The 461,373-nt window shown below is 50.0% G+C and carries 403 protein-coding genes, 7 pseudogenes, 4 riboswitches and 1 other annotated feature (2 of these 415 running past the window's edge); of the genes and pseudogenes, 155 read left to right on the top strand and 255 right to left on the bottom strand.

The window, feature by feature from the left end:
* The 12 genes from NST08_RS16680 to NST08_RS16625 all read left to right on the top strand — a co-directional run.
* A protein-coding gene (locus NST08_RS16680) for an RNA ligase family protein (RefSeq protein ID WP_007131293.1) crosses the window boundary here: on the top strand, positions 1 to 434 show its 3' portion. It extends 199 nt beyond the left edge of the window; the window shows 434 of its 633 coding nt (coding positions 200-633); its start codon lies off the left edge, out of view; the stop codon is at positions 432 to 434.
* A gap of 251 nt (positions 435 to 685) precedes the next feature.
* Positions 686 to 1,489 (top strand): hypothetical protein, encoded by an 804-nt coding sequence (locus NST08_RS16675; protein WP_007131294.1) that lies wholly within the window; start codon positions 686 to 688, stop codon positions 1,487 to 1,489.
* A gap of 30 nt (positions 1,490 to 1,519) precedes the next feature.
* Positions 1,520 to 2,581: a suppressor of fused domain protein gene (locus NST08_RS16670; RefSeq protein ID WP_341033486.1), complete on the top strand. Its 1,062-nt coding sequence runs from the start codon at positions 1,520 to 1,522 to the stop codon at positions 2,579 to 2,581.
* Between the two features lie 27 nt (positions 2,582 to 2,608).
* Positions 2,609 to 3,541 (top strand): metallophosphoesterase, encoded by a 933-nt coding sequence (locus NST08_RS16665; protein WP_051425035.1) that lies wholly within the window; start codon positions 2,609 to 2,611, stop codon positions 3,539 to 3,541.
* A 113-nt stretch (positions 3,542 to 3,654) separates the two neighbouring features.
* Positions 3,655 to 4,563, top strand: coding sequence for an alpha/beta fold hydrolase (locus NST08_RS16660; protein ID WP_028404238.1), 909 nt, complete (start codon positions 3,655 to 3,657; stop codon positions 4,561 to 4,563).
* A 219-nt stretch (positions 4,564 to 4,782) separates the two neighbouring features.
* Complete coding sequence (locus tag NST08_RS16655; protein ID WP_028404239.1) at positions 4,783 to 5,697, top strand: helix-turn-helix transcriptional regulator; 915 nt, start codon at positions 4,783 to 4,785, stop codon at positions 5,695 to 5,697.
* Entirely contained in the window at positions 5,694 to 6,521 is an 828-nt protein-coding gene (locus NST08_RS16650) for an NAD(P)H-binding protein (RefSeq protein WP_028404240.1), read from the top strand. Before NST08_RS16655 ends, NST08_RS16650 begins: the two co-directional genes overlap by 4 nt.
* A gap of 18 nt (positions 6,522 to 6,539) precedes the next feature.
* Positions 6,540 to 7,490 (top strand): ATP-binding cassette domain-containing protein, encoded by a 951-nt coding sequence (locus NST08_RS16645; RefSeq protein WP_144878932.1) that lies wholly within the window; start codon positions 6,540 to 6,542, stop codon positions 7,488 to 7,490.
* On the top strand, positions 7,487 to 8,299 hold the full coding sequence (locus tag NST08_RS16640; RefSeq protein WP_341342012.1) for an ABC transporter permease: 813 nt from the start codon (positions 7,487 to 7,489) through the stop codon (positions 8,297 to 8,299). The genes NST08_RS16645 and NST08_RS16640 overlap by 4 nt, the downstream gene beginning before the upstream one ends.
* Positions 8,300 to 8,422: 123 nt before the next feature.
* Positions 8,423 to 9,133: an HAD family hydrolase gene (locus NST08_RS16635; RefSeq protein WP_341342011.1), complete on the top strand. Its 711-nt coding sequence runs from the start codon at positions 8,423 to 8,425 to the stop codon at positions 9,131 to 9,133.
* 22 nt (positions 9,134 to 9,155) lie between these two features.
* On the top strand, positions 9,156 to 9,596 hold the full coding sequence (locus NST08_RS16630) for a nuclear transport factor 2 family protein (protein ID WP_341342010.1): 441 nt from the start codon (positions 9,156 to 9,158) through the stop codon (positions 9,594 to 9,596).
* 187 nt (positions 9,597 to 9,783) lie between these two features.
* Positions 9,784 to 11,367 carry a bifunctional metallophosphatase/5'-nucleotidase gene (locus NST08_RS16625; protein WP_341342009.1) on the top strand — a complete coding sequence of 528 codons (1,584 nt, stop codon included), beginning with the start codon at positions 9,784 to 9,786 and terminating at the stop codon, positions 11,365 to 11,367.
* 139 nt (positions 11,368 to 11,506) lie between these two features.
* On the opposite strand, the gene phnE (NST08_RS16620) is transcribed toward NST08_RS16625, so the two are convergent.
* From phnE (NST08_RS16620) to NST08_RS16605, 4 genes are all read right to left on the bottom strand, one after another.
* On the bottom strand, positions 11,507 to 12,313 hold the full coding sequence (phnE, locus tag NST08_RS16620) for a phosphonate ABC transporter, permease protein PhnE (protein ID WP_007131304.1): 807 nt from the start codon (positions 12,311 to 12,313) through the stop codon (positions 11,507 to 11,509).
* Between the two features lie 13 nt (positions 12,314 to 12,326).
* Complete coding sequence (gene phnE, locus NST08_RS16615; RefSeq protein WP_007131305.1) at positions 12,327 to 13,142, bottom strand: phosphonate ABC transporter, permease protein PhnE; 816 nt, start codon at positions 13,140 to 13,142, stop codon at positions 12,327 to 12,329.
* 4 nt (positions 13,143 to 13,146) lie between these two features.
* Entirely contained in the window at positions 13,147 to 13,917 is a 771-nt protein-coding gene (gene phnC / locus NST08_RS16610; protein ID WP_007131306.1) for a phosphonate ABC transporter ATP-binding protein, read from the bottom strand.
* A gap of 123 nt (positions 13,918 to 14,040) precedes the next feature.
* Entirely contained in the window at positions 14,041 to 15,147 is a 1,107-nt protein-coding gene (locus NST08_RS16605; RefSeq protein WP_007131307.1) for a phosphate/phosphite/phosphonate ABC transporter substrate-binding protein, read from the bottom strand.
* 304 nt (positions 15,148 to 15,451) lie between these two features.
* On the opposite strand from NST08_RS16605, the gene NST08_RS16600 reads away from it, so the two are divergent.
* The 17 genes from NST08_RS16600 (at position 15,452) to NST08_RS16520 (ending at position 32,598) form a co-directional block, all read left to right on the top strand.
* Positions 15,452 to 15,943, top strand: a complete 492-nt coding sequence (locus tag NST08_RS16600; protein WP_007131308.1) for a NisI/SpaI family lantibiotic immunity lipoprotein — start codon at positions 15,452 to 15,454, stop codon at positions 15,941 to 15,943.
* 37 nt (positions 15,944 to 15,980) lie between these two features.
* On the top strand, positions 15,981 to 16,709 hold the full coding sequence (locus NST08_RS16595; RefSeq protein ID WP_007131309.1) for a lantibiotic protection ABC transporter ATP-binding protein: 729 nt from the start codon (positions 15,981 to 15,983) through the stop codon (positions 16,707 to 16,709).
* Positions 16,706 to 17,452 carry a lantibiotic immunity ABC transporter MutE/EpiE family permease subunit gene (locus tag NST08_RS16590; RefSeq protein ID WP_007131310.1) on the top strand — a complete coding sequence of 249 codons (747 nt, stop codon included), beginning with the start codon at positions 16,706 to 16,708 and terminating at the stop codon, positions 17,450 to 17,452. Before NST08_RS16595 ends, NST08_RS16590 begins: the two co-directional genes overlap by 4 nt.
* Positions 17,453 to 17,458: 6 nt before the next feature.
* Entirely contained in the window at positions 17,459 to 18,226 is a 768-nt protein-coding gene (locus NST08_RS16585; RefSeq protein ID WP_007131311.1) for a lantibiotic immunity ABC transporter MutG family permease subunit, read from the top strand.
* 29 nt (positions 18,227 to 18,255) lie between these two features.
* Complete coding sequence (locus tag NST08_RS16580; RefSeq protein WP_007131312.1) at positions 18,256 to 18,924, top strand: response regulator transcription factor; 669 nt, start codon at positions 18,256 to 18,258, stop codon at positions 18,922 to 18,924.
* On the top strand, positions 18,909 to 20,285 hold the full coding sequence (locus NST08_RS16575; RefSeq protein ID WP_341342008.1) for a sensor histidine kinase: 1,377 nt from the start codon (positions 18,909 to 18,911) through the stop codon (positions 20,283 to 20,285). The genes NST08_RS16580 and NST08_RS16575 overlap by 16 nt, the downstream gene beginning before the upstream one ends.
* 166 nt (positions 20,286 to 20,451) lie before the next feature.
* Positions 20,452 to 21,408, top strand: a complete 957-nt coding sequence (locus NST08_RS16570; protein ID WP_007131314.1) for an NAD(P)-dependent oxidoreductase — start codon at positions 20,452 to 20,454, stop codon at positions 21,406 to 21,408.
* A gap of 84 nt (positions 21,409 to 21,492) precedes the next feature.
* Positions 21,493 to 22,419 carry an NAD(P)-dependent oxidoreductase gene (locus NST08_RS16565; RefSeq protein ID WP_007131315.1) on the top strand — a complete coding sequence of 309 codons (927 nt, stop codon included), beginning with the start codon at positions 21,493 to 21,495 and terminating at the stop codon, positions 22,417 to 22,419.
* Between the two features lie 519 nt (positions 22,420 to 22,938).
* The gene (locus NST08_RS16560) at positions 22,939 to 23,679 is read left to right on the top strand and encodes a CPBP family intramembrane glutamic endopeptidase (RefSeq protein WP_007131317.1); all 741 of its coding nucleotides are present in this window, start codon (positions 22,939 to 22,941) and stop codon (positions 23,677 to 23,679) included.
* 154 nt (positions 23,680 to 23,833) lie between these two features.
* Positions 23,834 to 24,121 carry a ribbon-helix-helix domain-containing protein gene (locus tag NST08_RS16555; RefSeq protein WP_232239236.1) on the top strand — a complete coding sequence of 96 codons (288 nt, stop codon included), beginning with the start codon at positions 23,834 to 23,836 and terminating at the stop codon, positions 24,119 to 24,121.
* A 5-nt stretch (positions 24,122 to 24,126) separates the two neighbouring features.
* Positions 24,127 to 25,266 (top strand): DNA polymerase III subunit beta, encoded by a 1,140-nt coding sequence (dnaN, locus tag NST08_RS16550; RefSeq protein WP_167324119.1) that lies wholly within the window; start codon positions 24,127 to 24,129, stop codon positions 25,264 to 25,266.
* A 303-nt stretch (positions 25,267 to 25,569) separates the two neighbouring features.
* Complete coding sequence (locus tag NST08_RS16545) at positions 25,570 to 26,934, top strand: cytochrome ubiquinol oxidase subunit I (RefSeq protein WP_007131319.1); 1,365 nt, start codon at positions 25,570 to 25,572, stop codon at positions 26,932 to 26,934.
* Positions 26,931 to 27,947: a cytochrome d ubiquinol oxidase subunit II gene (locus NST08_RS16540; protein WP_341033472.1), complete on the top strand. Its 1,017-nt coding sequence runs from the start codon at positions 26,931 to 26,933 to the stop codon at positions 27,945 to 27,947. Before NST08_RS16545 ends, NST08_RS16540 begins: the two co-directional genes overlap by 4 nt.
* 69 nt (positions 27,948 to 28,016) lie before the next feature.
* On the top strand, positions 28,017 to 29,840 hold the full coding sequence (gene cydD, locus NST08_RS16535; protein ID WP_251534959.1) for a thiol reductant ABC exporter subunit CydD: 1,824 nt from the start codon (positions 28,017 to 28,019) through the stop codon (positions 29,838 to 29,840).
* Positions 29,837 to 31,558, top strand: coding sequence for a thiol reductant ABC exporter subunit CydC (gene cydC, locus NST08_RS16530; RefSeq protein ID WP_007131322.1), 1,722 nt, complete (start codon positions 29,837 to 29,839; stop codon positions 31,556 to 31,558). Before cydD ends, cydC begins: the two co-directional genes overlap by 4 nt.
* A 247-nt stretch (positions 31,559 to 31,805) precedes the next feature.
* The gene (locus tag NST08_RS16525) at positions 31,806 to 32,129 is read left to right on the top strand and encodes a c-type cytochrome (protein ID WP_007131323.1); all 324 of its coding nucleotides are present in this window, start codon (positions 31,806 to 31,808) and stop codon (positions 32,127 to 32,129) included.
* 22 nt (positions 32,130 to 32,151) lie between these two features.
* Positions 32,152 to 32,598: a disulfide oxidoreductase gene (locus tag NST08_RS16520; protein ID WP_007131324.1), complete on the top strand. Its 447-nt coding sequence runs from the start codon at positions 32,152 to 32,154 to the stop codon at positions 32,596 to 32,598.
* A 102-nt stretch (positions 32,599 to 32,700) separates the two neighbouring features.
* On the opposite strand, the gene NST08_RS16515 is transcribed toward NST08_RS16520, so the two are convergent.
* On the bottom strand, positions 32,701 to 33,333 hold the full coding sequence (locus tag NST08_RS16515; protein ID WP_007131325.1) for an SCO family protein: 633 nt from the start codon (positions 33,331 to 33,333) through the stop codon (positions 32,701 to 32,703).
* Positions 33,334 to 33,574: 241 nt separating this feature from the next.
* Between NST08_RS16515 and NST08_RS16510 the strand changes: the two genes are divergently transcribed.
* From NST08_RS16510 to NST08_RS16465, 9 genes and pseudogenes are all read left to right on the top strand, one after another.
* On the top strand, positions 33,575 to 33,946 hold the full coding sequence (locus tag NST08_RS16510; protein WP_144868521.1) for a hypothetical protein: 372 nt from the start codon (positions 33,575 to 33,577) through the stop codon (positions 33,944 to 33,946).
* The gene (locus tag NST08_RS16505; RefSeq protein ID WP_341342007.1) at positions 33,943 to 35,271 is read left to right on the top strand and encodes a right-handed parallel beta-helix repeat-containing protein; all 1,329 of its coding nucleotides are present in this window, start codon (positions 33,943 to 33,945) and stop codon (positions 35,269 to 35,271) included. Before NST08_RS16510 ends, NST08_RS16505 begins: the two co-directional genes overlap by 4 nt.
* The gene (locus NST08_RS16500) at positions 35,268 to 35,873 is read left to right on the top strand and encodes a nitrous oxide reductase accessory protein NosL (protein ID WP_007131328.1); all 606 of its coding nucleotides are present in this window, start codon (positions 35,268 to 35,270) and stop codon (positions 35,871 to 35,873) included. Before NST08_RS16505 ends, NST08_RS16500 begins: the two co-directional genes overlap by 4 nt.
* Positions 35,870 to 36,691 carry an ABC transporter permease gene (locus NST08_RS16495; RefSeq protein WP_007131329.1) on the top strand — a complete coding sequence of 274 codons (822 nt, stop codon included), beginning with the start codon at positions 35,870 to 35,872 and terminating at the stop codon, positions 36,689 to 36,691. Before NST08_RS16500 ends, NST08_RS16495 begins: the two co-directional genes overlap by 4 nt.
* The gene (locus NST08_RS16490) at positions 36,684 to 37,418 is read left to right on the top strand and encodes an ABC transporter ATP-binding protein (protein WP_028404260.1); all 735 of its coding nucleotides are present in this window, start codon (positions 36,684 to 36,686) and stop codon (positions 37,416 to 37,418) included. Before NST08_RS16495 ends, NST08_RS16490 begins: the two co-directional genes overlap by 8 nt.
* A gap of 140 nt (positions 37,419 to 37,558) precedes the next feature.
* Positions 37,559 to 38,084, top strand: a pseudogene (locus NST08_RS29925) (redoxin domain-containing protein).
* 63 nt (positions 38,085 to 38,147) lie between these two features.
* Complete coding sequence (locus NST08_RS16475; RefSeq protein WP_144868527.1) at positions 38,148 to 38,978, top strand: sensor histidine kinase; 831 nt, start codon at positions 38,148 to 38,150, stop codon at positions 38,976 to 38,978.
* 1 nt (position 38,979) lies between these two features.
* Positions 38,980 to 39,633, top strand: a complete 654-nt coding sequence (locus NST08_RS16470; RefSeq protein ID WP_144868529.1) for a response regulator — start codon at positions 38,980 to 38,982, stop codon at positions 39,631 to 39,633.
* A gap of 357 nt (positions 39,634 to 39,990) precedes the next feature.
* Complete coding sequence (locus NST08_RS16465) at positions 39,991 to 40,629, top strand: sulfite exporter TauE/SafE family protein (RefSeq protein WP_445670729.1); 639 nt, start codon at positions 39,991 to 39,993, stop codon at positions 40,627 to 40,629.
* Positions 40,630 to 40,646: 17 nt separating this feature from the next.
* Here NST08_RS16465 and NST08_RS16460 read toward each other — a convergent pair whose 3' ends face one another.
* Positions 40,647 to 41,051: a FixH family protein gene (locus tag NST08_RS16460; protein ID WP_341342004.1), complete on the bottom strand. Its 405-nt coding sequence runs from the start codon at positions 41,049 to 41,051 to the stop codon at positions 40,647 to 40,649.
* Positions 41,052 to 41,289: 238 nt separating this feature from the next.
* Between NST08_RS16460 and NST08_RS16455 the strand changes: the two genes are divergently transcribed.
* The 8 genes from NST08_RS16455 to NST08_RS16420 all read left to right on the top strand — a co-directional run bounded on the left by NST08_RS16455 (position 41,290) and on the right by NST08_RS16420 (position 49,380).
* Complete coding sequence (locus NST08_RS16455) at positions 41,290 to 41,394, top strand: DUF6254 family protein (protein WP_222119631.1); 105 nt, start codon at positions 41,290 to 41,292, stop codon at positions 41,392 to 41,394.
* Between the two features lie 380 nt (positions 41,395 to 41,774).
* Entirely contained in the window at positions 41,775 to 42,815 is a 1,041-nt protein-coding gene (locus tag NST08_RS16450; protein ID WP_341342003.1) for an NDP-sugar synthase, read from the top strand.
* Positions 42,812 to 43,972 (top strand): glycosyltransferase family 4 protein, encoded by a 1,161-nt coding sequence (locus NST08_RS16445; protein ID WP_341342002.1) that lies wholly within the window; start codon positions 42,812 to 42,814, stop codon positions 43,970 to 43,972. Before NST08_RS16450 ends, NST08_RS16445 begins: the two co-directional genes overlap by 4 nt.
* Positions 43,947 to 44,987, top strand: a complete 1,041-nt coding sequence (locus NST08_RS16440) for a glycosyl transferase (RefSeq protein ID WP_341342001.1) — start codon at positions 43,947 to 43,949, stop codon at positions 44,985 to 44,987. The genes NST08_RS16445 and NST08_RS16440 overlap by 26 nt, the downstream gene beginning before the upstream one ends.
* Before the next feature lie 84 nt (positions 44,988 to 45,071).
* Entirely contained in the window at positions 45,072 to 46,490 is a 1,419-nt protein-coding gene (locus NST08_RS16435; protein WP_341342637.1) for a phosphomannomutase/phosphoglucomutase, read from the top strand.
* Between the two features lie 305 nt (positions 46,491 to 46,795).
* The gene (locus tag NST08_RS16430) at positions 46,796 to 47,803 is read left to right on the top strand and encodes an AraC family transcriptional regulator (RefSeq protein ID WP_341342000.1); all 1,008 of its coding nucleotides are present in this window, start codon (positions 46,796 to 46,798) and stop codon (positions 47,801 to 47,803) included.
* A gap of 128 nt (positions 47,804 to 47,931) precedes the next feature.
* The gene (locus tag NST08_RS16425; RefSeq protein ID WP_213614045.1) at positions 47,932 to 48,726 is read left to right on the top strand and encodes an SDR family NAD(P)-dependent oxidoreductase; all 795 of its coding nucleotides are present in this window, start codon (positions 47,932 to 47,934) and stop codon (positions 48,724 to 48,726) included.
* A 306-nt stretch (positions 48,727 to 49,032) separates the two neighbouring features.
* Positions 49,033 to 49,380, top strand: coding sequence for a hypothetical protein (locus NST08_RS16420; protein WP_213614047.1), 348 nt, complete (start codon positions 49,033 to 49,035; stop codon positions 49,378 to 49,380).
* Between the two features lie 45 nt (positions 49,381 to 49,425).
* Here the strand turns inward: NST08_RS16420 and NST08_RS16415 are convergent, their stop codons facing one another.
* From NST08_RS16415 to NST08_RS16405, 3 genes are all read right to left on the bottom strand, one after another.
* On the bottom strand, positions 49,426 to 50,517 hold the full coding sequence (locus NST08_RS16415; RefSeq protein ID WP_341341999.1) for a hypothetical protein: 1,092 nt from the start codon (positions 50,515 to 50,517) through the stop codon (positions 49,426 to 49,428).
* Between the two features lie 81 nt (positions 50,518 to 50,598).
* Positions 50,599 to 51,666 carry a sensor histidine kinase gene (locus NST08_RS16410; RefSeq protein ID WP_007131344.1) on the bottom strand — a complete coding sequence of 356 codons (1,068 nt, stop codon included), beginning with the start codon at positions 51,664 to 51,666 and terminating at the stop codon, positions 50,599 to 50,601.
* A gap of 4 nt (positions 51,667 to 51,670) precedes the next feature.
* Positions 51,671 to 52,381 (bottom strand): response regulator transcription factor, encoded by a 711-nt coding sequence (locus NST08_RS16405; protein WP_007131345.1) that lies wholly within the window; start codon positions 52,379 to 52,381, stop codon positions 51,671 to 51,673.
* Between the two features lie 324 nt (positions 52,382 to 52,705).
* On the opposite strand from NST08_RS16405, the gene NST08_RS16400 reads away from it, so the two are divergent.
* The 5 genes from NST08_RS16400 (at position 52,706) to NST08_RS16380 (ending at position 56,362) form a co-directional block, all read left to right on the top strand.
* Positions 52,706 to 53,191 (top strand): MarR family winged helix-turn-helix transcriptional regulator, encoded by a 486-nt coding sequence (locus NST08_RS16400; RefSeq protein WP_007131346.1) that lies wholly within the window; start codon positions 52,706 to 52,708, stop codon positions 53,189 to 53,191.
* A gap of 66 nt (positions 53,192 to 53,257) precedes the next feature.
* Positions 53,258 to 54,448, top strand: coding sequence for an ArsA family ATPase (locus NST08_RS16395; RefSeq protein WP_341341998.1), 1,191 nt, complete (start codon positions 53,258 to 53,260; stop codon positions 54,446 to 54,448).
* 30 nt (positions 54,449 to 54,478) lie between these two features.
* Positions 54,479 to 54,667 carry a hypothetical protein gene (locus NST08_RS16390; protein WP_341341997.1) on the top strand — a complete coding sequence of 63 codons (189 nt, stop codon included), beginning with the start codon at positions 54,479 to 54,481 and terminating at the stop codon, positions 54,665 to 54,667.
* A 221-nt stretch (positions 54,668 to 54,888) separates the two neighbouring features.
* Positions 54,889 to 55,458: a TetR/AcrR family transcriptional regulator gene (locus NST08_RS16385; RefSeq protein ID WP_007131349.1), complete on the top strand. Its 570-nt coding sequence runs from the start codon at positions 54,889 to 54,891 to the stop codon at positions 55,456 to 55,458.
* A gap of 73 nt (positions 55,459 to 55,531) precedes the next feature.
* The gene (locus NST08_RS16380) at positions 55,532 to 56,362 is read left to right on the top strand and encodes an SDR family NAD(P)-dependent oxidoreductase (RefSeq protein ID WP_341341996.1); all 831 of its coding nucleotides are present in this window, start codon (positions 55,532 to 55,534) and stop codon (positions 56,360 to 56,362) included.
* A 93-nt stretch (positions 56,363 to 56,455) separates the two neighbouring features.
* On the opposite strand, the gene NST08_RS16375 is transcribed toward NST08_RS16380, so the two are convergent.
* A complete protein-coding gene (locus NST08_RS16375; RefSeq protein WP_341341995.1) occupies positions 56,456 to 57,391 on the bottom strand; it encodes an NADP-dependent oxidoreductase in 936 nt (311 codons plus the stop codon).
* 202 nt (positions 57,392 to 57,593) lie between these two features.
* On the opposite strand from NST08_RS16375, the gene NST08_RS16370 reads away from it, so the two are divergent.
* Positions 57,594 to 58,415, top strand: coding sequence for a GNAT family N-acetyltransferase (locus NST08_RS16370; protein WP_341341994.1), 822 nt, complete (start codon positions 57,594 to 57,596; stop codon positions 58,413 to 58,415).
* Positions 58,416 to 58,675: 260 nt separating this feature from the next.
* Complete coding sequence (gene tnpA / locus NST08_RS16365) at positions 58,676 to 59,149, top strand: IS200/IS605 family transposase (protein ID WP_007127619.1); 474 nt, start codon at positions 58,676 to 58,678, stop codon at positions 59,147 to 59,149.
* Between the two features lie 165 nt (positions 59,150 to 59,314).
* Here tnpA (NST08_RS16365) and NST08_RS16360 read toward each other — a convergent pair whose 3' ends face one another.
* The gene (locus NST08_RS16360; protein WP_028404272.1) at positions 59,315 to 60,505 is read right to left on the bottom strand and encodes an ROK family protein; all 1,191 of its coding nucleotides are present in this window, start codon (positions 60,503 to 60,505) and stop codon (positions 59,315 to 59,317) included.
* A 259-nt stretch (positions 60,506 to 60,764) separates the two neighbouring features.
* On the opposite strand from NST08_RS16360, the gene NST08_RS16355 reads away from it, so the two are divergent.
* A complete protein-coding gene (locus tag NST08_RS16355; RefSeq protein WP_341341993.1) occupies positions 60,765 to 61,400 on the top strand; it encodes a chromate transporter in 636 nt (211 codons plus the stop codon).
* A 14-nt stretch (positions 61,401 to 61,414) separates the two neighbouring features.
* Positions 61,415 to 61,948, top strand: a complete 534-nt coding sequence (locus tag NST08_RS16350) for a chromate transporter (RefSeq protein WP_341341992.1) — start codon at positions 61,415 to 61,417, stop codon at positions 61,946 to 61,948.
* 132 nt (positions 61,949 to 62,080) lie between these two features.
* Here NST08_RS16350 and NST08_RS16345 read toward each other — a convergent pair whose 3' ends face one another.
* Positions 62,081 to 63,619 (bottom strand): sulfatase family protein, encoded by a 1,539-nt coding sequence (locus NST08_RS16345; RefSeq protein WP_341341991.1) that lies wholly within the window; start codon positions 63,617 to 63,619, stop codon positions 62,081 to 62,083.
* Between the two features lie 126 nt (positions 63,620 to 63,745).
* On the opposite strand from NST08_RS16345, the gene NST08_RS16340 reads away from it, so the two are divergent.
* The 8 genes from NST08_RS16340 (at position 63,746) to NST08_RS16305 (ending at position 75,557) form a co-directional block, all read left to right on the top strand.
* On the top strand, positions 63,746 to 64,606 hold the full coding sequence (locus tag NST08_RS16340) for an AraC family transcriptional regulator (protein ID WP_341341990.1): 861 nt from the start codon (positions 63,746 to 63,748) through the stop codon (positions 64,604 to 64,606).
* A 75-nt stretch (positions 64,607 to 64,681) separates the two neighbouring features.
* On the top strand, positions 64,682 to 66,454 hold the full coding sequence (locus tag NST08_RS16335; protein ID WP_341341989.1) for a sensor histidine kinase: 1,773 nt from the start codon (positions 64,682 to 64,684) through the stop codon (positions 66,452 to 66,454).
* 23 nt (positions 66,455 to 66,477) lie between these two features.
* Positions 66,478 to 68,073 (top strand): response regulator transcription factor, encoded by a 1,596-nt coding sequence (locus tag NST08_RS16330; RefSeq protein WP_007131359.1) that lies wholly within the window; start codon positions 66,478 to 66,480, stop codon positions 68,071 to 68,073.
* 118 nt (positions 68,074 to 68,191) lie between these two features.
* On the top strand, positions 68,192 to 69,766 hold the full coding sequence (locus tag NST08_RS16325; RefSeq protein ID WP_007131360.1) for an extracellular solute-binding protein: 1,575 nt from the start codon (positions 68,192 to 68,194) through the stop codon (positions 69,764 to 69,766).
* Positions 69,767 to 69,798: 32 nt separating this feature from the next.
* On the top strand, positions 69,799 to 70,758 hold the full coding sequence (locus NST08_RS16320; RefSeq protein ID WP_007131361.1) for an ABC transporter permease: 960 nt from the start codon (positions 69,799 to 69,801) through the stop codon (positions 70,756 to 70,758).
* Between the two features lie 14 nt (positions 70,759 to 70,772).
* Positions 70,773 to 71,678 carry a carbohydrate ABC transporter permease gene (locus NST08_RS16315; protein ID WP_251534927.1) on the top strand — a complete coding sequence of 302 codons (906 nt, stop codon included), beginning with the start codon at positions 70,773 to 70,775 and terminating at the stop codon, positions 71,676 to 71,678.
* 19 nt (positions 71,679 to 71,697) lie between these two features.
* Positions 71,698 to 73,722, top strand: coding sequence for an alpha-L-arabinofuranosidase C-terminal domain-containing protein (locus NST08_RS16310; RefSeq protein WP_007131363.1), 2,025 nt, complete (start codon positions 71,698 to 71,700; stop codon positions 73,720 to 73,722).
* 71 nt (positions 73,723 to 73,793) lie between these two features.
* Positions 73,794 to 75,557, top strand: coding sequence for a glycoside hydrolase family 2 protein (locus tag NST08_RS16305; protein WP_007131364.1), 1,764 nt, complete (start codon positions 73,794 to 73,796; stop codon positions 75,555 to 75,557).
* 384 nt (positions 75,558 to 75,941) lie between these two features.
* Here the strand turns inward: NST08_RS16305 and NST08_RS16300 are convergent, their stop codons facing one another.
* On the bottom strand, positions 75,942 to 77,987 hold the full coding sequence (locus NST08_RS16300) for an RICIN domain-containing protein (protein ID WP_007131365.1): 2,046 nt from the start codon (positions 77,985 to 77,987) through the stop codon (positions 75,942 to 75,944).
* A gap of 127 nt (positions 77,988 to 78,114) precedes the next feature.
* Between NST08_RS16300 and NST08_RS16295 the strand changes: the two genes are divergently transcribed.
* The 6 genes from NST08_RS16295 to NST08_RS16270 all read left to right on the top strand — a co-directional run bounded on the left by NST08_RS16295 (position 78,115) and on the right by NST08_RS16270 (position 83,679).
* Positions 78,115 to 79,170, top strand: a complete 1,056-nt coding sequence (locus tag NST08_RS16295) for a GntR family transcriptional regulator (RefSeq protein ID WP_007131366.1) — start codon at positions 78,115 to 78,117, stop codon at positions 79,168 to 79,170.
* Positions 79,171 to 79,359: 189 nt separating this feature from the next.
* Positions 79,360 to 79,917, top strand: coding sequence for a GNAT family N-acetyltransferase (locus tag NST08_RS16290; protein WP_341341988.1), 558 nt, complete (start codon positions 79,360 to 79,362; stop codon positions 79,915 to 79,917).
* Between the two features lie 79 nt (positions 79,918 to 79,996).
* Positions 79,997 to 80,509, top strand: coding sequence for an NUDIX hydrolase (locus NST08_RS16285; RefSeq protein WP_007131368.1), 513 nt, complete (start codon positions 79,997 to 79,999; stop codon positions 80,507 to 80,509).
* A gap of 15 nt (positions 80,510 to 80,524) precedes the next feature.
* Positions 80,525 to 80,710, top strand: a complete 186-nt coding sequence (locus NST08_RS16280; protein WP_007131369.1) for a hypothetical protein — start codon at positions 80,525 to 80,527, stop codon at positions 80,708 to 80,710.
* 14 nt (positions 80,711 to 80,724) lie between these two features.
* The gene (locus NST08_RS16275; RefSeq protein WP_251534924.1) at positions 80,725 to 82,539 is read left to right on the top strand and encodes a DUF3658 domain-containing protein; all 1,815 of its coding nucleotides are present in this window, start codon (positions 80,725 to 80,727) and stop codon (positions 82,537 to 82,539) included.
* A gap of 66 nt (positions 82,540 to 82,605) precedes the next feature.
* A complete protein-coding gene (locus tag NST08_RS16270) occupies positions 82,606 to 83,679 on the top strand; it encodes an acyl-CoA dehydrogenase (RefSeq protein ID WP_007131371.1) in 1,074 nt (357 codons plus the stop codon).
* Positions 83,680 to 83,799: 120 nt separating this feature from the next.
* Here the strand turns inward: NST08_RS16270 and NST08_RS16265 are convergent, their stop codons facing one another.
* The 3 genes from NST08_RS16265 to NST08_RS16255 are packed head-to-tail and all read right to left on the bottom strand — an operon-like array spanning position 83,800 to position 87,517.
* Positions 83,800 to 84,885 carry a Ger(x)C family spore germination protein gene (locus tag NST08_RS16265; RefSeq protein WP_007131372.1) on the bottom strand — a complete coding sequence of 362 codons (1,086 nt, stop codon included), beginning with the start codon at positions 84,883 to 84,885 and terminating at the stop codon, positions 83,800 to 83,802.
* A 31-nt stretch (positions 84,886 to 84,916) separates the two neighbouring features.
* Positions 84,917 to 85,996: a GerAB/ArcD/ProY family transporter gene (locus NST08_RS16260; RefSeq protein ID WP_007131373.1), complete on the bottom strand. Its 1,080-nt coding sequence runs from the start codon at positions 85,994 to 85,996 to the stop codon at positions 84,917 to 84,919.
* 3 nt (positions 85,997 to 85,999) lie between these two features.
* Positions 86,000 to 87,517, bottom strand: coding sequence for a spore germination protein (locus tag NST08_RS16255; RefSeq protein ID WP_007131374.1), 1,518 nt, complete (start codon positions 87,515 to 87,517; stop codon positions 86,000 to 86,002).
* A gap of 170 nt (positions 87,518 to 87,687) precedes the next feature.
* Between NST08_RS16255 and NST08_RS16250 the strand changes: the two genes are divergently transcribed.
* The 3 genes from NST08_RS16250 (at position 87,688) to NST08_RS16240 (ending at position 91,286) form a co-directional block, all read left to right on the top strand.
* Positions 87,688 to 88,464, top strand: coding sequence for a DUF3889 domain-containing protein (locus NST08_RS16250; RefSeq protein ID WP_007131375.1), 777 nt, complete (start codon positions 87,688 to 87,690; stop codon positions 88,462 to 88,464).
* Positions 88,465 to 88,646: 182 nt separating this feature from the next.
* Positions 88,647 to 90,212 (top strand): ATP-binding protein, encoded by a 1,566-nt coding sequence (locus NST08_RS16245; RefSeq protein ID WP_251534916.1) that lies wholly within the window; start codon positions 88,647 to 88,649, stop codon positions 90,210 to 90,212.
* 141 nt (positions 90,213 to 90,353) lie between these two features.
* On the top strand, positions 90,354 to 91,286 hold the full coding sequence (locus tag NST08_RS16240; RefSeq protein ID WP_251534914.1) for a VanW family protein: 933 nt from the start codon (positions 90,354 to 90,356) through the stop codon (positions 91,284 to 91,286).
* Here the strand turns inward: NST08_RS16240 and NST08_RS16235 are convergent.
* From NST08_RS16235 to NST08_RS16225, 3 genes are all read right to left on the bottom strand, one after another.
* Complete coding sequence (locus NST08_RS16235) at positions 91,283 to 92,143, bottom strand: cytochrome c oxidase assembly protein (protein WP_251534912.1); 861 nt, start codon at positions 92,141 to 92,143, stop codon at positions 91,283 to 91,285. The two genes, NST08_RS16240 and NST08_RS16235, sit on opposite strands and share 4 nt — an antisense overlap.
* Positions 92,140 to 92,640 carry a DUF2243 domain-containing protein gene (locus NST08_RS16230; RefSeq protein WP_251534910.1) on the bottom strand — a complete coding sequence of 167 codons (501 nt, stop codon included), beginning with the start codon at positions 92,638 to 92,640 and terminating at the stop codon, positions 92,140 to 92,142. The genes NST08_RS16235 and NST08_RS16230 overlap by 4 nt, the downstream gene beginning before the upstream one ends.
* A 158-nt stretch (positions 92,641 to 92,798) precedes the next feature.
* Positions 92,799 to 93,773, bottom strand: a complete 975-nt coding sequence (locus NST08_RS16225; RefSeq protein WP_341341987.1) for a quinone oxidoreductase family protein — start codon at positions 93,771 to 93,773, stop codon at positions 92,799 to 92,801.
* A gap of 353 nt (positions 93,774 to 94,126) precedes the next feature.
* Between NST08_RS16225 and NST08_RS16220 the strand changes: the two genes are divergently transcribed.
* The 9 genes from NST08_RS16220 to NST08_RS16180 all read left to right on the top strand — a co-directional run bounded on the left by NST08_RS16220 (position 94,127) and on the right by NST08_RS16180 (position 103,857).
* Positions 94,127 to 95,569, top strand: a complete 1,443-nt coding sequence (locus tag NST08_RS16220) for a cache domain-containing protein (protein ID WP_251534905.1) — start codon at positions 94,127 to 94,129, stop codon at positions 95,567 to 95,569.
* Positions 95,506 to 96,453, top strand: a complete 948-nt coding sequence (locus tag NST08_RS16215; protein WP_251534903.1) for a helix-turn-helix domain-containing protein — start codon at positions 95,506 to 95,508, stop codon at positions 96,451 to 96,453. Before NST08_RS16220 ends, NST08_RS16215 begins: the two co-directional genes overlap by 64 nt.
* A gap of 137 nt (positions 96,454 to 96,590) precedes the next feature.
* Positions 96,591 to 97,502 carry an ABC transporter permease gene (locus tag NST08_RS16210; protein ID WP_251534901.1) on the top strand — a complete coding sequence of 304 codons (912 nt, stop codon included), beginning with the start codon at positions 96,591 to 96,593 and terminating at the stop codon, positions 97,500 to 97,502.
* A 14-nt stretch (positions 97,503 to 97,516) separates the two neighbouring features.
* A complete protein-coding gene (locus NST08_RS16205) occupies positions 97,517 to 98,413 on the top strand; it encodes a carbohydrate ABC transporter permease (protein WP_040739661.1) in 897 nt (298 codons plus the stop codon).
* A 32-nt stretch (positions 98,414 to 98,445) separates the two neighbouring features.
* Positions 98,446 to 100,116 carry an ABC transporter substrate-binding protein gene (locus tag NST08_RS16200; protein ID WP_251534899.1) on the top strand — a complete coding sequence of 557 codons (1,671 nt, stop codon included), beginning with the start codon at positions 98,446 to 98,448 and terminating at the stop codon, positions 100,114 to 100,116.
* Between the two features lie 10 nt (positions 100,117 to 100,126).
* On the top strand, positions 100,127 to 101,011 hold the full coding sequence (locus NST08_RS16195) for a sugar phosphate isomerase/epimerase family protein (RefSeq protein WP_251534897.1): 885 nt from the start codon (positions 100,127 to 100,129) through the stop codon (positions 101,009 to 101,011).
* A gap of 344 nt (positions 101,012 to 101,355) precedes the next feature.
* Positions 101,356 to 101,838: an RrF2 family transcriptional regulator gene (locus NST08_RS16190; RefSeq protein ID WP_251534895.1), complete on the top strand. Its 483-nt coding sequence runs from the start codon at positions 101,356 to 101,358 to the stop codon at positions 101,836 to 101,838.
* Positions 101,839 to 101,861: 23 nt separating this feature from the next.
* A complete protein-coding gene (locus NST08_RS16185; RefSeq protein ID WP_251534893.1) occupies positions 101,862 to 102,857 on the top strand; it encodes an MsnO8 family LLM class oxidoreductase in 996 nt (331 codons plus the stop codon).
* Positions 102,858 to 103,107: 250 nt separating this feature from the next.
* Positions 103,108 to 103,857 carry a DUF4184 family protein gene (locus NST08_RS16180; RefSeq protein WP_251534891.1) on the top strand — a complete coding sequence of 250 codons (750 nt, stop codon included), beginning with the start codon at positions 103,108 to 103,110 and terminating at the stop codon, positions 103,855 to 103,857.
* Positions 103,858 to 103,952: 95 nt separating this feature from the next.
* Here NST08_RS16180 and NST08_RS16175 read toward each other — a convergent pair whose 3' ends face one another.
* The 4 genes from NST08_RS16175 to NST08_RS16160 all read right to left on the bottom strand — a co-directional run bounded on the left by NST08_RS16175 (position 103,953) and on the right by NST08_RS16160 (position 110,588).
* The gene (locus NST08_RS16175; RefSeq protein WP_251534888.1) at positions 103,953 to 105,113 is read right to left on the bottom strand and encodes a Ger(x)C family spore germination protein; all 1,161 of its coding nucleotides are present in this window, start codon (positions 105,111 to 105,113) and stop codon (positions 103,953 to 103,955) included.
* A gap of 1 nt (position 105,114) precedes the next feature.
* Entirely contained in the window at positions 105,115 to 106,530 is a 1,416-nt protein-coding gene (locus NST08_RS16170) for a spore germination protein (RefSeq protein WP_251534887.1), read from the bottom strand.
* A gap of 106 nt (positions 106,531 to 106,636) precedes the next feature.
* Positions 106,637 to 107,749, bottom strand: a complete 1,113-nt coding sequence (locus tag NST08_RS16165; RefSeq protein ID WP_251534885.1) for a GerAB/ArcD/ProY family transporter — start codon at positions 107,747 to 107,749, stop codon at positions 106,637 to 106,639.
* 784 nt (positions 107,750 to 108,533) lie between these two features.
* Positions 108,534 to 110,588 carry a GxGYxYP domain-containing protein gene (locus tag NST08_RS16160; protein WP_251534883.1) on the bottom strand — a complete coding sequence of 685 codons (2,055 nt, stop codon included), beginning with the start codon at positions 110,586 to 110,588 and terminating at the stop codon, positions 108,534 to 108,536.
* Positions 110,589 to 110,903: 315 nt separating this feature from the next.
* Between NST08_RS16160 and NST08_RS16155 the strand changes: the two genes are divergently transcribed.
* The 11 genes from NST08_RS16155 to NST08_RS16105 all read left to right on the top strand — a co-directional run bounded on the left by NST08_RS16155 (position 110,904) and on the right by NST08_RS16105 (position 130,946).
* Positions 110,904 to 112,052 (top strand): GntR family transcriptional regulator, encoded by a 1,149-nt coding sequence (locus NST08_RS16155; protein ID WP_251534880.1) that lies wholly within the window; start codon positions 110,904 to 110,906, stop codon positions 112,050 to 112,052.
* Positions 112,053 to 112,399: 347 nt separating this feature from the next.
* Positions 112,400 to 114,625 carry a hypothetical protein gene (locus NST08_RS16150; protein WP_341341986.1) on the top strand — a complete coding sequence of 742 codons (2,226 nt, stop codon included), beginning with the start codon at positions 112,400 to 112,402 and terminating at the stop codon, positions 114,623 to 114,625.
* Positions 114,626 to 114,650: 25 nt separating this feature from the next.
* Positions 114,651 to 117,758, top strand: coding sequence for an alpha-mannosidase (locus tag NST08_RS16145; protein WP_341341985.1), 3,108 nt, complete (start codon positions 114,651 to 114,653; stop codon positions 117,756 to 117,758).
* A 179-nt stretch (positions 117,759 to 117,937) separates the two neighbouring features.
* The gene (locus NST08_RS16140; protein ID WP_007131396.1) at positions 117,938 to 118,861 is read left to right on the top strand and encodes an ABC transporter permease; all 924 of its coding nucleotides are present in this window, start codon (positions 117,938 to 117,940) and stop codon (positions 118,859 to 118,861) included.
* 12 nt (positions 118,862 to 118,873) lie between these two features.
* Positions 118,874 to 119,770, top strand: a complete 897-nt coding sequence (locus NST08_RS16135) for a carbohydrate ABC transporter permease (RefSeq protein WP_077566283.1) — start codon at positions 118,874 to 118,876, stop codon at positions 119,768 to 119,770.
* Between the two features lie 83 nt (positions 119,771 to 119,853).
* Complete coding sequence (locus NST08_RS16130) at positions 119,854 to 121,515, top strand: extracellular solute-binding protein (protein ID WP_341341984.1); 1,662 nt, start codon at positions 119,854 to 119,856, stop codon at positions 121,513 to 121,515.
* 259 nt (positions 121,516 to 121,774) lie between these two features.
* The gene (locus tag NST08_RS16125; protein WP_445933633.1) at positions 121,775 to 123,835 is read left to right on the top strand and encodes a glutaminase domain-containing protein; all 2,061 of its coding nucleotides are present in this window, start codon (positions 121,775 to 121,777) and stop codon (positions 123,833 to 123,835) included.
* Entirely contained in the window at positions 123,822 to 127,142 is a 3,321-nt protein-coding gene (locus tag NST08_RS16120) for a glycosyl hydrolase (RefSeq protein ID WP_341341982.1), read from the top strand. The genes NST08_RS16125 and NST08_RS16120 overlap by 14 nt, the downstream gene beginning before the upstream one ends.
* A gap of 504 nt (positions 127,143 to 127,646) precedes the next feature.
* Complete coding sequence (locus NST08_RS16115; RefSeq protein ID WP_007131401.1) at positions 127,647 to 128,597, top strand: carbohydrate ABC transporter permease; 951 nt, start codon at positions 127,647 to 127,649, stop codon at positions 128,595 to 128,597.
* Positions 128,598 to 128,656: 59 nt separating this feature from the next.
* Positions 128,657 to 129,526, top strand: a complete 870-nt coding sequence (locus NST08_RS16110; RefSeq protein WP_341341981.1) for a carbohydrate ABC transporter permease — start codon at positions 128,657 to 128,659, stop codon at positions 129,524 to 129,526.
* A gap of 40 nt (positions 129,527 to 129,566) precedes the next feature.
* Positions 129,567 to 130,946, top strand: coding sequence for an extracellular solute-binding protein (locus NST08_RS16105; protein ID WP_028404294.1), 1,380 nt, complete (start codon positions 129,567 to 129,569; stop codon positions 130,944 to 130,946).
* Between the two features lie 111 nt (positions 130,947 to 131,057).
* On the opposite strand, the gene NST08_RS16100 is transcribed toward NST08_RS16105, so the two are convergent.
* The 7 genes and pseudogenes from NST08_RS16100 to NST08_RS16070 all read right to left on the bottom strand — a co-directional run bounded on the left by NST08_RS16100 (position 131,058) and on the right by NST08_RS16070 (position 139,480).
* The gene (locus tag NST08_RS16100) at positions 131,058 to 132,194 is read right to left on the bottom strand and encodes a GerAB/ArcD/ProY family transporter (protein ID WP_341033445.1); all 1,137 of its coding nucleotides are present in this window, start codon (positions 132,192 to 132,194) and stop codon (positions 131,058 to 131,060) included.
* A 69-nt stretch (positions 132,195 to 132,263) separates the two neighbouring features.
* Positions 132,264 to 133,487, bottom strand: a complete 1,224-nt coding sequence (locus NST08_RS16095; RefSeq protein WP_341033444.1) for a Ger(x)C family spore germination protein — start codon at positions 133,485 to 133,487, stop codon at positions 132,264 to 132,266.
* Between the two features lie 34 nt (positions 133,488 to 133,521).
* Positions 133,522 to 135,118 (bottom strand): annotated as a pseudogene (locus tag NST08_RS16090) (spore germination protein).
* Positions 135,119 to 135,277: 159 nt separating this feature from the next.
* A complete protein-coding gene (locus NST08_RS16085) occupies positions 135,278 to 136,504 on the bottom strand; it encodes a Ger(x)C family spore germination protein (protein ID WP_210095496.1) in 1,227 nt (408 codons plus the stop codon).
* Positions 136,505 to 136,544: 40 nt separating this feature from the next.
* Positions 136,545 to 136,754: a CLC_0170 family protein gene (locus NST08_RS16080; protein ID WP_007131406.1), complete on the bottom strand. Its 210-nt coding sequence runs from the start codon at positions 136,752 to 136,754 to the stop codon at positions 136,545 to 136,547.
* Complete coding sequence (locus NST08_RS16075) at positions 136,751 to 137,845, bottom strand: GerAB/ArcD/ProY family transporter (RefSeq protein WP_007131407.1); 1,095 nt, start codon at positions 137,843 to 137,845, stop codon at positions 136,751 to 136,753. Before NST08_RS16075 ends, NST08_RS16080 begins: the two co-directional genes overlap by 4 nt.
* Positions 137,846 to 137,848: 3 nt before the next feature.
* Positions 137,849 to 139,480, bottom strand: coding sequence for a spore germination protein (locus tag NST08_RS16070; RefSeq protein ID WP_210095497.1), 1,632 nt, complete (start codon positions 139,478 to 139,480; stop codon positions 137,849 to 137,851).
* A gap of 326 nt (positions 139,481 to 139,806) precedes the next feature.
* On the opposite strand from NST08_RS16070, the gene NST08_RS16065 reads away from it, so the two are divergent.
* The 5 genes from NST08_RS16065 to NST08_RS16045 all read left to right on the top strand — a co-directional run bounded on the left by NST08_RS16065 (position 139,807) and on the right by NST08_RS16045 (position 147,427).
* Positions 139,807 to 142,734, top strand: coding sequence for an insulinase family protein (locus NST08_RS16065; protein ID WP_210095498.1), 2,928 nt, complete (start codon positions 139,807 to 139,809; stop codon positions 142,732 to 142,734).
* Positions 142,735 to 143,078: 344 nt separating this feature from the next.
* Positions 143,079 to 144,578 carry a malate:quinone oxidoreductase gene (locus tag NST08_RS16060; protein ID WP_028404302.1) on the top strand — a complete coding sequence of 500 codons (1,500 nt, stop codon included), beginning with the start codon at positions 143,079 to 143,081 and terminating at the stop codon, positions 144,576 to 144,578.
* 222 nt (positions 144,579 to 144,800) lie between these two features.
* The gene (locus tag NST08_RS16055) at positions 144,801 to 145,943 is read left to right on the top strand and encodes a nitric oxide synthase oxygenase (RefSeq protein ID WP_051425038.1); all 1,143 of its coding nucleotides are present in this window, start codon (positions 144,801 to 144,803) and stop codon (positions 145,941 to 145,943) included.
* Positions 145,944 to 146,078: 135 nt separating this feature from the next.
* The gene (locus tag NST08_RS16050; RefSeq protein WP_028404304.1) at positions 146,079 to 146,789 is read left to right on the top strand and encodes a lipase family protein; all 711 of its coding nucleotides are present in this window, start codon (positions 146,079 to 146,081) and stop codon (positions 146,787 to 146,789) included.
* 179 nt (positions 146,790 to 146,968) lie between these two features.
* Complete coding sequence (locus NST08_RS16045; RefSeq protein WP_341341980.1) at positions 146,969 to 147,427, top strand: LysR substrate-binding domain-containing protein; 459 nt, start codon at positions 146,969 to 146,971, stop codon at positions 147,425 to 147,427.
* A gap of 252 nt (positions 147,428 to 147,679) precedes the next feature.
* On the opposite strand, the gene NST08_RS16040 is transcribed toward NST08_RS16045, so the two are convergent.
* The 3 genes from NST08_RS16040 to NST08_RS16030 all read right to left on the bottom strand — a co-directional run bounded on the left by NST08_RS16040 (position 147,680) and on the right by NST08_RS16030 (position 149,667).
* A complete protein-coding gene (locus NST08_RS16040; RefSeq protein WP_210094859.1) occupies positions 147,680 to 148,492 on the bottom strand; it encodes an arsenite methyltransferase in 813 nt (270 codons plus the stop codon).
* A 223-nt stretch (positions 148,493 to 148,715) separates the two neighbouring features.
* Positions 148,716 to 149,159 (bottom strand): NAD(P)-binding domain-containing protein, encoded by a 444-nt coding sequence (locus NST08_RS16035; RefSeq protein ID WP_007128042.1) that lies wholly within the window; start codon positions 149,157 to 149,159, stop codon positions 148,716 to 148,718.
* Between the two features lie 58 nt (positions 149,160 to 149,217).
* Complete coding sequence (locus NST08_RS16030) at positions 149,218 to 149,667, bottom strand: MarR family winged helix-turn-helix transcriptional regulator (protein WP_007128043.1); 450 nt, start codon at positions 149,665 to 149,667, stop codon at positions 149,218 to 149,220.
* Between the two features lie 170 nt (positions 149,668 to 149,837).
* On the opposite strand from NST08_RS16030, the gene NST08_RS16025 reads away from it, so the two are divergent.
* From NST08_RS16025 to arsC, 3 genes are read left to right on the top strand one after another with little or no spacing between them, the layout of a single operon-like run.
* A complete protein-coding gene (locus NST08_RS16025; protein WP_007128044.1) occupies positions 149,838 to 150,164 on the top strand; it encodes an ArsR/SmtB family transcription factor in 327 nt (108 codons plus the stop codon).
* Between the two features lie 12 nt (positions 150,165 to 150,176).
* The gene (locus NST08_RS16020) at positions 150,177 to 151,571 is read left to right on the top strand and encodes an arsenic transporter (protein WP_340901458.1); all 1,395 of its coding nucleotides are present in this window, start codon (positions 150,177 to 150,179) and stop codon (positions 151,569 to 151,571) included.
* A gap of 27 nt (positions 151,572 to 151,598) precedes the next feature.
* Positions 151,599 to 152,018: an arsenate reductase (thioredoxin) gene (gene arsC / locus NST08_RS16015; RefSeq protein ID WP_341341979.1), complete on the top strand. Its 420-nt coding sequence runs from the start codon at positions 151,599 to 151,601 to the stop codon at positions 152,016 to 152,018.
* A gap of 102 nt (positions 152,019 to 152,120) precedes the next feature.
* Here the strand turns inward: arsC and NST08_RS16010 are convergent, their stop codons facing one another.
* The 6 genes from NST08_RS16010 to NST08_RS15985 form a co-directional block, all read right to left on the bottom strand.
* Positions 152,121 to 153,476: an FAD-binding oxidoreductase gene (locus tag NST08_RS16010; protein ID WP_341341978.1), complete on the bottom strand. Its 1,356-nt coding sequence runs from the start codon at positions 153,474 to 153,476 to the stop codon at positions 152,121 to 152,123.
* 170 nt (positions 153,477 to 153,646) lie between these two features.
* Positions 153,647 to 154,105 carry a DUF2269 family protein gene (locus NST08_RS16005; RefSeq protein ID WP_341033357.1) on the bottom strand — a complete coding sequence of 153 codons (459 nt, stop codon included), beginning with the start codon at positions 154,103 to 154,105 and terminating at the stop codon, positions 153,647 to 153,649.
* Positions 154,106 to 154,118: 13 nt separating this feature from the next.
* Positions 154,119 to 154,850, bottom strand: a complete 732-nt coding sequence (locus tag NST08_RS16000) for an NAD(P)-dependent oxidoreductase (protein ID WP_341033354.1) — start codon at positions 154,848 to 154,850, stop codon at positions 154,119 to 154,121.
* A gap of 409 nt (positions 154,851 to 155,259) precedes the next feature.
* Positions 155,260 to 155,592, bottom strand: coding sequence for a winged helix-turn-helix transcriptional regulator (locus NST08_RS15995; protein ID WP_007128050.1), 333 nt, complete (start codon positions 155,590 to 155,592; stop codon positions 155,260 to 155,262).
* A gap of 216 nt (positions 155,593 to 155,808) precedes the next feature.
* A complete protein-coding gene (locus tag NST08_RS15990) occupies positions 155,809 to 156,207 on the bottom strand; it encodes a hypothetical protein (protein WP_341033352.1) in 399 nt (132 codons plus the stop codon).
* Positions 156,208 to 156,744: 537 nt separating this feature from the next.
* Positions 156,745 to 157,581, bottom strand: coding sequence for an AraC family transcriptional regulator (locus NST08_RS15985; protein ID WP_213615605.1), 837 nt, complete (start codon positions 157,579 to 157,581; stop codon positions 156,745 to 156,747).
* 152 nt (positions 157,582 to 157,733) lie between these two features.
* Here NST08_RS15985 and NST08_RS15980 point away from each other — a divergent pair, with 152 nt between their 5' ends.
* The 4 genes from NST08_RS15980 to NST08_RS15965 all read left to right on the top strand — a co-directional run bounded on the left by NST08_RS15980 (position 157,734) and on the right by NST08_RS15965 (position 163,092).
* A complete protein-coding gene (locus NST08_RS15980) occupies positions 157,734 to 159,470 on the top strand; it encodes a glycoside hydrolase family 2 protein (RefSeq protein ID WP_341341977.1) in 1,737 nt (578 codons plus the stop codon).
* Positions 159,471 to 159,569: 99 nt separating this feature from the next.
* The gene (locus NST08_RS15975; RefSeq protein WP_213615609.1) at positions 159,570 to 161,159 is read left to right on the top strand and encodes an extracellular solute-binding protein; all 1,590 of its coding nucleotides are present in this window, start codon (positions 159,570 to 159,572) and stop codon (positions 161,157 to 161,159) included.
* A gap of 95 nt (positions 161,160 to 161,254) precedes the next feature.
* Positions 161,255 to 162,193: an ABC transporter permease gene (locus tag NST08_RS15970; RefSeq protein ID WP_341035029.1), complete on the top strand. Its 939-nt coding sequence runs from the start codon at positions 161,255 to 161,257 to the stop codon at positions 162,191 to 162,193.
* 17 nt (positions 162,194 to 162,210) lie between these two features.
* The gene (locus tag NST08_RS15965) at positions 162,211 to 163,092 is read left to right on the top strand and encodes a carbohydrate ABC transporter permease (RefSeq protein ID WP_213615611.1); all 882 of its coding nucleotides are present in this window, start codon (positions 162,211 to 162,213) and stop codon (positions 163,090 to 163,092) included.
* Between the two features lie 276 nt (positions 163,093 to 163,368).
* Here NST08_RS15965 and NST08_RS15960 read toward each other — a convergent pair whose 3' ends face one another.
* The 12 genes from NST08_RS15960 to NST08_RS15905 form a co-directional block, all read right to left on the bottom strand.
* The gene (locus NST08_RS15960; protein WP_213615613.1) at positions 163,369 to 164,106 is read right to left on the bottom strand and encodes a GntR family transcriptional regulator; all 738 of its coding nucleotides are present in this window, start codon (positions 164,104 to 164,106) and stop codon (positions 163,369 to 163,371) included.
* 69 nt (positions 164,107 to 164,175) lie between these two features.
* A complete protein-coding gene (gene frlD / locus NST08_RS15955) occupies positions 164,176 to 164,958 on the bottom strand; it encodes a fructoselysine 6-kinase (protein WP_341033347.1) in 783 nt (260 codons plus the stop codon).
* A 65-nt stretch (positions 164,959 to 165,023) separates the two neighbouring features.
* The gene (locus NST08_RS15950) at positions 165,024 to 166,037 is read right to left on the bottom strand and encodes an SIS domain-containing protein (protein ID WP_341033346.1); all 1,014 of its coding nucleotides are present in this window, start codon (positions 166,035 to 166,037) and stop codon (positions 165,024 to 165,026) included.
* Positions 166,038 to 166,148: 111 nt separating this feature from the next.
* Positions 166,149 to 167,498: an amino acid permease gene (locus NST08_RS15945; protein WP_340900496.1), complete on the bottom strand. Its 1,350-nt coding sequence runs from the start codon at positions 167,496 to 167,498 to the stop codon at positions 166,149 to 166,151.
* Between the two features lie 25 nt (positions 167,499 to 167,523).
* On the bottom strand, positions 167,524 to 168,342 hold the full coding sequence (locus tag NST08_RS15940) for a sugar phosphate isomerase/epimerase family protein (RefSeq protein ID WP_341033345.1): 819 nt from the start codon (positions 168,340 to 168,342) through the stop codon (positions 167,524 to 167,526).
* A 169-nt stretch (positions 168,343 to 168,511) separates the two neighbouring features.
* Positions 168,512 to 169,273, bottom strand: coding sequence for an ABC transporter permease (locus tag NST08_RS15935; RefSeq protein ID WP_007128057.1), 762 nt, complete (start codon positions 169,271 to 169,273; stop codon positions 168,512 to 168,514).
* 2 nt (positions 169,274 to 169,275) lie between these two features.
* Positions 169,276 to 170,034, bottom strand: a complete 759-nt coding sequence (locus NST08_RS15930) for an ABC transporter ATP-binding protein (protein ID WP_341341976.1) — start codon at positions 170,032 to 170,034, stop codon at positions 169,276 to 169,278.
* Positions 170,035 to 170,049: 15 nt separating this feature from the next.
* Positions 170,050 to 170,397 carry a DUF1048 domain-containing protein gene (locus NST08_RS15925; protein ID WP_341341975.1) on the bottom strand — a complete coding sequence of 116 codons (348 nt, stop codon included), beginning with the start codon at positions 170,395 to 170,397 and terminating at the stop codon, positions 170,050 to 170,052.
* 13 nt (positions 170,398 to 170,410) lie between these two features.
* Complete coding sequence (locus tag NST08_RS15920) at positions 170,411 to 170,758, bottom strand: DUF1048 domain-containing protein (protein ID WP_213615621.1); 348 nt, start codon at positions 170,756 to 170,758, stop codon at positions 170,411 to 170,413.
* On the bottom strand, positions 170,755 to 171,063 hold the full coding sequence (locus NST08_RS15915; RefSeq protein WP_341342636.1) for a PadR family transcriptional regulator: 309 nt from the start codon (positions 171,061 to 171,063) through the stop codon (positions 170,755 to 170,757). Before NST08_RS15915 ends, NST08_RS15920 begins: the two co-directional genes overlap by 4 nt.
* Positions 171,064 to 171,496: 433 nt before the next feature.
* Entirely contained in the window at positions 171,497 to 172,243 is a 747-nt protein-coding gene (map, locus tag NST08_RS15910; RefSeq protein ID WP_341341974.1) for a type I methionyl aminopeptidase, read from the bottom strand.
* Between the two features lie 5 nt (positions 172,244 to 172,248).
* Positions 172,249 to 172,851 carry a TetR/AcrR family transcriptional regulator gene (locus tag NST08_RS15905; RefSeq protein WP_210094856.1) on the bottom strand — a complete coding sequence of 201 codons (603 nt, stop codon included), beginning with the start codon at positions 172,849 to 172,851 and terminating at the stop codon, positions 172,249 to 172,251.
* A gap of 292 nt (positions 172,852 to 173,143) precedes the next feature.
* Here NST08_RS15905 and NST08_RS15900 point away from each other — a divergent pair, with 292 nt between their 5' ends.
* From NST08_RS15900 to NST08_RS15890, 3 genes are all read left to right on the top strand, one after another.
* The gene (locus NST08_RS15900) at positions 173,144 to 173,602 is read left to right on the top strand and encodes a DinB family protein (RefSeq protein ID WP_251534843.1); all 459 of its coding nucleotides are present in this window, start codon (positions 173,144 to 173,146) and stop codon (positions 173,600 to 173,602) included.
* Between the two features lie 87 nt (positions 173,603 to 173,689).
* Positions 173,690 to 174,265, top strand: coding sequence for a TetR/AcrR family transcriptional regulator (locus tag NST08_RS15895; protein ID WP_251534842.1), 576 nt, complete (start codon positions 173,690 to 173,692; stop codon positions 174,263 to 174,265).
* A gap of 250 nt (positions 174,266 to 174,515) precedes the next feature.
* The gene (locus NST08_RS15890; RefSeq protein WP_251534840.1) at positions 174,516 to 176,063 is read left to right on the top strand and encodes a serine hydrolase domain-containing protein; all 1,548 of its coding nucleotides are present in this window, start codon (positions 174,516 to 174,518) and stop codon (positions 176,061 to 176,063) included.
* Positions 176,064 to 176,344: 281 nt separating this feature from the next.
* On the opposite strand, the gene NST08_RS15885 is transcribed toward NST08_RS15890, so the two are convergent.
* The 7 genes from NST08_RS15885 to NST08_RS15855 form a co-directional block, all read right to left on the bottom strand.
* Positions 176,345 to 176,830, bottom strand: coding sequence for a DinB family protein (locus tag NST08_RS15885; protein WP_251534838.1), 486 nt, complete (start codon positions 176,828 to 176,830; stop codon positions 176,345 to 176,347).
* Positions 176,831 to 177,185: 355 nt separating this feature from the next.
* Positions 177,186 to 177,482, bottom strand: coding sequence for a putative quinol monooxygenase (locus NST08_RS15880; protein ID WP_007128069.1), 297 nt, complete (start codon positions 177,480 to 177,482; stop codon positions 177,186 to 177,188).
* A 10-nt stretch (positions 177,483 to 177,492) separates the two neighbouring features.
* A complete protein-coding gene (locus tag NST08_RS15875; protein WP_251534836.1) occupies positions 177,493 to 178,131 on the bottom strand; it encodes a nitroreductase family protein in 639 nt (212 codons plus the stop codon).
* Positions 178,132 to 178,154: 23 nt separating this feature from the next.
* A complete protein-coding gene (locus NST08_RS15870; RefSeq protein ID WP_007128071.1) occupies positions 178,155 to 178,616 on the bottom strand; it encodes a MarR family winged helix-turn-helix transcriptional regulator in 462 nt (153 codons plus the stop codon).
* 223 nt (positions 178,617 to 178,839) lie between these two features.
* Complete coding sequence (locus NST08_RS15865; protein WP_341033340.1) at positions 178,840 to 180,048, bottom strand: MFS transporter; 1,209 nt, start codon at positions 180,046 to 180,048, stop codon at positions 178,840 to 178,842.
* Between the two features lie 389 nt (positions 180,049 to 180,437).
* Positions 180,438 to 180,875: an Rrf2 family transcriptional regulator gene (locus NST08_RS15860; protein WP_007128073.1), complete on the bottom strand. Its 438-nt coding sequence runs from the start codon at positions 180,873 to 180,875 to the stop codon at positions 180,438 to 180,440.
* Positions 180,876 to 180,910: 35 nt separating this feature from the next.
* The gene (locus NST08_RS15855) at positions 180,911 to 181,126 is read right to left on the bottom strand and encodes a hypothetical protein (RefSeq protein ID WP_341033339.1); all 216 of its coding nucleotides are present in this window, start codon (positions 181,124 to 181,126) and stop codon (positions 180,911 to 180,913) included.
* Positions 181,127 to 181,570: 444 nt separating this feature from the next.
* Here NST08_RS15855 and NST08_RS15850 point away from each other — a divergent pair, with 444 nt between their 5' ends.
* Positions 181,571 to 182,524 carry an ABC transporter ATP-binding protein gene (locus tag NST08_RS15850; protein ID WP_445669837.1) on the top strand — a complete coding sequence of 318 codons (954 nt, stop codon included), beginning with the start codon at positions 181,571 to 181,573 and terminating at the stop codon, positions 182,522 to 182,524.
* A 2-nt stretch (positions 182,525 to 182,526) separates the two neighbouring features.
* Positions 182,527 to 183,360 carry an ABC transporter permease gene (locus NST08_RS15845; RefSeq protein ID WP_341341973.1) on the top strand — a complete coding sequence of 278 codons (834 nt, stop codon included), beginning with the start codon at positions 182,527 to 182,529 and terminating at the stop codon, positions 183,358 to 183,360.
* Positions 183,361 to 183,550: 190 nt separating this feature from the next.
* Here NST08_RS15845 and NST08_RS15840 read toward each other — a convergent pair whose 3' ends face one another.
* The 6 genes from NST08_RS15840 to NST08_RS15815 form a co-directional block, all read right to left on the bottom strand.
* On the bottom strand, positions 183,551 to 184,234 hold the full coding sequence (locus NST08_RS15840; protein ID WP_144869872.1) for a DUF3995 domain-containing protein: 684 nt from the start codon (positions 184,232 to 184,234) through the stop codon (positions 183,551 to 183,553).
* A 91-nt stretch (positions 184,235 to 184,325) separates the two neighbouring features.
* Entirely contained in the window at positions 184,326 to 184,880 is a 555-nt protein-coding gene (locus NST08_RS15835; RefSeq protein ID WP_251534830.1) for a TetR/AcrR family transcriptional regulator, read from the bottom strand.
* Between the two features lie 357 nt (positions 184,881 to 185,237).
* Positions 185,238 to 186,464: a copper amine oxidase N-terminal domain-containing protein gene (locus NST08_RS15830; protein ID WP_341341972.1), complete on the bottom strand. Its 1,227-nt coding sequence runs from the start codon at positions 186,462 to 186,464 to the stop codon at positions 185,238 to 185,240.
* Positions 186,465 to 186,753: 289 nt separating this feature from the next.
* The gene (locus NST08_RS15825) at positions 186,754 to 187,482 is read right to left on the bottom strand and encodes a VOC family protein (protein WP_213615641.1); all 729 of its coding nucleotides are present in this window, start codon (positions 187,480 to 187,482) and stop codon (positions 186,754 to 186,756) included.
* A 377-nt stretch (positions 187,483 to 187,859) separates the two neighbouring features.
* Complete coding sequence (locus NST08_RS15820; protein ID WP_445933647.1) at positions 187,860 to 188,741, bottom strand: Vgb family protein; 882 nt, start codon at positions 188,739 to 188,741, stop codon at positions 187,860 to 187,862.
* A gap of 40 nt (positions 188,742 to 188,781) precedes the next feature.
* A complete protein-coding gene (locus NST08_RS15815) occupies positions 188,782 to 189,270 on the bottom strand; it encodes a DUF6022 family protein (RefSeq protein WP_007128082.1) in 489 nt (162 codons plus the stop codon).
* A gap of 124 nt (positions 189,271 to 189,394) precedes the next feature.
* Between NST08_RS15815 and NST08_RS15810 the strand changes: the two genes are divergently transcribed.
* Positions 189,395 to 190,150 (top strand): MerR family transcriptional regulator, encoded by a 756-nt coding sequence (locus NST08_RS15810; protein ID WP_244152642.1) that lies wholly within the window; start codon positions 189,395 to 189,397, stop codon positions 190,148 to 190,150.
* Positions 190,151 to 190,394: 244 nt separating this feature from the next.
* Here the strand turns inward: NST08_RS15810 and NST08_RS15805 are convergent, their stop codons facing one another.
* The 11 genes from NST08_RS15805 to NST08_RS15755 all read right to left on the bottom strand — a co-directional run bounded on the left by NST08_RS15805 (position 190,395) and on the right by NST08_RS15755 (position 204,577).
* Positions 190,395 to 191,813, bottom strand: a complete 1,419-nt coding sequence (locus tag NST08_RS15805; RefSeq protein ID WP_341341970.1) for a sensor histidine kinase — start codon at positions 191,811 to 191,813, stop codon at positions 190,395 to 190,397.
* Positions 191,810 to 192,523, bottom strand: coding sequence for a response regulator transcription factor (locus tag NST08_RS15800; RefSeq protein WP_251534813.1), 714 nt, complete (start codon positions 192,521 to 192,523; stop codon positions 191,810 to 191,812). The genes NST08_RS15805 and NST08_RS15800 overlap by 4 nt, the downstream gene beginning before the upstream one ends.
* 138 nt (positions 192,524 to 192,661) lie before the next feature.
* Positions 192,662 to 194,863 (bottom strand): M1 family metallopeptidase, encoded by a 2,202-nt coding sequence (locus tag NST08_RS15795; protein WP_341341969.1) that lies wholly within the window; start codon positions 194,861 to 194,863, stop codon positions 192,662 to 192,664.
* 62 nt (positions 194,864 to 194,925) lie between these two features.
* Positions 194,926 to 195,294: a YxeA family protein gene (locus NST08_RS15790; protein WP_251534809.1), complete on the bottom strand. Its 369-nt coding sequence runs from the start codon at positions 195,292 to 195,294 to the stop codon at positions 194,926 to 194,928.
* Positions 195,295 to 195,307: 13 nt separating this feature from the next.
* The gene (locus tag NST08_RS15785; RefSeq protein ID WP_341341968.1) at positions 195,308 to 197,236 is read right to left on the bottom strand and encodes an ABC transporter permease; all 1,929 of its coding nucleotides are present in this window, start codon (positions 197,234 to 197,236) and stop codon (positions 195,308 to 195,310) included.
* The gene (locus NST08_RS15780) at positions 197,223 to 197,990 is read right to left on the bottom strand and encodes an ABC transporter ATP-binding protein (RefSeq protein ID WP_341341967.1); all 768 of its coding nucleotides are present in this window, start codon (positions 197,988 to 197,990) and stop codon (positions 197,223 to 197,225) included. The genes NST08_RS15785 and NST08_RS15780 overlap by 14 nt, the downstream gene beginning before the upstream one ends.
* Before the next feature lie 227 nt (positions 197,991 to 198,217).
* Complete coding sequence (locus NST08_RS15775) at positions 198,218 to 199,081, bottom strand: metal-binding protein ZinT (RefSeq protein WP_007128090.1); 864 nt, start codon at positions 199,079 to 199,081, stop codon at positions 198,218 to 198,220.
* Positions 199,082 to 199,305: 224 nt separating this feature from the next.
* The gene (locus NST08_RS15770; protein ID WP_007128091.1) at positions 199,306 to 200,451 is read right to left on the bottom strand and encodes a VanZ family protein; all 1,146 of its coding nucleotides are present in this window, start codon (positions 200,449 to 200,451) and stop codon (positions 199,306 to 199,308) included.
* Between the two features lie 236 nt (positions 200,452 to 200,687).
* A complete protein-coding gene (locus NST08_RS15765; protein WP_341341966.1) occupies positions 200,688 to 201,956 on the bottom strand; it encodes a cytosine deaminase in 1,269 nt (422 codons plus the stop codon).
* Positions 201,925 to 203,202, bottom strand: a complete 1,278-nt coding sequence (gene codB, locus NST08_RS15760; RefSeq protein ID WP_251534794.1) for a cytosine permease — start codon at positions 203,200 to 203,202, stop codon at positions 201,925 to 201,927. The genes NST08_RS15765 and codB overlap by 32 nt, the downstream gene beginning before the upstream one ends.
* Positions 203,203 to 203,542: 340 nt before the next feature.
* The gene (locus NST08_RS15755; RefSeq protein ID WP_341341965.1) at positions 203,543 to 204,577 is read right to left on the bottom strand and encodes a Cfr family 23S rRNA (adenine(2503)-C(8))-methyltransferase; all 1,035 of its coding nucleotides are present in this window, start codon (positions 204,575 to 204,577) and stop codon (positions 203,543 to 203,545) included.
* A gap of 208 nt (positions 204,578 to 204,785) precedes the next feature.
* On the opposite strand from NST08_RS15755, the gene NST08_RS15750 reads away from it, so the two are divergent.
* Entirely contained in the window at positions 204,786 to 205,925 is a 1,140-nt protein-coding gene (locus NST08_RS15750) for an acyltransferase domain-containing protein (protein WP_341341964.1), read from the top strand.
* A 114-nt stretch (positions 205,926 to 206,039) separates the two neighbouring features.
* Positions 206,040 to 206,921 carry an AraC family transcriptional regulator gene (locus NST08_RS15745; RefSeq protein WP_341341963.1) on the top strand — a complete coding sequence of 294 codons (882 nt, stop codon included), beginning with the start codon at positions 206,040 to 206,042 and terminating at the stop codon, positions 206,919 to 206,921.
* Between the two features lie 90 nt (positions 206,922 to 207,011).
* Here the strand turns inward: NST08_RS15745 and NST08_RS15740 are convergent, their stop codons facing one another.
* The 8 genes from NST08_RS15740 to NST08_RS15705 all read right to left on the bottom strand — a co-directional run bounded on the left by NST08_RS15740 (position 207,012) and on the right by NST08_RS15705 (position 217,144).
* Entirely contained in the window at positions 207,012 to 207,596 is a 585-nt protein-coding gene (locus tag NST08_RS15740) for a hypothetical protein (protein ID WP_341341962.1), read from the bottom strand.
* A gap of 15 nt (positions 207,597 to 207,611) precedes the next feature.
* On the bottom strand, positions 207,612 to 208,013 hold the full coding sequence (locus tag NST08_RS15735; RefSeq protein WP_341341961.1) for a helix-turn-helix domain-containing protein: 402 nt from the start codon (positions 208,011 to 208,013) through the stop codon (positions 207,612 to 207,614).
* A 196-nt stretch (positions 208,014 to 208,209) separates the two neighbouring features.
* Positions 208,210 to 208,653, bottom strand: a complete 444-nt coding sequence (locus NST08_RS15730) for a GNAT family N-acetyltransferase (RefSeq protein ID WP_341341960.1) — start codon at positions 208,651 to 208,653, stop codon at positions 208,210 to 208,212.
* A gap of 277 nt (positions 208,654 to 208,930) precedes the next feature.
* Entirely contained in the window at positions 208,931 to 210,166 is a 1,236-nt protein-coding gene (locus NST08_RS15725; RefSeq protein WP_341341959.1) for a VWA domain-containing protein, read from the bottom strand.
* A 1-nt stretch (position 210,167) separates the two neighbouring features.
* On the bottom strand, positions 210,168 to 212,585 hold the full coding sequence (locus tag NST08_RS15720) for a DUF5682 family protein (protein WP_341341958.1): 2,418 nt from the start codon (positions 212,583 to 212,585) through the stop codon (positions 210,168 to 210,170).
* Positions 212,582 to 213,685, bottom strand: a complete 1,104-nt coding sequence (locus NST08_RS15715; protein ID WP_007128101.1) for an AAA family ATPase — start codon at positions 213,683 to 213,685, stop codon at positions 212,582 to 212,584. The genes NST08_RS15720 and NST08_RS15715 overlap by 4 nt, the downstream gene beginning before the upstream one ends.
* A gap of 127 nt (positions 213,686 to 213,812) precedes the next feature.
* A complete protein-coding gene (locus NST08_RS15710) occupies positions 213,813 to 215,648 on the bottom strand; it encodes a HEAT repeat domain-containing protein (protein ID WP_341341957.1) in 1,836 nt (611 codons plus the stop codon).
* Positions 215,649 to 215,707: 59 nt separating this feature from the next.
* Positions 215,708 to 217,144: an SWIM zinc finger family protein gene (locus NST08_RS15705; RefSeq protein WP_007128103.1), complete on the bottom strand. Its 1,437-nt coding sequence runs from the start codon at positions 217,142 to 217,144 to the stop codon at positions 215,708 to 215,710.
* A 901-nt stretch (positions 217,145 to 218,045) separates the two neighbouring features.
* On the opposite strand from NST08_RS15705, the gene NST08_RS15700 reads away from it, so the two are divergent.
* Positions 218,046 to 219,406, top strand: a protein-coding gene (locus tag NST08_RS15700; RefSeq protein ID WP_213617301.1) for an IS1182 family transposase whose coding sequence is annotated in 2 segments (ribosomal slippage) — positions 218,046 to 218,613 and positions 218,613 to 219,406 — 1,362 coding nt in all. Because the reading frame shifts where the segments join, the coding sequence is not laid out codon by codon here.
* A gap of 292 nt (positions 219,407 to 219,698) precedes the next feature.
* Here NST08_RS15700 and NST08_RS15695 read toward each other — a convergent pair.
* The 11 genes from NST08_RS15695 to NST08_RS15645 form a co-directional block, all read right to left on the bottom strand.
* Positions 219,699 to 220,892, bottom strand: a complete 1,194-nt coding sequence (locus NST08_RS15695) for a phosphopentomutase (RefSeq protein ID WP_341341956.1) — start codon at positions 220,890 to 220,892, stop codon at positions 219,699 to 219,701.
* Position 220,893: 1 nt separating this feature from the next.
* Positions 220,894 to 222,057 carry an alanine racemase gene (locus tag NST08_RS15690; protein WP_341341955.1) on the bottom strand — a complete coding sequence of 388 codons (1,164 nt, stop codon included), beginning with the start codon at positions 222,055 to 222,057 and terminating at the stop codon, positions 220,894 to 220,896.
* Between the two features lie 4 nt (positions 222,058 to 222,061).
* Positions 222,062 to 223,168, bottom strand: a complete 1,107-nt coding sequence (locus NST08_RS15685; RefSeq protein ID WP_341341954.1) for an aminotransferase class V-fold PLP-dependent enzyme — start codon at positions 223,166 to 223,168, stop codon at positions 222,062 to 222,064.
* A complete protein-coding gene (locus tag NST08_RS15680) occupies positions 223,165 to 224,097 on the bottom strand; it encodes a phosphotriesterase family protein (RefSeq protein WP_007128107.1) in 933 nt (310 codons plus the stop codon). The genes NST08_RS15685 and NST08_RS15680 overlap by 4 nt, the downstream gene beginning before the upstream one ends.
* A gap of 12 nt (positions 224,098 to 224,109) precedes the next feature.
* Positions 224,110 to 225,405 (bottom strand): YhfT family protein, encoded by a 1,296-nt coding sequence (locus NST08_RS15675; RefSeq protein ID WP_213615665.1) that lies wholly within the window; start codon positions 225,403 to 225,405, stop codon positions 224,110 to 224,112.
* A gap of 31 nt (positions 225,406 to 225,436) precedes the next feature.
* On the bottom strand, positions 225,437 to 225,793 hold the full coding sequence (locus NST08_RS15670) for a DUF2620 domain-containing protein (RefSeq protein WP_007128109.1): 357 nt from the start codon (positions 225,791 to 225,793) through the stop codon (positions 225,437 to 225,439).
* A gap of 26 nt (positions 225,794 to 225,819) precedes the next feature.
* Positions 225,820 to 226,164 carry a PRD domain-containing protein gene (locus NST08_RS15665; protein ID WP_210094846.1) on the bottom strand — a complete coding sequence of 115 codons (345 nt, stop codon included), beginning with the start codon at positions 226,162 to 226,164 and terminating at the stop codon, positions 225,820 to 225,822.
* Between the two features lie 18 nt (positions 226,165 to 226,182).
* Entirely contained in the window at positions 226,183 to 227,100 is a 918-nt protein-coding gene (gene yhfZ / locus NST08_RS15660) for a GntR family transcriptional regulator YhfZ (RefSeq protein WP_007128111.1), read from the bottom strand.
* 417 nt (positions 227,101 to 227,517) lie between these two features.
* Positions 227,518 to 228,420, bottom strand: coding sequence for an RCC1 domain-containing protein (locus tag NST08_RS15655; protein WP_213615778.1), 903 nt, complete (start codon positions 228,418 to 228,420; stop codon positions 227,518 to 227,520).
* A gap of 88 nt (positions 228,421 to 228,508) precedes the next feature.
* Positions 228,509 to 229,423, bottom strand: coding sequence for a class I SAM-dependent methyltransferase (locus NST08_RS15650; protein WP_007128113.1), 915 nt, complete (start codon positions 229,421 to 229,423; stop codon positions 228,509 to 228,511).
* Between the two features lie 161 nt (positions 229,424 to 229,584).
* Positions 229,585 to 230,484 carry a LysR family transcriptional regulator gene (locus NST08_RS15645; RefSeq protein WP_007128114.1) on the bottom strand — a complete coding sequence of 300 codons (900 nt, stop codon included), beginning with the start codon at positions 230,482 to 230,484 and terminating at the stop codon, positions 229,585 to 229,587.
* Positions 230,485 to 230,628: 144 nt separating this feature from the next.
* Here NST08_RS15645 and NST08_RS15640 point away from each other — a divergent pair, with 144 nt between their 5' ends.
* Positions 230,629 to 231,660 carry an alpha/beta fold hydrolase gene (locus NST08_RS15640; RefSeq protein ID WP_213615671.1) on the top strand — a complete coding sequence of 344 codons (1,032 nt, stop codon included), beginning with the start codon at positions 230,629 to 230,631 and terminating at the stop codon, positions 231,658 to 231,660.
* Between the two features lie 180 nt (positions 231,661 to 231,840).
* On the opposite strand, the gene NST08_RS15635 is transcribed toward NST08_RS15640, so the two are convergent.
* From NST08_RS15635 to NST08_RS15625, 3 genes are all read right to left on the bottom strand, one after another.
* Positions 231,841 to 232,221, bottom strand: coding sequence for a DUF6463 family protein (locus NST08_RS15635; protein WP_007128116.1), 381 nt, complete (start codon positions 232,219 to 232,221; stop codon positions 231,841 to 231,843).
* 73 nt (positions 232,222 to 232,294) lie between these two features.
* Positions 232,295 to 233,083, bottom strand: coding sequence for a CPBP family intramembrane glutamic endopeptidase (locus NST08_RS15630; RefSeq protein ID WP_213615673.1), 789 nt, complete (start codon positions 233,081 to 233,083; stop codon positions 232,295 to 232,297).
* 329 nt (positions 233,084 to 233,412) lie between these two features.
* Positions 233,413 to 233,913: a DinB family protein gene (locus NST08_RS15625; RefSeq protein WP_210094841.1), complete on the bottom strand. Its 501-nt coding sequence runs from the start codon at positions 233,911 to 233,913 to the stop codon at positions 233,413 to 233,415.
* A gap of 253 nt (positions 233,914 to 234,166) precedes the next feature.
* Between NST08_RS15625 and NST08_RS15620 the strand changes: the two genes are divergently transcribed.
* Positions 234,167 to 234,673 (top strand): DUF3995 domain-containing protein, encoded by a 507-nt coding sequence (locus NST08_RS15620; protein ID WP_210094840.1) that lies wholly within the window; start codon positions 234,167 to 234,169, stop codon positions 234,671 to 234,673.
* Between the two features lie 77 nt (positions 234,674 to 234,750).
* Here NST08_RS15620 and NST08_RS15615 read toward each other — a convergent pair.
* A pseudogene (locus NST08_RS15615) lies at positions 234,751 to 234,872 on the bottom strand (ABC transporter permease); the annotation flags it as partial.
* 95 nt (positions 234,873 to 234,967) lie between these two features.
* Here NST08_RS15615 and NST08_RS15610 point away from each other — a divergent pair.
* Complete coding sequence (locus NST08_RS15610) at positions 234,968 to 236,701, top strand: DUF7948 domain-containing protein (RefSeq protein ID WP_341341953.1); 1,734 nt, start codon at positions 234,968 to 234,970, stop codon at positions 236,699 to 236,701.
* Between the two features lie 16 nt (positions 236,702 to 236,717).
* Entirely contained in the window at positions 236,718 to 239,522 is a 2,805-nt protein-coding gene (locus NST08_RS15605; protein ID WP_341341952.1) for a DUF7507 domain-containing protein, read from the top strand.
* Between the two features lie 353 nt (positions 239,523 to 239,875).
* On the opposite strand, the gene NST08_RS15600 is transcribed toward NST08_RS15605, so the two are convergent.
* Positions 239,876 to 240,421, bottom strand: a complete 546-nt coding sequence (locus NST08_RS15600) for a TetR/AcrR family transcriptional regulator (RefSeq protein WP_007128120.1) — start codon at positions 240,419 to 240,421, stop codon at positions 239,876 to 239,878.
* A gap of 211 nt (positions 240,422 to 240,632) precedes the next feature.
* Between NST08_RS15600 and NST08_RS15595 the strand changes: the two genes are divergently transcribed.
* From NST08_RS15595 to NST08_RS15585, 3 genes are all read left to right on the top strand, one after another.
* The gene (locus NST08_RS15595) at positions 240,633 to 241,673 is read left to right on the top strand and encodes an NAD(P)-dependent alcohol dehydrogenase (RefSeq protein ID WP_213615683.1); all 1,041 of its coding nucleotides are present in this window, start codon (positions 240,633 to 240,635) and stop codon (positions 241,671 to 241,673) included.
* A gap of 414 nt (positions 241,674 to 242,087) precedes the next feature.
* Entirely contained in the window at positions 242,088 to 242,969 is an 882-nt protein-coding gene (locus NST08_RS15590; RefSeq protein WP_341341951.1) for an AraC family transcriptional regulator, read from the top strand.
* Between the two features lie 108 nt (positions 242,970 to 243,077).
* Complete coding sequence (locus tag NST08_RS15585) at positions 243,078 to 244,364, top strand: glycoside hydrolase family 27 protein (protein WP_028406864.1); 1,287 nt, start codon at positions 243,078 to 243,080, stop codon at positions 244,362 to 244,364.
* 149 nt (positions 244,365 to 244,513) lie between these two features.
* Here NST08_RS15585 and NST08_RS15580 read toward each other — a convergent pair whose 3' ends face one another.
* On the bottom strand, positions 244,514 to 245,467 hold the full coding sequence (locus NST08_RS15580) for an ArsR family transcriptional regulator (RefSeq protein ID WP_051425220.1): 954 nt from the start codon (positions 245,465 to 245,467) through the stop codon (positions 244,514 to 244,516).
* A gap of 173 nt (positions 245,468 to 245,640) precedes the next feature.
* Here NST08_RS15580 and NST08_RS15575 point away from each other — a divergent pair, with 173 nt between their 5' ends.
* The gene (locus tag NST08_RS15575) at positions 245,641 to 247,131 is read left to right on the top strand and encodes a family 43 glycosylhydrolase (RefSeq protein WP_028406862.1); all 1,491 of its coding nucleotides are present in this window, start codon (positions 245,641 to 245,643) and stop codon (positions 247,129 to 247,131) included.
* A gap of 93 nt (positions 247,132 to 247,224) precedes the next feature.
* Here the strand turns inward: NST08_RS15575 and NST08_RS15570 are convergent, their stop codons facing one another.
* The 3 genes from NST08_RS15570 to NST08_RS15560 form a co-directional block, all read right to left on the bottom strand.
* Complete coding sequence (locus NST08_RS15570) at positions 247,225 to 248,331, bottom strand: alpha/beta fold hydrolase (protein WP_232239421.1); 1,107 nt, start codon at positions 248,329 to 248,331, stop codon at positions 247,225 to 247,227.
* Between the two features lie 250 nt (positions 248,332 to 248,581).
* The gene (gene gltX / locus NST08_RS15565) at positions 248,582 to 250,249 is read right to left on the bottom strand and encodes a glutamate--tRNA ligase (RefSeq protein ID WP_341341950.1); all 1,668 of its coding nucleotides are present in this window, start codon (positions 250,247 to 250,249) and stop codon (positions 248,582 to 248,584) included.
* Positions 250,250 to 250,294: 45 nt separating this feature from the next.
* Positions 250,295 to 250,536, bottom strand: a binding site (T-box leader).
* A gap of 80 nt (positions 250,537 to 250,616) precedes the next feature.
* Positions 250,617 to 251,069 carry a hypothetical protein gene (locus NST08_RS15560; RefSeq protein WP_341341949.1) on the bottom strand — a complete coding sequence of 151 codons (453 nt, stop codon included), beginning with the start codon at positions 251,067 to 251,069 and terminating at the stop codon, positions 250,617 to 250,619.
* A 232-nt stretch (positions 251,070 to 251,301) separates the two neighbouring features.
* On the opposite strand from NST08_RS15560, the gene NST08_RS15555 reads away from it, so the two are divergent.
* Complete coding sequence (locus tag NST08_RS15555) at positions 251,302 to 252,270, top strand: bile acid:sodium symporter family protein (protein ID WP_341033309.1); 969 nt, start codon at positions 251,302 to 251,304, stop codon at positions 252,268 to 252,270.
* A 105-nt stretch (positions 252,271 to 252,375) separates the two neighbouring features.
* Here NST08_RS15555 and NST08_RS15550 read toward each other — a convergent pair whose 3' ends face one another.
* The 13 genes from NST08_RS15550 to NST08_RS15490 form a co-directional block, all read right to left on the bottom strand.
* Entirely contained in the window at positions 252,376 to 252,795 is a 420-nt protein-coding gene (locus NST08_RS15550) for a hypothetical protein (protein WP_341033307.1), read from the bottom strand.
* 31 nt (positions 252,796 to 252,826) lie between these two features.
* Complete coding sequence (locus NST08_RS15545) at positions 252,827 to 253,420, bottom strand: hypothetical protein (protein ID WP_341033305.1); 594 nt, start codon at positions 253,418 to 253,420, stop codon at positions 252,827 to 252,829.
* 46 nt (positions 253,421 to 253,466) lie between these two features.
* On the bottom strand, positions 253,467 to 254,096 hold the full coding sequence (vat(I), locus tag NST08_RS15540) for a streptogramin A O-acetyltransferase Vat(I) (protein ID WP_341033304.1): 630 nt from the start codon (positions 254,094 to 254,096) through the stop codon (positions 253,467 to 253,469).
* 404 nt (positions 254,097 to 254,500) lie between these two features.
* Complete coding sequence (locus NST08_RS15535) at positions 254,501 to 254,788, bottom strand: hypothetical protein (RefSeq protein ID WP_341033303.1); 288 nt, start codon at positions 254,786 to 254,788, stop codon at positions 254,501 to 254,503.
* A complete protein-coding gene (locus tag NST08_RS15530; RefSeq protein ID WP_341033302.1) occupies positions 254,785 to 255,351 on the bottom strand; it encodes a copper amine oxidase N-terminal domain-containing protein in 567 nt (188 codons plus the stop codon). Before NST08_RS15530 ends, NST08_RS15535 begins: the two co-directional genes overlap by 4 nt.
* A 286-nt stretch (positions 255,352 to 255,637) precedes the next feature.
* Complete coding sequence (gene tnpA / locus NST08_RS15525; protein WP_213613863.1) at positions 255,638 to 256,111, bottom strand: IS200/IS605 family transposase; 474 nt, start codon at positions 256,109 to 256,111, stop codon at positions 255,638 to 255,640.
* Between the two features lie 229 nt (positions 256,112 to 256,340).
* Positions 256,341 to 257,684: an FAD-dependent oxidoreductase gene (locus tag NST08_RS15520; protein WP_341341948.1), complete on the bottom strand. Its 1,344-nt coding sequence runs from the start codon at positions 257,682 to 257,684 to the stop codon at positions 256,341 to 256,343.
* A gap of 192 nt (positions 257,685 to 257,876) precedes the next feature.
* Entirely contained in the window at positions 257,877 to 258,680 is an 804-nt protein-coding gene (locus NST08_RS15515; protein WP_028405991.1) for an undecaprenyl-diphosphate phosphatase, read from the bottom strand.
* Positions 258,681 to 258,798: 118 nt separating this feature from the next.
* Positions 258,799 to 259,575, bottom strand: a complete 777-nt coding sequence (locus tag NST08_RS15510) for an NAD-dependent epimerase/dehydratase family protein (RefSeq protein WP_341341947.1) — start codon at positions 259,573 to 259,575, stop codon at positions 258,799 to 258,801.
* Between the two features lie 181 nt (positions 259,576 to 259,756).
* Positions 259,757 to 261,664: a threonine--tRNA ligase gene (thrS, locus tag NST08_RS15505; protein WP_213615717.1), complete on the bottom strand. Its 1,908-nt coding sequence runs from the start codon at positions 261,662 to 261,664 to the stop codon at positions 259,757 to 259,759.
* Between the two features lie 620 nt (positions 261,665 to 262,284).
* Positions 262,285 to 263,739: an Msr family ABC-F type ribosomal protection protein gene (locus NST08_RS15500; protein ID WP_007128151.1), complete on the bottom strand. Its 1,455-nt coding sequence runs from the start codon at positions 263,737 to 263,739 to the stop codon at positions 262,285 to 262,287.
* Between the two features lie 533 nt (positions 263,740 to 264,272).
* Positions 264,273 to 264,629, bottom strand: a complete 357-nt coding sequence (locus tag NST08_RS15495; RefSeq protein ID WP_232239373.1) for a hypothetical protein — start codon at positions 264,627 to 264,629, stop codon at positions 264,273 to 264,275.
* A 23-nt stretch (positions 264,630 to 264,652) separates the two neighbouring features.
* Positions 264,653 to 265,135 (bottom strand): SRPBCC family protein, encoded by a 483-nt coding sequence (locus NST08_RS15490; RefSeq protein WP_007128154.1) that lies wholly within the window; start codon positions 265,133 to 265,135, stop codon positions 264,653 to 264,655.
* Between the two features lie 172 nt (positions 265,136 to 265,307).
* Here NST08_RS15490 and NST08_RS15485 point away from each other — a divergent pair, with 172 nt between their 5' ends.
* Entirely contained in the window at positions 265,308 to 266,123 is an 816-nt protein-coding gene (locus tag NST08_RS15485) for an AraC family transcriptional regulator (RefSeq protein WP_007128155.1), read from the top strand.
* A gap of 209 nt (positions 266,124 to 266,332) precedes the next feature.
* On the opposite strand, the gene ppsA is transcribed toward NST08_RS15485, so the two are convergent.
* The 9 genes from ppsA to NST08_RS15440 form a co-directional block, all read right to left on the bottom strand.
* Positions 266,333 to 268,987, bottom strand: coding sequence for a phosphoenolpyruvate synthase (ppsA, locus tag NST08_RS15480; protein ID WP_341341946.1), 2,655 nt, complete (start codon positions 268,985 to 268,987; stop codon positions 266,333 to 266,335).
* A 269-nt stretch (positions 268,988 to 269,256) separates the two neighbouring features.
* Positions 269,257 to 271,464, bottom strand: a complete 2,208-nt coding sequence (locus NST08_RS15475; protein ID WP_007128157.1) for a glycosyl hydrolase family 95 catalytic domain-containing protein — start codon at positions 271,462 to 271,464, stop codon at positions 269,257 to 269,259.
* Between the two features lie 34 nt (positions 271,465 to 271,498).
* Entirely contained in the window at positions 271,499 to 273,892 is a 2,394-nt protein-coding gene (locus NST08_RS15470; protein ID WP_341341945.1) for a glycosyl hydrolase family 95 catalytic domain-containing protein, read from the bottom strand.
* A 221-nt stretch (positions 273,893 to 274,113) separates the two neighbouring features.
* Entirely contained in the window at positions 274,114 to 275,724 is a 1,611-nt protein-coding gene (locus tag NST08_RS15465; RefSeq protein ID WP_341341944.1) for an extracellular solute-binding protein, read from the bottom strand.
* 109 nt (positions 275,725 to 275,833) lie between these two features.
* Entirely contained in the window at positions 275,834 to 276,712 is an 879-nt protein-coding gene (locus tag NST08_RS15460; protein WP_007128161.1) for a carbohydrate ABC transporter permease, read from the bottom strand.
* 28 nt (positions 276,713 to 276,740) lie between these two features.
* Positions 276,741 to 277,649, bottom strand: a complete 909-nt coding sequence (locus tag NST08_RS15455) for an ABC transporter permease (RefSeq protein ID WP_341342635.1) — start codon at positions 277,647 to 277,649, stop codon at positions 276,741 to 276,743.
* A 79-nt stretch (positions 277,650 to 277,728) separates the two neighbouring features.
* Positions 277,729 to 278,688: an aldo/keto reductase family protein gene (locus tag NST08_RS15450; protein ID WP_341341943.1), complete on the bottom strand. Its 960-nt coding sequence runs from the start codon at positions 278,686 to 278,688 to the stop codon at positions 277,729 to 277,731.
* Positions 278,689 to 278,843: 155 nt separating this feature from the next.
* Positions 278,844 to 279,206 (bottom strand): cupin domain-containing protein, encoded by a 363-nt coding sequence (locus tag NST08_RS15445; RefSeq protein WP_007128164.1) that lies wholly within the window; start codon positions 279,204 to 279,206, stop codon positions 278,844 to 278,846.
* A 343-nt stretch (positions 279,207 to 279,549) separates the two neighbouring features.
* Positions 279,550 to 280,029, bottom strand: a complete 480-nt coding sequence (locus NST08_RS15440; RefSeq protein WP_007128165.1) for a GyrI-like domain-containing protein — start codon at positions 280,027 to 280,029, stop codon at positions 279,550 to 279,552.
* A gap of 109 nt (positions 280,030 to 280,138) precedes the next feature.
* Between NST08_RS15440 and NST08_RS15435 the strand changes: the two genes are divergently transcribed.
* Positions 280,139 to 281,098 (top strand): helix-turn-helix transcriptional regulator, encoded by a 960-nt coding sequence (locus tag NST08_RS15435; RefSeq protein WP_341341942.1) that lies wholly within the window; start codon positions 280,139 to 280,141, stop codon positions 281,096 to 281,098.
* Positions 281,099 to 281,154: 56 nt separating this feature from the next.
* On the opposite strand, the gene NST08_RS15430 is transcribed toward NST08_RS15435, so the two are convergent.
* The 6 genes from NST08_RS15430 to NST08_RS15405 all read right to left on the bottom strand — a co-directional run bounded on the left by NST08_RS15430 (position 281,155) and on the right by NST08_RS15405 (position 287,804).
* Positions 281,155 to 282,222, bottom strand: coding sequence for a sensor histidine kinase (locus NST08_RS15430; protein ID WP_341341941.1), 1,068 nt, complete (start codon positions 282,220 to 282,222; stop codon positions 281,155 to 281,157).
* Positions 282,219 to 282,920 carry a response regulator transcription factor gene (locus NST08_RS15425; RefSeq protein WP_341341940.1) on the bottom strand — a complete coding sequence of 234 codons (702 nt, stop codon included), beginning with the start codon at positions 282,918 to 282,920 and terminating at the stop codon, positions 282,219 to 282,221. Before NST08_RS15425 ends, NST08_RS15430 begins: the two co-directional genes overlap by 4 nt.
* Before the next feature lie 155 nt (positions 282,921 to 283,075).
* On the bottom strand, positions 283,076 to 283,849 hold the full coding sequence (locus NST08_RS15420; RefSeq protein WP_007128169.1) for an ABC transporter permease: 774 nt from the start codon (positions 283,847 to 283,849) through the stop codon (positions 283,076 to 283,078).
* Positions 283,846 to 284,583, bottom strand: coding sequence for an ABC transporter ATP-binding protein (locus NST08_RS15415; protein WP_007128170.1), 738 nt, complete (start codon positions 284,581 to 284,583; stop codon positions 283,846 to 283,848). Before NST08_RS15415 ends, NST08_RS15420 begins: the two co-directional genes overlap by 4 nt.
* 520 nt (positions 284,584 to 285,103) lie before the next feature.
* Entirely contained in the window at positions 285,104 to 286,177 is a 1,074-nt protein-coding gene (locus tag NST08_RS15410; RefSeq protein WP_007128171.1) for a phosphotransferase enzyme family protein, read from the bottom strand.
* Between the two features lie 319 nt (positions 286,178 to 286,496).
* Positions 286,497 to 287,804: an ADP-ribosylglycohydrolase family protein gene (locus NST08_RS15405; protein WP_210094825.1), complete on the bottom strand. Its 1,308-nt coding sequence runs from the start codon at positions 287,802 to 287,804 to the stop codon at positions 286,497 to 286,499.
* Between the two features lie 99 nt (positions 287,805 to 287,903).
* On the opposite strand from NST08_RS15405, the gene NST08_RS15400 reads away from it, so the two are divergent.
* The 3 genes from NST08_RS15400 to NST08_RS15390 all read left to right on the top strand — a co-directional run bounded on the left by NST08_RS15400 (position 287,904) and on the right by NST08_RS15390 (position 291,346).
* Positions 287,904 to 288,788 (top strand): AraC family transcriptional regulator, encoded by an 885-nt coding sequence (locus tag NST08_RS15400; RefSeq protein ID WP_007128173.1) that lies wholly within the window; start codon positions 287,904 to 287,906, stop codon positions 288,786 to 288,788.
* 176 nt (positions 288,789 to 288,964) lie between these two features.
* The gene (locus NST08_RS15395; RefSeq protein WP_007128174.1) at positions 288,965 to 289,711 is read left to right on the top strand and encodes an EcsC family protein; all 747 of its coding nucleotides are present in this window, start codon (positions 288,965 to 288,967) and stop codon (positions 289,709 to 289,711) included.
* Positions 289,712 to 289,996: 285 nt separating this feature from the next.
* The gene (locus NST08_RS15390; protein ID WP_007128175.1) at positions 289,997 to 291,346 is read left to right on the top strand and encodes a glycoside hydrolase family 64 protein; all 1,350 of its coding nucleotides are present in this window, start codon (positions 289,997 to 289,999) and stop codon (positions 291,344 to 291,346) included.
* Between the two features lie 129 nt (positions 291,347 to 291,475).
* Here NST08_RS15390 and NST08_RS15385 read toward each other — a convergent pair whose 3' ends face one another.
* The 4 genes from NST08_RS15385 to nirB form a co-directional block, all read right to left on the bottom strand.
* Positions 291,476 to 292,033, bottom strand: a complete 558-nt coding sequence (locus NST08_RS15385; RefSeq protein ID WP_007128176.1) for a GNAT family N-acetyltransferase — start codon at positions 292,031 to 292,033, stop codon at positions 291,476 to 291,478.
* A 24-nt stretch (positions 292,034 to 292,057) separates the two neighbouring features.
* Positions 292,058 to 292,507: a MarR family winged helix-turn-helix transcriptional regulator gene (locus tag NST08_RS15380; RefSeq protein WP_007128177.1), complete on the bottom strand. Its 450-nt coding sequence runs from the start codon at positions 292,505 to 292,507 to the stop codon at positions 292,058 to 292,060.
* 220 nt (positions 292,508 to 292,727) lie between these two features.
* Positions 292,728 to 294,866 (bottom strand): assimilatory nitrate reductase catalytic subunit NasC, encoded by a 2,139-nt coding sequence (nasC, locus tag NST08_RS15375; RefSeq protein ID WP_007128178.1) that lies wholly within the window; start codon positions 294,864 to 294,866, stop codon positions 292,728 to 292,730.
* A 33-nt stretch (positions 294,867 to 294,899) separates the two neighbouring features.
* Positions 294,900 to 297,068, bottom strand: coding sequence for a nitrite reductase large subunit NirB (gene nirB / locus NST08_RS15370; protein ID WP_007128179.1), 2,169 nt, complete (start codon positions 297,066 to 297,068; stop codon positions 294,900 to 294,902).
* 458 nt (positions 297,069 to 297,526) lie between these two features.
* On the opposite strand from nirB, the gene NST08_RS15365 reads away from it, so the two are divergent.
* Positions 297,527 to 298,753, top strand: coding sequence for a nitrate/nitrite transporter (locus NST08_RS15365; RefSeq protein WP_007128180.1), 1,227 nt, complete (start codon positions 297,527 to 297,529; stop codon positions 298,751 to 298,753).
* A gap of 124 nt (positions 298,754 to 298,877) precedes the next feature.
* Here the strand turns inward: NST08_RS15365 and NST08_RS15360 are convergent.
* Positions 298,878 to 300,107: pseudogene (locus NST08_RS15360) on the bottom strand (MFS transporter).
* A 148-nt stretch (positions 300,108 to 300,255) separates the two neighbouring features.
* Here NST08_RS15360 and NST08_RS15355 point away from each other — a divergent pair.
* Entirely contained in the window at positions 300,256 to 300,870 is a 615-nt protein-coding gene (locus NST08_RS15355; RefSeq protein ID WP_007128182.1) for a TetR/AcrR family transcriptional regulator, read from the top strand.
* A 166-nt stretch (positions 300,871 to 301,036) separates the two neighbouring features.
* The gene (locus NST08_RS15350; RefSeq protein WP_007128183.1) at positions 301,037 to 301,378 is read left to right on the top strand and encodes an MmcQ/YjbR family DNA-binding protein; all 342 of its coding nucleotides are present in this window, start codon (positions 301,037 to 301,039) and stop codon (positions 301,376 to 301,378) included.
* A 6-nt stretch (positions 301,379 to 301,384) separates the two neighbouring features.
* Here the strand turns inward: NST08_RS15350 and NST08_RS15345 are convergent, their stop codons facing one another.
* The 5 genes from NST08_RS15345 to NST08_RS15325 all read right to left on the bottom strand — a co-directional run bounded on the left by NST08_RS15345 (position 301,385) and on the right by NST08_RS15325 (position 310,635).
* Entirely contained in the window at positions 301,385 to 301,945 is a 561-nt protein-coding gene (locus NST08_RS15345) for a dihydrofolate reductase family protein (protein ID WP_007128184.1), read from the bottom strand.
* A 144-nt stretch (positions 301,946 to 302,089) separates the two neighbouring features.
* The gene (locus NST08_RS15340) at positions 302,090 to 302,320 is read right to left on the bottom strand and encodes a hypothetical protein (protein WP_007128185.1); all 231 of its coding nucleotides are present in this window, start codon (positions 302,318 to 302,320) and stop codon (positions 302,090 to 302,092) included.
* 202 nt (positions 302,321 to 302,522) lie between these two features.
* Positions 302,523 to 303,299, bottom strand: a complete 777-nt coding sequence (locus tag NST08_RS15335) for an SDR family oxidoreductase (RefSeq protein WP_007128186.1) — start codon at positions 303,297 to 303,299, stop codon at positions 302,523 to 302,525.
* A gap of 461 nt (positions 303,300 to 303,760) precedes the next feature.
* The gene (locus tag NST08_RS15330; protein ID WP_341341938.1) at positions 303,761 to 309,670 is read right to left on the bottom strand and encodes an S-layer homology domain-containing protein; all 5,910 of its coding nucleotides are present in this window, start codon (positions 309,668 to 309,670) and stop codon (positions 303,761 to 303,763) included.
* A gap of 737 nt (positions 309,671 to 310,407) precedes the next feature.
* Positions 310,408 to 310,635, bottom strand: a complete 228-nt coding sequence (locus NST08_RS15325) for a hypothetical protein (RefSeq protein WP_007128189.1) — start codon at positions 310,633 to 310,635, stop codon at positions 310,408 to 310,410.
* A 423-nt stretch (positions 310,636 to 311,058) separates the two neighbouring features.
* Here NST08_RS15325 and NST08_RS15320 point away from each other — a divergent pair, with 423 nt between their 5' ends.
* Positions 311,059 to 311,517: a hypothetical protein gene (locus tag NST08_RS15320; protein WP_341341937.1), complete on the top strand. Its 459-nt coding sequence runs from the start codon at positions 311,059 to 311,061 to the stop codon at positions 311,515 to 311,517.
* Positions 311,518 to 311,652: 135 nt separating this feature from the next.
* On the opposite strand, the gene NST08_RS15315 is transcribed toward NST08_RS15320, so the two are convergent.
* From NST08_RS15315 to NST08_RS15290, 6 genes are all read right to left on the bottom strand, one after another.
* A complete protein-coding gene (locus tag NST08_RS15315) occupies positions 311,653 to 312,009 on the bottom strand; it encodes a winged helix-turn-helix transcriptional regulator (RefSeq protein ID WP_007128191.1) in 357 nt (118 codons plus the stop codon).
* Positions 312,010 to 312,091: 82 nt separating this feature from the next.
* Positions 312,092 to 312,667 (bottom strand): 6-phospho-3-hexuloisomerase, encoded by a 576-nt coding sequence (gene hxlB / locus NST08_RS15310; protein ID WP_007128192.1) that lies wholly within the window; start codon positions 312,665 to 312,667, stop codon positions 312,092 to 312,094.
* Positions 312,660 to 313,292 carry a 3-hexulose-6-phosphate synthase gene (gene hxlA / locus NST08_RS15305; RefSeq protein ID WP_007128193.1) on the bottom strand — a complete coding sequence of 211 codons (633 nt, stop codon included), beginning with the start codon at positions 313,290 to 313,292 and terminating at the stop codon, positions 312,660 to 312,662. The genes hxlB and hxlA overlap by 8 nt, the downstream gene beginning before the upstream one ends.
* Before the next feature lie 576 nt (positions 313,293 to 313,868).
* Positions 313,869 to 315,116, bottom strand: coding sequence for an MFS transporter (locus tag NST08_RS15300; RefSeq protein WP_007128195.1), 1,248 nt, complete (start codon positions 315,114 to 315,116; stop codon positions 313,869 to 313,871).
* 335 nt (positions 315,117 to 315,451) lie between these two features.
* The gene (locus NST08_RS15295) at positions 315,452 to 315,856 is read right to left on the bottom strand and encodes a nuclear transport factor 2 family protein (protein WP_007128196.1); all 405 of its coding nucleotides are present in this window, start codon (positions 315,854 to 315,856) and stop codon (positions 315,452 to 315,454) included.
* Positions 315,857 to 315,956: 100 nt separating this feature from the next.
* Positions 315,957 to 316,427 carry a DinB family protein gene (locus NST08_RS15290; RefSeq protein ID WP_007128197.1) on the bottom strand — a complete coding sequence of 157 codons (471 nt, stop codon included), beginning with the start codon at positions 316,425 to 316,427 and terminating at the stop codon, positions 315,957 to 315,959.
* Positions 316,428 to 316,619: 192 nt separating this feature from the next.
* Between NST08_RS15290 and NST08_RS15285 the strand changes: the two genes are divergently transcribed.
* Entirely contained in the window at positions 316,620 to 317,522 is a 903-nt protein-coding gene (locus NST08_RS15285) for a LysR family transcriptional regulator (protein ID WP_007128198.1), read from the top strand.
* 463 nt (positions 317,523 to 317,985) lie between these two features.
* On the opposite strand, the gene helD is transcribed toward NST08_RS15285, so the two are convergent.
* From helD to NST08_RS15250, 7 genes are all read right to left on the bottom strand, one after another.
* Positions 317,986 to 320,400 (bottom strand): RNA polymerase recycling motor HelD, encoded by a 2,415-nt coding sequence (helD, locus tag NST08_RS15280; RefSeq protein ID WP_007128200.1) that lies wholly within the window; start codon positions 320,398 to 320,400, stop codon positions 317,986 to 317,988.
* A 338-nt stretch (positions 320,401 to 320,738) separates the two neighbouring features.
* On the bottom strand, positions 320,739 to 321,416 hold the full coding sequence (locus NST08_RS15275; protein ID WP_034273142.1) for a DUF1796 family putative cysteine peptidase: 678 nt from the start codon (positions 321,414 to 321,416) through the stop codon (positions 320,739 to 320,741).
* Positions 321,417 to 321,721: 305 nt separating this feature from the next.
* Complete coding sequence (locus tag NST08_RS15270; RefSeq protein ID WP_050954003.1) at positions 321,722 to 322,801, bottom strand: glycoside hydrolase family 88/105 protein; 1,080 nt, start codon at positions 322,799 to 322,801, stop codon at positions 321,722 to 321,724.
* A gap of 190 nt (positions 322,802 to 322,991) precedes the next feature.
* Positions 322,992 to 324,635: an extracellular solute-binding protein gene (locus NST08_RS15265; protein WP_341033265.1), complete on the bottom strand. Its 1,644-nt coding sequence runs from the start codon at positions 324,633 to 324,635 to the stop codon at positions 322,992 to 322,994.
* Positions 324,636 to 324,686: 51 nt separating this feature from the next.
* Positions 324,687 to 325,586, bottom strand: coding sequence for a carbohydrate ABC transporter permease (locus NST08_RS15260; protein ID WP_340900463.1), 900 nt, complete (start codon positions 325,584 to 325,586; stop codon positions 324,687 to 324,689).
* Between the two features lie 14 nt (positions 325,587 to 325,600).
* Entirely contained in the window at positions 325,601 to 326,566 is a 966-nt protein-coding gene (locus NST08_RS15255) for an ABC transporter permease (protein ID WP_340900462.1), read from the bottom strand.
* Positions 326,567 to 326,836: 270 nt separating this feature from the next.
* Positions 326,837 to 329,107, bottom strand: a complete 2,271-nt coding sequence (locus NST08_RS15250; protein WP_340900461.1) for a helix-turn-helix domain-containing protein — start codon at positions 329,105 to 329,107, stop codon at positions 326,837 to 326,839.
* Positions 329,108 to 329,764: 657 nt separating this feature from the next.
* Here NST08_RS15250 and NST08_RS15245 point away from each other — a divergent pair.
* Both NST08_RS15245 and NST08_RS15240 read left to right on the top strand, forming a co-directional pair.
* On the top strand, positions 329,765 to 330,247 hold the full coding sequence (locus NST08_RS15245) for a MarR family transcriptional regulator (RefSeq protein WP_007128208.1): 483 nt from the start codon (positions 329,765 to 329,767) through the stop codon (positions 330,245 to 330,247).
* A gap of 57 nt (positions 330,248 to 330,304) precedes the next feature.
* Complete coding sequence (locus NST08_RS15240; RefSeq protein WP_340900460.1) at positions 330,305 to 331,336, top strand: nitroreductase family protein; 1,032 nt, start codon at positions 330,305 to 330,307, stop codon at positions 331,334 to 331,336.
* Between the two features lie 87 nt (positions 331,337 to 331,423).
* Here NST08_RS15240 and NST08_RS15235 read toward each other — a convergent pair whose 3' ends face one another.
* The 5 genes from NST08_RS15235 to NST08_RS15215 form a co-directional block, all read right to left on the bottom strand.
* Complete coding sequence (locus NST08_RS15235) at positions 331,424 to 331,786, bottom strand: DUF4181 domain-containing protein (protein WP_340900459.1); 363 nt, start codon at positions 331,784 to 331,786, stop codon at positions 331,424 to 331,426.
* Between the two features lie 326 nt (positions 331,787 to 332,112).
* Positions 332,113 to 332,991, bottom strand: a complete 879-nt coding sequence (locus tag NST08_RS15230) for an ADP-ribosylglycohydrolase family protein (protein ID WP_028405105.1) — start codon at positions 332,989 to 332,991, stop codon at positions 332,113 to 332,115.
* 82 nt (positions 332,992 to 333,073) lie between these two features.
* Positions 333,074 to 333,898 carry an isocitrate lyase/PEP mutase family protein gene (locus tag NST08_RS15225; RefSeq protein WP_034273146.1) on the bottom strand — a complete coding sequence of 275 codons (825 nt, stop codon included), beginning with the start codon at positions 333,896 to 333,898 and terminating at the stop codon, positions 333,074 to 333,076.
* A 183-nt stretch (positions 333,899 to 334,081) separates the two neighbouring features.
* Positions 334,082 to 334,516 carry an SRPBCC family protein gene (locus NST08_RS15220; protein ID WP_007128213.1) on the bottom strand — a complete coding sequence of 145 codons (435 nt, stop codon included), beginning with the start codon at positions 334,514 to 334,516 and terminating at the stop codon, positions 334,082 to 334,084.
* Positions 334,517 to 334,518: 2 nt separating this feature from the next.
* On the bottom strand, positions 334,519 to 335,019 hold the full coding sequence (locus tag NST08_RS15215; RefSeq protein WP_007128214.1) for a MerR family transcriptional regulator: 501 nt from the start codon (positions 335,017 to 335,019) through the stop codon (positions 334,519 to 334,521).
* Positions 335,020 to 335,252: 233 nt separating this feature from the next.
* Here NST08_RS15215 and NST08_RS15210 point away from each other — a divergent pair, with 233 nt between their 5' ends.
* On the top strand, positions 335,253 to 335,591 hold the full coding sequence (locus tag NST08_RS15210; protein WP_028405108.1) for a DUF1801 domain-containing protein: 339 nt from the start codon (positions 335,253 to 335,255) through the stop codon (positions 335,589 to 335,591).
* Positions 335,592 to 335,819: 228 nt separating this feature from the next.
* Here the strand turns inward: NST08_RS15210 and NST08_RS15205 are convergent, their stop codons facing one another.
* From NST08_RS15205 to NST08_RS15195, 3 genes are all read right to left on the bottom strand, one after another.
* Positions 335,820 to 336,338, bottom strand: coding sequence for a hypothetical protein (locus NST08_RS15205; RefSeq protein ID WP_028405109.1), 519 nt, complete (start codon positions 336,336 to 336,338; stop codon positions 335,820 to 335,822).
* Positions 336,339 to 336,697: 359 nt separating this feature from the next.
* On the bottom strand, positions 336,698 to 338,737 hold the full coding sequence (locus NST08_RS15200; RefSeq protein ID WP_341341936.1) for a serine hydrolase: 2,040 nt from the start codon (positions 338,735 to 338,737) through the stop codon (positions 336,698 to 336,700).
* Positions 338,738 to 338,982: 245 nt separating this feature from the next.
* On the bottom strand, positions 338,983 to 339,720 hold the full coding sequence (locus tag NST08_RS15195) for a glucose 1-dehydrogenase (protein ID WP_028405111.1): 738 nt from the start codon (positions 339,718 to 339,720) through the stop codon (positions 338,983 to 338,985).
* 186 nt (positions 339,721 to 339,906) lie between these two features.
* Between NST08_RS15195 and NST08_RS15190 the strand changes: the two genes are divergently transcribed.
* Positions 339,907 to 340,812: an AraC family transcriptional regulator gene (locus NST08_RS15190; protein ID WP_028405112.1), complete on the top strand. Its 906-nt coding sequence runs from the start codon at positions 339,907 to 339,909 to the stop codon at positions 340,810 to 340,812.
* Between the two features lie 257 nt (positions 340,813 to 341,069).
* On the opposite strand, the gene NST08_RS15185 is transcribed toward NST08_RS15190, so the two are convergent.
* The 8 genes from NST08_RS15185 to NST08_RS15150 all read right to left on the bottom strand — a co-directional run bounded on the left by NST08_RS15185 (position 341,070) and on the right by NST08_RS15150 (position 347,863).
* Entirely contained in the window at positions 341,070 to 341,567 is a 498-nt protein-coding gene (locus NST08_RS15185; RefSeq protein ID WP_007128221.1) for a DinB family protein, read from the bottom strand.
* Between the two features lie 131 nt (positions 341,568 to 341,698).
* Entirely contained in the window at positions 341,699 to 342,292 is a 594-nt protein-coding gene (locus NST08_RS15180; RefSeq protein WP_040738121.1) for a YdeI/OmpD-associated family protein, read from the bottom strand.
* 130 nt (positions 342,293 to 342,422) lie between these two features.
* A complete protein-coding gene (locus NST08_RS15175; protein WP_040738123.1) occupies positions 342,423 to 343,199 on the bottom strand; it encodes a TerC family protein in 777 nt (258 codons plus the stop codon).
* Between the two features lie 555 nt (positions 343,200 to 343,754).
* Positions 343,755 to 344,960, bottom strand: coding sequence for a PQQ-binding-like beta-propeller repeat protein (locus NST08_RS15170; protein ID WP_007128224.1), 1,206 nt, complete (start codon positions 344,958 to 344,960; stop codon positions 343,755 to 343,757).
* A gap of 349 nt (positions 344,961 to 345,309) precedes the next feature.
* The gene (locus tag NST08_RS15165; RefSeq protein WP_007128225.1) at positions 345,310 to 345,510 is read right to left on the bottom strand and encodes a helix-turn-helix transcriptional regulator; all 201 of its coding nucleotides are present in this window, start codon (positions 345,508 to 345,510) and stop codon (positions 345,310 to 345,312) included.
* 10 nt (positions 345,511 to 345,520) lie between these two features.
* On the bottom strand, positions 345,521 to 345,901 hold the full coding sequence (locus tag NST08_RS15160; RefSeq protein WP_007128226.1) for a DUF3796 domain-containing protein: 381 nt from the start codon (positions 345,899 to 345,901) through the stop codon (positions 345,521 to 345,523).
* Positions 345,894 to 347,117, bottom strand: coding sequence for a hypothetical protein (locus tag NST08_RS15155; RefSeq protein WP_007128227.1), 1,224 nt, complete (start codon positions 347,115 to 347,117; stop codon positions 345,894 to 345,896). The genes NST08_RS15160 and NST08_RS15155 overlap by 8 nt, the downstream gene beginning before the upstream one ends.
* Positions 347,114 to 347,863, bottom strand: coding sequence for an ATP-binding cassette domain-containing protein (locus NST08_RS15150; RefSeq protein ID WP_034273169.1), 750 nt, complete (start codon positions 347,861 to 347,863; stop codon positions 347,114 to 347,116). The genes NST08_RS15155 and NST08_RS15150 overlap by 4 nt, the downstream gene beginning before the upstream one ends.
* 289 nt (positions 347,864 to 348,152) lie before the next feature.
* Here NST08_RS15150 and NST08_RS15145 point away from each other — a divergent pair, with 289 nt between their 5' ends.
* On the top strand, positions 348,153 to 348,584 hold the full coding sequence (locus NST08_RS15145; protein WP_007128230.1) for an N-acetyltransferase: 432 nt from the start codon (positions 348,153 to 348,155) through the stop codon (positions 348,582 to 348,584).
* 118 nt (positions 348,585 to 348,702) lie between these two features.
* Here the strand turns inward: NST08_RS15145 and NST08_RS15140 are convergent.
* The 5 genes and pseudogenes from NST08_RS15140 to NST08_RS15120 all read right to left on the bottom strand — a co-directional run.
* Positions 348,703 to 349,635 (bottom strand): annotated as a pseudogene (locus NST08_RS15140) (NAD(P)-dependent oxidoreductase); the annotation flags it as partial.
* Positions 349,636 to 349,756: 121 nt separating this feature from the next.
* Entirely contained in the window at positions 349,757 to 350,620 is an 864-nt protein-coding gene (locus tag NST08_RS15135) for an NAD(P)-dependent oxidoreductase (protein WP_007128232.1), read from the bottom strand.
* Between the two features lie 274 nt (positions 350,621 to 350,894).
* Positions 350,895 to 351,470 carry a TetR/AcrR family transcriptional regulator gene (locus NST08_RS15130; RefSeq protein WP_034273151.1) on the bottom strand — a complete coding sequence of 192 codons (576 nt, stop codon included), beginning with the start codon at positions 351,468 to 351,470 and terminating at the stop codon, positions 350,895 to 350,897.
* 75 nt (positions 351,471 to 351,545) lie between these two features.
* Positions 351,546 to 352,535, bottom strand: coding sequence for a formylglycine-generating enzyme family protein (locus NST08_RS15125; protein ID WP_341341935.1), 990 nt, complete (start codon positions 352,533 to 352,535; stop codon positions 351,546 to 351,548).
* Between the two features lie 90 nt (positions 352,536 to 352,625).
* Positions 352,626 to 354,086, bottom strand: coding sequence for a sulfatase family protein (locus tag NST08_RS15120; RefSeq protein WP_040738222.1), 1,461 nt, complete (start codon positions 354,084 to 354,086; stop codon positions 352,626 to 352,628).
* Positions 354,087 to 354,336: 250 nt separating this feature from the next.
* Here NST08_RS15120 and NST08_RS15115 point away from each other — a divergent pair, with 250 nt between their 5' ends.
* Both NST08_RS15115 and NST08_RS15110 read left to right on the top strand, forming a co-directional pair.
* Entirely contained in the window at positions 354,337 to 355,119 is a 783-nt protein-coding gene (locus NST08_RS15115) for an AraC family transcriptional regulator (protein ID WP_341341934.1), read from the top strand.
* Between the two features lie 46 nt (positions 355,120 to 355,165).
* Positions 355,166 to 355,291 (top strand): sporulation protein YjcZ, encoded by a 126-nt coding sequence (locus NST08_RS15110; protein ID WP_198031543.1) that lies wholly within the window; start codon positions 355,166 to 355,168, stop codon positions 355,289 to 355,291.
* 158 nt (positions 355,292 to 355,449) lie between these two features.
* Here NST08_RS15110 and NST08_RS15105 read toward each other — a convergent pair whose 3' ends face one another.
* The 5 genes from NST08_RS15105 to NST08_RS15085 form a co-directional block, all read right to left on the bottom strand.
* On the bottom strand, positions 355,450 to 356,577 hold the full coding sequence (locus tag NST08_RS15105) for a GntR family transcriptional regulator (RefSeq protein WP_007128237.1): 1,128 nt from the start codon (positions 356,575 to 356,577) through the stop codon (positions 355,450 to 355,452).
* Between the two features lie 183 nt (positions 356,578 to 356,760).
* Positions 356,761 to 358,353, bottom strand: a complete 1,593-nt coding sequence (locus NST08_RS15100) for an extracellular solute-binding protein (protein WP_341341933.1) — start codon at positions 358,351 to 358,353, stop codon at positions 356,761 to 356,763.
* 74 nt (positions 358,354 to 358,427) lie between these two features.
* Positions 358,428 to 359,324, bottom strand: coding sequence for a carbohydrate ABC transporter permease (locus NST08_RS15095; protein ID WP_007128239.1), 897 nt, complete (start codon positions 359,322 to 359,324; stop codon positions 358,428 to 358,430).
* Between the two features lie 40 nt (positions 359,325 to 359,364).
* Positions 359,365 to 360,324 (bottom strand): ABC transporter permease, encoded by a 960-nt coding sequence (locus tag NST08_RS15090; RefSeq protein ID WP_341341932.1) that lies wholly within the window; start codon positions 360,322 to 360,324, stop codon positions 359,365 to 359,367.
* Between the two features lie 278 nt (positions 360,325 to 360,602).
* Positions 360,603 to 361,652, bottom strand: coding sequence for a 2,3-butanediol dehydrogenase (locus NST08_RS15085; RefSeq protein WP_341341931.1), 1,050 nt, complete (start codon positions 361,650 to 361,652; stop codon positions 360,603 to 360,605).
* 382 nt (positions 361,653 to 362,034) lie between these two features.
* On the opposite strand from NST08_RS15085, the gene NST08_RS15080 reads away from it, so the two are divergent.
* Positions 362,035 to 363,063 (top strand): LacI family DNA-binding transcriptional regulator, encoded by a 1,029-nt coding sequence (locus tag NST08_RS15080; protein ID WP_341341930.1) that lies wholly within the window; start codon positions 362,035 to 362,037, stop codon positions 363,061 to 363,063.
* A 515-nt stretch (positions 363,064 to 363,578) separates the two neighbouring features.
* Here NST08_RS15080 and NST08_RS15075 read toward each other — a convergent pair.
* The 41 genes and pseudogenes from NST08_RS15075 to NST08_RS14880 all read right to left on the bottom strand — a co-directional run bounded on the left by NST08_RS15075 (position 363,579) and on the right by NST08_RS14880 (position 406,904).
* Positions 363,579 to 364,199, bottom strand: a complete 621-nt coding sequence (locus NST08_RS15075) for a flavin reductase family protein (RefSeq protein WP_007128243.1) — start codon at positions 364,197 to 364,199, stop codon at positions 363,579 to 363,581.
* A gap of 117 nt (positions 364,200 to 364,316) precedes the next feature.
* Positions 364,317 to 365,597 (bottom strand): FG-GAP-like repeat-containing protein, encoded by a 1,281-nt coding sequence (locus NST08_RS15070; protein ID WP_007128244.1) that lies wholly within the window; start codon positions 365,595 to 365,597, stop codon positions 364,317 to 364,319.
* 76 nt (positions 365,598 to 365,673) lie between these two features.
* Positions 365,674 to 366,471 (bottom strand): polysaccharide deacetylase family protein, encoded by a 798-nt coding sequence (locus NST08_RS15065; RefSeq protein WP_341341929.1) that lies wholly within the window; start codon positions 366,469 to 366,471, stop codon positions 365,674 to 365,676.
* Positions 366,472 to 366,572: 101 nt separating this feature from the next.
* A complete protein-coding gene (locus NST08_RS15060) occupies positions 366,573 to 368,831 on the bottom strand; it encodes a rhamnogalacturonan lyase (protein WP_007128246.1) in 2,259 nt (752 codons plus the stop codon).
* Entirely contained in the window at positions 368,815 to 369,585 is a 771-nt protein-coding gene (locus NST08_RS15055; RefSeq protein ID WP_007128247.1) for a DUF1961 family protein, read from the bottom strand. The genes NST08_RS15060 and NST08_RS15055 overlap by 17 nt, the downstream gene beginning before the upstream one ends.
* Before the next feature lie 81 nt (positions 369,586 to 369,666).
* Positions 369,667 to 372,267, bottom strand: coding sequence for an exo-rhamnogalacturonan lyase family protein (locus tag NST08_RS15050; protein ID WP_007128248.1), 2,601 nt, complete (start codon positions 372,265 to 372,267; stop codon positions 369,667 to 369,669).
* Positions 372,268 to 372,529: 262 nt separating this feature from the next.
* Positions 372,530 to 374,854, bottom strand: coding sequence for a helix-turn-helix domain-containing protein (locus NST08_RS15045; RefSeq protein WP_007128249.1), 2,325 nt, complete (start codon positions 374,852 to 374,854; stop codon positions 372,530 to 372,532).
* Positions 374,855 to 375,179: 325 nt separating this feature from the next.
* Positions 375,180 to 376,775, bottom strand: a complete 1,596-nt coding sequence (locus NST08_RS15040; RefSeq protein WP_213615532.1) for an extracellular solute-binding protein — start codon at positions 376,773 to 376,775, stop codon at positions 375,180 to 375,182.
* Positions 376,776 to 376,893: 118 nt separating this feature from the next.
* The gene (locus NST08_RS15035; protein WP_028405131.1) at positions 376,894 to 377,778 is read right to left on the bottom strand and encodes a carbohydrate ABC transporter permease; all 885 of its coding nucleotides are present in this window, start codon (positions 377,776 to 377,778) and stop codon (positions 376,894 to 376,896) included.
* 20 nt (positions 377,779 to 377,798) lie between these two features.
* Entirely contained in the window at positions 377,799 to 378,761 is a 963-nt protein-coding gene (locus NST08_RS15030; protein ID WP_028405132.1) for an ABC transporter permease, read from the bottom strand.
* A gap of 225 nt (positions 378,762 to 378,986) precedes the next feature.
* A complete protein-coding gene (locus NST08_RS15025; RefSeq protein WP_007128253.1) occupies positions 378,987 to 379,985 on the bottom strand; it encodes a hypothetical protein in 999 nt (332 codons plus the stop codon).
* Positions 379,986 to 380,244: 259 nt separating this feature from the next.
* A complete protein-coding gene (locus NST08_RS15020; protein WP_341341928.1) occupies positions 380,245 to 381,564 on the bottom strand; it encodes a HAMP domain-containing sensor histidine kinase in 1,320 nt (439 codons plus the stop codon).
* A 17-nt stretch (positions 381,565 to 381,581) separates the two neighbouring features.
* Positions 381,582 to 382,258 (bottom strand): annotated as a pseudogene (locus NST08_RS15015) (response regulator transcription factor).
* Between the two features lie 185 nt (positions 382,259 to 382,443).
* Positions 382,444 to 382,992, bottom strand: a complete 549-nt coding sequence (locus tag NST08_RS15010; protein ID WP_341341927.1) for a cysteine hydrolase family protein — start codon at positions 382,990 to 382,992, stop codon at positions 382,444 to 382,446.
* 61 nt (positions 382,993 to 383,053) lie between these two features.
* Positions 383,054 to 383,428, bottom strand: coding sequence for a winged helix-turn-helix transcriptional regulator (locus NST08_RS15005; RefSeq protein WP_007128257.1), 375 nt, complete (start codon positions 383,426 to 383,428; stop codon positions 383,054 to 383,056).
* A 17-nt stretch (positions 383,429 to 383,445) separates the two neighbouring features.
* Positions 383,446 to 383,535 carry an AraC family transcriptional regulator gene (locus tag NST08_RS29920; RefSeq protein ID WP_167324083.1) on the bottom strand — a complete coding sequence of 30 codons (90 nt, stop codon included), beginning with the start codon at positions 383,533 to 383,535 and terminating at the stop codon, positions 383,446 to 383,448.
* Positions 383,536 to 383,573: 38 nt separating this feature from the next.
* Entirely contained in the window at positions 383,574 to 384,185 is a 612-nt protein-coding gene (locus NST08_RS15000; protein WP_007128258.1) for a GNAT family N-acetyltransferase, read from the bottom strand.
* Positions 384,186 to 384,189: 4 nt separating this feature from the next.
* On the bottom strand, positions 384,190 to 384,801 hold the full coding sequence (locus NST08_RS14995) for a TetR/AcrR family transcriptional regulator (protein WP_007128259.1): 612 nt from the start codon (positions 384,799 to 384,801) through the stop codon (positions 384,190 to 384,192).
* Positions 384,802 to 385,137: 336 nt separating this feature from the next.
* Positions 385,138 to 385,806, bottom strand: coding sequence for a DUF998 domain-containing protein (locus NST08_RS14990; RefSeq protein ID WP_007128260.1), 669 nt, complete (start codon positions 385,804 to 385,806; stop codon positions 385,138 to 385,140).
* Positions 385,799 to 386,230, bottom strand: a complete 432-nt coding sequence (locus tag NST08_RS14985) for a hypothetical protein (RefSeq protein ID WP_007128261.1) — start codon at positions 386,228 to 386,230, stop codon at positions 385,799 to 385,801. The genes NST08_RS14990 and NST08_RS14985 overlap by 8 nt, the downstream gene beginning before the upstream one ends.
* 36 nt (positions 386,231 to 386,266) lie before the next feature.
* Positions 386,267 to 386,395, bottom strand: coding sequence for a hypothetical protein (locus NST08_RS14980; protein ID WP_007128262.1), 129 nt, complete (start codon positions 386,393 to 386,395; stop codon positions 386,267 to 386,269).
* A 473-nt stretch (positions 386,396 to 386,868) separates the two neighbouring features.
* Positions 386,869 to 388,635: a glycoside hydrolase family 2 protein gene (locus NST08_RS14975; RefSeq protein ID WP_007128263.1), complete on the bottom strand. Its 1,767-nt coding sequence runs from the start codon at positions 388,633 to 388,635 to the stop codon at positions 386,869 to 386,871.
* A 36-nt stretch (positions 388,636 to 388,671) separates the two neighbouring features.
* The gene (locus NST08_RS14970; protein WP_232239310.1) at positions 388,672 to 391,146 is read right to left on the bottom strand and encodes a family 43 glycosylhydrolase; all 2,475 of its coding nucleotides are present in this window, start codon (positions 391,144 to 391,146) and stop codon (positions 388,672 to 388,674) included.
* A 5-nt stretch (positions 391,147 to 391,151) separates the two neighbouring features.
* Positions 391,152 to 392,018: a carbohydrate ABC transporter permease gene (locus NST08_RS14965; protein ID WP_034273159.1), complete on the bottom strand. Its 867-nt coding sequence runs from the start codon at positions 392,016 to 392,018 to the stop codon at positions 391,152 to 391,154.
* Complete coding sequence (locus tag NST08_RS14960; protein WP_028405137.1) at positions 392,000 to 392,896, bottom strand: carbohydrate ABC transporter permease; 897 nt, start codon at positions 392,894 to 392,896, stop codon at positions 392,000 to 392,002. Before NST08_RS14960 ends, NST08_RS14965 begins: the two co-directional genes overlap by 19 nt.
* Positions 392,897 to 392,989: 93 nt before the next feature.
* Complete coding sequence (locus tag NST08_RS14955; RefSeq protein ID WP_007128267.1) at positions 392,990 to 394,375, bottom strand: ABC transporter substrate-binding protein; 1,386 nt, start codon at positions 394,373 to 394,375, stop codon at positions 392,990 to 392,992.
* A gap of 129 nt (positions 394,376 to 394,504) precedes the next feature.
* The gene (locus NST08_RS14950; RefSeq protein WP_007128268.1) at positions 394,505 to 395,581 is read right to left on the bottom strand and encodes a GntR family transcriptional regulator; all 1,077 of its coding nucleotides are present in this window, start codon (positions 395,579 to 395,581) and stop codon (positions 394,505 to 394,507) included.
* Positions 395,582 to 395,774: 193 nt separating this feature from the next.
* On the bottom strand, positions 395,775 to 396,680 hold the full coding sequence (locus tag NST08_RS14945) for a metal ABC transporter permease (RefSeq protein ID WP_007128269.1): 906 nt from the start codon (positions 396,678 to 396,680) through the stop codon (positions 395,775 to 395,777).
* A gap of 3 nt (positions 396,681 to 396,683) precedes the next feature.
* Complete coding sequence (locus tag NST08_RS14940) at positions 396,684 to 397,616, bottom strand: metal ABC transporter permease (protein ID WP_007128270.1); 933 nt, start codon at positions 397,614 to 397,616, stop codon at positions 396,684 to 396,686.
* Positions 397,617 to 397,619: 3 nt separating this feature from the next.
* A complete protein-coding gene (locus NST08_RS14935) occupies positions 397,620 to 398,348 on the bottom strand; it encodes a metal ABC transporter ATP-binding protein (protein WP_007128271.1) in 729 nt (242 codons plus the stop codon).
* 1 nt (position 398,349) lies between these two features.
* The gene (locus NST08_RS14930) at positions 398,350 to 399,318 is read right to left on the bottom strand and encodes a metal ABC transporter solute-binding protein, Zn/Mn family (protein ID WP_040738227.1); all 969 of its coding nucleotides are present in this window, start codon (positions 399,316 to 399,318) and stop codon (positions 398,350 to 398,352) included.
* 388 nt (positions 399,319 to 399,706) lie between these two features.
* The gene (locus tag NST08_RS14925) at positions 399,707 to 400,303 is read right to left on the bottom strand and encodes an AAA family ATPase (RefSeq protein ID WP_007128273.1); all 597 of its coding nucleotides are present in this window, start codon (positions 400,301 to 400,303) and stop codon (positions 399,707 to 399,709) included.
* A 23-nt stretch (positions 400,304 to 400,326) separates the two neighbouring features.
* Positions 400,327 to 400,539, bottom strand: a complete 213-nt coding sequence (locus NST08_RS14920) for a GNAT family N-acetyltransferase (RefSeq protein WP_312889613.1) — start codon at positions 400,537 to 400,539, stop codon at positions 400,327 to 400,329.
* Positions 400,540 to 400,736: 197 nt separating this feature from the next.
* Positions 400,737 to 400,934 carry a hypothetical protein gene (locus NST08_RS14915; RefSeq protein ID WP_007128276.1) on the bottom strand — a complete coding sequence of 66 codons (198 nt, stop codon included), beginning with the start codon at positions 400,932 to 400,934 and terminating at the stop codon, positions 400,737 to 400,739.
* Positions 400,935 to 401,222: 288 nt separating this feature from the next.
* On the bottom strand, positions 401,223 to 401,552 hold the full coding sequence (gene csaA, locus NST08_RS14910; protein ID WP_007128277.1) for a chaperone CsaA: 330 nt from the start codon (positions 401,550 to 401,552) through the stop codon (positions 401,223 to 401,225).
* Positions 401,553 to 401,700: 148 nt separating this feature from the next.
* Positions 401,701 to 402,588 carry an arylamine N-acetyltransferase family protein gene (locus NST08_RS14905; protein ID WP_007128278.1) on the bottom strand — a complete coding sequence of 296 codons (888 nt, stop codon included), beginning with the start codon at positions 402,586 to 402,588 and terminating at the stop codon, positions 401,701 to 401,703.
* Between the two features lie 175 nt (positions 402,589 to 402,763).
* Entirely contained in the window at positions 402,764 to 404,191 is a 1,428-nt protein-coding gene (gene pdxR, locus NST08_RS14900; protein WP_007128279.1) for a MocR-like pyridoxine biosynthesis transcription factor PdxR, read from the bottom strand.
* Positions 404,192 to 404,546: 355 nt separating this feature from the next.
* The gene (locus NST08_RS14895) at positions 404,547 to 404,717 is read right to left on the bottom strand and encodes a hypothetical protein (protein WP_208604277.1); all 171 of its coding nucleotides are present in this window, start codon (positions 404,715 to 404,717) and stop codon (positions 404,547 to 404,549) included.
* A 177-nt stretch (positions 404,718 to 404,894) separates the two neighbouring features.
* Positions 404,895 to 405,317 (bottom strand): VOC family protein, encoded by a 423-nt coding sequence (locus NST08_RS14890; RefSeq protein WP_007128280.1) that lies wholly within the window; start codon positions 405,315 to 405,317, stop codon positions 404,895 to 404,897.
* 112 nt (positions 405,318 to 405,429) lie between these two features.
* A complete protein-coding gene (locus NST08_RS14885; protein ID WP_007128281.1) occupies positions 405,430 to 406,260 on the bottom strand; it encodes a helix-turn-helix transcriptional regulator in 831 nt (276 codons plus the stop codon).
* A gap of 62 nt (positions 406,261 to 406,322) precedes the next feature.
* Positions 406,323 to 406,904, bottom strand: a complete 582-nt coding sequence (locus NST08_RS14880; RefSeq protein WP_007128282.1) for a LysE family transporter — start codon at positions 406,902 to 406,904, stop codon at positions 406,323 to 406,325.
* A 130-nt stretch (positions 406,905 to 407,034) separates the two neighbouring features.
* Between NST08_RS14880 and NST08_RS14875 the strand changes: the two genes are divergently transcribed.
* Positions 407,035 to 407,589 (top strand): helix-turn-helix domain-containing protein, encoded by a 555-nt coding sequence (locus tag NST08_RS14875; RefSeq protein WP_007128283.1) that lies wholly within the window; start codon positions 407,035 to 407,037, stop codon positions 407,587 to 407,589.
* A 67-nt stretch (positions 407,590 to 407,656) separates the two neighbouring features.
* Here NST08_RS14875 and NST08_RS14870 read toward each other — a convergent pair whose 3' ends face one another.
* The 6 genes and pseudogenes from NST08_RS14870 to NST08_RS14845 form a co-directional block, all read right to left on the bottom strand.
* Positions 407,657 to 408,433, bottom strand: a complete 777-nt coding sequence (locus tag NST08_RS14870) for an ABC transporter permease (protein WP_007128284.1) — start codon at positions 408,431 to 408,433, stop codon at positions 407,657 to 407,659.
* A gap of 28 nt (positions 408,434 to 408,461) precedes the next feature.
* Positions 408,462 to 409,238, bottom strand: coding sequence for an ABC transporter ATP-binding protein (locus NST08_RS14865; protein ID WP_007128285.1), 777 nt, complete (start codon positions 409,236 to 409,238; stop codon positions 408,462 to 408,464).
* Positions 409,235 to 410,275: an ABC transporter substrate-binding protein gene (locus NST08_RS14860; protein WP_007128286.1), complete on the bottom strand. Its 1,041-nt coding sequence runs from the start codon at positions 410,273 to 410,275 to the stop codon at positions 409,235 to 409,237. The genes NST08_RS14865 and NST08_RS14860 overlap by 4 nt, the downstream gene beginning before the upstream one ends.
* Positions 410,262 to 411,722 (bottom strand): aryl-sulfate sulfotransferase, encoded by a 1,461-nt coding sequence (locus NST08_RS14855; RefSeq protein WP_007128287.1) that lies wholly within the window; start codon positions 411,720 to 411,722, stop codon positions 410,262 to 410,264. Before NST08_RS14855 ends, NST08_RS14860 begins: the two co-directional genes overlap by 14 nt.
* A gap of 30 nt (positions 411,723 to 411,752) precedes the next feature.
* A complete protein-coding gene (locus NST08_RS14850; protein ID WP_007128288.1) occupies positions 411,753 to 412,292 on the bottom strand; it encodes a MarR family winged helix-turn-helix transcriptional regulator in 540 nt (179 codons plus the stop codon).
* Positions 412,293 to 412,633: 341 nt separating this feature from the next.
* Positions 412,634 to 412,819: pseudogene (locus tag NST08_RS14845) on the bottom strand (glycoside hydrolase family 5 protein); the annotation flags it as partial.
* Positions 412,820 to 413,095: 276 nt separating this feature from the next.
* Here NST08_RS14845 and NST08_RS14840 point away from each other — a divergent pair.
* Together NST08_RS14840 and NST08_RS14835 are read left to right on the top strand one after the other, a co-directional pair.
* Positions 413,096 to 414,292: an AGE family epimerase/isomerase gene (locus NST08_RS14840; protein WP_007128290.1), complete on the top strand. Its 1,197-nt coding sequence runs from the start codon at positions 413,096 to 413,098 to the stop codon at positions 414,290 to 414,292.
* Between the two features lie 148 nt (positions 414,293 to 414,440).
* On the top strand, positions 414,441 to 415,448 hold the full coding sequence (locus tag NST08_RS14835) for a substrate-binding domain-containing protein (protein WP_007128291.1): 1,008 nt from the start codon (positions 414,441 to 414,443) through the stop codon (positions 415,446 to 415,448).
* A 142-nt stretch (positions 415,449 to 415,590) separates the two neighbouring features.
* On the opposite strand, the gene NST08_RS14830 is transcribed toward NST08_RS14835, so the two are convergent.
* From NST08_RS14830 to NST08_RS14790, 9 genes are all read right to left on the bottom strand, one after another.
* Positions 415,591 to 416,754, bottom strand: coding sequence for an MFS transporter (locus NST08_RS14830; RefSeq protein WP_007128292.1), 1,164 nt, complete (start codon positions 416,752 to 416,754; stop codon positions 415,591 to 415,593).
* 70 nt (positions 416,755 to 416,824) lie between these two features.
* Positions 416,825 to 416,925: riboswitch (purine riboswitch) on the bottom strand.
* 117 nt (positions 416,926 to 417,042) lie between these two features.
* Positions 417,043 to 418,251 (bottom strand): aminotransferase class I/II-fold pyridoxal phosphate-dependent enzyme, encoded by a 1,209-nt coding sequence (locus NST08_RS14825; RefSeq protein ID WP_007128293.1) that lies wholly within the window; start codon positions 418,249 to 418,251, stop codon positions 417,043 to 417,045.
* Positions 418,252 to 418,851: 600 nt separating this feature from the next.
* Positions 418,852 to 421,095, bottom strand: coding sequence for a stalk domain-containing protein (locus tag NST08_RS14820; protein WP_007128294.1), 2,244 nt, complete (start codon positions 421,093 to 421,095; stop codon positions 418,852 to 418,854).
* A gap of 248 nt (positions 421,096 to 421,343) precedes the next feature.
* The gene (locus NST08_RS14815; protein WP_007128295.1) at positions 421,344 to 421,778 is read right to left on the bottom strand and encodes a hypothetical protein; all 435 of its coding nucleotides are present in this window, start codon (positions 421,776 to 421,778) and stop codon (positions 421,344 to 421,346) included.
* 45 nt (positions 421,779 to 421,823) lie between these two features.
* A complete protein-coding gene (locus NST08_RS14810; protein WP_007128296.1) occupies positions 421,824 to 422,198 on the bottom strand; it encodes a VOC family protein in 375 nt (124 codons plus the stop codon).
* A gap of 13 nt (positions 422,199 to 422,211) precedes the next feature.
* Positions 422,212 to 422,727 carry a GNAT family N-acetyltransferase gene (locus NST08_RS14805; RefSeq protein WP_040738128.1) on the bottom strand — a complete coding sequence of 172 codons (516 nt, stop codon included), beginning with the start codon at positions 422,725 to 422,727 and terminating at the stop codon, positions 422,212 to 422,214.
* 103 nt (positions 422,728 to 422,830) lie between these two features.
* Positions 422,831 to 423,559, bottom strand: a complete 729-nt coding sequence (locus NST08_RS14800; RefSeq protein ID WP_007128298.1) for a class I SAM-dependent methyltransferase — start codon at positions 423,557 to 423,559, stop codon at positions 422,831 to 422,833.
* A 160-nt stretch (positions 423,560 to 423,719) separates the two neighbouring features.
* The gene (locus NST08_RS14795; RefSeq protein WP_007128299.1) at positions 423,720 to 423,995 is read right to left on the bottom strand and encodes a CD3324 family protein; all 276 of its coding nucleotides are present in this window, start codon (positions 423,993 to 423,995) and stop codon (positions 423,720 to 423,722) included.
* Between the two features lie 320 nt (positions 423,996 to 424,315).
* Positions 424,316 to 425,428 (bottom strand): threonine aldolase family protein, encoded by a 1,113-nt coding sequence (locus NST08_RS14790; protein WP_007128300.1) that lies wholly within the window; start codon positions 425,426 to 425,428, stop codon positions 424,316 to 424,318.
* 318 nt (positions 425,429 to 425,746) lie between these two features.
* Between NST08_RS14790 and NST08_RS14785 the strand changes: the two genes are divergently transcribed.
* A complete protein-coding gene (locus NST08_RS14785; RefSeq protein ID WP_144865832.1) occupies positions 425,747 to 425,941 on the top strand; it encodes a hypothetical protein in 195 nt (64 codons plus the stop codon).
* Between the two features lie 54 nt (positions 425,942 to 425,995).
* Here NST08_RS14785 and NST08_RS14780 read toward each other — a convergent pair whose 3' ends face one another.
* The 4 genes from NST08_RS14780 to NST08_RS14765 all read right to left on the bottom strand — a co-directional run bounded on the left by NST08_RS14780 (position 425,996) and on the right by NST08_RS14765 (position 432,359).
* Complete coding sequence (locus NST08_RS14780) at positions 425,996 to 427,774, bottom strand: ABC transporter substrate-binding protein (protein WP_007128302.1); 1,779 nt, start codon at positions 427,772 to 427,774, stop codon at positions 425,996 to 425,998.
* An 87-nt stretch (positions 427,775 to 427,861) separates the two neighbouring features.
* Entirely contained in the window at positions 427,862 to 429,919 is a 2,058-nt protein-coding gene (locus NST08_RS14775; protein WP_007128303.1) for a catalase, read from the bottom strand.
* Positions 429,920 to 430,252: 333 nt separating this feature from the next.
* Positions 430,253 to 431,128: an RNA polymerase sigma-70 factor gene (locus NST08_RS14770; RefSeq protein ID WP_007128304.1), complete on the bottom strand. Its 876-nt coding sequence runs from the start codon at positions 431,126 to 431,128 to the stop codon at positions 430,253 to 430,255.
* 40 nt (positions 431,129 to 431,168) lie between these two features.
* Positions 431,169 to 432,359, bottom strand: a complete 1,191-nt coding sequence (locus NST08_RS14765) for an NAD(P)/FAD-dependent oxidoreductase (RefSeq protein ID WP_007128305.1) — start codon at positions 432,357 to 432,359, stop codon at positions 431,169 to 431,171.
* Between the two features lie 317 nt (positions 432,360 to 432,676).
* Here NST08_RS14765 and NST08_RS14760 point away from each other — a divergent pair, with 317 nt between their 5' ends.
* On the top strand, positions 432,677 to 433,228 hold the full coding sequence (locus NST08_RS14760; protein WP_007130072.1) for a hypothetical protein: 552 nt from the start codon (positions 432,677 to 432,679) through the stop codon (positions 433,226 to 433,228).
* Between the two features lie 93 nt (positions 433,229 to 433,321).
* Here NST08_RS14760 and NST08_RS14755 read toward each other — a convergent pair whose 3' ends face one another.
* Entirely contained in the window at positions 433,322 to 433,969 is a 648-nt protein-coding gene (locus NST08_RS14755; RefSeq protein ID WP_007130073.1) for a hypothetical protein, read from the bottom strand.
* Positions 433,969 to 435,408, bottom strand: a complete 1,440-nt coding sequence (locus NST08_RS14750; RefSeq protein ID WP_007130074.1) for an aminotransferase-like domain-containing protein — start codon at positions 435,406 to 435,408, stop codon at positions 433,969 to 433,971. Before NST08_RS14750 ends, NST08_RS14755 begins: the two co-directional genes overlap by 1 nt.
* A 108-nt stretch (positions 435,409 to 435,516) precedes the next feature.
* Here NST08_RS14750 and NST08_RS14745 point away from each other — a divergent pair, with 108 nt between their 5' ends.
* Positions 435,517 to 436,434, top strand: coding sequence for a DMT family transporter (locus NST08_RS14745; RefSeq protein WP_210094821.1), 918 nt, complete (start codon positions 435,517 to 435,519; stop codon positions 436,432 to 436,434).
* 143 nt (positions 436,435 to 436,577) lie between these two features.
* Here the strand turns inward: NST08_RS14745 and gcvH are convergent, their stop codons facing one another.
* Positions 436,578 to 436,967: a glycine cleavage system protein GcvH gene (gene gcvH, locus NST08_RS14740; RefSeq protein WP_210094820.1), complete on the bottom strand. Its 390-nt coding sequence runs from the start codon at positions 436,965 to 436,967 to the stop codon at positions 436,578 to 436,580.
* 173 nt (positions 436,968 to 437,140) lie between these two features.
* Positions 437,141 to 437,265: riboswitch (glycine riboswitch) on the bottom strand.
* Positions 437,266 to 437,577: 312 nt separating this feature from the next.
* A riboswitch (glycine riboswitch) is annotated at positions 437,578 to 437,687 on the top strand.
* Between the two features lie 3 nt (positions 437,688 to 437,690).
* Positions 437,691 to 437,798: riboswitch (glycine riboswitch) on the top strand.
* A gap of 111 nt (positions 437,799 to 437,909) precedes the next feature.
* On the opposite strand from gcvH, the gene gcvT reads away from it, so the two are divergent.
* The 3 genes from gcvT to gcvPB are packed head-to-tail and all read left to right on the top strand — an operon-like array spanning position 437,910 to position 441,828.
* The gene (gene gcvT / locus NST08_RS14735; protein ID WP_210094819.1) at positions 437,910 to 439,028 is read left to right on the top strand and encodes a glycine cleavage system aminomethyltransferase GcvT; all 1,119 of its coding nucleotides are present in this window, start codon (positions 437,910 to 437,912) and stop codon (positions 439,026 to 439,028) included.
* Complete coding sequence (gene gcvPA, locus NST08_RS14730) at positions 439,025 to 440,374, top strand: aminomethyl-transferring glycine dehydrogenase subunit GcvPA (RefSeq protein ID WP_210094818.1); 1,350 nt, start codon at positions 439,025 to 439,027, stop codon at positions 440,372 to 440,374. The genes gcvT and gcvPA overlap by 4 nt, the downstream gene beginning before the upstream one ends.
* The gene (gcvPB, locus tag NST08_RS14725) at positions 440,371 to 441,828 is read left to right on the top strand and encodes an aminomethyl-transferring glycine dehydrogenase subunit GcvPB (protein ID WP_007130079.1); all 1,458 of its coding nucleotides are present in this window, start codon (positions 440,371 to 440,373) and stop codon (positions 441,826 to 441,828) included. The genes gcvPA and gcvPB overlap by 4 nt, the downstream gene beginning before the upstream one ends.
* A gap of 245 nt (positions 441,829 to 442,073) precedes the next feature.
* On the opposite strand, the gene NST08_RS14720 is transcribed toward gcvPB, so the two are convergent.
* Positions 442,074 to 443,690: a YcdB/YcdC domain-containing protein gene (locus NST08_RS14720; protein ID WP_007130080.1), complete on the bottom strand. Its 1,617-nt coding sequence runs from the start codon at positions 443,688 to 443,690 to the stop codon at positions 442,074 to 442,076.
* A gap of 123 nt (positions 443,691 to 443,813) precedes the next feature.
* Here NST08_RS14720 and NST08_RS14715 point away from each other — a divergent pair, with 123 nt between their 5' ends.
* On the top strand, positions 443,814 to 444,608 hold the full coding sequence (locus NST08_RS14715; RefSeq protein ID WP_007130081.1) for an arylamine N-acetyltransferase family protein: 795 nt from the start codon (positions 443,814 to 443,816) through the stop codon (positions 444,606 to 444,608).
* Positions 444,609 to 444,786: 178 nt separating this feature from the next.
* Here the strand turns inward: NST08_RS14715 and NST08_RS14710 are convergent, their stop codons facing one another.
* Positions 444,787 to 445,266: a nucleoside deaminase gene (locus NST08_RS14710; RefSeq protein ID WP_007130082.1), complete on the bottom strand. Its 480-nt coding sequence runs from the start codon at positions 445,264 to 445,266 to the stop codon at positions 444,787 to 444,789.
* Positions 445,267 to 445,566: 300 nt separating this feature from the next.
* On the opposite strand from NST08_RS14710, the gene NST08_RS14705 reads away from it, so the two are divergent.
* The 3 genes from NST08_RS14705 (at position 445,567) to NST08_RS14695 (ending at position 448,716) form a co-directional block, all read left to right on the top strand.
* Entirely contained in the window at positions 445,567 to 445,896 is a 330-nt protein-coding gene (locus NST08_RS14705; protein ID WP_007130083.1) for a hypothetical protein, read from the top strand.
* An 80-nt stretch (positions 445,897 to 445,976) separates the two neighbouring features.
* On the top strand, positions 445,977 to 447,683 hold the full coding sequence (locus tag NST08_RS14700) for an ABC transporter ATP-binding protein (RefSeq protein ID WP_040738666.1): 1,707 nt from the start codon (positions 445,977 to 445,979) through the stop codon (positions 447,681 to 447,683).
* 181 nt (positions 447,684 to 447,864) lie between these two features.
* Positions 447,865 to 448,716 carry a hypothetical protein gene (locus tag NST08_RS14695; protein ID WP_007130085.1) on the top strand — a complete coding sequence of 284 codons (852 nt, stop codon included), beginning with the start codon at positions 447,865 to 447,867 and terminating at the stop codon, positions 448,714 to 448,716.
* A 160-nt stretch (positions 448,717 to 448,876) separates the two neighbouring features.
* Here the strand turns inward: NST08_RS14695 and NST08_RS14690 are convergent, their stop codons facing one another.
* Both NST08_RS14690 and NST08_RS14685 read right to left on the bottom strand, forming a co-directional pair.
* Positions 448,877 to 450,751, bottom strand: a complete 1,875-nt coding sequence (locus tag NST08_RS14690) for an ABC transporter ATP-binding protein (protein ID WP_007130086.1) — start codon at positions 450,749 to 450,751, stop codon at positions 448,877 to 448,879.
* Complete coding sequence (locus tag NST08_RS14685; RefSeq protein WP_007130087.1) at positions 450,748 to 452,535, bottom strand: ABC transporter ATP-binding protein; 1,788 nt, start codon at positions 452,533 to 452,535, stop codon at positions 450,748 to 450,750. Before NST08_RS14685 ends, NST08_RS14690 begins: the two co-directional genes overlap by 4 nt.
* Before the next feature lie 272 nt (positions 452,536 to 452,807).
* Here NST08_RS14685 and NST08_RS14680 point away from each other — a divergent pair, with 272 nt between their 5' ends.
* Positions 452,808 to 453,224 carry an NUDIX hydrolase gene (locus NST08_RS14680; RefSeq protein ID WP_007130088.1) on the top strand — a complete coding sequence of 139 codons (417 nt, stop codon included), beginning with the start codon at positions 452,808 to 452,810 and terminating at the stop codon, positions 453,222 to 453,224.
* A 121-nt stretch (positions 453,225 to 453,345) separates the two neighbouring features.
* Here the strand turns inward: NST08_RS14680 and NST08_RS14675 are convergent, their stop codons facing one another.
* The 6 genes from NST08_RS14675 to NST08_RS14650 form a co-directional block, all read right to left on the bottom strand.
* Positions 453,346 to 453,693, bottom strand: a complete 348-nt coding sequence (locus NST08_RS14675) for a hypothetical protein (protein ID WP_007130089.1) — start codon at positions 453,691 to 453,693, stop codon at positions 453,346 to 453,348.
* 152 nt (positions 453,694 to 453,845) lie between these two features.
* On the bottom strand, positions 453,846 to 454,328 hold the full coding sequence (locus tag NST08_RS14670; protein WP_028407279.1) for a tetratricopeptide repeat protein: 483 nt from the start codon (positions 454,326 to 454,328) through the stop codon (positions 453,846 to 453,848).
* 313 nt (positions 454,329 to 454,641) lie between these two features.
* On the bottom strand, positions 454,642 to 455,280 hold the full coding sequence (locus NST08_RS14665; RefSeq protein ID WP_007130091.1) for a nitroreductase family protein: 639 nt from the start codon (positions 455,278 to 455,280) through the stop codon (positions 454,642 to 454,644).
* Between the two features lie 125 nt (positions 455,281 to 455,405).
* Positions 455,406 to 455,861, bottom strand: coding sequence for an RrF2 family transcriptional regulator (locus NST08_RS14660; RefSeq protein ID WP_028407278.1), 456 nt, complete (start codon positions 455,859 to 455,861; stop codon positions 455,406 to 455,408).
* A gap of 77 nt (positions 455,862 to 455,938) precedes the next feature.
* Complete coding sequence (locus NST08_RS14655) at positions 455,939 to 457,945, bottom strand: Na+/H+ antiporter (RefSeq protein ID WP_007130093.1); 2,007 nt, start codon at positions 457,943 to 457,945, stop codon at positions 455,939 to 455,941.
* 124 nt (positions 457,946 to 458,069) lie between these two features.
* Positions 458,070 to 458,489 carry an Lrp/AsnC family transcriptional regulator gene (locus NST08_RS14650; protein ID WP_306437002.1) on the bottom strand — a complete coding sequence of 140 codons (420 nt, stop codon included), beginning with the start codon at positions 458,487 to 458,489 and terminating at the stop codon, positions 458,070 to 458,072.
* Between the two features lie 179 nt (positions 458,490 to 458,668).
* Between NST08_RS14650 and NST08_RS14645 the strand changes: the two genes are divergently transcribed.
* Positions 458,669 to 459,649 (top strand): oxidoreductase, encoded by a 981-nt coding sequence (locus tag NST08_RS14645; protein WP_007130095.1) that lies wholly within the window; start codon positions 458,669 to 458,671, stop codon positions 459,647 to 459,649.
* A gap of 91 nt (positions 459,650 to 459,740) precedes the next feature.
* On the opposite strand, the gene NST08_RS14640 is transcribed toward NST08_RS14645, so the two are convergent.
* Positions 459,741 to 460,331, bottom strand: coding sequence for a TetR/AcrR family transcriptional regulator (locus NST08_RS14640; protein ID WP_007130096.1), 591 nt, complete (start codon positions 460,329 to 460,331; stop codon positions 459,741 to 459,743).
* Between the two features lie 73 nt (positions 460,332 to 460,404).
* Positions 460,405 to 461,373 carry the 3' portion of a glycoside hydrolase family 2 protein gene (locus NST08_RS14635; protein WP_007130097.1) on the bottom strand. The gene runs 711 nt beyond the window's last position, so 969 of the gene's 1,680 nt are visible here — the last part of the coding sequence; its start codon lies beyond the right edge, outside the window; it ends in the stop codon at positions 460,405 to 460,407.

Below are 461,373 nucleotides of genomic sequence, written 5' to 3'. Positions count from 1 at the left end.
GGCACTATGTGAAGACGCTGCACGGAGGAATCCGGTATATGATTCCGGAAGGGTACCGGCTTTGCGGGGAGAACGTATATGCCAAGCATTCGCTGCTGTATACATCCTTGCCCGGCTATTTCATGCTCTTCTCGGTTTGGAACGACCGCAATATCTGTCTTTCCTGGGATGAAACCGAAGCATGGGCGGAGAAATTGGGGATTCCGCTTGTTCCGGTTCTGTACCGCGGAGTGTGGAGCGAGGAAGCCGCCAAGCAGTGCTACACGAAGCAGTCCCGATGCGGCGGAGAGCAGGAGGGCTACGTGGTACGGCTCGCCTCAGAATTTCCTTATGAGGACTTCAAGCGCTCGGTCGCCAAGTTTGTCCGGAAAAATCATGTGCAAACCGACGAGCACTGGCTCAGTAAGCCAGTTGAGCCTAATGTTTTGGCCTAGGGTGTAAACGAGAGAATAAGCACGAAGACAGCAATAACCAAAACGGATGAGGAGGGTTTATCATGTAATTCACTCGGAATTCCTAATGATTATTCGATCATGGGTCAATTCGTTGAATCCGACATACATAAAGATAATGACAATTGCCTTTGCACGTTTATCAATGAGAAACTATGGGCTGCATAGAGCCTTATATCGAAATACATACTACATAACTTTTCACAATTGCGGCAAATACGGAGGTGGTTGCTTTGAGTACTGGCATCGCGATTTACGATACGGAGAAAATAACAGCGCCAGAGGCACTCGAGATCGGGCTGTCTTTTTTTGAGGCAATCGGCGTCAGCGTGAACTCTGCCACGTATTATAGACTTTTAAGCAACGGTGATCATGAAGGAGATCACGATCTGTTCGAGATTTCCCCGGATCGTTTAAGAGAGAACGTGTTAAGAGGAGAATGCGATGCGTTCTGGCTCTATCACGAGCGAAAAGGCTCGGTTCCTTGGCATGCCGCATTCAGCAGGCAAACCGGTGAATTCGGAAGTTTTCCTCATCTTACCGCATTTTGTGAATGTTCACTTGAAGAAGCTTACGCCTCGCTCACAGCGTGGCTTAAAAGCTTGGCGAAGCGGTTTCCCCGCTTTGCTTACGGGATTGTCTATTCCACCGAAAAAATGACTAACGCATATCTTTATGCGGCAGGGAATAGCGGGGTGACGCTGTTCCCGTACGAGAACGGTTTCGCATTTAGCAAAGAGACTCCGGGACTGTATAAGGGTAAGGGGCGGTATTCAGGGGAATTGCTGCGGATGGTTTACCCATGCAACCTGGTGAACAGTCGCCATTTACATATCGAAATCGGCGGAGTAAAGCTGGGAGAATGGATTACGGGCAGTCGGGAACATGGCAAGCTAACGAATATCGGAAAGGAACATTGGCTGTGGGAAGTGGAGACAACGCATCTTGACCAGATAAATCAATTATGCGGAGAAGCTGGATTTCTGGTGGCCTGGAAGCCTCGACCACTGAAGAAGCCGCAACGAAAGCTGCCCTGACCAGGGTAAATACAAAATGGAGGGAACAAGATGAACGAAGAAGCAGTTACAACCGGCTGGGATGCAATTGAAGAGCAAATGAAAAAGCTATATGGGGCGCAGGAGCCTAAGCACTACGGTACGGTGATTCCTTATATGTTGGGTGGTAAGGATCCGCTGGACGGTCTGAGCGCCTACAAAGCGGAGAACCCGCTGCCGCATTGGCATATCGTGACGTTCGGCTTTTCCGAGCTTTATGAGAAAGAGTCGGAAAATAAGGAGTATAGCGGATATGGATTTGAACTTACGTTTCGGGTGGCGCGCACGGAAGACGAGGAAGAGCCGCCGATGTGGGCGCTGAACCTGCTTCAGAACATGGGACGGTATGTTTTTAGCAGCGGGAACGTTTTCGCCTCCGGCGATTACTTGGATGCCAACGGTCCGATTTGTTTAGGAAGCGATACTCAGTTAACCGCGCTTGCCTTCGTAGAAGATCCTGAGCTCCCTAGCGTCGTTACGCCTAACGGAAAAGTTGAGTTTTTGCAAATGGTTGGAATTACGGAGGATGAGCTCGAGGCGATGAAAACGTGGAGTACTTCGGGCGTATTGGGTGCCAGCCAAACGAACCTTCCCGGGTATATCACCGATTTGTCCCGAGACTCCCTCTTGCGGATCCCTTCAATAGCGGAAACCGTCCAAAGAGGTTTGGAGCAGGAAGGTTCGAATACCGGATTTTTATTTGTGGATCAATTGGCTTGGGAGCCCGGCAAAAGCCGGCTGTTTAGCAAGACGCCGACCGTGCTCACCTTGGGGGCAAAGCAAGCGGGAACGGTCGGCAAGCTGCTTCGCGGAAGGCTTCTGAAAGGAAAGGACTTGACATTGGCAAGCCAAGACTTGAGAGTTGTGTTGGAGCCTGGTGCGGAAACCGGCTACGAAGCAGGAGAGCAAGAAGTACGGCTCAGGCTGGATGAAGCGACTGCGGACGAGCTCTCGCGAAAATTGCTTCCGAAGGAAGACAGAATCGAGTTGACTGCTTATAAAGGATGTATCATTCAAGTCGTTAAAACCCATATCAAGGACCAAGATGGTAACGTCGTTTCCACCATTGGGTAAAGCGTAAAATCAGGAGTTGAGGCTGCAATGAAATCACGTCGCAAAGGGGAGGCTCGGCTGAACGTGGTCAGCATCGCGGAGGAGCCCGTCGAGCAGCTGCCTTATACGGCAGCCGCTCCAGGGAGCAGAGGGGTCATCTATGGATATTTACCGGTTTATTTTGGAGGGATGCTTGGGCTTCCGGATGAAGTAGACGCACTAATCCTAGCTTCGGATCTGCAAGGCGTCGCAGGACACTTATCTGCTGATGAAATGCATAGCCCGCGGCTGATCGGCGAGGAGCTGCCCGAAATGCTGGCCTTGCTGCTGGAAAGCTATTGTCCCCGGTGTGATCCTGAACGTATCGTCGTGCTTTTGTGTGGTGACCTGTACGGCGACCCGGCTCAAAGAGGTTCAAGCGGCGATCCGCTTCCGGTGTGGGAAGCCTTTCGCTCGCATTTCGGCACCGTGCTTGGCGTAGCGGGAAATCACGATATGGTTACGGCAGAAGGGAAAGCAAGGCTTGCTGCAGCCCCGGGTATTGATTTTTATGGCGAGCCTAGAACGGCGCAGCATAGCGGGTTGAATATTGCCGGGCTGGGCGGTGTGACAGGAAGAGCGGGCAAGCCGAATCGGATGTCGGAGGAAGAGTACATAGGCGAGCTACAAAAACTGCTCCGACGCAATCCGGATGTGCTTATGCTGCATCAGGGTCCGGATGTGCCTGCATACGGGCTTCCCGGCCATGCCGGAATCCGGCGAGAGCTTTCGGCCGGGCCTCCGTTGCTTCTTTGCTGCGGGCATGTCCATTGGGACCGGCCAATGGCGGAGCTGGACAACGGCACGCAGGTGATCAATACCGACGGGAGAGTGCTATGGTGTTTGCCGCTGCGGAGTTGGATTAAATCGAAAAGTCTACTTTTTCAAGCGGCTTTCGAGAATAGTACACGCGCAAAGCTAACCTCAAGAAGCTTGCCGTAGCTGCCGATAGAGCACATCACCGTAAAAAAATGGTGAAGCTGATTTAACTTCGCATAAAAATGATCAGTCCTAGCAGCCAGGTGGTCATTATATAGAAGGAAGAGGGGGTTTCATTGAAGGGTACCTTCATCAAAATACGTGGGAAAAGCTTGTATGTCGAAATTCACGGGAACGAGGAAGCTCCCCCGCTTTTGTACCTCCACGGAGGACCAGGAGAAAGCTGTTATGAATTCATGATACATCAGGCAGATCGTCTCTCGGAAAAACTTCGGCTAATTAGTATGGACCAACGCGGCGTTTGGCGATCCGAAGCAATCGAGGAAGACGAACCCTTAACCATTTATGATTTGGTGGAGGATTGCGAGCAGCTTCGTAGACAACTGGGGATACAAAAATGGGCGGTTCTTGGGCATTCATTCGGCGGATTATTGGGGGTGCTTTATGCTATCCATTATCCAAACTCTGTATCGTCCTTGATCTTGGAAGGCCCATCATTTGATTTAATAAAATCAATCAGAAACTGGCTGCGCAAAGCTGCAAGCCTGTATGAAAGCATTGGCGATGCTGAAAAAATGGCAGCCTGTATTGACATCGCCAACGGAGCTCAAACGCCGCCAGAAATCTTGGATGCTTTTATTGAGCTAGGTCAGGGACTGGGAGATTTAAGAATGAAGGTTTATACTCCGAACGGTGGCAGCAACTACACCAAGATGATATATTCGGAACGTGAGAGGGAAGAGTTTGGAAGAAGGACGAATATTCATGTTTCGAAAATTTTTGCCGAAGGACGGATATTCGATTCATTACTTCCCAAGCTTAAAGAACTGACATTGCCTGTACTCTTGATCAAAGGCCGGCATGACCCCATTATTTGCGAAGAGCAGACTGATTCATTTGTGAATGACGTCAGAAACGGGCATTTAAAGGTATATGAAGAAAGTGGTCATTTGCTTCACTTTGAGGAACCGGAAAGATTTGCGATGGATGTTATCCAATTTATATTAGAATCCAATCATAACTAGTTTTATACCGCAGCGGCAGTCTGAAGTTAGTGACTGCCGCTGTTCAACTTTTACCTGCAACATTCGTTTGATCCGAGAGGTAGAACAATAATCCGGGTGCCGCTTGAAGCAAAAATAATTGCGGCCGATTTAATCCTGACAACCATGTTGTCAGAATTCGTCAAGTAGGATCATAGCTAGATGATCCGAAATAGTTCATCGACAGAGGAGAGGATCACCGTGAGACTGGAGCGTTTGCTTGGAATGACGCTTGAGCTGATGGCCAAAAAAAGAGTGACCGCAACGGAGCTAGCCGCCAAGTTTGAAGTATCGGTGCGCACGGTTTATCGTGACGTCGAGTTAATCAATCTGGCCGGAATTCCGGTCGCATCGTTCACCGGCGCAGACGGCGGATTCGAGCTGATGGACGGATATTTTTTGACAAGGCAGCACTTCTCAGTCGACGATCTGTCGGTCATCTACACGCTCTTGAAGGCGATGGAAGGTTCGATGGGAGGCGCCGTAGCGCCTGCGATGCGGAAGCTGGTCAGCCTGCATCCGGGCCTGGCGAACGAAAGCAACCGCGAGGCGGTTATTTTGAGCATGAGCGCATCGGAGAGCGAACGTGATAGGATTCGGCAGCTGTTTCAGGCAATCCGGCAATCGCGCATCGTTCGACTGGCATACACGAGCGCATCCGGCACACCGTCCGAGCGCAGCGTGGAGCCGGGAAAATTGCTCTGGGAGAAAGGTGTCTGGTATTTGGAAGGGTACTGCAGGTCACGCCGAGGGAAAAGGTATTTCCGCATCTCGCGGATTACGGAACTCCAGGTGATGGAAGAAACGTTTATACCGCAGCCCCTACTTGATGAGCCGGAACAGGAAGAAGTGCATGGGATTCATGCGCATCTTCGGTTCGACCTAGCGGTACGTACTCGCGTACTGGAGCAATTCCCGGGAGAATGCACGTATCAGGGCGATTGCGTTGAAGTTCGCACGATCTTTTATAAAAAAGAGTATGCATTGTCGGTCATCACGAGCTACGGGACAAATGTTGACATCATATCGCCGGAAGACCTTCGGCGCGACGTCATCGCGCATATCGAAGCCATTCGCCAACACTACGCGAAACCACGAGGAGGAGATCGGATATGACGATTCTGGTAACAGGGGCAACAGGTACGGTTGGACAGCATGTGACGGAGCTGCTGTTGAAACAAGGCGCATCCGTGCGCGCATTAACGAGAAATGCGGAGCGGGCGAGAAAGAAGCTGCCGGACGGCGTGCAGATCGCCGAAGGCGATTTGATGAAGCCGGGTACGCTGAAGGATGCATTGCAGGGGGTAGAGGCAATCTTCCTGATCACTTCAAGTGACGAACCGAACGCGGATCTTAACACGGACCCGGAGATGGTGGCGCTCGCGAAAGAGGCTGGTGTAAAGCGCGTTATCGTTCTGGTCGGCTATGAAGAGGGGCCGGTCGAGGCAGCACTTAGAACAAGCGGCATGCAATGGACGCTGGTGAAGCCTGCGGAATTTATGGCCAATGCCTTGGTGGATTGGCGCGATACGATCCGTTCGGAAGGCGTTGTCCGGGAGTTTTATGGAGATGCTCTCAGCGCGCGCGTGCACGAAGAAGACATTGCGGAGGTTGCGGTCCTGGCCCTGCTTGAGGATGGACATCACGGACGCAGCTATCCGCTCACCGGACCCGAAGCGCTTACGCGTAAGGAAGCAGTACGGACCATCGCTGCAGCGATTGGCAAGGAAATCCCGTTCGTCGAACTGACAGAGGAAGAAGCAAGGCAGCAGTGGCGGCAGCAGGGGTATGACGAGGAGAGCGTCGAATTTTTCGTGCAGATCGCAAAAAATCCGCCGGAGGCTGGATATACGGTGCTGTCGACGGTCCAGCAGGTGCTCGGGCGGCCGGCGCGTACGTTCGCCGATTGGGCAGCCGAGCATAAACGGGAGTTTCTATAAGAGATTGGAGGAGGGCCCATGACGTACGCCATTGAAGCGAAAGGCTTACGCAAATCATTCCGGGGGCATGAGGCTGTGCGCGGGGTGGATTTGGCGATTCGGCAAGGAGAGCTGTTCGCGCTTCTTGGACCAAACGGAGCAGGGAAGACAACAACGCTGCACATGTTAACCACCCTGCTGCGTCCGGATGGGGGAACGGCGTACATCTGCGGCAGCGATGTTGTCGCCGAAGCAGCCGATGTACGCAGGCGAATCAGCGTTACTGGCCAGTATGCGGCGCTGGACGAATCGTTGACCGGCCGGCAAAACTTGAGGCTGTTCGCCGGGCTCCACGGTTTTTCGCATAAAGAAGCCGTCGTACTGGCGTCTGAGTTGCTGGAATCATTCGGGCTGGGGGATGCAGGTGATCGAACCGTCGGAACCTACTCCGGCGGCATGCGCCGGCGCCTGGACCTCGCCGCCGGCATTCTCTCGCAGCCCGAGGTGATGTTCCTCGACGAGCCAACCACCGGACTCGATCCGCAGAGCCGGCGCGAGCTGTGGGAGGCGATTCGCCTGCTGGTGAAGAAGGGGACAACCGTGCTGTTAACGACGCAGTATCTCGAAGAGGCAGACCAGTTGGCCGATCGGATCGGTTTCATCGCAGACGGAAGGGTTATCGCGACCGGCACGCCCGAGCAGCTCAAAGCATCGACCGGCGGCAAAACACTGACGATCCGTCTGTCAGCAGCAACCGACCCGTATGAGATCTGTCGTCTGTTTGCAGACGAACATGGGCTAAGTGCCCATACGGATGAAGACGGGGTGACCGTAAAAGCGGCGGTTCGGGAAGCTTCGCTGGCACACGCTGCGATCGGTACGCTTATGGAGCACCAAACGGCGATCAAGGATTTCGCCTTGAGTGATCCAAGCCTTGACGACGTATTTTTCGCTTTGACCGCCACAACCGGAAAGGAGGCGACGCGATGAGTTCCATACAAGCATCTCGTGCCCGAAAGCCAGGCCAAAGTCCAGGCGGCTTGACCGCGACAGGACTGTTCATGCGGCGAACGCTGCATCACATGCGTAATAACATCTTCGGCCTTGCCGTTGAAGCGGTGTTGTCTCCAATCATTATGCTGCTCATATTCACCTTTCTGTTCGGCGGAGCGATTGCCGGTTCCGCTCGGGAATATATTCAGTATTTGTTGCCTGGCATCCTGGTGCTGACGGTGGTGCCGATGACGGTGTACAGTGGTACGACAATCTGCACGGATATCGCCAAAGGCGTCTACCACCGGTTTCGTACGTTGCCTTTCTGGCAGCCCGCAGCCATTTTCGGCTCGATCATCGCAGACAGCTTGCGCTATGCAGTGGCACTACTCGTTGTCTTGACGATGGGGTTTGGGCTTGGATTTCGGCCGGACGGCGGCCTCGAAGGTACCATGGCAGCTGCACTTTATGTCCTCTTATTTGCATTCGGTACTAGTTGGGTCTTTGCACTCATCGGCAATGCGGCCAAGCGGCCAGAGACCGTGTCGGGTACGAGCATGATGATTGTTTACCCGCTTCTATTTGCCAGCAACGTGCTTGTCGATACTTCGACAATGCCGCGCTGGTTGCAGGTGGCGATCGACTTGAACCCGATAAGTATTGTTGTTACCCTTACGCGAGGACTGCTGAGCGGAACGGCGGGTGCCGCTGAGCTGGCGGCAGGCATCGGTGTTGTGCTGCTGTTTATCGTTATTTTCGCTCCTTTGACGATCAGTATTTACTTGAGGAGGCAAATACGAGGGTAAAGGACAAGGATAGGGATAGCACATCCATAAAGTCCTAAATAAGTGGATATCGTATGAATTGCAAAAGGTCAGCCAGAGTTTTCTGGTTGGCCTATCTATATAGCATAAGTTTTTTAAAGAGAGATGGAAGTTGTAGTTTCCAATATGTGGTATGATAAGCTTATGTTGAACATAATCGATACGGTTATTTTTGACCTTGACCAAACCTTGCTCGATAAAACCCAGTCACTCGTCAACTTTGCCAATTATCAATATGAGCAATATTCTTTGGACAAGTTCATTCCGGATAGGAATGAATTTATCGTAAAATTCTCTGAGCTTAATCATATGATCATGCCGAAGGAAGAGGTTTACCGAAAGCTAATAGAGTTCTTTAAGATTGACTGGAACTTATATCATGAGCTGCTTGCGGATCTAAACCACAAGTTTCATCTTTATTGCGTTGGATATGATGGGCTGCATGAGATGCTCCGTTCGTTAAAGAGGGAAGGGTATAAGTTAGGAATCGTCACGAACGGCCGAGATTTTTATCAACGAAACAAAATATCCGCATTAGGCATTCACGGCTATTTCACCGACATTGTTACTTCCGGTTCTGTGAATATCAAGAAGCCTGATCATGCTATCTTTCAAATCGCTCTGAAGCATTTGAAATCAATCGGAAGATGTACTGTATTTGTTGGTGACAGCATCCAAGCAGATATCATTCCCGCCAAAGAACTTGGAATGTTCACCATTCTTAAAACGAAGGACGCCTCGTCGATGCTGCCTGATGCAATTTGCGATGATTTAATGGAAATTCCGAACATCATTAAATCGATAGGATCAAACTAACTCAATCAAAGGAGCTGCGATCATGAGTATTGAAGCAGAGCTCGCATCAAAAATCTATCGGCTAGAGGAACTCCACAATCAATTTGTAAACGGGGAGTTCGAAGAAATGAACGCGCTCTATGCGGATGATTTTCAGGGCATGCTGTACATGCCTTCGTCCGGGAAGATGGAAACCTATAACGCTAAGCAGATCAGAAAGGGAAATGAAGACGCTGCAAATTATTATAAAGGCAAGAGCTTTAAGTTCATTTTCTCAGGCTTAAAAATCGTTTCTCAATCAGAGGATCAAGCTGCCGTTTCATATGAGGTTACGCATCTCAGCGATAATCGAATAATCCGTGCTATTTCACTCGAGGTCTGGAAGAAGATCAGCGGTTCCTGGAAAATGATCCGTTGGTATGAGGAGAAGGGAAAAGCGATTCTCCCCGAAAAGCATTTAGGGGAAAGTTATATAACCGATTGATCAACCTGCATCAACGAGCTTGGGTATAAAAGCAATGTTCCATGGCCAGCAGAGCCTCCGCCCGTAAATAAGATCATTTTCATTTTTACCCCCCTTTCATATTGTTTTTTTATATATCCATAATACTCCACCCGTATAATAGAAGACTGTAAGGTCTGAACACTGAGACGATAGGAGGACACGCGGAGTGGAGCCGAAAGAAAAAGTAGTCGTTACGATATTGGAAACCAGCGATGTTCATGGCCATATTTATCCGACGGACTATCGGGGGCCCGGGGACAAGCCCATTGGGCTCGCCAAGCTGGCTGAGATCATTCACAGAGAACGGCTGGAAGCCCCGCAGCTTATACTGCTGGACAACGGGGACCTTCTGCAGGGTACGCCGTTTATGTATCATTACGCCAAGTACGACAGAACCGGCACGCACCCCGCTGCAAGCGCGCTGAACGCACTCCAGTACGATGCGGCGGTGATCGGCAATCATGAGTTCAATTACGGGCAGGAGCTGTTGAATCAAGCGATCGAGGACGCAACCTGTCCCTATCTGTGCGCGAATATTATGAACGAACAAGGCGGTCGTCCGGCGTTCGGGCAGCCTTACCGGATGTTTGAGATGAAAGAGGGGATTCGGGTCGCGGTGCTTGGCGTCACCACCCATCATATCCCACACTGGGAAGAGCCTAAGCACATTCACGACTTAACCTTTGAGGATGCCCTTGAGTCCGGACAGCGATGGATCAACCATATTCGAGAAAACGAACGTCCCGACGCTGTTGTTGTATGCTATCATGGCGGTTTCGAGCGGGATCCTGCTACCGGAGACCCTACCGAACCGCAGACGGGAGAAAATCAAGGCTACGAGATGTGCATGCGCCTACAAGGCCTCGACGTGTTGCTGACCGGGCACCAGCATCGGTTGCTTGCCGGCGAGCTGAACGGCGTTGTATTTGCTCAGCCCGGTTCCGCAGGACAGGCAATCGCCAAGGTTCAGCTGACATTCGAGCGGGAGAAGGAAGGCAGATGGTCGATCCGCGGCAAGAGCGCCCAGCTGCTGCCAGCGGAGCAAGCAGAGGCGGATCATGTCGTGCTTGCGATGTTTGCCGAGCAAGAAAGGAAAACGCAAGCCTGGCTGGATCAGCCGATCGGCAGGGCCGAGGGCGATATGTCCATCATGGACCCCTTCGAGGCAAGACTGGGGGATCACGCATTCACGGAGTTCGTCAATCGGGTGCAAATGGAAGTTACGGGAGCAAGTATATCCTGCGCCACGATCTTTACGAATGAAGCCCGGGGCTTCCTTGGGGAAATTACGATTCGGGATGTGGTGTCCAACTATATCTACCCCAATACGTTGAAGGTGATTCTCCTAACCGGACGCGATATCCGGGACGCGTTGGAGCAGAACGCCCGTTATTTTACTCTGGACAAGCTGGGGCAATTGCAAGTGTCAGAGAGTTACCTGGAGCCGAAGCCGCAGCACTTCAACTACGACATGTGGGAGGGGATTGACTATGAGCTTGACATTTCAAGATCCGAAGGCGAACGGGTTATTAAGCTGCAGCGGAACGGACACCCCTTGGATCCCGACGCTACGTTCGAAGTGGTGATGAACAGCTATCGGGCGGGAGGCGGCGGAAACTTCCGGATGCTGATGAACAAGCCTGTCGTCAGGGAGATTCCGACGGACATGACGGAGATTTTGGCCGATTATATTTTGAAGCATCAGGTCATCCATGCCGTCTGCGATCACAACTGGAAGGTCGTCTACTAAATAGATCCGCACATAACAAAACCAACCATTTGTATGACATCCTATGAAAAAAACCTCCAATCCTGCGCTGCATCAGGGTTGGAGGTTTATGCGTTTACGGATGAACGGAGCGTCATATTAGGACCGTCAGATAAGCTTGTTATCCTTGGACCAGTTTGGATCGAAGCTTGTTCGAGAACCATTCGATAAGGAGGATAAGGATGACAAGGCCGATTAAGATGGAGCCGACCTGATTCCACTTATAGCTGTTCATGGCAAAGATCAGCGGCGCTCCGATCCCGCCGGCTCCCACGAGTCCTAGAATTGAAGCCTCACGCATGTTCATGTCGAACCGATAAATGGTAACGGACAGGAACAGCGAGAACAACTGCGGAATAATTCCATAGCGGATCTTCTCAAAAGTGGTACAGCCGATGGATGTCATCGACTCCAGGACTTTCTTGTCCAGCTCCTCGATCGCATCCACGTAAAGCTTGGACAGCATACCGATCGAGGTCAGCCCGATCGTGAGCACCCCGGCAAACGGTCCCGGACCTGATACCCGGATGAACATCAGCCCATAGACGAGGGCAGGGATCGTTCGGATCATAATAAGCAGCATTCTTGTAAGCCAAGCGATCGGCTTCGGCATGATATTGGAGGCGGCCAAAAAGGCGAGCGGAACAGACAGCACGGCACCCACCAGCGTACCCAGAAATGCAATGGCCGTCGTTTGAACGAGCAGGTAGAGAACACTCTGCTTCGAGACGCTGAACAGCAGGTCCAAATCCGGATGGACAATGCCTTTCAATATGTTAAGGGCGATTGCCAGTCCGTTTTGGTTCACGTCTTTAAAGCTTACAGCGCTTAATGACCAGGCGAGCAAAATCAGAACGATTGCCGCCACGGTCAACACATAGCGATGATTGCGGGGGGATGCAAGCAGCTGCTTCTCAATTGTCGTCATAGCATGGATCTCCTCAATTTAACTTTTTTCGAAAATGCTCGCTGATCGTTTCAATCACGTATACGGTGACTCCCAGCGACAAAATGATCATACCTACGCGCGGATAGTCGCGCCATCCGAGATTTTCGTTGATCAAGAGTCCGATTCCGCCTGCCCCTACATAACCGAGAATGGCTGCATAGCGCACGTTCCCCTCAAAGCAAAACAAAGTGGTGGACAGATAACGCGGGAGCACTTCTGGAAAAATAGCGTAGCGAAAGGCTTGAACACGGGTCATGCCAATGGACTCCATGGCTTCGAAGGAGCCCATATCGACGTTTTCGATCTGCTCGTACAGAAGCTTCCCGACGTACGATAGGGTAAAGAGCAGGATGGCCACCAGGCCCGCCGTCGGTCCCAATCCGAAAACGAAGGTTGCAATCAGCGCTGTCACCAGCGTCGGCAATGTTCGGAGCAGGCTAAGCATAACTTTAAAAATGGTCACGACCGCTTTGTTGCGAATGACGTTGAACGAAGCAAGCAGGGCGAACGGTAGAGCCAGAAGGGCGCCGATCATCGACCCAAGCACGGACATCTGCAGCGTATCCAGCAAGGCTCCCCACAGCTGTGGCGTATAACTCCATTTGGGGGGGATCATCTCGCCTAGAATGATAAAAAACTGGCGGATCCTCGTGAACAGAACATGTAGGCTGAACCCCGTCAAATTGACGGATAACGCGGTCACGGCTGCGAGCGTGAGCAAGGTAAGGGGAAGCCGCGATCTTTTTTCCAGGACAATTTTACCGTTTGGAAGAACCATCTTTTTGGGAGGAAACCATTTATCAAACATGCGCCTAATTCGCCTCCGCCAAAAATGGAGTTTCATTGGACTTGCTGCCGTAAATGTTATCGAGGGTTTCCTTGGTCACCTGATCGGCTGCTCCGTCGAAGACGATTTCGCCTTCGCGCACTCCGATAATGCGATCGGCATACTCCAGCGCGATCTCCACATGATGAATGTTCATGATCACAGAAATCTTCATGGTCTGATTGATGGTTTTGAAATCGTCCATAACCAATTTCGACGTTACCGGGTCCAGTGAAGCAATCGGCTCGTCCGCCAACAGGATATCCGGATTCTGGGCGAGTGTTCGCGCCAGCGCTACACGCTGCTGCTGCCCGCCCGAGAGCTGGTCTACTCGCACGTATGCTTTATCCAGAATGCCGACTTTATCGAGAGCCTCCAATGCTTTGAGCTTATGTTCCTTGGTAAATACACCGGTCAGCTTGCGCCACATCGGAAGGTCAGGCACGAAGGAAACCAGAACATTCTTGATGACGCTCATTCGAGTGACCAAATTGAAGGACTGGAAGATCATCCCGATCCGTCTTCGGAAACGGCGAATTTGTTTTCCTTTCAATTTGGACACATCGACATGATTCACGTAAAGGTGGCCGCTGGTGATATCGTGCATGCGATTAATGCAGCGGATCAGCGTAGACTTGCCTGCACCGGATAAACCGATTACGGCCACAAACTCTCCTTGTTCGATCTTCAGATTGATATTTTTGAGTGCATTCGTGCCGTTGTGATACGTCTTGTTTACGTGGTTAAACTCAATCATGGCTAAACTCCAATCCTCGCATATTCAGCTGCTGAACAGAAAAAAAGGAGAACATCGGTTAAAGGCTTGATGCTCTCACTTTTAATAAAAGAATAAAGTCGTTGGACGATCATGCGGTGTTTATTATTTTTTCAAGTTTTTAATTATCTCCTGCGCTTTGCGCTCGCCGTCGTAATCGGAAGGCTGTGCTTCCTTGTAGCCTTCGTGGCTGTATACCGCGATCACGTTCTTCCCTTCCTCCGTCTGGGCGATGGCGATAAAGGCTTTTTGAAGCGCGGCCTTCAGCTCGTCGTTCATGGTTGGGCTGTTCTTGCTGACGCTAATGGTGTCATTGTAAATGCCTTGAGTGACCCCGATAATATTCGTTTCGTCCCAAATCGATTGTTTACGGCCGAATTCATTTGTCCATTGCTCTTCATAGTCGCGTCTTGCGTCCGCGAAAGCAACGATAATGTCGACTTGTCCGGCCGCCAGTCGGGCGAAGGAACTGCCGTAAGAGTCGGATGTTACGACGTGGGAAAGGTCGGTAATGCTTTTGTTATAGTTGTCTTGCAGCCACAGCGTAGGGTAAATGTATCCGGCGGAAGAAGAGGTGGACATCACAGCCCAGTTCGCATCGTTCAACTCTTCCCATGTCAGTTCTTCTCCGTTGTTGATTTTGGCAGCCAATGTTTGACCTTTATCGGATGGACCTGCAATGAACAGAGCCCGATAATACGTTGCCTGATCGCTTGTCGGCTGGGTCGGCTTATTATCGTTCCAGTCCTTAGCCTGGTCGGAGTCATTGGATAATCCAGCACGGGTGGCGGTCAAAATGACGTCGGCTCCGTCATCGTACAGAGCATATGTGCCGCCCGGTATAAAACCGACATCCGTTGTACCGGCAGTCAGTGCTTCGCCGACGGCTTCATAGGTGGTTCCTACATCAATGCTGACTTTTCCGACATCAAATCCCTCGGATGCTAGCTGGCTCTTCAGCAATTCCTTGAGCGGATCCGTTGCCGTAATGATTTGATCCGGATCCTTGGACGGGACGAAGCTGATTTTCAGCGCTTCGATTGTCTGAGCCGCTGTGCCCGAACCGCCTGTGGATTGGGAAGTCGAAGTCGGCGATGATGGGGCATCAGGCGTTGAATTGCCCGAGCCGGAGCTGGAGCTGGAGCCGCAGCCGGCAAGCAGCGCGATAACCAAAGCGAATACGGATACAAGCGTCATTTTTTTCTTCAACATAAGTCCCCCTGATTATAATAGTGATTCTCAAGACACGGGCTGACCTCGGCCTTGAAAGCCAACCCAATTGTATAATCGCTTTATTATCGATGGATTAACCTTGTGTTAAGTCAGTTATAAATATGTAGGATTTTCCAAAGAAACATAATAAATATTATGTAAACTAAAAGTAGTCGCCTTGAAGGCGGCTTTTTTGCATGGCATGAAGAAAATCTTCGAATCTTGATGGTTCTCTGATATTTCCCGATTACCGTTGTTGTTACCACATCATCTTTGACATGCAGGATATAAGGAGGCTTGTTACATGAAGATAACGTCCAAAGGCTGGATCCTCTTTACGGTTAGCGCGCTGCTCCTACTAACAGGATGCGAAAGGCTGGAACAGTTCACGCAAAAGGTGGTTGAGGAAACGCAAAAAACAGCCCACTATACATTGGAACTCGACGAGGAAACGGACCTTACGATCGAGCAGCTTATCGATGAAGGGCGACTGGACCGTCTGGTGTTCGACGGAAGACTGTATGAGCTGCAAGGGGAAGCCGATCCGGAGTCTAAAGGCGGCCGTATAGGTTTTATCGGCGAAACGTATTATGTGGATCAGGAGGGGAAGAGGTGGACCGAGGATGAACTGAAGAAGCCCTACCTATACCTTGATCCGAATGAAATTCGGGAGAAAAATCCCATGACGTATGGTTCCGTCTATCGACATAAAGGAGAGCCCAAGGGGAGCTCCAACCGGATCATCATTGAGCTTAACCGGAAGGTTCTGGAAGCAGAGCTGGTCCGTGAAGAGTAAAGAACTGCATCAATTCAACATATTACAAAGGATAGGAATGATGAAAATGGTTAACGGCCCTTTATTAGAAATGAAGAAGGTTTCCAAGCGCTTTGGCAAGGAAAACGTCATCAAGGAGCTCTCCATGCAGGTGCCTGCAAACTGCATTTATGGACTTCTCGGCCCTAACGGAGCGGGCAAGTCGACGACGCTTAAGATGCTGACCGGCATCATTGCGCCGTCATCCGGCAGCATCTGGTTTGACGGTCACCGCTGGAGCAGGCAGGATTTGAAGCAAATCGGAGCGTTGATCGAATCTCCGCCGATTTACGGAAATTTAACGGCTTTCGAAAACCTGAAGGTTCGCAGCCTGCTGCTCGGGCTTCCGGATTCGCGAATTCAAGAAGTATTGGATTTGGTGAATTTGTCAACGACCGGCAAAAAAACAGCAAGGAATTTTTCAATGGGGATGAAGCAGCGTTTAGGAATAGCGATTGCACTGCTCAACCGCCCCCGTTTGCTCATCCTCGATGAGCCTACGAACGGGCTGGATCCGGTCGGTATCCATGAGCTCCGTGAGCTGATCCGTTCTTTTCCCCGTCAAGGGGTGACCGTCATCCTTTCCAGTCATTTGTTGTCCGAGGTGGAACAAACAGCCGACCGAATCGGTATTATTAACCACGGCGAGCTGCTATATGAAGGGGAAGTTCAATCCGGACAAAATTTAGAGCAACTATTTATGGATGTCGCTACAACTCCTGCAAGACGAAAGGGGGGGTACAGATGATTCCTTATCTACGATCGGAACGCCTAAAGCTCAAACGTACGTTTTCAACCAAGCTTTTCTTTCTGGTACCCATCGCAAATGTGGCGTTTTCGTTGCTTATGAATCCGATGTATTTTGTATCCAATACCATTAATTGGTGGTCTATTCTGTTCCTGCCGCTGATGCTCGCTCTATGGGCCGTCCAGACCCATCAGAAGGAACAGCTTGCTTCACGTTATCAAGGGGTCTATCTGCTTCCGGTTTCGCTCCGAAATATCTGGCTAGCCAAGCTGATCGTGATTAGCATCTACTCTCTTGCAGCCTTCGCGGCCTATCTTTTGGTTCTGGGGGCGGTCGGCATGCTCTTTACGGGAGAGAGCATCATTACGATGGCCACGTTCATGTCCGCATTGGTGCTGTGGCTAACCACTCTCTGGGAAATTCCCCTGTTCATGTGGGTCGCCAAAAAATGGGGAGCAGCAACAGCGATCGGAATCAACATCGCATGTGCAATGGGCCTGGGGATTCCGCTCTCCTCACGGACATTCTGGTGGGCATGCCCATGGAGCTGGTCCATCCGGCTGATGGCTCCGATTGCCGGAGTCCACCCCAATGGGACATTGCTGGAGCCGGGGCATGCGATGCTGGATATGAAGGTTCTGCCGATAGGGGTTGGAATGTCATTGTTACTTACGGCGGTACTAAGCATGTTGACGATGCAGCGATTTGGTCCGCAAATTCGAAGCGGCAAAGGAGGCCGCTGACAGGGAATGAACGTATGGGGATGTTTTAGAGCCGATCTGATGAAGCTCAAGCGAACCAAGCTTATGTGGATTCTCGCCGCAATTCCCGTCGCTTACGCCGCGCTTTTTCTGGCGTATTTTACCGGCAGGACAGAATCTTCCTCACAGATGTATTTGTTCTACATGGAGAGTTTGGGCGTTGCGCTGCCCTTTTTCATAGGACTTGCGGCTGGCTTCATGATTGACCAGGAAAGGCAAGCCGGCCATTTCCAAGTGCTGCTCGGGGGAACGACATCCAGGATTAGCGGATATATGAGCAAACTGCTTTTGTTGCTCTTATTGCAAGGATTATTGATATTCTTTGCCGTAATCCTTTGGATCGGGGGTATGAAATGGGGGATGGGCTTGACCGATATTCCTATTTGGAGTTACGTTTGTGGGTGGTTCTGGCTTACATGTTCCAATTTCATGCTGCTGATGATGCATTTATTTATTGCGTTTGTGTTCGGGATGGGCGCATCGATCCTTATGGGAGGAGCCGGATTGCTGATGACTGCGCTCATGGCGACCGGTCTTGGCGATCAGGTATGGATGTACGTGCCTTGGGCGTGGGGAGTTCGATTCAGTGGTTTAACCGGCATGGTATTGGACGGCTCCTTGGCTCCGGAAATGGCGAACTACGTGCAAGACAAGATGGCGCAGGGCATGGGATTTGCCGTCTCGTTGACTGCGGTCGGTCTTGCGGTAAGCATCGCCTGGTTTCGCCGATGGGAAGGAAAGACTGCGCATGAATAAGGCGCTTGTACATAGAAAGAGGTGTAAGGATGGCAAAAATACTGGCAATCGACGACGAAATGGACATTTTGGCATTGATAGCAAATATTCTGCGACGTGACCGTCATGAGGTGATTACCCGATCGGAAGTGACGGAGATCCAGCCTGAAGCATTTCAAGGATACGATCTGATCCTGTTGGACGTCATGATGCCTCACGTGGACGGTTTCGAATTGTGCAGGAAGATTCGAGGGTATGTCAGCTGCCCGATTCTTTTTCTCACGGCCAAGTCGGACGAGGAGGACGTGGTGAACGGGCTGATGCATGGAGGGGACGACTATATCGCAAAACCGTTCGGCGTTAAAGAGCTTAGTGCGCGGGTGAATGCCCATTTGCGGAGAGAATCACGGGAGAAAAGCTTGTCCAGGCTTACCGTTTCGGGAGTCAGCTTTGATTTTGACGCGAAGGAAGTATGGGTAGGGGATCATCAGGTTCGGCTGACTCCGAATGAATACAAAATCTGTGAGCTGCTCGTTCGACGAAGAGAGCGGGTATTCACCCGTGAAGAAATCCATGAGGAGGTTTACGGGATTGATGGAGATGCCTTATTTACGACGATTACGGAGTTTATCCGGTCGATTCGCAGTAAGTTCAAGGCGTGTGGGGTCTCTCCCATCTCAACGGTGTGGGGAGTGGGCTACCGATGGGACAACGATTAAGACAATCCAGCCTTAGGCGGGAACTGCTGCATTACATCATCCTCTTATCCGTTTGCCTTATTGTATTGGTCCTGCTGGGTGTTCTCCTAAACAGACTGGCGATAAATGCAGGTCTCGTCGTCCATGCCAATTATGACGAACGGCGGGTTCTGGATGCGGAGCCGGGTATACAGGAGGCAAGATTGTTTTCCCATGAACTGATTCCTGAAGACATTCCTTATGTTGTGGTGGATAAACGCACGCTTCAGGTGGTTGAAGGCACGCTGGATCCTTCCGGGGAGGAGGCGGCCATTCGAGCGATTCAGAACAGAACAGCCTATCAGGGGCAGGCCGTTTACCGTGTGGTCGAAAGAGAGCAAGAATATGTGGTTCTCCACTATAAGGTCCGTTCCCGCTTTACATTGCCATGGTTAAGAGCGCATTTTCCGGATTATGAGCTTACGACGCTCATCATCGGCATAATAGCGATCATTGGCATCGTATTTGCGGTGACCACGATCTTTGCCAGGCGATTACAGCGGCAATTTGATCGCATTCAGCAGCTGACCATGCGGATTCGGAATCGGGATTTGAGTATGGAGGCGGAGAGGTCACCGATTAAGGAATTCGATGATGTTTTGTCCTCGCTTCAGGAAATGGCCAAAGCGCTGGAAGCTTCGCTTCAAGCCCAGTGGAGAACGGAAACCCGGAAGCGGGAGCAGATTAGTGCGTTGGCTCACGACATCAAGATCCCCGTCACGATTATCAAAGGAAATGCCGAACTGCTGAGCCTTGATGAGCAAAGCGAGGAGCATGCAGGATATACCGAATATATCTTAAATGCGAGCAGCAGGATCGAAGAGTATGTCAGCCTGCTCATCCATATCTCAAAGACGGAACAGGACATGAACATAACGCTCAAGCCCACCTGTCTGAGGGATTTTGCAGTTGGGCTGATACAAGACTTCTCGGGTTATATCGGGCAGCGCAGGATCGAGATTGCACTCGACCTGGAAGAGACAGTGACGCTGGAGCCGGCATTTGATCATGAACTGATCCATCGTGCTGTTATGAACATTTTGACGAATGCAGCGGATCATACGCCGGACGGTGGAGAAGTTCGAATGGCGGTCTCCTCATCGGGCCAGCACGTGCAATTTCGAGTGACGGACAGCGGGCGCGGTTTTACGACTGAAGGTTTGGAGCAGGCTACCCAGCTGTTTTATATGGGAGACAAGAGCCGTTCAGCGAAAGGTCACTACGGCATCGGATTAACATTTGCCAATAATGTAGCACGGCTCCATCATGGCTCTTTACAGCTTTCCAATCGGCCTCAAGGCGGGGCTGAGGTAACGCTTGAAATCCCCGCCCGGCTTAAATAAAAGTCCCATTACCAACGGTAATATATTTCGAAGCACCATCGTTTCGACCGAGTATCTCAGTTCTACAAAGCCACTGATCAAGCATCAGTGGTTTTTTGTTTGACCTTGACACTAGTGTCAAGGTCTAGAATAAAGGACGAACGCGGCCAACAGGAGACGGTTCTATATGGTTCGATATTTCTTTCGACAAGGGAAAGGGGAAATCAAAGTGAGTACCGATCAAAGCAAGAACGAAGCTCTCTCTCCAGTGACCATCATCGGTCTTGGCGAGATGGGGCAGGCATTAGCAAATGTATTTTTGCAAAACGGATATCCTACGACGGTTTGGAACCGGACGGCAGCGAAGGCAGAAGCCTTGGTGAAGCAGGGAGCTGTGCTTGCTGCCACACCTCGTGAAGCCATACAGGCAAGCCCGGTCGTGATCCTGTGCGTTCTGGATTACGATGCCGTACATGAAATCCTTGATCCACTCGGTGATGCACTTAAGGGTCGTGTTCTGTTCAACCTAACGAACGGAACTCCTAAGCAGGCACGTGATACCGCACAATGGGCTAAGGATCGAGGTTACGATTATATCGATGCCGGTATCATGGCCGTTCCGCAAATCATCGGAACCGAGGATGCTTTTATCCTCTACAGTGGAGGAAACAAGAACTCCTTCGATTCCAATAAGGAATTGTTGGATGTAATGGGCGCGTCCACCTACTTAGGCGAAGATGCCGGTTTAGCATCCTTGCTGGATCTAGCGATGAATGGTGCGATGTATGGGATGCTCGCCGGTGCCATGCACGCTATCTCGGTAGTTGCCACAGAAGGGATCAAGGCACAGGCTTTCTCGTCAGAACTCTTGATTCCCTACCTCACTGCAATTACCGGCATCATACCTAATCTAGCCCGCCAGTTCGACACGAAAGAATTTACGGTTGGCGTCTCGGCCAAACTTGCCATGCAGCAGGTGGGTTTCAGAAATATTCGGCAAGCCAGCAAGGACCAAGGGATTAGTACAGAGCTGCTCGACCCGATCCAATCTCTTATGGACCGGCGTGTCGCTGCCGGGTTCCCCGATGACGACTTCTCCGCTGTTACCGAGCTTTTTAAACAAGCAAAGCACCAAAACACGTGAACTTGATTATTTCTGTGCATCTTTATAGGCGTTTAAGACTAAACCGTCGTAATTAGTGACAATCCCATGAAAGGAGTTATTCCAATGAAAAGTGATCATATTGAAAACATAAACAAGTCTGCCAGTCATGGAACTGAAAAAGTTGGGAGTCGTTTATCGGTTACGGTTATCGGTCTAGGCCCCATGGGGAAGGCGATCGTCGGCGCTTTCTTGGATAAGGGCTATGAGGTGACTGTGTGGAATCGCACGTTAAGTAAAGCCGATGATTTGATGGCTAAAGGTGCGATGAAGGCATCCACGGTCAGCGAAGCGATTACGTCCAATGATTTGATCGTTCTCAGCTTAACGGATTACCGTGCGATGTATGCTATTTTCGAACCGATCTCGGAGCAATTAACCGGAAAAGTTATCGTAAACCTGAGCTCGGATACCCCTGAAAAAGTACGAGAAGCGTCAGAATGGTTAGCCGAACGCAACGCCGTACAGCTCACCGGCGGAGTGTTGGCCTCGCCTCCGGGTATCGGTAATAAAGAATCCGTCACTCTATATAGCGGCCCTAGGAAAACCTTCGACGATCACCAAAATATCCTGGAGGTGCTGACCAGTACTAGCTATAAGGGCGAGGACCCGGGACTTGCCATGTTGTACTACCAGTTGCAAATCGATGTCTTCTGGACCGCTATGCTCAGCAACCTGCATGCAGTTGCGGTGGCGAGAGCAAACGGAATCACGGCTGAACAGCTCCTGGCTTATGTTTCGGACATTCTATCCACTATGCCGAAGTTACTGGAATTCTACGCTCCCAGGATTGACGCTGGGACACACAGCGGTGATGTGGAGAAACTTGCGATGGGGCTGGCGAGCGTCGAACACGTCGTTCAAACATCAAATGAAGCAGGAATCGATGCTTCGCTGCCGGCCGCTGTCCTGGATGTCTTCAAACGCGGTGTTGCTAGAGGACACGCTGGTGATAGCTTCACGAGCCTAATTGACATGTTCCAAAAACACTAGGTTAACCGTTACATGTTCGGTCCATAGGAATGAAGGCAGCTTGTCATAATCCATCTGTTGCACTTAACTTAATTAGCTCGACATCGCAGATTTGAACGATTGACAAGGCCAATGAGAACTTGGAGCAAACTCAATTGAATAAGAATTCACACAAAAACGCATTGTATGGGACAATGCGTTTTTGTGTGCTTTTGATCAGGAAGACAATGTTGAAATATCTCATGACATTGAAGAGAGGGTTCTTCATTGGTTTTGTGCACTCCTACAAAATTGTTCATTGAAGCTATCTATTTTCTAGGAAGGCACCATCTTTTCCAACACCCTAATTTTAGAGATCATAACAAAACTGTTTCTCTAGACCCACCAGTTTTTTACATTGTATGATGGGAACTGTTATGGGGAGGCGAAAGCGCAACAATCGGTAAAGGGGGATAGCTGCGCATTTTATACTGGATTGGATCCCAATCCTGATAGAGCTCAACGTTTAGTAAAAATCACACAGAAAGGAAGTTGTCCTGCTTGTTAGAACAATTCATGGACTATTCATTGCGAATTATGCCGGGGATCCTGTTGTTAATCATGGCGTATTTGTTGTTGCCAAAGCAGACAGTAGAGGCAAGGCTTTTCATTCTCGTATTGGGATTCATTTTAATCCGGGATGCCATGACCCCTCTCGGCTTTTGGAAACTGGGGGCGACAGGGCAAACCGTATGGCTTCGATTTCTTGATGATGGGTGGTTACTCGTCACGCTTGGCATGATGTCGCTCATTCTTACTTTCAGTATCGTTGTTACGAATAAACCTTTATTAAATCTCCTGTTCTGGTGCGGCAAAGGCAAGGCGGCTTCTGTTTTCGCCGGAATGCTGGGTGCTCTGATTGTCGTCCTACCGTTTGCTCTAATCTATTCCTTCATCGATCTGGAAGAGCGAGGAGGAGCGGTTCCTCCTTATGTTTTGCTTCCGTTACTTTTTATGGCATTGGCCGGCAACTTCATGGAAGAGGTGCTGTTTCGGGGGTATTTACAGGGGTACTTTGAACGAATTAGCGGACCTATGAAGGCAGCTGTAATTTCGGCAATTCTCTTTGCAACCGGGCACATCTTTTTGGCACTAACGGTAACGGATATTGGGGGACCGATTTTACTATTTACCTTGTACGAGGGAATCGTATGTGCTTATGTCCGCATGAAATATGGCATCCTTCCATCGACCTTGACGCATGGGCTCGCGATATTCACATTAGCCTCCGGGTTAATATAGCGTGGTGTTTAGGGGAATTGACAAGATGCCGGTTATAACAAGGGGAACAGCACTCACAATATATCCATAGCGTAGAAGCTACGGGCACTTTATTAGTTTTTTTATTTGTTGCCGGATAGAAAAATGTGGTACGATGTAAGTAGCGATATTGAAAATGGTAACCAAAATCAAAACAAAGGACTGGTATACTTTGAACGATGATCAAATAAAAATTGGTCTTTCAAAAAAGAACGGTCAACTAGGTTTCATGTTTACTCGCGGGGGAGCGCGCGAGGGAGCTGGAAGAAAAGGGATCGGAATGACGAGGAAGATATCTTTGACTCTAACTGAAGAAATCTGGGAAGAAATTGATCGTGAATGTGGGGAGCTGGAGATCTCTCGATCTGCATATTTAAGGAACATGATTGAATCATACTACGCTGCAAATAAGAAAGACGGGTGAATTCGTTGTTAATACACATTTCAAGGGAATTACTCGTCAAGGCCATTCAACATGTATATAAAGCGGTATCAAATAACGGTCGCGGGTCTATGATATCTGTAATAAACATATTGGTTCAGAATGAATGGATTTTTATTAGCGGTACTGGTACAAGTCTGGCAGTTCAATACAAGGTTTGCACTTCAGATAGTAAGGTCCGAATATTTAATCAAGGGAGTATTACCTGTCAAGCGAATTATTTATATGAAATTAGCCGTAAATTAGTGGATGATATTGTAATTATTGAGGTAATTGAACAGCGAATATTATATATAACATCCGGAAGTACACAGGTTCGGTTGAACGGGATGTTACATACTGACATCCCATTTTTTTCTCAAAATAAATATCAGCAAACAACCAATCAATTTATTGTACCGTGCAACTTGTTAGTACCTATGATTAAACAGGTAGCGGGGGTCGCTTCAACTACTGACGCTAAACCGGTTTTTATGGGGGTGTGCTTGGAGATTCAAGGAAGTCAACTCACGATGATTGCTACAGATGGAGTCGTGCGAATGGCTAGATGCTCAATCCCGATTGAGAACGATGCTGGGTGGACGGGAATCTCCATTATCCCTGCTACGAGTTTGATAGATATAGCTAAAATGCTGACCAATGACGGCTTTACCGATGTAGTGATAGAATTAAATCATTATGAAATAAGATTTATGACTCCTAATTTGCTTATTAAATCGGCAGTGATTGAGGGATTATATCCCTCAACCCGAAATCTAGTCCCACATATTCATGTATCCGAGGTTGTCCTAGACAATATATCATTTAGACAATTGCTAGATCGCGTGTCTGTGCTGGCTGGTTATCATCTCGTAACAATGCAAATATCAGAAGGAAGATTGACCCTCTTGTCAAATACGGCAGAGATTGGTGGTATAAGTGATGAGTTGGATTTAAAAGAGCAATCCGGAGAGAATTTTAGCATAACGATTAATGGGAAGTTTCTTATTAGTACGTTACGGTGCGTCAATGAAGATTACATCCGGATACGTTTTACCGGTTCGAGGAGTCCTATTTTATTACTTCCAGTCCGCGAAGAAAGAGATTGGCTGTTCTTGTTAACTCCCGTCTTGACCAAATCTTCTTAAAGAGAATCTTCCAGTTTTAATGTATTAATGGAAAATGCAAGAATTTAGTCAGCCATAAAATTTCCGCCGAGAACTTCAAGGCGCAAATACCACACATCAGCTAAAGCTTCAATGGCTCGATGGAGTGGTTTTTTTGTTTTTCACCGAGTTGTCGAAAAGATTCGATGCTTTCATGAACGAGACGCTTTCGTGATTCATTTGAGAGATTGCTTCGTTATAATATCGTTTAAATATCGGGTATGTATTGGTTAGGGCTTATCCCGATCAACGAGTGTGCAGGGTTTTGAAAGGAGGCAGTTTATTTTGGTTATAGATACCGTGCTTTGGAGCAAATGGCTAACCGGGCTGACGCTTGCGTTTCATGCGATCTTTGCGACGGTTGGCGTCGGGGTGCCGCTGATGATCGCCATTGCCGAATTCGTCGGAATTCGCAAGAAGGATCCGCATTACCTGCTCATGGCCAAAAGGTGGACGCGGGGCTTTGTCATTTCCGTGGCAGTGGGCGTGGTGACCGGAACGGCGATTGCATTGCAGCTTGCGCTCGTGTGGCCGAACTTTATGCGTCTGGCAGGGAATGTTATCGCGCTTCCTTTGTTTATGGAGGTTTTTGCATTCTTTTTTGAGGCCATCTTCCTCGGGATCTATATGTACACGTGGGACCGGTTTCGCAATCCGTATATCCATTGGCTGCTGACAATTCCGATTGTAGCGGGGGCCGGCATGTCCGCATTTTTCATCACGTCGGTGAATGGATTCATGAATCAGCCCGAAGGCTTTGTCATGGAGGCTGGCCACTTTACGGCCGTGGATCCCGTGCAAGCGATGCTGAATACGGCAACTCCCTCAAAAGTGTTCCACGTCCTAACCTCGGCCTATTTGACGGGAGCCGCCTTGCTGGCGGGAATTGCAGCCTACGTTATTCTGAGAAAAGGAGCATCGGCTTATTACAAAAAAGCGCTGAAGCTCATGATGGCTATTGTTCTGGTGTTCAGCGTGCTGACCACCTTAGCCGGGGACCTGTCCGCCAAATTCCTGGCGGAGCATCAACCGGAGAAGCTGGCCGCCGCGGAATGGCATTTTGAGACGGAGCGCGGTGCGGATCTGATTTTATTGGGCTGGCTGAATGCGGAGCAGAAGATCGTGGGTGCGCTCCACCTTCCGAAAGCGCTCAGCTTTCTGGCCTTTGGAGACTTTGATGCCGAAGTGAAGGGGCTGGAGGAGTTTCCGCCAGGTGAATGGCCGCCGCTGCTCGTACACTATTTGTTTGATTTCATGGCCATGATCGGTTTTGTGATGTTGGCCGTCGCATTTCTGTATTTCTTGTTCTTGTTCTGGAAGAAACGAAATTCGCTCAATAAGTGGCTGCTTCGGGCCATCGTCGCGTGCATCCCACTGGCGTTTCTGGGTGTTGAGCTGGGCTGGTTCTATGCGGAGCTCGGACGGCAGCCGTGGATTATTCGCGGATATATGCGCGTAGAGGAGGCGGCTACGACATCACCGAATGTGAGGATTCTCTTCTTCCTGTTCCTGCTGCTGTATATTGTGCTCGGCACGATGTGTGTCTTTGTCCTGAGACGCTTGTTCCGTAACAAACCGGCAGAGGCCGAGCTCGAATCGTTAAGGCAAGAGAAGTTTATTCAATCCATGGAAAAGGGTGAGCCGGTATGATCAGTTACGAGTTGATAGGCATCTCGGTGCTTTGGCTGTTTTTATACGGCTATTTAATTGTAGCCTCCATTGATTACGGCGCTGGCTTTTTTGCCTTCTATGCCCGGCTGACCAAACAGGATCATCTGATCAATCGATTGATCTCCCGCTATTTATCGCCGGTTTGGGAGATTACCAATGTGTTTTTTGTCTTTTTCTTTGTCGGCATCGTCGGTTTCTTCCCTGATACGGCCTATTATTATGGCTCTTCGCTGCTTGTTCCGGGGAGCATTGCCGTGATTTTGCTGGCCATTCGCGGTTCCTTCTACGCATTCGAGAATTACGGCTCCAAAGAAAACATCGTCTATCTGTTTCTGTACGGGGCTACAGGTTTGTTAATACCGGCATCCTTGTCGGTCGCACTGACGCTTTCCGAAGGCGGTTTTATCTCAGAGGCAAGAGGCGCGGTTACGCTGGATTATTGGGCGCTGATCACAAGCCCGCTGTCGTGGAGCATCGTGGCGCTGGCTATCGTATCGGTGCTGTTTATTAGCGGTACGTTCCTGGCCTTCTACGCTTCCCGGGCAGGCGATCAGCCAGCCCTAAAGCTGATGCGGACCTATGCCATGTTCTGGAGCACGCCGACGATTATTGCCGCGCTCACGGCATTTATTTATCTCAGTCAACATAATGAGCGGCATTTTCAGAACATGATGGACTTATGGTGGCTGCTGGCGCTGTCGGTTGGTTTCTTCATGATCGCGCTGTGGCTGCTGTACAGCGGACGCCGATACGGACTGGCCTTCATTTGCGTCATGCTGCAATTTTTCTGCGCGTTCTTCGCGTACGGCATCGGGCAGTATCCATATATATTGGATCCGTACATTACCATTCAGAGCGGCGCTACGCATGAGTCGATGGGAGCTGCGCTTGTTGCGGCCTTTATCGGCGGGCTCTGTCTGCTGATCCCGTCCCTGATTCTGGTCTTCCGGCTCTTTCTGTTTGATGCGGATTATGTCAAAGGCAAAAAATAAGGTGGGCGCTTGTCCCGCTACAATTAGGATTACCTTGGAGGGAGTGCGTAAACAGGAGGTGGAGATTACTTGAAAAAGAAAAGCAGCCTGCTGTCTGAACAAATGTCTGCACAGAGGAAACGTCTTATCCTCTTAGGGTTCACGTCGCTTGCGCTCGGTGCAGCCATCACAGTCCAGGCGGTGCTGCTCGCCGAAGCAGTCGAGAGGATTTTTGTTCAGAGATCGTCCTTGGCGTCGGTTGCTGGTATTCTTGGTGCATTGATTGGCGTGATGGCAGCGCGGACGCTGCTGTCGTATGGAAACGGGAGAATCGGCTTGCAAATGGCTTCCAGTGCCAAAACGAGCATGCGAGCAGCGGTGCTTCGTAAACTGTCCAATGCTTCGATGCCGATGTCGCTTCGCGGGCAAACGGGCGGCAAGGTGAGTGTGGCGCTGGATGCCGTGGATGAGGCGGACAGTTACTTCAGCCAGTATATGCCGCGAATGATGGAAGCAGCGGTTATTCCTGTCCTGATCTTGATTATGGTTTTTGCTCAGCATTTGAATTCCGGCTTGATAATGCTAGCGACAGCTCCTTTTATCCCGATATTTATGATTCTCGTTGGGCTGCAAACAAAGAACAAATCGGAGGAGAAATTTGCGCAGCTGGCCGAATTCTCCGGCACGTTTCTAGACTCCCTTCAAGGGCTGGTTTCGCTCAAGCTGTTCGGGCGGGCTCACCTCCAGCAGCAGGCAATTGAACGCAGCAGCTTAGGCTATCGCGATGCCACGATGGGGATTCTGCGGATTGCGTTTACCAACACCTTCATGCTGGAGTCCATCGTCATGCTGAGCATAGGCATTGTTGCGCTTGAGCTGGCCCTGCAGCTGCTTGTTTTCAAATCGCTGTCCTTTCAGACCGCGTTCTTTATCCTGCTGCTGGTGCCTGAGTTTTACAGCCTGCTAAAAAACACGGGAACGGCTTTTCACAGCGGGCGTACAAGCATGGGGGCAATTCGTAAAGTTGAGGAGCTGCTCGCGGAAAGAAGTGAAACCGAGGCTTTATTAACGAATTGGCAGGATGGCGGCGAAAATATGGATAAAACGCAACAGACCGAGCAGATGGATCCAGCGGATACTCCTGGGTTTGCCGATCGGAGCTCGATTCGGATGCCGCCAACCATCGAGCTGAGAGATGTCCGATTTCGGTATGCACCGGATTCGTTCGAGCTTGCAGTCGGCTCTATATCGTTTGGAGCGGGGGAGCAGATCGCCATCGTCGGAAAAAGCGGGTCCGGCAAAACCACCTTGCTGCATCTTCTTGCCGGGCTGCTGAAGCCGACGTCGGGGGAAGTGCTGGTGAACGGACGCCCGCGTTGGCAAATGGACGAGGCTCTATGGTTTGACCAAGTTAGTTATATTACGCAGCATCCCTATATTTTTGCCGGTACGTTAGCCGAGAACATTGCAATTGGCGCAAGCCGGGAAGTCTCCCGGGACGAAATGGTGGAGGCCGCGAAGGCCACCGGGCTTGCAGTTGTTGCAGACGAACTGGAGTTAGGCTATGACACCCCCGTCGGCGAAGGAGGCCGGGGGTTATCAGGGGGCGAGAAGCAAAGGCTGGCGCTGGCGCGCGCTTTTTTAAAGCGGCCCGCGGTTATTTTGTTCGACGAGCCTACGGTGGGACTGGATTTGCACACCGAACGCGTTCTGCAGCGGTCCATTGCCGAGCTGGCAGGCAGCGCAACCATGATTACCGTAGCCCACCGATTGTACACGATCCGGCATGCCGACCGGATATTGTATATGGACGACGGAGTGCTTCTGGACAGCGGGAGCCATGAGGAGCTGCTTGCACGGCTGCCCCAGTATGCCGAAATGGTCAATGCGCAGCGGAAAGGGGGATTTGCATGAGTGAGCTGGCGATTCTAACCAAAGCCATGATTCAGGAGCGGAAGGATATTGCCATCGCAATCGTTGGCGGATTCATTGCAGGCATCGCGGGGGTGAGCCTGTTTTCCGCTAGCGGATATTTGATCTCCCAGACCGTATTTGCCCCGCCGCTCTATACCTTGATCGTCCTAACCTCCCTCGTGAAGATTCTTGGATTGCTGCGGGCGGCAAGCCGCTACGCCGAGCGCTTGTATTCCCATCGGGCGACATTCTCGATGCTCAGCCGGCTGCGCACCTCATTCTTTGCCAAGCTGATTCCTTTGACCCCCGGCATTTTGGGCAGAAACCGCAGCGGAGGCCTGCTTGCACGAATCGTTGGGGATGTGGAAAGCCTGCAGCATTATTTTTTACGCGTCGCCTATCCTCCGGTCATTGTTGTCATGGTGTTTCTGGCTACGGTAATATTCACCTCCGTCTTTTCGATCTGGATTGCCTGTTTGTTCGTGCTGGGGATGTTGATTACGGCTTTTGTGGTTCCTGGAATCGTGCTGCTGGGGCAGCGTAGAAGACAGGGGCGCGTACGCGAGAAAAGGGCCGAGCTGTCCACGGAAGTGGCCGAAATGCTGTATGGTTACCGCGATCTAAAAGTATACGGGCAAATGAAAAAGCGCGAGCAGCTTCTGCAGGATGCCTCCGCCGCATTGGCGGCCGAGCAGGAGGCGGCAGCGCGCCACTTGCTGCGCGGTCAATCGCTGCATGCTTTCGTGGCCTATCTTATTTCCTGGGGAGTGCTGGTCCTTGGCGCGGTATTCATCATGAACGGTTCGCTAGCCGGCGTATTTCTCGCCATGCTGGTCATGGCTTCGCTGACTGTATTTGAAGAGGCGGCCCCAATGGCCACACTTCCTGCTTATAAGCAGGATAGCGAGCATGCGGCCAATAGGCTGGCGGAAACGGTTCTTGACGCTGATCGGCGGCAGCCCCAGCCAAGCGGTGCTTTATCCACCGATAAAGCCGTATCAGTCGAGCTGTGCGGTGTTTCGTTTCAGTATGAAGATGAATGCCGTCCTGCGCTGAAAGGCATTACCCTGTCTATTCCGCCGGGATCCAAGACCGCGATTGTCGGTCCGAGCGGCTCAGGAAAATCAACCCTCATCGATTTGCTGCTCAAGCTGCGCGTGCCAACAAGCGGCCTGATCCGATTGAACGATATATCGGTTCAAGAACTGAATGAAGCGAGCATTTGGCAGGCGTCGAATGTGGTGCTGCAGCACAGCCATTTTTTCCGGGGGACGATCCGGGACAACCTGCTGCTGGACGAGGAATCCTATACAGACGAGGAGCTGGCGGCAGTATTGGAGAAAGCGCTGCTTCCGAACAAATCGCTTGATGATCCCGTATATGAAAAAGGAGAGAATTTGTCAGATGGGGAGAAACAGCGCTTGGCCTTGGCCAGAGTGATGCTGCGCAAGGGACGTTTATGGCTTCTGGACGAACCGACGTCTTCCCTGGATTACGTGACGGAACAGCGTGTTCTCTCGCATTTGTTGACGGAAGCTGCCGATGATACCCTCCTGCTGATTTGCCATCGGCTGACCGGTTTGGAGAAAATGGACCGGATTGTTGTTTTGGACCAAGGGAGGGTTGTTGAAGCGGGAACTTATACGGAGCTGATGGAACAAAAGGGATATTTTTATGAGATGAAGCTCATTGAGCGGCAAATGATTGACGAGGCGTAAAGATAGAATACGAATCACCAATCGTACAACACTGATAGTTCAGACCTTGGCTGTCGAGAAAGTCTCGACAGCTTTTTTGTCTGGCACGCCATCTTTCCTTCAATCGAAAAATTCACAAAGGTGCCTCCATTGAAGGCTAACGTCCTTAAAACCATAGCCCGAAGGAGCCATTTAAAACGATGACCAATCGAGAGACAATGAGAAGGTTAATGCAACGGATTTAAGATGAGTTTGAAGGAGGGGCGTCATGTCAAGAAGCGGTATTAGACTCTTATTGACATTGGTGATCGTAGGATTGTTGACAGCCTGCGGCGGCCAGAAGAGCGGCGAAGGGGCGGCAAACACGGAAAGTCCGATCCCGGCTGTGTATAAACAGCGCTGCTTGTCCTGCCACGGGGATCAGCTCGAGGGAAGAGTCGGTCCGAATTTGCAAGCTGTGGGAAGCCGTCTTACCGAGGAAGAGATCGCCGCGATTATTTCGGATGGAATAGGCGGCATGCCGGCTTTCGGAAAAAGGCTGAGTGAGAAGGAGCTTGCATCCATTTCCGCATGGCTGGCCGAACATCAATAGAAGGGAGTTGACACGATAATCAATGAATAAGTCGGGAGCATGGTTATTATTCGCATGGCTGGTTGCGGCCGTCGCCACAAGCGGCAGTTTGTTTCTTAGCGAAGTATGGCATTTCACGCCATGCGTCTTATGCTGGTATCAAAGGATTTTCATGTATCCATTAGTCATTCTCTTGGGTATCGCGGCTTACAGGCAGCAGACATTTATTATTCCTTACATCCTGCCCCTGATTGTCATTGGCGGAGGCATATCAACTTATCATATCATCATTCAAAAGCTTCCGCGTTCGTCAGATGCCGCCGCATGCGGGCCGGTGTCTTGCCTGGACGACTACTTGAATTGGTTCGGGTGGCTGACCATTCCGATGCTGGCACTCGCGGCATTCCTGCTGATCGCTGCAGCACTTGGGCTGGCCGTGCGCGCGCAGAAACAAGAACAAGGCAATGAAGAAGCGGATGCGCATGTCTAGGATCCCTTGAGGAAATATCAATCCTTGGAGGAAGCTTCTCCTCATGGCGCGTGGACATGAACAGCGCGATATTGCCTGAAATGAACAAGAACAGCAGCCGGATTAGGATTTCCGCTGCTGTTCTTTTAATAAGGTCTGGATATCGGCCAAAATCTGATCATTCTCCATATCTTCACCCATTCGGTAAATACGGCGTACACGCTGCTGGCCGTCAATCAATAGCAGTGATGTGACGGAGTGCGCAAACAAGCCGTCATCCAGGCGTACGATCGAAAAATTGTACTGGGAAGCAAGCTCCTTCACCTCATGTTCTTCTCCACGAAGCAAGGTCCAGCCGCTCTGATCGATTCCCATTCGATCCGCATATTGCCGCAGCACCTCAGGCGTATCGTTATTCGGGTCGAACGTGATCGACACAAACTCAACGCCGTTCCCAAAACGTCCCTGTTCTTGAAGCTCTGCCTGAAGCGCGACCATATTCGCGGTTGTCGCAGGACAAATGTCCGGGCATCGTGTGAAGATAAATGAGGTTAGGCGGATCTTCCCGTCGAAATCCTTGTCCGTTACGGTTTCACCTTCAAGATCAGTTAATGCGAATCCAGGGGATTCCATTTTGACCGGAAGCGAATCCGAACGGAACGAGGATTGCAGCACCAAGTAACCCACAGCAGCGATACAGAGAATGATGATTGCCATAACATATCGGCGCATTGAAGATTTGCGAGCTCGTGACATTCCGTTTATCCTCCATATTCTTTGGTAAATAACGGTTTCAATTGTACTGAAAATGGTGCTGCCTTACCATGACTCCTTAGAGCCATGGAATCCCCTCTGGAATAAAGCCCTTTCCTTTCCCGACACAAATGTGTCGATGTTCAACTATGGAAATAGCTCTTATGAGTTATAGGAGCGAACGATTGAACTTGCTACAATCTGGGATATTACATCGGTACAGGAGAGGGAGGGAAGTAAGCATATGAAGCAAAGGATCGTTTCGCTCGTGTTGGTTCTATCGCTTATCGGAACGATGATGGCTTGTTCGAGCGAAGAACCTGTTGATTTGGAAACTGTTCAAGCGGAGCTGACGACAAATCCGGAGACCGTCATCGCAGGAAGCCAGGCGGATATGAAAGTAACGGTTACCGGAATGAAGGTATCGGACACGGCACGGGCAACTTTCGATGTGCGGATTGGAGATGAGCCGGTGCTTATGGATGCGATTCATGAAGGGGATGGCGTATTCAGCGGAGCATTCACCTTCCCGGGCAAGGGCGTTTATACCGTCTATATTCACTTGTACGAGGACGATATCCATATCACGAAGAAGAAGCAGGTCGAGGTCAAATGACAAGGTCAATCAACAAATGGGCTCTTCTCGCACTATTGGTTGTATTGGCGATGATGCACGGAAGTCCGGCCCGGGCGGAGGACGAGCTGATGGGCCTTCAAGAGATCGTGGACCAGGCCAATCCGGGGGCCACGCTAGTGCTGAAGCCTGGCACATACCAGGGACCGGTTGTCGTTAACAAGCCGTTAACGATACGGACGGAGGGTGAAGGGAACGTCGAATTAATTAATAGAAGTCAGCTTCCTGCCCTATCGATCGATGCTGACGGCACAACGGTTGCCGGACTCCATATTACCGACGGAATGGTTAAGGAAACGCCAACGGTGCTCGTCAGAGGTCATCGAGCTGTTTTGAACGGCCTCTACATTCGGACTGGCGGGGATGGAATTGCGGTCCGTGACGCGGATGAAGGCTTGGTGACGAATACTACGATCGATTGGGCGGCTGAAGGCGTGCGACTGGCGGACAAAGGGAATGGCGTGGATGTGTTCAATGGGCATCGCTGGAGGTTCATGGACAATACGATTCGAGATGTTCATGACGGCATCTATATGGAAAACAGCGATGATACGCGTGTAACCGGAAACCGGATTGAACGTTCCCGGTATGGAATCCATTGCATGTACACGAATCGAACGGTCATCGAACGAAACGAAGGCAGCTTGAATGTGACCGGTGCCATGGTGATGACGGCCAGGCAAGTATCCGTTATCGGGAACTCGTTCTCCAAGCAAAGCGAAAACGTGAATTCGCAAGGGATCTTGCTGTATGACACGCATGATTCGATTCTGGCAGACAATACGGTTGATGGTAATCGGGTCGGCCTGTATGTTGAGCTGTCGACAGGAAACCGATTGGAGAATAACGAGGTTCGTTACAATTTTGTGGGGATCCAGCTTCTGGACTCCAGCTCCAATTCCATCACCGGCAACCGGTTTACCGGCAATGTTGCGGACGCCCAGGCACGGAGCAGCGAGGACAATAGGATCATCGAAAACTATTGGGACAATTTCCGAGGCATCGATGCAAATGGAGACGGGAACAGCGATATTTCATACGCGATTAACCCGTTGTTTCAGGAACTGACGAAAAAACGCCCGGCGTTCCAATTGTTCTTCCAATCCCCGGGGATGGTGTTCCTCGAAGGGCTCTATCAAAGTGACCGGGATCGCTGGACTACGGATGCTGCTCCGTTAATGACGCCTCCTATGAGTGAAAACCAGATCGGGGATGCGGAAGGGAGAACCCTTACAGGGATAGCCGGACTCGTGTTATTAGGATGTACCGGGACACTATTTTTTTGGATGAGGAGACGAATGTCATGAGTAAAGGAATGAAATTGAATGCGATCCTCGCAGCATTGCTGCTGCTTCTATCCGCTTGCGGGGGAGAAGCTTATAAACCGCAAGCCATTAACGAGGAAACGGATGTATGCGTGATCTGCAAGATGGCGGTTAAAGATGATCAATATGCGACTCAAATCGTAACCAAAGACGGTCAATCGCTTAAATTCGATGATATCGGTTGTTTGAACACATGGAAGATCGAGAATGGGACCGATACGATCGGAGCCGCCTTCGTCCGGGATTACAACAGCAAGCAATGGCTTCGTTACGAGAAGGCTTACTATGCTTATGATCCTTCCTACAAAACGCCGATGGCTTACGGGATTTTGTCATTTGAGAAGGAAGAAGACGCCAAAGCTTATATTGAAGAACAAGGTACGGGGAAGCTGATGACGGCCGATGAGCTCCGTGATCATTCGTGGGAGGTCAATCGCGACATGATGGATATGGAAGGGATACATGATCATGGTCACCCGCCTGTTGAGGAACAAGATGAAGCTGCGGATCATGATCCTCCAGCGCATCAAGAAGGGCATTCGACACCTCCTGAACCTCCCGCATCCGGAGGCCATGGCTCATGAAAGACATGAAATACGTCGCTATACGCGAGATGAACATCGGGTTTCGCAACCCTTGGGCATATTCATTCATGGCTCTTTTCGCAGTATTCATGCTCAGTTTGCTAATCATACATACCCAAGGGGGTGTGAGCGGATTTTCCGGCACCAGCGGAACCATGTTAAACCTGGCGTTGTACTTGCTCCCCTTGATGGCCCTGATGCTGGGCTCATTCTCCTTAACCGGCGAGAAGGAAGAGGGCAACTGGGAGCTGCTATCGACGTATCCGCTTGGCACTTGGCCGTTTCTGGCAGGAAAATATATCGGGCTGTCTGCAGTGCTGCTCTCCATCGTCGCCTTCGGATTCGGGCTGTCCGGGTCGGCAGGCTGGCTTCTCGGCAGCGGTTTTGATTTTTTAACGTACAAGCAGCTGCTGGGCTTCTCAATCGGGTTATCTCTGTTTTATCTCGGCATTGCCATGTTGATCGGTACGCTCGCCCGCAACCGCTGGCAGGCTTTAACGATAGCGGTAGGCGTCTGGTTCTTCACCGTCATCGCATGGCCATCGCTCCTCATTGCTATGCTGGGCATGATGCCATATCTCTGGATTAAGCCGGCGATAACAACACTTACTTTTCTGAATCCGGCTGAATTGACGCGTTTGTTTACCGTCGTCAAGTTAGGAGGAGGCTCGACGCTGGGGCCTGAATATTACAAATGGATGATATGGATCCGTTCACCCTGGGGCACGCCCGTTTTTGCGGGTGTGATGCTCGTATGGATAGGTGCTGCTCTTGCCGCTGCTTATGGTTTATGGGAAAGGGGAAGAGGTCGTGGGTGATCAGCTCGTACGATTCGATGCGGTTCATAAGGCATTTAAGGGAAAGGTTGTCATTGAAGAATTGAATTTGAAGGTCGCTCACGGCGAAGCGGTCGCTTTGTGCGGAGGCAACGGAGCTGGAAAAAGCACCTTGCTGCGGATGCTGGCGGGAATCTTGCACCCGACGAAGGGTGTTATCACCGTCAACGGGCAGACATGCCGGGACAATCGGCGGGAATATGCCCGGCACATCGGTTATATGCCGGATGATTATCGCTTTAGTCCAGGATTAACGGCACTGGAGACCATGCTGTTCTGGGCCCGGCTTCGCGGACTCGGGCAAGCCCGTGCACGGGAAGCGTTATCGATGGTTGGTCTCTCGGATACCGGCAGCAAATCCGTGGCCTCCTTCTCTAAGGGCATGAGACAGCGGGTATTGTTCGCGCAAGCGATAATGGCACGGCCGCTGCTCGTCATTATGGATGAACCGACGAATGGCCTTGATCCTTACTGGATGGATACGTTCGTCATGCTCGTTCGCCAGGCAGTCGCCGAAGGCCAGACGATCCTCTTCTCCACGCACCAATTGGAAATTGCCGAAGCTTTGGCGGATCGGATCGTTTTTTTAAGGGATGGGAATGTGGTGCTGGACGGGAATACGGGAGAGCTTCGACAAACATATGGAGCTGAGGGGATGCGCAGAGCATTCCGGGAGTTGTTTGGGATAAACGGAGGAAGCCCGAAATAGCGAAGCAGGCAGCGAGTCCGCAGGCGGGCCGCTGTCTTGTTTCACTTTACGTGAGGCGATGGCCGGCGTTCAAGCCGCCCGTCAGGCTATTATTTAAGAGCTTAACGGCCAACATGTATGTCTAATTTGTGAGCAAGGAGATGAACAGGGTGATCCGCAGAATGATTCAGTATATGCTATTGATGGTTGTCCTAATCGGAGGCGTGTATGCCGTGTCACGTTTTTTGGGTGATCCGCAGGTTCTTGCTATTCCAGGAGAAGCAGCGCCGGAGTTCTCAGCCGTGGATCTGGAGGGGACAGAAATCCGTCTTGCCGATTACAAAGGGAAGGGCGTTGTCCTGAATTTCTGGGCCTCCTGGTGCAATCCGTGCGTCAACGAACTGCCGCTTCTTAACGAGGCTCATAAGGTTAACAGGCGTGGACATGCTGGCGATCAACGTGGGGGAGGGCAAAGAAACGGTGCAGCATTTTGCTGACCGGTATGACCTCGAATTTCCGATCGTATTGGACTCCGAGATGAACATTAAACAAAAGTATCAATTGGTCGGAATGCCTCTTACGATCATCATTGATGAAGACGGGACTTTGGTGGAACGACACGAAGGGGAGCTGACAGAGCTGGAAGACATCATATTCCTGATGAATCGGATCAGGCAAGACGATTAACATTCGCTAAAAGTTCCCAATGCAATATAATGGATCCATGCATCAATCAGCTAGAAGGGGAGAATGATTGTGACCTATAAACAAAACAAATGGCTGATTCTTACGATACCTACCTTGACGATCGGGGTCTGGGAGTATGTCCGGCATGAGTTTCTGCTGCCGTATATTTCGATGGAGCTTGGAAACTGGCTTGCCCCGGTCATTGTGCTGCTCGTATCCTTGCTGTTTTTGACCAAATTATTTGCCATGATCGAACATAATCAAGAGGAGCTTAATCGTGCAAAAGCGATCCGCGCCGTGCTGGAGGAACGAGAGAAAATCGCAAGGGAGCTTCATGACGGCATCGCGCAATCCCTGTTCTTTTTGAACGCGCAGATCTCGCAAATGGACCGCATGAATCAAGCAGACGGACTTCCGCTTCATAAATTGAAGGAGAGTGTTCATCGCACCAATGATTATGTCAGACAAGCCATCGCCAATTTGAGGCATGAAGCCGATGCGGATAAAAATCCGTGGCTGCAAGGCATTGAGAGCTTAATCGATGAGCTGCAGCAGGAAACCGCTCTGGAAATTGAGACGAATTGGCGCATTCCGGAAACGATGCTGTCTTCCAAAGAGCGAGTAGAGTTATTCGCAATCATCCGCGAAGCGCTGCTTAACATTCATAAGCATGCGGAGGCGAAGCAAATCCGAATCGAAGCGCGACCAACAGAATCGGGGTGGATGTGCCAGGTCGCGGATGACGGCAAAGGCTTTAACCCAGATGATATGATGATCCGTAATCGATACGGGATCCAAATGATGCGCGACCGTGCCAAGGCGATGTCCTGGCACTTCAGCCTGGAACGTAAAGATGGGGACACGCTGGTAATCGTTCGAAAGGGGGCATATTGAAATGTCAAAATTCCGGGTGTTAATTATCGATGATAACGAGATGGCCAGAGAAGGGATCCGAATGATCCTGGAAAGCGATCCTGTCTTTGAAGTCGTGGCGGAAGGAAGCAGCGGAGAAGAAGCCATTACCTTAAGTGAATATTGGATGCCGGACCTGGTGCTGATGGATATTCAAATGCCGGGAATGGGCGGCTTGGAAGCAACGAAGAAGCTTAAAGAAGCCTTCCCCTATATCAAGGTCGTTATGGTTACCGTATCCGACGATATTGCGCATTTATTCGATGCGCTTAAGAAGGGCGCCCAGGGCTATTTGTTGAAAAATATGGAGCCTGAAGCGTGGCATGAATATTTAAGAGCAGTCGCCATCGATGAAGCGCCGGTAACGCGCGAGCTGGCGTTTCGAATCCTCAAGGAAATGTCCCCGAAGCGTGCGGACGAGGTTCAAGATCATCCTTTAACTGAGAGGGAGCATGAAATTCTAGTGCTCGTTGCCGAGGGAATGAGCAATAAGGAAATTTCAGGCGATCTAAGCATTTCAGAGCATACGGTGAAAAATCACCTGAAGAACATCCTTCAAAAGCTGCACTTGGCCAATCGGGTTCAGATTGCGCGTTATGCTTATGAACAAGGCTTGGTAGGCAAGAAGCAGCAATGAAGCAGCAATGAAGCAGCAACGAACCAGCAATGAAGCAGCAATGAAGCAGCAACGAACCAGCAATGAAGTGCAAGTTAACAATGAAGTAGCAAAGATGTAGCAGGCTTTGATGGAATAGCGATTGGCGATAGGCTGCTATACTTGCGCCGCAGCTTTCTAACCTGAGACATTCTTATCCTTCAATCGGCTTCATATAATGAACAGGTATCTCCCATTTCATGCCGGCTTATCCGATCAGCGTTTAAGTCGCAATGGAGGTACCAGCAGCAATGTGAAGCATGAGGCAGTTTTCAGAAGGGAGTAATCGTCTTGGATACAGCAGGAAACAGCTTGGCGCTCGTTGCCCTTACCGGATTGATGGGTGCACCGCATTGTTTCGCGATGTGCGGAGGCATCGTGTCGTCGGTTGCACTTCGCGCACAAGGCTCGCCAATGGCTTTGATCCTCGCATATAACGCAGGGAGAGTAGCAACTTACGCGGCAATCGGCGGTTTTATGGGCTTGGTCGGCTCTTTTCTGGATACTGCAGCCGGATTCGTCGGGCTCCAATCTGCGGCCAGCATCATTGGCGGCTTGCTGATCTTGTTATGGACCTTTCGTCGGTATACGCTCCCGATGTTTCGCACGCATCCATATAAAAATTCTCGCGTTCAGTCGAAGCTGCAGCAGCTCGGACAACGTTACGAAATTGTTGCAACCTTTTTGACCGGGATTCTGCTGGGCTTTTTGCCATGCGGCTTGACTTATGCAATGCACATGAATGCTGCCGCCTCGGGAACCGCAGCAGAAGGTTCGCTGATTATGCTGGTGTTCGGAATATCGACGTTTCCGGTCTTGCTTCTGACGGCGATGTCTGCGGGAAGCCTTACGAAAAGATGGCGCAGAGCGATGCGCAGGATCGGCGGATATCTGGCCGTCTTGATGGGGTTGCTGTGCATTCTGAAAGGTCTAAGTGCGAATGGCTGGATACCTTCCGTGCACCCTTGGCTATGGTGATGGGGGGCTTTTTCTCTTTAATGAACCTTAAAAACGGTGCTGACTTTTACATACCGCTCCTTCCACTGTAATTCGGCTTCGGCTTGCCATTTCCCGCGCATGACGGGCACCACTGTCGCATGATATACCCCGGGTTGAATCTCTTCAATGGAAGCAGGAAAAACCCCGCAAAACATATCCGGCATGGTAATGTTCAAATCGAAATCCGCGCCTGTTACGGGTATTCCGGATAACTCGTCAATTTGCAGCTCAAAGGTGGTCTCCTGCATCGATACCGCTGATGAATCAATCGGTGTTATTTGCATGCGGATTTGATCATCGATATAAAGAGCCTCTGCTGATGGATGGTCTTCCACTAGACGAAACAAAATGAACAAGAGCATAAAACCAAACAACAACAGGATGATCCATTTCGCTTTCATGCTTCGCCTTCTTCCTATAATTCATAACGTTAATTACTGATGTTATATGTATCTGACATGCAGAAAATGCCGGAATATGTGCTGGAGTGCAGCTAAAGCATACATAAGAAAACATAAGCAAAAGGGACTATCTCCATTATCTATGCTCTTGTTCCTAGGCGCATGAATGAACAAGGCTTAATATTGAAAACCTATGGAAGTGGTATACATTCTCGATTTCCGAAGGAGGAAGACTGACATGGCTCACCAGAAGAGAAGGAAAGAAGCTGCCTGGAAGTCGCGTAAGCAAGCACAGCACCCCCATGGAAAAATCAGATCGCTCAAGGAATTGTCCGGCGAATAGGATGAGGAGTATACTGCTTGGAAGTAAAGGACTGTCGGTTAGTTTTAACTTGCCGGCAGTCTCTTTTTTATGAAAACGGGCGGTCCTGCGACTATATTCATGATCGATTCATGGCAAAAAACGAAGAAATCATGAGATTTCAAAAGAAAAAAGAGGATTTTATGCTTTGATTTCAGGCGGAATGCGAGACATTATGTCCTGATCAACTTGAAGATTCAAAGAACTATTCCATAAAATACTATATTATCAGCACTCGACATTATAGAGTGCTAACAAATCAAGGGCGAAGGAGGGAAGCCGATACAATATTAGCGTCAGTGTTCAAAGCTGGCGTAAGCTTGTTTGTCGAAACATTTTTTGGGAACAGGAGGATTTCGAAGATGAATGTACTGTTACTTGCCGGTGGATTGGGAACCCGACTTAGACCGATGACGGAGAACATGCCGAAGCCGATGGCACCGATTCTGAATCGTCCGTGGCTGGAACATCTCATTCTTCATCTGAAGGAACAAGGCGTTCACCGTTTCGTTATCGCCCTTAAGCATCATCCCGAAAAAATAAAAAACCATTTCGGCGACGGCCGCCGGCTGGGCGTGTCGATCCAGTATGCGCTTGAAGATAAGCTGCTGGGGACTGCCGGGGCGATCAAGAATGCCGAGGCTTTACTCGATGAACAATTTATTGCCATGAATGCGGATATCGTCCACGATATTGAACTGAAGCCGCTGCTGGATTTCCATCGATCTCACGGAGGAAAGGTAACGATCGGTCTGACAGAGGTTGAGGACCCTAGCGCGTACGGGGTCGTTGAGCAGGACGATACGGGGCGCATCTTGCGTTTTGTGGAGAAGCCCCGCTTGGACGAGGCCCCTTCGAGACGGATCAACGCAGGTATTTACATCATGGATAAAAGCGTGCTCGCAGCGATTCCGTCCGATCGGGAGGTCTCCATTGAACGCGAAACGTTTCCACATCTCATCCGCGAAAATATGGGAGTCTTCGGTACGACGATTCAAGGCTATTGGGCGGATATGGGCACCAAAGACAGATACCGCAAAATTCACTGGGATCTCTTAACGAGACAGAGCCGGATCCAAATTCCCGGACACGTCCAGGATCAAGGCATCTGGATCGGCAAGGGCTCTAAAATCGGAGCCGGCGTCCTCCTCGTTCCGCCGGTATTGATGGGAGATCACGTACGAATCGGAGCACGGGCCGTCATCGGGCCTCATGTGGTGCTCGGCAACAAGTGCACGATCGGCCCGAACGTCCGGCTATCGGAAACGATCCTGTGGGACGGCTGCCGGGTAAACGAGGGAGCGTACTTAAACAACTGCATATTCAGTTACAATCTCGAGCTCGGCCCAAGACATATTTTGCATGAAGCCGTAATGAACCGACTGGGAGTGATGCAAGCATGACCCGGGTGGCTTATATCAGTACTTACGTTCCGAAGAAATGCGGCCTGGCCACGTTCACTTTTCATTTGCGCCAGGCGGTCCATGCAGTGAAGGAGTGGAAAGCGAAGGATCCCGTCATCGTGCTCCACGATGGGGAATCCGATGGCCTGCAGGATCCGCTGCTGTGGCTGCTGCGTCGCGATTGCGAGAACGATTATGAGAAGATGGCGTACAGAATCAACCAGTCCGAAATCGAGGTCGTCTCTCTCCAGCACGAGTTCGGGATATTTGGCGGCGAGGCCGGCCGGCACATCTTGCGTTTCATCCGCAATCTGAAAAAACCGCTGGTGACTACGTTTCATACGGTGTTTGAGTTGCCCCGTGAACCGTACGCAAGCATTCAGCGGGAAATCGCCGAGCGAAGCGACCGGATCGTCGTGATGAACCGCAAAGCGATATCTTATTTAAACCGCTCGTTCGGCATTCCGGAGGAGAAAATCGTCTTTATACCGCACGGTACGCCCGAGCCCGATACGGAGCGGCGGCAGGCATTCCGGGAGCAGCTGGATTGGGCCGATCGCAAGGTGCTGATGACGTTCGGGCTGCTGAGCCGCGGAAAAGGAATTGAATTGATCTTGAGGATTTTGCCTGAAATCGTTAAAAAGGTGCCTCAAGTGCTGTATGCCATCGTCGGGCAAACGCATCCGGAGGTCAAGAAATGGGAAGGAGAGAAGTACCGCGAAGAGCTGAAGGCCATGATCGCTGACAGCGGGATCGGTGACAATGTCGTCATGATCGACCGTTACATGGAGGAGAATGATCTGGTGCGCCATATTACGGCATGCGATGTCTACGTGACACCTTATCCGGGTATGGAGCAGATCACCAGCGGAACGCTTGCCTATGCGGTCGGCTTGGGACGGCCAGTGGTTTCGACTCCGTACTGCTATGCACAGGATTTGCTCGCCGATGAACCCGAGCTGCTGATTCCTGCTGATGACGAGGCGTTATGGCGGGAACGGATCGTGTCGCTGCTGACCAACGACGTGATGCATCAAGATGTCGTCCGGAAAATGAAGCGGCTGGGGCAAACGATGCATTGGCCAAGCGTCGGGCATGAGTACAACCTTCTGTTTACCGAGGTGGGGAGACATGGAAAGGCGATCCGTTCGGTTTGACCATCTGATCAAGATGACCGACGACACTGGCATACTCGAGCACGGGTTCGGGACGATCCCCCGCCGCAACGAAGGATACAGCACGGACGACCAGGCCCGTGCGTTATGGGTTTGTCTCGAATGGTTCAAGCATGGGCGTCCTGAAGACCAACAACAACTTGAGCGGTTAGCCGAGATCTATATCGCCTTTTTGCTGTGGGCGCAAAAGGAAGATGGTCATTTTCATAACAATTTTGCCTATGACCGGAGCAAGGAGCCGGAAATGCCTTCCGACGATTGCCTTGGACGCTGCCTTTGGGCTTGTGCGAAGGCAATGACAGCAGCACCCGCCCCTTCGTTTGCGATGGTCGCTGAATCGATCTTTCAAAAAGCGCTGCCGCAGGTTGACCATTTGCGGTATCCGCGCGGATGGGCTTACAGCATCGCCGCACTCGGCACGCTGCAGCGTGCCGGATATGATATCGATCTGACCTCCCATATCCAAAACCTTGCCGAACGGCTGTCCGCGCTCTATCGCAGAAGTTCGGCTCCAGGCTGGTCTTGGCTTGAATCGGAGATCACTTACAGCAATGCCGTGCTGCCATGGGGGATGCTGTGGGCTCATGAAATGTTGAACCGGACGGACTTGCTTGACATCGCTTTGAGTTCCCTTGACTTCCTAATCGGTTTGTCGCAAAACGAAGCGGGACAGATCCGGCCGGTAGGCAGTCAAGGGTGGTGCCGCCCGGGATATCGGGCTTTGTGGGACCAGCAGCCGATCGATGTCATGAAGCTGGCGTTAGCGTCTGCCAAGGCCTATGAGCTGACGAACATGCACAATTATAAATCGGCCGTCACGAAGTGCCGCGATTGGTTTTACGGCGGCAACGATCTCGGAGCCCCAATGATTAACGAGCGGGACGGCAGCTGCTGCGACGGCTTGAGCGCCGACGGACCGAATATAAACTGCGGGGCGGAAGCCGTCATCTCTTACTTGATGACCGAAGCTATTTACGAAGAATGGATACAACATTAAGCGCAATTCGCCATTATCCAATAGACATCATACAAAAAGAGGTGGACAACGATGCCTTTGACCAAAGAACTGCAGGAGCAGGGGATGCCAACCCTTGAAGGGGGGGCTTCCATCCCCTCCCATGTATTCCGCGAATATGATATTCGCGGCAAAGCGTATGAAGACATTGACCTCCCTTTTTGCTATTGGCTGGGGAGAGCTTTCGGCGAAACCTTGAAGAAGGCCGGCTTGAATAAGGCCATTGTCGGCCACGACAACCGGAAATCATCCCCGGATTTTCACCGGGCCCTGATTGCCGGCTTGCAGCAATCCGGATGCGAGGCGATTGATATCGGCGAAGTGACAACGCCGATGTTCTACTATGCCATGCACCATTATCAAGAGCCAAGCGGCATCATGATTACGGCCAGCCATAACCCCGGCGACGAAAACGGATTTAAAATCGCCATGGACTATACGACGATTTATGGAGAAGAAATCCAAAAGCTGCGCAGCCGCATGCTTGGCTTGGCAGCCGAAGGCAAGCTGCCGTCCGGTTTCGATTATGACGAAGAAGGTCTGCGATGCGAAAGCGTCGAGGAGCCTTATTTGGACATGCTGGCAGACAAAATCCGGCTGAACGGCCGGAAGCTTAAAGTCGTGGTCGATTGCGGCAACGGTACGCCGTCGCCATTTGCCCCCAAGGCGCTTCGACGCTGGGGGTGCGATGTGGTAGAGCTGTATTGCAAATCGGATCCGGATTTCCCGAATCATCATCCGGATCCGGTAGAGCCGAAAAATTTGCGGGACCTGATCGACGTCGTGAAGAAAGAAAGAGCCGACATCGGCATCGCCTTCGACGGGGACGGCGACCGCCTTGGGGTGGTGGACGAACAGGGCGGCATTTTATGGGGCGATCAGCTGATGATCCAGTTCTGGCGTGAAGTCCTGCCGAAATATCCGGGCTGCAAAGCGCTGGTGGAAGTCAAATGCTCGAAAGCGCTGGTCGAAGAGATCGAGAAGCTGGGCGGCGAGCCGGTCTTCCATCGAACAGGACATTCCCACATTAAAGCGAGCATGCGCAAATTGGATGTGCCGTTTACCGGCGAAATGTCCGGGCATTTATTCTTCCGCGATGAATACTACGGATTTGACGACGCGCTGTATGCCGCTGGACGACTGTTGCGGATATTGAGCCGGGATTCGCGCCCGCTGTCCGAATTATTCTCCGACGTGCCAAGATATTGCGCGACCCCTGAAACGAGGGTTCCATGTGACGACGATGCGAAACAACAGATCATTCATAAAGTGAAGAACCATTTTGACGGGAAGCACGAGCTGATCGACGTAGACGGCGTACGCGTGCTGTTTCCGAACGGCTGGGGGCTGGTTCGCAGCTCGAACACCCAGCCGATCCTGGTGCTTCGGGCAGAGGCCGATACCGAGGCAGACTTACATGAAGTCAAAGCCCGCCTGGAACAAGCGCTCCGCGAGGCTGCGCCGGGATTGCAAATTCATTGGTAAGCACGAGAAAGCTTCTGCGGCGATCATGCCGCGGAGCTTCTTTTTTTTAATAAGGAAGGGGCTCTATTGGGGACTGACTAGATGGAGTATTGCAGCGCCATTTAAAGGAAGCGACATGAATTTTTTTAGTGCAGGATATCGTGTTCTTGTTGGACGTTCTTCAAAGATATGGCCGTATTTGATGATTCAATGTAAGTTTCTGCTAGTTACATCGTAAGATTCGGGAGGTACTATAGTAAGTAACCCTTTGTCAGACATCAGACAAACATAATCATTGTGTAAATATTAAAGGAGGCTGCATGCGTATGAAGTCTCATACCTCCGACCGCATTAAAATGCCGCCAGGCTTTTGGTCCGGCATCCGTCAATTAGGGCTCGCTGATCAAGACATCGTACGAAAAGCGCGGCTTCCGCTGACGATCATCAATGAATCCGAGGTAACTGCCACCCAATATTATTCAATTTGGAAGGCGTATACCGATCTTATAGGTGATCCTGCACTAGGAATCATCAAGCTAGCGACGGCTTTTGAAACGGCGAAGTACCCGCCCTCCGTCCTAGCGACTTACCATGCCCGTGACTATAGGGATGCCCTTAACCGAATGGTCCGGTACAAGCGGCTGTGCCCTCCTGGAAGATTACGCATGAGCGAGGAGGGCGGGTACTGCACGATGGACTTGGATTGGCTGGAGACGGAAGAGCCTGGTCCGCCGATTCTGCTTGGCATCACGCTTGCATGTCTACTGGAGTTTGGCCGCCGGGGAACCGATCAGCATGTGTCGGCACATTCGCTTGAGTTATCGGAGTCCGTTGGCAATGCAGAGGCCCTCGAGGCATACTTTGGCTGCCGCATCCGGTTTGGAGGCAAGCGCAACCGCTTGACGCTGCATCAGAAGGACTTGGATCTTCCTTTTATGTCGTTCAACGAAGAATTGCTTGAGATCCTGACTCCCGCTCTGGACCAATCGCTCCATGATCGGCAGTTAGACCCGTCGATAGCCGATAAAGTCAAATGGATCATGAAAAGAAGCCTGGCAGGAGGACGACCAGATATTTTGCCTATTGCCAGGGAGCTCGGAATGAGCGGCCGTACCCTGCAGCGCAGGCTCACTGACGAGAATACAAGCTTCAAGCGGCTGCTGACAGAGGCTAGACATGAGCAAGCATGCGAATACTTGACGGATCCCTCGCTGGATACGAAAGAAATCGCTTTTCTGCTTGGATACGAAGACTTGAATTCGTTCTACCGGGCTTTCCGTCAATGGGAAGGGGATACCCCAACCAATTGGCGTTCTGTCCATTCGGCTTCCTGAGCAAAAGATTTTGGCGTGTACTGCAAGAACTTTGGCGCCTTAAACTAGTTACCAAATGCGCAAAACAAGGTATCCTAATTCTATCCTCAGTACGACCATAGTCTAGCAAACATAAGGAGAAATGTAGGATGGAAATGGGATTAACCAATAAAACAGCTTTAGTCACGGGATCCACCAAAGGGATCGGTAAAGCCATAGCTTTTGAGCTTGCCAAGGAAGGGGTTCACGTATTCATTAACGGCAGAAACGCCGAAGACGTAGAACGGACGGTCCATGAACTCAAGTCGGCATTCCCGGAGACCTCGCCTCAAAATGCGGCAGCCGATCTGGTAGACCGGGCACAGCGCGAAGCATTATTCGAAAAGTTCCCGAACTTCGATATTTTAGTAAACAGCATGGGAATTTATGAAATCATGCAGTATGAAGATATAGATGACGCTATATGGGAAAAGTACATTTCTACGAATGTCCTTGCAGCAAATGCCCTGACGAAATTCTATATGCCCAGCATGCTGGAGAATCAGTATGGACGCATTATCTTTATTGCGAGTGAAGAGGCCGTTATGCCTTCTGGCCAAATGCCGCAGTATGGTGTGACAAAATCCATGCTGTTGTCTTTAGCCAAAAGCTTGTCGAAATTGACGAAAGGAACAGAGGTTACCGTTAACACGATCATGCCCGGACCGACGCTATCCGAAAATGTACAGCAGATCATTGAGGGCATATACAACGATGAAGATATGCCTTTCTCGGAAAAAGAGAATGCCTTTATGGCATCAAACCTGCCCCAATCTGAGATTCAGCGGTTTATCAGACCGTTTGAAATAGGCCGGTTAACGGCTTTTATATGCAGCCCCTATGCATCCGCGTTTAAGGGTTCGCCTATACGCATGGATGGGGGAATGGTGCCGACGATCTTTTAACGTAACCTGCACTTCGATATACAAACATGACATGCAGCTGTCCCAAACTGGCGAAAATGATGTTATACTATAGGATGCATGCCCGAAAACCCTCCATTATTTGAATGGAGGGTTTTTCATTTGGCGTATTTACCTAGCCAAGACAAACGCATATGCGATGCGGCGTAATCGCGGTTTTTTTATTGTATCATGTGAATCCCGATTCAAGGTTAAATCTCGAAATCACCATATTTTACAAAAAGCTGCACTTTTATTAACATTCGACTGGTATACTACTTTAAATATTTGCCCGAAAGGTGAAGATGCATGCAATATGTTGTCAGTTTCATTATAGCCGTATTACTTACGTCCATATCCTATTTCTTCGGCAGCCGCTTGGTTACGAAGGGCATACATCTCTGGCAAGCTCTAGCCATAGGCGCATCCGTAGTTTCTTTGGGTGCTCTTGCTGAGGCAATCGGGCTGCCGATCTGGTTGATTGTGCTTATTCCATTCCCGGTCGGAATGCTGTTATTGTTTCTATTTATGAAACAGCCGTTCCGGATATGGCTCATTACGTATTTGATTATTTTAGCATTATATACGCTGATTCACGTTATGGTCAGTTTCTTCTTCCAATTCCATTCGCTGATTCCTGCCTGGAAGCTATCGTAGTAGGAGAAGTGCCGACCGAGAAGCCTAAATTACGTGAACTCCGTATCATGCGCATTGACGGCATTGCTCTTGCCTCCGGTAATAGTAGCAAATGGTTGCTGTCCCCAGAGCAATCCCCCAAACTGGCATAAGCAGAAGCGGCGTTGTGCCTCCCCAATTTTGAAAATCACCGCTCATCGTAAACTCAAGAATGACTTGAATGCCGGTAACCGTTAAGAGGATCGCCACGAATCCGGCAGGAATGACGGCTAAGGCAGGAGGGACGCGTCGACCACCCAAGATTGGGAACCAACGGGGGAAGCTCTCCCCCCAAGGCTTGATGAGTCCATGCGTGAGAAAGGCACCTCCGATCGAGACCAAGGCAAGTCCGGCACCGGCCCAATCCGCGCCTGAAGCCTGCAGGCTGTACAGCATTTCATCGGTGATTCCAAAAGGAATACCGAGCAGCCAAGCTATGCGAGTGATATCATAATATAGTGGGGCTAGAATCGCTGCATAGGTTGCCCATCTTCCCAAACGAGTCACTGCGTTCATCCGCCGTAACGTATGACCCTTGTTTCGTCCGCAATGCCTGCAAGCATCGCGGGTGTGGCGCTGGTATGTCAAAGCGGTTGCGGCCCATAACAAACCGCCGATGAGACAGATATATTGGTTTACGACCGGCCATGTGAAGAAATCGAGATAGTGTAATGACTGTCCGAATACGGCTCCGATCAAAGATACTGGGGCATAAGCCATCCCTATCAGGGCGCGTGGATCTGGGATCGCAAAGCACAGGACCATGGCTGCGCTCCAAGCGTATAACAGCATGATTGCTCGGGTTATCCCGCGGGCTTTCCGATTCAATAAGAGCATGGCCATGGCTCCAAGTAAACACAGGCAAGCGATGAGCAATCCGCCGTCAGCGGCTGCAGCCTGCCGGAACAGGGAGTGAGCCGCACCCGGATCATTAACCAAGCCTAGCGGAAAGCCTTGGCCTCCTACCCACCAATATAGTCCGAGCACGCCGTAAGCGAGCGTCCAAATGATCGTCGCGTAAGGGACCCAATCCGGCCAACGCTTCCACCAATGCAGCGTAGATGTTTCCGATTGATCCGGCAAGGCTGAGGATACGTTCTTTTCATTTGCGGGATTCATAGATCACGCCTCCTTATACATCGTTACCGTAAGTATAAGAAGCCTGGGTAAACATGAGGTAAACGGGAACACAACTTCACCCTAAATGTGCTCTGCCTTCAGCCTGATCAAAATGGAAGTCCCTTCGCCAAGCGAGCTTTGGACCATGATCGTTCCGCCATGCGCCTCGATGAATTTCTTAGCGATGGATAATCCAAGCCCCGCATGTTCGCTCGTTGGTTGAATCGTAACTCGCGCCGCATGCTGGTTAAATCCGACCCCGTTATCCTTAATACGAATCTCGGCAATCCGATGATCGAGCAGCTTAATTCGAGCCTCAATCCGGGTGTCCTCCGGATTATGGACGACGGCATTGACGAGCAGATTCCGAATGGCACGTGTCATGAGTTTCGGGTCGCAGCTGATCGACAATTGTTCCGGCTCCGAATCCATGACAAATGCGTACCCGGCAGCCCAAGGAGCACTGCTGACATCCGCTACCGTTCTGCGCACGAGTTCAACGATATCCGTGTTCTCGGCATTTAGAGGAATCGGACCATTAACCGTTTCATTAAGATCCTCAACCAGTTCTTGCAGGTGAGCGGCCTTCTGCTGAATGACCGAAAGAAAATCGCTTTTCTCCGTTTCGCTCCACCGATAATCAGGGTGAACTAACATCGCGGAATAACCTGAGATATAGGTTAACGGCGTTTTCAAATCGTGAGAGATCCCTCGAATCCATTCCTGCTTCGATTGTTCTGCTTCACGGAGCGCCTTCTCGTTGTTTTGGAGCGTGCTGCCAAGCATTCGCAGGTGCTCGAACACTTCTTTATAGATCGCATACGGAAATTTCAGCCTGCCTTTCTTATGGGAGCGGAGGTTGTTCCAGCCCGGCGGGGGATCGAACCGTCCACTAACCAAGCTCCTGATCCAGACGATCATGATGTAAAGCGGCTTTCCTAGATACCAACCGATCCAAAGCAAAGTAACAACAAACAGAACGCTGCACAAGGCTACCACGAAGATTTCGTAATGATTCGAAGTGTTACCCGTCCGAATCAAATCCGGCCAGAATAACCAAGCAACCCCGAGGATGATGACTTGAATACAAATCAATAGAAAAACGAAAGCCGCGAGCAATTGAAGGGCGATGCGAAGCATAAAGTTCATGGTGTTAGCCTCCCGACGGCGGAACGAACTTGTATCCGATTCCTCTTAATGTAACGATAACCTTAGGATTAGCCGGATCGACTTCCAGTTTCTTGCGTAATCTTGAAATATGAATGACGACGGTCTTCTCATCGCCATGAACCATCGTACCCCAAATTTGCTCGTATAGCTGCTGAGCCGTAAATACCCGGTTGGGGTGTTTGCAGAAATAGAGAAGAAGTTCAAATTCCTTAGCCGGACAAGGCGTATCCTTTTGATTGATAATGAGCTGGCCCGTTGACCGGTTCACGGTAAACGTCTTGAATCGATAAAGCTCTTCGGCGTATTGATGGTTGGATTCAACCATCATACTCCGTCTCAAATGTGCCTGAATCCGCGCGATCACCTCTAGTGGGTTAAATGGTTTGGTTACATAATCATCCCCGCCCAAGAACAGGCCTCGAAGTTTATCCAGGTCACTGGAACGTGCGGTCAGAAACAAAACCGGAGTCGTGATGGTTTTGCGCATTTCCGTGCACAGCGAAAATCCATCCATGTCCGGAAGCATGACGTCAAGAACGATCATATCGAAACGTCTTGTTTGCACGGCATTGAGCGCTTCAGCAGCGGAACCGGCTTTTACGATATCGATAAATCCTTCTTTTCGAAGCAGATTTTCGAGCATGACCAAAATACCTTCCTCATCATCCACTAACAATATGGCCTCTCTCCGCATTTCTTAGGTCTCCTTTTGCCGTTTGATTAACAATCGATTAATATTTAAGTACGGCAATCCAGGCTAATCTCCTGCTGGGATTGCAAAAGTGCTATGTCTCTGCGGATAATAGACCTTAACAGTTTCAATGGATCATTGTGCACGAAAATGTGTCAATGGGCATTTTTGAGGACAGTTAAAACGGAGAGATTCCCGTAATATGCATAAGCTTTGTCCATAGCTGGTTATCATTAGTAAGAAAAATTCGAAGAGGTTGTTGAAATTATTACGATATCGTATTAAAATAGTCGCAAGACGCAATCATGCGAAATCGCACATAAAGGAGTGACCGGTATAAAACAACTATACGATCTTTTCCTCAAGACCGGTCTGCGTCCGTTCGCTTTTATGACCGATACGCTTCAGCTTGAACAAAAAGTGACCCGCTCCGATATGTCGACGCTGCTTATTTTGCTCCTCCGCGGAGATTTAACGATGTCGGAGCTGGCCGCCGAGATGGGGGCACCATTAAGTTCGATGACCAGCATCGCTAAGCGGCTTGAACGCAAAGGCTTGATCGCACGAGCCACGTCTGCGCAAGACCAACGCGTGAAGCTCGTCACGCTGACGCAGGAAGGTCTGCAGCTGGCGAAAGAATGGGAGCAAATCATGATGGCGCTGCTTGGCAGATTGGAGGATGCATTTACGCCGGAAGAATTGGAGCAGCTCACGGCACTTCTGTTCAAGGCAGCTAAAGTCTTCCAAGATGGAGGACCTGTTACACCGCAAGAAGTAAAGCGCCAGCCAATAAAGATTCAGATTGAGGAATAACCGGTTATCATACCGGATTTTTCCGACCAATTACTACGAAATCGTACTAAAAAGGAGCGGGTGGATTTGAGGATCATCATCTACACGGGCAAAGGCGGAGTCGGCAAGACCAGCATCGCGGCGGCGACGGCAGTGAAAATGGCGGAGCAAGGCAAACAAACCCTGATTCTCAGCACAGATGCAGCGCATAGTTTAGCGGATTCGCTGGCGGTACCGATCGGGCCCGATCCGGTGCAAATCAGCGAAAACTTGTGGGGGCAGGAAGTGAACGCGATCCGCGAGACGGAGCGCAATTGGGGAACCGTACAGGTTTGGCTCACGAAATTACTCGACAAAGCCCAGCTTAAAGACGTCACTACGGAAGAAATGCTTGTTTTTCCCGGCATGGAAGAGCTGTTTAGTTTGCTGAAAATCAAGGAGCATGCTGAAAGCGGGCAATATGATGTCATGGTGGTGGATTGCGCCCCGACCGGAGAGACGCTGCGGCTGTTAAGCTATCCGAACGTATTGAATTGGTGGCTGGAGAAAATCTTCCCGACCGAACGCAAACTGATCAAGATTGTACGGCCGGTTGCCAAAATTGTCAAGGATATCGATCTTCCTTCGGATGACGTGCTGGACAGCATCGAGCGTTTGGCACGGGGATTGGAGGAAATGCAGCGGCTCGTCCTGGATTCGGACACCACGTCGGTCAGGATTGTGCTGAATCCCGAGAAGATGGTGCTCGCCGAAGCAAAGCGCTCCTTTACCTATTTGAACCTGTTCGGATTCAACACGGATGCCATTATCGTCAATCGGTTGCTGCCGGATGAGGCGGGAGAAGGCTTCTTCGCTCAGTGGCGGGACATTCAAAAGAAATACGAGGAAGAAATCGTCTTGAACTTCCAGCCGCTTCCGATTCTGAAGGCTCCTATGATGCAAAAGGAAATCATCGGAGTTCCCGTTCTTAAAGAATTAGCGGACATCGTTTATGCCGACCGGGATCCTTCCGCCATGTTTTACCACGGCAGAACAGAGTCGATTCGCGAGGAGGACGGGGAAATGCTCTTGGAGCTTATGATTCCATTTATCGATAAGGGCGATCTGAATTTAACGCAGACGGGAGACGAATTGACGGTGGATGCCGGTGCTTATAAACGCAAGGTTATCCTGCCAAGGACGTTGATGAACCGCCAAGTGGTAGGCGCTAGATATGCAGAGGACCGGCTTGTTATCCGGTTTGGCAAACGGGAAATGGAGAGTATGCAGGATAAATAAGAAGCGGGAGCGCTTAGGAGGGAACGAGTCATGGAAAATATGCTACGACTGGAGCAGTTGTTGGCAAATCTGGAGCGGCATCAAACGAAGGAGCATGTGAAAAACGCCGTCAAGGAATGGCTGCTTGCTTCGCGATCCGTGATTGACAGTGTCATTGACACGATCGAGGAGGAAAAAGAGGCCCCCGTTGCCCGCAAAATCAATATTTCGGACGAATAAAGATCACTCGATTATATGAAGCCCTTACTGATAAGGCCATTCTTTTTACGAGATGGCCTTTGATTTGCCTAGATGGCGCTTTGTTTTTTTTCGCAACCTACTAAACAGAAAAAAAAGGTAGGCCGGCCTGGACATTATCCTCGTTGACTCAAGTCAATGGACCTGATATATTCATATTTGAAGGCAGCCCATTAGATGACAGAAGGAGGAGGTGAACTTCCATGGCACGAAAGACGAAGCCACCAGAAGAGCGGCGAGCCGAGATCATTCAGACCGCCAAGGAACTGTTTGAGGAGAAGGGTTATGAAGGAACACAAATCAGCGATATCACGAATAAAATGGGTGTAGCGCATGGGCTTGTGTATCACTACGTAAAATCAAAATCAGAATTGCTCGATGCTGTTGTTGAGGAGTGGGCTAAAGAAATACTGGCCGATTTAATGGTTTTGATGAAAGACAATACGATCAGCGCAGCGGATCGATTAGAACGGATGTTCCAATTTACAAGCGGCATGCTTAAGAAAGATGCTATATTAATCAAAACCATACACCAGCAGGAGAATGAGGAGATTCATAAGCGAATTGGCAGCGCAGGAATACAAATGATTCTCCCCCTATTCAAAGAATTAATTGAAACAGGAAATGCCGATGGTTCATTCAACTGCTCGTATCCTGAGGAGACAGCAAAATTTTGTTTATACGGCTGGCAGTCGATTGATTCAAGTATGTCCGATGAAGAAAGAGTGGAGAAGCTTAAATATTTTTATAAACGCATACTAGGCATTGGTTAACAGCTTCTTCGGAAGTTGTATATTTTTTAATCATTAATTGACTGAAGTCAGTCAGTTGAAGGGGGTACGGATCGTGAATTATTTTAAGGATAAAGTGGCCATTATTACTGGCGGCGGCTCTGGCATTGGACGAGAGCTTTGCTTCCAATTAGCAAAATCGGGCGCGACTGTAGTTGTTGCAGACATTCGTGAAGATTATGCTGAGAGTACTGTAGATGAGATCAAGAATCGCGGAGGAACCGCACGTTATATGAAAGTCAATGTTGCCAGCGAAGCCGAGGTCCAACAATTAATCGAGGAAACCGTATCACAATATGGCAGGATTGACTATATGTTTAATAACGCTGGCATTGCGATTGGCGGGGATGTCAGGGATCTGACGATGGCCCAGTGGAAAAAAGTAATGGATATCAATTGGAATGGGGTGCTTTATGGCTCGACAATTGCCTATCGAGTGATGGCCCGGCAAGGGTTCGGGCATATCGTAAATACAGCGTCTGCCACTGGCTTAATGCCTCAGCCGGGCAACACGCCGTATTGTGCAAGCAAACACGCAGTCGTCGGTCTTTCACAATCATTAAGGTATGAAGGAGCAGATATGGGAGTCAAGGTTAGCACGATCTGTCCCGGCCATGTTCAAACCGACATTTATAAGAATATGACGGTTGCCAATGTACCGAATGAGAAAGTAGTGGAATCGCTGCCCTCAGGGGCAATGAAAACCAGTGAGGCCGTTGATTTGATCCTAAAGGGCATTATCCAAAACAAAGATATCATTATATTTCCTGTTGCCGTTCGGTGGGCGTGGCGTATCCATCGTCTGTTTCCCGCATTGTTAAAGCAGGCATGGCTACGAAAAATCAGAAGTATACGCAAGCTTAAAGACGGGGAGGTGACTCAATAGCTCACCTCATCCATCACCAAGCCAGTGCAACCCAATAATTGAGTCTATTGATATATCGTACAAAAACATTGACGCAACGGGAGGTTTGAATGTTTACCTTATTTCAATAACAATCTTTCCCTTCGCATGATGACTTTCGCTTATGGCATGGGCTTCACGGATCCCTTCCACAGATAATGGATATCGGTGCCCAATCAAGACCTTAAGTTTGTTTTGTTTCAAAAGCTCAGCCATCTTTGCTAATTGCGAGCCGTTCGGATTCAACCAGACATTGCCTGATTTTATGTTTTTTTGCGCTGCTTTTTCTTGATTAGGCTCAGACACTATCGATGCCATTTTGCCGCCATTTTTTAAAATAGTAAAGCTCTTCTCTTGGTTTTCGCCCCCCAACGAATCAAGGACAAAATCATAATCGCTCAGAACTTTTTCAAAGTCTTGTTTCTTATAGTCAATAACTTCATCGGCACCAAGCGACTTTAATAAATCCACATTATGTGTTCCCGCTGTAGTTGCAACATAGGCTCCCGCATGCTTGGCAAGCTGGATGGCGAATGTGCCGACGCCTCCTGCTCCGGCATGAATCAACACCTTCTCGCCTTTTTGGATATTTCCAAAGTCGAATAAGCACTGCCATGCAGTTAATCCGGCCAGCGGGACACAGGCAGCCTCTTCAAAGGTTAGATTCTCAGGGATTTTGGCGAGCAAATGAGCATCCACCGCAGTATATTGCGCATAGGTTCCCCGGTTCGTTGTTTCAGGACGAGCAAAGACCCGATCCCCAACCTTAAAGCTGGTCACTTGTTCGCCAACCTCAGAAACGACACCAGCAGCGTCCCATCCTAGAATAATCGGGAAATCGAACGGCATCATGGTCTTGAGATATCCCTCACGTAGCTTCCAATCGATCGGATTGATCGAAGTGGCATGGAGCTTTACGATGACTTGTTGCTCTCCAGGGGTAGGCTTTGGAATATCTGCTTCTTTTAATTGCTCTTTTCCGCCATATTGTTCAATAATGATAGCTTTCATATCCATTCACTCCTCATATTTTACGGCAACAGGCATAAGCAAATTTCCGCGTATTTTTTATAATTATGGGCAACTGCGATCCGGTTGATACCCCAGTACGATAAGGTGAAATCCTATATTAAGTCATCGGATAACCATTCATATCCCTGGGCAGATAAACGATTTATAATTGAAGACAGACGGAGCGCGGAAGGGAGAAAACATGTTAACGACACAACAATTAATAGACATTGAGCAATTGCAAAAAGAGTGTGAAAGTCATGATCATGTACAACTGAAGCTGAATTGGGAAATGCTCAGGGAGCGCACTTCTGACCAGATGGATTATTTGCAATACGAGCATGGCGAGCTCGTCGCGTTCTTAGGTTTATATGCTTTTGGTTCTGCTGTCGAGGTTTGCGGCATGGTAAAGCCAAGCGAGCGGCGTAAGGGATATTTCCAACGATTGTTCGATCATGCCATGGAACACATCAAACGAAGCGGATACAAGAAAATTTTGCTGAACGCGCCTGCAGGATCGGATGCGGCAAAATCCTTTTTGAATAAACAAGGCGTTAAGTATGCGTTCTCGGAGCATCAAATGATGTGGCAGGAATGTCCGCTTGAGGAAACGAGCGGTTTTGTTTTGCGGAAGGCTACGATCAATGATTATGAAATGAGCGTACGGATATCCGTTCAAGCGTTCGGCATGGATGAAGAAGACGCCAGCGTGATGGAAAGCAAAACGTTCGCGGATCATACGGACATGCGCATGATTGTTGTGAATGAAGAAACCGTCGGTAAGCTGCGAATAAGCAGGGAAGAAGAGGGGCAGGCATGGGTTTATGGATTCTCGATCCTGCCGGAATATCAAGGAAAGGGAATCGGGAGACAGGTGTTGCGCCAAGTCATTAAAGAACAAAGCGCTGCCGGATATTCGGTACACTTAGAAGTTGAAACGAAAAACGAGCATGCGCTTGGATTATATGAATCCGTTGGATTCAAAGTTGTGCACACGCAGGATTACTATAGCTATCCATGCTGATAAGTGCTGATTCCAACTCACAGGGGAGGAAGACCGTTAGATTGCCTGCAGAATCGTTGTTTTTGGAAATGTTCAATGCGTATGAAGAAGGCGCTGCATTTGCAGCGCCTCTTTGTTGCGGCTTTAGCCAGTTGAGCTCGCGAAGCGTGCGAAACAAAAAACCACCCGCTATGCGGGTGGAGGGATCGAGGGTTTGACCAACAAGACCATTCCGATAAAATTGAGATGTTCAGGCTCAATAATGAAAGGAATGGTCTTAGATGGCAAACAAGAGCTATAGTTTAGCTCACACGAAGTGGATGTGCAAGTACCACATTGTGTTCACCCCGAAGTATAGACGGAAAGAGATTTATAATCAAGTGAGGAAAGACTTAATCGAAATTTTCAAACGATTATGCAAATACAAGGGAGTGGAGATAATTGAAGGTCACATGATGCCCGATCATGTACATATGTTGGTAGCAATTCCCCCAAAAATCTCAGTATCATCATTTATGGGATACCTGAAGGGGAAAAGCTCACTCATGATATTCGAGAAGCATGCTAGCTTGAAGTATAAATATGGTAATCGAAAATTCTGGGCGGAGGGATACTACGTCAGCACAGTGGGCTTGAATGAAGCCACCGTGGCAAAATATATCCGTGAGCAAGAAGCACATGACCAAGCAATTGATAAACTGAGTGTGAAAGAGTATGAAGACCCATTCAGCAAAAACAGTAACAAGAAGAAGTAAACCAGTTTAACTGGTAAGTGAAAGTGACAAATTACACTGAGCCTGAGCAATTTTATTGTCAGGCTAGCGTCTTTAGGCGCAGTTTGGCAACAAGGGGTTATACCCCAAGAGCAAACCACCCGTTTGACGGGTGGTTCTGATTTGGTTGGGGCGGGCTTCCCCGGTTCATTCGCCATCCCACGCTTGAAGGACCATAATCGCTGCTCCGGTAGCGACGGCTTCATCGGTTAAACTTCCCGGGGTAAAGACCGGATTGTATTCGGGGTAATGATATGTATTTTTCTTGGCGATTTCCACCGCGTTGTCGAACACCATCCGATGCGCGGTCATCAGCGGTCCGCCCAGTATAACGTATTCGGGATGAAGCGCATTGATCAGATTGGCGAGACCGATACCCAAGTATGCGGCGGTTTCCGTAAATTGCTCGGTTACGAGCGGATCCCCGCTTACCAGAGCGTCGACCAGCGCTGAGAAATTCACATGATCCGGGGGCATGCCGGACAACATGCTGTAGCGCCCGATTTTCAGTTGGGTACGTACGCGCTCTTCCAGCGCGGGGACCGACACGAAGGCTTCCAAAGCGCCATAGTTGCCTTTATCACGGAGGCGAGGGCCGTTCGCCTGGATGATCATTTGCCCGACCGCACCCTCGGTATCGACGGCCCCGCGCAGCACTTGACCGCCCGACATCGCGGCGGACCGGATATTAACGCCGGCGTGCACGTAAAGGGCATGCTGTATGTTATGCGCTCTAAGTGCCCAATGCTCACCAATCAAAGCGGTATTGGCACCGTTGTCGAGTAAGGCGGGGATCCCCAGTCTTGTCTCAAGCAGCTCGCAAATCGGAACGTTTATCCACGAAGGAGCCGAGAAGAATTCCGGCTCGAGAATCAAGCCTTTGCTCTGATCCAGCGGACCGACCGCTCCGATCCCGATTCCCAGGACATCGTCTGCCGAGATTCCTTGGGCGGCCAGAAACTTCCCTGCTTCACTTGCGACCAGGTCGACCAACCGCTCCGGCGTCATTTGATTGTCCATATTCCAGCGGGTCAGAGACAAAGTATTTAGGTGCATGTCATACAGACCGAGCGCGGAATGAATGCGGGATATATCGAGACCTAGCAAATACCGGTATGTCGGATTGGTCTGAAACAGGAGCGGCTTTCTGCCGCCGGTGGAGCTGCCCAGGCCGGAGACGACAATCAGCCCTTGGGAGGTCATCTCTTCAAGCAGACGCGTCATGCTGCTGCTGGTGATTGAAAAATAATGCATCAAATCAACTTTCGAGGCAGTCCCAAGGTAGGAAATACGATCGTAAACCTGCTTCTTAAGCGGAGGATTGGAATGAACCACCATAAGCATCGTTCTCCATTTCCAAGTTCATTAGTCGGGTATATCAAGTATAGCGGCATCGTCGTATTATTTCCAGACAAGACATCGGATTAATCAACTTTACATCATTTTGATGTTATTACACAAGAATTTCATATGAATTTTGATTCTTTCATGATGATTGGTCAACATATTCCTCGCCAAAAATAAAACTTAATACCAAAATGGAATTAATGTGCTATAATTTTAATATGACAAACTAGAGCATAAAGGGTGAGGCCGGATGAACGATGCGCAAAGCCGGAGATTTAAGCTGTTGAGGCAATTGTTCGGCGTTTTTTTTAGAATCGGACCTTCCACGTTCGGGGGAGGTTATGCGATGATCGCGATGATCGAACAAGAAATCGTTCATAAGAATGGGTGGATGAACGAGGAAGAGATGGCGGAGATGATGGCCATTGCCGGCTCCGCTCCGGGTGGGGTTGCCGTTAATTCCTCTGCCTTTATCGGCTATCGGCTTGCCGGGATCCTAGGGGCGGTTACGGCAGTCTTTGCAATCACGCTGCCCACGTTCATGATCGTATTTCTTCTGAGTCTCCTCAGCACGATTTTTAAGGATAACGAGAAAGTGACAGCTGCGCTCCAAGGCATTCATGCTTCGATAGTGGCTCTGATTATCGTTGCTGCCTGCAAAATGTGGAAGTCCTCCATCCTGGATGCCGCTACGCTGATGATCGCAGCGATTGCGGTGCTTCTCTTGTTGTTCACCAGTATCCATTCGCTATATCTGATCCTTGGAGGGCCGCTTGCGGGAATAGCGGTGGTCTTATGCAAGCGCAAACTCGGAATGGCCGTTCGTACAGAGAAGCCGCCGTATGAAGAAAAGCGGGAATTGCAATATCCGGAATATTACATCTGAAGGGGGATCCACTTATGCTATGGCAGTTATTCATTGTCTTTCTTAAGGTGGGCCTCGTTTCGTTCGGCGGCGGATATGCCGTGCTCACGCTAATCCAGCGGGAGGCGGAGGGAAGGGGATGGACGGATCTCGGGGAATTCCAGGAAGTCGTAGCTATGGCCGGCATGGCGCCGGGTTCCATTGCGACCAATGCTGCTACTTTGATCGGATACTCGGAGGCCGGTGTTTTAGGAGCCATCGTTGCCACGGTCGGCATCATCTTGCCGTCGCTCATCCTCGTCATTCTAATTTCGGCTTTCTTTCTGAAGCTGTACAACAACGATTGGATCAAATCATCGTTTTACGGCTTGCGTCCGGTCGTTACCGGCCTAATCATTTACGCCGCCATCCATTTTGGACTCGGCGGGCGCACAGAAGCGGTGCCGAGCTGGTCGATGATCGGAATGCTGTTGATCTGCGCCGGCAGTATCGTGATGGTGACGAAGTATAAAGTACATCCCTTTGCAGTGATTTTGCTGTCCGCGGTTGCAGGTATCGTAGTGTTCTAACCTTCAAATGGATGGCAAGGATAAATTTACAGAAAAAGAGGGGCAGATCGAAGGCAAAATAGCCTTATCGAACGTCCCCCCTATTTTAGTTACAAGGTTGAATCATGAAGTTATATTTAATGAAGAAGCCGTTCAGGCGTGATGAATTCTCGGCATCGGCATCGGTTCTTTCCCGAGCTCTGCCCACACATATTTGAGAAGAAGTTCCGACTTTAACCCTTCGTACCCTGGTTCGCTCCATAAGTTGCGAAGCTCCCCCGGATCCTCCTTCAGATCGAAAATTTCCCCATACGTTTGATTGTAATAGACCGTGATTTTATAGCGATCATCCACGTACGTTTTTTGATGAATCGTCGTCGGCTCGTGCCGGAATTCGCAGATTGCATGGTCCCTTACGCTTTCCCGGGAGCCGAGCCAGACGTCCTTCTGGTTGACGCCGGCCATGGCTGGCGGTATCGGCAATCCGCAGAATGAGAGGAAGGTGGGCGCCAGATCAACCAGGGATTGGATGGCACTCGACTTTCTTCCTGCGGGAACCCGGCCGGGATACCGCACGATAAACGGAAGCTTGATCAAATCCTCATAATGAAATCCTCCCTTGGCCTGCAGGCCATGTTGGCCGAAGAAATGACCGTGATCCGTCGTAAATACGACCAGGGTATTCTCGGCTAGACCCAGTTCGTCCAGCTTATCCAGAATGCTGCCGATATATTTGTCCATCAGGCTGATCATGCCGTAATAAACGGCGACCAGCTTCTTCTTGTCATTTTCCGTCAGCCGTTCTTTGCCCCCGTATTCATAATAATGATGCGAACGATAACCGTGGATGCCGAATCCCGTCTCCATCCATTCGGAGAAGTCGGGATTTTCCTCCTGGGTCATGCCGAAATGCGGTGGATTGCGATCATGCTCACCAGGCACAAGCGCGGGGATCGTAAGCTTCTCCGGATCGTACATCGTATCCCATGGCTCCGGAGCCAAATATTCCGGGTGCGGATCGAAGAAACTCGCCCATAGGAAGAACGGGACTCCGGTTTTGTTGTGCTCCTCGAGACGGGCGTTCGTACGCTCGGCAATCCACGCGTTGTAGTGGTATCGTTCCGGAATCGGCCACTTGTACGTTTGCTTGGGATTCATTGTGCCGGTAGGAGGAAGGAAGTACTGGCGCCAGTTAGTACATCCATTCTCTTCCAGCCACAGTGCATAATGCTGTCCGACATGTGCCTCGTTCGTATGGTTGCGTGCTAGCTCGACGTGGTCGAAGCCATAGAACGGTCCATGGAACTTCCGCCAATATTCCAAGTCCTGCAAGACCGGGTATGCTTCTTTCGATTCGTACTCCGGCGTCGATTTCAAGGGCTGAAAATGCGCTTTGCCGATCAACGTGGTTTTGTATCCTGCCGCACTGAAATCTTCCCCGACCGTATGGCGGTCCTCCAGCAATTTCGTTCCCAATGTCCATGCGCCGTGTTGGCTTGGGTACATGCCAGTAATGATGGAGGCTCGACTGGGCGTACAAGTAGGATTCGGACAATAGGCCCGCTCGAACATCGTCCCTTCCCGTACCAGCCGATCCAAATTCGGAGTCGAAATTTCCGGTTGAAAGGCACCGATCGTGTTCCAATGCTGTTGATCACTTGTGATTAGTAAAATGTTAGGTTGACTAGACAAAATTTATCCCCTCCCATTATGATAATATTGAATTATCAATGGTTTAGGAATATCGTTATGTTGTCTACATATTGTCATTTTGTTATCTAGATGATTTCATCAACACTTTCAGGAGGGTGGCAATCGATGATGCAGGAATATGATCACGAGTTTGCCGAGTTTATTTATTACACGCCCGGCTACCTCGATAAGGAGGCGCAGTTATGGCCAGTCCGGGGCGGCCGAAGCATTGCTAAGGCTAATTACAAGGTCGGGCCGAAGCGGATTGAATGTTACAGCCTTCATTTGGTTCTTGAAGGAAGGGTATGCCTTGAATTCGGCGACAAAAGGGTGGAGCTCAGCAAGAACGATCTGTTTTGCCTGTACCCGGGCAGGACCTATGATTATTACGCGCTTGCATCCGATGCGCCTCTGCAAATGAATTGGCTTGCCGTGGACGGCACCCGGGTCAAAGGGCTGCTGGGGCTTGCCGGGATCACGCCGGATCGACCATACGGGAAACAAATGCTTACTTCACCGGTCAAGGAAGCGGCAGCAAAAACGCTTGATAAGATGGCCGGCACCGAGCGCTGGCATCCGGCCGTCTCTTTGGCGCTTCAAGGGATGGTATGCGAGCTGATGGCGCTGCTTATACCCGATACAGAACCCGTCCACTCAAGCGAGCCCTCGCGGTGGATCCGGGCGTGCATGGATTTTATGGATCTTCACGCAACCGAAGGGATAACGGTGCAGCAGGTAGCAGCTTTCGCAGGGGTACACCGCTCGTATTTCTCCAACGTGTTTGCCGCTCAAGTCGGGGTATCCCCGCAGAAATATCTTCAAAACATCCGTATGGAAAAAGCGAAGCGCCTGCTTACCGAGACAGATGCTTCCGTCACTGAAATCGCATTGTCCCTCGGCTATCCGAACCTGTACACGTTCACACGAGCTTTTAAAATTTATTACAATATGCCTCCGCTGGCCATGCGAACCGGTGCGAAAGGTTAGCCGGAGCTTGTTATTATTGCAAACGCTTACGACCCATCTTGTTTTTATCATTCCAGCCGAAAAGGAGAGCGGACAATGACGCTGGCCACGCTGCAAAAGTGGATTTCACCCAAATTAAGCATTCAGGGAAAAATGTTTGTTGCGCTCGGTTTTCTTACGCTCCTCTCGATCGTCTCCGTTACCAGCATCGTTTATGTGAATATGCGGGATACGATCAAGCGTACCGCCATCACCTCGGTTTCGGACAGCATCCGGCAGGCGGACGAATCCCTTAACGTTATGCTCCAAGAGATCGATCGGCTGAACACGGTTGCGGTTACCAACAAAAATACGGTGATCGATACGGTCCTGAGCCCAAGCGAAGAAATCAGCTATGAATGGTTTCAAGAGCAGAAGAGGATCACCGAATATCTGTCGGGATTGATCGATTACAAGCCGTATATTTCCCGAATTGCCGTCATCGGCTTGAACGGAAAGGTATTCTTCTCGGGAGGGCCTTGGATCGACCGTACGTTCCTGGAAACAAGCACGATGGATTTCATGCTGCGGAATGGGGAGCGCCACGCATATTTCAAGCATTCGGGCACAACGGAGGCAATCTCTGTTGGCCGCGTCCTCCGCTACGATCGGGAAACGATCGGCGTGGTCATGGTGGACCTGCATTATGATTTCATTCGTAAAACATACGGAGTCAAGCCGACCGCCGATAGCATGCTGTATGTGCTCGACGGGCAGAAGCAGCTTGTTTACAAGTCCGATTCGGCTCCGGCAAGCGTAACCCCCGGTATGGAAAAAGCGATTTATGATGCAGCTGAGCTGTCCAGTATCGAAGAAACCGCGGAACAAGTCATTGACGGAAAGCCTTATATCGTCGTCAGCCGGAAATCGGAGTATACGGGGTGGACGACCCGGGCGTTGATTCCGCTCGATTCGCTGCTGAGCGAATCCATAAGAATACGCAATCTCATGGTAGAGGTGTCGGTCGTGGTTTTCATCGCCGTGCTGTTCGGATCGCTTCAGATGTCGTCCCGCACCACTCTGCACATCCGTCGTTTGAAAACGATGATGATGCGGGTCAAGGACGGGAATCTCGACTTTCCGAGAACGGAGATCGAGTCGAAGGACGAAATCGGCGATTTATATCACGTGTTTATCGGTATGGTGGATGAATTGAAACGCTTGATGGAAGGAATCCGGACGAGCGAGCAAGCCAAACGGGAGGCGGAGCTCACCGCACTCCAGGCACAAATCCGCCCGCATTTTCTCTACAATTCTCTGAATACGATCAAATATTTGGCCAAGCTGAACGGGGTGCCCAACATCGAAGAGGTGTCGGGAGCACTGATTGAACTGATGCGCGGCGTGCTTGGTAATTCAGGAGAGCTTCTTACATTAAGAGAGGAATTGGATTACGTCAACAGTTATGTCGCAATCGTCAAATACAAGTTTATTGAACCGATTCCGGTGCAGATTCAGGTAGAAAATGAAGATCTGCTGGAATGCCGCGTACCCAAGCTGACATTACAGCCCATTGTCGAAAATGCGCTGATGCATGGCTTCGGTCCATCAGGCCACGGGGGATTCGTGCTGATCCGAGTCTTCGGCGAGGATGGAGACCTGAAGATCGAAGTGATCGATAATGGCAAAGGCATGAGCAATGAAAGCATGGTGCGGCTGGAGGAGAGCAGCGAAGGGACTTACTCGCGCTTCAGCGGCATGGGGGTGCGTAATGTGCATGAGCGGATCCATAGGCTGTTCGGCAAGCCCTATGGGATCAAGCTCTATAGTGAAGAGGGATTGTACACGAAAGTCGAGCTCAGCTTCCCCGGAATGGGGAGCGGTAAATAGATTGATATAAAGGGGAATAAGCGATGTATCAAGTGCTGTTGGTTGACGATGAACCTTTGGTGCACCACCATCTTAGAACGATATCGGATTGGGGCATTCACGGTTTCGAGCTGTGCGGCGAGGCCTATGAGGGAGAAACGGCGCTCCGTATGATTGAATGGAATCGGCCGCATATCGTCATTTTGGATGTAAGTATGCCGGGCATAAACGGTGTGGAACTCAACCGGACGATCCGGGAACGGTATCCCTTCGCCAAAACCATTATGCTGAGCAGCTACGACGACTACGACTATGTTCGCGAATGCTTAAAGAACGGGGCAGTCGATTATTTACTCAAGCATCGTTTGGACGCAGCTCAGCTCATGGGCGTTCTGAAGAAAGCCGTACAGGAGATGGAAGAGCGTGAAGCGGAACATCGTCTGTTACCCGCCGGTCCTTCGGATATGCGTGAGCTCATCGTTCAAGCGCTGCGGGGAAAGACCGAGTCGGCGATCGAATTGGAGACCTATTCCAGACAGAACGGCTTGTATGCGGGGGCAGTATGTTTTGCAGCTGCGGCAATGCAAATTTCTTCCTTCCTGCTGCTCACAGAGTCGCGAAGCGATGTGGAGACGAACCGGCTGATGAAGCAGGCGGTAGATCTGATGCAGCAAAGCCTGGGCGGCGACATGTCGCAGCGGACGGCAGCTTATGTGGAGAACGGACGCATCGCCGTCGTGTTCGCATTCCAGGAGCGCAGCGAGCAGGCTGCCGCAAGTGAAGCCGAAAGATTGATGAGCCATCTCCGTCACTCGCTGGAGCTGTTTATGAATTTGAAATGCACGTATGCCGTCGGACACATATGCTCCAGCCTCTCCCGGCTCGAAGCCAGCTACCGGACGGCTGAGCGGGCCTTGGATGCTGCTCCGGCCCTGCAGCCGGCGGGGCTGCACAGCGAACGTGTATCCTTGACCATCGAGGAGCAGAAGCAGCTTCTTCTCACCGTGGAAAATTTGGACGGAGAAGGCGTAAAGGAAGTGATTGCTTCCGTGTTTGACGGACTTCGCAAGCAGCCGATCCATTCGCCGTCGGTCCAGCTGATCGTACGCGAGCTGTTGTCCGCCTCAGAGAAGGCGATTCGAAAATGGCTTCCCTTAGCTGATGAAGGCGAAGAGAACGGCGTCCTTCCACCGCGCGACGATGTGGGACAAATCGGGAGCGTGGATGAATTGGAGCAATGGCTTCTTTCTTATTATGCCGAGCTGTTGAACCGTTTGAAGCTTCAGCGTGCCGCCGGCCATCATTCGCGGCATGTTTCCCAGGCTATTTTGTTGATCCTGGAGAAGTATCATAGCTACATTACGCTCGAGCTTGCGGCAGGGGCGATCGGATTGAATCCATCATATCTGAGCCGGATTTTCAAAGAGGAGACAGGCATGACATTTTCGGAATACTTGAACCGGGTGCGAATCGATGCAAGCCGTAAGCTGCTGGAAAGCCGGCGCTATTCGGTTAAGCAAGTCAGCGTCCAGGTCGGCTTCAGCACCTACAATTATTTCTTTAAAGTATTCAAGGAAAGGACAGGCATGACGCCCCAAGCCTATGTGCAAAGGGTCAGGCCAGGCAACTCCGTAAAATAAGTGGAGTATGAGGTCATATTTGTGGAATTTGCCCTCTGATGGGATCGACTATAATAAATCCACATCAACGCAAACGCTTACAAGTAGTGATATTCATCGAGAAAGAGGAGGTCATTGTATGAAGCGAAAACAATGGGGCAGGTCTGCAATCAGCTTGATGATTATATCAGGCCTGATCCTTGGGGGCTGCAGCTCCGGGACCGGCGGGAAGAAGGATACCGCCCCAGAGGGAGCAGCGTCAAACGCGGTGAGCAAGGAAGGATTCCCGATCGTGCAGGAACCGATCAAGCTGAAGATGTTCACCCGGATCGCACCCGTGAACGGGCCGTTCAAAGACATGCCGGTATTTCAGGATTACGAGAAAATGAGCAATGTTCAGGTTGAGTTTATCGAAGCACCGACCGATGGCTTCCAGGAAAAGAAGAACCTGCTGTTCGCCTCGAATGAGCTTCCGGATGTGTTATACCGCTCCGGTCTTACACCGCTCGAAGCGGTTCGTTACGGGGCAGGCGGCCAGCTGATTCCGCTGGAAGACTTGATCCGGGATTACGCCCCCAACCTCACCAGGCTGATGGAGGAATATCCAGAAATCCGCGCGGCAATTACGACGCCGGAAGGTCATATTTATGCGATTCCGGGAATTGTGACGCTCGGATCGGCACGGACGGACAAGAAATGGATCAACCGGGCTTGGCTGGAGAAGCTGAAGCTGCAGGTGCCCGAGACGACGGATGAGCTGTACGACGTCTTGGTCGCTTTCCGCGATCAGGATCCGAACGGAAACGGCCAGAAGGACGAGATTCCGATGACCGCCCGTGTAGGACTACATATCGTGACGATGATGAGCGGCTCATTCGGTCTGGATCAGCAGTTTGGCTACAACATTAACATCGTCGACGACAAGGTTGAAATTTGGATGGGCAGCGAACGCAACAAAGAAATGCTGATGTACTTGAACAAGCTGTACAAAGAGAAGCTGCTTGATCCCGAGGTGTTCTCTCATACGGAAGCGCAGTATTTGGCGAAGCAAGGGTCAGGCAAAACGGGAGTATTCTTCGACCAAACGAATAACAACTTCCTGCCGATCGCGGATCAATACGAAGGGATGGCGCCTCCGGCTGGACCGCACGGAGACCGGATGCAAAGCCAGGCGTCGCCGGTGCCGAGAGATCCGGGAGCTTATGCCATCACGTCCGAGAATAAGCATCCCGAAGCATCGATTCGCTGGATCGATTATTTCTACAGCGATGAAGGCTCCACGCTCCTGCGGTTCGGTAGAGAAGGCGAGCACTACGAGCTGAAAGACGGCATCCCGTACTACAAGGAAGAATACTCGACTTCCGAAACGCAGCCGAAAATTACCCCGTATGCCGGCGGCGGAGCGCCTCATCTGATCAGCGAGCAGGTCTCCTCCTATATTAATCCGCCGCAGGTGCAGGATGCGCAGAAGAAGCTGGATCCGTTCATGCCGGAGATACGTTACGCGGCACCGATGTTTGATGAGAAAACCGCGCAAGAGGTCAATATCCTACGCAACGACATTGACAAGTATTACGAGGAGCAGAGCACGAAATTCATTGCCGGCGCCCTCAGCTTCGATAAATGGGAAGAATTCCAGTCGACCTTAAAGAAGATGAAGATGGATCAGCTGCAGCAGTTGTATCAGGATGCTTACGACAAGATGAAAAAATAAGGCTGATTGCCGCTGGTTAAGGAGTAGATATTATGAACAACATGGAGGCCCCTCCGGGGGCCAACCTGCCCCCCAGCCGTCCGAATCGCGGCAGCCGCCTCTTGGTTCAGATGGCCAAACGATATGACCTGTATCTGATGCTGCTGCTGCCGATTGCTTGGTATCTGATTTTCCACTATGGTCCCTTGTACGGACTTCAAATCGCTTTTAAAAATTTCAACCCGGCCAAAGGGATATTCGGCAGCGAATGGGTCGGCTTCGAGCATTTTACGCGATTTTTCGATTCGTATTATTTCTGGAGACTGCTGCGCAATACGCTAACCATCAATTTGATCTCACTGCTGCTCGCGTTCCCTATTCCGATCATGCTGGCACTGCTCGTGAATGAGATTCGCAGCAAAGCCTACAGTAAATGGCTGCAAAACATCACCTATATTCCGCACTTTATTTCCGTGGTTGTCATCGTGGGCATCTTGACGGTGATGCTGTCGGTTAACGGTCCTTTAAACATGCTGATCCAGACATTTGGCGGAGATCCGGTTCGGTTCATGGAATCGGCCAGCTGGTTTAAGACGATCTTCATCGGCTCGAACATTTGGCAGAACATGGGGTGGCAGTCGATTATCTACATCGCGGCGCTCAGCGGAATCAATCCGCAGCTGTACGAAGCGGCCAAGATCGATGGAGCCTCCAGGATGCGGCGCATTTGGCATGTCTCTCTGCCGGGAATCGTGCCCGTCATCGTCATTTTGCTGATTCTCGATGTCGGACAATTCATGAATATCGGGTTCGAGAAAATATTGCTGATGCAAAACAACCTGAATCTAGAGGCAAGCGACGTGATTTCCACGTTCGTGTACACGACCGGGATTCTTAAGGGCGAATACAGCTACACCGCGGCGATCGGGCTGTTTAACTCGGTGATTAACCTTACGCTGCTGCTTCTAGTGAACCGCTTCGCGAGGAAAACGTCGGAGACGAGTCTATGGTAAAGGAGGAGGGCTCCATGTCCCAACGAACCCCGGTTAATAAAACGCGCCATACCGCGAAGGATGAACGTTGCTTTGACATCGTGATCTATTCGGTCGCCGCGGTGATCATGCTGATCGTGCTGTATCCGCTGCTGTTTGTGGTCAGCGCCTCATTCAGCGATCCGGCAAAGGTGCTGGGCGGAGAGGTGTGGCTGCTGCCGAAGGGCGTGACGCTGGATGCTTACATTAATATTCTGCAAAACGATAAAATCTGGACCGGATACGGCAATTCAATTCTGTATACGGCAGTCGGAACGACGATCAATATCTTGATGACGCTGCTCGCGGCTTATCCGCTATCAAGGCCGGATCTGCCTTTGCGCAAAGGGCTGATGCTGATCGTCACGCTCACGATGTTCTTCAGCGGAGGATTGATTCCGACCTATCTGCTCGTCAAAGACCTCGGGATGGTCGACACAATGTGGGCGCTGATCATCCCTGGGGCGGTCTCTACGTACAACCTGATCGTCATGCGAACGTATTTCCAATCCAGCATTCCTTGGGAGCTTCAAGAGGCTGCCCATATTGATGGCTGCTCCAATTGGAGGCTGCTCATCAGCATCATTCTGCCGCTGTCGAAGCCGATCTTGGCGGTCATAGTGCTGTTCTATGCGGTGGGCCACTGGAATTCCTTCTTTAATGCGCTTATCTATATCCGCCGCGAAGAAATGTATCCGCTGCAGCTGGTGCTGCGCGAAATATTGCTGATCAGCCAATCGGATGCCGTGGACGGCAGCGTAGGTCTGGAAGATAAAGTGCTTCTGGCTGAAAGTATCAAGTACGCGGTCATTATTGTGTCCAGCCTGCCGGTGCTCATCATGTATCCGTTTGTGCAGCGACATTTTGTCAAAGGAGTCATGATCGGCTCTATCAAAGGTTAAACGACTAGGAGGGATTCATTTGAAACGCAAAGCGAAGATAACAATTGACGTTGGGCGGCCCGGCGGGCATACGATAAACCCTTATCTGTTCGGTCATTTTGTCGAGGATATTCGCGATCACATGGAGGCGATGCTGGCCTATCCTCTGAAGGACATGGATTTTGAGAGCGAAGCCGAAGGCAAGACAGCCGTATCCGGAAGCTGGAGGCCATTTACGAATGGACGGAACACTTCGTATGCGCTGGAAGCACCGGCTCCGAAGCATTCGGGACGGGCGCAGCGAATCCGCGTCCAGAGCGATGATGAGGCATTTGCCGGAATTGCGCAAGAAGCTGCACTCAAAGGCCCGATGGCGTACAGCGTCCGGGTGGTGGCACGGGCGTCCATCGAGCTGCAATACTTGATCGTCGAGGCGGCGGACCGGCGTACGGAGGAGTTACTCGGCCGTGCAAGGATTGAGCTGGGCAGTCATAACTGGAAGGAGTACGAGGCAGCGCTGCCGGTGTCCCGCACGTGCGAGCATGCTGAAATCCGGGTATACGTACCGATGGAGCACCCGAGATGGACTGATCATGTATCCACGGGCATGCTTTGGCTCGACCACGTTTCCTTGCTGCCCGCAGACAATATCGGCGGCGTGAAGGGCGAAGTGATGGACATGACACGAGAGCTGAACGCGGGCATGATGCGGCTGGCCGGCAATTACATCAGCGCCTACCATTTTGAACATGGAGTGGGATCTGTATTGGAACGACCGGTCATGTTCAATGAAGCCTGGGGCGGCTGGACGAGCAAATATTTCGGCACGGACGAGTTTATCCGGTTCTGCAGGGAGCTTGGGGTAGAGCCGCTCATCTGCGTTAACGATGGTTCCGGAACCCCGGAGGAAGCCGCTCGTTGGGTGGAGTATTGCAACGGAAGCGCCGAAACCCCAATGGGGGCGGTGCGTGCCGCTAACGGTTACCCGGCGCCTTACAATGTCCGGTATTGGGAGATCGGCAATGAGGTTTGGGGAGGGTGGCAGGTAGGCACCTGTTCTGCGGACCGTTTTGCCGAGCGGTGTGTCTCCTTTGCCGAAGCGATGAAGGCGGCGGACCCGTCGGTCGTGATATTGGCCTGCGGGCATAGCGACCAAGCCTGGAACCGGGCCGTGCTGGATATTGCCGGCGCACATATTGATTATCTGACGCTGCATCTGTATCACGGCCTTAACCGGTTCGGGATGAACCGGGATACGCCTGCAGAAGAACGCTACAAAGCGATTGCCGTCTTCCCGGAATGGACCCGGGATGACATTCGCCGCACAGTAGAACAGATTCAGGCTACCGAGAATCATCGTCATATCAAGCTGGCTATCACCGAATACAATACGATGTACTATCCGAACACCGTGCGTAAAGGCTTGCCGGATGAGCATACGCTGGGGGCCGCGGTCGCCAACGCCGGCAATCTTAATGAAATGCTGCGAGCAAGCGACATGGTGCATATCGGCAGCTTCTCCGATCTTGTTAATGGATGGCTCGGTGGCTGCATCCGAGTAGGGGATTATTATGCGGACCAATACCGCGGCAAATTACCAGGTTGGAGCGGCCATCCGTTGACTGTATACGGAACTCCGACCTACGAAGTGATGAAGCTGTATGCGAACCGGGACATCCATAGGCTGCTTCCTGCCGACGTGGAGTGCGGCAGCTTCTCGGTTCGGTCAAACAAGCCGGCTCCGATCGATCTTGATGCGATGCCGGATCTTGATGTCGTCGCCTGCACGAATGAAGACGGGAGCACCATGACGGTCTTTATCGTGAACCGCAGCCTGCAGGAAGTCCAGGTTGAACTGAATCTTCCCGGATATGAATCGTCCTCAGAGATACTGCTTCACGAAATTACAGGCGACTCCGTGGAAGCGATCAACTCTGTATTTGAGCCGGAATGCATTAAATCGACGGTAAGAACTGTTCCATTCGAGGCGTTGCAAAACGGTTATCCGCTGCGTCCGGCATCGGTATACGCACTGGAGATGAATGCCGCGCCAGAAACGGGGTAGGTTGGTTTACGAAACAAGGGCGAAAAGCCCATCCGAACCATCATTGCGAACAGGAAATAGGAGGAGAGGAAATGACAACCAGAGCTTATCGGAAGGATTATCCCAGGCCTCAATTCGTCCGGGAACATTGGCTGAATCTGAACGGTCTTTGGGATTTTCGTTTTGATGACGACAATGTGGGCGAAGAAGAGGGGTGGCCTAAATCCCTAGCGGGTACGCATGCGATTACCGTCCCATTTACATACGAAACGAAGGCAAGCGGGATCGGGATCGAGGAGTTTCATCCGCATGTGTGGTATGGAAAAAAGGTGCATATCCCGAAGGAAGCGTCAGGTAAACGAGCCATCCTTCACTTTCAGGCGGTGGACTATAGCGCTAAGGTATGGATCAATGGGAACTTGGCCGGCAACCACCAAGGAGGATACGCGGCTTTTAGCTTTGACATTACCCCGTATTTGGTCTTCGGAGCGGACAACCAAATCACGGTAAAGGCAGAAGACAGCAATGATTGCACCATACCGCGCGGCAAACAGCGCTGGACCAAGGACAGCTTCGAGTGCTTCTATGTTCAGACGACGGGCATTTGGCAGACTGTATGGATGGAATTCGTGGAGCAGCAGCGGCTGGACACGGTCAAAATCACTCCGGATATCGACCGGTCAACCGTTCGCTTCGATTACCGGTTAAGCGGAATCGACGCGACCTTGGATTTACGGTTGGAGGCGATCGTGACGCTGAAAGGCAAACCGGTTAAACGAGTCTCCTTGCTTGCGGATCGACCGAATCTATCGGTGGAAGTTGATTTGGTGCACGAGGCGAACGGACCGTGGAAGAAATGCCTCTGGTCGCCGCAGCATCCGAATTTGTTCGATGTGGAATTTGTCCTGTATGCGGGAGACCGGGTGGTCGATCGGGTTTTTTCCTATTTCGGAATGAGAAAGGTTTCGATCGAGAACGGTCAAATACTGCTGAACAATGCGCCGATATATCAACGGTTGATTCTGGATCAGGGCTACTGGACGGACAGCCATTTAACGCCGCCAAGCGAGGAGGCAATCATTGCCGACATCGACCTCATGCTGGAGATGGGCTACAACGGCGTACGCAAGCATATGAAAATCGAGGATGCCCGCTTTTTATATTGGTGCGACGTCAAAGGGCTGCTGGTCTGGTCCGAAATGGCGGCTACCTTCGAGTTCAATGAACGAGCGGTCGAAGCGTTCACGAAGCAATGGCTGGAAATCGTCGATCAGCAGTACAATCACCCGTCCATCATTACCTGGGTGCCGTTCAATGAGTCTTGGGGCATTCCGTCCATTCTCCGTGACGTCCTGCAGCAGAAATTTACCGAAGGCATCTATCACCTTACCAAAGCGGTTGATCCTTTCCGTCCTGTCATCACGAACGACGGGTGGGAGCACACCGTATCCGATATCTTAACGCTGCATGATTACGTCGAAACCGGCAGCGGCTTTTTGCGGCGGTACCGAGGCAACAAGGATGCCATCGTCAACAAGGACATGACCTGCAACCACTGGAAATACGCATTTGCCGAAGGGTATGAATATCGCGGCCAGCCGATCATCATCAGCGAATTTGGCGGCATCGCCTTCGAATCGGATAAAGGGTGGGGGTATGGCCGGCAGGTAGCTACGGAAGAGGATTTCATGAAGCGGTTTGAGGGCTTGGTTCAGGCGATCAAGAGCGTGGATTATATATGCGGGTATTGCTACACGCAGCTTACCGATGTGCAGCAGGAGATCAACGGCTTGTTGACGGAGGACCGCAAACCGAAAATCCCGTTGTCCACAATTAAAGAGATCAATATGGCTTAAGTTTTTTTTGGTGGAAGTGACCGTAAAAGAACGCGTTGAAAGGCTAGATATACCGGAGGACAATTTTGATCCGAAATGATGCTGCGCAAGTCAGGTCATTGCATGCGTGTGTCATTTGACGAGTCAGCTGCCAAATCAACGAGGATCCTTGAGGCTCATGATAATAAATATTTCCTTTGCTGCTTCCTGTTGCGTCAACAATATCCTCGATGAACGCTCATAAGGGTTCATAGAAGCATGATAAGAAGGCCGGTCAGTCCGCTCTGGACTGCCTGGCCTTCTTCGTCTATTCCATATTAAGTTATCCTTACGCCTGATAAACGAACAAAGCGGAGTCGAGAATCGGATAGACGCCCCCGCTCGTGAACAGCTCCTGCAGCCCCATTATAAATTCAACTGAACCAGCTTCCATTGCTGTGCGGCATTATTCAGGTCCTGCCAGATTTGCACGTTCGTCCCGTTGGCCGTGCCGCTGCCGCTTACGTCCAATGCTTTCCCGCTGTGAACGTTAATCAGTTTATAGGAACCGCCTCCTGCGTCGACGATCCGCCACAGCTGGTTCGCGCCGCCGTGATTGTCCCATATGGTCACATTGGAGCCGTTATCCGTTCCCCATGCGTCAACTTCAAGGGCTTTGCCGCTATGGACGTTGATCAGGCTGTAATTCCCCCCGGAAGTCTCCGTGATTCGCCATTGCTGGTTCGCCCCGCCGTGATCGTCCCATATGATCACATTCGAGCCGTTCTCGGTTCTCCATCCGTCAACCTCGAGCATTTTCTCGCTGTTCGGGTTCATGAGACGATAGGTTTGACCCGAGGCTATCGTGATTTGTTCCCGGATGAACTCAACCCGATCCAGATCCGCCCATTGGGATGAGGAGGAGTTCGATACGTAGAAACCGATCGTTGCCTTGCCGTTTGTCACTTGAATGTTCGAAATCGACACTGGCGTCCATGATGTTGTGACAGGGCATCCGGTTTGAAGCATGCTGCCGCCATAATCCTTCACTTCCATTACGCAGCTGTTCTGGCCACCGCTGCTTCGCATGTGGGCACGCATCGTATAGGTGCCGTTATCAAGGCCGGTAATCGTCTGACCGATATATGCAGTCGATGGCCCGGTTGTCCCCGCAAGTCCAACGAAGTAAGAGCCTTCTGCTGCGGGAAGCCCGACACCGTCATTGACGCCGTGGATATGGATCCGGTTCGGATAATCATCGCCGTACGTGGTCCAGCCGGTTACATTCGCCGTTTCAAACCCGGGATTGTTGACGAGATTCGTTTGCGCTGGCGTCACGGAATGCCCAAAGCGCAGATAGATGCCGTTAGCCGGATATGTTGCACTGGTGACGGCTGCGACGCGAGTGGAATCAATGGTCATGAGGGCGTTCCAATTGGAAGACTTCGTATCGGACACTGGAAAAACGTTGGTTTTATGCTGCCATGTCGCGCCGTTATCGGAGCTGATCATCGTATGCATCGAGGTGTAGGGATCTCCCGTATTGGCGCTGCTCTCATCGGTCTGGAATGCCGCCATGAGGCGACCGTCAGCGAGCTTTACGACGAACGGGGCACCCGCCTTTTTACCGCTGCCGATTGGCACGTACAACGTCTGGCGGGGAACCGACCAATTGAAGCCGTCCGCTGAAATCTTGTATTTGATGACAAAAGGGTGGCCGGCTACGTCTGAGGCTTCGAACACGGTTATATACCGGCCGTCGTTCATCCGCGTGATGACCGGCATGCCGTCGCGGGAGCCAGCTGCAACTCCGTCGCTGACGGTGATGCGATTGCCCCAGCTGCTGCCGTTCCATGTCTTCATGTACAGATTTTGCAAACCGGTCGTTCCGACGGCCGTCGGGCTATCGTCCGCATAGAGCACCGCAATCGTATCGTTGATCATCTCCAAATGCGGCTCCCATAAACCTTTAAAGCCGGAGGCGGTTGAACTGCCGATCAGTCCGCCTTGCAAATCGCTCCATGTATGTCCGCCGTCAACGCTCCGCCGGACGTTTAGCTGGATCTCATAGGTCGAGCCGTTCTGCACGACGAGCCGGTAAGCCAGCCATATTTCTCCGCTCGGCAGCCTCAGCATTTGACCGTTTCCCACATTGCCGGCGGTGCTTGATACAGCTGTGATCGGAGCACTCCATGTTTTGCCGCCGTCCTGTGTCCTGGAGACCACGATTCGCGTGTTGCCTCCACCGGCGTTCGTGTCGAAGGATACAAGCCATTCGCTTGGCGACAGCTTGAGGAGCCTTGGATACCATACGCCTCCAGAAGGCGGGGTATAGATGGCGATCTGCTGCGAAGCCCATGCCATGCCGGTAGAAGCTGCATGGACCGGCGACAACGGGAGTGCCGTTAAAGCAAGCGCGAAGATCATGATGAAGGCAAGCGATTTCTTCCATAAACTTTGGATCCGACTCATAGACAAACCTCCCAATCCAATTTAGAAAGCGCTCTCTAAATTGGATTGTATCGCAGTTGATATAAATTAAGATATACTAAATATATATTATTTTCAGTCGGGTTCGATGTAAAAAGCGAGGTATGATATGGAGCATCCGCTATATAAACAAATTCAAAACGACATCCGCCGCCGCATTCGAAGCGGTGAGCTTCAGGCAGGCGCTCTGGTGCCCTCGGAGAAGGAGCTTGCTCAGCAATACGGCGTAAGCCAAATCACATCCAAAAACGCACTTAACGGATTGGTGGAGGAAGGTTTGATCGTACGATTTCGGGGAAAAGGAACCTTCGTGCGGGAGGATGGTTCTCCGGAAGTACGGGAGCATCCGCCGGTTACGAAACGGACGATCGCGATTATTTTGCCGACGATGAAAACCAAGATCGACCAGCAGCTGCTCGACGGGCTGGAGCGATACTGTGCGGGCAGAGGCTATGACCTGTTGTTCCGCATTACGCGCGAGTCGCCGGAGGAAGAGTCCCGAACGATTGAGCAGTTCAGGGAACGGGGAGTTGACGGATTTATTATTTTTCCCGTGGAGCAGGAAAGCTACAATACCGCAATTTTACGCTTGTCCCTTGACCAGGTTCCATTGGTGCTTGTCGACCGCTTCCTGAAAGAGATCAAGACCTACAGCGTGAGCTCCGACAATTATGGCGGCGTCCGCGAAGCCGTATCCGGATTGCTTGCGGCAGGACACACGCGCATCGCCTACCTGTCTCCTGAAATTACGAATTCGGTTACTGACGAAAGAGCCAAAGGATTTGAGGCTGCCTTCATGGAGCAGGGCTTGCCCATAGACAAGACGCTGTGGTGCATGCTGGACCTGGGTACGATCGGAGAAGGGCGCGGCCAACGGGAAATCGAGCGTTTTCTGCGAGCTCGGCGCGATGTCACGGCGGTCTTTGCGGTTAACGCGGAACTGGCACGCTATGCCTCAAACGCGATTCGGGAAAATGGGCTGGGAACGGGGAGTTCACCCCAGCTGGCTGCCTTTGATGATCCGGATCTCGAAGGCGTTCCTTATGTCCATCAACAATTGGATGACGTATGCCGTATCGCCGTCGACTTGCTGTCGGAACAGCTAAGCGGGACTTTTGAGCCGAGGCGCGAAGTGGTACCCGTCCGTTGGATTTGGCCGCAATGATTCCTTTGACTTGAGGGAAAAACCTTCGCACAATGCGATTTCAAGAAGCGTCTGCGCCTGATATGGTGCAGGCTTCTTTTTTAAATGGGGGCAGGGTGAAGGGAATATGAACATGGTACAATGGCTGTAACGTAAATGTCTATACATAAGGTGAAAGATAGATCCGGTAATCGGGGCAAGGGGGATGACATGCAGCTTGAGACGAAACGATTGATCATTCGGGAGTTTACGATGGCGGATATGGAGGATGTGCATCGCTATGCATCCGATCCCGCGGTCACCGAGCACACGATGTGGCGGCCAAATACAGAAGAAGACACGCTGCAATACCTCCACATGGTTATTCAATACAGCGAACAGACACCGAGGAACAACTACGAGCTGGCGATCACATTGAAAGATGGAGGGGTTCTTATCGGAGGATGCGGCATTTATCGCATGGACACCAATGCCGAGATGGGATATTGCTTAAACCGGGATCATTGGCGGCAGGGTTATGCTTCGGAAGCGGCCGAAGCGATATGCCGTTTCGGCTTCGAGACGCTCGGGGTCCATCGGATCTATGCTACCTGCTGGCCAGGAAACGCAGGCTCGGCAGGCGTTCTCCGCCGCATCGGCATGACGCAGGAGGGCCATTTGCGCCAGCATCTGTGGTTCAAGGGACGGTTTCACGATTCGTATCTTTTCTCGATTTTGAGAGATGAACTCGATAGGTCCAATACGGAAGTGCGAAGCGATGAGCGGTGAAGTGTGCAGCGGGGCAAATTAATGAGCAGTGAAGCGGGATAGAGAGGTAAACGTTGAGTGGTAGGTGAGGAGAGAGACGATGTCAAAGTCGAAGGATCTCGTGGCAAGTCAAAACGGCGTTTCCGTCTATGTGGACGGTCACGGGAAAGTATATTTCACGAAGGATCACCCTGAATCGGTCGTCGTGCTGGCCAAGCAGGAGGATGAGTTCCTGCTGATTAAACAGCAGCGGAAACCGGTGAATGATCTGGTCATCCAGCTGCCAGGCGGCGGGGTTCTTCAAGGAGAGAACCTGGAAGCCGCTGCGAGACGGGAGCTGCTTGAGGAGACCGGATACGAATGCGGAGGTCTTCATTACTTGGGACGGATGTATCCTGCTTCATGGCGGTGCAACGAGGTAGCGCATGTCTACTATACGGAAGAGATTCTGGTTCGAGGTGAAGCCCGGCCGGAAGATTACGAGAACATTGATGTGATCCGGATTCCGGTTCAGGAGTGTCTGCACCGCATTCAGAAGAACGAGATCCAGGATTCGGAGCTGGTATTTGCCGTTTTGCAATGCTTGCTCCGTGGGATTATCCATCTTCATTGATGGGGTGGAAAGGTAATGGAGTTCATCGGGATCGGATTCTTGTTAGTCGGTGTCATCGCTCTAGTTCTTGCTGTTCGTTATGCCATCGATACCTCCAAGATGATCACACGCATGGATGCAATGCTTCACGAGATGAGGCTGCTTCGTAAAGATATTCGGGAGCTCAAAGATAACAAGCACATTGTGGATAAGAAAGTATGAGGGAGATGCCTGAAATGGAGGCGGAAAAAATCCATATTCTTCGAAAGGCCGAAGAACTTGCCCGATCGGTGCATGAGAACGATGCAAGCGGTCATGATTGGTGGCATGTCAAACGAGTGAGCCGTCTTGCGCGGATGCTGGCGGTATTCGAAGGTGCGAATGCCTATTTATGCGAACTGGCTGCACTTCTCCATGACGTAGCCGACGAGAAATTGAACGACTCAAAAGAGACAGCCATCGGAAGGTTGGAGGCATGGATGGCGCAGGCCGGTGTAGATCGGGATGACAGGGCTCATATTCTCTCGATCATCGCTAACATGTCTTATGCCGGAGGAACGGGTGCCGGGATGACCACATTGGAGGGGAAAATCGTTCAGGATGCTGATCGCCTGGACGCTCTCGGCGCCATTGGCATTGCACGAACCTTTGCTTATTCCGGGTGGAAGGGTCAGAAAATATATGACCCTTCCATAATGCCCCGTGATCATATGACTCGAGACGAATACCGGAAGGGCGAAAGTACCGCAATCAATCATTTTGACGAGAAGCTGCTGAAGCTGAAGGATCTGATGAATACGGATGCTGCTCGGCTATTGGCCGAGGGAAGGCATCAAGGCATGCAGTATTTTAAGAAGGCGTTCGACAACGAATGGGAGCTCGGAAATGAAGCTTATCTGAGGGAGTCGCCCCTCTACAGAGGAAAAGTCTCATGTGTTCATGTAGCATTTGATACGTCCACTGCCGGCTCGTTAAGGATCAGTCTTCGTTCACGGCCCGACGAGCTTGTCATCGTCCTGGACGGCAATTTGATGGTAGGACCTTTGCCGGACGCTGAGCGCCTTTATGAATCCTTCGCGGAACGGATTCGGTGGTATGAAGAGCGATACAATGGATTAACGGCGGACGAGTGGAAGCTGATCCAGCTTGAGGCTGCTATCCGATGGGAGGTCTGGCCCGAGCAGTTAACCGCAGTGCCATGCTTCATTTGGGCCGGGGATTCTGCGAAAGAATTGCTTGGTCTCCGGCGATTGCTTTCACATCTTCCCGGTCATCCCGAGCTTTACCACGTGAATGCGACGAAAGTGCTGCATCAACGGAACCCGGATATCCGATATAAAAATACGGGCGAGATAACGCCCTGCGAACTTCAAAAGGTCCTGGATCTGCCTGATGGAATCATGAGGTTATCCGTGGAAGATCAGGAACGTTATCGTCAGGATTGGTTTCGTCTACTGGGCGAAAACGGCACGCTTCGCATTCTCCAGAACGGGGAGCTTATTACGGTTCCAGAGTCTTATTATGATGAAAAGATATTGAAGGCCGTTTACCGCGTGGAGGCCCGATTCGGGCATTTTAGGAAATCCTCGCGAGTTGTAGGTGAAGTGATCGGATCGGCAGAGATTGATACCGGCGATTCGTTTATCGAGTACCGGGTACGCCATCTGATTAATGAGGGTGCCTTGGTTTATGAAGGCAGCCTTGACGCGATGCGCAATTACAGCGTATCGCTGGTTGATTCCGGCCATTCCGATCAGCAATCGGAAAGCCATCATCGTCTTGCCGGGATCGTTAAGCTGAGAACGCTGCTAGGCGAATTGGCCGAAATTAATCTTCGAGAGCGAAGTATAATCGAGCAGCTTAAGGGGATCAATTGGAGGGATCTGGATCTCGGTCTGCCGAATATGCCGGCCGATTATGCCGACAAGGGGATGCCCGCCTTGCTTCAACAACTGATCCTTACCCAGCAGCCGCATGACCGGAATCGGGTTGAGCTTATAGAGAAACTAGTGCAAGCGATGCAGGCAATGATGGAAAGTGAAGAGAAATAGATCATTAGCAAGTTGTAGTCAACGATCAGGAATCGATTAAGGAATCGAAATAACGGAGGAATCATCATGCTTTATACTCAACAATTGATCGACTCAGTAAGACAGTTTTCCCTTGAGATGGACAAGTTCAGGCGTATCCCGAAGGAAGTGCTGGATTTCATATACGATGAGCGGCTGTTCCATCTCTTCGTACCCGATGAGCTCGAGGGAAGAATGACGGCGCTGCCGGAGGCAGCTCGCCTGTTCCAGGCGTGTTCTCGGATCGACGGCAACCTGGGCTGGATGGTAACCATTGGTGCAGGGGGCGGTTTTTTCGCGGCGCTGCTGGAACAAGACGTCAGCAGGGAGATATTCGCAAGGCGTGATGCGGTGATCGCGGGAAGCGGGATGCCGACCGGAACGGCGAGGCGGGTTGAAGGCGGGTATCGGGTCAGCGGAAGGTGGAAGTATTGCAGCGGCTCGACCTATGCGACCACCTTCACGGCCAATGCCGTCATCGACTCCGGGAATGAATCTGCCAAAGCAAGTGAATTACCATCAGGAGCAGAAGCTCAAGAGATTCGTGCTTTTGCATTCCGGCCAGAGCAAATCCGCATCCTACCGGATTGGAACGCCTTCGGTCTTCGTGCGACGGCAAGCCACACGATGATCGCCGAGGACGTCTTCGTCCCGGATAACCGAACTTTCCTGTTCGATGAGATGAAGAGTTATGAACATGAGGCCATCTACCGTTATCCGTTCCTGCCATTCGCGCAGGTTTCCTTCGCCGCGGTTGCGATCGGAATCGCCGAGCATTTCCTTGCTGCCGCTGAAGCTCTGGCTGAAGCGAAAGGAAGCGAAGCTTATGTGATGGACAAGCTGAAAGAGCATTCCGGCTTCCTTCGAGACGGTGAAGTCAACTTTTATGAAACGGTTGAGACTTCTTGGCGCGAGCTGCTTCAGCAAGGAAAGCTATCGGTTGAGACCGAAGCTGCAGTAACCACCGCCAGCATCGGCGCAGCCAACACCGCGAGAACCTGCGGTCAAACGTTGTTTCCTCTGCTTGGTTTAACAGCGGCAATGGAAGATAGCGAAGTTAACCGGTGCTGGAGGGATCTTCAAACCGCATGCTCTCATTCACTGCTGCGAAGCTATGCTTAATATAAGATGAAGGATTGAACGGGAACGTATAAGAATATCGATTATAGATGACAACCCTGAGCTGCCAGCTCAGGGTTGGATTGATTTCAAGAACCAAGACCCCTGTCCTGGGCCATCCGTTTATCGAAACTTGCCGTAATCCTTGATCTTCACATGGATGGAGCTTTCCACCTGAAGCTTCGGAATTTCCTCCCGCCATTTCATCTTCTGCCACTGCTTGAAGCCAACTCGATTCCGGACATACCTGCCGATCCCCAGATTATCTAGTTTGTTCTCTTTCATAAGACCTATGATCGCATCTGCCCGTTTGTGGATGTATTGACTGACTCTATGCTCGAGCAGCTTCCGTTCCCGCTCATCACTAAGCCTCAGATCACCAAGGTACTCTAGCACGGAGCCGGTTATATTCACTTCGATTTTGATTTTCTTTGCTCCGTCGGTTCCTTGGGATACTTTGATTTTTCTCGAGCTGGTGATCGAGCTGAACATGACGATCTCCTTGGATTCCCCGGGAGCTGTCAGGTCGATGCTGATTTCACCTTCCCTGAACTTGCCTTTCAAAAAGGCAAACACCAACGAATCCTTCGGCTCGATCCTCGCGACGTGCTTGTCATCCCTGAATAGAGCGATGCCGTTGGTTGTCACATAGCTGCTGTCCTGCCTACGGATCAACGGCGCGATCGGGTCAACGCCTTCATCGAAGTAATCCCGTTGGAAGTTAAAGAGCGTAACCTTCGGTATCGTCTGTCCCTGGGATTCCTTCTCAAGCAGCATATCGATATATCTTCCGGTTCTTGGATGCTGTGCATAGTTGTCCCGCAGCAGCTCGCCCGCATTGCCATCTACGACGCTAATCTTGATTTGGGAAGAGATGGAGGGATCCCGAATCAACGCATCCAGATGACCCTTGAGCCCGCTGCGGGCCAGTGACTCTCCAAAAAGAACGTTTCGGATCTGGCCGCTTACGAGGAGCATGCCAGTCTTTCTCGACATCATCATTTTCGCTTCTTTGCTGCTGTTGGCTGAAGCTGACAACACTTCCCGTTGCGACGTGGTTTCGGGGTCGGCTTGAGGGATCGAAACGGAAATATCCAGCTGACCGCTCGGCAGCAGATCATAGCTAACCGTTTGGATAAGCCCCAGGTCCTCTAATACTCGCTGATCGCCGCAGGCGTTTAAAGGTAGCATGATTAACAGAAGAAGCATGACGCAAAGCTTTTTTTTTGAGCTTCAAGGCTTACACCGCCTTTTTACGCCGCTGCACGAGCAGCAGAATGATTAACAGCAACGGCAAGACATACGCGAACCCCATCTGAATATAGCCGAGGATCATAATCCAATCTCGGATCGTATCCAGTACCTTCGGGATAAAGGAGAGCATGAACGCAACGAGCGTAATGCAGAAATAGTGAACGTTGATTTTGATCCTCGGAAAAACACGGCGGGTGCTTTCTCCGGCGGCCCAGAAGTACATAACCAGCGTGATGACCGTCGTGAACAGAAAGAATCCGTAGAAGAGGTTCTCGATTCGTTCAATGAAAGGAAGCTTGATATAAGCCAGCAGATCCAATAAAGGAAACAGCATTTGCTTCAGCAGCTCATGCCCGATGACCCCGAATGAAACAAAGCTCATAATGACATAGGACGCAGTGCGGATGAGATGGCCATAGAGGGCCGCTTTCATCAATTTGGTCTTTTTGTCGGCATAGGGAAACAGGAGCATACACAGCTCATAGCCGAGATAAGCGAGGTAGATTTGGAAGAAGCCCTCGACCATATTTCCTCCATCTTGGAATACATATGGGGTCAGCCGTTCGAGCTTAAATTCCCCGACATAATACAGCATCAGCAGGTTCAACCATATCGTGGACCAAAAGAATACCGTAGATGCTTTCGAGATGTTGTACAGCCCTTTCGTTAACAGCAAAAAAGCGAGAACGTCAATAAAGAACTTAAACACCATCGGATTGGTCGTCGGAAACGCGAACATCTGAAAAATCAGCACGTACTGCTTGGCAACGAGGCAGCCGATAAGCGACCACACTAAAGAGATCGCTAGATAGAAGGGAACGAGAATAAACTTCGGAATGCTTTGTTCCAAAATATCAAAGATGGATCTGCCTTCACCAAGCCGATAGACGATGGAGATCAAATAGATGTTCAGGCAGACCAGGATGGAGATCGGTATGACGCTGAGCCAGCCGTTGGTCCCGAAAAATTGAGCTTCGTTCTGAGCGATGCTGAATACATACACCCCAGTCTGAATCATATAGATCAGGATCATCGTATGGAACTGTGACAATTTTTCTCTCAACATGCGTCACCTTCTCATTTTTAATTTGATCTTATTCTTGGATCTCGCCTGCGACGGGCGTCTGCCAAGCATGCTAAAGGGCGCTCTCAAAAAGACGTCCCTCCAGTCGTAGGGCTCGAAGGGAGCAACCGGCGACAAATAGGACGTTCCGATGCTCGTTAATCCGCTGAGATGGATTACGATCCAAGCCATGCCAATCGCCAATCCCAGGTTTCCCCACAATCCGGCTAAAATGATTAACAGAAACCGGAGGAGCCGGAAGGAGGCGCTCATCACGTAATTGGGGATAACGAAGGAAGCTATTGCGGACGAAGCGACTGCAATAATGAGAATGTTGCTGGTCAGACCGGCTTGCACGGCGGCCTGTCCGATAACGATACCGCCTACGATGCCGATGGTCTGGCCGATCTTAGTCGGCAGTCTTGCCCCGGCTTCCCTTAATAACTCAATTGTCGTTTCCATTAATAAAGCTTCGAAGATCGGCGGAAACGGCACTTTGCTTCTGGACTCGGTCAAGGTGAGGATTAAATTCTCCGGGATCATTTCGTAGTGGAACGAAGTGACCGAAACATAGAGCGCCGTCAATACAAGCGTTATGATAAGTGCCTGAAACCGGAGAAGCAGCGTGGCCGTTCCGATGCTCCAGCGTTGATAATAATCATCGGAGGAGGAGAAGAATTCGAAGAAGCTGGACGGTGCGCTGAAAGCGGTCGGGCTTCCGTCCATCAGGCATACAACGCGTCCCGAAACGAGCTTGGATGCGATGGTGTCCGGACGCTCCGTGGTAAGGAACTGCGAGAACACCGAACGGGGGTGGTCGTCGATGCACTGGATCAGCATGTTGGTATCATGAATCGCGTCAATTTCGACATCCTGGATGCGCTCGATCACATCCTTGACATATTTGGGATTAGCGATGTCTTTAATATAGAGAACATAGACATCGGATTTGGTGACTTCGCCGACGGCCAGCTGGATCACCTTTAAATGGGAGCTCTGGACTCTCTTGCGAATCAAAGACAAGTTGGTGTAAGCCTGCTCGGTAAATGCTTCGTGAGGGCCGATGATTACCGTTTCCGTCTCCGATTCCGCAACGGTTCGGGAGGCTGGGAAGATAACATCGAGCAAGAAGGCTTTTTGATCATAGATAATGGCAGCCATGCCGGATAAGATTCCTTCCACGCACTGCTTCGATACAGTCACAAGCTTGTATATCGACTGCGTCTCAAGGAGCTGCAGCGGATTCTCCGATTGAACCAGCAGCGGCAAGAAATCTCGCTCCAAGCGGTCTTCATTCACCATGTGGCTGAAGTACAATACATGCATCCGTTCCTCATGGTAAACGTTATGGACGAAATCCGCCGATTCGTCGAACTGATCAAGGATATGACTAAGGGTAACAGGCGGCTGCTCCTCTTCAGCTTGAAGCTTACTTGGCGAATCTAAATCTTTCTCCGAATCAATGTCCGATGTCAGAGGATCCTCAATGAATATCGAATTCAGCATTCCCTTCCATTTCCCCATTGGATCTTTCGCCTCCGCATCTTTTATACACATTCTGTTCACAGTTTGCGTACCCGGACCGTTTTTTATCCAAGAGAGACCATGATCTTGTATAAGATGCTGTTTGACGGGAATGTTAGGCACATGCGGATGCTTTAGGGATCCTATTTGTCATGGAGGGGAGAGCAGAAATGCTAGATCGAGTGATATTGGCCGGAATGCTGCTGCTCAGTTTAGAGCCGGGTGGCGGGACGGACTCAGAAGACCTGCAGCAATTTCAGTACCAGATGCTGGAATCGGGAGCACATAGTATCGTGGATGCGGTGAATTCTTGCCAGGAGCATTTTGGAGCAGGCCGAATCCCGCTGCCGATCGAGCTGCCTCCGGTTGAATTCACGCACTTGTTTGGCCAATGTATGGATACCGGCAGCGTGGAACCGCATCTTGATATCCAATACATTCATTCGTCGAAGCCGGAGAACGAGTACCATTTGGAGGTTTATCCTGCAGGTCACGGTCCGAAGCTTGCGTATTTGCCTTTCACTGAGGTTCCAATTGATGAAGATACGCTGGGGCGTTACTATCAAGGCCCTGATCGTTCCCTTCAACTACTGACATACACAAAAGGGAAATGGCAGTATCTTTTGAGCAGCTCATATCGGCCTGAGTCGAAGATTGAAGAAAAGCATTTAACCTCGATAGCGAAATCGCATATTCGTTACGTAAAGCGAACGGATCCCGCATATGCCCAGTGGGGAGCCGTTGCCATCAAGGAAACCGGCAAGAAATACGGAATGGATGTGGTGGATTATCTTTATATGGGGCGTAAAACCTTATCCCGTGACTTGGCTGAAGAGAAATTCAAGCTGTGGCTTCGAAAAGGGAATCGGGAATTCGGGGTGTATGTAACCGTTCGGTATCATCCTGCAACAAGGCAGCTGGTTTCTATAGTTTATGAAGAGGCTTGAAGTCTTGAATCAACGCAGTCATTCGGCTGCGTTTTTTCGTGCAAGGGGAAATAAGGCCCTTTTTTTTGCTGTTCAGATGTGATTTATTGTTGTACCATATTTGGTGATAGTTTCCTTCGGATCGTCGTGCTTCTTTATCCACATTTATTTGTCAAGTACATCGTGTTTTAGGAGTGATCGTCGTGCCGCTTATTGTTGTTCTTAAGCTCCTATTTATTCCTATCATCACTCTATTGATTATCCTGTCTTCCGTTCTGATGGACCTCTCGGATCGGATTGGATGGATGGTCACGATGGCGGTTCTTCTATACGGCTCGGTTATATTCGATCGAAAATTGAAATGGCTCCGATTCATGCAGCCCTTGTTTCTCGGCGCCTTTCACCTAGCAACCCAATTGAACTGGTGTATTCTGCTGTATTACATCCTGATGATTAATTTGATCCATAAGAAGAAGCATTTCAAGGAAATGATCCCGATTTGCCTTTTGATGCTTATTCAATATTCCGCGATTCGCTTGTCCTATATGCCTTTTACCCAATATAACCTGCTCGTCTCCATCTTTGACGGGCTTGCGTTGTTTGTGATCGTCATATCCTTCCATTTGGTTAACTCACTGGAGTCCGAGAAGAAACAGCTGCATATGCATAACGATTATCTGATCTTCCATGACCCCCTTACCGGCCTCTTGAATTATGACGGCTATTTGCACAAGGTTCAGCATACCATTGAGGCGAAGAAGCCCTTCCAGCTCGTCCTTCTTGACATCAACAATTTTCAATCGTTGAATGCCCAGGATATCGCAACCGCGAATGAAATTCTAATTAGCCTCTCCCGAGCGATTCGCACCCTGTTTGCCGGGAACATGCTCGCAGCTTCTCGTTACGCGGGTGACCGCTTCGCGATTCTGCTGCCAGAACATGTCCAAATTGACAGAAGTCTGTTTAAATTTGATCACATCGGAATCAAGGTAACCTATAGCATCACATGCTACCCTCACGAAGCGAAGACATTTCAAGAATTGGTGAGCAAGGCGGAGGAACGCGTTTTTCAAATGCGGCGAAACTCCTGGTTAAGAAGCCAAGAGGAGCTGCTTCGAACCGAGAAGATGAAGACGGTCGGGGAACTTGCTGCCGGCATGGCTCACGAAATTCGGAATCCGCTAACCTCCATTAAGGGATTCATTCAGCTGTCCAAAACGCAGAATTATAATATACAGCCTTGGTATGAAGTGATTATGGGCGAGATTACAAGAGTGGGGGAATTGACGGCGGAGTTCCTGCATTTTTCCAAGCCCCATGCAAGTAATATCAAGGTTGAATCGATGACCGATTGCCTGACACGCGTATTCTCCTTATGTGAATCGGAGGCGGTTTCACACGGCCATGTGTTGACGATGGATCTGCCGGATCAAGCCATCCTAATTCGGATGGACCGCGACAAAATCATTCAAGTTCTGATCAATCTGATCCGAAATTCCTTTCAAGCCATGGATCAGGCAGGCGTGGTGAAGCTCTCGATGCTCACAGCAGGCGGTAAGGCGATCATCGAGGTGGAGGACACGGGGAAGGGCATCGCAGAGGAAGACCTCCCCAAAATCTTCGATCCATTCTATACGACCAAGGAGGAGGGTACGGGTTTGGGGTTGTCGCTCTGTCAAAAAATCGTGGAGGATCATGGGGGAAAGATCATGGTGCATAGTCAGCTGAATGTCGGAACGGTGTTCACCCTCACATTCCCAATACCTTAAAGGAGATCTTTGGAACTTCCGGTATCTGAATGAATTGGCAGCATTGCATTCATAATACATAGGTGAAGAAAGATTAACGGATGCATGCCAAGGAGATGCAGGAAGGATGAGGAACTTGATAAGAAGCGCGTGGGATGAATCTTGAAATGGATATCGATTGCTGCGATTTTGCTGCTGCTGCAGAGCGGCCAGGATACAGGTCAATTGACGATTACGAATGACGGGAATGTGATATCGACTGTCAATCGGGAAGAGCACGCTCTAGACGTGTTTCCGCTGATGGACATGGAGAAGTACGAGGCGTGGGTCGAACAAGTAGACCAGAAAATCTATCATGAGGCACAGAACGCGAGGATCGGCAGCAACGGACAAATTATCCCGGGACAGAACGGCTACAGGCTTCACCGTGGAAAATTGCTGGAGCAGTATCAGGCATATCGTTATGGCACTGGGCCTGCGACAATCGAAGCGCCCAGACTTCCGATTTACCCCAAGGTGGACAGCGAAGTTCTGGCCTCCATCCGCGTCAAGCCGATCGGGTATTATGTGACTTATTATAATTCCCGCAATAGGAACCGTACCCATAATATCAATCTCGCGTCCAAAGCGATTGACAGCTTCGTCGTCTTTCCAGGCGAAGTCTTCTCGTTCAACAAGGTTGTCGGGATCAGGACGCCGAGCCGGGGCTATTTGCCTGCACCGGTTATCGTTCGGGGAGAATTATCGGAAGGGGTGGGCGGAGGAATATGCCAGGTGTCCTCTACCTTGTTTAATGCGATCGATCGGGCCGGTCTAAAAATCGTAAAGCGTTATTCTCACAGCCGCAACGTGCCTTATGTGCCTCCCGGGCGGGATGCAACGGTGAGCTGGGGAGGCCCGGACTTTGTGTTCGAGAACGCGTACAACGAGCCCATCCTGATCCGCGCCTTTTCCGGCGGAGGAAAGATGACCGTGTCGGTTTATTCTTCCGAGTTCATTGAATATAAGCCAAGGGAGGTTCCGAGCATGTCGAGGCGTTTACCGGAAGAAACGAAGGATGAACCCCATGATCACGATCCGGTAAGCCGGGATTAAGAGATGCCGGAACGATGGAGGACCTTCTTGGAACGTGGGGATGGAGAAACGGACTTGAACCAGTGGGCGCATAATGCGAACATCAGGACAAGCTCGACGGCTCCACCCCCATAATACATAAGCATGCCGCCCTGCTCAGCCGCTTCACGGGGCACCCCGACCGGCGGATAGGCATAGATGGCTTTCGACAGGATTGAGTGGCCAGCAGCTGCGAGTATTAAAGTAATCGCCCTGTTCCGGAAGCTATGGCGCCGTGAAGTCAGATCGATATAGAGGATGGAAATCGTGAACAGATACCCCGCTGCGAACAAATGGAAATGGAAGATCGCGTACAACAGCCGGTATTGATGCGTCAGTTGAAAAAGATCTGTCATATAAAGAAGCCACATACCGCCTATATTCCATATTGCTGCAACCCAAGGGTGGACGATCATATGCACCGCTTTGCTTCTGAGCAAGCGTGATAACTTTCGTGCAGACGGAACCGGCAATGCGCGAAGCAGGAGCGTTACAGGTTTTGCATACGCAATCAATATGGGGGCCAGCATGCCGAGCAACAGATGAACCAGCATATGGTTTTGGAAAGATTGATGAGAGTTCCGGGCGAGTGGACCCGCGACCGAGAGCATGACACATAAAATGCCGGCGGTCCAGCTTAAATACCGATGCAGCGGCCATGACCGGTGATGGCGATGGGTAGTGAGAGCGGCAGCAACATATACACCGATGCATAACAAGAGAAGAAGAAGCCCCGCCCAATCTCCTCCAAAGCTGAAACTATACGCATCCGAATGTGCTCCATGTTCATGATGATCGCTAAATGCTCCCGTATCGCTGTAAAGATAATGGACCATCATGATTCAGCTCCTTCCTTATATGTGCGGGCATGACGCGTGCGGAAAATTAGAACCAGACCGGCCACGATCATCAACGCAGCTATCACATTCCACACCCAGTCATAAGGGCGGATATCGACGTTATAGCGAATCTGATGCAGACGCATCAGCTTATGCTGGATGATGCCGTCGTAGAGCTGGAATACGCCGCCGCCAAGCAGAATACCTCCCAGCCATTTTATTAGCCAAAAGGCGTGCCGCCGATGAAGATCGGCCAGCATAAAGGAAGAGGCAATGGTCGAAAACCAGCTGAACGCATGGAATAAACCATCCGATACGAGACCGATATCCTTGGTCGATTTGTCATAAAAATGATGCCAGTGCAGCAGCTGGTGAAATACAACCTCGTCGATAAAAGCGACCAGCCCCAGTCCAAACAGGATTCCTGTCCACAAATTGCGCGAAGCGTATTTTTCGCGTTCCTTCCGATGATCACTAGCAGATTCGTTTGGTTTCATTCTCGTTTTCCCTCATTCGCAATTGGTATGCTCGGTAGATTTAGAGATTAGGTGACCACATCTACTCCAAGTTTAACCCGATTGTGAATCGGTTAATCCACGAAAAACCGAATCAGGCATCACCCGTCGAGTTCTTGAAGGTTTCTAATCCTGGTTCGTTAGGGGTTCACTTTTAGACAAATTTTCCCGACATAATGTTTTTGTAGGGCAGCATGTGCCTTATTGGCGTCCTCTAGTTCAAAAATATGATCGATATGAACGGTTAACTTATACTGTGAGATATATCGATGAAGACGGGCAATAATCTCGGGATCGGGTTCCCCGTTGTATCCAGCAGCTCTGATTCCAGCGGGTATCCGTAATTCAGGGCGTATCCCGTGAGGGTATACGAGTCGTCCGCCTTTACGGAGACAGTTGACGGCAGCATTAGCCGCATCTCCCCCCGCGGTAAACATAGCTGCATCGAATCCAGACGGCGCAAATTTCCTTGCCATCGAAGAGATATCCATATCTTTGCCGTTTACAATAGCATCGCAGCCAAGTTTCTTGAGCACGGCAACTCCGTCTTCACCCGAAGCAACCGCGAATACACGGACTCCCATAGCCTTCGCCAACTGCACGGCGATATGTCCAACCCCGCCGCTGGCGCCGAAGATGAGAATAGACTCCCCGTCTCGAAGTTGCAATACATCCTCCAGCCCGCGCAATGCGGTAATTCCGACTCCGGAAATAACTGCCGCTTCCTGCATGGTTAATTCATCCGGAATTCGGGACACATACTTAGCATTGACGGCTGCATATTCCGCATAGAAGCCGCCATTAGGATTCAGAAAGGCAGGTGCATATACCTGATCTCCCAAGTCAACATTAGTCACCTTCTCCCCACGTGCAATCACGATTCCTGAACCTTCGGAACCGAGAATATAAGGGAATTCTGATTCCAGGTTCAGCATTTCTGCATATCCGCCTTGTCGTTCGAAGGCATCCCACTCTCCAAGACCGGCATAAGCAACTCCAATCAATACATCTTCAGGACCGATCGTGGGCACATCAACCTCCTGATGGATCAGTTCATCTGGCCCGCCAAACCGATGAAGCACTGCAGCCCTCATTGTATTCAAATGTTTATTCATGACTACCCCTCCAATAAATGAGTTCTCCCTTGCAAAAACTAACTTATCATAATAACACGTCAATAATTGACATGTTATTATGCGAAAGAGGAATCGTTCTAACAGCCGGTTAATGAATTTACTTTTTTAGGAATTTAGATAGACTAGGGATAAAGTTAACATAATGTATGTTATGTAAATTATATTACGAGTCCGAGCAAGCTCGCTTTCATTCTTGCCGAAGCCAATTGCTCAACACCGAACCCATTTGCGCATCAGCCAGGCAGGGTTAAGTCACGGTCTTTTGGTCTACTGACTCGGCGCTTTTCCTTTGCTATATTGATGATATCTTTAAAGGAAAGGGGAGCATCGTGATGAGAAACGTTTCCGGAGATCATGCAGCGCTGCTGTTTCGCTTCTTTATTCCGTATGCATTGATTCTGCTAGGGTCTTTATGGGCCTTGTGGTTCGCATATGGCAAAACCTCGGCCGTGGTCGAGAACGAATCGGTCAAAAGCACTTTGGCAGCACTGAACCAAATCCAGGAAGCGTTTGACGGACGTCTCGCCGAGATCGAGACGATTGCAAGGCAGTTGTCAAGCGAATCAAAAATTCAGTCGTTTCAATTTGTGAACGAGCCGTTTGGCGGAACCCGTCCATATCAGCTGTGGGATTTAGAGAAAAGCTTGTTCAATTACCGGCTGGTGAACCATTTTATCGTGGATTATTACGTTGCTTACAAGAACAGCGGCATGATCCTCTCTCCGCGAAAGGTATACGCTGACAAGCAATACTACAACCTGCAGCTGCATTATGAGGGGATGAAGTATGAGGATTGGAGACATCAATTGTTCGGCGAATACCATTATAAGACGTACTTGCCGGAGAGGAGCATCATGTATGAACGAAAAACGTATTCCGTGGTCACCTACATGCAGTCTTTTGGATTGAAGGGTGGTGGTGGAGTTATCGCCGTGATGCTTGACAACAAGCAGATTCAAAATATGCTGCGAAAGCTCACGCCAGGACAAGGCGGATTCGCGTATATTGCGGACCCGAACGGGAATATCATCAGCTCAATCGGGCTGGATCAAAGGCCGGAAATATTGAAAGCGCTTCCCTTGGATGAGGGGGATGCCCACATTCGGCTGACGGGTCAGGAAATGTTAGTCACCAGAGCCGTCTCCCCACTCAGTGGCTGGAGTTTTGTATCGGCGCAGCCTAAGCAGCTCGTGTTAGAGAAGGTTTACGAAATCAAACGGGTGACGATGGCCGTATTCTTGTCAGCGTTGCTGCTTGGGCTCGCGTTGGCCGTTTATTTCGCTGACCGGAGCAGCAGGCCGATTCTGCGTATATTGCGCCTCTTACCGAAACCTCCCTCAGATTCCAAGAGGTCTTCGTCCAAACATTCCGTTGAATTTATCGGCTACACGGTGTCGGCGCTAATCGAGAACCATGATTCTCTGAAGAAAAGGCTTGCTGAGCAGATTCCGCTTTTGCGCAGCGTGTTCATGGACAGGCTTTTGAAGGGAGGCTATCCATCGCACAGGGAAATCGATGCGGCAATGGAGCATTCCCAGCTTAATCTTCGCGGATCTCAATACGCGGTTGCAATGATACGAATCCGAGGTTATGAAGGTCCGTTTGTGAAAGACATGCTTAAGGAGCTTGACATTATAAAAATAAGCTGCAGGACTGCCTACATGCGTTGTACGGAGAAACGATTTTGTCGCATGACCTTGGGGAGAACCGTTTGGCTTTGGTATTTGCCGGTTCGGCCGGGGATGCCGCCAGTTCCGGCTTTGAGCCATCCTTAAGATCATGGATTCAGGAAGTATATGAGCGACTGATCGAAATAGCGGACACGGGATTATGTATTGCGGTGGGAGGGAGTCGATCCCAAGTGACGGAGCTCTACCGATCGTTCGGAGAAGCACAATTTGTCCTCCACCATGCTGAGTGGAACCGTCATCGTCCCATTCAATTTTACGCTGATATGGAGCCCGCGACGTTCACCTATTACTATCCTGCCGATGAGGAGCTTCGATTGATTCAGCTAGTAAAGTCCGGCAATCTGAACGAGACCCGGCAGCTTCTGGAACAGATCAAGGAGAAGAACGGAAGGGAGGGTCCGCTGCCGCTTGCAGTGGAACGGCTTCTGGCCCATGAGCTATGCGGAACCCTGATGAAATGCTGTCCGCACCAGCGACCGGATCATGGCCGATCGGAAGCGATGGGGGCAGTCCACCAAGCCCTGGACCCTCATTCATCGCCCTCACAGGCCATGAATGCCGTATGCCGTGCGATCATTCAATTATGCATGGATTATGAGGAGAGCAAGAAAAGTCGAAATGATCGATTAACCAAACTATTGCTTGATTATATCGAGGAGCACTTTCGGGAACTCGATTTGAGTTTATCGGTGCTGGCCCGTGAAGCACAAACCTCGGAAGCATATGCTTCTTATTTTTTCAAGGAACAAACGGGCTGGAACTTCTCGGATTATGTGGAACACCTCCGGATGAATGAAGCGAAGCAGCAATTGTCTCATACGGATCGGCCGGTTAGCGATATTGCAGCTGCTGTAGGATATCTCTCCTTAAATACGTTCAGCAGGGCGTTCAAGCGAGCGAATGGAATCAGCGCAACGGAGTATAGGCGAATCTCCCGCGGAGGCTCAGCCGCTGATCTAAAGAAATGAAGATTCCTTGAATCGTGCAAAAAGGCAATTCTAAAAGGATGCATAACGCCTGAAAGATGAAGATTTACCGACCACTCGCATCTGTATATACTCCAATCACGGACCGGGACGAAATCTGATATGGATGGGAGTGATTGGTGCTGACTGGTTGGAAAAGGCTGCTTCGAAGCTGGCAGCTCTACGCGCTGTTTTTGCCGCCGCTGTTGTACATCATCATTTTTAAGTACGTACCGATGTATGGGGCTCAAATTGCTTTTAAAGAATTTAGCGTCACGAAGGGGATTAGCGGAAGTCCATGGGCAGGTTTCGATCAATTCGAGCGTTTCTTCCGTTCCCATGAATTTTGGCGGCTGCTGAGGAACACATTCTCCATTAGCTTGTATACCCTCATCGCCAGTTTTCCGTTTCCGATCTTGCTTGCGCTCGGCTTGAATTATGTGAAGAACCGCCGGTTCAAGAATACGGTTCAGATGGTTACATATGCTCCTTACTTCATCTCACTGGTCGTTCTTGTCGGCTTGATGCTGCAATTTTTGGATCCTAGGACCGGGCTGATCAATTCGATATTAGGCTGGTTCGGATTGGGGCCGTACCATTTCATGGCGGAAGCCTCATGGTTCCAGTCGATCTATGTCTGGTCGCATATTTGGCAGAACGTCGGCTTTTCCTGCATTATTTTTTTGGCTGCGCTTTCAAGCATCGATCCGGCGCTCCATGAAGCTGCCGTCATGGATGGGGCTACGAAGGTCCAGCGTATGCGGCATATCGATATACCGGGAATCATGCCCATTGCCGTCATTTTGCTTATTTTGAATACCGGGCAGCTGCTGGAAACCGGCTTTGAAAAAATACTGCTGATGCAGAACGCGCTGAATTTGCGCTCCTCTGAAGTCATTGATACGTACGTGTACAAGGTCGGTCTGGTATCTCAGGCGATGAATTTCTCCTATGCCACCGCGATCGGTTTGTTCAAGGCGGTGATCGGTTTCGTCCTGCTGCTCCTCGTCAATCAATTGGCCAAGAAGCTGAAGCAGGAGAGTTTATGGTGAAAGGAGACGAAGGCATGCGTAAATCGGCTATGAGGGAATCCGGTTCGGATCGTGTGTTTACGGTCGTTAACTATGTCCTGTTGTCCGTATTTCTAATCATGGTGCTGTATCCGCTAATTTATGTGGTCAGCGCTTCGTTCAGTTCCAGCAGCGCGGTGATTTCCGGGAAGGTATGGCTGTGGCCGGTGGAGCCAACCCTCGAAGGCTACCGGGCCGTATTTAAAAATGCCATGGTTGCAAAGGGCTTTATGAATACCCTGCTGTATACGGTGGCAGGAACGGCCATCAATCTGGTTTTATCCGTTATGGCGGCATATCCCTTGTCCCGTAAGGATTTTCGAGGCCGGGGCGTATTCATGCTCCTCTTTGTATTCACCATGCTGTTTAATGGCGGGCTCATCCCAACGTATCTGCTGGTCAAAGATCTAGGGATGATGGATACCGTCTGGTCCATGCTGATCCCCGGGGCGCTATCCGTCTGGAATGTCATTATTATGCGAACGTATTTCCAGACTACGATCCCGAATGAGCTGCTGGAGGCGTCACAGCTGGACGGCTGCTCGGATATAAGGTTCCTGCGGAGTGTCGTTATGCCCTTATCGGGGCCGATTTTGGCCGTCATCGCATTGTTCTATGCCGTTGGTCATTGGAATCAATACTTCAATGCCATGATCTATTTAAAAAGCTCCGATTTATATCCGCTTCAGCTGGTGCTTCGCGATATTCTCGTTCAAAACGAGATCAACATCGAAATGCTTGGCGACGCCAAGACCGCTGCGGCCAGACAAGGACTTCGGGAGCTTCTTAAATATTCCCTGATCGTGGTTACGTCCGTTCCATTGTTAATTGTGTATCCGTTCGTTCAGAAATTTTTCGTTAAAGGGGTTATGATCGGTTCTTTAAAAGGGTAGTTTATCCCAACTATTGTGGAGGTAGGTCATTTATGAGCAAACGAGCAAGGGTTATCATGAGCGCTTTCGCCGCATTATGCATCCTTCTTGCAGGATGTGCCGGCTCACCGAATCCCAAGGGAGCTGATCCGGATCAGGAGCGCGCAGCCGAGCAGATCGAATTGACTGAGCCCGGCACCTATCCATTGGTCAAAGAGAAAACAACGCTCAAGGTTATGGTGCGGGGAAATCCGCTTGTTGAAAATTTCGAAACGAATGAATTTACGAAATGGTACGAAGAGAAGACCAATGTGCATATTGAATGGGAAATCGTCCCCGAGCAAAGCATGCAGGAAAAGCTGAATTTGGTGCTCGCCAGCGAGGATTATCCGGACGTGATCCTGGGGCTTAACATATCGCCCGCGCAGCAAATGATATACGGGTCCCAAGGGGCATTCCTGCCGCTCAATGATCTCATCGAGAAACAGGGAACCCAGACGAAAAAAATGTTCGAGGACAACCCGAACATCAAGTCGATCATTACTGCGCTGGACGGAAATATCTATGCCCTTCCGGAAGTGAATGAGTGCTATCATTGCTCGATGAGTCAGAAGCTCTGGATCTATGAGCCGTGGCTTAAAAAGTTGAATCTCGACATGCCGGAAACGACGGAGGAATTCTACGAAGTGTTGAAAGCGTTTAAAGAACAGGATCCGAACGGAAACGGCATGGCCGATGAGATTCCGTTATCGATATCGCCGAAATCATGGAGCTCCTCCATCGATGCGTTCCTGCTTAACGCATTCGTGTACAATCCGGTTTTTAGTTCCAATTATAAGCATATATTCGTAAAGGACGGCAAGCTCGACGTCGCCTACAACAAGCCGGAATGGAGGGAAGGTCTCCGATTTATGAACAGGCTGTATGCCGAAGGGCTGCTCGCGCCGGAGTCGTTTACGCAAGATGACAACCAGTTGATTCAGATCGGCGAGAATCCCGATACGGTCATACTTGGAGCGTCGACGGGAGGTCATCAGGGCGTATTCACCCAGCTTCTTGGCGAAAGCGGACGATGGAAGGAATACAAGACCGTTCCTCCATTAAAAGGTCCTGGGGGTGTTCGCTATGCTGCTTTTGATTCAACCGGCTTGAATCCGGGAGCGTTTGTCATTACAAAAAAGGCAAAGCATCCCGAGCTGGCTTTACGCTGGGCCGACGGGTTGTACGAGCGGGAGCATACGCTGCGCAGCGTCTATGGACGGCCGGATCAGGAATGGCGTGAAGCGAAGGAAGGCGAAATCGGCATCAACGGGGAGCCCGCCGATTGGTCAGAGCTGAAGTCGTACGGGACCGTGCAAAACGTAGCGTGGATCCAGACCGGCCCGAGCCTCCGCACGAACGAGTTTCGATTGAGCGCGGTAGCCAAGGGCGAGGATGATCTGGAGGTCATTCTTTACAATGAAACCAAAAATAATTACGAGCCGCATAAACCGACAGACGTGAGCACGGTACCTCCATTATTCTTGAGTAATGAACAGGCATCCGAGGCAGCGGACCTGTCCAAGACGATTAACGATTATGTGGACGAGATGATGGCGCGCTTCATTATCGGGGATGCAAGCCTCGATAAAGACTGGGATGTCTACGTGCAGCAGCTGGAGGCGATGAATGTGTCCCGGCTGTTGGAGATTTACCAACAGGCATTTGACGGAAGAACCAAATAGGAGGGTTAGCATGAGGGTTGGAGTCAGCACGTACAGTTTGCTCCCGGCCATCCGTTCGGGTGAGATGACGATACTGGATGTTATCGATTGGATCACCGACAACGGCGGGGAGCATATGGAGATTGTTCCATACGGTTTTACGCTGGAGGACAATGAGGAGCTAACGGATGCGGTACGTAAGCGGGCTGAAGCGGCCGGGATCCAATTGTCGAACTATTCCATGCCGGCAAACTTTGTCCACGAGTCGAAAGAGGCGTTCGATGCGGAAGTGGAGCGGATCAAACGCCATGTAGATACGGTGCATCGGCTGGGCATAAAGCACATGCGGCATGATGTGACGGCTTTCACGCTGCCGCCGGAGAAGACGGGGATCGATTATGTCGAGGATAATTTAGAGCAAATCGTGAATGGATGCCGCCAGATCGCGGATTACGCTGCCCGATACGGGATTACGACGACGATCGAAAATCACGGCGTAAGCGTCCAAGCAAGCGACCGCGTTCAGCGCGTGCTCAAGGCAGTGGACCGGCCGAACTTCAAAACGACCTTGGATATCGGCAACTTTCTGTGTGTCGATGAACAGCCGCTCGTCGGCGTGAAACGCAATTTGCCATACGCTTCGCTTATTCATGTTAAAGATTTTTATTACCGTCCATATGACCAGGATCCAGGAGGAGGCCGGTGGTTTCGGACGTCCCACGGCAATTATTTGCGAGGCGCGATCTTCGGTCAAGGGGACCTGGATGTCCGCCGCATTCTTCGGCTGATCAAGGAATCCGGATATGACGGATTCATTACACTTGAATTTGAAGGGATGGAGGACTGCAGGGAGGGAACTCGTTTAGGTCTGGAAAATTTAAAAAGATTATGGGATGAAATCGAACCGCATGCTTGACGGCATCAGATACTTAATCTCATGAACTTCCAGCGCTTCAGCTAAATCATTATGACCAGTTCAACGGGCCAGTCGGGAGATATCCCCGGCTGGCCCATTTGCATGTACTCATGAATGAGCCTGCTCTATTCTAACATCGAGCGATTCCTCTATAGCTTATTCAATCGCCGATCATGTGCAGTAATCTCATACCCCCTTCTTGGGAAGGGGATAAGATCCCTTATTCATTTACAAATGATTGAAAATGAGATACCATATATAACATGGATATATATTATCCGAGTTAGTCGTGAATTACGAATGGAAGATAGACATACTGAATTCAGCCAAGCGAGGTGATGTTCATGCATATGAAGACCGGCGTGGAACAATCGGTGTATGCGCTTCTACTGCTTAATATGCTGCCTGACAAGGCTGTGCTCCCTGGTGAAGCGATCAGCCAGCAGCTCGGTGTATCAGCAACGTATTTTCAGAAGCTGCTAAGAAAGCTGGTGACTGCCGACATTGTAACGTCCGTTCCAGGCATTAAAGGCGGCTTCAAATTAAAGAAGAAAGCCGAAGATATTCGGGTGTACGATGTATACTTGGCGGTGGAAGGTCAGCAATCGTTATATTCCTCCCATGGCATCCTGGTGGATATGCTCGACTTGGAGAAAGAAGAAAGCTGTTGTTTGCTTTCCGATCTGATGGAAGAAGCCGAATCCTCGTGGAAGGCTGTCCTGAAGCGGGAGACGATTGCTTCTTTGGCGGAGGAGATGTGCAGCGAACGCTTTAAGGATAAAGTGTCCGCCTTGGAACAATGGATTCAGGACAAGATGGTTATATGATCGTGAAGAAGGGAAGGAATCCTATGAAATTAGGCGTACTGGACCAGGCACCTGTCACAAGCGGGAATACAGCGGCAGGAGCGCTGAAGAAAGCCGAGGAGCTTGCTATTCTTGCGGATGAGCTCGGTTATAGCCGGATGTGGATGGCGGAGCACCATGGCGGGCACGCCTTCGCCAGTTCTGCACCAGAGGTGACGGCTGCTCGCTTGGCTGCCAAAACGGATCGGATCCGCATCGGCACCGGCGGCGTGATGATGATGCATTATTCGCCACTAAAGCTGGCAGAAGTGTTCAAGACATTAAGCGCATTTTCCCCCGGGCGAATCGATTTCGGGGTGGGGCGCGCACCCGGTGGCGACACCAGTGCCATGTACGCTTTATCGGAAGGCCGCCAGCTGATGCTGCATAATATGTACGACAAGCTGGAGATCACCATGCAATTGATGAATGATGAGGTGCCGGAGAATGAACTGTATGCCAAAAATGCAGCCGCGCCTACAGAGGTTGCCCTGCCCGAGGTTTGGCTTCTGGGCTCCAGCGGCAACAGCGCACTAAAAGCTGCAGAGATGGGTGTCGGGTACTCCTTCGCTCAGTTTTTTAACGGAGCCATGAGTCGGGAGATTCTTGACCAGTACCGGAATCATTATCGGCCTTCTGTCTTCATGGAGAAGCCATTAATCAGTGTGTCCTATATGGTCACTACAGCGGAGACCACAGAGGAAGCCGAATACGAAGCGCTTCCGCAGGATATTTTCCGGCTGATGATGAGCAAGGGACGGATTGTCCCGTTGATGACGCCCGAGGAGGCGCACCAGATGCCGCTGACCGAAATCGACCGCATGGCCATTCAAGAAGGACGGAAGATTCATTTGGTTGGCGCGGTGAAGGATATCGCAGCACGATTGCAGGAAGAGCAGGAACACTACGGATTTCACGAAGCGATGATTTGCAGCATCCCACATTCGCAGGAGAAACGGCTGGAGGTATACCGCTTGCTTGCTCGTGAGCTTCTGTCCTAGGGGAAAGCATGGTTCACGGAAGAAAGCTCTGATGCTCTGTTTCGTGCTGGAGCCGGTGGAACTTCATGACTTGCTGCTTTACAGGAATGAACATAGGTGCATGTGGATCGACTCCATATCGTTACATTCGGACAGGCTTCTGCCTGTCTTTTTATGTGGCTTGGATTAATATCGCCCCCAATGTGTCGAAAAAACGTGCTAGAATAGTAAAAATCTAGTATTCGTGAGTTCATGTTAAGAGGAGCCCGCTATGCCATTCACATTTGCACATCCCGTCATTACAATGCCTTGGTGGAAACGAAAGGATCTTCCGGTATCTGCACTGATCATCGGCTGCATGGCTCCTGATTTCGAATACTTCGTCCGCTTTCGTGCGGCAGGGGAATGGAGCCATGACGGCTGGGGAATTCTTTTCTTTAATTTGCCGGTCATCGCGATTCTCTTTATCATTTTTGAACAGGTCGTCAGACCCGTTGTTAATGCATACTTACCTAAGTGGTTTCCGTATCGATGGAGCAACGCGTCGCGCATGCCCGATTCTTTCAGAGGATGGAAGTTCGTGTTTCTGCTAGGAATCGCCGGCGTAGGGTCCCATCTATTATGGGATCAATTCACGCATCAAGGCGCCTGGGTCGTGAATCGCATCTCTTTGCTCACCAAAGTGATCCGTCTGGGTGCAATGGAAATACCGGCATATAAGCTGGCACAGCATGGAAGTACCCTGGCGGGGCTTTTGCTTACGCTGGGATGGGTCCATAATAACCTGTACAAGAGTCCAAAGGAAAGAAAACCGCTGCGGCCTATTTTGCCTTTTTGGTGCGTAGGGGCTGGTCTCTTTATCCTTCTGTTCGCCGTTTCATCGATCGCTTTTATAAAGGAGAGTGGAGGAGTTGCCGCTTTGCTTCGGCTTGTCGTACCGGCGATCAGCTGCCTCTTGCTGTCTCTGCTCATTGTTTGTCTGCTTTTCCGGCGAAACGTGTCTAGGCAACAGAACCGATAAAACAAGATCAAGCTTGCGGCCATCTTGATATTTTTGTCTCAGAAATAGATCGTTAATCATGTTAATTTTCCGCGCCACACATCCACCGGATTTGCTCAATCTTTGCGGGGGAGCAGTTTCATGCCGGTGTGCTCCAAGTGTACATCGACCATGACGGATTCGAGGGACTGTTTATTGATGATGGTGCTCATGCCGGAGGCCTGCTTCAATCTCTTCCAGGCAGCCGGGTTCTGCTTGAACACAAGGTGCTCTAGACTGTAAACGTCGGATTGCGTATCCATTCCTTTGTAGAAGGTAGCAAGGATCTCTTCCTTTACTACGTTTGCCGCGCTTTTTTCCAGTTCGGTCTTGGATACATCTTCGCTGACTTCAACCACATTCCCGTTTAATCGGACATGTATTCGAAATTTCGGCTCACCCTTGACGAAGGTAAGCTGGGTCTTGATTTTTGGGTTCTTAAGCACGACGACCCCTTTGATCCCCCCATCGGTTACGAGAAGTGGGGAACGTTTGGTCTCTTTCTGCATCCAGCGCAGCCCGTCGAGATCTTTAATATCAAGAAAGCCGCTTAATTTCTCATCGTATAGAGAAAAACCACCGTTAATTGACATTTTCGGATCTCGTTTGTCCATTGTGGACCATGTTTCGGTATCAATGGACAAGCTTGGAAGCATTTCCGTGTAGCCGGGCTCGGTTAAGTCCGCCAAAAAATCGAAATAGCGGATCGGCGCAATGATCGACCTTTGGTTAAACTGATCGATTGGTTCATGCAGAATGGTAAATAACGGGGACATGTTGAAGAAAGCCCGGGTGTTAAAGAGCTCTTCAATGGAGTGGCTGGTGCCGAATACCCAAGGCGTCATCCGGACCTCCTGGTACCGCCCGATAGAATCGAGTTTCGGGAGGATGGCTGATTTCAGGACCTTATCGCTGATAACGATACTTGAAACATGACTCCAGACGGTTCGTGTTTGCGAGGAATTGTATACCTGATCAACGGCCCAATTAATAGTCTTGCCCTTGGTTTTGGAGATCCAGACTTGCGCCGGGTTTTCTGATTTTCCGGTTTCTGCTTTAGCGACGGTTGTAAAGTCTAGCATTTGAGTATATACGACATACTGACCATCTTCATAATCGATGCCGATCGCTGTGACATAATTCATGTCCTGAACTTCTTTGATGTCCCAGCATCCAGTTAACGGAAGGATAAGACAGCAGACAGCGATGAGTTTGAATAGATAACGGTGAGCATGCATTTCATTCCCGTTCCTTTGCTTGTATGGTCGAATCGGTCGTTTGCAGCATTTCCGGCCGTCGTTTGTTAAAGGTCCACGGTAATTTGATCAGCGCATTCATGACATCCTTCAACTTGAGCGGCGAAATCGGAGCCAGGTATGGCAGTCCGAAGGACTCCAGCACGGATAGATACACGATAACGCTCATCAGGCCGATGAAAAATCCAAGCATGCCGAGAACGGACGACCATATCAAGATGTATAAGCGGATTAGGCTGACCGTACCGCTTAATGTCTGGTTGACCAAGGTGAAGGTGGCTACTGCCGTCGTAGCGGATACAACCAGCATCGTCGGGGATGTCAATCCGGCCCTTATTGCCGCGTCCCCGATGATAAGTCCGCCGAGCACCGCGATGGTCTGCCCAACGGCCTTCGGCAGACGGATGCCGGCCTCCCGGAACAGCTCGAACATGCCAAGCATCAATAAGATTTCCATAGGCCCGGATAATGGCAGTCCGAAGCGGGATACCGTAACCGTTGCCAGCAAAGGGAGGGGAATCTGGTCTAAATTGTAGCTGCTGAGGGAAATCCAGAATCCCGGAAGCAAAATCGCAATCAAAAGGCCTACCAGGCGAAGAAAACGTTCAAAGATGACAAAATGATAGGGAAAGTACGAATCCTCCGGCGACTTAAGGAGCTCGAACAGATTACATGGCCCGATAATCGCCATGGGAGATCCGTCCGCTAAAATAACGAAACGGCCACGAAGTAAACTTTGAACGACAAAATCCGGTCTGCCAATGTAATCAACAAGAGGGAAAAGTGCCAAGGAGGAATCACCAAGAGCTTCTTCCAGCTCCCCTGTGCTGACGAGGGCATCCACATGGAGATTTTGCAGTCGTTTTCTGGCTTCTTGGACAAGAGACGGCTGGGTAATGTCCTCGATGTAAAGCAGCGATACAAGGGTTTGCGTCCGGTTACCGATCACAAACTTCTCATTTTGCAAGGTGGTGGTCGGCAATCTTTTGCGTACCAAGGCGATATTGGTATTGAGATCCTCCGTAAAGCCGTCCTTGGCGCCTTTAATAGCCACTTCCGTGTTGGATTCCTCTGGCTGCCTCTTCGGAATCTGGGCAATATCAATCGAATACATGCATCTCTGATTCGTGAAAAACAGGATCAATCGGCCGGTAAACAGCAGCTTCCCCATTTCTTCCTTCGCCTTAATTTTCGTCCACTCCATAGAATTTTCCAGTTTTTCTATGATTTTTTCCCAAGATTCGGCGTCTACCAATTTACATTCCAAATCCGGAATGACGAATTGTGTCATTAATGAGGTATCAATCATCCCTTCACTGAATAATAGGAGCACCGGAAACGTTTCTTCCCGCTTGTGCGGAAAGGAGCGGATCACGACATCCGCCGAGTTTCCAAACATGGATCGAAGCTCCTGTTCATTTGGCATATCGTCAGTCACCGATTGTTTTGGTTGATTCACAGCCGTTGTATGGGAAGAGGGTTTAAGTTTGCGACGGTACATTTTGTTACGAGGCTTTTTTTGATTCATTGGAATTTTCCACCTTCGTTTTCGGCTTGAATGACACGGCGAGCGCAACAGCCAACGTAAAAATCGTGAGAAAGGCAAGGAAGGCTGCCGAGTATCTTCCAAACACGAATTGTTCAATTTGTTTATCGATTATCGGAAGGAGTGTCAACACGGAAAGCACAATCCCGGATGCGAACAGGAACCAGCGGCGGTGCATTCCTTTTTTGAAGCCTATTCCCTCGGCAATGATAAAAAAGAAGAGCGAGATGCGGATTAACGTACCGGATATCCACTGGTATAGAGCAAGGAAGTCAACATGTGTAATGTATTTCGTAATGGTGACGAGCATCCATTGCTCATATGCAGGATATCTGGATTGCATAGCCGGGATGGGGCCGAAGGCGGCAATAGCCCCCATTAAGGGGCCTAAGGTCAGACCCCCCAACAGTAAAGCCAGAATGGCGACACTAAGATAATTCATCCTGCGCTTCATATGATGGGTTAAGTAGATTAATACGAACAGTTCCATAAAGCCGCCGGCAGCCACGATCATGCCGCGCAGCATCGGTTCAACCCCATCGACAAATAAGGGGGTCAGCAAAGAGTAGTCCTTGTATTGTAAATTGGAGATTGCAACGAAATGGCCAAGAAGCCAGACCATCGGGAGCAGAATGCCGGATATGATGGCTATGGAGCGAATGCCATTATTGGCGACGACAGCGCAGAGGAGGACGATAATCAAGGATACGACAATTTTAGGCGTTTGAGGCAAATACGTTACCTGAACCCAAGTCGTGGTTTCCCTTAATATCACCATGGACATCCACATGAAATAGAGCGCCGTAATGGCAGCGAACACGCCTCCCCCGATTTTGCCGAACCGCTCCCTAAACCAGTCGAATATCGACTGCTGGCCGGTCCGTTTCATAATGTAGTAGACGATATAAACCCATCCGACATGCAGAATCGCGGTTAACAAGGTACCGAACCATGCATCTCGATTGGAGAGTTGCAGGATCAGAGGGATCAGGATGACATGATTGGTGATCCCTAGTGAGAGGAGCATGATGAAATATACGTTGATTAAGGAAATTTTTTTATTCATAGGCATCAAAAAGTCTCCATCTGTAAGGAATGCATGCTAATCCATTATAGTGAGTATTCACCAATCAGGCCGGATTTTATGTAATACTAGCCAGACTCACTGTCATACAAGTGCGAGAACACCCCAAAAAGTGAAGCGAAGCTTTGAAGCGGATGCCGAATACTTTTCGGGGACCCCGATACCACATTGGGGAAATGCTACGAAGGCATGCACTGGGCTAACACTGGTTTTCGGCCGCAGATGGAGCACAGGCGGTAGGAGAGAGGCTGTGTCGAATGCATGAAGTTTTTGCGATTACCCAAGAAATAATCATAATCTTGATCATCGTGGCAACCCTATAATGGGCATTACAATCGAGCGTATACCGTGTGGCCTTGTCCGGATCCAAACGATGGACAATCATGTCCTCTAGCCTTTCAAGGAAAGGAGAGAGAAGCAACCTTGATTAAAGGAGACGGTTTACGGAGCAAAGGACGAATGATGGGAAGGAGAACCATGTTTCTCTCTTAAAACTAGCAAGAGGTTAAATCGGAGAGTTAATTTAATTAATGCTATTAATTGATATGGACTCATATTAGTTAATGTCATTAACTAATGATAATTAATGTGATTAATTAAAAAAATTCATGATATGAATTGAAGTTGTAGTTAATTGCATTAATAATTTGAATCCAAGATGTAGGTCCGCATTGTCTGAGCGAGGTAAGTTCTTGATATGAAAAAAAGAAGCAGCGGTTATCTTTCTTGCTTTGAGGCCGCTGCTTCTTCTGGTTTGCAGATTTTTTGAGGCTTATTTACTTTTCTTCAAGCCGTAGCTTTCGCGAATCAGGGAGAAATAGTGGTCTGCACGGACGACTTCGAATTCTTCCCCTAAAGCTTCCGTTAACTTGACGGCATCGGACGGTGTCATGCTCCAGGCGAGCAGACCGAGGGAGACGAACAGCGGCGATTTTCCGTCCCAATTCGCTTTAGCCTCTTGAAGGACCTGCAGGCCGTCTTGCGCCGTACTGATGCCGCGAATCGTCGAAACCGGAAGACTATCATTCACGATTTCAACGCCATACTTATCTTCATAGCTGATAAAGAGACCCGGAACATCATATTCTTCCTCATAAGCAGAAGCTTTGAACGGCGTGAGCGGCACATTTTGGCTATCCACCCGGTTCAGCACATAAGGGATCGTCATCCCGGTCTTCTTAAGGTAATGCTGAGTCTGCTTCAGGAACTCGCCGAAGCTGGCGTCCGGCCATGCATTCGGGTAGAAGTATCCTGCTCCGGAAGGTCCGGCAATCAACAGGTCGTTCTCCGTTGCGGTGTTCAGATAGTAGTTCAGAATAGCAGGCGCGCCTTCGTGGAGAAGGGGACTGGAGGTCCAGTTGAGCGGCACCTTACCCCGTGCCGGATCATCCCACATCACCCGCATCCGATGCTGGTTGTACTGGAAGTTATCGCCTTCCGTAAAGGTATAGGTCACATAGATTTTGTTCTCGAGGGCCGGACGAGGCGACTTCTTGGCAGGCGCGTATTTTGGCTTCGTGCCTGAGAAGACGGTCAGGTTGCTAAACCAATCTGCCGCAAGCACATAGACGCCGTAGCGGGATGCGATTTCCACGGAGCTGAACTCACCTTCCACGTCATTGCTGAACCAGCCCAGGTAAGGCGTGCCCGGCTCAACGTCCGACATGATCTTCTCGAACAGGGCAAGCTGTTCAGGTACATTGGAGTCAAGCCAGAACACCATCGCTCGATTCGCGACGGCATAGTCCCTCAAGTAGGCATAGGGCTCCCGCTGCTCTGCCGACAGCGGCTTGATGTTGCCCGCAGAGACCTTATATTGGTTCCACATGTCCACCTCTGCGGTTAGCTGCTTCGTACCGGCAGGCGGCGTAAATTCATACACGAAATAGTTCCCGTTATCAGCAAAGCGGTGTCCGCCTTGACCTTCAAAAAACTTCGAATTTTGCCGATCATAGAGGTAGGCCTCTTCTTCGGGACTGCCTGCAATGAAGCTCGCGATCGTCTGTCCGTCTGCCTTGACCGTTACTTCGTGAATGGCCGGTCCCCAGCCGTCCTGCGGAAAAGCGTCGTCGAAGCGAAGATAAACCGCTGATTTACCGAGCAAAGGCGTAAGGTCCAGGCTGTATACATCCCGGTTGCTTGCGTCACGGATCTGCTCTTTCTCCTCCGCAATCGTAACGAAGGATTCAGGAAGACCAGGCGGAATGCGAATCGCAGTATCCGGTGCGAGTCCGACTAACATCTGATGCGTCGTTTGATCCCACAGCTGCTCATACTGCCAGTTATATGCTTCCATCCGGCTGTTGAATTTCCCCCGCAGATCCTCCAGAACATTCAAATGGTAAGGTGCGGCGGACAATTTCTCGGCCAGTTCCGGACTTGCAACGACCGCATCCTTGAGACCAGCCAGCGTCGTTGCCACATTGATGGTATCCGGGACGTCCGGATCATAAATGATCATGCCGGCTGCCTCGCTGCGATAAAGATCGAATACTTTCCAGTAATCCTCATGGAGCGTATAAGGCACTGCCAGATCCTCCAGCCAGGTCGTCTTCCCCTCCTCATCGGACTCGATCAAATAAATGCGGGGAAGCTCACGGTTAACGATCCCTTGTAGAGTTCCAAGCAGTAGCTTCACATCGCCGGGGGCGTCGTAAATATCGGCCGCGTCCAGATGCTTTGGCTTCTTGAAGCTTGGAAGCTCGCGATGTTTCGTGATTTCCGGTTTGGCTGCCGGCACTTTGGATTCCGTTGCGAAAGCGAACCCGGTAGATAAAGTGAATGAGCAGATGATCGCTAAACAAATAATCGAGAAATTACGGGCCATAGGTTACACTCCTTGTCATTCATGTAAGGGGATCGGAGTGAGTGTGTCGTATCGTCATCATATCCCTCCTTTGCGATTAGCTTTCCATCTATTTGACACATCACCACCCAACACATATTAAATATATACAACAATATTTTTACAAGGGGTTCGACAAAACTTCCTGAAATTCTTGCGGATCAGCCACTTTTTTCGGTTCGTATCATGCTGAACCTATGGGATATGCACTCGATATACGCTTGTTTATTGCGCAGGGTTGTGTAAGGATATATTATATATTACAAATATCATGAATGAATTGGTGATGAGATTAGAATGAGTGTAAATGATCGTATTCCGCTATACCAGCAAATCCAGGATTATATTAAACAGGTCATCGCAACCGAAAATATGAAGCCCGGAGACCGCATTCCGACCGAGAAGGAGCTGATGGATCAGTTTCGGGTCAGCAAAATTACGGTAGCCAATGCTTTGACTGGGTTAGCAAACGAAAAAATCATATCAAGGGTTCCGGGCAAAGGCAGCTTTGTGGCCAAGGGGGCAGAAACGGCCCTTGCTCCTTCTTCCGGGGAACCGGAGGCGAGAGCAAACGAGATATCGGAGGCTGTGGGCTTAATCGGCGTGATTATGCCTAGCATCCATGATTATTTTGCGATTCGGCTCGTTGAAGGGATCGAGCGCGCGCTGATGAATGAAGGATACCGCAGCATGATTATATTGACCCACGGCAAGCTTGAAAAAGAACAGGAAGCGATCAAAGAGCTGAAGTCGCTCGGGGCCGAGGGTTTGCTGATTTTTCCCATCGATGAGGAAAATTACAACGAGGAAATCCTCGGGATGAAGCTGGCGGGCTTCCCGTTCGTACTGATCGACCGATACCTGCCAGGGGTGGAGACCCACTATATTGCCGCGGATGGCCGAAAGGGGACGCGGCTTGCTGTCGAGCATTTATGGGAGCTCGGGCACCGCAACATTGCGATCTGCTCGGATTCTCCGCTTCAGACGGTTACGGTTCAAGAGCGTATAGAAGGGTATATCGAAGCGTTAAAAGACAAGGGAGCGCTGATCAATCCGGCGCATATGATCACCGACTTCAAGCCGCTCAACGAGCTGAAAGACGCCGAAGCCCACCCGCTTTACCGGTATATCCGGAACCGGATGGTTACCGCCTATATTTCGCTGAACGGAAGACTGGGTGTGCAAATTTATCAGATGGCCCGGCAGGCAGGCCTTCGGGTGCCGGAAGATGTATCGATCGTAAGCTTTGACGACCCTACGTCCATCGTGGACGAGTTCAGCATATTCACCCATGTGAAACAATTCGAGCGTGATATGGGTTACCGGGCGGCTATGAAACTGCTCGATGTGGTCCGAAACCGCGAAGAAGTAAAGCATTACAGCAAAATGATCATCGACCCCGAGCTTGTTGTCCGGCAAACCTCGGGCCCTGTTCCGAACACTTGACCAAATGCAGCGAGAAATAGAGTGAACGACCACGAAAATGGCCAGCCAGAAGATTCATTTTAAGTCTGGTAATGCGTAAAAACCTTCTCCCCAGGCAGGGCGAAGGTTTTTTTGCGTTATCTTGCGGGGACGTGTTCAGCACAAACAGGCATGAAACATTATGCCTCTTGAACACAGATCGTGAACTGACGGAACGCGGCTGTTGTCGAGGAGTCATAAATCATTATTCAAACAAAAACATATTGAATATATTAATATTATATATTATATTCTAGAAAATGATGTAAGCGATGTTTGAAGCTAAGACGTATTAGCGGACTATAAGATGGGCGAGGAGGGAATTGTTCGTGCAAAGAGACCGATCGCAAGAACGAACCGGATTTCAGGAATCAGCGCCGTATCATCCCGATTACGATCTGCAGACGGATTTTGTCATGGTCTATGGTATTGACGATACGATGCCGGAGCGCATCCGACAGTGGAAGGAGCAAGGGTATATCGTACACCTGATGACAGGTGTGGCATGGGGGAAATACAACAGTTATCTGGACGGCCAGGTGGACGGGGAGCCGCATTGGGATGAAGCCCAGACGGATCGCCGCGGAGAGATGATCCTCCACGGGACGAAGCCCGTCATTCCTTATATGGTGCCGACCATTTCATTCGGCCGGTATCTTGGGGAGCGCATTCGGATCGCCGTTGACGCCGGCGTGGAGGCGATTCATTTGGAGGAGCCGGAATTTTGGGTGAACGGGGGATACTCGGAAGCGTTTAAGCGGGAGTGGCAGCTGTATTACAAGGAGCCGTGGATCCCGCCGCATGCATCCGCCGACGCACAATTCCGCGCATCCAAATTGAAAGCGTATTTGTATACGCGGGTGCTGGACCGGTTATGCGGGGAGATGAAGGAATATGCATTGAAGCGTTATGGTCGCGTCCTTCGCTTCTATGTTCCGACACACAGCCTGATCAACTATACACAGTGGCGAATCGTCAGTCCGCAGTCGCGGTTAATCGAGCTTCCGGGCGTTGACGGCTACATCGCCCAAATCTGGACCGGAACTTCCCGGACACCGAACGTATACGAAGGGGTGCGTAAGGAACGAACGTTTGAAACCGCTTACCTTGAGTATGGCATTATGCAGGAGCTCGTGAGGGGAACGGACCGAAGAATGTGGTTCCTGCACGATCCGATTGAAGATAATCCGAACCATACCTGGGCGGATTATAAACAGAATTATTTGAAGACTGTAACCGCTTCGCTTCTACATCCAGGCGTTTCGCATTTTGAGGTTGCTCCATGGCCGCGCAGAATCTTTAAAGGGACCTATCCTGCCGAAGACGGGTCAGGCAAAGAATCGATACCGACGGCTTACGCGACCACGCTTCTCAATGTCATGCACACGCTTGGCAATATGGGGCACGATGATGTAAATGAGAGCGATGTAGAGCCCTTGCAGGTCGGCGTTTTGATTGCGGATTCGGCCATGTTCCAGCGGATGAAGCCGGAGGAAGGCGCGCCGGATGCCGGAAAGTATGACGGTACGGATCCGGAAGGCTTTCAGCAGGAAGGGGATACCGAGCTGCTGGATTTCTCCCCGTTCTACGGTCTTGCACTTCCGCTGCTGAAGCACGGTATACCCGTTCGACCGGTGCAGCTGGACAACGTAAGGCGGTACCCTGGGTATTTAGCGCCGTATCGGGTGCTCGTGCTGAGCTATGAGTTCATGAAGCCGGAATATCCGGACATCCATCATGCGATCGCCCAGTGGGTTCGGGAAGGCGGAGCTCTCATCTACGTAGGGGACGATTCCGATCCGTATCACGGCATTCGGCATTGGTGGAATGAGGGCGGCGATCATGGGCGTGCCTACGGATCTCCTCGCGCACATCTGTTCGAACAGCTGGGGGCGGTTGATTGGGGAGATATCGAATCGGGAGATGGTATCCGGCAGCTGGGTAAGGGAGCGGTCTGCTGGCTGCAGGCGGACCCGTCCGACCTGGCAAGGAGCAGATCCGGCGCGGATCGGCTGCGCCAGTCCGTCCAGAAGACGGTCACGCTTCTATCGGGCGATGATTCCTGTTGGAAGCCGAAGAATTACTACAAGATTAGACGGGGGCCATATTGGGTTGCCGCCGTTCTGGAGGAATCCATTAGCTCCGATCCGCTCGTGATCCGGGGACCGGTGGTCGATGTGTTCGATCCTCAGCTCGGCGTGCTGACAGAGGTGCGCTTGGATCCGGGGCAACAAGCACTGCTTTACGATGTGGAAGCCGGACGACCGCCCGAAGGCGAAGTCGCTGTCATCTCGGCTTCCTCCCGAGTAGAAGATTTGACCGGCGTGCCCGGCGGATTTCGCTTTATGGCTCGGGGCCCGGCCAATCTGAAGGCGACCGCCCGATTATATTGTCCGGTACAACCGGTCTCCGCAACGCAAGGCAGGACGGCTTCAATTGCCTGGGAATGGGATTCAGCCACACGCACCGTGCTCCTGCGTTACGAGCATGGCGAGAAGAACCGTTGCGAGATTCATGTCTATTGGGAGGAGCAAGAGCTGGGCACAAGCCAATGACGCTGCAGAGAGGAGAAATGGGAGCATGCCATACGAACCGATTAGGCTGGGGCAGTTGAAGCAAGTGCTAAACAAGCTCCGGGACGCTATTTATGAGCCGGTTGCGGAATTGGATGTAACGGCTTGGGTGACAACGGAGCCTGTGCGTTATGAGGAGCGAATGACGGGGAGGCCGGTTAAGCTGGCGCGTGGAGAACGTTGGGGTGAGCTATGGGATTGTGCCTGGTTCCGATTCACAGGCTGTATTCCGTCCCGGACGATCGAACTGAAGAAGAAGCTCGTCCTCTTGATTGACGTAAACGGGGAGCTCTGCCTGGTAGACCGGGAAGGTTCACCATATCAAGGATTGACCACCGTCAACTCGGAATTCGATTTCACACTCGGTCTTCCGGGGAAACGAGTTGTCGAGCTTGAAGAGCCGTTCGTTCAAGGCGATCAGATTGAGGTGTGGGCCGATGCCGGCAATAACGACCTGTTCGGGAAATATCGCGGAGGGACTGTCAAAGAAGCGGTCCTTGCCATCTGCCATGAAGAGGTAAGGAGCTTGTATTACGACACCGAAGTGCTGCTGGAGACCGCGGAGCATCTACCGAGCGGCAGCGCCCGCAGGGAGCGCATCCTCCAAGCGCTTTATGACGCATCATTACAGCTTGTCTCTGCGTCTCCGGAACGCATTCAACATGCACGGCGTCTTCTCGAAGAACAGCTGATGCTGCGCGGGGGAGATTCGGTGCTGACGATCAGCGCTGTCGGGCATGCGCATATCGACCTGGCTTGGCTGTGGCCGCTCCGTGAAACGATCCGCAAGGGAGCCCGAACCTTTTCCACGGCGCTCCGCATGCTGGACCGATATCCCGATTACGTGTTCGGCGCCAGCCAGCCCCAGCTGTACGAATGGATGAAGCAGCATTATCCGAAGCTGTACGAACAGATTAAGACGAAGGTTCGCGAAGGCCGATGGGAGCCGCAGGGAGCCATGTGGGTCGAATCCGACACCAATGTCCCGGGTGGGGAATCCCTCGTTCGTCAACTCTTGTACGGCAAACGATATTTTATGCAGGAATTCGGCCTGGAGATGAAGTCGCTGTGGATGCCGGACGTCTTCGGCTATACGGCTAGCCTGCCGCAGCTGCTTCGCAAAGCAGGCGTCGATTACATGATGACCCAGAAGCTGTCCTGGAGCGAGTATAACCGCCATCCGCATCATTCCTTCTTATGGGAGGGCATCGACGGATCGAAGGTATTGACGCATATGCCGCCGGAGGATACGTACAACAGCCCGGCTGCCCCGCGGTCCATCGCCAAGATAGAACGGGAATATCTGGATAAGAACGTATCCGGCCATGCCCTGTTGCTGTTCGGCATTGGCGACGGCGGGGGAGGCCCCGGTGAGGAGCATCTCGAACGGCTGGTGCGGGAGAAGAATCTGCTGGGTCTTTCGCCGGTCGTGCAGGAGCCGTCCTGGCGATTCTTCGAACGGCTTGATGAGGAGAAGGAAAGGCTTCAGACCTGGCGTGGGGAGTTGTATCTTGAGAAGCATCAAGGGACGCTGACGAGCCAGGCGCGCAGCAAGCGGTATAACAGGATGATGGAAAAGGCGCTGCGGGAGCTGGAATTCGCTTCGGTCCTTGCATTCGCCGAGATGGGCAGAGCTTACCCTGCTGACACGCTGGAGGCGATTTGGAAGGAAGTGCTTCTGTACCAGTTCCATGACATCCTTCCCGGCTCTTCGATCAAGCGCGTGTATGATGAATCCTTGCAGCGGTATGAAGCGCTTCTCGAACAGACGGAAGCCATGATTCGAGAAGCGTATACCGGGTTGGCCGGTCGGATAGCCGCAAATGGCGAAGCGTGCAGGGCCGTCGTCTTTAATTCACTTCCATGGAAGAGGGAGCAATGGATCGAGATCCGCGGCCATTGGCAAAAGGTGCAGGTTCCGGCCATGGGCTATACCACCGTTGCCGTTCAGCCTGAGGCTGGCGAAAGTACCGATGCGAGTCTTGAGGAATCAAGCGTACCCGTTATGGAATCCGCTGCCGGATATGAAGAAGCCGTCCGGGTTTCCGTTAATGAACGAACGCTGGAGAACGACAAGCTGACCGTAACGTTTGATCCGGACGGAAACATCCGGTCGATTATCGATAAAGAGGCGGGCCGCGAGGTTATCCCGCCGGGGGAGGCTGGCAATCGGCTGCATGTGTATGAAGATGAAGGCGATGCGTGGGATTTCCGCCATGACTATGCCGCTACTGCCGGACAGCCGCTATCGCTGATGGATGTGCAACCTTATGATAGGGGGCCGATAAGCGGTTTGATCTTTCGCTATCGCTTCGGCGAATCCGAGCTGACGCAGACGGTTAAGCTTTCGGAAGGCAGCCGCCGGATCGATTTTGAGACGATCGTCGATTGGAGGGAGCGGGGGAAAATGCTGCGGACCTCCTTCCCGGTGAACGTGAGATCCGAGCATGTCACGTGTGAAATCCAATTTGGCAGCATCAGCCGCCCCACCCATCGCAATACGATGTGGGACTTCGCCAAAGACGAGATCTGCGCTCACCAGTGGATCGATATGTCCGAGCCGGATTACGGCGTTGCATTGCTGAACGACTGCAAGTACGGCCATCGGGCTTGCGGGAATGTGCTGGATCTGAACCTGCTGCGGAGCAGCTCCTATCCCGATCCGGATGCGGACGAGGCTGAGCAGCGGTTCACCTACTCGTTATATCCGCATCTGGGCAACCATGTTCAAGCCGAGGTGTACAAAAGAGGGCATGAGCTGAACATCCCGCTCCGCATCGCGGAAGCTTCCGCCGATCCGGCGGTAACTTCTCGTAAGCAGCAGGAACCCAAATCGTTCCTGAGCTTGGGCCACCCTCATGTCATGGTGGAGTCCGTCAAGAAAGCCGAGGACGGGGACGATATCATCGTCCGGCTTTTCGAAACCTCGGGCACCCGCATCCAGACAAGGCTGCAGCTCGGATTTGCGGCTGAAGAGGCTTGGACAGCCGATCTGTTGGAACAAAGGCTCACCCGGGTGGATCTAGAGGACGGCGCACTAATTCCCCTCACCTTTGCGCCGTTCGAAATCATCACGCTGCGACTGAAGGCAGCAATGGCATCAAGCCCCCCATGATGCCATTAACGCATGAGCTCGTGAACGTATGCTGCCCATGAAGCGCATGAAGTTCATGAAGCGCATGAGCGTATGAAGCCCATGAAGCCCATGAAGCCCATGAAGCCCCTGGAGTCGATCCCCTTCGGATAGGTTATGGGGCTTCAAGGGTCAAGGACGGGAAAGGAGGTGTATACAAGATGAAAAATCGACTGGAAAACAGCCGATTATGGAAAAAAATATGGCAGCACAAGCTCTTTTATTTGTTCATGCTTCCGGGCATCGTCTGGTTTTTCCTGTTTTCCTATGTCCCGCTGTACGGAATCCAAGTGGCCTTCCGGGATTACACCTTCATCGGGGGCTTCACCGGGAGCCCCTGGGCCGGATTCAAGTATTTCGAGCAATTCTTCAACTATTATCAATCCGGGGACATCATTCGCAACACGGTCATCATCAGCCTGATGAAGCTGCTCATCGGATTTCCGATGCCGATCATCCTGGCCTTGCTGCTCAATGAGGTGCGGAAGATCAGGTTCAAGAAGACGATCCAGACCTTATCGTACCTGCCTTACTTCGTATCATGGATCGTCGTCGTGACCTTGATGCAGCGTCTCTTGACGCCATACGGCGGACCGGTGAATGATGTGCTGTCGATGCTGGGTGCCGATCCGATCCAATTCCTGAACAACCCGACATGGTTCTATCAGATGATTGTCGGCTCTGATATTTGGAAGAACATTGGCTGGAATTCCATTATATTCATGGCCGCGATTGCGGGCATCGACCAGCAGCTGTATGAAGCCGCAAAAATGGACGGTGCCGGACGCTTTCGCCAAATGTGGCATATTACCTTGCCTGGGATCCGAAACGTTGCGATCATTCTGTTTATCCTGGCGGTCGGAAACCTGATGAGCGCCGGATACGAGCAGCTCCTTCTATTAAATGGCCCTGCAACCGCGAGCATAGGCAGCGTGCTGGATGTACATGCCATCAACTCGGGGATCCGGGAAGGGCGGCTCAGCTATGCGGCTGCCGTCGGTTTGTTCCAGAGCATTATCGGTCTGATCCTGATTCTGACGGTCAACCGGATTGCCCGAAAAGTCAGCGACGTATCCCTGTTCTAAGGAGGTGACGATATGAAACGCAAGTGGTCCTTTTTTTCTATATTCAATTATACGGTGCTTGCTCTGGTTGGCTTTGCCATGATCTATCCGTTCATTTACATTCTGGCTTATTCGTTGAATGACGGCAAAGATTCGATGATGGGCTCGATTTATTTCCTGCCGCGAAAATTCACGCTCGAGAATTACGCCCAGGTGTTTGACAACGCCCGAATCTGGCAGGCTTACCGGATCACCATTATGCGCACGCTGATCGGCACGTTCTTGCATGTCGTATTGTGCACGCTCATGGCGTATGCGCTGTCGAAAAAAACGCTGCCGGGACGGTCATTCTTCACGTTTTACATTTTTCTGCCGACCATCTTCAGCGCGGGATTCATTCCGTTCTTCATCACGCTGCAGAAGCTGCATCTGATCAATACGTTCTGGGTGTATGTCCTGCCGATGCTGTATAACTTCATGCATATCGTCATCATCCGGACGTTCCTGCAAGGCATACCGGAAGAGCTTGAGGAGTCGGCGAAGATTGACGGTTACGGGGATTTTCAGATTTTCCTGCGGATCATCCTGCCGCTGTCCGGCCCTGTGCTCGCTACGATTTCGCTCTTTATCGGGGTCGCTCATTGGAATGACTGGTTCTCCGGGGCTTACTATGTCTCCAATAAAGAACTGATACCGGTACAGACGCTGCTCCAGGAAATGCTGACCGAAGCCGAAGCGCTCTCAAACTCCATGCAGCGGGCATCTCAGCAAGGCGGGCAGACGGTGGGCATGGCAAGCGGAGCGGGAGCAACACCCGAGTCGCTGCGGATGGCGCTTCTCGTCATTACGGTGTTCCCGATTCTGTGCATCTATCCGTTCCTGCAGCGGTATTTCGTAAAGGGGGTCATGATCGGTTCGGTGAAAGGTTAAGATTTGTTTCCTGCTCGTGATTACAAGCATGCAGCGTAGAATGGCTCACGAAGTTGATATCCATATTCCAGGAGGCGATTGGATTGAAAAGGATTTGGTCGAAAGGCGCATCCATTTTGCTTATGTCCGCCATGGTTGGAGGATTACTGATCGGCTGCACGAACACACCAGGAACAGGCGACGGCGGTGAAGGCAAGGAAGGAGAGACATCATACAAGCTGAAAATACTGCACAACTGGAACGGCTCGAGCGGTTCGGATAACGGGATGACGCCGGTTGAGCAGGTGATTAAAGAGAAGACTGGTGTCACGCTGGAGTGGGAATATACGAAAGGCAGCGAGACGGAGAAGGTGAATCAGATTTTTGCGACGCAGAACCTGCCCGACATTTATACCGGGCCTGCATGGGGCGGCGAGCTTGACGGCATTATCAAAGCGGCCAAAGAGGGCCAGCTGGTGGATATCTCGGACAAGCTAAGCAACTATCCGAATCTGATGAAGTCGATTGCGCCGGAGAACGTGCCGCCGGCTTTATATGAGAAGGCGATCGATGCCTATGACGGCAAAAAGTATCTGCTGCTGCAAAACCAGCCGGCCACGAACGAGGATGGCATGGATTGGCTGTACGGCTTCTATGTACGCAAGGACATCGCCGAGAAGCTTGGAGTCGATCCGCAATCCGTGAAGACGAAGGAGGATTTCTATAATTTCCTTAAGAAAATCAAGGATGCCAATCTTCAGGAGAACGGGCAGCCCGTCTTTCCGCTCGGCGGGTTCAGCAACGGCTGGGCGGTCGGCATCGGCAACACGATGTTCTATTCGGGTGCCTCCTATGTCGATAAGGGCGACGGAACGGTAGAGCATAACTTTTTTACGAAAGGCTATGAGGAATACACGCTCTTCTACCGGAAGCTGATCGAGGAAGGGCTGCTGGATCCGGAGACGTTTACGCAGACGGACCCGATCGCCAAGGAGAAAATCAACCAAGGCCGCATCGCGATTCTGGCGGCGCATTATCCGGCCATTCTCGACGCGTCCAAGGAGTATGCATCCGCCCATCCGGGCAGCGAGTTCGTTCCGCTCGGTCCGTTGGAGCGTGCCGACGTCGAGCCGGACCGGCCGGTGGACCTGGCGATCCAGGGGAACAATGTGACGGCCATTACGAAGAACTGTAAGGGCGAATGCGTGGATGCGGCGTTGAAGTTCCTGGATTTCATGGCTTCCGATGAAGGCTTCATGTTAGCGAGATACGGCGTAGAGGGCGTTCATTGGGAGATGAAGGACGGCAAGCCGGTTGCCATTCAGGGATGGTTCGACAAGTTCAGCACGGATACGAACATGAAGCTCCGCAAGAACGAGGGCATCAGCATCGGATTGGAATCGCTTACCGGACTGGACCGGATCAATTCGGCTGCCGGCGGCGACATCTGGGCCGATCAGGATCGGGTAGCCGCGATGGAAAACGCGCGAAAAATCCTTCGGCCAAACGGCATTCACGTGATCACGGCCTACAATCCGGGCGATGTGATCACGAAAGCGCCAGAGTGGGAAATGCTTAAGCCGTCGATGGACCGAATGGGCGATGCTTGGAAGGAAGCCGTGTTTGCCAAATCCGATGAAGCGGCGCTGAGCATCATTAACGAGCTTCGCGAACAGCTCCGCAATACCGGATATGACCAGGCAATGAAGTTTACGAACGACAATCTGAAGGGGAAAGACATCGTTACGGTTCAAATGCCGAACTAACCGCAGTTTTGGTACAAGCACTCATTTGCTAAATCTTTAGCGGTTGGACTCGAATACAAAAGGTTTGCGGGAGAATAAACAGGCTTCGCTGTCTTTGTGATCAAGGATTGCGAAGTCTTTCGCATAAAAGCCCGTTTCATTCAAAGGAAATTCGGATGCCATGCAGAACTGTTAGGATAATATTTATGCTGCAATTTGCATCTTTCTGCAAGATGGGTTCATGTTGTATCCGCCAAATATCGGAACAAAGGGAGCTGAAATGAACATGAAGACAAGTTTAAGACCGCCGTCCGTGCCGCTGGTCACGATTGACCCGTATTTTAGCGCGTGGTCGGCAGCCGATCATCTGTATGACGACCATATCCGGCATTGGACGAATAAACGCTGCGGTATGGTCGGCCTGATCCTAATCGACGGCAAACCGAGGAAGTTCATGGGACGGGTCGGACTGCAGGATGAACCGTCGGGTCCGGCGGAACCGGAGGTGCTGGAGCAAATCGGGCTTGCCGTTGAGCCGCTGACGACCCGGTACACCTTCGAAGGAGAAGGCATCCGTCTGGAGGTTAGCTTCACATCGCCGCTGCTGCCGGATGATTTGGATGTTTTGTCCCGTCCCGTTACCTATGTCACGTTTCAGGCGAAGTCCATTGACGGTCAATCCCATCAAGTAAAAATTTATTTAGATGTAACCAGCGAGTGGTGTGTCCATACCACGGATCAGGTCGTCACCTGGGATCGTCACGAGCAATCGGAACGTTTGTCCGCTTTGTCGATCGGAACTGTAGCCCAGCCGGTACTGCAGCGCGCCGGGGATGATACGCGAATCGACTGGGGTTACATGTACCTAGCGTATCCTAAATCAGAGCGCATTCGAAGCGCCATTCATTCCGCAGCTGGAAGGGAAGCGTATCTTCGAACCGGCGAGCTCCCGGCTGCCGATGATGCAGCTAAACCGAGGCCTGCCGGGGAAAATATACCGGTTCTCGCAGCCGAAGTCGATATGGGGCGCATCGACGCCGAGCCTGTGTCACAGTTCCTAATGCTCGCCTATGACGATGTGCATTCCATTGAATATTTTCATCAGACGCTGGATGCTTACTGGAAGCGAAACGGGGCGTCCTTTCAGGAGATGCTGCTCTCGGCTGCGGACGAATATGAGGATATCCTGCAGCGCTGCCAAGCCTTTAGCGATGAGTTGCTGGGAGAATGCGCCGCAGCGGGCGGCGAACAGTTCAGGGATATCGCGGCATTGGCATACCGGCAAGGGATCGCGGCTCATAAACTGGTCACGGACGGATCGGGGCGGATCTTATTTTTCTCCAAAGAAAATTTCAGCAACGGCTGCATCGCCACCGTCGATGTCAGCTACCCGTCGATGCCTCTCTTCCTGAAGTATAATCCGGAACTGGTCAAGGGGATGATGCGTCCGATCTTCGATTATGCCGGAAGCGGCCAATGGGCATTTGATTTTGCCCCGCACGATGTGGGCACGTATCCGAAAGCCAACGGTCAGGTATACGGCGAGAACAAGCTGGAGTACCAGATGCCGATCGAGGAGTGCGGCAATATGCTGCTGATGGCAGCGGCCGTCTGCAAATACGAGGAAAGCGGGGATTTTGCCAAGGAGAACTGGGAGCTGCTGTCCAAGTGGGCCCGTTATTTGCTTGCGCATGGGCTTGATCCGGACAATCAGCTCTGTACCGATGACTTTGCCGGGCATCTCGCCCACAATGCCAACCTCTCGATCAAAGCGATTGTCGGAATCGGCGCCTATGCCTCAATGTGCAGCCTGCTAGGTATGGATGAGTCTGCCGAAGAATACCTGGCAGCGGCCAAGGCAATGGCCAGCGAGTGGCTGTCCATGGCGGACGCCGGGGATCACTACAAGCTTAGCTTCGACAGCCGGGTCGAATCTTGGAGTCTGAAATACAACCTTGTGTGGGACCGGCTCCTGGAGCTTGGCTTGTTCCCGGATGAGGTTGCCGTCAAGGAGGTTGAGCATTATCTGAAGCGGCAGAATCAATACGGCGTGCCGCTGGATAGCCGCGAGACGTATACCAAGGCGGATTGGCTCATTTGGAGCGCTTCGATGGGAACCCGTTCGCAGTTTGAACGGTTGATCGCTCCGTTCTGGGACTTTCTGAACGAAACGGAAAGCCGCGTTCCCATAACGGATTGGTATGATACGAAGTCCGGGAAGCAGATGAATTTCCAGAACCGGTCAGTCGTGGGCGGCTTTTTCCTGCCTTTGCTGCTTTCAAAACGAACGGCAGCTAACCGGACATTAATGAAATCAGGTGATCAAGGTGCAGGAGTTTAGAACACGAGATACCATGCAGGATATTGGCCGAGCACCAATACGGGACGATTCATTAGAAGCGCAGTTCCGGGAACCCGCCGCCATATTCCGTCCCCAGCCTTTTTGGTTTCTCAACCATAGGCTGGAGAAGCCGGAGCTGGAGCGGCAGCTTGAGGCCATGCATGAGGCGGGCGTCGGCGGGGTCGTGCTGCATGCACGGCATGGGATGCAATCGGGCTTTCTATCGGATGAGTTCATGGATGCGCTGGAGTTCTGTACGGAGGAGTGCCGCAAACGAAACATGATGGTATGGCTTTACGATGAGGATAACTGGCCGAGCGGAACGGTCGGCGGCAAGCTGACGCGGCAGTATCCGGAATATCGCATGCGGTACCTTCGCGTTGAAGAGCGAAGACTTCTAGGAGGCGGGGCGCAGGCTTCGTTGAAGCTAGACTTTACCTCTTACGAGCATCAAGAACTTATCGACATTCTGGCTTACCGCGCGATTGAACGGGAAGGGGAGTGGCTGCTGTGCAGCAATCCCGAGAACATCACCGGCTTGCTAAACCAGGAATGGGTTCCTAAGACCGACGATTCCTACGTGATCCTTGCGTGCTGGTCCTGTGAGATTGCGGAAGGAATGACCTTCGCGCAAGGCTATTATCTGGATACGCTGAATCCGGAGGCGGTTCAAGCATTTATCCGGATGTCATACGAGCCGCTGTTGCGATTGAAGGAGCAGTACGGGAAGACCATTCAAGGCGTGTTTACCGACGAGCCAGGACTCATGATTCATGACGGCTTCTTCGGCGTGGAAGCAATCCGGACGGATGTCCATAACGTCAAAGCAACGCTGCCGGGGATGGTGTTTGCCTGGTCCCATGGCATGGTCGAGCGGTTCCGGGAAGAGAACGGGTATGATCCGATTCCGCACTTGGGCGCATTGCTGTACGGCATGGCCGATGGGAGCCGGACGTTTCGTCAGCAGTATTATGAGACGATTACGAGGTGGTATGTCGGCGGCTATCATGCAGCGATCCGCACCTGGTGCGAGTGGCAGGGCCTGCTGTACATCGGCCATACCTTGGAGGAGCCCGTGTGGGGCCAAGCCCGCTCCCAAGGCAATCAGACCCGCGTCATGCAGCAGTTTCATTACACGGGCGTTGATTATTTGACGCCAGGTATCGGCACCAAGGATCATCCGCATCGGATCGTGTCCGTGAAGACGGCGGCATCCGTGGCACAGCTGGAAGGCAAGGAGCGGGTCGTATGCGAGTCCTTCGGGGCAAGCGGTCATGCCTACTCCATGCGAGAGCGGCGGCTGGATGCGAATTTTATGGCGTTTCTGGGCGTCAATCTATTCATTCCGCACGCGTTCTATTATTCCTTTGCCGGCTATCGAAAAACGGATTTTCCGCCGACGGAATTTTATCATGCGCCGCATTGGCCGCATTATCGCAGCTTCGCTGATTACATCGGGCGCCTCAGCCTGCTCGGGGCTTATACAAAACGGCGGCCCGAAGTTCTCATGTTGTCACCGATCCACACGGTATACGACCATATGTTCGTATCGGGACAATCGAACCAGCATCCGGCTTGCGACAGATACTTCTCCTTGCTGTCGGATCGTCTGCTTCGGCATTCGCTGGATTATGATTATGTCGATGAGTGTCAATTGCGCGTAGCAAAGATCGTGCAAGGAAGCGGATTTTGCTTTGCGGGACAGGAGGACGGGTATCGGATACTGATTCTTCCGGGACTACAAGTGATGTCGAGAGATATAGCGGAACGATTAATGTCCTTCGTATCGGAAGGTGGAGCCTTAATAGCGATTGGCGCCATTCCGCAGCATAGTGAATACCAGCGGCACGATCCTGAAGTCACGCGTCATATGGACGCTTTGTTCGGGGCATCTCATCATGGTGTCGTTAACACGGTCGGAAAAGGGGTCACGGTATATTTCGACCTGGCCGGCGCGGATCATGACGAAGCAGCTGCTTCAGGAAATGACCGGAATGCCGAAGAAGAGTGTTTCGAGAACGTTTGTTCTCTTCTTCGGACGATGTTGTACAGACAGCTTAACCTGTCTTTGGATGTGACTGCAGGGAGCCGAGAGGATGTCATCATGGTGGAACGATATCGAGAGGGTATGCCTTTCGCATGGTTGCTGAATTGGTCAGATCGCGCCGTAACGGTCCGGATGAGCTGCAGAGACCGCCGCAGCGATGAACTACGCTTGTGGGATCTGGAGAGCGGGAGCGTTGTTTGCCTGACGAACCATGCCGAGCTGCACTTGGCGCCTGGGGAGCTGCGCGTGATTTCGTTTCCGACCGATCGAGGCACAGAATGGGGAGATCGAACTGATGTTCGGATTGATGGCCGAATCGATGCCCAACATTCTACAGACACTAGGATACCCGGCGAGCGGTTGCTGGGAGATTCTTGGCATTTCCAGACCCATGATCCTAACGTGCTCCTGCTTGATCGGTGGATGGTCACGCTGAATGACCGCGAGTCGCGGATGAATGCAACGATGCCGGGCCAAGTGAATACGTACCGTACGACCTTTACATTATCTGCAGAGCTGATCGATTGGCTGCGGGACGCACGGCGCTCGCATGAACAACAAAGCCAGCATACACTTGATCCTGCACGCACAGCGAGCCAGCCGTCCATTGAGCTGATTCTTGACGATGTGGACCAGCGCATTCCGTCCCATATCGGGTTCCTGCAGCGCCGCCGAAATATCGAAATTTTTGTCAACGGAGCTCGGCAGGAAGGCTTGCGGCCATCCCGGTGGCAAGATCCATATTATTCGGCAGTCGACATCACCTCGCATCTAACGGAGGGGGAGAATGTGCTCGAGGTGCTGACGGTTTCATTGCTTGAGCCCATGCCAGCTGTTTCGTTTCCGGCATTTCTAATCGGCCCCTTTGCGGCCCATGGTCACGCGTTAACCGTTCAGCCAGAGCTACTGTCAGGCGACTGGTGCAAAGCGGGTTATCCATACTACGCAGGAATCGGATGTTACTCGCAGCAGCTGTCGATTGCCGGAAAGGACCTTGCTCCGGATGAAGAAATATGGCTGGAGGCCGAGGATATTCGGGAGACAGCGCGGCTGTACGTGAACGAGCACGATGCCGGCGTCCGGCTGTGGCCGCCCTACAGCTGGAATATCACCTCTTATATGAAGCAGGGGGATCATGTCTTCCGCATTGAAGTTGCGAATACGCTTGAAAATGTGTACGGCAAAAAAGCTCTGCCTTCCGGCGTGCTTGGACAGGTCAAGCTGGTCCGGCGGAGAGCGGGGGCTTCCTCGCAATCGTAGGTTCATAGACGGAGGAGCGATCAGGAGATTTCCTCACAAACCTTGTTTCAAAGAGGGATGACTCTCACTGAAAGGAGAGTCAACCATAGTTTCAAATATAAAGAAGGCCTTATCGTTAATCGATAAGGTCATTTGTTTGGGGATATGAGTTTACATAATATATTATATGTAAATTCGTTTATTAAGATCCTTATAGTATAGATACTTAATCTTTAAAATCTCCAAGTCCCTATTCCAGAATTCATATTCTGTATATGAATAGCCTGCTGTGATTCGATTAACGTAAAAACCCGCCACCAGTCGACCTGCAGCAATCTGCAGATTTATCGTTGGTTCGATAAGGACGTCTTCTGGTAAGCGTCGATAAACCGGGAAAAAAGAAAGATACATTATCCGGAATCAATCCGGAATCCAACACATAATCTTGTACAGAATGGACAGGGAATCCTTGTCCGACTGCCGGGCAATAGATCCGGCGATTATATGAAAGGAGGAGGATTGGTTGTGTCATCCACCCCGGAGGGGAAAGGGTCTGCGGTTCATGGTGGCCTGCCCAAGCGAAAATTCCGGTTCACCCGCAATGACTGGATGGGGTATTTGTTCAGTGCCCCGCTGATCATTGGCGTACTGGTGTTCGCCATTTACCCGATGTTTGCCGCGCTGTTCATGAGCTTTCATCAGACGTCAGGACTCAATCTGACCGGTACATGGGTTGGGTTGAACAACTACAAGTACGCGTTAGGGGATACCATATTTTGGCAAGCGCTTTCAAACACGTTCTTAATGGGGCTGTGGTCGGTCGTCCTCGGCATCGCTTTTTCTTTCATCTTGGCGAGCTTGATCAACAACCTGAAGTGGAACCTGGGAAGGAATTTTTTCAAAGCGGTCTATTTCTTGCCGAACGTTGTTTCCGGTGTGGCCACGACGCTCTTGTTTTCTTTTCTGTTCTTTCCGTCCAAGGAAGGGCTGATCAACTTTGTCATCGGATTATTCGGCATCGAGCCTATCGGATGGTTCACGAATCCGCAAGTGGCGCCGTACAGCATTGTGCTCATGAGTCTCTGGGGGGCGCTTGGCTACAACACGATTATTTTTCTGGCTGGGCTGCAGAGCGTTCCGCGCGACCTGTACGAAGCGGCTGAGGTGGATGGGGCGGGTACTTATCGAAAATGGCTGTACATTACGATTCCGTATTTGCGTCCGATCTTTGTATTCATGCTCATCATGGGAACGATCGGCGGGATGAAGCGGTTTACCGATGTGTGGTTAATCGGAGGGACAGCCGGCAATCCGGGCGGAAGCCTGATGACGGTGGTGCTGTATATCTATCGGAATGCGTTTCTGGCTTCCCAGATGGGGCTTGCCACTGCGGTATCCTACCTGTTATTCCTGATCATTCTCATTCTGACGGTCTGCCTCATGCTGCTGAACCGGCGTAAGGACAGTCTGGATTAAATGCCGCCTAGCATGATGGCGATCTGCAAACACGATATCATGAAGACAGGAGGGAGACCATGTCCGGTACAGCTGTCTCTAAGGAGCCTGTGCCCCGCAGACGGTTGTCGATCAATCAGTATATTCTGACAATCGTGCTGTTCGCCGGTTCCTTCATAATGATCGTACCGTTCTTATGGATGCTGATTACCAGCTTCGACTGGGCAGCGCGGCTGAATATTACGTTTCCGCCCAAAATCTGGCCGGAGGAGCCGTCCATTCGAACCTTTGAGGTTGCATTCACGAATATCAAGATGTTCCTCTATATCGGGAATTCCACGCTGGTCAGTGCAGGCGTTATTCTCATTAGCTCCCTATCGGCGCTATTGTCCGGCTATGCGTTGTCTAAGCTTCGTTTCAAGGGGGCGAACATCGTGCTTCTTCTCGCCCTCAGCACCATGATGATCCCGTTTGAAATGACGATGATTCCGCAGTACCTGCTGTTCAGCGAGCTTGGACTTGTTGATAATTACCTCGCCTTTTATTTGCCGGCGATGAACTATGCGTTCGGTACATTCCTGGCGAAGGCATTCTTCGATCAGCTGCCCAGCAGCTTAAGGGAGGCTGCCGTACTGGACGGTGCCAAGGAGTTTACCGTGTTCAGCCGCGTGTATTTGCCGCTGTGCACGCCGATCATTGCCACGATGGTGATTCTGCTGTTTCTCGGCGTGTGGAATGATATGCTCTGGCCTTTGCTCATTTTGAAATCGGCAAGCAAATACACCATTCAGATCGGTCTGGCCATGTTCACCTATAATAACGGCATTAACCAACAGCCATCCATCATCATGGCAGCCACGACGGCCAGTCTGATCCCGGTTATCGCCGTCTATCTGTTCCTGCAGCGCTATATTATCGAGAGTATCGCGCTGTCCGGCATTAAGCAGTAGATCGTAAGATAAGCAATTCATTCGGAGGTGTCATGAAATAATGAAGAAGGCTGTGCTGCTTATATTATCCTTCGTGCTGACGTTTACGCTGGCCGCTTGCTCGGGCGGTTCGAACACCGATGTGACCGGCGGCGTCAAGATCGAAAAGGTGTCGGACATGGAAGGGACAGTGCGCGTGGCCCTCGCCGGCTGGCAGCTGGAGAATGGCATTGACGCGCTGACCGGCAATCCGGTGATTGGTCTCAATGAATACCTGGATAAGACGTTTAAGATCATGTACCCGAACATTAAGCTCGAGGTGTACCAAATCCCATGGGAAAATGTCAAAGCCAAGCAGTCGGCAATGCTCTTATCCGGTGACGCCGATGTCTTATATACCGGGGGCGCCTTCGCTTCCCAATGGTATCAGGACGGGCTTTTGCGCGATCTGGATGACCTGATTGCCAATGATTCATCCTTCGATCCGGGCATTTATCTTGAGGGGATCATGAACAATTCTTACAGCACCAAGTCGCCGGACGGAACGAAGCAATTTGGCATTCCTGCCGTTCTCGGCCGCAGAATGACGATTTACGATAAGAAGCTCTTTGAAGACTGGGGCGTTGAACCGCTCTCGGCTAAGCCTGGTCCCGATGAAATTCTCGAGAAGGCCAAGAAAATGACCGGGAAAAATCCGAAAACAGGCGAAGATAATTACGGCCTCTTCTGGAGCGGCAACTCCTTAAACGGCTCTACCTTTGTCGCGTTGACCCTCGCATACGGCGCCAAGGGAGCAGAGGGAACGCTGAAGGATGTCAAGAGCATCAAGTGGCATCTGAATTCACCGGAGATGGTCAAGGTGCTGGAATGGCTGAAAGAAGCAGCGCAGCTGCCGCCTAAGGGCTTCGTGAATGCACAGGGAGCTGAAAATTTCGGTCTGGAGAAAAACAACATCGCGATTGCGCTCGATTCCACCGGGGGATCCACCATGAGCGAATACCGTTCGAAGCAGAACAAAGAGCTTCTGGACCGGTTCGAGCCCGTAATGAACATGGGGCCTGACGGAGAAGGATGGGTGGCTGTCGATCCGTTCGTCATGGCGAAGAATGCCAAGGATGTGGAGGCATCATGGGAAGTGCTCAAATTCTTGAGCGGTCATATGACGCAGAAATATAGGTACGAAAACTTCTCCAGTACGCCAACCTTGAAAAACGCCGATTTTGTTACGCCGGAGGACAAGTACGTGAAAAAGGCGCTTGAAATCGCAGCCGTCGGTCATTCTGAGCTGATGGACGAAGCCAACCCTTTCTACATGAGCGACATCGCTCCGGCAATCAACGGGTTTATCAGCCAAGCGGCCTCTGGCAACGCCCCGGATATACAGAAATTCCTGGATGATCTTCAGTCGCGTGCTGAGAAATGGTCGGCCAATTTGAAGTAACTTTTAATATGCATAGACGGGCCTAACCATGATGAGTATATGAACGTCATATCATAAAATATTCCAATTTGTATGTACATTTAGGATATCCGGCCGAAATGGCCGGTTTTTTTACGTTTGACCATTCTTTTTTGCAGCCGGCGATGGTCTGGTGCCTCTCTTGCGTTTCGGTGAAAACAAGCTTCTTAGCATAATGATCATGGCAAGCAGAAGGGGGACATAGATTTGAAAGATCGGAAAATGATATTTCAAATTTTGCTCAAAACCGACCCATAGATGGTGAATCAGATTGGGCGAAATAAAGGAAATCGCATAGATAAAACCTCCGACGGCCAAGGTGAGCATCTTATGATTCATTTTGATCAGCTGCGAAAGCCCAAGCACTGCCGCCATGTAGAAAGCTGTCATTTTGACGAATATCCCGATATAGATCAGCATCATTATGATCGGGTCCAGTCGTTCCAGGAAATTCGCAATCTGGATCAGACGGACACTGCGGAGCATCGGAAGCGTTGAGATGCTTGTTATGGTCGGGTCCAGAATGGCAAGATTCAATATGCTGAAGACTAGCAGGAACATGCCGACGAACAGGTAGGACAACACCGTAACCTTGGTCAACACCTTTTGGTTGTTCAGATGGTTCCAGAACACGAGAAATACGACGACCTGGCCAAACGGAAAGCTGATGACTTTGGGGATTGCCGCTTTGATGACGGGCATTACCCCGTTTTCAAGAATCGGAAGCAGCCGTTCGAGATGAATCAAATTGGTCGAAACAAACATAATCACGAGCAGAAGGTAGCCGATCAAGGTAATCGGGAGTAAAAACTCGACCACACGAAAGAACACCTCGATTCCTTTGGATACGGCGTACCCGGACAGCACGATCATGATCAGCATTAAGAGGAACAGGGGAGTACTCGGAAGGAAGGCAACATTGATAATGTCTCCGAATTCCCGAGTGTTCCTCATGGATTCATAGACGAAATAGAAGATGTAGGCTACGGCCAAGAGCGTGCCGATCCAACGGCCGAAATGACGCTTCAGGATCTGGTAGAGGCTCTTGTCGGCATTCCGCTTCTGAATATAAATATAGACGAAAAGCAGCAATAACCCGGCCAGCATCCCCGTGAGCATCACCAGCCAGGCGTCTTGGTTCACCTCGATCCCCAGCTGATACAAAGGCGAGCTTCCGATAATGAATAATATGGTCATTGCGATCAGTTGGTACTTATCAATTTTCTCCATATCCTTAACATCCTTATGTTGTCCTTTGTCTCCGAAGTTTCGGGCGTTGGCCCCACATCTCTTTCGGCATTATTGTTTCGGTTCCAGCATATTCGAGAACGGCTGGTAGAGCATATTGGTATTCTCGATACTCGCCTTGACATGCATACGAATCTCGATTTGCTCGAGCGGCTGCTTCGATTGACTCAGCTTTCTCCAGGCCACGGGCTGTTTCCGATGAATCACATTACGGATACCAGCTACATCGGCATTCAATTCTCTCATCTTGCTCCATGCGGCTTGGATTTCTTCCTTGATTTCATCCTCGATCGCCCGCTCCAGAATCTTGATGACATCCGGGTCCTTCAGTTTCATAGGGCAGCTCATTTCATCCAGCACCCCCTCCGCTTTAACTCGAACATCCATTACGATCCCGTCCGCATGAACTTTGGGATCCAGCTCGGTCGATGATTTGATCACAGCGAAGCTCGAAAGTTGGTCGGGATTTCTTTCATCGCATGGAAACACAATGATCATCTGACTGACTTCATTCGACAACCAGGCAACGCCGCGGCTTTCCCGGCGATTCATCCAGCCGATTAATTTATCATGGCGAAAAACACCAAGATCCCCAAGCTTGATAACGGCCTTGCTTCGAGTGGATTTAAGCGCATCCAGCGAGGATTGCGCTTGCTTATTACCGGATATCCTCACCTCGGGAACTTTTGCATCGGAGTTTGGATCGGCGACCATCGTTGCGAAGTCGATGAGCTTGATATTTTGGACCTGCGACAATTTGTCATGGCTTTGTTCGATCACCCGTTGAATGGCGTTGCCGTTTATTTTCTCAAGCGGGATGAATACCTCCAACAGATCGGAGGCTTTTCCCTTGGTCAGAAGGACCGACATCGTTTCCCGGCTCTCGATCGGACGCAGAAAGAAATCCAGCATCTGTTTTACCCCTTCGGTCCGAGCTACGCCTTCATTCATGATCAAGACCGAGTTATGACCGAAAAAGAGGGTGCGTGACGTCTCCAAGCTTGCATTCTGCATCGCTTCACGGATCGTTCGGCCTCGTGTCGAGAAGATGGTGACCGGGGATTGACTGCCGCCGGCTCCGCCGCCGGTTTGCGTGGCAATGGCCTGCGGAATGACGACTTGAAAGGAAATGACCCATTGCTTTCGATCCTCATCCCGGTCGATTGCCGTTGCGGCCACAAAGCTCAGGGAGTTCAATTCGTTGCTGTCCCAGCATCCGCTCAGGAGCAGCAGGAAGATTAGCATAACTATTGGAATTATCCGATTGCGGTCCATACATCATCACCTCTTTAGCTGCCATGATGCTTGTTTATTCATTGTCTTCCGATGGCGATGGTTTTAGATTTTTGCTTTGTCTTGTAACATTCTGCGTATTGATCAATCTCGGTCTGCGCTTCATGGCCCACCATGGAACCCGGATCAAGGTATCCTTCTGATCGGAAGGAATGAAGGGAGCGACTGGAACCAGATAAGGAATCCCAAAGGAGCGAAGCCCGCTCAAATGAATGAGCACAGCGATCATGCCAGCAATGATTCCGAACAAGCCTAGAGTGGCGGCCAGGATCATAAAGCCGAACCGCAGCAGCCGCGCCGAGTTCGAAATGCTGATCGATGGGGCAACGAAGCTGGCGATGGCCGTAAAAGAAACGATAATGACCATCGCAGCCGACACCAGGCCGGCCTGAACCGCAGCTTGACCGAGAACGAACGCTCCGACAATCGAAATCGCCGATCCGATCGCTCTCGGCATACGAACGCCGGCCTCCCGGAGAACTTCAAACGTAATTTCCATCGCGAACGCTTCGACCAATGCCGGAAAGGGAACGCCTTCCCGTTGTGCGGCCAGACTGATCAGAAGCAAGGTTGGGAGCATCTGCTGATGAAACGTCGTGATCGCAATATAGAGAGAAGGCAATAGCATGGAAATCACGAACGAAACCATGCGCAGCAAGCGCAGAAATGTGGCGATGTCGTGCTTCTGATAGTAGTCCTCGCTGGATTGAAACAGCTTGAAGATCGTGATGGGGGCAATGAGCACAAATGGGGTCCCATCGACCAGAATCGCCACTTTGCCTTCCAAGACCGCACCGGCAACCGCATCGGGCCGCTCCGTATTCGTTATGGTCGGAAAAGGCGTGAATGTCCGGTCCTGGATAAATTCTTCGATATATCCGCTCTCCAAAATGCTGTCCGTATCGACTCGGTCCAACCGTTGGAGGATCTCATTCACGATCTTTTCATCGGCAATGCCATGCAGATACATCACCGAAACATCGGTTTGTGTCTGGCGTCCGATCTTTCGGTTGATGATCCACAGGTCAGGGCTTTTGATCTACCGGCGGATCAAGGCGGTATTCGTTCGGATATTTTCCGTAAACCCTTCTTTAGGTCCGCGAATAACGGTTTGGGACTGGGGTTCTTCCACTGCGCTGTTCGCCGCCGAAAGAACTCGCCAGGACGCCTTTTACGGAGCCGTTCACGAGAATCGCCGTATTCCCCGCTAATACCGCATTTAGCAGCTGATCCATGCTGTTTAGCTCGCTGACTGTTCCGTTGGATAGAAACCGGTTCTGGATCAGGCTGACAATCTGAGTCGGGGTAGGGGAAGGGGGGATTTCCATAGAACTGACCTGCGTCAAGGAATCCATGATGGAATGGTTGATGATTTGATCTTTCACCAGACCATCAATAAAGATCACGGCCGCGCGAATTTCACACCCCACAACCTGGTCAAGCCTCCGTATGATGATATCCGGACTGTCGCCCGTACGCTCCCGGATGATGCTTAAATTCATGTCCAACTGCTCGGACAAGGCGGTACCGTCCGTAACCGCTTGTTGCAGCATTGGCTCTTCTCTGGTCTTGGATCGGGCGGCTGAACGGCTGCGCTTCTTGAAAAAGAACATCTCTAAAACCACCTTAACCAGTTATCGTATGAACTAAGGGTTACCTATTTCCTGGAATCGTAACCGCGCATGCAGGGAGCTCTTAGAGTAGAGCCGAAACTAAGCACAGGCAGATCCGCATTCAGAGCTCAGCCGGTATACGCTTTGGTCGGAAAAACCTTACTCTGCTTTCATTCCGACTCTGCGAACTTTTGATGTCACATGGATTTCGAATGTAGATTCCTTATAGAGCTTTTGCCACCGGTCGGCCGTCCGAACGTTCCGATTCCAATACGTCGGCTTTGTTGCCCGTACGAGCTCGCCGAATCCGAAGATGTCCGATTCCTTCTCCTGGGTCTTTCGAAGAAGCCCGAGGACCAGCTCTTTGACGGAACGTTCATTCTCTGAGGCGATTTCCTCAAGGATCCGGGATGAATTGATCGGTATCACTTCTTCATTCTTCTCTTCGACGTTGACCTCCGTCATTGCCGTGATCGTAAAGTGGGGGACGCCGTCCTTGATCTTAACCGTCGTCGTTGCTTCCCGGTTTGTCGCATGGATCGTAACGATTTGCGAGTCATCGCCCAAATGGATGATCCCCCGGTATCCCGCCGGGCTGATTCCCTTGATGACCAAATATCCGGCAATTTCAAACGGCTTTGTCGTGCCGACCATCCTCTCCCCCTTAAAGTAAGCGATCCCGCTGATTTGAACATTCTCACCTTCCATGATTTGAATGTAAGGGAGGAATCCTTCTTGACCCTTCTTCGAGGAATTGCTCCAGAACGTTCCAATGTAATTGGTCGGGAATTTCCCATGCCTAACGGCATCGTCTAACGTGGATGCCAAGTACAGCGTCGGGACGCGCTCCAATTTCGGAGCAGCTTCCATCAGCGCCTTTGCTTTTCCTTTCGACACCATCATCCATGCCATTCGGCGTACAAGATAATCGTTTATATTTTGGATACCTTTCCTTGCAATTTCCTCGGAGATGACGATGACACGGAGGTGGCCGAAAAACAATTTTCCCGATATCTGCTGCTGTAAGTTCATCATGGCATCATCGATCGTATGACCGACGACACTGAGCACCCACACGGTCTGTTTTCCACCACCGTCGCTGCTGCCGCCGCTCTCGCCAGGCCCGAGGGGGATACGCCCCGGCAGAGCGATCTGCACGGACAACTGAATCATGCTCTGTTTTGGAGCGGGATATTTCCCCATGAGGTGGGATACCTCGTCTTCCTTCTTCGCCGCATCCGGCCCGGCGGTGTCTATGGATATGCCAAGGACGACGGCACGCTCCTCAAGCTCCATGCGATCCCAACAGCCTGTTAGCAGCGATGCTAGGAGGAGAAGGGTCATGATGATTCTCAGCTTGTAATCTACGGATGCATGTTCTCTCATAGAAATCTTCCTTCCCCGGGATTGATCCATATCGTCACGCTCATAAAATGATTTTTAACGTCATAGCCCCCAAAAAAATGACGATGCCTGACACGATGTTGATCCAGCCTAGGACGCGCGATACTTTCTTCTCCTTGTCCATCTTCGATTGATCATATTTGCGGGTATCGACAACAAGATTAAATAACCCGGTCAAGATCCAAATCGCAATGGCGACATACAGATAACCGCTGTAGATTTCACCGATCATCGGGAAGCACCTCTTTTTTTGCGCAGCTTCGAGATCGTCAGCAGCACGCCTGGGTACACAATGGTTATCAGCAGTCCGAACTTGGATATGACGGCATTCCATTCATTTAATTGAAGCAAGCTCTGGGGAAGCATCGCCAGCACGAACAAGATCGGTAGTATGAAAAAAGACAGCATCCCTTGATCAGCCAGCTTCAACATCTTGCTAATCGAATAGATGGTAAAGTAATAACAAGAGAACAAGGAGGTAAATACGGCCGTAACCCATACGGCAAGAAATACTGCATCCAAGCGCTCCAGCACATTGGCGGGCAGTGAGGTCGCCTTGGCCAGCTCGAGTGTCGGCCAGAGCAGTGTCTTCGTTTCTTCCGCACCGAACACGCCGACGGTTGCGATAACGATCAATGTATACAGCAAGCCCGTCACCAGCATTGCCCAAAAGCTTGCCCGCATCGCCTTCTCGGGTCTGCACATGGCGGGGATGACCATCATCATAATAAAGTAACCCTGAAACATCGTGGAGAGCGTAATGATCCCCATTGGGATCCCGCTCGGGTCGTTCCCCCAGACCGGAAGCACGTTGATGATGTTGGCGCTCTTTAAGGAAAGGGCGACAATCAGCAATGCGGGTACGAGAATAAATGGGCTGTAAAATAAGTGGATGTAGGCAAAAGACATGATGTTCTTGCGTGAGGAGAGGGCTGCCAGAAGCAGCATCACGAGTACGGTCACTTCCAGCGGCGTATTCTTGAGCACGGCTGTGACGACAACCTCACCGAATTCTCTTGCCACCAGCGAGCACAATACGCCAAAGAAGACGATGGATACAAGGTTTCCAATCGTGCCGAGCCACCTGCCCATGATGACTTCACTATATTGGATGTACGAATCATTGGGGAATCGCATGCCCAGGCGGGTCATGAAAAATAAACCGACAAAGGCGAGCGCCATCCCCAAAAATGTGACAAGTGGGGCTCCGGCGTCCGCTGCGCGTGCCGCCCCAAGAGGGAGTGCTAGGACGCCGACCCCCACGATCGTGCTGATCGTGATTGCCGATGCCTGCAATACGGTTACTTGGCGCTGATTATTCATCGTTTAACGCCCCTTTTCTCCGTTAGGATGGGTGGAACTCATGATGTTATTTGAAGCATGATCGACTTGGTCAATCATGTTGTCGCCCAATCTTGTGATGTCCTGCGTGTGGAGGAAGGAAGGCCTGTTCTTCATTTTCCACAGTGGTCCTCGCGTCAGCAAATCGCGCATGCCCTGAACGTTGCCCGGAACGAAAGGGCTCAAGTAAGGAACGCCAAACGATTTGAGCGACAGCAGGTGATTCGTAATGAGAATAAGCCCGACCATAACGCCATAGAGACCGAACACGCCGGCCAAAATGATTAATGGGAACCGCAGAATCCGGAGTGCGAGCGCTGCATTGTATGCGGGTGTAGCGAATGACCCGATGGTTGTCAGAGCAATGATGACGACGGTGATCGGGCTTGAGAAGCCTGCAGCAACCGCAGCCTGTCCAATGACGAGCACCCCAACGATCGATAAGGCACCGCCAACCTGCTGTGGCAGACGAATCGTCGCTTCACGCAAAACCTCCATGGAAATTTCGATGACCAACACTTCAATGACCGCTGGAAAAGGTACACCTGCTCGTCCGCCCGCTACCGCAACGGCAAATTCGGTAGGGATCAATTCCGGATTGAATGAAATGATCGCTACATATAGCGAAGGGAAGACTAATGAGAAGATAAGGGCAACGAGCCTGGACATCCGGATCGCGCTCATCAAGACATACCGTTCGGTATAGTCTTCGACGGTCTGGTAGAACTGGCTAAAGACGGTCGGTACGATGAGAGCCATCGGTGATCCATCCACCATAATAGCTACTCTTCCTTCGAGCAGATTGGCTACGACTTTATCCGGCCGCTCCGTATATTGAATCTGGGGAAACGGCGACCAGTGGTTGTCTTCAATAAATTGCTCCAAGTAGCCGGCATCGAGCACGGCATCAATATCGATGGTGGATAGGCGTTTATTTACTTCTTGAACAATGCCCGGATTGGTGATGCCCTCCATGTAACAGACGGCAACCTTGGATTTGGTCTTCGTTCCGATCTGCATGGATTTCACCCGGAAATCCGGCGTCTGCAGACGGTATCGAAGAAGGGAGATATTCGTTCCCAAGGATTCAATGAAGCCTTCCCGGGCCCCTCGAATGACTTGTTCCGTGGCTGGCTGTTCGATCGATCTCTGGGAAATCTTACGGGTTTCGATGACGATTGCCTCGTTCAGCCCATCGATGACGACGACGGATTGCCCGCGCAGCAGACTGTCAATTAGTATTGAAATATTTCGTTCGGCGAATCCTTCGCTATGATAAAGCGTATCCTCTAATAATGTATCCCTCAGCGCATGAAGCGGGATGCTCTCCACATCGATATGGGGGGGACCGTACTTGAGCGGCTTCAATATTGTATTATTGATCACGACATGGTCCGTAATATCGGTGAAATAAAACAGGACCGCACCATGCTGTCCGAATATCTGGAAGGAATGGACGATAAAATCGTCGCTGCCCCCGAGGAGATCCTTGATGCTTGACGTCGTTTCCTCTAGACTTTCGGAGATGTTCCGACCCTCTACCTGCTTTGTCACCGGTTTGTCAGCGGATTTACCCTTTCTTGACCGGTTGGACCCCTGCCATTTGGAAAAAGACATGGATGTTCACACCTTTCCCGATTTAACGGTGCTCATAGCAATTGAATATTTTGACTCAGTATTTCCACTGTTTGTAATTTTTATCAATTGTGGTAGTGAACCCATCGAGAGCGGGTTGAATCACTTAACCTTAGATGACACATATGGGATTCTTGTATATAACGATGCCCAAGACGCTCCTCATCGGTAGAGATGAGCGGAGGAGCTGCGGCAGACATGTCGAATGTTTATATGGAAGGGGAGGCTGCACCCGATCACGGAATAATAAAAAATGAAACATACAAATTACCGTACTCAACATGGAGACGGTCATGGAGGTTACGATTATGAAGACACTGGATTCATTAACGTCATATCAAGTATTGCAGCATCGAAGACTGAAGGATATCCAGTCGGATGGAGCCTTGCTTGAGCACAAGCGCAGCGGGGCCAGAATCATTCTGCTCTCGAATGACGATGAGAATAAAGTATTTACGATCGGATTTCGGACGCCGCCGGTTGACAATACGGGGCTAACGCATATTTTGGAGCATGCCGTTCTTTGCGGGTCACGCAAGTTTCCTGCCAAGGATTCTTTTGTAGAACTGGCTAAGGGCTCCTTGAACACCTTTCTGAATGCGATGACCTTCGCGGATAAAACGATTTATCCGGTAGCGAGCCGAAATGATCAAGACTTCCAGAACCTGATGGATGTTTACATGGATGCGGTTCTTCATCCCAATATTCACCATCAAGAAGAAATATTTCTTCAGGAGGGCTGGAATTACAATCTGGAAGCGGTGGATGCGGAGCTTAAATATAACGGTGTCGTGTACAACGAAATGAAGGGCGCCTTTTCCGCGCCTGAACGGGTCGTATACCGGTCCGTGTTGAACACGCTGTTTCCGGATACGATCTACTCCTATGAATCCGGCGGACATCCGGACGATATTCCTAACCTGCAATACCAGGAGCTGCTGGCGTATCACTCGAAATATTACCATCCTTCCAACAGCTACATTTATTTATATGGAAACATGGATATGGAGGGAAAGCTAAAGTGGCTTGACGAGGCGTATCTTGCTCATTATGACCGTGCTGACGCAGCTTCGGACATCGCGCTTCAAGCTCCGTTTCATCAACGGGCAGAAGCCGTGAGGACGTACCCGATCGGAAGCGGAGAATCGGAGGAGAATCGCTCTTATTTGACGTATAATGCGGTGATTGGAACGAGCCTGGATCCTGAGCTGACGATCGCTTTTCAAATATTGCATTATGCGCTGCTGGGATCGCAAGGCGCCCCGCTTCGACAATCCATCCTGGACCAAGGGATTGCGAAGGAAGTGTATGGAACCTATCAGAGCCGAGTCTATCAGCCGTTCTTCAGCATCGTTGCGAAGGGGAGCAATCAGAGGGATCGGGATCAATTCGTCGATACGATTACGAATGTATTGAATGACCTGGTAAGCAATGGTATCGACAGGGATTCACTGCTTGCCGGCATCAGCCTATACGAATTTCAATACCGCGAAGCCGATTTCGGCCGTTACCCGAAGGGCTTAAGTTATGCGCTGCAAGCGCTCGGGAGCTGGCTTTATGATGATAACGCTCCATTTGTACATTTGGAAAATCATCATATCTTTAACCGGCTCAGAGAAAACATGGATAAACGGTATTTCGAGGGGCTGATTGAGCGGTATTTGATCCGAAATACGCATGCATCCATTGTCTCTGTCGTTCCGGAAAGCGGGCTGAGCATCAAAAAAGAGCAGAAGCTCAGAGCTCGTCTTCAAACTTACCGGGATCAGTTGAACCCGGATGAGCTGCAGCAGCTCGTCGATCGCACCAAGGCTCTTAAGGCATACCAGAATGAACCTTCGACGAAGGAGCAGTCGGCAACGATCCCCTTGCTTTCGCGGGAGGATTTGGATCCGAAATCGCCAAAGCTCGGCCTGGAGCTTGATCGATTGGACGATACCACGATCTTATATCACCCACTGTTCACAAACGGAATCGGTTATTTGCGGTTATGCTTTGATCTGTCGAACGTTCCACAGGAATTACTTGCCTATGCCGGCGTATTGGAGGGGGTAATCGGATCCGTCGACACAGAGCGCTTCAGCTACCATCAACTGGCCAATCGGATTAATATTCATACAGGCGGGATCCACACGAGCATCGACGCATACGGCAGTACAAAGCAGGTTAATGGCTATAAAGCCGTATTTGAATTTCAAGCGAAGGTGCTGTACAGTCAGCTGAGCTCCGCGTTCGAATTGATCCAGGAAATGATCCTGTCCTCGAAATTCGACGATACCAAACGGCTGTATGAGTTGATCGCACAGCTCAAATCCAGCGAACAGCGGAAGCTGATTTCATCGGGTCATTTGGCGGCAAGGGAGCGGGCGTTGTCCTATCATTCCGCCGTGTACAGTTTCCGCGATAGGGTGGGCGGGATTTCGCACTACCGGCTGCTGGAGCATTTGGAGAGCCATTTTGACGAGGAGAAGGAGGGGCTTATTCATCGGTTGAAGGAGCTGGCCGGCTGTATCTTCAGACCTGAAAATCTGCTGGTAAGCTATACGGCAGAGCAAGAAGGCATAGCAAGGGTAAAGCCCCTGGCGGCTGCGTTTAAAGGGAAGCTGTTTCATCACCCGGTGCAGCGGGATACGGTGATTTTCACGCCGGAGTTTCGCAATGAAGGCTTCAAGACATCGTCCGAGGTCCAATATGCAGCCCAGACAGGCAACTTTATCGATAAGGGATATCAATATTCCGGATCTTTGCGCGTACTGAAAATGATTCTATCCTATGATTATTTATGGAACCAGATCCGGGTAAAGGGCGGAGCTTATGGCTGCATGACCGGATTCCAGCGGGACGGTAACAGCTATATGGTATCCTACCGGGATCCGAACCTTGCTCGAACATATGAGGTTTATGCGCAAATCCCCGATTATTTACGCAGCTTTAAGGCGAGTGACCAGGAGATGACACGTTATATCATCGGTGCGATCCGGGAACTAGAGCCTGCGAACAGCCCGGCAGCTGCTTCTGCGAACGCGCTGGCCTCGTATCTTTCCGAGTTTGATGATGATGATTTGCAGAGAGAAAGGGACGAGGTGCTGAATACAACGGCGGAAGACGTTGCGGGTCTTGCTCCGCTTGTTGAATCGGTTCTCGAACTGGGGAGTAAGTGCACGGTTGGGAATGAAGACAGCGTAGAAGCCCAGAGGCAGCTTTTCCACCAAGTTCTTCCTTTGTTTGAGAAGTAATTAGGGGGGCAATGCTTTGCGGGTCTAAACGCTCTACACCTTATCACATGCCGTCGATCAACCACAGGTTGAGATGTCTATCGATCATATATATCGATCAAAAGTCGCCAAAAATCGGCGGCTTTTGTGATTTTATGTGATAAGTTCTTGTCCCTAGCATGAAATCGTTTATAATTATCAGATAGTAGTAGATATTTTAATCTATAAATATTTATAATAGACTAGAATGATATGGTGATCATTACATCGGAACTGGTTCTTTGTTGAGGTGACGTTTTGCTTAGATTTTATAAGCGGCGGCGCCTACTCTTTTTTTGCAAATATAGTGGATAAGGAAGGATATCATGAGCAGCATTCAGAAAAAAACAGACGTCATCTTAATTGGTGCCGGAATCATGAGCGCGACATTGGGAGCATTACTGAAAGAGCTGGCGCCGGAGTGGGAAATCAGCGTATTTGAGAAACTGGCAAGTCCAGGGGAAGAGAGCTCCAACGAATGGAATAATGCAGGCACGGGACATGCTGCGTTGTGCGAGCTTAACTATACATCCGAAAAACCTGATGGATCTATAGATATCAGCAAAGCGATTAAAATTAATGAGCAGTTTCAGCTTTCACGTCAGTTCTGGTCTTATCTGGTTAGCAGCAATCTGATCCGCAATCCGCAGGACTTTATTATGCCTATTCCTCATATGAGTTTGGTGCAAGGGGAGAGCAATGTTAGCTTTTTAAAGAAACGTTTTGAAGCGCTGTCAAACAATCCATTGTTTCAAGGAATGGAATACTCCGAAGATCCGAAGAAACTGAAGGAATGGATTCCGCTGATCATGGAAGGACGGACTTCCAGCGAACCGATGGCGGCCACCAAAATTGATTCCGGAACGGACGTTAACTTTGGCGCTTTAACGCGCATGCTGTTCGACCATTTGAAGAGTCACAACGTTGAGGTTCACTACAAGCATATGGTGAAGGATATTAAACGAACCAGCGACGGTTCTTGGAAACTTAAAGTTCGTAATATCGACACCGGTTCAGTAGAGGAGCATACGGCGAAATTTGTCTTCATCGGCGGAGGCGGAGGCAGTCTGCCTTTACTGCAGAAGACGGGCATTCCCGAATCCAAGCATATCGGCGGTTTCCCGGTAAGCGGCCTATTCATGGTATGCAACAATCCGGAGGTTGTCGCGCAGCATCATGCCAAGGTATATGGGAAAGCCAAGGTTGGCGCTCCTCCAATGTCGGTTCCGCATCTGGATACAAGATACATCGACAATAAGAAAACCCTGCTGTTTGGACCTTTTGCCGGCTTCTCGCCGAAGTTCCTGAAGACGGGCTCCAATCTTGACCTGATCCGTTCCGTTAAACCGAACAATCTGCTCACAATGCTGGCAGCCGGCGTTAAAGAGATGGCGCTGACGAAATACCTGATCCAGCAAGTGCTGCTATCCAATGAAAAACGAATGGAGGAGTTGCGGGAGTTCATCCCGAACGCCAAGAGCGAGGATTGGGAAATTGTCGTAGCAGGTCAGCGGGTACAGGTTATCAAGGATACGGACGCCGGCAAAGGCACGCTCCAATTCGGTACGGAAGTCATTAGCGCTTCTGACGGCTCGATCGCTGCATTGCTCGGCGCTTCGCCAGGTGCTTCCACGGCCGTTCACGTTATGCTGGAAGTGCTGCAGAAGTGCTTCCCTCAGCATATGAAGGAGTGGGAGCCGAAGATTAAAGAAATGATTCCTTCTTACGGTGTATCCCTCGTGGATCAGCCTGAGCTGCTGCAAGAAATTCATCACTCCACTGCGAAGACGCTTGGTCTAAGCGAAAAAGAACTCGTCCATAGTTAATTCTTTAATTATATTGATGAGATCGATCTCTCAATTTTCATTGATGATCGGTTCACAGAAGAACCTTAATCCGTCTTTGGATTGAGGTTCTTTTTTTGTATTGTGCTTGATGAGATGACTAGATGTGAGCAAAATCCGAACAATAGGCGGATGGGTTTGATCGTTGGCTGGACTTCAAGGTAGTATATTCCTGAAGGCTTGAGGAGCGATGAGAGGAGCAAGATGATTTTGGTACAGGTACAAGAACACGGATTGGGTCTGGAACGGCTTAAGCTTGAGGCCGCCCATTTTATACAAGCATGTTACACTGAATTACATAAACCGGAAGCTGAATTGAATCAACGCCTGGCTGAAGTACAAACGCAAATCATGGAGTCGGGTACATACGAGCATACCTATGAGGAGTTAACCCATGGCTGCCGCATGGCTTGGAGAAACAGCAATCGCTGCATTGGCCGCTTGTTTTGGGAAGGACTTACCGTGTTTGATGCCCGTCATGTCACTACCGATGAGGAGATGGCGGATGCTTTGTTCAAGCATATAGCATACGCTACGAATGGCGGCCAAATCCGTCCTGCAATAACCGTTTTTAGACCGGCAGATCCTCTGAAGCATAAATCCGATGCGCGAATATGGAATCGTCAGCTTATACGATATGCTGGCTATGAGACGGATGATGGGATGGTTGGGGACCCGGATTCGCTTGCGTTGACATCGTTATGTCATTCGCTCGGCTGGGAGGGAAAGAAAACGCCATTCGATGTGTTGCCGCTGGTGATAAGCGCACAAGGAAAGGAACCCCGTTGGTTTGATATCCCCAAGGAGCTTGTGCTCGAGGTGCCGATTGAACACCCGGAATACCCGCAGTTGCAGGAGCTCGGCATTCGGTGGTACGGAGTGCCGATTGTGTCCGACATGCGGCTTGAAATTGGTGGTATTTCTTATACGGCGGCTCCTTTCAACGGTTGGTACATGGGAACGGAGATTGGCGCTCGCAACTTGGCGGATGAGCAGAGGTATAACCTGCTGCCGGCACTATCCGAGATCATGGGGCTGCCTGCAACGCATGAATCTACGCTATGGCGCGATCGTGCGCTTGTTGAATTGAATGTGGCTGTTTTGTACTCTTATAAGAAGAATGGGGTTACGATTGTAGATCATCATACAGCTGCCAAGCAATTTAAACGCTTCGAGTCAAATGAGGATAAGAGAGGCTGTCCGGTAACAGGGGACTGGACGTGGCTTATTCCGCCGCTGTCGCCCGCCACGACACATATCTTTCATCGTTCATATGACAATCGGATCGTGACGCCTAATTTTTTCTATAGAGATTCGGATTCAAGCTCGAATGAAACAATGCTTTAGTAAATATGGCGTGATAAACTCTAGATTAAGGGACAGTTGCATAGCGTACCGGCAATCGGCAGCGTTTAAACGTTTATAAGTAAGGATTGTTATAAATTTCACATAATGAGTCGATAAATTAAGTAGGGGGAAATCATGACAGAGGCTTACATATCGCCAAGCAGCACATGCACGGAGAAGTGTCGCACCCTGGTGTGTTTTTTTGCCGGTATCCTGACATATCGGAATAACTTTGAAGACGCAGCCAATGAGATTGCGAAAAGATTTCGTCATGCTAAAATTGTGATGATTTTCCCCTATGGTTTGGCCAACGGCAAGCAAGGTTCGGCTTTAATCCGTCTGTTGACCCGTCAATTGAGTCAAGCAGGCTATGACTTGGTTCGTGATCAATCGCGCCGAGTTAAGGAAGCATCACACATCATACGGGCGCATGCAGCCGATGTGGAACGGTTGATTCTGATCGGTCACAGCGCCGGCGGCGTGATCGCATACCGGACTGGGCTTGAGTTGCAAGAACACTACGGAGATCAGCAGATTCGAGTGTTTGCTGTGGGCTGCCCGAAATTTTATTTGAAGAACATTCCATATAATGAGAACTTTACATATATAACAGGCCAAAATCGAGACAGAATCACGCAAATCGGCAGCTGGCGCAAACCAGGATCCAGAATATATAACGGTAAGCCTGGACGCGAAATTCAAATGGACTTTAATCCGGATCATCAAGGCTGGCGGTTTCACGCATCATATTTCTTAAAGTCGTCTTGGGCCGACGCTAATGAAACGTTCCGAACGAACTCCGAGGAACTGATTGCCAAGATTTATGAATTATGTCCGGATGGTTGAGTAAGAAAGAGGTATGAAAGTAAGAATGAACATGGATGAGTCATGGCTGATGGATTGACTGTGAAATGACTAAAAAACGCTCAGGGCGTTTTTAAACTGACATCTGTTTCACAAAACTCGTATTTTGTACATATGTCAAAGATCCCTTATAATATTATAAAAGCTCTTTCAGCGTACTTATGCAGCAAGTAGTTAACCGTGAAATTGACGGGGCTTTCGTGTACGGCCCTGTAACGCATCCTCAGCTGAAGCAGATCCCTTACTATCAAGAAGAACTGGTGCTGCTCACCGAAGTTGGGGCCGAAAGTCTGCAGGAGCAATTGCACAAGCCAATGCTGATCTTATCGACGGGCTGTACTCACCGGTCCAGAGTGGAGCTGCTTCTGGCAGAAGCCGGAGTCCAACATCCGCGTATCATCGAGTTCGGTTCGCTCGAAGCTGTCATCGGAGGGGTTGCTTCGGGACTCGGTGTAGCTCTCCTTCCGAGGTCCAATGCCGCAATGCTTTCCAAGGAGAGCAACATGAAAGCCATGACGCTTCCGAAGTCCTATCGTGAGCTCGTGGTGCATTTTATTTATCACAGGGACGTCCCGGTGAGCAGCGCGCTTCGAGCATTTTTAGAGCTAAATCATCAATAGTGATTTAATCTTCACCTGCTATTTTCTTTTAGAAGGTATTGATTTGTTGTTATCGAACACATAAAAAAGCTCCTGTTTCGTTACAGGAGCATAAATCTTCTCTTAAAGTAAGTCGTTTTTTTCCATGATCATTATATCAATAAACTTACCAGCCGTGACACCCTGCTTCTCAAAAACGCCAGCTTCCCAATATTCTGTTGTGCGTATAAAACCCAGCCCTTTCCGTTAAACGAAAAAAGTGTTTAGTAATATCTAAGGCTTGATTGCCTTGATTACGGCTGATACGATGTAATCCTCGATATTGGATCCTTGAACCCAATCCTTAATAAAATCTTTGGACTCATCCTTCGGTTCGACGGAGATATCGGTAAATCCGCTTTGTTGAAGCATTGTCTCAATTTCGCTAATTGAAGATGCTCCTGATATGCAACCTGAATAAAGTTCATCTAAGTCGCTTTTTATTTCTGAAGGAAGCTCTGCTGTTGTCACAATATCGGAAATCGCCAGCCTGCCGCCGCTTTTTAGAACACGAAACGAATCATTAAACACCTGCTGCTTATCAGGCGAAAGGTTGATAACACAGTTTGAGATGATGACGTCCACCGTGTTATCAGCGACAGGAAGATGCTCAATTTCTCCCAAACGAAAATCTGTATTCGAATACTCCCCTCTAATAGCATTGTTACGTGCACGGCTAACCATTTCAGGTGTCATGTCAACGCCGATCACTTTACCGGTCTCCCCCACCTGGCGGGACGCTAAGAAACAGTCAAAACCCCCGCCGCTGCCTAAGTCGAGTACGACTTCACCAGGCTTTAATGACGCAACAGCTTGGGGATTGCCGCACCCCAAACCAAGATTTGCACCTTCAGGCACCGCGCTTAGTTCATCATTCGAATATCCAAGCTTACTTGAGATCGAATTGAAGTCGGAAGGTGTACTGCAGCAGCTGGTTGTTTGTATGTCGGTTTGACAACACGAACTAGCATTACCTTCTTGAATAGCCACTTGTTTATAACGGTTACGTACATTTTGGCGAATTTGATCGTTCGTTACTTGATTCATTCGATCATCTCCTTCGAGTAGTTTTTATAAGATCAGCAACAGCTAGGCGTACAACAGGCTATTGAATTCGCAGGTTGCCGTCTCCAAAGAAGTTGGTTCAACACCCCCTCTTTTGGCTTTTTCCATTTCCAGGCTTCCCTACTGGCTCGCTCAACTTCGAGCTGCTGCTGCTTCAAAAGATATTCTTCGTCCCACCAATTTAAATACATAGGTAAGATCCTCCCTATAAATGATTTCTTATTTTCAAATAACGCATTAGCTTGCTTACAACGTATTTTTCGTCCGGCCCCACCCCCCTTAATGTTGCGGAAGCGAAGGAACGCTGTCCTTCCAAACCGACATAATAAAGTCCTGGAGCGGTAAGGCTTATTCCTGCTGTCTGTATCGGTTTTCCCTCAGTGCCAAGAGCCCCTATGGGAAAATACTGAATCACCTCATTTTGTGACGGATAGTGGGTTGCAGCTCCAGATATCCTCATACCTGGCAATGAGGACAACCTTACTGGCGAAAACAGCTTTAAACTATCGTAATAATGCGGCCAAGAACCAGCTGCATGCTCGCCTGCTTTCAAGATCAAAAACTTGAGCCCGTTTTGCTTCAAGTAATACCCGGAAGCCATACCGGCCTGCCCGCCTCCGATAACAATTGATGCTAAAACGGATGCCATTTTAAAGCCCCCCTTCGTTCATTATTTGCATTATACAAGTATTTGAAGGTAAAAAAATTTACCCAATAATGGGTCTGCAGCAATTATCAGATTTAGCCATTGCCTCATTCATTAACTTGATGGAACGAAGGACCGTCTCTTTCTCGAATTCGGTCATAAATGAGAATATTTCATCAAGATAAGCATTCATCTGTTGGTCGATCGTTGTAGCTACGTACTTCCCTTCAACCGTTAAGGAGAGGGTCGATACCCGGCGATCGGCAGGATCAGGTGTCTTTTTAATTAAATTCATTTTGATTAGAGACTGTACTTGTCTGCTGAATGTTGTAATATCGGTCCCCAATGTTTCTGCGATTTGCTGGATCGAAGGATTATGCTGACGGTCGACTTCGAACAAAATATGGCTTTGGACAGGAGTGATGTCATTACCACCCACAGTGCAGCAATTTTTGTTCAATAAGCCGAAACGGCGTGTCATAATCTGAAATAGTTCGCGAGTGCTTTCCATTGTTCTGTTCACCTCTTGATTCATTTATACACGAAACATTTGCAATATGCAAATGTTATTTGGGTAAGAAATCAAAGACTTATCTTTCATTTGATTTTCTACCGGAATCCGAATATTATATAACCGTTTACTTATGTGAGAAATGGTTGATCAGATAAGGAGGTGTTGGTTTGGAGCAAATCTACGAAATGGCTGATAAGTTGAAGCTGCTAAGCGATGGTACCCGTCTCACCATTTTGTCCTTGTTGAGGGACCGGGAATTTTGCGTATGCGAACTCGTTGATATCCTGGAGATTTCTCAACCCGGCGTAAGTCAGCATTTAAGAAAATTAAAATCCCAGGGCCTAGTAAAAGAAGATAAACGCGGTCAGTGGGTATATTATTCCTTGAGTGTAGATGTTCCACCATACATTAGGTCGGTGCTCGAGTATACGCCTAATTCTAAGACCATTCTAACTGCGCTTAACAAAAAAGAAATAACTTCGGTTTGCGAATGAGGCTTTTGCAGCATTCTGAAGTTTTTTCTTGTTGTTTATATAAGTATATGGTTATATAATGATTTCCGTCGTTCATCGATGACACAGACTTTGAAGCAAACGGAGGACGAGATGGCAACTGTTGTATTAGCTAGTATTATTTTTTTGATTACCTTAACCTTGGTTATCTGGCAGCCCAGAAATTTATCCATCGGATGGTCAGCCTGCGGCGGTGCTGTGCTGGCGTTACTTGCCGGGGTAGTTAGTGTCCATGACGTCTGGGATGTTACCCAAATGGTCTGGAATGCCACGTTAGCTTTCGTTGCGATCATCATCATCTCTCTAATCTTAGATAGGATTGGATTCTTTGAGTGGGCTGCCCTACATATGGCAAGAGCTGCTCGTGAAAACGGCATCCGCATGTTTGTATACGTCAGCATTCTGGGTGCTGTTGTCGCTGCCTTTTTTGCGAATGACGGAGCAGCCCTCATTTTGACACCGATCGTATTGGCCATGGTAAGGGCGCTTAACTTTGATGAAAAAAAGGTATTCCCTTTCATTATCGCGAGTGGGTTTATCGCGGACACCACTTCACTTCCGCTCGTCGTGAGCAACTTGGTCAATATCGTATCCGCTGATTTCTTTGGAATCGGGTTCGGGGAATACGCTGGCCGAATGATCATTCCGAATTTATTTTCACTGATCGCCAGCATCTTGGTCCTGTATTTCTTCTTCCGTAAAAGTATTCCGCGGCAGTTTGAAGCCACCCGCTTGAAGGAGCCTGCCGATGCCATCAAGGATCCCTTCATGTTCCGGATGTCTTGGTATGTTCTAATCGTTCTTTTAATTGGGTACTTTATCAGCGAGTTTCTGAATATCCCTGTATCCCTTATAGCTGGTGTCATCGCTCTTATGTTCCTATTACTTGCCCAGCGCAGTCGGGTGGTCCCAACGAAAGAAGTCCTCATAGGAGCCCCTTGGGCAATTGTCTTTTTCTCTATCGGCATGTATGTCGTGGTGTATGGTCTCCGAAATGCGGGACTTACCGATTTGCTCGCAATAGCTATACAAACCGTTGCTGACCAAGGATTATTTGTGGCGACAATGGGTATGGGGTTCATTGCCGCTCTTCTGTCATCGGTCATGAACAATTTGCCTACCGTCATGATTGATGCGCTAGCCATTGATGCTACCCAGACGTCTGGAACGATTCGGGAAGCATTAATTTATGCTAACGTGATCGGCTCTGATTTGGGGCCTAAAATCACGCCGGTTGGTTCATTGGCAACATTGCTATGGCTTCATGTGCTTTCTACCAAAGGGGTCAAAATTTCTTGGGGAACTTACTTTAAGACCGGGATTATTCTCACGGTCCCAACGCTGTTTATAACCTTGCTTGGGCTCTATTTGTGGTTAGCAGTTTTGTAGTTTTTATATAAAAGGAGACGATGATTCGTGGAGAAGAAAACCATATACTTTCTCTGCACCGGCAACTCATGCCGCAGTCAGATGGCTGAAGGTTGGGCTAAACAGCATCTAGGGAGCAGCTGGAATGTATACAGTGCTGGTATCGAAGCTCACGGGCTGAATCCCAATGCTGTTCGAGCCATGAATGAGGTAGGGATCGACATTTCCCACCAAACCTCCGATGTGGTTGATCCGGAAATTCTTAACCAAGCGGATATGGTTGTAACGCTATGCGGGGATGCTGCAAATAAATGCCCTGTTACCCCGCCGACAGTAAAAAGAGTTCATTGGGGATTTGATGATCCTGCGAAAGCTCAGGGCACGGATGAAGAAAAGTGGGCTGTGTTCCAAAAGGTTCGGGATGAGATTGGGGATCGAATACTTAAGTTTGGCGTCTCAGGCGAATAGACAAGTCTCCTTCCCTGCTCGCTAGCTCAATAAAGGCAGCCGATATCATTAACGGCTGCCTGAAACCAACGATTTCGATTTACTCTTATTGATTGGTTCTCGTTAAGCTGGAGGAATGCTCTGTGGATTGTTAAATACATTTTTCGGGTCATATTTTGCTTTTATTTTTCTCAATCTTGGATAGTTCTTTCCATAATAGACCGGCCCGGAACTCTTAATGCCCTGGTCTGGAACGTTAATATAGGAGCCTACGATATAAGGCTGCAGCTTCTTTCGGGTGTTTCGGGTCAAAGCGATATTTCTAGCTGCATGAGATGGATTCACCCAAGAGCTGTTCCATTCGACGTAGAACTTAGCTTTGCGCCAGTAGAATGCGGTGGCTCTAGGTGCGATCCGACTTACGGCGCCGCCCCAATTCAGGAAAAAGAACCCGGCTGGCGTTCCTCCCTCTGCTTTTTCCAGAAACTCACGCATGGCTTTATAGGCTTTCTCTGGAAATGGACGTCTGCCAAAGCCGCTTGAGAATTGGTTACTGAATCTTTGTGTAAGAACCGGATCGGGGGCAAGCATAAATTTAGTGGCTTCCCTGTATGGCAGATAACGAATGATTTTTTGCGTCGGGGTACCAACGCTTAGAATCGGTTCGAGTTGGATAAGCGCCTCGCGTTTTGATCCTAGGTAGATCCCCAGCATACTGACATTTCCGCCTTTTTTGGGACCGACGCTTAATTCACTTCCGAGCTTGGTGCTGGCGTTCGGAGCCCAAACCTGCCATTTCTTCACGATTTTTTCAAACTGCTCCCATGGCCAGGTGATTCGAAATACTGTGGCTTTGTTTGGAGCACGCAGCACCTTGAATTTGTATTTGGTATAAACGCCGAAGTTCCCGCCGCCTCCCCCACGGGATGCCCATAGAAGGTCGGAATTTTGTTTTTTGTTTGCTCGAATGATTCTCCCCTTAGCGTCTACCATTTCGAGTTCGATTAAATTATCGCTGATGAGACCGGTCGTTCTTTGTAGCGGCCCGATTCCACCACCAGGCGTAATGCCGCCGATCCCTACCGTTGGGCTGTCGCCAAATGGGGCCATATAACCCTGCCGAGCCAACGTATCGACGATTCGGCCAACCTGATTCCCGGTCTCTACTACTGCTGTGCTGCTCTTTTTGTTCAGACGAATTTTCTTCATTTCGCTGACGTCAATGACGATTCCTCCATTGACCTGCGAGAGATTGCCTTCCAAGGCGTGCCTTCCGCTTCGCGGGCGCAAGGGGACTTTATTTTTTCGAGCCCATCGAATGGCATTGGCCACATCTTGTGTTTTCTGAGCAAAAACAAAAACCTTAGGAAATCTGTCCGTATGTGGATCCCAATTTTTGCGTGCTGCTTCATACCCAGGGTCACCCCTAAAAATCACTCGCCCAGTAAGCCTCACATCTGACTTCACGGATCTGTCCATCTCCTTAGAATTAATGAGAAGAATGAATACATTTTTGACATATCGGCGGATGCCATATAATGTATGATGGAAATCTGTGACGTGTATGGGCTGGTGCCCTTAAAATTTCTTGAGGAGATTCTAAGTCAGTTTAATGACTCTACGATCGGTTTGTTGTCCCCATCTGCCCTTTAAAATGGCTTCATGACCATAAGCACCAGTATGGCAATCATCAGCAGCTGCGCTGCCGTCTCGATGGGCACGATCTTTTTGATCAGCAGTCCGAATTCGGCGGGTATCTCATTACCCTGGTCATAATTTTCAGAAATGCTCTTCTCGATCTTGTTCACACGGGGCTCGATCCATCCGTCAATCAGGACGACCGTGAGCAGCGCTAAAAGGATGGATACATTCAGCCACATTTGGGAGAACCCCGTCTTGGTTATGATCATAAGCCAAACCCCGGTTAAAATAAGGACGGTCCCGCCAATTTTGGGTATTTTGGAAAGCTTGGTTGCTATGCCGAAAGCAAAGTGCAGCTGGCCGACGGTTCTAGCAGATCTTCGAATGATGGGCAAAACGAAAGTGGGGCCCATGATAGCGATAGAAGCCAATATATGCAAAACGAGCAGGATTCCAAACAAACCCATAGTTCCCTCCTCCTTAGCGCACCGTCAAATGTTGGGTTTGATAGGCTAGACCGATCCTTTTTCCTTTAAACGGTCCTTCGAGCTCAAGATGTTCCAGCATACATGTGACCACATCGTCATAAGCCACATTCAGCTCATGAAATCGACTGAACAAGTAACCGGCAATATCCGTCTCGGAATATTCCTTGATCGTCTCTGGAACCGGAACGGGTAAGGTTTCCGTTGTTACAAGAAGAGGAACCGAATCCGGCTGCTCTCTCGACACTGTCATGGTTCCCGGACACATCATGGACCAATCGAGTCCAGTCTGTTGCAGCCTTTCGAGGTTCCGGTTATGGTTCCTGTATTCAGGTGGAAAGCCGGGTAAATTGTTGCCGATTAGATCTGTATAAGGTATATCCAGCAGGCCGGCTCCCCCCATTACCCATACCCGCCCGGAGAAACTTGGCACCGATTCACATTGGCTAATAATGTTGTCAACGATCCGATTAAATTCGTCTCCCTGCCCCGCATGGCCCGCTGCAAGAATAGCGGCGTCTTGATGCGCGAGCGCCTCACCGACGCTAGCCGGTTCCATCATATCGCCCGCGATAACCTTCACATGCTTGGCGGAATGCTCGCCTAGTTGCTCATAAAGCTTCTCCGAATTTCGCACAAAAGCGGTCATTTCATGACCCATTTTTATCCCTTGTAGCAGCACTCTCTTCCCTGTATTCCCTGTCGCTCCAAACACAACAATTTTCATTGGTTTTTCCTCCTCTTTCGTGTCCCCATTATTTGGTTAGATCAAGCTTAGCATCGCCCTTGCATGATGTTAAGAACCCACTTTAAAGTAGGGTCCTTACTAAAAAGTAAGCATGACAAAAGGACACCAACATGAACATGAAGATCAGGAGGAAATGGGAGCTCTTTTATAGGCAGATTGACGGCAATTCTACAGAATGGGGCATTTAGGATCTAAAACTCGTTAATGAATGCCACGTGCCAAGGGGGGCGAATTCAATTACTTGACTCATACGGTCGTCATTGAGTGGTGCACACTTGAATTAATGTTGTCATTTTGCGACCGCAGGAATAACAAAAGCTGCCCGGGATTCCCGTGACAGCTTTTGTTTGGGGTTATTGAAGCCATGTACAAGGTCATTGAACCACCGTTATGACGCTGAGTCTTCAATATTCCGCTTGTTATGATTTTCTCCCCAAGCACACATGACTTCTGCTACAGGGATCAATGTTTTTCCGTACTCACTGAGTGAATATTCTACTTTTGGAGGGACCGTAGGATGGACCGTTCTATCGACAATGCCTTCCCGTTCCAGATTCCGGAGATGCTGTGAGAGCATTTTTTGTGACACCTCAGGTATGAGCTTCTCCAGATCATTGAATCGCTTATTAGAGTCCATCAAATGCCATAAAATCAGGGGCTTCCATTTGCCGCCTAAAACATGAATGAGTGTCTCAATCGGACATTGACGCTGATGAATCATCGATGGATCATCCCCTTACTTTCAAGTAAGTGCATTACCTAAAATTGCCATAATTGAATTTTACGCTAGCTCTACGATCAAGTCAAACATGAAAACGAAAAAAGGGAATCAGACTTTAACGAATCCAGCCTTCACGACCGCCCTACGATCCATCGAGAATGAGATAAAGTCTTCTTAAGGATCGGATTGGGATCAAGTTATCCTAATCTTTTCCCTTCAAACTTCATCCTTAATCACATAGTTGGAATCCCCTTTAACGGATTTGGTATCCAGAGCATTTATGGCAGCTTCAATCGAAGCAATACGTCTTTCTAGTAACGTCTTTTGAGGGCTGCCTTCTTTAGCGTTTTGATACTGTTTTTTAACAGAAGGAAGAATACCGACAATAACAGTTCGGGCTTCGAAGATGTCCAACATCTCGTATGGAAACCCTGTTCCATGCCAAGCATTTTCTAGACTATCTAAAGCGATTTTCACGGCATCCCGTCGTTTCTTAATGAGGGTTATGTTTGCTTCTTTCCCAATCATGTTGTTATAAGCATTTTCGAGTTTCTTTAAAGTTGACTGCATCGATTGGATCAGCAATCGTTGGCGTTCTGGGCTATCAGCTTTCATTGTAGAACCTCACTCTGTATTTATTTGTATAACGAATGTAAGGATTTCATCGGAAAGACCTCCTATAGTACCAGAGGATGATGATCCCAGTCCCTACATGGCACCACTTCGGGCGAATTTTGAAGAACTCAGAGTTTCAATAACATCCCCCACCTTTCGTTTCCAATAACTATACAACATTCATGCAAGTGCGAAGGATAATGCGGGTGTACCATTGATTCCTCCTAAATCAATTTTAAGAAAGTTATCGTTGTGCTTTAATGTTTAGTCTTAAGCCTTAAATACACCTGTCTAGTCAGCTACGCAACTAAGTTTTTGTCAATGAGTTCTGACAAGAACCCAGTTACTTATGACAAAAAAGCCGCAAATCATGCGACTTTCTAATCGTAAAGTTCATCTATAAATCTTATCCGAGAGAACAAATGTTCTTTATCAGATATCTTAAATCTAGTTATCGATACCGCTCAACAAGATTAAGTTCGTAATAATGCTCCTATTGAAGGCAAAATCTATGTCTGACAGATGTTCAGGCGGGTATCACTCTCTTTGTGTTCTGCGGTATTCGCTCGGAGATAGACCATTGCGCTTCTTAAACGTTTTGCTGAACTGGTAGACGTCAGTGTAACCACATGCTCTCGCTATATCCGTGACGGAATCACCTGTGAATCGGAGCTGGCGGAGGGCATGCTCATTGCGAAGCTGGTCCAGGTATTCCTTGGGACTGCACCCGTAACGTGCTGCGAAGCTTCTGCGTATATAAACAGGCGAGAAACCAGTCTGCTCCGCCAATTCGGTGATGCGAAACTCGGTGGCAAATCCCGTGTCCAGTTTCTCCTTGAACCTGCGAAGAGCCGCTGTTATTCCTTCCTCACCATGGTTTCTTCCACCTGCTTCCGCCGCCTCGTGCACCTCTTGCAATAAGCGATACCAGACAGATTTTACTCGCGCCTCTCGAACGAGATCTCCAGGCACCCATTCTCTCTCCGCTTCACGGAACAGCTCTCCGATCTTTCCCATACGCTCACTCTGTAAAGGCAAAAGAAATGGCAGCCGCAGTCGTTCAATAGGCTCAGGGGCATCCCACCCATTCTCATTCTTTCTTAGCGAAGCGCAATCAAAGAGCAGCATCGTCATTCGAAGCGGGTGCGTCTCGGAGGACTTCATATGAAGAGGCAACCTGGGCCAAAGGTACACCAATGTGCCTCCTTCAACTTCTACGTCCCCCTCCTCACTGCGGAAAATTCCCTTACCGCTGTAGATGTAGTAAAAGGTATGCCCGGAAACGGTCTGCCGAATATCCTCCCAGCCTGGCAGCGCCGGCTTTGCGAGTACCCAGTGTATATGCACCACCATATTTCCCAAAGCATATTCCATTGGTTTCCCCCTTTATTATGATTTGTATCATTTATGATAAATGATTAGGATTGTTTTTGCCATTGTCCCTTACTTGCTGAAGGTGCTACACTCCGAACATACAGACCAGCAGTTATTGAATATCTAAAGAAAAATCATTGGAGATGGTAAATATGATCCGCACGTTTCAGCAGCATCGACTTAGGGAATGCCAATTTCTCGACGGGTTATGGGATTTCGTTTTTGACAAGGATGATATTGGATTATCTGAGGATTGGCACACAAACTTTCCTTCCATGCATGATCGTATACCGGTGCCGTCCTGTTGGAATAACGAGCTCGGTAAGTTCGACTACGAAGGAGTGGCATGGTACCGGACTTGGGTAACACTTGACGAGAGCAGCCATCTGCGTCTATTGTTCCACGCCGTGATGGGTCATGCCGATGTGTACTGGGATGGTCAGCATCTGGGATACCATTATGGTGGATTTACTCCATTTGATTTCACGATCCCTAATGTCACAGCCGGGGTTCACCAACTTGTCGTCCGCACAGACAGCACGCTGGGGCGCAACACTTTGCCATACCACGTTGTAGACTGGTTTCATTACGGCGGAATCATCCGGCCCGTAGAGGTACAACGACTGCCTGATGTCTCGATCGAGAGAATGCGTATCACCTACGAGATGACAGGAGATTCCAGTGCTGATGTCCGAATCTTGCTTAAGCTCCGCTCCATGTCGGACACTTCAGTCGAAGTGCCCCTATCCCTCTATCGGAATAATGAGATATTCTTTGCTGACAGCGCTTCCCTACCTGCCAAAGGCAGCATGGAACTAGTCGTGGAACAAACCTGGACGGACCTCCAGCGGTGGGAACCGGAGGATCCTGTTCTCTACATGATCAGATCCGTAGCCGGGCATGACGACCATACAGACCGCATCGGGTTCCGCACCGTGGAGACCCGGAACAAGAAGATTCTGCTAAACGGCAAGGAGCTTTATCTGCAGGGAGTTAACCGTCACGAGGAACACCCTGAATGGGGCTTCGCTTTCCCCAACAAATTGATGACCAAGGAGCTTGATATTATCCAGCAGATGGGATGCAACACTGTACGGGGGTCACATTACCCTCAAAGTGAATACTGGCTTGATCTGCTGGATGAGCGTGGCGTGCTCTTCTGGAGCGAAATTCCGATTTGGGGGGCCGCATTTCCTGCTGCGGAGACGGGCGACCCGCTATTCGTTGAACGCGCGATGACCATGATGGATGAGATGATTGAGCGAGATCTTCACCATCCCTCCATCCTGTTCTGGTCTGTCCATAACGAGATTGATACGCGCTCCAAGCAGGCCTATGAATTGTCTATCAAGATGACAGAACTCGTTAGGAGTAAAGATCCGTCAAGACTGGTGGCTTATGCCACGATGCACCCCATGAAAGACATCTGCCTCGGACTATTTGACGTTATCGGAATTAACTATTATTGCGGATGGTATTTCGGACATGTCGAGTTCGAAGAAATGCTTGAAGTCTTTCATGCGCGCTGCAAGGAATATGGAGCAGAGAGCACTCCGGTGCTTATGACCGAATTTGGCGGAGCAGGCGTATTCGGTGATTCCGGCTGGGAACCCCGTCTGTTCAGCGAGGACTACCAGGCTGATATCCTCGGCAAGTCCCTGAAGCTCTTCCGGTCCGATCCGAAGATTAGCGGCACCTACGTCTGGCAGTTTGTAGATACAAGGGCCCAGCTGCAGAGTCATCTTCCCCACTTCAGGGATCGGGCACGATCCTTCAATAACAAAGGGCTGCTCAACGAATACCGGAAACCCAAGCTTGCCTATCGCGTCGTCAAGGGCATTTATACCGGCCAAAACGATCCATACGACTGGGGTTCCACGCTGAAATGATCCGTGAGGGCATCCCGGGTGGGATGCTCCTGCAGATCAGATGATAAACCGTCATTCCAAATGAATGAACATAACTTTTGGAGAAGGGGCGATTTGTTCATGCACACACGAAAGATAAGCAGGTATGCAATTGTCTTAATGATCTTGGGACTGTTTACAACTACGCTGGCTGCGTGCAGTGGGAAAGGATCGGAGGTGGCGGAACCCACGGGATCAAAGCAGAATCAACCACTAACGAAATTAACGTATTGGGTAGAATTGTTTCCGGATGCTGCCGCCATTATGAAGAGTTATGGAGAAGTTACTTCATGGAAGGAAATTGAGGCCAGAACCGGGGTGGAAATTGAATTTCAGCATCCGGCACAAGGTCAACTCGGGGAACAATTCAACTTGATGGTAGCATCAAATAAACTGCCTGATGTTGTAGATTATGGATGGAACGCTTACCCCGGTGGAGCACAGAAAGCAATCAGAGATAAGAAACTCATTCCATTGAATGATTATTTGGATCATGCCCCCAACTTAAAAAAACTGCTGGACGATCATCCGGAATGGAGAAAAATGGCTTCTACAGACAATGGAGATCTCATTGGCTTTCCGTTCATTCGGGAGGACGTCACCCAGCAAGTGTTTTTGGGACCAGCAATTCGCAAAGACTGGCTGGATCAATTAAATTTGTCTGTACCAACGACCATTGATGAATGGTACGCCGTTTTGAAAGCGTTTAAAGAGCAAGACCCCAACGGAAATGGTGAAGCGGACGAAATTCCGATTCTCATTCCGGCAGGAGAACTAGCTTTTGCCGGTGCCTTCGGAACACCTAATGATTTCTACCGGGAGAATGATATCGTCAAATACGGACCCATTGAACCCGGTTTCAAGGAATACTTGGCCACAATGAACCAATGGTATAACGAAGGACTGCTCGACAAGGACTTCGCGACAGCGGATGCCAAGATGACAGATGCCAAAATAACAGGAAATCAGGTCGGATCGACGGTGTTATTTCTCAATGGCGGAATAGGAAAATACATGGACTTGATGGCGAAGAGCCAACCGGATTTTAAACTTGTCGGAACCCCCTATCCGACTTTGCATCCTGGCGAAAAGCCGGTGTTCGGACATATGGATAATCCCGTTACCGGCATCTTCGCAGCGATAACCGGAAGTAACAAAAACGTTGTTGAAACCGTAAAATTCCTGGATTACTTGTACAGTGAAGAAGGAAAACTCATCATGAATTTCGGAAAAGAAGGCGAAACCTACACATTAGTTGACGACCAGCCCCAGTATACGGATGCTATCTTGAATAATCCTGACGGGCTGCCGATTTCCCAAGCCTTCAGAAAGCATATTATGGGCGCTACATCAGGTCCTTTTGTGCAGGATGTACGTCATACGCAGCAGTATACGACCAAGCCGGAACAAAAAGAAGCAATGACATTGTGGTCAAATACTACACAAGAAAAAAGAATGCCTCCCGTTAGTATCTCTGTAGAAGATAGCAGCCGATATTCCTCGATTATGACTGACGTTAATACATTTAAAGACGAAATGATTCTCAAATTTATTATGGGTTCAGAGCCGCTCGAAAATTTCGATACCTATGTAGAAATGCTAAAAGGTTTAGGAATCGAGGAAGCGATCCAAATTCAACAAGCAGCTTTAGAAAGATACAACAACCGATAAGCATTACCAACAATTCCGGAAGATGGCATGGGGCAGCTTGCCGTTTTCCGGACATCCGGGAGGGAGAATTCGTGTCTGATTTAGATAGAAGCTCTATGCTTTCAGCAGTTAGAGTACCTGCTGAAAGCAAAAAGAGTATCATCAAGAGGGACTTGGTTCGTAATCGCTATATTTATTTGATGCTTGTTCCTGTTTTGATTTATTACGCCATTTTTCATTATGGTCCTATGTATGGCCTGCTCATAGCTTTTAAGGATTATGGTATAGCCGATGGGGTGTGGCAAAGTCCATGGGTGGGTTTTACCCACTTCCAGAATTTTTTTGAAAACCCTTACTTTTGGCGACTGCTTCGAAACACCTTAATGATCAGCTTTTATGAATTGTTATTTGCATTTCCTGCCCCAATTATCCTGGCTCTATTACTTAATGAGATTCGACTTATCTTCTTCAAACGCGTTGTACAGACGATTAGTTACCTCCCTCACTTTATTTCAATCGTAGTAGTAGCCGGAATGCTTGTCGACTTTGTTGCCCGTGATGGTCTGATTAATAATATCCTCGGTTTTTTTGGATATGAGCCCATCGCTTTCCTGCAAGAGCCGGGATGGTTTCGCTCTATTTATGTATCCTCCGGGATCTGGCAAGGAATCGGCTGGGGATCTATTATCTATCTCGCCGCAATGTCCTCCATTGATCCTACTCTGTATGATGCGGCTCGTATCGATGGCGCAGGTCGTTGGAAGCAAACGTTGCATATCACCATCCCAGGCATTATGCCGACCATTGTAATCTTATTTATCCTTAATATAGGATCGATGCTTGCCGTAGGAAGTGAAAAAATCATTTTGCTCTACAACCCGCTTACTTACGAAACGGCTGATGTTATTTCAACCTATGTGTATCGAAAAGGTATTCTTGGTGCAGATTTCGGGTATTCCGCTGCCGTAGGCTTGTTCAATTCAGTCATCAGCTTCATATTGCTTACACTGGCCAATACAATTAGCAAGCGGGTAAGCGAACACAGGCTGTGGTAAAAGGAGGAGCAAGAAAAATGACCACTAAACGTTCACTGGGTGAAACTGTGTTTTCTTGGTTCAATCTCTGCTTTATGGTATTGCTTTGCTTCGTTACACTCTATCCGTTTATTTATATCCTGTTTGCATCACTAAGCAATCCTACAGAAATGGCCCAGTTTCGCGGCATGCTGTTCTATCCACAAGGGTTTAGTTTCGATGCCTATAAAGCGGTACTCGAAAATCCTATGGTTACAACTGGCTACCGGAATACGCTGTTGTACGTGACAACAGGAACAGTCATCAACTTGATCATGACAACGCTCGGTGCCTATGCACTTTCCCGTCGTAATGTTTATTTCAAAAACCACATCATGCTCCTGATCGTGATCACCATGGTATTCAGTGGTGGGCTTATTCCGTCTTACCTGCTGGTTAATAATCTTGGGATGTTAAATACGCCTTGGGCCCTTCTCCTGCCAGGAGCAATCAACTCGTTCAACTTAATTATAATGCGAACGGCATTTCAAGGCATTCCGGCAAGCTTGGAGGAATCGGCACGCATCGACGGAGCGACTGACTGGGTGATCATGACCCGGATTATTATCCCCCTTTCTATGCCCGTGATTGCCGTCATGATTTTATGGTATGCCGTCGGACATTGGAATTCGTATTTTAATGCATTGATTTATTTACGTGACCGGGAGCTGTTCCCTCTGCAGCTGGTGCTCAGGGAGATTCTGATTTCCAACAGCACAGATAGTATGATGACAGGAGCAGCGACCGGCGATCGTCTGGATATCGGGATCACCATAAAGTACGCAACGATCATTGTATCAACATTGCCGATCTTGGTTCTGTATCCGTTTCTGCAAAAATATTTTGTGCACGGCGTGATGATCGGTGCGCTCAAAGAATAATGGGATAGCATGGTTTTAAGGTTGCACAATTTGCTGGAAAAACGTTCATCATGTTTGGCAATCCTTTACCGTTGATTGCATAAAAAAAAGCGTTAAAACCTATGTAAAAGGTTTTAACGCTTGCTGATTTGCATACGGGCCCCTCTCAAAGCGGTCTCTCCATTGGACTCCCTTGTATGCGAAATCAAAATAGATTAGCCCCGCTCAACATAATCTCATGAAACTCGACGAACAGTTAACATTTCAGCGTGGTTGTACGCGAAACTATTCGTGTTTCTAATCCGCCTGCTTGGCCCGATGCACCGTCAAAGTCACCCGATTGGTTTCACACATGAACGTGGAGAGATGTACGGGCTCGTCCTTGGCATCGAAGGCGATTTTCAAAATCCGAAACAAATTGGCCCCGACATCGCATTCCAGCAGCTTGGCATAGTCCTGTGTCGCGCTAATGACATCGATTTCTTTATCGTTGCTTACGATCTCCGTCCCGTATTCCTCGGCCAAAATTTTATACGTGGACTCGTTCATCGCGATCTTCTTCTCCAGATCGGGGAATCGGGTCAGGGAATAATGCGCGATATCGTAGAACAGCGGGCGTTCATTGACATACATGAGACGCTCCAGCTCCAGGACAGGGCTGCCGGCTTCAATCGCAAGATGCCCGGCCACCTCTTCCGTCGCTTCAATGACATTGCTTCGTAGAATGCGGGAATTCGGAATCATGCCAAGCTGGTGGCTGAACTCCGAGAATCCGCTTACAGACAGCAGCTCGTTGTGAAATTTGTTGGAGGCCACAAAAGTCCCCCGCCGCGGAATCCGGGTAAGGGCTCCTTCCCGCACCAGTTCCTCAATCGCTTTGCGGATCGTAATCCGGCTTACGTTATAAATGTCGCACAGCTCTGCTTCCGTCGGTATTTGCTCATCCGGTTTGTATCGCCCGTGCTGGATGTCATTCTTCAACATCTGCCGGATCTGCATATACAGCGGTTGAGGGGTCGAAGGATTTAAATTCATCGAGCATTCATCCTTATCCATCAATGATCATTTCTTATCCCTCTATTATACATTGATGGTCGCCCTCAGTCACCATGCGGCAAAATAGCTGATGGTTTTCGCGGCCCTTTGCGCGCCTTGCTCCAGGCATTTATCGACCGGAAGCCCGCTCAGCGTCCCGTAAATAAACCCGGCAATAAAAGAATCCCCCGCCCCCAGCGTATCGACGACCTCTACTTCAACGATCCCATGCTTATAAAATTGGACGCCGTCATAAGCCAGCGAGCCGTTGTCGCCCAAGGTAGCCACGACGATTCGGGGACCCCGGGCCTTGATTTCCCTCATCAGATTCCGGATATGCTCGTCATCCTGCGTATAAGACAAAAACGGATAGTCCACATAAGGCGCAAGCGTCGTTACGAGTTCATGGTCCAGCTTATCGGCAAAGTCAAAAGAGGTCAGCAGCCCCTTTTCTTTAAAAAAAGGATAATAGCGGTCGGCATGGCCCCATATTGCGGAATGGACGAGCTGAAACGACTCCGTAAACCGAAGATCCTCCGGACTGAGGGAGAAGCCGGACATTACGCCTTCCTCATAATCTCCCAGCTTTCTTTCGCTGCCTGCCATTTCGACGTAGGTCACCGCAGTGGTCCCTTCTTTGGCCGATACCCTTGACGTATCGACGCCCTTATCCTGGATCGCCCGGACCATGATCTCCCCATAACGGTCGGTTCCCACCCAGCCAATATAGGCGGTGTCCGCGCCCAATTCAGTCAAATAGACGGCCACGTTCACCGGGTTTCCTCCAGGGTAAGCCTCACCGGTAGACTGATACACGTCCATGCAGTTGTCTCCGACGGTCACGATTCGCATTTTCTCTCACCTTCCCTCTGTTCAAAGAAGAGTGCCGCCTGGTATTGCAGCACTCCCGGTGCATATTAATATTCCATCTTGCGGTAATATCTTCTCAGCGTTAGCGGATGGTTTCTCTCGCGTTCCAGATAGACGCTGATCCGGCTGAGCAGCGCCCAGTTGATGCTGACTGCGAAATGCTTCCGGAACTCTTCGCTGATACCTTCCATGGCAAAATCCTTGGTATCGATGACCGTCAGTCGCTTCGTGACTTTTTCGGCAAAACGTTCTACGCGATCTGTCAGCGGCCGAGTCTCATCCTCGCCCTTCAGCAGGATAACGCTGGTATCTTCCACCACAAGCTCGAGCGTACCGTGGAAGAACTCGGCTGCATGAATCGATTTGGCCTTGATCCACTGCATCTCTTCCAGCACGCACATGGCATAAGAATACGTATTGCCCCACAGGTTACCGGAGCCGACCATCATGTGGTAGTCGGTGTCTTTATGCTCAATGGCAAAAGCTTCCGCCTTGGGGTCGAATGCTTTGACGGCGTCCAGAATAGCCCGCGGAAGCAGGGCTACTTCTTTCGTGAACTGTTCGTATTGAGGGAACTCGTTACGGTTATGCATGAACCGGAATACGACCATATACAGCAGCATGAAAAACGTATCGAAGGAATGCTTCTCCGATCCCGTCGTGATGCAGTGGTCCACCAGCTTGGTGATCGGCGTATCCGGCTCGGCCACCAAAGCAAAGGTTGTTGCCCCCCGAGATTTGCAGTATTCGATGGCCTCGATCATCTCCTTGGTGGTTCCCGATACCGAGGTGAAGATACATACCGAATCTTTGCTGAAATGCTTGTTGTTCATCACCACGAATTCGGCGGCGATTTCCGCGTGCACGTCGATCGACGAATTGGATTTGAGGATATATTCGTAAGGGTACATCATGGCGATCGTGCCGCCGGCACCGATCATGAAAATGTTGCTGTAACCTTTCCGGCAGATCCCGTCCACAATCTCCTCGATTTGGCTTCGGTATGCCAGCCCTTCTGTTTCAACAAGTCTTAGGAAAAGCTCTTCGTCAAATTTAAACATTGATCGATTCCTCCTGTACCAGAGCAGGTGCGCTCCGATTCTTTATTTGTTATGTCTTGTATTATATTTTGGTAATACATTTGTTGCAATCATTTTTTAAATGACAGATCGTTACGCCACGATATGCGGTTTGTTGTCCGGGTCCCTTGTTCGGCCATATTTCTTTTCCCAGTAATAGTAGACGGGCAAGCCGGTTGCGATGACGATCAACGCGGCGATCATCCCCTCAAGTGGAGCCCAGGTAAACGTTCCCCAAGCAAGCCACGCCGCTCCAAGAATGGCCAGAACCGTCGTCACCCTCCAAATAGGCATTCTGTAAATCGGCTTATAATCCTCCCTTTTCCGGCATTTATAGACGGCGGCAAAGTCCAAAATGTTGATGACCAGCTGGATCAGGGTAAAATACCCGAGCAGCGAAGTTAAATCACTGAAAAATACAAGGATGCAGGCATAACTCACCTGGGCCACAATCGAAAAACTTGGTGTTTCATACTTGGGATGAACCTTGGCAAACCGTCGAAAGAACAGCCCGTCCTTGGCCATGGCGTATTCCAGGCGGGGCTGGAACATGATGCACGAGCTTAAGGAGCCTAGGATGACGATGATGGCCGTGACCGCCACGAATGGGGACGCGATGTTGGCCAACCCCGGAATATAGCTGACCGCATCGGACACGGCAGCGCTGGAACCCAGCAATTTGTCAAAGGGCATAAGCCCCGTAATGCACACCGAAAGCAGCGTGTATAACCCCAGGACAATCAGCACCGAGCTAATGAGCGCTTTTGGCAGCACTTTGCCCGGATTCCGGATTTCTCCCGCCATGAAGCAGATCGACGCCATGCCCGTGTAGGCCCAGGTTGTGGCCGAAATGCCGCCAATCAAGCTGCCGCTTGCGGAGCCGGGCGCGGGGGTGTAGGAGAAGTGATCGTAATTCATGTACATCAAACCTAAAACGATCACGATCAGAAATGGAATGATTTTGATCAGCGTAATGACGACTTGAAATCGCCCACCCTCCTTCACGCTCCGGTAGTGAATGGAGGTGATGAACAGAATGATCGCGATCCCCAGCAGTTTGCCGGCGATTCCCGAGAAAAACGGAAAAAAGGTTGCCAGATACGTGACGATCGCCAGCGCCATGATCGAAATGGACGGGGGATCCAGCGCCCAGAACGTCGCCCAGCCATACAGGAAGGCAAGCGGTCGCCAGCCCGCCTTGTTCAGATAAACGTAACCGCTTCCATTTTCGGGATAGGCCGTTGACAGCTCCGCTAGCACCATGACTTGCGGTATGGCGATCACGCCGCCGATAATCCAGGCCAGTATCGATATCGAGGGCAATCCCGCGGCTCTGGCTACGTCTCCGGTCGAGACGAATATCCCGGAGCCGATCGTCGTTCCGACGGCCAAAGCCAAAGCGGACCAAAAGCCCAGCTTTCGTGTAAGTGTGCCATTACTCATCGTGAGTTCCTCCATATCAAGATGATTAGATGCCTATTTCCCGTATTTTCCGGATCGAATGCATGAGTGTATCGTGCGGATCTTGATAATAATGAAATCCCATGATTTCCAACGAACAAGTGCCTTGGTATCCATGCCGTTTAAGACTTTCAAGGTAACCTCTCCAATCCAGCGTCCCCTCGTCCAAGGCCAGATGAGCGTCCGTCGCTCCATCCCCGTCGATCAAGTGAAAATGGCAGAGTTCCTTCAGCGTAGAGAAATAATCCTCTGGTCTCTCCCCGGCGAGCTGCATCGCTACGGTGTCGATCATTCCTTTGAGCGCCGGCGATCGGATCTCGTCCATCATTCGTTGAATGCCTTTGACGTCGGTGATGAGGTTCGATTCGAAGCGGGTTAAAGGCTCCAAAGCAAGCGTGACTCCCTCCCGCTCTGCCACCTTGGACAGCCGACCGATCGAATCGGCGGCATACTTCCAGGACTCCTCGACGGGTACATGAAAGCTTCCGATTCCAGAGGTGACCAGCATCATGTTGGCGTCCAATTCCAGCGCTGCGTATACATTTTCGACAAAGTAATCAACGCTTCTCTGCCGCAGCTCCTGATCCGAAGCCGCAAGATTAAACGGATACACGCATTGTTCTGGGGTATAACAAACCACCTTCATGTTCCTTGATTTGAGATCCTTCCTGATGCGCCTTAATTGGCCGATCCCTCCCCGATACACGTAAAAATGGGGCTCGCCTGCCCACAGCTCGATCCGATCCACCCCCAGCTCCGTCATGGATTCAAGAAAATGCTCGAACGGAAAATGCCTGTACGTAATATTCATGCCTGCAATATTCATGGCTCCACCTTCTCTTGAAAACGCTTTATATTGTTATGTCTTGTATTATATTCAACGAATACAATAATTTCAATCCATTTCGCAAAAAAAAATCCCGCCAAGAGTTCCCTAATAAAAGGGATTTCTTAACGGGTTTTGACCGCGATTTTTATTATAAAGCCTGCAAACATTAAGCTGCTCTCTGATTGTACACACGCATCGCAAAGAAATAAGCGACGAGCATAATGCCGATACACCACGCAAGCGCAATCCAGATATCATTGCCTACCGGTTGATTTGATAATAGCGCACGGATGGTTTCCACGATTGAAGTTACCGGCTGATTTTCGGCAAAAGCGCGAACGACCTTCGGCATCGAATCGGTCGGCACAAAGGCCGAGCTGATAAACGGGAGGAAGATAAGCGGATAGGAAAATGCGCTTGCACCTTCGACCGATTTACCGGACAATCCGGCAATCGCCGCAACCCAAGTTAAAGCCAGCGTAAACAGAACGAGTATGCCGGTTACGGCGAGCCATGGAAGAATCCCTGCCGAAGAGCGAAAGCCCATAATAAGTGCTACGACAATGATGACGATAAGAGAAATGACGTTGGATACCACCGAGGTCAGCACGTGCCCCCACAGCACGGCGGAACGAGCAATCGGCATGGAGTGAAACCGCTCAATGATGCCCCGTTGCTTATCCATAAACAGGCGGTAAGCCGTGTAGGATATCCCGCTTGCAATCGCAATCAGCAGGATGCCGGGCAACAGATAATTCACATAGTTATCCGTATCGGTTTGAATTGCGCCGCCAAACACATAGACAAACAGCAGCATCATCGCAATCGGTGTAATGCAGACCGTGATGATGGTGTCCATGCTGCGAAAAATATGGCGCATGGAACGTCCTAGCATAACGTTCATGTCGCTGAAAAAGTACTTGTTCATCGTTACTTACCCTCCTTATTACCGATGATTGCGAGGAAGATCTCCTCCAATGAAGGTTGTTTTTCCACATACTCCACCTTTGCAGGCGGGAACAGCTTTTTCAGTTCCTCAAGCGTGCCATTGGTAATAATCCTACCCTCATGCAAAATGGCAATTCGATCGGCAAGCTGCTCAGCCTCTTCCAGATACTGTGTGGTCAGAAATATCGTCGTGCCGCCGTCCGCCAGTTCCTTTACGGTCTTCCAAACCTCGATGCGTGCTTCAGGATCAAGCCCGGTCGTTGGCTCGTCGAGGAAAATAATCCGCGGATTACCCACAAGGCTCAAGGCGATGTCGAGCCTGCGGCGCATCCCCCCTGAATAAGTAGATGCCTTGCGGTCCGCGGCATCTGTCAGGCCGAAGCGTTTGAGCATGTCATCCGCAACCTGACGCGGATGTTTAAGGTGTCGCAGCTTGGCGATCAAAATCAGATTCTCCCGCCCGGTCAATATCTCGTCAACCGCGGCAAATTGCCCGGTCAGACTGATCGCATGCCGCACATTCTCGGGATTTGACGCAACGTCAAATCCGTTTACAACGGCTGTGCCTCCACCCTGTTTGAGCAGCGTCGTAAGAATTCTGACAATCGTCGTCTTGCCCGCGCCGTTGGAGCCAAGCAAAGCGAAGATTTCACCCCGCCTCACATCAAAATCGACGCCCTTCAAAACCTCTGCGTCCTTGTAAGATTTTCGCAGACCTTTAACTTCAATCGCTGTTTTCATCCCGATCCCCCCTATTTATTTTTTATCCGTATCCTTTTTCGCCGTCTTGTTAGCTCCTTGGCCAATAGATTCTTGATAAATGTCTGCGTACGTTTTTGAATCTTGGATTAGATCATCGCAAAAAGCCGCTACGTCACTGCCCGTTACTTCGAGCACACCTTTCCCTGAAGCCGCGCCTTCCTCAAATAGATCGACAATCCCCGAGAGCAAACCCGTCCCTTCGGTTAGTTCAACTGGGCCGACCTTAAAGAGATACTTTTGAATCTCTTTATAAACAATCTGATAATCCTGCGGAAGCGCTTTGACGCGCGCCACGTGCGCTCGCCACTCTTTTCTGCCTTCGATGATATCTCGGATTCTCATGTCATCCTCCCTCCTATTTGCCTAATTTTTTTGCAATATTATGGTTGAGCTGCTCGCGCCACTTGTCGCGAATAGACTTTGCCCCTTCTTCACCCGCCAGGGCTGAACAGAAGCCTTTGATATCGCCACCCAATACCTCTTGAACATTTTGACCATCAGCCGCCGTTTCTTCGAGCAGCCCAAGCACACCGTCAAGAATGGGCATGAGGTTGCGGCCGGTGAAATCGGAGTGCGGCCAAAGATAGGCATTAATTTGTTCCCATGCCGCTTGATAGTCAGCCGGCAGCTTTTTGGCTCGCGATTCAAAGGCTTTCATTTCCTTCGTCATGTCGCTGCCTGTGATTCTTTCCCAAAAATTCATCGTTTCTCCTCCTTTAATTCGTTGATTTTTGATGATACGAACTCCCATTTTTCCCAGAACTTCCGCAGCTCCTCACGCCCTGCGTCGTTGATCGAGAAAAACTTTCGCGGCGGTCCCATGTCGGAGGGCTTCTTGGTGGTCTCCACCAATTTGTTTTTTTCAAGCCGGATCAGGATGGTGTACACCGTTCCCTCCACAACATCCTTGAAGCCGAGGGCGTTCAGCTGCCGTGTGATTTCGTAGCCGTAGGTTTCTTTGCGGCTTATAATTTCAAGGACACAGCCCTCAAGCACACCTTTGAGCATTTCCGTTAGGTTTTCCAGCACAATCACTCCTTGCTATTCTGTACGACTGGTATGCAGTATTACTTACTACCGCTATAAAGTAACACGTAGTAGCTGCTTTGTCAACGGCTTTTGTTCCGGCAGGGATAACTTCAATGTTGATCATCCGTTTCAATCACGGTTACCTCTATATTGTTCTTATCATTTTTGGCTAAAAGTGTTTGTTCTTATCCTCAAGGTTTTGACAATAACATGACCGTTAAAACAAAAAAAGGCCGCTTCTACGCGGCTTATAAGCTTGTATGTACTTGTCGTCATACATCCCCTATAGAGTGTCTTCCCAAAAAATTAGCTCGTTTCCCTTATGGTGCCCATACAAAAACGCGAGATAATGATGGTCACGTTTAATAAAAAAACTAGATTTGAAATCGGTTTGTAATCATAAAAGTTAATTCTATTGTGCCGTCAATATAATCGGGCCATCCGCAGTAATGGCGATCGTATGCTCGTACTGTGCGGAAAGCGAACCGTCAGCGGTTCTCGCGGTCCATCCGTCGGCATCAATCGTCATTAACGGTGTTCCGGCATTTAGCATCGGCTCGATCGTAAATACCATCCCTTCCTTCAAGCGGAACCCTTTACCCGGATTTCCGATGTGGGGATAATTAGGTTCCTCGTGCATCTCCCTTCCCACGCCATGTCCGAGCAGATCGCGCACCACCGAGAATCCGTTACGCTCGGCATAGGTTTGAACCGCATGCATGACATCGCCGATCCGGTTTCCGACCACCGCTTTTTCGATACCAAGATATAAGCATTCCTTCGTTACCTGCATCAATTTACGGGCTTCGTCCGACACCTCACCGACCGCATAACTCCAAGCTGAATCGCCGATCCAGCCATCCGCCTCCGCGACGATGTCGATTGTGACGATGTCGCCTTCCTTGAGCGGCTTCCGGTTCGGAAAACCATGGGCGATGACGTCGTTGACAGACGCGCATGTCGCAAACGGATAGCCGTTGTAGCCCATCGTATAAGCCCTGGCGCCATTCTCCTTCAAAAACCGCACCGCGAACGACTCGATATCGAGCGTTGTGACACCCGGACGGATCATATCTGCAATGGCTTGGTGAAAAGCAGCGACAATGGAGCCCGCTTTTCTCATCTCTTCAATTTCAGAGCTCGATTTCAGGATGATCATTCCATTTATCTCCCCTTTGACTGTAAAGCTGAAAAAATCATCTCGACAAACCCTTCCACATCCAACTCGCTCTGCATGTTGTGGTGGATGTTCAATGCTGCACAGCCTATAAGAGAGCCAAATATCAGATTTGCTGTTTTCTCCGGGGATTTGGAGTCGATTCCTTCACGAATCATTTCCACAAAAGGCGAATAGATCCGCTCCTGAAAATCGGCAAACAGCTTGATGAACCGGTTTCCGGGGAAGTGATGAAAATTATCCGCAACCGATTTAAGCAAAATAAATACGGAAGGATCCTGGATGCACTTCCGCAGGAGCAGCCTGGAGAACGACTCAGCTTCATGCGAACGGCCGCCCTCCCCCGTCAAAGCGGGCTGAACTGCCGACTCCGTTCGATTCAGGGCATCCCACAGTAAATCTTCCAAAAGCATTTGCTTATTTTTGTAGTAATGATACACGGTTCCGTAGCCGAGCTCTGCCTTGACCGCAACATCGCGGATTTCCAATTGAATCCCCTTCTCCAAATAAACCTCAGCAGCCGCTTGCATAATTTGGTTCATCCGTATCTCCCGGATCGCATCATTCTGTTCTTTGGTACGTGGTGACATGGCTCCTCCTTTTTTGACCTGCTGATATGTCTATGTAAAACCAATATACATCATGTGGAAATATAGATCAAGTCATTCGACGCTGCCTTCTGATGGACTGCCCATGACATGCAATATTTGATGATTCTTAATACAATACATAAAAGCCGCAACTGATGCGGCGATTCTTATCGTTCAATAAATTTGGATGCAAACATCGTTATCCGTTGCTCCCTTCTCCATAAATAAGTTACACTGACACATGATAAACCTTTGCCAACCTCTACCTACTCTATTTTTATTGGAGGCTTTTATGAAACTCGCTACCTTTTTTCCTTATCGGAACGACGCAAGAAAGATATTGATTCCTTATTTAAATCAATTAACTGAAGCACAGTGGTATGCAAGGCATCCGGACCACCCGAATTCCATCGCTTGGATCGTTGAGCACATCGCTCGCAGCGAAGACGAATGGATTAACGTGATTGCTCTTAAAGAAGAGCGGCGGCTCAAAGGCGTTCTGGATCACCCACAGCAGATTCTCCAGGCATATATCGACATACGTAACCATACTGACCTCAAACTTAGCGCCATGGAATACGATGAAGACGAGCCAGCCATACAGCTCCCTCATTTTTCAGACGGTTGGGAACCGCCTTCACCGCCGACGCTCCGATGGATCTTCCATCATATTTTCGATCATGAGTCGTACCATATCGGTCAAATCGGCGTCATTGCACGGTTGAACGGATTCGACGGACCGCTTTTCTGACTAGGTGTGTGCTGTTGACAGAACTTATGCATTGTGCTTCAATATGAACGAATTTAAAAATATTCATTCCGAACGGAGTAATGAGTCATGAGCAAGAAAGAAGACATCTTTAAATGCGGGAAGGAGATATTCAGTTCAAAAGGATTCAAGAAGACCAGCATCGCGGAAATAGCGAAATTAGCCGGCATTGGCGTTGGAACGTTCTACAATTATTATTCATCTAAAGAGCAGTTGTTTTTAGAGATCTATATCCAAGAAAATGAGAACCTCAAGAAACGACTTTTCGAATCGCTTGATTTAGAGCAAGAACCGCTGGAGCTGATAAACCAACTGGTAACGAAGAATATCGAGGCCGTTAACACCAACCCAATTTTGAAGGAATGGTACAACCGGGATTTCTATAAGGAACTGGAGCAGTACTACAGGCAAGAAGGCAGCAAAAATCTGGACTCCTTCCGAAGTCTTTACACAGAGCTATTTAAAGCCTGGAAGTCTGCAGGGAAAATCAGAGCGGATATTGATGAAGAGCTACTCCCCGTTTTCTTTGATTCGTTGGTTTACATCGATACGCATAAAGATGAAATCGGTATCCAATACTTCCCTCAAATTATTCAATACCTAGCGGAATTTATTCTGAAGGGCCTAACGGATCATCCTAGATGATTCATGATAGGCCTTTCCTTTAACCATTGGGTGAATGAATATAAATATATTCATTCTAGCTTCCGTGCATAAATGAAAGTACCGATTCATAAACGGTAGCAAAACCGAATGCAATCTATTTTGGCAAGCGGTCAATCTTATGAAGTTAATCTAGCGTGAACTTTGCTGCCCTTCGATTTTGACATCAAGAATATACTCGAATTTTGAATCAATGTGCAGTTAAAAATAATGGGGTTCGGGTGGTATGAAAATGAATATTAGGAAAGTGGCCATCATTGTAGGAAGTTTATTGATCCTCAGCCTGTTTATTTCCACGCTGGGCGATGGAAGCTCGAAAGCAGAGGGCAATGGAGATTCTGACTTCTCCGAAGTGGATGCGTATATTGCTCGTGAGATGGAAAGGCAAAACCTGCCGGGTCTGGCTCTCGGGATTGTACAGGGGGATCGCATTCTTTACCTGAAAGGATATGGTCAAGCTGATTCTTCGGGCCGTCCTGTAACACCCGAAACGCCTTTTGGAATAGGCTCGATCGGAAAGTCAATTACAGCTATGGCCGTTCTGCAGCTTGCGGAAGAAGGAAAACTTGACATAGATGCACCTATACAGCGCTACATCCCTGCCAAATTCAAAGGTGCACAGTTTATTACTGTACGTCAGTTACTAAACCAAACAAGCGGGTTCTCCCAAATCTCGACTTTTAGCAATACGCTGTCAAGCATCAATGACCAAGATCAAGATGCTCTGGAGAAAAACGCCTTATCTTATGCGGAAAAGTTTTTACAGAATACCACGCAAACCGAACATTCCTATAGGTATTCAAACGCTAATTACGTACTGCTTGGCTATATTGTGCAACAAGTGTCCGGCCAATCGTATGGCGACTATGTAAAGGAACATATTTTTAGTCCACTTTCTATGCAGAACAGCTTCGTTACGCACGATGAAGCAGCCGAGCACGGGTTAGCTACGCCATACCGGCGCATATTTGGGCACAATATTGCTTACGATGGCCCTTATATTTTTATTCCAGGGGATGCTCCGGCGGGGTATCTTTATTCCAGTGCAAAAGACATGAGCCATTACTTGATCGCACAAATAAACGGCGGCAGCTTTGAAGATGATTCTGTGCTCTCTCCGGAAGGTGTGCGACTGATGCAGACCGAACCTGTGCCGGGAACGTATGCCATGGGTTGGATGTCGGGCCGCATGAACGGGATGCCGGTTATTGGTCAGCCGGGTGGTTCAATAGGCTTCCAAGCCCAAACCTATATTGTTCCTGAGCAAGAGCTGGGCGTTATCGTTTTCTCCAACGTACTGGGCGCGATCGATTCCACTTTTCTCAAAACGCATGTCATTACGACTACCGATATTGCTTCCGGTGTCATTAGCATACTGAATGGGCATCCGTTTGAAGGAACATTTCTTAGCATTTCGGTGAAATATTTGCTTATAAATGGACTCATATTCGTGCTAAGCGCTTGGGGAATATACTCGACCGCTCGTACTGCGAAGCGCTGTTTTGGCTTCAAGAAGCCTGATCCTGATACTGCAATATCGATTAAAGTTGTATCGAAAATTGCTCTGGAATTCGCAGGCCCTCTAATCATCCTGATATTGAGCACGACGAAAATCATGCCAGTATGGCATATTGCCACCATCTATCAGCCGGACGTCATTTTATGGGTAAAGATCATGTCTGTGCTTATGGCAATGAAGGGAAGCATGGAATTGACTCAGTTGATTCAGTCGATTCGGCTTGACAAAAAAAACGAGCAGCGGTTCCGCCACCAAGGATGACGAACCGGACGCGAACCCTTTGGAGAGAGGTTTCGTTCATCACAACTTTTTCACCCGCCAGACATTACGGTCGGCGGTTGGTGTCGATGGCAATCTTATTCCCGGGCATTTTTTCGTTGGTATGAGTGCCCTTCTACCAGAAGCATATAACAACAGCCGTTTCTCGGGTTTCCACCGGGTAACGGCTGCTCATCATCTCTTGAATTTACATTTCGTTGTTGCAAGAGATATATTCCTCGTGTATATCCAATACATCAACGTGATTTATCGAATAGCCTTCTTCAACGTGATTTATCGAATAGCCCTCTTCGAATCAGGTTTGCCGTAACCGGCTTCTTTCCGATTTCCCGTGACCATATAGACAACTGACCGATATGGTGAATTTCGTGCGCGATCACGTGCCGCATCACCTCACCGAATGTAAAGTATTCCTGCTCCCCGTCCTGGTTTGTGTCAACCATAATACGGTCTTCCAGGCTATCATTCCAAGCATAGATGAAAGGTGCAATTTCTGCATGGGTCCGATCCGAATAATCCCGTAATCCTTGCACGCTGGCACACTCCTCGAACGAAGGGATGTCAAGCTCCTTCCCTTGCAAATCCCCGCACAACCAAGCATATTCGACGGTCACGATGTGATACAGTGTGTAGAGAATGCTGCCTATGCCTCCGGTCCGTCTTGCCAGTAGCTCTTCCTCGCTCACCGTATCGCACCAGTAAAACCAATCTTTGCGAACCTGCCAGTTATATTCGAATAGTTTCAACATGTCGCCGCCTCCTGAAATAAAGACTTTATTACTCCTAACCATAGTTCGCGATCTAATCGAAATATCCTCCGTCTATGAAGACTTGCTTAGATGCATCCACGCTTTAGGAAACTTACTTCAACTATAGGCTTGAAACATTGACAGCATAATGTCAGTGTTTCAAATGTTCTATGCATTACGTTAACATCAACTATTCGTAATTAGAGTCGATTGCGAATAATCCTGGATCCTTTTCGAATTGCAATCCAAGATTTTGATACGCATAATATCGAGCTGATTCTTTCGCGCATAACGGGATGCAAAAAAAGGTCAACCCTCAAGGGCTGACCTTTTTTTTTGACTTTTGATCTTGAATTTATTTACGGATAGGCTGACCAGAAAAAGCTTGAACATCTAACGGAGCTGCCAGATATTTCGGTGCTTGGGCAACGAACGCCTGAAAGTGGCTGCTTGCATTGTGAGCCCCCACTGCTTCTTGATCTTTCCACTGTTCAACCATCACGTAGGTGTCATCCTCTTCTGTATCCTTCAAGAGCTTATAGGACACATTCCCTGCTTCCGCGCGGGATGACTTTATAAGATCTTGTACGGACTCCAGAAATTCTGCTTCCAGTTCACGGTTTACTTTCATTTTTGCATGAATAATAATCATGTCCATAACCTTACTTCCACTCCGCAACGCGGTCAATTGGAAGACGAGTTGTTCGACGTGCCTCTTTAGCGGCTTTACCTACAGAAATCAGCATAACCGGTACATAACGTTCCTTCTCCATACCAAATGCTTCCGCAATTCTGGATTTGTCATAGCCGCCAATCGGGTTTGTATCATATCCATGGGCACGAGCAGAAAGCATCAGCTGCATGGATACCAAGCCGCAATCAATAAGAATCATTTCGCGGAAAGCTTGTGCTGGTATACGTGCAAAAAGATCCGTATAGTTTGCCATCATTTGATCTTTGATCTCTTGCGGCATATACCCTTTTTCCACAGCGGTCCCCATAATTTCGTCGGCATTGTCAAATGCGTTCATATCCCCGAAAACGGCAATGACGGCAGAGGAAGTTGTAACTTGCGTTTTGTTGCCTGGCGCAAGCTCTTCAAGCGTAGCTTTACCTTCCGGGCTATCGACAACCAGAAATCTCCAAGGCTGAAGATTGACGGATGACGGCGCCAAAGTCGCTTCTTCCAAAATTTCAGTCATTTCCTCGCGGCTGATTTTGACCGCTGGATCGTACACACGCACGGAGCGACGGGAAGTAATAATTTCTTTATAATCATTGTTTAGGGTAGTTACAGTCATGATATTCTCTCCTTTTATCTCTATTATGAGTTAGTCTTGCTTATTTCTTTCATTTGTTGAATCTTGCAGTTCAGCTTCTGTAGAGCTTGAATCATGCCAAGTCGTTCCGATTCCGTAAGATCTGCCTGCAGCTCCTCCATAAATCGGTCTTTCTCCGCTTTAAACATCGCTACCTTTCTCTTACCTTCTTCGGTTAGCTGAACCAGCGTAATCCGATTATCGCTCTCACATCTTGTTCGCAGAAGTATTCCTTCCGCTTCCAGCTGCTGAACATGACGGGTCACCGCAGCCGGATCAATAGACACTGCCTTCTGCAGATCCGATTGGCTAATCTGGCCGCCCGTCAGTTTGCACAGGAGTTCGAGCCGATTGGGACTTACTCCTGCACATCGTTCAAACCGGGTTGCAATATGCTTGTTTAAATGCATTAACAAGTACAGCAGGTCCTCTGTATGACATGTAGAGATGATAAATACCTCCTTCAATTCATTGACTCCTCAATGATTGATGGGTCAACCATAAATCTTTATTTATCAAAAATCAAGTCCTTGGGAGAAAAAAATATCGACAACGGTTCTATTCAGGGGCCAGCTTACGGAACTATTCTGCTCCTGATCGTATCAAATTACGTTCCAAAGCAAACCAGCGACTACAGTTTTATAAGTTTGCGCCCGCCGTAAGATTTGTTCATCATGTTTGTTGCGTAGCTTATCCAGAAGCGCCCGAATCGTCTGCGGCGGGCGAGTGACCTGAATGTGCCTCACGCCGCTCCAGGCGCAGGCTCACTGCGAACAAGACGAGTGACATCGCCGTCATAGCGCCAGCGAAATAGCCGATTTCCCCGGCGGTGGCGAAACGCACGACGGCTCCACCAGCCGACGCACCCAAAGCGCTTCCCACGTAAAGGACGGAAGACTGCAGTGACAGGACGATGCCTGACGAAGGTCCTGACAGCCCGATCAGCCGATGCTGCTGCGCAGGATTGAACATGTAGCCGCTGAACCCGTACAGTGCCATTGCACTCACCGCCAGTACGAGAATGCCGGGACGGCCGGCAAAGCCGTTCAACGCAGACAGAAGGAATAGCGAGGCCGTGAGCATGATCAGCGCCAGCGGGACCGTCCGATTCGGGCCGATCCGGTCCGCGGCGATGCCCCCCGTCCGCACCCCGATGAAGCTGGCGATACCGGTCAGGCACAGCACGACGCTGATCATCCGGCCACCAGCACCGTAGCCGGCGAAAAGTTCGGAAACGTACGTAAAGAGCGAAAAAATTCCGGTAGCCCAAGCGAGCGTTGTCAGCAAGGCGGATAGCAGCTCCGGCTGCTTCAAATACGACAGTCTCTCACACATGCCGACCGCCCCAGCCGGTGCCACCCGAGGGAACTGCAGCTGGATAGCTAGTGCAGCGAGCAGCGTTACCCCGCCGACGATCCAGAACGTCATGCGCCAGTCGAACGTCAGGGCGACCCACGTCCCGAATGGGACGCCCAGGATCAGGGAGACGGTCTGCCCAGCTACGACGATCGACACCGCACGCCCTCGCTTTTCAGGAGCGGCCAGCGTAGAGGCGGCGGCGACTGCACCCGGCGAGAAAAGGCCCGCTCCCAGCGCAGCGACGATCCGACCTGTTAGCATCCAGCCGTACGAGGAAGCGAACCCGCACACCACGTTTCCGACAGCGAGCAGCAGCAGCGAGCCGAACAACAGTGTCCGGCGCTCCATCCTCCCTGTTAGTGTCGTCAGCAGCGGCGACGACACGGCATAAACGAGCGAGAACGCCGTCACCAGCTGTCCGGCAAGCGCCGTCGACACGTGCAGCGCCGCCGCCAGTGTCGGCAGCAGACCGCCGATCATGAACCCTTCCGTGCCGATCGCGAAGGATCCGAGCGCTAACCAAAAAATTCGTTTGTCCATGAAATCCTTCTCCTTAATCTAAAATCGACTCTTCAATGGAACTGAATAAGTTACAATGTGCAATATAAACACGCTTGGTTTGCGGCGACAGCCTGAACCATTCATGCCATCAACACAACTGAACCAGTTACATTGAATGCCTAGATGCGCCGCTTCCGTTCTAAACTGAACTTGAAATCTTCCTCCTCCTTCTCATTGCAACTGAAATAGTTACATTGATTAGCGTAGAAAAAGACGCGGATCGGTCTTAATCAAACGGCAAGCCGGATTCCTTGCCGGGGTTCTCGGACCGGCCGGAATCCAAGCCAGCAGTTGTGTCTGATCGGTCCATCATTTCTGACAGCCCACCAGCGAGCGACTCTTCTCAGATGTTTGCCGTTGTAGCGGCATCACAGTTTCCCGTGCTCAAGCGCTGAAGCGACCAGATCGCCGATTGACTCCTGTGCCAGCCGGAGCTTCAACGCTTCCTCACTGTCCTCATAAACCCGCTGCAGGGCAGGCTGAATGCCGTGGCCGATAATACAGCTGGGGTTCGGCTGGCTGTGGTGCATCTCGAACAGAGGTGTCTGCACAACAGCCTCATACACGTCCAGCAGGCTGATATCTTCCGGACGGCGAGCTAGCTTCCAGCCTGCCCCTGTCCCGCCATGCTGCACGAGTACCAGGCCCGCCTTCGCGAGCTGTCCGAGAATCCGCCTCAGAAAAACCGGGCTCGTTCCCACGCTGTTCGCGATCCGGTCGGAAGGGAAAAATTCGTCCTTCTCCGCCCAGTAGGCCAGCCAAGTCAAAATATGAAGCGCAATTGTATAACGGCTAACGATGGCCATGTTCGGCATCCCCTTTCAATAAAACCATTATAGTTTCATTGAATCCCACCAGTCAACGATTTCCTATCCGCATAGGAAATGCACGCGTCATATTGATGAGTATCGAGTATCGATAAATTTTCATAATCATTAGTTACGATTAGCCGAGATTCTCCATCCAGTATCTTTTCAAGTTCTTTGGCTACAGGCCCAAGCGGATGCCAGGCACCTGCATTATCATCGCCAATCCGCAAAATGTTCTTTTTATCCATTTCAACCAACTCCTCCATAATGTTGTACTACGGTAGGAAGACGGCGGAAATAGCAAATGGACGCAAAATTTCTAAAATAAAAATTCATTTGAAGTGTGGGGTGAAATTGTGTTGGATATTACCGTAATTTCGCGCAAGAAGTTATTGGGGGTTACACGGAAGAAGATGATGTCTCTCTAACAGCTATAAATTTCCTGCCAATCAAAGCATTGGACTAAGGAGCATAGCAGCTTTCTCCGTCCTCCGACGGAGACGAAAACCATTCTACCGCCCGTCACTCCATGGAAACACATTACGATATCTTTAGAGTAACGTCTGCTGATTTACCGTTAAGCACGCTATTAGAATCATCTCATCAAACGATTAAGCAACCAACGAATTCAAACTCTCATGAGGTTCAGACACGCAGCAGCAAAACCATACGAACAGAAAGGGGCAAGAATCTTGAAGCTGATTTATCAATTGGAGCATGTGAATAAAACGTACAAAAAAGGAAAGGTTGTCGCCAATCAAGACATAAGCTTCGACGTTCAACAAGGAGAGATTCTCGGCTTGCTCGGTCCGAATGGCGCAGGCAAATCCACGCTAATCAAGCAGATGGTAGGTCACCTGGCTCCCACCTCAGGTACGGTTCGTTACAAAGGAACCAGCGTACAGACCCAAACCAAACGAGTTGCCCAGGAGGTGGCATACTATTCGCAAGAGCCTCACGCCCTGACCAGTTTAAAAACCTGGGAAGCTTTGTATTTTACGGGAAGATTGCGGGGGCTGACGAAGGAGTCCGCCGTAGAGCAAACAGAGGAATTGTTGGAACGCTTTGGTATGCAGGATCTCCGACATAAGCTGCTGAAAAACGTTTCCGGCGGACAGAAGCGGTTAATCGGGATTGGAACTTGCTTGATCGGGTTTTCCCCCGTCATGATTCTGGATGAGCCGACCAATGAACTGGACCCGAAAAAGAGAAGGCTCGTATGGGATCTGATACAAGAACGTAATTGCCAAGGTGTCACCGTCATCTTGGTAACACACAACGTGCTCGAGGCCGAGCAGGTCGTGGACAGAGTAGCTGTTGTAAATCATGGCAAGCTGCTCGCCATCGATCATGTCAGTGTGTTGAAACAAAGGGTCGATCAGCGGATGAAGCTGGAAATCACGACCTCCTTAGGCGAAAGCGATTATGTTTGCCAAAGCTTAAGTGCACTGGGTCACTGGACCAAAATGGGAGAAAACCGAATCCGGACACTGATTGAGAAGCAAGACGCCAGCCGCGCGATTGACGCCCTGACTGAGAAGCAATTACCGATTGAAGAATACTCGTTGGTTCCGCCGAATCTTGAAGACGTCTATTTTCATATCGATGACGAACAGGATAAGCCTGCCGAAGCGGAGGTGGTCTAAACATGGAAAAAATTCAACCATCCATGCAAAGCCGAGACTTTCAACTGCAAGAAGCGGTCTTTCTCCAAGGGCAAGAGCATCAGGGCTCCGTTCGCCGCCGCATCATGGAATGGCTGATCCTGGCACGCATTCAGTTCACGATCATCCGCGAGGCGTGGGTTTGGATCTTCCTTATGGCATGCATGTTTCCATTAACGACGCTGCTGTTTCTCAAATTCTTTACGCTCGACCCAACCCCGGCTGTCATGACCCGCATCATTACGGGGAATATGCTATTCGGCTTAATCGTCATGGGACTCAATTCCATGGCTCAGGAGATATCTTGGCAGAAGCATCAAGGCCACTTCACGTATTATTCGTCACTGCCGATTGCCAAGGTAAACTTCATCTTCGCCAATCTGCTGCGCGGCTTGATCATGAGCGTACCGTCTTTTATCATCCTGGCGATGATTGGCCAACTTGCTTACGGCATACAATTCCACTACAGCTGGGGACTACTCCCTGTTTTGCTGCTCACTGTCTTTAGCGTGGTTGGCGCCGGTGTTCTGATCGGCTTCTGGTCGCCTAGCCATCAATTGACGAATATGCTGGTTCAGGCGTTGATGATGTTCATTTCATTTCTGACGCCAGTCATGGTGGATATGGATCAATTGCCTTCGATCCTGCAGTGGCTTTCTTATATCTTCCCAACCACTTACGCCGCTGAGGCCATGCGGGAGGTGCTGATTTCGGGCTGGTCCGGGTCTGTCGCCTGGAATACGCTTGTACTCTTGCTGTTCTCGCTGATTTCCATCGCATTGATCTTGAAAAAGGTAGATTGGCGTGTTGAGAAGTAGGAAGAGGTAAAGCCCATTGCTATGATATGTCAACGAAATCGCCCTTTCCCTCCTTGTCTGCTTAAGGCATCGTTCCATACTTCCGAAAGCATTTGCAAGCAGCTAAGACGCTGCAAGAGGCAGCTGATCGTTTGATCAGCTGCCTCTATACATGGTTTATCATTGCATCTGAACTCCCTCATGACTCTTCTTAAAAAAAGCTTAGTTTATCAACAAAGTCAAAAACGATGGCCGCAACAAAAATCGCAGTAACGATAATGGTGATCCACGAGAAAATCAGTGTGCCCCGTCGCAAAGCAGAGAGTGAAACGCCTCTTGTTTGCACATAATAGGCTGCTGATAAGCTTGACAATATCCCCATGATGAAAAACCATGGTTGGTATACAAACAGATCCCACAGCGCATCGACACGCATATCCACGTCTCCGCTAAATGCCGGCGGCATTTTCAAACTTATGAGGCCTGTCAAAAAGAGGACTCTTGTAATGATTCCTGCAGCTCCATGGGCGATTAAAAAGACAGAGCAAATCAGCGTTGGGAATAACAATAATCCTCGGTAAACACTCACTCCACCGATCCATGGAATCCATGAAGGGACAACCCTCCCCCATGGTTTTACGAGTCCCAACAGAATAAACCCGCACAGCATAATAATTACACCAACTACGTAACTTGCTTTATAAATGCCTCCAGTGGGATCAATAATTGGAGCTGAAAGGCCAATGGTTCCTCCTGCGGCCTGATAGAATCGGACGAAAACCGCATACAGGAGAGCCCAGAAGCAGCCAACATAAGCCGCCCATTCTGACGTTTTTGTAAAGCGTGCATACTTTTTCCAACCAATAGCGAAAGATGAATCAACATTACGTTCCATTACTCAGCACCCCCTCATTGGTAACAATTGAAAGTCGATTCGCGTAAGCGAAAAGCCCGTCATTGATAATTCCTACTACACCTCGTAGTACCTACACATCTTTTATAGATACCTGAATATTGAAAGCTTTCTGTACTTCCCTGTAAAGTTTCACTAGATCTTGCTCCTTAACAGGGGGCAGGAGCTGTTGACTTCCTACATGGAGACTGTAAAATATTAGCGCCATAGTACGAGCACGTTCACGATCTCTGTAGAGAAGGAACATCATCTCCTCAAGGTAATCGATTCGCCTTTGATCAATTCGTTGCTGGTAAGAATGCACAAAGGGTTCCATTAACGCCCAAGCACGCACAGCCACCTCCAGGTTTTGATTTCGGCGTATCGATTTCTCCATGACATATTCGAACTTATCAAGGGGTGAAAGTTGTTGTTCCGCGAACTCAATGGTATTCAGTGTTCGTTCTGTTTCATATAGAGAAAGCAGACTTTCTTTATAGTCCTGCCAACTCTTGAAATGATGGTAGAATGCCCCCTTTGTTACCTTTAAACGTCCTATGAGCGTTTCAATGGTCAGGGAGGCAGCCCCTTCTTCGGATAAAATCAGAAATCCTTCCTCTAACCACTGTCGTTTTTTTTCTGTGACCATTCAAAATTACCCTCCATCCAAAAATTCCCTCAACAAAACCATACCATACGGTATGGTATGTTTCAATGTTTTGTTCCAGCATGATTGGTGCTGCAAACAGCAAAGCGCTGTAAAAGCTACAAAGGAGGCTAGTTCTTGAGTTTTACCGTGGCATCGGCTTGAGCAGGATAGGATTTTTTAAAATCTGACATGATTTCAAGGCTTAGGGTATATTTCGTTAAATTGCTGGCGAACCCCTAAAAGCAAAAAAAGTCGCTAAATCAGCGACTTTCAATGGGACTAAATCTCGTCTGCTTGTTGTCTTCAAAGCCCGGAGTCAGGCATCCAAGAGGTGTTTATCATTTCATAAATAGCCTCTTACTGCATGTCCTTCCAGCTTTTAAAATCGTGAATGGCGAAGCCTGCATAGCTTGCATAGTGCGCCAATTGATTATGGGCGGACTGTAACTCTCTTTCCATCACTTCACTGCTCATAGAATGGAATGAAACCCGCGGCCCTTCTGTGCTTTCGAGCGTCTCTACAGCTACCACAACCTTCTTCTTTAGCGTTGAGGCTTCTCTCAGTATGGCCTGCGCATTGTCCACAATTCCATTGCTGCCTAATGCATGATTTCGATAATTCATGATGACCAGGGAATCGAACTTCTCCAGCAACCATGCGCTCATACTGTAATCCGTCCCCGGTACATTTATCGTATTCAGCCAAAACGGAACGTCGACTGCGATGTTCAAGCCGCTCCCTTTGGTTTCTTTCTCGATCAGTCTCATATTGTCCATCCAGCTTTCAAGGATGATCTTATTGTCATTTGACCATTCACTTAGCGCATACGGTTCAATATCAAGATGCAATCCCGAAAACCTTGCTTCCGGGCCAACCGATGAGTTATAGGCTTTCACCCACGTTATAAATTTTTGAATATCCTCCTGCTTAGATGTATAGGCCCATTCGGGACGACCCTCAAGTGCCTCCACTTGAATTCCTGCGCTCTTCGCTTTTCGAATAAAGCTCTCATATACTGCCGGTTCAATATCTCTGTCGATCTGAAGATAAATAGACGTTAACCCTTTTGTTCTTGCGAAGATAATAATTTTGTCTTGATCCTGTCTCAGGATGGAACTGTCCCATATCCACGTGCCTTTCGGAACTCGGGCCACTGAAGTCATGATGCTTACCCGATTGCTTGAGGGCTGCCAATCCACAATTGCATGCAAGGCCTCGCTAATGAAGCGAAGCGGGACCATCGTGCGACCGTTTTTAAGGACCGCAGCCCCTTTAAAATCCACTCTTTTTCCATTCACCTGTGCATGATGATCGCCAATCACCAACATTATGTTGTCACGTTTAAGTGAGATCGTGATTTGTTTTAATTCTCCGTTCCATTTCGCAGTAGCTCCGAGCTTGTCGGAGACAAAAGCAAGGGGAACCATCGTAAGGTTCGTTTTTGGATCGACGTATGGGTGCTCATCTGGGAATTGTACTTCACGGCCATCCACGGATACTCGGACTTCAGATGCGTAGATAACGGTGTGAAACGCAGCTAAACTTAGCATGATCGCTACAGTGCACACAAGCAATTTTCTCATGGGTGACTTCCTCATCTATTTAAATTTAGTTCTTACTACAAACGCAAGGTCCATAACGAAATGATAAGGTATGTAATAATTGGCACTTCTTATGTATTTTACCGAACCAAAGGCGATGATCCCATAGGTCGCTGCTCCCAACTCTTGAGTCGTTTGACGCCTCTCAGGCAAGGTTTGCCCTGCAGCGAAGAGCAGCCTTAGCTTCATAGGCGGACTTACGAGTTTAAATACTCGGCAATGGCAGTTATCAGTCGTGACAGAAACTACTTATAGGTATAGGCCATCCCGCTCAGGATGGCCACAATGTATTGTTTACAACACGAATGAAGTAGGGATACGGCTCCAATTGAAACTCCCCTTCGTTAGGATCGAGAATCGTCATTCGAATTGGGTGAACCTCCGGAATCTTCATCGAAGGATACCACCCGATGGCCAAATCCCCCAAGATGAACATACCATGCTCGTCACCGAGCATTTGAAACATCTTTCCGTCCCCGATATAACGCGTGACGTCGAACCGAGAATCAAGGCGCTGGATGGCATCCGATATGCTTCCGTGAAGGGGAAATCCGATCTCGCTGACATTCAGAATGGATTCGTGACCGAACGGTTCAGTCGAGGCATTGTCCATCCGATGCCGAGCGATGAACTCCAGCAGATTCCCCGAAGGATCCTCGAAATAGAAGGCATGTGCATCCGTTCCTTCAAAATATGCAATGTCTTCGTTTGCCTGGATTCCTGCGAACGGAAGGGGCGCAGCGGAAAGCACCTCACAGCCTTTGGCTTGAAGCCAGCTTTTCGCTTCGCGGATTTGGTTCTCGGGGATATTCATTGCCAGATGGTAGGACGGCAGCACCCCTTCCTCCTCCTCTTGAATGAAAGTCAACCGCGTTTCCCCGACAACGATCGTGATTGAATGCTTCGTTATATCTGCTAAAGCGAATCCAAGTCTTTCTGTGTAGAATTCCTTCATTTCGGCTAACCGGGCGGTTCTCAGTTCCAATTCGATGATTTTCATCTTACTACCTCCTCTAGATAATTGAGTTAGACAGGATTTGCAGCCACACGCTGTCATTAAACAAGACTGGAAGGAGGCGGAAAATGTGACAAAATAAAAATGCAATTAAGTAAAAGAGACCCACATTGAGCTAGGGCAAGAAAGTATTTTACTCCAAAGAAAAAAGCCGCATATTATGCGACCTGCGAAGCGATTACATCTCGATTAAAAATTTCCCCATCGTGGTTTCCTACGAACGTTTTGCGATTTGTTGCCCAAATTGGGTTTGGGATTCAGGTGACAGCATCTCTCGAGGCTCTGTCAGCATCTCTCGAGGCTCTGTCAGCTTCTCTGCTGGCCGCCCGCGAGGGGCAGCATGAGATGATCGTCTCATGCTGTTAAGGAGAGATGATGAGACGTCCAATCTGGTTGCACTCTTCAGCGAACCAAATGTCACCCTTTGTGCCAATCGCTATACCGTGGGGCTCGGCGTGATTAGTCGGGATTGGATACTCTGTAATCTTTCCTTGAACCGTAATTCGACCGGTTTGGTTTCCACCCCATTCCGTGAACCAAAGATCCCCATTTTCCCCGGATATGATAGCATGGGGCTTGGCATTCGATGTCGGAATCATATATTCCGTAACCTCGCCAGATGTTGTCATTCTTCCGATTTTATTGCTCATGATTTGCACAAACCATAATGCCCCGTCAGGACCGCTCGTAATGCCTACAGGTCCGGAATTTGGTGTTGGAATCGGAAATTCGGTTACATCACCTTCAGTAGTTATTCTACCGATTGAATTCCCTTGATTCTGCGTAAACCATAATGCCCCGTCTGAGCCGGGAACAATAAATGAAGGGAATGTGTCTGAGTTAGGCAACTCAAACTCGGTCATCTCCCCCGACGCAGTTAACCTTCCGATTCTGCCGCTATTCATTTCTGTAAACCAGATGGCACCCTCACGATCTTCGGTTATGCCGAAAGGGGCTGAATTCACGACAGGAAGTTCATATTCTGTAAAATAGCCATCGAGCGACATTCTACCAATCTTATTGGCTTGATACTCGGTAAACCACAAGTCCCCGGTCCGATCCGATATAATCGACATCACTCCGGCACTCTCTGTCGGCAGGGGGAACGAAGTGATCTCGCCTGCGTCATTAATTCGTCCAATCCGATTGCCCCGTTGTTCCGTAAACCACATGGCTCCATCTTTTCCCCTCGTTATTCCGTATGGCCCGGAATCCTGCGTTTTGACTATATATTCATGTATCATGACCTTCACACAAATTACCTCCCCAAAAAGCGATTTATTCTTATTCCATAATCCGTCGAATCCCTTTTGCGATTTGTTCTCTCTCATGTTCGCGCAGCGAATAGAGCACAGGTGCCCTTGGAATATCGAACTTCAGATGAGAATGAGGGATTTCGGTTAACAGAGTTCCAATGGGCTGTTGACCATCCTTACGGCGTATAACGTTCCAGAATATTCTAGATCGTTTATCTTCGGTCCCCCATTTTTCAAGCGAATTACGAAATATCAGACATTTCCCGATTACGAAATCATGTTCCTTGAGGGGCTCCGCTGCAATGAACCCCGCGTCTTCAAGGCTGTCAAATAGTGCGGGCATCAGCTGGTCCAAATACCGTCCATAGGCAGCATCCTCGATTTCGCGAAAAGCGGTCGTTAACTCATCCAACATCGCATCGTATAATGTTTTCCATTCGGATTCGATGTACTGATTACCTGCCACGCAAATTTCCTCAATGGTCATATCAGAACGCAGTACTGGTTTTACGGTCATATAAACTCCTCCTTGAATTGAATTAACTTCATCATACAACATGTAAGCCAACTGGAAGGTTCAAGGAAATTACATGAAGGAAATGAACAAAATATCCAGAATAACATTGCAAAGGTTTTAATGTTTGCGCATTTTTGCCAAAGGTGGGGATCACATGGGCTTTCGCCCCAAAAAGCTTGCAGAAAAATACGGGCTAAGCAGCAACACGCTGCGAAACTATGAAGCAAAGGGGCTGATGCCTCCTGCAGATCGATCTTCCAACGGATATCGTATGTATACAGAACGGCATGAAGCTTTTCTGGCATGTATTCAAGCCATGACAGCCGCATTTGGGATGGAAGTAACCAGCCAGGTCATGCATTGTCTTAGGCGAAATGAGCTGGATGACGCGTTGTGGATCGTCAGGGATCGAGAGGTCATGCTTCATCGGGAAAAAGCAAATTTAGATCAACTAATAAGGGAGCTGAAATCGTATTCTGAAGGTAGTCGAGCTCACGACATTAATCATCATTTCAGCATCCACGAGGTTTCCAGACGGACGGGGGCTTCGAAATCGGCAATCCGTTACTGGGAGCAATGCGGCCTGTTCACTACGGAGCGAGACCCTGATAACGATTACCGGTTTTATCACGAAGCGCATCTCTTTAAAATTCGATTGATTCAGGTGCTGCAGAGCGCTGTTTATTCCGAGGAAACCGTGAACTTGAAGCAATCCGTTGCACGTTTAGATCTAGAGAACATCGAGGATTCGATGAAGGTTTCTGATCGTATCCAAGTTCACTTGAACAAAACGATCAAACTTCAGATGCGCGCTCTCTATTTTCTATATCGCTTGATTGAAACAATAGACAACTCGGAAACAACCGCGGCTGATCATTAATCGGTTCTCCAGTACTGCCGTCTTTATGATTTTATGAATTAACATCATTAAATTTCTACACTTGTACCAATACCGTAAATAGTATAGAAGCCGCAGCTATCATTTCTGATAACTGCGGCTTCCTGGTTAATCAACGATCTTTGACGACCATCGATTTGCTTAACTTGGGTTTGATCTGGGCTTGTTTTTTTCTATTGCCCCATCGTCTAACAGGTATTTCTCTACGCCAAAGGATTTTCGCTTCTTAAGCTTGAAGCAAGATCTCGATTCGCGTTCCGCGAAGTAGCTCGCTGTCCACATGGATTTCGCCACCATGCGCCTTCACGATATCGTTGGCGATCGCCAACCCGAGGCCGGATCCTTTATGAAGCTCTCCCGTATGGGTCCCGCGGTAATACCGGTCAAAGATCCGTTCCAGCTCTTCTTCCCGGATCCCCTTGCCATGATCCTCGACAACAATTCGAACGTTATCGTCCTTCTTTTCGACGGTAACTAGAATGGAAACATCCTCATCGTTATGAACCACCGCGTTGTAGATCAAATTGGTGACCGCCCGGCGAATCAGGATGTCGTCAGCCTCCAGGAGGATTACTTCCTCGCTGTACTGGAAATCGATATTCCGGTTACCGTAACGGGCATCGTTCAACGTATCGATGACAGCGCTTCGGACGAGACTGACGATGTTAACTTTTTTCAGATTCAGCGTCAATCCCTTGTTTCTCAGACGGGTGGACAGGTTCAGGTCCTCGATCACGTCTTTCAAATAGTGCGACTTCCGTTCAATAATTTCCGCGTAATCCCGCATTTCCTCGACCGTAAACTCATAATCCCTGTCCCGCATCATTTCGGCGTACCCCTGAATCGAAGCAAGCGGGGTTTTGATATCATGCGAAATGTTCGCGATCCACTCCTCTTTCATCCGGTCCAGCCTTTTCCGTTCCAATTCGCTTGCACGCAGCTCCTCGGTCAGCATGTTGACGTTGTAAAACACGTCCTTATAGATGCCCTTCGTTTCGTGATGTAACTGGTAGTTTTTATGTGCCAGCTGTTTAATCCCGTCGATGAGCGCGGAAAGCGGCCGGGTTAACCTCTTGCTGAACAGATAAGCGATGCAGAGTGCAATGAAACCGTCGACGCAAATCACGGTCACGATTCCGATTTGAAGAAAACGTCCGACCTTCCGAATATCATAGGTGAAGATATTCCGCTCCAGATAAGGGTCCTGAAAGCCGATCAAATAGCTGTAGCGCTCCCCGTTCCCCTGCTTCTCCCCGATAAATACGGTCGACATCAGTTCTTTTTCCATGTACTTGTAAGTCTGAACGATATCCATCGGCGTATATTTGGTTTTGGCTTCCCGCGGCACTCGAAAGCCATAGACTTGATTACCGTTTTCGTCCAGGACTTGAATCCAGGCCTGATTGCGCTCAAGCGTCTCCTTTCCCTGTCCGGTGATGTCCATTCCCGATTCGGAAAGGACGATCTCTTGCCCGAACGAGCGGGTGATGGCCTCGGCTGAATGGTCTCCGTGACGAAGCGGATACTTTGGCGATTCACTCTGATATACATAAAGCCCGATGATCACGAAAAGGTTAATGAAAATGACGATAACGACAATGAGAACGACGGATGCCAAATATCTCCCGGTCAGCCGCCATTTCATCGCACGGTTTCCTCCACGGCCAGCTTATATCCGAGCCCCTTTACAGTCACCAAAAATTGCGGGCTTGAGGGATCCTCCTCGATCTTTTCCCTCAGCCGCCGAATATGGACCATGACCGTGTTGTCATAACCGAAGGAATCCTCCCCCCACACCTGATCGTACAGGCTTTCCTTGCTTATAATCCGGTTCGGGTGCTTCAGCAAATAGCTAATCAGGCCAAGCTCTTTCGGTTTGAGCTCAATAATTTCGCCGTTTTTCTTCAGTTCCAATGTATGTTCGTCAAGCTCGAACGGGCCGGCCTTCAGCGTATGTTCTTTCTTTATCTCATCCTGCGCAGTCTCCGTTCTTCTGAAGCGGGCTTTGATCCGGTAAGCGACTTCCTTCGGACTGAACGGTTTGGTGATGTAATCATCGCCGCCGATGGCAAATCCGAGGATTTTATCGATTTCCTCGTTCTTGGCCGACAAGAAGAATATCGGCACGTTCGAAACGCTCCGGATTTTTTTGCATACATCATACCCTTCGCCATCCGGGAGCATGATATCTAAAATGACGAGGTCGGGCTGCTTGTCCTGAAACCGAATCCATCCTTCTTCGGCGGAAGAGGCGGCATACACATGCTCGAAGCCTTCCTTATGGAGTACGGTTTGCAGAAGCTTGACGATATCCTCCTCATCGTCGACGATGAGGATTGTTTGACTTAGCGGCAATCGGTTCGATCTCCTTTCTGGAAGCAGGGAAAAAGACCGGCAGCTAAAACCTGCCAAGTCTTCATCAATCATTTTCCCCGCCCTTCCAATACTATAACCATATATCGTAATGGGCAATATTGGCCAGAGACTCTGCTATTATTCTTCGCCGAAAAATTTCGCCATCGGGTTAGCGATCTTTTTATCTGTTGCGACCTGGCCTGTTTTGTTCAAAACGTAATACTGATAAAAGTTGCCGCTAAAACCTAGCGATTGCAGCATCTTCTCCGCAAATGGTTCGACCGCGTTGTCGCTCAAGGCGTCACCGTTCCAGAAAAAATGCAGCAGTAGACGGTTATGATTGTAAGGATGCTTAATGACGTATGCGCCCGAAGCTGCCTTTTGGTTCATCCTGCTTTTCCAGTCGAAGCCGATGGCCTTCGATTTCTGGATGATTCCGGGCTTAAGCGCCTGGATGAGTCCGTTCGTTTTCGCGCTGCCGATGGCAATGATATTGCTGGTTCCCAGCTCCTTTTTCAGCTTTATCTTAAGTGTTTGCCGATCGGAAACGACCTCGTATGGAATGCCCATGATTCCAAGGGTCCCTTCAAGCTGTGCCAAGATCGTCTGCTGCTGCTTTTTCGCTTTGCTGCCAGCCTGATCACTCACCACGATTGCCAACGGTTCGCCTTGCAGCGCCTTATCCACGATGCGGCTCATCGTTTCCGCCGGAAGATTCGCAATTTGGGCCAGAGAAGAATGGTACGCGGCTTTAAACTGTTCACGCCAATACGAAGCCTCTTCCGCCTCAGACAATCGGTATTCGGGCTTTAGGGCAAACTGCGGATCATGCAGCGCCTCGTCCATTTCCTTTCGTGCTTCATTTCCGAGCGTATCCTGAATCGTCTGCAAAAGCCCTTGGATCGTCGCGTTTTTGTAATGGTACCGCTTGAAATATTCCTGCATGAACGCATCGAAATTGTCCTCGCCCACCTTGCGGTACAGCTGGTAGATGGCCTGGCGTCCTTTTTTATAAAAGACCGGGTTGGCCTCGCCCCCCGCTTCCGTATTGTTTGAGGCGATCGGCTTGTCTATAAAAGACACATCATCGACTTGGATCGAATTGAACCCGTTCAGCTTATCGCCCTGTTTTTCTGCAAAATACACCATCGAAAAATCGGCAAACCCTTCGTCCAAAAACGACTCTTTCTCCGAATCGTTGCCGATCAAGGAATGGAACCATTGATGGGCGATCTCGTGCACGAATGTGGTATCATGCGCCGGATCGCTATTGGGCCGGATTTGCCCCATTTGGATAACCCGGGCAAACTCGACCGCCACACCCTCTACGTACGACTCCGCGATCCTGAACTCAGGGTAAGGATATTTCCCGTATTTTTCACTAAAAAATTGAATAGCTTTAAAAGCGGTGTCGATGTATTCATCGACGAGTTTTTTCTTCTCCGGCAAATTGTCGAAGTAATAATATTCAATGGTCAGGCCGTCACGCGTTACGCGCTCAACCTTATAATTCGGACTGGCAAAAAAGACATGCTCCCGGGTGTTATTGGCAACGGCGGTAACGACTTTCCGGCCGGGCTCTTTCGGGTCCGCCTGCGTGGTGATCGTCCCCGGCATCAGCACTTGATAGGCTTCCGGCACGTTAATATGAACTTCGAAATCCGCTGAATCGTAATAATCGGTTTCGAAGGTCTTGCTGTACGGCTTTTTGTCCCACGCATGCTGGTTCTCGTCGTAGACCGACATGACCGGGAACCAATGTGCGCCGTTGATGATGTCTTTGTAATAGGACAGGCGCTGCATGCCGAATGGAATTTTCACCTCAAAACCGATTTCAACCGTCACCGCTTCCCCAGGCTTTAGCTCCTGCTTCAATTCAACGGTCAGAGCTTGATTGCTGTTAGAAAAAACTAATGATTGTCCGTCAGCAGCCGCGCTCCGGATATCGATGCCGCCAAGAAAATCTTCCGGCTTCTTCTGCGGATTTTCTTTCTGGATCTCCTCGTTGTTTCGTTTAAACATCGAAGTTTGGGTCGCTTGGGATCGGTTGGCATCGGCAAACGTATGGAATACGATTTCCCGCAGCGCATCTTTGGATGTGTTCCTGTAGGTAACGGTTTCGCTCCCTTTTATGTGCATGTTGTTCTCGTCAAGCCGGGCGTCGATCCTGTATTGGACCTGAGCATGCTGAGCCTGATCTGCCAGGACTGACCGGGCGGGTGAAGCCGCCGGCGCGGCCCAGGCTTGGGTGACTTGGATCGAGGGACAAGCCGCAAGCGCGGCAACCAGTGAGCAAGTCAGAGCTTTTTGGGATACAGATTTGAAATTTGTTCGAACCATAAGTGTTTCCCTCCTCATTATTATGTTTAGTAGACTGCATCCTATTTCCCCGGATGAAGAAATTATTGCCCGGCACCGCCCAGCTTCTGCTTCGCTTGTTCTGGCAGTTCACTGGCCTTTACTTCCTGGTAGGAACTGACTCCATCCCCCTTCACATAAATCCGCAAATAAGCGTCCTTGCGCAGCTCCTTGCCTGCCGTAAAGGTGAGGCTTTTTTCCTTTCCGTCAGAATTAAAGCCTTGCAGTGTGTATTCGTACGATACATACTTCTGTCCACTGTCAGACTTATCTTCCAATTTCTTTCCGTCTTGAGTAATCTGCACGTAGTATTGCTGCGCGCCGATGCGGTTCAAATTCACGTTTTGGATGAATAAGACAAATCCGACCAGAACGATCAAAACGATGGCTAAAGCGGTAATCCCTTTTTTCATTCCCGTTCACTCCTTATTTTGTATTGGTAACGATTTTGCAGTACGCATGCACTGTTAAGAAATAATAGATCAGGTAGATGAAAACATATGCGCCCATGCAGCTCACGACAGGCACGACCAGATTGGTCATCATCATTTTCGATAAGGCCGATAGGGCAACGGCGCAGTGGGCAATTCCGAAAGCAAGCGGCAGAGCAAAAATGAACAGCACTTGCTTGGCGACGGATTTGCGGATTTCCCGTTTCTTGACGCCGATTTTATGCAATATTAGATAACGGGCCTTGTCGCTGCCGGCTTCCGTCAGCTGTTTGAAGTAAATGATGCTGCCCGTCGCCGCCAGGAACACGAGACCGAGGAAACCGCCCATAAACATCAAGAGGCCGGTGGATTCCATCCCCCGCGAATAATCACCGTAAAAGCTTGAAAGCCCGGCTTTCTCCGGCAAAATCCCTTCCAGCTGCTTCGTTAACTCTTTCGCCTTGTCCTGATGGGTAATGCCGTAGGCTTCCACAGTCAGGGCCTTGGCACTCGGCTTAAGCTCCGCAAACATGTCATCGCTAACGACAATGGTGGAATAGACCGATCCAAGATTCAGCACGTTGTATTTTTTTAATGTATTGAAATGGATGGTTTTATTGATGCCGCTGCCCTTCAGCTTGATCGACGAACCGATATAGTCAGGCGAAATGCCTTCCAAATAGGCAGGTTCGAGCCCTGCGGCTTCGCTGCCTTCAAGGCTTATGGCATCGTCCCGCCCCTGCAGCTTGGCCAACCGGTTAAACTCTTGGCTCGATATGACCGTAAACGACTGCTCATCCCCTAAAGCGTTTTTCAGGCCGGAGGTAACGGCATCCACCTCGAGAAGAGGAACGGACTCATGGTAAAGCACCTTATGCCCCTCCGCCTGCCGGATCGCCTTATCGGCTTTCCCAGTCGCCGTGCCGTCCACCCCGATAAACATATAACTGTTCGGATTCGCGAGCTCCGCGTTCGTCCGGTTGTTGTAATACGTACTGTACGCGGTTCCGACTGCCGTCAGCGTTGTTGCGCTTAGCACGGCGATGATCGTCAGCGTTCGCGCGTTTCCTTTCATCCGGTACAGCAGCTGGGAGGTCCCGATCAGGTTCAGTCCGCGCCAGTAGCTTTTTTTGTGTTTGCGGGCCAGCTTCAGCAGCGTCACGGTCAATGTGTTGAACAGCAGATATGTGCCCAGGATAACCGATATCAAAATGACCAGCGGTGTCAGCATGTAGCCGATCGCCGCCCATGCCTTGGATGTAACTATATTTTGGAGCGCAAGCCAGTAACCGAACCCGATAAGCGCCACCGATAATAACGCAATGACCGCAGAAGACTTTGGTTCCTTCTCCCGCTCCTGATCCGCCCGGAACAGCTCGATCAGCTTGAACCGGTAAATCAAGCGATAGCCTTGGACCGATGTGATCAGCGAAATGATCATGAACACCACAAAAGTATTCAATATCGCAGCCGGAGAAATGGAGAAATCCGCCACGACGGCGTAACCCATCACCTTCATTAGTATCATGACAAAAAACCGACTGAGTACGGATCCAAGCGCGATTCCGATGATCAGAGCCAGAATGCCCATGAAGAAATTCTCGTAAAACAGCATCCGCCCGATCTGCTTTTTGCGAACACCCAGCAGCGAGTATAAGCCGACCTCTTTTTTGCGCTTGCGTGTGAAAAACGAATTGGAATACCAGATGAAGACCGCTACGAAAACGATCAGCACGACCGCTGCTCCGCTGAAAGCCGAGCTGATCTTCTGCGAACCGTCCGATGCCGATTGGATGGTGCTGTCGTATTTCAAGGATACGAACGTAAAATAAATGACGATGCTGAAGATCATCGAGGCAAAATAAAGAAAATAATTCGCGAAATTTTTCCGGATGTTTTTCCCGGCAATCTTAAACAGCGTCATGATGTCCACCTCCGAGCATGGCCAATACCTCAAGAATCTGCCCGAAAAATGCTTTTCTCGTCATGCCGTCATTATGAAGCTCTTTGAATAACCGGCCGTCGTTAATGAAAATGACTCGATTGCAATAGCTCGCCGCATAAGCATCATGCGTAACCATCAGAATGGTCGCTTGATTGTGCTGATTCAGCTTGCTCAAGCTTTCCAGCAGACCGGTTGCCGACTTCGAATCAAGCGCGCCGGTGGGCTCGTCGGCCAAGATCAGGCTCGGATTCGACACGATTGCCCGCGATGCCGCCGCACGCTGCTTTTGTCCTCCCGAAATGTGGTACGGGTACTTATCGAGAATCTCGCGAATACTGAACGTATCGGCGATTTCCTCAACCCGTCTTTCGATTTCGGCTGCCGGGACTTTGGAAAGGGCCAGCGGCAGCAGGATGTTTTCCTTGACGGTCAACGTATCAAGCAGATTGTAGTCCTGAAATATAAAACCGAGCTTATGACGGCGGAAATCTGACAACGTTTCCTCGTTCATCGAAACGATATTTTGCCCGTCAATCGTGATTTCGCCGGAACTCGGCGTATCGATGGTCGAGAAGATATTCAGCAGGGTCGACTTTCCCGCTCCGGATGGGCCCATGATGCCGACATATTCTCCTTCACTAATGCTCAGGTTGATATTTTTCAGCGCCGTATATAGGTTTCCTTTCGTGCCGAAGGTTTTGTTTACGTTGTTTGCTTGCAGTATGGTTTTCATGGGATCTCTCCTTAGGCGTCTCGTGAATGTATATCCAATCTTAAAGCTCGTATCTTACACCGTGTTAATCCCAACCTTACAGCAACCTTAAAAATAAACTAAAACCCCTAGGATACGCTTGTAAGAGCGCCTGGGGGTTTTGAATCCGAAACTATTTAAATATAATGAAGCCTAATGTGTTGAAAGCTAATTTCAACTCTCAACGCCGATTCAAAGCAGAGTTGGCGTTAGTGTGCCATCATTTCATGGGCTATGCTGTGTCCATCCATGTCGGACGGGTAATAAGTAGGCCAATTCGTAACTTCTTCAAGTAAAGCCTTGCGATCGTCTCCCCAATATAAATGGAAATGATCCGACTTGCTGGGGTTGATCCGGTGGTCGCTAAACTGAATGTAACGAGGCAGTCCCTCGACTTCTTCCACCGACTTAAATATGTAACGAACCCCGCGGTTACCGGCCTCGTAGGTCAGTATTTCGTATCCATCGGATTGGTACTTCCCTGAACGTTGCTGGCCCTTCGTGAAGAACGTGACAGTGTCTCCTTCAATCACAATGCGTTCCGTATCGGTCTTGTAGCCGACGTCATAATATTCCTTATACTCCTCCGCCGTCATTTTCCCGGAATCCTCCGCTTTATGCGCAAATACCTCATCCAATGTACCATCCAGCAAATATGGATAAACCGATTGCCAGTCTCCTTCCCAATCTGACAGCGTACGGTTCTGTACTTGGCTGTCCTCAAAGAATCCCTTGTAGATCGCCTCTGCTTCCTCATCATGATCATGATGTTCGTGGTTGTGATCATGGTTATGTTCATGGTTATGTTCATGGTTATGTTCATGGTTATGTTCATGGTTATGTTCATGGTTATGTTCATCCTCCTCGTCATGAACATGATTCGTGTTGCTTTCATTAGTACTGCTGCTTTCTTCAGTACCGCTGCTCTCCTGAGTGCTACTGCTTCCATTCGTACCGCTGACTGCCTCGGTTTGATTCAAAGCGCCACTGTCGTTAGAGCCAGCGCTTTGACACCCGGCAAGCCACAACCCCAATACTGCTAAAATGACTCCAATCCCAAGTTTTAGTTTCATATTCTCCTCCATTTAATTGTAATGTTTACGATTAAAGATTATACGGAGGCTGGATTTCTTTGTCAATGAAAATCGTAATGTTTTTTAATTACATTTCAAAGAATATGCCTACCACGAGGTCATCGACCAGAAAAACCGCACCACGCCGGAGCCCCGATCTTGAGATTGACGAATAACAGTCAATGCGGGGAATGGCCATGGTGCGGTTTAACATCGTTTAAGATTTATTTTTTCCTTGGTACTATATTCGCCACATCGTCAAAGTAAAGGGTTCGTTTCCCTTTCTTGAAGAGGACGACGGTGACATGGATAAATAATATGGCCCACATTATAAACACAAATGCTAATGCAGCCACACTGATCCAAACATGATAAGGATAAAGAATTGAATTCATGTCTAACTTAATGCCATTAAATAGACGCGTAATCCATGTTGCCGCTAAAGGCAAGTAAAGCGCAAAGGATCTTTTTAACAAGGACGGCCACGAAGGTGTTCCCTCACCCACTGTAGTTAGCTTGAATCGCAGTAAATGGGTTCCGATGGTTTTTCCATTCCAAATAAAAGGAACTACAGAGAAAAGAATAATAAACAAAATCGTTGTAAACAGAAATTCTGCAAATTCGCTGGTGATAAAGAAACCAACGGTAAGGCTCCAACTAATCTTGATCAACAGATAATCGACAAGCACAGCCAGTAATTGCGGCAGCGGAGGTACGAGCGGACTTTCCTGCATTTTTTCTGCCTTCGCTATAAGGTTATTTCGAGACGGAAATAGCGCAAGTATGACAGGAGCAATGATGAATCCAAACAAAGCACCCGTGCTGTTTAGTATAAGATCATCGACATCGAAGATACGATATGGACAATTGTAGATTCCGTAGATCCCTGTAATTTGGGTTGTTTCATAGAAAAGGGATAACGCGAACCCCAAACCAAGCGCTTTCTTCCAATTTCGTTTATGCTGAAAAAAATACCTTAGATAAACGCCAAGCGGCAATAATAATAAGAAATTGAATGCCGCCTGCAAAAATACACTGTCCGTAAGTACCCGCGCATAGGTCGATGGCTGTGACCATACGACTGAACGACTATGTATAATTTCCCAAATAAAATGAAATGGGACGAGCGAATAATGAACCGCATCGGGTGATTGCATAGCGCAGGTATTTCGAGTATCCGGAAGAGGCAGGAGAACTAAAAATAATGCCGATAACATATAAAAAACAAAGGAATAAGCCACGATGGATGCCCAAAGACTTAAATGTCCATATTTTCTATAACTATAAACCATCCAAGGAACAATAAGGAAAAAACTCAATATGCAAAAAATAATAAATGCTGTTTTTATGGGAATTAAATATACAGACATACAGGCACCTCTTGAATTGGAAAGATGAATAGATAACCTTATTCTTACGAATTTCTTTCAAAATCCCTTTGCAACTTTGCTTTTCTTGATTAATCTACCCCAAGGGATTATTTTAATTCGGATTCGAAAATAGACTGTAAAAAAGGACTGTACCTCTGCTCTACGTCTGCATTCAAACATAATGAAGGAGACACCCCAGATCGGGGTGCCTTCTTGTTAGAATGCGAATCCTTCAATTATTTATTGAAAGTGACCTTCTCCGAACCGCTCTCAAGAACGATCGACGTGTCCCGCGGCTTCGTTTCCGCGATTTTGCGGCCGCCTCTGAACGAATAAAGCACTGCTGCCTGCTTGCGGATAGCCTCGTATTCGTTCTCCGCTTCAAGAACGATGAAGTTGGCAGGCTTGCCTTCTTCAATACCGTACACATCCTCGATATGCAGTGTTCTTGCACTATTTTTCGTAATAAGATCGATCGAGTTTACGATTTGATCGTAACCAAGCAGCTGCGAAGCATGGATGCCCATATGGAGCACTTGGAGCATATTGCCCGTGCCTAGCGGATACCATGGATCAAAGATGTCATCGTGACCGAAGCACACATTTAGTCCGGCTTCCTGCAGCTCTTTGACGCGGGTCAGCCCTCTTCTCTTCGGATACGTATCGAAGCGTCCCTGCAGGTGGATATTAACCAAAGGATTGGAGACAAAATTCAGGTCAGCCAGCTTCAGCAATCTAAACAATTTGTACGTATAGGCATCATTATATGACCCCATCGCCGTTGTGTGGCTTGCCGTCGTACGAGAGCCCAGTCCGCGTTCGTAGGCTTCTTTGGCGACAACTTCCACGAAACGCGATTGCTCATCATCGATTTCGTCGCAATGGATGTCGATGAGCCGGTCATATTTTTCCGCGAGATCAAAAGCAACCTTCATCGAATCAACGCCATACTCCCTTGTGAATTCAAAGTGGGGAATGCCGCCAACCACGTCAACGCCCATTCTCAGCGACTCTTCCAACAGTTCCGCGCCATTCGGGTAGGAGTGGATGCCTTCCTGCGGAAAAGCGACAAGTTGGATGTCAATATAAGGTGCCATTTCTTCTTTCACTTCAAGCATCGCTTTAACTGCGGTTAAGCTAGGATCGGTCACGTCCACATGCGTCCTTACGTGCTGGATGCCTTGAGCAATCTGCCACTTCAGAGCTGTTGTGGAGCGCGTTTTGACGTCTTCATGCGTCAGGAACGCCTTGCGTTCTGACCAGCGCTGGATGCCTTCGAACAGCGTTCCGCTCAAATTCCATTCCGGCTCACCGGCCGTGAGCGTTGTGTCCAGATGAATGTGAGGTTCAATGAACGGCGGCAGCACAAGCGAGCCGCCCACGTCAATGACTTCCTCGTTTGCCGTTGTTTCCAGCGACTGCGTAATCCGTTCAAACTTCCCGTCCTTCACGACGATATTCCATAAGCCCTCTTTACCCCGCAATTTTGCGTTCTGTATAATCATTGGTTTTCCCCTTTTCTGTGGATTCTTTGGCAGGAACGATCAGCATTAACACGATGTAGACCACCGCCGTTCCGACCAGTGCGTTCAATGGCGTTATTCCGGGAGCCAGCTGGGCGAAGGCAACGCCAATAGCCCAAGCTGCCATCGCTATCCAGTTTACCTTTTTAAAAGTCATCTCGGCAAACGGTTTATAATTTCTGCGCTTTACAAAGAAGTAGTCCGCGATGATGATAGCACCGATGGACGGAATCGCCGCGCCCAGCACATTTAGGAAACCGACGAAATTGTTGTACATCCACATGGCCAAGACGGTACCCACGATGCCATTGACAATGACGAAGAACTTTTTCGAAATTTTCGTGATGTTCGCAAAGCCTAGCCCGGAAGCATACAGGGCATTATCGTTCGTCGTCCAGATATTCAGCCCCAGAACGACGATCGCGGGAATGATCAAACCTTGCAGGAACATGACTTCCGAGATATCGGCCTGGTTATAAGCCATTGCGCCGACGGCGCCGAACAAGAACATGAGCGAGTTCCCAAGGAAGAACGCGATGACCGTTGCGGTAACCGCCTGCCGGGACGTCTGGGAAAACCGGGCGAAATCGGGCGTCAGCGTTCCCCCGCTAATGAAAGATCCGATACAAATGGTCAATGCAGCTGCCGTGGTGAGCGTCTGGGTCGGCGTGTAATCGAGCAGCCCTTGCAGCCCCCCCAAGGATCCTGCCCCTTCAAACATGGAGTAGCCGCCAAGAATGGTAATGGCCGGAACTGCGATGTAGCCCAAAATGACGAGCGACTTCATGCCGAAGATGGCGGATGCCGTCATGGCGAAACCAAACAAGAAGATCAGCAGGTACACGTTCCAATCCATCGCTTTGGCAACCGGAATCGCGAACATGGCCACGCCGACGCCAAACCATCCGACCTGCGTGAATCCGAGCAGGAACGATGGCAGGTACGACCCTTTTTCACCGAACGCATATTTTGCCAGCAAGTGCGTGGAAAGGCCCGTTTTGGCAGCGATATGTGCCAGTGCTCCCGTATAGATGCCGAGTGCCAAATTGCCCGCAAGCACGATTCCTATGAACTCCATGAACGTCAAGCCGACTCCTAGCGTTCCCCCTGCCAGCATGCTTGCCGAAAAGAACGTGAACCCTAACATGACGGATAATGTCTTCCAAAAATGGTTTCTCTGCGTTTTCGGTACCGCTTGCCACGAAAACTCTTGATCTTGTTTGCTCATCAGAATACCTCCAGGTTAAAGTGTCCTGATACCAAAAAAGCAGAAAAAAGAGGCTACTCGTCATGTCTCAAACTGACAAGTAGCCTCTTCTTTACATCATAACCCGCGCGAAGACGCAGAGCATCCCCTGATGGGGTATGCACTGAATCACGCGTGATTATAAACATCCGCTGCCCTTGCCAGCCTCTCTGGACTGATTTAAAGGTACCAGTATTCAATTACATTCTATTATTTTGGAAAAACCTACGATTGTCAATGTTATAATTATCCAATGCTCATACTTTATGTTCATTTATCTAGCAGTTATATAGAGGTATTCGCCTTTCCTGGTCAGGTCGACTTATTGGTTTGATCCATACAGTTGGCCGCATGCTGCGTTAATGTCTGATCCGAATTGGGTCCGCACGGTGACATAGATTCCCTTTGACTTCAAGACTTTAAGGAACATATTGATACTGTTCTGATCCGACTCTGCAAAACTTTGCGATGTAGCGTCAGTGGAATTGTAAGGAATTAGATTGACATGATATAAATGTTCCCATGACCCTCTGCTACGCAACAAATCAGCAACTGCTTCAGCATGTTTCGTTGAATCGTTAATACCCCTTAGCAGGATATAAGCAATGTAGACCTTTCGTTTCGTTTGTTGGATATGCTCATCCAACACGGTCAGAACTTCCTCCAATGGAAAATGATTGTTAATTGGCATTAACTCGCTTCGCTGATCATTAAAAGGTGAATGTAGCGAAAAGGTTAAGTTAATCTGCGGAAATTCCTTCGTCAACTTTTTTATTCCCGGTATTAAACCTATGGTAGAAACCGTAATTCTTCGATGTCCTAAACCGAAAAGCTTAGGATCCGTCAGTACATGCAATGCATCAAATACATATGGGTTTGCAAGCGCCTCTCCCATTCCCATAAAGGACACACTGTCTAAGGGATACTTATTCAAAGTAAAGTAAAGGAGTTGATCCGTTATTTCATCCGTTGTAAGATTCCTCTTCAAACCGAGTGTTCCCGTAGCACAAAAGGTACAACCAAATCCGCAACCGCACTGCGAAGAGATGCAATAGGATTCCCATCCCGTCTTATAACTTAACCTTACGGACTCAATGTATTCATTTCCAGAAATGGCAAACAGTATTTTGCTAACTTGATTGGATTTCTGCTCCATTTTTGGTGTGATGCTTAACACATTGTTTCCAAGCTCTTTGATTAATTCATTTCTTAATGGTTTAGGCAAGTTGTTCATTGCTTCAAAAGTTCGAATCTTGTTTTTGAAGATTGCCTCAGTTATTTGCGAATATCTATAATTCGGTTGCTTTAGAGCCGATAAGATCTTACGTATTTTTTCATACTTAGATAGATGCTTCATTTCAATCTCCCTTTAAACGGAGAAAACGCAAAAGAGCACCAGCTTACCGGTGCTTTTTTGCGTACAACAAAATCAGCAGAACGCAATGCTAACTTCAATAGTCGTAAAAGCACAATTCATTAGTCGGCAAATCGGTAGTTAACTACAGGCAAAGCGCAATAGAATATTAATAAGAGTCATATGGAAGCTCAAGGAGAGGTGAACATAGATGGAATTATTGTTACTTACTAAAGAATTAACCCAACAGTACTGTCGGAAGATTTTAATGCCTGAAGGGGCAACCGAAATTTTGATGGACATCGCCGATAAAATAAACCATGATCCACAACTGTTTGAAATTTATTGGGAATTTTATAAGAGTTATATTGACAGCGGATACTGGACGACGATTTGGGAACCATTGACGATCCATCCTTACGTGAAAGAGGTCATCGGAAAAGAAGCCTCGCTCTTTTATCTGCATGCAGCACTTCAAAGGCTGCCACTTACAGAGCAAAAGTATTCCGAAAAGGGACTGAGTCAAGAGTTATTCGTAGAAACGCTTAAGGACATCGGTGTATGGGTCCAACATGCCTTTCATTTAGTCGGTTACTATGCCATTGGCAATTTCAGCTGGATCTGGCGACATCTCGAAGCCAAGATGTTTCGGCTGGGCGGAATGCAGTTCATGGCAACCCCATTTTCCGGCATTGTAAAGGGCTTTTACAACATCAAAGAAGATGCAATTTTGCTCTTATGCGGCGAAGGGATGGAGCTAAGGGCGAACGGTGATATGCAGGGTGTATGTAATCAAGAGAAGACAACCGATGGCTACGTGACGGAATATCAGGAGACGGAAGATTATTTCTTAGGACATCCCATTACCCCTATTGGCAAAGGCATACGCCAACAAGTAAAGCTTAAAAAGACAGAGTGGAAAAAAGTACTGGACAAGGATGATATCTTGCTTGAGATCCACATTCCAAGAGATACAGCATTTGATATGGAATCCCTCAAAGACACCTATAGGCAAGCTAAGGAGTTTTACGCAACTTATTTCCCAGAAATCGAGTCCAAAGGGATGGTCAGCCATTCATGGCTGTTTACTCCCCAGCTCCGTGAGTTGCTGCCCCCGTCCAGCAATATCGTAAGGTTTCAAAAGCAGTTCTACCTCTATCCAACCGCGGGTTCAGAGCGCTTTTTATGGAATTTTGTATTTAATGAAATGACCGAGGTCAAGGAAGCAAAGCCCGACACCTTATTAAGGAAACAAGTCCTCAGCTATCTGGAAGAAGGTAAAGAGATATTCGATATGAATGGGATATTCCTTGATATTTGCGGTGATTTTGGAACTGTAGTCTACGAATGATATGATTGAATATGCGAAGCTGTATTGCTTTTGTAAGCATGATATTTCTGTGCACGGATTGCAAGGTACCATCCTTCAACATCTCTTATAGTAAGCCTTGAGAGGAGGATAACGATGGATTGGCTGGAACGCATGAATAACGCAATGGGATATGTCGAAACCCATTTATCGGAAGATATTGATTTCGATCAAGTTGCTAAAATCGCTTGCTGCTCCACTTACCATTTTCAGCGGATGTTTTCATTTATCACCAGTGTGCCGCTTTCAGAGTACATTCGGCGCCGACGGTTAACTCTTGCCGCATTTGAACTGCAGCAGAGTGATGCCAAAGTGATCGACACTGCTCTGAAGTATGGTTATGAATCACCAGAGGCATTTTCCAGAGCGTTTAAAAAAATGCACGGTGTAATGCCAAGCTCTGCGCGCGAGACAGGCATTGTCCTTAAGGCATATCCTCGCTTATCCTTTCATATTTCGATTCGAGGTGATGTGGAGATGAATTACAAAATCGAAGAAAAACAAGGGTTTGAAATGTTCGGCGTTTCGACTCCAGTCAATGATGCCGGGGATTTATTTGAACAACCCTTTGTTGAAATACCTGCTTTTTGGACCAAGTGTGTATCCGATGGAACCGTTGATCGGATCCGTGCTGCTGCGGGATTGGGGATAAACGGGCAGCTTCATGGGGTATTATACAACCATCAATGGGGGAAATTTTCATATATGATCGGTTACTTCCTACCTCCCGATGGCTTGCCGGCAGGGTTTGAAAAGCTTCATATTCCCACTCAGACTTACGCAATTTTCTCAACCGGCCTTTTCCTTGATGGACAAAGCGGTGTCCATGAATTGTGGAGGCGCATTTGGGGTGAATGGTTTCCGAGCTCAAATTATGAATTCGCAAATGGTCCGGAGTTTGAAATGACCTATGATCGCGGCAACAGCTTGTATGAAATTGAAGTATGGATCCCTGTCATGAAGAAGACTGATGCTTAGAACAGAGAGCAGCACGAGTGTCTGACACTACGTGCTGCTGTCCATATAGCTCAATCGAATATCCAAATAGGGAATCCTCACCCCAATCCCCTATATAGTTATTCCTTTATTAATAAGCAGCCATTTCATAAAGCTGTTTTCCGAGTCAATATGATCTTCAATAACGGCCGAATAAATATCAACACTAAAGAAATGTTTGCGGTACAGCGGGTGATTATAAAAGCTTTTCTTTAACCTCAAAATGACCATCCGTTGTTCAGGATTCATTTTTGTATTCAGTTCATGAATCTCCTTATGTTTCTGGGCAAATTCATCCGAGGAAATCGCCCAAACATCAATCTTCCAGGCATTTGAAGTAATATTCGTGTAACACCCCCAATAAAAACCCCGTGGCAAGTGTCCAGTACGACCGATATACTCATTTCGGTAATTCATCCTTGATGGCTTCATGCACAATGAAATTTGTTTACCCATTTCAAAAAAAGATTCTTCACTCATCTCATCGTTCGATAAATAAATGTCTAAATCTCTCCAAGTCATTAAATTCAGGAAGTAGCTTCCGCTTACAAATGGCTTACCGAACTTATTCAATACTCCCATTAAACCATATTCGTCAAGGATTTCGTCCGCTTCTGTTTTGATCGTTAAATTAAGCTCTTCCAGTTCAGTACTCATCACCCTACCCTCCTATTATTCGATTTCGGCTTGTTTTTTTATTGAATGAACAGTGTGTGTGAATGCTTCAGCAGCTTTATATGCATCTAATGCATTTTGAAGACGTTTTACTTGTTGATTCAACTGATTCCGATTGTCTTTTGCCTTTATTGTTGCACGCGCAGTCTCAATAAGATCTTCCATTGCTGCCTTTATCGCACGATTGTGAGCCTTTTCAATGAGCTGTACGGCCATATGAGTATAAATCGTTGCAAATTCTTTATCGCCAATCTGCTGCTCCCGGGCAGCCAAGTCGCTCTCACTGATTACCCAATCTCCGGAGTCGTTTTTCGAAGCGGTTAAACGTCCGTCATTAATCATGTTAAGAATGGTTTTGTAATGAACCCCAAGTAACGCTGCTGCTTCTTTAGCATTCATTTTTACTCAGCTCCTTATCCATAGTTATCCATATATTAAGGGATAATATGATGTAAGTAAACAGAAATAATAAGGTCCTGGTTTCTTTTCACAGACCAGCATAATGAAAAAGCCGCTCAAGTGAGCGACTTTTTTTGTGCATTTGAATCAAGTGCTATTTAGCACGTTCGTTTGGTCTCTCATCAGGGATAGTGAACTACCGGTACATTTGAACAAACCACATTTTAAAACCATGCTTCTCGTAGAAACCAATGATTTTTTGCCACTGCTTACTCGCTGCATAAACAAGAGAACGCTTTATCCCGTTTCGTTCTGCAGTTTGAAGAAGATGATCGACCAACATATGCCCGGTATTTTCACTTCGATATTCTGGATGAACGTACACTTCATCGATTTCAAGGTAATGCTCTCCTTTCTCAATGACAGCCAATCCATCGCTTTCATGCACGCTTCCCAGTATATAGCCGATAACTTCAGAGTTAACTTCTGCTACCCAAAAGTAGTCCCCTAAATAGTTTTTCATCAGTTCTTCAGTGTTGGCTCCTAAACCGTATGTAATACTCTCGGACGCCCACAGCTCAGATAGCTCAATCACTTTTAATATGTCAATTGCATTTGCCTTTCTAATATTAACCAACATGTCACCTCCAATCAGCTTGTAAAAGATGGCTACATTTTATCATTATTCCCTGAATTCAACTGTCCGACATTCAACTAACGATCCGCTAGCACAGCAGTATTTTTGCTGTAATCCTAGTTACTTTAAGTTGCTTACATTTCAATTGAAAATTTGTAGGATACCCGAGATATTCAACCTGGACCATGCATTAGTAAAAAAGCAGATTCATTAACCTGCTTAATGAACCTGCTTAATTATAATTACAAAATAATTCCCAAAGAAGTTGCCGCCCACAAACTTACCCTTTTGATGTGTTCAGCTTATTCGCTAGCTCGCTCATATCGCGGCCCTGCAGCGCACCTGCCACCAGCTCTGGCAGCATGCCTGGCGTGCAGGCGAAGCATGGGGTGCCGTCACGGGATAGCTGTCTCGCCAACCGCTCGTCGTAGAATGGCCGTCCGCTGTCCGACAGCGACAGCAGGCACAGCGTCCGCACACCCGATTCACGCATCTCTCGCATGCGGCGCACCAATGCCGCTTGGTTGCCGCCTTCGTATAGGTCGGTCACCAAAATAAACAGCGTTTTTTTCGGCTCCTCGATAAACGACTCGCAGTACGCGACCGACTTGTTGATGTCCGTTCCCCCGCCAAGCTGGACGCCGAACAACATATCGACGGGATCATCAGCGCACTGCTCCGTCAGGTCGACTACTTCCGTATCGAACACAACGACGCGGGTATCCAGCGCCGGCATGCTGGCGAAGATTGCGCCCGTTACCGACGCCCAGATGACCGACTCCGCCATGGAGCCGCTCTGGTCAATATCGAGAATGACGGTCCATTCCTTATTGCGCCGGGCCCGGTCGAAATAATAAAATTTTTCGGGAATCAGGATGTTCCGCTCCCGGTCGTAATGCTTCAAGTTGCGCCGAATCGTCCGCTTCCAGTCCAGTCCGCTGAGCGAAGGCAGCGGTGTGTGCTGCCGTTTATTCAGCGCCCCGGTTACAGCACGTCGCATGTCTTCCTTTAAGCGAGCCATCAGGTCGTCAACGACGGCCTTGACGAGGAGGCGGGCAGTCTCCTTCGTCCTCTCGGGAATTTTGCCCTTGAGCGCCATCAACGTTCCGACCATCTGAATGTCCGGTTTTACCGAAGCCAATAGCTCCGGCTCGAACAACAGCTGCTTCCATCCCCTACGCTCGATCGCGTCGTTCTGAATGATGGAGACGACATCCTCGGCAAACAGGCTGCGTACGTCGCCGAGCCAGCGGGACAGGTTAACCGAGCCTCTTCCTCCACCCGCTCCGCGGCCAGCGCTGCTCCCCGAGCCCCGTCCCGAACCGCCGCTGGAGTAGCTGGCGTCCGTGTCGTCGTAAATCGCGGCCAGCGCGGCATCCATGATCGCTTCTTCTTCCGTCAACTGCAGTGCTTCACTTCCAGCCAACTCTTCCAGCTTCCCCTGAACCGCCTCTCCCAGAATCAGGCGCCAGCGGGATACGGAGTGTTCCAGTCTCTCTTTCGTTTGATCCGTCATGTTAAAAGTCCCCAAAGTCGAATTCATTCAATTCATCCAGCATCTTGTCTTCTTCCTCCTTGAGATCCCCGGTCAATATTTCAGCCGCCTGCTCTGCATGAACGCCCCATAATTCACCCAGCGTCTCAGCGATCATCGTTTTTTCGTGCGGTGAGAAGGAGCTGAACGCCCGGCGCAGGAATACGAGCGCCCGCTTGAATTGCTCATCGTCCAGCGAAAGGATGTAATCGTTAAGCTGCTCCCACAGGCTCATACGAGATAGTAAGGCGTAACGGTTGCGCATAGACAGTCCTTCGAACCAGCCGGCCCCGAGGTCAGACGGAATGCCCGGCGACAGCCGCCGTGACACTTCCGCAGCGCACTGATCCGCATCCATCTCCCCTCGTTCCAGCAGCAAGGCGCAGGCGAAGCCGGAGAGCTTCGGATTACGGTCGTCCCGCTCGGACAGCTCGTTTAGTCCAACCAACCATAGCGGCACGTCGACAAATTCGTCATGCTCCTGCGCGATCCGGTTCAGGTCACCCATGGCGGCGACCATGCCGTACGCCGCCTCGTCGCTGCAATTAGCCGAATCGGACAGGTACAGACAGGCTCGATAGAACAGCTGTTCCAGCAGCGGCACGAGAGGCGCAGTGTCCGCACGGCGAATATCGCCGTAGGCGATGATTCGCGACAGTTCAGCCGCAGCGGCCGCGATCTGCGCCACGTCGCGGCTGTCTGCAGCCAACGACTGCAGCACGCGGCGACCGTCCTCCATCTGAGCGGTCATGCCGCATCGGACGGAGACGCCGATCAGCTCGGATGCCTCCGCGATGGAGGTGCAGCCTTCCAGCTTTTCCCTCAGACGATGGGCACAGGCGATTTCGATCGTTTCGCCTAGCAGAGTGGACTCGATTACCCGGATCTCAGCCTCCGGGGTCCATTGAATAATCCAATCCTCGGCCCAGACAGCACGGTCCCCGGCAGCCGGACGGGATTGGACGAACGGAATTTCCAGCAGTTCCAGACGGCGAAACAGAAAAGATCGGTGCAGGTCGAGGAAAGCAGCCTCCTCCGACGAAACCCGGCGATTCTCGCGCAGGTCGAGCGACAAGTCGGTCGCGACGGCGGTCTTGTATTGCGTCAGCTTGAGCCGCTTCAGCTCGCGGTTCAAGTCATCCTGCAGCGGCGTCTGGCTGACGCCTTCGGCTAGGGAGCCAATCTCCGTTCCAACGTCAACGCGGGCCAGCGCCTCGGCCACCACCGACAGCTCGCCGCGTCCGAGCAGCGTTTGCGCCGCGTCACGCAGCTCCATCAGCGTCGGGGCGCTTCCGCCGTGCAGCGAAGCCAGCCCTTCGGCCAACCGCACCGCTTCGATGACCTCGGCGGTGGAGCGGTGCGTGCCGGATACCCGCAGAAGACGGGCAACACTCGAGTGGTATAGTATCGGCAGCTCCTCAGGCCGCCCGTTCTCCATCGCCTCCCACATCATCTGGTAGTAATGCGGAGCGGTGTTGCCAGCCCCGTAGCCTGACAGGCTGGACAGCCGATAATACGAATACGGCATCAGCGTCAGCTTGGTCCGGCGCGAAGGTATCGCTGCCAGCTCTTCGTCGCTCATCGTACCCGACGAAGGATATTCCAATGCAGCCGCATGGTACGCGCCACAGACGACCACGATCTTCGCTGGATCATGCCCCGATTCGATCGTTTTCATAATCTGCCGCCGCATATAAGCTTCCCGCACTTGGTTGTATGCGAACTCTTCCGGCTGCTCGGCCCGCTCTCGCTCTTCACCGAGACTTCGTATCTCTGCGGAAAAGGTCAGGATGGATTCCCGGTACGCATCCGAATTGGCGTTGTGCTCATAATGCCGTTCCCAATATGATTCGTAATCGTGCTCGCCGGCCAATTCGGCGATTCGTTCGTAAACGGAGCGTTCCGATAACGAGTTCTCTGGTCCGGCTGTCGACGTGCCTGTAGTAGGCACCATTTCCTGCGGTAGCGCTCCCTGGGCCAATGACGACTCGCTGCCCATCCCTTCCGGCACGAGGCTCTTCCGGCGGGCGCGTTCTTCCTCATTGCGCCGCCGCAGATCCTCCAGAGCAATTGTCGCGTCCGACGGCAGATCGATCAACTCGCAGTGTGCTCCGTTCTTGGCAGCCCACCGCATCGCCTGCAGCTCCGGTGAATAGACGGCGAACGGCCACAGCGCCGTCCGGACAGGCATTTCATCCGTAAAGGCCAGCACCGCCACAGGCGGCACGGTCAACGGATGAATCAGGTCGCCAATCCGATCCGTCGCGTCCGATGGTCCTTCGATCAACACCGCCGTTGGGCGGACGCGATCGAGGTACTCCAGGAGATGGCGGGCACCTCCGGGGGAGAGGTGCCGGACGCCGAAGACGGAGACCCGGACGTCTTCCGCAGCGGTCTTCACTCGTTCAACTCCCTGCACGCCTGATACAGTCCGCGCCACTCCGATCCCCGTTTCTTCATGACGTTGTCAAGGTACTCCTTCCAGACCAATTTGTCCTTGTCGTCGTCTTTGACGATCGCGCCCTGCAGACCGGCAGCCAAATCTTCGTCCGTCAGTTCACCGCTACCGAAGCTTGCAGCCAGCGCCATGCTGTTGGTGAGCAGCGAAATGGCTTCGGCGGTAGAGATCACGCCCCCCGGAGATTTCAGTTTCTCCTTGCGGTCAAGCGTCATGCCGCTGCGCAGCTCGCGAAAGATGGTGACGACCTTCAGCAGTGCTTCGTCTGCCGGAGGAGCCGCCTGCAGCTGATACGAAGCGGCGATCTCGCCGACGCGCTTTTTGACGATTGAAAGTTCGGTCTCAAGATCGGAAGGCGACGGGAGCACAATGATGTTAAATCGGCGCTTGAGGGCGGCGGACATTTCGTTGACGCCGCGGTCGCGCGTATTCGCCGTGGCGATGATCGAGAAGCCTTTGCGGGCACTTGTCTCGCTGCCGAGCTCGGGAACCGAGACGGTCTTCTCGGACAAAATGGAGATCAGCGCGTCTTGAACCTCCGAGGCGCAGCGCGAAATTTCTTCAAAACGGGCGATGCTGCCATTTTCCATCGCGCGCATGATCGGGCTGCGCACCAGCGCCTCAGGCGTTGGGCCGTTCGCAAGCAGCATCGCATAGTTCCACGAATAACGGACCTGTTCTTCGGTCGTCCCGGCTGTTCCTTGCACAACAAGCCCTGAATTGCCGCACACCGCGGCCGACAGGTTCTCGGACAGCCAGGATTTGGCCGTGCCCGGCTCGCCGATCAGCAGCAGAGCCCGGTCGGTGACGAGCGTCGCGATTGCCATTTCAACCAGCCGCCGATTGCCAATGTACTTGGGTGTGATGTCCAATTTGCCGGCTTTGCCACCGGTAATATACTTCAACACGGCGCGGGGCGACATCTGCCACCCCGGAGGAACCGCTCCCTTATCTTCTTTAATAAGCGCTTCGATTTCATCTCGGTACAGCTGTTCCGCCGGAAGGCGCATGGCATCCTGCGCTTGCTTATTCGCTAACGTCATATCACGTTCTCCTCTCGCTAATGAATCTATTGGTTAAAGGACTTGCACTCCAATGCTGCCGTTTTCAATTCGGCAACGATCTTACGGGCCAGTCCGTAGCAGATCGGTCATGTCTCACATACGCCGGTTATACCGAAGCAGCCCTGCGGCGGAGCGCATGAATAATCTCTTCAAGCTTTTCCTTCAAGCTGTCGTACCGGACGTCCTTAATCAGAGCCTCTAAACGGTCCGCACTCTCCGAAGCGAGATGATCGGGGACGCGAAGCAGCCGCTCGCTCTCCTCCTCATACATGCTGTACGTGCGTTTCCAGTCTTTACGCTCCATCCATTTCATAAGGAGCTCATATTTCGTGTCCTCGTCCGCGTCGCATGCATCAAGCGAAGTGAAAATATAATGAGCGTCATGATGGTTTGCTTTCTCCATTGTACGCTCAATATACGGCAGCAGCCTCGAATTACCGGGAGCGGCCAGCGCGGATACCAGCTGCAGATCGTCGCGCTCGATGAGCCAATCGAGCCAGCGCGGATCCCATTCTGCCTCGATCTGATCCTGCGGCAGCCGGATGCGGACATACCCTTGGTAAGCATATAATTCATCTCTAAGCGTATCCAGCAGCGCTTTTTGGGCCCGCTGGGATTTTTTCGATACCACGGTCTTAAGTCGTCCCCAACCGGAACCAACGTACTGATCATACAGTTCAGCTGGCGTTAGCCTCCGCTTTGACGCATGGAAGGCGTAGGGCAAATAAATCGGGTCCTGTTCCTCCAGACGCTTAAGCACGTCAAGCGCCTCATCTGTATCCGTACTTTCAAGGTAGGCTGCAGCGTGCCTCAGGATGCGAATGCAGTCCCCACCATGGAGCCTTCCCAGCGCAGGGTAAGCCGACTGGTTTCCCGCCAGATCCAGGTACAGACGCTCAAGCTCGGGATGGCGCGCATATTCGAACGCGGTCAGGAACGGCTCCAGCGCGCTCCACTGCTTTTCTTTCGCCTTCTTATCCACCTCACCTGCGTCTCCCTTCCGAAGCAGCTCCTCGAACAGCGGCAACAGCATATCGATCATTTCGGCGGAGGGTGCATAGCCGATCGCTTCGGCTGCAAGCAAAGCATCCTTCCCTTTGAACGCATCGTACAGCCGCTCCCTAGCTGCTTCCGAGTTACGGACCGCCAGCGCCCTGTATGCGCCTTCCCGGACTGCCTTTTTCTTGTCTTGTGACCACTCCAGCAGCCGAGCTTCATAAGCCGGATGCGGGCCCAGGCAGGCGATGGCCGCAGAACGAACTTTATCAGCCCCTTCTTCGGCCGCATGGACAAGTCGTTCCAGTGACCGGGCGTCTTCCGGATCAACGCCAAGCTCCCTTACAACCTGCAAGCGCCGTTCTTCCTCACGCCCGCCCTGAATATCCATCTCAGACAGCAAGTATGGCACGATGGAGCGGCCGTAGCTCGGCAGAATGTTGCGTGCGGCGAAGTCCGCGATTTCCGAATACGAGTCGCTGAGTGCCTTCATGGCAAAAGGGAACAGCCGTAAATCTCGAAACAGCCCCTGCTCGTACGCCGACGTCACAATTTCATAGCGGCCTCCCCCTGATTCAGACAATGCGTTTTGTACCTCCGCTAACTGACGGTACGAATGCATTGTCGTCAGCTCAGGCAGCTCGTTATCCTTCTCCCGTTCTGTTACAACCTGTGCTTCTGCTGCCGTGGCTCCCTGCGTCGATAGCACTGAATTCAGCAACAGCGATACGTCTTGAAGGCGGACCGCTCTCGCTTCCGGGTCTGAAGGGCCCTTCAGTGCTGCCACGCCTTCGGCCAGCTTTTTGAATACAGGAGCCCGTTCTCCTAGCTGGGCCAGCTTCGGCTCCAGCCGTTTAAGGCGGAAATCCTCAGCCGCCAGGTCACTGCCTGCTATATATAGGCGGCGCAGCTCGCCTTGAAGTTCCTGCAATAAAGTCGTGCTCATTGGTTTCTCCTCCCGCTTTCCCCGATTTCCTATTGTTTTGAGATTCTGATCGCAGACGATTAGTACAGCAGCCGGGCAACCCGGTCCCCTTGCAGTATCGTCAGCGGCTGGGCGATAAGCCGGCCTGTGTCCATCCGGTGCTCAAACATCGCAAGCACACAGCAATCGACAAGCAGCGACGAATCGACCAGCGACAGAAGCTGCGTCGAGGCCTGAGGCAGCCGGTACACGTCGCCGAGCTGCAGCGTATTACCCGCGGAGTCCACCAGCGTGAATCCGCCGTCTTCCGTAGACGCTATCTGAGATACCTTCATCAGTACGACCGGCGATCGGTCGGCCAGCGGATCCTTGAGTTGGTTTTTAACGGCCTTGACCGCTTCGGGAATCGATGTCCATGCCGCGGCGCATGCAGCTTCCAGGTCGGCGTTTTCCATCGTGCGAGGCAGAATCCCCTCAAAACGCACCCTTGCGTTCATGCCGCCGGGATAACGATAAAGCTCGGCGATTTTCGCAACGTCGAAGAAGCTGTCTTCCTCCTTCATGAACTTTACCGCTTTGAACGGCCGATACTGCACCGTACGGTGAATGCGATCGCTGCCGAGCTCCAGCCAGAAACCGGTGTCCACGAATTCTCGCCGCGCTTCATCCTTGTAGCTGTAGAAAGCGAGCTGAAGCAGCTCGACGTTTTCGCTCACCCTTCCGGCTTCCTTCAATTCGGCCAACTGCCAGGCGTGTCCCAGCCATTCCTCGATGGTTGACTCCGTATCCGGCTTCAGGTCCGGGTCCTCTTGTTTGGCCAGCAGGTATGCCCTGCCCTTCTTGATAAAAGCGTGCAGCAGCGTTAACTGCTCCGCCGCATATGTATAACTGATTTCGCGGTCGTTCTCTTCCAGCAGCAGGGCGAGCCGGCGCAGCTCATTCTCCGCTCCGGTCAAGTAGCTGCTGCCAAGCCGTTTGGCGTGCTCATTCAGGCTCTTGACCGTCCGGGCGTCCGTAGTTCCTAGACCTCCGCGCACCAGCGAGAGCACAAGCTTCTCCAATTCGCCCAACGCCTCAAGCTGCTTGGCGATCTTCTTCTTTAGCGCACTTTTGTTGACTTTCTTCGGCTTGTCGGTCAGTTCCCCGCTTTCTCGTTTAGCCTTGTTTTCCTCCCGCTTCTCCGCTTTTTCCCGCTTGGACGCAATGTCCTCCGGTACTGCTCCCTTCTCAAAGCTTATACCGTCTGCATAAGCGTACATTAAGCCAAGGGCATGCTTGCACGGAAATTGCCGGCTCGGGCAGCTGCATCGCGCGACTGGATTGTCCGGCGTGATAAAATCAACGGAGCATACGTAATTGGATTTCCCGCTGCCCAAGCACTCCCCGAATAGCAGGTCTTCATCCTCGGATACGTTGAGCTTTATAAACTTGCTCTTTTGTACAAGTCCCCGTCCGTTTTTGGCTGCGGCCGCATTCGGAGCGAGTGAATCGATATAAGATGTTGTCAATTGAAGCAAATGAAACGTCTCCTTCCCTCTGATTCCTCTTCAAAGAATATTGAGCTTTGCATAATTGTATGAACGCAAGAAATTCTCGTTAGCAATTAAAAAAGCTATCCGATTCTCCAATTTCATAGACAACGAAATAATGCAAATTCTGCTCCTGAACACGATTGCGTTATATAAACCAGCACTATGAAAAGAAGCTGTTTTCGCGAATATATGTAGTGCGCCCGTGCATCTTATGTACTTCCGTAGATATTCCTCTATTGAAGCAGTTGCGAGAATATAATCGTCCGCAAATAGCGGAATGGATTGATTAGCTTAAGAAAAATCTTGATCTCATTCATGCAGAACTAGCGCCGAGTTCCCAACCATACTAACGGTCAAATCTACAAAAAAACATGAGTGCGCGCTGGCTCTATCTATTCACATCCGTTTGTTCCGCATTCGATGGCTTGGTTTCTTATTTCAGTAACCCAAAATCCAAACGCTCAAATAAATCAATCATTCATTAATTTGCGGGATAGCCGCATCACGCAGCCAACCTGCTGCAATCACATCCCTTCTGCTTCATTGCCAGTATTAATCCATATTCATCCATTATATCAAATATTGATCTACTGCAGGTAACCGATCATTGAGGATGCCGAGCACTCCCAGATACTCTCTGCCGAACCCTGAATTAACCTCTTCCCTTCCCATCTAAAAGGCAGCTTCTCACGCACATATTTAAGGGAGCATCATAGCTTATAACCTGACTAGGTGGTGCCCACAAAACACAAAAATGCTTCCGAGAGGAAGCATTCAGGCTGTCGAGAAAGTCTCGACAGCTATTTTCTTGTGAATTTAATTCAACACGACACCGCGTTAATGTTGTATAATGGTATTAAATAAACCGTTCGGAAGGGTGTTACATATGTTGCGTTCGAATCGAGAAAAACAGCAGGCTTACGAATTTGTTTCGATTGAAGAATTGGTTCCTCAAGATCATCTGCTCCGTAAAGTGGACAAGTATATCGATTTCTCTTTCATCGACGAAAAGGTTCGTCCGCTTTACTGTGCTGATAATGGGCGGCCAGCTATCGACCCTGTCGTGTTATTTAAAATGATTTTCCTCGGTTATTTTTATGGCATCCGTTCCGAACGCCAACTCGAACGTGAGATTCAAACCAATCTTGCTTACCGCTGGTTTTTGGGGTTAGGTCTAACCGACAAAGTGCCTGACCATTCTACGATTAGCTGGAATCGTCGCACTCGCTTTAAAGACACCGAGATTTTTCAGGAGATCTTCGATGAGATTGTGCTTCAAGCTATCCAGCACCGTATGGTGGGCGGACGTGTCTTAGTTACCGATTCAACCCACGTCAAAGCGAGTGCGAACAAGCATAAATACACAAAGGAGCAGGTTTTACAAAACACCCGTGACTATGTGAGTGAACTTAATGCTGCCGTGGAGGCTGACCGGAATGCACATGGAAAAAAGCGCTAAAGCCTAGAGAGGACGTGATCGAGGAAAAGGAAGTCAAAGTGAGCACGACAGATCCCGACAGCGGTTATATGATCCGTGATGGGAAACCGGAAGGATTTTTCTACTTAGATCACCGTACTGTGGACCTGAAATACAATATGATTACGGATGTACATGTCACCGCTGGAAATGTCCATGATTCTGTACCGTATTTATCCCGTTTGGATCGTCAACAACAACGATTTGGTTTTAAAGTCGAAGCCGTTGCTCTGGACTCCGGGTATTTGACTTCACCCATTTGCAAAGGGCTGCAAAGCCGAAATATTTTTGCCGTTATTGCTCACCGAAGATTTCACTCAACCCAAGGTTTATTCCCAAAATGGAAGTTCACTTATGACGCACAGCGTAATGTTTATGTCTGTCCAGCGAAGCACGAATTACCGTACACGACGACCAACCGCGAGGGATACCGGCAGTACGCTTCGGATCCACAGCATTGCAAGAACTGCCCGTTATTAAACGAATGCACACGGTCTCGCAACCACCGAAAGGTGGTAACCCGTCATGTCTGGGAGGACAGCAAAGAGTGGGTGCGAGGCAACCGGTTGAGTCGATCCGGGAAATATCTCTACCGAAAACGAAAAGAAACGATTGAGCGAAGCTTCGCGGATGCCAAAGAGCTCCATGGGTTTCGCTATTGCCGTTTGCGCGGTTTGCAGAACGTCAGGGAACAGGCCTTGATGACGGCAGCCGTGCAGAACATGAAGAAGATGGCGATCCACCTGGATCGCCTGGAAAAACGGGGGTAGCCCCCTCATATTTTTCTTAACTTAGTTACTTTGGAAATACAGAGAAACCCTGATCCTTTAAAAGGACAGGGTTTCTCGACAATCTGAATGCTTCCGAGAGGAAGCATTCTGTGTAATTAACTGAGCTTGGTGTTGTTGTTGAAAAATTCCCACTGCCAATATCGAGCTTTCAGAACGCTTCGCAGAAGGGTGGATCGGCGACGATGGCATTCCGTACCTGGTGCCTCTACCGGCGCGCCGTGTAATGATTACTGCTGCACGATGCTCAGCGTCGACGCTCGCAGGACCAAGCTTACCGTTTAAGGATCAATGGCAAAAAGCTGGTCCCGTATTCGGGAGCTCCGATCCCGACATATTCCGCCATCGTGGCTGCAATATCCGCCATCGTGCTCCGTTCACCGATGAATACCGGCTTAATTTGCTGGCCGACGATCAGAATCGGCGTCTGCTCCCGCGTATGGTTGGAGTGACCGATCGTCGGATCGTTGCCGTGATCGGCCGTAATGATGAGCATATCATCTTCTCCCATCTCGGGTATGAAGGTATCCAGGAACCGGTCCGATGCTTCCAGCACTTCCTTATACCATTGGCAATCCTCTTTGTGACCGGCAAGATCGGTCTCCTGAACATTAACGAGGAAGATGGCATTTTCCTCGGCCTCCACATACTTCCGGCGATAGGTTGCCAGGACGTCTTTCGTCTCCACAACCGGATCGTTGAAACCGTTGGCCGAAATGACGTCCGCCGTTTTTCCGATGCGATAAACAGGCAGCCCGCTTCTCTCGGCCATATAAGCGAATTGTTTTTCAAACTCTACCCCATAGCCGAGATGCACCACTTGGTAACCTTCGCCGTAAACATTGGCCTTGGGCGCGTCCACCCCCCATTGGCCCGGGTGTTTTTCCCTCACGACCGATAAAATCGTGTCGATATCTGTCTTTATATTACCAAATACGATCACCCGGCTTGTGTCCACATGGGCACGAACGACTTTTCCGATCTTCACGACCTCATCAAACGGCAGCTTATTCAAATCTCCAACAACATTGATAATGTTGCCGAGCTGGGATTCCAGGTTATCGCCCACAACGACCGCGCCTTCCACGAGCAGAACCGTTGCACCCGCAACGGGGAGCTCCACTCGATACCCGGCTGCCTCAAGAGCAGACCTGATTCTTGGTCCGATCTCTGACATTAGACGTTTGGCCGGCATTCCGGGCTTGCTGCCCATCAGCTCCTGATGCCCCATGAAGGTATCGGCCCCATAATGAGCCAGATTGCTCCGTCCATAGGCCCCGAGCGGCTCGCCGGTATCGTCTACCAGCTTGCCAAGCCCTAAACGGTACAGAACCGGAATCGCAAGCGGCACCGTTTCCCGAATATGGTTGTACGTATGGGCATCCACATCCTCCGGCTTAAGCGTCCGGCAATCCTTCATTGCGCCAATTCCGAATCCATCGAGTACGAGTAAGGATAGTTTTCCCATGTTACATCCCTCTTTTCTGGAAATGAACCAATTCCGGCTTAAGGCTGTTCACTCCTCTTACAAAAGCGACATGAGCTCTGGTTACGAAAATTTGCGTACGGAACGCGTAGATCACGGTATCACCGACCTCCATCGGCTGTTCCCGCTCCAAGCATCCGTAGTAATCGATATTTTCCGCAGAGTACTGACTGACCTTCGCCTTCTGGGAAGTCACGTCGCGCGAGGTCGAACCGTAAAGCGCCTGATGCATATGCGACCGCGGATAAAATCCGCCGGCAATCGTATAGGCGTACTCATCGTCCATATGAGAAATCTCCGATACATATACAATGCTCGGTATTTCGACAAGCCGATCGTTGTATGCATGCAGCGGGGTCGTGCCTGTCAGTGCATGGCCGGGCTCGCCATGCGTGACGCCATGGCGTTTCAACAGCGGGATGGTGTGACAGCTGGTCGCACTTGGAGCATTCACTTGCTGAATCTCTATGCCGTGCATCCGAAGGGTCTCCACAGCGGTCAGCAGCGTCTCCAGATTCGGCGTAATGTCAAAATCCGTGTTCTCGGCGTTGATCTGAAGCACGGGAAAGCTGGTCGCCCCCACGATTCGGATTCCCCGCAGCTTCCTCAGCTCCGGCAGGAGCCGCTCAAGCTCATGGAGCAAAAATCCGCCGAACTGACCGGGGAATATTGCATCGCCGGGACGGATGACTCTCAGAATAACATCTTGTACCTGTCCAAGTGCCACAGCGGCTTCCGACAATTGGACCGCCCGTTCCAGAGAAAACAAGGTTACCACTTCGGGTTTGATCTCACGCAGCACATCCGCCCATTGGCTTTTGCTCGGCTGTACGATATGCCCGATATTGCCAATGCGGCACCCGGCTTCGGCCAGCGCATAAGCCTCATCGATGTCCACCGCCACCGCTTGCCTGATTCCGCATTGCTCGATCAGCTTACCGGCATAACCGCTGCGGCCAATTTGTTTGGTCATGTAATAGAGCTTCATGTCATACTGTTCCGCCATTTCAGACAGAGCGCGGGCGTTATGCATGAGTCCATCCGCATCGATCACATACGTATTGGCCGGTATCTCCCCCCTCTGGTGAAGGATCGCCGCCGCACGGATCAACCCCTCATTCCGTTGTAAAGTCATATCTACAAACATGCAGTTACCCCCTAAATTCCTGCAGAACATTTTCTAAGATGCGGATAACCGTATCTGCCGATGCTTTCATCGGGTTGATGCGAAGACCGTATTCTTTGAGCTTGGGCTCACTCTCCAGAAAGCTTCCCGATACCCGGTATATCATCGGCACCAGCTCAAAGCGCGATTCCGCCCCTACCGGATAAGTGGCCGCTCCATAATAGGATGCGCGTTCGATAACCGCCGACGCAATCGGCTGCTCCAGTTCAACAATGACATTCTTGGACTGCGAATTCGTGATATACGCTTCCTTGATGCCTGACACTTCTCCTGAAGCCAAACGTCGGCACAGTTTCTCCACCTGCTCGTTTTGAATCGCCAGCATGACGGGGGCCAACACCATGCTGCGCAGCAGCTCATGCGCTTCGTAACCTTGTACTTGGCCTCCGCCGGAGTAGTTGCGCTCGTGCAGCTTCTCGATCCCTTCCCGCTTGCCGATGATCACGCCGATCCCTTGGGGACCCATCAGCTTAAATCCGGAGAATGTAGAATAGTCAGCCCCATATTCCGAACCGATTCCAAGCATTTTCATCGCGCAGTAGTTATCATCGACCACGATCGGCAAATCGGGACGCTTCCGTTTAACTAGCGCGATCAGGTCTTGGAGAAGATACGTATCCGTAGGCTGCTGCCGCGCATGCTGTACATAAAACACCTTGGAAGTCCGATCGTTCTCGAGCAGCTTCGCCACGGCATCCATGTCATTAAAGTCGGCTTGGGACTGCCGCAGTCCCATTAAACGAAAGGTTTCCTTGGTCGTGGTATACATCGGTGCGGTGTGTACGATAACCGAATCTCCTGGTTCGACCAGCACGCTTAAAATTCCCCGGATCGCTCCGGTACCGCTGCCCCGCACCAGCGCGCAATGCTCGCCTCCAAACGTACGGGCAAGCACCCTCTCGACGCGGGACGTAACAAGCGGCCTGTGGAACTCCGGATGCAGCCCCACATCGCCGACTTGGAAAAATTCGTTGTTCGCAAACTCTCTCGTAATTTCATCGATCAATGTAAACTGCAGCTGCTGAGCTTGCTCCATCGTGCGGTTTTTCAATACCGATTGTTCATATTTCATGCTGACATGTCACCCGCCTTTCGAATACTGAAAGCCCGCTGCGGATTGCCCACCAGCAATTTGTTGATCACTTCATCCGTGATTCCCCGCCCGCGCAAGGCAGGCACGAAAGACCTTAACACCACGTCATAGCCCTGTCCGCCGAACGCGCGCAGATGCGATTTACGCGTCAGATCCGTGGACAATAGGAGCTGGTCCTCATATCCGTGCTCGATAAACTTCAATAAGGATTCCAAGCGGGCGTTGTCACTCCGGTAGTTTTCCTTGCCGATCGTATCCATTGCAACGTAAACGCCTGCCTTCAGCACCTCGAGCACCACTTCATCCTGCTCGTTCAGATCCTGATGGCCAATAATTACTTGATCCAGCGGCATTTCTTCCGCAGAAAACAGCTCGATCTGCTCCAAAGCACAGGTCCCCAGCGTTGTATGCGTAGATAACGGAAGCCCTGTTTCCTTTGCCGCAGCGACCGCTCCGTGGAACAGCTCCGTCTCGATCGGTTTGAATTCGTTTAGGCTGCTGCCGATCTCGCCGATCACCCCTGGCTTAATTCCCGTATCCGCGATGCCGGATCGAATCTCTCGAATCATCCACTCGGCGAATTGATCCCGGTTCCAGCGCAGCTTATCATCAGGAATGAAAGGGTCTTTATAACAGCCCGTGCTCGCAACAATATGAATATTGGAGGCTTTACTGATCTCGGCAAGCTTTCGCGGATTTCGTCCCATTCCGTCATTGGTAACCTCGATGATGGCCCGGCCGCCATAGGCATAAAAGCTCTTCAGATCATCCAAGACAAGCCCCGTATCTTGCAGGCAGGTATCTTCATTCTTCTTAATACGGCTCAGATCCACGTATAGATGCTCGTGACAGGCGCATACGCCAAGCTTCTCCGGTTGTATGGGCCCAAGTACGGTCTGGATGTACATTTCTCTCTCTCCTTACTGTGGTGGTGTATACAATCCAAGCAGAACCAGTATGTTCCCTAGGATACCGACAGCGATAGCTCCCACAGGACCTACGGCCATCCGAACGATCGGACGTCCCGCCGCCTCATTCAACAGATAGAAGCCGGCAATCCCAAAGTAACCGAGCCCCGGCACGATGGCATTGGCTGCATTCGCTCCCCCGATCAGAAGCGCGACCTCAAGAACGCGGGTCATCGAAGTCCGGATGCTTTCACCCGAGGCGCGGATGCCCGGGTACCGATCCAGAAATTTGGCCATTTTGGACAATAACTGAATTTCCAGGAAGATGACAAGGGCGCCGAGCAGCGCTGCAACGAGCGGATTCGGAGAAAATATCCCCACTCCGAATACGAACGTAAACCCGACTGGGCCGAATACGCCGGTAGCGATCGCCGTACTGGCGATCAGCGGGACAAATCCAATGGCTTTGGCCAGGGAGGCAATGCCGCCTTCCGAGATTTTTCCGTCAGCCAGCAGGCTCAGCGAGATCGGATCGCCGGCAATTAACAGAAGATTGGTGGCTGCCGCGGCTAAACCGCCGCTGATCATGACGATCCACGAAAACTTTTTAATGCGCGTCACGCGATCCGTAAACATGGAGGCAAGTGTTGAAAGGCTCTGATCCTCGGATTTTTCCTTCATCGCAAACGTGATAAGAAACGCCATGCCCACGATCAACGCGATGCCTTCCGGACTCAAAACAACCGGCGTGCCTTCAATTTGAATAAGTCCTTTTGTGTTGCTGAAAACAACGAGCTGTCTGGCCAATGCAGCCACCAGAAAAGCAATGACGCCTTTTTTGATCGAAAATTGAAGCGCGATGGCCAGGGCGGGAAATACCATAAAGGATACAACGACGGGCTCGCCAATTTTGTTGAATCCGTCAATAAAATTAAGCGGAAGCATTTCAAACGCTTTCACAACTGCCTGAAGCCCGAAGTAGATACCCGCGCCATATACGCCCCCTAGCGCTCCGGCAGCAGCTGTGCTCAATTTGCCTCGTTTAAAAGACAACCCGATGATATCGGTCCCGAGTAGAATGCTATGGATAAGCAAAATGCTTCCTGATATCGAAATGGGGATCCCGTAACCGATCACAAGCCCGAAGCTCATGGCAAAAGCGGTGACGCCCAGCTCCTTCCGGCTCATCCGCCCTTCCAGATTCTCAGGGACGATCGGTCTAAGACCGTCATTAAATACGGCGATCCCCAAGTTGGCCATAATTGCAGTCACGATCCCTAGCCCGATTAACAACAAAGCTTCCAGCATAAGATGTCCCCCTAATCATTTGACGTAACGCTTACTTGGTAAGTGCTTTCATAAGAAATTCTACTGCCTTCTCTTTGTGGTCTCCGGTAAAGCCGAATGCCTTAGCGCCTTGCGCGACGGCCTGATCGACTTTCTCTTGTGTCGGCGGCTGTCCCGGCATGGAAATCGTAGCACAATTCGACTTGCCTACCATCGCGATGGCCATGGCCAATGCTCCGCCCCCTCCGGTATAGCAAGCGCCCACGTAGTAATCGGCTTGTCCCATCTTCAGAGCCATTGCAGCTTCCAGATCCGATTTAACGGTTACTTCCACATCGGCTCCGCCATGCTGTTTGACCAAAGCTTCAATTTCTTTCTTTTCCACTTGCCCGCCAATCACGATTTTCATGACAATTCTCCTCTTTTCGTTTGTTTTTAGATTTCTGAAGCGTTAACGAAATGCATGATCAGGTACTGTCTTTCCTCATCCGGAAGCTTGCCGTCCATTTGGGACTCGATCCACTTTACGTTTTCTGCAGCTTGGGCAAAATGAGGAGAGCGTCTGATTTCCTGCATGATCTCCTCAGGCGGAGCGTTTAGCTCCTCGCTGCGCTCGATCCGGGTAACGGCCATCCCCAGATGAGTCACCAGCTTTTTGTATTTCTTCTCATTGTCCGGCTGTACGAATCTTTCAATCGTTGCCTCGCACAGCTTCATGGCGCCAGGTGTAATCGTGTTGGTAGAAAATAAAATATCCAGTCGTTCTCTCAAAGCACTCACGCTTCTCCACACTCCCTGTCAGTATTTAGGAATGAGCACGCCACGCTCCACCTGCTTCTGGATTTGCATGACATGATCGGTTGATATCTGATCGAACATAAACTCCATTTTCTTATTGTTTTTGTTTACGACGCATACAGCCTGACTCATTTCCTTGTCCATTTCCAACGCTTCCTTGGAGGACAGCTCGGACAAATAGAATGAACCGTTGTCGATTTCATCCACATTCCATACCATTGCGTCGATCGACTTGGCTTTTAAATGCTCCAGCAAATGCATATAGTTCAGGTTGATCAGCTCGACATCCTTGCCCTTAACTTCAAGATTCGTTAATACTTGTTGGTCAATAGAGTAACTGTCGATTCCGATTTTCATCCCGTCTTGGATCCCGCTTGTTTCCTCCGCAAAAACTACCGCATGACGCGAAACGTATGAACCGCTTCCGAATTCCTTTACAATCACGAGTTCTTCGGATTTGCGGATCGCCGTCATTGCGGCATATTTGGAAACAAGTGCGAAATCATATCGACCATCAATGACATTGTCCAGACGAACGGTCGCACCGCGCATAAAGGCACAGTGCAGAGGGATGCCGATTTTTTCGAAGCTTGCGTGCATTGCCGTTGCCAATCCCTCGTATTTACGGGAGTAAGGAAGCGGCATAACGCCGATGATACTGCTTACCCCGCAGCATTGAAGCAGCAGGTCCATGTTCTTATTTCGGAGAAAGGTGCCTAGATGCCCTCTGGACTCGAGCGAAATACATTGGCTTTCCTCCATTTTTTTCAAAACATTTTGAATCGTGCCGCGGCCAACGCCGTATTTACCCGACAGCTCCTCAATTCGGGGAATACGGGAATCCAGTTCAATAAAGAGAAGCTCTTCCGCTAGGTTTTTTAAAACCACGCTGCTTTTGGAGTTCAATCCTTGAATCACGTTACCCGGTTCACCTCCTCAATATACAATATTCTGTATTTTGTATTTGATGACATCATATCATCGTGCTACAGGGACTTCAATACTTTTTTCTGAATTTAAGTCAACTTATTTCACATCGTTATCGGAAAGTGTTGGATCAACATCGAATGTAATGCGTTTTCATGCGGGTTTTTGAACGTTCATCCGGGGAACAGGGGCTGTATCGACTCTTTTTTTTGTAATTATTTATGTTTTATTTTCAGAAAGTTTCACTTGTTGTCATTATATATAACATCATCAGATGTAGCTGACATCGCTGACAGTAGACAAACTGGATTCAACAAAAACCGGACAATGTAGATAAAAAAAAAGCCGCATATTATGCGACTTTCAAATAAAAACCCCGACCCCTTTCTTCACCACGTAATGGATACCTCAGAACGATCTGCCAGGCAGTTGGATGCCCTGCCATTCGCCTACATCGCATTGGCCATTACTATTTCCACCCGCAGCAACCACCGAGCCGTCCGATTTAAGACCGAGCGTATGAGTGCAGCCCGCCGCAACGGCCACAATATCCCGCCAGCCGCTTACATTGCATTGGCCGTGCTCATTCATACCCACAGCCGTTACCGAGCCGTCCGATTTAAGGCCGAGCGTATGATAGCTTCCCGCCGCGATCGCCACAATACCGCGCCAATCGCTTACATCGCATTGGCCATGCCTATTCAAGCCCACGGCTACCACCGTCCCGTCCGATTTTAGGCCGACGGTATGAAGGTAACCCGCTGCTACCGCGACAATGTCGTGCCATTCATTTACATTACATTGGCCATAACGACTATTACCTACAGCCGTCACCGTGCCGTCCGATTGAAGACCGATGGTATGCCAGTCCCCCGCCGCTACTGCCACAATATCACGCCAGCTGCCAACATCGCATTGCCCCTCATCATTCCGACCCGCTGCCACCACCTTGCCATCCGACTGAAGCCCGACGGTACGACGCCAACCTGCTGCAACCGTCACAATATCACGCCAGCCGCTTACATTGCATTGGTCATGCTTATTCCAACCCACTGCTACCACGGTGCCGTCCGATTTAAGCCCCACGGTATGAGCTCTGCCCGTGTTCGTCGCCATATGAACATTACCAACCGCAACCGCCACAATATCGCGCCAGCCGCTTACTTCACATTGACCATCATTATTGTCCCCCACAGCCGTCACCGTGCCGTCCGATTGAAGACCAACGGTATGACGACGCCCAGCGGCTATGGGATGTTTAGGCCACCATTTCACCTTTAGCACCGCTTCTTCCGGTGAAGTGTACTCCATGTTTTGCCTCCTTGAACACAAGAATTATTCTACTGTAATACGTCTCTTTACAGGCAAATGTCGCAATCGGGCTTCAGAGCTGCACATCTTATTTCTTTACGGCATGGATAAAATGAATGGTCTCGAAAGCAGATAAATAATCCGTCCGATCACGGAAGAAAAGCTCTTGGATCTTTGTTGGCGATAGATGTTCATAAATCAATAAACCGGATCTTTCCAGTAATTTTTCAATTTTTTGATAAGAAAAGCTTGATTTCATCGGCTCTCCACTTGCATAAGCCATTTTCACCATATTTTCAACTCTATTAAACTTTCCTTTTTCTATAAAGAAATTCTCATCCGCATAATCAAAAACAATAGAACTTCCAGATGGGACATTGGCAAATAATTGAAGAATCAAGGATGCATTTTCCTCTTCCGTTAGATAATAAGAGACACCCAAAAGGCTAAAGAACGTTTTTTGGTTTTTAAATCCATTGTCTAATAAGGATTCATAGGGAAACTTAGTAGTAAAGTCTATTGAAACAAAATGAAGATTACTCGGAATATGGAGTTCTGCGGCCTCCAGCTTCTTCCTTTTCATTTCCTGTGTAGCTGGGTGATCGATTTCAAATACATTTAAGCTGTGCTCCAGCTCCGGATATCGGAAACAAAATGTGTCCAGGCCAGCTCCAAGTATGACATACTGCTTTACACCAAGCATAATTTCGTTAAGTAATACTTTTTCACAATAGGCGGAGCGTGCTAAGGAAACTGGGGAAAGCTGGATCTGTGTGATCCATTTCAATATTTCCGCTGGACTATCTTTAAATTGTTGCCCAATCTCACTATTGAAAAACTGGATTCCATTAATCATGTTGTTACTGATTGCCGAGAATTCTTCTTCGGATATCAAACGGTTCGCGATAAAATCATCAAAAATTATCGGTGTGTCATATTTGCTATGATATGACCGGCCAAAAGCCGATATCAAGGACGTTATACTGGATTCATTTTGTTTCATGCTTTGTTCTCCCATAAAAAAATAAGATTCCCCTGGCCAGGAGAATCTTATTGTAAATCATATTATTATAAATGTAAATTATAGCATAAATAAATTATTTTGTCAAGTATTTTACTCACGCCCCCGCTCACGCCGGGTCTCAACACCCTAAGCTAAATGTATTAGTTCTCCTCCTCTACCGCAATAACCTCCCTTGCTGCTTCGATGAAGGATAATATGATCGGTGAAAGCCACTTGTCTTTATGCCATAGCATCTGTGTATACACGTGCAAGTCCGGAATTTGCCATGGAAGAGCAACAAGCTCGCCCCGTTCAACCTCGGCTTCTACGACGATTTCAGGAAGAAAGGCAATGCCGATTCCCGTAATTGCACATTGTTTAATAGCTTCAGCACTTTGAAACTCTAAATACGTAATACTATCAATGCCCTCTTTCTCAAATGATCGGTCAAACATGGTTCGATAGGGGCAGCCCTTTTCATTCGTCAGGAACACTTCTCCGTGAAAATCCTCCAGCTGCAGCACCGTACGTTGTGCGAGCGGATGGTCCGGAGCGGCGAATAAGCGGAACGTTTCTTCCAGCAACGGCTCCACCGCAAGTCCGCTTGAGCGAATGGGTTCGTCCAGCATAAAGACGACATCCGCGGTTCCCTCAAAGAGCGATTGCTTGAGTTCCTGATTGGGAACGGAGCGGAAGATGAGGCGCACGCCCGGATGGCGCGAACGAAAAAGCTGAAAGACAACCGGAAGGCGATAGGCGCAAAGCACCTCGTTAGCACTAATCGTTAGGGTGCCGCTTAAGTTTTCATTATCATGAACAACACTGCGAGCCTCGTCCAATTGGTTTAGAACGCCTTCGACATGAGACAAAAAGCGTTTACCCGCAGTTGTAAGAACGAGCTGCTTGCCCAAGCGGTCAAAGAGACGAACCCCCAGCTCCTCCTCCAATGCTTTCATTTGCATCGTTACGTTGGAGGGGACGTAGTTCAACACTTCCGCTGCCCGGCTGAAATTTAAGGTGGATGCCACCGTGCGGAACGTGTTCAGTTGGCGCAATTCCATCATACGATCCCCCTTTTACCTTCAATATGATTGAATATAGCATTGAAATTCATTTACTTTTATTGAGAGTATCACGGAACTATACTAACAACAAGAATTACATTCTTAATATATGGTTTCATTTTGAAGGGAGCAAACAATACGATGGATTATGAAATATTTGATTTGGGTGACGTTACCTTGCAGTCCGGCGTGACGTTACCGAACGCTTTTCTTGCTTATAAGACTTACGGACGATTGAATGAAAAAAAGGATAATGTCATCGTCTATCCAACGGCATTTGGCGACCATCATGTTCAGAATGAATGGTTGATTGGAAACGGCATGGCACTAGATCCGCGAGAATATTTCATAATCGTACCCAATTTGCTCGGCAACGGGTTATCCTCGTCTCCCAGCAACACGCCCCCCCCATTCGACCGGGCTAATTTTCCGCAGGTAACCATCTATGATAACGTTCATTTCCAGCATCGGCTGGTGACCGAAAAATTCGGCATTCAAAAAATCGCGCTCGTCGTTGGATGGTCTATGGGAGGCATTCAAGCTTTCCAATGGGGAGCAAGTTATCCCGACATGGTGGAGCGAATTGCTCCCTTCGCCGGTGTTGCAAAGACTTGGCCTCAAACGTATGTCGTCTTGGAAGGAATGAAGGCTGCACTTATGGCCGCAGTTCGCTTCGATTTAAGTAAACTTAACCAGTTGACTGCTGCAGACATGCGTGCCGTTGGCCGTGTATATGCGGGATGGGGCTTATCGCAGGCGTTTTACAGAGAGGAACTTTATCGTGAGCTGGGATTTGATACATTAGCCGATTTTGTGGCTGGCTTTTGGGAAGAGAGCTTTATGCAGATGGATCCGCACAATGTTCTGGCCATGTTATGGACAGGTCAGAATGCAGATATTAGTGCAAATCCATCCTATAACGGAGATTTCGATCAGGCGCTCAGAAGCATTCAAGCACTCGCCTGCGTCATGCCAGGGAGCACGGATCTCTTCTGCACGGCGGACGATAACGAATACGAGGCTAAGCGTATGCCTAATGCAGTTTTTAATCCGATCGAGTCGATCTGGGGACACTTTGCCGGTCGCGGCATCAACCGTGCCGATAATGAATGGATTGATGACAATCTTAAGCGCTTGTTGGCGCTGCGGACGAACGGGTCGTTCGACAATTGATACTACTCTTCAGTCGTTTCCTTTAAGAGATAATGATCTTGCCCGAAGATCATAGGATGAGGTCACCAGATTTTCTGGTCGACCTCTTTTTTTGTATTTCGTACTAGTTGGACAGTTTTGCCGGTTAGCTGAATATGTCGCCAATTTCCATCCGGACATAAACTTGATTCGCCCTTCACATCACTTTCGTAATAATAACCATGCCTGAGGCAAGCCAAGCCAAAAACCCGAAGCCGGCATTACGATGGCGCCGAACAAACAGATAACCAGCAGGATCCAACCGAAAATTGCGGGAGGAGCGATTCCATTCTTTTTAATCAGCCAATCTACCATATAGCCAAGCAACATTAGCAGAAAGCCGAACATCATGTACCAGAACGCAGTTCCACGATCCCACTGATCATCAGCCACCGTACTCCACAAGCCTTCGGTAACGATGGGCTGTAATTGACCTGTGTAAGCAAATAGTCCATAAATAACATGGAGCAACCCGGTCAACATAAGCATTATTCCGACATGGCGCTTTATCCCACTTATCATAGTGCCCCCACCTTTCTTCATAACCCACTCGCCTCCCTATTTCGCTCCAAGCAATCCTCAAACATGATTTTATCCTCAAACAGATTTCAAAGCATCAATGGGTGCGATAAGGATTTAAGGTCTTAGGATCCCAAAAAAACAATAGGCTTACAATCGTGATTACCAAAAAAGCTGACGTTATGACCGGGTCATAATGTGAACCATTATCGGGGAATACCGTTATACTGACGTTTACGAAAGCATGGAACAAGATTATCGCAAAAATGCTTTTTCCGGTGTTGTTATAGAGCCATACCATGAGGATTCGAAGCAGGATTGCCGTGAAGCACTGCCATACGATCCACGTTACACTATGGTTTGTTTGAATATATGGAACCAAGTGCCATATCCCCCACAACGTCCCCATGATCATGCTGGTGGTAAGTGCGTTCCAACGGTTTAGCATGGGCTCTATGGTATATCCCATCCAGCCCATTTCCTCGCAGGCAGCTGCAATGAAATACATTAGCACAAGGATCGGTATCGATAGAAAAGGTATGTTCGGTTCGGGGAGCGATCGCCCGATCAAGCTCATGAACCAATATGAAAGTAACATGATCATTGGCATCAAAAATAGTATGGGTAAATACCAGCTCTTCTGCTTGATTCGCTTATAATCGAATATTCGTTTCAATAACCTCCGTACGCCACTTACTCCCTCTTCTCGGTAAGTGAGTATCAATGCGGCTGCCATTGGACAGAAGAACATAAGTGCACTGACAGGAAGATTCATTGGAAGCCATTTAACCGGCATAGAACCAAATAGCCAAAATGGTATCGAAAGGGCGAAAACCAATACATAAAATGTTCGTGGCGACCTATTCAATGAACGTTCTACATTCATGACATGCAACCTCTTTTGATACGAATTCGTAGTATTTACAAATAATGATTAGCCCGCTGGGGGCAGTTACTCCTTAACTCTGATCTTCACCGGATGATTTGACGCGTTGCCGGTCATTGAACGATTTGGCGACTCTATCCTGATTGGCGGCCTTTTTATTACGATTTCGTAGTAAGTCCTGCACACAATTTAATACGTTTTCGTAGCATTGTCAAGATGCAATTAGCGTTGCTATGTTGTATGCAGAAGTTATTTTGTAAATATGCCCTCTTCGCCCGCTTCATTCGTTACCTTGAATAACCCGCTTCAACTCCCCCTTCACATTAATATCAAAGCTCCAGTTTTTGTTCCAGTTCGGCCTTCTGGCGTAAGTGATGGCGGAAATGCATACCGACCAAATCGAACCACTCCCGTGCGTTAAGCCACCCAAACCCTTCATGCCTCACTTTATAATTGGGGTTTATTGCATTTACCTTCTCCTCCCATTCATACATTCCCTTAAGCACCGTATCGAGTCCTTGAATGAGTTCATCCACGGTTTCGGAATTACTTGGGGTATTTTCAGGTCCATCCGGTAATCTGATTTTTATCGGAGGAAATGAACCGGCGCAGAACAATTGTGCGCCAGCCTCTGTCTTTCCTTGGGGTTGCACTTCACTCGAGGATGCGCATTTTTGGACTTGGACAAGGTAATCGAGAGCTGTGAGGATCATATGATCATACATTTGACCGAGAGACCATACTCCTGGTTCAGATATATGTCTTAATTGGTCGATGGAATACTGCTGCAGATTGATCTTGTAAAAATCGATTAGTTCCGAATAATTCAATGGCATCACCTTTCCAAAACGTCAAAACGTCAAGCTCAATTCATTTTAATGCTATTCCAGAAGTGGATTTGATATTTCTTTTCATTTGCTATGTTGATCAGTTCGTTTTTCGAAACCCTTATTGATTAACCTTTCATCATTGGATAGTATTTGTGTAAGTATGGACTTCGGAATTTTTAACATAGCTTTTTTTATATTCGCAGCACGACGAATCATGAATCACGAACGAACATCCTTGAAAGGCGGTGTCGATATGTCCATTCAACAAAAGCGATGGCCGATCACTTGGGGAATCGTCTGGTCTTTACTGTTCGCCTTGATGAGCTTTTATTGGGCGAGTGGCGGCAAACTTGGGGTCCATACGCTCGGGCCGGAAATTTCGCGTCAAGCCGATTTGCGCGATGGCGGCTTCATTCTCATTGTATGGTTAACGGGGGTGGTCAAGGTTGCAGGGGCTGTTCTATTACTCGCATTAAAAATCAAATGGAACAGCGTTCTTCTCCAAGCAGCCTTCCGAATCGCAGCCATGGTAGGCGGAGTACTTCTTGTCCTCTATGGGCTATTTAACTTCGTAGCAGTGCTGCTCGTGCTGGCCCAAGTTCTGGATTTGCCAGCAATTGACTCTTATTCGGCGTGGTGGCGACTCTTCTTCTGGGAGCCGTTCTGGATGCTGGGCGGGCTGTTATATTTTTTTGCCGGCCGGACGGCGGGAGCTGGTAACACTGCCAGCCGGAATGGGGCAAGTACGTTTCGCAAATGAATTAACGAATACTCCCTTTTTCAAGAATATAGTCTTCATTGGAATTCCTTATCTCCATCACTGAATTTTTCTCAACAGGCGCTTGAGCCATCCACCGATTTTCCGGATAGCCCGGCGATCGCCGCGACCCAAGTCAGGGCCAGCGCAAACCACAAGAGTATACCGGCTTCGTACGCCAAGTCAGAATCCCCGCAGACGAACAATAATCCCATACATATGGAAAGTCTTCAATTGAACCTTTCAGACAGGATGTTCATACCCTAATGATAAATGTCTTGAGAGGAGTTTATTTCGTTGAGCGTATTAGAATCCGGTTCAAGAAAAAGCATTCTTCCCTACGGAAAGCTGCCGCTCTTGTTCACGCAAAATGTCGGTCAATTCGACCCAAACACGCTTTATTTCGCGCAAGATTCGGGATTGCGCGGTTCATTCGAGGCGGATCGAATCTTGCTGACGCTCTACAAGTCCGATTCCACGGAAGCGGAGCGAACGATGAGCGGCGTCGTATTGGCGTGGCGTTTCGAATCCCCAGGGAAGACATCCAGGCTTGAAGGGATGTCAAAGGATGAGGGCAAGTTTCATTATTTTCGCGGCAATGATCCAAAGCGTCATATTACGCATGTCGATACGTATCGGGGAGTGGCATACCGGGAGCTATGGCCAGGTATCGACGCCGTGATCCAAGGAAGTGGCGGAAAGCTCAAATTTGACTGGCTGCTAAGTCCGGGTGCGCGGGTGGAGGATATTCAGCTGGTATGCAGCGGCTCAGACGAGGTTCAAATCGACGAGGAAGGCAATCTGCTCTTGATCACGCCTTATGGTACGCTTATTGATCAGAAACCCATCGCCTACCAGGAAGTAGACGGCGTACGTAAGGAATTGGGGTGCCGATATGTCGTGGAATCCGGACAGGAAGGCAGGAGTCGGATCGGGTTCGAAATGATCGAAGCGTATGACCGTGAACTTCCCTTGGTCATTGATCCGGTCATCTTGTATTCGACTTATCTTGGCGGATCGGACATTGACGATGGCATGGACATTGTGGTCGATGAATTCGAGCAGGCTTATGTGACTGGGACTACAGCCTCGGCCGATTTCCCCGTGACACCAGGGGCTTTCCAGGTGTCGTTTCAAGGAACGGATGACGTCTTTGTCAGCAAGATCGATGCTTCGGGAACATTTTTAATCTATTCTACCTTCATCGGAGGAAGTGCTTCGGATACGGGCAGAAGCATTGCCATTGACTTCGCCGGGAATGCTTACATTACCGGCACCACTTTTTCCAGCGATTATCCGACAACCCCCGGTGCTTTTCAAACCACGGCCGTATTCACTAGCAGTAATGCGTTTGTAACCAAATTAAGCCCTGATGGCGGATCGCTCGTATATTCCACCTATTTGGGAGGCTCCGCAGAAGATACAGGATTCGACATTGCCATCGATACTTCTGACAACGCGTATGTGACCGGTCACACGATGTCAAGCGATTTCCCGGTGACCCCGGGTGCTCTTAGAACTATCAAACCCATTTCACCAACTTCGTTCGTAACAAAATTGAATGCCGATGGAACGGGGTTGATATACTCGACCTACTTGGGGGGAGACTTGGGAACAACTGACACCTTCGGTATTGCCGTGGACGACTTCGGCAATGCTTACCTCGCCGGTCAGACGGTAGCCTCGGATTTCCCGACAACGCCTGGGGCGTTTCAAACAAGCACTCAAGGCGATGTCGACGGATTTGTCGTGAAGCTCAACCCAACGGGAACCGCGCTCGTATATGGAACTTTCCTGGGCGGCAGTTTGAGCGATGTTGTGCGTGATATTACGATCGATACGGCGGGTAATGCTTATGTTACCGGATTATCGGCCTCTCCCGATTTTCCGACGACGTCCGGATCGTTTGTCACGCCTCTAGGGACTGCCTGGGCTTTCGTTACAAAACTGAACCCCACGGGAACCGGTCTCATCTATTCCGCGCTGATCGGGGGGGAACGGCTCCAATACGGGCCTTGCCATCACCATTAATTCGGCGCGCAGTGCTATGATTACGGGACAAACAACGTCTACGGATTATCCATTGACCGGTGACGCGATTCAATTCTCCCTCTTCGGCACCACCGACGCTTTCGTCACGGTTCTCGATCCTACCGGCTCGTTTCTTGAATTTTCCACCTATTTGGGTGGCAGCTCGACCGACATCGGCAACGGAATAGCCGTGGACTTGAATAATCAGATTTATATTACCGGCCAAACGTTCTCCTTCGACTATCCGGTGTCTTCCTTCACCTTACAACCTTTCCTCAACGGGGTGAGTGATGCGTTTATTACAAAGCTCGGGGAGCAAGCTACTATATTTGTTAATAAATTCGCCACCCGATTCGAAGTTCGCCCGGGAGAAGTAGTCGAATTTATTATAGAGGTCATAAATGAAAGCAGCATTCCGCTTACCAATGTATTCATTGAAGATCCGTTCCTTGGTTTTTTTCATATACTTCCTGTTCTCAATCCGTTTGAAGCGTTCGTCATTCCTCTCCCCTTCTTTGTTCCAGATCAGTTTCCTCCGGGCTTTATCATTAACGAAGTGTTCGTTAGAGCAGATCAAGTACGGGACCCGGTCATTGCAAAAGCTGAAATCTTCGTTACGGAAAATCCCATACTCGAAGCAACGAAAACAGTGAATCCATCTTCGGCCGCTCCCGGTGAAACCGTCGTGTTTACCATTACGCTTACCAATTTTGGGAATGTGGATTTGTTTAACGTCCGGATCGTCGATCCGCTGCTAGGACTGGATCAATTGATTGGCACGCTCCCTGTAGGCTCCAGTTTCACGATTGATTGGCCTTTCGTAATTCCTCCCGGACAGCCGGCTGGTTTGTCGATTGCAAATCGGACCGAGATTACGGCCGATAATCTGCCAACACCGCAAACGGTGGGAACCGTGGTTGAGGTGCTTCCTGCGCCGCGGCTCAGTCTGGTGAAATCCGCGGACCGTATATCGGTATTACCTGGTGAAACCATTCAATTCTCGTTTGAAGTTACCAATACGGGAAATACCGACTTGACGAATATCATCATTACCGATGATACGATCGTTAGCGAGATCCAGGTGCCAAGTCTCGCCATTGGTGAGACCCAAGTGCTTACGGTACCGTTTCTCGTACCGCTGGAGACACCTTCACAGACCTACACCAATACGGCGATGGCCACCAGTGATCAGGCACCAAGCGTCACATCGAGCTTTGACGTACTGGTCGTTGAAGCGCCGCAGCTCGGCGTACGAAAGATCCCTTCCGTGACTTCCGTCATGCCGGGCCAGACGTTCCAATACTCGATTGTCATCGATAATATCGGCAATGTCCCTCTAACCAGTATTGTCCTTGAGGACCCATCGCTCGGCTTTGCCGAGACGATCGAAAGTTTCGCCATCGGCGAACGACGCGAGTTTATTATTCCTTTTACGGTCCCGCTGGATGCTGAGCCGGGATCAAATATCATGAACGAGCTCACCGTTCAATCCACGCAAACCGGATCGCAGCAAGTCTTGGCAACCGTTACGGTAACGGCAATTGGGCTTGCGCTCACCAAGACGGCAGATCTTGCCGTTGCGGCACCGGGCGATACGGTTGTGTTTACCCTTACGGTGACAAATACCCTTACCGAGCCACAGACCAATGTCGTCCTGAGCGATCCGCTGCTTGGCCTAAGCGAGACGATACCCCTCATTCCTGCTGGCGGAACGATTACCCGGACGGGTTCCTTTACGATACCCGCTGATGCTGCGAACGGAAGCGTAATTACGAACAGCTTTACGGCCGTTTCAGACCAGACACCGCTGCAAACCGCTGAAGCCGAGGTTGTCGTTGTATCCATACCCGGCGCCACGACGACACTGACGGTAACCAAGCTGCCGGACCGCAGTGTAGCCGCAACGGGTGAAACGGTAACCTATACGGTTGAAGTAACGAACACCGGCAGCAATCCTGCAACCAGCGTTACCATCGTCGATTCCTTGACCGGAACCGTGGTCGTGATCCCAGTCATTTCGCCGGGAGCAACAGAAGTCGTGATGTTTACTTTCCAAATACCGACAAACGCACTCCAGGGGACCGTATTTGCGAACCGCGTCACCGTGAGCTGGCCGGAAAATCCGGTGTCCTCTCCGATATTTAGCGAAACGCGCGTTGTAGTAGCTCTGCCTTCCACGCTAGTTGACATTAACGTCGTAGCCGATCCGCCTACAGCCAGTCCGGGATCAGTAGTTAATAAAACGATCAGAGTTACAAACGTATCGAATGTAACGTTGACGGATGTTCCAAACCGAACGTTGACGGATGTGCGCGTTATTGATTTTCTCCTGGGTTTCAATGTCGTTATCCCATCCTTGGGACCGGGTGAAACGCGGGTCTTTACGCTTCCGTTTACGATTCCTGCGACCTCTGTGGGAGGCGAGATCTTCCAGAACAACGTTGTTCTTTTCTCGAACCAATCTCCGCTGCAGACGGCATCGGTCGATATCGTAACCGAGCTGCTGCCGAATGTCATATTAACCGAAACGGTGGACCGTCCGATAGGAAGACCGGGTGAACTCGTCCATTTCTTCATCTTCTTTCAAAATACGGGAAATGTGGTCCTTCGAAATGTCGTAGTGACCGCACCGCTCTTCAACCTTCAGGTACGACTCGAGCAACTGGACATCGGTGCAGATGAAAATATTCGTATTCCGTTTATTTTGCCGGATGTTGAAGAAGATACTATTATAACAAGCCCGGTAACTTTGACTTCGGACAATGGACCGACAAGGAATGCATCGGCGCTCGTCCGGGTTATTGCTGAGGAAGAGGAATAAGCTCGCCCAAAGCGTCCAGCAGCTCTTCTCCCTCTGAGTCATATAGATGAGTTGGATACCTTACTAACGATTCTGAGTGCTCACTCATTGCTAACGATGTAAGCTCTTGACTCACACGAGATAAGGGCTTACATCGTTATAGCTAATATAACCCCCGGTACACGCGAAGCTTCGGGAGCACGCAATTATTGGCTTTTACATAAAGTCGGGCAAATATCATTGGTACAGGGCACGAGGGCTTGTACGAAGAAGCCGGCTCAATTGCTTAAAACGGTGGGATGTCGCGTTGAGCGGCTCTGCTCTTCATCATGCATCCATTTTTGAATCCTCTTCGTCTCGGCGAACCCATACAGCTAAATAATTCTCTCTAATAAATCCCCCACTTTTTCTGCCATTATCCGCGGTGGATAGGGCATCTTATTCTTGATCCACCATTCCACAACGCCAACATAAGCATTCGCTGCAAATTCAACAACGACATCTTCATTTTGACCAAGATTTTTACCTTTGGTGATATCCACGTCTTTTTTGAACTCCTCGATATGATGTTGAACAAACCGGCTGCGAAAATAACGGGCTCCTTCACTCGCCAGCATCGTTGAAAAGAATAAATAATTTCGTTCAAGATATTCCATGCAGTGAACCGTTCCTTCAATCCAATCCAAATCGGCTTCCGCTTCGCAAATATCGCTCATATTCTTGATGTGTTCTTCGATGACCTTATCCAGCAAATCAAATTTGTCCATATAATGAAGATAAACCGTCGCACGGTTAATATTTGCCCGGTCCGAGATCTCCTGAATCGTAATGCTGTCGAAATCCTTTTCGGCCATCAATTCAAGAAATGCTTTTTTAATGGCTTCTTGAGTTCTAATAATTCTCCGATCCACCTTCGCCATGTATACCACCTCATACTTTTCAAAAGATCATCGACAATTTTTATGAATTTGTTGTTTAAACAATAAAATCGATAAAATTAACGATTTATATGTCTTGTTTTCAACATTCGTATATTTTAAATTATAGACAGATGTCGTGAATACATCAATCGTCGTGGTTTTTACTGATCAAGAAGAGGTTCAACATGTTATACCATAGGAGGTTTTATTCATGATTACTGCTAAAGCAAGAGCTGTAGATGGACCAGATAAACCGTTTCGAGCTGCTGAAATCCAAAGACGAGATCTTGATTCGCATGATGTGCTGATTGAAATCAAATATGCCGGCATCTGCCATTCTGACATCCATACGGCTCACGGTGAATGGGGACCTGTAAACTATCCGCTCGTTCCTGGACACGAGATCGCGGGAATTGTCACGGGTGTAGGCGCAGAGGTTACAAAATACAAGGTTGGCGACCGGGTTGGGGTTGGATGCATGGTGGATTCCTGCGGCGAATGTGAGAACTGCCGTAAAGGAGAAGAACAATACTGTCTTAAAGGAAATATCCCCACCTACGCCGGCGTTGATAAATACGGCGAGCCAACACAAGGCGGATATTCTACCCACATTGTTGTTACTGAGAACTTTGTAGTCAGAATCCCGGATAACATTGAGCTTGATGTGGCTGCCCCATTGCTTTGTGCAGGGATCACGACTTATTCGCCGCTCAACCACTGGGGTGCTGGTCCAGGTAAGAAGGTAGCTGTACTTGGTATGGGCGGTCTCGGCCATATGGCTGTCCAAATTGCTCATGCCATGGGTGCCGATGTCACCGTTCTGTCGCAATCCTTAAAGAAAAAAGAGGATGGGTTGCAATTGGGGGCGGATCACTACTACGCCACTAGCGACCCGGAAACATTCGAGAAACTTGCGGGAACCTTCGATTTAATCATTAACACGGTGAGCGCAAAGATCGACATGGATGCCTATTTCTCATTGCTCACGCTTGACGGCACTTTGGTTAATGTTGGTGCACCGGGAGAACCGTTATCGCTGAACGTAATGTCGCTCATCGGTCATCGCCGTTCGTTCGCCGGCTCAATGATTGGAGGTATTCAAGAGACTCAGGAAATGTTAGAGTTCTGTGCCAAGCATAACATTTCTCCTAAGATCGAAGTGATCTCAGCGGACCAAATTGATGAAGCCTACGAACGTGTATTAGCTTCAGACGTAAAGTATCGATTCGTCATTGACATTAGCACGATGTGAGAAATGGATGTGTTAACTTAACTCTCTCATATCCTTATTATTAAAAATGCCCCCAAGCTTCTTGGGGGCATTTTGTTTGAAGACAGGAGGTATTTAGAGACTTCAATGTTGCAACGTTCTTGGTACGCAGCATTTTCGTACCTTCCATGTTTAAAAACGGCCGGCCCCATTTGGTGACCAGCCATTCATACCTGCTTATACCCCAATTACCGCCAAAAATGAAGCGCTGTCCATCGCCCTGCTTTCTCGACATTTATCATTTATTATATAATCGCATTTGAGGTAAAGTTTAATCCAAATCCGACAGGATTTTATACTGAATCAAGATCGTTATACAATTCAATCCGGACGCGGATCAAATTCTTTACACACCGCTCTAACTATTATTGCATCATCCCTGCGAGGAGGACGATTATGGACATTCCCAAGGGTACTTACGGCTTTCGGTTCGCCGAAGATAAGGAGCTCCAGTTGTGCGTATTATTTGCTGCCGGCTATGATTCGATCACAACTTCTTCTTATCGCTGGGACGGACTTGAGCGGGCCGATGGCCCTCTCCTGCTGTTCCAATATACCCTCTCTGGCGAAGGCGTATATGAATCCGGGAACCGGACGCACCGCGTCACCGCCGGACAGGCTTTTCTCGCCGAAATTCCGGGCCCCCATCGCTACTATTACCCCGCGGAGTCGAACGAGCCTTGGGAATTCATCTTCTTGCTGTTCCGGCCCAATCTCATTCTCCCCCATTGGCGCAGATTCCTGCGCGAGGCCGGGGAAGTCCCTTATCTGCCTGTAGATAGTGCGCCAGTCCGCTTATCTCGCATCATTGTGGCCGATGCGGGAGCAGGCCGAATCTCCGATCCCCTGATCGCGTCGTCTTGCGTCTATCAGTTTATGACAGAACTGACCAGAATGCACGTCACAACGCTGCGGAACCGGGAGAACTGGCCGGAGAACGTAAGGCGCGCAGCTGAATTCATCGAGCTCAACTATTCACGGATGATCAGCATTGACCAGCTTTCTGAGCAAGTATCCCTATCCAAATACCATTTGATCCGCCGGTTTTCCGCAAGCACGGGCATGACGCCCGGCGCTTACTTAACTCGTATCCGCACCGAAAAAGCCATGGAGCTGCTTCGGGGAACCGGCCTTAGCCTGGAGACCATCGCCGAGCGGATTGGTTATTCCAGCGGTAGTTATTTCATTAAATCGTTTCGCAACTTGACGGGGCTCACGCCGGGAGAATTTCGAAGCGGAGTCGACAGCCTTGCTTATCGTAAGCTGTTCTTCGATTAACCGCAATATTCTGCTATCGAGTCTTCAAAATTACTATAGATGTGGCTAGGCTCCTTTATTATGATGAACATGGAAAGAGCAATAATGAATCAGTAAAGGAGCTTGGACATGGATCATAAGCTTGCAGCACCTACACCGCCGCTTGGCTGGAACAGTTGGGACTGCTACGGCGCGGCCGTAACGGAAGACGAGATTCGAGGCAATGCGGAATACATGGCGAAGCATCTAAAGGCATTCGGCTGGAGCTACATCACCGTTGATATCCAGTGGTACGAGCCCTATGCGAATTCTTCGCAGTACCGTCCGTTTGTTCCGCTCGTAATGGATGGATATTCCCGGCTCATGCCTGCCGAGAATCGGTTCCCCTCCGCTGCTGGCGGTCAAGGCTTCAAACCGTTAGCCGATTATGTACACAGTCTTGGACTGCAATTCGGCATTCACATCATGCGCGGCATTCCCCGGCAGGCTGTTCACGCGGCCGCTCCGATTCTGGGGACGACGGCAACGGCACGTGATATTGCGCATACGAATTCGATCTGCCCATGGAATACGGATATGTACGGCGTGGATGCCTCCAAGGAAGGAGCACAGGCCTACTACGATTCGCTCTTTGAATTGTATGCAGAATGGGGCGTAGACCTGGTGAAGGTTGACGATATCGCAGCTTCCAAACTGTACGATACCCATCAGCCGGAGATCGCCATGATCTCTAAAGCGATCGAGCGATGCGGCCGGCCTATGGTGCTTAGTCTATCCCCTGGCCCTGCTCCAGTGGAATATTCGCCGTTCTTCGCCGAGCATGCCAACATGTGGCGAATCACGGACGACTTCTGGGACCGGTGGCCGCTCTTGCTTGATATGTTTGACCGCTGCCGGGCATGGCAAGGCGTTCCTCAAGGTGGCTGCTGGCCGGACTGCGACATGCTGCCGCTCGGTCACATCGGCATTCGCTCGGTGGATGGCGGGGGATCAGACCGCTGGACCCGCTTCACGCGCGACGAACAGTTGACCATGATGTCGCTATGGAGCATTTTCCGCTCGCCACTTATATTCGGCGGCGAGTTGCGGGATTGCGACGACTGGACGTTGTCGCTGCTTACTAACCGAGAGGTTCTGCGCATGCACCGGGAGAGCCGCGGCGCGAAGGAAGCATTAAGTGAGGGCGATCTCATAGTCTGGACATCCGAAGAGCCGGAGGGCTCCCGATATGCGGCCGTATTCAACATTGGAGAGAACCCGCTGCCATTGAATCTGATCCTTGAACGGATCGGCCTGACGGGCGCAGCCTCAGGCACCGAGCTGTGGAGCGGAGCGCCAGCCGAGCTTGCGTCAGATGTGCTGCAGGCCACGGTGCCGCCACATGGGGTACGCCTTTATCGGTTCTTTTATTCATAGCATCACGACGTATTCTTCAATGAGCCAGACCGCGTTCATCGATAGCTTCATTGCGGTATCAGGCTGCTGATGTTCCGAAGTTATCCTTTCAATTTTTTAACCAAGAGATCCGTCCGCGATGAGACGGATCTCTTTTTATCCTCTAAGTCTCAACGATATTCAAGCATAACTCCCGTCCTGTTGCTGATTTTATGGTCATCGTTAAGGTATGCACGAATCACGATGTCTTGATCGTGATTGCCGAATCCGGCTCCGTAGAGCGTCAATCCCCCTACATTAACCGCATGCTCATCCACCGCGAAGCGAAGTGTCCAGAACGGTTCCCACAGCTTGAGATCCCCCAGGGTCACCTCCGACATCCGTTCTTGATCCATGTACGTACCCGATGCATCAATCCGAATCGTCTTCAATAACCCGTATTGATTCACGTTTCGATGCCACCATTCAGGTGTAAATCTCCCCCGGGCCGCTCTTCCGAAATCAGCCGGACTCGTCCATGTGCCAAGGGAGATCCCGTTGAAGGTGAATTCAATATCCGATGGCCAATAATCTCTTAAGCCTGGAGCTTCCGAAGCAATCTCCATGGAGATTTCAATCGCTTCCGCGGTTTGATCAGCCAGCAAAAAGTTAGGCATTTTGTATTCTACAAAACCCCAGCCAAACCACAGAATGGCGGCGTGTACCCGTTCGGGATCTAGAAAGTAGCGCGGATCGTCCCAAACTCCGATTTCTTTCTCGCGTGTACCTAGCCCGCAAGTCGGATGGACCTCAAAAGCGGTGTAATGACCGACTGAGATCCGCTGCTCTCTGATTCTCGCGGGCTCGCTGGCAAAAGGCAGCTCAATCTCGATGGTTTTTTGTTTGAGAAAACACATTTTGTGCGTCCCCCCGCCCTGCCGGACCCTCCGACTTCCGATGAGTCCGGCTTGTTCGAGTTTTCGGATATGCATGGTGACGATAGATGGACTGAGTTCCAATCGATTGGCAATATCCTTCACATTCATCTCGTGATCGGCAATGAGGCTCATGATGCTCCATCTGACCTCGCTGGCTAAAGCTTCATACAACGGCATAAATTTCGGTTCCCCGTCTGCTTTGATGATCATCATAATCTCCTCACCGCTTCTATTGGATTCACATATATATTAATTTAATGGATTTAACATGCATCTTCAAACCGAATCCATTGCAAGACTTTAATCCATGGTGTTTAATTTCATTAGCTGCTCATCCTGTTAGATTTATATACATGTGAATTTATGAAAGAGGTGCCCCAATGAAATACAATAACCCGGTCATCAAAGGCTTCTATCCTGACCCCAGTGTATGCAAAGTTGAAGATACATATTATCTAGTATGCAGTTCCTTTCAATACTTCCCCGGTGTTCCGATTTTCGAGAGCAAGGACCTGATCAACTGGAAGCAAATCGGTCATTGCCTAACCAGAGAGAGTCAAGTTCAGCTCGGCAAGGTAAGCAGTTCCGGCGGCGTCTTCGCCCCTACGATCCGGCATCACAACGGAAGATTCTATATGACCACGACCAACGACACTACACGTCAAAACTTCTATGTATGGACGGACGATATTTACGGTGAATGGTCCGAACCGATTCATGTAGATCAAGGGGGGATCGATCCCGATTTGTATTTTGAAGACGGAAAAGTGTTCTTTATGAGCAACGGGAAGGACGATAACGGGATTGGCGGAATCGTTCAGTGTGAAATTGATATTGAAACGGGCGACAAGCTGTCGCCGAGTCGTTCCATATGGCAAGGGACAGGCGGACTCTATTCGGAAAGCCCTCATATGTATAAAATAAACGGCCGGTATTACCTCATGGCGGCTGAAGGCGGCACAGAATACGGACATATGGTGACTTATGCACGGGCGGATTCGATCTCTGGCCCGTTCGAAGCCTATCCGAACAATCCCGTATTGACCAATCGCAATCTGGGTGGTTATGAGCTGCAGGGAGTTGGCCATGGCGATCTGATTCAAGATAACGACGGAAATTGGTGGATGCTCCACCTGGGTTTCCGTCAAATCGGCCAATGGCTTACCTATCATCATCTAGGCCGCGAAGTTTTCCTTACGCCGGTAACGTTTGGCGAGGATGGCTGGTTTACGGCAGGACATAACGGCACCGTCCTTACGAGTTTTGAAACCGATCGGATCTCCAGTCATGTCATCCAGCGGGAGAAAAAAACCTTTACGTTCGAGAACACGGATTGGAATCTGGACTGGTGCTTCCTGCGCCATCCCGCTGTTGAGAACTATCGGTTAGAAATCGATAAAGCACAGCTAAAAGGGACCGCAGTGAGTTTGGATGTGCCGGAGTCCCCGACTTTTATCGGCATTCGTCAAAGAGACTTCAACGCTGAAATCTCATGCGATGTGCAGCTTACAAGCGGAGAAGCCGGCATCACGCTCTATATGGATGAACATCATCATTACGATTTAGCCTTAAGTAAAGAGGATAACAATTATAAAGTGATCGAGCGGCTGAATATCGGTGATATTAAATCCATTGAATCTGAAGTAGAGCTGGGGAATGTCAACCATGCAACTTTGAAAATACGGGCAAGTCATGAGCGCTACAGCTTCTTCATTCACGCTAACGGCAAGGAGATACAATTAGGAACGGCGCAAACCAGATACCTTTCCTCTGAGGTTGCGGGAGGATTTACAGGCGTACTCATCGGTTTATATGCCTTTGGAGAAGGCTCCATGGCCGAATTTTCAAGGTTTACTTGCGATTATTTTTAAAAGCTCCACCTGATCGGTTTGTCTAGACAAATAGAGAGCCGGTTACTCAGGATTAACCTGGGTACCGGCTTTCATATTCATATTTACCATGGCTTATTCTATTTTCTTCAAAAAATCAACCATAATCGTTATAAATTCATCCGGCTTCTCAAAATGAATATCATGCCCGGATTTTATGGTGATCATCTCGCTCCCTTTTAGAAGGCGATGTACCTTTTCAGCATCCTCATCACTGTTAGCTGCATAAAGGACTCCATCTTCGCCATATTGTGTGGCTGCCTTAATATAAACAGAAGGAGCGTTTATTTTGGACAAGGTTTCCTCCTGATTAAATCCTTTAAACCAATCACCCGTATAAAAAGTTTCGGCAAAATCGAGGTCAAAATGATCTAAATAAAGGGTTCCATGTATCCATTTATAGGGGACGTACCACAATTTCAACGGCTCTCCAGGATGTGATTCCCGGTACTGCTTCGTACTCTTGGCAGTAAGCTTTCTTAAATCACCAAACTTTCCCCATAAATAACTGTTTTCCATATAGTACACGACATAATCATCTACGACGGATTGATTGTTAAAGTTATGTATGAGTTCAAAGCTATCAAGCCAGACAAATGTATCCTTCATTTCATGGGGCTCCACACTAAAAAATGGCGGGTCTTCCAAAACGATGCCTTGCACAACCTCCGGTGCATTAGCTGCAATCCATGCGGCTAAGATGCCCCCGGAAGAATGGCCTGATAGCACAGCCCGTTCACCAATGACATTTTCAATAAACCAAACAAAGTCCTTTCCCATAGCAGCAGCCGTATACTTTGAAGCATCATGACTGGAATCTCCATGCCCGTGACAGTCAATTGCATATACATGATAATACTGCGCGAGCTCCGGAAGCACTCTTGAATAATCCTCCCACTGCATGGACTGCCCGTGTATTAACAGAAGAGGAGGTCCATGAGCCGGTCCTTCCGCGTAATTTAATATCGTTCCATCATCAAGAGTCACTTGCTTTTCTACATAACCGGCACGAAATGTTTCCTTTAACGGTTTCTTATCATAGTTCATATTTTGATACGCATAAATACCAAGAGCTATTGCGGTGATAGCCGTAATGATCGCAATCACTAGTAAAATAATTTTCAGCACTCTAAATTTTGTCTTGGTTTTTTGAATTGAGCCTCTTATTTTACTATGTATCACTCTTCTGCTCCTCCAACGAACTTACTTTAGCTTGGCTTACATGTCCTATATAAATATCATAAATTTATCTTCACCAAGGCATTTCGCCAAACCTCATCACCAAAAGCCAGTAATCTATTTCGCATTATACTCTTCTCATTCGGATAATCTACCAACCATCCGTAACATCAAATGTCATTCCGAGTTAACATCCTGCCCGGCCTGACATCCCATCCCAAATGAAAATGACCGGCGGCTCGACCGGTCATTTTCATTTAAACTCCGATGACAACATAAATCTCTGCATTCGTGCAAGAACCCGATTCTCACCCATGACTTTCATCATTTCAAACAAATCAGGTGTATGGGTTCTATTGGTTAAAACGACCCTAATTACCATCGCGACATCACCAACATGCCCCTTGTACCGGTTAGGATCGCCTCTATATTGCTTCATGTCCTTTGCATATCCGAGTTCAGCAGCAAGCTCTTTCAAGGTTTCGAACCCATCCTTGTCATGATTAAACCTATGCGATTTGCTGAAACCTCGTACAATTTCTTCCGCAGCATCTATACTTATACTGGCAGGTAACTTATAGCCGCTCAAGACATCCTTTTCAAACCATTCGTCATAAAAGAAAGCAATTTTTAGCTTTACATCTGACCACTTGGCATAATCTTTTCTTGGCTTCTCGATGGTTCGACCCATGTTTAGAATTTGAACGGTGTATTCCTGGTTCTTCTCGATTAATGTGTATAGCTCGGGATCAAATTCCTTAGACCAAGTGGACAAATGGTCAAACATTTGTTTACCCGTAAGCTTTGAGATCATATCCTTGCTGATATCGCTAAGTTTATTCATGTCTAACAAGGCACCGCTGGCATTCATTTTGTCCGTATCGATTGAAAAGTCTCTAAATGAGGGATGCGGGTTCCCCTTCCTCCATTCTTCAAAGTCAGAATTAATGAGAGTCATAAAGTATTCGCTTATTGCAAATCCGGGGTATCCTTGTTCTTGGTAATACGCAGCGGTACCATCAAGATCCTTACGTTTACTGAACTTCCGTTTAGAAGCTCCGACTTGCTTCATGATTGGAGCAATATGTCCATATTCCGGTGCTCTAAATCCCAGGGTTTCAAACAGCTGAATGTGGACAGGGACTGAGGAAAGCCATTCATCGCCCCGAATGACATGGGTTGTACCCATCAGATAATCATCGATGGCATGAGCAAAGTGATAGGTTGGTAAACCATCCGTTTTCATGATCACAATATCCTGCTCATTTTCGGGTAACTCTATCGGGCCTTTCACCAAATCATTGTACATGATCCTCCTGTCTAGTGAACCTGAAGATCGAAGCCGGAGCACAAACGATTTGCCCTTTACAATCTCCTCTTTGGCTTGCTCACAAGTGAGATCCCGATGTTTAGCCCAGCTGCCATAATATCCTGTTGTTATTTTTAACTTTTGCTGGGTTATTCTTATCTTTTGTAAATCACCCGGATCACAGAAGCAAGGATAAGCCAATCCATGCCGTACCAAGTGCTTCATAAATACCTTGTAAATTTGGATACGCTCGCTCTGTTTATAAGGTCCGTATGCCCCTTGATCGACACCTGAAAGATCAGGTCCCTCATCAAAATGAATCCCGAAGGATAACAATGAATGGATCATGTCTTCCACGCTGCCCTGTACTTCTCGTTTCTTATCGGTGTCTTCGATCCGCAGGATAAAAACTCCATTGCTTTGGTGAGCTAATCGTTCCGATATGAGAGCTGCGTAAAGCCCGCCAATATTCAATGAACCCGTTGGGCTCGGTGCAAAACGCGTCACCATAGCCGATGCAGACAGATTTCTCAGCGGATATAGGGAGTCCATATCTGTTGGTAACTGCTTGACATCCGGAAACAACAGTTCTGCCATATTCTCATTTGACATCTTTTATCCCCCTCATGGTTCAATAAAAAAAAGCCCCTCATCCTGTTAAAGGACGAAAGGCTTTGCTTCCGCGTTACCACCTAAATTGGTTATACACCCGCTCATTATGCAGCAATCCATGATGTTGCCGCATATTTCGTTAACGGGAAATCCCCGATAGACCTACTCCCGTTATTTTCGGTCTACTGCTCCAAGGCTTCCTTCATTAAGCTCGAATACCCATTCTCACCGGCATGGGCTCTCTAAGATTCGAGGGATTAACTACTCTTCCTCTTCCCTGCATTTTACAATATGTGGATGTCATTGCTAATACAATAATTTATGATGACCACGTTGTCAAGAATCGATTCGAATCTGTGACCGTTAACTATGCACCTGCGAAGGAACTGAAGTATTTATTCGCTGACGGCCGATACATAAAGATTAATGCAGCAATTACAGAGGCCAAATGAACGATTCGACTTATTCCAAACAAAGTGGAGGATACCGTCATCCCCGTTAAGGCCGTATCCAGCGAATTTCCTTCCATTAACCATTGGATTGGGTCCATTAATAAGCTAACCGTTCCAATCCCCCCTAGAAGAATGGTTAAGACGATCCGGGCCCACTGTTTTCCTCGTTGCATTTTAACAATAACATATATGAGTGCGGCAAAAATAAGGCTTCTGATTCCCACTTGAATCATAATGCCCATCCCGGCTTCTGATCCGCTTGATAGCATTTGAGTGACAGCTATAGCCATCTCAAATACCCCCGCTCCAACTGCAACAAGCCACAACAAATAAGACTTTTTAATATCAGATGGAATCCTCTTATTCATCAATACACATTCCTTCCCTTTGGTTGTTATCGTTATGTTACTTGAATGAGGGTTTACTGCAAAACCGCCTCAAGACGGATTGAGAACTCAATCTACAGCATCATATTACGATCATGAATGAGATTAGCGGAGGAAAGGAAGTCGAATGTGTATCGTTTCCCATAAATACGAACGCCTGACTCTATTAAAGATGTATAATAGAACATCATATGGTAAAAGGATGTCTACTTCTATGCTACAGGTTCTGAATCAACACTTGAATCGGATTATGCCCCTGATTACACCCTCGAGCATTCTGCTTGGCGTGCTCTGCGGTAGCTGGCTCTCTCCTTATACCTTTCTGTCTCCGTGGCTGTTTGCTTTTATGACGTTTTCAGGCAGTATCAGCCTCAGCTTCCGGGATTTAGTCGGAGTTCTTCGCAAGCCGCTTCCTCTCTTTGTATGTCTGTTCATCTTGCATCTTGCCATGCCTCTTGTTGCTCTGGGACTCGGCCATATCGTTTATCCGACAGATGCATATACCATTACAGGAATGGTGCTGGCTGCCGCGATCCCCACGGGGATATCGAGCTTCGTCTGGGTGTCGATCTATCGCGGCAACATCGCGCTTACGCTGAGCATCATTCTGATTGATACACTGCTTGCGCCCTTTATCGTTCCGGGAATCATGTCACTTCTGCTCGGTACGAGCATTCATCTGGATTCGGCAGCCATGATGGGCAGCTTGTTCTGGATGATCGTGGTTCCCTCCCTCCTCGGCATGCTATTGAATGAATGGACCAAAGGTGCCATCGCACCGGTTTGGGGACCCAGGCTGAATCCCATCTCAAAGCTGTTCATGGCTATTGTGGTAGCCATAAACGGCTCCGTTGTTGCCCCTTATTTAAAGAATATTGACTGGCCCCTTGTCTTAATGGCCCTTGTCATTATTCTGCTAGCCGCCACAGGGTATCTGTTGTGTTATCTGAGCTCCCGCTTGCTGAGATGGAATAAAGTTGATCAGGTAGCTCTCATGTTCAACGGAGGGATGCGAAATATTAGCGCAGGAGCCGTACTGGCTGTTACCTATTTCCCTCCCCCAGTTGCAGTTCCGGTCATCTTTGGGATGATTTTTCAGCAAATGATGGCTTCGATGATTGGCTATCTGATTGGTCGCCGCTTGGAGCAGCGGCAAGGTTCCAATAAAGCGAATGCAGCTTAGGCGAACGGGTCGGACTCAGACCTAAGACATGAATCAAACCCTGTTCACATAAAATGATTCGAATTCAGCAACCGAGTCGAACTGATTCAAAGCCACACCTTCTATTCAAAGGTGATTCTCTAATTGTTCGATCATCTGCAGGACAGCTATTCGCAATGGTTCGAAATCTTTGGGATCCAGAAGCGCTGTGAGATCCTGATAGCCGAAGCGATGGTAAATTTTCCGATATTCGCCCAATTCGAACATACCCGGCCAGCGTCCTGTTTCGGCTGCGTACAACATGCGTGCCAAGCTATCCTGTATACTTGCAGCAACGAAAAATGCGGTTTCATAGTGGCCTTTTTCGCAAGCGGTAAGGAGTTTGTTAAGCATTTCTTTCTCCTCTTCGTAGTATCCCTTCATCCAAGCTTGGTATGAACGCAATCCTTTGAGTTTATTTCTTCGTTCTGTAATGAGATAAAGCGTGTCTAAAGTCAGTTTCTCGCAAGCAGACTTGATTTCCTCTATTGATTGGCTGAACATCATTGTATCAAGGTAGAGATCCAGTTCGTCTGGCTTAATTAGGAGGTCTCTGACTTGCTCGCGATAATGGCCCCACATGCGTGTATAGTAAGTTTTGGTTTAACAATGCAAGAGCTTTAAAAATGTTAGCGGCAATTTCATGTGCCAATATCCGACTAAAGGATAAATCCATGGCTTCACCGGCAAGCTGGAACTTCACAAGGCCAGTAAAACAATCACGCACGACACCCTCAGCCCTGTTAATGAATGTTAATGTGTTGGACGGCTCCCGCATAGAGGATATCGTCCTGCGCAGTTTCATGAACCTCGCAAGGTCTTCTTCTGAACGCACATACAATAGTTTACAATCCGCGATAATGGTCGTGCTCCAGTCTTCAGAGGTTGACATTCTTTCAGCACGATCCCATCCGATCGGCCAGAAATCAAAACTAATCCCGTCGATGATAAACTGTAATTCTACTTGTTTTCCTCTAGGTGTGGCCGGAATGAAGAAAAAGTCTAAATCCGACCGCTCTGTCGCCCTTCCCTGCAAATAGGATCCGTAATATCCGACAATCGCAACATCCTGCGGGTAATGGGTATTAATATGCTTGACGATGATATCGGCTACGGCAAAAACATCAACCATCTAATAACCTCCTTGTGTATCGTGTCCCCCAATCCAATCATGAAGCCTACCGTCTCATTTTTCTGAGCAAATCCATATCACCGCTTACAATCGCGCCTATATATTGATTGATGACCTCGATGTCGCAATCCCACCACTTGATCTCTAATAACTCTTGAATGACTTCGGTGGAATACCGCTTGCGAATTTCCCTTGCAGGATTCCCTCCAACGATCGTATAAGGCTCCACATCCTTTACAACGACAGCTTCTGCGGCAATGATAGCCCCGTCGCCGATCCGTACACCCGGCATGATCGTTGCCCGCCTTCCGATCCATACGTCATTTCCAATGACCGTATCTCCCTTGATCGGCAATTGATCTAAAGATGGAGTGAATGTCTCCCAACCGTTTCCGAAGATGTTAAATGGAAAGGTTGAACCATCCATCCGATGGTTTCCTCCATCCATCATAAATCGGGCTTCAGAAGCGATTGAGCAAAACTTGCCAATTATTAATTTCGTTCCAATGAACTCGTAATGGTACAATACTTGATCCTCGAAGGATTCACCGTTTAACGCATAGTAATAGGAATAATCCCCTGCGGTAATATTCGGTTTGGTAATCGTGTTCTTAATAAACTGGAGATTCTTATCCCCGGGTATTGGATATCTCTCATTTGGATTCGGTCCTGTCATGGTTACATCTTCCCTTCTCTTGTCAATTGATCCGGCTGGAACGCTAATATCTTTCACATCATAATCGGCCGCACAACAAAAAGCCCCCTTTCCGGTCATCGGATAGGAGGCACATATACAAACAAAAAGACGTCCTGCAAGCCAAAACAAGCAGTCGCTCTTTATGGTTATATAAAAAAGCCCGCACGAATCCTATCCCGAAAACCTGAAAACATAGTTTCCTTTGGTGGATAGGATTAGTAAATCATCGGCTTGTGGTCACCCTTTCTTTACTGAATAAGATAAATTTACCATACCCCTAAAGGTGAAATCAACTCCCTTTTTACCAATTGCGTTCCCCAGTCGTTAAACAATCGAGAAACCCAGATACCCTTGACTTACCTTACACAAGTTCGCTGTACCGTTTATCGGGCAAACACGTTCAGCACATTGCCGCTTTCATCTTCGATCATACGGATATTGTGATCATCAATGAGTTGAATGGTACCGTCCGGCTTTAAGGTTTCATGCCTCTCCAATAATCCATGGGCAATGGATTTACGAATCAATCCTTGATTTTTAAATATTAGCGTATACAGATCATATTCTTTGGTCTCTCGATTCGTGTATTCAATCGTTACAATAAGCAGACCCTTAGGAGTCCAATTGAAGTTTTGGGTAAGATTATGCGTATTCGCATTAATGTCTTTCATCCTAGCGGAATTATAGTTTTTTGATCCGTGTACGCATTCGTAATTTCCAGATCTCCTTTTGCTGCCCGAATCGTATAGCTGTATCCCATCTTGCCGCCGCCATAGAAGATATCCGCGTAATTATTGAGGCCCGTCACGGTTACTTTTCCCGTCTTGGCGTCCCGATTGGTCACTTCCCCATCCAAAGCTGCCGCGAGGAACCGAATCGGTACATAAAGGTGACTCATATACCGTACAGGTTCTCTGCCCATATCCACTTTACGACCATCGACTTCAGCAATGCTGCTTCCCATACGTATAGCAATGCGTTTTTGATCCGACTTGAGCACCACCGTATTGTCTGCATCCATCCCCGAATACAGATGTGCCATGCTGCCCAGCGAGTAAAAGCTTCCGTAAGTCACTCCGTCCTTTTGAAGCGTCTGAATACGCGAGGTACGACCATCTTCCCATTGCAGCTCCAGCACAACGTACTTGGAGGCAGCATGAGATTCTTGAGCTCCCATAGGCAAAAGCACGGAGATAAGAAATATAGCGGCAGCTGCATGTTTCCAGTGCTTCATCTTCACAGTGATCTCTCCCACTAATTGTATTTTTTATGGCTATAATAGAAACGCTTTTAGGTTCATAAAAGTTGCTTGCATAACAAACGCCTCAATTGAAATAGAAGGTCAACCCGGATCGCAAACGCTATTGTCCGAGAAATAAATCAGAACCACCCGTCAAACGGGTGGTTTGCTCTTGGGGTATAACCCCTTGTTGCCAAACTGCGCCTAAAGACGCTAGCCTGACAATAAAATTGTTCAGGCTCAGTGTAATTTGTCACTTTCACTTACCAGTTAAACTGGTTTACTTCTTCTTGCTACTGTTTTTGCTGAATGGGTCTTCATACTCTTTCACACTCAGTTTATCAATTGCCTGGTCGTGTGCTTCTTGCTCACGGATATATTTTGCCACGGTGGCTTCATTCAAGCCCACTGTGCTGACGTAGTATCCCTCCGCCCAAAATTTTCGATTGCCATATTTATACTTCAAGGTAGCATGCTTCTCGAATATCATGAGTGAGCTTTTCCCCTTCAGGTATCCCATAAATGATGATACTGAGATTTTGGGGGGAATTGCTACCAACATATGTACATGATCGGGCATCATGTGGCCTTCGATTATCTCCACTCCCTTGTATTTGCATAATCGTTTGAAAATTTCGATTAAGTCTTTCCTCACTTGATTATAAATCTCTTTCCGTCTATACTTCGGGGTGAACACAATGTGGTACTTGCACATCCACTTCGTGTGAGCTAAACTATAGCTCTTGTTTGCCATCTAAGACCATTCCTTTCATTATTGAGCCTGAACATCTCAATTTTATCGGAATGGTCTTGTTGGTCAAACCCTCGATCCCTCCACCCGCATAGCGGGTGGTTTTTTGTTTCGCACGCTTCGCGAGCTCAACTGGCTAAAGCCATAACGAAAAAACGCAGCACTCCTGCTGCGTTTCATCGAAAATATGAAGTTAGGAGCATCGTTGTATATCGCTTGGATCTGACTACCGTCAAAGCCCCAGTTCCGCTTCGCCCGCAAGAAGTGCCGCCTGCAAGCGATCAATGGGCACATCCGCAGTGCGGCAATCGATACGAGCCGCCAGAGCCGCCGCCGCGCCCGCCGCTTCGCCTATGGCCATGCAGCTAGGGGTCAGACGCGTCGTTGCTTGCGCTTCATGCGTAGTCGAAATACAACGCCCGGCAAGCAGCAGATTATCCACATCTCGTGGAACGATGCTGCGGTAAGGAATGTCATACGCACCGCCTTCACGGATGAAGTTAGCCGTAACGCCCATCCCTTCCGGGTTGTGGATATCGATCGGATATCCGCTTCTCGCAATGACATCAGGGAACCGCCGCCCATCCAACACATCCATGCCGTTCAGCACATATTCGCCAAGGATTCGTCTTGTCTCCCTGATGCCGATCTGAGTGCCGACTGCGCTGATAACGGCGTTCTTAAACCCCGCGATATGTTCCCGGAAAAACCGTTCGAGCAGGAGCACCTGTTTCCTGCCTTCAATCTCTGCAGAAGTAAGATGTTCCGCATCCGTCGGATCCAATCCCGAGACGCGCGATACGTTAATCAACACTTCATCCGGACCCGGTCCGGTAAAGAATAGCACGCCATCCCTAGGAATCGGCAATCCCGCCTCTTCCCATTCTTTGTAGAATCCCATCACACCTGTCAGCGGGAGCTGATCCAATTCGGAGATTAACGACTTTTCATAGAACTGTTCCGGATTGCGCTGCATGTATGCCTTCACGGCATCGAGATTAACTCCGCGCATGCGAAATTTCATTGTCATCGGCTGCACTTTCCGGTTCTGATTCCCCTGCTCCCAAGCCGCACCGGCGGCAAAGGCAACATCTCCATCGCCCGTCGCGTCAACGAATACTTTGGCTGCGATTCGCCTGCGACCGCTTTTATTCTGAACGGTTACCTCCGTAATGCGCTGGTCTTGTACTTCAACATCCGTAACAAATGAATGCAGCAGCAAGTGCGCTCCGGCTTCTTGCAGCATGTCAAAGGCCAGTACTTTATACACTTCCGGATGATATGGGGTTAACGAATATACAAAACCGACCGTATCCCGCAAATGTCCCGGAGATGCGCCGAGCAGCATCAATCGGTCCACTATTTCTTGCGCGACGCCCTTAATGACCTGTTCTCCGACAGCCGTGTGAAACGTCATCCAAGGGTAAACCAATGCCACGGTAGACATTCCCCCAAGAAAGCCGTAACGTTCGATAAGAATCGTACGCGCTCCGTTCCGGGCCGCGCTGATTGCTGCAGCGATGCCGGCCGGTCCTCCTCCGAGAACTGCGACATCAAAGCGTTCACTCTGTTGCAACCTGATCCCAACCTCTCTTGTACAACTTGTGACGAGCCTGATGGGCTAACGATTCTCTTCTCTTCCTATTGTTAGTCCATCGATGAATTGATATTGCTGATTTTTGTTTATTCTTCATATTCGATAAAGCAATCCTCAATCCTATCTGAAAACCAAATATTAATAAAGAAAAAAAGAGCGGAACAATCCCGCTCAAAGTATGATGATAAAATAGAAGATCGCTGCCAAGACGAAACGATATAGAGCAAACCATTCCAAACGAAGCCGTTTAATCAGTTTGATAAACGTCACGACTGCAATCATTGCCACAAGAAAGGATGTCACAAAGCCAATCAACATCAGGACCAAATCGTCTGAGCTTAGCAAATCCCGACTATCGTATAAATCCAGTAAGGTTGCGCCAAACATAACCGGCACGGAAATGAGGAACGTAAAATCTGCGGCGGCTTTCTGGCTGGTGCCAAGCAAAAGACCGCCTGAAATCGTCGAGCCCGATCTCGAGAACCCCGGCCACAATGCCAAACACTGGAACAGGCCGATCCCGAAGGCTTGTTTATAATTTATCCGATCCATCGTATCGGCGGTTTCGGTTCTCCTGCTCCGTGCAGCAATGATCATCAACACGGCTCCGGCCACTAAACCGATCAAGACAGGGGTTGGGCCGAACAAATGGCTTTTTATCGTGTCCTTGAGCAGGAGATATACGATTAGTGCCGGTAACATTGCCAAAATCATATGTATGACATTTAGTCCTCGACTACTAGAAAAATCCATTCGAATCAGATTAGTCCCAATCGCCAAATATCTCTTCCAATAAAGGATGAGAACGGCCATGACCGCACCCAGCTGTATAACGATTTTAAAAGTTATGGCAGCGTCTCCCTCAAAGTTTAGCAAGCTGCCAGCTAAAATCAGATGTCCAGTAGACGATACCGGTAAAAATTCGGTTAAGCCCTCTATAATGCCGAGTATGATTGCTTTAACTACATCACTCATTAATGGATATCCCCCTTCGGAAATCTAACATTTCCAGTATAAGGGGGACATCCAACGTTTCCCATCGATTCATATAACAAAATTCCATTTCGAGTGACAACATTGTCACATAGCTCATTTACGCTTGCTGTCCACCCTGATAGATCGTTTCATCCTGACGCACGTTCCGTCCTGCTGCCTTGGCCAGCTCAAGCAGCTTTGTCGCATCATCCTCAGGTTTGTATCCGATCAGTTCCTCCAGATAATCGATGTTGTAGTAGTTATCACTGTTGGCTGAGGTGCCGTACAGATTCAAATATTTCAGCTCGTCATCTGCTTCAATACAACAAACGATCAATGAAAGCATATCACGCTCCGATATCCAGATATGACCCGCACGCTCAGAATGAGGACGATCATCCCCAGGAAAGTTGCCAATACGAATATTGAACGAGGAGATCTTGCCTTGATCCGAGTAAAGCCTGCCCAGCAGTTCAATATAACATTTGCTGAGACCATAAAAGCTATCCGGACGGTATGGATCATGGGGACCAACCTTCTCGTCAGTCCTGTAATATCCGGTTGCGTGATTGGAGCTGGCAAATATCATACGACGCACGCCGTTTTGTACCGCCGCCTCGAATAATTTGTAGGCACCGCTCACATTCCCCGCCAAGACCTTGCCGAGAAAATCCCCGTCGTCCTTGATCCAGGCAAAATGAATCACCGTGTCAATCCCCTGCGTTAGCTCTGCCAGCCGGGCTTCGTCACCGATGTCCATTTGTACAATGCCCAGCTTCTCGTCCGCTTGTATATCAGCTCCGACAACGTCATACCGATTGTCTTGCTGCAGTCCCTTGAATACGACGCTTCCGATAGTACCTGCCGCACCCGTGATTAACAGTTTGCGTTTCATCTCCTCTAACCCCTCTCTCGCTTCATCCTCACCTGATTGCTGTCCTGTTAGTTATTACCCGCGTGGAAAAGGATGTATACGGAAATTTCGGGAGCTGTTGATTCCGTACCATTTCGCTAGACGAAATGCCGTCCGGGATGATGAGAGTGGACTAAGCAGAACCATTGCCGAACCATCGCTATCACTTTTTCTCGCGGATCTCGTTCAAAATTTGATCCATGAAATCCTCCACTTGCTTAACGCCAAGGTCTCCTTCGCCGCGTTTCCTGACAGCGACGGCTCCGGAGGCAACTTCGTTTTCTCCGAGTACGAGCGTGAAAGGAACCTTCTGCAGCTGTGCTTCCCTGATTTTATAGCCTAATTTTTCGTTGCGCCCATCCACTTCTGCCCGAATCCCCGCATCCCTCAGCGCTTCCTTTACTTGAAGGGCATAATTGAGTTGGTGATCCGATACCGGCAAGAGTTTGACCTGAACCGGGGCGAGCCAGAGCGGAAACGCGCCGCTATAATGCTCTGTCAAAATGCCGACAAACCGGTCGACCGAGCCGTAGATCGCGCGATGAATCACTACCGGCCGATATTTCCGGTTATCTTCCCCGATGTACGAAAGATCAAATTTCTCCGGCATTTGAAAATCAAGCTGGATCGTTCCGCACTGCCAGCTTCGTTTTAAGGCATCAAGAATGTGAAAATCAATTTTGGGCCCGTAAAATGCGCCATCCCCTTCATTCAATCGGTAAACGATCCCCATGCGATCCAAGACGTTTCGAAGTGCCGATTCTGCCTGGTTCCACAATTCCTCGGAGCCCATTGATTGTTCAGGCCGGGTCGACAGCTCGATTGTGTATTCAAAACCAAACACCTGATAAATCCGGTCGATCAACCCGATAACTCGGCCGATTTCATCCTCGATCTGATCGGGTCTGACGAAGATGTGCGCATCATCCTGACAGAATGTGCGAACTCGCATCATCCCGTTCAAGGCACCCGAAAACTCGTGACGGTGTACTTGGCCGAATTCGGATATTCGAATCGGAAGCTCTCGATAGGAATGCAGGCTGTTTTTAAAAATCAGCATATGTCCAGGACAATTCATGGGCTTCAGCGCAAATTTTGTTTCGTCGACCTCGGTAAAGTACATGTTTTCATGGTAATGATCCCAGTGGCCGGATTGCTCCCACAGCTTCTGGTTCATCATGAACGGAGTGCGGACTTCTTCGTAATCCTGCTTCCTCTGTTCTTCACGCGAGAAATGTTCAAGTTCATTACGGATAATCATTCCCTTAGGCAAATAAAAAGGCATGCCGGGCGCTTCTTCGGAAAACATAAACAATCCGAGCTCTTTGCCCAGCTTCCGGTGATCGCGCTTCCTGGCTTCTTCGAGCATTTGCAAATGTTCATCCAGCTGAGCCTTTTTGGGAAACGCCGTTCCGTAAATCCGCTGAAGCATTGGATTGTTTGAATCCCCACGCCAATATGCTCCGGCAACGCTCATTAATTTAAATGCTTTGATTCGTCCTGTAGACGGCAAATGCGGTCCGCGGCAAAGGTCGAAAAACTCGCCCTGATCATAAATCGAAATAACCGCATCCTTGGGCAGATCATGAATCAGCTCCAGCTTTAACGGATCTTCGCTGAAAATCTGTACCGCTTCTTCACGACTGACAACTCGGCGAACAATGGGAAGATCCTCTTGCACGATCCGCTCCATTTCCTTCTCGATGGAAGAAAGGTCGTCGGTTGTTAATGCTTTTCCGAGGTCGATGTCGTAGTAAAAGCCATCGTCGATGACAGGTCCTATTCCCAGGTTGACTGCTTGATTCCCGTATATGCGTTTGATGGCCTGCGCCATTACGTGTGCCGTGCTGTGTCTGAGGATTTCGAGTCCATCCTTACTGTCAAGCGTAATGATTTCGACCTGACAGTCCTCCTTCATCATCCAGTTTAAATCGACCGGTGCGCCATTGATTTTTCCCGCTACCGCATGTTTCATCAAGCTTGCACCAATGGACTTCGCGACTTGTTCAATTGTCGTGCCCCGATCATATTCCCGTATATCCCCATCGGGCAGCATTACTTTCAATTTCATGAGAAATCCTCCACTCCATATCGATATTTTTGAACGCAAAAAGGCGCACTTGTCCGCAAGGGACGAGCGCGCTCGTGGTTCCACCCTAAATTTGACCCGCCGTAATCGCGAATCCTCATTGGATCCTGTAACGGGAATACCCGGCGAAGTATACTCTCAAGGATAAACCTTGATTTCCATATCGCAGCTGCAAGGTGGTAAATCCTTAGGGGTGCCGAAGAGGATTTCAGCCCATGTCCTCTTTCTCTGAACGGCCCTTGGTTAAGGATTCATGTCCTTGGTCATCGCTATTCTTTCTTTCGTTTTCAATCTCACGCAAAAAAGCGCACTGATCCCGCAAAGGGACGAGTGCGCTCGTGGTTCCACCCTAATTCGACCCGCTTATAAAGCGAATCCTCATTGGATTCTGTAACGGGAACACCCGGCGAAGTTTACACTCAAGGATCATCCTTGATTTCAACATCGCAGCTACAAGGTGGTAAATCCTTAGGGGTGCCGAAGAGGATTTCAGCCCATGTCCTCTTTCTCTGAACGGCCCTTGGTTAAGGATTCATGTCCTTGATTACAGCTTTTATGTTTTTACATGGTACTTGAAATATTTGCCGGCGTCAAGCTGGAAGTTACTCCAATCGAACAAGCCCGCCATCCTTCACTTCATACACCTGATCGGCGACGCCTTCGAGCAGGCGAACATCGTGGGATATAAATAGGATGGTGCCTGTGTAATTTCGCATCATCGTCTCAAGCGCTTCCACGGCTGGAACGTCCAGAAAATTGCTTGGTTCATCCATAAGCAGGATGTTATAGCGCCCAAGCAGCAATTTGGCCAGCTGGAGCTTGATGATTTCGCCCCCGCTTAATACTGACAGCTCTTTGCGAACATCCTGCTGCGTGAACCCCATGGACGCGAGTACCGCTCGAATGTCCGAAACCGGGTATTCACAGTTTTCCTGCATGAATGCCATGACGTTCTGATTCCGATCGAACTTGTAACCGGTTTGGACAAAGCAGCCGATTTCCGCCTTGGGCGATAATGCAATACCGCTCTCCCGATTGCGGATCATGTTGAACAACGTCGTTTTTCCTGCTCCATTTGCGCCCGTGATTGCAATTTTTCCTCCAAGCGGGAATTGGAAGGACATATTGTCGAAGATCACCTTATCACCGAATCGTTTGCAGATATCCTGCCCTGCAATCGGAAATGGATTGTGGAGCTCCAGCGCTTTGCTCTGTCGGAACTGGACATTTCGCATGGCCTCGGGGGCGGTAACTTCGCCAAGCGCTTTGATTCTCCGTTCCGTATTTTTGACTGCGTTATGGAGCTTTTTTTGTTTGCTCCCTTGGGACTTTTGATGGCCGAGGCGTCCGCCGCTTTCCGATCTGATTTTGCTGTTCGTTCCCTTTGAATCAAGCTTCCGAGCCTGATTTTTCTTCTCGATGATAACCTGCTCCAGTCGCTCCCGCTCTGCCACGTATTGTTTATATCGGGTTACTTGGCTTTGTCGTTCCTCTTCCTTCTGAACCAAGTAATCGGTATATCCTCCCCAATATTCGGTGATCTTTCCGTCTCTCAGCTCCCAGACCTTATCGACAACCTGGTCCAGGAAATAACGATCGTGACTGATGATGAGCAGAGCTCCGGAATAATGTTTAAGCTGGTTAACGAGGAAGTCGATGCCGCCGCGATCCAGATGAGATGTCGGCTCGTCGGCAAATATGCCGTGCGCTTCGCCCGACAGTGCCTGTGCAATTTTTAGTCGTGTTTCTTCCCCGCCGCTCATGGTCTCGGCTTGCACTTGGTTGATGCCTAATCTGCCAACGATGGCGTAATCCTGCACATCTTGGACGACTACCTCATCCAATTGGGGGAGATAGGTAAACGTTCCTTCCCTTGCAATCTTGCCGTGCTGTACAGGCATTTTGCCTAGCAACGCTTTGAGCAGTGTACTTTTTCCAGCTCCGTTGGCACCAACCAGACCGATTCGATCAAACTCATATAACTCCAAATGGTCGATATCGAGCACAGTGCGTCCCAGATATTCCACATAAAGATCCGTTGCTTTTATCAACAACATTTAAATACCTCCTTCGAAAATCGCAGTTTCCGTCGTTTCGTTCGCAGGTTGGACCTGCGATTTGCAATGAGAGGATTATATAAAGAAGAACCAGTGTATCCTATGCATCCTCATGCCTCCTTTTCATATCAATGACTTTGACGTTACATTGCCAGCAGGAGAGCAATAAAAAATGCAGATTCAAGTCCACGTGTGGGCTTGAATCTGCATGGGTTACGTGCCAGAACAGAGCGAAATAAGGCACAGCAAATATGCCGTCCAGGTCGCAATCAATGTCCTCATACGTAAAAATAAGCAGCTCAAAAAAAGCCCACACGAGTGGAAATCCGCTTCTTTATCGCATACTTACCATAAACGCATGGAGTGAACCATTGATCGCAATCCTCCTCTTCTTTAATAGCCGTATCTTAACATCATCGGCTTCAACCGTCAATTGATACGCTTCCTGATATACAGTTAGTTTACATGTCCGCATGATCTAACCCTAACGGTTTAACTGCAAGAACGCATTCTCTTCCCCGCTGGAATCACCTTCAAATCGCCTCCGCCCTAATCAATTCCAGCCAATGTTCAAGCGTTTCTTTAATCTCAAAGCGATTTCTAGACCGCATTTCCTTTAATGTATCCCAGTTATCATTTACGACCACCAACAGATATTCTCCGCTGGCACTCGAATCTGGTGACCAACCTAAGTCGATAATCAATCTCTCCTGCCCGCTTTTGGGCACGATCCATTCACCTTTCTCCAGCCTCATCTGAATGATTTGCAGCAGATCCTCGGTGAAATAGTGCCAGTTCTTGATAAATCCATCTGCATCGGGCTCAGGTTCAACATCATAGAACTTATTGTAGCAAACGGCAAAACCTGCCGGAATTCGAAGCTCCATCATTTCCAATGTTCATGTACTCCTTATCAATGTCCGCCAAGCTTCTCAAACTCTTTTTTATACAATTCATATTTAACCGCCCACGCATCTTTGCGGGATTCCATCGTTCTTTCATCAAGCAGCGCCTCGATGACATCCAGGCATACATCCCATCCGGCAATGTCCTTAGGCGTATGGTCCGTGATGCTCGTGATTCGCTCTGTCAGCACCAACCGGCAGCCGCCTCTTTCCGGATGCAATTCGAAGCGGACCCGGTCCTCACCCCACGTATATTCCAGAACGGACAGCTCTTTGTAATCGGTAATCTCAAATACCTCGAATGTTCCGTCCTGCATATCAAAAGTAATGGTTCCGCCCAAACGCAAGTCTTCCACCTTGAGTTCAGAAAACCACCTTGTCAATTTTTCGTTATCCGTCAGGTAAGACCAAACGTTCTCCACGGAATGCTTCAATGTGCGTTCGAATCGGACCCTTGTTCCAAACTCGTCTTGCTCTACCACAGCCAACATTATATAACCTCCTTCCCGTTATCGACGATCTCAAACTTTTAGAATGACTCCATTGACATTAAGGATAAACTGCGCTTTCCTTAATTTAATAGAATTATAGCTCCATATGCAGCTATTTCATACCTGCCATGGTCCTTCATATAATTTTCGATTAGGAAAGGAGAACACTTCATTGTCCGGAATTACCTTTGTTCGTAACCCCGATTTGCCGTTCCTGGAGCTTAAGCACTGCGATTCCCTAGATCATTTGTCGTACAAAAAACATTTTCATGAGGAGCTCTCCATCGGTTTGGTTGAGGAGGGAACCACACGCGTCTGGTCAGAAGGACAGCAGTTCCAGGCTTCAGCGGGACAGGTCGTCTGTTTTCCCCCGCTGGTCCCTCATGCCTGTCATCCGGAGAATCCCTCCATTTGGAAATATACGATGATATTTATTCATCCCGAATGGTTTGCCGATGTTCCTTGCGATCTTCCGATCCGCCGTCCCCATTTCCCGGTTCTTCTCCAAGGGGCTCGGGGGAGCCAATGCCGCCAATTGATCCTTGCTTGCAGATCGCTGCTTCACGAGGATGCCTCGCCCTTAGAGATTGAGTCGATGCTTCTGGAATTAATGCATTTAACGAAGGTCATATTGCAGCCCTCAACCCCCGTCTCGGACATGGAACGTGCAGCCCCCGCCGTTCTGCAGGTCAAGTCATATCTCGATCTTCATTTCAAAGAGCGCATTACGCTGGATACACTCCAAGAGATCTCGGGTATCAGCAAATTTCATCTGATTCGTCTGTTTAATGCGACATTTCACCTTGCTCCCCATGCCTATCAAAATTTACTGCGCATCAATTATGCCAAGCGGGAGCTGTTAAGCGGCCGGCCGATTGCCGACGTCGCTTTTGATGCCGGATTCTACGATCAAAGCCATTTTACGAGAACTTTTTCAGGCTGTGTCGGCACGACTCCGCTTCAATATATAAGGGCAGCTACAACCTGACCGCAATTTTTTACAAGACCGCCTTGCGCACGAATTGTACAATCGAAAAAAATCGAGGGTGCCTTGACGAGAATGATCAAGGGCAATCAGGGAAGAAAACCCGTCAATACGGGTTTCTTCCCGAGAGTGTCCTCAGCTTTGCATCGGTGCCTGTTTCCATGTAATGCCGTCAATGAGGCCAAAGCCCTTTTCCTTGACGTAATCGGTCTTTACAGTAATTCAATATACCCTTCCGTTCCATGCACCCGGATTCGCTGCCCATCCTTTATCCGTTTGGTGGCATTCTCCACGCCGACAACGGCCGGCAATCCATACTCACGTGCAATTACGGCGCCATGGGTCATCAGTCCGCCAACTTCGGTGACCAGTCCTTTGATGGATACAAACAATGGCGTCCAGCTGGGGTCTGTAAAGGAGGTGACTAAAATATCTCCCTCATCCAGATCGGCGTCTTCCATGTTTAAGATGACGCGTGCGCGTCCCTCGATAACGCCGGAGGAGACGGCAAGACCTGCAATTGCTCCGTCAGGAAGATCTTCTCGTTTGTAGGCCCCTGTGATGATTTCACCCTCCGATGTGATGAGACGCGGCGGCGTTAATTTTTCATACAATTTATACTCGTCTTTTCGCTGGCTGATCATCTTTCTTGGCGCAAGCCTCGCTTGCTGCTCGACCATGCAACCCGGGTCATCCAATGTATTGGTGCGCACGACTTCGTGAAGTTCCTCAAAAGTAAGATAATAAATATCTTCCTTTTCATGAATAACGCCCGCTTGCACGAGCCGTTCGGCTTCTTTCAGCAAAGCCTGCTTATAAACGAAGTACCGACTCACCATGCCGTATTTGGGATATTCCCGGTAACCGATGAAATTCCGGATGAGGTCGATCTTTCGTTTGGTTTCTTTGGCTTTTTGTTCACCATCCGGCAATTGCATCAATCGCTCTAATAGTTCTTTTTCTTTTTTCAAAGCTTCCTGGCGCCCCTGCTCAAACTTCCGAACACTTTCATTTGGTTCAAAGTTTTTGATGTTGCCCAGGATCAAAGGGATAAGCGTGCTTGGTTTTTCACTCCACCGGGTTCTTGTGATATCGATTTCTCCGGCACATCGCATGCCATACTTGTCGAGAAAACTTTGAATTGCGTCAAGGGCTTCCTGCCCGCCATCCAGCTTAACCAGTTCATCCAAGAAGGCGTCGTCTTTGACATGCTGTAAATAATCGATGACTTCCGGATAAGGACGGATTGCATCAGCGACATCGAGCAGGGCCAAGCCCATTTCCGAAGTAATATTGTGGGGTACAGATTGTGAAAGCGTGTCTGCTGCGTTTTTTTCACCTAACCATTCGTTCATTCGCTCATTAACCCATGCTGAAGCATTCATGGCAGCCATAAACACAGCCGAACTTTGCGGGTCAAACAAGATCTTCTTTAATTGCTGAATATCTTCCAGGATAAAATCAAACAAATCCGATCCAGACTTCGTTTGGATGTGTTGTTTTAACTCTTCGATCGATGTCTGACTACGTTTAATCAAATCAGAAACGATCGTCGGATCGTTATCGAATTGCGGTTGGGCACCGGCAGGCGGCATACCTTTATTGCTTTTACCCGGGCTTGATTCGTTTTTATCGTTTGGTAATAGTTTTATGAAATCTCGATCGATTATGGTCATAAGCGCGTCTTTTAGAAGCGAATCGTGTTGTCCCATGCCATTCACTAAAAATTCTCTGCTGTCAGGTGATGCCAGATTCCGTGTGACATCAACAAACAATCTTCCGCCAGCTTTATGCATGGGGGCTGAAGTCGTCATCAGAAAAAACGACAATCCAAGCGGCTTTATGGGATCCGTCATCATTTGTTGATGACCCACAGAGATATAGACGTGATTTTCTTCATCATTCGCTTCAGGGATCGGAAATAAAGTCGTGATAGGCCGGCTTTGGACCATATAAAATATGTCATCGACTAGGCACCATTCGATATCTTGCGGCTGACCGAAATAAGCTTCAATCTGTCTCCCGATGCTTGCCAGCTGTAATATTTGCTCATCCGTCAGGGTTTGAGCCTTTTGCCGATCCGGATCCAGCTGCTTTGTTTCTGTTCCTCCTTCGTTCCGTGCATAGATTGCCAAAGTTTTAGTGGCGATCCGCTTCTCGGCGATTTTTCCTTCCCGTACTTTGTAACCATCGGCAGAAACCAAGCCAGAGACTAGCGCTTCTCCAAGTCCATAACTGGCATCAATGGAGAGGAGCTTTCGGTTTCCGGTCATCGGATCAGCGGTAAACATGATCCCAGAAGCAAGCGGGAAAACCATCCTTTGAACGATAACGGATAAATAAACTTGACGGTGGTCAAATCCATTTTGCATACGGTAGATGACCGCGCGGTCCGTAAATAGCGAAGCCCAGCATTTGCGGATATGCTGCAGGATGGCATCTTTGCCGATGATGTTTAAGTAGGTGTCTTGTTGCCCCGCGAAAGAGGCATGCGGCAAATCTTCGGCGGTCGCGCTGGAACGTACGGCATAAGCATGCTCTTCGCCAAACCGGGAGAGAGACTCGGTTACTGCAGTCACCACGTCGGAAGGGATCTCAACGTTCATAAGGGTTTCCCGAATCTTCCTGCTGATTTCACCAATTTGATCTCGATCCTCTACGGATAGCATGGTTAGTCGATGGAGCAAAGCATGATACGTTTCGTTGTGTTCGACGGCTCTTTGATATCCCTCGGTTGTCACGCAAAATCCTTCAGGAACTTGGATTCCTTCGATTTTTGATAATTCCCCTAAATTCAATCCTTTTCCGCCAACAAGCCAAAGCTGGGATGTTGCCATTTCCTTAAAATCGATAACCAACGAACTCATTCAACATCTCTCCTAACCATGGATTTGAAAAAAACATTTGACAAGAGATTTTTCGGCATGTTACAATGAAAATGTAAGATAAGATATTTATGGCCTTTTACATAATCTCAGTCGTGGTCTGATTATATCACCACGTCTGTTTATATGCAATACAAAAGAACCTGGTCCATCGACTCAGGTTCTTTTTTTTATGACCATCCACTTCTTTGCTTCGTCGTTCCTGCTTCGGGCTTGGACAGTGCCTGTTCAATTTCCGATACGGATCGTATTTACCCAGGCAGGAGCAGAAGCCGCTCGCCGGGCATCGTCTCAAGCTGAATCCGTTCTCCTGCAATCGCTTGCCCTTCCGCCCCGTCCCGGTAAACGATGACGCCCCGATCCGGCCATGGATTGAGCAGCTTGAGCTCTCTTCCACGCTCGCTTGTAATCAGAACGTATCGCACCTTGCCGTTCTCAATCTCGCTGCTTACGACAAAGGCGCCTACGGCTCTTAGCTTCTTGAATCTCGCTGTTCTGTCTGCTGGCCAAGTCGGAAAAAGGCGCAGGATGCCTTGATGGCTCTGCAGCAGCATTTCGTGCAGGCATGCCGGTACGCCGGCCGCATCCTCAATTCCTCCGCCTCCGTGATGGATCGACAGATTGGGCAGCGCGTACCGCTCGCATTCCGCTCTCAAACGTTCCAGAAGCTCGGCCGGGTCATGGCCGACCCGCGCGGCTGCAGCGTAATAGGTTGGAAAAGCGTTGAAGTCGGACCAGCGCTGCATCTCTGCCACCGTATCCTGCGCGATCTTCAGCTCTTCGGGCGAACTGTCGAGTCCAAGGTTCCCGGCCGGGAAAATATGCTGCACCGCCAATGAATTGCGGTCGTTCCAGCTCATTCCCTCCTCGGTCAATCTATAGACCGTTTTGCCGCTTCGTTCCATCAGCGGATAAGCGCTCAAGTTCGCTAAAATGTGCCGCCACTTCGGCTGTCTATGCGTATCCCGATCCAGCTCTACACTCAAATGGAGCATGGCTCGCATGATCATTCGCACGAAGCCGAGCGAAAGAATCGGGTTTTTCCGGTCTTGGGAGCGCTCGTGGATGTCATCATCGTAGATGACGTAACGTCCATTCTCAAAGACCAGGTAGTCTTCCCAAAAATCGGCGACCGCAAGCAGATAAGGATAGACCTTTCGCGCGTAGTCCAGATCGTATGTATAGTAAATATGCATAAGCAAGTTGACCGCCGCAAACGAGGCGTTTGATTTTTGGCCGTGAAACAGCGCGGAACAAACCATGCCGTCCGGACCGAGTTCGACCGGCATGTAGATGCCCCGGCAGTTCAACTTCTCGCGGGCCAATACTTTTCCAAGGGGAAGGAAGGCCAGCAAGGGATCGCAGTAGCCTGAAGACAAGGCGATCCGATTTCCGGTATACAAGCCGAAGTAAGGCGCTTCAAAGTTGTAATTCATCGTGTAGGACCCGGTCCATTTCGGCCGGTCCGTCGTCACCCAGTTGCCGAACAGGCCCGGCTGGACCTTGTCTGGACGCATACAGGATCCAATGATGTAGTAAGAGGCGTAATAGTACTTCTCTAATACGGGATCGCCGATTTCGATCGAGGACGCGCGCCAGTACTCGCTCCACCAGCCCCGATGGTTTTGCTTGCGTTTGGCCAGATCGTCCAAGCCTCCGGTTGCGTAATCATTCAGCAGGCCTAGTGCCCCTTGCAGGCAATCCGGCTCGTCTCGGTTGCTGACGATCGCCGTCACAACAGCCAATCGTTCTCCTGCCCGGATCTGAAAGGAAGCTTCCACATTCTGAAACAGCCACTTGTTTTGCGCGTTCGTACCGATGACACGACATGCGGCAGCCACTCGTCGAACTTGCGGCAGGCTGCCTGGATTGGCGGCGTAGCGGAACCAGATTGCTTCCGGGTCGGCCCCGTTATCGTAATGGTAGACCTCATCGGTGGCACTATCGCCGGCATGGAGTCTGGCGGTTACATCCAGCTTCCCTGCCATGCATTCCAGTTCGGTCACCAGCACGTTGGAATCTGCGGAAACCCAGGAACATAGCCGCAGCTTCACCTGCTCATTTCGGAATGATCCCCTCGTTTCGGCATTCAATATGTCCTGCTCCAGGTCATACGACGCATCCGCGAGCCGAGGCATCAGCAGCGATATCTGCCCGACCGTTATGATGCGCGCGCCCGTTCTCCGGCCGTTGTCCCGGAGCAAGCGTCCAATCCGCTGTTCTTCACTTTCGCCAAGATGAGGCTGAACCCAAAAATCGTTTTTGCCAATGTAAAAGGTCTGATGATGGGCCTCGCCGCCGATCGAAACCCCTACGTCGCCGTTGCCGAGCAGCGGCGCGTCCGTCCACGTATCCGTTGGGATCCGGGTTGGCGGACGTCGGAATACGCCTATATGGTCTTTCCATTGCTCTTCCCGAATGCTTATTTCATCCTGGTTCATCCATACACTCGATTCCATTGCTCTCCTCCTTGGTTAAAATCCTTGACAGATGCTATGACAAAGGCTTCAGCTCCAGCCGCAAGCGACGAGGCCTTTCATCCAGCTTGACATTCACCGGTTGTCCTGGCCGAAATTCGAACTCCTGGATTCGCGCCACCATGTCCGGCAATATGAGCCGGACAGCCTGCCTTCCGCTGCATGTTCGAAGCGTCACGTCTACCATCTGTTCTTCCCGATCCCAGCTTAACTCGCACTGCACCCCGCCTCTTGCCAGCAAAGGCCCGACAGATCCCCGAATCCACCGTGTCGGCAAGGCCGGAAGCAAATGCAGCTCGCCTGGCACAGAGAACAACAGCATCTCCTGCACTGCGGCCGTCCATCCCATATTCGCATCCAATTGAACGGGCGCCCAGTCCATATCCACGCCGATCCCCATGCCCCGCCAGTCGTTATGAAGCGTCATCAAATTATTCATGACGCAGGAGCGGCCGAGGATATCCAAACATTCTAGAGCCAGGTCCCCTTCTCCCATGCGCGCATAATTATTCGCCATATGGGCGAGTGACCAGCCGGACTGCTCCTTCAGACCGATGACGAGCCGCTTCCGGATAGCCTGGACGAAAGCATCGAACAGCGCCGGATCGTTCTGCCTGGTCACTTCAATCCCCGGAAAGACGGGGTACGCATGCGACTGATGGCGATGATGGTAATTGTCATCATAATCGGGATGCATCCATTCGCGGACGGCACCGTCCTCGTTGATCTGATATGGAGGTATGCGCTCCAGCATAGCCCTCCACTGATTCTCTTCCTCCTCACTTTCCCCGATCGCACGCAAACCGTCAGCCAAGTTTCTCATTAATTCCTTGGCGATCGCGAAATCCTTCGTGGCGTTAACCGTCGTGCCCATCGAATGACCGGGTCCTTTCCAATAATTCCCTGGCGTATTCTCCGGCGAATTGGAAGGCGAACTTACAAAGAATCCATTCTCGCCAAGGATGAAGAAATCCCTGTAAAACCATGCCGCCTCGCGCATGAACGGAATCGCGCGTTCGCGCAGGAAGGCTATATCGCCCGTATGCAGATAATAATCGTAATACAGCTGGCTGACCCAGCCCGCGCCCCCGGTCCAATGGACGATGTGGGGCTGGAGATGTTTGAGCAGCCCCGAGTCCGGCGCCGTCGGAGCAGGAATGAATATTCCGCGGCAGCCGTACAGGAAGCGCGCATTCGTCCGGAAGTCGTCCATCAGCGATTCCATGTAGTCGAACACGGCCAGCATTAGGCCCGGCATATTGCCGGAGAGCGCCTGCCAATACATCATTTGCAAATTTTCGTTCACCATGTGAAACGCCCATACCGCATCGTAATCGCCAGCCCACAATCCGTAGAGATGGCAGGGCTGCCCCTTCTCGCGCGAGGCGGATATAAGCAGGTAGCGTCCGTACGCCCACATCTTCTCCATCAGTGCGTCCGGAACCTCGCCCCTGTATGCTTCCATCAGCAGCTCCTCATTGGAGCGCTCCCTTCCTTGCGCCCTCAAGTCGAAGGACGATGCGTGGAACAATCTGCCGTGCTCCGAAGCATGCCGTGCGAGCAGCATCTCGTAGTCGGCTGCCAGATCCCGAAGCTCGAATGTCAAGCGCTCCCACTGCTCTTCCCTCTTCCCCGATGGAAACAACCGGATGATCACGAGCAGCGACTCGGCGTCTTTAATTGAGTACTCCCGTTCATTGGCACCCAATGTCCCGGACCGATTGACGATCCTGGCGACTGCTCCGAAGTCCGAGCCGTCATTGTTGCGAGCGGCGTAGTATAAATAATGGCCGTCCCGCTTCGATTCGGGAGCCTCCGGGATATAGGCCGTTCCCGGCCGGCGTGTATCCTCGGGATTATGCGGCTGAAAGGTCATCGTGGCTTCCAGCGCAAGCGGACCCTGCTTACGGATGGCCAAGACAACGGAATCGTCCGTGCGGGAGACGAATAACGATCTTTCGTACGCGGTCTCCCCATCCGTCCAACGAACCGTAACTTCCCCTGAGGCCATGTTCAATCTTCGCTCATAACCGCGGAAGGCGCTGTGCTGCGGCATATAAATCTTCAGGTCCCCCAGCGGAAGAGGCGACGCAATCTTCGGCTCGTATCCGCTCGTGCGCAGGCACTTGACTAGAACGCCATCAGCTTCCTCTGCTTCTCCTTCGGCGAGAAGGCTCCGAACCTCGGGAAGTATTGCGCTCACATCCGGCAGCTCCGGTGTCGAGCCCTTACGCCACAGAAGCTCATGATTGAGCAGTATGGTTTCTTCGTACACTCCTCCGTATACCGAAGCACCGATGCATCCATTGCCAGACGGCATCGCTTCCCTCCACTGGGACCGCCACCATGCTGCGGGATAGCTCATCGTCAAGATATGTTTCTGATCGGTATTGCGATGATCTGAATGCATGCCATACATCCTCCTCTCCAAGTCAAATCATATCCGGCACTCCATAGCTTGGGCCCGAATCGACGGTATCGAGATCGAGGTTCTTAAAAAATGGGGACAGCAAAAACTCAATCTCGTTCGTGTCCTGGTCCTCGATGTCGGTAACGATAAGGCCATCCCCCGGGGATGGCCTGGTATCGGCGACTGGATTTGCAAGCCTTGCATTCCATGCATTCGCGGGGTTATCGCAGGCGCGACTCCTGGATAACAACGCCGTCCTTGTTGTTAAATCGTTCGGTTGCTTCCTTAATAATCTCGTTGCCGCCTTTCTGGCGATATTCCTCGATGACCTTGGGCCAATCGGCGATATTCTCGTTGCCGTAAATCATTTTGACCATATGGTCGACGATGATCTTAGGCGCCTGATCCGGCCGCTTGGAAGCGAGGTCCGGATACCGCTGGAACGATTCCAAATCAGGGATAAAGATAATGCCGCCCACCCCTTCTCTGGCCAGTGTGTTATCCAGCGCATCTAGCACGTCTTGGCCGCCTTCGAGCTGCTCCATCCGCATCCGATTGATTGTCGCATCGCCCACGAATCCCAGCATGCCCCTGAAGCCTTGCTCGGCTTCTTCTTCCGCGGTTGTGGGCGCTTTGTAATTCACTTTGCCATTATCGATCGTGTAATTCTCCCCTTCGATGCCGAAGGTGAAGAACATTTTGGCTTCATCGGTCAGCATCCAATCCAGCATCTTGATAATGCGGATCGCTTTTTCCTCCGGCACATTCTTGTTGATGTACAAAGACGTAATAACCGAGCTGTACAATCCGTAACCGCTCAGTCCTTCAGGCCCGACCGGTGACGGAATGATTTCAACCTCGGCCTTCGGATCAACCGCTTTGATCTTCGAGCGGAAATCGAGCAGCCCCGCAGCGTTGGACGTCCACATGCCGGCTTTGCCGCCATTGATATTCTCTGCGTATGTAGTTACATTCAATGTGGCAAAGTCTTTTGGTACCAAGCCTTCATCATACATGGTTTTGTACATGGTCAGCGCCTTGGTCATATTGTCTACGTCGAAAAACTTGGGAACGATCTCGTCGCCCTGCTGCATGAACTGATAGCCTAACGCGTCGTAAGGGCCGAAGAAGAGGTCGGCATACTTGAAGTCCATGCGAAGCTGGTACGGATTTTCGACACCCAGCTTCTTGAATGCGCGAATGACATCAAGGAATTCCTCCGGCGTCTTCGGCACGGGCAATCCGGTTTGCTTCAGCAGATCGGTCCGAATGAACGTGGCTCGTCTGGACGGATTGCTTAGCCAGTTCGGGATGCCGTAAATCTTGCCCTTATAACTGACTTCGTCCCAGGCTGCTTCCGTGACGTGCTTCATGATGTTCGGCGCGTGTTGCTTCAGCAGATCGTCGAGCGGCATGAAGACACCGGCTTGGACGGACCCTGCCATCGATTTGTCCGTCGCACCTCCCACGTTTTGCACGACGTCGGGGATATTATTGCTTGCGAACATAATCGACATTTTGGAATCGAAATCTTTAAGCGGAATCGTAGTCAACTGAACGTCGGTATTCGTACGCTTCTCCAGTTCCAGCACCCATTTATCTTTGTTGATATCCGGAGACTGCTCCACATGGGGATTGCCGCTTGTCGTGATCGACATGCTGAACTTCAGAGGCTCCTCCGCTCCCGAATGGCCGGTCTCGCCGGTTTGGGCCGGTTGTTGATTGGTCTGCCCCTCACTCGAGTTGCCTGGAGTGCTGCCGCCACCAGCGCAAGCGCTTACACTTCCGACTGCAAGAATGATGGCTAGCATCAGGCTTAGTCGTCTCTTCATCGTAACCTTCATCTCCTTTTCATTGAATAAACCACAACAATAAGTTACTAAATATAAAAATTAATGGTTATGGCATATTTATTATGGATGTGTGTTTTTTTATCATGGGCTACGATTTGATCGAACCGATGAGCATGCCTTTCACAAAATATTTTTGCAGAAAAGGATACACCAGCATGATCGGCAGCACCGATACGATTATGACGGACATTTGGACGCCGCTTGGCGACACGTTCGACAACTCCTCCATCAAACCTCCCGCCTCGGCCATGGAGTTATTCATCACGATTTCCTGAAGCCTGAGCTGCAGCGGATACAGCGTGCGCGAGTTGATGTAATATAACGCTTGCGAGTATGAATTCCAATGCGTGACTGCATAGAACAACCCCATCGTCGCCATGATCGGTTTGGACAGCGGGAGCACGACGCTCCATATGATCCTAAGCTCTGAAGCTCCGTCTGTTCTGGCGCAGTCGATCAACTCATTAGGCAGGCTCATATAGAAAGACCTCATGATGAATAAATTATAGGCGCTGATTGCGCCTGGGATCATAAGTGCCCACAGCGTATCGAGCAAATGCAGATTTTTGATAAGCAGAAAGTTCGGGATAAGCGGCGCCGAGAAAATGAAAGTAACGAGAATGAGCATCAGAATGGGCTTGCGTCCCTGATACTCCTGCCTGGACAGGGGGTAAGCGAGCGATGCGGTCGAGACGAGATTGATCAAGGTGCCGACGACCGTAATGAACACGCTGACGCCGAACGCGCGCAAGATCGACGGATCATTGAGAATAACTTGATAATTATCGAAGGTCAGATCGACCGGAATCAGCGAAACGCGCCCGCTATTGATAGCCGCTTCACTGCTCAGAGACTTAGCCAGTACGTGTAAAATCGGAAAAATCATCATTATCCCGAGCAGCGTCATAAAGATATAGTTCATGCCGTCAAATAAATGGAAACGACGAAGCTTCGATGATGGCTGCATGCCGCAACCCTCCTTTTGATTCGTAAAATTAATACAGTCCGCTGCCCGTCGCTTTCTTGCTCAGCGTGTTGCCGATCATGATCAGGCCAAGGCCGACCACGGATTTGAACAAACCGATGGCGGTCGTGTAGCTGTATTGCTGCTGGATCAAACCGACGCGATAGATATACGTATCCAGAATATCGCCGCTATTTTCATTTAACGGGTTCAGGAACACAAATACCCGTTCGAAACCGAAATCAAGAAAGTTGCCAATATGCAGCAAAAACATGATGACGACCGTTGGCAAAATGGCCGGTATAGTAATCTTCGAAATTTGCTTCCAGCGATTGGCACCATCGATGCGGGCAGCCTCGTACAGTTCAGGATTGATGCCGGCGAGCGCCGCAAGGTATACGATCGTGCCCCAACCGCTGTCCTTCCAAATGCCTGATCCTACGAGAATGCTTCGGATATAGGACTCTTCCCCGAGAAAATAAATGGAGTCCAAACCTAGCGATTCGAGCATGCTGTTTACGAGCCCCGTGGACGGGGACAAAATACCGATGGCGATGCCCCCAATGATGACCCATGATAAAAAATGAGGCATGTACACGACGGTTTGCAGCACTCGCTTAAACAAAACCACCCTCATCTCATTCAGCAGGATCGCCAAAATGATCGGCACGGGAAAAGCAAAGATGAGGTCATAACCACCGATTAAAACCGTGTTCTTCAAAATCCGCAAAAATTCGCTGTATTCAAACATGCGTCGGAAATGCTCCAGCCCGACCCACGGACTGCCAGAAAATCCATTGAATATGTTGTAATCCTGGAACGCCATGGCCGAGCCTAGCAACGGAATGTATTTGAATACGATGAAATACAACAATCCTGGCAGCGAGATGATGTAAAGAACCTTGTATTTGCGGAACTGGCTCAACCTCGATCGGGACATGGAAGTGCGTTTGGGCGGCTTCGATGCGGCAATGGGCGTATTTCCCGGCATATTCTTCACTCCTTCTGTAAATCATGTGCTACTTCTCTTCGAATTTAAGCGCAGCATCAATGGCATCGAGCGTAGCCGAGTCAAGCCGGATACCGGAGGCGTGGACGTTATGGTCTACCTGCTCTGGTTTCGAGGCTCCGACGATGCAGCTTGCCACGGATGGCTGACGCAGAATCCAGGCTAGCGCCATTTGTGCAAGCGAGATGCCGGCATGATCCGCGATCGGTTTCAGTCGCTGCACCCGCTTCAGGTGATCCTCGTCAATCCAGCGGGAGATGGCTCCGTTCTGCTTCGGGTCCGCCGCCCTCGAGCTTGGCGGGATCATACCGCCAGGCTCGTATTTGCCAGTAAGCGCGCCTTGGGCAAGCGGAGAGAATACGATTTGGCCGAGACCCTCCTTCTCGCAAACCGGGATCAGCTCCAGTTCCGGTTCGCGAAGGAGCATATGGTATTGCGGTTGACTGGAGATGATGCGGTTCAGGTTCAATTCGGCGCCCGTCCGAACCGCATCCACGATCTGCGCCGGTTTCCACATGCTCACACCTGTGTACAACACTTTGCCCGCTTTCACCAGATCATCGAGAGCCCGGAGCGTTTCGTCGAGCGGCGTGTCGGGATCGTACCGGTGACACTGATACAAGTCGATATAGTCGACGCCAAGCCGCTTCAAGCTCAAGTCGCACTGCTCGCGAATATGCTTGCGGGACAAGCCGCGGTCATTGGGGCCGTCTCCTACCGGCACGCAAACCTTTGTGGCCAGAACATATGAGCTTCGTTCGTATTTGGCCAATGCATGCCCAACGATCCTTTCTGCTTCACCATGATGATAGACGTTCGCCGTATCAAATAGATTTATGCCATGCCCATAAGCGCGGTCGATGATCCTCTCCGGAAGCCTGGGATCTGAAGCCGCTCCGACGGTAAGCCAGCTGCCGAGTGCGATTTCGCTCACCTTCAATCCACTGTTACCCAGTCTTCTGTACTGCATAGATGTCAACTCCATTCCATCTTCAAAATTCAGGCTGTGCCCGCACTGTTTGGTACAGGTTCTCATATCCTGCAAATCGATCATAAAACGACAGACTATGTAAGCTCCATGTCGCGTCTCCATACTGCCCTGTGTTTTTCTACGACGTTGTTTCATCATTCCGCCTGACTTTTATGGCGAACGTGCCCCGCGTGACACCACAATGTTACGAGCGGATCGTCTTCGCTGGAACGAAGGTGATGGTCTTCGCCAGCTTCAATAATCAGGATATCCCCTGTGGTTACAACGTGCTCCACTCCATCCACCTCCATGATGCCGTACCCTTGGATTATGATGAACGCCTCTCGATCCGGATGCGTATGTATATCCAAGCCTCCGGGTCCGTCGTTCGTATGGCTTCTTTCGCCGGGCTTCGTGAAAGCGAGACCACCGGCGCATAAATAATCGCCGGGCAGAAGGTCTCCGAGTATATGGCCAGACCTCGTATCCTTCAATTCATGAAGCCGAAATCGTAGCATTTCGGGTTCCTCCTTAATAGAATTTGATCAGCTTGGCTTTCTTGAACATCATACCTTCCGATCGCTTCTTGCAACATGTCGTTTCTTAAGCCGCAGCTGTGTTTTCTTCGAAGGGCGCTTACAATCGGAAAATCATAAATCTATATATAGAGAGAGAGGATTTTTGGATAAATAAAAACCGCCCTCATAAGAAGGCGGTAATTGCTATTATGGAAATCGTGCCCCGTTGCTTCTACACTGTGACCGGCTGTTCTCCTGTTTGATCATCCAGTTCTTGCACCGATCCCAAAAAGGCTGAAATGTTTTCGGTATGTAGAATGGCACAGATTAGATACAGGTCTACTTATTTCCTAACGACAGGAATCCACATTTCACCAAATACGAGGCCGTTTCGCTGCCCCATTTCCACCGTTGCGTTGGGGCCACCGACATAGGCAACCTCCTGTGTTTCCGGCAGCGCTTGTCCAAAGGCGATACCTGTAAGCATCTGACTCAACTCATCAGCGCTCTGCGCTTCTCCTTTTACAACGAGGTATTCCCCTTTAGGAAATTGGATCGCTCTGGTCGCTTCCGGTATCGATGCCTCGGTCATCACGCCAGCGTAATACATCATCTTGTTATTCACGGCTTCGTTTACGGCAAAGATGTAGTCATTTGCGGCCACGGCCTTTAATGTGTCAAGCTTTCCATCTTGTTTTACGGCCTCCCAAAAGTCGGCCTTCTCCTTGTTGATGCCGGCATAGTCGGTGTAATCGCTTTGAAGCTCCGTTCCGATCCCTAATACGATAAAGCTGTCTTTTTCCTCAATACTGTAATTGGTCATATTCCAAACCTTCCTCTTCTTAAATTTATCAAATGATTTGTTTTTTCACTTGATGGGTTTATAATAACTTTAAACCATGTCAAAAAGTGATACTGTTTAGGAGGGCCCGATGAAAAAAGTTGAACGGATCAACACCATCATGCGGTATATCAACAACCGCGCCCACTTTACCATTTCTGAAATCATGAGGGAATTTAACATCTCTCGTTCGACCGCGATTCGCGATATCAGAGAAATTGAAGCGATGGGAATGCCGCTTGTCGCTGAGGTCGGGAGGGATGGAGGATATTTTGTCATGAACAACTCCGTCCTCCCTACGGTCCGCTTTACCGATAATGAGATTAGAGCCCTGTTTATCGCCTTTATGGCCACAAGAAATCAACAACTGCCATATTTAAAGAGCCGTCACTCTTTAGCCGAAAAATTGCTGGGTCTCATCTCGGAAAACCAGCAAGATGACCTGGTGCTTCTAAATCAAATTTTGCTGTTCGAAGGAACTAACCCCAATAATCCGGACCTGCTTGACCTGACTGATCTCCCCCATCCGATGTTGGAACATCTCATTCAAATTCTTCTTGGGGACAGGTATTTAATGCTCTTCGTCAAAGAAGAGAAGGTAACCAAGTCATATCCGATTTATCTCTTGCATCTATATCGGGAAAAAAGCCAATGGCAAATTGATGGCTTGGACCTAGAGGCTGAAAAAAGGCGGATCATCCCTGTCGACAATCTCACTGATGTACAACCATACCCTGTGAAAAAAAGAATGAACAAGAAAAAGATATCCGAGCTCAGTAAGCAGGAGGAGGCAGCCAACCTTGTCCTTGATCTCGGTCCAAAGGCGATTGCCCAGTTCAAAAAATACCACCCTTTGAGGTTTTCGCTTGCTTATACGAATCCGTATCAAACCACAGCGACCTTAAAGACTTTTATCAATGTGCATCATTCAGAAGAAGTAACCGAAATAACCAATTGGCTGCTTTTCCTCGGGGATGATATCAAGGTAAAGGAAATGCCAAGAGAAATTGCAGAAGGCTTAAAAGGGAGATTAAGCGTATACGTACCATAAGAAGCACTCTATCAATTGAGAGATGAAGGGAACATCCGGCGTCCGGTCAGGAACGTTTATTCATCCTTGAAAACCGGCAAGGTAAAATAAAATTCGGCTCCGCTACCATCTGTACTCCTGACCCAAATCCGGCCGCCATGATCTTCCACGATTTGTTTGCAAATGGCCAGTCCCAGACCTGCGCCTCCGAACGCTCTGGAACGGGACTTCTCTCCACGGTAAAACCGTTCAAACAAATATGGCACATCCACTTCAGCGATGCCTTTCCCATTGTCTTTGACCGCAATAAGCAGACAATCTCCTTCATCTTTCATAGAAACGGTAATTTCCGTTAAATCTCCGGCATATCTTTTGGCGTTTTCGATCAAATTTTCAAACACTTGGGCAATACGATCAGCGTCCGCCCTTACAAGTCTGGAAGGGAATGGCCGTTCGACGGATAATCCAACCGGAGCATCCTGAAACTCGATCTCGTAAGGGGCTATGATTGCTTCAAGCAAGACTTGGCTGTCGATGACCCGGGCGTCCATGATTAGGTGCCCCGCCTCCAATTGAGCGAATTGAAACAGGTCTTCAATCATGCGATCCAGCTGCTCTGTTTTGTTTTTGATCACGGCCAGGTATTTGCTCACCTTTTGTTCATCGCGTGCTATGCCATCCTGCAAACCTTCGACATAGCCGCGAATCGAGGTTATCGGCGTTCGCAAATCATGAGAGATGTTGGCAATCAGTTCATTGCGCGAACGTTCGTAAGAAGTTTGCTGATCCAGGGATTCCTTCAACCTTGCACGCATTAATTCAAATACGTCGCTGAAGCGTCCTACCTCGTCATGGTAGCGGTTGCGGATTTGAAAATCCAAGTTGCCGTTTATAATTTGCTCCGCTGCATTGTTCAGTTCCTTTAGGGGCAGAAGGACACGTCTTGTAATCACATAAGCCAATATATAGGCGCATAGAAGATACGCCACCACTAGCGTGCCGATCACGAAAATGAATATCCCCATAGTTCCGCCGCTTGGGCCCTGCTCTTTCACGCGAACCCCGGATATCGTCATCAAGATTACAGGAACAAATATAATCCCGGTTAGTGAAGCGATCAGTTTAAAGCGGATTCCGGTCTTCATCGCAAACCACCATCAAGCTTATAGCCTACGCCCCATACCGTTTTGATCAAGGTCGGGTTGGCGGGATCCCGCTCAATTTTCTCCCGGATTTTCTTAATATGGACGGTTACCGTATTCAAGTCTCCGCGTTCTTCGAAACCCCAGACATTTTGAAAGATTTGTTCGCGAGTTAACACCTGATTCGGATGAAAGGCCAAAAAGCGGAGTACTTCAAACTCCTTCGCCGAGCATTGAACAGGTTGATTTCGAACGCTCACTTCGTAGGCTTTGAGATCGAGTTCCAGATCTTTATGTCGGATGATATCCGATGGCGGCATTGGTGACGACAGCTGATTCACTCTGCGGAGCTGCGCCCTGACCCTTGCAATCACCTCGCCTGGACTGAAAGGCTTGACTACATAATCGTCCGCGCCGATTCCTAATCCGAGAATTTTATCGACATCGCTCTTCTTGGCGCTAAGCATGATAATGGGTATGGACGATTCGGAGCGAATCGTTCGGCATACTTCAATCCCGTTTAAATGGGGCAGCATGATATCCAAAATCATCAATTGCGGCCGGGTTTCCCTGAACAATCGAACGGCCTCTAGCCCGTCGCTAGCGACGATGACTTCGAAGTGCTCTTCTACAAGGTAATCCTTTAACAAATCCGCAATTTCTTTCTCATCTTCCACGATCATAATCCGGTCGAGCTGCACGGGTTCACCTCATTCATATCCATATATATCCTTCTCCTGTATCATAACACTCGCTTCGTAGTAGATACCAATATAAGTGAAAGTGAACATGGCCTTCCTTGAAAAAATCGCCTAGTAGCACTTATCGGAAAACCTTGAGCAGGAAGGGCCCCCTCCTATTGGATTAGATCTTTTTTCTTGATGATCAACGCACTGGCGGCATAGAACAATACGATGTATGCTGCGATAATCGCGGTGTTCTGAAGCACGGCTTCCCAAGTAGCCTTATGGACGATTTCATGAAAATAGTACATGTGGTTCACAACGGAATAGGGTTTGATCATCTCGAACGCATTCAAGGATTGTGCGGCAGTCAAAATTCCGATGGAGAGCCCAATCGTAGTACTAATGTTCGTGGCCATGACAGCCAATAAAACGACAATCATTCCGCAAGCCATGTACGGCAGCAGCATTGAGAACGTCAGCCGAATCGTTAACCATACCCCTTCCTCTCCTGTGTACTCCTCTCCAGCATAGAATGTATACTCGCCCCAACCGAAGGCAAGCGTTCCAATCGCGTACTCTGCTGCGAGGGATAAAACAACCAGGACTAAGATGAATACGAATAATGAGGCGATTTTGGCATTGAGCCATTCGATCCGTCCGACGGGTCGCAGCAGCGTCAGCTTGAACGTGCCTGCTTTTATATCGCCAGTAATCAAGTCTGCCACGTAAACGGGAATGAAGATGGTCATGAATTGGGCCAAGCTGTTTATGAGCGCTAAAGGAAGGGATTGCCCGTTCGGCGTAACAATGACCGACTTCCATTCCCCGCCAGACTGATAAAAATAGACGGTCATGCAAGCATGGATGATCAGAATGGCTATAAATATATACATTTTCTTTAATCTGAAGGTTTTGTAAAGCTCGTTTTGGATCAATCGAATCACGACCTACCATCTCCTTCCGTTATGTCCAAAAAGTATTGCTCGAGCGTTCTGGGTCCTCCAGATGAGAGCAGCTGCTGGACATCGCCTTCCGCCACCAGCTTACCGTGTCGGATAATGCCGATCTTGCTGCACATTTGTTCGACTTCATGCAGCAGATGGCTAGAAATGAGGAAAGTAATGCCTTGCTCCGCAGCAAGCTGCGCGATCATTTCTCTAATTCCCTTCATTCCTTGCGGGTCAAGTCCGTTCGTAGGTTCGTCAAGAATGATCAGCTTCGGCTCGTTTAGAAGCGAGCTCGCAATACCAAGACGCTGCCTCATCCCGAGCGAATAGGAACCAACCTTGTCTTTTGCCCGATCGGACAGTCCAACGATCTCAAGGACTTCTAGCACGCGTCTTCTTGTCACGCCCGTCAGGAGGTTCGCTGTCAGCATGAGATTGTCATAGGCGGAAAGATAGGTATAGAAGGCTGGCTGCTCTACAATAGCGCCGACAAGTGCTATTGCATCTTTAAAATGTGACTTCAATTGATATCCTCCAATCCTCACTTCGCCTGCATCGGGATGGATAAGTCCCGTTAGCATTCGGATCGTTGTTGTTTTACCGGATCCGTTGGTGCCAAGGAAACCGTAAATATCGCCTTCCTTAATCCGAAGATTAAGACCATTGACAGCGGTCCTGGAACCGAAGGTTTTCGTCAATCCCTTTGCATCAAGTAGGATCTTGTTTTCCATAAGCGTTCTCCCCTCATGTCTTAGCGACCTTGTTTTCCTAATCGTAAAGGCTGAACATGAAAAGTTGATTTTTGAGAAATAAAAGATTGGTAGGAAAAATATTAACATTCGATTAAGCATAGTCATGTGATCCGGCGCTTATTGAAGGGGCGCATCATGTTCCTTCTTAGGAGACTCTCTCAAGCTAGAAAAGAACACACTAATGACTCCGATGCTTAAGAAGGAATCAGCTGCTATTTGGCCGCCTGATCGGCAATTAATACAAAAGCGGCTATTATGTAGTAAAGGACCATTTTGTCAACTCCTCTCTATATTTTCTAAATCCTTCTCATTAGAATAAATGCATGATCTTAAGAGCTGGCCAGAAAGAAATTAACAGTTCATATCGAAATGATTAACATTCGATAAACTCGCAAAAAAACACCCCCCAAATTATGATTGGGGGGTGTGCTCCAAAATTTCACTAAAATCATATATCTTCCGTCTTCATATTTTATTTTGAGTTCGCTACAATATCGACTTATATCTTACGTTCCTCATATTCAAAGGGTTCTTCACACGAATAGATCTCATGGAACAATCCTTCATACGGGATATCGTCTTCCATGCATTTTATAAAATACGAAAGCCGCTCATCACAGTCCGGTTCCTCGCCGGTGTTTTTCATCACTTCGAATGCATCCACAATATTTTCCATGACACACGCCTGTATAAATAATCGGAGCTGATCCAGCATCGAATCTTCCAGCTTGGTCTCGGATCTGTATCCCTCAAGGACCGTTTTAAAGTAATCATCCATAAAGGCTTTACGTTTACCGGCGTCTGGTTCGAACTGGATCCAGCCTACTCCGTTTCCCCAGACACTTGCCAAGTCATACATGTACCAGCCGAAGCATGAATTATCGAAATCGTATACCGTGATTTGCCCGGTATCAAAATCGATCGAATAATTCCCATCGTTGTAATCAAAATGGATCATACCGTAAGTCTCATGGCCTCTGTCCAATCCTTCTAAAGCATGAAGGAGCTCAACCAGCTTCTTCTTCAGCAGAAATAGGGAGTCAGGAATCAGTTTATCGATATATTCGGCATTGAATTTGTCGGAAAAATGATGCCTGCGGTGGACAGGTGTGTACTCTTTTGATAATTGGTGCAGCTTCCCTAAGACTTTACCGCAGTTGTAATAGTATTCGGATATAGGAGCTCCTTCCCGGTAACGATAATGATTTTCCGCAAGCATTTTTCCTCTAGCCTTTTCAAACAGGCAGATAAAAAAGGGATGCTGATTATGGGTAATCTCCTCAAGCAGATTCCCATTCCGGGAGCTGATTACATTGGAGACGCTGCCTCCGTGCTCAAATAAATAGCGGATATATTCAACCTCGGCCAGAAAATCATCCCGGCTTCTGTCAGGTAAGAAAGCGATTCGCAGTATTTTTGCGTCGGCTCCTTCTTTCTCAAAGGCATAAACGACATTCCGCCCTCCTTCATGGGGTGGAATCAGCTGGATTTCATAGCCCTCCAACCCGTACAATTCCAATACGGATGGAAGTAAGTGTGCATCCATGATTTGCAAAACCTCGTTATAATTCATAGCATCTCTCCTTTTTAACTGATAATCTATTTAGTATTTAACTGCAGTGTGTGTATTCATATTTCCTTGTTACATGAAGTTTGAATATCAAATTCGGATTATTACTCATCATGCATAGCACTATTCATCTGCTCAGCTACTTACAGGGTAAACGCTAAATACGGAAGATCACAAGGGGGAAAATGGTTTTAGTTATTCTTCGAAGGCGATCAGCAAGTAAGCTCATAATCAAATAATCGTCTTCTAAAACAAGCAGAAACCGCGATATTCGCGGTTTCTTATGTGAGTTATGCTCTTACCCTCGTAAATGGATCCTCGCTTAAGCATCGTTAAATGTTTGCTCCGCTACTGCGGCAAATCTCTCTACCAGATCGCTGATCTTGAATGTCTCCTTCCCGATCATATACGTCTTTACTGTATCATGGAATGGCGCGTACCAATGGGCAGGCACCCCCTCCTTGCCGACGATCGCACCGACAATGCTGCCCGCGGTCGCGGCCGTGCAATCATTGTCCAGCCCCATCGCCACTGTCTCCGATATGACCTTGGACACGTCCGTCCCTCCGATCATTAATCCGAATACGGTCAAGCAAGCATTGTTGTTCGTATGAACGCTGTGCATACCTTTAAAACGATTGTTCACAGCCTCCCTGGCTTCTGCATAATTCCGGATATCCTTTCCGATGGAGAGCGCCCATTCAATATCCTTATATAGGTTGCACCCTCTAGGAATTTCAGTTAACCCGATGCGCAGAGCATCTACCGGATGATCAACCTCGAAGGCGGCAGCTTGCGCGGCGCTGAAAAACATTTCGCCATAGATGCCGTTCCTTCGATGGCTCAAGTAGGCGTCGCGGTACGCATACTCCGCGGCTTTCGAGGGGATTCCGGGAGCGATATAGGCCCACGGGTCGGATCGAATGTCTCCGCCGATCCATTGACAGTACGGATTGTTCACATCCGCCGCTTCCATCGCCGTCCTGCCTGCCTTCAAGTTAAGAAGGGCGACTTCCTCAGCTGTGCAGGCATACGGCAAATATTTCAACCAGCTCTTCCCCACATCCTCCGTGGTAAAATGTGTCCCATGCTCCTCGGCAATGAGCAGTCCCAGGATCGTGTACGTAACGTCATCGTCAACCGGAACGCAATTCAGACCTTCAAGGGTATATTCATAGAAAGTGCTCTTCCCATATCGCAGATGGTTTGGAGTCTTCGCTTTGGACCAATAGTTCTGCGGCGGGAAATGATCGCCAATATACTCGGCCCAGCTCTTCATTTCATCGACTCCCCATAGTTCCACCGGAGCTCCGAGCGTACATCCGGCGAATCGAGCCAGCATAGCACCTTCCAGCTTATTTTTATAAACAGTCTTATCGAACGATTTCCACATTCTTCGGGGTCCGTCAGACCGTAACGCTTGAATCCCCTTCAGATCATTCGGCTCTTGCGAAGCAAGCGCCTCGTCGACAGGCAGATCTTGCATTTTTTGAAGAGAAGCCTTCATCGCCCGTTCCACTTCCAACAAGACGTCGGAAACGTCAGTTGCACCGTATTCATGAGCCAAACGCCCGTATTCAATGATTCTCGTGGCCAGCTCGTTCAATTTCGGTTCCGCCGGATACGCCATATCAAATCTCCTTCCGCTTTTGCTTTCCTAGTGTATTCGTTTTCAAATCCAGATTATAATAAAACAGATGACAATTCTGCTGAAAAGGAACCAAAAACTATGCAGAAACGACCAACCTCATATGAAGTAATTTCTCAGCCGTATCTACTTCCACCAAGGTTTCCTGTAGATTGGATCGAGAATTTTATCCAGAGAGATGCTGATATCACCTATTTGCACTATCATAATTGCTTGGAGATCGGATATTGCTGCGAAGGCTCGGGCGTGTTTATCGTAGAAGAAAAAATACTGCCCTATTCAAAAGGCGATGTGTGTATTATTTTTCCGGGCCAGCTCCATCTTGCCCAAAGCGTAAAAGGTCAGGTAAGCCGCTGGCATTTTTGCTTCTTGGATCCAAAAACGCTTCTCGGCACTGTATGTCCTCAAGCATGGAATGAGTCAGCTCCACCTGGATACTCACGGTTTACGAATATCGTCAATCCCAGCGACGCTCCCGAGATTTCGTTAATGGCGGAATTCCTTATGAAAGAATTGGGCCAGCAGATGACGGGGTATGAATCCGCCGTTAGAAGCTCTGTTTGGAGCCTGATAACCCTCATTGACAGAATCATCAACCCTTTGTCTGACCAAGCGTTTGAAGCTGAAGCGATTGATCGGGCTTCCATGAACAAAATTTCTAAATCACTGGAGTACATCTCACAGCATTATATGGAGCCGATAGGAATCGATGCGTTGGCGGCAGCTTGCAATCTCAGCGTCACCCATTTCCGCCGTACGTTCCGCTCCTGTATGGGAATGGCTCCGCTCGATTACCTGATTCATGTTCGAATGCAGATGGCTTCCGCATTGCTGTGCCATACTGACAACAGCATTCTGAATATTTCGGAACAGGTAGGCTGCGCTACCCTATCCAGCTTTAACCGGCATTTCAAGCAAAGGATGGGGGTCTCTCCATCCAAGTGGCGAGCGATGAAACGTCAATGACCTTCGCACGATCAGAAACAATCGAACCTCTATACAGAACCCTGCCCACAATCAGCAATCTTTATCTTCGATGCGATGCTGGACTTTAGTCGAGGTCCGCTACCTCCTGCGGACGGTTTCGAATCATGGATATATTCGTTATAATTTTGCCAAGTATGTTGGAGGAGCGATGGAGCATGAGCTACGAACATAAAGTACAGAGGGAAATTGCCGACTGGGAACACAAAATGTTCAGACCGCCGGGATGGCTGGAAAAAACATCGAAAACAATCGGCAATCGAATTAATCATTGGATTCCCCCGAAGGTGCACAATATCATAACGACCACCATTCGATCGATCGTGCGCACGGCATTGTTCGGCGCGGAATATACGCCGAGTCGGCAGGTGGAGCGTACTTTGGAACTCGAGGCTGCGGATCAAGAAGCGCAGGAATTATTTGCCCTGTACCAAAAAATTGCGGTTGCCGAAGGGGCTGGAACGGGAGCTGGCGGCATTATGCTTAGCATGGTGGACTTTCCCGCTTTAATTGCGATCAAGATGAAATTTCTGTTCGAGCTGGCTCATGTTTACGGCTATGACACCAAGCATTTCTCTGAGCGGGTATTCATTCTCAAGGTGTTCCAAATGACGTTCTCGGGACCGGGGAACCGTGCGCGGCTGCTCGAATCCGTCAAGCATTGGCATATCGAAAAGGAACAATGGATGTCCGACACCGAGTACGCCCGCAATATGGACTGGGAGACATTTCAGATCGAGTATCGGGACGCCATGGACTTCCGGAAAATGCTGCAGATGGTGCCTGGGATCGGCGCTGTCGCAGGCGCCTGGGCAAATTACACCATTCTTGAGGAGCTGCGTGAATCCGCCATGAATGCTTACCGCCTTCGTAGATTGCACGATGATTTCGTAATTGTGGGTTAAATCCCCTTTCATTTGCCAGATGTCATGACAATAGAGGCAGCTAATCTGTATGATTAGCTGCCTTAAAAATTGCCTGCTATTGTAACGCTCAAACTCCATCCGAAATTGTGAACCCCATCCCGAAATTCCAAGACTCCTATATTTTGGTAAACGGAATTATAATCATTTTTGTAACCGCATTCACAGCAATCAACAGCCGAATACCTCGGTAAAACAAAGGAGTGATGCCGTTTCAAGCCCAATTGCAAAGTTGACTTTATCCCCAAATTAAAGGAGGAACTTTTAATGATTCGAAAGGGATTGTCTTATTTGCTGATTCTGTCGTTGCTGCTGACGTGCAGTACCTTCTTCGGTACGAAGGCGGAAGCCGCAGACTACACGCAGGGCGTCGAACGATCCGGAAGCACAGCTACCATATGGTTCAAATCGTCCGTCAACACGAGTTGGGTGGATGTTCATTACAAAGTGAATGACGGCGTGCAGCAAAATTTGAGAATGGCGTACAACGCTGGCAAATCCCGATACGAACAAGCGATCACAGGCATAGCCGCTGGCAACGTCATTGCGTATTGGTTTACTTATAATAACGGAACCCCAGCCTACGACACCAATATCTTTACGTACACCGCTGGTTCCACGCCAGATCCCCCTTCATCCGGTTCCATATATGACATTCTCCCATCCTCGATTCCCATGCCGCCAAACGGTGCCGTCTCCGTAAAGATCATGAACGGGACCCATGGCGCTTACACCGACCAGCAAATATACTGGGGCGTCCTCGGCATCAATCCCGTGAACGGTCGTTGGAGCTACCTGGACCTGAGTGGCAATCTGATCCCCATCTCGAGCGCCTTGAATGATGCGCCAGGCCACTTAACCAAGAACGGCATCCATTACGCCAACATTTACCACAAGGTCAGCGATGCTTCCTGGATCACCTTGCCTCAGATTACTTCAGGCCGAATGTTTCTTAGCGTCGGTTCCCCAATGTACTTGAAAACCTTCGATCACGGATTTGCCGGTCCCGATCTGAACAATCCAACGGATCCAAACCGCGATATCATTTTCGATTTCGTTGAATTCACGGTTGACCAGGCAGGCTATCACGGCAATACGACACGCGTGGATGGGTTCGGTTTTCCGATCCAGCATCGGCTAGTCAACAAATCAGGTTCTTTTGACCAAACCGTAGGTGAGCTTGAATCCGAGACTCGAAGCGGAATTTTCGCCAAATTCCAGGCCGAGGTTCCTGCCGAATTCAAATCGCTGGCAACCGTTCAAGCTCCATATCGCATTGTAGCGCCAATTCACGGCTCTTTCGCCCAGGGAGGCGCGAATGCCAACTATTTCGCCGGGTACGCACCGTACAGTACGCAGGATATTTTCCGGTGCGACGGCGCTTTGACGGATGCTGCAACGTGCGCAGCCATCAATCGCCATGTATATACGACGAGCGACTGGAATAACGTGTCAAATTACTTTCAAGCCGCTCCGGCTAATTATTACGCAAAATTCTGGCACGACCACAGCATTAACCGCTTGGCCTATGGATTTGCATATGATGATGTCAACGGCCAAGCTGCTTATCTCGAAGTGGGCGATCCGAAGGGCCTGATTATTCGTGTAGGATGGTAAATGATCAATCAAATCTGTTAGATCTAAAGCAAAAACGATGACATAGGTCATCGTTTTTGTTGTTATACCATTAAAACGTTGCCTAAGCCGTACAGACAAGCCGCACCCATCTTGGCGCCCTTTTGCTAGTTATAGCTCAGCTTCAGTGCTATAATCTCGTTTGAAGCGTTCCATGCTTGTTTTGGTCATAATGTAATCCCTCTGTTCTTCGTCCCCCATATAAAAGGAATGGGAACCTGTTTGAACAAACCCCATTTTCTTATAAAAAGCAATAGCATTTTCATTTCGTTCCCAAACGCCTAACCAAACCTTCCGTTTATGGCGTTCCGCCGCGACTTCCATGGCTTTATTGAGCAGAAGCTTGCCAAGCCCATGTTTTTGATAGCGGCTCTTGATATAAATCCTCTCGATTTCAAGCGAGTCATTGCCCATCAATTCCGTTTGCGCTTCTTCGGTGTTTACCTTTAGATACCCGGCGATTTCCCCATTATAAGAAATAAAATAGAACTCCGAATAGCTATTGCTTATCTCTTGTTCTAATTGGTTTAAGTTAAATGCTTTGTCTAAATATGCCTTCATATTTTCAGGTGAATTCTGATCCTTAAATGTTTCATTAAATGTTTCAACACTAACATCTTGAAGTATTTCCAGGTCTTCTAAGGTGCATTTTCTTATATGGATCGTCAATCGATCTCTCCTCCCTTTGATAAATCAATACAATCTCTTGTTGCCCTTTTTAACAAACTCCCAGTCTTTCTCTACATTTTTTCTGACCCTCTGCAAGAGATTGAACAGAGTTTCTGCTTCGTTTTCGGATAACCCATCTAATGCAACCCCATTGGAGTAATCATGTTCTCTCTTTATAAAAGGATACACATGTTTCCCTTTCTCCGTTGGAAAGAGCCGTTTGATTTTTCTATTATGATGATCTTCCTTCTTTTCAATGAAGCCGTGAAGCTCAAGCTTCTTGATGGCACGGGCTGCAGTTGTGCGGTCTACTTTTATCATCTCAGCGAGCTTCTCTTGAATGATTCCTGGGTTTTCACATACCCTCACAAGGTACAAATACTGTCCTTTGGTCAGGTCATATTCTTTAAATTCCATATTGCTAATCGAATCCAATGCTCTTGCAATCATTCCAATCTCTCGAAGAATTTCCATCCAATTGACTCCCTCGTTCTCAATATGTTGCAATTGCAACAAAAGTATTTATTTAGTTTAATCGAATAATGCTGCATTTGCAACAATTAACGACAAAATAATGACCACTTCGATGAGATGCTCTGATTCATCGAAATGGTCATTAGATTGATAGAAGCTGATTTGTGACATCGTAATAGAGGCGAATTATAATCAATGTAGGCGCTTTGTTCTTAACCGCTTATCCTTCCAGGCTGTTTGCCTGCTTTAAAGACCGAATACGAACGGCAGTGGTCTTGAAGCCGGGCATTTTGCAGAACGGGTCCAGCTCCGGCCGGGTAGCATGATTGACGTTCTGTACCCCGCCCCAATGCATAGGGACAAACAGGGTATCTTGCCGAATAGAGTCTCCAACTCTGCAGCGGACCGTAAATGAGCCATGCTCCGACACAACTTCGACCCACTCGCCGTCACGGACCCGATAACGCTGTGCGGTAGTCGGGTGAATCTCTGCGAAATTCTCCAGCTCGCGTGCAAGCAAAGAGGTGCTTCTCCGGGTCTGCACCCCGGTCAGATAATGGGACAATACGCGTCCATTGGTCAGGATTAGCGGGTATTCCTCGGACACTCCTCCCCAGCGCTCTCCTTCTGTTATGTTGAAAACTGCCTTCCCGTCCGGGTGGGCAAACGATTGCTGGAACAGTAAGCCGACCCCAGCCTCTTCGGTAGAGGGGCAAGGCCAGTACACCCCTTCCTCCCTGCGCAATCGGTCATACGTGATGCCGTAATAATCAGCAACTCCGCCTTTGCTCGCCAGCCTCAGCTCGTTAAATATCTCTTCAGGCCCGTTGAAGCGAAAGTACAGTCCTTTTCCCAGTTGGTCTGCTATGGAGCAGAGGATCATCCAGTCATGGCGCGCCTCACCGGGAGGCTCACGGCCGGCTTCCCGCAGAAGGACCCGCCCCTCCAGATTGGTCAGTGTCCCTTCATTCTCCAAATAGGAGGTCACCGGCAGCACGATGTCAGCCAATTGGGCCGTTTCGGACATGAACATATCGGCAACCACCAGCAGATCAAGACTCTTCAAGCCTTCCACCACATGCCCGGCGTTCGGATTCGAAACCACGGGATTGGATCCCATCACGAAGAGAGACTTGATCTCGCCCTGATGAACAAGCTCCATCATCTCATAGGCCGAGACGCCTTTTCCAGGTAAGCTTGAAGCTTCAACACCCCATACGGAGGCAACGTACTTACGGTCCTCCTCATTCTCGATCGATCTGTAGCCAGGCAGCTGATCTGCCTTTTGCCCATGCTCTCTTCCGCCCTGTCCATTCCCCTGCCCGGTGACGGCTCCATATCCGCAGCCTTCCCTGCCGATTTTGCCTGTGGCTAAGACCAGGTTCAGAAAATGCCGAACCGCAAGATGGCCATCCGTCTGCTGCTCTACCCCTCGGGCGGTCAAAATCATTCCTGTGCCTGCCATGCCATAGGATCTGGCTGCCTCCCGGATCTGCTCCAGCTCCAGTCCGCATAGATCGGCAGCCCGATTCAAATCGAACCCGTTCATATAGGCTCTCAGCCCATCATAACCATTTGTCCTGGCTCGGATAAATGCCTCATCCACGAAGCCCTCATCCATGATGATCTTCAGCATGGCATCAGCCAGCAACGCATCCGTACCCGGTCTGATCGGCAGGTGAATATCCGCAATGGCGGCTGTTGCCGTTTTCCTCGGGTCGATGACCACGATCTTCGCTCCGTTCTCTTTCGCCTGGTTAAAATAAGGCAGCAGCGTTGGCTGGCACTCCGCGATATTGGTACCGGCGAGGACAATGCAGCGCGCCAGAGGAATGTCGGCCAGCCTGAACGTCAGCCCCCTGTCAATCCCAAAGGTTTTACTCCCAGCAGAGGCCGCAGCCGACATGCAGAAACGACCGTTATAATCGATATATTTCGTGCCGAGCGCCACTCTGGCAAATTTGCCGAGCAAATAGGCCGTTTCGTTGGTCAGCGATCCACCGCCGTATACGGCATTCGCATCAGGACCGTACTGGTCTGTAATCGTCATTAGCCGATGGCTTATCACGTGAATCGCCTCGTCCCAGGAACAAGAAACGAGCTCGCCGTTGACACGGATCAGTGGTTCCAGCAACCGCTGCGAGTGGACAGCATGCTGATGCGCATTCATGCCTTTGACGCAGACCCTGCCCTCGGAGGCAGCGTTTGGCACGCCTTCAATCTGGTAGGCAGTCCGTCGCTGACCCGGAACGCCTTCCTCCACTTCAGTAACCGTCATCTTACACTGTACACTGCAAAAAGGACATTGAGTCTCTACCTTGGCAGGAGCTCTCTCTATATCCAAATCCGTATAAACCATCTTAGACCACCTCTCCCTCGATTTCTCCTCCGTCTAACCGGCATAAGCTTTCAACGAACGTCGCGACAGCTTTTCTGCAAGCTCACGCTGCATATCATCGTCAAGCATAATCTCCCGGATCGCAAGGACATCCGTACGTTCCACCCACGCCCACAGCGGTTCATCGTAGAAGCTGTTCTGCCGATACCACTGCAGGCAAGCGGATACGAGACGAACGATGTCTTCCTCTTGCTCTGCAACACCGATCAGCTGTCCTTCACGGACAGGATGCTCCGCATGTCCGCCGAGATACACCTCCCAACCTGCGGGGGAAGCTGAGATCCCGATCCCCTGGACCAGAATTCCAATGGGCGACCCTGTCCCATATGACACGCCGGCACTTACCGGATAAGGAAGCGTTACATCTTGCCAGCTGATGCGGAGCCTTTCCCCAATGCGCTGGATGCCAGCCGCGACCGATTCGGAAGCTTCCCCATCGTCAATACGTATCCGCACGCCCTGATAATACGATTGATCTGCATAAAAAACATGGCTTTGTGCCTTCCTAGCCGCTATCCTCTCTTCATCGTTAACAACGCCCGCCATTTCCAGATAGAATCGTATGACCGGGAGGCATATAGTACATCCGCCCGCCTTCTTCCAGCCCAGTTGCGACATGATGTCCGGGATGGTACGGCAGCCTTGATTCACCGCGTCAGTAATGGTTTGCTTCATTGAAGAATGACCATGAACCGTACAATCACATATAGGAGCTTCCGCCGGCATTCCGACTGCTTTCTGTTTCTGCGGCTTATCCTTCGTTTTACTGTTTTTCATATATAGGACAATTCCAACCACCATAGGCCGGCATCCGCCGCAAGAAGCGGATGCTTTGGTATGCGCCTTTACTTCTTCGGCACTTGTTAAATCGTGGTCGGTTATGGCATGAATGATCGCCGCTTTGCTGACACGGTTGCAAGCGCACACCGTTTCATGGTCCGGCAGCGCTTCAGCCGCCGCTTCCGCCGGGCTGGCAGCACGCTCACGCGGGAGTAGCTCTGCTACGGCCGCGCCCCGTTCCACAAATCCCAGCAATGCAGCTCCTTCCGCCGTATCCCCGAACAGAATTGCCCCGGCAATCTTGCCGTTGTGCATGGTTACTTTTTTGTATGTGCCGCAAACGGCATCATAGTTCTGAACAGCGGTTTCTACGCCTTCACCCGAGATTACGCCGGCGGAAAAAACATCTACACCCGATATTTTAAGCTGGGAGGACGGGATCGACCCGTTATAGGGCTCAGTCTCGTGTCCGCAGATGACGCGGGCAAGCACTCTCCCCTGCTCATATAAGGGGGCCACCAGGCCGTAACTTACTCCCCGGTGTTCCGCGCATTCCCCCACGGCAAAAATGTTCGGATCGCTTGTTCTCATGAAGTCATCTACGACAATCGCCCTCCGCGTTAGAATGCCGCTTCTTTGGGCCAGCTCTATGTTCGGCCTGATCCCCACAGCGAGGACGACCACATCCGCATCAAGCCGCGTTCCGTCCATAAACCGAAGCCCCTGCGCCCTTGTTCGGCCGGTAATTCGCGTGGTGTTTTTCGCCAAATAAAATTGCATCCCTTGGCTCTCGAGTTCTCGCTGAAGCATATCCGCAGCGACGCGATCCAGCTGTCGATTCATGATATAGGGTGCGTTATGAACCACTTGGGTCTCCATACCAAGATGAAGCAGCCCGCGAGCTGCTTCCAAGCCTAACAGCCCTCCGCCAATGACAGCCGCTTTTCTATAGGATTTGGACATTTCGGACATTCTCTCGCAATCGTCGATCGTTCGAAAGGATATAACCCCTTCCTTATCCGTCCCTGGGATAGGCGGTATGAATGGAGATGAGCCGGTTGCCAGGATTAATGCATCATACGTTGCGCGTAGGCCGGAGGCTGTCTCGACGAAACGTCGTTTGGCATCGATATGACGAACGGGCTGACCGGCCAACAAGCGGATCCCATGCCGCTCATACCAGGACCAGTCGTTCAGAATAATATCCTGCAGCGCATGTTCACCTTGCAGGACTTTGGATAAGAGGATCCGATTATAGTTTGGAAAGGCCTCGGCTCCGAAGATCGTAATATCAAAGTGCTCCGGAGCAAGCTTTAGGATTTCTTCAACACACTTTATCCCCGCCATGCCATTCCCGACGACTATAAGTTTCTTTCGCTGCATGTTATTCCTCCATTCAAGCCATGTCATCTTCATGTGAGAATAATACAAAAATGCCCTCCCCCTGCACGCAGGGAAAGGGCGTCATTGCCTCAAAACTGGCACAGCATTGTGCCGATCTTCGATTATTATGTTAAATACAGATTAGTTCATGTCGATTATAATGTCAATATATATTACATTTTGAGAGTAGTAAATTTATAAATTTAAATTTTTTTAAACTTTTGTGTTATGTATATTGACACCATTTCCCCCTCCTGTCTATAATGTGAACATCAAATCAGCTGAATAGTTAGACGAAAGACACAATGACGTGTTTTTCGTCATGGGCAATGTGGCCGCGAATCGTTCTGGGAAAGAGCGACTTGCGGCCTTTTTTGCCTGCGGCTGGGGATTTTGCGATTTGGCTTCATGAAGCAAAGAGAACAGAGAAGAACACATTTGGATGAGGAGTGAAAGTCATGGAGAGGAAAGGTTTTTGGCAAAGCGGGCATAAGCCCTCCCTGTTCGGCGCTTTTCTGTATTTCGATATCAGCTTTATGATTTGGGGCATGCTCGGGCCGCTTGCGGTTATCATTGCCGCGGATTATCCGATGGATCCGGTTCAGAAGGCAAATTTGGTTGCGCTGCCCGTTCTGGGCGGCTCGATCCTCAGACTTGTATTAGGCTTCCTGGCTGACCGTCTCGGCCCCAAACTCACCGCTCAGATTGGAATGATTGTCACCCTGATCCCTCTGTTGCTCGGCTGGTTATGGGTAGATTCACTCGATCAATTGTACGTCGTTGCCGTTCTGCTCGGGGTCGCGGGAGCATCGTTTGCCGCAGCGCTCCCTCTCGCTGGTCAGTGGTATCCCAAGGAACATCAAGGCCTGGCGATGGGGATTGCGGGGGCCGGGAACAGCGGTACCGTCCTTGCAACGCTGTTCGCCAATCGTCTAGCCCAGCATTTCGGAAGCTGGGAGATTGTGTTCGGTCTTGCCATCATACCTATTGTGCTGGTATTCATTTACTTCTCGCTGTTTGCCCGCAACAGTCCGAATCGCCCTGCCCCCAAACGGCTGTCCGAATATGGTCATGTCCTTAAACAACGCGATGCTTGGGTATTCTGCGCCCTGTACTGCGTGACCTTTGGCGGCTTTGTCGGGCTCGCCAACTATTTGACGATCTTCTTTAACACTCAGTACGGTCTCTCTGCGGTTCAGGCTGCAGACATTACAACGATCTGCGTCATCGCAGGGAGCTTCTTCCGCCCAGTTGGGGGCTTTCTCGCCGATCGAATCGGCGGCTCCCGCATGCTGATGATTCTCTATGCCGGTGCCGCGATCATGCTGATCGGTGTTTCCTTCCTGCCTCCTCTTTGGGTCGTTGTCACCCTGCTGTTTATCGGCATGATGTGTCTGGGAGCGGGTAACGGTTCCGTATTTCAGCTCGTCCCTCAACGGTTTGCCGGCGAGATCGGCCTGGTTACCGGGATCGTCGGCGCTGCCGGTGGACTTGGAGGCTATGCGCTGCCGCTGATTCTAGGGCGATTGTACCAAGCGACAGGCTCATACGCCACAGGCTTCATCATTTTAAGCTTTATCGCGGCGGCTTCGTTGACGCTTACGATCGTAATGCAGCTGAAATGGCGCCGCAGCTGGCTCCGCAGTGTGCCATCCGGCCCGCAAACCGGATCGGCTAAGGTTTAATCTCGGAATTAGCCATACGTACAGCACATTGAGCAGAACAACTACGTGGAATTGTGTTGTTTTGCTCATTTTTTTATATGGCGGAACGTAGTCATGTTTAGTCCTCCTAAAGACTACCTTCAATTTATTGCTGATTATTAAGAGAACAATCGGACGTATTCAAAGTACAAGCCCAAAATATCAAGGCGATCATGCTAACTAGAACCCCCAGCATGCACACGCCGAACCACCCTGCCCAAGAATAAATCCAGGTTGACGCGATTGCACCCGTTGCACTTCCAAAGGAATAAAAGACCATGTACCCGGCAGTTAACCTGCTCCTTGCTTCCGGACGAACACTTAAAATCATGCTTTGATTGGTAACGTGAATCGCTTACACTGCGAAATCCAACATAAGGATCCCTATGATGAAAAGCCACATGGAATGCAGTAGTAACCAGATTGGGAGCCATGCGAACAATAACAGCAACAACGCGATTCCTGTTGTCCGTTGTACTAATCCCCGATCTGCCAGTCGCCCGGCGCTGCTCGCGGCCAACGCCCCCGCTGCACCTGCGAGTCCAAACAATCCAATTACGCTGTGGCTGAACGAAAGTGGAGGGGAGCTCATCGGCAAAACCATTGAGGACCATAGAATACTAAAGTCCGAAAAAATGAAGAAGGCAAGGAGGCCGCGAATTCTCAATAGGGGGATTTGTACGAATAAATCTTTTATGGAGCGGAGTACTTCCCTGTACGAGTTCTTACTTGGCGGACGTCTTGTATCGGGTGTAACGGTTAGGAACACAAAAGCCAATGAGATCATGATCACTGCCGAGACGATATATACGGAACGCCATCCGTTCATATCCGCTAAGGTGCCCGAGAAGGTACGGGCCAGTAGTATCCCTATTACAATTCCACTAGTAACAACTCCAATCGTGCGGCCACGTCTGTATTGCGGTGCTCGATCAGAGGCAAGAGCAACAAGCACTTGTGCAACTACAGCCTGGAATCCAACCGTCCCCAAGCCGAGGAATAGAAACCAAGGTTTTGAAGCTAATGCGACGATACTTAATGCGATCGATAATAACACGATCATCCCCGTTACAAGCCGACGCGGATTAAACATATCCCCTAACGGCACCAAGAACAATAACCCAAACGCATAACAAATCTGGGTCACGGTTACTACCGTACCGATGATAGATCTATTCATACCAAACTCAGTAGCCATCATATCGAGCAAAGGTTGGGAGAAATAAACCGTTGCTACTGCCGATCCGCAGATGACCGCATAAAGAAAAACCGCCGCGCTCGATAGTTGAGCTTGTGATTCCGTGTAATTCGGACGAAGCTTAGGGGAACTTGACATTAAATCAGCCTCCTTAAATGTACCGTTCGGTATGTTATTTTGAGACCAATTAACTCACAGAAATGGATGAATGTCAACACTTGCTTGATTTAATCAATATTATTCGATAAAATATTATGTACTAAAAGGTATTTAATCAGGAGGGGTTATGGCTAGAATTCGTGAATTTGATGAACAACAGGCTTTAACGGAGGCAATGCATGTGTTTTGGGAAAAGGGATACGAGGCGACTTCACTTACTGACTTAACTTCTCGAATGAAGATTCAGAAACCTAGTTTATATGCTGCATTTGGAGACAAATTATCTTTGTTTGAATCAGCCCTTCGAAAGTATAACGAAATACATGCTAAATCCATTCGCTTGAAGCTTAACGAAAGTACGAGTGTCAAGACTGCCTTCAGGCGCTTGTTTCTGGAAGGGGCGTTCCCTGACGGAACCCTTGAGCAGAATGGCTGCTTCTGCATTAATACGATGGTGGAGCTCGCTCCGCACGATGCGAAGTTTGAAATTTTGACGCGAGAGCATCAACAATATTTAGCGGCGATGTTTGAAGACGCCCTTAAACGAGGGATACGCTCCGGAGAGATCGACGAATCGATCAACGATCGGGCGATAGCCCAGTCCCTTGTGGTAGCTTTCATCGGAATAACGGTATTAAAGAAATCCAATCCTAATCGGGAATGGATCGATAGCTGCATCGACTCAGCGTTATCATTACTCACAGCACCCCCACGTAAAGAACGTGACAGTCTGATTAAATGAAAGGAACCAAGTGTCGATCCGTGTTCCTTGCAGCTTCGGCTTGTCCCCCGACAACCATATTTGTTATGTTATTAGTAGTTCTGCGCTTGATGTTGATTAGGAGTGCATACAAAAATGCCGTACAAGCCACGGCATTTTTGTAGGTTATAGGTTGGGGGAGTTATGAATGCGAAGTAGACAGGAAGCCATTGATTACTGTTTGAGTTTGAGCCATGCGTATGAGGATCAACCATTTCGTGATAAAAATTGGACAGTGATTCGGCATCAAGATAACAATAAAGTTTTTGCTTGGATTTTTGAAAAAGACCATCTTATTTGGATCAATGTAAAATGCGAACCCGGCATGCTCGAGTTCTTACGCCAGGCATACACTGCAGTAGTTCCGGCCTTTCACCTTAATAAAAACCATTGGAATTCTATTATTCTTGACGGCACCGTACCAGAAGAAGAAATTCATGACATGATCAAACAGAGCTATCATTTAACTAAAACATCTTCCCGAGGTTAACCCGGTTCACTTTTCGCTTCCATCCAAATGATAGATGAGCTGCACGACTCCTGAGGAGAACGTTCTTGTATTCACCAGCTTTAAATTCAACCTTTGCTTGATATCCACGAACAACGGTTTTCCTTCTCCCAAAACGACAGGGTGAACCGATAATCTGAATACATCAACCAGCCCTAACTGGATAAAGGTTGTAATGAGGCTTGCTCCTCCATATAACCAGATGTCATTACCCGGCTTATTCTTTATTGCATGTACTTCTTCAAGAATATGATCGTTGATGTAGATTGCTTTATGATCGTTTCCTGATTGTGTCCGGGAAAACACATATTTTTCTTTACTGTGAACGATTGACCAAAGCTCATGATCAGCGTCCGATTGATCCGGATCCGGCGTGAATTGGCCCCACAAATCATAACTTTTTCTTCCATACAATATCGTATCGATTTGATTCAAGAAATCCAAAAACCCCATCTCCGGGTCCATAATGCACCAATCTACTTCCCCATTCTTTCCTTCAATATAACCATCTAAAGTTACGGCTAAATCTAAAATGATTTTACGTTTCATGCTTTGTTTCTCCTTTCGGGATTTACCACTTATTCTAGCCCTTAATGATGTCATCTAATGTCATATAACGTATCCATCGAAAATAAAAAAAGCCGCCGATAAGCGACTTTGCATGAAAAAAGTTTCCTCCGGCGCAAGGCGTGGCTATCCCCAAGTCTGCCACACTTGAGTTTCGAGTAAATGTTTGGCTCTGGCGATCACAGATTCGGGAATCTGACTCACCTCTCCCATTTCATAAAGCACAGACATATGCCACCATGCCCCATCCCATTTCTGGCGGGTGTGTTCACCGTGGGCTGTCACCCATTGCGAAGTGGATTCAAGGAATCGTATAGATTCTTCAATTGCCAAACGAACCGTTTGATTGGTTGCCATCCTGCTATCTCCTTTTGGTATACCGCCGTAAACCTTAACCTTGCGTGGATCTCTTCACTGGGTGGGTGGAGCGGCAATCCGTATATCGAACCCGGGTAACTATCAATTCCTAATTGATATCTCTTATAACGCGGCAAAGCTGCCGAGTCGACCATGGATCCGGCAGCTTTGATTTTTTAATCAGTCAACCACTGAGGAGAACTCACCAGAAGCCTCCATCGGAATGAATAATCTGTCCCGTAATCCATTCAGATTCTTCGCTTGCTAGAAAAACGATTAATTTGGCAGCATCTTTAGGTTCACCGATCCGCCCCATAGGGAATCTCGGTAGCAAGTATTCTTTCAATTCATCGTTCATCCATCCAGTGTCTGTTGGTCCAGGGTCTACTGCATTAACGGTGATATGAAGCGGCGCTAATTCGAGAGCAACGGATTTCGTAAAAGTGGAAATCGCCCCCTTGGTCGAAACATAAGCCAAATTTCCAGGTTGAGGTGATTTGTCCTGACCCGATACCAGGTTAATAATTCGGCCACCGTGTGTGCCTTCAATTCGACGAGCGAACTCAACCGTCAAAAGACACGTTCCTCGAATGTTCACGTTATAATGAGCATCGAGGATATCCGCATTGAGTGATCGAAAATCAACATCAACGGAATGGGTTGCGTTATTTACAAGAATGGACGGCAATCCCAGCTTCTCCTGAACTTCATTAAGCAGTATTTCCGGTGCTTCTATCTGCGATAAATCCAACTCCATGGATTCGCACCTTACGCCCAAGCTGCGGATTTCCTCCATTAGATGTTCTGCCCAGTCCAAATCCTCATTAACAAAATAGTCCATGCCTTGATCATAGGCTGACCAATGAGTGAAAAAGATGTCAGCGCCTTCTCTTGCTAATTCCAGGCATATTGCAGTACCTATGCCCATCTCCCGACTGGCGCCCGTAACAATGGCAATCTTATTCATTAATCGTTTCATACCCCGCATCTCCTCACGGAAACGCCGATTGACGTGCTAATGGAGACGTAGGCTCACCCATTAAAAAAGCGAATACCTAAAAAGGAATTCGCCCGGTGTATTTATAGCACATGAACCCAGCGATCCAATAATGGTTAAACAAAAAATGGGAAATTGACCCTTTAATGAAAAAGGGTTCAACATATCCTTTCCATTCCTTCACCATTACAGGATATCTGCCATTTTTAGTCCATGCTCCTTTCGTACATCTCCATGCTCATACGGTACCATAATTATGAATGATAGTAAATTCGTTATTAATAAAAACGGGACGGATTTTCAGATGTCAGATTGATCTTCCGGTCGGTGAGAAGGGGCCTTGAAATTTTACTTCAACAAAAAAAAGAGCGGGAGGCTCCTCCCGCTCGAACACATAAATCCATCATATGCATATGATACCAGCTCGACCCTTACTCCGTTTCTTACGAAGCCTCCCGGCTTCTGAGCAGGTAGTTGTACATCAGCTGCGCTGCCATGGCCCGATTGGTAACAGACTTCGGTGACAGCTTGCCTCCAATGGTGCCTTGAAGCATTCCGGCATCCAGCATGTAGTCCATCGCTTCCTTCGCATAACTGGATACGTCCTTCGCATCGGTATAGCTTTCGATCTTCTTTCCTCCGCCCGGCAGCTCGCTGCCAACCGATTCCATCATCGCATGGAGCATGACGACCATATCCTGACGCGTGATCGAGTCCCCTGGTCTGAACCGGTTATCTCCCGTTCCATGGACAAATCCCAGCTTCTTCGCTGTAGATAGATACGGCGTATAGTAGCGGCTGCCCGCATCGGCAAAATTACCGTCTTCATCCGTATTCTCCGGATTTATGCCGAAGGCGTTCATCGCCATGACCAGGAAATCGGCCCGGCTGATCTCCTTCTGCGGCAGATACCGTCCTCCTCCCGCCCCCTTAATAATGTCACGGGCAGAAAGGTAATGGACGGCGTCTGCATACCAGCTTCCCGGTTCCACATCCCGATAGGATACCGGCTTATATGCAATCGCATATGTGCCAAGCTTGCCTGTCTCGAACGTCAGAGCACGAAGCTCTTCATCGTAAAATGCGTTCAGGACAGAGGTTATCGCTCCCATCGCATCGACTTCCCACGCGACCAGCTGATCCGTTCGTTCGTCGGTCTTGGCTGCATAGTGGAGCGAGACGGATACTGGGGTAGTACTTCCCGGCCATTCCACCGTCTTGCCATCGATTTGCAGCAGCAACTCAACGACCGGTCTATTAGCGATCCCGGCAAGCTGGTCCGTGGACAACAGGCTTCGATCACCCGCCCGTACCACGATACCCGTGAACTGCCCTGCATCCGGCAGACGGTTCAGCATATCGGAAGCCAGCTTCACGGTTGCCTGCGGCGTAACGATCTCGATCCGTTCCCGCGCGTGATTGCGGTTCAAGTAAGCTGACGGAACCTGGATGACGATTTCGCCGTTGAACGAGCGGGCGCTTTCGTCCAGCTGGATCGTCACGGTCTTGATTCCACGCGCGTTCGCAGAGACGCTCTCGAAGGCACTGCTGAGCTCCGATTCGCTGACGGCTGCTTGAGCCCTCTGGCCGTTTATGGCGATTTGCGCCGTAATCGTTCCCGGTCTGGAAGGCCCAGTGGCCGGTGGTTTTCCACCTGGCTTGCTTTGGCCTGGTTGATTACTGCCGTCGTTATTGCCGTTGTTTCCGTTGTTTCCGTTGTTTCCGTTATTACCGTTATTACCGCCCCCATTGTTGCCGTCGCCGTCATTTCCGCCTCCAGGCGGAGACGTTTTCTTCGAGGTCGTAAAACGATAGATTGGGCTCAGCTGCTTGGCGCCGAATTCATCGGTAATATCCATATACCAGTAATACGTCTTGCCGGCTTCAAGCCCCTTCCATGCGGCTGAGGCAATTTCTCCGGATTTCACGTCTTTTTTCTCGCCAATCAGCTTATTTTTGTACACGTTGACTGCAAAATAATCGGTTGCCACCCGTTTTTGAATGTCCCTGAACGCAAACGGCTCGGTAAAATCCTCGATGGCGTCGTCAAAGAAATTGTAATCGTCCAAGTAAGGCGAGTACGTATCCACGTCCAGCGTACCTGAGACCGGATCGAATTGAAGCAGGCGCAGATAGCCGTTTCCGCCATTCGGCCCACCCTGATAATCTGCCAGCATTTCGATCACCTGTCTCGTCGATCCGTCCGGATGCGTCACAGTCTTCACGACCCTATTCGCGGCATGATAATGCCCGCTTAGTACGAGCTGCACGTTTTTGTTCGGTGCAATGACCTGGTCAAACACGCGCTGTGCCATATTTGACAAGGTGCCGTTGCTCTCCAGATAGGCGTGCATGCCCACGATCGCTATGCGGTCCGCATGCTTCTTCAGCGCCTCGTTGGCCCAAGCAATGGTTTCCGGTGTGTCTTCAAGTCCGAAGCCGATGTACAGGAAAATAAAGTCATGGCCTCCAAACGATACGAGGTCGTAATGGTTGCGGTTGTTATCCATTTCGCCGCCATACCACGGATTGTTCTTGTATCGGTCGGCCCCGACATACTTTCCGTAGTAGGAGTAATCCACGCCGTCAATGATGACATCGTGATTACCCGCGAGGACGCCATACGGTACGCCCGCTTCGTCCAGCTTCTTCAGATTGCGGTCGGCTACCGCCCACTGCTTCTCGTCGTCAGCCACGTTCACGATGTCACCTGTATGAATGACATAACTGAATAAACCCTTTTTATATTCTTCCGCGATCCAATCGCCCAGTTTATCGAAAATATCCGGGTACGATTCCGCGTAATACTGCGTGTCCGTAAACCATAAAATGTTGAACGGCGCGTTCGCGCTCTTCACTTCATCCTGCACCATGGCCTGGATTTTGCCATTTCGCACGTATCGCTCAGGATCCACTTCAGCCGTTAGAGCAATATCGGATTCGCCTTCGTCGCCGGTGGCTGACTTTAATGCCGTCCACTTGCCGGCATCATTATCCCATGCATACAGCGTCACGATGCGTCCCGGAAGCGTGCGTCCCTCCCAGTGCAGCTCTACCTTGTCCTTTTCGGTCCATGCTTCGTCCAGCTGGACTTCGAATCGATGATAAGGGAATCCGGAATCGGTATCCGTGGTTAGGTAATCCCCGTCCGGATAAGCAATTTTGTCGGCCTCTTCCTTGCCGATCCCCTTCTCGCCGTCTGGCTCCAGAGCAAGCGGCGGCTCCCGGTCTGCAACGTTGATATGACCTTCAATTCCGTCAGCGCGGGCAAAATCGTATTTATCCCCCTCCAAAAAGCGCACATCCATCGAGTCTCCGCTTGGATCGCTGAGCCGAGCTCTCAGGCTCGGATTCAAACCAACGTTCTCCGCGAAATCGGCTGGGGAAACTTCGCCCGGAAGAAGAGGCTTCTCCTCTTCAATCATGAAGGTGCGTGTGATCTCCGCCGAATTGCCGGCCCCGTCGAGTACGGTCACTTTCAGAATATGCTCGCCCGGCGCAAGCAACGTGGAAGACGTCTCGTAAGGAAGCGTGATCGTCTCACCATCAAGCTCCGCCGTAACTTCGGCAACTCCGCTTAACTGGTCCGAAGCGACCACATCCAGCTTGAACGCCCCTTTGAGCTGCATTGCTTCGGTCAACAACTGTCCTTCCCCATACGATATTCCTTCAATCTCCGGAGCGGTATTATCCACAGTCACGTCGATGGACTGGAAGACTTGTCCGTTCATCGACATCCTTAGAGGATAAATCCCGTCCTTTATCGCGGCGGTGTCAAGCTCGGCATATCTAGCCGTAAACTTGTCCTGCGGAATCGGGAAATGGAAGTCGCTGATCATCGGCTTGTTCGGATTGCTGCCGTAATCCGCATCACCGAATCCGTAGTAGGTATCCTCCCGGTAATCCACGGTTGTTTGCCCCAGATTGCCCAGGTAGTTCAGCACCTTATCCGGTTTGACGACCGAACCGTCCGGAAGCACGAGATGAAGATTCATCACTTCGAAATCATCATGGTTGTTCTTGCCGAATACCTTGTCGTGATCTTTGACTTGATAAGGAGCGTTCTCATTTCCTGTATGCACGGAAACGGTCGTACCGGTTACGAAAAGATCCGGTGTCATATCGAACATCGACCATGCGCCGTCGATATATTTGGGCAAGATTCGCGCGAAAAAGACCGTCTCTCCGCTTGCGTTCAGCGCGCTTGCCGACGCTTGGTAGATCTGATCGATGCCACGGGTCTGCATGCCGAGCTGTACCTTGCCTGGCAGCGCTTTGCGAAGTGGCATCGGATTTCCGTCGAAGCGAACCTCGATATCGTCCTCGGCACGGGAGCCGTAAGCGTAGAAGGATGCATTCCCGCTAAGCATGCTTCCGTTTGCAATGGATAACCCCGGGTTCGGCAGCTCCGTCCCCGTTCTTTCTTCATTAACGGTCAGAAGGCCGCCTCTGGAGTTATATGGAACTCGTGTACGATTGCCGCTGCTGTCGACCGCGTCGATGATGTAGCGATAGACGCCGGTTTCATTCAGTGTGATCGAGCCTTGGTAGACGTAACGTCCGTTTTCCTGGGACGCAAGCGTCAGTGCATGCTTGTCCGTAAAAGTCGTCGGCTCCTCGGAGGCTGCTCCGATCAATACCTCAGCTGAAGCAAGAGGCTCGTCGCTGGTCACGGTCACAGCAAATGCCTGCCCCTTGCCCAAATTATAGGCGGTCTGTTCATGCTGAAGCGTAGGTGCAATCATATCCATGCCCGTTATAGGCGGCACCTGACCCGGATCAATGCTGCCAGGATTGGCATACATCCGGTTATCCAGTCTTTTCATAGTCGTTCCTGCATCCGGGTAGGCATATCGAACGACTGCGTTACGAACGTCGTTCACCAGCCTGTCCGGGCTGTCCGGCGTGCTCGGGTCGTACCAGGCCTGCACGATGTACGAATTTGCCTGACCCGGTGCTGAAATGGCCAGCCCGCGATGCAGCGAATTCGGAAGATTGAAATCGGAAGCTTTTGAATTATCGTAGAAAATAATGTCGCTATCGTTCAGCGTACTGTTAAAGTGCAGATTGAAGTCGGCCGTCGTTGTATATCCCTTGCCGTTGGCGATGGCTTCCTTCGCGAACCAGATGACGGCTGAGCTGTAAGGCTCGATTGCGGTATGATCCGGAATCGTCCAGCTCTTCGGTGCCGTCTGACTCGGGTACAGATACCAGAGCGTGTAATCCTTGAGGTCCAATTCCTGATCCGAATTATTGTAGATTTCAACATATTCGTACTGGTTGCCGCTTCCCCATCGGTAATCCCCGGCCGGGTTCGGCAGAATCTCGGTAATGAGGATGCGCGGAACGTCTCCGCCTGCGACGGCACCGGTTAACGCCGTTTCATAATCCCCGGATCTCGAACGTTGAAGCCCATCCGCTGCCTCTATGTAATAATACAGCTTATCGCCGATCAACTGGTCGGCCGGAACGACCGCATCGAATTGATCCCCTCCGCGATCCATCATATCGATCATGCTGTATGGGTTATTGACAGCCGTTTTGTAATAAAGCTTAACGTCTAACGCATCGCCGTCTTCGTCATAGACGCTTGCACTTACGGTCAGAGGCTGCGTCCGGTCGGCCGAGGCGACCGGCGTGTGACTGATATCCGGCATGCGATTGTCAGGCGGCAACAACTGATCCGGATCGAAGATACCGGCGGAAGGCGCTGCTTCCCGTGCGTAAGGAATCATTCCTGAACCGCCGGAGGGCGGCTGAAGGTGCACGCTCTTGCCGTCGCCGACATCCTCGGCGGTATAGTAGAAGCTGCTGATTACGGCGGCGTCATCGCCTTTACGGGTTATGTATAAACCGCGGTCCGTGTTGTTGAGGCCATCCTGTCCCCGAAGCTTGAATACCGGTACATGGTCGGGAACCGAATGATACTGCCGGAAATCGGATTCCGTCAGGGCGGCGGCAGCCCCGGTTATGGACGAGCTGGTTCGTTCCACCCATAGCACGGCTGGGCTGTCCGCCGGGATGACCACTCCATCCGGATTGCCGTAAACCGTGTCCGTTACCGTCAGCGTCTTCACGCCCGTATTGTAGTCGTAACGAATGTTGAACTCATCGTTGAACGAGAGCGGTGCCCCCGAATGATTGTAAAGCTCAACATATTCGAACAGATCGGCTCCGCCTGCGCCCTCGATCGTTTGCTGATTCGACCGGTCATCGGGATAAATTTCCGAGATGAACACGGGCATCGCTCCCGAAGGGGCTGCATAAACGGGGGTGTTTGCAAGCGCAAACTCAAAAAAGCTGCTGCCGATCAGTATGCCGGATAATAATCCGGCGATCCATTTTCGCTTCATGTGCTCCTCCTTCATGCTTTTTATCTCTAAAAGCCTAAAGCATGAAGGTTAAGTGAATATCAAACGAAATCGAGTATTTCGTAAACGTAAGACAAGTCGTTCGTCTGTGTGTTGGAACGTCTGAATGTTCTTATGCCGGCAGGGCACACTACAGAAGGAGGTGCATATGATGAGGAAGTTATTGATACTGCTCTTGGTATTTCCTTTGGTTTTTGGATGTTCCACGGCCGAAGTTTTCGGCGAACCCAATGTAAATCATAGCCAAGAGGAACAGGATGATACGATACATTCCTATAGACGCGGCGGATTTCGCTCGCCCAGACGAACCTATAATCCGGGAATCGGTACCCCTGGGCGTACGACGCGGAGACCGGACCAAAACGTTCGCAATCCGGGCCAACCGAGAACAACGCCAACGCCGCGAACGGGGTTCGGCGGTTTTTTCGGCGGTTTATTCGGGGGATTGGCACTGGGGACAATATTGGGATCACTGTTCAATCCGTTTGCCGGTTTTTCGCTAGGGTTTCCATTGCTGTCACTACTTAGCATTGGGCTATGGATCATCATTATTTATGCGATCATTAGATTGTTTCGCAGGCGGAAGCAATATTAATCGGAACCCACTGTATGATTTAACAGTGGGTTTTACATTTCAATGGGACCATTCGTGGGAGCTTTCGCGCTCGTATGCGCACCCGCATTGAAGTATGGTTAATCCGGTTCTGCGGACCACGCGCTTAACGCCGAGCAGAATCTTCATCTGTTCCGGCGACCGAATCGAAAACACCGTCCTCCGGCACGTTCGTGAGCTTTAGCTGCCGCTTGATCTGATTATTCATACTCTCATACCAGGACTCAAAGGAGTCATCCAGCTGCTCCTCTCGATTACGATCCTCATTCACATCCGAATCGACTTCGATGTCATTACCCAATACCCCGTAGTCATCTTTGGGATGACTCATCATTCTCCTTCAGCTCCTTCTTCTACGGATTGAAATATTCTCTCCTGTACAACCCAATGTTATGCTACGGCTTTTACCAAGAATGATTAAGGTATTTGTCTATGAGCTGCTGTTCGGTCCATAACGAATGCTGCAATTTCAAAAATCGATAGTTGTGAAAAGTATCACTCTACCAGAACATTACATCTAAATAAATAGAGTCCGCTCATCAAACATCAGCCTGCAGATTAGATGGAATAATCAGAAATCACTCTTTGTTAACTAGGTCCTTCACCCCGGTTCAATCACAGACCATTTTCCTAAAAATTTGATTGCAAGATGTGAATAGGCGAAACGATTGGACATATCGAGATCGAGACTTCGGATCCATCGCTCATCCAGTTGACTGGCGGTGACCAGGGTATCCAGGTAGCGCCAGTTCCGAATGTGAATCAAGACCGCCCGGTCTCCCTCATCTTTAAGGTATTCGAGAAGGATGCCGAAGCGGGTAAGATCGAATTGCCTATCCGATTTGATTCCGAGCCCCCGACAGTTACGGGGGTAACCTACGACAGCGCTCAAGGACTCTTCTTATTCCAATCCGCTGAACCGGTATATTCCTATCCTCAGACCATTCCACTGAGGGCTCAGGTCGATTACTCCAGTAACGGCGATTTCGGCCAAAATTCCATCGATATCTTCCCGTTAGTGGACAGAGAAGACTTCGAGGCAGGAATCACGCAGGATAAACGCGCCGTCATGATTCAGCTTACCCCCAAAGGGCTTTCCAAGCTGGCCGGTGAGCTTCCTGGCGGAAAGTTCAGAATCACGATATACGGCATGAGTGATTTCGCAATGAATTGGCAGCAGGAGCTTCATATTATTGACGCACCGAAAACGCAATGAGGAATAAGTCGACAACGTCAATAGAACCACCCGATTAACGGGTGGTTCTATTTGCGCAAGCCTGCTTGCTTTTTGTATTGAATAATAAAATGCCGCATGCAGCCTCTTGCTCCATAGCACGCATAAAGCGCTCCCTCATTTGGTCCAGACGAACTGTTCGCCGTAATCTCTTCCCCAATCGTACATCAATTTCAGGATAGGCATTAAGCTCTCCCCGTAAGGCGTAAGCGAATATTCGACTCGGGGCGGAACCTCGGGGTAAACGACACGTTGGACCAGCCGGTCCTCCTCCAATTCACGGAGCTGATTGGTCAGCATTTTCTCCGTGATGTGGGGTATCATACGGTTCAGCTCACCGAAGCGTTTAACGCCCTCCAAGCCAAGATGCCAAAGGATGATCAGCTTCCATTTGCCTCCGATGACCGCCAGGGTTAACTCCTTATGGCAGTTAATTTCTTTGAGATTTATTCGCTTCTTGACTTCATTTGCCATAATTATCACCCCTTCTTTCCTACTAGTATACAACGGTCACGGAGATCCCATCAAAGTGGAGTACATAGCGCAGGGACGTGTCCTACTCCAGATTGGCATGCAGGCTGAACATCTGGTCGGATTGGAGCTCGCTTACCTCCATCAATCTTAAGATGATGGAATCCAGCACAATCAACATTGTCTGCTCAAATAGAGAGGCCATCGGCTGGACGGTCACGAGCGCATCTTGGTGCTGTTCCTTGGTGCTTCCCGGCAGCTGAACGATCGTATCGGAAAGCTGCCCGATGCGAGATTCGGGTTGGATCGTTAGGGCGGCTACGTCAGAGCCGATATGCTTGGCCTTCTGGGCCATCGCAACTAGACTCTGCGTTTCTCCTGAACCTGAACCGATAACAAGCAAGTCGCCTGACCCGATCGCTGGTGTTACTGTGTCGCCCACAACGTGAACGTTATATCCCATCTGCATTAGCCGCATGGCAAAGGTTCGCATCACCAGGCCGGATCTGCCCCCACCCGCTACAAAGATGGCATCGGCATGCAGGATTCGTTCAATTAGTGCTTCAACCTGAACGGCTTCGACCTTCTGTACAGCTTCGGATAGCTCTTTGACGATTAGAACGGCCTGCCTAAAGATTGGCTTGCCCATCTGGTTAGGCATGTTTTACCAGTTGATTCATTTTAGCGGCCACGCTCTTCTTATCGGATTGACCCGTGATTCCACCGCCAACGATGACAAGATCCGGCTTCGCTTGAATGGCTTCAGGAAGAGTCTCCAGCTTGATTCCTCCCGCAACGGCGGTTTTGGCATGTTTAACGACACGCTTGATCGCAGCCAATTCCTCGAAGGAATTCTTGCCTTCCGCCTGGTGGTCATAACCCGAATGGACGCAAATATAATCCACGCCTAAGGCATCAAGCTCCTGTGCCCTGCCCTCAATGTCTTTTACATTAATCATATCGACCATGACTTGCTTGCCTTGCTTCCGGGCTTCGGCCACAGCGCCTTTGATCGTGGAATCGTCGGATACCCCCAGCACCGTTATAATATCCGCACCGGCTTCGGATGCTTTCATCACTTCATACCCGCCGGCATCCATAATTTTAAGGTCGGCAAGCACTCGCAAATGCGGGAAAGCCTCCTTGATCGCTTTCACGGCATGCAGCCCTTCGTTAATGACGACCGGCGTGCCGATTTCCACGATATCAATATGCTCGGCTACCTCGGCCACCACTTGTTTCGCTTCCGGAATGTTCACTAAATCCAATGCCAATTGAAGCTCCATATCGTTAATCTCTCCTTATGAACGTATTGGTTATTGCCTTCACGAGCATTGTAGAGTAAACACGATACAATCCGGAAGTACGTACTTATAAGTGAGATACTAACTTGCAAGTAAGTAATAAAGCGGGACAAGGGTTTCAGGGCTTCATTTATTCTGCCTTGCCTTAACCACTCTCGGTATCTTTTTCTCATAAACGGATAAGACATGGGAAACCAATTGTTCGCTTGGCAGCGTGTTATCTCTCAAAAGCGCATAAATAAGGTTCAAGAATGTCTTTGCATCGTTCTCGGATAAATTTCGGATTGATTCCATAATATGATCATGTGAATAATGCTCTTCCTTCGACTCCATCTTTCTCCTCCCTAACCCAATATGACTTTAGTGCGCCTGCAAAATATGTAAAATACGTTGTCTCCATGACTCTATTACGAGATGGTTACACCCAAATTTTCGACTTCACTATCACAGACTCCTGCCGTTAGCTTAATGAAAAGGCAGCCAGATCATCAGACCTGCTGCCTCCACGTATTCATTCAACGATAGTTTTCTTAGCGCAATCTTATTAATGCAGCAAGATTACGTCTCTTGCGCAGTAAGCACGTGCTCAGGCGCTTTTTGCTTCATGATCGGCACCATGACCAGTGCACCAAGAAGGAATAATAATCCTGCTCCGCCATAGATCGTGCTCAGCGGAAAGGCGTCCTTTAACGCGCCGGCGAAAGACATGGATATGACCATCATGCCGACGAACATTGGATTTAGAACGCCGTTGACGCGGCCGACAATGGAAGCATGTGACCATTTGAGGATCATGGTGCTAATCCCGATATGAATGCAAGGGAACACAAGGCCATTCACAAATTGTACGGCCAGCGTGACCGGTACGCTCGTCGAATACCCGACAATGGCTGTGCAGACCGCTCCTGAAAGCATGCCCACAGCAAGAAGAAGCTGAGGCGGAACCTTCTTGGCAAAAACAGCGACGACCCCGCCGCCGATCAGCATGGCTCCGCCATTCACCATCAGCAGGTATTGCAGAAACTCCTCGCTGCGTCCCAGACGCTCCGTTACGATAAACAGATTGAGCGCTTGGGCTACACCAACAGCGAGTCCAGCGAGAATAAATGCGAGTCCGAGCATGCGCAGGACTTGGCTTTGCCAAACATAACGGAAGCCTTCGGCGAAATCTTTACGAAATTGCCCTTTTACAGCGGCCGTTTGCGGCTTCATATTATCCTCAGGCAGGCGGACAAGAACGAGTGCGGACAGCAGAAATACGACGCCCATTACAGCGATCGATGTTTCCAGGCCAAACGTGCTGTATACGAAGGTGCCAAGCATAGGGCCAAGCACCATAAAGATGGCCATCAGCGATTGGAATAGAGCCATCCCTTGCTGCAGCTGTTCCTCAGGCACATGATACTTAAACAACCGCATGCTTGAAGGCTGCGAGAACTGCGAAAGAATCGCCGAGATGAATGCGACCAGGTAGACGGATTGCCATGAACCGAAATGTATGGTCAGAAGCACTACGAATACGGATACCGCGGATAATAAATCGCACCAGATCATCGTTCGTTTGGGCCGCCAACGGTCGGCAAATGTACCGCCAATGAACGAAAACACAAAAATAGGCGCGAATTCCGCCACGCTAATTAAAGAAATGGCGTATGGATCATTATTCGTTCGATCCGCAATATACAAAAGAATGGCAAAATTACGTACCCAGATCCCGATCTGCAGGAGCACGCTTGATAATAAAATCGTCTGCAGGAACCGATTGTGAAGCAGGCTTGGTGCATGGGTGCTTCTTTCTTGCTTCAACCTTTTCAACCTCCAATTTGTCTATAAAGATGTGCATCTTGCGTCGTGCTACGGCTCTCCTTTCCATTCTTTAATTATAAGAACCTCAACATGGTTGACCTCCTACTAAAGACTGATATTTCGGAGTGCGTGAAAAAATTTTTCCCTGTAGATGGTCAGGGCGATGCTTCAAATCAGCCCTGGAGGAGTTACCGGGAATCGCTGCAATAATGAGTATTTGTTACCCGCTGGCTGATAAAATTGCAGCCATAAACAAAAAATGAACCAGACCCTCGGTCGGTTCATTTTTCATATTATTGTAAAAGAGTTTGCTTTTACTGCTCATGGCATTATCTTTATGGGTTTTCATAGTTTTTTAACGGCATTCCTACATACTCCCGGAAGCAGCGGGTCCGCTCTCCCTCGAATTCGAAGACGATAGCAAGCTCATTGCTAAAATGCCGCCCATTTAACGAACCTTCCGAGCGAAACACCACCATCCCGTTGTCATCATCCTCCAGCACGATGAGGGGAGTCAGCTGCATCTGAAATACGGAGCGCTCGAACCGGACTAATTCCTCGAACCGCCCTTTGCCCTCCTGCTTGTGATTCCATCCCTCTAACGGAAGTGGAACGAAGAAATGAAAATCCTCCGTAACCTGTTTAAGAAAATCGGCTGTATCCCCTGTTTCCAAAGCATGCCTAAAAGCATCAAACACTTCACTAGTGCGGGATTGGACAGAATCAAGAGATTTCTCCATGAACATATCCTCCTCATCAAGATTTATTAGCTGCTTACCTTTTATTCATCGCCTTTGTTTGATATAAAGAATAAGCAATAGGATACCTGCACTGCATGGCTTAACTCAACGCTAGAACCTTTAACTGGCTCGAGATCACGCCAAGGTGAAACGACTCGTGAATCAGAATGAAGTTTAACAACTCACCAGAGGTGTTGAATTGGAACGGTCCCATGGCAAACGGAGTTGAAAGTTTCTCGCCCAGCATTTCAGGTGTCAGCTCAGATAAGCGGGAAAGCTGAGCTGTTAACATCTCGACCATCGCTTCCTTTGACGGAGGATCGAACGTCCAATCCGAGGGCTTTGTTCCAGAGTTAAACAGCGTTTCATAAGAGTCCGGTATGACCGGCGGACTGTTAAAGATCAGGGCAGAATACTTATCCATCCAATACATCATATGGCCGACATTCCAACGAACCGTATTGTTGAAACCTGCGGGTTGAATATCGAAGAGTTCCTCCGGAATCGCCTGCACCTGCTGCACCAGCACTTGACGTGCAGTTGTGGCTGTGTTGATAATCATTTCAGACATGTTATTTTCCTCCTTTGTCATGAGAACCGCTTGATATGTCCCCATTGTATGACTCATGGAACTTACCATCAATGCAGTGGGCGTTACCGTAACGTTAAGTATCAGTTAACGATAACTCGTTGACACAAGAAGAAGTCGGAGCAACAATAGGCATTAAGCATGATACACATGCTATAGAAAGCAGGTGTGAAGGTGGAGTTAAAACAGCTTCAGTATTTCATGGCCATTTGTGAAGAGCTTCATTTCTCGAGAGCAGCCGAAAAAATGGGAGTCAGCGCACCCAATATCAGCCAGCAGATCAGGCGACTAGAAGAAGAATTAGGCGTTCTATTGTTCGACCGTGTGGGTAAAACAATTGTCCTTACAGATGCCGGTGCGATTCTTCGTGAGCATGGTGCCGCCGTGTTCAGACATTTGCAGCAAGCGGGCGATGCCATCGCAGATCTGAAGCAAATGCAAGGAGGCTCTCTATCCATCGGGGTATTGCCCGGTGACGCGGATCTGATGTTCAATGCCATGCTGCTCAACTTCCATCAGACCTATCCCACCATTTCGCTGTCCCTATTGGAAACCACAAAGGTAACGGAACAAGTGCTGGACCGAAGCATCGATGTGGGCGTAACCATTGGACCTGTTATCGATGAGCGGCTCACAACGATTCCTTTGTTCCATGAGGAGTTTTCATTGGCAGTAAGTATGCACGATCCCATTGCAACGGAAAGCTTTATCCCTTTGAGTAAGCTGCAAACCTTAAAAATGGTCATGTTCCCGCCAGATCATCAGTGCCGGAAGCTGATCGACCACTTTTGTATGGACAGCGGCTTTGCACTGCAGCCGCATATGGTGACGACAACATTATCTTCACTCCTTCAGATGGTACAGAGCGGAGTTGGCGCTTGTGTTCTGCCGAGACTTCTATTGGATAATCTTGACAATCCGGATATCAAGGTGGTGCACCTAAGGAACCCTACGCCTTCTCAGGACATTTGTCTGATCTACCGCAGCGACAGGTACGTCGGATACGCCATGCGCACGTTCATCAAGACTTTGAGAGCCTACATTGAGACAGCGATCCATCATGCGAAGTCTTCATAGTCAGGGTAATCCGTGAAAGAATCATCGGGATATGCAAGAACTTATGTCAGCACAACAAAAAAGTCGCGGGAATCCGCGACTTTGCGTTGGTGTGAGTTCTTGTCCACCCATCACTCGGACATACTTTGTTAACCCGTTCATTTTAAAAGAAATTCAATAAACATGTTAGCAGCATCACAACTAGAGGGCCGATCACGAAGAACCCTAGTAATAATGCAATGATCTTAAATGGCGCTGACATGCCATGGTTCATTTTTTAGCTCTCCTTCGTTAAACGCCTTATCATTTTCAGCCATAGGTTTATTTTACAATATGTGGGCGTTAATGCTATAATTATACATTTGTAAACTAAGGTTACGTGTGATATAGGAAAGGCGCGCCCATCGAGGCAGCGCCTGATCATCCTTCCAATAACGCAAGCAACTGAAACGGTCTATCGATATGCGAGCTTTCGAACCAGCTATCAAGTCACCATTTCATACAAACTAGAGTCCATGCTCTCCACGAATGGCGACCAGTCCCCTGTCGTATAAAGCAAGAGCTGATGCATGGCCCGGGTACATGCCGTATACAAAAGCTTGCGATCGTTGTCCCGGCCGTAAGCATGCGGTGACGCCTCATATATCAGAACCGCATCGAACTCAACCCCCTTGGCGAGATACACGGGAATAACCATCGCACCTTTCTCAAAGGTTTCCGTTTCCTTCGTAATGAGCTGCAATGCTTCGCCTCCATGCTTCCGCAATGATTCGAAGGCTGAGCGGCTTTCGGCAGCCGTCTTCGTAATGACAGCAATAGATTCGAAGCCTTCGGCTTTAAGCGCTGCAATATCCTTTAATACACGTATGTCACGCATCTCTCCGTCTTCCACCTTCACAAGAAGCGGCTTCGGTCCGCTCCTTTCAAACGGGACGATTTCCGACGCGTCGGAGAGCAGCACCTTCGTAAATTCCACAATCTCCCGAGTTGAACGATAACTGCGCACTAGGCGGATCAAGCATGTTTCGGTTTCTCCATAGAGCCGGAACAGCGGTGACTCGGCATCCTGCAGATTCGTTGATTGCGTAAAAATCGCCTGCCCGAAATCACCAAGTACCGTCATGCGGGCACGCGGAAACAGTTTTTTGAGATACTCATATTGAAACGGTGAATAATCCTGCCCCTCATCAATGAAGACATGCCGAATCTCCGTGTTCGTGCGAACGCCTTCGATCAATTCTTTTAAATACAAATACGGAGTGGCATCCTCATAGAAAATTTCAAACTTCTCCAGCTTATCCTTGGTTTGCTTACAGATTTCAGACCATAGCACCGGGATATCGACCTCATTCGTCTTGTCCCGATAAGCAGCTTCATCGATAAATAGCTGGGTATACAGGCCGTGAACATCGATGAACGAAAATCTTTTGACATTTTTCCGGATCGGTTTGAAGCTTGCCTTTACGATCTTTTGGCGGAGTAAGTCCTCCTCCCGCTCGGCGAAGTCAAAGTCGCCTTCGTCTTCTCGGCGTTTGTTGCTTATTTTCTCGCGAACAACGGCGTAGTGCTCAGCAATGTCAAGCACTTCCCTTTCCTTATGCAGCTCACTGAATACTTCCGCATAGTGCTCGTTGTCGAGATAATGGAGCTCCTCCTCAACCCAGGAGGCCCCGAGCTCCTTGCGTTCCAGCAGTGAAAGCTCCTTCAGAATCCACTTCTGCAGGAGATCGACACGATTGGCCAAGCTCAAGGAAGTGTCGTATCCGTAAAATTGCGATCTCATTTGCTCGGCGGTGATCAGAACGCGATCCCGAAACCGAATGCCGTTGAACAGCATGCCCTCCCGCCCCAGCCACTGTGCATAATTCTGCAGGGCTTTCATGAAAGCCTCGGACGCCTTATACTTCATCCCCTGAAGGCGGGCCTCATCGTTTGGCGTTGATTGTGCGGTCAGCACATATTCGATCTGGCTGAAGGGATCCTCCACTTGGAAGGATGAACCGAGCCAATATTCGAGATATTCCTGGAAAGTCGTCTGCTGCATATTCTCCTCGCCAAGCTCGGGAAGGACGGAGGATACATAGCTGTTAAACATCTGGTTTGGTGAGAATAGAACGATCTGATCCGCCTTAAGCGAATCGCGGTTTTTGTACAGCAAGTACGCCACACGCTGTAAAGCCGCGGAGGTCTTCCCGCTTCCAGCTGCACCCTGCACAATAAGCAGCCGGCTGTGATCGTTCCGGATGATGGCATTTTGCTCCTTCTGGATGGTGGATACGATACTTTTCATTTGCGAGTCCGCGCCTTTGGCTAGCATCTGCTGAAGAAGCTCGTCGCCGATCGTCACGCTCGCGTCAAACATACGACGAAGCTGTCCATCCTGGATCTGGTATTGCCGTTTCAGCTCCATCGTACCCGTGATCCGCCCGACCGGAGTGTCGTAAGAGGCAGCGCCAGGGGAATGATCGTAGTAGAGACTTGCGATGGGGCTGCGCCAATCATATACCAGGAAGGTCAATCCATCTTCATCGACGAAGGAGGATACGCCGATATAAATCTGCTCGCTCCCGTTCAAGCCGTCCTCCAGAAAATCGACGCGTCCGAAATATGGAGAAGGCAGCATTCGATTGAAGCTCCTCCACTGCTGCAGCAGAAGCCGATGACGGCGCTCCCTCTCGGATAGTACCGCGGCCTGTTGTTTAATCGTATAAAAGGTTTCTTCAAATTCCTCGTCCGTACTCGTATTGACCGTAACCTCTTCCCAGAATCTCCTGCGAATCTCGGCTGCCTGATCGCTCAGACCGCTAACTTCCGGTTCCAACGCGTCGATCCTAGCCTTCAGCTTTTCCCTAACTTGATCCAGCCGTTCTTGTTCTAACCGCCATCCCTTAGCTTCCATCTCGCTTGAACACACTCCTTTTCATTCTGGTCTGAAAAAAGTGCATTGACAAATCAGAGGTCACTGATGTACAATTAAATTAGGAAAAGTAATTATAATATCAGATTAAACTTGATTTTCAATTGCGCTACTGATTATAACATAGCGCTTTTTCGCGTTCAATTATTTTTTTGTCTTTTGCCCCCCTTGGTGTTTTAGCCTAGCTTTTTTTATTTTTCGTAAAATCGAACGTACTCGCTATAAACAGGGAATGAGCATACAGCGACTAGATTAATAAAAATAGGAGTGCGGCTAAGCGATTGCCGGCACTCCTATTTTCACGTTCCAGGGCAGGCCTCTTAAGTCCAGTACCCTGTTAATGACAAACCGTTCAAGGCATAATCCCACACTGCTATATCATTGGGCCGTTCGAGGGGAACCTGCAGCGTGCTGATGCCGCCTAGTTCCCAATCGATCTCCTGAATCGACTCCAAACCGGATACAGGCTGCATGAATAAAATGCTGCAGCTGGCCGGCGTCAACGAGGACAGGACGGCATGAAGCGCGACGGCCTCTTGTACCCCGATCTCTCCCCACCGGACGAACAAAACGGAGCGGCTGTGTTGGAGCACATACCAAAACCGTTGAATGCGTCGGGCAAGCTTCTCCTGATATGCATTATAGGCCGCCACCCAATCCTGGTTCGGAACGATCGGGAAATCATGGACCGATATGATATTATAGCGCGAATCGAGAATAAAATGGGCGCTAAGGTGCGTCCCTCCTTCCGGCACAGTGATCCCTTCCTCCAGATAGGCTGAAGTCCCCTCTATCTTCCGGAGCTGTCCAAGCTCCATAAAGCCTTCAAACCGACTCTTAATCAAATGCGTCACATCCGTTACTGCACTTGAGACCATCCAATCCAGCGGGAAGGAAAAACGCCGCAGCTGTTTGCGCTGCAAATAGATGGATGGCCCGCACCAACTGCCCAAGCTGATTATGACATCATATGCGCCTTTCAAGTCTCCCAGCTTCACATTCGTCACCACTTTCTTGTTAAGAACATCTGCTCTATTCTATGCATTGTGACAAGCAGCCGTATAGATGTTCGGGCAACGAGAAGCGATTACTGCCCTTGTTTTTCGATAGGGCAATCGTTTTCTGGTCCCATCGGTACCCTTTAGCGAATCCCCGCGCTTGTTGGATCGCTTCATATTCGGACTTGGCAAAGGACAAAAGGCTCGCTCTCCTTTGATTTATGTATGGTAACCTCCCTCCGAGTCATGTTCGTTTATATCAAAATTCACCTTCAGATGCTTTTCTTCCCCTGCTCCTTCGATGTCTAATCGACCTGGTCGCTTCGTCTGCTCAGCTCGCGGTTTCTCTGGGCCTCGACTACTTCAATGACTGCCGCCAGGAACGCCAGCGCCAATCCTTGTCCCCAGCCCTGTGCCCATTTCCGGTCAATGCCGAGATATCCTTCGATATCGTTCATGACCGCCGTACCACCGGACACGTTCAGGACCCGCCCGTTATCCGCAATATTGGCGAGCACGCCGTCCAATGCTCTTCTCACATATTTCGCGTGCAGCGGATTGCCCTGCATTACCATGGCTGCTGCAATTCCTGCTGTAGCCGATACTTCGCCGTAAGCATCCGGGTAATCGAGTACGGTGCCCCACAGCCCGTCCTCATGCTGCAGCCGTTTAACGGCTGCCAATTGGTCGCGCAAGGAGCTCCATATATGCATCATCGGAGGATAAAGATACCCTTCCGGCAGCCCCCTTGCCGCACGGGACATCGTATAGGCTGCCCAGGCGTTAGCGCGCGCCCAATGGATGGCGGACATATGGTCCTTTTTGACGTGGTTGTATCCATGGTACCACAGCCCGGAATCCTCATCTTGCAGGTAATGAATATGCCGTTCGAATTGATGCAGCGCGTCGTCTATAAGCGTCTTCTTCTCAAGCATCACGCCGACCCGAAGCTCCAAATATGCTGCCATGAACAGGGTATCCGCCCAGCACTGCTCCGGAAAGTCATTGTTGGCCGACACCGTATGCTGAAGGACCCGGTCACCGAAGCGCAAAGCTTGATGCTCCAAATAATCAATTTTACTTAAAATGAGATCCAGATATTTTTGATCCTTTGTCTGATCATACAGGGTCAACAGCATATGCCCCATCGCGCAAGTGTTCACGGTCCATTCTTCCGGAATGCCCGCTTCGAGGTACTCCTCCACCCAATCGATCATCCGATCCAGGTAAGCGTGCTCGCCCGTGACCTCGAACAGCCGGCTAATCCCGTAGAATGCGACGCCGCCCGGCCAGTCCCACGTCAAATCCATACCGAACGTATAGTCCGCAATGCGCTTCGCGGTTTCCTTCAAATCTTCTAAAGCAATATCTAGTTTCAGATTCATATTACCCTCCATATCATTCAGAGCCCCCGCTTGCGGCAGGAGCTCTGTGTATTGGTTGTACGATTGATTGTACCGTTCGAGGCAGCCGTACGAAATGTTCATACGGTCGCCGCTGCTAGCAGATTCACTAATTTAATTATAATCGGATCATTTCTTTCCTCCAACTTCGTATATCGCTAGATTTTCACGATTACCGGAATTGACCTGCATCAATCGCTTTTTGCTTCTCGTCCAAAATCTCCTGGTAGCCTGCGTCGAGGAATTTCTGCTTGGCCGCTTCGTATCTCGCATCGAACTGGTCGGCCGGCGCAAGGATAATATCAAGATACAGCTCCTGGAAGAGGTTGTTCAAATCCGCCTTATACTCGGTAACCTTTTCTAGAACTACGGTGAACAGCGGATCCGGCGTCTGGTATGGTTTGGTCTCGTTACGGTATTTAATCATGTCCTCGACAATCTGCTCGTAACCTGCAGGCGTCCAGTTATTTTTGTTCGCCTTAAGGGTAAGTTCTGGCGTCGCGAAGGATGGTGCTTCCGTAACAAGTGCCCAATAGTCCTTGTTATTGTTCTGAGATAGTACGGATTCTCCCTTGAAATCCGGATTTTTCACCGGAAGGCCATCGGAATCGAGCGTATAATTCTCGCCTTCCACCCCGTTCTGGAGGAACATCAGGTTCTCCGGTTGGCTCATCCACTCGAGATACATCCATACCGCCGTGCGCTCCTCAGCCGTCGATTCATGATTAATTCCCATGATCAGGCCGAACGGCCAGTCGGCGCGTCCTTGCGGCACATTCCCCTCCGGTACGCCCGAGCCTGGAGGAAGCACGGCCAATTCAGCATCCGGATTATTTTTCAGCGTAGCTTCAAACACATCGGTGTTGTTGGTAAGGTATAGACCATAGGTGCCTGTATTCCCCGCTACAAATTCGGCCTTGAGCTTGTTATCATCGTCGCGAAGATAGAACTCTTTGTCAATAAGTCCGTTATGGTATTGATAGCTAAGGTTACGCAGCCAGGCTTCGGAAGCCGGCGTCGTAAAGTCCGCAACAGACAAATCGGAGTAAAGCGCGTGCGTCTTCGGATCGATCGGCCAATCACGGAATGCGTAGCTATAGTTGAATACATTCCGCGTCAATCCGGCCCCCGCAACGCCGATCCCTGCTTCCTTCCATTTGACAAGCATTTCATTGTACTTCTCAAGCGAGGTCAAGTCCTCGACTTTCATGCCCACCTTCTCCACCCAGTCTTTACGAATGATGCTGACAAAGTTATTGAAATCAGGACGCGCAGCGAATACGAACGTATTTTTCCCATCAACTATCCCGTATTGCAGAATCGTCTCGCTCAAATTGCTCCAATATGTTGGAGCATAGTGTTCAATCTCTTTCCAGTCCAGCTCCTGCATAACACCTTCCCCGTAATATGCAAGCGCTTGCGGCATGTCGTAGTGGAAAATAATATCCGGCGCTTTGCCTGCAGCGAGCAGCTGCTGATAAGTCGTCACTTCGTTCGTACGGGCGATCGGCGTAAACTTGACCTCGATATTGTATTTGTCGCCGAATTCCTTCTGAATCCAGCGGGTGTAATAGTTGTCCGTGACGTTCCAGCCCTCGAACGCACGCTCATATACCGGGATTTCGAGCGTAACTCTCTCCGGAAAGCCTTGCGAGTAATCGGGATAGCTGCCTTCGGCGTTTTCGCTTGGAGTGGCACCTTCATTCGTTGGAGCTGGCTCCTTCTTACTATTGGTGCTGCTCCCCGTGCAGCCAGCTAGAAGCGCGGTAATCAAGATGAAAGCCATGAACAATGACATGATTTTCGGTTTGCTCATCGTATATCCCCTTTTCACCTTCAAATTATCGAAGCAACGGAATCGCAGACGTTATTCCTTGATAGCACCAAGCATGACTCCCTTTACAAAATACTTTTGAATGAACGGATAGACACAAATGATCGGCAAAGTCGCGAAAACGACACACGCTGCCTTGAGCACTTCAGGATTGCTGAGCGAGACCTGCGTCATCTCTAGCTGAAAGCTCTCGCTGGCCTGAACCACCAGGTAATATAGTTTCAGCTGCAGCGGCCGCAGATCGACATTATGCTTAATATAGAACAGCGCGTCCTGATAAGCGTTCCAGCGTCCGACCGCGTAGAATAGGGACAATGTCGCCAGAATCGGCTTGGAGAGCGGCAGCACGATGCTGAACAGAATCCGGAAATGCCCCGCCCCATCCATCCGGGCCGATTCTTCCAAGCTCGCCGGAATATTGCTGGAAATCGAAGTTCTTAAGATCAGCAGGTTGAACGCGCTAAAGGAAAGCGGCAATATGAGAGACCAGATCGAATCAAGCATCCCCAAGCTGTTGATCAGCATATATTCAGGAATGATGCCGCCTCCAAAGAACATCGTAAACATGAAGATGAAGGTGAAGAACGAACGGCCCTTCAGCTGTTTTCGGGATAGCGGGTAGGCTGCGCAAATGGTGACGATCATGCCGATCACGGTGAACAGCACCGTAATGATCACGGATATGTAAAGCGACCTCAGGATGCTCTGATCGGCAAACACTTTGCCGTAAGCATCCAGCGTGAAGCCCGCCGGCCAGAGAAACACCTTGTTAGCAATAACGTAAGCGTCCTCGCTTAAAGATTTGGCGACGACATGAACGAATGGCAGCAAGCAAGCCAGTGAGGCTGCAATGAGAAAGAGACGGATCAGAATATCCCATAGGTCCAGTTTCCTGATGCGGCGCACGGCATGGCTGCTGGCGTTTGTTTTCATCGCTTCCCTCCTTTCTATATCACGCCGTCTTCGCCCAATTTCTTGGCAACCCGATCCGCCAACAAAATGAGGATGAGCCCTACGACTGCCTGGAACAATCCGAGGGCGGTTGCTCGGCTGAAGTTGCCGCCCTCGATCCCCCAGCGGTATACGAGAACGGGTATGGTCGTGGTGAACTCCGTGGTTGCTTTATTCGATAAGGCAAAGACCCGCTCGAAGGAACCAGCCATCACATGGCCCAGGTTCAAAATAAGCAAGGTCACGATCGTCACCCGGATCGAGGGCAGCGTGATGTTCCACATTTTCCGCCATCGGCCCGCACCATCCACGACCGCCGCTTCATATAGCTCGGGATTAATGCCGCTTATCGCAGCCAGGTAGATGATGGTTCCCCAGCCCATGCTCTGCCATACGCCAATGAAGATATAGCTGATTAGCCAATTGACGTTTTCTTGAAGGAACGGAATTCGTGTCCCCCCCAAATTGGCGATCAGATTATTGATCATGCCGGTTCCTTCGCCCAGCAATTGATAGGCGATTGCCCCGATAATGACCCAGGACAGAAAGTGCGGTAAATAGAGCAGCGTCTGATTCACGCGCTTGAATAAAGCGTTCTTTACCTCGTTGAGCAATAATGCCAGGATGATTGGCATGGTAAAACTAAATATCAGATCCGACACGTTCAGCAACAGCGTGTTGCGAATGGCGCGACCGAAATCAGATTTGGCGAAAGTGTCCTTGAAGACTTCCAGCCCGACCCATTCACTGCCCCAAAATCCGTGGGCAATCTTATAATCCTTAAACGCAAGGATAAGACCGCTCATCGGCGCGTACTTAAAGACCAAGACAAACGCTAACGGGATGAGAAGCAGAAAATAGAGCTGCCAATCCCGACGAAGATAATAAAGGATTCCCTGTTTCTTTTCTAGGAAGGGATTTGAAGCGGTTTCAAATCCTGATGCAGTGTCTGGGACTTTCAAAATTTCACCTCCTCCATGGCTTGATCTCCTCCGTGCATTCCCCTTAATGGATGACCTCGAGGTTGGACATATCATATCGTCCCGATCATTCAAAGGTAAACGCCGAATATTGATACACTGCAGCCACTTTTGATTCAAATTCCATCTGATCCGCAATTCCTGAGAAACTAAGAATCATTTATGGCTGCTTGAATCAAATAGGGTGTGTTGTCCGTTCCGGCAGCTACATTAGTTAGCCTGTGGACCAAGCTTAAGGACCGTTTCTGCAGGTCACGAGGTTTTGGATCTGTGCAGCTTGTAGCTGCTCGGCGGCATCCCTTCGAATTTTCGGAACAGGCGATTGAAGCTTCGTACATTCATGTAACCTACCTCGGACGCAATTTGGGCAATCGACAGGTTACTGTCAAGAAGCAGCTCTTTGGCCTTCTCGATCCGCAGCAGGTTGAGATAGTCGGACAGGCTTTTGCCCGTTTGTTCGTAGACGATCTTTCGCATGTAAGAGTAGCTGATACCGATTTCCTTAGCCATCTCTTCAAACACCACTTCCTCACGATAGTGCTCATTCAAATAATGGATGATTCGCTCGGCATATTTGTGGGTCCCGCCCGGTGAGCGCGTAAGGTAGTGAACAATTTCGCTGTAAAATCCAATCAGATATTCTTCAAGCTCATCGAGTGTATCAAATGAAGCCAATGCAGCATAAATATTCCCCCTCCTGGAGAAAATCCGCGCGGTGCTGACGTTATTCTCTCTAAGGTGCTTAATGGTCACGCCAACCAATTGATGATAGATGAATAGGATATTATCGTAGGACACGTAATCGGCAGAACGGATTTCGACGCGTATGATTCTCAGCTCTTCAATGATGCTGTCCAGATTGCCTTGGTCAAGGAAGTTTAGAATTCGTCTTTCGCTGTTAGACGGATAGATATATTTTTTGTCCCGACCTTCCTCCTCCTTCCAATATGTGATTCCGCCGCTGCCGGCGATCATCCGCTGCTTGATCGCTTCCAGCGCCTCCGCCAGCCGATCCGAGACCAGCCGGATTGAATCTGCCGGACGGCTCACACCAATTGTGACTGAATGCTCCAGCAATTCAGCTGTATCGTCCTTCATCTTTTCTAAAGCGGCATGAATGCCGATTCTATGGTTGTCATCTTCGTCCTGTCCATAGTTGATCAGGATGGCGAAGTGCCCGTCGCCGTGATAGACGCAGCGCGCTTGAACGCCTTTGTGGAACAAGTGAGCACATTTCGAGATGAGCAAGTAGCGATGGTAGCTGCGCGTTTCCGGATTGTTCCGGCTTATATAATTCCGGTAACCGTCGATGGAAACGACGGCTACAAGAAAGTGCAAGTCCGGGAAAATTTCTTCCGCCTGAGACGTTACTTCCCCCCGCAGCAAACGATGGATGGCGTGGCTTTGGGCATCCTGCTCGCGGATACTCAGCAGCTGATACAACCCTTCCTCCTCTTCCTGCATCCGCCTGAATGCAGCCTCCAGAAAGACGAACTCATTCTTATTGCGGACCCCCGGATTGACGCGACCGCGAACGGTACGAACCAGTTCCCTGACCGGCTTGGACAACCAAGTGGCAATGAAAACGGTCAGGATGGATCCCGCGAAAATAATGACGATCGTAAGGAATATGATGCTTCGCTGCAAATTGTGGGGCTTGTTCATCAAATCATCGACTGAGTAGATGCTTACGTTTGTCCAACCGAATTCTTTCGTACGGGACCACGCATACAGTAATCGCTCGCCGTTAAGCTCACGGAACATGTACCCTTCAGGCAATGCCTCCTGGGCGATATCGTGGATGAATGGTTCCTCATACGCGTTCTTGAGCAGCAAATTCTTGTCATGATGGGAGATGATTGCCCCGCTTGACTTCATGAGAAAATAACCTTGTTTCCCCGATTTCGTTGATTGCAGGTACTGCTGGATTTGACTCTCCTTCAAATTGACAACAATCGTTCCGCGAGTAGCGGTTGAAAGCCGATTTAAAGGCAATGCGAACGATAAGACATTCACGCCCGAATCAAGCTTGCGCGGATACCATACGCCGCGGATTCCTTTTTGCTCCATAAGCGCTTCGTTCAGCCAGCCGATCGGCTCGTATTTGTCCAAGCTTGTAATGCCTTTGTCCGTCGATATTACGTAATTCGCATCGTCAAGATAAAAAAAAGACGAATATACCCCGTCGACGCTCTGATTCAGATTCAACAATTCCTTGAGTACCGCCATTGCCTTGCTTACATTCATGTAATTCGTTTTGAGTTCAGCTAGAGACTTGAACGGACGGATTCGATCGAAGATGTCGGTGCCGCCAAGGCGTACCGTATTCTGGGATAGATTGCTCAGAGCATTCTCATTCAGCTCGCGATTGGCATTTAGTTCTGCAAGCGAGGTTTCGGCGAAGGCATGCTCCGAATTTTGCAGGATCTGGGAGCTGCTGTACCAGGTTAAGATGGCCATCGGTACGGCCATGATGCAGAATAGGATAAATGCCAATTGCATCATCATTGGAATTCGCTTCATTGGACCCCTCCATACCCTAAATTGATTGCATAAGAAAAAAACACTTATGTATGTATTAAGATAACTAAAGCGCTTTCATTTGTCTTCGCTTTTAGGTGTCTGTTTTGTTCAGATTTCGCATTATATGTTAAGTCAATGGGGACCAGCTCGTAAATCGCCATAACTGATCTTCATGATCAAAATCTGATCCTTTTGCGAAAATGGGATCAAATTTTGCCAAGATGATCAGTAATGTCGTGCGTCAATTATGTTCCCGTTGGATCATCACCTGACCAGATATAAATAAAATTTGTCATCCTTGTGCATGGTTAGCAGCGCAAGTCAGTTTGATACGGTTACGTTGATTACCGTCGATTGACTATGTAAGACACAGCACCAAACAACCGCCGTGCAGTGACGGCGGTTGTTTGGTGTTATGACGGACTACGATACGGCCTAACGTTGCGTTCGACAACTGTCGATCACGAACAAAAAAATACATCATCTGCTCCTCTAAACGTTTGGATTTTTAGGCACGCTGTTTTTTATTTTTGTTAGATAAAACCGATCTTATGCAGCATATTTCATGATTTACCAAGCAGCAGCACGCACTTGCCGAATCATGTGAACTATGATATTTTAGTTTCCAAGTAAACAAAATGGAGTGTGGACCGAAGCATGGATTATCCTGACCGTATCAAGACGTTAATTTATGAACAGCTGCTTCATTTTTCCCATTTGCATGAACAGAGAATGGAGCTGGAGCTTAAAGAAATCAAAAAGATGGTACAGCTTCAGCAGCTGAAAGACGTGCCTGGAAACTTATCGACCATTCATGTTCTGGATTGTATCGGCGATCATGAACCGATCAATCATTCCGCGATTGCCGAGAAATTAAAATTGTCAAAGGCCAGCATTACCAAGATTAGCAAAAAGCTGCTTGAGCTTGAGCTTATTCATCGGACCCAGCTCAATGATAATCGCAAAGAGGTGTACTTTCGTCTTACCCCCCAAGGGAAACAGCTGTTTGAAATGCATCGGTCTATGCACGAAGCGGAAGAGCAGCGATTTATGCGTTTTTTGGACCATTACTCCGACGATGAGCTGCATACGATTTTGAAGTTCTTTCAGGGAATGGCCCGGTACATAGACGAGAGATAAACAAATTTTTTTAATATTTTTGTTTACTAGTAAACAATTTTCCGAGGAGGAATTACATTGAATTATTCCCAAACGATAAGAGAACGCAGAACCATCCGGAGATTCAACCCAACCCCGGTTGACCCTGATATAATCGTATCCTTGCTGACTGATGCAGCCAAACTGTACGAGACCGAAGGTACACCGCGCTGGCGCTGCCTATACGCCGGCACGGCAGAGTCGCGTCAAAGGCTGGTTGAGAGCATGATCGCCAAAATGAAGGAAAGCAAATTCGGCAAGCTTATCCCTGCTAAAATGATCAATTATTTCATAAAACAGATAACGGATATTCCCTCGCACCTGATCTTCATCGCGGAATCCGCCTCCGATCAGCGACAGCGCGATGAAAATTACGCTGGCGTGTGCAGTATCATGGAAAATTTTCTCCTGCTTGGTTGGGAGCGCGGGTTGGGCGCGCTGTGGGACACGGATCCGATGCTTCAAAGCGAATCGTTTCTTGCGGAAATCGGTTTGCAAGAGGGGGAACGTTTTGCTGGAATTTTACACGTGGGATATTTCGATAAAGTGCCGAGAGCCCGAAGAAGAACGCCGGCGGAACAAAAATGGACCTTGATCGTCGGAGACGGACAGCCGAGTGAAGTGCAATCGAATAACGCCCGGATTTCAGAGCAAAGCATTCTGGAGGTTCTGAATGACGCCGTCTGGGCGCCTAATGACGGATTAAGGGAACCGTGGCGTTTTATCTATGTAACGGGCAGCGGAGCAGCCGGAAAGCTGCCTGTCTTGCAAGGGAATCCTTCGTCTGCCCTCCTCCTAGTCGTAGCCAAGGAAGAAGCAGATTCACATAAGCAGGAGGAGGATTATGCAGCGGTATGCTGTTTGATCCAGAACTTTCAATTGCTGGCCAAATCCAAACCGTGGTACGCACGCCGAACGGTCCCGGAATGGATATATAACCAGGATCATTGCAAGCTATTCGGCATCCGTCCACTGGAGCGGATAGTAGCGGTGCTGGAGCTCGGGGAAGATGATCCATTCTCACAATCGGCACCGTCTGCTCCCCCATTGCTGAACCTCACGCATTTATGATGATATAGGAAAAAAAGGACATTCGTTCCTTCAAACGAATGTCCTTACGACCCTTTTTAGAAAATACGGTGGATCCTGCTTGCAATATCAAACGAACAGCTCAACACCAAAGAAGAGCAGCAAGCTGCTGACACTTGTGTAGGCGCTTAGGAGGTGCTGTTTGGATTCCTTATTGAAGCGTCTTTCAACAACGGATCGGAATGCATGCAGAAAGACTAGCACAAGAATAAAGTCCTGATAAGCCTCCCATCTCCATTCCAGAACAAGCCTCGTGTAGAAGAGGGCGATTAAAGAAACCGCAACAATGATGAGCTCCCCCATGAGATGAAATCGGTTGATATGCTTATACAGCGGCCCATTTGAATTGTAGGTGACTTTCATTTTTTTTCTCATCCATAAGTAACCGATAACGACTACGATTGCATACAAAATGATACTAATCTGAAACATTCAACTGCCCCCTTTCTAAGATAACGGACAGTATCACTTTTGACTTAACGCTCAAGTTTTGTGTACAGCTGCTCGAATTTGGTAATAAAGGTGATCCCTTCCTATTAAAATACACTACTTTCTTGTTTGGATCAATGGATTTAAGGAAACGCCTTCTTAATTGATTAACACACCATGCTTGCAGGTTAACATAAGGAATCATCGGAGTGGCTGATATCTAATACTCGAGACCGCTCTGCTGCTCTTTATCTAACGGGTACTTCTTGGTAAACAAGGACTTGAGCTTCATGGGAAACAAAAAAAGCCGCGGATTCCGCGACTCCTCACTACGAAATTTTCAATGCATATAGCTGCGAGCTGATCTCATCAAGCTTCTCCTTAATCAAAATCGCCTCGGCATATCGGGCCGGAATGCCCGCATAACCGTAGTAGATGCCTGCCAACCCACCGGCGATCGCGCCGATCGTATCGGAATCACCGCCTAGATTTGCCGCCTTCTGCACGACTTCTGCATAATCCGACGTTTGGAGCAGGATGTGGAGCACCCACCGGAAGGTATGTACCACATACCCGCTTGTCGGACAATCCGGCCGTTCTTCAATGATGTCCTCGTATTCGCTTCCCGCCACTTCGGCCATGATCGCCGTTCTTAAGTGTTCTCCCTGCAGAAGGCGCTGAGCCATTCGGTTATACATGATGCAGGCTTCAGTACACCTTGGATCATAATGCGTCATGCGTGACTGCATAGCCGTCATTCGATCAATATCTGCCGGGTCCTTATACGCTAACGCCGCAGGCAGGCATCGCATGAGGGATCCGTTCCCGCCGCTTTGCCCCATATCCATGTGCGCCACAAACGCGGCTTCGAGCCAATCGCCCTCGTATTTTTGAAACACGTGTCGGATGATATTCCCTATGTCTTTAGGTCTCGATTGATACCATTCCATAAAGAAACGCCCGATTGCTTCCATTGGTTCAACAGGATTTTCGAGGATTCCTGCTGCCACGCACAGGGTCATCATCGTATCATCGGTCACTTCCCCAGGCTCCAGGTGCCATACCCCACCGCCAATGATCTCCGTCAAATAACCATGCTTCTCCTCGATCTCCCGTTCAGTCATAAACTCCGTCGTTCCGCCAAGCGCGTCGCCCACAGCCACCCCGTACAGCCCGCCCTTGATTCGGTCAAATATTATGTTATCCATTCAAGCACCTCACATTTACTGAAGTTCTTCGTCGAGAGCGTTCTTTGGGGATGTATAGGATTATAGCATATGTAGAAGCCTCTTAGAGCCTCAATAAGTCATCATAAGAAATTTTCGAGGTCGAGGTCATTAGCTCGAAGCTGCCCCTATCCAACATGTCCCGGCCGATGGACTGCAATAAGGATACCGCAGCTCGGAATGGCCCGGAGCCGGTACTGATTCGCTGGATGCCGAGCGCTTCAAGTTCATGCGCTGGAGGCAATTCGGGTACAGCCAATACATTAATCGGGCCGTTTATTTCTTGCCTGAGTGTCCGGATGTCAGAGACTGTTTTGATTCCGGGGACAAAAATACAATCTGCGCCTGCTTCCTGATAAGCATGCGCCCGTTTAATTGTTTCCTCGAGCTTAGTGAAAGGAGTCTCTAACTTGATCCAGTAGGGATCCGTTCGGGCATTGATAAAGACGGGAATGCCAATGCGTTTCCCAAGCTCACGGATGGCGGCGATTTTCTTTTGCTGATCAGGAATATCATACAGCGGCATTTGCGGATCCATGGTGCTGTCTTCCAGATTGATCCCTACCGCGCCGGCGTTGATTATCTGTTTGACCGTTTCAACAAGTTCCTCTGGGTTCTCTCCATAGCCGTCTTCGATATCCACGGTTACGGGAATGTCGACGGCTTGAACAATGCTGCGGACGGCATCCAGCATCGTGTCAAAGGGCATGCTGCGGTCCGCATAACCACGAGATGCCGCAATGCCAGCACTGGTCGTGCCGAGAGCTTGGAAGCCGCATTGCGCGAAAATTTTCGCGCTTACAGCATCCCATGCGTTAGGCAAAATAAAGAAGCTCGAGTGAAGCTTTCTGAAATTCATCGCCTTTTGAACTAGTTGTGTCCCTTCCATCTTACGCCCTCCCAACTCAATTTCTTCATATATGCAGCCCCGTTACATATTACACCAGGTATGATTCGATAATTATCGAATCATGGAATGCACATGCCCGCTCCGCTCCTGCACTCGTCTTAGAAATGAACAGAGCCGTTTCTCGGCAACAGCCGTTCCCAGACCCTACAAAATCCCTGTCGCCTATTCGAGTGATTTGCCAAGCGCGTCAAGCATTTCGTTCGTGCCATGCTCGCGTATCTCTGGCGTATCATGCCCGTCGAAAAACGCCCCTTGCTCGGTGAATACCAGCTTCGTGCCGCTCTCGGTTGGGAAGAGCTCGACAGTCGTGATTGAAACGGACATCCGAATATCGTCCGAATCCAGGGAGTAGCTATAAACGATCCGCTCCTCCGGCACAATTTCTTGATAGCAAGCGTCAAAGGTAAAGACGGGTCCCTCTGGCGGACCTCCGCTGCTGTATTCCCTCCCTCCGACACGAAATTCAAAAATTTCGGGCTTGGAGAACCACTTTGCCTTGGAATTCACATCGGACCAGGCTTGAAAGACCCTCGCAGGCGATGCGGCATAAGTTCGTTCCACTACAAAAGTGGCGTGTTTGACAAAACGTTCAGTCACGGTTATTCCTCCTTAGATTTTGATTCTTCTTCTCCCACGGCAAGAAAATCGCCAAGCATATCGAGACGCTGCTCCCACCTTGTCCGCCGCTCGATAACCAATGCCTCATGGCTTTTTTTCATCACTTGCAAGAGTTCGGTGAAATCTTCCACAGCTAATGGTGCATTTCCCTGTATCGACTTGGATACATGCTGAAGCTGTTCAAGGAGCATTTGCTGAAGCTTCATTTGCTCCTTAATTCGAGCCATCTGCAGGTTGATGATCTCCAGCGGGCTGATCTGCCCGTCGTTAAGGACGGACTTGATTTCCTCCAAAGATAAACCCAACTCCTTCAGCGATACAATCTGCTGCAAGCGGGAAAGGTCAGATTCGTTGTACAGCCTGTGACCTGACTCAGTCTGCGCGGATGGCGAGAACAAGCCGATTTGATCGTAAAATCGCAAAGTTCGCACGGTGAGCCCTGCGAGTTTGGCAAGGTCCCCTACTTTCCAATGTCGTCTCATCAGAAACTCCTTTGTTAGCGCTAACGGTTTACCGGTAGCTCTAGTATAAAAGATGACGTTACGTAAGGTGCAAGCCATAAATTGATTTTAGAGCAGGATTTGCTTGGAATGCATCCATATATCTGATAGAAATATTTAGGCAAGACATTTACCAAATATTCCTTTACAGGAATATTCCAAACGTGGTATATTCAGTTCAGTAAATAATTTCCTGGAAAAGGAGCTGAGCTGGATTGAATCAAGAAGTAACCTCTTTTATAGAAAATCTCGGTAAGCCGTGGCAAGTTGAGATTTCAAATCGACTACGCGAGTTGGTTCATGAAACCATTCCCTCGGTCGAAGAGCGTATCCAGTACAAAAAACCGCATTTTCTTAAGAATGGACATTACGCCGCGGTGATTTCCCCCTCGAAAGACGCAATTGCGTTCATGATTATGAATACGGCCGAGCTGGAAGTGCCGAAAGAATTTGAAGGTCCGCCTGAGCGAAAATGGTTGAAAATCCGTGAAGGCGATTCGCCGGACTATGGACTCTTAAGTCAATTGCTCGAAAAGGCATCCAGTTCGCTTTAATGTAATCGAGAAGGCGATTTGAGCATATTTATTTTTCATCGATTGGAACATGATGTGCAGGGAATGCTAATGGATTATCCTAATTTATCGATTACCTGTTCAGCCAGCAATAATCCATTTTTATATCTGAAGGCACCCGGAAAATACGGTACTAACCGTTCATTTCCAGGTGCTTTTTATGCTGGAGGTCGTGTTAAAAAAAGAAAACTGAACGGCAGGTGATTACCATTATAATCCAGATTCTGGCGACCGTCTCTCATTCTTGCATGCAGGCTCCTTAGCTTTTTTGAAGCTTGCGCCTTTGATTATTTTGGTAGGCAGAGGGTAGATTGTTCTGAGCTTCTCATAAATAACCTTCACCTCTTCTCGGTTATCACTTTTTATATGGCGAGCCAGAGCTTCGAAGTCCGAAACATCCTTTTTCCGATACCAGTCATACCCAAGCGCTATGGATTCGGCGAGTTTATCTCGCGATTCTTGAGGAACTTCCGGCTTTTCGAGATACATTTTTATGGCATACATCACGTTCGACCCATACAGTTCGCCAGTACGGTTAAATTCTTCCCCTTCAGACTCCGTTTGCGGTGTGAGATCTGCTGACTCCCCGATATTCGGTGTTGGAGCTTCTTCCGATATGGATGGATGGTTTCGTTGATTTGCCTCTCCGGTACTATTGCTGCAACCGGCACTCAAGGCGAAGGATAAAATCATTGCGATTTTACCCCCATAATGAACAAGATGCTTCAAGTTTGAATTCCCCCTCATGCTTCAACAAGCAGATTGATCTCTGTGGGATTATTCTACTATACAACCATTATTTTCTTCCAATTATTTTTCGACTGCCCTTTGGCAAAAGGTGTCATCGAAATAGTGCCGTGAACCGAGCTAAACAAATGGGCTCGCTTCGCTCCAATCGGACCACCATCTTGATTCCCACGGATTGGCGAATTTTGGCCCTCGGATAAAACAACGCATTAAAAAAAGCCGCCTTTGGCGACTTTTGAGAGTAACTTTTCGGTCTTGTACAAACGGTGATTCATGCATTTAACACTCCGGTTCATCGCTTCGCTTAAAAATCACATAAGTTCGAGTGACCCTTCAACAAGTTAAGCGGAACCCGGCAACGTCAAGCTTTTCGTCCCAAGGAGGTATAACAACGCTGCCGCTTCCTTGCGTGTCATGACCTGCTTGGATCGGTAATCGACGGAGCCGTCTGGGGACGGTGTCACTTCCGGACCATAGAACTTGTATCCAACGATATTGCTTACAGCGTCAACGGCCCATGAATCGGTCTTCCCCGTTAGCTTTGCTTTCTCTAGCGGATGACCTAGCAGGATCGCAAGCCGTGAAGCCATCGCTGCCGCCTCCTGACGGGTGATCGGACGGTCCGGTTCGAACGAGCCTTTGTCGACCCCTGTCACAACCCCCATATCAAACGCTGTCGTGATTTTACCCGCATCCGACCGATTCGCCGTGTCCTTGAATGCGGGTTGGCTCTTCGAAGGGACAGCTCCCAGCCAGTTGACGAGCCAAATGGCGAATTCGGCGCGAGTCATCGGCGCATCCGGAAGAAACCTTCCGTCCTGTCCGGCTTGAACCACGTTAAGCTGATGCAAGCCGTCAATGTAGGACGCATAAGGATGATCTTCGCCGACATCCTTAAATCTTTCGGGAACAGGCAGCTTCTCCGACCACGCCGCCGGATTGGTTTTGGTGAATAAGAACCTGATGGACCCGTCCTTGTTTTCTTGAAACGCCACAGGACTTCCTTGCTCATCCTCGAACAGCAGCGGCTCGACTTGTTGGAGTGTGTGCTTACCCATTAAATCTTCTAGCAAGAGTACGCCATCTTGTGCCTTAATTCGAGTTGTCAAATAGGCGACCCGCAAATCCCGATAGATGCCTTCGTACCTTTCCAATTGATCCTTGGCAGGTGTAGTGTAGATTGGTTGACGTTCAGCCGGAAAATACCTGTCCATGAACGCTTCGAATAATCGGTTTCGAAGATCGGAGTTATTGTTGTACACGATAAAGGCGCCAACTTTCTGCTCGGGAAGAAGCCACATCCATGAAGCGAAACCGGGGATGCTCCCTCCTTTTCCGATCACGTATTGATCGTTGAATTTGTGATGCATAGCGAACTCAAACCCGTACGTCATCGTCGGCACCTTCGGATGAATCGCCTTCTGCACGCTTTGCATCTCTTTTACTGTTTCTTTCCGAAGAATGCGTGTCTCTCCGAGCGTTCCTTCGTTTAAATGGGCGAGCATAAACTTGGCCATATCGCTCCCCGTCGTTAGCATGCTGCCCTGAGGCATATCGGTTGGAATCGTATTGTAAGGCGGCAGCGGCTCTTGCCGTTCGTTGTAACCGGTAGCAAGGCTTGACTCCATGCCTGGAGTCAATACGAACTGGCTGTTCTTCATTCCAAGCGGCTTGAAAATGTTGTCATCCACGTATTGATGGAACGGCTTACCGGACACTTGCTCGACAATATAACCCTGCAGCATTGAGGCGAAATTATCATATTTATATACTTCGCCCGGTTTGTGAATGACCGTTGGCATCGTCTTGATGATGTAATCTTTGAGCTGCGTAACGGCGGACAAATCGCCCGTAATCATGTCGCCCGGCGGCGGGTCTACGATATCAAAGCCGGTTGTATGTGTAAGCAGATGCTCCATCGTTAGCGGCGAGCCCGTATTATTTTTTAGTAGCACGTCGCCCATGTACTGCTGAACGTCCTGTTCCAGGTCGATCTTGCCTTGTTCCACTAGCTGCATAACGGCTGTAGCCGTAATTACTTTGGAAACGGAGGCAATACGAAACCTGGACTGTTCCGGATCGACGGGTTTTCCTGCCTCGAGGTCTGCATAGCCGTAGCCTTTCTGCAGCAGTACTTTGCCATCCTTAACGACAACAAATAACGCACCGGGTACTCCCAAAGCCTGAATATCGGGGCGGTTGAAAAACGTGTCGGCAAACGCTTCGATGTCCTTCTCGTTCAGTATGGCCGCCCTTTGGGCTGGCGCCAATTTCTCTTGAGGCTCTCCGGCTGCGGATACCGCAGGCACGGTGGCACAAGCGACCATAACGACTGCCAAAGCCGAAAGCATGTTTTTTTTCCAAACAGGGATCGTTGCCATTTAAGCTGCTCCTTTCTCACTCCAATCTGCTATTGCAGCGGAATCGCCATTACAAGTATTGAGGTCTTGTCTTCGATGCCGGATCCGACTTTTTTATTGTATTTGCGAATTCTTTCTGTTTACTTTCTCGTTTCATTCAATTACCTTACAAAAAGGCACAGACGTCTCGCGAACCAGGTTCAGGTACTAAAAAAACCGCCATTGGCGGCTTTTTATGGGACTTGTGTCTTGTCCCCGTCAGCTTCTTAATTAAATCCGCCATTAATGCGGATCGTCTGTCCTGTTATCCACCGGGCTTTGTCGCTGACAAGCAGCTCGATCGCATTGGCAATGTCTCCGGGTTCGCCCAGTCGTCCGAATGCGTTCATTCGGCGGTATGAATCAATTAGCTCTGGTGACTTGCCGCTTAAGAAAAGTTCAGTTGATACCTGGCCCGGCGCTATGCAATTGATGACGATATCTCTTGCGCCGAATTCCTTGGCCAATTGGCGGGTCAACTGCTCGACTGCTCCTTTCGTAGCAGCGTACACGCTGTACGTCGGAAGCATCCCACCTGAGATGGAGGTCGAGAAGTTAATGATCGTTCCCCCCTGCTCCATATGCTTCATCGCTTGTTGACAAGCGAAATACGTTCCCTTCACGTTGATCGCGAAATGCCGGTCAAAGCTCTCCTCCGTCACGTCCTCAATCGCCGTACACTCCATGATGCCGGCATTATTAACCAGAATGTCCAGGCGTCCAAACCGCTCAAGCGTTTCCGCGAACAACGTTTCAACTTCTCCTACCTTGCTGACATCGGCACGAATCGCTGCAGCTTCCCCGCCGGATGCCTCAATGGTCTGAACAGCCTCCTCCGCTTTCCCTGAATTCGAGGAATAATTGACGACCACCTTCACTCCGGACGCAGCCAGTTGGATCGCGATCTGCCGTCCGATTCCCCGTGAAGCCCCGGTAACGATTGCCACTTTTCCATGTAAACTCATATTTGTTCACACCTTTACCTTCATTTTATTGCCGGTAACCCGACTGGATTGACCCTGTGAACTCATTATATGGAATCAATGGCTTATGCCGTTAGAACATATCTATTCAATCCTTGCCTAATTCTCTTCATTCTCGATATGATAAAAGCAATACACTCCGACTGATCTGGAAAGGAATACGTGACTATGGACGAATTACTCCGCAAGGAGCAAGTCTTGCAGCAATTGGCGAGTTTGATATGCCGCCACGCTCCGTCAACCGGGACACATTTGACGCCGATCCCGTCGTTGATGTTGATGCATGCTACAAAACTGTCCCAGCCGATGGAATCCGTATATAAGCCATCGATATGCGTCGTAGCGCAAGGGGCAAAAACAGCGACAACGGCCAATGAAACCTATCGATATGATCCATCGACCTATCTGGTGACTTCCGTCGAATTGCCTATCATCGGAAGAATCATTGAGGCTACGCCCGAAACTCCGTATTTAAGCCTAAAACTTAGCTTCGATGCGGACGTCATCTTGGATATTGTCAAAGAGACGAGCCCCTCCGTTGTTTCGCTGAGGGAAGCCTCCCGCGGCATAACCGTAAATCGCACGTCTCCACCATTGCTCGAAGCCATGGTTCGTCTCATGCAGCTGCTGGACGAGCCAGATCATATTCCTTTCCTGGCACCGCTAATCATCCGCGAAATTCTGTATCGCATCCTCCAAGGTGAACACGGCTCGCTTATCTATCAATTTGCTATGATCGGCAGCCATGCACACAATATCGCGCAGGCGATCCAGATGATTAACCGGCAATACGACCGTCCGCTTGTCATTGAGCAGCTTGCCAAATCCGTCAACATGAGCACGTCTGCATTCCATAAACACTTCAAACGCGTCACGGCAATGAGCCCGTTGCAGTATCAGAAAAGCTTGCGCTTGCAAGAAGCCCGCCGACTAATGGTGACCGAGGCCGTGCAAATTTCCGAAGCCGCCTTCCGCGTAGGCTATGAGAGCCCATCGCAGTTTAGCCGCGAATATGCCCGTATGTACGGACGGCCGCCCATGCTGGATATTCAGGAGCTACGGGATTCGATATGAGTGATAGTCATAAGCACTGCGCGAAACATAAGCCATTTTAAGCCAATTTTCATGACATTCATTTGACCTTAAAACAAAAGAAAAGGCAATCTACTCCAATCGAATAGATTGCCTTTTCGGGCCGCTGTTACTTGCCACGATGTCTCGTGATAAACGGAAATCTTCCTTGGTATTTTCCCTCTGTTGTACTAAGGAGCGGAGGAGATCATCGCCGGCAGCATATGCCGATTCCCCGCGACTTCACGAGGCATCTTCATTCATTTTACTGACTCGTCGGCGGATGGACCGTAAAAGCCCGGAACCGGAATATCAAGGAGCCGCAAATATACCCCAAGCTGCGCCCGGTGGTGAACCATATGGCTGATACCGAAGGTGCGAAGCGCGATAGCCCGAGGCTGGCGCAGGATGATATGGTCGCCGTTTCGCAAGGTCCATTCCTCGCCGAGCGTCGTCTCACCGCATTCGGCTAACAGCTGATCAAGCTTGACGACGTTTGCGTCGAATTCTTCCAACACGTCATCGCGTTTTTCTAAAGCCTCCCGCCGAAGCGGCACGGTTGCAAGATCGAATTCAGGGTACTGAAAAATGGCAATTTGCCAGTTGAGGATGTTGATCAGATGCGTGGCCAATCCGCCAAGCGTCATGGACTTCTCGTGCGGCTTCCACGACATATGCTCTTCGGGCAAGCGCTCCAGAATGCGGCGTGTAGCACTCAACTCTTGCTTCGCGTCTCCCACAATCAATTGTTTTACCATTGTTTTCCTCTCCTCCTTATATAGCAAGCATACTATAAACCCGCTCGGGTGAACATCATGGATTGGGTCGGATCTTTTCCAGTTCTCAATGAGAGTCCGCGAGAATCGGAAAGATGAACTAATCGTATATCCTAATCGTTTAATCCCTTTCCATCAAGGATTTGCGGTACATATTTTTCGACCCGGGACGCACGGGTTTTAGACTGCTTGGGTTGGGAGAAATAATGAAGATACGCTCTTTGACGTCCGGGCGTCAAGCCTTCAAATGCTGCTTTCAAGCCAGGGATTTCCTCGAGCTTAAGTTGAAACTCTTCAGGAACTATGTATTCATCCGTCTTTTTAAAATTGACTTCCAAACCGGCCTTTTCAATCTCAATCGCTTCATATATATAAGATTTCAAGATGGGTTCTAACTCATCGATTTCTTGTGCATTGGTGAACCGAATTTGACGCGCCGCCTGCACATTTTCCGTTTGTTGGATGAGAATTCCGTGGGCATCCTGTAATAAGGCGCCTTTGTGAAACAGCAGTGCACAATATTCCTTAAATCCGTGGATTAAAACGACGTTCTTATTCTTAAAGCTGTAACAAGGATGCATCCACTTAAAATCTTCGGTCAGCTCACAGTCAAGAACGATGGCTCTCAACTTTTCATATTCTTCTTTCCACTTTCTGGATTTACTTACGAATTCATCGACCTTTGGATTCAGATTTCGAGTTGTCACGATGGAGCCCCCCCCCTTCAAATTCGTCGATCCGCCGATCGACAAGAATGATCATTCATCGTTTGCGTAAAATGGCCACCCTTTACTGGATGGCCATCTGTCATTTCATATAGTGAAGCTCAGAGTTAACCTAGAGTGGATCGGCTTGTGATTGTTTTTTGTTCGCAGGCGCAAACCAACCGAGAAGGGCTATCGCCACCAATACACCATAGAAGATCAACGTCCAGGCTGTGCTATGTGGAAAATGATGATCCAGCACAGCGATATCCTCATGAGCTAATGTAATCACGACGAGCTTGACCCCAACCCATGCTACGATGGCATATGCCGTGGTCTCCAGTGCCGGCCGTTGAGCAAGCAGCTTAACAAACCATGTCGCCGCGAATTTGATCAGGATGAGCCCGGCGATGCCGCCAAGCAGGACAACGATAAATTTTCCGCCGTCCATTCCACCGAAATTTCCAAGCGGCGAATCCGGAAGGCCCAGCGCTAAAGCCACTGCAGCAAGAATGGAGTCAATCGCAAAGGCGAGGTCAGCAAGAGCAATTTTACCTACGGTAGGCCAGAAGCCTTTGCCCGCAGCATCTTTCTTTATATCCTCGCGGATGTTCTTGTTTTCCTTGCCAAAACGCGCTTTGATTATATGTTTTAAGCCAAGGTACAGCAGATAAGCAGCCCCGATCGCTTGAATTTGCCAAACGTTCGCAATAAATGATATGGCAAACAGGGCGGCGAAACGAAAAACAAAAGCCATGATAATTCCGTAATTGATGGCTTTCTTCTTCTGGTCATCCGGTAAGTGCTTCGCGATTACCGCCAGAACGAGGGCATTATCCGCAGATAGTAAGCCTTCCAATCCAATAAGAATTAGTAATGCCCATGCATACTCCAACCAAAGTGACTCCAACAGTTACTTCCCCTCTCTGATGTTTAGAATGTCATGACAAGCTTCTTGCTTTTAACCTCCAAGCATTGAAGCAAAGGGGATTTTCCGACTTACATGGTTTCCCGTATCCCCTTTCGCTATTTACGTTGTCATTTAACGTCTCGTTTCATTCATTTTTCGTTTGTTTTATCATTCATGCTCCGTAGAAATCTCATCACCTTTCATAAAAATTGCCACCCGCTACACTATCCGTTGATGAATCTATTGTTAGTGTCCATTTCGGCTAAAGATAGTATACCAACAGCCTGCCGCTATTCATAGTGACTGTTGATATAAAAGAACCAGAACGGATTTGGATACAAAGTCGCAGAAATCGTGAGCTCATGTGTAAACATTCCAACTCTCTCTTTCCATCCGAGCATCGCGGCATGCATCGAAGAAGATCCATGTCATTACCGCTTTTTTGGATACGAAAAAAACCGCTAAACGCAAGGAACCTTGTGTTTAGCGGCTGCTGCATGAAGAAGCTAACCTGAAATGAGTCTGGCTCGTCAGCTATTGGTGTTGAGGGATATGTTACTGAGCAACAGGTTTCTTCACACCGCTGATCTGCCCGCCATGCTGAACGACAAGCACGTCTTGTCCGATGAGCGTCGGCAATGGTGTGCCTTTGTATTGAGCGGAGGCCAGCGTACGTCCACTGTTCGTATCGAGCATTAGCAGCTTGCCGTTCTCAAGTCTTACATAGGCGATGCCCGAATCGCCGAGGGACCATTCGGTCACTTTCGCTTCAAACGAATAAGTTTTTTCCGGCTCGGATTTGGAAGGACTGACTGTTTTGAAGCGGGAGACCACAGCTTTCTTTTGAGTCTCATCATACTTTTCAATGACATAGAAATACTCTCCATCGGATACGACATCCGATGCACTTTGATCTTCCACGAAATCCACCGGTATGTAGGATCGGGTAGCCATAATTTTTCCGTTGGTCAAACTAATTTCATTGATGTTAGCTGCATATCCGGCATCGATGCCCTCGGTTACGTCTCGCGAATAGAACGATTTGTCATTCGAGAAGAGAATGTCCTGATGGTCACCGTCGTTTTGTGTCCATTTTACTTTGCCGTTCTGAGGATCGATTCCCTGTAACCCGCTCGTGGTCAAAGCACCGTCGATAGTCGTGGTTGCAACAAGGATTTTGCCTGTTTGCAGCAGTTTGTACCCATGGGCGCCGCCCTTCAATTTCCACTTCACCTTTCCGTTTGATGCGTTGTAGGCCGTCAGTCCGAACGCATCCCCGACATAGATCACACCATCGGCTGCATGCAAGCTGTGATTCACATAGCTTTCTTTCTTAGCTGGCTGGGATTGGGTTTTAACCTTCCATTGCAGCTTCCCTGTTGCAGCATTGAGCTTGATCAATCGGCCAGTCGCATCCGTAAACCATACCGATTTACCGTCTGTGACGGTCTGCGAGACCGCGGTCGCAGGATACGTCCAGCGGGTTTTGCCTGCCGACGCGTCAAAAGCAATATATTTCTTCCCGACGGAATAGTAAAGGCTGTTCTTAATTAATGTGGTTTGGGGGCTGATCTTGCTCGGATCTCCCAGCGTCTTCGTCCACATCGGTTTCAGATTATAGGAAGACTTGTCCTCAGCTGACGCAGCAGAAGCTACATGTCCCTGCCCCGGCAAAATGGAAGAAATCGGCGATGCGAGAAGAGCCACTGCCATACTTGTTACGACGAGACGAGAAACGGTTTTCTTACGATTCATATTCATTGATGTATTCCTCCTATGATTAGATATACATATACCAGACGCTAGATAAGACAAAAGGTTGCATAATAATCCTATAAAATCCAAAATATCGAAAATTATTTAAAACCTTCCATATTCAGCATTCAACGAAACTAGGAAGTAACTGGATCGGTCTCACAACAGGGATAACGGGCTGGAGAAACCTTAACAAGCTGAGCCGCCCTGTGAGACGAAACGACCATCCGCTTTATGGATACATGTTATTGTATTATGACTAATTAGTTTTTTCAAGAACCATTTGGTTTTTACACAGGCGTACGAAATGACGCATTTGCTGATGCTATGGCCCATCAAATGCATCATCGTATGTTTAGTCGAATATAAACAGCTCCTCAATGGGCGCTCCAACTGCACGGGAAATATCAATCGCCAGCTTTAAGGAGGGATTGTATTTTGCCGCCTCCAGACGGATGATGGTTTCTCGGCGAACCCCTACCTTGCCCGCCAGCTCATCTTGGGTCATTCCCGCTAACTGCCTGTACTTTTTCAAATTGCATTTGAATGGTTCCATGGGCATCCACCTAACAATATTTATCCAGATAATAAAAAGTTATGGAATACGTCAGAAACGTAGCTGCCCAACCCGCTGCGCTCACGATAATCATGAATTCTCTCGTTACGAAGGCGAACATGCTGCCCATTCCAATGATAAACAAACATGCGGCCGGCACCCACATGGTGATGGACCTCGCCTTCTGAGCATTCATGTAATACCGTTCATCCGGCATCTCCTCTGCCAGCTTCCCATTGAAATAGAAACTGAAAAAGCTAAAAAAACTAAAGTAAAACAACATGGCTGGATCATGGGTCTTAAAATACTGCAGTCCGTTAAACCCCAATAAACCGAGCAGCCAACCGTGCTTTCCAATCCGTACGTAACGCTTCCTCTGTCCCTTATACATTCCTGATTCCTCTCCTGCGGTTAAAAATCAACGCCACCTCGATCCCTACCAGCAGAGCGATAAGGTATACGGCTGCATCCATGCTCATCACCGCGGCTGCCAGCAGGCACATCATCAGCGGAACGGCATATTTGCGGGGATGGTGCCATAAGTCACTCTCCACCCGCCATTTGTGCACGGGATATTTCCACTCGAGCCAAACGGCTGCAATGGCGGACTGGGCGGCAAATACGATGCTAATTACATAATACACGATTTCTACGGACCCATGAAATAGAAGCCAGGAGACTAAGAAGATCATGTAGATGAACAGGTTTACGGTCAATATAAACAGACCATACGGAACAACGGTACGTTGAAGCTGGCCTGGCAGCATTTGGATCTTCCGGTGCAGCCCGCGATTGCTCGATAGCAGGATGCCGATCGGCGTGTTAAAGGACAGAACCGCAAATGCGAGCGGCAGGCACGAGTCCAGATGCATCTGCTCGAGCATAAACGCCATGAAACCCGCAAATATACATAACGCCAGCGTATTGTATAAATAGCTTTTATGCGAGATTAGATACCGTACAATGTACCGCAGGAACGAAGAGCTTCGAAGCGGTGCCGCTTGGTTATCCTTCATCCTCGAGACCTTGTAGAATCGGTAAGAATCCGTCCGATGCAGCACGAGCCCTTGGAGGATGGTGCTGATCAGCAGTCCCGTCAACCGATAGGACGGCTCGGGGAGAAGACAGAGGGCTGCTTGGATGAGCAGCAAGAGACTGGCAGTTATCCTTTTACCGCTGTTCATCTGGGCGAATATTACGAAAGCAGTCAGGCCCGCATTCAAAAAGCTAAGCAGAAATGCCGGTATATAAATAGCCGTAAAGGACGAAAATGCCATGTAAAATACGAGAATGTACGAAGTCTTGGTAACCAGGGTGTATAGAGCAACCGCATAAAAATAGGCTGCATTGAACATGCCTGGCGCAAATGGAAGCATGAACGCTCCTTTCAGCTTCCTCCGGTTATCGTCCGATGCCAAGGTCTTCAGTACGATACCAAACGTAAATACGGTTATGGCCGTCATAAATACGAGCAAGGACACCTCATAATGGCGATCCAGGCTGCTCAGCGCCGCAAAGATCGCGGCTAAGGCTATGGCATGCTTCCACAATCGGTCGTAACGCGCCCCGAGGAGCTTTTTGGCGAATCCATGAAATGTCGAGATCACTTGTTCAGTACACCTCTAATGTGCTCGGGATCCATCTCTCCTTGCAGGAAAGTGTGACGGATTGATCCGGCTTCCAAAATGATGATGCTGTCCGAGGTTAAGCACAGGCTCTCAAGTACGTGGGAAGAAAACAAAATCGTCCCATAGCTCCTGTATTCATTCATCAACCGGTACAAAAACTCCGTGCTCTCAAAATCCAGCCCGTTGACCGGCTCATCCAGCAGCAGCAGCTCCGGACGCAGTGCAAATCCCGTGATCAGATAGGCCTTCCTCCGGCTGCCCATCGATAATTGGCCCAAGAACGCGTTCCGGTATTTCTGAAAGTTGAATCCTTCAACAAGTTCATCCAAGGTATCGTGACGAACTTCTCGTCCGTAGGACCGGAACACATGTCTCACATATTCCTCGAACGTGAAATACTCAAACGATTCGTCCTCCGAAAACACGGTATACCGGTTTCGCTTAAACGCAAGGCTGGTCAGCGATGCATCCTCGTTCCTCCACTTCAGCCGCTCAAGCGAATAATGCCGGTGAATGCCGCTCAGAACATGGATCAACGTGCTCTTGCCGGCTCCGTTCAATCCTACCAAACCGATGATTTGATTAGGGCCGATTTCCAAATGAAGGTTCGAAATGACGGCGTCCGTTTCCGTCCGGTACCAGGCGCAAAGTCCGGTCATGCTTAACAAATGCTGCTGCTGCTTCCCGTCATTGATTGCGGAATTTCCAACTTCTCCAGCCTGCATAAACAAATAGAACGCCTCCTGCTAGAAATAATAGAGCCAGCGGATACGATTGTTGGATAATACGTTGAATGCCAATCCCGATCCAGAGCAGGCCCATCCCGATACGAAGAACCATTTTCATCCCGATCATTCCTCTCAGATGTGATTTATTTGTCTCTTTATGTGATAAATATATCACCTTTTATGCAGATGGTCAAATGGCTTCCAGGTTTGACACGGTGCAGGAAAGGTTTTACAATACGGGGCATGTGTCCTAAAATACGATGTTTTATACTGGAGTGAATACGATATGCAGATTCGATTGATGACGGATAACGATATGGACAGCGTTATCGACATTTGGCTGGCTGCCTCGAAAGAGGCCCACCACTTCATTCCCCAGGAATACTGGGAGTCCAAAGAAAAGGACATGCGGTCCGTGTATTTACCAATGGCCGAAACGTATGTGCTGGAAGAAGCAGCCGGAATAGTCGGCTTTATATCGACCGTTCAACATGCCTTGGCTGCTTTGTTCGTTCATCCTCGCGAGCAAGGCAAGGGGTATGGGTTGGCCCTGCTTCAATCCGTCAAGGAACGCGGCCCTAAGCTCGAGCTTAAAGTGTATAAAGAGAATGAGAACGCCTTTCGTTTTTATTCCCGCCACGGCTTTTCTGTTGTTGAAGAAACGGTTGATGAGGATACCGGTCATGCGGAATACGTCATGTCCTGGGAAGAGCGTTAATCGGGTATATTCCCCTTCAAATGCTTCTTCGCTTCATTCGCTGATCTGCGTGAATGGAACCCATCAAATAAACCCACTGATCCTGAGTGATCAGTGGGTTTAAACAATTGGGATTTATTCAGGCCGATGGAGCGGGCTTCTTGAATACTTCGATCAGACTGGTGAAGCTATTCCCCGCTTGACCATTAGCCACACCTCGCTTGAACACCTCTAAGACAGCTGCGGGAAGGGATGCGTCGATGCCGGCATCCTTGCTCGTATGTACAATGTGATCGACACTCGCCACGCCCATGCCGAGCCGGTCTACATCCCCTGGATGCTCGCCAGCATCGATCCGAGGCGTATAGAACTCGATGAACATCGGCAGTGATTTCATCGTCTCAATGGCATAGGGGCGGATCTGCTCAGCCGTGAGGCCATTCGCGCCTGCAAGAGAAAGGGCATGCAAATAACTGAGCATGGAGGTCCAGAACATATCCATCTGAATCTGATAGTACAGCGCTGCAAGCCCCGGATCCTCGCCCCGATAGTCGGCCCCCGTCAGGACCTCAAGCGTCTTTTTATGGGCATCAAAAACCTCTCTTGTACCGCTGTAGTATGTTGAGGATTCCGCTTTGCCGATACCCGATGGCGGGACCTGTACGCCGCCCGTTAGGTGGCGTGCTCCGCGCGCTTCGAGCCACTTCGCCGCCTCTCTGGCTTTTTCCGGAGTGTCTGAGCTCAGGTTGACGAAGACTTTACCGCTCAAGTCCCTTGCAGCCTGTTCTAGGATCGCGTACATCGCGTCATAATCCGTGAGACTGAGGATAATTAAATCATTCGCAGCTATCGCCTCGTCAACACTAGACGCTTTAATGGCACCCTTAGCTGCTAAAGCGTCCGATTTGCCGGCAGTCCGGTTCCACACGGTTACCTCATAGCCCCGATCCAGGAATACGGCTGCCATCGCTTGGCCCATCGGGCCCAGACCGATTATGGTTACAGATGGACGGTTACGTTCCCTTGCTGACGTCGCTTCATGTTTTGATCGTTGATCATTTTGATTCATACAACATAGCCTCCTTAAATATACTAATCAAACAAAACGGTTTTGTTTCCACTTAGGCGAGTGTTCCCCTATTTTTGATCTCAACCCAGAGTGCTTCCATGCAAGTACAAACATTTCATTTCACTTAACGCAGCACTTTGACAAGCGCGCCTAGCTCTTCGTTCCCATAACCTGAATCCACAGCTTTTTGGAAGAGGCCCAGGGCGAATGTTGGAAACTCAGCGTTGATTCCCGCCTCCCGCGCTTGCTCCACGAACATTTTTACGGTTACCAAACAGGTGTTAAGTGAACTTTGCGGCTGATCAAACGTATTGGATTGAATCATATCCCCTTCGTATTTGATCATTTCTCCCATTGCTGGAGAGATCGCAGAGATCATGGACCCGAATTCATCTACGCGCAGGCCATCGGATTCAATGATGCGCGCCGCATGAAAGAATCCCATCATGGAACCGAATAGCGTAGACAGAAATGCCAGATCCGTTGTGGATGCTGCGCTGACCTTTTCTCCCAGGTAGGGAACGTTTCCAGCCAGACTCTTGAGCAGGGCCTCACTTTTCTCGTAAGCCGATTTCGAGCCTGATGTAAAAATTGTCGTGTCCGGTCTTCCAATTTGCGGTGGTGTGGCGGGGATGGCCCCATCCAGATAATCGGCTCCATGCTCCCGTGCCCATGCTGCATTATCTCTAGCCTCTTGGGGAGTCCCCGTGCTTAGCTGCACGAACACTCGGCCGGCGAGGGCTGCCGTAACCTCAGGTGTGTCCAACACGCTGTAAGAGATCTTGTAATTGGCTACACAGACGATCGTTACCGGACTGGAAGCTACAGCAGAAGCTGCATTGGGAGCTAGAATTGCCCCGTCCCTGACGAGAGTTTCTGCTCTTTCAACCGTCCGATTCCATACGGTAACGCGATGACCATTTCGGAGCAGCGCCTGTGCGAGGGCGGTACCCATTGGTCCTAAACCGATCACTGTTACATCACTCATATAAATTCCTCCAATTTTCCATTAGTGAAACGAAACTGTTTTGTTTCGTTTGAGAAAACAATACAACACGGTTCATAATCGTGTCAAGATATTTCTTCCATGTCTATGGGAAAGTCTATGGGAAAGGGAAGATTCCATCCCAATGATGCAAGGCTTGATTGCTTATCCGTGCGATATCCTTTATCCCCTTCAGCCCCGTTCGTTCATGTCCCTGTCAATTTAAGGCGCAAAAAAAACCTAAAGCCGTTAACTCGCTTTAGGTTCGTGGTTAAATCTATTCGTTCGTTTGACCAAGATATAATTCAATCAAATGTGTAGATAACGCCTTAAGCTGTGCCGCAGGTCCCGAGAATCCATAAACCGAAACGGAGGACAACGCGCCGTTAATGACAAGCATTAGTTGATCTGTCAATGTATCGTCATTCACACCGGCCAACTGTGTCAAACGGGATAAACGCTGACGTATGGCACGATTGTACTCTACAGCAAGTAAATGGACTGGGTGATCTTCTTCGGAAAATTCAGCAAGAGCATTTAGAAAATGACAGCCTCGATGATAACCCGGCTCGAGCATCTCGATGGTCGCATCGATCAAAGCTAATAACTGCTCTTTAGGTTTCCCCTCTTTTTTGGCGATCACTTCATCAAAATGCTCCCAATTGATATGATCCTGTTCTTGAAGGTATGCCATGACTAAATCGTCCTTGGTCGGGAAATGACGATAAAGCGTGGCTTTGCTCACACCGGCTCGTTCAACAATGGTATCGATCCCAACGGAACGAATGCCCTCGCGGTAGAATGATTCTGAAGCCACGTTCAGAATATGTTGCCGTGCTGAAGCGCGTACCATTTCCTTCACCTTGCCTTCTTTGTGCATACTAAACAAAACATTTCTGTTTCGATTCGAATTGTAGCATGTTTTCTATCATCGAGGCAAGGAATCTCTTACAACTCGGAAACCGCAATTGCCCGTCGAGCTGTCGGGCGTATTCCCGCTGCGGGCTGCCACGCGGTACCGGTTGCAATAGGATCTGTGACACAGGTACGAGCCCCCGCGCATAGACCTTCTTCCGGTTGGCTCTGCGTAGAACGGATTACTGGCTGATGTTTGTTGATGATAGGACGGGCTGAACCAATCGCCGCACCATTCCCACACATTGCCGGACACGTTATACAATCCGTAACCATTCGGTTTGTAGGCATCAACGGGCGCCGTCCCGATATACCCGTCGCTGGCGTTGTTTTTGATTGGAAATTTGCCCTGCCAAATATTGCACTGGTGTTCTCCATCCTGCTTCAGCAGATCGCCCCATGGATAGGTCCTGTCCTCTAACCCCCCGCGCGCGGCATATTCCCATTCCGCTTCCGTCGGGAGCCGCACGCCGGCCCACTCGCAATACGCCATGGCGTCATTCCACGAGACATGTACCACCGGATGGTCCATCCGGCCTTCGAGAGTCGAGTCTGCTCCCTCGGGTGCAGCCCAGTTAGCGCCTTCCACCACCAGCCACCAAGGCGCTTCTTGCGGAACCTGCGTCACTTTAGCTTTGGTCTCATCTGAGGCCAGCAGTTCAAATACGAACGACCATCCGAATTTCTCAGCTTCCGTTACATAACCGGTGTCCTCTACAAAGCGTTGATATTCCCTATTCGTTACGGCATACGGCGAAATTTCGAATCCGGAAACCGTAACGCTCCGCGCCGGCCCTTCACCGTCACTTGGGAAGCCTTCTTTCGAATTCGTGCCCATCATAAACGTCCCCTCAGGGATTGCTATCATGTCCGTATGAACATCCGCTTGAGACGGTTTATGGTCAAGGCTTTCACGCACCATGACAGGTTGTTCATTCCGATCGGCTTCCGCAAGCTGAACGTTCGCTCTGGATCCCGTACAGCAAGAATGATGTTCTCCCACGCTCGATTCCTCCTAATCCTTGATACAGAGAACAGGACAACCATATTAGAGCGGTTATCCTGCATCCATTCACTGCAACATCGTTTTCTATTATACAAACTCCCGAGGATGACGTCGCATCAGCTCCGGTACCGCTTCTCCCCGGCCTGTATTCTTTAAGCGCTCAATATATCGCGGCAGATGACCTTTGGCATGGTAAGGTCCCCCCTCTTTCATGACCGTCCACAACGGATCCACGTCAAACGGCATCGTGGACATCATCTGATCATGCCACTCATTCAGCAGATAGACCGCTTCCCTGCAAAGCTCCGGTCTTTGAGACGCTTGGTTATGCTGTTCATGGACATCTTCGGAAATATGGAACAGCATCTCTTTGTCGAACAGATGAAAGCCGTCATGATAGGTCCGAATGTAGAGCCATTCTCCGAAACGAACGCTTCGTTGACAAACATGGGCGCATTGCGATACGACCAGATACTCTCTGCCGCTCCCTTGCCCTGTCCGCAGGCTATCGGCGTAACTGATGCCGTCCCAGCTTGCAGCCGGAGCGACGTTCAGATAGTCCGCCATCGTAGGCAGTAGATCCAGATGATAATGAAGCGCGGGGTCCGTAATTCCCTTCTTGATCCCAGGTCCCCGGATAATCATCGGAATGCGGCACGTTCCCTGATCCGCCGTACCATGTTCTCCATAAATCCCAAGCTCCCCCATGTTCTCGCCATGATCCGCAGTAATGATAATGACCAGATCATCCATGACTCCCTTATTCTCCAGCAATTCGAAGATCGCACCGATATGCTCGTCCATATGGCGAATGCCGCAATCGTAGCCGTCCACCATCATCCGCAAATCCTCCATCGACTTGATCTCCCCTGGATGTCGCGGATATTTGGGGGATACTTCACTATTATACATGTTAATTTCGTTTGCTCCATGCGGGCCAACCTTCTTCCGATGCTCCTGAAGCACCTCTTCCGTAATCCAAGCAGGCAGAGGATCATGCTCGAAGGGATTTCCCAGCGACTGGGGAGCACGATACGGTGTATGCGGATCCCAAAAATTCACGTATAGCATCCATTGGTCCTCATCCGCATGGCGCTCCAGCCAATCCAGAACGACTGGCGATACCTCTTCGGCAGACTCCATGCCGCTCTTACCGGTATTGTAGATTTCATTGAAGCCCGCATAAAAGGTCCATGCCGAATGGCGTTCTCCGAACGGACTGATCAAGGCCGTCTTCATGCCGGCCCGGCGGAATATTGCGGGAAAGCTCTCCGTTACGAGCTTGTCGTGAAAGTCGCGGGCAATGCCTTCATGCCGCACGTCGGCAGCCGTGCCCCCATGACCGACGACGCCGTTATGTATGCCGAACTTGCCGGTCATTAATGCCGTTCTTGAAGGAAAACATGGCGCGTCCGAGGTATAGTAATTGTCAAAACGTACGCCTTCCGCAGCAATCCGGTCAATATTGGGCGATGTATTGCGATGATAACCGTAGCAGCCGAGATGATCCGGTCTGGTTGAATCCAAATCCAGCAGCAATACTCTCATATCCACATCGTTCCCTTCCTCTTCGTTATCCACTTCCGACTTGTTGAAGCTACAAATAAAATGGTCAATGTGTCGTTGCTTGAAATTATAGGCCGCGATGCATGCGGAGTCGATGTACATTTCGCTGGTTTGGTGTACGATTCCATTCCAATTTTCATACAAGAAGATCATAGAAGCGAACGAAATTCTACTCAAAGCAAGTATAAATATGCTAGGCTATAGGTATAAAATCACTGCGAGGTGCTCGAATGTGTTCCAATTGATGAGCGTGAATTTTGATGATTACATCCCAAATTGGCGGACACAGCTGGAGACGATTGCATACAACGTCCTTGTTGTAGTAAGAGCAGGCAAGGTAAGATACGAGATCAACGGAGAAGAAGTGATTGCGGAAAAAGAAGACGTGCTCTTTATCCCTCAGTCTACCAGAAGAAGCGGCGGCAATTGGAACGATACCCCGCATCAGAAGCATACGATTCTATTTACGCTGGATCGCCAAGAGCCAACTGGAATTCCATTTCTGGACGCAGGGCAATTCATGAAATTCAACCTTACGCATATTCAATATGCCTATCGCCGCTGCGAGCGATTATACGAGGAAATGCGGGGCGGCAAAAGCTACCGCACGATGATCTGTCGAGGCATCATGCAGGAGCTGATCGGGATGCTGGCCCGTGAGCTCGAAAAGACTGAGCTTGCGCCCAGCAAACGAAACTACGCGGATACCATCAAATCCTATCTGCTGGAGCATTATCGCGAATCGATAGAAATCGATGCATTGGCGAGATTAATCCATCGCTCTCCGGGCTATGCCGCGGCCCTTTTCAAAGAGGTGTATGGTCAATCTCCGATTCGATATATGCATCAGCTGCGGGTGCAGGAAGCCTGCAGCCTGCTGATTCACTCGGACATGAGCATCACACATATCGCAGACTATCTGGGTTATTACGACACTTCCTATTTTTATCGGATGTTTAAAAAACACACCGGTTTCTCGCCCTCAGACTATGTACAACAACACAACTTACTTTAAACCCAATCAAACATATCAACCTAAACATAGTATTAAGTATTCGGAGATGAGAGGAGGTTTCCTTGTGGGTGAAGTAAACGGATATGGCGGAGGCTACTCCATAGGAGCAATCCTGGTTCTCTTTATTCTTCTGGTTATCATTGCTAGCTCCTTTGGTTTTGGCATTGTTTAATAGGGAAACCTAAACTCACAGCATAGGCTCGGCAAGCACCAAGAACCCGCCGATCATTATCGCGCGGGTTCTTGGCATATACAAAGTTTAAGGTGTGGAAATATTGCCTGACTAATACATAGGATCGCGCGTGCTGAAAGAGATTTCCTTCATCCTCTCTAATCGGGGAGCCCGCTTCGCGGCGCAACAGCCGTTGTTCCTCGCTCAACCAGCTTGACCGGCACCAGGATTTTGCCCGAGGCTTGCTTGCCCATTTCCAGCCAGTTCACGATAATCTCGGCGGCCTGGCGTCCGATTTCATAAAAGTTTTGTTCAACCGTCGTCAGTGGTATGATGACATGCTCTGTGACCGGATTGTTGTCGAACCCAATAATCGAAATATCCTCCGGAATACGAATTCCTCTGTCCAGACAGAGATTCAGCAGGTTGGCGGCGATAAGATCATTCTCGGTCTGAACGGCCGTGATGCCCTCCGCACGGTAGGAATCAAGCAGCTCGTTATAGAATCGCTCCGCGCCGACTTGTTCCCGGTATCCCTTCATATTCAGCCAAATATATCGGCTGTCAAGAGGAATCCCGTGATCCTTAAGCGCCTGGCAATAACCGAAATACCTGTCCCGGACCGAGGAAGTAGATTCAATGCTTACAGCCGTCAGGAATGCGATTTTGCGGTGGCCGAGCTCGATGAGTCGGGATACCGCCTGGTACGAGCCGCTGTAGTTGTCTGATACGACCGCTCCGAGCGGAAGGCTGTCGAAATATTTATCAATGGTAATGATCGGATAGTCCTCCAGCGTAAGCCGGTGAAGGATATCATAATTCGTCTGATCGTTCCTGGGATACAGGATGATTGCCGCTATTCCTTTTCGCGTCAGCATTTCCAGCAGATCCCGCTCTTTCTGGGAGTCGTAATCGCTTTGATGAATGCTCAAGTAGTAGCCATTCGCATTCAGCCAGTCCGATGCGCCGCGAATGTACCCCATCGTGCCCCGGTCATCCTCCGAGGGCAGGATCAGGGAGATCATTTTTCCGGTGCCTTCCTCTCTTCCATCTTGCCCGCGGCTTCTGGGTTTGACGAAGCTCCCGCTTCCTTTAATCCGGTAGATCAAGCCTTCCCGCTCGAGCTCTTCGAGCGCTCTTCTTGTCGTAATGCGGCTCACGCCAAAGGCCGAGCTCAGCTCGGCCTCCGTGGGCAGCTGGGATTCGGGAGGGTAGCGGCCCGAAACAATTTGTGATTTCAGCTCGTCCATCATAACGCTGTACAGCGGTTTATTGTCTTTGGTCAACTTCGCTCTCATCCCATCTTTAACGTACTTGCACGTATCTCGCTTGTTACGCTAAATTATAGCGTTTCTAACATCGGCATGTAAACTCGCTGCACGGAAATCGCCCGCTGCCGTACGCCCATACCGGGCAAGCGATCGTTTACACAGCAGTCTCGGCAATCGCTCGTGAACAATGCCATAGGATCATTTGACGTTCAAATATCGTTCGTATTGCGTACGCTTGATTTCCAGGTACTCCTTGGCCCCCATCTTGTCGAGCGTCTTGACGTATCCGTCCCAATCGGTATCCAAGCTGGCCTTCCCCGTCACGAACTTGACCCTCATTTCCTGGATATATTTATTGATATCGGTCAAGATTGCGCTCGTCGTGTTCGCTTCCTCATCTGTAGGCACGAAATCCGGCCACAGCTCCTTCGGGGCGAATTCATCCAGCTCAGCCGGGTCCGCCTTAATCTCGTCGGCTACCGTTGTCCCTCTTGCAGACATCCGCAGCTCATCGTCCGGCTCCACATAAGGGTAATACGCACCGTACACATTGTCGACGTATTGGAACGCCCCGAGCTGCACGCCTCCCTTATAATTCAAGATGTCTTCCTTGTACCTCGGCTTGCCGTCTACGAGATCGTATGTTTCGCCCTCTAACCCGAAGGTGCCGAAGTTGATGCCCTCCTCGCCGTAGAAGTAATCGATCCATTTGATCGTTTCGACCGGATGCTTGTTTTTGTTCGTTATGATGAATCCGAATATGCCTTTGGCAGGCGGTCCGAGCGTGCCGGCAACCTTGTCTCCATTCGGTCCTTCCAGCGCGTTAATGCCAACGTACTGCTCGGCAGCCTCCTTGCCGATATATCCAGGGCCTTCCCATACGAAGGAGCCGATCTTTCCGCTCGCGCCGTCCGCCGACCATTTGGCGTAGTCGTAGCCGGTCGTGAAATTTTGCTGCGCAAGGGAGCCGTCTTTATACAAATCGCTCATATACCGCAGAAGCTCCCGGTACTTCGGATCGTTGAACGTCGTTTTCACCTGTCCATCGGCGTCCTTGTACAAATATTGGCCGAACGCCTTGGCGCCGCCTTCTCCCATGCCGTAGCTGCCTGCGAGGAAGCTTTCCAGGAAGGTCCAATACTGCGTCTCAAGGACCCAGCCCAGGCGGGAATCATCCTTCTCTCTTACCTTCTTCAGCGCCTCGCGGAGCTCTGCGGTCGTCTTCGGAACGTCAAGTCCGGCTTCATCCAGCCAGGATTTATTGATATATAACCGGACGGAATTAAATGCCTTCGAGAAGTCGACATAGGGCAGCGCGTAGATGTGTCCGTCGGACATCGTGATCGCTCCCTTGATGTCCGGATTCTCGTTCAGCAGCTTTCGCAAATTAGGTGCATGCTCCTCGATCAATTCCTCAAGGGGTATGAACAATCCCTGTTTGCCGTATTTCATCAGCTCGTCCGTTCCGAAGGCGATGCGATAAAATGCATCGGGAAGATCGTTGGAGCCGAGCATGACGTTTTTCCGCTCCGTTACGGCTGCGCCGGCAAGTTCCTCGAACTCGACCTTAATGCCGGAGATCTCCTCGTATTTTTGCCACATCCACAGCTGATCGGCCGGAGGATGAACATCCGTATAACCGCGCTTCACGATATGCAGTGTAATGCTTCCCGGATCCCCTTCGGTATCGGAAGGCTCCGGAGAAGCTTCGCTCCCGGACCCGCCGCAGGCGGACAGGAGCAAAGAGAATGTCAGGGTCAAGGCAAGCAGAAATTGAAGTCTTTTTCTCATATCAACAATCCCCTCTTTCCATCTTTATGAGGTCCAAGCCAAGAAATCGGGCGGTTCCTGCTTGAATCCCCGTGTTATCCCTTGATCGCTCCCACCATGATGCCTTTCTCGAAAAAACGCGACAGCAGCGGATACAACAGAAGCAGCGGCAGTGCGGACAGGACGACAATCGCATACTTCAGCCCTTCCTTCACCATCATCTGGTCCGCATACTCAGCCCCGACCGATATGCCGGCCATCTCCTTGAAATCGTTCTGCACGAGAATTTCCCGCAAAATAAGCTGCAGCGGAAACTTCTCCCGATCCGTTAAGTAGATCATCGCATCGAAGTAAGAGTTCCAATGGCCGACGCCGTAGAACAGAAGCATGACGGCAATGATGGGCATGGACAGCGGGAGCACGATTTTGTACAGCATCTGAAAATCGCCGCAGCCGTCCACATAGGCGCTTTCTTCAAGCTCGATCGGAATCCGCGTCTGGAAATAGGTGCGCATGATGATCATGTTGTAGGCGCTGATCGCCCCCGGCAGCACAAGCGCCCATACCGTGTTCAGCAGCCCAAGCTGCTTATTGACCAAATACAGAGGAATCAGACCACCGCCAAAAAACATCGTAAACGCAAACAGCATCGTAAACAGACCTTTACCGTAAAACCGTTTGCGGGACAGCGGATAGGCGGCGAGCACCGTCATGATCAGGTTGATGGCAGTTCCCAGGAAGGCATACAGGATGGTGTTCAGGTACCCGCGCCATATTTCGCCGTTCTCAAACACCTTGGCATACGAATCGAGATTGAAGCCGGCCGGATATAACAGCAGCGGCTTGTCCCAGATTTGACGCGGATCGGAGAATGAAGCAAACAGCACGAACACGAGCGGATACAGAATGATGACGGTGACCAAGACGGCGAGCACCAGAATGACGATATCCGCGATTTTCTCGCCAGGCGTTCGTTTGATGTTCAGCAGCACGACATAGGTTCCCTCCTTAACATACAGTCGGCATTCTTCCCTACCATAAGCTGGTTTCCCCGGCCTTGCGGGCTGCCGCATTGACGATAATCAGGATCATGAAGTTTATGACGTTGTTGAACAGGCCGACTGCCGCGGAGAAGCTGTACTGGGTGTTAATCAGCCCGCTTTTGTACATATAAGTCGAAATAACCTCAGAGGTTTCCAGGTTCATCGGGTTTTGCATCAGCAGGACTTTCTCGAAGCCGACGCTCATAATGCTTCCGGCGCTCAAAATCGATAAGATGACAATGGTCGGCAGGATTCCGGGAATCGTAATATGCCAGATGCGGCGGAACTTGCTGGCACCGTCCATGTAAGCCGCCTCGTATAAATCCGGGGATATGCCGGATATCGTAGCGCTGTAGATAAGTGACGACCAGCCGATTCCCTGCCACACGCCGGACCAAACATACAAATGCCAAAAGTTAGATGGTTCGGCTAAAAAATCGACGGGTTCTTTCCCGAGAGAAACCAGAATGGAATTGAAAACGCCGTTCGTCGGCGAGATGAAAAAGAACAGGATACCGACTGCGACCACGACGGAGATGAAGTGAGGAGCGTAGGAGATGGTCTGGGCGAATGAGCGGAATTTGCGGCTCCGCAGTTCATTGAAGAGCAGCGCCAAGAGAACAGGTGCCGGGATGCCGACGAGCAGTCCATACAGGCTGATGCCGATCGTATTTTTCAGAATTGTCCAAAAGTAATACGCATCAAACAGCCGCTCGAAGTGCTCCAAGCCGACCCATGGGCTGTTCCAAATGCCTAGTCCGGGCATAAAATCCTTAAACGCGATTTGAACGCCGTACATCGGCCAGTAGTGCCAGATCAAGAAGTAAAGTACCGCCGGAGAAATAATGAGATACAGTCCGACATTTCGCTTCAGCTGCTTTTTGACATGCTTCCATTTGCTCGGCCTCTGTACGGGCTGTGCGGATGCCGAGGATAGGCGAGCGTCCATTTGTGGCCATGACCTCCTTCTTGAAAAAGGTAAACGCGGCGGAGATGTTTGTCAGCGTAAGAAACACAGATGTTCATCTCCTGAATTCAGCAATTCATCATCCCCTTCCTATATTTGTTATGATATGTTGTTATGTAATTTCATAGTTGTTATAACACATTCTAGGTTCGATTCCCTGGATCGTCAAGATCTAATCATTTAAAAGATTGGGAGAAATGAAAAAAAGACCGCGTTGTTAAGCGGTCTTTCTGTTATCGTATTACCTCGCGAGCCTTGAATTAATGGGCACTGACGAGAATCTTTACCTGGTTCTTTTCCTTGAGCAGCGCCTCAAATCCATGCTCCACCACTTCATTTAGCTTAATCTTCTGCGTAACGAGCTTCTCTGCCGGGAAGAAGCCTTTCTCCATCAGGCTGATCACGGCCGGGAACACGTCACGATAGCCGATAATGCCGGTGATGCTCCGTTCTTTCATAACAATATCGTTCGGAATGATCGGCGCAGTGGTTTCGAAAATGCTGACGATCATAATCTGCCCGCCGATCTTCGTGGAATGGATTGCCTGAGTGAGAACGGGAGGAACGCCGGTCACTTCGAAAGCGACCTCGACACCCCCGCCGGTGCGCTGCTTCAGCTCCTCGACGACATCGCAGGCTTTCGGATCAATCACGATCGCCCCTAACTCCGTCGCCTTCTGTTTCCGTTCCTCGGACAGCTCTACGGCGTAGATATCCGAAGCGCCTGCAGCCTTCAGCGCCTCGATGACAAGCAGTCCGATCGGCCCGGCACCAAACACGACGGCGCGATCGCCGGCTTTCAGCTGGCTCTGGCGTACTGCGTACAAGGCAACGGCCGACGGCTCAACCAATGCCCCCTGCTCATACGAAACACTGTCGGGAATTTTGTGCACCATATGCTCATCCGCTGCGACGAACTCGGAGAATCCGCCTCCGCCGCCGGCCAGGCCCAGGAAGCCCATTTTTTCGCACAAATTGTATTTACCTTGACGGCATGCCTCGCAAGTCCCGCAGGAAAAAACAGGTTCTACGACGACGCGGTCGCCGGCTTTAAAGCGAGTTACTCCCTCCCCGACTTCAACCACTTGGCCCGAAAATTCATGGCCCATAACGACCGGTGCCTGTTCTCCGGTAAGCGCATGCGGGGTTGATTCAGGTATAAAAATCGGTCCGGCTACGTATTCGTGGAGGTCGCTTCCGCAAATACCGCACCATTCCACCTTGATTTTCACTTTACCTTTCGTTGCTTGAGGCTCCTCAATGTTCTCGAGCCGCAGATCCTTCACACCATGCCAGCGCAGTGCTTGCATCGTCTTCATCTCCTTATGAGTTCGAAAATAAAAGAATGAAATAGGAAACGTTTCCGAAATCAAATATGTCATAGTTTCGCTATTCTGTCAAATCTTCTTCCTTGAATTGTGAAAGGTGATATAGCATGTCAAGGCTCTTTGTCTGTAGCATGCCATAAATCGCAGTTTCCCGGTATTCCAATGGATCTCAATTACCGCCGACAATCGCCGTGAAGTTATATTGTCATCTTCAAAACACCTTCTTATCCCCCAACTCCCCATCCTCCCCCGTCTTTAGGAAATAAGGAAGCATGCATGCTATAATAGAGGTGATTGCCTCAATCATCCAATATTTTCGTACTCATACAGGAAACGTTTCCGATAGAGAAAGGGTTAAAGGATTATGACGAATTCAAAAAAAGTAACCATTGAGGATGTTGCCAAAAAAGCAGGCGTCGGTATTGCCACCGTCTCCAGAGCCATCAACAACAGCAAAGGAATCAGTCCGAAAACAAAGGCCATGATCATGCAGGTAATCGAAGAAATCGGCTTCAGTCCGGATACGTCAGCTCAAAGCTTAAAGGTCCGTCAGACGTATCAAATCGCCTTGGCCGTCCCGGACATCCGGAACGCCATCATCCCGGAAATCGCCTGGTCGGTCGAACAGACTGCCAAACAGCACGGGTATCGGGTTGTTCAGATTAATACGGCCGGCAACGCCCGGAACGAGCTCGAAATCGTGCGGGATATCAAGAAGCTGCACGTGGACGGGCTGATCATCATGCCGCTCGCTTACCCTAAAACGCTCGGAGATCTGATTAGCAAATCCAGCCTTCCGGTATCCATCATCAATTATGGCAAGCAGCTCGGCGATGAGTACAAGGCCGATATCGTCGGCCTCGCAAGGCAGGAAGGCAGACTTGTCATGGAGCATCTCATCAAGATCGGGAGAACGCGGATCGCTTATGCCGGCGCGCCAAAGGATAAAATCGAAGAACGTTACTGGGCATATGAGCAGTCGTTGAATAAGGTCGACCCTTCCCTCGTTTATTTCGGAGAAGATTTCTCTTTCGAGACAGGCGTCCGCGCGGCGGATTACTTCTACGGGCTTAAACATATGCCGGACGCGATCTATGCCGTCAACGACATGGTCGCCATCGGCATTGTTAACCGATTTAAAGAATTGAAGATCAAGGTTCCGGAAGACGTCGCTGTCGTGGGCATCGACAACAACGCGTGGACCACGGTTACTACGCCGCAGATCAGCTCTGTTTCCATAATGGGTGACGAGGTGGCGCGGCTTGCCACGGAGCTGCTCTTGAAGCGTTTGCGGGAACGGAAAAGCGGCGGCTACGAACGCGTTCAGTTCGAACCCCGACTGATCGTGCGGGAGTCTAGCGTATCCATCACCCGAACCACCGCCGCGGAATAAAGATATGACGAACTTGCGTGTGAACAATAAGAAAGACCGTGCAGCAGCTGCTGCACGGTCTGTTCTATGATTGCTTGAGTAAGGTTCGAGAAATGATCTCTGTTCCCTTTCCAAGCGATTTGGCGAGACCAAATGTGCTTTTTCTCACTATGCTGTGTCAGAGAAGCTTGCTAATAAGTAGCCGTAGATCATCGATGAGTGTGTCTGGATTTGACATGGCAATCATATGACTCTCACTGCTCCGATCTCGGGGATTTTCATCCGTATTCTTCGGCCATCCGTCATATTCTGTAAACCTCTCAATAAGGTAACCCAGCCTGCGCATTATCTCGGTCCAGACGCGGGCGACGCGTTTGCTGCTCCACGGAGCCTCATCTGCCGGCTCTGGATAAGCGGAACAGGCGAACCCGGGAAGTGAGGGTGCCACGATGTGTAACGCAATCCTTGGAGCTTCCCTTTTTGCTCAACTCTTTTTGTACGGGTTCCTTGATTCTTCGATGATCGTGATCTTTCATTTATACGGACCGAGGTCCGAATACCGGCGCTAACTTCGATGCAGAAAGCTGCTCGCTTAGCCCGAAATATTCGCAAAAATTCATGATCATCGGATTCCATTTCGAAGGATCGATATAGTTGGACTCTCCATCCATAAGAAGCCCTTCTTCGATATGCACTTTTTCAATGTAAACTTCCATGGCAACAAGCGAACTTGGTTCTTCAAAAGGGTGGACCTTCACAAGCCTGGCTTCCAGGTGGATGGGACATTCCTTGACGCGCGGTGCGTGAACGAGTTCGGACGGAAGTGGAGTTAGCCCGGCGATCCCAAACTTATCCGCCTCATGCTGATATCCCCTCTCGGCTTTAGATTCCGGCACAGGATTGCGACCGGTCAATAGCGTCAATTGATCGATTGCGGGAATCAAGTCAACCGACGGAAGATTCAGCACGCACTCGCGCTCACGGATCAGATTTTGAACGGTCTGGGATTTGCTGCTCATCCCAAGCATGCATGATTGATTGAGCCACCAGGCGGAAGACATTGGAGCCAGGTTGGGCGTGCCGTCTTCGTTGACCGTGCTGATCAATACGACCGAAGTGCCGAAGTATAGGATTTTGGGCTGGATTACTTTATGCATGACAGACACCCTCTCTCCACTATGATTTTTAAGTAATGTATCACGAGACCATTTATGGAAGATAGGGTTTTGGAATAAGACCGCAAGATCTCGAAATTGGACCGGGGATTCGCCACATCAACTAGAGAACAGCGGAACTTCCCCGCCCGGATACAAGGTCGAGCTGGACAGCCGTTTCGTCTGCGGCAAAGGAATACCCGAAGCAGGCTCGCTTAAATCTGCACTTTTGCTCGAATAGATAGACGCTGTTTCATCGCTGTAAATAATGACTTGCTCCATACCGCTTCCCCATAAGTCGGCATGGACGGCATATCCCTCGTCAGGAAACTCCGCGATTGCATTCATGTGACCGTCATACAAGGTGGGAAGGACCCCTCCACCGCGCCGATAAGCCAATATATAGTCCAGGGCTCCTTCCGCCCATCCGCGCAAAGGCTCGATAATCGTTAGCCAGCCTGGTGTTTTGCGGTCTTCTTTCCAAACCTCCCGGCCGCTGCCGTCGAGCAGGAATAAGGCGTCCTTGCCGACCAAACCCTTCCCGTCGTCCTCTCTCACAAGCCGGTCCAGCCCCGCAATTTGCAATCCAGGCAGGTCGCTTCGGAAGCGACCGAGCGCGATGTGCTGCGACTCGATGGAGCCTTCGTATCGCCATAGCTCCCTCCCGTTTCGGTCATACATGACCGTGACGCTGCCTCCGATCACGATCTCCGGGTCTCCGTCGCCGTTCACGTCGCCGATCCAAATGCAATCGGCATGGTCATCCAAATCGCGGCAGCTCCATAACGGCGTGCCGTCATGGTCCAACAAGGTATAACCGGCCATCACTTCATCATACCCGTCCCCGTCCAAATCGTAGACCCAAGGGAAGTGGCCCGGATTGCCCTCATGCGTCCATAGGATGTTGAAATGATGGTCCATTGCCCACATGCGGCGATAACGATCCTTTAGGATGATATCCCGCGTATGCGGGCTTCCCGTCAAATTCGCAACGATAATGCAGTCATGCGCCTCCGGATCCGGCAGCTCATGCGATGATCTGACGCTTCCGTCGTACCCGTTAATGACCAAGAGACGGTTCTCCATAACGCATAACACCTCTAAATGACCGTCTCCGTCGATATCGACAATTTGAGCGGGATAATCCGAGCCTTGACTGCCGGCGCCAGGATCCGGTTTGCCTGTTTGCCACAGCAGATTCCCCTCCAAATCGTACGCAGTGAGGCACTGCACCTGATGGGGAATGTAACGCACGTCCTGGCGGTTGTCGGGTTGAACGAGCAGCATCTCCATCCGGCCGTCTCCGTTTAAGTCGCCAAGCAGCATTTTACACCGCGGACCTGCTGCCCGAATATCCAGCCTCCCGATGAGCAAAGGATCAATTGCCTTCCCTTGGTTCATCCGATATCCCTCCTTTTGATGAATGATCATGAAAAATCCTCAAAAGCTCCCTCCAACTGCCATTTCGGCACTCCCGCTAAAGCTTGATCTGCTCTCCGCCTTTCACTTCGACAATCTGTCCATCCACGTCCAACCAAACGCTTAATGCTGACGGGTTATAGACGAAATCCAACGCGGCTGCAAACTTCAGTCCTTCGAATGCTTTCGTATAATCGACTAACTCGATGTTCGTGCAATACCAGATTTCCGGTTTACCTCCTACATAAGCGCAGAACTGTTCCATAAGTTCCCAATTTTGATCGTGATCGAATTCGTAGCTATGCCCCCATACGTTCATCAGATACAAGTACTGCTTTTTATGCAGGCTCATGAAGGTCTCGGCGTGCTTCATCAAATCACGATTATGATGACAGGTCGGCTGCCATTCCAGGAAATCGTCCGGCATTCCGAAATGCCCTGAACTCGCAACGACTCTCGCATATTCTATCCCGAGGCCCGGCAGCATCTCTTTAATTCTGCGGCTGTAAGAGCCGTTCGGATACGACATCCCTCGAACCGTATACCCTACGATACCCTCCAAAATGCGCCGGTCTTCCATGACTTCATGCACGATTTGCTCATTCGGACAGCGAGCGATCGTCGGATGGGTCAACGTATGCGCCGATACCTCGTGACCTTCATAAAGCGTTCTGACCTCTTCTGCCCCCACCCTGTCCGGCGTTCCGAGCAGCCCGGAATTGATATGAAAAGTTCCTTTGAGCCCATGCCGGTTCAAGATGTCCACCAGCCGCCGATCGGCAAATCGTCCGTCGTCATAACTCAATGTCAGGGCTTTGTGCCTCCCTCCAGGAAAGCACTTCATAATTTTGGTCATCCTGTTTCCTCCTCATCGGATATGCTCCTCGTGACGGATTATGCTTCCATTACGAGATATACTCCTCGTGAACGAAATATCCCCCTCGTAACGGGGGCCGATTACCTTCGCCTTGCGCGGGGAAGATACAATTGCGGAACAGGCACCATTCCCCAATCGATATCGGATGCAAAATAAAAGCTTGTATAACTTGGCTGGTTATATACGACATTCTGCCATGCAATTCCTGTCCGATATTGCGTATCATGCATCAACGTATACAATTTTCGGTCCGTTACTTCGGTGCTCAAGTAGATACGGATCGCCGAGCTATCCTTTGTTCGAACCAACAGCTCCTCTCTCCAATCTCCGAACACGTCCGCAACAAGGCATGGATTTCCCTTCGTACCGTTGTTGGAAACCGCGCCTTCTGCGGTAAGCAGCCTGCCTCGTTTCCAGTCGTCGATCGTAACCGGCTCGTCGAATCTGCCGTTGATGATCTGTGTGGTCATATCAGCCGACCATTTGATGCTCATGTTCGTGCCCGGTACCTGTGCCGCAATCCGTTCTCCCGTACATGTCATCAAGCCGAACGCTTCATCGCTTTCATAACCTTCGCTGCACCATGTTTGAAGGCCGCGATGATTCGGTTCAACCTGCCCGATCATTCCGCGCCCAACGTCATCGATTGCGAAGCCGCCGTATAACACCTCGCCGGTTGCCGCATCACGCAGCGTATATCCGTAGGGTCCCGATGCGCCGCTTTCATGGACCATAAATATCTCCAACCCTTGCCGATCCGGATCTATATTCGCTACATGAAGTGCATCGCCGTGACCCAGCTTGGAGATTGCGCCAGGCTCCTTGCTTTCCGGGGGCATTTCAGCCCGAGAGCTGTATAAAATCGTTCCGTCATGGTCGATGGTTGCCGCCCCGTATATAATTTCGTGGCAGCCATCTCCGTCCACATCTGCAACGCTTAATGAATGCGCGCCTTGTTTAGCGAGGCTGCCGAACTTCTCACTGCGGCCGTCCTCTAGACCAAGCGTATCATGAAAAGGGTTATTCATCGAAACCCAGCCGCTGTCGACGAACCACTTCTCCTTAAGGCGCTTTCCATCCCAGGAATAGGCTGCGACGGCGGCCCTGGTATAGTAGCCGCGGGCAAAGATCGCAAACGGTTGTTTGCCGTCCAAATAGGCTACGCCTGCCAGAAATCGGTCCACGCGATTACCGGGCTCGATGCGGTTCCAAGCATAATCCCCCCACATCAGACCGTCATCATGCCGCCCCGGCTTATAGGGGATCGTCTCCAATTCCTCGCCCGTATGCCCATAAAATACGGTTAAATATTCAGGCCCATCAAGAACGAATCCCTCGAATGACCGCAAATTGTTGCGGCCACTCCGACTGGGAGCATACACATCGAGGAAGTAATCGGCGAGCCGTTCCGCATCCCCCCTGGACAAAGGGTAATCGTAACGTTGCTCGATCCCAAAGCATTCTTCCAGCGTGGAGGGCCATCGTCCGGCCACCACCTCCTCATGGGAGTGCCAGCGCATGAACACTGAGACGATATGCTTATAGTAATCCTCGCTGCTCATTCGATAGTCGTCCGAATGGCTGTATCCGGCAGCGATATCCTCAGGCGGCATCGTTACATAAGTTTCGGTGGTGCTCTGACCTGCCTGATTGTACCGGATGACCTTCGTGCCGGGTGCGGTCTTAAACATGAGCTCGGCTCTCCCGTCTCCGTCAAAATCGTAGACCAGAAACTGCGTATAGTGGGCACCTGCCCGAATGTTCACGCCTAGGTCAATCCGGTATAGCAGCGTTCCGTCCAGCTTATAACAGTCGATATACACCTGTCCGGTGTAGCCGGAGTGCGATACATCTTTCGCGTTTGAAGGGTCCCATTTGACAAAAAACTCATACTCGCCGTCGCCATCTACATCCCCTACGCTCATGTCATTCGCCGAGTATGTAAAGGTTTGACCGGTCGGCGTTATGCCGTCAGCCGGTTTTTGCAAGGGTATTTCGTAGTACGGACCTTCCCACGGATTGACATCGGCACTTCGGTCGACCTCTTGACCGTCGACAACGGCACAAACATAGTAAACCGAGTCTGGCGTCCCGCCGGGATCCAAATAATTGGTGCTGTCGCAGACAACTGCGATCAAGCTGCCATCTCGATACAGGTTAAAATCAGTTCCGGTCAGTCCGTTACTGCTAAAGCCGCTCACTTCATTCCCGAGCAATCGCCAGCTGAGAAATACTCCTTCGGATGTGACAGCTGCAACCAGCCCGCGACCCAGGTATTCCAGCTGAACCTCGGACTGATTCCTTGTTTCATTTTTGTACTGATCATGGTCGGTTTTCATAATTAGGCCCCCTCTCAATTGATGATTTGCCTGCGGCATACACGGTTAGATTTGCATATTCACCAATCAACGGGGCCATCTGGCGGAAACCAACCTTGCCGCCGGCGAGTTGCGGTCCGTACGTCTGACCGTCGTCCTCCCATGAGAACACCGGCAGGTCGTTAACGGCAAACGTAATGCGGTTCTTATCCTTGACGATGAGCATCCGGTAAGGGCCAACCGCGTCCATGACGCCAGGGATGGGATCCGCCCCTTGAGCGACCAGATGGAAGCCGTAGCTTTTTCGCAAATTGCATGTGTGAAACATCCGTTCTTCCGTCCACTTCCTCCGAAAGTAAGAGATATGGAAGGCATTCATTTCGCCGTGATGGTACTGGTCGTATTCCCCCGTCCGGGGCTTGATCGAAGGATCGAATAAATCACGCCCCTCCGTTCCGGTTGCGCAAAAAAACATCATGGCCAAGCCCGGCTCGCGCACCGGCCAAAAATCCCAAGAAATTGCGGCGTCTGCCGGAAAATCCTCAAGACACCACAGCACGAAATTGGCGCGCTGTCCCTCCTTCTCATCCAAGATGCTCTCGAGTCGCATTCGCCCCATAGGAAACGTGACAGAGGCATTCCCTTCCAATCGAAAATCGGCGACATGCTCGGGATCGGCTAGCGGGTTCACGTATATCTCCCTCCAGCCTTCAGGAATAAGCGAGCTATCGGCCGGTGCCGGAACTCCTGATTCGGTTGATTGATGAGGTTTCATCTTAAGTAATGCTCCTTTCTTCCAGCCACGGGCGGATTGCCAACTATTTTGCAGGGCGGACGTGCCGATTACCAGGCTTCTTTATATCTTGGCTTGTTGCCGTTCCGATACCGTATGGCCCGGGAGTGCGTCCGGGATCAGTTCCAGGCTGATGATCGTGTTCAAAGACCACTGCGACGCCTCGTTCGTGTTCATCCAGTCAATCTCCTTCAGCTCGCCGGCGTAAGTAACGTCAGCCGAGTCTTTCTCCAGATCTGTTGTAGCAAAAGGATGTGACAGCAGCGTCGACCAGGCAAAATCGGCTGTACGTCTGTCCTTTCGGTACCAAGCGCCGTAAGCGACGAGGGCCAGTGTCAGGACAGGGTGCTCAAACCGCTTCGTGCTGATTGCACCGCCGGTAATTTGATCCTTTTCTTCTTGCGTGAGATTATAGAACACACCAAAATCAGCCATCATCTCATCCCACTGCTTATCCTTCAGCATGCCGGACAGCTCGAACCACACTTGCGGTGCGCCCATGCATAACGCCAGATGCCGTCCCCAGTTGTCGTCGCCCATCGACGTAAGCACGCCGGTTATCGGGTCGTAACCGTAAGTCGGACCGGAGATCAGACCGAAATTCGCCTGTTTGATACATTGAATGCCGGTCAGCAGTTTGTCACGGTAAAATGGATCCTCTTTACGCTCCCAGCGGGTCATCCAGTTGGAGCTGAAGGCCGCCCAATCGGGACCGACCCGGATATGCGTCTTATGCTCGTCCTTCGGAAAATAGGCGCGCATCGGGTCGATATGAACGGTTGTATAATCGGCGTCCTTGGCCACATCCATCATATCCCCGATTCGTTCGTCCCCCGTCAAATAATAATAATAGCGATGCAAGCCGGCCATGCTGATCCGGGCTTCCTTGCAGCCGCAGCCCCAATGGACGACGTTATGCCGGGAGCCGAGGCCTGCGTATTCACCGAAGTGGTAGACGTCAACCTCGCTTGTATGGCGCGTCATCGCCTCCGCCATCCGGAATATATCTTCGCGTCCCGAACGCAAAAACATCAGCCACAGCCACATGTTCGGGACCAGTTCGGTATTTTGCCACGCACAGCCGCCGAGATCATAATTCCAGACATGGCGGGCAGGGTCATAGCTGTGCATGAAATCGCCGTAATCCCAGAAGCCGTACCAGCGCCTCTGCTCTACCTCCCTTTGGTAAAAGGCGATGATCCCGTCCAGCTTCTCTTCGAGACGGGCCTTAATGGGCGTTCCCCGGTCCGGCAAGCTCCAGATGCCAAAAGCGCCCCGGCTCCGCAAATAAGCCGGCTCGCATACAAGCAGCGGCGGCGAATCGTTATAGCTCGCGTAGGCTTCCAGCTCAATCGGCGACGGCGTCGCCCCCCGGCACCAGATCGTCAGCTCGCTCGTATTGCCGACGCCGTAAGACGTTGCGCGCAGCTCTTCCGCGCCTTCGTAGGAAGACTCAACATGCGTGCTCGTATCGTAATGGCGCATGTCCATGGCGGGAGCTTCCGGCGACCAGAACCAGGCGGTCAGCTGGGCCTCGTCCGCCGTGAGACCGTGTGCCTCCATGCCGGAAGGATGCTTCTGCCAGAAATTGCGCATCGCAAGAGCCAGGCCGCCGCCTGGCCCGCCGACATACGCGACCCCGCGCCCTCTCCGGCCTTCGGCGGATTTGAGCCAGCTGCACCCTGCCTTGGTCCGCTTGGCCATCAGGTAATGGTCAGCTGAGAGCTGCGCCATTTTATAGCCGTCCCAGCACGCGGAATCGTCCAGCAGATTCATGAAGTATTCATCGGCCATGTCTTCATCGGGCAGCAATTCCCCATTGAGCTGACGCTTGAACAGCTCCAAATATTTGCCATGTGTACGCCGCGTATGGAGCGTCTTCGGCGATTCGCTTACAAAACCGCTGTCGCCCGCGAACCGGACGTGGCGGTTATAGAGCGGCCCGCGCATTGGCAGCCCGAAACGGATGCCGAGTCCCTTCACGAAATCCTGATTCGGATTGCCGTCATAAAAAAACGTATGCACGACCCGAAGCGACTCCAGTCCCGCGTAGGCGTACAGGCGAAGCGAAAATGGCAGCCATTCTCCGGTTCCATTGACGGCACGGTGACGCCCCGTCAGCTTAATGACCGCTCGGACCGGGCCTACTTGCTCCACCTTCGCCTCGTAAATCCGGGATTGATATCGCTCTTGCCGGATCGTTCGGCTGCCGGTCAGCTCGCTTACGCTCTCCTTGATGGCAATTAACTCGCCATAGGAGCTTATGCTGATACCGTTGTGTTGAACATCGGCGATCATACGGCTGCCTGTTTTCGGTACCCGAAAGGAAATGACGCCTGTGTCGATCGTAAAGTCGTTCTCCGTCTCATGCACCGACAGCGAAGCTGATGTTGGCAATAGCCCGGGTTCTGCCTTCACTACCGCGCACCCATCAGGAGCGCCAGCCGGAAAAGCGGCCGCATGCGCCGTCCATTTCACGCTGCCGTCCGGCCAATATGCAGTCGGCCAGCTCTGCAGCGCAGGTGCGGTGCCGCCTTCCATATGCAGCGACAGCCGCTCGTCCCGCGAAAGCTCCCCTTCCTTCCACGGCATCCCCCACGTCAACCCTGCCGGAATAGGCGTGGCTGCCTTTAACCAACGCAGTTGTACCCGCGTGTCGTTCATGGAATCATCTCCTAACGTTTTTGCTCACTTCCGACTTCTTCAACGCCCTTATTGTAGTGAGCTGAGGTTTTCCCGGCAATGACACTTTCTTGATGACCTCTTCCGGCCGAAATTGCACGATTTCTAAAAGATTGCACTTTATTGCACGCGAAGGCTAAACGAGCTTCTCACAGGCCCTTCGCTTCGCAACAAAGCCGGCAGCGTTCGCATGATGAACCACTGCCGGCTTCTTCCCCGATGTGTCTTTTACGCAGCTTGCTTCCTACTCCGCCCGGCTTAGCTCGCGGTAACGGGTGGGGGTCATGCCCTCAAGCTTTTTAAAGATCCGGTTAAAATAGCTGTGCCGATATCCGACCTGTTCAGCGACCGTGTTGATTTTCATCTCCGAATCCCGAAGAAGCTCCTTCGCTTTTTCCATGCGCAGCTCGGTCAAATAATCGATAAAGTTCTTGCCGGTCACCTGCTTGAAGGATTTGCTCAGGAAAAACGGGTTCGTGCCGATGTGATCGGCGCAATTGTCGAGCGAAATGTCGCGCATATAGTTTTGCTGCATATAGATCATGGCTTGCTCGATCAGCCGTTTGACCTGGCCATCCGTCCTGCTTGTTAGCTCCTTCATGAAAGGTGCGATCACCTTCATCTGGAACCATTCGCGGGCGCCTGCAGGCTCTTTGATCTGAGATAGCTGCTCATACAGGTTGGCGCCCTTAAACAGACGATTTGGCTGAATGCCGGATACAAGAATTGCATGCTGGACGGAACCCAGCAAATGAAGCATCCCCTGCTGGACGTCGATCGCTTTGGCCTCTTTCACGGACAACGCTTTCTGGAACTCGACGAGCAAGGCGTTGGCGTCCGCTTCCTGCCCGGTCCGTAGCGCCTGAAGAAACTCCCGTTCCAGCGTGAACGGGTACTGCGGTTCGGACGAATCCTCAAAGTCCAGCTGCTCCATCTCGATGATTTGGTTGTCGTTATCGAATTTGCGGAAGCTGGCCGCGTGCTTCACGCCCTCGAATGCGAGCGGTATGTCGCTAGCCCGGGTGACAGCCCGGCTGATCGCTACGGTCACCACCATGTTGAGCAGCCGGTTAATCGTCCGCGCAAGCTCTTCGCTGAATGCTTTGATCGTTTCCGCACAGGGCTCTCCTTCCGGCAAGATCAGCAGCACGCCCGATCCGAGATCGTGGAAATTGATCGTGCTGCTTTGCTCGAAATAGGAATCCGCCAGCTCTTCGATCATGTTGACGGACGCAAAGGTGACCAGTCCCTCGTCCCCAAACTTGAATTTTCCTTCCATGCTGGCGATTCCGGTAAGCTGTACGTACAGCACGACAAACTGCTTGCCCCGCACCTGCCATTTATACCGCTCCATCCGTGACCGAAGGTCCTCCTCGGTATATGCGTACAAATAGCCCTGAAGCAGCTGATGGAGAAAACTCTCCTTCACGTGCGGCAGCTGCTCGACCAGCTTGGCGTTCAGCTCCCGGCTTTCCCGGTTTAAATGCTGCCATTGCCGCTCGATCAGCGTGAACTCGTCCTCCCGGCTTCCGCCTATCAAGGAGGCACTAGGCAGCAAATCCATCATCAGCCGTTTGACGGGCGAATACATACGGTTCGATGCAAGCCAAGCAAGGAGCACCGCCAGGAAGAGAGCGCTCAGGCTGACCGTCAAAATGACTTTGGATATAAAGACAACCGGCGCCGTGATATTGGTGATCGGCGAGGCTGACACGTACAGCCAGCTGTCCATGATTCGTGCGAAATAACCGTATGTAACCGCGTAGGTTTTATCGTTCCATTCGTACAGGAACGAGCCTTCCGTGCTCCCGTTCAATTCGATCTCGCTCCTGACTGCCATAACAAACGTCGAGTCGATCGTACTCCCGTTGGCGGATACGTAGAGCTGCCCGGCCGGCTCCATCAGAAAGTTCTCGCCGTCGGTATAAGGCGTAATGGTCCGCAGCGCCTCCGCGACCTGATCGTTGTCCAAGCGGACGATCAGGGCACCGATCGGTTTGGGGCTGCCCCCGGGAACGAGATGCACAAACGTCAGTTCCCGTTTTCCCGGCTGATCAGGGTCAAGCGCCAGCTGTGTCCAATACGTCGTTTTTCCCGCGTCAAGGAGACGATCGTAAAGCGATATGACACTTCCGTCATGCAAAGCAGAGTATTCCGGATAAAACAATACCGGCTGACTTCCGCGCAAATAGAGGCTGACGTTGCGAATCATCGTATTGGAGCCCTGCATCACCAGCAGCGTATTCGTAATATCGCGGGTCTTCTCGAAATCGCGCACGAAGTCGCGATCGCTGAGCGAATAATCGAAGCTCGTATCGAACGCCCAATGCGCCAGCATCATTTCGAGATTGGACAGCTGTTTATTGAGATTCTGCGACCGCTGCTCAATCTGGTTATTATGGAGGTTCAACAGCTCCTTTTCCAGCTTTCCCCCCGCCATGGAGTACACGAGAACCCCTGTTATGATGCCGGGAATGCCGGCAACGAACAGGAACATGATCAAGGTTTTCCTGTAGAAGCTGCCGGATCTGCCGGATAAGCGGGCCAATAACGTCTTCCATCCATTCATCGTCAGCTCACCAACCATATCTAAAATTAGTTTTGCCTTCCCACGTCAGGCGGACCTTTGATCTTTCAGATATGTAAGCGTATTCAATAACCGCGAAATAAAACCGTTTCCTTTCATTAGCATAACGCGGACCTCCCCATAAAGCCTGCATGTTTTCAGGGTAATTTGTTCAAAAAACCGAGGAATCTCAAATAACTCCACATCGTGGAGTTCTGGATGCAAAGCGGTTACTCTCAAGTTTCGGGTAAGTTGAACGGTTACATTCTATTGCGAAAAAGAGGCCACGAGGCCTCTTTTTCGCTGGAGCGACACGACTATGGACTGCTTAGGATTTGGATGCCGCGTACAGCTCGTTGATTTCCTTAACGTAATCGTCGCCGCCGGATTTTTTCCACAGTTCGATTGCGTCGCGCCAGCCCTGCTCGTCAATTTGGCCGACGATGAATTTAATGCGGGCGTCGTTAATAATATTTCCGAGCTGCTGCCCTTTTTGCGAGTATACTTCAGAAATGAACGGTTCCGCCGGATTGGCGACGATCGTTTCCCGGTTTTTCAGCTGAACCTCCGTTTGCTTCAAGCGAAGCGGGGTCTGGGCCACTTGCAGCCCCTTGCCTTCCGGAATGTAAGGCACCATCTGGTTAAGCCCTTCGACTTCCGATTCGAGCAGCACAGCGTCCGTGCTTCTTTCCAGCGTCTGATCATCGATCTTAGTATAATGCACGCCTTCAAGCCCGAAGCTGGTCAGCGTCTGTAATTCAGGCTCGTTCAGCTGGTCAAGGAATTTCAATATGCGGTCGACCTCCTCTTCAGTCTTCACGCTCGACTTCGGAATAGCCAAAAGACCGGCGAATCCGGAGGTAGGCAGGGTACGAATTTGTTCATCCGGACCGGCTACCGCTCCGAACACGTCCATGTAATGCTCTCTTGAGTCTTTGCCCGCAGCTGCATTCGCTGCTTTGATTTTGTCGTCGACTCGAGCCGCGCCGTCCACGACGTCGATAATCACGCCGGCCTGACCGTTAACGAGCGGATCGGTCCATTTCGCGGAGTCCATGACGGCAAAATCTTGGTTGACGAGCTTTTCGTCATACAGCTTTTTCATGAACTTCAGCGCTTCGAAGTATTCGTCGTATTCGAACTCCGGCACGAGCTGGCCGTCCTTTTCCCCCCAAACGTTAGGCGCACCGAACCACAGCTTGATCTGGTCGAAGCCCGCTCCCCAACCGGCCGTCCATTTGACCATGACCAGACCATACGTGTCGTCCTTGCCGTTTCCGTCCGGATCCTTCTCTTTGAACGCTTTCAGCATATCGTAAAATTCATCGATCGTTTTCGGCTCCTCCAGGCCGACGTTCTCCAGCCAATCCTTACGGTAATAAACGCCGTTACGGCCAAGCTCGCGCCCGCGATATACGCCGTACGTTCTGCCGTTGATCGAAGAGTTGTTCAGGATGATTTCGCTGGCCTGGCTAAGGTTCGGATAATTTTTGAGCTTGTCGGTCAAATCCCAGAACGCCCCCGATTTCACCGCGCTAACGAAGCTTGGCCCCTTCGAGTCCGGCACGTAAATAATTTTCGGCAAATTGCCCGACGCCAGGGTAATGTTGAATTTATCGGCATACGAAGCGTTGGGCACCCATTCGAAATGAATGTCCGTGCCCGTCAGCTTCTCGAGCTCGGCCGCTACGGGACTATCATCCTTTGGATAGTTCGTTTTAAAAATCGGGAGCATAATGTTCAGCTTATACGCTTCTTGCGAACCTGATGAAGCGCTTGCAGGCGGAGCTGCAGTCGAGCTGTTGGTTGAGTCCGTGCCCCCGCTGCTTTTGGTGGACGAGCAGCTGGCCAGCAATACGATGCACATCGTGCCTAGAATAAGAAATGTGGAAGCACGCTTCGCTTTCATTGTCTTTTTCTTCATTAAATAGCCTCCCTTTATCGTTAGAATCCTATTACAAACCGCGCGAGCTCCAAGCAACCCCATCTTGCTGGTATAACTAACAGAGCCACGCGGATTCACACATTTGGAAAATAAAGCTCTACCCTTTCACGGAGCCAAGCAGGACGCCTTTGGCGAAATGCTTTTGCAGGAACGGGTACACGCACAGGATCGGGATCGTGCCGACAACGATCACAGCCATCTTGATCGATTGATCCGGCGGCTTCACAAAGTTAGGGTCCATCGAGTTCAGATCCCCTGCAGCCGCTTGCGATAGCAAAACGATCTGGCGCAGCATGACCTGCAGCGGCCATTTCTCCGGATCGTTGATATACAGCAGTGCCGAGAAGAAATCGTTCCAATGTCCGACGGCATAAAACAACGTAAATGTGGCGAGAACAGGCATCGACAGCGGCAGCACGATCCGCCACAAGAGGCCAAGCTCGGAGCAGCCGTCGATGCGGCCGGCCTCCTCGATCTCCTTCGGAATTTCCTGAAAAAAGTTTTTGACGATGATCAGGTTAAACGCGCTGATCGCCCCCGGCAGCATGAGTGCCCAGAGTGAATCCAGCAGCTGCAGCTCCTTGACGACGAGGTAAGTCGGGATCATGCCCCCGCCGAACAGCATGGAGAAGATGACGAGATTCAGCACCAGATTGCGGCCGTACAATCCTCTCTTTGCCAAGGAATAGGCCATCGTTACCGTAAAAAACAAATTGACGAGCGTGCCGATCACGGTCACGTACACGGAAACGCCAATGCTTTTCACGATCGTGCCTGTGGAAAAAATAAACTCGTAGGCATTTAACGTAAATGTTTTGGGTATGAAAAACACCGCCCTGGACGTCAGCTCCGCATCCGAGGCGAAGGAGCCCGCGATCACGTAAACGAAAGGGAGCACGGCAGCCAGCCCGAACATTGTGAGCACGATATAATTGACGGTGTCGAACGTGACGCCTGCCGCTGTTCTGTATTGCTTGGCCATGGATCATTTCCCCTTTCTTCTTAATAAAGCCCGGATTCGCCGAATTTTTTCGCCAGCCAGTTCGTGCCAAGCACAAGCGTTACGCCAACGACCGATTTAAACAGCCCGACGGCCGTGCTGTAGCTGAAGGCGCCTTGCGTGATCCCCATCGCGTAAACGTATGTGTCGAACACCTCGCCTACCGAGCGATTGAGCGGATTTAACATCAAATAAATTTGTTCGAAGCCGTTGTCCAGCACGCTGCCCATACGCAGAATCAGAAGAATTACGATGGTGCTGCGAATCGCTGGCAGTGTGATATGCCAGAGCTGCCTCCAGCGATTCGCCCCGTCGATCGTCGCGGCCTCGTATTGCTCCACGTCGACGGCCGACAGCGCCGCCAGGAAAATGATCGTTCCCCAGCCGCATTCCTTCCAGATCGTCTGCAAAATGATGACGGGACGGAACCATGACGGATCGGACAGAAACTGGATTTTTTCCCCCGTATATTGGTATAGCAGCTCGTTGACCGTGCCGCCCTCCGTGGTCAGGAACACGTACGTCAAACTCGCTACGATTACCATAGATATAAAATGCGGTACATAAATCATCGTTTGAATCGTCCGCTTAAAGAACGAAAGCCTTACCTCATTTAACAAGAGCGCCAATATAATCGGAGCGGGAAAAAAGAAAATGAGATTATAAAACGATAACAGCAGCGTATTGCGCAGCAGCATAAAAAACTCGGGGTTATTAAAAAACAGGCGGAAATGCTCGAAGCCCACCCATTCGCTCTTCAAAAAGCCGGTAAACGGCTGATAGTTTTGAAATGCCAGCAATACCCCCCACATCGGCACATATTTAAATACCAAAAAATAAAGCAAGCCTGGGAGCAGCAACAGGTAGAGCCATTTGTCCCTGCGCAGCCTTGCCGCGAAGCTCGTGCGGTAATCCGCCTGCTTGGACGTTTGCGGGAAGTCCCTTTGAGCCGTAGCTTGCTTCATCATCATCCACCTCCATATGTCGTTCATCGCCTCGCGAGCGGTGTGGCCTTATTATGCAGCAGCGCTTTCTTTTCCGGCAATGAGACATTTTTGAAGGCTGAAAGAGCCGTGGCGATCGGCATTCTTAAAGAAAGTGCAAAGTGTGCAAAAGAGTCAAAAGACTTCCGAACATAAAAAAGCTGGTAACCTTGACGAGGCCACCAGCTTCTCTAGCGCACGAAAGTGTTAGATCGCTTCATTTTCACTCGATAGAACCTGATGCTGTTCACTCATGGCTTGCCGCCGATCATGCAGCACCAATACAAGCATCATTCCCATCACGATGCCGAAGATGATCCCGGCCTGCGTGGTCAGCATCCGAAGCACCGGGTGCTCAGGTGAGAGCTGGGAATCCGTGCGAATCGCAGAGAAGAGATTATACGAAAATAACATGCCTGAAGATACCCATACGGCTGCCATCCGGGGGACAAACCGCCGTGATCTGCTGCGGGAAGTAAGGACAATTAATCCCCATGCTCCGGCGAAGGACCATGCGCCCGTGCTTAACGTCAGCAGATGCCACCACATGTCGCGCTCTTCCAATCTGGCCGGATCAATGCCGATCGTCCCTCCCGCCGCCCAGAATACCTTGATCATGCCAAGCAGGATACATCCTATGCCAACAAGTCTCCCCATGATTTGCTGCAGCCTCAAGGTATTCCCGGGCAATTGGCTATAATCCATCGAATTGCCGAAAGCCTCCGGCCAGCGTGACCTTGCATATCCTGCCATGGCGAGCGGAAGGCAAATGCTGACGCCAACCAGCGATAGCATAACGAATAATTGTTCCAAGGCCCATACGCCGGCGGCACCTGCCTCCTGATCCCGAAGCATGGCAGCCGGGCCCAGTACCGGAGCCAAGAGCAGCATAGGAACGAGCAGACCGGTACCTATCCATACAGGGATGGCAACCAGCCATGCAGGCAGACGCGCCCCCCAGGGCATGCTGAATGCTAATGCAAGCAGGATTCCGATCGCTGCTATTATGGCGGTAGCTGCGTTGATTGCTCGCCAACTGGTGTCGCCCATTTGTTCAGTCGGAATGAATAGCCCTAGCGTCCAAGCGATTTTAATCAGAAAATACGGCATCACCGATATGGCAGCTCCATAGCCATATCTGCGCCTCATGGTTGACCATTGTGAAACCTGCCTCTCTTTCAAAGCTGTTGTGCGATCATACCTCATGCTGGATCACTTACCTCCTTACACACGCTAATTGTGTATCCCATTCTATCTCCCGAATCGAAAAGTAAAGCGACCCCAAGGTTAAGATTAGGTTAATAATTGCATCATAAGGTTCACAGCGCTCTCGCATCATCGAGATGCATAAAAAAAGCTGCTTGCAAGTCATCACAAACGACTTATAAGCAGCTTCAATGTCAAAAAAGTCGGCATTCTTAAGGCTCTCTTAAGCAGGCCTTGTCTTCCGTACCCAATCTGTTAGCTATTTCGTTTCTTTCCAAATGGAAAACGTACACCCCGTGGAGCTGGATTCCATTTCCCACTGCATTCCCATCTCCTTGGTCATCAGCGAAACGATGGATAAACCAATACCGGCGCCTTTCTCAAGAGTCTTATTGCTTATTCCGGGACCTCTGTCTCTAATAATGAGAGTCTGCTTCTGACTTTTCTGACCATCCGTCATATGAACCGCGATGTACCGGCCCGCTCCGGCGTGACGCACCACGTTTTGAAACACATTGTCGAGAATCCGATGCAGCCACATGGGATCCGCAGCCCAGATCACCGGCTCGTCAGGGAGCTCGACCTGAACCTCGAAATCCTTTGCTTCAAATACAGGATACCATTCGGCCACTCGATTCCGGACCTCCTCCGTTATATCGACGGGCTGCATGCTTATGGGATACTTCCCTGCCGACAGCAGCGAATAGGACAGGAGATTATCCATCAGCTTATCGACTTCATTCAGCTTCCTTTCAATGATGGAAAGCGACGTTTGCCCATGGGAGGATTCCGGGTTATTGCGAACCGTATGGATATGCTGGCGGATGACGGTCAATGGGGTGCGAAGATCATGGGACACGTTTGAAATGAATTGCTTGCGCAAATCTTCCTCTTCCCGCTCCCGCTGTTGACTTTCCCTGAGTTCCCGCACCATGCGGTTAAAGGCTCCTTCGAGCTCTCCGATTTCGTCTTTTTTGCTAATCGTGACCTCATTCGGAATTTCATTCTTCCCGCTAACGCTCATCGCTGACTGCAGCTTGATCAGTCTTTTGCGAAGCTTAACGAAGAATAGCCAAGACAGCCCCACGAAGCAGAGACAAATTATGAAAAACAAAAGGATCAGCGGCAAATTTCCCGCGAGCGACATCTCTGCTGATAGGATATGGGATTCAGGGAGCCGCATGACCATAAACCCTTGCTTGGGATCGCCACCGATCAGCGAGGCTAAGGTAAACGATCCTGGTTTATGTCCTTGCATCTGAAGTGAGAGCACATCCTCATAATCCCACTGCGCTGGTGTATCCTCCGAAAGGTCTTGGACCGCCTGCGTTTTGCCCGACGGATCAACCCAGAATATTTCGGCATCCGGAAACTCCTCATTCAACTCGGCCAAGCGGTTAAGGATCGTATCCCGATCCGTCCCGTTCAGCTTCATGGCCTCTTGCTGCCATATACGGGTGATTTCTTCCGGACGGTAAATCGGATGATTGCTAAGGAGATAGCCCGGAAAATAAAACATCGCGGGAATGACCGGCCAAAGCAGCATAGCGGTCATAATGAGGATCAGGTACTTTGTCATTAACGAGCCTCGGATTTTCATGCCCGCACCCGGTATCCGACGCCGCGGATGGTCTCGATAATTTGGGGAGAAGCCGGATCCTGTTCGATTTTCTCCCGCAAATGGCGAATATGGACCGTTAATGTTTTATCCCCCGCCAAATGCGGTTCGCCCCATATCGCTTCATAAATCTGCTTCTGCGTTAAAATGTGATTCAAATGGTCAAGGAAATCATAAAAATATGAAATTGCTTACCTGTCAGCACAATCTCATCCTTCGATTCCGTGTGCCATATCCGGTTACGATTCCGGTCGATCGTTAAATGACGGATCTGAAGAAGTTCCGGTTCCGAAACGCCCGTGCGTCTAAGAAGCACTTGAATGCGGGCCAGCAGCTCATCCGGATGGTATGGCTTCGTCATATAATCATCGGCAAAAGACAAGCCCGTAAGCTTATCCTCAATGGCCGTTCTCGCCGTTAGCATCATTATGGGCAGCTCTGGCCTCTGCCGCTTGATCCGTTGACCGACCGTAAAGCCATCCAAGCCCGGCAGCATTATGTCGACGATAACCAAATCACAGCGTTCTAATGCTTCCTCTACGTCATAACCGGATGTCTTCCATATGACCTCATAGCCGTGCCCGCTTAAAAAGTCTCTGGACCAGGCACCGATCTCCTGATCGTCTTCAATATACAAAATCGTGAATGTCTTCATTCATCTCGGACTCCTAAATAGTGGTATATGAGTAGTCTAGCATATCATGGCTGTAAGGGAATGAAGATTCGCTAGAATTTCCAGAAAACATAAAACCACTGATCCAGGATCAGCGGCTTATGTATATCATTTATCATTTCAATTGTTCATGAGCTCTTCCATGTCCTTATAGGACATAGCCTTAATCAAATCAGCTCGTTCAGACTGCTAGTATTCCTTACTTGCGCAAAGGTATCTTGTAAGGATGCCATAAATGCTTGATGAACGGTTTGGGCTGGGATCACGGTTCCGTCCCATTCTATATCCCTGGTCGCACATGCATCGCTCAGCAACAATACTTCATAGCCCAAGCGACTTGCGCTTCTCACGGTAGAATCAATACAGATGTGGCTCATCATGCCGCATACGACTAACCGCTTGGCCTGAATGGATTCAAGATGCTGCTGCAGTTCCGTTTGATAGAAGCTGTCAGGGGTATGTTTTACAATCACTTTTTCGTCTGACCGGGGAGCTACTGCTGCATGAATGTTAATCCCTTCCGTACCGGGAAGAAAGAATGTTGCGTGTTCATCTAGCAGGATGCACTGAATATGGACAATGGGTAAATTCTTTTCCCGGAACAGCGTCAATGCCTCTTGAGCGCGGGCAGCTGCTTCATCGGAATTGTACAGCTCATTTCTCCCTCCCTTGAAATAATCGTTCTGAATGTCGACAATTACTAAAGCTGTATTCATCGTTCATGTCTCCTTTACTCGTAGTAAAGGTATTATAATATCGGGAATTACCACCCGTGAATTACCCACTTTTTTGTGGGTATGGGATGCCTTTTCGATCGAGAAGCTCGGTTTGCCCAAGCTCCACCATATATTCAATTCCGATCTCTTGCATGATCAAGACCGCATCTAACAATCTTCTTCCGCGTGCAGTGAGATAGTACTCTACGTGCAGCGGATAACCTTCCGTTTTGATTTTATCCACGATTCCGCAAGATTGGAGCTCCCTTAAATGCTGCAGCAGCATTTTTTGGGTGATCTGGTCAATTTCACGCTCTAGCTGCGCTAAGGATGTGTTCCCGTTCTTCAGCTGATAAATGATCATGGTCTTCCATTTGCCTTTAATAATGTCATGGACAATCTCCAGCGGGCAGTTACATACTTCACGAATGATCATAAACTCACCTCTATGCATCATAGCCGGGTTTTCCGGTATTGTTCCGGCGTCATGCCGGTTGTTTTGGCAAAGGCTCGAAAGAGCTGGCTTGGGCTCGCAAATCCCACGCACTGCGGCTTGTAAAGTGCCGATCCGTGCTCGTCGATTATGCGTTTGAGCTCGGCTGTTTGCCGAGCCTCAACGAGACGATGTGATTGACTCCGATTTTCTTTGCCCGGTGGCTGGGAATTTCCCTGCGTTTGTATTCCTCGAAGCCTAATTTATTATAGAGCTTTATTGCTGCCATATTGGTATCGGCGACTTCTTCAATCAAGTAAACCTTATAAGATGTATGCTCAAGGATATGACGAATTAACTGCGTAGCAACGCCTTGCCCCCTGAATTCGGAAGCTGTCCCTACAAATTCGATGGAGCCTGCCCCAGATGAAGGATGAACAAATGGTGTTTCAAATTCTTTTTTTAGGAAAACGCCAGCCAATGTGCCTTTATACCAGCCTAAATGTTTGCGAAGCTCCTGTTTATCCAGTTTGACAGAAAGTGATGTTCCATTCGTGCAGGCAGCCATTCCGATCACTTGCCCCTTGTGTAATGCCACATAAAATTGATCCAGCACGAACATGTGGGCGAACGCTGCAGCAAGTTTTTTCGGATCCTTGGAGAAAAAACCTAGCCACTCCTTGAAGCCATCCGCAAATAGCTCCGATAATCCTGGCCTCACATCCAGCTCCGCTTGATCAGCCTTCACTACGGTTATCATGGGTTCACTCCCCTACCTTAAATAGAAATGCGGTCATGACTGACGGCGAGGGCATCTGAAAGTTGCTCTTGAGCAGGATTTTCATCTCGGCCAAACCCTGAATGGAGGCGTAAAAATAGACGGCCATCTCTTTTGCATCTCCCAAGCGGAACTCTCCAAGCTGCTGCCCCTTACGAATGAGCTGAGCCGTTGCATCAAGCAATCTGGCATTGACCTGGAGAATCTCCTCATGCAATTGGGAGTCCGTGCCTGCACTTGCGAACAGCGCTTGATTGATTAAGATCAGCAAATTGGCAAGCTCCTCCCCGTTCGACAGGTCGGTGTAAACTTCATCGATAAACCGGGCAATTAACTGCTTAGGGGATTGATCCGACTCGAATGAACGAATATTGCGTTTCAACCCTTCGACTGCATAGCCGACCAATTCGTTAAGCAACTGATCCTTTGTCCTGTAATGCCGATACAGTAACCCGATGCTAATGCCAGCCGTATCCGCGATGTCTTGAACACTCGTCGAGCCGTATCCTTGATGAACAAACAGCTGCATCGCCGCTGAACGGATCTTGTCTCTGGTGGCATTCCGCATTTCTTCATACTGCTCTTTGGTACGTGGCAAAATCATAACTCCTTTTTTTGAGTGAGTTTTTACTCATTATAAAAAAGTTGAGCTGGAATTTCAACCCAACGAGTAAAAATAATCGTACTGCGAGGCCACCCTTTGCAATTCCGCTATCATATAACTTGATAATGACATAGCAAAAGACCCAAGTTCTTGTTGATATGTCAACTGTACATGAACTTGGGTTTTCATCTAAATATAGAACTATATTAGAACAAACGCGGCTATGAACATAACGTCTGGTCATCGTTTTGCAGATATCAATCAAGCGAACGCTGATGTTTTCGCCGGCTCAACTCCGCCTCCCGTTGGTATCAACGATACCAAGCTTGCTCATGCCCCTCCCTGCTTGCGGAGTTTGAGCGCATGCACCCCGACGATCAAGAGCCATGCGATGTCGGCAATAATCAAGAATCGTCCGAACAGACCTGCCAGAATATCAGGACCAAACCGGCCGTCTTGAGGGATTTGCAGGACGAATGCGAGCATGGCGACGAGCGCAATCCCGGTGCTAACGAGCAGCCGTTTACGAACGGGTCTCCATGGTTTGCTACGAGTTAACGCCAGGCTTAGCAGCAGAGCCGCGACCGGCGTATAATCGAGCATGGCGCCAATGGAATGCATCTTTCCGCTGAACGTTGCAGCCTCCGGGCTCACGGATATCGGATCGGTGACGAATACGGCCGCGATCAAGACGCCAGCCGCGCTTATAGCAAGGATAGCGAGCCCAATGTATCCCGTTATGGAGCGAATTTGCGGGAAAATTGAAATTGCAACGCCAATCTGTGCAGCAGCCAACAATCCAAATGCGACTTGCATGAGCCATCCAACGCTGCCAAGCGCATATTCGCTAATAAAACGCCATGTAGGATCGAACTCCGGCTCCAGCACATGAAGACTGGCAAGAATAAGGACGAACAACGTTCCACATAATACCGATCCGAAGGCGAATTTGGAAGCATTCGCAGATACCGGTTTTACTGTAACTAGCAGTTTAGCCATTTGTCATCCCCCCAACAGCCGCAATTCTCCTCATCGACGATTCATATCCGCCACCACCTGGATAGGTCCATGCGCCCGTATTCGTATTCCCGTCTGAACTGAATGCTCCCTTGAAGTAAGTATTCGAGCCTTTCTCGCCGGCCCAAATGATTAGCGTGTCCCCTTCCATTTCGTAAACATAATCGAATGTGTTGCCCATCGTATCATAATACCGTGATTTGATGTCATGGCTAGGTTCTTCGCCAAATGGCTTTAAATGCCCGATAATCTCAATGCCTTTCACTTCTTGTCCATGCTGCATAAGCTGAACGCGTTGTATCAAGAAATATCCGCCTTCCATCCATTCATAGGTTACGGTGCCTTCTGCCCCTCCGCTGATTTGCCATGTACCGACTAAACGATCCAGCGATTGAAGATCAGTCACTTTTCATTCTCCTTTCATTGTTTAATTGGTTATTTCTTATGATTGATCTTTCTTCTTATCGGCGATCATCCTTTTTAGGTAATTGTCCAGTTGGTCAAGCCGCTCGTTCCAGATGGTTCGATGGTTCTGCAGGTAGCTTGCGGCAAAACTGTTGATAGCCGTCATAAGTCATCCTCCTTTTAGATACTCGAGCAATATCCCTCGGAAAAGGCGAGACCCTCTTCCCGCAGATATGGGTAGAATCCAGCCAATCTCCTAAGATCTGGAGAGGTCTGGCATCGTGTCTGCAGGTTCGCTGTCTGCTCATGCACCTAATATACACTTATACGTATATACATGTCAATGTATATAATTGATTTTCCAAAAATAATTGTTTCTAGTTCAAACTGCATGTAGGAACTCTTCCTTGAAAAAAAACGGAACTTCTTAACTGGAGCTGGAATTCGTTTGATTTGTCCAAGCTTTGTTTATGAACGACGGTAATTTGGCTGGATCACAACAAAAAAATAAACCACAGATGTAATCATCCGTGGTTTACTTCCAGATAAAAGCTTTCGGCGTTAGGATCTGCGAATCTGAATCTTCAAGAGAGATTGCTCCCGGAGATTGGGTCGCAAGGCTTCAATGCTTCAAGTTGCTCATGCCAGGTTTATGCTTCGAATCGAGTCCATATTCACTTTCGGCTTGCGCTCGATTGTCAGTAAGCCGTTCACTTCCTGCTGCACGTCCGTAATTTGCGTATAGCAGAATCCGCACACGTAAGGCAAGCTTTTTATCGCCTGCGTTATGCCTTCGTAACGCTTCAAAAATTCCTCATCGCTGCGAACCTGATTTCCGTAGCCCCAGCCCTCTTCGCTTGTAAAGGCGATGCCGCCGTATTCGCTGATAATGACAGGCTGACCGCGATAGCCATAGCCCTGCGCAAATGGGTATCGATGCTTGTTATGCGCGAACGCATTGCCTAAGAGTGCGTCTTTGTCCCGATAACGCTCTTCCAGCATGGCGCCCAGCTCTTCATAGTCGTGGAGCGTAATAATATCCGATACCGTATGCTCCCATCCGTCGTTCACAATCACCGGCCGCATTTGATCGAATGCCTTGGTCAGATGATAAATCGACTCCGTAAACTGCTGCTGCATGCGATCGGTAAAGATCTCGGATATTCCCCATGACTCGTTAAACGGTACCCAGGTAATAATGGAAGGATGGTTATAATACTGCCGAACGATTGCCATCCATTCATTCGTGAAGCGTTCTACGGCATCGTCGCCGAATTCGTAGGTTGACGGCATTTCCGACCAGACCAGAAGACCTTTGCGGTCGCACCAGTATAAATAACGGGGATCCTCCAGCTTCTGATGCTTGCGCACACCGTTAAAACCGAGCGCAAGCGTTTTGTCGATGTCTTCCAGCAGCGCTTCCTCCGATGGAGGCGTCAGATGCGTCTCGCTCCAATACCCTTGGTCCAGCAGCAGCCGCTGATAAAGCGGCGTATGATTCAGCAAGATTTGATCTCCTACGATCCGGATGCTTCGCATGCCGAAATAGGAATAGACGGTGTCGATCGGTTGCCCGTCTTGCTTAAGAATCATCTCGACGTCGTATAAGTTCGGATGATCCGGGTGCCAAGGCTTGATCTTCCATTCACCCGCCGCTTCGTTCACGACACTGACGTCGACCGTTACCGTACTGCGTTCGACGCTCGTTTCCGAAGATCGGATCAGCTTTCCGTCAAACCGGACGATCGTCTGAAGGGTTACTCCGTCGTAACGAAGCCCTGTATTCCCCAATTCATAACAGAAGTTCGCCGCCCCCCGTTCCAGGTCCGGCGTAATTTTCACCCTGCGGATATGGACCGGGTTCACGTATTCCATCCACACGGTCTGCCAAATGCCGGTGGTTTGCACGTACCAGCAGCCAAAGCTGTCCTTCATCCAGCGCTGCTTGCCGCGCGGCTGCATGCAGCTGTTGCTGTCCATAGCTCGAACGGTAATTCTGTTCTCCCGGCCAAGCTCGACCGCTTCGGTAATATCGAACGAAAATGCGGCATATCCTCCCTCATGCGTGCCGATCCTCCTGCCATTGACCCATAGAGTCGCCGCGTAATCGACGGCTTGAAAATGCAGCAGGATCCGCTTTCCCGCTGCCTCATTAGGAACGGTAACCGACCGCTCATACCACACGCAAGGATGGAATGTTTCGTCTCCTATGCCGCTGGCCTTCGTTTCAAATGTGAAGGGGACCGTAATTTTGCGGTCAGCATCTAATCGTTCGAACCACTTGCCGCTTTCCCCCTCCAATGCATCGTCGAACCGAAAATCCCATTCCCCGTTCAGATTTTCCCATTCTTCACGTACCAATTGCGGTCTGGGATAGTCCTTAATATACTTGTGCGAGCTTGACATTCTGTTCCACTCTCCATCTTCTGTTAGTTTATGTTTCTATTTCACAGCTATGGACTCTACCGTGATGTCCCCGAGCTCGATCTGCTCCGCATGAACCGACCGAATGCCCACTCTCCCCTGCATGAAAGCCCGCGGATCCTCGTACGTCAGAACCGGGTCTTTCCCGTCCTGCGCATAAACTCGGATTTCGCCGCGAACCGCCTCAATGCTTAAGCTTGCTAGCTCATTAGGCTCCAGCGAAATTTTCACGCTTTGCAGAAGCTCGGAATCGTAATTATGTTTGTACAGCTCAAGCTTCGTGGCGCTGACGGCAAGGAAATATCCCATCAACGAATCGCTCACTTGATCCCGGAAATCCGACTCGTTCGTCACCCGGAAGAGCACCCCCGCCTGACCGGACGGGTCAACGCCAAGCTTTACGGTCGTACGGATGCGATAGTCGGTCCACTGAGGACTTCCTCCATACATCTTGGCATCGGAATCGGCTGTGCCGGCATACCTTCCATCCGTTTCAACCCACTGGCCATGAATATCCTCGGCGCTTGCTTGTTCCAGAACACCCTCGACTTTGAACTTTTCTTCATTGACCCGTTCAAGATCCATCGTTGTCCACTCCAGCGTTTGGCCGCTGTTCAATTGAATGGTAAGGCTACGAAACCCCTTTTCGAGCTTCAGCGACCCGACCCGGATTTTCACCCAAGGCTCGCTGCCGGAGTGATCGCTGCCATCGACTTTATAGCTTCCGGCTACCTTATCGTCCACAAGAACCTTGATGGCCGATGGATGCGCGCCGGACTTGACCGTCAGGTCCAGCCCATACGTGCCGGATTCGGAGACGTTCACCGCGTAGCGCAGCCAGTCGCCTTTTTCCGTCAGTGCGGCCGCATAGCTCCCATCCTCTGCGAGCTTGATTGCCGTTCCGTCCGAACGGCGCCATTCACTGGAAGCTGAGGGGTGCCGGACCGAAAAGCCCCTGCCTTCGCCGCTTAAATAATGAACGGCCTCGATGCTGCCAGGAAGCGGCTTAGCCGTATCAAAGTCGCTGGTGCCGGAAGCGTGATTCGAGAACGCCGTATACGAAAGGCCCGGTTCGCCTTCCTCGTACAGATATCCGATTTTGCCTGGGCCGAACGAGTCCGCCGATTCATCCAGCCTCAGCATGCCGTCCAGATAAACCCGGAGCCGATCTTCTCCACGCTCGACACGAATGGTGTGCAGCTTAGACCAATCCATGTCTTGAGGGATCTTCGTCTCGGCAAGCACCTGACGCCTTCCGTCCACCACTGTCCCCAAGGAAATCGCGTTGTCCTTCGGCTCAATTTCGGCGAATCCGTATTGATTCGCATCCTCATAGGCAAACAATGCGGCAGCGCGCGCCTGAGACGGTACCAAATTATATTCAGCCGTAAAGATTGGACCCGTGCTCTCCTTGCTGATGATTCGACCGCTCCCTGCTGTTTCTTTAGCCTCCCACAATGCTTCGTCGATGTCAGCTCCATCCAGTCTGTCGGCAAAGACCGGCCCTCTCGGAACAGGCTGTTCGTAGTTCGTCGGTCCGAGAAGCTCCATCCTGTCTCCATTGAAGACCAGCCTATCGATGTTCATACGGCGGACAGGCGGGCCTTCCTGGGATCTTCCCGTAAGGTTATGGTATACGAGATAATATGAATCCAGGTCGGGACCAAGGACGGTTGAGCTGTGGCCGAGTCCGTAGAAGTCCGGCTTGGTGCTGATGACGAGCGGGTTGTTGACCGGAACGGTATACGGACCAAGCGGCGAATCATGGGACACGGCATAGTTAATGCGATAACCTTTACTGAATACGTGATTGCCGGTATAGGTCATATAATAGGTTCCGTTACGTTTAATGATCATGGACCCTTCGGTCCAGTGGCCTAAGTATGGGCCCGGAATCGTTTGGCCTACCCCGAAATCGGCAGGACCGTTCATGGGAACGCCAACAATGCCCGAGGAGCCTGCATGCGTAAACAGCCAGGTTCCGTCATCGTCGATGAACACCGAGCCGTCGATGCTCATGCCGACATTCTCGGAGATTCGTTCGAACGGGCCTGTCGGCGATTCGCTCCGGAACACGAAGTGACCTCTGCCTGCCGGAGAAGTATAAAGATAGAACCAGCCGTTCCAGTAAATGACTTCCGGCGCATAGGCGCCGGTCGAGACAGGATCTTCGGTCACCAGCCCCGCATACCGCCAATCGACCAGATTATCCGACATCCACGCCTTGATTCCCGTCCGGTGATCCTTCGTGCTGACATACAGATAATAGCGCCCGTCATGCCGCAGCACGTATGGATCTCCGTTGCCGTAATCCTCCCATTCTTCCTCTAAGGATGGAAAAGGATTGGCATACGTTTGGTTCTTGTAAATTTCCATATCGACCGCCTCCGGTTTCGTGATTGTACTGCAACCCGACATTGCCAATCCGGCCGCTAATCCTAATGCTCCAAGGGATCTGGCGATCTTCCGCAGGTGCGGTATGCTTATCGGCATACGCCTCACCCCTTGATTCCGCTGATCGCCATCGATTCGATAAAGTATCGCTGGCAGAAAAAGAATACGATGATCACCGGCACCATCGCGATGATGGCGGCGGCCATGATCATCGGATAGTCCGACTGACCGATGTACATGGCCTGCATGGAAGCGATCAGCACCTGGATCGTTTGCTTCTCGGGCGTATGCAAGTAAATCAGCGGGCCGAGGAAATCGTTCCAAATGCCCATAAAGCTCAGGGCTGCTTGAGCCGCCAGCGCTGGCTTCATGATCGGCAGCGCGATCTTGAAGAAGATTCCAGGAAAGCTGGAGCCGTCGATCTTCGCCGCTTCGATCAACTCCGTCGGCATCGCGCTCTGCAGATACTGCCGTATGAAGAAGATGACGACGATGTTTCCGAACAGGCCGGGTATGATGAGCGGCAGCAGCGTATCTACCCAATCCAGCCTGGAAAAACCGATATATTGCGGAATCATGACAACGGAATAAGGAATCATCATCGTTCCGAGCAAACCGAGGAACAGCACCCCTTTATATGGAAACTCAAATTTCCCGAATGCATACGCCGACATGGCGGATACCAGCATGCCGACCGTCAGGACGATTACGACGATGATCAAGCTGTTCATAAACCCGTTAAGCAAAGGCGACTCCTGCCACACCTTCGCGTAGTTGCCAAACGTAAACGGATCGGGGATCCACTGCGGAGGAATTTCAAATACGTTTCGTCGATCCTTAAGTGAAGTCGATATGGTCCAAAGGAACGGCGCGACCATAAACACCGAGCCGAACAGTAACAGCAGCAGCGACCAGAGGTCGGTCCATCTTTCCCGTCTCACGATAATCCCCCCTAGTCCTGATAAACCCATCGATTGGAAAGCTTGAATTGAATCAGCGTGACGATGAAAATCAAAATACCCAGCACCCATGCAACCGCACTCGCATATCCCATGTTGAAATACTCGAACGCATGCTGGAATATGTAATAGACGACCGTAGCGCCGCTATATTCCGGTCCGCCGTCGACCGCCAGCACATAGATTTGGCTGAACGACTGGAACGCCCCGATGATACCCATAACGATGACGAAAAAATGAATCGGCGTAAGCAGCGGGATCGTAATTCGCGTCAGCTTATGCCATGCTCCGGCGCCGTCGATTTCCGCAGCTTCGTAATACGTTGATGAGATCGACTGCAGTCCCGCTAAGTACAGCACCATGTTCCCCCCGATGCCGCTCCACAGACCGATCAGGATCAGCGAAGGCTTCACCCACTCGGGTTTGCCCAGCCAGTTAGGCCCGGTTATCCCGAACACCTCCCACAGGAAGTTGTTGAGCAGCCCGTAATCCTGGTTCAAAATCCACTGCCACAGCAGCGATACCGCTATAATCGGCGAGATGACCGGCAGATAATAGATCGTGCGCATGAACGAGATGCCCGCGATTTTGCGGTTCATCAAGATCGCCAGCAGCAGCGACAGCACCATGCCGATCGGTATGCCGATCATCAAATACACGGTGTTATACAGAGATTTGAACACCTTTTCGTCGGCCAGAAGATCCTTATAATTAGCGAATCCCATCCACTGCGGATCGGACAGCATATCCCATTTATGAAAGCTAATATAGATCGAGAACAAGATCGGCACGAGGCCGAACAAAAGAAATCCGAGGACCGGCGGAGCGACGAACAGATACAGCCAAGCCAGTTCCTTTCTGCGATAGCCGCTGAGCAGCTTCGTTCCCATATTCATTCCACCTTCGCCTGTATTCCTTATGACAGGGCGTTGTTCATATAGCGGGGAGCGCCGGCAACAGCAGCCGGCCGCCCCCTTGCGCCATTATTTATTTCCCTTGTCGTACAGCTCCTGCATCTTCGGCTGGATTTCAGCCGTGAAGTCCTTGGCCGACATATCGCCGTTCCATACCTTGCTCGCGTTCTGATTAAATGCATCCATCCATTGCGTATCCTTCGAGAAGGCTATCACGTCCGGACGACCGTAATCTTGGATAATATCCAGAAATACTTGACGTGTTTGCGGCCCTTTATCCATTTCCATAAACTCGCCTTCGGCCATGTCGATCAGGTTGGGAACCGCTTGCCCGAGCTGGTAGTTTTCGCGCTGTCCTTGCTCATCCAACGACAGGAACGCCGCCAAATCGAACGCTTCCTGAGGGTGCTTGGATTTCGCCGATACGGCAAATCCCATCGAACCGAGCCAGGTCGCCGTTTGTCCCGTGTTCGGGCTTGCCGGCCATGCCGCAATATCCCAATTGAACGGCAGCTCCCAGAATGCCGGCTGATCCCAAGGACCCATCGCAAACATGGCCAGCTGTCCGTTAATAAAGCGGGTGTAAGCATTCATTGCTTGCTCAGCTTCCTGATTCGGGCTGACCTTATGCTTCAGATTCAGGTCGGCTACGAATTGCATCGCCTCATAAAACGCAGGCTCATTTACTTTCACGGTACCGGTGTCGTAATCGATGTACTCGCCGCCGTTGGCCCAAACCGCGGACTCCAGGCTGTATGCGCCAACCCCGTACTGCTCCGGCTTTCCGTCGCCGTTGTTGTCAACCGTCAGCTTCTTGGCTGCTTCGAGCATGTCGTCCCATGTCCACTCTCCGGCTGTTGCGGATGGATACGCCACGCCCGCTTGATCGAACAAATCCTTATTGTAGACAAATGCCCACGGGCCAACATCCTTCGGCAGTCCGTACAAGTCTCCGGTACCGACCTTGCTTCCGTCGAAGCGGTAACGGTCCATCGCCTGCTTCCATACGTTGTCTGGTTTAAACAACGTCGTCTGGTCCAGATAGGATTGAATATTGAGGAGCGTTCCGGCTTCTGCAAACCGATAGAATTCGGGCCCGCCGACGTAGAATACATCAGGCACCTTGCCGGAGCTGATCAGCGTTGTCATCTTCTGCGAGTACTCGCCCGGAGGCACCGATGTATATTTGACGGTGACATGCGGGTACTTCTCCTCGAAGGAAGCGATCAGCTTTTCGAAAATTTTCTTTTCGTTCGGATTGCCATGGCCCATAAACTCGATCGTCACGGGCTCCTTTTTGTCCGTCCCGGCGGCAGCCTCATTGCTTGGCGCCGAGCTGTCCGGGTTGTTGGAGGAAGCTCCGCCGTTTGGACCGCTTCCGCCTCCGCTGCAAGCGGATAACGCAAACATCAGTAACAGCATGATCATACCTGCAAATTTGCTCTTCGATTTCATGCGATTCCCCTCTTCTTCAAGGTATATTGTAAGCGCTTTACGAAGTCATAATAACTTATAACAATATACTTTTATATACTCAATTTATTATAAAATTGAAGAGATTGAATACTTCGCATAAGAATCGCTTTATTCCTTTACAAGCTGGACCGGCACAACGATTCTTCTAGCCTCAAAGGCCCCTTCAATCTGCTCGGTCAGCAGCTCGATGGTCAGCCTGCACATCTCCTCCTCGTTTTGCCGAATATACGGAACGTTCGGCAGATCCGGCGGATCGAACGTAATCAGCTCCAGATCGTCAGGCACCCGTCGACGTGAGGCGACAGCGGCTCTATAAACATTTCTGCACAGCTCCGTATTGGCTGTGATGACCCCGGTGATAGCGGGACTGCCGTCCAAAAAATCCTGAATGTGTTCGACGGATTGACCCGAAGCTATCTCATCCAACGGAAGGAGACACCATAAGCTTTTGTCGATCGACAATCCGCGCTCAAGGAAAGCCTGCTCAAACCCTTGCGCTCTCTCGTCCGTTACGGTATTCGTAATTTCCGGCGAGATGAAAGCGATGGACGAATGGCCTTTGTTCAGCAGATACGCGACGGCTTCCCTCGTGCCGTTAATGTTATCCGAGCTTACGCTGTACGTCTTGATCTCCTTCAAGAACCGGTCAATCAGGACAAACGGGAATCGATCCAGCGAAAGCCTCAGTATCGAATCGTTATATGTCTCGTTTTCAACCGGAAAAATGATCATGCCGTCCACTCCCTGCTTCAGAAAGGACGAAATGACTTTGGACTCCTCAAGCTGCGACTCGCGCGTAATTCTCAGCATCACTTCATACCCTGCGGCAGTGGCGTATTTTTCAATGTTATCCAGAAAGCGCTGGTCCACTTTGGTTTTCATCGTCGGCAGCACCAGCCCGATCCGGCCGCTTCTGCCTGCTCCCGCCGTCCACTCGCCCAACTGATCGAGCGCGGCAGCGTTCTCCGGCCTGCTCATGACAAAGGTCCCTTTCCCTTGAATCCGGACGAGCAGCCCTTCCTCCATCAGTCCGACCAGCGCGTTTTTGCTTGTAATTTGACTGACGCGGTACCGCTCGGACAGCTCCTTCTCCGAAGGGACCCGGTCACCTTCCCGCAGCTTGCCGATGGCGATCAGCCGCTTGATGTCTTCCTGAATTTTTTTGTACAGCGGCAAGGATTTCAATGCACATCACAACCTTTATAATTTAAATAGTATAATTAGTATATTAATATAACATAACTTTGTTTTTGTAAATGAAAAAAAGCACCCCCAAGAGTGGGTGCTTGATTATTTATATTTAATGGTCAGCCCTCCCCCTCCTAACTGCTCAGCTTCCAAGGATGGGGTCTGCGATGATCTAATGTGCCAAGGATGCTCACGAAACGGCATCGATTTGTTGTTCCTCTTGATCGGGCCGTTCATAACGATATAAATACCGGGACAGCACGCCATGCTTCGGCGACAGCAGGAAGCTTACAAGAAAGACGATCCCGGTCGCGAAAGCCATCGATCCCGAAATGGACGTGTCCAGCCATACGGCGACGTAATAGCCCGCGAAGGCAGAAATCACACCGAAGGCGCCGCTGAGCACCAGCATAATGGACAGCTTATCTGTCCATAGATATGCCGCTGCAGCAGGAGTAATGAGCATGGCGACGACCATAATCGCCCCGACGGCATCAAACGAGGCAACGGTTGTGATCGACACCATCGACATAAACACATAATGCAAGAGCACAACCGGTATGCCGATGCTGGCGGCTAAGGCCGGGTCGAAGGAGGTGATTTTCCATTCCTTGTAGAAGGCCAGGATGACCACCAGCACGACCAGCAGCACGGCAGCCAGCATGAAGGTTGCCTTAGGCACTTCGCCAAGAAGCGGTACATTCATGACCTCCCAGGGCACGAACGCAATCTCGCCCATCAGCGCGTGCTTGGTGTCCAAGTGGGCATTGCCGACCTGGGTAGCAATCAGAATGACGCCGATGGCAAACAATGTCGTAAACACCACTCCGATCGAGGCATCCTGCTGAACCCCCCGGGAATGAAACCACTGTACGAGGAGGGCCGTTAGAAGGCCGGTAATGATCGCCCCGATCAGCATATGAGGTCCGTTTAATTCCCGCGTAATCAGAAAGGCGGTTACAATACCGAGCAGCACGGTATGACTAATGGCATCGGCCATCATGGCCATTCTTCGCAATATGAGAAACACCCCGACAATGCCGCAGGACAAACCGACCAACGAAGCAGTAAGCAATATCCAGCCCGTATATGTCATCGTTTACTCCCCCTCCCTGATGGCCGGAACCTTGGTCCAGCTTGAGCTTGGATCCTCCACCTGCTTCTTCTTCTCGGATCGCAGCTGGAGTGCCTGAATCAGCAGCCCTTTCTCCGAGCCGAACACGAGCGACACGGTGAATAATACCGAGGAGGCTATCACGATAAACGGGCCCGTCGGCCAGCCTTTGCCGAGCGTGCTGATCAAGGTTCCGATCAGACCGGAGCCACCGCCGAAAATCGCGGACAGGATCACCATCGTTCTGAACGATTGCGTCCAGTACCTTGCGCTAACAGCCGGTATGATCAGCATTGCCGCCATCAGGATGACACCTACGGCCTGAATGCCGATTACGATCACGAGGACGAGGACCGCCATGTAGATCGCGTTCATCCATCGGCTGCTTAGTCCGAGCCCGCGGGCAAAGTCCGGATCGAACAAAAACAGCTTCCATTCCTTGAAAGCGACCGTCACGATCACGATGACCAACAGGGCTAGGGCAAGCATGGTAAAGACGTCTTTACGGACCATGGACGCGGCCTGACCGAAAATAAAATTATCCAGTCCGCTCTGGTTGCCTCCAGCCGTACGATTGACGATCGTGAGCAGCATGATTCCGAGTCCGAAAAATACGGACAGGATCATGCCCATCGCCGTATCCTCCTTGATCCGGCTGGAGGAGCGGATCCATCCGATTAACCAAGCGCCGATCAACGCGCTGACCGCGGCTCCGATGATCATGAACAGCAGATTTTTGGTACCGGTCAGCGCGAAAGCCACAACCACGCCCGGAAGGGCAGCATGCGAAAGCGCGTCACTCATGAGGCTTTGTTTCTTCCAATACGCAAGACAGCCGATCATGCCGGCCGCCATGCCCAAAATCAAGGTACTGAGCAGCACCCATTGTGTATTTGGAGACAGCAATGAATTCAACACATGTTACGCCTCCTTCATGAAGCGAAGGGAACCGCCATAGGCCCGGTATACGTTGTCCTTGGTGAACGCGTCCTCCGTCTTCCCGTGGGCAACGACGGTACGGTTAAGGAGCAGAACGTGATCGAAGTAATCCTCGACCGTCTGCAAATCGTGGTGGACAACCATCACGGTTTTTCCCGACATTTTCAAATTTTTCAGCGTGGTCATAATCGCACGTTCCGTCGCAGCGTCCACTCCGGCCAGCGGCTCATCCATGAAATACAGATCGGCGTCCTGCACAAGAGCCCTTGCCAAAAACACGCGCTGCTGCTGTCCCCCGGACAGCTGGCTGATCTGCCGATCCGCAAAATCGGCCATGCCCATCTGCGCAAGGGACGCCATCGCCTTCTCTTTATGGCTCTTGTTCGGCCATTTCAACCACCCGACGCGCCCGTAGAGTCCCATCATGACAACGTCGAGCGCATTGGTTGGAAAATCCCAATCCACCGATCCGCGTTGAGGCACGTAGCCGACTCTCGTCTTGGTCTGACTCAGCGTTGATCCGAAGAACGATACGTCTCCCGAGAGCTTCGGATGAAGCTCCAGCATCACTTTAAGGAGCGTGGATTTGCCGGCCCCGTTGGGACCGACAATGCTGGTTAACGAACCTTGCTCCACCTCGAACGAAACATCATGAAGCACCTTATTTTTACGATAGGATGCATGCAAGCCTTGAACTTTCAGCACACTCATCTTATTCACCGCTTCCTGTTAATGCATGATAAATGGTTTCAACGTTATGGCGATACATTCCGATGTAGGTCCCCTCCGTCGTCCCTGCTTCCCCCATTGCGTCAGAGAAAAGCTCTCCGCCTAGCTTCACGTTGAGCCCTTTCTTGGCTGCTCCTTCAATGACCGCGTTGATGGAAGCCGGGTTGATGCTGCTTTCAATAAAGACGGCGGGGATGTTGTGTTCAAGCAGCGTATCGATCGTCCCGTTGATGTCCGAAAGACCGATCTCATCCTCAGTACTAAGTCCCTGCAGCCCGACGACCTCCATGCCGTGCATGCGGCCAAAATATCCGAACGCATCATGCGCAGTAACGATAACCCGCTGAGCTTCAGGAATTTGACGGATCTTGTCTTTAGCTTCTGCCTTCAGTTCATCCAGCTTGGCGAAATAATCCCGCTTGTTTTGTTCAAAATATTCGGCATCATCAGGCGAGAAGGCTTTCAGCTCTTCTACAGCCGAATCCAGCGCCAGCTTCCATAGGTCGATGTCAAACCAGACATGGGGATCAATCGCCTTACCTTCATCCTCAAGCAGCTGATCCCTCGGGATCGCATCCGCAATGGCCAGCACCGGTTTATTTTTACCAATCTGCTCAAAGATCTCCGTCATATTTCCTTCGAGATGCAGGCCGCTGTAAAATACGACATCGCTGCCTTGCAGCTTCTGAATGTCTCCTTGCGTAGCATTGTATAAATGCGGATCAACCCCGGGCCCCATCAGGCTTTGGACCTCTACCCGGTCACCGCCGATGACGGTAATCGGCTCTGCAATCTGACCAATCGTCGTCACAATTTGGATTTTCTCTGCAGGATCCCCTGATGCTTGGTTCGTCTGCGGCTCACCGGAAGCACATCCGGATAGCACGAGTACCAGACTCAGCATGACCGCTCCCAGCATTTTCGTCGTTTTACTGAACAATTTGGTTTTCATCTTCCATTTCTCCTCCTCCAACGTATTGCCTTGTTCGAACATGACAATGTGCTTCTCCCGTCAATTCCATCCTGCATCAAACCAAATGTAATTCCTTGTACCAATTATTTTGCCTTAGGTAAACTTTAATAGCTATGTACAAAAAATAATCCATCATTAGGCATTTGTCAATACGATTTTGCCGTTCTTACGCAAACCACAACAAAATCAACGTCAAAATTCCTTGTGGTTATCCTTGTTTTTCGATTTTTTAAACGGATGCAAATTATTTAGAAGCGGTTAACTTATTTTCCTTTGATGATGAAAATACTGTATAAAACAAAAAAACGAAGCCCCTGGTCAGGTTCTTCGCTAGTTTCTGGTTTTATACTTGTATCTTTCGCTTAAGTTATCCTAAAAACCGAACATGGGAAAGCTTCGTTTTCATGCGGTCCAGCTGTTTTCTCGTACGGCTTCGACGATCGGGTAGCAGCTGAATGCCGGCATGTTCGGCAATCACCGAAACCACCTCATCGATGGATAGCCGATCCGTATCGATATGCTGCCGGAATACTTCCTGCGATAATCCGCTGATGCATCGGTCAATCTGCTGGGCTGCCCATGAATTCGCTCCTTCATAACGGCTACGAAGGCGCTTAAGGAGGACCTCCCTTGAAGCACACAAGGTAAAATGCCGAACATCCACACCGTCCCGGCGGAGCCTTCCTACGATTTCATCGAAATATTCCGGATTGGTTACCGTCATTGGCGCAATGATGATGCGGTTAGACTCCTGGTCCATGTGCTTGAACATGGCGTAATTAAACTCACGCCACATCGGGTAATGCTGGAAATCATCCCGCTTGGCATCCGGCGGCAGGTTTGACCGAATGAAATAGCCGGCATTTTCCGGATCGTACACATACGAATTCGGCAATCTGCGATGAAGCTCGTGTGCAGCTTGCGTCTTCCCGGAGCCGAAAGCTCCGTTAATCCATAGAATCATGGTTTACCTCCTGAATAAGGCCCTTATTTTCTCAAAAAATCCGGAGTTCTTGTCAGCGTCTTGCCATGATCCCGCACGAAGCCGAACTGCTCGTACAGACCGTGCGCATCCCTTGTTGCCAAAATGCCGAATAAATTTCGGTAATCCGGATGTCCGGTAATCGTTGCGATTAGCTTTTTGCCTACGCCTTGAGCCCGGTAAGCCGGATCCACGTAGACGTCGCATAACCAATACACGGTCGCCCCGTCGGTGACCACACGGGCAAAGCCGATTTGCCGCTCGTTATAATAAAACCGAGCCCTTCAATGAATCCAGGATTTTAGATCGGGACCGCTTATTGGCCCAATAGCTGTCATGCAGAAATCTTAAGATGGCTGCTGTATCCAGCAAGGAAGGGTCGCTGCTGATCGTCACGTCTTTGAGATCCAGGGGTTCATTCATGATGCAAGATCCGATCATTAACATGGAGCCTCTTCTGCTCCAGGATCTTTTCTCTCAGCCGATCGCATTCCTCGTTGATCCGAGCAACTTTGCGTCGCGTCAGAAAACGGAGAAAAACAAGCACCGCATACTGTGCAAAGGTCCAGCCGGATGACACCTCGTCGTCATGGTGATAGAAGCCTGCGTTCATGGATCCCCCTCCTAACCCTATGGGTTCATTTAGAAAACCTTCCCAGTTACCATCTTATGATAACCGAACGAATAAAACAACGCCCCTGGCGGCAATTCGCCATCCTGCTGTTATTGGCCGTCTCGTTGATAATTGTTTCAAAATAAGCGTTTCCCATCTCGCGGAGAAGATGATCGAGAACGCTTGCATAACATATCGGGTGGCATTCGGCAGCTATGGAAACAACTCGGTTCAACCATTTAAAAAAGGCTCCGAGCAGCTAAGCCCCGGGCCTTTTCTTCGATATCGTCATGCAATTGGGGTGCCGTCGGGCAGCTTGTATTCCGGCCGCAACAGGACAACATCTCCCTTCTCCGGAACTCCGCCCAAGACCAGCACCTCGGATTCAAAGCCTGCAATGCGTCTCGGCGGAAAATTCACAATCGCCGTTACCTGGGTGCCGATCAGCTCCCCGGCGTCGTATCGGCGCGTAATTTGCGCGCTAGTCCGCTTGATTCCAAGAGGACCGAAATCAATTTTCATTTTAATCGCCGGAACGCGGGCTTCCGGGAAAGGCTCGGCGTCCACGACGGTTCCAACACGGATATCCAGCTTCAAAAAATCTTCGATCGTTGCCATGTTGATTCGCTCCCTTGCAATGGTTACCGAAGTTTTGCCATGAACTTCGTATGGTGGGAATCATCATAACATCAGCAGCGGAAAGGCCGCAAGTTCGAGAACGGTTATAATCATTTCATCTGGGGGCGAGCCCAGCGATGAAGAAGGCTCATATGCTTCCAGTACGATATTTCTGCTCCTCCATCTCCCTTAGCCAACGTTCATGGAGTCTGGTAATTTTGTCCCATATCCCTTCACGCTCCAGCTCCGAATAATGGACGAGTTCCTCATGGAATAGATCGGCCAGCACTTCTCTCCACTGAGCCTTGCTTACGATTTCTGAGGAATGCATGCCCGCTTCATCCCATGACTTCAATATCCGGCCTTTGAGCTCATGGATTCTGTTCACGCTCCGCTGCCTTACAATGAACAGGTCGCGCCAAGGCGACTCGGGGGATCGGCTGTAGAATTTATGGTTAGCTGTGAAAACATCCAGGGTGTCAACCACATCAGGAGCATAATCTATCCCAACATAGGAATTGGCAGGATCATGCGTCAGACGCCAGCCTCCTTGTACCACAGCGGACTCCATGAGGCTGTAAGAGAACGGTCCTTGACGATATGTCCCATATCTTAACGGTATCGGTTCATAAGGCATATCACCTAATCCGACATCAACGATCCATGGCTCTTCTTGTCCGTCGTCATTGGCTAAGCTCACGGTAATCCCTAGATGAAATCCGTTAATTCGCGGCTCTTGCCCGATCGGCTGTACTCCCGCCCGATGCCACCGTACCTTATAACCCAAAGCCTGAAGCAGCGTGCCGAACGCGCCGTTCAGATGAAAGCAGTACCCGCTGCGCCGGCTCAGCATCAGCTGAATGGAACTCCGCACGTCCATAACGGTCGGTTTACCCGCAAAAATATCGACGGTTTGCCAAGAAATTCGCTCTACATGTGCTTGATGAAGCTCGAACAAAAACGCTTGTGTTGGAGCCTTTCTATCGTAAATTCCCAATCGGTTTAAATATGATTTGACTTCCGCATCCGTAATCAATATCTCCACTCCTCTGTGATCAGCCATCTGTAATATATGCTATATCGCTTCTGACCTTAAGGAAATGGTCAGAAAAGGCAGATTTAAAGAGACAGTTGCCGTCGCGCCTCAAAGCCTGATTTTACGCCATTTTCTTGATCACGGAGGTTAGGTCACGGGGTTACGCGGCGGTTCATTAATCAAGCGACCAGGCATTACGCAGCAGCTGGATTCCGTACTCCATCTCTTCCTCCCGCAACCCCGCAAATCCCATATATAGTCTCGGGTACTGTCCGGCATCCTGCGTTTGCCCGATCCACATCTTTCGCAGATCATAAACCCTTACTCCCTGTTCCGCCGCAAGGCGAATCAACTCCTCTGACGTGACATGCTTCTTAATCGTCAGCTGGATATGCAATCCCGAATACTGGCCGGAGATCTCCACATGGTTGCCAAGATAAGTATGAAGGATGTCAATTAGGTGTCGATGCCGCTTCCGATACAAGCTTCTCGTTCTGCGGATATGACGGTACCAATGCCCCTCCTTGAAAAAAGACTCCATCGCCCACTGCTCAACCCGGGACGGAGCAAAAAACAACGTATGCGGCATCTTCTTCAACCGATTCATCAAATCCGGCGGAAGAACCAGATAGTTCATCCGAAGCGTCGGCGTCAGCACCTTGGAGAAAGTTCCCGCGTAAATCACCCTTCCGCTCCGGTCCAGACCTTGGAGGGAAGGAATCGGCTTTCCATGGTAACGAAATTCGCCATCATAATCATCCTCGATGATATATGCATGGTTGTCCTCTGCCCATCGCAGCAGGCGTTCCCGCTCGGGGTATGGCATAATGCTCCCTGTAGGAAATTGATGGGAAGGCGTGACATACACCAGCTGTACCTGCCTCCGGTTTAACGCAGTGATCGATATGCCGGAGTCCCCGACCGGGATCGGTATGACCTGAAAGCCGTTCAAATGGAATTGATCACGGACAAGGCTGTAGCCGGGCTCTTCGAATGCCACCGCTTGGATGCCCTTAAGCAATTTGGAGAGAATCCCCATGCTGTATGCCGTGCCCGCTCCGATGACGACTTGCTCCGGCGTAGATTGCACGCCCCTTGAATTCCGCAAATAATCGGAAACCACCATACGAAGACCGTATTCGCCTTGCGGATCACCGTAATGACCGATTTCTTGCAGATGTTGGTCCAGCGATTCCTTGAGCATTTTATTCCAGATCCGTACTGGAAAAGCACCCGGGTCTAGTGCTGTCGGATTAAAATCAACTTGAACCGGAGGCAAGCTGTATTCCGTGCCTAGCACTGGTGCAGCCGCAGCAGGTTTAGCAGCCTCCCCGCTTATAGGTCGCGCCACTTCGCGTTGGTACGGGTTAACGGCATACAGGCCGGAACGGGGCTTGCTGATGACATAGCCCTCCGCCGTCAGCATCTGGTAGGCCGTTTCAATCGGGGTTTTGCTAATATTCAACTGATTTTGAAGCGACCTTACCGAAGGCAGCCGCTGTCCGTTTGCTATAACCCCGCTTCGAATGCTGTCGCGTATGAGGAAATACAATTGCTGGTATAGAGGCTGCTCGCTTTGCTCCGGTAGAATAAGATCGATCATAAGAACGCTGCCCCCAATCTGGTGTTTGAAATGTCGCGTGATATGCAATTTATAATATCTCCGGCCTCTTTAATGTCATGGACAGGTGACCTGCACGATTTATTAAAAACTGACCATTTTATAGTAGTCAGATTTATTTTATTATAGAACTTGCTTACCGACTAGATCCGAATCCGCCTTCATCGGTCTCTCCCTTGCATGATCGAGTCGTGACCGTGAGCATCGGTAGGACCAGCCGCAACAACAACGTTCGCGTCGGGAGGAAGAATAACATGAGCTCATTCATCCATCTAAAAGACAAAATCGGCCAAGGCATAACATTTCGGCAATTCATGGATACGACAATGGAAGGGTCCTAGGTCGATGGGGCGCCCGTCCCGCTTATATTCAAGCGGTCATGGACCAGTTCAAGCGTGAGAACCCGGACAAAGAAGCGCATGAATACCAGACTCGCCTTGACGAGACATACCGACGGATCGGCCAGCTGTACAACGAAGCGACGTTCTATCAAGTCGTAATCGTTCAAGAAGTAAAGGATCTCCTGCAGACGTTCCCAGCACCTGGCCTTGAAATATAAAAATCGCAGGCCTTGGCCTGCGATTGCACTTATGTTATCCTTGATCGCTTACCTTATTCTTCATTACCTACATTATCCCTGTTTATCTCCTATTACAGTACGCTGTTCTCAATCATTCCACGGCGTTTAATCTTCCAGCTCCCAAGCCGGATTCCAGCATATTTCCCACAGATGCCCGTCCGGGTCAAGGAAATGACCCGAGTACCCTCCCCAGAACGTATCTTGAGCGGGGACAGTTACGGTTGCCCCTGCCTTTACGGCTTGCTCCATGACCTCATCGACTTCTTTCTTGCTCCCGACATTATGGCCGATCGTCATTTCCGTCGAGCTTGGTGCATGATGCGGGACATTCGCTTCCACGGCCAAGTCCTTGCGACTCCAAATCGCCAGCTTCACGCCAGCCTGCAGATCGAAAAAGGCAACCGCTCCATGCTCAAACTCGGTTCCGACAATCCCCTCAGTCGGCAAGCCGAGTCCGTCGCGGTAAAATTTCAGCGATCGCTCCAGGTCATCAACGCCAAGCGTTAGTACAGATATACGCGGTTTCATGATACATTCCTCCTAAACGTGTGGCTTTCGCCTTCAGGTTTAACTTCCTGTCACTATTTATTTTCGCTTCCGATAACCCGTAAAGGATTGTAAAAAACGGACATCTTGTACACTAACCCTGGCTGCACGGGGCATGGAACACCTGCTGAGGCGAAGCGCCGTAGAATCGTTTGAAGCTGTGGATAAAGTGCGACTGGTCATAATAGCCGTATTTAGCGGCGATATCCGGAAACCGGAAGGATCGGGCATGAAGCAGCTCCCGCAGCAAATATTGAAACCGGATGATGTCCGTCATTTCTTTGGGACTGATGCCCAGCTCTTTTTGAAAAGCCCGACGTACCGTTCGTTCGCTGTAATGGAGCTTCTCCGAGAGGGATTTGACGCTCAGCATCCCCTTCTCTTCGTATACATATCGGAGCCCATGCAGCAAAATCGGCTCGTCAAGGGAGAAGTCTGCCCGATCTAACCTGTTCCATAAATAAGATTCCATTCGTTCGATCCGCTGGCTCGTCTCGGCAGCTGTCATGATGCTCTCGCTGAACTCGAAGGCGTCCCTACCCCAAATCTCATGCAAGAACACTTGCGTATTCCGGAATTCCGAGACGGGAAAGCGAGTGAATAAACGAACCGTCTCCGAATAGAAGCGGACGCCGAACAGGCAGTGATCCTCCGTTATGGAGAACGCGTCCGGTACAGTCATAACCCCTGCCACGAAGGCGCATTCGGAGGCGGAGTGGGAATGGAGGTCAAATATAATGTCGACGCATCCGTCGGGCAAAATGCGATGCTGCGGCGGGCGAGCCGATGGCCGCACATCCAGTGTCCAATACGCGGCCACATAAGGACTCAGTCCAGGACTTGGCAGAAATTCGCGATAGCTGTAGGAAGCGTCCGGATGAGAAGTCTCGATCATCGGAGCTTGCAGCGGGTTGAACGATCGCATGGTCTCCCTCCCATTCGTTCTGACGTCGCTTTCATTATACGATATTTGGCCTCTCCCTTGGGCTAGTTCGCGAAAATGGATACCGCACTGTATATGAGCAGCAACCCCATCGCAATATTGAATGCTCGCTCATGGCGGTCAAGGAAACTTTGGAGGAGCCTGCCGCTTAATGCCCAAGTTAAGTTGGCGCTAATCCCAACGGCCGTCAGCAGTAATGAAAACATGATCAATTGAATGCGGGAATCCGCCACAGGGATTACGAAGGACGAAATGGCCGTAAAACCGTATAGAATCACCTTGGGATTGATGAATTGAAAGAAGAATCCGAACCAGAAGGAATTCATGCCTCTGGCAAGGTCTTCGTTTTGCTGCGGCTTGCTTCTCATGATTTTGACGGCTAAATACAGCAAATACAAGCTCCCCAACAAATCCAAAGCGATCTTGACCCTCGGAATCCATTGATTTAACGCAAAATTGAAGTAACCGGACAACAGCATGATGACGAAGCATCCCGCTGCAACCCCACCGATAAACTTTAGAACGGCCCGGTACCCGTATTTTTGGGCCTGGGTCATCGAGATAATATTGTTCGGTCCCGGCGTAAAGGATGAAACGAGAGCAAACATAAGCAAAGGTATGAGCATGGCCGCCTCCTCCCCTCTTGTTGTATGATATAATTTACGATGTGTGCACTATAACGTATGTACGTTTAATTATACATTACGTGCGTTATAACGCACAATCTAAAATTTGTTCAGCAGGAGGCACTCGAACATGAAGCATATCAACAGCATTCTCGCTCAAAACTTGAAGCGGCTCAGGGAAGAACGCAAGCTTAGCCTGGACAAAGTGGCTGATTTGACCGGAATCAGCAAGACGATGCTCGGCCAAATTGAACGCGGCGAATCCAGCCCCTCGATTGCTACCGTATGGAAAATCGCCAATGGGCTGAAAATCTCATTCACCTCCCTGATCCATGAACCGGCAACGGATACCGTTGTCGTACCTGCCGATGAGGTCCAAGCATTGGTTGAGGATAATGGAAAGGTCCGTATCTATCCGTTGTTTCCGTTTGAGGACGGACGCAGATTTGAAATCTACTCGCTTCAGATGGAGCAAGGGGGATATTTAAGCGCGGAGGCTCACATCGACGGAACGGAGGAATTTATTACGGTGTTCGAAGGAGAACTAACGATTCGGATCAGTACCGAGGAATACACGGTGCGTCGCGGGGATTCGATTCGCTTTAAAGCCGATAAACCTCATGTTTATCACAACTCCGGCGAAACGACTAACCAGTTCAGCATGGTGATTCATTATAGAGAATAATGCTGGGAATCAGACAAATTAAACGCATCCTGTTAATAGGATGCGTTTAACGGGGATGCATTTAATCTTAACGTCGAAGCGCCTGGGTGCTGACCACCCCGTATCGGGATAACAGCTTCCTGCCGAGCAGCGCCACAGCGCGATCCGTCAGAAAGCCCATTAAGCCGAGGCAGATGAGGCCTACGAATATCCAGTCCGTACGGAAGAACAGCCTGGAATTCCAGATCAAATACCCGACGCCTTCGTTGGATGCAATCATTTCAGCTCCGATAATCGCCATGAACGACGTCCCCATGGCAAGCCTTACCCCCGTGAACATATACGGAACCGTTGCGGGAATGATGACATGAAGAACCGTTTGCCATTCGGATGCGCCCATGCTCCGGGCGGAACGGATTTTGTCCTCTTCCACGGACAACACGCCAGTCAGCGTGTTCAGCACCACGATAAAAAAAGTGGCGTACAAGATAAGTGCGACCTTTGACGTCTCCCCAATCCCGAACCAGACCAGAAATAACGTAATGAAGGCAATCGGCGGAATAAAGCGGATGAAATTCAGGAAAGGCTCTGCAATGGCTCGCACGGCATTCACCTTGCCGATAATGAGCCCTGCGGGAATCGCGATCAGGCTGCCTAGCGTCCAACCGAGCAGAACCCTGTAGGAGCTGATGCCGATGTAGCTTAACAGCGTTCCGTCTTGAAGCAGCTCATACCCGCCTTTTGCCGTATCGATTGGCCCCGGCAGAATCTCCGGTCCGTAGACCCATGCCAGGAGCTGCCACGCTGCCAGTATGACAAACCAGAAGATGAGTTGGCGAATGCCTTTGATCATGTTATTGCTCATCGTTCTCCAAACTCCTTTCTTCGCATCGCTAGTCATCAAAATGCTCTTGGATTCGATTATGAAGCCGGTGGAACTCCGGCTCGGACAAATCGCGCGGATAAGGCAAAGGGACGTCGTAAATATCCGTGATCCTGGATGATGGTCCTGCGGACATAATGCCGATCCGTTCTCCTAGGAGCAGCGCCTCCTGGATATCATGGGTAACAAAAATAACGGTTTTATTCGTTTTTCTCCAGATATTGACTAATTCCCTTTGCATCGTGCGTCTCGTCATGGCATCAAGCGCCCCGAACGGTTCGTCCATAAGCAGAATTGCAGGATCGTTCGAGAGCACTCTGGCCAGTTGAACGCGCTGCTTCATGCCGCCGGACAGCTCCCTCGGGAATTTTTGCTCGTGCCCGGCCAGCCCAACCAAAGAGATATACCGATCCGAGATTTCCCTTCGCATCGTGGCAGGCATCCGTTTCATCCGCAGGCCGAATTCGACGTTCTCCCGGACGTTCAGCCACGGAAACAAGGAAGAATCAGCCTGCTGAAATACGACAGCGCGGTCCTGACCGGGGCTCTCAACTTCTCGTTCCCCGACCATCACCTGGCCTGACGTCTTGGATACGAAGCCCGCGATGAGCCCGAGCAGCGTTGATTTGCCGCAGCCGCTCGGCCCGAGCAGTATGAAGAACTCTCCGCCTTTCACCGTCAAATTAACATCCTGAATGATGTAATGCAGTTCCCCTGCTCCCGGCTGCGAGAAGCTTTTGTTCAGCTGCTCAATATATATCCCGTTCGTTTGCGGCGCAGCGCTCATTGATCGCCATCCCCTTTCTTGATATCGATAACGCGTTCGGGAAATGCCTCCCTCACGATATCCAAATCCAATTTCTCCTTCAGGTCAAAGTCTCTCTCGATAATGCCGCTGGACACCATATACTCCTTCTGTCCTTCCAGCCCCTCGTAAGCCTTATCCGAGAATCCGATGCTCCATGGATTGACCGGAAGATCCTTTAGAGTCGCGTCCTTCGGCTGCTTTACTTCCGCGTACATGATTTCCGCCGTTTCCTCCGGATGTTTCTGCGCGTATTCCGAAGCTTCATCAAGCGCCTTGAGGAACTGTACAAACCCTTCACGGTTCTTCTTCAGAAGCTCGGTCGGCGCGATCAGCCCCGTGCCGATCCGCACCGGCGTCTGCGACATATCGGTCAGCTCGCGCGCCTCTGAAAGGGCGCTGAATTTTTCATTCAGAACAGCACCGTATACCCATGCTGCGTCAATCTCCCCTTTTTTCAACGCGACGTAAGCCTCATCGAAGCCTCCCTGGCCGACGAGCTCCACATCGGAAATAGCAATACCGTTCTCGGCCAAGTACACATCCCATAAATAAGGAATAAAGGTCCCTCTTGAGAAGCTCAGCTTCTTGCCTTTCAGATCGGCTGCGCTTTCGATTTCCTTGCGAACGTACAGCTTCCATTCGCTTGCGCTGAGATCCGTTGCCGTACCGGATGAAGCAAAGATGGTGTAATCGCCCTTACCGGCAGCGTTCAGAAGCGGAAAGTCGGCGCCGAATGCAACATCCACCTGTTTGATGAACAGGGAGTTCACGCCTTCGGCAGGCGTTGCGAAATTTACCAGCTCCACTTCGATTCCGTACTTTTCGAAGATCCCCTTGGATTTCGCAACGCGGAATGTCGTATTTGTGGAAATATCCGCAATTTTAAGTTTTAGCCGGCTTTCCTGCTGCTCCTCACCTGATACGCCGCTGCAGCCGCCAAGCAGACCCGAGATGCTCAATAAGCACAGAAGGAGCAAGACACTTCGTTTTCCACCATTTCGGCTAGTTCTGTTCATGGCGATCCCGGTCCTTTCTGGCCGTTTCATCCGTTCTGGCCACGCAGAGGGCTCCCTCTCCGTAAGAGATCGTCCCTTCAACTTCAACGGTCGTAATGGCCCCCCGCGGTGCTGCTCCCGGAAGGCGGTAATCGGCGACATCGATCTTGGGGATCTCCGTTTCGATGGGCTTCTCAAGCTGCGGAACCCAATCGTACGGCACACGATACGCCCGGTAGACCATGTTGGAGTTCCGGTTGTTTTTATACGGCGATATGTACTCCCATACCAGCTCATGCTCCCGTGTCACTTCGAAGATCCGCCCGTCCGCGCCTTCCGTAATCAGCGTGTTGCCGTTAGGGAGGCGCTGCGCCGAGCTGATGTACGGACTGTAGAAACGGTAGGAGTCCAGCGGTGCCTGAAAGCCGGCTTCCGTCGGTGTGTACTGCCATTCGATCTCCAAGGTAACGGGATTGATCTCCAGAACGCGGGAGTGATCCCGGCGAGCAACCTTCAGACCGTCAGGCGACTCCGGATTAGGACTTCCATATCCGCCCCAGCCCCCGTTGTCGAAAATGAGAATGTTTCCTTCGCCCGGAAGCCCCTTGGGGATCAGATGAGCATGGTGCTGACCAATGATCCAGCCAATATGCTTCACTTCCTCCTGATCATAATTCGGGCCCAGCTTCCAGACGATTTCGCCTGTACGTTTGGAGATGATGGCAATGATATTGCTTTCTCTGGCATCCCAGATGATGTTATCCGGATGGAAACGCTGGTCTCCCGCATCATAATGCTTGTTGGGCCCTAATACCGACACCGAATTGATATGCATCCAGTCACCTGCATGGACGCCGAAGCCGCGGGTGTTCGGGTCCCGATACAGAGACTGCTTCGCATCTTCGTCAAACCCAAGCTCGGAGAAATGATCGCTCACGGACCACTCCCATAAGATTCGCCCTTCCCAATCGACTTCAATAATCGTGTCATCAAGCAGCTCGATGCTCGCGATCTCGGAACGGGTGACATTTTTGTGCGCAAGGATGATCGTTGTGCCCGAGTCGGTCTTGGGTTCCTGCCCCGGCGCATAGTAGCCTACCGGGTTGCCTTCCCGCTGATAATCATGATGCTGGCGAGCCATCCACTGCGGAGAATGACCCGGATCTTCGATAAATTCATAGCGGTCAAATTTCCATACGATATTGCCTTCCCAATCGACCTGAACGAGATTGCTCTCATCCTGGAAGCCATATTTCGGATCCCGCTCGGAAGTGCTGCCTAGTACAAATCCTCCTGGAAACAGCTTGTTGGGAAAACCACGCAGCCCTTTCCATAGGTGTACCTCTCTGCCATTCATGTCAATCAGGAGCGCGCCGACATCAGCTGCCTGAAATATCGTATAGCCGCTCCAGGCCTTTTCAGGCAAATATACCGTCGCACCCGTAGGATAAATCGTCGGATGTCCCATAGTTCAACCCACTCCTTAATAACGTGATCATTAATATGAGATAAAATCCCGGTTACGCCGGGAAGCTGGAGATCCGCCTTTTCCCGCTGGTCCTTCGGAGATATGGCCGACCAGCTCGTCAATCCGTTCCGAGAAGCCCACCAGCGATTCGTTGAGTCGTTTAAAATAATGGATTTGCTGAATTAACTCCTCTTGCGAAAAAGTGCCGAACAATAAATCGATGATGCAGGTGCCAACCTCCTGATTTCGAAGCAGCATCTTCCGCCCACGCTCCGTAATATTAAGCGCGATTGAGCGCCTGTCGGTCCGGCTTCTCTGCCTGACGGCAAACCCGGCGGCCTCCAGCTTGTCGCACAGGGCGGTAACTGCCCCGGACGTGAAATCCAGAACCTCCGCAAGATCGCCTAATCGCTGTTCGCCGTTTCGCTCAATCGTCTTCAAGATCAGCAAGCCGGGAAGGGATACGCCCTCTACCGAAATCTTGTCGCGTTCTTTCACAAATCTACGAACAAGCTTGCGAAAATGCCAGTCCGCCTCTTCCATCAATATCCAATCCTTGTTTTTCTCCATACCGCTCCTTTCCCGGTTAGCATACCCTCCGTCTGCCGGTCGGTGAATCAGCCTTGCGCTCCTTAAAAGGCGCGGCCTTTCTGCCTTCGTTAAAGCAGAAAGGCTCCTGCCATTCTTACCTCTTACACGAGGTGAGAATGATCAGGAGCCTTTGGTGGACCAATCGGCTGATTATATCTTTCAATACTAAGATAATGAGCGTTCATTTAATGATAAATAAACCACTTGCTTGTGCTTAGATTAAACCCATTAATTCAACCTGTCAAGTGGGAATTAACTAATACTTCTGCTCAGTTAAATATTCCGGCTTTCTTCGAGGTTTGCTTTATCCCATTCGCTCCATTGGCACCCGTAATGGCGATGGCAGGAATCGCAGTATGGAGGTCGTTTTTATACCAGGTGTGGGCATGGTTCACCCCCCTCATCACAAAAGCCTTTCCGGTTGAGTCATACAACGTGGTTCCGCTTACATAAAAACCGGCAGCAGTCTCTGTTCTCGAAAACCCGCTTCCGACCACAGTGAGCATAAGAGCGACTAACAAATGAGTCCTCCATTCGATCCATAATGACAACACGCTTTTTCCTCCTTTAGGAACGAACGGATATCAACGCGAATTCTTCATCAGCTCGATTTAGGTTATCGTTTAATTTATAAATGGAGTTTATAATGCGGATTTGTAATAGTCAATCTGATTTTAACGATCCCTGGTATTTGCGTTGTGTCGAACTTCCGCGTTGACATATATGGTCCTCAACCATTAGATTTATATTTAGTTAATCGTTTACTTTATATGGAGGCTCTTATGAATACACATGATCCGATCTTTAATGAGATTCGCAAGGAATGGCTTGAGCATATCCTCCCCTTCTGGACCCGTTTAAAGGATGAATCAAATGGCGGATATTACGGCGAAGTCGATTTCTCACTTACCGTTAAGCCTCGTGCTCCGAAAGGCTGTATTGCGAATTCAAGAATCTTATGGAGCTTTGCCGCAGCCTATCGCGTCACGGGAATTGCGGATTATCTTAAATGCGCGCGACATGCGTTCTCCTTCCTTACCAAGCGGCTGCTGGATTCCGAATTGGGCGGGTTGATCTGGATGGCAGACTATCAAGGAAATCCGCTGGACACCCGTAAGCACATCTATAATCAAGCCTTCGGCGTATACGCTTTAAGCAAATATTTCCGTGCAACCGGTGAACCTGACGCGCTGAAGCTCGCACAGGAGCTGTTTAAAACGATTGAAACGGTCGGTTATGATGAGCAAATCGGGGCCTATCGGGAAGAGTTTGACCGGGAATGGAACGAGCAGCCTAATGTAATGCTGAGCGGCAACGGAGTTGTGGCAGACATTACGATGAACACGCATATCCACGTGCTTGAAGCCTATACCACGCTTTACCGCATTTGGCCGGATCCGCAGGTGAGGCAATCGCTGGATCGGCTGCTGTCGATTTTGCATGATCGTATGTTTGATCCGGAGCTTGGAAGGCTTAATGTTTTCTTCGACAAGAACTGGGCATCGCTGACGGATGTGACTTCCTTCGGCCACGACATTGAAGCAAGCTGGCTGATTCAAGACGCGATTGAAGCTGCAGAGCTTTCGAATCCGAAGTATAAGCAAATGGTCCTTGCCCTCGCGCATTCCGTATCCGCGCGTGCCATACTATCGGATGGCTCCGTGATGAACGAGGAGGAAGGCGGCCGGCTGGATACGACCCGCATATGGTGGGTACAGGCCGAAGCGATGGTCGGCTTTCTGAATGCGTATGAGCTCACGGGCGAAGCACGCTTCCTCGAGCTAGTGCGAAAGATATGGAGCTATACCAGCGAGATGATCATCGATCCGCGTCCGGGCGGTGAATGGTACTGGTCCGTTGACGGGCAAGGAAATCCCGCTGGACGTGAAATTGCCGGTCCCTGGAAATGTCCCTACCATAACAGCCGCTTCTGCATTGAGATGCTGCTTCGGATGGAGCGGCTGCACTCAAAGGCTTAATGATAATATTAGCCGCTGGTCTCGTCTTTATTTGTCATTCCCAAGCAGGTATACTTGATTTTGAACCAGGCGAGCATTCTCTCGAATCTAATACTTCAGAGAGAAAAAAAGGCTTGCAGCCATTGCTGATAAGGAGAGAGACATTGCGGTGAGCAAACATATTACGATGAAGGATATCGCCGAAAAGCTAGGCGTCAGCACGGTAACGGTATCCAAAGCTTTGAATGATAAGGAGGGCGTTGGCGGCGAGCTGAAGCAGAAGATCAAGGCTGTCGCGGTGGAACTGGGCTACCGTTTGAACACGGCCGCCAAGTCGATGCGCGAAGGATTAACCTACAATATCGGCGTAGTCATTCCCGAGCGGTTTACCGGACCGGATCAGTCGTTTTATTTAAGGGTTTATCAAGAAATAGCGAAAGCGCTTGAATCCTATGGCTATTACGGCATCCTTCATATTCTAAGCAGCTCGGATGAGCAGGAGCTCCAACTGCCGCGCGTGTACTATGACCGGAAGGTTGACGGCATTATTCTGCTCGGTCAGATCAGCAAACCATATATCGAGCTTATGGATTCGACCCGGACGCCGATCGTGTTTCTTGATTTTTATGACGATCATCGCGATATTGACGCCGTGGTCACCGATAATTTTTACGGTGCCTATGAGCTGACGAACTACTTGATCCGTCAGGGACATCGGAACATCGCTTTTGTTGGAAGCATCCATTCCACGAGCAGCATTCAGGACCGCTTCCTCGGATATTACAAGTCGCTTCTTGAACATCGGATTCCGCTTCGCCAAGAGTGGGTTCTTCATGACCGCGATGAGCACGGGAGCTTCGTCGACATCGCCCTTCCTGATGAAATGCCAACGGCCTTTGTATGCAATTGCGATCAGGTAGCCTATCTGGTAGTCCAACAATTGAAGAATGACGGCTGCCGCATACCGGAGGATTGCTCCGTCGTCGGCTTTGACAATGATATCTACGCCACATTGACCGACCCGCATCTAACGACGGTGGAGGTCGATATTGAACAGCTGGCGCAATCCTCCATCCAGGCCATGCTGGGCAAAATCGCTTCGCCCGACCTGCGGCACGGCCGCATCGTCGTTCCGGGCAAAATCATTTACCGCGAATCCGTGCGAAAGCTGCTATAGCCTTCTCATGCATAAAAGACGCAAAAAAAGGCAACTGCCCTGTGAACTGCACCCCTATTGTTATTGTTAGACATAACTTAACAGTGGAGCTGCAGTTCACCTGTAGCAGCTGCCTTTTATTCAATTTTGCTTCGGGTTAACCTCATTTGCTCAATCTTGCTGAAAGAGCGGGCCTAGTCAGGGAATAAATCGCACACACAAGGGAGATAATGACCACCCCGCCTCCAACCCATGCCGTACTGCTGACAGAGCCCCCCTGCTCCAAGACGATACCTCCGATAGCTGAACCAAGGGAAATGCCAAGCTGCAGCGCTGAGTTGTTGAAGCTTTGCTGGATATCGGACGTGTCCGGGTCCACCTGAATCAGGTAGTTTTGCAGCGGCGGAGCCAGGCTCCAGCTTAACGCACCCCAAATGATCATGACTGCCATGAACAAGACCATGGAGAACGTCGTGAACGGCAAGGCAAACAGTACCAGCATAAATGAAGTAATGATCATAATAATGCTCTTAGGGGATCCGAGAGCATCGGCAAGTGCTCCGCCAAAAGCACCTCCACCTACGGCCGATAAACCGAATATAAAGTAGAAGACACTAATCCAGTACGGGTTCAGCCCCAGCTCCGACTCCAGAAACGGCGTAAAATACGCGTATACGGTATAATGTCCCGCCAGCATAAACAAGCATGCCAGATGAGCCCCGGCAATTTTCGGATTGGCCAGCGCCTTGATCTGCTCACGGAGCGGAGTCACTTGATCCGGCTGGATCCGGTCCAGGAAGAAGTAAATAAGCGCCATCGATCCGATCGACAGGACGCCGATCCCGAGGAACAGAACGCGCCATCCGTAGGCTTCGCTAATCATGATCCCCAGCGGCACCCCCAGCACCAGGGACGAGCTGATGCCCATATAAATGAAGCCAAGAGCCTTAGCCCGGTGCGCAGGCTCCACCACCTTCGCCGCAATGGTCAGCGACAGCACAATAATAAGCGCCGTGCTCATGGCCGTCAGTATTCTTGCAGCCATCAGCATCGTGAAATTCGGACTTACGTATGCTATCACGTTTGCGACAAAGAATACGAACAGGGACAGCATATATAGCCGCTTACGTTCCATTTTTGCCGTCAAAACAAGAAGAACCGGCCCCGAAAAAGCATAGATCAGGGCGAATACCGTGATCAATTGCCCTGCGGTACCGATTGAAATATTTAAATCTTGAGCAATTTGGGGCAAAATACCGCCGACAATCAATTCCACCAATCCAACGCATATGGTTGAGATTGCAAGGATAAGCACCTTCAAATTCATTTGCTATCGATCTCCTTCCATCATCGCATGTATAACTTCTGCGGCCAAAAAAATAATCCTGACGACGGAAAATGAAAAAGCCATTTTCAGTAGTCAGGATTTTTACGGTTCCTGGTAGAGACCCTCAGACCATATTAATGAGGTTATACTAGCTGTGAATATTCGTTTCTAGCACTGTTGAATAATTTATCACATCGTTTGTTAATGATCAACCCTATGAAACATTTTTTCAGAGATTTTCAAATTATCTTAGCAAAGAATGATCCAACATCTGCCACATCCGAAAGCTTACGCAAATTCACTTAGGAATGAGCCGATCCGTCTTGCGGCTTCACGCAGCACATGCTCTTCCTGCACTAGCGCAATGCGTACGAATCCTTCCCCTTCGGAGCCGAAAGCATCGCCGGGGATGACGGCGACACCGGTTTTGAGCAGCAGCTCCCGAGCGAAAGCTCGCGAGCTCCAAGGCTGATTGCGCTGCAAGAATGCCGGCGGTAGCTTGGCCCACAGGAACATGGTCGCACACGGCTTACGTACCTCCCACCCTGCTTCAGCCAGTGCTTCCACCAATACGTCTCGGCGGGACTCGTACAGCGATGCAGCCGCATTTCCGGCTTCGGGGTCCGCCATTGCATCCTTCAATGCAGCAATTGCAGCGGACTGAATCGGTTTAAATACGCCAAAATCGATGTTGTTCTTAAATTCGCGAAGCGAACCGACAGCCTCCGGATTTCCGGTCAGGAATCCAACTCGGCATCCGGCCATATTGAAGCTTTTCGAGAATGAATGGAGTTCCACCGCAACTTCTTTGGCGCCTTTCGCCTGCAAAATGCTGACTGGCCGGTAACCGTCAAATCCCATTTCCGAATAAGCCATATCATGCACAATCAGCACATGATGCCGCTTCGCCTTCTCGACCAAGGATTCGAAGAAGGCTAGATCGGCTTCCGCCGCAATCGGATTGCCGGGAAAATTCAGCAGGATGAAAACCGCCTGCTCCCATACCTCTTCCGGAATTCGATCCAGATCGGGAAGGAAGCCCCGCTCCTCTCTCAAGGGAACATGCCAAGGGGTTACGCCTGCAATGGCCAATGCGCCGGTGTAGATCGGATACCCCGGATCGGGAACGATGGCGATATCTCCAGGATTGCAGATGGCTTGGGCCAGATGGGATAGTCCATCCTGCGAGCCCATTAAGGCCAGCATTTCGGAATCAGGGTTTACCTTGACCCCATAACGGTATGCCATCCAAGCCGCACATTGGCTGCGGAATTCCGGCGTGCCGCTTGTGCCTGGGTAAGAATACTGCTCTTCTTTCATCACTTCCGAGCTTAGCGTTTCGCGTATCGTTAATGAGGGGCCGCGGTCCGGGCTGCCGATGCCCAAATCGATCACTTGTTTACCTGCTTGCAACGCCTCCTGTTTCCACTCCGCGACCTCCGCAAAAATGGAAGAGCCGAGATGTGAGAGCTTATCGGCGCGCCATGAACGGCGCATTCTAGAATTCGTCAATGATTACACCCGCTTTTTTTGCATTTATTATAGCATGAATAAGCTCTACACTGGGCAGGCCCCAAGGCGTTCCCTTCCCTGCATATGAATAACTCCCTGCCTTAACCGCCTCTCATAATCAGTCTATAACCTGTGAGCTCATCGCCTAACCTTCGTTTAAAAATAGTTGTTGTTCTAAGTTCCACATGGGTACTTGCGCACTCAACGCATGCACAGGAGACGTATGATATACCAGTTCATGGGGAGATGTTCGCGGATGGGATGTCCGACTAGGAAAAAGAAACGATGCAAAAAAAACTAAAACTGTGGGATTCAAACCAAAGAAGAGAAAACGCAAGATTAGGATAAAAACGGTTCGAATGTCAGTTCCGTCATCAAGAAGTTGTTGCTCGAAGCAGGGTCGGGCACAATCAGAAAGCCTAACGAAGTGCCCAGAAGGATACGCGTAAAATTCAACAGGTACGTGTTGCGCCAGAAGAAGGGATAATTCTCTTTGTTTTTCCTCACTCCTACAAAAAGACCCCACTCTCAAAGCCGAAGCCGTAAGTGTGGAGTCTTCATGAATCTATAGGGGATACCCATTCATTATTGCTTTAATTCCGGCATCTGAGTAAATAACAGATTCACCGGCAGATTGCTGCCTGGGGCCGCGGTCAGAATAATGTCTACCTGCTGTTCATAATCGCCGGTCCGGTACAGAACCGATTGTTCACCAGGGGATACCTGGCCTAACGAGTAGATCGGCGTAATCGTTCCGTTAACCATTGCATAGCCGGAATACTTTCCGCCGCGCGGGTTAAACGAAATCAGCGTATTCGGCGCAACGCGGTCCAGCGTAATTTTGTACAGGACGCCAAAGTTACCCGTATTCGAGGTAGTATCTCCGACCATCGGGTCCGTTCCCTGAAGGTTCGGATCATCCATGTTATCCCCTAGAACCAACCGCTGGGGATCCGCGCCGACAAGCTCGGAATAACGGATGACACGGGTGGAATCCGGATAGGTGCCGCGGTTATGCACACCGTCTCGGTTCAAGATCGGGAGCTCCGGCAGCACCTTCAGCGGGTCGGCTTTCTCGTCGATCATAATGACATCGAATTGAATCGGCAAATCGCTGTACATATCCGAATATAAAGAGATGACATGCCCTTGCTTCATGCGGACTTCGCTAAGCTCGGTCATCACCAGCTTCTGCTCGCCCGGTGCAAGTGTTACCGACATTTGCTTCGAACCATCCTGCATCGATTGGAAGTAATTCAGCACCGATTTCTTCCCTGCCGCTGTGGCGATCGGAGAAGGTCCGGCAAAACCAAGAAAGTCTTGGCGAAGCGTTACCGGCGTGCTGTTTTTGTTTGTTGCCACGACGTACATCTTAACGTTCTTATTCAAGTTGTTCACATGGTGGATCATAAACCGCATATCCCCGGATGCCGTTTCCCGATAAACAATGCCTTCGCTGTTGACGGTCTCCGGGCTGTTGCTGCGGATCAGCGTGCTCGGCTCGTCATAGAACTCGTAATTGATTTTATCTCTGGATGTCACCGAGCCCGTGAAAGTGAATTTCTCGCCTTCCGGAATAAAGAGCTTGTTGAAGTCTTCTTCTACATACAGGGTTTCGTCTGTGATATGAATCGTATGCTCGTAAGTGGAGCTGAGCCCCTTTCTGTCCGTTACGGTCAGCCGGATCGTATGAACTCCCGGAGTAAAGTATGCATACTGCTTGTTTTCCCATTTGTAGGTCAATTGCTCGTTCTTATCTATGTCGTCATAGCTCTGATCGATGATCGTGACCAGCTCACCCATCTTGTATTCGCCCTTATCGGTATCAAACATGGCGACAGGCGGCTGGTTAGGTTGAACGACGGTAATTTTTACGCTGTAAGGATCACTCCAGGTTCCGGTGGAATCCTGAACGGCATAGGTAATGGTGTACTCTCCCGGCGTATCGAATATGTCCTGTCTTCCTTCCCAGCGCTCATTGATGATCTCGCCCTGGGCATTCTCAACCTCTGTTGTGTATGTAACGGTCGTTTGTCCGGCCAAAATCTCTTTCGGGCCCACGGTGAATTTGGCTACCGGCTTGGTCTGCAAATTCATGATTACACGCTTGCCCGCGTTATCAACGGAATAAGGAATCTCTAACGCCTGCGTGATGGCAGTCAGTGGAACCATAAAGGTGCCGTTTGTCTGATAGGAAGTGCCCTTCATGTTCTTGGATACGCCGTTCACGGTGTATTTGCTGCTGTTTGTTTTGAATCGGAGCTCGTTGCTGCCTTTTGTAATTACCGTCTCCTTCGTTTTCTTGTCGTAAGAGACCTTGAAGCCGACCCGATCTACAAGAGCACGAATGGGAACGTAGGATATGCCCTTCTTCACTTGCATCGGCTGAGGCGCATTGTAGGTCACGCCGTCTTGAATCATCTTGGTGCTGTTGAAATAAAGAATAAGTTCTTTGCCGCCAGCGCTTATCTGGTTATTTGGATTATTTGGGTTATTTGGATCATTCTGATTATCCTGGGCTTCTCCAGGAACGGTTGGCTCTTGTTCGCCGCCCGTGCCTCCTGCTGCCGGATCGGTCGTACCATCTTGCTCTTCAGTAACTTCCCCTGTTACTGTCTCTGTCGAAGCAGCGTCCGTTTGAGAAGTTTGAGAAGTTTGCGAGGTCCCCTTCGTTTCGGCGCTCTTGTTCGTTGCTGTCTGTTCGTACACTTCTTGGGTCACTGTTCCCGACTTGTCGTCCGGGACACTTGCATCCGCACTCGCCGGATATGCCGCAGCAAGTTGAGCTACAGCGAGCACAGCAAGCAGTGATCGTTTCTTCAGTTTCATTCCTAAGCTCCTTCTAATCCTATTTTGTTTATAATGAAAGATGTCCATACTATTAGACGCAAATATTGGTAAAAAAGTTTCTCTCATTCCTCAATTATTCTGATAGAAATTAAAAACAAGTTCTATAAGGTGCCTGTCCTCATGGTTCCAAGGTATCGTTGATCCCAGTTTTAAGCGCAAAAAAGGCTGCCGGCGAGAATACGCTGGCAGCCTGCATACATGACTGATTTATCAAAACTAAGAGAATTTCATCGATAGGATATTCTGCCAATTTTCACTAAAAGCACGGCGTTGATCGAACCGGCCGCCATTAGCATCAGGTGGATCAGAATCGCCCATAGCGCCTCCCCGTTCGCAACAACAGTCAAAACCCCAAACCACAGGAACAACGGAGGCAGCTGGATAATGCTTAAGCATAGCGTCAGGAAGAGGGCTATATTTTCGGGAGCGTCTCCCTCGCGAATACGGGCCATGTTAAGTGCTGTGCCTGCCAGCCCGATGCCAATAACAATGGAAACCCCTGCCCAGAAGGACGTTACCGCCGTTTCAGAACCGACCTCGGGTCCAAGAAACGAAAAGCTGATCCAGCTCGAGCTTAGATACATAATTCCGGCCGTTATGGATAAAAAAGCAGACAAAAAAACCATTCCAATCACGCTTCGATTGATCCATATTTGCTTCATCGCGGCATCATCTCCTGAAAAATCCGTTCCCTATTGATAGATGAGTTACTGCTTGTTGCCAACAGCGATCCAACGCCCATCGATATCCTCAAACACAAATTCATGATTGTTGTAGTCCGTGACGTCTAAAGGCCTCACGATCTTTACGCCGGCTCGCGACAGCTCTTCCTCCATTTCCTTCTGGTTGAAGCTGATCAGATAAGCGTCATAACCAGATCCGTAACGGAGCCGATTCGGCACAACCTCCTGATCCGTCATCGTCAGAACGATCTCCACCGAATCCCTATACAGACAGATATGAGGCTCTGCAGCATCCATATAGGGCACGGCCCGAAACCCGATGTTTTCGTAAAAACGGGCAGTTTCCCCAATATTATCGGTTGGGAATATTTGCAGGCAATGCGAAAAACCCTTATTCATTCGTATCCCTCTCTCAAATGATTCCCAGTTCCTTCACGAGATACAACACCAAGTCGTCGTCGGCACGAACCATCTCTCCGGGGACCACCGGGACATTGTGGTACATGATGCCGTGTCCATCCGGTATGTAGCCTCTACGGCAGTATATCCGCTGCGCGGCTCCGTAATCCTTGTACAGCCCTACACCGATACCGATGCGATGCGTCGTTTCACGGGCAATATGCTCAAACTCTTCGATGATCCGATTGGCGATGCCTTGCCTCTGGTATTCCGGAAATACGTTCAAATCGTTAATCTCCGGAATCCCATTTTCGCGAAAGAACGGATAATCCGAATCATATTTCAAATGGGAAACGCCGGCCAGCTCTCCGTCCGCATACGCCAGCAGCGTAACGCGCTTTCCGGTCCGGTTCTCCAGATCGCAACGATCGTAATACGCTTCCGGACGATGAATTTGATGCTGCGCGAAGGCTTGCTGCCAGGCAATTTTGAGCTCCATGCCTTCCAATCTCTTCACAGTGATCTCCATTCAGGTCATGACCCCACTTTCTCACTTTCTCACGCTAGGTATAATCACTATAATAACCGCTTTCCTTATGCTGGTAAATGACCTCGCAGCCAGCTTATACTGCTTATCGCGTTCCCGATATCAACAGAAACATCGGCCGATGACTCTCCTCCTCCCATTCCGGATGAACGGCTAGCTGTTCATCCGCTGGCCCCCAATCCTCCACGTGGGTAATCGTAAACCCAACCCGGATCAAAAGATTCAGGTACGTTCCGATCGTCCGATGCTGCTTGATTACGCCTTCGGCCAACCAATTCGTGGTTCGAGGTCCCTCGAATTGATAATGATCGACCGGCCATGTCTTGAAGCCATTCGGATGAGGGATCCATCCAGCCCCCTGCGATGCCGTGTAAATCGGATGTTCGATCGAGCATACCAAACGTCCGCCGGCCTTAAGCGAATCATACGCCTGCTTCAACAGCCGCTCTATATCCTCGATATAATGAAAGGCAAGCGAGCTGTAGACCAGATCATATCTCTCCCGTTCCAGCTCGATCGTCTCCAGGTCTGCCCGAAGGTATGAAATTTGAGGGTCCTTCGTTTCATCCTTGGCCCTTGCAAGCATCTTAGCAGACACGTCGATGCCTACGACGCTTATGGCACCATGCTCCTTAGCCCAGCGGCAGAACCAGCCGAAGCCGCAGCCTAAATCAAGCACATCGATCCCCTTCATGTCGGGCAGCAGCGATTGAAGCGCCGCCCATTCCGGGGCACCGCCTAGTCCGTGGATGGAACGATTCAATTGACTGTAGCCTTGAAAGAAATCCTCGTGATCATAAATATTTTGAGTCATAAAGGTCACTCACTCCCCGTTTCCTTCCGTGTTCTTCTAAACTTATCGCGATTTGCGATGCAACTCAAGTTCAAGAATAATTATGACGCAAAGGGGATCACCGCATAAAAAAAGCGATATTTGAAGGATCCCCATGGACCGCGTCAAATATCGCCTCTCATCATGGTTTCGGCTTTTGTTGCCGGATGATCCGCCGGATGGATTGCTCCGTAAGATAATGCCGCTGCGACAGCTGACGAATGGATTCGCCTCGGCAGTACCTCTCGTAGATCTCGCGGTTCCTACGGGTTATTTCCGCTTTGGCCCCCGTCCGCTCTCCCCAGCTTGTGCGGCGGCCGGCCTTTCTGGGGATATAGATATAACCGCCGTCTATATATTGTTGAATAACCTTAATTACGTCGTCAGGTAAAAGATGCTGTGCATTTTCATATTTCATATTTGCCGCTCCTATCTACAAGAAAAATGAACAGGATTTTGCCAAATCCTCATGTAAATAGCGAGCAAAGCATGCACAAGACATTTACGCCTTAACTGGAAGCAGGCTCCGAACAAACCCCTTTGTCCGTATTCTCCATGCTGTGCTGCTTTGCCCGGAGCCTGATTTAACCGTTTGTACGGTGGTGCTTCTTTGAAAAGCCATGTGTTATTCACCTCGCATTTATGAAAATACGTAAGCCAGTTTTGCACTGCTATTATTTTACCAGCATGAACGCCGTCGATAAATCATAACCGGAAAATCAATCCCCTTGCACGCTCCTATTCAGTTTCAGCGATTTCAGCGTGCTTTATTTTCTCATCAAGCAGCCGGAAAGCTTCCTTCAGCTCTTCTTTCGGCACCCGGCTATAGCGGTCCCCGATATGCACCTCGGTGGAACAGCTCTGATCGCCTGTTTCACGCAAATAACTGATGAGCCCAACCCCAGTTTCGGTAAGCACATCGACCAAAAGCGGCTCCAGCTGCTCCATACTCATCTTAAAATGGACATGAAACATGTTCGATACCGGAATTTCGGGCCGAGTCTGAATCCCTTGGCACTGGTTGAACAGCATGGCCAGTTCCTTAGCCTCCTCATAATATTGCTTCATGCGGCCGATTCTCAGCTTATAATAAAAATCCGAGCTAATGATATACGGATACAAGCTGACCAGGTCACCACCATGCCGCCGTTTCCATATTTTCGATTTGGCCGTGAACTCCGCATTTCCCGCAAGAATCGCCCCGGCAATCCCGCCGATGCCTTTGTAGAACGAAACATATACACTGTCAAAAAGAGCGCAAATTTCAGCAGCGGATTTTCCGTAGTACGGCGTAATTTCAAACAGTCTTGCTCCATCCAAATGCAGCTTGATTCCGTTCGCACGGCAATATGCCGAAATCGCCTCCAGCTCCCCGTAATCAGGCAGCTGTCCGCCGATCTCCCGCTGCGGCAATTCCAACAGCAGACATGATATCCGCTCATCCAGATGCTGAACATCTTCAAGCGTAATCAATCGGTCTTTATCCGCCAGAAGGATCGGTTCAATATGATGGAGCTCCTTAAGACCGTCCTCTTCATGGATCTCCAGATGACACAGAGGATGGTAAGCCACCCGCTTTAATCCGGCTTCATCACACCAAATCCGGAGGGCAATCTGCTGCGCCATCGTCCCGCTCGGGAAGAACACGGCCGACTCCTTGCCAAGCACATCAGCCATCCGACTCTGGAAGTCTTCAATAACCGATCCGCTGCCGTACATATCTGCCGTTTGTCCACCATCGACATCCTTGAATGCCTCCAGCAGAACTTCGGCTGTCCGGGCGCTGTGTCCGATTAACGGATACACCGTTTTGCTATATGTTTCATTTAGCGATTTCTTAAGATGCTCCATATGTAGGGGTCTCCCTTCGGGGTTCGATGCAACGTTTCGCACATCGTCCGTTTATTCCTTGCCTGTTCTTTAGCATACTAGATAATTGGTCTGCGGAATATGCCTTTCCCTAAAAATGAGACGCAAGAAAGGAAAGCCTTGACAACGATGTCGCCATGATGCTGGCGTCAGAAACAGCCGCGTGTGCGAAAAGGGGAAATCCGCTTGACCAGGTTTACACTTTTTACGGATAACGGCGGCCTCCATAATGTACGTAACAAGACATTCCACGTTCATTCATTCAGACGTAATCCAGAATGTCTGACAGGAGGCAAAGTGATGTACGACGGCTACACGCTAGAGAAGCTGCAGGAGTATCGGCAATCGGAATGGGAACGGCTTGAACGCAGAGGCTTATATGTACAGCCTGATCCTTTGGAAAAACATATGCAGGCGGGCAAACGAAGCCTTCTTCATAATCTTTTCGGCTTCTTTCGACAGCGGCAGTCTCGCTCAAGCCAAAAGCTCCTCTAACGCGAAACAGAGCAGGCGCGGTTATTATCGCATCTGCTCTGTTATTTTTTCTCGTCATACCCGCCAGATTTGCTTGAAATCAAGCCAGCCTAGCCGGTTAATGACGATCCCCTTATAGGAAGCATTCAAATGGGCATAGAACTTCGTATGTGCAAGGAACAAAATTTGCGCTTCGCCGCGCAGCCGATCTTCGATTTTCTTTAATTGGCCGAATCTATCCTTAGAATCCGGGCTCGCTAACGCGCCATCGATGCACTCCATGACCCATTCCCTAAGCCCCGGATCCATGAGCTCTTTCACAAAGCTGCTGTCCTGCTCGTAGTTCTCGACCAGACAGACTTCTTCGCCGGGCAGCACCAGCGCATGCACAATGCAATCCATCTCTTTCATCACATCCGGACGGAGAATCGTATCCATCCTCTCTTCGCGGATGATGACCGGTATTCCGATATCGGCGCAGCGTTCCTTGATCCATGCTGCGTCCTTGGCATGATTGGCGATGGTGCCCATGATGATTGGTGTTCCATCATAGCCTGACTGTTCCAGCAAGGATTGCGCAAGCCCCAGGTCGTACTGCTCCTGGTATTCAAGTGTCCTCTTATCCCGGATAAAGCTTCTGGCCGGAAACAGACGGTGTTCTCCGAGCTCCCGGACCATACCTTGGCGATCAAGGACCAGATCCACGGCACGCCGGAACAATACGCATTGATGGGGGCCTGGTTTCGTCATATTCCATGTCATCATGCTCGTGCATCCTTCGGAGGACTCAATGGTCACCACCTCGTCGTTTCCGTTATCGGCTTGCCTTACGTCCGGATCTTGAAGCAGATTCTCCCAGCTGACCTCATAATGGATGGCATGCTCAGGCATGATGACGATGTGCACGGTGTCCAAATGCGGACGACCTTGATAGTAATGCGGATTGGCGTGAAAGACCAATCGCTCTTCGCTCCATGTCTCGAGGATGAATGGCCCTGTGCCCATCGGGCGGGCCCAATACGAAGCTTCGTCCGGCTCGGCAAGGTGCTTAGGAATAATGGACATACAGATCGCGCTCAGGAACCGGATAAAGATCCGATTCGGTTTGTTCAACATAAATCTTACAATGCGGGGAGTGACGACATCGACCCGATTCAGCTCGCGAACGATCCAGCCGTTGCGTTTTCCGCGGCGAAGCCGTTCGACCGTATATTTGACATCATCTGCGGTCAATTCGGTGCCGTCATGAAACACAATCCCTTTTCGCAGATGGAAGGTCCATTCCGTTCCGTCATCATTGCTCTCCCAGTAGTGGGCGATGGCCGGCAGATAGCGGCCGGTTTCGTTATCGTAGTTCACCAGTCTGTCGAAGATTTGCTCAATCATGAGGGACTGAACACTGTATACGCAATCGGCCGGATCCAGCGACTCAATGGTCCGGTAGATTGGAAGACGTAAGGAATCCTTTGACTGTTCGCCTTCCTGCTCTTTGCAAAATCCGAAATGACCGTTCATCCATTCCACAAACGACTCATTTGTGCGAATATCGTTTCCATACGTCCGGAGCAGCTCAAACGCCCGCTTATACTCCCCCTTCTCCGCCCATTGCCGCGCCGATTCCTGCAGAAGCTGTTCCCGATTGGCCAGAAACGTCAGTACGGAACGGTTCCCCCGTCCTCGACCTGCCCTCCAGGTTATCCACGCTTTCTCTTGCATTTTGCGCAGGACAAGCTTCGCATTGCGTTCCGTGCAAAACAAGGTGGCCGCGATCACTTCAAGCGTCACTTTCGTCGAAGTGCCCTCCGCCCCTTCAGCCAGCTTCCGATGCAGCATCAAATATTGTTCGCTGAGCAAGGCACCTCACTCCCCCGTAATCCGATATATACCTTGTATTCTACAGGGTGTTCCGGGTTCGCGCGATACCTAATCATCGCTTAAGTTCTAAACGATTCTTGACCAATGCCGGTGAGCTGCAATGGCTTCAATGAAACTGTGCCCGAATGATTTCAGGTCGTCGCCCTCGCGGGCTGTAACGATGCCTTCGCCGCTGGCCGAAGGCAGTAAATTGACGCCCTCGTCGATCGCTGCAATCGGCTTGTAATGCTGATAGGCCTCTCTCACGAAGTCAAGAACCTTCGGCTCGCTCAGAAGCTCGGATACGCTGAGTGTCCCGCCCGAAACGAGCACCGCATCGAATAAGACCGAATCGGCTCCGAGCAGGGAGTGCTTCACTTCAAGCTCGCCGCTGGTTTTGCCGCGAATCATGCCGAGCTTGGCGCTCACGATTTCCGTTATGACGCCTGCCTGCTGCAGCTGGGTGAGCACGAACGGCAGCTCGTCCGAATATCCGTTGCCGGCAAGTACTGCAACTTTACGGGTAAGCGGCAGCTTCACGGTATTCATCATGCTCAAAGCGGGCGAGGCCAAGCTGGAAGCGGAACCGCTCTTCTGCGGCGGAATCGTGCCGATGCCTTCCGATATGCGAGTGGCTAGCTCGCTGTCCACGTTCGCGAACACGTCTACAACCTGCTGACGAATTTCTTTCCGCTGCACCTTGCCGAGCTCGAACTGGAACGCGGAGACGATATGCTGCTTCTCGACTTCGGACATGCTGTTCCAGAACATGGACGCCTGGCTGAAATGATCCTTGAAGCTGTCGCTTCGCTCTCTTACCTTCCGTCCCTCTACCTTCTCGGTATAATGTTCATAACCGCCCTGCTCTCCGGGCACCGGTGCCGGCGTATTGCCGGCGATTCCGTTCTTATGATAGCTGACAGGCCCTTTATTTATCGTCATGCGATGCATGCCGTCACGCTGGTTATTGTGGACCGGCGCAACCGGGCGATTGATCGGTATCTCGTGAAAGTTCGGTCCGCCGAGACGGGACAGCTGCGTATCCGTATAGGAGAACAGCCGGCCTTGCAGCAGCGGGTCGTTGGTGAAATCAATCCCCGGCACGACATGTCCGGGATGGAAGGCGATTTGCTCGGTCTCGGCGAAGAAGTTATCGGTATTGCGGTTCAGCGTCATTTTTCCGATAAGCCGCACCGGGACGAGCTCCTCCGGCCATATTTTCGTAGGATCCAGAATGTCGAAGTCAAAACGGAATTCATCTTCCTCCGGAATCATCTGCACGCCAAGCTCATACTCCGGAAAGTTCCCCGATTCGATCGCTTCCCACAGATCGCGGCGGTTGAAATCCGGATCCTTACCCGCAATCTTCTGCGTTTCATCCCAAACTAAGGAATGGGTGCCAAGCACCGGCTTCCAGTGGAATTTCACAAAATGGGCTCTGCCTTCCTCATTCACAAACCGGAATGTATGTACACCGAAGCCCTCCATCATCCGAAAGCTTCTCGGCAGCGCCCGGTCGGACATTGCCCACATCACCATATGCACGCTCTCGGTATTATTGGCCACGAAATCCCAAAAAGTATCGTGCGCGGACTGGGCCTGCGGAATTTCGTTGTGCGGCTCCGGCTTCACGGCATGAACGAAATCGGGAAACTTCATTGCATCCTGAATGAAGAACACCGGCATGTTGTTGCCGACAAGATCGTAATTGCCTTCCTCCGTGTAAAACTTGGTCGCAAAGCCCCTTACATCCCTGACCGTGTCCGCTGAGCCTCTGGACCCCGCAACCGTGGAGAAACGGACGAACACCGGCGTAACCGTTGATGGGTCCTGCAGAAACTTCGCCCGGGTAAACGCCCTCATGGATTCGTACACCTGGAAAAAGCCGTGAGCTCCGAAGCCCCGGGCGTGGACGATACGTTCAGGAATCCTTTCATGGTCAAAATGGGTCATCTTCTCCCGGAAGTGGAAATCCTCCATAAGGGTCGGCCCGCGAACCCCCGCTTTCAGCGAATGCTCGTCCTCGGATACCCGAAGCCCTTGGTTGGTGGTCAAGCCTTTGCCATCATTATCCACCGTAAATTGAGCCAGCTGCTGGTCCTTGATCGTCTTCTTGCTGCTGTTGTTCGAATTGGAATCCTTCATGCGTCTCGAACCTCCTGGTTTATAGTTGGTACGAATATCTGCCACTATTAAACATGGGTGCGTCAACTAGGTAGCAGAATAACTAGGCATCCGAGAACTATTACCCTGCAATATGGAAAGCGAATCCAGATTCACCCTTCCTTCATGAAACGCTCATTCGATAGCTTTAAGGAAACATCCAGCACGAACCCGATAAAAATGGGTCCTTATCAAGTAAAAAAGAACGGATTCATTTATATAGAACCATTTGGTATAAGGAGCGCCAAATAAAAAACAGCCTCTCCCATCAGAGACAGGCTGCTTATGTTAACCCCTATTGTAGCGGCGGGTTGATTATAACTTCGGTGGAATCAGTCCTTGAAGCTTATCCGGATTTCGCACAATATAGATTTCTTGAATCAATCCATCCTTCACATTCACAAAAACAACTCCGGTTATGACCCCTTGATGATAGAACACGACGCCGGTTTGACCATTCAGCTCATTGATCTCGATTAACAGCGAATCGCCATCTTCCAGCTGTGCATTGTGAAGAATCCCCAGCAGGAAGCGGGCGACCTTCTCTCTCGATTCGACCGGTCGAGCAGCGGCGATGACCTTGCCTCCGCCATCCGAGATGAGAACAGCATCTTCCGCAAGCAAGCTTAGTACATGCTCGGCATTCCCGGCCGATAATGCCGCAAAGAAGCCATTCACCCACTCCTCCGCCACAGTTCCCACGCCGATCAGATCATCCTCCGTGATCCCCATCTTGCCACGGGCTCTGCTCATCAGCTTGCGGCAATTCGTTTCACTCTTCTCCACAAGCTCCGCAATTTCAGTGTAGTCGAAGCCTAGCGCCTCCCGAAGAACGAAAACGGCACGTTCAGCGGGCGAGAGCCGTTCCAGCAGAACGAGCATGGCATAGGACAGCAGATCTTGATTCTCAACCGCCTCATAGCTGTCGCCGAACGCACTCGGAACCGGCTCGGGAAGCCACGGACCGAAGTATTCCTCCCGTCGCTGCCTAGCCGATTTCAGATGATCGAGACAGCGGTTCGTTACCATTTTGCACAAATAGGCCTTCGGTTCCTTAATCTGATCCATCGGCAGGCTCTGGACCTTGACGAACACATCTTGAACAGCGTCCTCCGCGTCGGAGACGGTGCCTGTCATTTGGTATGCGAGGTGAAACAACAGGTTTCTATATTGCTTATACAGCTCTCCCACGGGTATCCTCATTCCTTTAGATTGTTATAGTCGCTGTCGGTTAACGAACCATGCTGGCATGATTCCACATGAACGTCTTCACTTTGTAAGCGAGCTTGCCGGTGATCATGATATCGATTCCCCAGCTCCGGCTCCATACCAATCCGTGACCGGGGCCGAGCCCGACCGTGTAGCCTTGCGAAACGCCGCGATGCCTCTCGGCGTTTGCGCCCTGCCCGGATAAATCAGCCTTGATGATTCTGCCTAACCGGGTTGCCTGTGGAATGGCCTCCTTGCATGTCATCCGATCTGCTTCGCCGGTAACGGGATCTACGATATGGGCACAATCGCCAATACTGTACACGCCGGGTGCCCCCTGAACACGGTAGCTTTCATCCACGATGATTCGGCCGTCCCCGGTCAGGGGAAGCCCCAGGCTGCGAGCGATTGGATTCGGAGCAAGCCCAAGCGTCCACACGGTAAATCCGACCGGCAGCGAATCCCCGTCAGATAACCGCAAGCGGCCCTGTTCCTCACTCATCGCTCTTGTCCGGTGATGAAGCATAATCCCTAGGTTTTGCAAATAGCGCTCTAGCCGATGACCCACCTTTGCTGGTCCCTCCATAAACAGTCGTTCCTGGGTATTCAGCAAATGGACGCGGATGTTGTGAGGATCGAGCCGAAGTGCCGCAGCTTCCTTTCTCATGGCGAACGCCAGCTCCGCCGAGGTCTCAATTCCGGTGATTCCGGCTCCCGCTACCGCTGCACTCATCAGACGAAGCTTCTCTGCTCCATCCGCCATCGTGGCGGCAAGCTTCAGGTTGGCCATCCATTGCTCCCGGATGCGCGCTGCTGCATTCGGTCCGGTCAGCGCATATCCTCCTTGCTCCGGATTCGGCATCCGGACAATGCTGCCAACGGATACGACGAGGACATCATAATCGAGTGAATGGCTGATCCCCGCCCGATCCTGATAACGAAGCGATTTATGGTCTTTATCGATGCCCGTCACGGCTCCTTGCAATACCTCCGTTCCCTCAGGGACGATCCGCTCCCACGGCACGTGTATCGGCTCCCCGGTAGCTGCCGGACGGAACAGCAGCACCTTGCGGACATGCGCAGGCGCTTTATCCAGCAAAATGAGTCGGAGCTTCCCTCCGTTTGATAGTTCCGCATGGGCTTTGTGAATCGCTTTGAGTGCGTGAATGCCGGCAAAGCCGCCGCCTACAACGATACAAGTCAGATTTTTCATATACCCCATCTCCCTTATCAGCGCGTATTTGCATATGTAACGAGGAGGGAGCGATTTTTGTGACACCGCTTCGGAACAATCGATGGGACATTTCGGCTACCAAGGTTTAAAATCTATTATATTTCAAAGACCATATACTGGTAGTAATTGTGTATAGAAAAAACCTCGTTCAATGTGATACCCTTACATCTGTTGTTTTTAAGAGAGGAATCCTGAACGAAAAAATTCCGCACTGATTAAACAATGAAGAGTATCATCAAGAAGTAATGACTCTTTGACTATAAATAAAGAGTTCAAAAGAAGGAGACCATTTGTAATTGAAGGAGCGCATGTTAGCTTATCGAAGAAAAAAACATTCTAAAATCATCATAATTGTTGCCGTATTCATTATCTTTTTATCTATCGTCCTTCTGATCATCAACAGTAATGCTAAAAAAAGAATCGAAGTGACGTCGAGTTATTATGCCAGTTTCGTATCGAGTGTACAAACGTTAGATAAGATGCTTGCTCAAACTTCTGGCGCTAAAGCAGATGAGATTGCTATTAAGATGTTAGACGTGTATACAACCGTTATTTTTGTGAACGATCGACTTGATTTGTTAGAGGATAACGCTCATAGTTTTTTGGGATTAGAAGTTCTTAAGAACGATTTTTCCGCATTTAAATATACTTTTGCATCCATTGTAAGAAGCTGCATTGAAGATAGAGACGGATTGGAATCAGAAATACATTTGAAAGTGGCGAAACATATCCATTTATTCTCTATTAATTTACCGAGAAATTACGAGAATTCTAATGATTTTTACAACCAGTTTCGTATAGCAGCAGAGCATATTAAGCCGTTACCTAACATTCCATTCGAAAAATAATCCTACCATCTGCCAAGCGAACTTCACTGTATTTTACTACAAACTTAGAAGATAAACTGTCCTTGAAAAGCGGTGGGTCTGCTTTCTTTATCATCATCTTACTTGCGCCCGGGCTTGTTTCAGGAACTTGATCGTTTTCTCGGAATCCCATACTTGATTGTTGTTCATACCGCCCAATATAGCGCTTTTTTCTGCAGGTATGTCCGGAACATTTACTTCTTTCCCGTTGATATGGGCCACAAGAAACCTGACGTTACCGTCTTTAATTAATGCCGGACTCGTGGTTTCGTGATTTACAGAAAGAGAGCCCTTCATGATGTCCAGTGATTTATCCAGTCTCGAAGCATCCCCCCCAGCCATTACCACCCTGAAGCCGGCATTATGCCTCTCGATGCTTAGAAATGATTTTCCAGCACCACCAGAGTATACAATAAATTCATATTGGCCTGTCGGCTTGGAGAGATCCATTAAACTGTCAGTTACACGGTCGAACTTGTTGGCATCAAAAAAATGAACTTCAAATCCAGGCCCAAGCGTTACGGAATTGACCTCTTCTTCATTTTTATAACCATAGCCGGCCGGATCCTCCAGGATCAATCTCCTAAATTCCTCAAGTCCGGCACCTTCTGCATAGTGCTGGATGTCTTCTGGAATACCGGCAACGTCATTATCTGTTGACCACAATCCGAAGCAAATGACTGCACTTAGAAGGGCAAGTACAACATATTTTAAATGCCTCATCACATAACCTCCCGATGAGCAGCGGCGATTAAACGTCCCACTCCTTCCTCCATCCGGTCCTCGGGGATAAACGAATAGCTAAGCCGAATCCACGAGTCCATAGCATCAAGCGGGTCGCAGATGCGGCCGGGCACAAAGGCCACGGACGCTTGCAGGCACCGCTGCAGCAGTGCATCCGCCGATAACGGCTCGGGCAGCTGCACCCACAGATTCAAGCCCCCGCCCGGACTATTCCATTTCCAGCCGGTCGGAGCAAGCAGCGCCTCCATTTTCTCCTTGCGCAGCTCCAGCGCCGTGCGCAGCTTCGCCACATGATTCTGAAGACGGCTGGAGAAGAAGTACTGCTGAAATATTTTTTGTGTCAATAGCGGCGTGCCGTTATCGGACAGCGCTTTGACGGGAACGATCGCCTGCATCATTTCGGGACGTGCGGCAAGCACGGAGATCCGGAGCCCCGGTGCAACATATTTGCTAAAACTGCGAATGTGGATGACGTAGCCTTCGGTATCATAGTAGAACATCGGCGCCGGCGGCATCGCGCCGAAATACATATCATGGTACACCTCGTCCTCCACCAGAATACACGCATATCGCTCGGCCATCTCGACCAACTGCTTCCGCTGAGGCACGGGGACCGTGTAACCCGTAGGGTTCTGGAAGGTAGGGTTCATATAGAACAACGAAGGCTTCTCATCCCGCATAAGCTGGTCGAGCCGGTCAAGGTCATAGCCCATTGGCGTAATCTCAACTGGAACGATCTTCACGTTTTGCTGGACGAACACATCAATCGCCGGACTGTACGTCGGCCGTTCGATCAAGATGGTGTCCCCGCTTTTCACGAATGCACGGGATATCAAGTCTATCGCTTGCTGCGAGCCCGTCGTGATCATCAGCTCCTCGGGATGCAGCGATATGCCTTGCTTTTGCATGAAATACTGCGTTAATTCTTCGCGCAGCTCCGGATCTCCCTTCACCGAGGAATAAGTGCTCAAAACTCTCGGGTACTTATCAAACACTTGCTTCACATGGTTTGACAAAAAGGCGTTCGGCAGCAGATTGGGATTGATCAGCGCCTCCGACATTTGATATTCCACCGGGATGCGATGGATGTCCGACAACCGGCTGCGATGGATATACTGCGATTTGGCACGATATGTCCATGCTTGTTCCTTACGATTGATTCCTGCCGGTCCTTGGCTTGCCGGCGCCACGAAATAACCGGATTTGTACTTGGATACAACAACGCCCTCATCCTGCAGCCGTTGATACGCCTTCAGGACCGTCAATCGGTGCACTTGTATTTCCTCGGCCAACTGCCGGACAGACGGGAGCCGCTCATGCTCCCCCCACTTTCCGGATTGAATCCCCTGAATGATGACGTCATAAACCGACTGATGAAGCGTCCGCTTTCCTGATCCTGCTTCCCAGGACGATTGCACCTGCACCCTCTCCTTCTCCGATCGCAATGTAGTTTGGCAATCTGTTCTATTCCTTGCCGATCTGTTCTATTAGCTTCCTATTATAGTATACAAAAAGGAGGAGGAACCATGATTATTTTCAACTATTTGCTGATGTGCGCCATATTCAGCACAACATTTCTCGTCATCAAGATCGGCGTCGAGGCCGGACTTCCGCCGTTCTTCTCGGCGGGGTTACGATTTTTACTCGCAGGTGCGCTCCTCTTCCTCTGGATGCATTGGAAGCGTAAAGCCAGTCTGCGCCTGCTCCTGCGCAAGGAATTCATCCTGATCGGGATGACCAGCACGTTTACGACCTTCGCCACGCTGTACTGGGCGGAGCAGCATGTCGATTCAGGGCTCGCCGCTATTTTGTCCGCCACGGGACCGATGATGATCCTGATCATCCAAGCCGTATTCTTGGGAAAACGAAGCAGCCGCAGCGACTACATAGGCTGTATCATCGGCTTCATGGGTGTCTGTCTGCTTATCATGCCGAAGCTGGTGCTGGAGCATGAAGGCGTATGGATCTTCAGCTGCATCCTGATTCTTATCGGCGAAGCCGCATACGCTGTCGGCAGCCTGGCAACGCGCAAGCTGACCTTTGATCTGTCTGAGGTCTCGCCGATCACCCTAAATGCAGTGCAGATGCTGTACGGAGGGGCCGCATTGCTCCTGTTATCGTTGTTCACGGAGCAAGTGACGATGGAGCAGCTGCAATCCTGGCCGGCTGCCGGTTCGATCTTGTACTTGATGGCCGTCGGCTCCATGCTCGCGCACAGCCTGTATGCCTGGCTGCTAAAAGCAACGAATGCTTACTTTCCATCGACGTGGCTCTTCATATCCCCGATGGTCGCATTGGGGCTCGGGGCACTGTTGTACGGAGAACACGTAACGAGCTTCTCCATTCTGGGCAGTATTCTGGTTCTGTTCGGGATTATCCTGATGCAGTGGCGGGGCATCCGCTCCCGCCTGCAGACACGTAAACACGGAACGTCATCGGTATAGGATGAGGGTGTGAAGGCGGCAACTCCACATTTGCGTGAAAAAAAAACAGCTGCGTCGCTCGTAAGTCTTGTTACGAACGCGCAGCTGTTTTTTTGAATGTCCTGTCCACCATCTATATGGACCCTTAGCTTGCATCACTTCATTTAATCGACCTTCGCACGATACGCATCAGCGCTCAGCAGCTTCCCAAGCGCTTCCTCCACATCGCCGTCCACCTCAACCTCGACGAGCCAACCGCCTTCATATGGTTCGCCGTTCACCAGCTCCGGCTGATCCTCAAGCGTTTCGTTGATCTTCGTAATTTTGCCGGAAACCGGACAATACAGCTCCGATACAGTTTTAACCGACTCAATTGTGCCGATGCTGCCCCCTGCGCTCACGATCGTACCCGGCTCAGGCAGTTCTACGAATACGATATCGCCAAGCTGGCACTGCGCATGATCGGAAATGCCGACGCGCACTACATTGCCGTCTACCTTCAAAGCCCATTCATGATCGTCGCTGTACACCAAGTTCTCTCTGATTTCGCTCATTACGGATACACCCTTTACTTTTGGATTCATAATGAAGTGAATATATAAAAAAAAGGGACGAAAAAAAAGGCCTTCGCCTTCTCTCTGTCCTCGGTACCTGAGAGTTTATGACGGACTGTCAGATTGATTGTCCCGTCTTTCCCCTTGGGTGGCTTGCGCACTCTCCAGAGCTGCGTCAGATGGCGGTACTTTTACCTGAGAGATTATTCGTTAGCCCGGCGGGGTTAACGGGTTGCTCCTTCGGTGCCGCTTAAGGCTGCTTACGCCTGATCTTGCGGTCTCTCCCATCCATCGTCATCCGCTTATTCAGTTGGATGATTCTCCCACAGAATAAATCAGGGCTTATCGTTGTGTCAAGATATCTGACAGAATTTTATTATACTCACGATGATGCAAAATTGAATTCAGCTGCCACCGGAACCATATAGACGAACTAACTTGTTCCCTCTATATGTTGCAAATTTAGAGTTTCCCTTGGGATTATTGCAAAATCCTCCAAATTTCGCATTCAAAACTTAATTTAATGGTTGACACATTATGGAGAATGCCGTTTATAATAATCAGAAGAACGACACAGGTTAGATAACAACTTCATAACAAGATACGGCGAATGATGGTAGCGGGAGAGATTACCGGTCAGACCCGCTTGACTGGTAACGCCGAAGGAGTAAGCCGCTTGCTTGCGGTGAATCTCTCAGGCAAAAGGACCTTTACCGGACGCACCTCTGGAGAGCATTCTACAATGTAGAATCACCCACGGGGAAACTCACACGAGCTCTACATAATGACGAACATGAGATGTGGGGTAACTCTCAGGTACAAAGGACAGAGCAGAAGATCGAAGAAACGAACGTGCTGGTTTTAGCGCGTTTTGTTAGCTTCCCTTCTGCCTGTCCTTTTTTGATGTTCCAAGCGTTTCTACCAATCTGAAGAGGTGAAGAGATGAGTTCATTACTGCGCACACCGCTTTACCCGCTTTACTCCGATTTCCCTTCTGTCCGCTGCATCGATTTCGGCGGCTGGGAGCTGCCCGTGCAATTTACCGGCATCGTTCAAGAGCATGAAGCCGTTCGCAAGCATGCCGGACTGTTCGATGTGTCACATATGGGCGAATTTTTCGTTGCCGGTCCGGATGCCGAGGCTTTTCTCCAGACGCTGACGACAAACGACGTAACCCGGCTATCGGTCGGCCAGGCCCAATATACTTTGCTGTGCAACGACAACGGCGGGGTTGTGGATGATCTTCTCGTCTATAAGCTGGCTGACGCGCGCTACATGCTCGTTGTCAATGCATCGAATATCGACAAAGATTTTGCTTGGCTTCATGATCAACGTTTCGGTGACATCGAGCTCCGTAACGCATCCGCGGAGACGGCACTGATCGCGCTGCAGGGTCCTGCAGCCGAAGCGATCATATCGGCAGCCGTACCGGAAGCCGAAACACTCCAATCCCTTCCTTCCTTTCACTTCATTCAGCATGTTAACGTATTTGGTTCCAAGGCCCTCGTCTCCCGGACCGGTTACACCGGAGAGGATGGCTATGAAATATACTGCAGTGCGGAACAAGCACCGGCCATTTGGAGAGGACTGCTTGACGCAGGTCAAGCGCATGGCTTAGTCCCCGCAGGTCTCGGCGCTCGCGACACGCTCCGTTTCGAAGCCAAGCTGCCGCTTTACGGGCAGGAGCTTTCGGAAGATATATCGCCGCTGGAAGCCGGCCTCGGATTTTTCGTCAAGCTGGATAAAGGCGATTTTATTGGACGTGAAGCACTGCTTCGGCAAAAAACAGAGGGTATTCCCCGCAAGCTTGTCGGCATCGAAATGATCGACCGCGGCATCCCTCGTTCTCACTATACCGTTCATGACGGAAACGGTGATCCGATCGGTGAAGTTACCAGCGGAACGCAATCCCCTACGCTGAAACGCAGCCTGGGACTTGCGCTTATCGACAGCGCCCATGCAGCGCTTGAATCCGAGGTGTGGGTTGAAATCCGCGGGAAGAAGCTAAAGGCCAAAGTCGTCAAAACCCCATTCTACAAAAGAGGAGCTGCCTTAACATGAAGCATCGTTATTTGCCTATGACCGATCAGGATCAAGCCGAGATGCTTGCCGTGATCGGCGCGAAGTCGATCGAGGATCTGTTTGCCGACATCCCTGCGGCCATCCGTTATGACGGCGTCCTGCCCATGTCGGAAAGAATGAGCGAACCTGAGCTGCTGAAGCATATGCGCGCCCTTTCGGACCGCAATGCCGACTTTGACCGATACGCCAGCTTTCTGGGCGCCGGCTTGTACGATCACCATATTCCCGTCGTGCTGAACCACGTCATTTCCCGCTCGGAATTCTATACGGCCTACACGCCGTATCAGCCGGAGATCAGCCAAGGCGAGCTGCAGGCCATATTCGAATTTCAATCCTATATCTGCGAGCTGACCGGCATGAAAGTGGCGAATGCCAGCATGTATGACGGCTCCACCGCGCTTGCCGAAGCTGCGGCTCTTGCCAGCGGCGCCACGAAACGAAAAAAAATCATCGTTTCCCGCGCCGTACATCCGGAGGCCCGCGAGATTCTGCTCACGTCCGCCCATGGCTTGGATCTGGAAGTGATCGAGATCGGGTGCGTGAACGGCGTGACCGACCAAGAGGCGCTTGCTGCCGCAATCACGGACGAAACGGCCGCCGTCCTCCTCCAGTCGCCGAATTTCTTCGGATGCATCGAGGATGTGAAGGCCATCGAGCCTAAGGTTCACCAGCATAAAGCGCTGCTCGTCATGAGCGTGAACCCGCTCTCGCTAGGCTTGCTGGAATCGCCGGGCGTCATCGGGGCCGATATCGTTGTCGGCGATGCCCAGCCGCTCGGCATCCCGGCCTCTCTCGGCGGGCCGACGTGCGGATTCTTCGCGGTCTCCGAGCCGCTCATGCGCCGCATTCCCGGACGGATTGTCGGCCAGACCGTCGACAAGGACGGCAAGCGCGGATTCGTATTGACGCTGCAAGCACGCGAGCAGCATATCCGCCGCGAGAAAGCGACGTCCAATATTTGCTCCAACCAGGCGCTTCTCGCTCTCTGCGCTTCGGTATACATGTCCACGATGGGGAAAGCGGGGATGCAGGAAGCCGCACTCTTGAATGTGCGCAAATCCCACTATGCAGCGGATCGTGCTGCCAAAGGTTCACTCTCCCTTCCGTTCAGCGCGCCGTTCTTCAACGAATTCGTGGTGAAGCTGCCGGAAGGTACGAACATTGACGCCGTTAACCGGAAGCTGCTTGCGGCCGGGTTTATCGGCGGATACGATCTCGGAACCGCCTACCCCGAGCTGCAAGGGTGCATGCTGATCGCCGTTACCGAACGGCGGACGAAGGAAGAAATCGACCGATTTATCGATGAATTGGAGGCGATCGTATGAAACCGGAAAAAGCATTGATATTTGAACTCAGCAAACCGGGCCGTGTCGCCTATTCGCTCCCCGAATGCGACGTACCGGAGACGGATGCAGCCTCATTGATTCCGGAGCATCTGCTTCGCAGCCAGCCTGCCGAGCTGCCGGAGGTCTATGAGGTCGATGTCATCCGTCATTATACCGAGCTGTCGCGAAGAAACTTCGGCATCGATAACGGCTTCTATCCGCTCGGCTCTTGTACGATGAAATACAATCCGAAAATTAATGAGGACGTGGCCCGTTTCGCCGGGTTCGCCAAAATCCATCCCTATCAGCCTGAAGAAAGCATTCAAGGCGCGCTGGAGCTTCTCTATACGCTGCAGCATGATTTGGCCGCGCTGACCGGCATGGATCAGGTTACGCTTCAGCCCGCTGCCGGCGCCCACGGGGAGTGGACGGGTCTGATGCTGATCCGTGCATACCACGAGAGCCGCGGCGAGAAGCGCACAAAAGTCATCGTTCCCGATTCCTCCCACGGCACGAATCCTGCCAGCGCTACCGTTGCCGGCTATGAGACCATTACGATAAAATCCAACGAGCGCGGCATGGTCGATCTTGAGGCGCTGCGCGCAGTCGTAGGCGAAGATACCGCAGCGCTGATGCTGACCAATCCAAGCACCCTCGGCCTGTTCGAGGAGCAGATCGTGGAAATCGCCGAAATCGTGCACGAAGCAGGCGGCCTGCTCTACTATGACGGAGCCAACTCCAACGCGATCATGGGCATTACGCGTCCGGGTGATATGGGCTTTGACGTCGTTCACCTCAATCTGCATAAAACGATGAGCACCCCGCACGGCGGCGGCGGTCCCGGCGCAGGTCCTGTCGGCGTCAAGAGCAAGCTGATTCCGTTCCTGCCGAAGCCGGTCGTCTCCAAACGGGATGACGGCACGTATTATTGGGATTACGACCGTCCGCAATCCATCGGGCGGGTCAAAGCGTTCTACGGCAACTTCGGCATACTTGTTCGCGCTTATACGTATATCCGAACCTATGGTCCGGAAGGATTGCGGCGTGTATCCGAGCTGGCCGTCCTCAATGCGAATTACATGATGCATCGTCTGGCGCCACATTACGAGGTTGCTTACCCGGGCCTCTGCAAGCATGAATTCGTGCTGTCCGGCAGGAAGCTAAAGGAGTATGGCGTTCGGACGCTGGACGTCGCCAAGCGTTTGCTGGATTTCGGCTACCATCCGCCGACCATCTACTTCCCGCTGAACGTTGAGGAGTGCATCATGATCGAGCCGACGGAGACGGAAAGCAAGGAAACGCTTGACGGCTTCATCGATACGATGATCCAAATCGCCAAGGAGGCACAGACCGATCCGGAGCTAGTTAAGAACGCGCCGCACACCACCGTCGTAAAGCGCCTTGACGAAACGACGGCTGCACGCAAACCGGTACTGAATTGTACGTGCGGTTAATTGGGGCTGCATCAGAAAGGAAACGAGCATGAAACGCTTCGGCATCCCGCCGCAGCTTCCATCCTGATTGCGGGAAGGTAGCGACAGGCCAGCCGCAGTTCACAGCCAACCTGTATATGCATGATTAAAGGGATCCCATACGCCGACATTGCGGCGCACGGGATCCCTTATTGGGTAACGTTAGTTTTTTCTTCCATCATATTATGAAGTTCTGTGGCTCAAAGCTCCGGCTCAATGTGCAGACACTAAGATTTCATATCCAGCCTCCAGATCAGCTCTCCTGATACCGCATCGACATACTGCAGTGTGGCCGCCTTTTCTGTTCCGTCCAAGGAGTTGCTCCGCTTCACAGCAGGCTCATAGATCAGCCGATAGCGTCCCGAATTGTCATCTCCGTCTAAGTACCAACGCATCGACACCTCCAGCTGCTCCTCCACTTTCCGCGCTGCCTCTTCTTCACTGATCTTCGCGATAAAGTTGTTCTGAGCAAGCTCCCGAATCTTCTCCATGGACACGCCGCGATACATTAAAACTTCACCGGTGATGCTGCATATGCTGATCGTCACGCTCTCTAGGCGCACACGGTAGGGTCCGATAAACAACGGCAAATGGAAAAACTCCCGTTCCGGGTCCTTCTCTTCTTGCTGATCGAGCTCCAATTGCAAATAATTGATATACTCGGGAAAGCACTGATGAAGGAATTGCTGTGCTTTCTCCCAGCACTCCGCGCGGGTAAACGATGGTTTCTTCCTCTTCATGCGATCCGGTTTCACTCTAGTGTAATAACTAACGAGCTGGCCCGTGGATTTCTCGATTTGGAGCGTATGCGATGCTTTTAACCTGTTAAGGGCCTTCCCCCATCTTCTCGACATATATCCGTCCACGGAGAGCGGATCCTCTTGGGCGCCGCTAGTCCGCTCTTCCGCTGACTCCCGCTCAGTATAGAAGAGATACAATTGTTCACCGTCATCCTTGCGCTCCCCTAAAGCATATAACGAAGAATCAATTCCCAAGACGGTCTCCCAATAACGCAGGGATGCGTTCCAATCATTGAAATCCATGTTGTTTAACGAAACATTCCCACGATATCCCGCAGACTTGTCCGGTTTCATCGCATCATCCTGAACGTTAGGTCCGCTCCTGTTGAACTCGCTGATGGGGCGGGTCGGCGGATACAGAGCATGCAGAAGATCTTGCAAAGGCTCGCCGGACACCGCATCATACTTACGATGAATCGTAACCGGCTCATAAACGAGACGATGCTCCATCGTGTCCGCTGTCGTTTCATAATCGCCCGGATACAATGCAGCAATGACGGGAACCAAGCACAGCTCCTGTATCATTGTTCGTCTTGCCGTATCGGGGCTTATCCTCTCGGCAGGCCATTCCGGCAACCTCATCGCCGAGGACGCTTCCTTCCGGTAACGAACCACCCGCAAGTCCCGGTTTATACGCAGCGTACATCCGGTATCCGGCAATTCCAGTCCGCCCACTTCCATTCTGTATTCGACGGTGTACTCGTTATGGATATCGTCGATGCGGACCCGGGTGAACTGTTCACAGCCCGGCAGATGTTGCTTCACAAAAGCATTAGCTGCAGCTCTTACAGCCTTCGTAGAGACTTCGCTGACATCCGCCTCCTCCTTCTCGGTTCGGATATAGAGACTCATCAAATCTCCGGTTTCAAGAGATAGCGAGACTTCGATATTATTGTCTTCGCTGTGCGGATCCTCCCATATGTACGTACGCTCCCTCGGTGCTTCGCCCTTTGGTGTATTATCTGCCATGGCGAGCCGATAATGCTCGGGGATATTGACAACCGCCTTGGCTGAAGCCAGCAGTGTCGAGTCGTCAAGAGCCATGGTTAAGCCTCCCTTCGATTCCTTTTTTCCATGGGTCTTCATTTCCATCCTTCAAGAATAGTATATAATGAGAAATATCTTGGATCGATCAAGCTCAAAAATTAATAGAGATGCGGTGATACCTTGAACACAACAACGGAAACCCTCAGCGTTACAAAATATTTGGAACGAATCGGCTATTCCGGTCCGATCGTCGAGAGCGCCTACATGCTAGCCAGGCTGCAGGAGCAGCATGTGCATTCGGTTCCCTATGAGAACCTGGATATCCTGGCAAATATTCCGCTTTCCCTCGAGATCCCGGCGCTCTACGATAAAATCGTGAATCGGCGTCGCGGAGGATTTTGCTTCGAACTCAACGCACTATTCGGGTGGCTGCTGCAAGAGCTTGGGTTTGAAGTAACCCATTATTTCGGACGATTTTGGCAAGGCGAATCGCATACGCCTCCGAAAAGGCGGCATCAGGTTCTGCAGGTAACCATCGGGGAGCAGCGTTTTATCGCTGATGTAGGCGTAGGTGGAGCGGGTCCCCGCCAGCCGCTGGAGCTGGTTGACGGTCTCGAACAGGTGCAGGGCGACGAGACCTATCGCCTTCGGGCAAATACCGATTACGGCTGGATGCTGGAGCAGCAGAAGCATGGTGGCTGGGAGTCCGTCTTCTCCTTCACCGAAGAACCCAATCTGCCGCAAGACTTCATCACTACATCCTATTGGTGCGAGCATGCCCCCGATTCGCCGTTCAACAAATTCGCAAGAATCTCCATGCGGACAGCAGAAGGCCGAAACACCGTAGAAGGCGAGGAGTTCCGGATTTTTACGAGCGGCGGGGTCCACACCTTCAAGCCGAGGTCTGAACAGGAGTTTGAGGATGCGCTGTATACCTATTTTGGAATCAAGGTCCCTGAGCAATTAAAGCAATAAGCCTGCGTATGCGGTAAACTCCATGGTTCAAACTTAGAGTTTATAAACTGCGGCAAGCCACGATAAACCGGGTTCCCTTAGGGAGCCCGGTTATTATTGTTATTTAAGGCTGTTTAAAATCGCACATCAAACGATGAAAAAATAGGCTCGCATGGGAGCAGACGCTGCAATCGCAACGTTAATATTCGATTTTTCGTTCTGCAGAAGACCATGCTTGAAAAGGCAGCAAATAATCAGCCGGTTGAAGCAATCTCATCGGGATGGAACGCTGATCCATAGGCTTTTCGATTTCTTCGTAGATGAAATGATCGTCAAACCCGATATTGGCAGCGTCCTTCTTCGTGCTTGCATAATAAACCGCATCCGGTCTGGACCAATAAATAGCTCCAAGACACATCGGGCAAGGCTCGCAGCTGGTGTAGATCACGCATCCGGTCAGCTGGAAGCTCTGAAGATGATTACAGGCTTCGCGAATCGCCTGAACTTCAGCATGCGCCGTCGGATCGTTTAATGTTGTGACGAGATTTCGCCCTTTGCCAATCACCTTGCCATCCTTGACCACAATCGCTCCGAACGGGCCTCCTTCGGCTTGCTGCACGTTACGAAAGGCTTCGTCAATCGCCATCTTCATCCAATACTCATGGCCGTATAACATCATCTTAAAACCGCTCCCTTCTCGCTTCATGATTTCAACAAGTCTGTACCATTTTATTTTTCCAAGCATTCTTTCCACTGGACATATGCCACTCAAAATATCATATCACATCATATTCGAATCACCATAATATTTCCAGATCATGAGACAATCCATGCGGTTAGGGTCAGGGGTATGGCGAATTTTTTTCGGTTGACGATATGTATACATACGTATACAATCAAAATTAATAGTATACAAACGTATACATACAGCGATTTGATTGTAATACATTTGGATAGGATCATTCAGGAGGTGAGCGGAATGAGACACGAAGACCCCATCGACAAGATCCCGCATCGAGAAGATTTCGAAGCTAACCAACGACGCGGGGGACGGCATAATCGGCACCGTGATGACCGGAGCCACTCGGGCAGGGAGCACGGCAGGGCCCAGACCTTCCGTCGAGGACGCGCGCTGGCATTTCTGGACCAGTTATACGTGAAGCGGGACACGCTAAAGCGGCAGGTAAACGATCCCGATTTTGAAGCGATTCGTCAAGTCGTGAGCGGGGAATTAAAAGCGGTGGATCAGATCATTCAGGAGTATATCCAGGCTTTCGATCTTCAAGAGTCGCAAGGAGCGGAGGAATGAAGTTCAGCTGCGTGATGCAAGCCCTTTCTGTTCGTTAAGAATACCTGCATATTACATATGACTTGGGAGTGTGATTGGATTTGATACGAAGGTTTTTCTCTTATTATCGTCCCTATAAGGGCCTATTCATCCTTGATTTTACGTGCGCGGTTATCGCCGGATTGCTGGAGCTGGCTTTTCCGCTCGCCGTCAGCAAATTTATTGACGACCTGCTGCCCGGGCAGAACTGGCCCCTGATTCTGATCGCTTGTCTGGTGCTGCTGTCCATTTATGCGCTGAATACGGCGCTTCAATATATCGTGACCTATTGGGGGCATATGCTCGGCGTGAACATCGAAACCGATATGCGCGCTAAAATGTTCTCCCATATCCAGAAGCTGTCCTTCCGTTTCTTCGACAACAACAAGACCGGCCATCTAATGGGACGTGTGACGAATGACCTGAATGACATTGGCGAAGTTGCCCATCACGGACCGGAGGATGTATTCATCGCCGTCATGACGCTGCTCGGCTCGTTCTCTCTAATGGCTTACATCAATTTGGAGCTGGCGCTGATCACGTTCATCATCGTCCCGCTAATGGCTTGGCTCATCATTAAATTCGGGGGACGAATGACGACAACCTACCGTCAATTGTTCCGGGATGTAGGGAATTTCAATGCCCGTATCGAAGACAACGTTGGCGGCATCCGCGTCGTTCAGTCCTTTGCCAATGAGGAGCATGAGAAACGGCTGTTCGAGGTGGAGAACAAGCAGTTCCGTGCCACCAAGCTGCTTGCCTACAAAACGATGGCAAAGAGCACGTCCGTCAGTTACATGTTAATGCGGCTGATTACCGTGTTTGTCATGATTTGCGGTGCATGGTTCTTTATCCAAGGAAAAATCGAGATGGGCGAATTTATGGCGTTCCTCCTGCTCTCCAATATTTTTTTCCGGCCGATCGAGAAGATCAATGCCGTTATCGAGAGTTATCCGAAAGGGATTGCTGGCTTCAAACGGTATTTGGAGATTATGGATACCGAGCCGGAAATCGCGGATGCGCCTGATGCCATCTCCCTCAAGTCCGTGCGCGGAGATATCCGATTCGAGGGCGTCACCTTCGGCTATGAGCCGAACCGGCCGATACTAAACAACGTCAGCCTCTCCATCCGTGCGGGAGAAACGGTCGCTTTCGTCGGTCCATCCGGCGCAGGCAAGACGACCATATGCAGCCTATTGCCGCGCTTCTACGAAGTGGACCATGGCCGGATTACCGTCGACGGCATCGATATCCGGAACATTAAGCTGCACAGTCTTCGCAAACACATCGGCATCGTCCAGCAGGACGTGTTCCTCTTCTCAGGCTCGATCCGCGAAAATATCGCTTATGGCGATCTGTCCGCGACAGACGAGCAGATCTGGGAAGCCGCACGCCGGGCTTCGCTGGACGATCTGATCCGCAGCCTGCCGGAAGGCATGGACACGATTATCGGCGAACGGGGCGTGAAGCTGTCCGGCGGACAGAAGCAGCGCTTGTCGATTGCCAGAATGTTTTTGAAAAATCCTCCGATCCTCATCCTGGACGAAGCCACCTCCGCCCTGGACACGGAAACGGAAGCCCAAATCCAAAAGTCGCTTTCCGAATTGTCCGTCGGAAGAACGACGCTCGTTATCGCGCACCGGCTGACAACGATCCAAAACGCTGACCGCATCATTGTCGTTAATAAAGATGGAATTGCCGAACAAGGCACACATCAGGAATTGATTCGATCGGGCGGCGCGTACAGCAGGCTGCATCAATTAAACTAGTCCGGTACCCTGATTGCCGGCAAGATGAGGACGGATCTCGCTTGGAGCGTGGGATCCGTCCTCTTTTTGCGTTATTTTTCCGAAATCTACCCTATCTACCTATTTACTAAGGTCTGCACATCGATTATAAATGATAAAATGATATCAAACGCGTTTATCCGATAAGGGGGCTGCAGTTGCGATGAGACCGAAAATTGCAGTGATTATTGTGCACGGATTGGGTAAGCAGAAGAAAAACTATGCCGATAAGTTCAAGAAGCAAATAAGAGAGGCTTTTGCTAGAGCCTCCGGCCAATCCCCTGATCAGCTGGAGATCGAAGCCGTTCACTGGGCGGATGTATTTGCCGGCAGAGAAGCGGAATTGGAACAGAATATCATCACCCCCTACCGGCTGCGATACCGCCGCCTTCGACGGTATGTGCTTCATAACCTGGCCGATGCCGTTGCCTACCAGCCGGTCGACTCCGAATCCCAAAACTATGACGCCGTTCATATGACCATCAGCCAAGCGCTGCACAGATTAACCGCTTCAGCCGGACCGACCGCCCCGTTATGCGTAATTGCCCACAGCTTGGGCGCCGTTATCGCGAGCAATTTCTTCTATGACCTTCAGCACTCGTCCCGCGGGCATAAGCTTGTAATTGATCCCGCTTCTCCACTGGAAAGAGGGGACACCCTCTCCCTCTTCTATTCTCTTGGCACGACATTACCGCTTTGGAGCCTGCGATACGGTGATTTTGACCGTCCGATCCGCGTCCCCTCCGATCGGCTTAGGGACTATCACGGCAGCCTTGACGGCGAATGGGTCAACTTCTATGACAAGGATGATATCCTTGGGTATCCGCTTAAAGGCGTAGATCCCGCTTACCGGGATGCCGTACGCGAAGATGTCGCCGTTAATGTCGGCGTCTGGTGGAAGAGCTGGAACCCCCTGTGCCACAGCGGATACTTTGCAAGCCGCACCATTCATGAATACATCGCGGATAAGCTGACTTCGGTCATGCGCAGCATGGCACCTTATCCATCAGACTAATTCAACATTGGTTTGTGCTGGACCATCCATAATAAAATCCCCTTTCAAGCTAGAAACCGGATCATGATGTTTGACGCCGGCATCGCTAAAGGGGATTTTTCTTTTTGGGTAATTCCAGGGCCAAAGGGTGCTTGGAAACACTATCGGCCATGATCGGCCATCAAGTGCCGGTTTCTTCGCCATACCACAGCTGCCGGAAGCTTTCGCTCGAGCGCAGCAGCTCTTCGGCTGTTCCTTCCGCCTCGATCACTCCCCCGTTCAGGACGATAATATGATCTGCATGATTCAAGGCCGCCCTTCGATGAGATACAACAAGGCAGGTAGCTCCTCTGCGCTCGCGGAACAGTCGTTCCCACAGCTTGCGCTCCGTCTCGACATCCAGCGCACTGGATAGATCATCGAAGACATAGAGTTCTGCATCGCGGACAAGCATCCGCGCAGCAGCGGTACGCTGTGCCTGCCCGCCGGAAAGCTTTACGCCCCGAGGACCGACCATCGTCTCAAGTCCGTCCTGCAGGTGCTTAATATCCTCCTCCATCACCGCAGCATACAGTGCACGATCCAGACTTCCGGGCTTCTCCTCGATTCCAAGCAGGATATTGTTCCTCAGCTTATCGCTGTACAGCCTAGGAATTTGCGCCGTATAGGCACTTTGCGGCGGAATGAAGAAATCCGCAGGATTATCGATCCGCTCTCCATTCCAGCGGATATCGCCGGCTTCGGCCGGAAGCAGGCCGAGCAGCGTCCGAACGAGCGTGGTTTTGCCGCTACCGATCATACCGGTTACAACCGTAAATGACCCCCGGGTCAGATTAAGGCTGACGTTCTCGATGCCGCGGCCGGTCTCAGGATAACGGTAGGTCAGCCCTCTCGCTTCAAGCTGTTGAAGCGGCGGTGCATAGATCATCGGAGGCTTCGGGTTCAAGCTTGATTCGGTCTCTTCAACTTGTGGGGCGCCGCCTATGGCTCTTTCTTCGGTAAGAGACTGCTCTCCGTCAGGGGCCCCTGCTCGTCTGCGCTCGGGCTGATGCTTGGTCTTGGTCCGACCAATGCCGATATAATTGGCTGCTGTCAGCAAGGTCGCGGGGGCGCCTTGAAGCATCGATACCATTCGCTTGAAGCTGACCCCCATCTGCTTGTAGTAGGTCATAAAGTTGCCGACATTAGAGATGAGCTGAGTGACAAACGTTAAATAATAGACGAATAAGGACAAGTCCCCTACGGTAAATTCGCCGTTGCGCATTTTATAGCTGGCCAGCACAAGAATCAGGCCGGTTCCCAAATTAACGGAATTGGTGAAGACGGAAGACAGTGCCTCTGTCAGCAGCTTATCCTTGACCATCGATTGGCGGCGATTCTCGCTGAGTCTTACAAAACGGTCAACGACGCGCTTCTCCGCCCCTGCCACCTGGATCGCTTGAACGTTCGCGAACATTTCGCTGATGGCGCCGGTAACTTTGGCTGTCGACTCGCGGCTGGCCGCCCTGTATTTCTGGATCCTTGCCGTTGCAATCTGAGCAGCCGTTACGACCAGAATTAAGGGAACGAACACCAATACGGTGAGCTGAAGATCGATCGAGATCAATATCCAGCTGGCGACAATGACAAAGCCGATCAGCCCTAATGTATCAACGGACCAGCTCGTTGCCTCTTCCGCCTGATCAACATCGTCACGGAAATTGCTTATCGCTTCGCCCGGCGAGCAAGGAATCGCCCGTGCGCCCGGCTCCTTCAGCACATGAGCGAGCATATTGCGCCGGATCAAGGTGGCGATCCGGAACCGAAAATGAACGTCAGTCATGAAGCCGCCGAAGATTAGCGCGATCCTCGCCAGCGCCGCTCCTATCAGGAGCACCGCGATGGCCCAGACGCCATACGGAAATTCGTACGTGCCTTCCAAATGATCGAAGAAGGCTTTCGTTAGCAGCCCCGGGAGGAGCGGAGCCATATGGATCAGCGACCATGCAAGTAAATTCAGCAGGTATAAACCCGGACGGTAAAGCAACAGCCGCCAGAAAAAATGCCTCGTTTTCATACCAGTACCTCCTCCGCGCCCACCGCAAGCATTCGGCTGAATCGCGATGTCGGATTCGCGGCAAGCTCTGCCCTTGCCCCGCACTCGATCGTCCGCCCGTTCTCAAGGATGAGAATTCGGTCCGCCCGCTGCACGGTGGCCAGGCGGTGAGCAATGATAATGCAAGTCTTCTCCCGTAGAAGCTTCGTGATTGCCGCCTCGATCCGATGCTCCGTCAACGGGTCAAGCCGAGAAGAAGCTTCGTCAAGAATAACGAGGCCCGGATCGGTCAGGAACACGCGGGCGAACGCCAGCAGCTGGGCTTCGCCCGCGGACAAGCTGCCTCCCCCGGACGCCAGGCTCGTATTAAGCCCTTCCGGTAAGGATGCAAGCCACGCCCCCAGTCCGAGCTCTTCCAACACTGAATGAATGCGCTGATCGGGAATCCGATCATCGAACAGCGTTAAATTATCGCGGACCGTTCCTTCAAGGATCTCGATATTTTGCGTCACCATCGCGACTTTCCGCCTCAGCTCTTGCAGCTTGCAGGCGCGAATGTCCGTTCCCGCCAGCTCGATGCTTCCCTGCTGCGGATCGTAGAACCGGAGCAGCAGCCGGGCGATCGTGGTTTTACCGCTGCCGGTCCGCCCCAGTAATCCAAGCGTTTGCCCCGGCTCCAGTCGCAGGTTCAGCCTTTCGAGCGTAGGCGGGCCATCCGCTTCGTATGAAAACGTCAAATCACGGAATTCAACCGACAACGGACCGGCAGGCAGCGGCGCTCCCGGACCGTCCTTGATAAGCGGCTCCGTCGCCAGCAGCTCCCGTACCCGCATGAGGCTGGCGTCTGCCTTTTGAAGGTCCTCGAGCTGGGTCCGGATTTTCTCGATCGGCTTCGCCAGCAGCTCCGTATAGTAGAACACCAGGTAGATGGAACCGATGGTCAGCCCTCCTTGCCCGTTTTTCCATAGCAAGGCGCAGACGATAAAGGCAGCCGCATTGCCGAGCGCAAACACGAGAATCGTTGTACTCCACATCAGAAAAAATCCGATGAAAGCCCTCACCCGGACCGGCAGCATCCTCCTCGCCAGTTCGAAAAAGCGGTTCATGACATAATCCGCCGCCCCGTTGGCCCGGGTATCCTCCGTTCCTTCAAGATGCTCCCCGATGAAGCCGTAGAAATCCGCATTCAGCTCCCGCCAGCGTTTCCAGACAGGTATGGCAAACCTGCGTATGTATTGGATGACATAAATACTGCCGATAACAAACGCTGTCATGACCAGGCCGATCCAGAAGCTCTCCCGGAACAAGAGAACCAGGATGCCGATCATTAACAGCAGGTTGCCGAACAGGTGGATGATAAAGCTGGAGAAAAAATTGGCGAGCGCATTGACATCGCCGTCCACCCGTTCGATCAGCGAGCCGGACGTCTGCGTCTTATGGAAGCTCATGTCCAGCGACAAGCAGTGCTCCGCCAGCTCGGCACGCAGCTTGTTGGTGGTCGTCCAGCCCAAATTCTCGCTGAAATAAGCGGCTGCAACCGATACGCCCTGCTGCAGGAGTGAAAAGCCAATAAAAAAGCCTGCAGCGTAATACAATGCCGTCAGGCTTCCTTCGCCTTGAGCCGTATCAATAAAATAGCGGATGATCTGCGGGTTGATCAGCTGCAGTCCGATCGACAGTACCAGCAGCACGGCAAGGCTCGCAAGCATTTTTTTATGAGGCAGCACATACCTGACCAGCATTTCCTTGTACATCCCGAGACTTGTCGTCCTTCGCTTCGCCCGGAATAACCGGTCCGTTCGCATATGTTCCAATCTCCTTTCCCTTGTTGGATCTTTGAAGCCCCGGATCACCTAGTTCTCCTTGTTAAACCGTAATAACAGCAGCCGCTGACGATTCATATCACCGTTAACTCAGTGTCACTAAGCAATGATATGATAATAATAATGGCTTAGGGAAAATATTACAAGAACATAAGTTCCTGTTCGGTGACGAAATTGACGAGAGAGGAATTTGCAAATTACAGTCGAAAATTATGTGATGGCTTATACCATGATCAAGAGAAGGGGATCCCTTTATGCAAGGATATAATGTGCTTATGATTTTTAGTCCGGATATGAACCGATTGCTCATGTGCAAACGACGTAAGGACCCGTACAAAGGGCTGAGCAGTTTCGTCGGCGGCAAAATCGAGCGTGGCGAGTCGGGATTGGAAGCGGCTTATAGGGAGTTGGCGGAGGAAACCGGCATCGTGCAAGATAATGTGGTGCTGCAGCATGTTATGGACTTTACATATTATTGGCAGAATTGCTATGTTGAAGTTTATGCAGGCAGATTAAAGAACGATGTTAACCTGCAAGGAGACGAACACGAACTATACTGGTCCGATATGGAGCAGAACTTCTTCGATATGTCCCTGTTTGCAGGGGAAGGAAATATCGGCCACATGGTTGAGCAGGTCAAGATGAACAGAAACAGACTTTGGGAAGATTGATCCCGGGGCTTGCCGGTATGACTTGGAGGAAATGCTTAAAGGCCGCCTTCTAGGAAGGCGGCATAAGTATAAGTGTTCATTAAATCGAAAGCAGACCGCTTTCTCTTTCCTGTATGGGGTATTACGTATCGGAGACCATCGTCAGCACCTGGGCAAGCAGTTTATCGGTATTGCCTGGGTCGTTCCCGGTAATGCCGCGTTGGGCTTTATTGGCGGCATCCGCATGATGGACAGACTTGGCGGGAGTGGTATTGCCGGATGTCCCGGTACCGCTGCTTAGTCCGTTTCCGTATCCGTTTGCCCGGCTTTCCTGAACGACTTGCAAGGTATACCCGGAGGCTCCGCTGCGTGCAGAATCCAAGGCGTTTGCTTGTCCGCCTAATGCGTTTTGACTTCCTGCGAGCATGATCATCAGCAGCGTGCTGCCAAGACCGATCGACCATAAGTTCATGTTGTTTGTTTTATTCATTAGTGCTGCTCCTTTCATCACCTATCGTGACATCATTAGTCTAAACGGCCAACCTTAGTGAGAAATGAAGACAACCTTAATTTCCATTTCATATTCATCACTGTTCACAATTGGTTTACATAATATTATTTATGTAGTGTTCATTCAACATGCTATTCCCAAACTTGATCAAGCTTATCCGCATAAAACGAAATCGCCCGTCGATAAGACACAATCCCCTCATCATGACTCGTCTCGGCAAGCTCCGTCAGCAGCAGTTCCATCGCATGCTGATAGCTTCCTAAATTGTATAATGTCATCGCGTAAAATACGTTGAATTCCCTGGCTTCGGGGTATTCCTTCTTCGCAAGCTCAAGGACTTCTTTGGACTTGCCATACCGGCCCAGCGTCCGATACGTGGAGCCCAAGCCGAGCAGCGCTCCGCGCCGGTCCGCCCCCGCCAGCCCGGAGGAAATCGCCTTCTCGTAATAAGGGACGGCGGCGCCTTCGAGCCCGAGCATGTCATGGACCCATGCCAGCTGATAATTCAGATCGGGATCATCCGGCGTTTGGCCGTGAAGCGTCAACAACATTTCCTTCGCTTGCTCCGGCTTCCCTTCTTCTCTTAGCTTGATCGCATCCTGCAGCGTTTCCATCCATTTCACCTCTGATTCTGCGCATTTCATTCGCTTCCTCATCTTACCAATCGGTCATTCCCCATGTCAAAGCAAAACCACCCATGATCTCAAGCCTATGTTTAAAAATCGGGTGGCGCTCTAATTAACTTATTCTCGCATAACCTCTACCCTCTCGATCTCAAGGCTGCTCAAATCGTGGATCTGTTCCTTCATGGCGCGAAGAAGGCTTAATCGTCCGGGAACTGAACGAACACGTCCCATCCATAAAAAACAGAGGTCTACTGAACTGTAAACCTCTGTTTTTTTGCTTCGATGATTTAGTCACGAGCCATTAGTTCATTTCGTTCCAGAAAGCAATATCTTCAAGCGGAAGCCGGACGGTCGGACGAGCCGGCGACGCCGCTTTACCGATCGCGATTAACATAACGCTCCGGTACTGGGAAGGAATTTGGAATGCCTCGACAAATTTTTCTTTGTCATAACCGCCCATCGGCACCGTATCATAACCTCTCGCGCGGGCAACCAGCATGAGCTGCATGGAGATGAGGCCGGCATCGACATCCACAATGCTTTCTTTAACATCCTTATCCATGCCGGCATAAATGTTTTCCGCCGTGTAAATAAAACGCTGCTTGACCTCTTCGGTCATATACCCCGCTTCTTGGGACATCGTATAAATTTTTTCACCCTTCTCATACCATTTCATGTCCCCGAGCACGGCAATGACTGCAGATGCCTGAAGCACATGCGCCTGGTTGTTAGCGATCGGATGCAGCTTCTCCAGCAGCTCCGGCTTATCGATGACGAGGAAGCGCCATGGCTGAAGGTTGCTCGATGACGGTGCCAGCGATGCTTCCTTCAGAATTTCTTCCATTTCTTCTCTTGGGATCTTTACGGTTGGGTCGTAGGCACGAACCGAGTGACGTTCTGCAACAACCGTGTGAAAATCAGGCTTCGTTAGAGTTGACATGGTATTCCCTCCATTTTATATTGTGCAAATTAATGCACAGTTTATACCGCAAGTAAACTGTGATGATTTATGCACAGCATAATTCAGCGATCAATTAATTGTCAACTATTACTTGTGAATGAAAATCATACCGACCGCTCGACGATATCTGCGATCGTGCGGGATCTCAGCACACTCAGCGTGTTCTCTTCAATCTCGGACAGAATATCGGAGAAGGATTCTTTGATCTGATCGGCAAAACAATGCCCTGCCGTTGCGTCCAGCATGCTGTCGCTCAGCGAGCTGTGGACCTGAAGGGCCGTATATACTTCGGCCAGCGTAATCTGCTGGGCGTCCTTCTTCAGCCTATAGCCGCCGTCTCGTCCTTCTCGTGATTCGATCAAATTTTCTTGGGCGAGCGTCTTCAGGATGCGTCTGATTAGCGTGGACTCCAAGTGCAGATAAGATGCAAGGTCGCCGCTCGAGCATTTGCCCGAATGGCGCTCAAGCGCTACCAGAGCCTGTACGGCGAGACTAAAGGTTTTATACGTGGACGGGCAGGCCATTGGCGCTTTTTTGTCCGCTGCTTTTTGTATACTCATGATCCTACCCCTTTCTAGTGCTTTCTCCATATTGTATCGTAATGCCGACAACCCTTCAAGCTGAATAGGCGGGAGCTTCATACGCTCTCGCCCTGATCCATGGCTTGCGTTTCGAACAAATTGGCTTCCCGGTAATTCACGTCCATTCTGAAGTGGCTTGCCAGCGTCCGGTCGATTTCCCCCTCCTCGAACTGCCTTTGAATCTCATTTCGCTCCGCCTGGATGGCCTTCAGCTCCAGCTCTCTTCGCTCATTATTCATCTTGCGCACCGTACGGCTCCACATCCGGTCATTGCACAGGTAGAGCTCCATCGCCCGGTAATCCGCCACGACTGCCTGTAATGCTGCCGGTCTTTCTGTTCGTTCCATGCTTTCGAGCTCATCTATAGCCGCATGGATGGCTGCGAGCTTGAGCGCCTTATACTCATCCCAATCCGGATGATCAGGCGACATGGCAGGATGCTTCGGCCGCTCCCCTCCTTTTAAGAGACGCATGACCTGCCTCCACAGTGATTTTATGGTTAAACGGGGCCTGTAACGGCTCGTAAGAAGCAGCTCGACTTTGTTCAAGGAGGCGATAAATTTCTCAGCAACCCTAGGAGCAATCCGCTTTTCCCCCAACCATTGTTCAGCAACGGCGCGCTCGGCCTCCAGTCCCATTTTTCTTATTGCGATCGTAGCTTTCCAGGCACCTTGGATGTCGCCCGTTCCAGCTAATCTCGTATGCTGAAGCTTCCGGGTGTAGACGAGCATTAATTGAAGGGCTTCCTCCTTATTTTCGTCATTCATCTCTTCACGCACCGTCTGCAAGCCTGCTTCCAGGACCCGGATTCTCGCTTCCCGATCATGGGTTTCCTGCCCGGCGGTCGCCTTGTTCTTCTCCCGCGTAAGCAAAGGAAGCAGGCTGCTGGCAAGGATAAGGGTCATTAAAATAACACCTGCGCAAATAAACAGAATGAGCGCCCGCTCAGGGAACGGACTCCCATCCGCAAGCGTTAACGGGATCGAAAAGGCGGCGGCGAGCGTCAAAGCCCCTCTTACCCCGGACAGTGCGGTCAGCACTGCCGATTTGATATTCCGGTTCGTAGAAAGCCATACCCAAACAAGCCGAAGCAGAATAAGGACGGCTGTAATTAAAACGATATACCCGATAACCTGGCCGTTATTGTAAGCGGGATCACTCCAAATCTGATTAATGACCCCAGGAATTTCATGTCCGAGCAGCAAAAAGACAAGGCCGTTTAGCGTATACAAAATGACGGACCAGGTGCTATCCGATACGACACGGAGCCTCATGGAGGCGGACCGCATCCGGTCTCTCTCCACCGCATGGGTAACCCCTGCCGCAACGACCGCCAGAATGCCGGATAGATGAAGTTCCTCGGCGATCAAATAGATGATGAACGGCGTCAAGATGATAACAAGCATATGCAGCGTTACGTCTTCCATCCCGAGTCTTCTCAGCAGCATCCTGAACCAAATGACGGCCAAACCAAGCGCCGCCCCGACCGCCAAACCACCGACCGCAATGACGAAGAAGCTTAAGGCGGCCTTCGGCAGCGAGAAGTAGCCGGTCACCGTTGCCGCAATTGCAAAATTGAAGGCAACAAGCCCGGAGGCATCGTTCATCAAAGCTTCGCCTTCCAGCAAATGCATGATTTTGGGGGGAAGCTTGGCCCTTCCCGATAATGAGCTGACGGCTACGGCATCCGTGGGTGAAAGAATCGCCGCAAGCGCGAAAGCAGCCGATATTGGAATAGTTGGTATCAGCCAATGGATGAACGGGCCGGCAATAAGAACCGTGGCAAAGACCAAGCCGAGCGCAAGCAGCAATATATAAGAGCGGAGCTTCCAGAGTTCCTTGCGAGGCGTTCGCTTCCCGTCGTTAAATAGCAGCGGGGCGATGAAGAGAACCATGAACAATTCGGGATTCAGCGGGACATGGTGAAATGACCGAACGAATGCTGCGGCAATCCCAAGGGCGATCTGGATCAGAGGCACGGGGACAAATGGGACAAACCGGTGGATCATGTTAGAAATGCCGATAAGCACGAGAAACATTAAAATCATCAGAAAAATTTCCATTATCTATCTGCCTCCATCCCAAACAGTACGATCTTTCTCAGGAGCACAACGCTGCTCGTTTACTGCCGCGCCTAGCCACGGAATAGGTTGTGTAGAATAATGGAAATTTATGAATCCGGTCTTTCTATTCTTTAAATTCGATCGGAGAGGATAATACGGTCATCGTTGAAGTGTGTCCATAAGCGCTGCATGTCATAATGAACGCTTCAAGGGATTGCATGGATTCCGTCATGATCTTCATGAGATAGTTATATTGCCCGCTCACCTGATACAGCTCAACAACCTCGTCTGCCTGCCTGCAAAATTCCAGCAGCTTATCGCATGAACCGGCTTGTATGAGAATAAACGCCGTAACGCCCTTTCCCATCTTATCGTGCGCAAGAATCGTCCGATATGCCTTTATGATGCCTTTCTCTTCCATTCTTCGTACCCGTTCCGTCACCGCCGGCTGGGTCATATTGATATGCCGTCCCAATTCGGAATACGACATTCTCGCATTGTTCGCCAGCAATTTTAATATGTTGTGGTCAATCTGATCCATCATCTCGCTCCTTTGCCAGTTGATTAGAATTTCAAATCAGTGGATGCGAATCAACTTTAATTTTCTAACCATTCCACTCCGGATGCCTTGAATTCCTTATGTAAATATATTCGCTTTAAACGTACAATGAATCCACAAGAACATTATTCAATCCATATCCATACTTAAGGAGGAATACGAATATGAGTACAAATGTACATGATCCCATACAGATTGGAAGCTTAACGCTAAGGAATCGAATCATCATGGCGCCGATGCAGCAAAACCAAGGCACCACTGAAGCCTATGCGACCGATTATCACGTAAAACACTACGCTGCCCGCGCCGAGGATGTCAGCCTCGTCATCATCGAGTCGACCGGCGTATCGCCGAACGGCCGTCTTTTTCCTGACGATATCGGCATCTTCACTGACCGGCACGTTGACCCCCTTCGGCGGATCGTGAACGCGGTTCACCAGAAAGGCACCCCCGTCTTTATTCAATTAACGCATGGCGGCCGGAAGTCCTGGCCATCTCTAACGAATAAGCTGATGGGGCCAAGCGCTATCGCCTATGACGATGAATATGGCATCCCCTTGGCGATGAGCTTGGACGATATTAGGACGGAAATCGAGCGATACCGGCTGGCAGCCCGAAGAAGCTTGGAGGCCGGTTTTGACGGAATCGAGCTTCATGCCGCCCATGGACACCTCCTGCATCAATTCCTTTCCCCGTTATCGAACATGAGAGAGGATCATTACGGAGGCAGTCTGGAGAACAGGCTTCGCCTAATTATCGAGGTGCTGGAGGCGATCCGCGCCGAAGTAGGGTCCGAGTATCCGGTGCAGCTGCGAGTATCCGCATCCGATTTTGCGGAAGGTGGACTCACGCCGGTTGAAGTGGCGACGGCATTGACGTACCTGGAATCCAAAATAGATGCCGTGCATGTTTCCTCGGGAGGGCTGGTGCCGAACGCTCCATTAGCGACGCCGGAAGGTTACCAATTGCCATATGCATCGGTGATTAAGCAGTATGTAAACGTTCCAGTGATTGCAGTCGGGAATATTCGCACGCAAGCTTTCGCCAATTTCATTCTAGTAGATCAATTAGCGGATGTAATCGCTGTCGGGAGGCCGTTAATGGAAGATACCCGTTTTGTTGAGAAAATGCTTGTTCATTCTTAATTGCATATCGATAACAGCACAGGGAACGGCTTTTGAAATCCTGCGATTTCAGCCGCTCCCTGCTTCGCTATATATTGAAAGATTCATACATTTAAAACATGACATCCAGCGTGCTCTCGACGATTTGAAGGGCACGGTCGCGATTCAAGGTGGCGGAGTTAAGGACCCGAAGACCGTAATAGCTGCTTAGAAAAAGCTGTGCCAGCTGAAATGCCGAATGCTTGTGGCTGATTTCACCGGACTGAATGCCATCCTCAATGGCTGCGATGATGTGCTCCTCAAGCGTCTGGAGATATTCGCCGAAGGTCCGCTCGACCATCGGATCCCGGCCGGCCCGCTCCATGCTGACATTGACAGCCAGGCATCCCCGGTGATTCGGATCCGCAAAGTCCATATCGATCGCCCATATGAACAGCGCCCGCAGCCGCTCCTTCACCGGAATGGGACGGCCAAGGATCTCGATGGAGCGATCCAGACCGATTTGACTGTATCGCCGAAGCACCTGCTCGAACAGCTCGTGCTTGCTGCCGAAAGCATTGTAGAGGCTTCCCTTGCCCAGCCCCGTCCGCTCGCACAGCTCTTGGGTGGAGCTCGCTTCGTACCCTTTTTCCCAAAATACCTCCATCGCCGCATCAATCACCGCTTCATCCTTGAATTCGCGGGGTCTTCCGTTCGTGCTCATAACACTCATCCCTCTATAATGAAATCGTTTTGTTGATTCGATTATAGGGTTTGTGTACCACTCAGTCAAATATTTAATTCTCTCTAAGTACCTCCCTTACCGTTTCATATGCAAGCTTCGGGCGACGATACTCGTCGACCAGGCCTTTGCTGTTTCGGGTGCATGAGCGGGATAGCAGCCACCCCAGCCCTTCCGTGACCCGGCAGTCGCTGAATTGCCAGATGAACATACCGGAAATGTAGTCACGTCGTATGTACGCCTCGAGGTTGCTGCGCAAAATATCAGCCTGCCGCTCCTCGGAGCCCTTCTCCCGATTCGGACTTCGAAAGCCATAGAAGCCGTCCGCCCCGAATTCGCTCAGTATCATCGGTTTTCCTCTCCCGCCGAGCGCATCGGCCCAAGCCCTTGCCTGATCCGCCAGTTCGCCGGGATCTTCATCTGTATACCATCCAGGATACAGATTAAATGACACGATATCCGCCAAATCAAAACATAGCTCCCGGTCCCGATGATGAGACGCAAAGGAACGGGGGCGGCTGGAATCCAGCTCTTTTATTAGAGTCAGCTGTTTCTCGTAATGCACCCTGCCTTCCTTGGTATCGCTGGCGCATTCATTCAGGACCGCCCAGATCAGAATGGAAGGATGATTGAAGTGCTGCTCCACCATCTCCCGGGTGACCTGCTCGCTCTGCCAAGCAAAATTCGGATTCATCATCTGCTCCAGGCTTAATCCCCGGGCATGGTTCTCCTCCCACACCGCTATACCTCGTTCATCGCACATATCCAGAAAACGTTCATCATACGGATAATGGCTTGTTCGAACTGCATTGCACCCCAGATCAACGATAAGCTCAAGGTCCTTTGCCATCAGCTGCAGCGGAAACGCTGCTCCTGCCAGCGCATGGTCCTCATGCCGGTTCACGCCTTTGAGCACAAGCTCACGGCCGTTCAGTAGCAGTTTTCCATTACAGGTTGTTATTTCTCTGAACCCGATCCGGTCGATCCAATCGTCGCAGTCGGATTCGTCCACCGTTAGGACAGC

The sequence above is a fragment of the Paenibacillus sp. FSL K6-1566 genome (genome assembly GCF_038050475.1).
GTDB classification, from domain to species: domain Bacteria; phylum Bacillota; class Bacilli; order Paenibacillales; family Paenibacillaceae; genus Paenibacillus_AQ; species Paenibacillus_AQ lactis.
The sequence above is the reverse complement of the archived record's forward strand: the minus strand, read 5'-3'. Positions and strand labels throughout refer to the sequence as shown.

Coding starts and splice junctions, on each gene's coding strand:
- NST08_RS16670 (WP_341033486.1), top strand. CDS start 1,520: ATGAACGAAGAAGCAGTTACAACCGGCTGGGATGCAATTGAAGAGCAA.
- NST08_RS16665 (WP_051425035.1), top strand. CDS start 2,609: ATGAAATCACGTCGCAAAGGGGAGGCTCGGCTGAACGTGGTCAGCATC.
- NST08_RS16650 (WP_028404240.1), top strand. CDS start 5,694: ATGACGATTCTGGTAACAGGGGCAACAGGTACGGTTGGACAGCATGTG.
- NST08_RS16645 (WP_144878932.1), top strand. CDS start 6,540: ATGACGTACGCCATTGAAGCGAAAGGCTTACGCAAATCATTCCGGGGG.
- NST08_RS16640 (WP_341342012.1), top strand. CDS start 7,487: ATGAGTTCCATACAAGCATCTCGTGCCCGAAAGCCAGGCCAAAGTCCA.
- NST08_RS16635 (WP_341342011.1), top strand. CDS start 8,423: ATGGAAGTTGTAGTTTCCAATATGTGGTATGATAAGCTTATGTTGAAC.
- NST08_RS16630 (WP_341342010.1), top strand. CDS start 9,156: ATGAGTATTGAAGCAGAGCTCGCATCAAAAATCTATCGGCTAGAGGAA.
- phnE (WP_007131304.1), bottom strand. CDS start 12,313: ATGACGACAATTGAGAAGCAGCTGCTTGCATCCCCCCGCAATCATCGC.
- phnE (WP_007131305.1), bottom strand. CDS start 13,142: ATGTTTGATAAATGGTTTCCTCCCAAAAAGATGGTTCTTCCAAACGGT.
- phnC (WP_007131306.1), bottom strand. CDS start 13,917: ATGATTGAGTTTAACCACGTAAACAAGACGTATCACAACGGCACGAAT.
- NST08_RS16605 (WP_007131307.1), bottom strand. CDS start 15,147: ATGTTGAAGAAAAAAATGACGCTTGTATCCGTATTCGCTTTGGTTATC.
- NST08_RS16600 (WP_007131308.1), top strand. CDS start 15,452: ATGAAGATAACGTCCAAAGGCTGGATCCTCTTTACGGTTAGCGCGCTG.
- NST08_RS16595 (WP_007131309.1), top strand. CDS start 15,981: ATGATGAAAATGGTTAACGGCCCTTTATTAGAAATGAAGAAGGTTTCC.
- NST08_RS16590 (WP_007131310.1), top strand. CDS start 16,706: ATGATTCCTTATCTACGATCGGAACGCCTAAAGCTCAAACGTACGTTT.
- NST08_RS16585 (WP_007131311.1), top strand. CDS start 17,459: ATGAACGTATGGGGATGTTTTAGAGCCGATCTGATGAAGCTCAAGCGA.
- NST08_RS16580 (WP_007131312.1), top strand. CDS start 18,256: ATGGCAAAAATACTGGCAATCGACGACGAAATGGACATTTTGGCATTG.
- NST08_RS16575 (WP_341342008.1), top strand. CDS start 18,909: ATGGGACAACGATTAAGACAATCCAGCCTTAGGCGGGAACTGCTGCAT.
- NST08_RS16570 (WP_007131314.1), top strand. CDS start 20,452: ATGGTTCGATATTTCTTTCGACAAGGGAAAGGGGAAATCAAAGTGAGT.
- NST08_RS16565 (WP_007131315.1), top strand. CDS start 21,493: ATGAAAAGTGATCATATTGAAAACATAAACAAGTCTGCCAGTCATGGA.
- NST08_RS16555 (WP_232239236.1), top strand. CDS start 23,834: ATGGTAACCAAAATCAAAACAAAGGACTGGTATACTTTGAACGATGAT.
- NST08_RS16540 (WP_341033472.1), top strand. CDS start 26,931: ATGATCAGTTACGAGTTGATAGGCATCTCGGTGCTTTGGCTGTTTTTA.
- cydC (WP_007131322.1), top strand. CDS start 29,837: ATGAGTGAGCTGGCGATTCTAACCAAAGCCATGATTCAGGAGCGGAAG.
- NST08_RS16525 (WP_007131323.1), top strand. CDS start 31,806: ATGTCAAGAAGCGGTATTAGACTCTTATTGACATTGGTGATCGTAGGA.
- NST08_RS16520 (WP_007131324.1), top strand. CDS start 32,152: ATGAATAAGTCGGGAGCATGGTTATTATTCGCATGGCTGGTTGCGGCC.
- NST08_RS16515 (WP_007131325.1), bottom strand. CDS start 33,333: ATGTCACGAGCTCGCAAATCTTCAATGCGCCGATATGTTATGGCAATC.
- NST08_RS16510 (WP_144868521.1), top strand. CDS start 33,575: ATGAAGCAAAGGATCGTTTCGCTCGTGTTGGTTCTATCGCTTATCGGA.
- NST08_RS16505 (WP_341342007.1), top strand. CDS start 33,943: ATGACAAGGTCAATCAACAAATGGGCTCTTCTCGCACTATTGGTTGTA.
- NST08_RS16500 (WP_007131328.1), top strand. CDS start 35,268: ATGAGTAAAGGAATGAAATTGAATGCGATCCTCGCAGCATTGCTGCTG.
- NST08_RS16495 (WP_007131329.1), top strand. CDS start 35,870: ATGAAAGACATGAAATACGTCGCTATACGCGAGATGAACATCGGGTTT.
- NST08_RS16475 (WP_144868527.1), top strand. CDS start 38,148: ATGATTGTGACCTATAAACAAAACAAATGGCTGATTCTTACGATACCT.
- NST08_RS16470 (WP_144868529.1), top strand. CDS start 38,980: ATGTCAAAATTCCGGGTGTTAATTATCGATGATAACGAGATGGCCAGA.
- NST08_RS16465 (WP_445670729.1), top strand. CDS start 39,991: ATGGGTGCACCGCATTGTTTCGCGATGTGCGGAGGCATCGTGTCGTCG.
- NST08_RS16460 (WP_341342004.1), bottom strand. CDS start 41,051: ATGAAAGCGAAATGGATCATCCTGTTGTTGTTTGGTTTTATGCTCTTG.
- NST08_RS16455 (WP_222119631.1), top strand. CDS start 41,290: ATGGCTCACCAGAAGAGAAGGAAAGAAGCTGCCTGGAAGTCGCGTAAG.
- NST08_RS16450 (WP_341342003.1), top strand. CDS start 41,775: ATGAATGTACTGTTACTTGCCGGTGGATTGGGAACCCGACTTAGACCG.
- NST08_RS16445 (WP_341342002.1), top strand. CDS start 42,812: ATGACCCGGGTGGCTTATATCAGTACTTACGTTCCGAAGAAATGCGGC.
- NST08_RS16440 (WP_341342001.1), top strand. CDS start 43,947: ATGGAAAGGCGATCCGTTCGGTTTGACCATCTGATCAAGATGACCGAC.
- NST08_RS16435 (WP_341342637.1), top strand. CDS start 45,072: ATGCCAACCCTTGAAGGGGGGGCTTCCATCCCCTCCCATGTATTCCGC.
- NST08_RS16430 (WP_341342000.1), top strand. CDS start 46,796: ATGAAGTCTCATACCTCCGACCGCATTAAAATGCCGCCAGGCTTTTGG.
- NST08_RS16425 (WP_213614045.1), top strand. CDS start 47,932: ATGGAAATGGGATTAACCAATAAAACAGCTTTAGTCACGGGATCCACC.
- NST08_RS16420 (WP_213614047.1), top strand. CDS start 49,033: ATGCAATATGTTGTCAGTTTCATTATAGCCGTATTACTTACGTCCATA.
- NST08_RS16415 (WP_341341999.1), bottom strand. CDS start 50,517: ATGAATCCCGCAAATGAAAAGAACGTATCCTCAGCCTTGCCGGATCAA.
- NST08_RS16410 (WP_007131344.1), bottom strand. CDS start 51,666: ATGAACTTTATGCTTCGCATCGCCCTTCAATTGCTCGCGGCTTTCGTT.
- NST08_RS16405 (WP_007131345.1), bottom strand. CDS start 52,381: ATGCGGAGAGAGGCCATATTGTTAGTGGATGATGAGGAAGGTATTTTG.
- NST08_RS16390 (WP_341341997.1), top strand. CDS start 54,479: ATGGAAAATATGCTACGACTGGAGCAGTTGTTGGCAAATCTGGAGCGG.
- NST08_RS16385 (WP_007131349.1), top strand. CDS start 54,889: ATGGCACGAAAGACGAAGCCACCAGAAGAGCGGCGAGCCGAGATCATT.
- NST08_RS16375 (WP_341341995.1), bottom strand. CDS start 57,391: ATGAAAGCTATCATTATTGAACAATATGGCGGAAAAGAGCAATTAAAA.
- NST08_RS16370 (WP_341341994.1), top strand. CDS start 57,594: ATGTTAACGACACAACAATTAATAGACATTGAGCAATTGCAAAAAGAG.
- tnpA (WP_007127619.1), top strand. CDS start 58,676: ATGGCAAACAAGAGCTATAGTTTAGCTCACACGAAGTGGATGTGCAAG.
- NST08_RS16360 (WP_028404272.1), bottom strand. CDS start 60,505: ATGGTGGTTCATTCCAATCCTCCGCTTAAGAAGCAGGTTTACGATCGT.
- NST08_RS16355 (WP_341341993.1), top strand. CDS start 60,765: ATGAACGATGCGCAAAGCCGGAGATTTAAGCTGTTGAGGCAATTGTTC.
- NST08_RS16350 (WP_341341992.1), top strand. CDS start 61,415: ATGCTATGGCAGTTATTCATTGTCTTTCTTAAGGTGGGCCTCGTTTCG.
- NST08_RS16340 (WP_341341990.1), top strand. CDS start 63,746: ATGATGCAGGAATATGATCACGAGTTTGCCGAGTTTATTTATTACACG.
- NST08_RS16335 (WP_341341989.1), top strand. CDS start 64,682: ATGACGCTGGCCACGCTGCAAAAGTGGATTTCACCCAAATTAAGCATT.
- NST08_RS16330 (WP_007131359.1), top strand. CDS start 66,478: ATGTATCAAGTGCTGTTGGTTGACGATGAACCTTTGGTGCACCACCAT.
- NST08_RS16325 (WP_007131360.1), top strand. CDS start 68,192: ATGAAGCGAAAACAATGGGGCAGGTCTGCAATCAGCTTGATGATTATA.
- NST08_RS16320 (WP_007131361.1), top strand. CDS start 69,799: ATGAACAACATGGAGGCCCCTCCGGGGGCCAACCTGCCCCCCAGCCGT.
- NST08_RS16315 (WP_251534927.1), top strand. CDS start 70,773: ATGTCCCAACGAACCCCGGTTAATAAAACGCGCCATACCGCGAAGGAT.
- NST08_RS16305 (WP_007131364.1), top strand. CDS start 73,794: ATGACAACCAGAGCTTATCGGAAGGATTATCCCAGGCCTCAATTCGTC.
- NST08_RS16300 (WP_007131365.1), bottom strand. CDS start 77,987: ATGAGTCGGATCCAAAGTTTATGGAAGAAATCGCTTGCCTTCATCATG.
- NST08_RS16295 (WP_007131366.1), top strand. CDS start 78,115: ATGGAGCATCCGCTATATAAACAAATTCAAAACGACATCCGCCGCCGC.
- NST08_RS16290 (WP_341341988.1), top strand. CDS start 79,360: ATGCAGCTTGAGACGAAACGATTGATCATTCGGGAGTTTACGATGGCG.
- NST08_RS16285 (WP_007131368.1), top strand. CDS start 79,997: ATGTCAAAGTCGAAGGATCTCGTGGCAAGTCAAAACGGCGTTTCCGTC.
- NST08_RS16280 (WP_007131369.1), top strand. CDS start 80,525: ATGGAGTTCATCGGGATCGGATTCTTGTTAGTCGGTGTCATCGCTCTA.
- NST08_RS16275 (WP_251534924.1), top strand. CDS start 80,725: ATGGAGGCGGAAAAAATCCATATTCTTCGAAAGGCCGAAGAACTTGCC.
- NST08_RS16270 (WP_007131371.1), top strand. CDS start 82,606: ATGCTTTATACTCAACAATTGATCGACTCAGTAAGACAGTTTTCCCTT.
- NST08_RS16265 (WP_007131372.1), bottom strand. CDS start 84,885: ATGCTTCTTCTGTTAATCATGCTACCTTTAAACGCCTGCGGCGATCAG.
- NST08_RS16260 (WP_007131373.1), bottom strand. CDS start 85,996: ATGTTGAGAGAAAAATTGTCACAGTTCCATACGATGATCCTGATCTAT.
- NST08_RS16255 (WP_007131374.1), bottom strand. CDS start 87,517: ATGGGGAAATGGAAGGGAATGCTGAATTCGATATTCATTGAGGATCCT.
- NST08_RS16250 (WP_007131375.1), top strand. CDS start 87,688: ATGCTAGATCGAGTGATATTGGCCGGAATGCTGCTGCTCAGTTTAGAG.
- NST08_RS16235 (WP_251534912.1), bottom strand. CDS start 92,143: ATGATGGTCCATTATCTTTACAGCGATACGGGAGCATTTAGCGATCAT.
- NST08_RS16230 (WP_251534910.1), bottom strand. CDS start 92,640: ATGAAACCAAACGAATCTGCTAGTGATCATCGGAAGGAACGCGAAAAA.
- NST08_RS16225 (WP_341341987.1), bottom strand. CDS start 93,773: ATGAATAAACATTTGAATACAATGAGGGCTGCAGTGCTTCATCGGTTT.
- NST08_RS16220 (WP_251534905.1), top strand. CDS start 94,127: ATGAGAAACGTTTCCGGAGATCATGCAGCGCTGCTGTTTCGCTTCTTT.
- NST08_RS16205 (WP_040739661.1), top strand. CDS start 97,517: ATGCGTAAATCGGCTATGAGGGAATCCGGTTCGGATCGTGTGTTTACG.
- NST08_RS16200 (WP_251534899.1), top strand. CDS start 98,446: ATGAGCAAACGAGCAAGGGTTATCATGAGCGCTTTCGCCGCATTATGC.
- NST08_RS16195 (WP_251534897.1), top strand. CDS start 100,127: ATGAGGGTTGGAGTCAGCACGTACAGTTTGCTCCCGGCCATCCGTTCG.
- NST08_RS16190 (WP_251534895.1), top strand. CDS start 101,356: ATGCATATGAAGACCGGCGTGGAACAATCGGTGTATGCGCTTCTACTG.
- NST08_RS16185 (WP_251534893.1), top strand. CDS start 101,862: ATGAAATTAGGCGTACTGGACCAGGCACCTGTCACAAGCGGGAATACA.
- NST08_RS16180 (WP_251534891.1), top strand. CDS start 103,108: ATGCCATTCACATTTGCACATCCCGTCATTACAATGCCTTGGTGGAAA.
- NST08_RS16175 (WP_251534888.1), bottom strand. CDS start 105,113: ATGCATGCTCACCGTTATCTATTCAAACTCATCGCTGTCTGCTGTCTT.
- NST08_RS16170 (WP_251534887.1), bottom strand. CDS start 106,530: ATGTTTGGAAACTCGGCGGATGTCGTGATCCGCTCCTTTCCGCACAAG.
- NST08_RS16165 (WP_251534885.1), bottom strand. CDS start 107,749: ATGCCTATGAATAAAAAAATTTCCTTAATCAACGTATATTTCATCATG.
- NST08_RS16160 (WP_251534883.1), bottom strand. CDS start 110,588: ATGGCCCGTAATTTCTCGATTATTTGTTTAGCGATCATCTGCTCATTC.
- NST08_RS16155 (WP_251534880.1), top strand. CDS start 110,904: ATGAGTGTAAATGATCGTATTCCGCTATACCAGCAAATCCAGGATTAT.
- NST08_RS16145 (WP_341341985.1), top strand. CDS start 114,651: ATGCCATACGAACCGATTAGGCTGGGGCAGTTGAAGCAAGTGCTAAAC.
- NST08_RS16140 (WP_007131396.1), top strand. CDS start 117,938: ATGAAAAATCGACTGGAAAACAGCCGATTATGGAAAAAAATATGGCAG.
- NST08_RS16135 (WP_077566283.1), top strand. CDS start 118,874: ATGAAACGCAAGTGGTCCTTTTTTTCTATATTCAATTATACGGTGCTT.
- NST08_RS16125 (WP_445933633.1), top strand. CDS start 121,775: ATGAACATGAAGACAAGTTTAAGACCGCCGTCCGTGCCGCTGGTCACG.
- NST08_RS16110 (WP_341341981.1), top strand. CDS start 128,657: ATGTCCGGTACAGCTGTCTCTAAGGAGCCTGTGCCCCGCAGACGGTTG.
- NST08_RS16105 (WP_028404294.1), top strand. CDS start 129,567: ATGAAGAAGGCTGTGCTGCTTATATTATCCTTCGTGCTGACGTTTACG.
- NST08_RS16100 (WP_341033445.1), bottom strand. CDS start 132,194: ATGGAGAAAATTGATAAGTACCAACTGATCGCAATGACCATATTATTC.
- NST08_RS16095 (WP_341033444.1), bottom strand. CDS start 133,487: ATGGACCGCAATCGGATAATTCCAATAGTTATGCTAATCTTCCTGCTG.
- NST08_RS16085 (WP_210095496.1), bottom strand. CDS start 136,504: ATGAGAGAACATGCATCCGTAGATTACAAGCTGAGAATCATCATGACC.
- NST08_RS16080 (WP_007131406.1), bottom strand. CDS start 136,754: ATGATCGGTGAAATCTACAGCGGTTATCTGTATGTCGCCATTGCGATT.
- NST08_RS16075 (WP_007131407.1), bottom strand. CDS start 137,845: ATGAATAATCAGCGCCAAGTAACCGTATTGCAGGCATCGGCAATCACG.
- NST08_RS16070 (WP_210095497.1), bottom strand. CDS start 139,480: ATGTCTTTTTCCAAATGGCAGGGGTCCAACCGGTCAAGAAAGGGTAAA.
- NST08_RS16065 (WP_210095498.1), top strand. CDS start 139,807: ATGAAGACACTGGATTCATTAACGTCATATCAAGTATTGCAGCATCGA.
- NST08_RS16060 (WP_028404302.1), top strand. CDS start 143,079: ATGAGCAGCATTCAGAAAAAAACAGACGTCATCTTAATTGGTGCCGGA.
- NST08_RS16055 (WP_051425038.1), top strand. CDS start 144,801: ATGATTTTGGTACAGGTACAAGAACACGGATTGGGTCTGGAACGGCTT.
- NST08_RS16050 (WP_028404304.1), top strand. CDS start 146,079: ATGACAGAGGCTTACATATCGCCAAGCAGCACATGCACGGAGAAGTGT.
- NST08_RS16045 (WP_341341980.1), top strand. CDS start 146,969: ATGCAGCAAGTAGTTAACCGTGAAATTGACGGGGCTTTCGTGTACGGC.
- NST08_RS16040 (WP_210094859.1), bottom strand. CDS start 148,492: ATGAATCAAGTAACGAACGATCAAATTCGCCAAAATGTACGTAACCGT.
- NST08_RS16035 (WP_007128042.1), bottom strand. CDS start 149,159: ATGGCATCCGTTTTAGCATCAATTGTTATCGGAGGCGGGCAGGCCGGT.
- NST08_RS16030 (WP_007128043.1), bottom strand. CDS start 149,667: ATGGAAAGCACTCGCGAACTATTTCAGATTATGACACGCCGTTTCGGC.
- NST08_RS16010 (WP_341341978.1), bottom strand. CDS start 153,476: ATGGACAGATCCGTGAAGTCAGATGTGAGGCTTACTGGGCGAGTGATT.
- NST08_RS16005 (WP_341033357.1), bottom strand. CDS start 154,105: ATGGGTTTGTTTGGAATCCTGCTCGTTTTGCATATATTGGCTTCTATC.
- NST08_RS16000 (WP_341033354.1), bottom strand. CDS start 154,850: ATGAAAATTGTTGTGTTTGGAGCGACAGGGAATACAGGGAAGAGAGTG.
- NST08_RS15995 (WP_007128050.1), bottom strand. CDS start 155,592: ATGATTCATCAGCGTCAATGTCCGATTGAGACACTCATTCATGTTTTA.
- NST08_RS15990 (WP_341033352.1), bottom strand. CDS start 156,207: ATGAAAGCTGATAGCCCAGAACGCCAACGATTGCTGATCCAATCGATG.
- NST08_RS15985 (WP_213615605.1), bottom strand. CDS start 157,581: ATGGAATATGCTTTGGGAAATATGGTGGTGCATATACACTGGGTACTC.
- NST08_RS15980 (WP_341341977.1), top strand. CDS start 157,734: ATGATCCGCACGTTTCAGCAGCATCGACTTAGGGAATGCCAATTTCTC.
- NST08_RS15975 (WP_213615609.1), top strand. CDS start 159,570: ATGCACACACGAAAGATAAGCAGGTATGCAATTGTCTTAATGATCTTG.
- NST08_RS15970 (WP_341035029.1), top strand. CDS start 161,255: ATGCTTTCAGCAGTTAGAGTACCTGCTGAAAGCAAAAAGAGTATCATC.
- NST08_RS15965 (WP_213615611.1), top strand. CDS start 162,211: ATGACCACTAAACGTTCACTGGGTGAAACTGTGTTTTCTTGGTTCAAT.
- NST08_RS15960 (WP_213615613.1), bottom strand. CDS start 164,106: ATGAATTTAAATCCTTCGACCCCTCAACCGCTGTATATGCAGATCCGG.
- frlD (WP_341033347.1), bottom strand. CDS start 164,958: ATGCGAATCGTGACCGTCGGAGACAACTGCATGGACGTGTATCAGTCT.
- NST08_RS15950 (WP_341033346.1), bottom strand. CDS start 166,037: ATGTTTAAATTTGACGAAGAGCTTTTCCTAAGACTTGTTGAAACAGAA.
- NST08_RS15945 (WP_340900496.1), bottom strand. CDS start 167,498: ATGAGTAATGGCACACTTACACGAAAGCTGGGCTTTTGGTCCGCTTTG.
- NST08_RS15940 (WP_341033345.1), bottom strand. CDS start 168,342: ATGAATATTGCAGGCATGAATATTACGTACAGGCATTTTCCGTTCGAG.
- NST08_RS15935 (WP_007128057.1), bottom strand. CDS start 169,273: ATGAACAAGTACTTTTTCAGCGACATGAACGTTATGCTAGGACGTTCC.
- NST08_RS15930 (WP_341341976.1), bottom strand. CDS start 170,034: ATGAAAACAGCGATTGAAGTTAAAGGTCTGCGAAAATCTTACAAGGAC.
- NST08_RS15925 (WP_341341975.1), bottom strand. CDS start 170,397: ATGAGAATCCGAGATATCATCGAAGGCAGAAAAGAGTGGCGAGCGCAC.
- NST08_RS15920 (WP_213615621.1), bottom strand. CDS start 170,758: ATGAATTTTTGGGAAAGAATCACAGGCAGCGACATGACGAAGGAAATG.
- NST08_RS15915 (WP_341342636.1), bottom strand. CDS start 171,063: ATGCTCAAAGGTGTGCTTGAGGGCTGTGTCCTTGAAATTATAAGCCGC.
- map (WP_341341974.1), bottom strand. CDS start 172,243: ATGATCATCCTGAAATCGAGCTCTGAAATTGAAGAGATGAGAAAAGCG.
- NST08_RS15905 (WP_210094856.1), bottom strand. CDS start 172,851: ATGTCACCACGTACCAAAGAACAGAATGATGCGATCCGGGAGATACGG.
- NST08_RS15900 (WP_251534843.1), top strand. CDS start 173,144: ATGAAACTCGCTACCTTTTTTCCTTATCGGAACGACGCAAGAAAGATA.
- NST08_RS15895 (WP_251534842.1), top strand. CDS start 173,690: ATGAGCAAGAAAGAAGACATCTTTAAATGCGGGAAGGAGATATTCAGT.
- NST08_RS15890 (WP_251534840.1), top strand. CDS start 174,516: ATGAATATTAGGAAAGTGGCCATCATTGTAGGAAGTTTATTGATCCTC.
- NST08_RS15885 (WP_251534838.1), bottom strand. CDS start 176,830: ATGTTGAAACTATTCGAATATAACTGGCAGGTTCGCAAAGATTGGTTT.
- NST08_RS15880 (WP_007128069.1), bottom strand. CDS start 177,482: ATGATTATTATTCATGCAAAAATGAAAGTAAACCGTGAACTGGAAGCA.
- NST08_RS15875 (WP_251534836.1), bottom strand. CDS start 178,131: ATGACTGTAACTACCCTAAACAATGATTATAAAGAAATTATTACTTCC.
- NST08_RS15865 (WP_341033340.1), bottom strand. CDS start 180,048: ATGGACAAACGAATTTTTTGGTTAGCGCTCGGATCCTTCGCGATCGGC.
- NST08_RS15860 (WP_007128073.1), bottom strand. CDS start 180,875: ATGGCCATCGTTAGCCGTTATACAATTGCGCTTCATATTTTGACTTGG.
- NST08_RS15855 (WP_341033339.1), bottom strand. CDS start 181,126: ATGGATAAAAAGAACATTTTGCGGATTGGCGATGATAATGCAGGTGCC.
- NST08_RS15845 (WP_341341973.1), top strand. CDS start 182,527: ATGGAAAAAATTCAACCATCCATGCAAAGCCGAGACTTTCAACTGCAA.
- NST08_RS15840 (WP_144869872.1), bottom strand. CDS start 184,234: ATGGAACGTAATGTTGATTCATCTTTCGCTATTGGTTGGAAAAAGTAT.
- NST08_RS15835 (WP_251534830.1), bottom strand. CDS start 184,880: ATGGTCACAGAAAAAAAACGACAGTGGTTAGAGGAAGGATTTCTGATT.
- NST08_RS15830 (WP_341341972.1), bottom strand. CDS start 186,464: ATGAGAAAATTGCTTGTGTGCACTGTAGCGATCATGCTAAGTTTAGCT.
- NST08_RS15825 (WP_213615641.1), bottom strand. CDS start 187,482: ATGAAAATCATCGAATTGGAACTGAGAACCGCCCGGTTAGCCGAAATG.
- NST08_RS15820 (WP_445933647.1), bottom strand. CDS start 188,741: ATGATACATGAATATATAGTCAAAACGCAGGATTCCGGGCCATACGGA.
- NST08_RS15815 (WP_007128082.1), bottom strand. CDS start 189,270: ATGACCGTAAAACCAGTACTGCGTTCTGATATGACCATTGAGGAAATT.
- NST08_RS15805 (WP_341341970.1), bottom strand. CDS start 191,813: ATGAAATGGCGGCTGACCGGGAGATATTTGGCATCCGTCGTTCTCATT.
- NST08_RS15795 (WP_341341969.1), bottom strand. CDS start 194,863: ATGGTTCGAACAAATTTCAAATCTGTATCCCAAAAAGCTCTGACTTGC.
- NST08_RS15790 (WP_251534809.1), bottom strand. CDS start 195,294: ATGAAAAAAGGGATTACCGCTTTAGCCATCGTTTTGATCGTTCTGGTC.
- NST08_RS15785 (WP_341341968.1), bottom strand. CDS start 197,236: ATGACGCTGTTTAAGATTGCCGGGAAAAACATCCGGAAAAATTTCGCG.
- NST08_RS15780 (WP_341341967.1), bottom strand. CDS start 197,990: ATGAAAACCATACTGCAAGCAAACAACGTAAACAAAACCTTCGGCACG.
- NST08_RS15775 (WP_007128090.1), bottom strand. CDS start 199,081: ATGAAACTAAAACTTGGGATTGGAGTCATTTTAGCAGTATTGGGGTTG.
- NST08_RS15770 (WP_007128091.1), bottom strand. CDS start 200,451: ATGTCTGTATATTTAATTCCCATAAAAACAGCATTTATTATTTTTTGC.
- NST08_RS15765 (WP_341341966.1), bottom strand. CDS start 201,956: ATGATTATACAGAACGCAAAATTGCGGGGTAAAGAGGGCTTATGGAAT.
- codB (WP_251534794.1), bottom strand. CDS start 203,202: ATGAGCAAACAAGATCAAGAGTTTTCGTGGCAAGCGGTACCGAAAACG.
- NST08_RS15755 (WP_341341965.1), bottom strand. CDS start 204,577: ATGAAGCATCTATCTAAGTATGAAAAAATACGTAAGATCTTATCGGCT.
- NST08_RS15750 (WP_341341964.1), top strand. CDS start 204,786: ATGGAATTATTGTTACTTACTAAAGAATTAACCCAACAGTACTGTCGG.
- NST08_RS15745 (WP_341341963.1), top strand. CDS start 206,040: ATGGATTGGCTGGAACGCATGAATAACGCAATGGGATATGTCGAAACC.
- NST08_RS15740 (WP_341341962.1), bottom strand. CDS start 207,596: ATGAGTACTGAACTGGAAGAGCTTAATTTAACGATCAAAACAGAAGCG.
- NST08_RS15735 (WP_341341961.1), bottom strand. CDS start 208,013: ATGAATGCTAAAGAAGCAGCAGCGTTACTTGGGGTTCATTACAAAACC.
- NST08_RS15730 (WP_341341960.1), bottom strand. CDS start 208,653: ATGTTGGTTAATATTAGAAAGGCAAATGCAATTGACATATTAAAAGTG.
- NST08_RS15725 (WP_341341959.1), bottom strand. CDS start 210,166: ATGACGGATCAAACGAAAGAGAGACTGGAACACTCCGTATCCCGCTGG.
- NST08_RS15715 (WP_007128101.1), bottom strand. CDS start 213,685: ATGACGTTAGCGAATAAGCAAGCGCAGGATGCCATGCGCCTTCCGGCG.
- NST08_RS15710 (WP_341341957.1), bottom strand. CDS start 215,648: ATGAGCACGACTTTATTGCAGGAACTTCAAGGCGAGCTGCGCCGCCTA.
- NST08_RS15695 (WP_341341956.1), bottom strand. CDS start 220,892: ATGGGAAAACTATCCTTACTCGTACTCGATGGATTCGGAATTGGCGCA.
- NST08_RS15690 (WP_341341955.1), bottom strand. CDS start 222,057: ATGTTTGTAGATATGACTTTACAACGGAATGAGGGGTTGATCCGTGCG.
- NST08_RS15685 (WP_341341954.1), bottom strand. CDS start 223,168: ATGAAATATGAACAATCGGTATTGAAAAACCGCACGATGGAGCAAGCT.
- NST08_RS15680 (WP_007128107.1), bottom strand. CDS start 224,097: ATGTACATCCAGACCGTACTTGGGCCCATACAACCGGAGAAGCTTGGC.
- NST08_RS15675 (WP_213615665.1), bottom strand. CDS start 225,405: ATGCTGGAAGCTTTGTTGTTAATCGGGCTAGGGATCGTGACTGCAATT.
- NST08_RS15670 (WP_007128109.1), bottom strand. CDS start 225,793: ATGAAAATCGTGATTGGCGGGCAAGTGGAAAAGAAAGAAATTGAAGCT.
- NST08_RS15655 (WP_213615778.1), bottom strand. CDS start 228,420: ATGGAGTACACTTCACCGGAAGAAGCGGTGCTAAAGGTGAAATGGTGG.
- NST08_RS15650 (WP_007128113.1), bottom strand. CDS start 229,423: ATGAAACAAAATGAATCCAGTATAACGTCCTTGATATCGGCTTTTGGC.
- NST08_RS15645 (WP_007128114.1), bottom strand. CDS start 230,484: ATGGAATTGCGCCAACTGAACACGTTCCGCACGGTGGCATCCACCTTA.
- NST08_RS15640 (WP_213615671.1), top strand. CDS start 230,629: ATGGATTATGAAATATTTGATTTGGGTGACGTTACCTTGCAGTCCGGC.
- NST08_RS15635 (WP_007128116.1), bottom strand. CDS start 232,221: ATGAAGAAAGGTGGGGGCACTATGATAAGTGGGATAAAGCGCCATGTC.
- NST08_RS15630 (WP_213615673.1), bottom strand. CDS start 233,083: ATGAATGTAGAACGTTCATTGAATAGGTCGCCACGAACATTTTATGTA.
- NST08_RS15620 (WP_210094840.1), top strand. CDS start 234,167: ATGTCCATTCAACAAAAGCGATGGCCGATCACTTGGGGAATCGTCTGG.
- NST08_RS15605 (WP_341341952.1), top strand. CDS start 236,718: ATGATTACGGGACAAACAACGTCTACGGATTATCCATTGACCGGTGAC.
- NST08_RS15600 (WP_007128120.1), bottom strand. CDS start 240,421: ATGGCGAAGGTGGATCGGAGAATTATTAGAACTCAAGAAGCCATTAAA.
- NST08_RS15595 (WP_213615683.1), top strand. CDS start 240,633: ATGATTACTGCTAAAGCAAGAGCTGTAGATGGACCAGATAAACCGTTT.
- NST08_RS15590 (WP_341341951.1), top strand. CDS start 242,088: ATGGACATTCCCAAGGGTACTTACGGCTTTCGGTTCGCCGAAGATAAG.
- NST08_RS15585 (WP_028406864.1), top strand. CDS start 243,078: ATGGATCATAAGCTTGCAGCACCTACACCGCCGCTTGGCTGGAACAGT.
- NST08_RS15575 (WP_028406862.1), top strand. CDS start 245,641: ATGAAATACAATAACCCGGTCATCAAAGGCTTCTATCCTGACCCCAGT.
- gltX (WP_341341950.1), bottom strand. CDS start 250,249: ATGTCAAATGAGAATATGGCAGAACTGTTGTTTCCGGATGTCAAGCAG.
- NST08_RS15560 (WP_341341949.1), bottom strand. CDS start 251,069: ATGAATAAGAGGATTCCATCTGATATTAAAAAGTCTTATTTGTTGTGG.
- NST08_RS15555 (WP_341033309.1), top strand. CDS start 251,302: ATGCTACAGGTTCTGAATCAACACTTGAATCGGATTATGCCCCTGATT.
- NST08_RS15550 (WP_341033307.1), bottom strand. CDS start 252,795: ATGATGTTCAGCCAATCAATAGAGGAAATCAAGTCTGCTTGCGAGAAA.
- NST08_RS15545 (WP_341033305.1), bottom strand. CDS start 253,420: ATGGTTGATGTTTTTGCCGTAGCCGATATCATCGTCAAGCATATTAAT.
- NST08_RS15535 (WP_341033303.1), bottom strand. CDS start 254,788: ATGAAAGACATTAATGCGAATACGCATAATCTTACCCAAAACTTCAAT.
- NST08_RS15530 (WP_341033302.1), bottom strand. CDS start 255,351: ATGAAGCACTGGAAACATGCAGCTGCCGCTATATTTCTTATCTCCGTG.
- tnpA (WP_213613863.1), bottom strand. CDS start 256,111: ATGGCAAACAAGAGCTATAGTTTAGCTCACACGAAGTGGATGTGCAAG.
- NST08_RS15515 (WP_028405991.1), bottom strand. CDS start 258,680: ATGAGTGATGTAGTTAAAGCAATCATACTCGGCATTATAGAGGGCTTA.
- NST08_RS15510 (WP_341341947.1), bottom strand. CDS start 259,575: ATGAAACGCAAACTGTTAATCACGGGTGCGGCAGGTACTATCGGAAGC.
- thrS (WP_213615717.1), bottom strand. CDS start 261,664: ATGAAATTGAAAGTAATGCTGCCCGATGGGGATATACGGGAATATGAT.
- NST08_RS15500 (WP_007128151.1), bottom strand. CDS start 263,739: ATGTTGTTGATAAAAGCAACGGATCTTTATGTGGAATATCTGGGACGC.
- NST08_RS15495 (WP_232239373.1), bottom strand. CDS start 264,629: ATGATGGAGCTTCGAATTCCGGCAGGTTTTGCCGTTTGCTACAATAAG.
- NST08_RS15490 (WP_007128154.1), bottom strand. CDS start 265,135: ATGTTGGCTGTGGTAGAGCAAGACGAGTTTGGAACAAGGGTCCGATTC.
- ppsA (WP_341341946.1), bottom strand. CDS start 268,987: ATGAGTTCGTTGGTTATCGATTTTAAGGAAATGGCAACATCCCAGCTT.
- NST08_RS15475 (WP_007128157.1), bottom strand. CDS start 271,464: ATGGAATCGAGTGTATGGATGAACCAGGATGAAATAAGCATTCGGGAA.
- NST08_RS15470 (WP_341341945.1), bottom strand. CDS start 273,892: ATGCATTCAGATCATCGCAATACCGATCAGAAACATATCTTGACGATG.
- NST08_RS15465 (WP_341341944.1), bottom strand. CDS start 275,724: ATGAAGAGACGACTAAGCCTGATGCTAGCCATCATTCTTGCAGTCGGA.
- NST08_RS15460 (WP_007128161.1), bottom strand. CDS start 276,712: ATGCAGCCATCATCGAAGCTTCGTCGTTTCCATTTATTTGACGGCATG.
- NST08_RS15455 (WP_341342635.1), bottom strand. CDS start 277,649: ATGTCCCGATCGAGGTTGAGCCAGTTCCGCAAATACAAGGTTCTTTAC.
- NST08_RS15450 (WP_341341943.1), bottom strand. CDS start 278,688: ATGCAGTACAGAAGACTGGGTAACAGTGGATTGAAGGTGAGCGAAATC.
- NST08_RS15445 (WP_007128164.1), bottom strand. CDS start 279,206: ATGCTACGATTTCGGCTTCATGAATTGAAGGATACGAGGTCTGGCCAT.
- NST08_RS15440 (WP_007128165.1), bottom strand. CDS start 280,029: ATGACCAATTACAGTATTGAGGAAAAAGACAGCTTTATCGTATTAGGG.
- NST08_RS15435 (WP_341341942.1), top strand. CDS start 280,139: ATGAAAAAAGTTGAACGGATCAACACCATCATGCGGTATATCAACAAC.
- NST08_RS15430 (WP_341341941.1), bottom strand. CDS start 282,222: ATGAAGACCGGAATCCGCTTTAAACTGATCGCTTCACTAACCGGGATT.
- NST08_RS15415 (WP_007128170.1), bottom strand. CDS start 284,583: ATGGAAAACAAGATCCTACTTGATGCAAAGGGATTGACGAAAACCTTC.
- NST08_RS15410 (WP_007128171.1), bottom strand. CDS start 286,177: ATGAATTATAACGAGGTTTTGCAAATCATGGATGCACACTTACTTCCA.
- NST08_RS15405 (WP_210094825.1), bottom strand. CDS start 287,804: ATGGCGTATCCGGCGGAACCGAAATTGAACGAGCTGGCCACGAGAATC.
- NST08_RS15400 (WP_007128173.1), top strand. CDS start 287,904: ATGCAGAAACGACCAACCTCATATGAAGTAATTTCTCAGCCGTATCTA.
- NST08_RS15395 (WP_007128174.1), top strand. CDS start 288,965: ATGAGCTACGAACATAAAGTACAGAGGGAAATTGCCGACTGGGAACAC.
- NST08_RS15390 (WP_007128175.1), top strand. CDS start 289,997: ATGATTCGAAAGGGATTGTCTTATTTGCTGATTCTGTCGTTGCTGCTG.
- NST08_RS15380 (WP_007128177.1), bottom strand. CDS start 292,507: ATGGAAATTCTTCGAGAGATTGGAATGATTGCAAGAGCATTGGATTCG.
- nasC (WP_007128178.1), bottom strand. CDS start 294,866: ATGGTTTATACGGATTTGGATATAGAGAGAGCTCCTGCCAAGGTAGAG.
- nirB (WP_007128179.1), bottom strand. CDS start 297,068: ATGCAGCGAAAGAAACTTATAGTCGTCGGGAATGGCATGGCGGGGATA.
- NST08_RS15365 (WP_007128180.1), top strand. CDS start 297,527: ATGGAGAGGAAAGGTTTTTGGCAAAGCGGGCATAAGCCCTCCCTGTTC.
- NST08_RS15355 (WP_007128182.1), top strand. CDS start 300,256: ATGGCTAGAATTCGTGAATTTGATGAACAACAGGCTTTAACGGAGGCA.
- NST08_RS15350 (WP_007128183.1), top strand. CDS start 301,037: ATGCGAAGTAGACAGGAAGCCATTGATTACTGTTTGAGTTTGAGCCAT.
- NST08_RS15345 (WP_007128184.1), bottom strand. CDS start 301,945: ATGAAACGTAAAATCATTTTAGATTTAGCCGTAACTTTAGATGGTTAT.
- NST08_RS15340 (WP_007128185.1), bottom strand. CDS start 302,320: ATGGCAACCAATCAAACGGTTCGTTTGGCAATTGAAGAATCTATACGA.
- NST08_RS15335 (WP_007128186.1), bottom strand. CDS start 303,299: ATGAAACGATTAATGAATAAGATTGCCATTGTTACGGGCGCCAGTCGG.
- NST08_RS15330 (WP_341341938.1), bottom strand. CDS start 309,670: ATGAAGCGAAAATGGATCGCCGGATTATTATCCGGCATACTGATCGGC.
- NST08_RS15325 (WP_007128189.1), bottom strand. CDS start 310,635: ATGATGAGTCATCCCAAAGATGACTACGGGGTATTGGGTAATGACATC.
- NST08_RS15315 (WP_007128191.1), bottom strand. CDS start 312,009: ATGGCAAATGAAGTCAAGAAGCGAATAAATCTCAAAGAAATTAACTGC.
- hxlB (WP_007128192.1), bottom strand. CDS start 312,667: ATGCCTAACCAGATGGGCAAGCCAATCTTTAGGCAGGCCGTTCTAATC.
- hxlA (WP_007128193.1), bottom strand. CDS start 313,292: ATGGAGCTTCAATTGGCATTGGATTTAGTGAACATTCCGGAAGCGAAA.
- NST08_RS15295 (WP_007128196.1), bottom strand. CDS start 315,856: ATGGAGAAATCTCTTGATTCTGTCCAATCCCGCACTAGTGAAGTGTTT.
- NST08_RS15290 (WP_007128197.1), bottom strand. CDS start 316,427: ATGTCTGAAATGATTATCAACACAGCCACAACTGCACGTCAAGTGCTG.
- helD (WP_007128200.1), bottom strand. CDS start 320,400: ATGGAAGCTAAGGGATGGCGGTTAGAACAAGAACGGCTGGATCAAGTT.
- NST08_RS15270 (WP_050954003.1), bottom strand. CDS start 322,801: ATGAATCTGAAACTAGATATTGCTTTAGAAGATTTGAAGGAAACCGCG.
- NST08_RS15265 (WP_341033265.1), bottom strand. CDS start 324,635: ATGAGCAAACCGAAAATCATGTCATTGTTCATGGCTTTCATCTTGATT.
- NST08_RS15260 (WP_340900463.1), bottom strand. CDS start 325,586: ATGAAAACAAACGCCAGCAGCCATGCCGTGCGCCGCATCAGGAAACTG.
- NST08_RS15250 (WP_340900461.1), bottom strand. CDS start 329,107: ATGAAGCGAATTCCAATGATGATGCAATTGGCATTTATCCTATTCTGC.
- NST08_RS15245 (WP_007128208.1), top strand. CDS start 329,765: ATGGATTATCCTGACCGTATCAAGACGTTAATTTATGAACAGCTGCTT.
- NST08_RS15235 (WP_340900459.1), bottom strand. CDS start 331,786: ATGTTTCAGATTAGTATCATTTTGTATGCAATCGTAGTCGTTATCGGT.
- NST08_RS15230 (WP_028405105.1), bottom strand. CDS start 332,991: ATGGATAACATAATATTTGACCGAATCAAGGGCGGGCTGTACGGGGTG.
- NST08_RS15225 (WP_034273146.1), bottom strand. CDS start 333,898: ATGGAAGGGACACAACTAGTTCAAAAGGCGATGAATTTCAGAAAGCTT.
- NST08_RS15215 (WP_007128214.1), bottom strand. CDS start 335,019: ATGAGACGACATTGGAAAGTAGGGGACCTTGCCAAACTCGCAGGGCTC.
- NST08_RS15200 (WP_341341936.1), bottom strand. CDS start 338,737: ATGGCAACGATCCCTGTTTGGAAAAAAAACATGCTTTCGGCTTTGGCA.
- NST08_RS15195 (WP_028405111.1), bottom strand. CDS start 339,720: ATGAGTTTACATGGAAAAGTGGCAATCGTTACCGGGGCTTCACGGGGA.
- NST08_RS15190 (WP_028405112.1), top strand. CDS start 339,907: ATGGACGAATTACTCCGCAAGGAGCAAGTCTTGCAGCAATTGGCGAGT.
- NST08_RS15185 (WP_007128221.1), bottom strand. CDS start 341,567: ATGGTAAAACAATTGATTGTGGGAGACGCGAAGCAAGAGTTGAGTGCT.
- NST08_RS15170 (WP_007128224.1), bottom strand. CDS start 344,960: ATGAATATGAATCGTAAGAAAACCGTTTCTCGTCTCGTCGTAACAAGT.
- NST08_RS15165 (WP_007128225.1), bottom strand. CDS start 345,510: ATGGAACCATTCAAATGCAATTTGAAAAAGTACAGGCAGTTAGCGGGA.
- NST08_RS15160 (WP_007128226.1), bottom strand. CDS start 345,901: ATGTATAAGGGACAGAGGAAGCGTTACGTACGGATTGGAAAGCACGGT.
- NST08_RS15150 (WP_034273169.1), bottom strand. CDS start 347,863: ATGCAGGCTGGAGAAGTTGGAAATTCCGCAATCAATGACGGGAAGCAG.
- NST08_RS15145 (WP_007128230.1), top strand. CDS start 348,153: ATGCAGATTCGATTGATGACGGATAACGATATGGACAGCGTTATCGAC.
- NST08_RS15135 (WP_007128232.1), bottom strand. CDS start 350,620: ATGAGTGATGTAACAGTGATCGGTTTAGGACCAATGGGTACCGCCCTC.
- NST08_RS15130 (WP_034273151.1), bottom strand. CDS start 351,470: ATGGTACGCGCTTCAGCACGGCAACATATTCTGAACGTGGCTTCAGAA.
- NST08_RS15120 (WP_040738222.1), bottom strand. CDS start 354,086: ATGAGAGTATTGCTGCTGGATTTGGATTCAACCAGACCGGATCATCTC.
- NST08_RS15110 (WP_198031543.1), top strand. CDS start 355,166: ATGAGAGGAGGTTTCCTTGTGGGTGAAGTAAACGGATATGGCGGAGGC.
- NST08_RS15100 (WP_341341933.1), bottom strand. CDS start 358,353: ATGAGAAAAAGACTTCAATTTCTGCTTGCCTTGACCCTGACATTCTCT.
- NST08_RS15090 (WP_341341932.1), bottom strand. CDS start 360,324: ATGGACGCTCGCCTATCCTCGGCATCCGCACAGCCCGTACAGAGGCCG.
- NST08_RS15085 (WP_341341931.1), bottom strand. CDS start 361,652: ATGCAAGCACTGCGCTGGCATGGTGTGAAGGATCTGCGGCTCGAGAAC.
- NST08_RS15080 (WP_341341930.1), top strand. CDS start 362,035: ATGACGAATTCAAAAAAAGTAACCATTGAGGATGTTGCCAAAAAAGCA.
- NST08_RS15075 (WP_007128243.1), bottom strand. CDS start 364,199: ATGCATAAAGTAATCCAGCCCAAAATCCTATACTTCGGCACTTCGGTC.
- NST08_RS15070 (WP_007128244.1), bottom strand. CDS start 365,597: ATGAACCAAGGGAAGGCAATTGATCCTTTGCTCATCGGGAGGCTGGAT.
- NST08_RS15065 (WP_341341929.1), bottom strand. CDS start 366,471: ATGACCAAAATTATGAAGTGCTTTCCTGGAGGGAGGCACAAAGCCCTG.
- NST08_RS15060 (WP_007128246.1), bottom strand. CDS start 368,831: ATGAAAACCGACCATGATCAGTACAAAAATGAAACAAGGAATCAGTCC.
- NST08_RS15055 (WP_007128247.1), bottom strand. CDS start 369,585: ATGAAACCTCATCAATCAACCGAATCAGGAGTTCCGGCACCGGCCGAT.
- NST08_RS15050 (WP_007128248.1), bottom strand. CDS start 372,267: ATGAACGACACGCGGGTACAACTGCGTTGGTTAAAGGCAGCCACGCCT.
- NST08_RS15045 (WP_007128249.1), bottom strand. CDS start 374,854: ATGAATGGATGGAAGACGTTATTGGCCCGCTTATCCGGCAGATCCGGC.
- NST08_RS15040 (WP_213615532.1), bottom strand. CDS start 376,775: ATGAAGAAAAAGACAATGAAAGCGAAGCGTGCTTCCACATTTCTTATT.
- NST08_RS15035 (WP_028405131.1), bottom strand. CDS start 377,778: ATGGCCAAGCAATACAGAACAGCGGCAGGCGTCACGTTCGACACCGTC.
- NST08_RS15030 (WP_028405132.1), bottom strand. CDS start 378,761: ATGAAGCAAGCTACGGCTCAAAGGGACTTCCCGCAAACGTCCAAGCAG.
- NST08_RS15025 (WP_007128253.1), bottom strand. CDS start 379,985: ATGAGGTATGATCGCACAACAGCTTTGAAAGAGAGGCAGGTTTCACAA.
- NST08_RS15020 (WP_341341928.1), bottom strand. CDS start 381,564: ATGACAAAGTACCTGATCCTCATTATGACCGCTATGCTGCTTTGGCCG.
- NST08_RS15010 (WP_341341927.1), bottom strand. CDS start 382,992: ATGAATACAGCTTTAGTAATTGTCGACATTCAGAACGATTATTTCAAG.
- NST08_RS15005 (WP_007128257.1), bottom strand. CDS start 383,428: ATGATCATTCGTGAAGTATGTAACTGCCCGCTGGAGATTGTCCATGAC.
- NST08_RS15000 (WP_007128258.1), bottom strand. CDS start 384,185: ATGATAACCGTAGTGAAGGCTGATCAAGCGGAGCTGGATGTGAGGCCA.
- NST08_RS14990 (WP_007128260.1), bottom strand. CDS start 385,806: ATGGCTAAACTGCTAGTTACAGTAAAACCGGTATCTGCGAATGCTTCC.
- NST08_RS14980 (WP_007128262.1), bottom strand. CDS start 386,395: ATGACGGCTATCAACAGTTTTGCCGCAAGCTACCTGCAGAACCATCGA.
- NST08_RS14975 (WP_007128263.1), bottom strand. CDS start 388,635: ATGTCAAGCTCGCACAAGTATATTAAGGACTATCCCAGACCGCAATTG.
- NST08_RS14970 (WP_232239310.1), bottom strand. CDS start 391,146: ATGCCGATAAGCATACCGCACCTGCGGAAGATCGCCAGATCCCTTGGA.
- NST08_RS14965 (WP_034273159.1), bottom strand. CDS start 392,018: ATGGGTTTATCAGGACTAGGGGGGATTATCGTGAGACGGGAAAGATGG.
- NST08_RS14960 (WP_028405137.1), bottom strand. CDS start 392,896: ATGGGAACGAAGCTGCTCAGCGGCTATCGCAGAAAGGAACTGGCTTGG.
- NST08_RS14955 (WP_007128267.1), bottom strand. CDS start 394,375: ATGAAATCGAAGAGCAAATTTGCAGGTATGATCATGCTGTTACTGATG.
- NST08_RS14945 (WP_007128269.1), bottom strand. CDS start 396,680: ATGACATATACGGGCTGGATATTGCTTACTGCTTCGTTGGTCGGTTTG.
- NST08_RS14935 (WP_007128271.1), bottom strand. CDS start 398,348: ATGAGTGTGCTGAAAGTTCAAGGCTTGCATGCATCCTATCGTAAAAAT.
- NST08_RS14930 (WP_040738227.1), bottom strand. CDS start 399,318: ATGAAAACCAAATTGTTCAGTAAAACGACGAAAATGCTGGGAGCGGTC.
- NST08_RS14925 (WP_007128273.1), bottom strand. CDS start 400,303: ATGATTCTATGGATTAACGGAGCTTTCGGCTCCGGGAAGACGCAAGCT.
- NST08_RS14915 (WP_007128276.1), bottom strand. CDS start 400,934: ATGAACGCAGGCTTCTATCACCATGACGACGAGGTGTCATCCGGCTGG.
- csaA (WP_007128277.1), bottom strand. CDS start 401,552: ATGGCAACGATCGAAGATTTTTTGAAGCTGGATATCCGTGTTGGAACC.
- pdxR (WP_007128279.1), bottom strand. CDS start 404,191: ATGATCGATCTTATTCTACCGGAGCAAAGCGAGCAGCCTCTATACCAG.
- NST08_RS14890 (WP_007128280.1), bottom strand. CDS start 405,317: ATGAAACCGCGTATATCTGTACTAACGCTTGGCGTTGATGACCTGGAG.
- NST08_RS14885 (WP_007128281.1), bottom strand. CDS start 406,260: ATGCGATCGTTCAACCCGCTGCAAGCTCCGATGATCGAGACTTCTCAT.
- NST08_RS14880 (WP_007128282.1), bottom strand. CDS start 406,904: ATGCTCATACCTTTGCTTATGTTTGCTCTCGTTTCATCCTTTACGCCG.
- NST08_RS14875 (WP_007128283.1), top strand. CDS start 407,035: ATGAAGCATATCAACAGCATTCTCGCTCAAAACTTGAAGCGGCTCAGG.
- NST08_RS14870 (WP_007128284.1), bottom strand. CDS start 408,433: ATGAGCAATAACATGATCAAAGGCATTCGCCAACTCATCTTCTGGTTT.
- NST08_RS14865 (WP_007128285.1), bottom strand. CDS start 409,238: ATGAGCGCTGCGCCGCAAACGAACGGGATATATATTGAGCAGCTGAAC.
- NST08_RS14860 (WP_007128286.1), bottom strand. CDS start 410,275: ATGAACAGAACTAGCCGAAATGGTGGAAAACGAAGTGTCTTGCTCCTT.
- NST08_RS14855 (WP_007128287.1), bottom strand. CDS start 411,722: ATGGGACATCCGACGATTTATCCTACGGGTGCGACGGTATATTTGCCT.
- NST08_RS14850 (WP_007128288.1), bottom strand. CDS start 412,292: ATGGAGAAAAACAAGGATTGGATATTGATGGAAGAGGCGGACTGGCAT.
- NST08_RS14840 (WP_007128290.1), top strand. CDS start 413,096: ATGAATACACATGATCCGATCTTTAATGAGATTCGCAAGGAATGGCTT.
- NST08_RS14830 (WP_007128292.1), bottom strand. CDS start 416,754: ATGAATTTGAAGGTGCTTATCCTTGCAATCTCAACCATATGCGTTGGA.
- NST08_RS14825 (WP_007128293.1), bottom strand. CDS start 418,251: ATGCGCCGTTCATGGCGCGCCGATAAGCTCTCACATCTCGGCTCTTCC.
- NST08_RS14820 (WP_007128294.1), bottom strand. CDS start 421,095: ATGAAACTGAAGAAACGATCACTGCTTGCTGTGCTCGCTGTAGCTCAA.
- NST08_RS14815 (WP_007128295.1), bottom strand. CDS start 421,778: ATGAAGCAAATATGGATCAATCGAAGCGTGATTGGAATGGTTTTTTTG.
- NST08_RS14810 (WP_007128296.1), bottom strand. CDS start 422,198: ATGAATAAGGGTTTTTCGCATTGCCTGCAAATATTCCCAACCGATAAT.
- NST08_RS14805 (WP_040738128.1), bottom strand. CDS start 422,727: ATGGAGATCACTGTGAAGAGATTGGAAGGCATGGAGCTCAAAATTGCC.
- NST08_RS14800 (WP_007128298.1), bottom strand. CDS start 423,559: ATGACTCAAAATATTTATGATCACGAGGATTTCTTTCAAGGCTACAGT.
- NST08_RS14795 (WP_007128299.1), bottom strand. CDS start 423,995: ATGAAATATGAAAATGCACAGCATCTTTTACCTGACGACGTAATTAAG.
- NST08_RS14790 (WP_007128300.1), bottom strand. CDS start 425,428: ATGGAGCATCTTAAGAAATCGCTAAATGAAACATATAGCAAAACGGTG.
- NST08_RS14785 (WP_144865832.1), top strand. CDS start 425,747: ATGTACGACGGCTACACGCTAGAGAAGCTGCAGGAGTATCGGCAATCG.
- NST08_RS14775 (WP_007128303.1), bottom strand. CDS start 429,919: ATGAAGGATTCCAATTCGAACAACAGCAGCAAGAAGACGATCAAGGAC.
- NST08_RS14765 (WP_007128305.1), bottom strand. CDS start 432,359: ATGAAAAATCTGACTTGTATCGTTGTAGGCGGCGGCTTTGCCGGCATT.
- NST08_RS14755 (WP_007130073.1), bottom strand. CDS start 433,969: ATGAGGCATTTAAAATATGTTGTACTTGCCCTTCTAAGTGCAGTCATT.
- NST08_RS14745 (WP_210094821.1), top strand. CDS start 435,517: ATGATTATTTTCAACTATTTGCTGATGTGCGCCATATTCAGCACAACA.
- gcvH (WP_210094820.1), bottom strand. CDS start 436,967: ATGAGCGAAATCAGAGAGAACTTGGTGTACAGCGACGATCATGAATGG.
- gcvT (WP_210094819.1), top strand. CDS start 437,910: ATGAGTTCATTACTGCGCACACCGCTTTACCCGCTTTACTCCGATTTC.
- gcvPA (WP_210094818.1), top strand. CDS start 439,025: ATGAAGCATCGTTATTTGCCTATGACCGATCAGGATCAAGCCGAGATG.
- gcvPB (WP_007130079.1), top strand. CDS start 440,371: ATGAAACCGGAAAAAGCATTGATATTTGAACTCAGCAAACCGGGCCGT.
- NST08_RS14720 (WP_007130080.1), bottom strand. CDS start 443,690: ATGGCTCTTGACGACTCGACACTGCTGGCTTCAGCCAAGGCGGTTGTC.
- NST08_RS14710 (WP_007130082.1), bottom strand. CDS start 445,266: ATGATGTTATACGGCCATGAGTATTGGATGAAGATGGCGATTGACGAA.
- NST08_RS14705 (WP_007130083.1), top strand. CDS start 445,567: ATGAGACACGAAGACCCCATCGACAAGATCCCGCATCGAGAAGATTTC.
- NST08_RS14695 (WP_007130085.1), top strand. CDS start 447,865: ATGAGACCGAAAATTGCAGTGATTATTGTGCACGGATTGGGTAAGCAG.
- NST08_RS14690 (WP_007130086.1), bottom strand. CDS start 450,751: ATGAAAACGAGGCATTTTTTCTGGCGGCTGTTGCTTTACCGTCCGGGT.
- NST08_RS14685 (WP_007130087.1), bottom strand. CDS start 452,535: ATGCGAACGGACCGGTTATTCCGGGCGAAGCGAAGGACGACAAGTCTC.
- NST08_RS14680 (WP_007130088.1), top strand. CDS start 452,808: ATGCAAGGATATAATGTGCTTATGATTTTTAGTCCGGATATGAACCGA.
- NST08_RS14675 (WP_007130089.1), bottom strand. CDS start 453,693: ATGAATAAAACAAACAACATGAACTTATGGTCGATCGGTCTTGGCAGC.
- NST08_RS14670 (WP_028407279.1), bottom strand. CDS start 454,328: ATGGAAACGCTGCAGGATGCGATCAAGCTAAGAGAAGAAGGGAAGCCG.
- NST08_RS14665 (WP_007130091.1), bottom strand. CDS start 455,280: ATGTCAACTCTAACGAAGCCTGATTTTCACACGGTTGTTGCAGAACGT.
- NST08_RS14660 (WP_028407278.1), bottom strand. CDS start 455,861: ATGAGTATACAAAAAGCAGCGGACAAAAAAGCGCCAATGGCCTGCCCG.
- NST08_RS14655 (WP_007130093.1), bottom strand. CDS start 457,945: ATGGAAATTTTTCTGATGATTTTAATGTTTCTCGTGCTTATCGGCATT.
- NST08_RS14650 (WP_306437002.1), bottom strand. CDS start 458,489: ATGATGGATCAGATTGACCACAACATATTAAAATTGCTGGCGAACAAT.
- NST08_RS14645 (WP_007130095.1), top strand. CDS start 458,669: ATGAGTACAAATGTACATGATCCCATACAGATTGGAAGCTTAACGCTA.
- NST08_RS14640 (WP_007130096.1), bottom strand. CDS start 460,331: ATGAGCACGAACGGAAGACCCCGCGAATTCAAGGATGAAGCGGTGATT.